Source organism: Knoellia altitudinis, from assembly GCF_042666355.1.
Taxonomy (GTDB): Bacteria; Actinomycetota; Actinomycetes; order Actinomycetales; family Dermatophilaceae; genus Knoellia; species Knoellia altitudinis.
This window is the reverse complement of the sequence record NZ_JBHTDK010000001.1, coordinates 921023-1373737: the sequence shown is the minus strand read 5'-3', so window position 1 is coordinate 1373737 and position 452715 is coordinate 921023. Positions and strand designations below refer to the sequence as shown.

Below are 452715 nucleotides of genomic sequence, written 5' to 3'. Positions count from 1 at the left end.
CTGGCTGCCGGCGCCTGGACCGGGGTGCTCTCGCGGCTGTTCCGTGAGCCACTTCCGGTGCGGTCGGGCAAGGGCTACTCCGTGGACGTGGCGCCGATGCCGCTGCGCAGCGCCGTCAGCCTGTCCGAGGCAAAGGTGGCCGTGACGCCGCTCGACGGGCGACTGCGGCTGGCCGGCACGATGGAGTTCGGCGGGCTCAACGAGGTCGTGGACGAGGTGCGGGTCGACGCGATCCGCAAGGGGCCGGCGGCGTACTTCCGCGACTGGTCGGTGGTGGGCTCCGGCTCGAGCGCCCCTCAGGCCGGGATGCGGCCCATGACGCCGGACGGCCTGCCGATCATCGGACGCCTCGGTCGGCTCGTGAACGCCTACGTCGCCACCGGGCACGGGATGCTCGGCGTGACGCTGGCGCCGGGCACGGCCGCCGCCCTCACCGAGCTCATCCTTCGCGGTGTCTCGGCGCCGGTCCTCGAGCCCTTCGCGGCCAGCCGCTTCCGCCGGCGTTGAGCTCTGACGCCTCGCTGACCTGACTCATCCAACCGTGGGCTGGGAGCCACCAGCGCGGTGGGTGCGGGCGGGACGGCGCGCGGAGCGCGCGAAGAGCCAGGCCGCAACGGCGAACAGGCCGGCATACATCGTGGTGAGCATGACCATGTCGGACGCGGAGGCACCCGGGTTGCGGTGCTCGCCCATCGCGAACGCCACGACGGTGCAGACCACCATGGTGGCCGCGGTGGCGAGCATGGCCACGGCCATCGGCTGCGGTCGCAACCTCGCGACGACGATGCCGATCGCGAAGACCGCGATGACAGCGAGATAGATCCGGTCGGCATCGCCGTCACCGATGATCCCGAGGGCACCGATGCCGAGGAGGAGGAACAGGACGGTCCCGAACGCGACGGCGAGGGGGAGGGCGCGGGAGGTGCTGAGGAGGCGGCTCATGCGTCTGACGGTAGGGCGGGGTGCGGCATGACCGTGTCAGGGACTGGTGAAGGTTCTGTGCAGGATCGCGGGCGTGGTCTCGAGCGCCCGGCCTAGGCTGGCTCTCGTGGCCTATGACGAGGAGCTCGCGCACCGGATCCGCGGCGTCCTGTCGGACGAGCGCGGGCTCACCGAGCGTGTGATGTTCGGCGGGCTGGGGTTCATGCTCGACGGGCACATGGCAGTGGCTGCGGGCAGCAGGGGATCGCTCATGGTTCGGGTGGATCCCGATGGGGCCGAGGCGCTCGTCGATGGTGAGTCGGTCGACCACATGGAGATGGGTGGCCGCAGTCTGCGTGGGTGGCTGCTGGTCGAGTCGCCGGCCACAGTGGATGACGACGCTCTGGCTCAGTGGGTGGGCCGCGGCGTGGCGTTCGTGCGTGCCCTACCGCCGAAGGAGTAGGTCCGCCCTGGCCCAGTTGGCTTCGGTCCGGTGTCGCTGCCGGATGTGGGCCGGCGCGGGGCGGTGCCGTTAATCTGTGGGTGTTCTGAGCGCGCCTCGTGAGAAGGAGAACACCATGATCGGTTTCATCGTCGCAGGCTTGGTCATCGGCGTCCTGGCCCGGTTGATCAAGCCGGGCAAGCAGCGCCTCGGCCTCGTGATGACGCTCCTGCTCGGCCTCGCAGGTTCGGTCATCGGTGGGTTGCTCGCGAACCTCCTGGGCACGGGCGACATCTTCGAGCTCAACGTCCTGGGCTTCATCGCGGCCGTGATCGCCGCAGTGCTGCTGATCGGTGTGGCGGAGAGCCTGTCCAGCCGCCGGACGTGAGCAGCTGAAGAGGCAGGCGACACCTCGCATGGACCTTCAGCCCTGGAGATCAGCCAGCGACTCCGCCACCACATCGATCGACTCGGCTGTGATCGGGTCGAGGACCAGCTGGACGTGTGTCGCGCCGGCCTGTGACAGCCCTTGCACGTGGTCGCAGAGGTGGTCGGGCGTGACCGTCCTGACCTTCGCGTCGTAGGCGTCACCCATCAGCCGGCCCTTCGCGCCGGGGAGGGTGACCAGAACGGCAGCGGTTGCCTCGACGTGCCGCCCGTTCGGCATCACAGCATCGACCTTCGACTTCTCCTCCGCGAAGCGCTCCACCGAGTTGTCGTACTGGCTCCACCAGACGTTCCAGGAGTCCACGACCGCCAACCCGATGCCCAGCATCCGAGGGCCGGTGGAGCCGAGCATGATCGGCGGGCCGCCCTCCCTCACGGGACGCGGGTCGAGCACGCAGTCCTCGACGTCGTAGAACTCGCCATGGAAGGTGGTGCGCCCTGTCCGCAGCAGCGGGACGATGATCGCCAGCGCCTCCGCGAAGCGTGAGACGCGCCGGTCATAGGGGAAGCCGAACGCGTCGTACTCCCGTCGGTTCCAGCCTGCGCCGAGCCCGACGATGAGCCGCCCCTGGGAGATCGCGTCCACGGTCGCGGCCTGCTTGGCCAGCATCGCCGGGGAGTGAAAGCTGGTCGAGGCGACGAGCGGCCCGAGCTCCACTCGCTCGGTCACCGCCGCGATGGCCGCGAGCGTCGTCCAGGCCTCGTACGGCCCCCGCGTCACCCCATTGGGCAAGTCGTAGAGCAGGTGGTCACCCACCCACACCGAGTCGTAGCCGGACGCCTCGACCCGTCGCGCCAGATCCAGGTACTCGGGCCACGGGAGGAACCGTTCCACCTCCGGCAGCTGGACACCGACCTTGCACACCCGCGTCATGGGGTTGACCCTAGGGACTGGCTGGCCGGACTGCCAGACCGAACCAGACCCAGAGCGCGAGGCGAGGAGGGTCCCTGGCACCAGCGTCACGCCACCGGGTCACGTTCCTCGGACATCCGCTCATGCCGCGGAGAGTGTGCATCAACGTGCCGAGCGCAGACGGTCGTGGGACTTCCTGCGCTGCTTGGGGAGCGAGTCCTCGGGTAAGGGAGTTCCATGGGCGCCGTGGGTGAAGGACTGCTGTTCGGGGCGATCGGCTCGAGCGCGCTGGTCCTGGGTGCTCTCGTGGGTGGTTGGGTCCAGATTCCCAAACGAGTGTTGGCCGCGATGCTCGCCTTCGCCTCGGGAGCATTGATCACCGCGTTGGCGTTCGAGCTGTTCGAGGACTCCCACGAGCAGGGCGGCCTCTGGCGCGCGGGTGTGGGGTTGATGGCCGGTGCCCTGGTGTTCACGTTGATCAGCCAGCGGCTGGACCGGATCGCCGAGGGAGATCGCCCGGAGGAGCGTGGGAGCGAGAAGCTCGACAAGGACGCGGCGTCGCAGGAGGAGTCCCCGTCACACGCGTCGGTGACCGGGACCGCGGGACTGGCGTTGCTGGCTGCGGTCACGCTCGACGGTGTGCCGGAGAACGTCGCCCTCGGCGTCTCATTGGGTGAGGGGACGGGGGGTCTCGCGCTCCTGGCCGCCATCTTCGTCTCGAACTTTCCTGAGGCACTCGTGGGCAGCGCGTCCATGCGGGCGCAGGGCCGTTCGCAGGCCTTCATCGTCGGGGTCTGGCTGGCGTGCGCCGCCCTGCTCACGGTGGCCGTGGTCGTGGGGGCCGGACCGTTGTCGAGTGCCGGACCGGAGACGCTGTCCTGGCCTTTGGCCTTTGCCGCAGGGGCGGTGCTCGCCTCTCTCGCGGACACGCTCATGCCCGAGGCCTACGAGGATGGGGGGCCAGCCGTCGCCTTGAGCACTGCCGCCGGTTTCGTCCTGTCCTACGTCCTTGCGACGCTCTAGCAGCCTCAGCACTGACGGGTCCCGCGGCTCGCCCTCCCACCGCAGACGATGATCTTGGGGATGTGATGGAGCCGGTGACGGGAATCGAACCCGCGTGTCCAGCTTGGGAAGCTGGCGCTCTACCATTGAGCTACACCGGCGAGCGCCCCCAGCACTGAGGGCGCGGACGCGAGTTTAACCCACCGTCACAGCCGAGTTCGCGCCCCCACCCCCAGCTGCAGCGGTGAAGCGCGCCGCCCAGGACGCCATCGCCTCCCGCACCTCGGGTCCCGCCTCCTCGACCGTGAACGGCGCTCCTACGAGCCCCATCCCGAGCAGCAGGAACCCGATGTCCGGAGCCTCGCCCGTGACGCGGCACCGCCCGTCGCCGAGGTCCTCGACCCGGGTCCACCGCCCGATCCGGCTCTCGACGTCAGCAGCCGGAGCCTCGACCACGGTGACGAGCCGGTGCCCCTGTGCGCGCCCGGACAGACCGGCACGCACGTATGCCGCGGCGTCCCCTCCCGGGATCTCTCGCCTGCGGAACAGGGACTTCGTCCCCAGGGGCTCCGTGAGCCGGTCGAGCCGGAACGACCGCCAGTCCGCGCGCTCGAGGTCGAACGCCAGCAGATACCAACGGCGCCCCACGGTGACGAGCTGGTGCGGCTCGACATGGCGCCGCGCCCGCTCGCCCGCCGAGGCGCCGCCACGAGCGGTGTAGGAGAACCGGATTCGCTCGGCATCACGGATGGCCTGGGCGATGGCGCCCAGCACCGACGCCTCGACCTCAGGCGCTTCGGCGAACGGCGAGTCCACGGTCACCGCCCGCAACGCTTCCGCCCGTCGGCGCAGTCGCGCCGGTAGCACCTGGACGACCTTGGACAGGGCCGACAGTGTCGAGTCGGCCAACGCACCCGACTGGGCCGACGCCGTCTGCCCGAGGGCGACGACCATGGCGATCGCCTCGTCCTCGTCGACGACGAGCGGAGGCATCGACCCACCCGACCCCAGCTGGTAGCCGCCCTCGACACCGCGCGACGACGTCACCGGGTAGCCGAGCTCGCGCAACCGCTCGACGTCGCGACGCAGCGTGCGGTCCGAGACGTCGAGGCGCGAGGCCAGCTCGACCCCGGGCCAGAACCGGTGGGTCTGGAGCAGGGAGAGCAGCCGAAGGGTGCGAGAGCTCGTGTTGGCCATGGACCAAGACTGACATCGATAGCGGACAGAAACTGACCGGAAGCACTTCTAGCGTCGTTCTCATGACCACGACAACAGCCACGGACAGCCAGGTCCCCTTCCGCGCCCCGATCACCGGACGGGCGCGCACCCTCGCGCTCGTCAGCCTGCTCCTCGCCTCGACGATGGAGCTCATCGACGTCACCATCGTCAACGTCGCCCTCCCGACGATCGAACGCTCCCTCGGCGCCAGCGCGGCGATGCTGCAATGGGTCGTCGCGGCCTACCCGCTCGCCTTCGGCATCGCCCTCATCACGGGGGCCCGCCTAGGGGACCGGTTCGGACGCAAGCGCCTCTTCATCGCCGGACTCGTCGGCTTCACCTTCGCGTCCGCGGCCTGTGGGTTCGCCGGCAACATCGAGCTCCTCGTCGCCTTCCGGGCCATCCAGGGGATCGCCGCGGCCGCCATGGTGCCGCAGGTCCTCACGAGCATCCAGGTGATGTACGCACCCTCCGAGCGAGGCAAGGCCATGGGCATCTTCTCGGGCCTCGCCGGTCTCGCCAGCGTCGCAGGGCCCATCCTCGGCGCCGTGCTCACCGACCTCAGCGGCTGGCGCGCGGTCTTCCTCGTCAACATCCCGGTCGGCGTCGTCGCGCTCGTCGCCGCCCTGCGCTTCATCCCCGAGTCACGCTCCGAGCACCCCGTCCGCATCAACGTGCGATCCGTCATCGTGCTCGCCGTCGGACTCCTCGGCGTCCTCTACCCGCTCACCATGGGTCACGAGCTCGGCTGGCCCCTGTGGACGTATGCCGTGATGGCCGGCGGTCTCCTCGTGCTCGCCGTCTTCCTCCGCTCCCAGCGTCGCGTCGAGTCGACCGGTGGGGAACCGCTCGTCACGACCTCCCTGTATGCCGGGCGCGGCTTCCGCGGGGCCACTCTCGTCGGCTCGTTGCTCTTCGTCGTGTGCGCCGGCTACTTCCTCTCGACCACGCTCTACCTGCAGATCGGACTCGGCTGGTCGGTCCTCAAGGCGGGCCTCGTCAACATCCCGTTCGCCATCACCGCGACGATCGGTGCCGGCACCGGTGCAGCGGTCCTTCTGGCACGGATGGGCCGGCAGGTGCTTCTCATGGGCGCCGTCATCATGGCCGCCGGCCTGGGTCTGCTCGCCATCGTCGTCGCTGAGGCCACCCCCACGACCAGCTACTGGGCGTTCGTCGCAGCCTTCGCCGTCGTGGGTCTCGGCTTCGGGTTCATGGTCTCGTCCATCGCACCGCTCGCCCTCGGCAAGGTCCACGGCCGTCACGCCGGATCGGCCTCGGGGCTGTTCAACACGACCACGCAGCTGGCCAACGCCGTCGGTGCAGCCGCGATCGGCACCCTGTTCTTCCAGGTGGCCGGCGCGCAGGAGTCGCGCCCGCCCGTGGAACTGTTCCGGCCGGCATACCTCGTCGTCATCGTCGTGGCCGCAGCCCTCCTGGGCCTCGTGGCCGTGACGACCAGGCTCATCCCGGCCGACGCCCACGAGTTCGGCGATCACGGCTAGATTTGGCGGGTGCTGCTCAGCGACAGAGACATCAAGGCCGAGGTCGACTCCCAGAGGGTCGTCCTCGATCCTTGGGATCCCGACATGATCCAGCCGAGCAGCATCGACGTCCGGCTCGACCGCTACTTCCGGTTGTTCGACAACCACAAGTACCCCTACATCGACCCGCGTGAGGACCAGCCCGATCTCACCCGTCTCGTCGAGGTGGAGCCGGACGAGGCGTTCGTGCTGCACCCCGGTGAGTTCGTGCTCGGGTCGATCTACGAGACGGTGACGTTGCCGGACGACATCGCCGCACGGGTGGAGGGCAAGTCGAGCCTGGGCCGGCTCGGCCTGCTCACCCACGCGACGGCGGGCTTCGTCGACCCCGGCTTCTCCGGGCACGTGACCCTCGAGCTGAGCAACGTCGCGACCCTGCCGATCAAGCTGTGGCCGGGCATGAAGGTGGGTCAGCTGTGCTTCTTCCGACTCTCCAGCCCGGTCGAGAACCCCTATGGCTCAGCGAAGTACGGCTCGCACTACCAGGGGCAGCGCGGTCCGACGGCCAGCCGCTCGTTCGCGAACTTCCACCGCACCCAGGTCTGATGCGGGAGTCCGGATGACGGCCGACCGCGCCACGGACCACGGCATCCTCGAGGTGCGCATCACCGCCCCTCCCGAGGACGCGGCCCGCATCGCGCGGTTGCTCGTCACCGAGCGTCTTGCCGCCTGCGCCCAGGTGCTGCCCGGGATCACGTCGACGTTCCGCTGGGACGGTGAGCTCGTCACCGCTGAGGAGCACCTCGTCCTCGCCAAGTCGCACCGTGGCCGCTTCGACCGCATCTGCGAGCGCATCGGCGAGGTCCACCCCTACGAGACCCCCGAGATCATCGCAGTCCCGATCCTCGATGCCAGTGCCGCGTATGCCGCGTGGCTGCTGGCCGAGATCGCTGCCGGCGAGGTTTCGTGAAGGACCCGCTGGGTCGGTTGGTGGCGCACGACCTGCGCGGGACGATGCCGCCGGAGGCCGAGGGTGTTGCCCTCGTGCTGCACGGAGGTGGCGAGCGCGGCTACGGACCGATGCCGTGGTGGGAGGGCCCGGTCGTGCGCATGCGCCCGTTCGCGCGCGCCATCGAGCGCCGTGCTGGTGGCCAGCTCGCGGTCGTGCGGCTCAAGAACCGCTACTTCGGCTGGAACGGCATCGAGGAGACACCGCTCGCCGACGCCCGATGGGCGCTGGACCGGATCCATGATCGGTATGCCGGACTGCCCATCGCGCTCATCGGCCACTCGATGGGTGGTCGGGTCGTCACCCACCTCGCGGGTGAGCCGGGTGTCACGACGGTTGTTGCGTTGGCTCCGTGGGTCGAGGACGGGGACCCTCGGCCGGGCCGCCCCGGGCTGAAGGTGCTGCTGATGCACGGCGTGAACGACGGGACCACGGACCCGCGTCGCACCGAGGCACTCGGCGAGGTGCTGCGCGGCCAGGGAGCCGACGTCACCTGGCGACCGGTCGAGGGCGATGGCCACTCGATGCTGCGGCATCCGCTGACGTGGCACCGCGAGGTCGCCGAGTTCGTCGCCGCCTCCCTGCTGACCTGACCCGAAGCTGCGGTCGTGTGTATGAGAGCACGCCCTGGCGCGTGCTCAGGCACACAAGGCAGGGGGTCAGGCCGGCTTGGGGATGGGGGCGAAGGTCTCGCGTGTCGTCCTGTCCTTGGCCGTGTCCTCCGCGGTGGAGGTGGGTCGGGGCTTGGGCCTCGGGTTGGGCAGGGAACGCGACCGTCCCTACGCGTCCAGCTGGGTGGGTTCCGGACCTGCGGACTCGGGGGCCGGGACCGAGGCCGGGTGGCGCGTGTTGGCGAGGCCGAACCAGCTGACCACGCCGCCCGCGGTGAGGAGCACCGCACAGATGACCATGGAGGCGCGAAAGCCCGAGGTCATCGCGGTCGGGTCGAGGTAGTCATCGCCCGAGAGCCCGACCAGCGCGGGCAGGGCGGCGACCGCGATGAGGGAACCGGCGCGGGCGACGGCGTTGTTCACGCCACTGGCGACACCGGCATACCGGTCCGGTGCAGCCGCAAGCACGGTCGAGGTGAGGGGCGAGACGAGGAGCGCGAGCCCGAGGGCGAACACGACGAGCCCGGGGAGGACCGTCCACCACGTCGCGCCACGACCGGCCGGGAGCAGGAGGAGCACCCCGACGGCGCAGACGATCGGCCCGAGTGCCATGGGGATCCGGGGCCCGATGCGCTCCGAGAGCTGCGACGCCCGGGACGAGAGCAGCATCAGCGCGACCGTCGCGGGCAACCCCGTGAGACCGGCCGAGAGTGCCGACCAGCCGGCAGAGACCTGAAGCTGCAGCACGAGGATGAAGAAGACGACGCCGAGCGCGCCGTAGACGACGAAGGTCATCGCGTTGGCCGCTGAGAACACCCGGTCACCGAAGAGCGACAGGTGGACGAGCGGTGTGCGGGAGCGGGACTCGACGACGATGAACCCGGCCGCGGCCACGACGGCCAGGACGCCGACGGCCACGAGCAACCCCCGGCTCATGGTCGCCGAGGACGTGAGGGCATAGGTCAGGGCGCCGAGCGAGACGACGGTGAGTGCGCCACCCAGGACGTCGAAGCCGTGCCCGGATCCCTCGTCCGCCGTCCGAGGTGTCTCGTCACGGGACTCCGGTGTCGCCCAGAGAGTGATCGCCATGACGGCGACGCAGAGCGGCACGTTGATCCCGAAGATCCAGCGCCAACCACCGTTGTCGACGAGCCAGCCACCGACGAAGGGGCCGATGGCGGCAGCGATCCCGGACAGCCCGGCCCAGACGCCGATGGCTGCCGCCCGGTCCTCGCGGCGGAAGACCGACTGGATGATCGCCAGCCCACCCGGGGTGAGGAGGGCGGCGCCGATGCCCTGCAGCACCCGTGTCGCGATGAGCTGGCCGGGTGTCTGCGCGACGGCACACAGGGCGCTCGCGACGAGGAACCACCCCATGCCCCAGAGATAGATGCGCCGGCGCCCGAACCGGTCACCCAGGGCTCCGCCGACGAGGACGAGCGAGGCGAGCGCCAGCATGTAGCCGTTGATGACCCACTGCAGCTGCTCCAGCGAGGCGTCGAGCTCGGTGCCGATGGTGCGCAGCGCGACGTTGACCACCGAGCCGTCGAGGATCGCGATCCCCGAACCGAGGGTCACAGCCGTGAGGGTGAGGCGGCCGCGGGTCGAGTCCCGGGCGAGGAGTTCGGTCACAGGGCCCATTGTCACCCTCGGCGTCAGACTCGGCGAACCCATGCAGGACGCCTCCTCGAGATCGCCTTCGATCTCGAGGAGGCGTCACTGTTCGCCTCGCTCTGCGCGGCCTACTCGACCGAGCTGTTGTACTGGCTGATCTGGGCGGTGAGGGACTCTGCCGCCTTGGTCATGGCCTCCTGCGGGTCGGTGCCGTTGAGGGCAGCCTCGAGGCCGTCCTCCGAGGCCTTGCGGGCCTGCGGCATGACGCCGAGGAGGCAGCCCTGGGTGGCCTTGCTCAGCTTCGTGCTGTCGAGCTGCTTGACGGCGACGTCGAAGAGCGGGTTGGCCTTGCGGTAGGCGACGTCGGCCGGCTCGTCGAGCGCGCCCTTGCTGATCGGGAAGTAGCCCGTGCCGATGTGCCACTGGGCCTGGCTCTTGGGGTCGGCGAGGAACTTCACGAAGCGCCAGGCAGCCTCCTTGTTGACGTCCTCGTGTGCCTCTCCGTTGATCCACAGCGAGGCGCCGCCGATGATCGGACCACCCTCGGTGCCCGCCTTGATGTGCGGGTAGTTGGCGGCGCCGAGCTCCCAGCCGCCCTCCTTGGCGGCCTTGCTGTAGCCGCCGAGCTGCCCGGTGGACTCCAGCGTGATCGCGAGCTGTCCTGACTTGAAGGCCGCCTGCGCAGCCTTGGTGTCACGCCCGGTGTTGGCGGCCAGACCGTCCTTGACCATGCTCTGCCACCACTTGACGACCTCGACGGCCTCCGGCTGGTCGAACAGCACCTTGGTGGCCTTGCCGTCGCGGCCGTTGCCCTGGTCGCAGTACTCCTTGCCGTCGGTGGCGATGAACTGCTCGAGGAGCCAGCCGTAGATCGCGGCGCCGAAGCCGTAGTCGGCCGGACCGCCAGCCTTCTTGGACAGCTTCTCGGCGGCGGTCCGGATCGCGGCGAGGTCCTGCGGCGGGTTCTCGGGGTCGAGGCCGGCCTTCTTGAAGAGCGACTTGTTGTAGTAGAGGACCGGCATCGAGGTGTTGAACGGCATCGAGTTCAGCTTGTCGTCGATGCTGTAGTAGCCGGTGATGTTGGGCTGGAGGTCCGAGACGTCGAGCTTGTCGCGGTCGATGAACGCCTGCATCGGGATCGTCTGCTTCGCGTCGATCATGAAGCGGCTGCCGATGTCGTAGATCTGGATGACGTCCGGCGTCGACTTGCTCTGGATGGCCGCCTTGTACTTCGTGATCGCGTCGTCGTACTTGCCGGCGTAGGTCGACTTGACCTCGATCTTGCCCTTGTTGGCCGTGTTGAAGTCGGCCACGAGCTTGTCGAGCGCCTCGGCGTTGGTGCCGTCCATGGCGTGCCAGAACGCGACCGTGGTCACGCCGCTGGCCTTGTCGAGGACGTCGGCCGCCGGGGCTCCTCCGCTGCCCCCGTCACCTCCGTTGCCGCCGTCATTGCCCGAACCGCCGCCGCAGGCGGCGAGGAACAGGGACGCGGACACCAGAGCCGCGGGGACGGCATACCGGATCCTGTGGCGCGAGCCACCTGGGGTTGTTCTCATTTCGTGCACTCCTTTGCGCATCACTTGACGGCACCCGTGGTGAGACCGCGGACGATGAAGCGCTGCCCGAAGATGACGAGCAGCAGGGTCGGGAAGAGGGCGAGCATGACGCCGGCGAGCACCATGCCGGGGGAGTCGGAGTCAGAGCTCTGGAGCTGGCTGATCCCGATCTGGATCGTCTGGTGCCTGGGGTCCTCGGTGGCCAGCAGCGGCCAGAAGTACATGTTCCAGGCGGACAGCGCCGACCAGATGCCCAGCGCCGCGAGGCTGGGGCGGCTGAGCGGCAACAGGATCGAGAAGAGGAACCGGAAGTGCCCGGCGCCGTCGACCCGGGCCGCGTCCCGCAGCTCCATGGGGAACGACAAGAAGGACTGGCGCAGCAGGAACGTCCCGAAGCCGGTCGCGAGGAACGGCAGGGTCAGGCCGGCGATGGTGTCCTTGAGCCCCCACTGCGAGATGAGCAGGTAGTTCGGGATGATGATCGACTCGAACGGGATCATCATCGTCGACAGGAAGACCGCGAACCAGAACCCACGCCAGCGCAGGTTGAGGAAGACGAACGCGTATGCCGCCAGCGCGCTCGTGACCATCTGGCCGAGCGTGATGCCCAGGGTCTGGAGAAGGCTCGTGAGGTACTGGTTGCCGAGCGGGATGATGTCGAGCGCGTTGGAGTAGTTCTCCGGGTGGACGCCGTTCCTGGGCCACAGCGCGGGCGGGAAGCTGTTGGTGTCGCGTTCGCCCATGAACGAGCCCACGAGCCCGTAGTAGACCGGGAAGAGCACGACGAGGAACATCAGGCCAAGGATGAGGTAGGTGCCGATGTTGCTCGGCTTGCGGGAGCTGCGCGTGGGCTTGGACGGTGTGGTCCTTCGTGTCTTCACCGGGGTCTCGATGCTCATCGGTAGAACACCCGCCTCTCGAGCACGCCGAACTGCAGGGCCGTGATGATGAGGACGATGACGAGCAGCACCATGGCCTGGGCGGAGGCGTAGCCGTAGTTGCTGTTGTTGTTGGCGAACGCCTGCTCGTAGATCGAGTAGACGAGCGTCGTGGTCCGGTTCTCCGGGCCACCGACGGTGAGGATCTTGATCTGTCCGAAGCTCTGCAGCGAGTGGATCGTGCCCACGACGACGAGGAAGAACAGCTGCGGGGTGAGCAGCGGCATGACGATGCTGCGCTGCAGCCGGAGCCCTGAAGCACCGTCGAGGCGGGCGGCCTCCATGACGTCCTCGGGCAGGGCCCCCAGCCCCGCCGACAGGACGAGCAGGTTGTAGCCGATCTGCATCCACACGGTCGCACCCGACACCGACCACAGGGCGAGGTCGGGGTTGGTCAGCCACTGCACCTTGTCGATTCCGAACGTGCTGAGGATGCCGTTGAGGACACCCGAGGCCGGGTTGAAGAGCACCCCGAAGATCACCGAGGCCGTCGCCACGGAGAACGCGAAGGGCAGCGCGAAGGCGGTGCGGAAGAACTTCACGCCGCGGATCCGCGACTGCAGCAGCAGGGCGATGAGCAGGGCGATGGCGATGCTCGGGACGACCGTGAGGATGGTGAACGCGAACGTCACCCACAGCACCTGGAGGAAGTCCGGGTCGCTGAAGAGACGGGTGTAGTTGACGAAGCCGACGAAGCCGCTGGGGTTGCCGAGGATGTCGGTGCCCTGCACCGACAGCACGATCGACTTGACCAGCGGCCAGAAGATGAAGACCCCGAAGACGACGAGCGCGGGCAGGAGATAGCCCACCGCGATCCATCGCTCACGGCGCCCCTGCGCACCGACGGTGCTGGTGACGGGTGTGGTCATCGATCGCCACCTGGTGGGCAGTGGGCAGTGGGCGTCACGTCGTGTCCTCGTCGTTGTGGGCAGTCGGCGTCATGCTAGGCCGGTTTGTTCACTTTCTGTCCACCTGGGGTACATCGGCGTCGGATTTCTCCATCGGCAATCGTCAGAAGCCTGATCAGCACGTATGCCGTCCGCGCCGGTTACGTTTGACCCTGACATCCGCTTGGCGAGGGGCTCAGCATGATCCGGTTCGACGGTGTGACCAAGCAGTACCCCGACGGCACCGTGGCGGTGGACGACCTCAGCCTCACCGCGCCGACGGGCAAGATCACGGTCCTCGTGGGGCCGTCGGGGTGTGGCAAGACGACGTCCCTGCGCATGATCAACCGGATGATCGAACCCACTCGCGGGACGATCAGCCTCGACGGCCAGGACACCTCGCGGATGAACGAGGCGCAGATGCGCCGCGGCATCGGCTACGTCATCCAGCACGCCGGACTCTTCCCCCATCGGACCGTCCTCGACAACGTCGGCACCGTCCCGCGCCTGCTCGGCTGGGACAAGAAGGAGACGCTGGAGCGATCGCGCGACCTGCTGTCGCGCGTCGGGTTGGCGCCAGAGCTGGCGGACCGCTACCCGTCACAGCTCTCCGGTGGGCAGCAACAACGCGTCGGCGTCGCCCGGGCGCTCGCGGCCGATCCGCCCGTCATGCTCATGGACGAGCCGTTCAGCGCCGTCGACCCCGTCGTGCGCGACCAGCTGCAGGACGTCTTCCTCGACCTGCAGTCCGAGCTCGGCAAGACCATCGTCTTCGTCACCCACGACATCGACGAGGCCATCAAGCTCGGCGACCAGGTGGCGGTGTTGCGCGTCGGCGGCAAGCTGGCCCAGGTCTCGGACCCGGCGTTCCTGCTGGCGCACCCGGTCGACGACTTCGTCGCGGACTTCGTCGGGCGCGACCGTGGCTACCGGTCGCTGCAGTTCCAGCCCGCGCCGAAGCTGCCGCTGGCTGCCGAGCGCACGTTGCTCGTCGGGGAGTCCACGGCCGGCGTGACCGGCGACTGGGTGCTCGTCGTCGACGAAGAGCGTCGACCACTGGGCTGGGTCGAGCCGCAGCGGGTCTCGGGTGAGGTGACCTCCGAGGCGCTGCACCGCGGCGGGACCGTGGCTCGTGCGTCGGGCTCGCTGCGTGGCGCGCTCGATGCGGCCCTCTCGTCGCCGTCACGCCGCGGTGTGATCGTCGACGACGCCGGCTCCCTCGTGGGCACGGTGCGCGCCCACGAGGTGCTTTCGCTCATCGAGTCGGCCGACCGGCCGGACGTCGACCTGGCGGACCAGTTCGTCGCGCCGGGCCGGGAGACCTCTCCATGACCTGGGTCAACGACCACTGGAGCGAGATCTTCACGCTGGCACGCAGCCACGTGTGGCTCGCCGGAGTGCCGCTGGTCCTCGGGCTGCTCATCGCCCTGCCCCTGGGCTGGGCGGCGCGGCGCTGGTCTCGGCTGTATCCGGTGCTCATCTCGGCGTCGGGGCTGCTCTACACGATCCCCAGCCTGGCGCTGTTCGTCCTCATGCCGATCATCATTCCCGGCACCAAGATCCTTGATCCGATCAACATCGTCATCGCCATGACGGTCTACACCGTCGCCCTGCTCGTGCGCACGGTCGCCGACGGCCTCGGGTCGGTGCCGGACCCGGTGCTCCAGGCGGCCCGGGCCATGGGCTATCGCGGCTTCCGGCGGTTCTTCGGTGTCGAGCTCCCACTCGCCGTGCCGGTCATCGCGGCCGGGTTGCGGGTCGCAGCGGTGAGCAACGTCAGCATCGTCTCGGTCGCCTCCCTCATCGGCGTCCCCCAGCTCGGCAACCTGCTCACCGACGGCTACGACCGCTTCATCACCGCCGAGATTGCTGCGGGCATCGTCGCTTGCGTCGTGCTCGCCCTCCTCTTCGACGGCCTGATCCTCATGGGTCAGCGGCTGCTCACGCCATGGGTGCGTGCCCAAGGAGGTCGGGCATGATCGCGAGCATCTTCGAATGGCTCACCTCGTCGGCGACGTGGTCGGGCGACACGGGGCTGGGAGCCCGAATCATCGAGCACCTCTGGTACAGCCTGCTCGCAGTCGTCATCGCCGCCGTCATCGCGGTCCCGTTGGGGTTGTGGGTCGGTCACACCGGCCGGGCCAAGTGGCTCGTGACGTTGGCCAACTCGCTGCGCGCCGTCCCGACGCTCGGGCTGCTCTTCGCGGTGGCCCTGTGGCTGAGCCCGAAGTTCCAGTCCGACCTCGCCTTCCTCATCCCGAGCGTGGTCGTCCTCGTCGTCCTGGTCATCCCGCCGATCCTGTCCGGCGTGTATGCCGGTGTCGAGGCTGTCGATCCCGCGACCCGTGACGCTGCCCGCGGGATGGGGATGCGGGGCATGGAAGTGGTGCGGCAGGTCGAGATCCCCAACGCCATGCCGTTGATCCTCTCGGGCCTGCGTTCAGCGTTCCTCCAGGTCATCGCCACGGCGACCGTGGCGGCATACGTGGGCTTGGGCGGGCTGGGCCGCTATCTCATCGATGGGCTCAAGACGGGCGACTACGTCTCCACCGCGGGTGGCGCTCTCGTCGTGTCGGTGCTCGCGCTGATCGTCGACGGGATCCTTGCGCTCGTGCAGCGTCGGGTCGTCTCGCCCGGGCTCACGGGTGGGGCCAAGGGTCGGGCGCTGCGTGGTCGCACCAGCCCCGCCGTCGCTGTTGCTGATGGCAAGTCGTCGGCCCAGCCCGGAATGTCGGCGGCCCGTGGTGGAGTTGATCCTGATGCGGCCTGACCTCCGGCGATGCCGCCTGTTCGAGCAGCCACGCGTTTTCTCCAGTCCCACCGCTCCGTTCGTCACTGCTCAGCCCGAACGCACGACCGATCGCTATCGAAGGACTTCATCATGAAGCGCATGACCTCCGTACTCGCTCTCACCACTGCTGCGATCCTCGGCCTGTCTGCCTGTGGCGGCGGCGGCGACCCGCTCGCCTCCGACACCCCGGCGCCCAGTGGCTCGGCCGGGGGCGGGGCAGTCGTCATCGGTTCCGCCGACTTCCCCGAGTCCGAGCTCCTCGCCGAGATCTACGCCGGCGCGCTCAAGGCCAAGGGTGTCGACGCCTCGACCAAGCCGCGGATCGGCTCACGCGAGATCTACCTGAAGGCACTGGAGGACGGCTCGATCCAGGCGATCCCCGAGTACACCGGCGCCCTCGGCTTCTTCTACGACAAGAACTTCAAGGAGACCGACCCCGACAAGGTCTACGCGGCGGTTGAAGGACTGCTCCCGGCGGGCTTCGCGATGCTCGAGAAGTCGGCTGCCGAGGACAACGACTCGATCGTCGTCACCAAGGAGACCGCGGACTCGAAGTCGCTCAAGACCCTGGACGACCTCAAGGCGGCTGCAGGAGACATGTCGCTCGGCGCCCCGCCCGAGTTCCAGAAGCGGCCGCAGGGAATCCCGGGCCTCAAGAGCACCTACGGCGTGACCTTCGCGTCGTTCCGGCCGCTCACCGGTCAGGGCCTCGTCCAGGCGCTCAAGAACGGCCAGGTCGACGCTGCCAACATCTTCACGACCGACCCGTCGATCGCCGAGAACGGCTTCGTGTCGCTCGAGGACACCAAGAAGCTCTTCGGTTCGCAGAACATCGTTCCCCTCGTGTCGAAGGACAAGTCCGAGCAGCTCGCTCCGGCCCTCAACGCCGTCTCGAAGGCCCTCACGACCGAGGTCATCTCGGGGCTGCTCAAGCAGACCGTCACCGACAAGAAGGACGCCAAGGACGTGGCAGCTGAGTTCCTGAAGTCCAACAACCTCGGCTGACCAGCACGTCGCCGGATCACCAGATGGTGCGGTGCACGCTCAGTTGCTCCTTCGTCGCAAACGCGTGCACCGCACCCTGTCGCAGTACGTCTGAGGTTCAGCGCTGGGCCAGGCGGACCGGGTGGCCCAAGGCCTTGCCGATGTGAGGTCGTCGCGTGACAGCCCACTGGCCCCGTCGCCGGGTGGGCGTCGGGGTGTGGGGCGGGGTCATCATGGGTGCCTGAGGTGGGGGTCGCCGGAGGCTCGGCGGTGCGCACGGGGACGTTCGTGCGGTGGCTGGTCGGTGAGGCGTGACGGGCTGCCTCGTCCGTGGCCGGAGTGGAGTCGTTCGAGGGCGTGGTCGTAGGCGCTGCGGGTGCGGTCCCACACGACGTGTCTGGCCCCGTTCGTGCCGGGTTGGATCCAGCCGTGGTAGCGCTGGGTGTGGACGGTGGTGTGGTGGCGCCCGCAGAGGAGGGCGGCGTTGTCGAGGTCGGTGGGGCCGCCGTCGGCCCAGTGGATGAAGTGGTGGGCGTCGGTCCACGCTGCGGGGGCGTCGCAGCCGGGGTAGGTGCAGTGCCGGTCGCGTAGCCAGAGCTGTTTGATCTGGGCGGGGGTGAACAGCCGTGCGGCGCGGCCGTGGTCGACGACCTCGCCGGAAGCGTTGAGGACGGTGGGGATGATCGTGGCGTCGCAGGCCCACCGGCGGACGGTGTCGGGGGTGACGAGCTCGCCGGTGGTCAGCCCACCGAGCAGGGACCCGGCTCCGGCGCGTCGTTGGAGGTCGTCGAGGGTGATCTGCACGAAAACCTGCACCTTGGTGGAGGACCAGGTGTTGTTCCCGGCTTTCTGGGCATGGCCGATGACGGCCAGGAGGGCGTGGGCGCGGCGCAGGTCGTGGGGGCGCAGGTCGGGTTCGGGCGGTCCGTGCTCGTCGGCAGGAGTGGGGGTGGGTGCGGTCAGCGGCCCGATCGCGGCTTCGAGGGCGGCACGTCCTTCGCGGGTGATCCGCAGGACGTACTCGAACAGTCCCGGGGCGATCTCCTTGCCCAAGGTCAGCGACTCGCCCTTCTTCGCCCGGGTTTCGGAGTCGTCGAACTCGCCATCGAGGCCGTGGCGGGCCAGGAGCTCGTCGCGCAGCCGGCGGACGGTGCGGGCGTCGTGGCGCTCCCCGAGGGTGACGTAGGCGTGCCAGACGGTGTCGACGGCGTCGGGGTGCAGGTGGGGTCTCAGGAGCCGCATCTCGGTGAGGATCACTGCTGCGGTCGCGATGCTCACCCGACCAGCGGTGACGGCTTGGCGCAGGATGCTGTGGCGGGGGTCGCGGCACGCCTGCGCAACAGTGGCGACGTGGCCGGCGCCGGTCACGGCATACCTGCGGTGGTGCTGGGCCACCCATTCGCGGGCGTTGACGGGTGGGTTGGTGGCTGCGGGCTCACCCCGCTCCACCGCGTCGATGGTGATCGCGGCCTCGGCACCCTCGGCCACCGCGGAGAGCTCACCCAGGACCTCCAAACCCTGACCGAGCTCGGCCCCGGTGGCCTCCCACAGCACGGCCGGCAACGCGGCCGCGGCTTCCTGGGCGGCACGCAGACGGTCCACGCAGTCCGCGTAGGTCAGCTCCGGTGCCGTGCTCATGCCAAGGAACGCTACGGACCACCACCGACAGTCAGCCCTGCGCCAATCGGCCTGCACTGCAACGGTATTCGCCTGACTGCATACGCGCCGTCTCGTCAGTCACAACAGTCCCGGGTGTTGCGCTTCACCCCGGAAAGGTCCGGCCGGGAATGAAGAGAAATTCATGGGGCGCCACCGACGTATGCGGCGGTGGCGCCCCAAGGTGAACTGCGGCTGTTCAGTCCCAAGGGTCAGGAGCGTTGAGCAGGTCGTCCGCGTTCGCTGGCTTGGCCGTAGTCGACGACTCCTGCGACGCAGGCTTGTCGTCGGCTGTGGCGGTGTCTGCGTCGGCCTCAGGTTCGGTGACGGCCTCAGCCGTCCCTGCAGTCGTGACGTCCGTCTCGTTCGCGGGCTCAGCTGCGACGGTGGCGACGGTGGACTCCACCGATGGCTCGTCGCCCGTGTGAGCGGCTTCCGGTGCGGCGTTGGTCGTGACCGAGGAACGCTCAGACAAGGTGTCGGCGTCGTCCCACGGGTCGGGGGCCGAGAGCAGGTCGTCAGCTGTAGCGGGCGAGATCGACTCGGTCGACGCAGATGTCGCGTCGTCATCCGAAGCCTCTGGCGCAGCGTGAGCTGCGTTCGGTGTCGCATTCTCGTCAGTCGTCGTGTTCTCGGGGGCTGGTGCTTCGACGGGCGTCCTCGAGTCCTCGGCTGCTGCGGGGGTGACGGCCACGGGCTCGTCCCACGGGTCGATGTCGTCAGTGACCGCGGAGGCAGCGAGTGCTCCCATCTCGGTGGGCCCGGTCGTCGGGCCGGTTGCGGGCGCCTGAGTCGAGGCGTCGATGGGTGCCGTTCTGCTCTCGGCTGCGTGGGCGGCCGGGGCAGCGGGCTCGTCCCACGGGTCGATGTCGTCGGTGACCGTCGACGTGGCGGGCGACTCGCCTGGCGTTGCCGGCTTGGCTTGGGGTGCGTCAGCCTCGACAGGTGCCGTGGCGGTCTCTGCAGCCGGTGCTGCCGGAGTCGCGGTGGCGGGCTCATCCCAAGGATCGACGTCGTCCGCCCCCGGGGCAGCGGTCGCTGCCTGCTCGGCAGTGTCGGCTGGCGCCGGAACCGAAGTGGCGGTGGGGGCCGTGGCACCGGCGGCACCCGCGGGCTCGTCCCACGGGTCGACATCATCCGTCGAGACTGCGGCGGCGGCCTCGAGCTTCTCGGGCGTGGGCTCCCCCTCGGAGGCAGCAGCCTTGTCGGTGACGCTGTCCGGCTCGTCCCAGGGGTCGGCATCGGCGGCGGGTGTTGAGGGTGCCGGAGCTGCGGCGGTGGGTGTCGCGGGCTCGTCCCACGGGTCCGCCTCGGCTGTCGGAGTCGAAGTGTCCGCAGCAGTCACCTTGCTCGTGCCAGCAGTGGCAGTCGCAGCAGCATCCCCCGCACCAGCTACCGCACGGGCCGAAGAGGCACCGGCCGTCGGAGCGGAAGCCGGCTGACCGGCATACTCGGCAGATTCGGAGGCGACGGCAGCGGCAGCCGACTCGTCCGCGGGCGCCGGCCTGTCCGTGTCCTCCTGACCACGGCGCACCGCAGCGAGGAGCATCTGAGCGACGTCGACGACCTCGACGTCCTCACCGACACCTTCGGACTGCTTGGCGGTCAGTCCGTCGGAGATCATGACGCGGCAGAACGGGCAGCCGATGGCGATCCGCTCGGCACCGGTGGCGAGCGCCTCCTCGGTGCGGTTCATGTTGATCCGACCGCCGAGCTTCTCCTCCATCCACATGCGCGCACCACCGGCGCCACAGCAGAACGACTTCTCCTTAGTGCGCTCCATCTCGCGCAGCTCCACACCCGGGAGGGCGCCCAGGAGCTCACGTGGCGGGGCGTAGACGTTGTTGTGCCGACCGAGGTAGCAGGGGTCGTGATAGGTCACGGTGGCCGCGGTCGAGGCGGCGTTCTTGGCGGACGACATCCCGGGCACGTCAGCGGGACGCGCGACCGGCACGAGCTTCTTGTCGCGCACCAGACGGTTCAACAGCTGCGTGTGGTGGACGACCTCGAACGTGCCGCCGAGGTCGGGGTACTCGTTCTTGATGGTGTTGAAGCAGTGGGCGCAGGTGACGACGATCTTCTGGACGCCCATCTCACCGAAGGTCTCGATGTTCTGCTGGGCGAGCATCGAGAAGAGGATCTCGTTGCCGGCGCGACGGGCGGAGTCGCCGGTGCAGGTCTCGCCGTCCCCCAGCACGGCGAACGACACGCCGGCGGTGTCGAGCAGTTCGGCCACCGCGCGGGTCGTCTTCTTGGCGCGGTCCTCGTAGGCGCCGGCGCAGCCGACCCAGAACAGATAGTCCACCTCGGACGCCGACTGGACATCCTGACCGAGGATCTTCACCTCGAACGGCAGGTCCTTGGCCCAGTCGAGCCGGGCGCGCGACCCCATGCCCCACGGGTTGCCCTTGGACTCGAGGTTCTTGAAGAGGCCACCGAGCTCGGACGGGAAGGCCGACTCGATGAGCGTCTGGTAGCGGCGCATGTCGACGATGTGGTCGACGTGCTCGATGTCGACGGGGCACTGCTCGACGCAGGCGCCACAGGTGGTGCACGACCACAGCACGTCCTGGTCGATCACCGCGTCCGGACCATGAGGGTTGTATGCCGCGAGCGGGTTCCGGATGTCGTAGCCGGTCTCGCCGATGAGGGGGACCTCTGCGAGGGCGGTCGTGGCTGCGGGGAGTGACGCGCGGGCCTCCTCGGAGGCGAGCAGCCAGGGCGACTTGGCGTTGGCGTGGTCGCGCAGCGCCATGACGAGCAGCTTGGGGGAGAGCGGCTTCTCGGTGTTCCAGGCGGGGCACTGCGACTGGCAGCGTCCACACTCGGTGCATGTGGAGAAGTCGAGCAGGCCCTTCCAGGTGAAGTCCTCGACCTTGCCGACACCGAGGACCGGCTCCGCCGCCTCCTCGTCCTCGCTGTCCGAGGCGGCTTCCATCGCCTCCATCGAGAACGGCTGCCCGTCACCCATCGTCATCGGCTTGAGGTTGCCCAGTGCCGTGCGGCCCGAGGACTCCCGCTTGAACCAGATGTTGGGGAACGCAAGGAACCGGTGCCACGCGACGCCCATCGTCGGGGTGAGCGAGATGGTGATCATCCAGGCGAACGAGATGATGATCTTGATCGTCGCGACGATGACGATGGCCGTCTCGAGGGCGCCGAGCGAGAGGCCAGAGAAGGTGCCCGCGAGCCAACCCGTGAGCGGGAAGTGCAGGGCGAGGCCCTCGGTCGGGTTCTCGTTCCTGATGAGGGCGGCCTCGAGGACGCGCAGGGTCAGGATGCAGAGCGTGACGCCGAGGATTGTGAGCTCGACGTAGTAGGCGTGCCACCAGTTGGAGCCGAAGAAGCGCGAACGCCGGCCCTTCTCCCCAGTGGCGGAGCGCGGGTGCTGACGCTGACGGACCACGATGAGCGCGATGATCCCGAGGAGGCCACCCCACGCGAAGAGCTCGGTCATCCACTCGAACGGCGGGAAGTGCCCGATGACCGGGAGCACCCATGACGGGTCGATGAGCTGTCCGAAGGCGTTGATGAGGGTGCCGATCAGCAGCATGAAGGACAGCGCGGTGAACCAGTGGGCCACGGCCACGACGGGCAGTCGCGCCATGCGGGTGTGGCCGAGGAACTCCTTGGCCAACGTCCACGACCGCGCCAGCGGGGCGTCGCTGCGACGCGGATCCGCCTGTCCGACACGGTAGAGCGCGACGAAGCGCCCGATCTGTCGGAAGAGCAGGGCCCATCCGACGAGCATCAGCGGGAAGCAGATGGCGGCGGCGACGATCTGGAGCGCGGACATGCCCGCGAGTCTATCGACGGCTAAGCGCTCGCATAGTGCGCAGTGACCCCTCTCGCACCGGTTGTGTCAGGACTCACCCGAGAGCCCTGGGCCGGACGAAAGCGGGGTATGCCGTGTCACATGAGCCTGCTCCCAGGCAGTCCAGGTTCTCGCCGTCCGCCTTGGTTTCTGCGTCTCGTTTGACGATCGTCAATGACACGACGCGCCAGCCCGTCCGGCACGACCTATCCGCGGCAGAGCCGGACGTTCAGCTTCGTTGAGCTCACGCGACATGTGCGGCAGTGGCGGCGAGGGCTTCGGGACCAAAGGGTCCCTGATGCCGCTTTCCTCGTGGCCAGGCTCGAGGCCATGCCGGCGGTCGTCTTGGAGGATCATCGCCAGCGAGACATCATTCGGGTGTCCAATCCACGCCGATAAGGCTGGAACGAGCAGAGGACGCCACGCTGCGGAGAAGGCGGCCTAGACCATCTCAGAACCTGCTCGAAGGTCCATCGGCTCCAACGGGGCCAGTAGCAGCCGCACCTCTTCCGCCTCGGGCCCGTCGCCGTCCTGAGCGAGTCGCGCGAGAAGCGCTCGCGCGTCCCTCAACTTCTTCTTCGCCCGCGCGAGGTACAACAAACGCTGCCGACCTGTCATTGGCTTCATGCCCCAGTTCCCCGTCCCCGTCCGTGCTCCCTCGACGGTACGGGGCAGTAGTCGTTCCCATGGCGCAACCGGAAGGTTGCCGAGAAACCGCCTGTTCGGGCCCCCAGGACCTGGCACGCAACGGCGAGAAGGACTACATCCCGCCGGCAACCGTGGGTCGGGCAAGTCCTCGACGGCACGGGTTCTGGTCGAGGAGCTGCACGGCACCGGCCAGCCGGTCATCGTCAACGGACACCATCTGAGACCTCTTCGCAGGCGTAATCCGCGACGATGGAGTCCTTGAATGAGAAGCCGCCCCCCGGGGACGGAGCATCGTGACGTTGCTGTGGCGCAGGCCAGGCAGTCCGCTCAGGACACCGCAAAGGCGCGATCTCTGACCTGGTGGGCTCTGGCAGCCACGTGGCTCGCGACGACTGCCACCGTGGTGTCTCTGTTCGTGATCCTGTGAGAAGACGCGTCCAGAGGGGTTGGCAGGCGCCGCACAGCGAGAATTGAGCATCAGCGCTCTCAGCAGCCGGCTGTGCCACCATCTCGTCCGCTGGTCTTGCGTGGGACGGCCGACTTCCAGCGGTGTCAGCGCTCGGTGAGCCACTCGCCGAAGGCATAGGGCTCGCGGGTGAACAAGTAGGTCGCCCAGTTGAGCCGCGTCACCCGACCCTGATCGTCACGACGCAGTCGAAGCAGCTCGCCGCGCTCGCGCCCCGAGGTCGTGCGCCAGGTGTCGTCGACGACGTGCTCGAAGAGGGAGGGCGGGGCATCCGGCGTGGCCTCGGCGCGCACCTCGAGCCGGCCCTCCCGGACGGTGAAGACGAAGGCGCGCCCCTCGGAGTACCAGCGACCCAGCAACGGCGAGAGCTCCTCGGGGACAAGGGTTCCCGGCCGCCACACTGCAGGTAGCGCAGGCTCGTGCTCCACGGCATACGAGCCGAGCTGCGCGGCGAAGCTGCCCGGAGCGGTGGCGGAGGTCGCGTTGGTCAGGACCAGCCCTGCGGTGCCTGAGTCGCGGTGGACCATCAGACCGGTGATGAAGCCCGGGAAGCCCCCCGTGTGACCGACCCAGGTGCGGCCCCGCTCCCGCAGCAGCATCAGCCCGAGACCGTGAGTGTGGGTCCAGCCCTCGAGGTCGACGACGACCTGGGGCTGGCACATCTCCTCGAGCGTGTCCGGGTGCAGCACCTCCGCGGTCGGTTCGGCGAGGAAGCCGCCCCAGCGAGCCAGGTCCGCGAGGGTCGAGGCCATCCCACCGGCCGGCGCGGCCGCCAACAGGTCGAGCGCCGGCTCTTCGACCGGGACGTCGGTGAACGGCGGCACGAAGTAGCCGGTCGCGTGGGGCCGGCTCAGGCCCAACGTCGTGCGGGTCATGGCCAGCGGGTCGAGGATGCGGCGCTGGATGCTCGCGAACCAGTCGCCGCCGTCGAGCCGGGCGATGACCTCCCCGAGGATCGCGAAGCCGAGGTTGCTGTAGTGGAAGCGGTCGTGCGGGCGACCTACGCGTGCTGCCTCGTCCCACCCGGACACGAGGGCGTCGCGTTCGGGGAAGACGAGGGTGTCCCAGATGTCGCCGACCGGCTCGCGCTGCATGCCCGAGGCGTGGGCAAGGAGCTGGCGCACCGTCACGCCGTGGGCCGAACCGGTCAGGAGGGTGTCGACGGTGTCGTCGAGAGCGAGCCGGCCCTCGTCGCGCAACGCCATGACGACCACGGCGACGAAGGTCTTGGTGATCGACGCGATGGCGAACTGGGTGTCGGCATCCGGGGCGTCATCGGGCCGATCGGCTGACGCACAACCGATCCCGGTCCACCAGTCGAGGCTGCCCTGACGTCCCACCCCGGCGACCAGCCCCGGTATGCGGTCCGCGACCTGCTTGTCGAGAGCCATCCGGTGGAGGGCGTCGATGGTCTGGGGCGAGAAGGCGGGAGGCATGCCCCGAACGCTAGCGGTCCGGTTCAGGCGCGCAGTGTCCTCAGGCGCGCAGTCGCTCGAGGAGCGGTCCGGCGGCCTCGGCGAGGAAGCTGTCCTGGGTCTCGCCTCCGACCTGGACGATCGCGACATCGGTGAACCCGGCCTCGGCGAACTTGCCGACCGCCTCGGCGATGGCGTCGAGGTCGGGACCGCAGGGGATCGACGCGGCGACGTCATCGGGTCGCACGAACTGCGACGCGCCCGCGAAGCCGGCCGTCGTCGGCAGGTCGGCGTTGACCGCCCAGCCGCCGCCGAACCACCGGAACTGGTCGTGGGCGCGCTCGACGGCAGCGTCCTTGTCGGGGTCCCAGGAGATCGGGATCTGACCGATCGCCCGAGCCGCCTGCGCCCCGCTGCCGCCGATCCGGGGCGCGCCCTCGACGGCATTCCACGTGGCGACGATCTCGGGGTCGGGCTCGACGGCGACGAGGTGGTCGGCGAGTGGGGCGAACCGGCCGATCGACTCCTCGCCGCTCACGGCCACGGCCAGGGGCACGCCGCCCTCCGGGAGGTCCCAGATGCGCGCCGACTCCACCCGGAAGTGCTCGCCGTGGTGGTTGACCAGGTCGCCGGTGTGGAGAGCGCGGATGACCTCGATCGCCTCGTGGAGCAGGTCCTGGCGGGTGGCGTAGGCCGGCCAGCGCTCCCCGACGACGTGCTCGTTGAGGCTCTCGCCGCTGCCGAGGCCCAGTGTGAACCGCCCGTCGGCGAGCAGCTGCACCGTCGCCGCCTTCTGCGCGACGACAGCCGGGTGGTAGCGGATGGACGGGCACGTCACGTAGGTCATGAGGTCGACCCGCTCGGTGGCGTGGGCGACCGCACCGAGCACGCTCCACGCATAGGGGGAGTGGCCCTGGGCGCTCAGCCACGGCGAGTAGTGGTCGCTCATCACCTCGAAGTCGAAGCCGGCCTCCTCGGCTGCGACGGCATACCTCACCAGGTCCTTGGGTCCGCTCTGTTCGGTCATGAGCGTGTATCCGATGCGCATTCTCTCTCCTCGGCAACGTGTCGTGGGCGGGGATCTCGGTTCCTCACGACGCTAGGGTCTCCGCCGCTCCGGGGCCACCCCACTTGGGGTGGGTTCCCGGCGGACGCGGGGGTTTGGCCGACTGGTTGTGCCGGTGGATAACTGAATGTTTGAATAGACATAAGTGCGGCCCGAACCGGGCGGCGTCCACCCCGAACGACACGGAGAAGTCATGCCCATCCTCGACGACGTCACCCAGGCTGTCGGCAACACCCCGCTCGTGCGGATCAACCGGATCATCGAGGCCGCCGAGGGCACGACCGTCGCGGCGAAGCTCGAGTTCTACAGCCCCGCCAGCTCGGTCAAGGACCGCATCGGAGTGGCCATCGTCGACGCGGCCGAGGCGTCGGGCGAGCTCCCCGCGGGTGGCACGATCGTCGAGGCGACGTCGGGCAACACCGGCATCGCTCTGGCGATGGTCGGCTCGGCCCGGGGCTACAAGGTCGTGCTCGCGATGCCCGAGTCGATGTCCAAGGAGCGCCGCGCGCTCCTGCGGGCCTACGGCGCCGAGCTCATCCTCACCGACCCGGCCCTGGGCATGAAGGGCGCCGTCGCCAAGGCCGACGAGATCGTGGCCGAACGTGAGGGTGCCGTCCTCGCCCGCCAGTTCGCGAATGAGGCCAACCCGGCGATCCACCGCAGGACCACGGCCGAGGAGATCTGGCGCGACACCGACGGCAAGATCGACATCCTCATCGCCGGCATCGGCACCGGCGGGACCATCACCGGCGTCGGCCAGGTCCTCAAGGAGCGCAAGCCTGAGGTCCAGATCATCGCCGTCGAGCCCGAGGAGTCCGCGATCCTCAACGGCGGCACCCCCGGCCCGCACAAGATCCAGGGCATCGGCGCCAACTTCGTCCCCGAGATCCTCGACACCGACATCTACGACGAGGTCATCGACGTCAACGCCGCGACGTCGGTCGAGTGGGCTCGCAAGGCCGCCACCCAGGAGGGCCTGCTCGTCGGCATCTCCTCCGGCGCCGCGCTCGCCGCCGCCAACCAGGTCGCGACCCGCCCCGAGAACGCCGGCAAGACGATCGTCGTCATCATCCCGAGCTTCGGCGAGCGCTACCTCTCGACCATCCTCTTCGAGGGACTCGTTGACTGACCTGCCCCAGCTCTCGAGCATGCCGTTCGCTCGCCTGCGGTCCCGCGTCCGGCGGGCCGCGGCGAGCGTTCGCGAGGACGTCGACTCGGCGGTCGCCCGCGACCCGGCGGCCGTTTCGCGCACGGACCTCGTGCTGAACTCCCCTGGGCTGCACGCGATCTGGTCCTACCGGGTGGCTCACAAGCTGTGGAAGCGCGAGCACCTCAGGCCGGTTGCGCGCACCCTCTCGACCGTGACCCGGGCGGTCACGGGCGTCGAGATCCACCCCGGCGCCACGATCGGCAGGCGCTTCTTCATCGACCACGGCATGGGTGTCGTCATCGGCGAGACAGCCGAGGTCGGTGACGACGTGATGCTCTATCACGGGGTCACGCTGGGCGGTCGCTCCCTGGTCAAGGTCAAGCGACACCCCACCGTCGGCAGCCGCGTCACCATCGGTGCTGGTGCGCGCATCCTTGGTCCCATCGAGGTCGGTGACGACGTGCAGATCGGCGCCAACTCCGTTGTCGTCAAGGACATCCCGGACGGTGCGATCGCCACTGGCATCCCTGCCACGGTGCGTTTCCCGGGACACCCCGGCGAGGACCCCTACGAGGCGCTCTTCGGCGAGCCGGCCCTCTTCATCTGACTGCCCAGGTGTTGCCGTAGACGCAGAACGCCTCCGCCCCCGGCACGACCGCCGCCGTCTGCTGCAGGGCCGTCGCCAGGTCCGTGCCCGCTGCCAGCCGCTGGTGCAGGTCAGCCATGGACCCGGCCGCCACGTCGTCGGGCACGGGGCTGGTCGCCGCGACCACGCTCTGCACCCCCAGGCTGAGCAGGGCCGCCGCGAGTCCGAGGGGCTCGTCGCCGACCCGCCCGCGGCTCCGCCCCACGTCGCAGGCCGAGAGGACGACGAGCTCGGCAGCCAGCGGCGCCGACAGCTCGTGGGCGAACACCGGCCCGTCACGCATGTCCAGGCTCGAGAAGAGCGGGCTCTGGTCGACGTGGTGTCCGTGGGCGGCGAGGTGCACGACACTCGCGGAGGCGAGCGCAGTGCGCACGTCCGCGCTCCCGGCATACGTCGCTTTCGTGGTGTCGGCGACGGGTTCCGTATGCCGTCCCCAGGCTTTCGCAACCGCTTGCACCTCCTCGAGTGCCCGGGGGAGACCCGGCCCGGCGAGCGCGGCAACGCTGGGTGTGCGCGCGGCGACCTCGCCTCGACGCAGCCAAGCCGTCACCGAGGGCGCGGCGACGAGTGGGTGGCCTGCCAGCGAGGGCAGACTCCGCCACGGGAGTGAGGCGAGGGCGGTCGTTGGGACGACGACCACGGTGCCCGAGGGACCGAGCCCACCCAGCAGCATGGCGTCGATGTCGCGCAGCGAACGGTCCCGGGCCTGTGCGAGGAACTCGGCCATGGAGGGGCGCGCGACCGAGGCGGCGCGGACATCGGCAGCAGCCCGCGCGGCCGCGAGCGCTACGTCGTTCGACGAGCCGATGACGCTCTGACGCATGCCCTCGCCCTCGACGACCAGCCGCACGACGGTCCCACGGATCTCGTGGAACGTCACGAGCGTCACGTCACGTTCGGTAGCGGTCGCCATCGCCACCGCCGCGGTGGCCGGACGGAGGTCTTTGTCGACGCGGTCCCCCTGCACACGGCGCAGACGTGCGGTGATCGCCCCCTGCAGCTCGGTCACCGCCGTCTGCGGACTGGCCATTCCGTCTCCGGCGGCGAGGTGGCGCACGCGGCGGAGCTCGGCGACGAGCTCGGCGGTCCGCGGGTCCGCGGACGGTCTGAGGGGCGCCGTGCGGTGTGATGCCGCGCGCCACCGCTCGACGCTCTCGAAGAGCTGCTCCGTCGAACCCGTGTCCGTGGCCGCGGCGACGTCGGCGTCCCGGATGCGTGACGCGTGGAACGCCAGTCCGGCGCGGACCTCGAGACTGTGGACGTCGCCCTGGCCGAGGGCGAGCCGTGCGGCCGCCGAGCGCAGGATCTCGCTCGCGTGGTCGGTGTCGCCCTCGGCGGCGGCCAGCCGTGCAGCCAGGAGGTGCTCATGGAGGAGCACGCCGAGAGCGACGGGCTGCGCGGTGTCGAGGCGTGTCAGCTCCGTGCGGGCGCTCTCGTGGTCGTGCCGCGCCAGGGCGACCTCGACCTTGATCCGAGTGGCCAGGCGTTCGGCGGGCAGCACCGGCGTGGAAGTGTCCCAGCGGGCAGCGACCCTGGCGGCCCGGGCCAGGCGACGTCCGACGTCGAGGTCGACGGCGGCACCCAGGAGCTCGACCTCCTCGGCCCGATGGGTGGCGTGCAGCGCGCGGAAGGTGCGGACGGCGTGCCCGGCGCGGACCCGGGCCTGGCCGAAGTCGCCGCGCAGCAGCGACGCTCGTGCGAGGTCGAGCTGGATCTCCCCACGTTCAAGGGGCTGCCGGTCGCGACGTGCGGCGTCCAGCCCGCGGTCCAGCACGCGCTCGGCCTCGTCGACGAGCCCGGCGTCGAGCAGCACCTTGGCGTGGTCGAGGTGCCCGCGAGCACTCGTGACGCCGACCTCCATCTCGGCCGCCTCGCCCATGAGGTCGAGAGCAGCGGGGATGTCACCGGCGAAGTACGCGACGCAGCCGAGGTTGTGCCGGGCCTTGAACTCCTGGACCGGGAAGCCGTGCTCGACCGCGAGCTCCAGTGCCCTCTCGAGGTCCTCCCGACCCGCGTCGAGGTCGGCGAGCGACATCGCCGACAGTCCTCGCACGAGCAGCGCCGAGACCCGTTCGCGGGGCGCGAGGTCTGCGAGGTGCGGCTCCACCCTGGCCATCGCGTCGCGAGCCTGCGCCCAGCTCGAGCACATCGCGTGGATCGCGCCGGCCTGCAGGTGAGCCTGCACCTCGAGGAGCGGCGCTGCGTGGGCACGGGCGATCTGGTGCACCTCCGACAGCTCTCCCATCGCTGCCTCCGGCCCCTCGATCGCCGCCCGCGACATGGCCCGGGTGATGAGGATGCGTCCGCGCAGCCGTGCGAGCGCCTCGGCGCCGACGTGGTCCTCCACGACAGCTCCCGGCCGCTCCAGCTCGGCCAGGGCACGCGTCAGTGAGGACTCCGCGCGACGGTAGCGGCCAGCGGAGTTCTCGGACTGGCCCCGGGCGTGAAGGCGCAGGACGCTGTCGATGGTCGTGGCAGGCGCCTCTCAGATCTCGATCCCGGGAGTGATCACCGGGCGGGAGCCCGGCTCGTCGTGATCGCGGATCACGAGGTGGACCGTGCCGCGCTCGACACCTTCGAAGACGAAGCGTCCGTCGTCGTCGGCGGTGGTCGTGCGACTGCGGGACCGCTCGCGCAGCTCGACCTCGGCCCCTGTCGCGGTGACCCAGCCGCGGAGCAGCATCAGGCCACGGTCGGACTCCTCGAGGGTGACCATGATGCTCATGCCCTCGCTCTCGAACGTGACCGTGGTGGCGCGGTCGTACTCCGTGGTCCGCATGGCGCCGACCTCGGCACTGTTGCTCATGAGGTGTGCCACCTCGGCCTCGAGGCTGGCCACGGTCATCGCGAACTTGACCCGCTCGGCGAGGTCGGTCGGCACGGGATCCGCCAGGGTCCAGTGGGTGCGCAGCAGTGACAGTGCGCGGTCGTCGTCGGCGTCGAGGGGCTCGGCGGCCAGGACGCCTTCATCCGGGCGAGAGGGGGTCATGCCGACACCTCCCACGTCGGGTCGGAGGTGAGAGCGGCCCGAAGCTTCGCGAGGCAGCGGCCGCGCGTCGGACCGATGCTGCCCACGGGGATGCCCAGGGCCGCGCTCACGACGCCATAGTCGGGGCGGGCGACGAAGGCCACGAGGCGGAGGAGCTGCTGGCAGCGCTCGGGCAGGGTCTGGATGTGCCGCCAGATCAGGCTCGAGGCCTCCTGGTCCTCGCTCGCCGACACCGGGTCCCGGGCCGGCGGGGGCGAGGTCGGGTCACCAGAGGTGGGCTCCTCCCACGGTTCCTGCGGGACAGTGCGTCGGCCCCGGCGCACGGCGCTCCAGGCCTCGCGCTTAGTCGTCATGAGGAGCCACTGGAGGACAGCCTGCGGGTCGCTGATGTCGCTCGCGTGCTCGACGAGCCGCAGCCAGGCCGTCTGGACGACGTCCTCGGCAGTGGCCGGGTCAGCGCCCTGCGAGCGAGCGGTGTGCCAGAGCAGCGGGGTCACCTGGTCGACGAGCTCGCCCATCGCGCTCGAGTCGCCGGAGCAGTGCAGCGAGAAGGCCCTGGCGGCAATGGTCGCGAGGCTCGGTGCGTGCTCGGACTGGTCGGGAGGGGCCGACCTGTGGGTGCTCACCTCTTCTCCTCGAGGGCCTTGGCGGCGGCCTCGAGCACCGAGGTCACGGCTGCCCGGGCGCGTGAGCTGCGCTGCCCCACGTCGACCGACCGCTCCTCGCCGGCGCCCCGGACGATGCCCTGGAGGATGGCCTGGGCGATGTCGCCGGCGAGTGCCGGAGCAGCGAAGGACGTCCCGCTCCACAGCCCGAAGCCACCGCTGTAGTCGTCGAGGTCGACGGCGCCACGCGTGGGCACCGAGGGCAGGGCCGTCGGGTTCGCCTGCTGGAGGAGCTCACCTCGCCGTGACGCGTTGAAGGTCGTCGGCATGGTGCTCACCACCGAGGTGGCGGCGGCGTAGGTCCGCACCCACGTCCCCGTGTTCGAGTAGACGGACACGGTGCGGTGGTCGGGGTTGAGGGCCCCCACGCTCACCATGGGTGCCCCGGTCGTGACGTGCGAGGCGTATGCCGCAGGGAAGAACTTGACGTCACTCGCGTCGTTGCCGACGGCGGCGACGATCGTCACGCCCAGCTCGGCGACCCCGCGCAGCAGGCGGAAGAGCGCCTCCTCGTCGTCGAACGCGCCGGGGGTCTCGTGCCGGTAGCCGAGGGAGAGCGTGATGACGTCGACGGCCTCCTGGGGGTTGCCGTCGCGGACGGCGCGCTGCTGGCGGAGATAGAGACCGGTGAGGGCGGACAGGACGTCGACCTCGTCGGCCACGCCGTCACCCCACATCACCGGCACCGACAGGATCCTCGCGTCGGGGCAGTGCTGGCGGATCACACCGGCGATGAACGTCCCGTGTCCGGCGAGGCGGTCGAGCCGGCCGTTGACGAGGTCGATGGTCACGCCGTCCTTCTCGGGGTCGGTGCCCGCGGGGAAGGTCACGCCGAGCGACGGGCCGACACCTCCGGGGTGGCGCTCCACCCCGTTGCTGAACCAGGGGTGCTCGCCGAGCCCGGTGTCGAGCGTGACGACGACCGGGCCCTCCTTCGTCGTCCGATCCGGCAACCCGGCCGACCACACCACGGGGAAGCGGCCGCTCGGGCCCCCGCTGATCCCGTCGGACCAGCCGATGCCGTCAGACCAGCCGATCCCGTCGGACCAGCCGATCCCGTCGGACCACCCGATCCCGTCGGACCAGCCGATGCCGTCGGACCAGCCGCTTGCCGTCATGACGTGAGCGAGACCGACGCCCTTGGCACCGCGCGCCCTGGCCGACTGCAGGATCTCCCAGGCATCGGCGGGTGCCGAGTTCCGACTCAGAGGGACGAGGCGGACGGTCGTGCTGCCCACCCTGGTGAACTCTCCGTAGAGGTCGTTCTCGCGCGCGAAGCCGAGGAGCTCGTCGTCGGGAACCGGCTGGACGGCGTACCCGGCTTCTTTTGCGGCCTCCTCGAGCGCGCCGTACCGCGCGTCGAAGTCAGGACCCTCGAGCTCGCTGACCACGAGCACATCGGACACGTATGCCGTGGGCTCGGGAGCCTGCCCCTTCACTCGGGCCGAGGTGGTCGGGTCGAGAATCCTCGCGCCGATGCGCCGTACGGCCGTGCCCGGGATGACTGTCGGGGGGATGCGTCGCATGGGCCGCGCGGGCCGCTCGTCGTGGTTCATCTGTGCCTTCCGTGAGCTCTGTCCTGAACCCCGGCGGCTAGTGCCGTCGACTCAGGGTAGGGACTGGCGGGTCACAGGGGAAGAGCCACGAGCAGCCCCGCAGATACCTGTTCCCATCACTTTTCTGTGTGCGATCCGATCGATGCGCCGCTCGTGTATCTGGGCGTCGTCGACGCCCTCCTTCTGGGATGTCGGGGCCGCGCAGGGGCGGCCCCGCATCACCCAAGGAGCACGCCATGGCAACACAGCACGAACAGGCGGCGCAGCGCGCCGCCATCAGGCCGGTCAAGGAGTCCGTCGAGGACGAGCTCATCGCCAAGCCCGGCGTCGTCGCCGTCGACATCGCCGAGAAGGAGAAGGACGGCGAGAAGACCGGCGAGCTGAGCATCGTCGTCTTCGTCGAGCAGAAGAAGCCGACCTCGAAGCTCGCCAAAGGCGCCGTGATCCCCAAGGAGATCGACGGCATCAAGACCGACGTCCAGGAGCTCGTCATCGAGCTGCAGCCGGCCTACCGCCAGCTCGACGACACGGAGCTGTTCGTCGACCCGGCCGACTACCCGACCCTCGCCGGAGGCATCAGCATCGGGCCGCGACGCAGCGTCTTCCTGTCGCCGCCGGACGTGCCCGCCCCCGGCAACTACGTCTTCGTCGGCACGCTCGGCGCGATGGTTCGCGACCGCGCGACCGGAGCGACGATGGCGCTGACGAACTTCCACGTCGCGTGCGTCAACAACACGTGGAGCGTGGGAGACCGGCAGGTCCAGCCGTCGCTCGTGGATGGTGGGGCGCCGACCGGCGAGTTCGGGTCGCTGACCCGGGCAGCGCTGTCGGAGAACATCGACGGCGCGGTCATCACCGTCGACGCCAGCCAGCCATGGACGGCCACCGTCACCGGAGTGGGCGACGTCGCAGGCAGCACGCCGGCCACCGTCGGCATGGCCGTGCAGAAGCGCGGTCGGACCACCGAGCACACCTTCGGCACCGTCGCGTCGACCGACTTCACGGTCACCGTCGACTACGGGAGCGACGTGGGTTCGCGCACGCTGCGGCACCAGATCCGCATCGACACCGACACCTCGCGCAACCCGCGGTTCTCCAACTCCGGCGACTCGGGCTCGGTCATCCTCGACGGCTCGCGCAACGTCGTCGGCCTGCTGTTTGCCGGGGCGACCAACGGGTCGATGACCTTTGCGAACCCGATCCAGGCCGTCCTCGACGAGCTCGCGGTGGACCTGCTCGTGCCGACGACACTGGTCACCCGCCCGTTCACCACGTGCCACAAGTCGCGCATCAGCATCTGCCTCAAGACGCGCCCCTCGATCACGTGTCCGACGATCAAGACCCGGATCCCCGCGCTCTGCCCGACTCTGCTGACGCGAACTCCGCTGTGCGACATCGTCACTCGCCCCTCGACGTGTGACGTCACCCGCATCCCGGTCTGCGACCTGCAGGTCACGCGCTTCAGCTGCCCCCTCCCGACCCGGGCGTGCGGTGGCGAGTGGGAGCGGCCGCCGATCGACGAGTGGGTCCGCGGAGGTGGACAGGGCGCCTACGGTGCCTCGGCGGAGGAGATCGAGTCCGCTGCCGACGACGCCTTCTGGAGCGGCTACCTCGCCGCTCTGGAGGAGGTCGACGCGGTCGGCGCCCTCGACGACGACGGCACCTCCGGCACACCGGGCGGTGCCTGACCATGACCTCCACCCCCAGCCTGCTCGGTGCGGCCGTGCGTCACGGGCTCGTGCCCGCGGCGGACGTCCACACCGGACTCGTCCGCGTGCGCGCCGTGTCGCGCAGCAACCCCGTCCACGTCATCGAACGTGCCGGCGTGGCAGTGGGCTACGTCAAGCAGGCTGGGGCGGCGGCCCGTCTCGACGGTGACGACACCGTCGGCGTCGAGGCGGCCATCCTGGGGGCGATCGCCCCCCTTCGACTCGCGCCGGCCCCGGTCCTTCAGGGGGGATCGGGGTCGGTGTGGATGACCGCGCTGCCCGGCAGCGAGCTGGGCGTCCTGCGTGGTGACGCGGTCCTGCGTCCGGTGGCGATCGACCTCGGGCGGTCCCTCGCGCGCCTCCACCGCTTCCCCGTCACCGGCACCGACCTGCCCGAGGCTCCACGCCCCTGGCCGTTGCGCGACGGGCTCCCGCCCTCCATGCAAGGGGGCCGGGAGCGCGCCGACACGCGACCGATCCTCGACCGTCTCACCGACCCGGTCATCCGCCACGCCCTCGATGTGGCGCGCGCCCAATGGCACCCCACGCACCTCGTCCACGGCGACGTGTCAGCGGGCAACGTCATCGTCCAGACCTCGCCCTCAGGTGAGGTGCGTATCGGTCTCATCGACTTCGAGCTCGGGGGAAAGGGCTGTCCTGAGCATGATCTCGCCTCGGCTGCGGCCATGCTGGCTGACCTGTCGCACCCGGGACTCGACCTCGCGACCCTCTGCCTCGAGGCCTACTGGGCTGCGTGCGGGCCGGCGTCCCTCACTGCGCCGTGGAGATGCGTGCGGGCCCTGCTCACGGCCTGGCAGGTGGCTCTCACCCACGGCGAGGACGGCGCCGCGGACGTGGCGCGCCTCCTGGCTCGTGCCACGACAGCGGCCGACGAGGTGACGACATGAGCGGATGGCGGCCGGAGCACGCCGACCAGGTCTGCGCGGCATACGACGTCCTGCGCGGCTCTGCCGGAGTGGTCGCGCCCGCCGAGTATCTCTACCGGCACTGGTATGCCGTCCGCGCACCTCACGCGGTCCCGCGACGTCGCTGGGACGCTCCGGTGTCCGGCACGGCGCGTGCCGCCCACGGGGCTGCGGCGCATTGGGCGGTGGAGGACTCCGAGGTCGTGGCGATGGGCATCGCCGGGGTCGTCGTCGTGGCAACTCCTCGCGGTCGGCGTGCCCTCTGTCGGGGCGAGTACGTCACGACGCAGGGGCGTCCAGGCTTTCCTCCCGTCGTGGGCGACCGTGTGCGCGCTCTCGCGCGCAACGGGGCCATGACCCAGGAGGGGTGGTGGCGGACGTGGGGGAGCGACTGGGACCCCCAAGCCCCCTCCGCCCCCCTGGTGCGCGTCTACCTGCGCCCGGCTCCCGGCGCGGTCGCGCAGTTGGTGCACGCCGTGACGTCGGCACTCTCGGACACGGGCGAGTGGCTGCTCAAGGTGGCGGTCACGCCGGAGGAGCTCCTGCGACCCGACGCGTGCGTCGCCTACCTGGCCGGCGCGCAGGGTGACCGGCTGCGTGACGTCGTGACCGGGGCCTGCGCCGGCCTGACGGCAGGAGGCCCGCCACCCCTCACCGAACGCCTCGGTGACGGGGTCGGCTGGGCGCAGGATCCGGGGACGGGAGAGAGCTTTGGTGAGGTGCGCTGCGCAGCCATCGCAGCGGCATACGAGCGGCTGGGAGACGCGGCAGGAGGCGAGGCACGGCTGGCCGACGAGGTCTGGCTCGAGGTGGTCGCGCGCGAGTTCGGTCGTCGAGGCATCCAGACAGGTGCTCCACACCGAACACCGGTCCTGGTGGGAGCGAACCCGTGAGCACCGCCGGCACAGACGTGGATGTCGAAGTGGAGATGGTTGGCGCCGACCCGGCGGAGGACCGGAACGACGAGGAGACCGATGACCGAGCGCGCGTCCTGGACGCCGCCCACCGGTGCGTCGACCTGCTCGTGCGGACGGCGATCATCGACGGGTCCGGCAGGCCGACGTGGCCGACGTGGGAGATGGGGCCTGACGGTCCGCTCGGCGTCGTCGCGGGCCGACGCTCCCTCTATGACGGCGATGCCGGGGTGGTGTGGGCACTGACCCGCCTCGGCACCGCCCTGCACCGACCCGATGCTGCCGAGCTGGCCGCGTCGGGTGTCGCCGCACTCCGGCAGACCCGCCCCACCGGCGAGGGTGCTCCTGCCGGCCTGCTCGTCGGAGAGGCCGGGGTCGACCTGCTGGGGCGCGACGGCCGCGGCAGCACGCAGAGGTGGTCGGACGGCAGTGACCTGACCGACGGGCTCGCGGGCATCCTCCTCTCGCTGGCGCAGAACCGACGTCGTGAGGACCACGCGGCCCGGATCGTCGCCGAGCTCCGGGATCGCTCCCGGGCCGAGGTGTGGGGGCGCAGCTGGCCCGACCACCGGCTCGAGGGCGATGCTGCCCGCCCCCTGTGCGGGCTGGCCCATGGCGCGTCCGGTGTGGCCTGGGCGCTGGCCGAGGCAGCCGCCGTGTGGCCGAGTCTTGCGTCGGCCGCCCTCGAGCTCGCCGACGAGGCCCTGGCGTGGGAGTCGACGTGGTCGGAACCGGCGCGGGGAGGCTGGCCGGACCTGCGGGAGGGGGACGTGACCTGGCCCGACCTCTGGTGCCACGGAGCAGCGGGGGCAGGCGCCGTCAGGTTGCGTCTGCTCGAGCTCGATGCGGACGGTCTCGATGTGCCGTGGTCACTGGACACGACCCGGGCCGAGGCCGAGCTGGCGGTGCAACGGTGCGGCCGGGCCATGAGTGACGCGGCCGAGCAGGCGGTCGTTTCCGGCGTCGAGATGGTGGCCGGGGGCTGGACCCTCTGCCACGGAGCCGGTGGGCCCGCAGGTGTCGTGTCGCTGGCGGCGGACGTCTTCGACGTGCCGGAGCATCGCGCCCAGGCCATGGCTGCCGCCGCTGCCTTCGTCTCAGCCGCCCCGGTCGACCCGGGCGACTGGCCGTCTGGGCTGCGCGGCGCCGACGGGGACGTCTCACTGCTCACCGGCGTGGCCGGGACGGCAGTGCTGCTCGCTGATCTCGCGCTGCCCGGTTCGGTCCCGGCACTGGTGCTGCTCGGTGCCGGAGGCGTGCGGGCCGGGTCCGGTGCGGCTGCGAGTGCGCCTGCGGGTGCGCTCGCCTCAGCGCCGCGTGGCGTCAGCCCACGGGTCGTCGCCTCGCCTCGCGGCTGACGCCACCCACGGGTCGCCGCCGGTCGCAGGGTCGCGCCGGTCGCTGACCCGGGACGGGATCGTCCTGGAGGCGCGCAGCTTCTCGCTCGTCGCCCTGGCGGCGTCGGCCACGAAGTCCGCGACGACGGGTGCGGCCTTGGTGCGGGCGCTCTCCTTGGCGTGGGCGACCTGCTTCTGGACCGGCTGGCTCTGCCAGACCTTGCCCGAGACCTTCTTGATCTGGGCATAGCGCTGCTTGCCGGCGCGAGCGCCGAGGACGTAGCCGGCGGTGAGGCCGACGATGAAGCTCAACTTGGGCATGGGGTGTCCCTTCCGTTCAGGCTCCCCGACCCTACCTGCCGGGAGCGCGAGTCCGGTTTCTGCGTCAGGGGTGCTCACGGCATACCCTGTCTGTCGGTCACCGGTTCCGCCGGTGTGCCCGGCGGGTTCGCATAGTGGCCTAGTGCAGTCGCCTTGAAAGCGACCAGAGTGAGAGCTCTCGTGGGTTCAAATCCCACACCCGCCGCCATCCCGAAGCAAGGTCGGCACGCGCTCAGCCGCGTGCCGTTGCGCGTCCTGTGCCCGCTCGGACCGTGTCTCACGATGCGACCTCCCCTCTTGACGTACTCGGCGTTCTCCCATGTCATGGCCTATGACAACGTTGTCATAACCGGGAGTCCTCCATGTCAGTCCTCGCTCGTCCGTCCTGGCGCCGCCACCGCGTCGTCCTCTTCCTCGTCGCGCTACTTGCCGCGGTCGGCATCGCTCCAGCCGTGGCCGACACGCCTCAGCACCGGCCGGCCTACCACTTCAGCCCAGCCAAGAACTGGATGAACGACCCCAACGGGCTCGTCTTCCACAAGGGCGTCTACCACCTCTTCTTCCAGTACAACCCGCTCGGCGACCGCTGGGGCAACATGTCCTGGGGCCACGCCACGAGCAAGGACCTCGTGCACTGGGACGAGCAGCCCGTGGCCATCCCGTTCGACGCGAACGAGGGCGTGTTCTCCGGCTCGGTCGTCGTCGACACGACCAACAGCTCCGGCTTCGGGACGGCGCAGAACCCGCCTCTCGTGGCGATGTACACCAGCGCCTACACGCCGGCGAGCGGTCGCGACGGCATCCAGGCCCAGTCGCTCGCGTACTCGACGGACGACGGCCAGACCTGGACGAAGTACTCGGGCAACCCCGTCATCGACATCGGCTCGCGTGAGTTCCGCGACCCCAAGGTGTTCTGGTACGCGCCGGCGAAGGAGTGGCGCATGGTCGCCGTCATCGCCAACGAGCACAAGGTCCTCATCTGGCGCTCCGCCGACCTCAAGCAGTGGACTCGGCTGTCGGAGTTCGGTCCGCGCAACGCGACCGGTGGGGTGTGGGAGTGCCCCGACCTCTTCCCGCTCGCGGTCGACGGCGACCCGGCCAACGTCAAGTGGGTCATGCTCGTGAGCCTCAACCCGGGCGGCATCGCCGGCGGCTCGGGCACGCAGTACTTCGTCGGCGACTTCGACGGCACGACCTTCACCGCCGACGGCCCGGCAACCTATGAGCCGCCGGCCGGCACGCTGCTCCAGGGCTTCGAGAGCGGGTATGCCGGGTGGACCCCGACGGGGACCGCCTTCGGCTCCCAGCCCGCGACCGGTGCACTGCCCGGCCAGCAGGCTGTCACGGGCTACGTCGGGAACCGGCTCGTCAACAGCTTCGTCGACTTCGACGCATCGCAGGGCGAGCTGACCTCACCGAGCTTCACCATCAACCAGCGCCACCTCAACTTCCTCATCGGGGGAGGCCGTCACCCGGCGGTCCCCGGTGCGACGCAGGGTGATCCGGGCGGCGAGGTGTTCACCGACTTCGAGACGCTCGACCCGGCGACCCGCCTGCCCGCCGGGTGGAGCGCCACCGGTGACTTCGTCGGCTACGGCGCCACGAGCTCGGGCCTGCCCTACCACCAGGGCGACAAGGTGCTCGACACCTGCGTCGTCCCTGACAAGTGCGACCCCGCCGTCGGCACGTTCGTGTCACCGGAGTTCACGGTGACGCGCGACTGGGTCAACCTCCTCGTCGCCGGTGGCAACCACCCGCTCGGGACGAGTGGCCCCACCGTGGTCGAGCTCGTCTCGGGTGGCCGGGTCGTCAGCTCCGTCACGGGCAACGCCTCCGGTGAGCTGGACTGGCGTCACCTCGACGCCCGCTCCGTCGTCGGGTCACCGGCCCGCATCGTCGTCCGCGACGAGAACAGCACCGGCGACTGGGGGCACCTCATGGTCGACGACATCCGCTTCTCGGACACCGCTGCCGGGCCCCGTGACACCCAGACGACGGTCAACCTCGTCGTCGACGGTGAGGTCGTGCGCTCGAGCACCGGCTCGGACAGCGAGTCGCTCGACTGGACGTCCTGGGACCTCTCCGACCTGCAGGGCCGCTCGGCGCAGATCCGCATCGTCGACCACAGCTCGGGTGGTTGGGGCCACATCCTCGCCGACCAGTTCATGCTCTCCTCGGCCCCGGCGAAGAACGGGACCGACCGCGCGGACTGGGTCGACTACGGGCGCGACAACTACGCCGGGGTGACCTTCAACGGGCTGCCCGACGACCAGCGCATCTCCATCGGCTGGATGAACAACTGGCAGTACGCCCAGGACGTGCCGACGAACCCGTGGCGCGGCCAGATGACGATGCCGCGCGAGCTGTCGCTCGTGTCCTCGGACGCCGGGCCCCAGCTCCGTCAGGTGCCGGTCGCCGGCATCGACAAGGCGCTGGTCAACCGCGACAAGGAGCAGGCCAAGGTGCGTCCGGTCGCGACCGGCGAGCGGGCGACCGGGCTCGACGCCACGGTGGCCCGGGTCGAGGTCCGCGTCGCGCTCGGGTCCGCCACCGAGGCGGGCGTCGTCCTGCGTCGCAGCGCCGACGGCTCGGTCGGCACGAGGGTCGGCGTCCGTCGCGACGGCACCCTCGTGGTCGACCGGACGAGGAGCGGTGACGTGGGCTTCCACCCCCTCTTCGCCAGTGTCGAGGAGGCGCCGGTGACGGTGCGGGACGGTGAGGTGAGCTTCACGGCATACCTCGACCGCAGCTCGGTGGAGGTGCTCGCCGAGAGCGGCCAGCGCTCGATCACCGATTTCATCTACCCGCCGGCATCGGCCACGGGTGTCGCCACCTACGCGAAGGGTGGGACGGCCAAGGCGATCGACATCAAGGTGACGCCGCTGCGGCCCTGACGGGTCGCGAGGCATGACCCACCGCACCGTGGAGGCAGTGTTCACGCCTCTGCGGTGCGGTGGGTCGAGCGTCAGGCGGGAGGGATCTCGCCGGAGCCGCGCACCACGAGCGTGGGCTCGACGACGACCCGTTGTGGAGGCGAGGTGTCGCCGTCGAGGCGGGCCATGAGCAGGTCGGCGGTGAGCCGGCCGATGCGTCCGACGTCCTGCCGGACGACGGTGAGGGCCGGTGTCACCAGGTCGGCGAGCGGGAAGTCGTCGAAGCCCACGATGGCGACCGACTGGCTCAGTCCGCGCCGTTGCAGGGCCCGGACGGCGCCCTGGGTGAGGTCGTTGCGTCCCGCGAAGATGGCCGTGGGCGGCTTGGCGAGGTCGAGCAGGTGGGTGACGGCGGCCTCGGCGGCGGCTGGTCCGCGCAGGCCCAGCACCGAGAGCTGGTCGTCGGGGCGTATGCCGCGGGCGCGGAACGCTGCGACGTAGCCGTCGCGCCGGTCGCGGGCGGTGTAGATCTCGGCGAGGTCGGTCAGGCAGGCAATGCGCCGGTGTCCCTGTGCGAGAAGGTGTTCGACGCCCATCTGGGCGCCCTCGAAGTTCTCGACGGTGACCGAGTCGGCCGCGACGCCACGGGGTTCGCGGTCGACGAAGACCACCGGTAGGCCGGCTCGGACCTCGGACGCGAGGTAGTCCTGCCGGTCGGTGGACGGCATGAGCACGAGCCCGTCGACGCGACGGGTCACGAGGTCGTGCACGAGGGAGCGCTCTCGGTCGGGCTCCTCGTCGAGACTGGCGGACAGGATCGCCGTGCCGCGGTCCCTCGCTGCGTCCTCGAGCGAACGCAGCAGCGCGGCCGAGAAGCTGTTGCTCACGTCCTGGAGCAGTGCCCCGATGAGCCCGCTGCGGCCGCCTCCTCGCCGGAGGTTGCTGGCGCCGAGGTGGTGGCGGTAGTCCAGTCGGTCCACGGCTTCCTGGACGCGGGCCCGCACGGCGTCGGCGACGCCGGGCTCGGTGTTGACGACGCGTGACACGGTCTTGATGCTCACCCCAGCGAGGGCCGCGACATCTCGCATGGTGGCGCGGCTGGCCTGGTCACTCATCGAGCCCGGCCTGTCGCGCCTTGGCTGACAACGATGTCACTGGCACATCACGATTTCTACGCTATCTCTTGACCTGAGCGCAAGAGAGGCCTATAAATGGCTTTGACAACGTTGTCATCGGACACTCAAAGGAGAGTTACCCCCATGCGCACTTCCACTCGTGCAACACGCGCCCTCGTCTGCGCTGTGGCAGCCTCGACCGCCCTCGGGCTGGCGGGCTGCAACCGATCCAGCGACTCAGACACCGGTGGCGGCGGTGGTGGTGGCGAAGCCCAGGTCGGCGTCGCCCTCATCACCAAGGACTCGACCAACCCGTTCTTCGTCGCCATGCAGGAGGGCGGCAAGGCCGACGCGGCCAAGAACAACGTCAAGCTCACCATCGCCTCCGGCAAGCAGGAGGGTGACGACCAGGGCCAGATCACGGCCATCGAGGACGCCATCGCCCGTGGCGACAAGGGCATTCTCATCACCCCGATGAGCACCGGCGTCAACGCCGCGATCAAGAAGGCCCGCGAGGCCGGCCTCTTCGTCATCGCCCTCGACACCCCGCCCGACCCGGTCGACACCGTCGACATCACCTTCGCGACCGACAACCGCGACGCGGGCAAGCGCATCGGCCAGTGGGCCGCGGGTCAGGTCGCCGGCAAGCCCGCCACCATCGCGCTGATCGACCTCTTCAGCGACAAGATCGTCTCGGTCGACTACAACCGCGACCAGGGCTTCCTCGAGGGCATGGGCATCGACGTCAAGGACGGCAAGAAGAACGGCGACGAGGCCAAGACCGGCAAGTACACCGCGGCCGGTGGCGGCGACTACACGATCGTCTGCAACGAGGCCGGCAACGGCGAGGAGGCCGGTGGCCGCTCGGCCATGGAGAAGTGCCTCGCCAAGAACCCCGACATCAACGTTGTCTACACGATCAACGAGCCGACGGCCGTCGGCGCCAACGCCGCCCTCAAGGCTGCTGGCAAGACCGCGACGATCGTCTCCGTCGACGGTGGCTGTGCCGGCGTCGCGTCGGTCAAGAGCGGCGTCATCGGAGCCACGGCCCAGCAGTACCCCCTCAAGATGGCCACCATGGGCATGGAGGCCATCGCCAAGATCGCCCGCGGTGGTGAGAAGCCGAAGACCACGGAGGGGCTCGACTTCTTCGACACCGGTGTCGCACTCGTGACCGACAAGAAGGTCGAGGGTGTCGAGAGCATCACCTCGGACGAGGGCTCCAAGATCTGCTGGGGCAAGTGACATGAGTGCCGACGTCACGTCTGCTGCCGCCGAGTTCGCTCGGCGGCAGCAGTCGCCGGTGCAGAGACTGCAGCACCAGCTCCACGGCAAGCCGTGGCTCAGCCCGCTGTTCCTCCTCCTGGTGGCGTTCCTGGCGTTCTTCATCCTGACGCCGACCTTCCTCACGGCGAACTCCATGGGCATCCTGCTCCAGCAGACAGCAGTCGTCGCAGCCCTCGCCGTCGGCCAGACCCTCGTCATCCTCACCGCCGGCATCGACCTCTCGGTCGGCGCCATCATGGTGCTGTCGATGATGGTCATGGCCACCCTGGCTCGCGATGACGGGATGCCCGGCATCCTCGCGCTGCTCATCGGTGTCGCTCTCGCAACCGGGGCCGGCCTGCTCAACGGCCTGCTCGTCACCCGGATCAACCTGCCGCCGTTCATCGTCACGCTCGGCACGCTGAGCATCTTCACGGCGATCGCACTGCTCTACTCCGGCGGCTCGAGCATCCAGGCCGACCGTCTGCCCGACACCCTCAACTTCCTGGGTGAAGGCTTCGGCATCGGTCAGTTCCGGCTGACGTGGGGCATCGTCGTCGTGATCCTCCTCTATGCCGTCATCGGGTTCGTCCTGTCCCAGACCGCGTGGGGGAGATACGTGTATGCCGTCGGCGACGACGCGGAGTCGGCTCGTCTCTCGGGTGTGCCGAGCATGCGGATCCTCCTCGGGGTCTACACCGTGGCAGGTCTCATCTATGGCATCGCGGCCTGGATCCTCATCGGTCGGGCCGGTGCGGCAACACCGAACGCCGCCCCGGACGCCAACCTCGCGAGCATCACCGCCGTCGTCATCGGCGGCACGAGCCTCTTCGGTGGACGTGGCCGGCTCATCGGCACGCTCATCGGCGCGCTCATCGTGCAGACCTTCGCGTTCGGTCTGTCCCAGATGGGCGTCGACCAGCAGTGGCGCGTCCTAGCCACCGGTGTCCTCGTCATCGTCGCGGTCGCCATCGACCAGTGGATCAGGAAGGTGAAGTCATGAGCATCACCCCACGAAGTTCTGCGTTCCTCCGTCACTCCGATCCTTCGCGGGGGCCCCGATGAGCACCACGACGAGCGACCTCGAGGTCGCACACGGCGGTGTTCCCGCAGGCAAGGAGCACATCTACGGCGAGCCGCCCGTGCTCTCGGCCCGCAACCTCGTCATCACCTTCGGCCGCGTGGTCGGCCTCGACGGCGTCAACCTCGACCTCTACCCCGGCGAGGTGCTCGCGGTCATCGGTGACAACGGTGCCGGCAAGTCCACGCTCATCAAGTGCCTCACCGGCGCCTATGTCCCCGACTCCGGTGAGATCAAGCTCAACGGTGAGCCGGTCTCCTTCCGCAAGCCCCAGGACGCCCGCGACGCCGGCATCGAGACGGTCTACCAGCAGCTGGCCGTCATCCCCGCGCTCGACATCGCGAGCAACCTCTACCTCGGTCGGGAGGACCGTCGCAAGGGTCCCCTCGGCTCGGTCCTGCGGATGCTCGACAAGAAGGGTATGGAGAAACGAGCCGGCGAGTCCGTGCAGGACCTCGGGATCCAGACGATCCAGAACATGGGTCAGGCGGTCGAGACCCTGTCGGGTGGGCAGCGCCAGGCGGTGGCCGTGGCCCGTGCCGCGGCGTTCGGCAGCAAGGTCATCGTCCTCGACGAGCCCACCGCTGCCCTGGGCGTCAAGGAGTCCGGGATGGTGCTCAACATGGTCAAGCAGCTCCGCGACAAAGGCCTCTCGGTCATCCTCATCTCGCACAACATGCCGCAGGTCTGGGAGGTCGCGGACCGGATCCACATCCAGCGGCTCGGTGGTCGGGCCGGGGTCATCACCCCCGAGTCCCACGACATGGGCGACGGCGTGGCGATCATGACCGGCGCCACCAAGCTCAGCCAGGACGCGCCGTGACCATCGTCGTCGGCTACATCCCGAGTCCACCGGGACTGGCGGCGGTCGAGGCTGCGATCGAGGAGGCAGAGCGGCGGGACGCCCGACTGGTCGTCGTGAACTCAGGAGTCATGGGTGACTACTCGGGCCCGAGCTTCGCCGAGCCGCAGGACCTCGACGCCCTCGACGCCCAGCTCACCGAACGCGGCATCGACCACGAGGTCCGGCAGATGACACGTGGCCTCGCGCCGGCCGAGGAGATCCTGTCGGTTGCCGCGGAGGTCGGTGCCGACCTCATCGTCATCGGGGTGCGCAAGCGCTCCCCGCTGGGCAAGCTCGTCACGGGCAGCACCGCACAGCAGGTCCTGCTCGACGCCACCTGCGCCGTGCTGGCGGTCAAGGCCTGACACCGACGAGTCGAGTCATACGATCGAGGGTGGGGAACACGCACACGGCGCGTTCTCCACCCTCGACCGCGGCGCGGTCCGGCTCGTCCGCAGGTGTCGGTGAACACTTGGGTGAGGCTGCTCGGCTCGACGGGATCTGAGCACGCGATGCTGCTATTTTCGTGTCCGGTTGCACACCAAGGAGTTCCTCGCAGGTCGCAGTACGCGCCCGTCTGGCTGCCACAGTAGGCGGGCGCCCACGTGTCTTGAGCCGGGTCGTCCCGGAACGACGGGGTCATCGCCGACGTGCTACCGCGGGCGCCGCGACTCTGCTGCGTCGAAGTGCTACACACAGAAAGAGTTACCCCATGGCACAGGGCACCGTGAAGTGGTTCAACGCTGAGAAGGGCTTTGGTTTCATCGCCCAGGAGGGCGGTGGGCCGGACGTCTTCGTCCACTACTCCGCCATCGACACCCAGGGCTACCGCAGCCTCGACGAGAACCAGCAGGTCGAGTTCGAGGTCACCCAGGGTCCGAAGGGTCCGCAGGCCGAGCAGGTCCGCCCCCTCTGACCGAGGACTTCCCCAGTCTTTGGGACGAGGCCCCCTCCGCTGCTGCGGAGGGGGCCTCGTCAGGCCCGTCAGACCTGGGCCGCGCAGCGGGTCCTGACCCAGAGTCCTCTCAGGGTCGACCTCTAGACTCGACCCCGGCGCTGCGTTGAACCGGGGGTTCGACGCGGCGCCCCGATGCCCCCGGACGAAGAGGACTCCGTGCAGGACGAGCAGGACGAGCAGGTGGACAAGACCGGCGTCGGCGACGCTGAGCCGCCCAGCGACGCCGCTCGCCTTCGTGCCGCGTCGCGGGCCGCGAGCCGCGACGAGCAGCGCGCTCGTCACCGAACCCGTCGTCGGCGCATGCTCGTCCTCGCTGGGGTCGTGTCCGTGGTGCTCGTCATGGCCATGGTGGGGGCCTACTTCCGGCTCAACGGCAACATCTCCCGCATCGACGTCTCGGACATGCTGGGAGACGACCGCCCGACGCCCTCCGGCGATGTCGCCACCGGGCCCCTCAACATCCTCCTCATCGGCTCCGACGTGCGTGATGGCGAGGGCAACGAGGGCTACGGCAGTGGCGACTGGGAGCCCGGCCAGCACTCGGACACCAACATCCTGCTGCACATCTCCGGTGACCGGGAGTCGGTGACGATGGTGTCGATCCCGCGCGACTCGATGGTGCCGGCGCCCGTCGACTGCGACGCCGACGCTCCCGAGGCGCAGTGGAAGGTCAAGCAGTGGAACCAGAACTTCAACACGGGTGGACCGGGCTGCCTCATCCGCACCATCGAGGGCAACACCGACATCTTCGTCAACCACTTCGCCGTGGTCGACTTCGGCGGCTTCAAGGACATGGTGGACGCGCTCGGTGGAGTGCCCGCCTGCACGCCGGTGGCCATCGACGACCCCAAGGCGAAGTTCACGCTCTCGGCCGGACGCCACACCCTCGACGGTGAGCAGGCCCTGGGCTACGTCCGCACCCGCTACAGCGTCGGCGACGGCTCCGACATCGGCCGCATCAAGCGCCAGCAGGCCTTCATGTCGTCTGTGGCGCAGAAGGCCACCCAGTCGTCACTGCTCCTGCGCCCTGACAAGCTCCTCCGCTTCCTCGACGCGGCGACTCAGTCCCTGACGACCGACCCGGAGTTCGGTGTCGGGGCGATGCGCGAGGTCGCCAACAGCGTCAAGGGCATCGGCGTCGACAAGATCCAGTTCGTCACCGTGCCCACCGAGCCCTACGTGCCGGACCCCAACCGCGTCCAGTGGGCTCCTGCCGCCGACCGCCTCTGGGCGGCCATCCGGGCCGACGGCGACCTGGCCACCCCGACGCCCACGCCCAGCCCGTCCGACACGGCACCGCTGACCGTGACCCCGGACCGGATCGACGTCGAGGTCGTCAACAACTCGGGAGTCGTCGGCCTCGCCAAGCAGGCGGTCGAGGGACTGCGGGTGCAGGGTTTCGTCGACCCCGTGTCGAGCAACGGCACCGCGGTCGCGAGCGGCGTCACCATCGAGCACTCGCCCGCCGGGGCCGAGGCCGCCCGCACCGTCGCGGCGGCGTTCCCCGGTGCGACGGTCAAGGTGGCCACGGGAATGGGCTCACGCGTGCGCGTCGTCCTCGGCGCGGGTGCCCCCAACGTCGTGGCCGTGCCGAACCGTCTGGGCAAGGAGCCGATCCCCACGCCGACCATCACGTCGACCCCCTCGGCCTCCGGGAACATCGAGACCCGCAAGGCCGACGCCGACATCTGCTCCTGACTCCCCCTCTCCCCTTGATCGGGTGACCCGACAAAAGCCCGCTCCACCCGAGTTGGCAGGTCGGGTCGAGCGCCCCATGATCGGGTGACCCGATCATGGGGCGGGGGTCAGAAGAGGCGTGACGCGGCCACGTCGGGAGGCTCCTCCAGCGCGAGGAGACGGGCCTTGCGCTCCAGCCCACCGGCATACCCGGTCAGGGAACCGGCGGCACCGATGACCCGGTGGCACGGGATGAGGATGCTCACCGGGTTGTGCCCGACGGCCCGGCCGACCCGCTGCGCCAGACCGGGGTTGCCGAGCTCGCGGGCGATCGCGCCGTAGGTCGTCGTCGTGCCGTAGTCGACGCTCATCAACAGGCTCCAGACCTGCTCCGAGAAGGGGTCGCCGTGCGTCACCGTCGGGACGGTGAACGTCGTCCGCTCGCCACGGAAGTACTCGGCGAGCTCGCGAGCCGTGGTCTCGAAGACGGAGTCGCCGGTCGGGGAGATCCCGGTGCCGATCTGGTCGTCCGCCGGAGGGTGCCAGTGGACCGGGAAGTAGAGGCCGGCGAGGGCCGCACCCTCCGCAACCGCCAGGAGGTCGCCGAGGTCCGTCGCAAGCGTGGTGTGGCGGCGGGGGAGCGGGGTCGTCGTCATGATGCCCATTGAACGACGCAGCACCGACGGTTGTGAGTCGGGGCCGGAAGTCAGCCCGGTCGGCACGCGGCCCGGACACGGAAGAGGCCCTGGGCGCCGAAGCTCCCAGGGCCTTTTCCGTCGGCGGAGGCGGGGGGATTTGAACCCCCGATGGGTGTGAACCCAAACCGCATTAGCAGTGCGGCGCCATAAACCGGGCTAGGCGACGCCTCCTCAGCCGGATCAGGGTAACCGTCCTCACCCGCGCCGAGCAAAGCGGATGCGGCGAAGGGGTCGGGAGGACACAATGAGCCGCTGCCCACACCACGCTCAGGAGTCACGAATGACCCTCACCCCGCGACCGCCCGGCACGCCCGGACCATGGCCCGAGTCATCGCCGACTCCCACCGCGCCGTATGCCGCACAGCTGCCTGCGCCTGGCGCCACCCGTCCCGCATGGGTCGCCTGGACCGCGTTGGCGCTGAGTGCCCTGTCCTTCGTGATCGCCACGAGCATCGGGATCCTGTATGCCGTGGACCGCTTCTCCGAGTCCGTCCCCAGCCCCGCGCCGAGCTCCTCGGACGAGGAGTTGCTCTATGACGCGGGCTTCCCGGCCTGGGGAACCGTTGACATCGCACCGTCCGGGGCCGTCACCGAGATCGCCCTGAACAACGCCGTCACCGACGCGCTGACCGAGGCGCTCGATGACGAGTCGACCGTCAACGACGTGTTCTGCGACGCCCTCCTCGCGCCGAAGAAGGACCTCGTCACGACCTGTTCGGTGTCGGTCGACGAGTACGACTCGACCGTCGTCCTGTTCTTCGTCGACACCGAGGGCGACTTCCTGGCCACCCTCTACTGACGGCGGACGGGTCGCCGAGGAGGTCCGGCGCCGAATCCACGCCCGCTCCTGCTCGTTCGCGCCCCTGTCGGGTCAGGCGCCAAGGGCGGGGATGGAGACGGTGATGGTCGTCTGACCCGGGCGGCTGTCGAGACCCACGCTGCCGCCATGGGACTTCGCGACGGCGTCCACGATGGAGAGCCCCAGGCCGGTGGACCCACCTGCCCGGGTGCGGGCCTCGTCGCCGCGGGTGAAGCGCTCGAAGGCGCTGTCCTGCAGCTCTTCCGGCACCCCGGGGCCGTCGTCGGACACGGTGACGCGCACCCAGCCCTCGCTCTGCCGCAGGGACGTCACGACTCGGGTCCCGGCGGGGGTGTGTGTGCGCGCGTTGGCGAGCAGGTTGGCGAGGACCTGGTGCAGCCGGGCCCGGTCGCCGGTCACCTCGACGGGCTCGTCGGGCAGGTCGAGCTCCCAACGGTGGTCGGGCGCTGCGGCGTGTGCGTCCGAGACCGCATCCATCGCCAGGAGCGACAGGTCGACCGGCTCGCGCTCCAGGGGCCGTCCGGCGTCGAGCCGCGCGAGCAGCAGCAGGTCCTCGACGAGCCCCTGCATCCGCAGCGCCTCCGACTCGACCCGGGCCAAGGCATGGGTGACCGTCGAGGGAACGGGCGCGGGCTCGCGACGGGACAGCTCGGCATACCCACGGATGGACGCCAACGGCGTCCGCAGCTCGTGCGAGGCGTCCGCGACGAACTGCCGCACGCGGGTCTCGGACTCGTGTCGTGCCTGCAGCGCGCCCTCGACGTTGTCGAGCATGTTGTTGAGGGCGAAGCCGACCTGCCCGACCTCCGTGCGTTCGTCGGTGTCGGCCACCGGCACACGCTGAGCGAGCGCCACGGCCCCGGAGTCGAGCTCGAGCCGACTGACCTGGGTGGCCGTGTGGGCAACGCGCGACAACGGGGCGAGGTTGCGGCGGACGAGCCACTGCCCGCCGAGAGCGACGAGGGCCAGGCCGGCGATGGTCGTGCCGACGACGAGGCCGATGACGGCCTCGACGATGCGGCTGATGCCGCTCATGGGCAGGCCCGAGATGACGGTGTTGCCTGCGTTCCCGACGGCGGACGCGACGCGGTAGCTCCCCAGGCCCTCGACCTCGACGGTCCTGGGGGAGGCGCCGATGCGGGCCGCCTGCAGGGCGTCGATCTGAGCCGAGCTGAGCTCGCCGATGTCGCGGCCGTACTGCACCTGGTTGCGGACGACGACACCGTCACGCAGCACCACGAGCAGCGACTCGCCGCCACCGCCGGGGATCGGGCCTCCACCGGCCCCCGGTCCACGTGGACCGCCGGCGCGCACGAGGGACGACGTGACGTCCTGGTCGATCTGGTTGACGAGGTGGTTCTGCAGGGCGATGACGGTGAACGTCGAGGTGGCTGCCGTGATGACGAGGAAGAGCCCGACGACGGCGGCCACGAGCTTCGTCGTCAGTGACCAGCCGCTCGGGTCGACCCAGGAACGCTGGGACCGGCTCATTCCGCCGGCTTGAGGACGTAGCCGACGCCGCGCATCGTGTGGATCGTCGGCGCGCGGCCGGCGTCGACCTTCTTGCGCAGGTAGGAGATGTAGAGCTCGACGACGTTGGCCTGTCCGCCGAAGTCGTAGTTCCACACGCGGTCGAGGATCTGTGCCTTCGACAGCACCCGCTTGGGGTTGCGCATGAGGTAGCGCAGCAGCTCGAACTCGGTCGCCGTGAGGCGGATCTCGTCGCCGCCGCGCGTCACCTCGTGGCTGTCCTCGTCCATCGTGAGGTCACCGACGACGATGAGCGACGACGAGTCGTCGGCGACGACGGTCGTTCGCCGCATGAGCGCACGCAGCCGCGCCACGACCTCCTCGAGGCTGAACGGCTTCGTCACGTAGTCGTCGCCACCGGCAGTGAGCCCGGCCACGCGGTCCTCGACGGCGTCCTTCGCCGTGAGGAAGAGCACGGGGACGGCGTCGTCGTCGGCGCGCATCCGGCGCAGCACCTCGAGACCGTCGAAGTCGGGCAGCATCATGTCGAGCACGACCGCGTCGGGCTGGAACTCGCGTGCGGCCCTGACGGCCTTGAGGCCGGTGCCCGCGGAGCGCACGTCCCAGCCCTCGTAGCGCAAGGCCATCGACAGCAGCTCGGTGAGGTTGGACTCGTCGTCGACGACGAGGACGCGGACAGGACTGCCGTCGGGTCGCTGCAGCTTCGCGGACGAGGTCTGTGACGTGCTCATGTCGTCCAGTAGACCGCTGCGTGGTCGATGCTCCCCATGTGCCGCCTGTGTGGTTCTTGTGAACAGCGGAGGGTATGCCGCCCGCGCAGGTGTGCGGACGGCATACCCTCCGCTGGTTCTCAGGGCCCACTGCGGCGACGCGTCAGAGCGTGCGCGAGATGAGCTCCTTCATGATCTCGTTGGTCCCGCCATAGATCTTCTGGACGCGGGCGCCGGCATACATGCGGGCGATGGGGTACTCCATCATGTAGCCGTAGCCGCCGAAGACCTGGAGGCACCGGTCGATGACGTCGCACTGCACGTCGGTCGTCCAGTACTTCGCCCGGGACGCCGTGGCGGCGTCGAGCCGGCCCTCGAGGTGCAGCCCGATGCAGTAGTCGAGGAACGTCCGGGCGGCCAGGACGTCGGTGCTCACCTCGGCGAGGGTGAAGCGCGTGTTCTGGAAGTGCCCGATCGGCTTGCCGAAGGCCTCACGCTCCTTCGAGTAGGCGATGGCCAGCTCGACGGCCCTGTCGGCGGACGCGACGGCACCGACGGCGATGGCCAGCCGCTCCTGGGGCAGCTGGAGCATGAGCTGGTAGAAGCCCTGCCCCTCGGCGTCGCCCAGCAGGTTGGCGACCGGGACGCGCATGTCGGTGAAGGACAGCTCGCGGGTGTCCTGCCCGTGCTGACCGATCTTGTGGAGGACGCGGCCGCGCTCGAACCCCTCGAGTCCCGGCGACTCTGCACCGCCACCGACCTCGGCGACGACGAGCGAGACCCCCTGTGCGCCTTCCCCGCCGGTGCGGGCGACGATGAGGACGAGCCCCGCGTGGGAGGAGTTGGTGATGAAGGTCTTGCTGCCGTTGACGACGTAGTGGTCGCCGTCGCGCCTGGCGGTCGTGCGGATCCGCTGGAGGTCCGACCCGGTCGACGGTTCGGTCATGGCGATGGCGCCGATGAGCTCGCCCGTCGCCATGCGGGGGAGCCAGCGCTGCTTCTGCTCCTCCGAGCCGTAGTTGAGGAGGTAGTGGGCCACGATCGAGGAGTGCACCGAGTAGCCGAGGGCGTCGTCGCCGGCCCGTCCCTGCTCCCACATCACCGCGGCCTCGTGGGCGAACGTGCCGCCACCGCCGCCGTACTCCTCGGGGACCGAGATGCAGAGCAGCCCGGCCGCGCCGGCCGCCAGCCAGGTCTCCCTGTCGACCTGGTGCTGCTCGGAGAAGCGCTCGACGTGGGGAGTGACCTCGCGCTCGAAGAAGGTGCGGGCCAGGGTCGCGACATCGGCGACCTCCTCCGCCATCCAGGGTGAGACGTAGGTCGGGGGAGCGAGGATCTCGGGCACGGTGACTCCTTCGTCGGTGAACGGGTCAGCAGGACAGGTCAGGCAGAGGGCGATGTGACGGCAGCCAGCGGGATGTCGTGCTCGTGCGCCCACTGCTGCCACGCGAGGGCAGTGCGGGATGCGAAGACCTGCTCCAGCCGCTGGCGCGTGAGGTCCGCAGGGTCGAGCTCCAGGGCGGTGAGCAGCCTCGCGGTGAAGTGCGGTTCGAGCGCGGCGAGCGCGACGTGACCCTGCGACGCGGCATACACGTCATAGACCGGCAGTGCGCCACCGAGCAGGCCGTCGGGCACGGTCAGCCCGTGGACGACGGGCCGGGCCATCATGTGCGCGAGGTCCGCGAGGGCGACCTCGCGGCGGCAGCCCTGCCCGGTGCGTGCGCGCTCGACGAGAGCCGCTGCGGCCTCGCCCGCCGCCCGCTCGGCGCCGGCCAGGTCGACGACGGTCGTGGCCGGCATGCGCCCGTCCCTCACGAGCCCGGCAGCTGCCTGGTAGGTGAGGTCGTGTCCGGCGGTCTCGGCGTCGTCGCCTGAGTGGCCGACGATGTCGACCTGACAGACCTGGGTATGCCGTCCGCTCACCGCTGCGTGGTCGAGTCCCAACCGCGCCAGCGCTGAGGGACGCGAGCTGGTGACGAAGACGTCGGTCTCGGCGAGCAGCTCGTCCAGCCGCGCGCGGCCCGCATCGCTCTTGAGGTCCAGGCGCTCGATGGCCTGGCCCTCGTGGAGCTCGTCGAAGTAGGCCAGGGCGAAGTGCTCCAACGGGTCGCCGGTCGGTGGGAGCACGGTCGTGACGCTCGCTCCCCACGATGCCAGCCGCGCGACGGCGGCCGGCCCCGGGAGGTTGACGGCGATCGAGAGGACCCGCTTGCCCTCCAGCGGCCCGGTCATCAGGACGCCGCGGCGGCCTTGGCGGGGACGTCGACGAGGGTGCCGGACGCCGCGCGCGCAGTGAGCCACGCCGACGGGCGGAAGCGCTCGCCGTAGGAGTCGGCGAGCTCGTTGGCCCGCGTGACGAACCCGGCGAGGCCGCCCTCGTAGTTCGTCATGAAGGTCGCCGGTCCACCGGTGTGCGGCGGGAAGCCGATGCCGAAGATGCCGCCGATGTTGGCCGACTCGGGGTCACCGAGGACACCGTCCTCGAAGCAGCCGGCGGTCTCGAGCGCCATCCGGAAGAGGTAGCGGTCGCGCAGGTCGCGCACCGGGATGTCGGTGCCCTTGGACCAGCGCTCCCGCAGATCGGGCCACAGGACCTTCGGTGCGCCCTCGGGGTAGTCGTAGAGGCCGGCGCCGGCGGCACGACCCTTGCGACCGAGATCCACGAGCGTGTCGATGACGGTCTCGCCGGGGGTCTTGGTGAGCTCGCGCCCCTCGGCGGCCGCCGCCTTGGCGGCCTCGCCCCGGATGTGCTGGGTCAGGGTGAGCGACACCTCGTCGAGCATCGCGAGGGGCGGGGCGGGGAAGCCGGCCGACGTCGCGGCCCGCTCGATGACCTGGGGGTCGACGCCCTCGGCGACGAGCTGGGCGCCCTCGTCGATGAGGGTCCCGAAGACGCGGCTGGTGTAGAAGCCGCGGCCGTCTCCGACGACGATCGGGATCTTGCGGATCTGCTGGACGAGGTCGATGGCGCGGGCGGTGGCCTCGTCCGAGGTGCGCTCGCCGCGGATGATCTCGACGAGCTTCATCTTGTCGACGGGGCTGAAGAAGTGCAGTCCGATGAAGTCCGCCGGGCGCGTGGCGAAGCCCTGGAGCCCGGTGATGGGCAACGTGGAGGTGTTGGAGCAGAGGAGGGTGTGGGGTCCGACCACAGCCTCCACCTCGGCGAAGACCTTCTCCTTGAGGTCGTGGTCCTCGAAGACGGCCTCGATGACGACCTCGACGCCGGCCAGGTCGGCGGCGTCGGCGGTCGGCGTGATCCGGGCGAGGGTGGCGTCGCGGTCCTCCTGGGACAGCCGGCCCTTGGCGACTATTGCGTCGAGGAGCTTGGCCGCGTGGGCCTTGCCCTTCTCGGCGCCCTCGACCGACACGTCCTTGAGGACGACGTCGATGCCGGAGGTGGCGCAGGCGTGGGCGATGCCGGCGCCCATCATCCCGGCGCCGAGGATGCCGACCTGGCCGACCTTGGCGCGCTCGATGCCGGCCGGGCGCAGCGCACCCGAGCTGATCGACTGCAGGTCGAAGAAGAACGCCTGGATCATCGCGGTGGACTCACGACCGGCAGCGAGCTCGGCGAAGTAGCGGGACTCGATGCGGCTCGCGGTGTCGAAGTCGACCAGGGAGCCCTCGACGGCCGCCGACATGATGGAGCGAGGTGACTTCACCGGGCTGCCCTTGAGCTGCTTGCGCAGGTTGGACGGGAACGCCGGCAGGTTGGCGGCGAAGGCCGGGGTCGTCGGCGTGCCGCCGGGGATCCTGTACCCCTTGACGTCCCAGGGCTTCACGGCAGCGGACTCGTCGCCGGCGTGCTCGCGGATCCAGGCCTTGGCGGCGGGGACCAGCTCCTCACGGGTGGCGACGAGCTCGTCGATGACGCCCTTGGCGTGCGCTTCCTTGGGCGAGCGCTGCTGGCCCTGGAGCAGCCAGCCCATGAGGGCCTCGGTGATGCCGAGCATGCGCACGAGGCGGGTCACGCCGCCGCCGCCGGGGAGCAGGCCGAGGGTGACCTCGGGCAGGCCGAGCTTGACCTTGTCGTCGTCGACGGCGATGCGGTGGTGGCACGCGAGGGCCACCTCGAGCCCGCCACCGAGCGCGGCTCCGTTGATCGCCGCCACGACCGGCTTGCCGAGCTGCTCGAGCCGGCGCAGCTGGGCCTTGATCGCCTCGACCTCGGTGAAGGTGTCGGCGACCGTCTCGGGGGTGACCCCCTGGAGGTCGCTGAGGTTGCCGCCGGCGAAGAAGGTCTTCTTGCCCGACGTCAGCACGACGCCGGTGATGTCGTCGCGCTCGGCCTCGAGGCGGTCGACAGTCTGGCCCATCGCGGACTTGTATGCCGCGTTCATCGTGTTGGCGCCCGCACTCGGGTCGTCCATCGTCAGGGTGACGATGCCCTCGTCGTCGCGCTCATAACGGATCATGTTCTCGCTCATGGCTGGTGAAGTTCCTGTCCTGGTTCAGGTGCGCGGTCGGTGGCGCAGGGTCAGATGCGCTCGACGACGGTGGCGATGCCCATGCCGGCACCGATGCAGAGGGTGGCGATGCCGCGCTCGAGGTCGCGACGCTCGAGCTCGTCGACGAGGGTGCCGAGGATCATCGCGCCGGTGGCACCGAGCGGGTGACCCATGGCGATGGCGCCGCCGTTGACGTTGGTCTGGTCCTCGTCCCACCCCATGTCGCGCATGAGCTTGAGGGCGACGGCGGCAAAGGCCTCGTTGATCTCGACGAGGTCGATGTCCGAGGCGCTCATGCCGACCCGGTCGAGGGCCTTGCGGCACGCGGGGGCAGGACCGGTGAGCATGATCGTCGGCTCGGAGCCGATGACGGCGGTCGAGATGATCCGGGCGCGAGGGGTGAGGCCCATCTCCTTGCCGACCTGCTCGTTGCCGATGAGCAGGAGGGCCGCACCGTCGACGATGCCCGACGAGTTGCCGGCGTGGTGGATGTGGTTGATCTGGTCGACCTGGGTGTACTTCTCCAGGGCGACGAAGTCGAACCCGCCGGCCTCGCCGATGCCGGCGAACGAGGGCTTGAGGGATGAGAGGGACTCGACGCTCGTCCCCTCGCGGATCGTCTCGTCGCGGTCGAGGATCGTCAGGCCGCTCCGGTCCGTGACAGGAATGACCGACTTGCCGAAGTGGCCGGCCTCCCAGGCTGCGGCGGCGCGGGCGTGCGACTGTGCGGCGAAGCGGTCGACCTCGGCGCGGTCGTAGCCCTCGAGGGTTCCGATGAGGTCGGCGCTGATGCCCTGGGGCACGAAGTCGGTCGCCAGGGCGGTGGCCGGGTCCATGGCCCAGGCGCCGCCGTCACTGCCCATCGGCACGCGCGACATCGACTCGACCCCACCGGCGAGGATGAGGTCCTCGAAGCCGGAGCGCACGCGGGACGCGGCCTGGTTCACGGCCTCGAGGCCGGAGCCGCAGAAGCGGTTGACCTGCACGCCGGCCACGGGCTCGGGCAGACCGGCATACATGGCTGCAACGCGCGGGAGGACCGCGCCCTGGTCACCGACGGGCGACACGATGCCCAGGACGATGTCGTCGACCTTGGCGGTGTCCAGGCCCGGGTTGCGCTCGCGGACGGCGTCGAGAAGTCCGACGACGAGGTCGATCGGCTTGACCTCATGGAGGGAGCCGCTGGCCTTGCCTCTCCCTCGGGGCGTGCGAAGCGCGTCATAGATGACGGCCTGGGGCTGCTCGGGCATGGACCGGCTCCTTCAGAGGTGTTCACGAATGGGCGATGTCGGTTCGCTTGGCACGATACGCAGATGTTGAACACTTGTGCAATGGCGGGTGCGAGTGTTGACTGTCACCCACCATGCCGACCACCCCGACGACCCGGACCACCCCGACGACCCCGACCAGCGACTCGCGGTCCCGGATCCTTGCGACCGCGCTCCGCCTCTTCGCCGCCCGGGGGGCCGGCGCGACCAGCCTGCGCGAGGTCGCTCGCGAGGCCGGGGTCGCGCCGGGCCTCGTCGTGCACCACTTCGGCGGCAAGGACGGGTTGCGCGCCGCCGTCGACGACTTCGTCGTCGACCTCTTCCGCGACGCCGTCGACTCCGTGCCCCTCGACGGACCGGCTGACGAGGTGGTCGCGGCACGTGACCGCGCGGCGGCGCGGATGTTCGAGGACAACCCCGACGCGGTCGACTACCTGCGCCGGGCCGTCGTGACGCCCGACCCGGGCGCTGAGGATCTGGCTCGGATGCTCATGCAGGAGACCATCCGTCGCACCCAGACGTTGCGTGACCACGGCATTGCCCGGAGCCGGATCCCGGTCGAGGAGCAGGCTGTGGCGGTCTTCGTCCGCCAGCTGGGCAACCTCCTGCTCCAGCCGGCGCTGGGCCGGCTCTGGGCACTCGCCGACGCGTCGGCGCCGGTGCCGACGGTGCGAGTGAGCCTGCAGCGCGACACCGACTGAGGTCGGCGCCCAGCGGTGCTGCTCGGCCTTGAAACCGTGCATCACGATCTCGTCGGCGCCGGGACCCGACCGGGCCGAGTCATGACTTCTTCCCCGTCACCCAATCCGGCACGGCAACGTCTCCGAATGTGATGCGTGAATCGCCCCACGTCGGATCAGCGCGGCAGCATCGCCGTGACCATGCAGTCGTCCACGCGTGAGGCGGCACCACGTCGGATACCCGCCATGGGTGGTCGGGTCGTCGCGCCGGAGAGAGCCTGGCTGGCGGCGGCGCCCCCCGGGTCGGCATCTGCCCCGGAGCGGATCCGCCTCGTGATCGCCGACGACCACGACCTGTATCGCCAAGGCCTGAAGGTCGTCTTCGATCTCGAACCGGACTTCGAGATCGTCGCCGAGGCCGGGTCCGCGGGCGAGGCCGTCAGCCGCTGCTCGCGCCTCAGACCTGACGTCGTGATCCTCGGACACCAGATGCCGGGCACCGCCGGGATCGAGGCCTGTGCGGCGATCGCCAGGGCGTCTCCCAACACCAACATCGTCGTCCTCACCTCCTCCGACGAGGATGGCCACCTCTATGCGGCTCTGCAGGCCGGAGCCACCGGCTACCTGCTCAAGGACACCCCTGCCAAGCAGGTCGTCGAGTCGGTGAGGCTGGCCTACGGCGGCCAGTCGGTGATCCCGGCATCCATGGCCGGCCGGTTCCACGCCGAGCTCGCCTCTCTGAGAGCGAGCGTCCGCACTGAGTCGCCCTTGGGGCAGCTCTCCGAACGCGAGCGTGAGGTCCTCCGGCTCGTGGCGCGTGGCCGGACCAACAAGGACATCGCCGCCCGGCTGCTCATCAGCGAGAACACGGTGAAGAGCCACATGCGGACCCTGCTGAACAAGCTGCCGGTCAGCTCGCGGGTCGAAGCCGCACTCTTCGCCGTGCAGCAGGGACTGGTCGAGGAGAGGGACTGAGCTCGTGGGTCAGCGGCGGCACTCCAGTGCCCTGAGGTCGACGGCGTTCCCCATCGCCTCGTAGCCGGCGTCGCCCGGGTGCAGGTGGTCGCCACTGTCGTAGGCGGCCAGCATCCGAGCCGGCCGCGCCGGGTCGCGGACCACGGCGTCGAAGTCGACGACGGCGTCGAACTCGCCGCTGGTGCGGATCCACTCGTTGACGTCGGCGCGGATGGCGTCCTTGGACGCTGACCAGAGGCTGCCGCCCTCCCATGGCGTGATGGTGCCGCCGACGACACAGACTCCCCGGGCGTGGGCTCGGGCGATGAGCTGGCGGTAGGCCTGGATGAGGTCGGCCGGCTCCGTCGCGAACTCCCAGCGCAGGTCGTTGACGCCCTCCATGACGACGACGGTGCTCACATCCGGCTGCGCGAGCACGTCACGGTCGAAGCGGGCCTGCGCACTGACGCCCGGACCGTCGGCGAGCACCCGGTTGCCCGAGATGCCCGCGTTCATGACGCCGAGCTGCTGCGGCCTCGGACCGGACAGGATGCGGCGGGCGAGGACGTTGGTCCAACGTCGGTTGGCGCTCGTCGTTGACTTGTCGCCGTCGGTGATCGAGTCGCCCAGCGCGACCACGGTGTCGACCTGCTGCGGCGCCTCGACGATCGCCGACTCGACCCAGGCATGGCTCGTCGTCGGTGTCGCGAAGGAGCCGGGGGTCTCGTCGGCGGCATGGTCGCCCGGGGCCGAGATCCAGCTCGTCTGGTGGGCGAGCTTGTGGCCACTGACCGTGCCGGCGTCACCGACGACGTGGATGCTCACGGCAAGGGTCGCCTGGGGTGCGAGGTCGCCGGCCAACGGGTCACTGAGCACCTCGGCGCCCACGGGGACCGTCACCGACGGACTGCCGCCGAAGGACAGGCGACGGTTGGTCCCGGTAACCACGGACGCACCCTGCCCGGCCCGCCCCACCCAGACGGAGTCGAACGTCACCGGCACCGAGCCGAACGCGTTGGACAGCGAGATCCGCAGCCCCGACCCGCCCACACTCGTGTGGATGACGTTGCGGACCGTCTGGTCAGCCAGCCTCAGCGTCGTCGTGTCGACCGCCGTGCCCCACGTCCCCACCTGGTCGACGCGCGCACCGGCTGCCGGCGCAACCGCGCCGGTCGATGGTGCCGACGAGGAGGCGGGGGTCCACGGGCTGCTCGAGGGAAGGAACGCGAGAGCCGCCGTCGTCGCGACCGTGGCGGCGGCGGCCAGTGGCGCGCGCAGGGTGAGGCGAGGAGTCATGCCCTCCAGTCAATCCCGCCGTATGCCGTCCCGCCACCGCAGCGGGCGACTTCCCCCAACGTCCGCGCACGGTTCATCGCGACGTCACCACCCTGCCCGTGACAGGTTGCCGTGGCCGGCGTGACGTCTGCAGACGAGACGTCTGACTCAGGCCGACCGGGGTGCGTACATGATGACGGCGACACCGACCAGGCAGATGATCGCGCCGGAGATGTCGTAGCGGTCGGGTTCGAACCCGTCCGCGACCATGCCCCACGCCAGGGATCCGGCGACGAAGACTCCGCCGTAGGCGGCCAGGATGCGCCCGAAGTTCGCATCGGCCTGCAGTGTCGCGACGAACCCGTACAGACCGAGCGCGACCACGCCGGCACCGATCCAGATCCAGCCCTTGTGCTCACGGACTCCCTGCCAGACCAGCCACGCCCCACCGATCTCAGCGAGGGCGGCCAACGCGAACAGCAGCAGGGACTTCACGACGGTCATGCGCCAGAGTCTCCCAAGCGCCCACGCCCCGGCATCATCAGGCCGCGAAACGAATGTCGCGGTCAGCTCACCAACGGGCGCTCCGGCTGGGCGTCCCCGGAGTCGCGGAGGACCACAGCGGCCGCGCTGCTCATGTGCTCGGCCCGAGCCTGCCAGCTCATGCCCATGAAGTGGACGGCGTGCGGGAACGGCACGCGGGGCCGGTCCGCGTAGGACTCGGGCACGGAGTTGTAGCAGCTCTCGCTCGTCCGCCCTTCGAGGTATGGCTGGTTCCAGCCCGTGGGCAGCCAGCTCGTCCCGGCGAGGAAGGGCGATCCGCGCCCGGGGCCGGCCCAGTGGTACCTCTCGTCGCCTCGGTCCCACCCGAGGGCGGCGAGCACGGCGCCCTGGTCCGCCCACGGCCCGGGTTGTGGTCCGGCCGCCTCGACGGCGTCGAGGAAGGCGAACGCCTGGGGGCAGGACCTCATCAGCCACACACCGGTGTTCGGGTTGACCCGGTGCTCGAAGGGGACGTGCTCGAGCGCCAACGCCTGGAAGTGGTCGGGGTGCAGGTGGTCGGCGATGTCCTCGTCCGCCCGCACCAGCAGGACGTCGGCGTCGAGCCACAGGACGAGGGGGAACTCGGTCAGGGCCTCCCGCATGACGGCGATCTTCGCCCACTTCGCGTGTTGGGCGGCCTCGTCGGCCCTGGTTCCATCACGAGGGAGGTCGCGGGCGCGCACCTGGTAGCCCCACCGGTCGCCGAAGAGCCGGAAGGTCGGCAGCGCGAACTGATGCAGCAGGCTGTGCATGTTCGGGCCGGCAGCCGTGACCACCACGCCGCGAGCACCAGCGGCGCCCGGTGGGTCCTGAGGTGTGCTGAGCTGGGTCATCTTCTGCTCTCCTCGGTCGTGCTGCAGCTCCTCCTGCGCTGCAGGATGCTCCACGTCTTGGACCGTAACAAGGGGGCTCAACGTCGGGCAGCGTTTGGACACCTTGGGGCGCACCGTTCATCGAGACGTCACCCTGCGGCATACCCAGTGTTCCGGCGCGGCACGCGAGAGGCGCCGCTCCCCGGAGGGAGAGCGACGCCTCGTCAGCGATGCAGCGCCTCAGCGCTGGAGGACCTGCACCTCCGAGACCGCGATCAGCTGCGCACCGGCATAGGCGCTCGTGCAGTCGGTCGCGTTGGCCGGGTCGTTGTCCTGCTCGCCCGCGAACTCCGGGCCGCCCTGGCACTGGTTCGTGGCCAGACCGATCCGCAGGTGCGTCGCCGCCGTCTGCGGGATGGCGAACGAGCGCATCTTCAGCTCCGGCGCCACGGGGCGGGGAGCGGCCCCGGGGAAGGCGTCCGGCGTGGACGTGAAGACGGGCCGGAAGTCAGCATCCTGGTTGCACAGGACCCTGCCCCTGGCGTCGCACGCGAACACCGTGAACTGGCGCACGTTCTGGAACCGACCGGCTGCACCGGGCTCGGGCAGCGCACTCACCTGGACCCGGCGCACGACCTGGCGGCCGCCGGCGAGGTCGATGGTGAACTGCTTCTGCGCCGCCGTGGGTGCAGCCACCGTCGTGGTCGTCGAACCCTCGTCTCCGTCGATCATCGCCGGGACGTCGTTGCCCACGCCGGTGACGGTCGCACCCGCCTGGCTGCTCGCCAGGTTGGTGAGGAGTCGCACCGGGAGGTCACGGGTCTGGCGCGGGTTTGCCGAGAACGAGAACGTCGTCTGGGCCCGTCCCGGAGCGAGGACCGTGTAGGTGCGGGCACCGGGGAGGATCTGGAACGTGTCCCCGAGGGCGCTCGCGCCGTCCGTGTCGGCGATCGGTGTCGACCGCGCGGTGTACTCACCGACGAAGAGCTGGGCACCCGTCACCGGGCGGCCGTCCTCGTCGGTGGGGGAGAACCGCAGGGTGGCGGGGTCGCCGTAGGCCGACGTGAAGCTCGGCGTCGGGTTGGAGTCCGCGCTGTTGACCGAGGACGCGCCCTGACCCAGACCACGACCGGCGAAACCGTTCCACAGGATGTCCTGGTTCGCGCCACCGAAGCGGAGGAGGTCCGCGGCGAGCATGGCGTTGCGGGCATCGACCATGGAGACCGAACCCGACGGCATGAGCAGCCAGGCGTCGAAGACGAGCTGCATCCAGCGACGGTTGCCCGGGCAGGCCGTGGCCGCCGTAGCCCCGGTCGCGCAGCTGCGCTGCAGGGCCGCGTCACCGGCGCCGTAGCGACCGATGAACGCACTGCGGATGTCGCTGTGGGTGGCCGACCAGATCTCGCCGTCCGCGTGGACCTGCGGTCCGGTGAGGTCGTAGCCCACGTTGCTGTAGTTGAGCGGGCTCTTGCTGAAGTTGTAGTTGCGGATGCCGCGGTTCTCGTTGCCCGTGGCGTAGGAGGCCATCGGGATCGCGGTGGCGCTCACCGGCACGTAGCCCCACTCCTGCAGGTACTCCGTGGCCATGAGGTCCGACCAGCTCTCACCCATGGCGCCGGCCTGGAGGCCGGACAGGCCGCTGTTCGGCCCACCTGCCATGCGGTTGCTGATGCCGTGGCCGTACTCGTGGCCGATGACCGACATGTCGAAGTCGCCGTCGACGCAGGGTGCGTAGAACGCGCCGGCGAGCGGCTGCCAGAGGTACATGTTGCTGTAGCCGCTGGTGCCCTCGGGGGGAGTGCCGAAGTTGGCGTTGTTGCGAGCACCGGCCAGCGCGCCCGACTGGCTGAAGCCGAGGACGGGGTCGTTGCCGACTCCGCCCTTGCCGGCGTTGTCGCGCTGGAAGTTCCACGCGGACTCGGTGAAGCCGAGCTGGTAGGACCAGTCGTGCATGCGGTTGTGCATCGCGAAGAGGTTGGTCGTCGCCGCGTCGATGTCGTTGCGCGCGCCACTCGTGTAGCTGGCCGGGTCGCACTTGCTCGTGGACCACTGGTTGGTCCACGGGTAGACGTAGTTGCGGTCGCTCTTGGGCGTTGCCGGGTTCACCGTGCCGACGCCGAGCCAACGCTCGCCGCTGAAGGCGTTGTTGCCACTCGTCGTCGTGGTGCTGAGGTTCGTGGCCGGGTCAACGTCCCACGGCTTCGGCGAGGCCGGGTTGGCCACCGTCTCGGCGCAACCGGCGGCGGTCGTCCAGCACCACTCGACCCGGGTGTCGGTCGAGCTGTGGTCGGTCGCCGGGGTGCCGGTGAAGACCTTCCACCGCGGGTTGTCGGAGTCGAAGTCCACGAGGGACTCGCGAGCGATGACCTCACCGTGCGCCGCGTCGACGTAGACCGAGTAGCCGCTGTCCGCGTGGTCACGGACGACGACCTGGTATGCCGTGCGCGCGTCACCTCCCGGGACCGGGATCGCGACCAGCTTGGCGGTCTGCTCGCCGACGAGACCCTTCGCCGTGAGCGCCGTCCAGCCGGCCTCCTTGCTCTTGCTCTTGCTCGCTGCGCCGCCACGGGTGATGCCCGTCGCCCTGGCGCCGACGTTGGCGGCTGCCTTGGCGAGGGCCTGCTCCGCCGACAGGGAGGGTGCGGCGCGGCGGGCCGCGCTCTTGCCCCGGACGGGAGCGAGGGTGGAGCTGACGTAGCGCGCGCTGCCGTTGTCGACGGCCACGACGACGAGTCCGTCGATGCCGGCCTCGACCCCGCCGAACGTCTGGCGCAGCATGACGACCGAGGTGTCGCCGATCTTGTTGGTGCTGACGTGCTGCATCGCGGTGATGTCAGCGGCGGTGACCCCGAATGCTGCCGCGTTCTCGACGAGGTAGGCGCGCGCTGCGACGAGGGGGTCGGATCCGAGCCCGGTGGCGAGAGGGGTCGTGCCCGACGGGGTGATCGACCCGACCGAGCCGAGGCGGTTCCACGTGACGGCGCCGCCACCGCTGCCGCGCTGGTTGCGGCTGGATGCGGCTGCGGCCTGCTGCGCTGCGCTGGGTGCGGCCTTGGCCTTGCGGACGTCGACGTCCGGCAGGTGGTCGTGGTCGTGGGCGTCCCCGGCGGCCGGTGCCCCCGGAGGGCGGTCGTCCGTCGCCGCGAAGGCGGTCCCGGGTGCGGCCGTACCGACGGCCACGGCTGCTGCGAGAGCCGCCGCGGAGAGGGTGATCCCCTGGCGTCTTCCTCTGTGGGTCATGACATGACTCCCCTTGGTGAGGGCACCCCGACGGTCACGGTTCGTGCCGTTCGCCTGGTGCGATCCCCTCAGCAAAGTCGGCGACGGGTAAGGAGGGGTCCTCCTACGAGTCAGTAGTTGGCAAAGTCGCATGCCGTGGCGTCAGAAAGCCCCGGTACTCGCCGCTTCCGGCACCCCAGCGGTCGGGGCAGCGGTCGGGGCTGCGCCCAAGGGCTCGGACCAAGAAACGGAGTGTTCGGCCCGGGACGGTTCCGGGCCGAACACTCCGTTTCTGTGACTGGGCGGAAATGGTGGGAGTGGGTGGGTCAGACCCCGAGGCGAGCCTTGAGGCCGTCGAGCTCGACCTGCAGCGCGGTCGGGAGGTTGTCACCGAACTTGGCGAACCACTCCTCGATCTGCGGGATCTCGGCCTTCCACTCCTCGTTGTCGACCGTGAGCGCCTTGGCGAGCTCGGCCGGGTCCATGTCGAGGCCGTCGGTGTCGATCGACTCGGGGGTGGGGACGTGGCCGATGGCGGTCTCGACCGCGGCGGCCTTGCCCTCGATGCGCTCGATGGCCCACTTGAGGACACGGGCGTTCTCGCCGAACCCGGGCCACACGAAGTTGCCCTCCTCGTCGCGCCGGAACCAGTTGACGTAGAAGATCTTGGGCAGCTTGCTCGCGTCGGCGCTCTTGCCGATGTCGATCCAGTGCTGGAAGTAGTCGCCGGCGTCGTAGCCGATGAACGGCAGCATCGCCATCGGGTCGCGGCGGACCACACCGACCTCACCGGTGGCAGCGGCAGTCGTCTCGGACGAGAGCGTCGCGCCCATGAACGTGCCGTGGGTCCAGTCGCGCGACTCGGTGACGAGCGGGACGGTCGTCTTGCGGCGCCCACCGAAGAAGATCGCGGAGATGGGCACACCCTGCGGGTCGTCGTACTCGGGCGCGAGGATGTCGCACTGCTTGATGGGAGTGCAGTAGCGGCTGTTGGCGTGGCTCGACAGCTCGCCGGCCGCGCCCTTCTCAGGGGTCCAGTCCTCGCCCTTCCAGCTGGTGGCGTGGGCCGGGGTGTTCTCCAGGCCCTCCCACCAGATGTCGCCGTCGTCGGTCAGGGCCACGTTGGTGAAGACCGAGTTGCCCTTGTTGATCGTGGCCATGGCGTTGGGGTTGGTGTGCTCGTTGGTTCCGGGAGCGACGCCGAAGAACCCGAACTCGGGATTCACGGCATACAGACGACCGTCCTTGCCGAAACGCATCCAGGCGATGTCGTCGCCGAGGGTCTCGACCTTCCAGCCGGGGATCGTCGGCTTGAGCATCGCCAGGTTGGTCTTGCCGCAGGCGCTGGGGAAGCCGGCCGCGATGTAGTAGACCTGCTGCTCCGGCGAGGTGAGCTTGAGGATGAGCATGTGCTCGGCCATCCAGCCCTCGTCGCGCGCCATGACACTGGCGATGCGCAGGGAGTAGCACTTCTTGCCGAGCAGGGCGTTGCCGCCGTAGCCCGAGCCGTAGGACCAGATCATCCGCTCCTCGGGGAACTGGACGATGTACTTCTCCGGGTTGCAGGGCCACTTCACGTCCTGCTGGCCGTCCTCGAGGGGGGCGCCGAGCGAGTGGAGCGCAGGGACGTACTTCGCGTCCTCGCCGAGCTCCTCGATCCGTTCGAGGACAGGAGTGCCGCAGCGGGCCATGACCCGCATCGACGCGACGACGTACTCGGAGTCGGTGATCTCGACACCGAACATCGGGTGCTCGGACTCGATGTGACCCATGACGAACGGGATGACGTACATCGTGCGGCCGGTCATGCAGCCGGCATAGAGCCCGCGCATGAGGTCCTTCATCTCGTTCGGGTCCATCCAGTTGTTGGTGGGCCCGGAGTCCTTCTCATCCACGGAACAGATGTAGGTGCGGTCCTCGACACGGGCCACGTCGCTGGGGTCGGAGGCGGCATAGAAGCTGTTGGGCTTCTTGGCCTCGTCGAGCTTGATGAACGTGCCGGCGGCGACGAGCTTGTCGGTGACCCGGGTCCATTCCTCGTCGGACCCGGTCACCCACACGACCTCGTCGGGGGTGGTCATCGCGGCGACCTCGTCGACCCAGGCCTGGAGGCCTGCGTGCGTGGTGCCCTGAACGGGTGCGGCGGGTGCGGTCATCTGCGTCCGTTGTCCTTCCGGTTCCGAGCGTGTGCTCGGCTGTGGGCCCGGCCAGCGCCGGAGCCACCTCGGAAGGGGATCCGACGACTGACCTGCTGGAGTGATCACGGTACTCGCATCGTGAGACGCGTCTTGCCTCGTGAGGCGAGTCCGTGGTCGCGGCTCCTGAAGGAACCGTTTGTCCACCGTAGGAGGTCGAGCGGACAGGCAGGACGGCGGAAACCTTTCCGCATCTATGAGGTCCCTCACACACCCTCCGACCTGCGGATTCGTCGGGGGGTCGCCGGACGCCTCGGGGAGTGCCGTCCGTGCCCGGACCGCGAGCGCGTATGACTGCCCGGCGGTGGAGCGGCATTCTCAGTGGGTCAGGTCGGCCTTCTCCACGGCTTCCTCCAGGGCGTCCACGAACCCGTTCACGATCTCTCGGAGCAGGCGCGCCTTGTGCAGGGCGTTGCGCGCGGAGTCGCGATCGTCCGCGTAGAAGTCCAGCGTGACCATCCGCTGGCAGTCAGCCAGGTTCAGCTGTGCGTCGACACTGGCGGACTCGTCCGCGTCCGCGTCCGTGTCGGTGTCCGCGTTCGCCGCGTGGGTTCGGGCGCGCTCGAGGTCGACCTGGGCGATGGCGTAGGCGCCGGCGTGATGTCCGCGCCGGTTCAGGAACCGACGGCGGTAGTAGAGACGGGACATGGTGACCTCCTGTGGGGCAGCGGTAGCCGCCTTTCCAGGTGGTGGTGCACGAATGCCGCCGATGCGTTCACGCCTCAAGGATGGCGGCGTCGTGCAGCCCCCCGCAACCGGGTTGAGCGCGAGGTGTGCCCTGGGGCCGACCTGTCGCCCCTCGCCACTGCCACGGGCACGCCGTCTGTGGACGGCTACGCATGCACAGGGATGCCGACCTCGGTTGCGCGAGCGGGCGGCATACAACGGATTTCTTGTGCGGGTGGGTGCTCGCGTATGCTTGCCGATCGTTGCGCCGACAGGCTCAACAGGCGCCCGTAGCTCAACGGATAGAGCATCTGACTACGGATCAGAAGGTTAGGGGTTCGAATCCCTTCGGGCGCACTCTGTGTTGAGACAGACGACGGGCCCCCGACCAGCGGAAACGCTGTCGGGGGCTTACTCGTGCCCGGCATCCGGAGGGCCCCGGATGAGGGCGTGGGCCCCAAAATGGGCCCCAAAATTCGCGCCGGAGTGCTCGGGTCGCGTGGGGTGACACTGAGGTCGTGAGCACAACGAATCGGGTCGTGACTGACCACACGACCCACTCCTCGCGGCTTTCGGGGTCATGGACACCGCACCTCACACCCAGGCCACCCTCCTGCTCAACCTCAACGAGGTCGCGACCCAGCTGCGCTGGACGCGCCGCAGCGTGGAGCGCCAGATCTCGGATCGCCGGTTGCGCGCGGTTCACCTCGGTCGCTCCGTACGGGTCGAGCGCGCCGAGCTCGACCGGTTCGTCGCGTCCCTGCGCGATCCCCATGCGGGGTAGGCCCGATGCGCGGTAGGCCACGGGCCAGCACGGCCGACAGCGCCACGACGAGATACCGCGGCGCCGACGGCCGGTGGCACGCCAGGGTCACCGTCGGGCGCCGCCTCGACGGGGAGCGCGACCGCCGCCACCTCAGCCGGGCGACCAAGCGCGAGCTCGACACCGCCGTGCGCGAGCTGGAGAACGCACGCGAGAGCGGCCAGCAGCTCTGGCTCCTCGACAACATCACCGTGGAGCAGTGGCTCGAGCACTGGCTCGAGGAGATCCTGCCGTTGTCGGTGCGGTGGAAGACCCGCTCCGGGTACGCCAGCCACCTGCGCGTCCACGTCATCCCGTCCATCGGACCCGCGCGGCTGACCGAGCTGCGGCCCGAGACCCTGGAGCGCCTCTACCGCCAGCTGATCGACGACGGCCGGTCAACCCACGTCGTGCACGGCGTCCACCGCGTCCTGCGCTCCAGCCTCAATGAGGCTGTCCGGCGCCAGCGGCTCCTGACCAACCCCGCGGCCCTGGCACGGCCGCCGCGGGTCGAGCGAACCGAGATCGAACCGCTCACCGCGGATGAGTGCCGCGCGATCCTGCGGGCGTCGCGGGAACGGCTGAACGGGGCTCGCTGGTCGGTCGCGCTGTCCCTGGGGCTGCGCCAGGGGGAGGCACTCGGGTTGATGTGGGACGACGTCGACCTCGACACCGGGGTGCTGAGGGTGCGACGTGCCGTGCAGCGCCGCACGTGGAGCCACGGCTGCAGCCCTCGACGGCGGGCGGAGCCGGCGTGCGGCCACACCCGCGGCGCCGAGTGCCCACAGCGACGCGACGGGGGACTGGTGCTGGTCGAGCCCAAGACCCGCTCGTCCCGGCGCTCGGTGGCCTTGCCGCCGCCGCTGGTGGCCGAGCTGCGCGCCCACCGGACGGAGCAGCTGCGGCTCAAGCTGGAGCGGGCCAACGTCTGGGACCACACCCACGACCTCGTCTTCTGCACCGACTGGGGCGCGCTCATCGACCCGCATGCCGACTACCGCGACTGGAAGCAGATCCTGCGCGACGCCGAGGTGCGCGAGGTGCGCCTGCACGACGCCCGGCACACCGCGGCCACCCTGCTGCTGCTTCAGGGCGTCGACATCCGCACCGTCATGGCGATCATGGGCTGGACCGAGCTGGCCACCGCGCAGCGCTACGTCCACGCCGTTGACGAGCTCCGGCATGAGGCGGCCCGGCGGATGGGTGGGGCACTGTGGGGCGCCGCCTCTGCGGAACCAGCGGGGAGTCGCCAGCCGCCTGGCTGACACATTGCGGGCTCGTCAACGGCGCTGGATCCGTCGCTCGAGGGCGTCGATCAGCGCGTTGGCCGCCGGGATCAGCACCGGCAGGTCGCGGTTGTAGACCCGTCCCGTGTCCAGCCCGACGGCGAGCTCCTCCAGCAGCCGCGCCCACTCGTGGGCACTCGCGGGATGGACGGCTACGGGCACCGTCGTCCGGTGGTGCTGGACCACGGTCTCGGTCCGTACCGTCTCCACGACGCGGTCCACCACGGTCACGGCCGCACGCCCGGACGCGGCAGCGCGCGCCTGCTCCCACGCCCGGTGCCGACACGTCCCCGAGCACCACTTGGGCACGCGGCCGCGGGCCGGCACGGCCACCTCCGCCCCGCACCACCCGCACTCGACGACCTGGCCCGGTACTCGTGGAGCGGGCCGCGCTCGGGTCGTCGCGGGGGGCGCGGACGCCTCCGCGGGCTCCGCCGACTCAGGGTTCTTCACGACGTCCCTCCTGGCCCGTGGGTGCGGATCTCTTCGTCACAACGATATAACCGGAGCCCGGAGTGTATGAGGTGTGTGGGCCATGAGATCTCGGACTTCTAGGTGGGGACGTACCGGCAGGTGCGAGCGCACGGCGATGCACGGTCGGGTAGGCCGAGCGCTCATGAATCGGTGCTCAGGAGCAGAGCAGCGGGCGTGCTCGGTGTAGTCGAGATGATGAGGATGACCGTGCGGCTGGCCAGATCAGGGCTGGCGGGCCCGGATCGGGCTGTAACCCTGCGCGGCGAGCCAAGAGCGGGCGCGGCCCCGCAGCCGATCCTCGCTGCGGGCGTACCACCGATCGGCGGCGGCCGGGTCGGCGGCGATGACGTCCTTGAAGCGGCGAAACGCGCCGCGCCCAGCAACCGCAGTGGTCAGACGGTCGGCCAGGGCGGGGTCCTCGACAGTGCCGATGAACAGTTCCATGTCGCGGTGCCCTGCACGTGAACCCTGCGGGTCCACCCACAACCAGCGCGAGTCGTCCTCCTCCTCCTCCTCGTCGTCGTCGTCGTCTTCTTCCTCGTCGTCATCGAAGTCGTCGACGACGGCCTGTGGCCATACCTCACCGGTCCGCAGATCAAGCCGGCCGCCCCCGTGCACCGGGTCGCCCTCCAAAACCGAGGCCAGCTCGTCCAGGTCCACCGGCACGGGCCGAAGCATCGGCGGCGGGCCGTCGTTGCCGGCTGACGCCAGCGCGGCAGCCAGTTCGGCATCGCCTTCCCAGCCGCGCTCCTCCAGGGCGGCAACGCACCGCCGCGCCATCGCCAACGCGTCGGTCGCATCGCTGGCGACAACGACGAGGATGGCGTCGCCGACCAGCTGCAGCGCATCCTTGGGCCACGGGCTCAACGTCAACAGCTCCACCAGGGCCGGAGAGTCTGCGCGATCGGTGGCACCCCGGAGCCGCGTGCGGTACTCCCGAAGCGACACCCTGCCATTCTGCTACCACCCACGCGCCAACAAGTGGCTGTGCCCCCGAAGTCGGCTGTCACGGCGGAATGCCGATGAAGGCCGCGGCGAATGCGAGAGTCAGCAGCCTCGAGCCGCGCGGCACTGTCCGCGGCAAGACCGGATGTTCGGCCAGACTTGTTGAAGCACGGACGTGGGCGTGTCGTGCCATTTGGTTATCGCTTGCACGCGTAGCGCATCTGACAGCATGTCTCCATGGTCGAGAGCAGGACGCTCCCGCGTCACCTACAGCGGGCATCGGTCGTCGTGGCGCTGAGTGCGGCTGCTGCCGCCTGCTATCTGCTGCTCTCCGACGAGAGTTCAAACTGGTGGGACTGGCTTATGGGCTGCGGGCTTGGGGCTCTGACGCTCTACGCCATACGTGACCTTCTACTCCGAACCAACGAGGAGTTCGTTCCTACTTGGCGTGCGGGCACCTTCTGGGACGTGACCTTGCCGTTCCTTTTTCCGCTTTACCTAATTTGGTGGTCTGAGGATCGAGGGTCCCGGCTTGCTTGGCTCGGTTGGGGGCTGCTGGTAGCTGCTGTCTTGATTCAAGTGTCAATCTGGCGACTCGAGCGATCCCAGGCTGGAGCCTCGAGACACGAAACCGGCGCCCCGCAGCGCTAGGAGTCGCACGAGCGGATCGCGGCGTGTGAGTAAAGGTGTCCGCTGTTGCCGTTGACGGAGATTCGGCTGCGCCAAGGGGCGTTCTGGTGTTGGCTCAACGCGTGAGTATCGTGATGGGCACGCCGGGGGTTCAGGATCTCGAGCAGGTAGCCGACATCCTGAGCGGGTGGCAGTACGACGGGGGGCCCCTGCATCTGCACCCCGGTGATCTGGGTTGGCACTCCTTGAGAGGCGCGGCCGCGACGGCCGGTTCGCTGCGGGTCTGGTCACGAGAGGGCCAGGTCCTGGCCATCGGACTGTTGGACGGTCCTGACGGGCTGCTGCGGATGGCTGTCGACCCCGAGGTGCGCGAGGACGAGGAGCTGTCCCGGCAGCTGGTCGCCGACGTCCAGGACCCACAACGTGGAGTTCTTGCTGGAGGTGGCGCCATCGTCGAAGCGCGAGGGGCCATGCGCTTCGCCGGGCTGCTCGCGCAGGCAGGGTGGAGACCCGATGAGCCGTGGACGCCTTTGCATCGTGACCTCTCCAGCGCCGTGGATGAGGACCTGATCGTCAGAGCTAGGGTGCGCATCGAGACCATCGGGCCGGACCGGGTCGACTCCTGGGTCGCCGTCCACTGGTCGGCGTTCAAGGGCACACCCTTCACCGAGCAGGACCGGCGTGACTTCCGCGACTGGTGGCTGACCATGGCCAACGGCCCGTTCTACCAACGGGCCACCAGCCTGGCCGCATTCGACGACCATGACGACGCCGTCGCCGTTGCTACCGTGTGGTCGGCTGGGCCAGGTCGCCCCGGGCTCATCGAGCCCATGGGGGTCTCCCGAGACCACCGCGGACGCGGCTATGGGGTGGCCATCACGGTGGCCGCCGCGTCGGCTCTGCGCGAGATGCGGTCCTCAAGCGCCATCGTGTGCGCCGAGAGCTCCAACACGTCGGCCCTGTCCACCTACCTGGCGGCTGGGTTCACCGCGCGCGATCAGGTAGCCGACCTGCAGCGTGGCGCCTGAACAATCGCGGGGGAACCAAGCACCCAGAAACCGCTATGCCGATGAGGAACGGGACGCCGAGAATCGGCACGATGAGCGGCAATTCAGGGCGTTTCAGAGACGGCGACCCTCCCAAAGGGCCGCGCCGCAAGCACTCCGTGGGAATCCGATCGGCAAACGACTGCGCCGAGTGCGGCATGTGAGTGCGTTTCAGGCCCGTTTGCGTTCTCAGTTCCGGCTCACCAGCAGATAGCGCTCGTCTTCGATCTCCTTGCCCCAGTACACCGCCTCGGGCATGGGCAACACGGTCACTTGACTGCGAACTGTCTGGACGATGCGCTCAGCCTCAACTGCGGTCAGGCCGGCCCCCGTAGCCCAGCTGCCCTCAACGAGCACGACACTGCCGCCCGGAACGAGAAGGTCCACCCATCTGGCTACAGCTGCCGCCGGGTCGTGCATTGCCCAAAGCACGTGCCGGCACAGAACCGCGTCGTAGGTGGCCGGTCCGAGGGCCGGATCGGAAGCATCGCCGACCACAAAGGTGGCCTGGGGGACCTTCGCGCGCGCCCGGTTGATCATCTGCGGCGACAAGTCGAGGCCGTCGACGGCATAGCCCTCGTCCGTGAGCAACCGCGTCAGGGTGCCGGTACCGCAGCCAAGATCGGCTATCCGAGCGGGTGCGGCCGGTAGGACCTCGAGCAGTAGGTCGCGCCACGCTGCACGGGTAGTCGGGTCTGCCAGACCGTGGTCCGGCTCATCGTCGAAGGAAGCCGCCTCGCGGTCCCAGAGCTCTTGTGACATGCCCCAAACCTAATGGTGCTCCACCGCAGCAAGAGCCGCTGTAAACCGCGGGTGGCTGGCCAGTGGATCACACTCGACCCTCGCCACCAGCGAACCGCGGCATGACGGGACGTTCAGGCGGTCGGCTTCAACTGGCGGATCTGCTCCACCAAGGTGTCGATGGGCCAACCCGGCCGCCTCTTGAGTAGCCGTGCTTCGACGGCGACAGCTACGTCCTCGAGAGTCCTCGTGAAGTACGTTTCCGATTCTTCATGCCCCGTGAGGTGGTCAGGAACGTAGATCATGATGCGCAACCAGTTGCGGCCGCGGGCGTTCAGAGTCCCGAGCTTGAACCCCTCATCCTCGTGCTGCCAGACGGCGCCCGAGACGTAGATGTAGATGTCGACGGACGGGTCGTCCGCATCCACCGGCTTCGGCATGTTGGTCGACATCTTCTGGATTGCATCCACCACCCTGCCCAGGCCCTCCTTCGGGCGGCGCCACGAGTCGCCCCAAGTGAGATGCACGAGAAGCCCCATGCGCGCAGCATGCCCCATGCCTAGCCGCGCTGCATCGAGGGATTCCGGCAGGCGTGGTGCTCGGCACGTGTCCAGCCGTCGGCCATCTGCGACCGGACCCGGACTTCCGCTTAGCGGCACCACCGATCAGCGGCATATTCGGTAGACGGATCGAACCGACGAGTAGGAGCTCGGGTTGCCGGCTCACTTGAGCGGAGTCCGGCCAGGAGTAGGTCGCGTGGCAGTCGCTGGGCGGGAGGGGTCACCAGCGCATTCTTGGATCTTGGACCAACTCGGCGAGGGTTGCGGCGTCGACTGGGTGGGGGTCGGCGACCTTGCTGGCTCCTGGGGTGTCCTGGACCCAGGTCGTCACGCTGACCACGGCGTCGCCGGTGTCGAAGACCGCTTGGGTGACCGCAGTTTGGTACTGGTCAGTGGCAGGGTCTCGGGCCGTGGTCGGCAGCGATGAGGCGTCCACCACGACCAGCACGCCATCGGCAAGGCGGGTGATCGTGCATCGGTCCGCGGGCGGCTGTACCAGCAGTGGCTTGGGGTCCCCACCGAAGACCGTGCAGTGGTCCTTGGAGGCCACCGCCCCTGGGGCCCGGCGGGTGGTGATGATCTGGATTCCTGCGCCGAGTATTGGAAGGGGCTTGTTCGCCGCCAGGGTGTCGGCTGTGTCGCCGGGGGCATACCACCTCAGCGGGCGCTGAGGCTGGTTTGGCACATTGTGAGCATCCAGTGCTGCTTCCACGTCGAGGAAGTACTGCGGACTTGGAGGGCTGGTCAGGTTCATCTCGTCCAGCGTGGTCTTGGCCATGTCGAGGGTCCACGTCGTCGGGGTCACCGGCGAGGCTGCTGTGCTCGGGGTCTTTGCGGGCAGGGTGACGTCGTGTCGGGTTCCCAGCCCGCTTACCGTGGCGACCGCAGCCACAGCGAGTGCGGCAGCGACCGATCCGGCCACCGCGACGCGTCGACGGCGCCGGCGGCGACCACCGGCCAGGACGGCGTGCGGGTCCACGCCCATTGCTGGGGTCTCGGCCTCGTGGAAGTGGGTGGTGATGTCGTCAGTCATGGCGTTCTCCCTGCGCGATCAAGGCTTCGCGGAGCTTGGCCAGGCCTCGTGAGGCGCTGCTTTTGACGGTGCCGACACCGATGCCCAGGGTCGCCGCAACTTCCTGCTCGGAGACGTCGCAGTAGTACCGCAAGACCACGACCTGCCTCTCGCGAGGTGCGAGCTCGGCAAGAGCCCGCACGAGGTAGCCGGTGTCTTCAATGCCGGATGCCGGCCCAGCCCGTTCGGGCATCTGGTCGGTGAGAACCTCGCGCGAGCGCCGGCGGCGGGTGTCGATGTGCTGGTTGAACAGCACCTTTCGGGCGTAGGCGGTGGCCGCTCCGCGGTCGATCCGGCGCCACCTCAGGTACACCTTCTCCAACGCCGCCTGGACCAAGTCCTCGGCCTGGACGGGATCGCCACAGACGAACCATGCCGCCCGAAGGAGCCGTGGCGAGGCGTCTTGCACAAACTCCACGAACTCCAGGTCAGACGCTGACGTCATCGCCTCTCCGTCCCCGTGGGTAGCCGTGCTCCTACACCCATCACGCACCAGCCCCGCAAAAGGTTGCGACCGTGTTCAGCCCCCCACTATCGCCGACAGCTGAGCAGTCACCCCACGCGACCGCGCTTACACCCCCCAGAACTGAGCGAGCGAACCACTGCTGAGCTTCGTCCTCACATCGGCACTAGCGAATCGCGGCATGACGGGACGCCCTGAAACTCTCGGCGTGCGACACCTCGCTCGGTGACTGATCATGCTTGGGTGGTCATCCACAGGGCAGTTCATGCGGGCTTGAAGGACGCGGACGTCCTCCGTCGACCGCCCCAGGGCCAACAAGAAGTGGACTGGCTTGCCGACACCATCGCCGATCACGTCATCGGGGCAATCGACGAGGCAACGCGTCGGGTGGTGGCGCAAGACGAGCGTTAAGCGTGGCTCTGCCTGTCGCGATCGGATGCGGCATGAGCGGATGCCATTCGGTTAGGGGCTGTCAGCCTGCGTCGTCCTGACGGCCTCGCCGGTCGGCCCGCCAATCCTGGATCACGAAGACCAACGCTACGAGGCTAAGTACCGTGTAGATCGACCAGACAACCGGGAAGAAGGCGTTGCCGCTTCCGTCCGTGAACCATCGCCAGATCAGCGCGATGTACAGACCCGCCCAAGCCGCGAAGACAACCACGTCTCGCAGGACGGAACGTCCTGACAGAAATTCGATGCGTTCGTCTCCTCGTGTCGGCAGGGTGGTTCAGGATCCAGTCTGCCACCGACGCAGCAACCGACGACTCTGATCGCGGCAGATGCGGGCATTCGCCACCAGGGTGAGCCGGCCCACGCGGATCGCGCAGCCTCACCAGCGTTAGAGGGCGAGGAGTGCTGAAGCCACCAGACTTACGACGAAACCTAGCGTTGAGCTTCGCCCCAATACCTGGCCGTTCCCTAGGAGATCTAGGCGGGCTGGCGGGGCGGGCGGTGTCTTCGAGAGGGTGATGTTCTCCGCCTCTCGCGACGCCGCCAAGCGGCAGTCCACGTAGCCGATCAGACCGGACAACGGAACGAGAACTATGCACATCACATCAAGGAGATCCATCGTGGGACCGCTTGGGAGGAGATCCCGGATCAGCAAGTAGTACGGCCATGGAACGAGGGGTGCAGCGACCATCGCACCGATGGCAACGTATGTCCCAAGTGCTTGAAAGGCGCCTTTCGGGTCCTCGGCTTCTTGACGCCAGGTCACCTCAGGGTCAGCGCCTCCCTCAGCAATCCGGAAGACAGCAAGCGCCAGCGTGCGATTGAGGTTGAGAATCCGCACCAAGGGGTTCCTGATGACCCGAATCGGAAGCGTCGAAAACGCCATGTCCCTCCATCCCCCAACAGCCAAGAAGAGCCAATGACGGTCACGTCCCGTACGCGAGCACACCATGCAACCTCTCCCAAGCCCAGGCTGAAGCGCGATGGCAGTTTAGAGGAGCCGCGGCGATTCCTCGCCACGTTTGTCCGTCGCCGTCACGCTTACACGCCTTACGTCCAGAACGGCCGAGGAGCAAGGACCGCAACGCGCGCTCATCGGCAGGTTCGCGCGGAACGCGGCAATAGAGGACGTATCCCTTCGCTGAAGGTTGCTCAGGTGTAGGGGGTGTACCGCCGCTTGAGGGGGCGCGCCTTCCAGGGCCACGGCAGATGAACGCGGCCAACTGTGACGGGTCCATCCTCAAGCAGGAGCCGCCCGTATGCATCGGACGCCGGGCCGCTCTCTTCCACGCGCCCGGCGAAGACTGCCTCAGCAATCTCCTTGGCATAGGTCAGGTCATCAACCGATCGCACGGGAAAGACCTCGAACCAGATGTTGCCGACGTTGACGTTGAGGAGGTCGTCACCGTCGAAGCCCATGTCGAGATCTGCCGCTGATGCCGAGCGGGGGCGCACCTCGACGGAGTACATGCCTCCTCCCTCGTCCCAGTGCTGGCGGATGGTCGCGGCTTCATCTGGCACAGTGCTCAGGGCCTCGGCCACAAGGCGGAACAATGCTCGGTCCATGTCGCTCTGCTCGGGGCCCTGATCGTCGCGCATTCGGCCATTGTCCCGATCTGGAGTCCCGGAGGCGCGCAATGTCGCATGCTCGACGTGTGGCACTCCGGATGTACTGCCTCGACCTCCTCAGCTCGGCACGAAGCGCGGAACGCGGCAGATCCGGGCTTCCCCACTGCACACTCGTTGGAGCTGGGGACGAGGTCAGTCGGCGGCTACTACTGTCCCCTGGTGGTAGAGAACGTGCCATCTACGGGCGGCGTCGTGGCGCCAGATGGTGGCTCGGCGGGTGACGCGGCCCTGGCCATGCAGGACGTACGTCAGCAAGTAGGTGTCTGGCCGAGTTCCCGGAGCTGGTGGTCCTCGGTCCGCCAGTGCTCGACCACCATCTCGTCGACTGCTGTGTCAGCGAGGCGTCGCAGGATGTTCTCCTTCACGGTGTCTCGGTCGTAGACCCGACCTGAGGCGCCAACCTCCCTGAAGTCATCGGCAGCCTCAAGATCGAACGTGTCAGCCGAGTGGACGAGCTGCCGGTGATGAAACAGCGGTTCTCGCGCCACGAGTTCCTCCATGATGGCGTCCATCTCACCGGGCATGGAGCCGACTGTGCTCTAGAGGAGCCGGCCTGTCACCACCCGACCCGCCCGCCCGACGGCGTGGTGGGATGGCTCCGCCCCTACAGCGGCATGAGCGTGAAGTGCACGAGCCAGCACTCACTCCTCGGCCTCTGCGTCAGAGGAAGTCGCGGGCGAAGCGCCCAAGACGCTTCATGGACGCGGCAAGGCTGCCGAGGTAGCCGACTCCCGTACGTCGAGCCTCACGCCAGCCGCTCACGGCCACGGTGATTCCGGCGACAAGTGCCACGCCCGCTGCGACCACCAGGATGGGAGTGGGGTAGTCGATGAACGATGAAGACACGAGGACAAGCCCCGAGGCAGCCAACACGACGAGCGCAGCAGCAGGCAGCAGGCTCACGACGAGTTGGGAATGGCGACGCTCAGACTGCATGGCCGAAGGATAGGTCCCCGCCTACAACCCGCCCGGTGCGCGGCATTTGCGGACGTTCGGGCTTCCCCCACTGGCGCTGAGTTGCGACCATGGAGGATGAACTTCTCCGAGTCAGAGATTGTCGCCCTGATGGCGATCGCCGCCCTCCTCAACGGAGTGGGCCTCCTGGCGTGGGGGCGGCTTCGCGCTAGCGACCCGGGAAAAGGCTCAACACGCGGTCCCAGCACGCTTATGGCTCGCCGCGTTTTCGGATAACACCGCCGATGGAATCACCACAGGTAGAAGACCGGGACTGATGAGCAAACAAGCCGGAGTCAAGGTGCAGGACCACTACTCCAGCGACGACATCGCCACCCGCATCTTGGCTGCCCTTAGGTCGGCGCAGGGCGATGATGCAGGTCCAGTCACGCCAGAGGTCCTCGCCCCGCTGGACCACTTCCATGGCCGGGGCGTTAAGGCCACCCACGAGATGGTCGCCCATCTACGGCCTGAGCCCGGTGACCGCCTCCTTGACCTCGGTGGCGGTATCGGTGGGCCAGCCCGCTGGATTGCGGCGCGGTTCGGCTGCCATGTCACCTCACTTGATCTGACCCCCGAGTTCTGCCGGGCCGCGGAAGAACTGAATGCCGCCACCGGCCTGTCTGACTGTGTGGGGGTGGTGGAGGGCAGCGCCACGGATCTGCCCTTCTCCGAAGCAGCCTTTGACCGCGTGTACTCGCAGAACGTGGCCATGAATATCGAGTACAAGCGGCGCTTCTACGCCGAGGTGTTTTGCGTCCTGAGACCGGGCGGCGTCTTCGCCTTTTCCCAGTACGGCGCGGGGCCCTGCGGCGAGCCGCACTACCCGCTTCCGTGGGCGGCGGGGCCGGCGACGAGCTTTCTCTCCTCGACCGAGGAGACCCGCGCCGATGTGACCGCGGCCGGCTTCGACCTTGTGAAGTTTCTTGATCGGACGCAGGAGATCCTGCCGGACCTGCGGGAGAATCGGCGGCGCCTGCAGGAACAAGGTCTGCCACCACTTGGCCTGCAGACGCTCATGGGCGAGGGCATCCGCGACCTGCAGATCAACGTAGTGCGCAGTGCCGAGGAGGGACGTCTCACCATCATCGAGGCGCTGGTCCGCAAGCCAGCTTAGGCGCTGGTGGCACTGCGAGTCTTCTCTGCGGGGTCGTCAATCGGCAGCAGCCCAGCAGCCACTCCAACCCTAGTGCAGCCGCGTCGCTCTGCCGAGGGCGTCGATCGCAGCCCACGCCTGGGCGGCCTCCTCGGAGGGGAACGTGCCCTCCCACCGGTCCACACCCGGCTCCTCGGCCCACCGCCGCAACTCGCACTGTTGGCGCTTGGAAGGCCTCTGGGTGTGCGGTCTGTTCTCGAACGTCGAGGTGGTGACGACGAGGAGACTGTCGTGGCTCGCCACAACGATCTGATGGCGCTCATTCAGGGATACTCTTGGGCCACGGACGATGTCCCGGCCCGCCTGCGCTCGCTGGAGGCCGAAGGCCCAGCGGCGGGGCCGCCGCTGTGGGAATCGGTGGTGATGAGTAGCGGGGCCGCTGATGATGAACGAGTGATCGAGGCCTCCCGCCGAGTTTGGGAGGCACTCGGACCGAACGCCTACGCCGTGCAGTTCAAGCCTCGCCCGCAGACCTGGCGAGGGTTTCTCGAGGGCCGCGGTTGGCTGGTGGTTGGCATGGCTGGCCCCGTGGTGATCGCGATCTTGGCCGATGAGGTCAACCAGCGATGGGGCTGGTACTGGCTCTTGTTGCTGCCCTTGTTCATCACGTGGCCGGCGCTGCTCGACATCGCCTTCAGCCGCAGGTATCGCGGTCTTGAAGCGCGGGGTGGCAAGGAGCTTCCGCACCTGAACCTCTGACTCATCGCGGCATGAGAGTGCCGTTCCGTGGACAGGGATGGAGGTCCGCGAGAGGCTCATCCCCTGCGGTCGCGCAGTGAAGGCATGTGGTGGGGGACGACGATCGAAGCGCCCGACCCGCACGCTCTGGCCCGCTTCTATTCCGAGCTACTCGGTTGGCCGATAGGGCACGAGGAGCCAGGCACATCCATCCTGCCTGCTCCCGAGGGGACCAGCTACTTCGTCTTCCAACAGGCGACTGGCTACCAGCCTCCGACGTGGCCACCGGTGGAAGGGGCGCAGCGACCGATGATGCACCTCGACTTTCAGGTCGGTGACCTTGATTCCGCGGTAGCCGATGCCATTGGCCTGGGAGCGACCCTGCTTGATCACCAGCCGCAGAACAACGTTCGAGTACTGCTCGGCCCGGCCGGCCATCCCTTTTGCCTCTGCCGCGACGATGGCTGAGCCCCACCGCCCACATATCAAGCAGATCCGGTAAAGCCCGGAGCACCGACTGGCGGCGGTTAGACGCACCTCGCGGGACAACTGCTTAAATGAGCGGATCGCGGCATGTCCGCGCAGTGGCCGCGTGCCTGCACGGGACACTACGTCCGTGATTCTGCAACCGACCCCCATCAATCGAGGGGCAAACGCCGTCCCGGGAGTGTGCTTGGTCGCCTTGTCATTTGTGCCCCTCGTTCTTGGCTCGGGAGTCGAAAGGGCGCTCATTACCGGGGTCGTTCCCGGACTCATCCTGTCCGTGCGCGGCTACCGACTGTCGGCGGATGCTCGTCAAGGAGAGCTGGTGGTGCATGGGTATCTGCGCAGCCGAGCCATTCCTCGGACCGGCATCGTCGAGGTCACGGACTCCTCGACGGTGGTCTGGATCGACGGCGAAGGGAAGAGACGCCGAACCCCAATCCTCGCGTTCAACACACAACCCGGAACGATGCCGAGCATCGCCGAACATCACGCAGCATGCCGAGCGCGGCTCCGGAAATGGGCACGCGGAAGGTAGTCCCAGCGCTTCGCGCTCATCGGCATGTGCGTGAAACCAGGCGGTGCATGGACACCTTCTGGATCGTGTATAGCACTTGCTATAGTGGGGCATGGACGCGAGGTTGGCAGAGGTAGCTCGAGAGAGTGATGCCGCCGTGCGCCGTGCCCGGGAGGCGCTGGTGCGGGCCGTGCGCAACGCTGCCGCGGCGGGCATGACTCAGGCGCAGATCGCCGAGCAGATCGGTCGGAGCCAGCCCGAGGTGTCGCGCTTGATGCGGTTCCACGGAACGACCCCGTTGGCCCGAAGGTTGCGGGCCGGACGGTCCGAGATTCTGCGGTTGGTCAGGGACGCTGGCGGCGAGCAGGTTCGGGTGTTCGGCTCGGTGGCTCGGGGTGACGATGACGGAGGATCGGACATCGACTTGATGTTCGTGATGCGCCGCCCGCTGAGCTTGATGGAGCTGGGTCGGCTCGAGGACGAGGTGTCTGCGGTGGTCGGGGTGCCTGTTGACCTGGTGCCGGAGAGCTCGCTTCGCCCTGCCTTGCGTGACCGGGCTCGTCACGAGGCGGTGCTCCTGTGAGGCGCAGGCAGCCGAAGTTGGTGCTTGAAGAGGCGTTGGCTCACTTCGAGGTCGTGGCCGAATACGGCTCGGGCGACCTGGCCGACCAGAAGACGGTCGACGCGATCTGCATGCGGCTCTCGGCGGGGATCGAGGCGCTGTCGGCGCTCAGCGCTGCCGACCGCGAGGCGCTGTTCGGTGGTGTCTGGAACCAGATGTGGGGGATGCGGAACCGGATCGCGCACGGCTACCTGCTGGTCGAGCCGGCAATCGTGCGCAGCACTGTCGATCGAGACCTGCCGATGATGATCGAGGTGGTCGAAGCTGCCATCCATCGGCTCTCGTGAAGCTCCGAGGACCGTCCGACGCGGCCGCCTCGCGTGGGCCCCAAAATGGGCCCCAAAATTCGGTTTCGGTATCGGTCCCGTAACGATGCGCCAGAGGCCGAACTGAGCCGCCACAGGCAACCTGACCTGCGGAAACGCGGTCCTGTGCGTCGCGACGTGGCATCAGGATTCGGGTCGATTCGGGGCCCTCGCGTGCCTACGGATCAGAAGGTTAGGGGTTCGAATCCCTTCGGGCGCACTCTGTGTTGAGACAGAGTGACAGGCCCCGACCAGCGGAAACGCCGGTCGGGGCCTGTCTGCGTCCATGGAGTCCTGGCCGCCGACGGCCATGACGAACGTCAACCCGAGCGGGGGCTGTTTTACCGGCTGGTCGGTGGGGGTAAGGGCGGCGTATGACCCCTCCGAAGAAGTCCGCGAAAGCCGCTCCCACCACCACCGCCAAGAAGGCCGCGAGCAAGGCCGTCAAGAAGGTGGCCAAGGCCGCGAAGGGCCAGCCCAGCCCGGCGCCCGGTGCCCCCGGCCACGGGGCGGCGTCCTTGGAGGAGCCGACAGAGCCTCGTCCGCCGCTTCCTCCGAAGCCGGACCAGCAGGCTCCGCGGACGGGGACACCCACCGGTGCCGCGACGGGCGCCCCAGCCGAGGCCTTCGCGCAGCAGGGCGCGTGGCTCACGACCTCGACGGGCACCCGGCTGCGCGACACGGACCACTCGCTCAAGGCCGGGGAACGCGGACCGAGCCTGCTCCAGGACCACCACCTGCGTGAGAAGATCACGCACTTCGACCACGAGCGCATCCCTGAGCGCGTTGTGCACGCTCGAGGCGCGGGCGCCCACGGACTCTTCGTCGGCTACGGCAACGCCAGCAAACTGTCGACCGCGGCATTCCTCGGCAAGGACGTCGAGACACCGGTGTTCGTGCGGTTCTCCACGGTCATCGGGTCGCGAGGCTCGATGGACACCGCACGGGACACCCGCGGGTTCGCGACGAAGTTCTACACCTCCGAGGGTGTCTTCGACCTCGTGGCCAACAACATGCCTGTGTTCTTCGTCCAGGACGGCATGAAGTTCCCCGACGTCGTCCATGCGGCGAAGTGGCACCCGGACCGGGAGATCCCTCAGGCGCAGACCGCACACGACACCTTCTGGGACTTCGTCTCGCTCCACACGGAGGCGCAGCACCACACGATCTGGGCCATGTCGGACCGGGGCGTCCCACGGTCGTATCGGATGATGGAGGGCTTCGGGGTCCACACCTTCCGCCTCTCCGGACCTGACGGGGCCACGAGCCTGGTGAAGTTCCACTGGAAGCCGCGACTCGGGGTCCACTCGCTGACCTGGGAGGAGTGCCAGCTGCTCGGTGGGGTCGACCCCGACTTCCACCGACGCGACCTCTACGACGCGATCGAGGCCGGCGCCTTCCCGCAGTGGGAGCTGGGGGTGCAGGTCTTCGAGGACACCCCCGAGCAGACCTTCGCCGGCATCGACCTGCTCGACGCGACCAAGATCGTGCCCGAGGAGCTCGCTCCCGTGCAGCCGATCGGGTTGCTGACGCTGGGTGGCAACCCGACGAACTTCTTCGCGGAGTCCGAGCAGGTCGCCTACCACGTCGGCAACCTTGTGCCGGGCATCGATGTGACCGATGACCCCCTGCTGCAGGCACGGCTCTTCTCCTACATCGACACCCAGCTCTCCCGGCTCGGCGGACCGAACTACAACCAGCTGCCGATCAACCGCACCCATGCACCGGTCAACGACATGTTGCGCGACGGCATGCACCAGACCGCAGTGCACGGAGGAGTCGCTCCCTATCACCCGAACTCGCTCGACGGGGGGTGTCCCTTCATGGCCGGTGACTCCGAGAACGCGTTCCTCGACGTGCCGACGCCCGTCGCGGGTGACAAGGTGCGGGCGGCGCCGGCCTCGTTCGACGACCACTTCAGCCAGACCCGGCTGTTCTGGCTCAGCATGACTCCGGTCGAGCAGGACCACATCGTGCAGGCCTACACCTTCGAGCTCGGCAAGTGCTTCGACGAGACCATCCGGCAGCGCCAGCTCCAGTGCCTCGGGCGAATCGACGAACGCCTCGCCGCCGACGTCGCGGCCGGGCTCGGGATGCCGGCCCCTGAGGCGTTCGAGCTCGCGGACGTCACACCGAGTCCCGCTCTCTCGCAGGTCGGAGGGCAGTGGCCGGTCGACGGACGGATGGTCGGGATCGTCGTGGACCCGCAGGTCGCGGCCGCTGACGTCACGGCGATCCTCGAGGTGCTGCAGGAGGCCCACACGACTCCACTCCTCGTCGCGGCGCACGGTGGTCCCATCTGGCCCGACGAGACGCTCATGGCGCACCGCACCCTGCTCACCACGCGCTCCGTGGAGTTCGACGCGCTCATCGTGCTCGGCCTGCCCATCGATGCCGCGGCGGTCAACCCCAACCTCGACGCCAAGGCGGGCAGCGCCGTCTCCGCAGGGCCCGACCCGAGGGTGGTGCTCATGGTCGATGAGGCGATGCGTCACTCCAAGACGGTGGCCCTGACCAGTGAGCTCGCCGACGTGCTCGGTGTCGACCCGCAGGCGCCAGGTGTCGTCGTCGGCGATCCGTCGAGCCTGGCGGCCTCGGTGCTCGAGGCCCTGACCCGGCACCGCGCATGGCCGATGCCCGTGCCCGTGCCGGCTCCTCCGGCCGACTGACGCCACCAGCGGACCCGTCCGGTCGACAGATCAGGCCCAGCGGGGCGACCACCCACGACGTGGGGGTTCGTCCCGCTGGCCCGCAACCTCGGCAACGCGGGGATCCTCGATCACGGCTAGGTCGATGACGACCGACGTGCCTGTGCCGGGAGTAGTGTTCTGGCGCATGCGCGTAGTGGTCATCGGCGGTACGGGCCACATCGGCACCTACCTGGTGCCGGGCCTGGTCAGGGCAGGGCATGACGTCGCGGTCGTCAGTCGCGGATCTCGTCGGGCCTACCGCGACGACCCAGCATGGCGGGACGTTGAGATGGTGGTCTGCGATCGGCCGGCTGCCGAGCGTGTCGGCAAGTTCGGGACGGTGATCGGTCGACTGCGGCCCGATGGGGTCGTGGACCTGACCTGCTTCACGACGGCGCAGGCCAGGCAGCTGGTCGATGCGCTCGACGGGCAGCACCTCGTCCACACGGGCAGCGTCTGGTCATACGGACCGAGCGCCGTCGTGCCGACGACCGAGGCTGCACCCAAGCACCCCTTTGGGGAGTACGGCGTCAACAAGCTGGCTGTCGAGCAGTACCTGACGGGCGAGCAGGATCGAGTCCGCGCCAGCGTCGTGCATCCGGGACACATCAGCGGGCCCGGTTGGCTACCCATCGGACCCGCCGGCAACCTCGACCCCGGGGTGATCGACTCGTTGCGCGCCGACGGCTCCTGCTTGTTGCCGGACCGTGGCGGTGAGACCGTCCATCACGTGCACGCCGAAGACGTTGCGGGACTGCACCAAGCGTGCCTCGAGCAACCTCATGCTGCCAGCGGTCAGAGCTTCAACAGCGTGTGCACGCAGGCGATGACGCTGCGCGGCTACGCCGAGGTCGTGGCTCGCCACTTCGGCCATGAGCCGAACCTCCGGTTCGTGCCGTGGGACGAGTTCGTCGCGCAGGTCGAACCGGAGCACGTCGAGGTGACTCTCGACCACATCGGGCGAGCGCCCCTGTACTCGATGGAGAAGGCTCGCACCATGCTGGGCTTCCTGCCGAAGCACGACGTGACCTCCACCGTCCTGGAGTCCATCGACGCCTGGGTCGCAGCGAACAGGAGCTGAGGCACTCGGACCTCGCGTGGGGTGGCAGAACCCCGTCGCTGCCCCTCTCCTCGTCGAGGTCTCGCGTCAGGAAGGCATCCTCGACGCCTCGGCACGACTGCTGACCAGGTGCTGGCGGCACGCCTCGATCGCCCGATCTGCGTCGCGCTCCCGGAGGGCAGCCACGATGAGCTGGTGCTCGGCGTTCATGGTGCCGGCGTCGGTGTGCTGGCTGAGCAGCCACTTGATCTGCCCGGCGACCGGCTCGATGACCGAGGCGAGCACACGGCTGCCCGCCTCGTCCACGAGCGCTTCATGGAAGGACGCGTTCGCCTCCACCGCGGCTTCCGAGTCGCCCGCATCAATGGCAGCCGCAGTCCGGTCGACAACAGCCTGGAGGCGGTCCAGGCCCTGCTCGTCCAGAGTGCCCACCAGGCGCCGGCACAGGATCTCCTCCAGGGCTGAGCGCACCTGGTAGAGCGTCTCGAGGTCGTCGGGGCTGAGCTGGCGGACGACCATGCCGCGCGTGGGGCGTTCCTCCACCAACCCCTCCCGCTCCAGCGCTCGAAGCGCCTCGCGGACCGGGACCCGGGAGACGTCGAGCTCCTGGGCAAGCTGCCGCTCGACGAGTCGAGTCCCTGGCGGCAGCTGCCCCGAGAAGACCCGGTCACGGATCGCGTCCTGCACCGCGTCCTTGAGGCCTGCGGCATGTTTCTCACTAGTAGGCATTGCGCGTTCCTCCCTCTTGGTATACCAAAGTGGTATACCAAATCGTCGTCACGGTCACCCTACCCATCCCCCGCCATCCCGCGCCCCACACTGGAGATCCTCATGTGCCTGCATGACCACCACGCCAACGCCGTCCAGCCACCAGCAGCCGTCGCCCGCCGCAACGTCCTGGCGGGGGCCGCCGTCCTCGCCGGTGTCTCGACCGCGGGTGTCCTGAGCTCACCGAGCGCGCAGGCAGACCCGGGAACGGGTTCATCGACACCGCGCTACCGTGGCCGCCCTCCCCGGCCAGGTGCGCTCATCATCACTGGCGGGGCACTGGTCGACCCGCGGTCGGGACACGTCACGCAGGACGCGGTCGTGGTGCTCGACGGAGGTGTCGTCCTGGCCGCAGGTTCGCGGGACGCCACCCGGGCGGCGGTGGCCAAGGTGACGGGCCGAGCACGGACCATCGAGGTGTTCGGCAAGTGGGTCGTCCCCGGCCTGGTCGACGTCCACGTCCACATCAATGCCCTCGCGGACGCCAAGGCGGTCCTGCGGGCCGGGGCCACCACGGTGCGCAGCGGGTCCTCGAACTTCTACCAGGACGTCGCCCTGCGGCCGCTCGCCGAGTGGGCACCCGGACTTGCACCGCGGATGCGCGCCGCGGGGGTGTTCGTGTCTCCGGAGCTGGGTGACACCGTCCTCGCCGATCCGGCCCTCGCCCCTCTGGCGGCCCTCGCCGGTGGCGTGCGGTCCACCTCGGACCTCGCCTACGTGACGCGCGTCAACCTCTCCCGCGGCGTCGACGTCATCAAGACCCGCACGAACCCGCGCGCCGGGATCGCGGAGCAGGACCCGACCGAGCTCGTCTATGACCAGGAGCAGATCTCGGCGGTCGTCTCTGCGGCGGGACGGGCAGGGGTCCTGTGCCACGCCTACAGCCGGGAGGGGATCGACGGGGCCGTGCGAGCGGGGGTCCGCAGCATCGAGCACGGTGTGTTCGTCGGCGAGTCCACCCTCGACCTGATGGCCCGTCGCGGCACCTACTTCACGCCCACCACAGCAGCGATCGCCGGGCTGAGCCAGTCTCCCAACCCCGTCCTGGCTGCGCGCGGCCGCGAGTACATGCCGGTCCTGCAGGCCGCCATCCGTGAGGCTCACGCGCGAGGGGTCACCGTCGTCGCCGGCACGGACTCCTTCGGCACCGATGTCGACCCGATCGGCACGGAGGTCAGGCTCCTGGTGGAGGCCGGGCTCACGCCGTTGGACGCCTTGCGCGGAGCGACCGTGAACGCAGCGGAGCTCATCGGGTGGTCCAAGAGGGTTGGTCGCCTGGCCCCGGGCTACCACGCCGATGTCGTGGTCGTCGACGGGAACCCGCTGGAGGACGGGAGCGCGCTCGAACGCGTCAAGCTCGTCGTGGCCCAAGGTGCCGTGGTTCGCAACGAGCTCTGACGCCGCACGCGACGCCGTCAGCGAGAGAGCAGGCCGCGCAGCACGGCTGCATCCGGAGCCACGAACGCCGGATCGTCGTCCGGGACGAACTCGAGCAGCAGGTCGCACGGCGCCACCTCAGCGACGAGGAGGTCAGTCACGGCTGCCCAGAGGTCGGTGCGTTCCGCCAGGCGCAACCTCGTTGCCCCCGGCCACCAGGAGAAGACGTGGACTCCGGCCAGGAAGGGCCCGAGACGCCGGAGCCCATCGACGCCTGGTTCGACGGCCTCGTCGAGGCGAGGCTGCCAGTAGGTGCGCAGCGTCTCGTCTCCCACTCGGTCGAGCAGCTCGAGAGTCGTGTCGACGCTGTCGGTCAGGGTGTTCCGATGGAACTCCAGGGCAAGCCCGACGTCGTGGTCGCGGGCGACGGCGCACGCGTCGGTCAGAGCGCCGGCGACCGCGTCCCACGTCGAGCCGTCCGCCGCGTCGGTGCCGAGGTCGCCTGCCCACACCCGAACTCGTGGCGCGCCGAGTGCCCTGGCTGCCGTCACGACGGGCGTCAGCTCGGCCATCGGCGAGGCTCCTGCCCGCCAGTAGCTGCCGTACGACGCCACCATCAGGCCAGCGGCCTCGGTCAGCTCCCGCACCTGCGTGACCAGGGCGAGGTCCTCCGGCGGGGCATGCACGTCGGCGCCCCACTCGATGCGGCTCAACCCGGCATCGCGACAGGTGTCGACGACCTCCGCAGGGGCGAGGTGGCGCAGAGTGACGGAGCAGATCCCGATGCGCTGCGACCAGTCGTCGACGGCGCGGATGTCGACAGGACCGGTCATGGCATCGAATGATGTCACCGACACCGAGGCATGGGAGATGGGCATGAGCGACTGTCGCTCCGACATGACGGCGGGATCCACAGGGTGAACCGTCCACGAGTGCTTGTGGCCATGTCGCGAACGGTGTGGTCCGACCTGTGCTCGCCCGAGATCGCCCGACGGCTCACCACGCTCGCCGACGTCGACCCGTCCGTGGTCGTGGATGACTTCCACTCGGTGCCCGAGATCGGCGACGTCGAGGTGATGCTGACCGGGTGGGGTTGCCCACCCATCGACGAGGCCGTGCTCCAGCGCGCTCCCCGGCTGCGGGCGATCATCCACACGGCAGGATCTGTCAGACACCATGTCACGCAGGCCTGCTGGGACCGCGGCATCGTGGTGTCATCCGCGGTCGAGGAGAACGCCCTCCCCGTGGCCGAGTACACCCTTGCAGCGATCCTCTTCAGCCAGAAGCGGGTCCTCGAGGTCAGCCACGCCTACAGGGCGACGAGGGGGCGCGCCGCCTGGGCGACGGCATACCCGTCCATGGGCAACTACCGCCGCGTCGTGGGCATCGTCGGCGCTTCCCGCATCGGGCGGCGGGTCATTGAGCTCCTCAAGCCGTTCGACGTCGACACCCTCCTGGCTGATCCGACCGTTGACGCCAGCGAGGCAGTCCGCCTCGGCGTCACCCTCGTCGACCTCGACGAGCTCGTCAGCACGTGCGACACGGTGTCGCTGCACGCTCCGAGCCTGCCCGAGACCGCGCGACTCATCGACCGGCCCCGGTTGGCGGCGATGCGCGATGGTGCCGTCCTCGTCAACACCGCCCGCGGCGCCCTCGTCGACGAGGCCGCACTCACTGATGAGCTCGTGTCGGGTCGGCTCCACGCCGTCCTCGACGTCACTGACGACGACATCCTCGACGCGGACTCCCCGCTCTACGACCTGCCCAACGTCCTCCTCACCCCGCACATCGCCGGATCGATGGGTGACGAGCTCACCCGTCTCGTCGACCACGCCGTCGACGAGCTCCAGCGGTGGAGCGTGGGCGAGGGCTTCTCCACGTCCGTGGACAGGGAGCAGCTCGACACCTCTGCCTGAATGTCCCTGCACCAACCCACTGAGACGTGCCGGCCCCTCCCTGATCGGCTCGCACGCCGAAAGCGGTATGCCGTGGGGGTGGCGTCAGTAGGGTGGCTCACCATGGTCCTCGAGCCGCCGGCTGCACGTGAAGTCATGGATGTCGGACGCATTCTCCAAGCAGCGGAGGCCGCAGCCCCGGTCGACGCGATCGAGCAGGCTGCCCGTGAGCTGGGGCGGGCGTTCGACGCCGTGTCGGTCTCGTTCCTCATCGCTGACCTGTCGGGACGGGCGCTGGTGCGAATGGCGCACGTGCCGCTCGAGCGTGGCCCTGTCGCAGGTCGAACTTCGCTGGCCGCGGGGGAGCGTCGCGAAGAGGAGGAGTCGGCGACCGTGCTCCCCTTTGACGGTGGCCCCGCCGAGCAGGCCATCCGTACCCAGACCCTGCAGGTCCTGCCGCCGAGCGGCACAGGGGAGGGGCTCCATCCAGGGCTGTGGCGGGTGCTGGCCCCGGTCACGGAGCGCGGCGAGTCCATCGGGCTGCTGGAGCTGCACCTGCCGGAGAGGCCGGATCGTGACGAGCTGGCACAGATCGGCCAGATGGCGCACGCGCTGGCCTTCGTCGTCATCGCCAACCGCCGTCACACCGACCTGTACGAGTGGGGACAACGCACCCGGTCCTTCAGCCTGTCGGCCGAGATCCAGCAGCGGCTCCTGCCGCATGCGCGCACGTGTGAGGCGGCGGCCTTCACCCTGGCCGGGTGGCTCGAGCCTGCCGCGACCATCGGTGGGGACACGTTCGACTACAGCCTGGCCCGCGACCTGCTGCACCTGTCCTTGACCGACGCGATGGGCCATGGCGTGGACGCCGCACTGACGGCCAGCACGTGCCTGGGCAGCCTGCGCGGGACGCGGAGGCAGGGTGGGTCCCTCGTCGACCAGGTCGACTCGGCGAACGAAGCGTTGGTCGATCACGGCGAGGACACGTTCGTCACCGGACTGGTGGCTCGGCTCGACCTGCGCACCGCAGCCCTGCACGTGGTCAACGCCGGCCACGTCGCTCCGTATCTGCTCCGGGGTGCCGACGTGCTGACCATGGACCTGCGGGTCGACCTCCCCCTGGGCATGTTCGGGGACACCACCTACGGCACGACGACCCACGTGCTGGAACCCGGCGACCGTCTCGTCCTCATCACCGACGGGATGCTCGAACGCAATGTCGCCAGCGTCGACCTCCCGGAGACGCTCAGGGCGACGAGGGCCCTGCACCCCCGAGAGGCGGTGCGAGCACTGGCCGACGCGGCTCTCGCTGCCGCCGGGAACAGCCTGGAGGACGACGCCACGGTGCTGTGCGTCGACTGGCACGGCCGACATGACGAGCCACGACGAGCACTGGGTGGCGCCGAACCGCTGAGGGCCAGCGCCCGCCTCTAGCCCGTCAGCCCGTCAGCCCGTCCGCCCGTCCGCCGGTCGAGCGGCAGACGACGAAGCCCCGACCGCGCCGCGGCGATCGGGGCTTCGAGGTGTGAGAGGGCAGCGTCAGTCGACGGCCTTGAGGGCGTTGACCTCGTCGCGGGCCGCGACGACGGCCAGGTGCTGACGCGAGACGACCTCGCGGAACCCGGCGCTGAGGTCCTGCTCGAGCGCCTTCTCGTACTCGGACACGGCGTGGTCCTCACCGGTCGAGGCCGCGCCGAGGACAGCGCCTGCGTCGTCGCCGGTGACGGCGTCCTTGAGGGCGATCCAGCCGCGGTGCAGTGCGGCGGTCGCGGTGCCGCTCTCGTCGACGTCGTCGCCGTACTCGTGACCGAGCGCGACGATCTCCTGGCGGAAGCTCGCGCGCTGCTCGGACAGGCGCTGCATCAGCGTCGCCCACTCGGGGCGGTCGCCGTCACGCAGCTTGTCGGCGGACGCGGCGAAGCCCTTCTCGCCGTCACGCAGGGTCTCGACCAGCTCCTTGGCGGCCTTTGCATCATCCGACATGGGTGCTCCTTCGCATTGGGGACAGACCCGGTGGGGTCCGTCGTCGACGTTACGCGGGAGCGACGGCACACAGGGCGGGAGAGGGCACCTGACCTACGGCGTCGAAGCCGTGTCGGCATACCGTGGGGTCATGGACTACCGATACCTCGGCAACAGCGGACTCAAGATCAGCGAGATCACCTACGGCAACTGGCTCACCCACGGCTCACAGGTCGAGAACGACATGGCCACGCAGTGCGTGCGGGCAGCACTCGAGGCCGGCATCAGCACCTTCGACACCGCCGACGTCTACGCCAACACCAAGGCCGAGACCGTGCTCGGCGACGCGCTCAAGGGCGAGCGGCGTGAAGACCTCGAGATCTTCACCAAGGTCTACTGGCCCACCGGACCCGGCGGCAAGAACGACACCGGCCTCTCCCGCAAGCACGTCATGGAGTCCATCAACGGCTCACTCCAGCGGCTGCAGACCGACTACGTCGACCTCTACCAGGCGCACCGCTACGACACCGAGACGCCGCTCGAGGAGACGATGCAGGCGTTCGCGGACATCGTCCGGCAGGGCAAGGCGCTCTACATCGGCGTCAGCGAGTGGACAGCCGACCAGATCCGCGAGGGCGTGGCCCTGAGCAAGGAGCTCGGCTTCCAGCTCATCTCGAGCCAGCCGCAGTACTCCATGCTGTGGCGGGTCATCGAGGACGAGGTCGTGCCCACGTCCAAGGAGCTCGGCGTGAGCCAGATCGTGTGGAGCCCGATCGCACAGGGTGTGCTCACGGGCAAGTACGAGCCGGGCCAGGCGCCGCCGGAGGGATCGCGTGCGACGGATGAGAAGGGCGGCGCCGACATGATCAAGCGATTCATGAACGACGACGTCCTCACCCGGGTCCAGGGGCTCAAGCCCATCGCCGACGAGGCCGGGCTCACCATGGCCCAGCTCGCCGTCGCCTGGGTGCTCCAGAACGACAACGTCGCTGCAGCGCTCGTCGGGGCCTCCCGCCCGGAGCAGGTCCACGAGAACGTCAAGGCGGCCGGCGTGCGACTCGAGCCCGCGGCCATGAAGCAGATCGACGACGTCCTGGGTGACGTCGTCGAGCGTGACCCGGGCAAGACGGCGGAGAACGCACCCCAGACGCGGGTGGCCTGACCTCGACCCGCTCTGTCCCACGCCCCACCGCGGCGGTGGCGGGCCCCATCTCGTTGATGGTGGGGCCCGCGCGCCCGTGGGCGACACTGTGCAGATGCGGATCACGGGCGCGCACGTCCTCCTCACCGGCGCGACCGGCACGATCGGCGCGGCCCTCACGCACCGGCTCGCCGACCACGGGGCCCGGGTCACTCTGCTCGCCCGCACCCCGGACCCCCTGAAGGCCCTCGCCCAGGCCACCGGTGGCTCGGCCTTCCCGACCGATCTCTGTGACCCGGCGAGCCTGCACGGGCTCGTCGACAGGGTGGAGGTGCGGCACGGACCTGTCGACGTCCTCGTCAACAACGCGGGCGCCGACGCCGCAGGGCTCCTGACCGACCTCACCGCCGCTGAGCTGCGCCGCACCATCGACCTCAACCTCACCGCGCCCCTCGAGCTGTGCCGACAGGTGCTGCCGGGCATGCTCGCCCGCGGCAGCGGACACCTCGTCAACATCTCGTCCTTGGCCGGGGTCGCGACCTTCCCGGGCCTCGCCCTCTATGGCGGGACCAAGGCCGGTCTGACCCACGCCACCTCTGGTCTGCGCGCAGACCTGCGCGGCGGGCCGGTCGGCACGCTGGCCGTCGAGATCGGCCCGGTCGTCTCCGAGATGATGGACCGCATCGGACGCCACGGACCCAGCGACGCAGCCTTCGCCCGAGCGCTGCGTACCCGGCTCATCACGCTGCTCGACCCCGACGACGTCGCCCGCAGAGTCGTGAGCGCCGTCGAGCAGGGCCACGCTCACCTGCGGCTGCCCAGGCGAGCGGCACCGATCGCTGCCGTGACCGGAGCGCCTCGGGCGCTGGCCCGGATCGCCCTCTCCGGCATACCGGCTCGTCCTGTCCCGCCTGCCCCGGAGCGACCCGAGAGGCGGTCGGCCGGATGAGCGGGCGGCGCAACTCGACCCGCAACAAGATCGCGGTGGCCAGCTGGCGACCGTCGCGCGACGGACGCATCTACACCCGCATGGAGCTCGACGTGAGTGCGGTCCTCGCCTACGTCGACCGGGTGCGGTCGGAGTCGGGGGAGCGGGTCACCATCACCCACGTCGTCGGGGCAGCGCTGGGTCGAGCACTCCGACAGGTGCCCGAGGTGCGCGCCCGCATCGTCATGGGCCGGCGCCTCGACCTCGACACGTGCGACGTCGGCTTCGCGGTCGACATCGCGGGCGGGTCGGACCTGGCCCCGGTCAAGGTGCTCGGCGTCGACCGGCTGAGCCCGCTGGAGGTGGCCCGCGCCGTCACGTCGGGTGCCGGTCAGCTCCGTGCCGGCAAGGACGTCGCCTACCGCCGCAGCTCCGGGATCGTGCGGCTGGTGCCGACCTGGGCCGTGCGTCCCGCCCTGGGCGTCGCCAGTCTCGTCGCCGGTGGTCTGGGGCGGGGGGTGCTGGGCCAGCCCGGCTTCCCGCTCGGGACCGCCTTCGTCTCCAACGTCGGCTCGCTCGGGCTCGACGAGGCGTACCTCGCCCCGCTGCCCTTCGCGCGCACCCCGCTCTACCTCGCGATCGGGGCGATCCAGGACAAGGCGGTCGTCATCGATGGCGAGGTCGTCGTGCGCCCGGTGGTCGTGCTCGTGGCGACCGCCGACCACCGCATCGTCGACGGTGCGCACGCCGGACAGCTGGCCGGCATCGTGCGCGAGCTCCTGCTGCACCCCGACCGGCTCGACCCTGCCGGCCGGCCCGACGCCATGGGCCGAGCCGACTCCTGACGACGGCGCCAACGCGTTTGCGCGTTCGGCTGGGCTGGGTGTCACACTGGCGTGGCCGCGGACGGTGACCCAGTCGTGCGCGGCCTGCTGATGCCCTGGGTCCGAACGGACGAGGAGGTGGTGGGCGAGTGCTGAACTCGACACTGCTCATGTCGTCGGCGCACTACTTCGGCAACGACCACAAGCTGAACCCGTACTACGAGGACGGCGCCACCGTCGACACGGCCAAGGCCGAGGTCGAGCACAACGGCATCAAGGACGCCCTGCACCGCGCCGGCGCCGAGATCGTCACCGTCGAGGCTCCCCCGACGAGCCAGGACGGCGTCTACACCGCCAACTGGGCCCTCGTCCGCGGTGGCCGCGCGCTCATGGCGACGCTGCCGCCCTCCCGCCAGTCCGAGGAGGCGTGGGCCCGCGACCGGCTCACCGAGCTCGGCTTCCAGATCGACGACCTCCCGACGCCGTGGCGCTTCAGTGGTCAGGGCGATGCCCTCGTCTGTGGTGACCTCGTGTTCTGTGGTGCCGGTTATCGCTCGGACGAGGAAGCGCTGGAGTATGCCGCGCACCACTTCGGTCTCGAGCGCATCCAGCTGCAGACCCTCCCGCAGCTCGACGAGGCCGGGCGTCCGGTCGTCAACGTGGTGAGCGGATGGCCGGACAGCTACTGGTACGACATCGACCTCACGCTCTCCGTCCTGCGGGAGCCCGACTCGACGAGCAAGGGCCTCATCGCCTACTGCCCCGAGGCCTTCACGCCCGAGAGCCGCGCTCTGCTGGCGGGCCTCGACATCGTCGACAAGATCGAGATCTCCGAGCTCGAGGCGCGTGAGTCGTTCGCGTGCAACCTCGTCTCCACCGGAACCACAGTGGTCATGAGCGACAGTGCGCCACAGCTGCGCGCCGACGTCGAGAGCGCCGGGCTGTCGGTCATCACCCCGCACGTCGACGAGCTCGCCAAGGGTGGCGGCTACATCCGCTGCACCAGCCTCTGGATCTGAGGACCAGGTCAGGGGCGTTGCTGCTCCGCGCGGGCGTGCCTCTCGTGGAGGCGCTCGCGGATCTCGTCGGGGGAGTAGGCCCGGCGCTGCCGCTCGTTGCGCGCGATCACGGCACCGGTCGCCACGACCGACGCGAGGCCGGCGAGCCCGAGGGCCTTCCACCAGTTCGACTGCATGACTGCAGCGTATGCCGCAGTGATCACCGATCGGGAGCACCCGGCATACGCTGCCGTCATGCCTTCCTCGCACGGGACGTCCGCCGGCCTCTCGCTCGATGAGGCAGTCGACCTCACGCGTACCGGTGACGTCTGGATCTTCCGCGGCCGGTCGGTCGCTGACCGGGCCATCCAGACCGCGACGAACTCGCCGGTCAACCACGTCGGCATGGCCGTGGTCCTCGAGGACCTCCCGCCCCTGATGTGGCACGCCGAGCTGGGCAAGTCGCTGCAGGACCTGTGGACCGGTGGCTTCCACCGAGGGGTCCAGCTCCACGACCTGCGGGCTGCCGTGACGCTCTGGCAGGAGAAGTACGAGCAGCGAGCCTGGTTGCGCCAGCTGACGCCTGAGGTCGGTGAGGAGCACGAGGACGCCGTACTGCGGTGCATCGCGCGGCTCGACGGGGTGTCGTTCCCGTCGACAGGGCGGCTGGCCTGGCGGTGGCTCTCCGGTCGCGACGCCCACGTGTCGCGACGTGACCTCGAGCTCAGGGCGATGCGGCCCGAGGTGGCCTACTGTGCCGAGGTCGTGGCCCTGACCTACGAGGAGATGGGCCTGCTCACGCCGGATGCGCCGATGAACTGGTATGACCCGGGTCGGTTCTGGAGCGGCGACAACCTGCCGCTCGTGCCCGGCTGGGACCTCGGGACCGAGATCGAGGTCGCCAGAGACCTGCAGGCAAGGGCAAAGGCGACGTGAGGTGCATGGTTACCGAGCGACAACGATGGGCTAGGCTCGGTATCAGGCACTAGCAGTATCGGGTAGTTCCCCGCTGCACTGTGCGGACCGACGACGTTTCCTCGAAGGGAAGCCCACCATGGCGACCACGCCACCCTCGCTCGCCGACCGGGGCCAGCGCCTCGGGCTGCGGCTCATCGCCAAGGCCGGCGGACTCCCCGTCATGGCCGACCCCAGGGTTCGCGGCCGGGTCGAGCGGCTTCTCAACCGCGGCGCGCACTCGGGGTTCAAGTCCCAGGTCGCGGTGGGGCGCGCCTTCAGGAAGGCCAAGGGCTCCGGGCCAGTCACCCGTCCGGCGACGGTGAGGCGCCGTGGAGTGTTCGACCTCACGCCGACCGAGGACCAGCAGATGCTCCAGCAGGCGGCGAGCGACCTCGCCGACGAGGTGATCCGGCCCGCCGGGTCCCGCGCCGACACCGAGCGCGCCGTGCCCGACGAGGTCCGCGAGGCCATGGAGCAGATGGGCCTCGGGCTCGTCGGTGTGCCGGAGGAGCTCGGGGGCATCGCCGAGGAGCGCTCGGCGGTCACCGGCGTGCTCGTCCTCGAGCAGCTGGCCCGCGGCGACATGGGCATCGCCGTCGCGCAGATGGCGACCGCGGCAGTGGCCACCGCCCTCGCTCTCTATGGGGACGCCGACCAGCAGGCGACCTACCTGCCCCACTTCACCGGTGACGAGCCCGTGGCTGCGGCAGCGTTCGCGCTCCAGGAGCCGCAACCGCTCTTCGACCCGTTCGCCCTGACGACCACCGCTGTCGCAGAGGGCGACTCGCTCGTCGTCAACGGCACCAAGGCCATCGTGGCGGGCGCCGACAGGGCCGAGCTCTTCGTCATCTCGGCGATGGTCGACGGCGAGGCGCGCCTGCTCGTCGTCGAGGCCGCGACCGACGGCGTCTCCATCGAGGACGACCCGGCCATGGGGCTGCGTGCGGCCCACACCGGCCGTGCGGTCTTCACCGACGTCACCGTGCCCAGGGCCAACCTGCTCGGCACGGCCGACGACCACCGCGACGCCGTGCGACGGGCGCGCGTGGCCTGGGCGGCTGCGGCCTCCGGCACCGCGAGGGCTGTGCTCGACCAGGTCACCACCTACGCCCAGGAGCGCAAGGCCTTCGGTGAGCCCATCGGGCAGCGCCAGGCAGTGGCCTTCATGATCGCCGACATCGCGGTCGAGCTCGACGGACTCCGGCTCGTCACCCTCAAGGCGGCGGCTCGCCTCGACGCCGGGACCGATGTGGCCCAGGTCGCCGCCGAGGCGCGCTCGCTCACCGCGACCCATGCAGCGCAGATCGGCTCACACGCCGTGCAGCTCCTCGGCGGACACGGCTTCGTCAAGGAGTTCGACAACGAGCGGTGGTACCGCGACCTCCGTGGAGCGGGTGTCCTCGAGGGCACCCTGCTCGTCTGACCGGCATACGCCACAAAGGAACCCAGACATGATCGATCTCGAGGTACCCCGGAAGTTCCGCCCGCTCGTCGAGCAGGCCCGCGGCATGGCCGAGGAGGTCTTCCGCCCCATCTCCCGCAAGTACGACCTCGCCGAGCACGCCTACCCGCAGGAGCTCGACCTCATCTCCGCCGTCATCGACGGCATGGGCTCCTCCGGCGCAGGCCAGGGTGCCGGGGCGTCGCACACCACCCGCGCCGTCGACGACCAGGAAGGCGTCGTCGCCGCTGTCGGATCCGGCCGCAACACCCGCGAGGACAAAGGCGTCAAGAACGGCTCCAACCTCTCCTCGGTGCTCTCGATCCTCGAGACCTGCCGCGGCGACGTCGGGCTCACGCTCTCGATCCCGCGCCAGGGGCTAGGCAACGCGGCCATCGCGGCCGTCGCCAACGAGGAGCAGAAGGCCAGGTATGCCGGGCAGTGGGCGGCGATGGCCATCACCGAGCCGGAGACCGGCTCGGACTCCGGTGCCATCCGCACGACCGCCGTCAAGGACGGTGACGAGTACGTCCTCAACGGCGAGAAGATCTATGTCACCTCCGGCGAGCGCGCCGAGCTCGTCGTCGTCTGGGCGACGCTGGACCGGAGCCTGGGCAAGCAGGCGATCAAGTCCTTCGTCGTGCGCCGCGACAACCCCGGCCTCAAGCTCGTGCGCCTCGAGCACAAGCTCGGCATCCGGGCCTCCGACACCGCCGCGTTCCACCTCGACGACTGCCGCGTTCCTGCCGAGGACCTCCTCGGCAACCCGGAGATCAAGACCGGCGGCGGCTTCGGTGGCGCCATGCAGACCTTCGACAACACCCGTCCGCTCGTCGCCGGGATGGCCCTCGGGCTGACACGTGGCTGCCTCGACACGACGACCGAGCTCCTCGCGGGGGCTGGGGTCACCGTCGACTGGGACCGGCCGGCACCCGTGCAGTCGTATGCCGCGGCGCGGCTGATCCAGATGGAGGCCGACTACGAGGCCGCGCACGCCCTCACGCTGCGGGCCGCGTGGATGGCCGACAACGGCAAGCCGAACTCCATGGAGGCCTCCATGGCCAAGGCCAAGGCCGGACGCACCTGCGTCGACGTCGCCCTGGCCTGTGTCGAGCTCGCCGGCGCCACCGGCTACAGCGAGCGCGAGCTGCTCGAGAAGTGGGCCCGCGACGCCAAGATCCTCGACATCTTCGAGGGCACCCAGCAGATCCAGCTGCTCGTCATCGCCCGTCGTCTGCTCGGGATGAGCTCGAGCCAGCTCAAGTAGCCCCTCGCCTCGCCTCACCTTTCACGCCGGAAGTGGGTTTCTCTCACTTCGCCTGGTCGCCGCGGTCAGGCGAGGTGAGAGGTTCGGCGGCGGCTGGGCAGCGGAGTCAGCGGCGGGTGCGCTGGCGCTGGCGACGGACCCACGGGAGACCCACCGCGAGCGTCGTGAGGGCGAGCACCACCGCCGCGGCGAGGAGCCCGCACAGCACGGCGAAGCCGACCTTGATGATGCCCTCCCACACGAGGTGGTCGTAGGCGAGGTCGGGTTCGTTCTGCGTGCCGACCCAGAAGCCGAGGACGAAGCCGAGCGCGGCGCAGACCATCAGTCCCAACGAGACGCCGGCGCCCTTGGCGACCTGGGTCGCGTCGATCGGACCGCCCTGCTCCTCAGCCTCGTCGACCCGGTGGGCGAACGTCTCGAAGACGTCCGGCATCGGCTCGGAGGGGCGGCGCTTGGGCATGCGGGGAAGCATATGCCTGCACCACGACGCCTATGGTGTTCGCAGCGCGTGCCGGGGAACCGGGCGCGCGGTCCGCCCCGACAGTGAGGTGCTGGTCATGGAAGTCAACGGTCTCCCGGCTCACGTCCTTGTCGTGCACGCAGCGGTGGTCCTCACCCCACTGGCGGTCATCGCGGCCATCGTCTTCGCGGCGATGCCCAGGTGGCGCTTCCTCACCCGTTGGCCCACCGTCGCCCTGGCCGTCGTGGCGACCGTGGCGACCTGGTCTGCACGCTTCAGCGGTGACGACTTCTTCGAGTCGCGCTTTGCTGCCCTGCCGGCCGACAGCCCGGTGCGTGCCGGCATCATGGAGCACCAGGAGCTCGGCGAGACGTTGTCGCTCGTCACCACCGCCTTCTTCGTGGTGACGGTTCTGGGAGTCGCTCTCCTCGGAGGGCCTTCGGGCCTGGCCAGCGGCCGTGGCGCCAAGGAGCGTGCCCGGGCCGGGGTCGAGGTGGCCCTGCCCGTCCTGATCGTCGTGGCCTCCGTCGCCACCCTCGTCTACGTGGTCCGCACCGGTGACGCCGGGGCGCGCGCGACCTGGGAGCAGCCGTCGGGCTGACGAGGGCGAATCTGGTCATTCCCGACCGTGTTCATCGGCTCCTTCGGGGGATACGTTGACCAGTGGTGCGCAATGAGGCGTCCCAACAGGCACGAGGAGGAACACATGCGACGATCTCGCATCGTGGCTCTGACCGGGACGGCGGCACTTCTGGCCGCCATCGCAGGGTCGGCCACCGCCACCGCTGTCCCCAACGTCGTGGCAGCGCCGACCACGACCGCGTCGGGCACCGCTAGCTACGTCGTCCTGGTCGACGCTGGGAGGGACGCCAAGGCCGTCGCGGCCTCGCTGCGCAAGGCAGGCGGCACGGTCACATCGGTCAACACCCGGATCGGTCTCGTCACCGTCCAGGGGTCCAGCGGACTGCTTGCCAAGGCGCGCGGCCTCGCCGGTGTCAAGGGCGCCGCGAAGGAGCGCTCCATCGGGACAGCGCCCACACGCGCCAAGGGTCCGGACCCCATCGAGAAGGAACACGTCTTCGACAAGACGCGCGCCAACGGCACCTACAAGTCGACGCCGCCGCCTCCCGCCGGGGCCGACCCGCTCGACGGCCACCTCTGGGGTCTGGAGATGGTGAACGCCTTCGAGGCTCGCGCCACCGAGAAGGGTGACAAGGTCCGAGTCGGCGTCCTCGACACCGGCGTCGACGGCACCCACCTCGACCTCGCGCCGAACTTCGACGCGGCCCTGTCGCGCAACTTCACGACCGACATGCCCGACATCGACGGACCCTGCGACACCGCGGACTGCACGGACGACGCCGACGTCGACCAGAACGGCCACGGCACGCACGTCGCCGGCACGATCGGCGCTGCGCTCAACGGGTTCGGCGTCTCCGGCATCGCGCCGGACGTCGACATCGTCAACATCCGCGGCGGCCAGGACAGCGGCTACTTCTTCCTCGGCCCGGTCACGAACGCCCTCACCTACGCCGGTGACACAGGGCTCGACGTCGTCAACATGTCCTTCTACGTCGACCCGTGGCTCTACAACTGCGCGGGCGGTGCCCCGGAGGACAGCCCCGAGGAGGCGGCCGAGCAGGACGTCATCATCGAGGCGATGACCCGTGCGCTCGACTACGCGAACTCCAAGAACGTCACGCTCGTCGGTGCTCTCGGCAACAACCACGAGGACCTGAGCAACCCGCGCACCGACCTCACGAGCCCGGACTACCCCGGTGGGACCGAGCACCCGCGCACCATCGACAACGACACCTGCTGGGACCTCCCCGTCGAGGGCCCGCACGTCATCGGCGTCTCGGCGCTCGGCCCGTCGGGTGAGAAGGCCGACTACTCGAACTACGCCACGGACCTCGACTCGGGCGAGATCGAGGTGTCAGCGCCTGGCGGCTGGTACCGCGACGGCATCGGCACCGACACCTTCATGACCAACGGCAACCTCATCCTGTCGTCGGCCTCGCTCGCCTCGCTTCAGGAGACCGGTGAGGTGGACAAGAACGGCAACATCACCAAGCCGGGCCGCGACGCCGGTGTCATCAAGCAGTGCACTGGTGTGCGTCAGCCGGACCAGAAGGCCACGTGCTCCTACTACGCGTGGTTCCAGGGCACGTCGATGGCCTCTCCCCACGCTGCTGGTGTCGCCGCGCTCGCGGTCGGCGCCCACGGCACGGGTGCATCCACCGACACCTTCACCCTGGCTCCGGCAACGACGAAGTCGCTCCTCATGGACACCGCCACCGACCACGCCTGCCCGGCGGGTGGCGTCCGGTCCTACGAGCCCGAGGGTCGCAGCGCCGAGTTCACGGCTCGCTGCGTGGGCACGACGGACTTCAACTCCTTCTACGGCGACGGCATCGTCAACGCCGCGGGAGTGGTCCAGTAGCGCTCTGGTCCCGACCAGATCGATCCGGTATGCCGCCCGCTCACCCGAGCGGGCGGCATACCGCTGTCTGTGACCGACTCGGCTCGCGAGCCGGGTGTCGGCGCGCGCCCGTAGGCTCACGGAGCATGGCGTCAGTTGAGCGACCGCTGGTCCCGGGCGAGTGGATCGAACGGATCTCGCAGATGCTCGGCGCGTTCCCGGAGGTGCACGAGCACGACGCCTGGATCGGGATGGCGTGGAAGGTGCGCTCCGCCACCATCGCCCACATCTTCGGCGGGGAGGACCAGCTCTTCCGAATCACCTTCCGGGCCGAGCCCGACGAGGTCGCCGCCTTCGAACACATGGGCGCGCCCTACTTCAAGGCGAGCTGGGGCGGCAACGTCGTCGGGCTGCTCGTCGACGACGACACCGACTGGGAGGAGCTGTCCGAGCTGCTCACCGACTCCTACTGCATCCAGGCGCCGCCCACCCTCGCCGAGCAGGTTCCGCGCCCGACCTGAGCTCGTCGAGATCGGGAGACACGCGGGTGCCCGGTGCAGGAGCCGCGCGCGTTGCCCGATCTCGAAGATCAGGCGGCGAGGGCCCAGCCGAGCCAGGCTGCGCCGAGTCCGAGGACGAGGTGCAGCACCAGGGTCGCCGCGGCGTGCCGGGCCCGGCCTTCGATGACCGAGTCCCACACCTCGAGGGCCAGCGTGGACATCGTGGTGAGGGCACCGCAGAAGCCCGTCCCCAGCAGGGCCAGCCAGCGGCCGTCGACGGCGCCGGCGACGAGCAGGCCGAGGACGAGGGAGCCCACCACGTTGACGAGGAGGGTGCCCGCGTGGCTCGTCGCGCCACGTTCGCGCAAGGCTTGCGTCACGGCATACCGAAGCGGTGCACCGACGGCCGCCCCCACGGCGACGAGCAACCACGCGGTCATCGTGGCCGCCAGAGCGCCTGTGCCACAACGGTTCCGAGACCGACGGCTCCGACGCAGGCCATCAGCGTGACGACGACGTATGCCACAGCGAGACCACCGCTCCCGGCCTCGACCAGGCCGACGGTGTCGACCGCGAACGCCGAGTAGGTGCTGAAGCCCCCGAGGAAGCCCGACATGAGCAGGGGCCGCACCCAGTCGGCCGCGTGCCGCCAGTAGGCCCACCCGGCCAGGACCCCGATGAGCAGCGACGCGGACACGTTGACCGCAGACGTCGCCCACGGCCAACCGCCGGCCGGGTGCGGCACCGCGGTGCCCACGGCATACCGGCCGATCGCGCCGAGGGCACCACCCGCGGCGACCAGCGCGAGGTCACGCGACCGAGGCGTCACGGGTCAGCGGCGGATGGTCTCGAGGTACTCCGCGATGCGACCGATGGCCTCGGTGAGCACCTCGGTGTCCGGCAGGGTGACCAGGCGGAAGTGGTCGGGCTCGAACCAGTTGAAGCCGGTGCCGTGCGTGACGAGGATCTTCTTGGCACGGAGCAGGTCGATGACGAACTGCTGGTCGTCCTCGATCGGATACATCTCGCGGTCGAGCCGCGGGAAGCAGTAAAGGGCGCCGTGGGGCTCGACGCAGGAGACGCCCGGGATCTCGTTGAGCAACCGGTTCGCGAGCTTGATCTGCTCGAAGAAGCGACCGCCGGGGACGGTGAGCTCGTTGATCGACTGGTAGCCGCCGAGCGCCGTCTGGATCGCGTGCTGCGCAGGCACGTTCGCGCACATGCGCATGTTGGCGAGCAGCGTCAGCCCTTCGAGGAAGTCCTCGGCGAGGTGCTTCGGCCCGGACACCATGACCCAGCCGGCGCGGTAGCCGCACACGCGGTAGGCCTTGGACAGGCCGCTGAAGGTGAGGCACAGGACGTCGTCCTCGGCAAAGGTCGCGACGTGGTGGTGGACGGGGGTGACCGGCCCGTCGGCGTAGATGATCTTCTCGTAGATCTCGTCGGCCATGAGGACGAGCTGGTGGCGACGGGCGATGTCGACGAGCCCCCGGACGATCTCCTCGCTGTAGACCGCGCCCGTCGGGTTGTTGGGGTTGATGACGACGAGCGCGTGCGTGTTGGGCGTGATCTTGGACTCGATGTCGTCGAGGTCGGGGTTCCAGCCGTTGCTCTCGTCGCAGCGGTAGTGCACGGGTGTCCCACCGGACAGCGACACCGCGCCGGTCCAGAGCGGATAGTCCGGGGCCGGGATGAGGATCTCGTTGCCGTCGTCGACGAACGCCTGGAGCACCATGGAGATGAGCTCGGAGACGCCGTTGCCGATGTAGACGTCGTCGACGACCGTGTCGGTGAGACCGTGCGACTGGTAGTACTGCGCGACGGCGGTGCGGGCGCTGTAGATGCCACGCGAGTCCGAGTAGCCCTGCGCCTCGGGCAGGTTGTGGATGATGTCCGCGACGATCGCCTCGGGCGCCTCGAAGCCGAACGGCGCCGTGTTGCCGATGTTGAGCTTGAGGATCTTGTGGCCCTCGGCCTCGAGCCGTTGGGCCTCGACGAGGATCGGTCCCCTCACGTCGTATCGGACGTGCTGCAGCTTCTTGCTCTGGACGATCGGGCGCATGGACGCATGCTGTCAGACGGGGTATGCCGCCCGCGCACCTGTTTCGTCCGACGTGCGTCAGTCAGTGGGCCGGTCGTCGAAGGGGCCCGGCCTCAGGGAGCCTCGGCCAGACCGTCCAGCACGTCGGTCAGTCGACGAGCTGGGCGGGCGCGCGGCGGCCACGCGATGGTGTGCCACTCGCGGGTGAGGACCCTGCGCCATCGGTCGACGTCGATCGGGTAGTCGAAGATGACGTGGTGCTGGCTGCGGTGCTCGAGCAGCCCGGCCACCGTCCGGTGGGCGACCGAGCTGGTGTCGACGGCGATGTCGACGGTCTCGTCCGGCACGCCTCGCATGTGATACATCGCCGTGGGGTCGAAGACGGACAGCCCCAGGGCGGCTCGTTGCGCGTTCCAACGCTCGAAGACGGTGTGCGGGATGACGCCGTGGATGAGGCGACGAAACCCCGGGCCACCGTCCGCCACCCCCCGGGCGAAGGCGGCGTCGGTCGCCGCGCCCACGGCGATGTGGTCGGGGTGCCCGAAGATCCCGTCCGGTCCGAAGGTGCAGACCACCGACGGCCGCTCCTCCTCGAGGACGGTCCAGATCTCGTCGACGAGGACCGCGAAGGGCACGTCCGCAACCGCGCCGTCGGGATGGCCGAGCCACTCGTGGCGATCAGGAGGGCGACCCACGGCCCGCCACCCCGCCTCGTCCTCGGCGCGCCGGATGGCTCCGAGGGTGTCCGGTGTCGCGTCGAAGCCGGGACGGATGTCGCCGCCCTCACCCTCGGTCGCATGGATGAGGACGAACCGGAAGTCGGGCTCGTCCGCATGCAGGGCCACCGTCCCAGCGATGCCGTAGGCGTCGTCGTCGGGATGGGCGAACACGCCCGCGAAGGTGACCATGGCCCTAGTGTTCCGCTCGCCGCCCCTGGTCTGCGGGGCTTTGCGCAAGCCCGGTATGCAGCCGTTCGTGGTCTGCGTGAGGGCCTGCACGCAGTCCGAAGGGTCAGGAGAGGAGCTCGACGACGCGCTCGGCCGTGACCCTCGCCGCTCCGTGGGTGACGACGTGGGTCGTGCCCTCCGGTGCGGTCCATCCCGGCCAGCCGGTGTCGATGACGACTGCGTCGGGCCGAGCCGTCAGCAGGCTCGCCAGGGCGGGCGCCATCCAGGCATGGCGGTGCGGGTCGCGGGCGGACACCCAGAGCGGCCCCTCGCCCGGGTCGGGCAGCGCGTCGAGGAGCTCGTGCTCGTTGCTCACCCGCGTGGTGCTCGACCCGGGCCAGCGTCGCGCCACGGCCGCCGCGAGGCCGGTCAGGGTCTCCTCGCCGACAGCGATGTTGCTCGGTGCGGTGAGCTCGACGACCTCGGGCGCCACCTCCGTCTCAACCGCACGCCGCGGTCCGTGCACGACGACCGCGCGTCGTGCGGCCTCCAGGCCGGCGACGTTGTGGGGCTCATCGGGCGCCGCGTTCGTCGCTGTCCGGCGCAACCGCGCCCGCTCGTCGGCTGCACGCCGGACCTGCTGCGCTGCGTCGGCCAGCCGCGCCTCGTCGAGCCGCCCGTTGTGAACCGCGTCGACCAGCGCGTCCGCGACCTCGAGCACGGTGTCCTCACCGGCGAGCCCACCTCCGATGCAGAGCAGGTCGACTCCTGCGGCCACAGCTCGAACGCAGCCCTCGGCCAGGCTCATGGAGCCGGTGATGCCGCCCATCTCCATCCCGTCGGAGAGGACCAGCCCCCCGAAGCCGAGCTCGCTCCGCAGCAGGTCCACCAGCAGCCGGCGAGACAACGTGGCCGGGCCGTCGTCGAACCCGCGCACGACGATGTGGGCGCTCATGATGGACGCCGATCCGGCCTCGATGGCTGCCCGGAAGGGTTGCAGGGCAACCTCTTCCAGCCCTTCGAGGGTGACGACCGGAAGGTCGAGGTGGCTGTCGGTCGCCGTGTCGCCGTGGCCGGGGAAGTGCTTGGCGCAGGCGAGCACGCCAGCTGACTGCAGGCCGCGGACCCACGCACCCGTGTGCCGGGCGACGAGCGCCGGGTCGGCACCGAAGCTGCGCACCCCGATCACCGGGTTGTCCGGGTTGTTGTTGACGTCGGCCACCGGGGCGTAGTCGAGGTCGATGCCGACGCTGTCGAGCATCGTGCCGATCTCTCGTGCCACCGCCTGCGTGAGTGCGACGTCGTCGACGACCCCCAGCGCGAGGTTGCCGGGCCACGACGAACCGGTCGCGTGCTCGAGGCGGGTGACGTCACCGGCCTCCTCGTCGATGGCGATGAGGGCCTGCGGGTGGGCAGCGTGCACCACCGCGCTGAGGTCGGCCACCTGGGACAGGGTGTCGATGTTGCGGGCAAAGAGGGCCACGCCTCCGAGCCCGCCGTCGAGCTCGCGCAGCAACCAGTCGGGGGGCGCGAGTCCCACGAAGCCCGGCTGGAGCACGGCGAGAGCGAGGGCGCGGAGGTCAGGAGAGCGGTGGGAGGAGCGGGCTGGGTGCGCGGTGCCGTTCATTGCGACGAAATTATCAGGCGGTCGCGTTCTCCGACCGACGACGCGACCGACCGTGCACCTGAGTCGAGTGGTCGGCGCTGTAGACGTCCTTGCGCCACCACATCGCCAGCAGCATCGTGACGAACATGATCGTGTGCGCCGCCATCATGAGGGCGTCAGCACTGAGAGCACCCGTCCAGTGAGGGATGAGCAGCACGAAGAACGGTGCACTCATGGCCACCGACATCTCGACGATGTCGCGTCCCCCGTGTCCGCGGACCCTCATCCAGAGCGCCATCCCGACCGTCATGTTGATGGCCATCCGGACGGCGGCGAGGTCACCACGCTCCATGAGGTCGGGCCGGTCGGCGAGCGCGAAGAGGCCGATCCAGACGGGCCAGAAGAGGCCCATGCCGACGAGCATGGCGACGACCATCTCGAGGTAGTGCCACCAGAACCTGGCACGCGGGGTGCGTCCGAGCTGTCTCATGGTCTCTCCACCGTCCGCCGAAGACGATACCCCGGGCGGGTATCTGTTTTCGAAGGTAGCAGCGATGGGCGGATACCGCCAGGGGGTATGCCGTGCGTGTCCGGTGCCATGGGGTGCGGGTGCGAGACGCCGTGCCGGGGTGGGGTTGGATCAGGTGCGGGTGAGCACCGTCGTGACGACAGTGGTGACCGAGGGCGTCCTCGGGGTCGACGAGAAGCCGAACCGGCACGGCGGGTCGATGGGTGCGAGCGTGCCGAGATCCAGCCCGTCGAAGCTGCCCCGGGCGGCCGTGACCCGACGCAGGTCCGTCGCGCCGTAGAACTCGCGGCGACCCTCGAGGGCGGTGCCCACCGTGCGCACCCCCGGGAGCGCCACCCGCGCGACGGGATCGACGACCCGAGCCCACGTGGGGCTCGCGCCGAGCGGGCGCGGAACGGCGCGCAGGAGCCAGCCCAACGGCATACGGGATCCAGTCGTCAGGTCGAGCGAGAGCGAGTCCGAGCGCACCGACCACCTCGGGCCGGCGACGGTGCGGGACAACGGCTCCACCCTGACCTCGTCGAAGGAGTACGTCGCCGTGACATAGCTGGCGACGTCGTTGCTCGGCGCCAGGAGCACGCGGTGACCCGACGCGGTCTCGACCATGGCGTCGGTGAACGCTCCCAGAGGGGTGTCGTGCCAGTCGCCGATGACGACCCGCACCCCGGAGGTCGAGCCGATGCCGGCGATGTGTCCTCGGAAGCGGTCCCGACGGTCAGACACCGGACTGCGTCAGCTCGCCTGGGGTGCACGCACGAGCATGACCGGGCAGCTCGCGGTCTCGAGCACCTGCTGGCTCACCGACCCGAGGTGCATGCCGGCGAAGCCGCCGCGACCACGCGTGCCCATGACGAGCAGCCCGCCGTCGGCGGAGCGTTCGGCAAGGACCTTGCCGGGCGAGCCGCGCAGGACCTCGGCCGTGGCGTCGACGTCGGGGTGGCTGGCGCGCAGCGGCTCCACGACCCTGTCGAGAATGGCGCGGTACTTCGCCTCGATGCTGTTCCAGGCGTCCGTGCCCGGGGTCGTGACGACCATGCCGTCGACGACCTCGACGTTCCAGGTCGTGAGGGCGACGAGTGGGGCCTTGCGGAGGTCGGCGATCCAGAACGCGCGCTCGGCGGCCGCCGCGCTGTGGCTCGAGCCGTCGATGGCGACGATCACCGGGCCGTCGGCGTCCGCCCGCGATCCCTGCGGGACGATGACGACGGGGCACTTCGCGTGCATCGCGGCGGCCAGTGACGGACGACCCAGGCCGAGGCGCCGGAGGGCGCTCACGCGGGCGGCACCGGCCACGATGAGCCGGGCGTTCGCGGAGGCGTCGATGAGTGCCTGCTCCGGTCGGACGAACGGCTGGCTCCCCGAGATGGAGACGTCGGGCCAGCGCTCGCGAGCGCTCTCGAGCGCGTCGGCCAGGAGCCCGGTGTTGCCGAGGTCGCCGTCGGGCCCGAGGGAGATGGTGTTGCCCGCCACCGGGTCGATGGCCGCCATCTCCGCACTGAGGTCGTGGGCATGGAGGATGTGCAACGGGCTGCCCGAACGCTGGGCCGAGTTCCCCGCCCAGGTGAGGCACTCCTGGTCGCGGTCGCTCGTCCCGATCCCCACGACCACCGCGCCGTCGGGGATGGCCTCACCTTCGCGTTCGTCCATGTCAGCGACCATACCCATGAGGGATGCCTGCGGGGTACGTTCAGAGCTCCATCCAGACCCCAGGGGCCAGACATGGCGATGCACAGTGGTTCGCACCCGATGACGAGCACGGTCCACCCGACCCTGTCCCACGCCGCCGGCCCCAGCGAGCCGCCCCTGCTCGAGCAGACCATCGGCGCGAGCCTCGACGCGACGATCGCGGCTCACGGCGACCGTGAGGCTCTGGTCGACCGAGCCCAGGGACTGCGCTGGACGTATGCCGTGTTCGGCGCGGAGGTCGACCGCCTCGCCAAGGCGTTGGTCGCCACCGGCCTGGTCAAGGGCGACCGCGTCGGGATCTGGGCTCCCAACTGCGCGGAGTGGACCGTCGTGCAGTTCGCGACCGCCAAGGTGGGGCTGATCCTCGTCAACATCAACCCGGCATACCGGTCGCACGAGCTGCGCTATGTCCTCGGTCAGGCCGGAATCCGCGGACTGTTCTCCGCGCAGACGTTCAAGGCCTCGGACTACGTGTCGATGATCGAGGAGGTGCGCGGCGACTGTCCCGACCTCGAGCACGTGTGGGTCATCGGTCAGGAGAGCTGGAGCGAGCTCGTGGCCCACGCCGGCGAGGTGAGTGACGAGCGGCTCCAGCTCGTCGGCTCCGAGCTCTCGCCGAGTGACGCCATCAACATCCAGTACACGTCTGGCACAACGGGATTCCCCAAGGGGGCGACTCTCAGCCATCGCAACATCCTCAACAACGGCTACCTCGTCGGCGAGACCTGTCGCTACACCGAAGAGGACCGGATCTGCATCCCCGTGCCCTTCTACCACTGCTTCGGCATGGTCATGGGCAACCTCGCGGCGACCACCCACGGCGCCTGCATGGTCATCCCGGCGCCCGGCTTCGACCCCCGCCTCACCCTCGAGGCGACGGCCGAGGAGAGGTGCACCAGCCTCTACGGCGTGCCGACGATGTTCATCGCCGAGTGGGCCCTGCCGACTTTCGCCGACCACGACCTGAGCAGTGTGCGGACCGGCATCATGGCCGGGTCCCCCTGCCCGGCGGAGCTGATGAAGAAGCTGATCGCGGCCGGGATCGACGAGATGACAATCGCCTACGGCATGACCGAGACCTCTCCTGTGTCGACGCAGACGCACACCGACGACGACTTCGACAAGAAGGTCGGCACCGTCGGGCAGGTGACACCGCACCTCGAGGTCAAGGTCGTCGACCCGGTCACCCTCGAGGCCCTGCCGCACGGCGAGCCCGGAGAGCTCTGGACCGCGGGCTACTCGGTGATGCTCGGCTACTGGGGCCAGGACGACAGGACCGCCGAGGCGATCGTCGACGGCTGGATGCGCACGGGTGACCTCGCCGTCATGGACGACGCCGGCTTCCTGCAGATCACGGGACGGATCAAGGACATGGTGATCCGCGGTGGCGAGAACATCTATCCCCGGGAGATCGAGGAGTTCCTCCACACCCACCCCGACATCCTCGACGCCCAGGTCATCGGAGTGCCGGACGAGAAGTACGGCGAGGAGCTCGCCGTCTGGATCCGCATGCGTGAGGGCGCCGAGCCCCTCACGGCAGAGGGGGTGCGTGAGTTCGCCACGGGGAGGCTCGCCCACTACAAGATCCCTCGCCACGTCCGCATCGTCGACGAGTTCCCGATGACCGTGACGGGCAAGGTGCGCAAGGTGGAGATGCGAGAGATCACCGTCACCGAGCTCGGGCTCGGTGGGTCTGGATCGGGCAGCGCCTGACGGGGCCGGGGCCACCCTTACCGGCGGCCCGAACCAGCACAGCGACGGCGCCCAATCGGTGCAGGTCGAGCGGTAGTTTGGGGCCAGACGGGTGCTGTCGCACCCGATGTCGACGTCAGGAGCTCACCTCCCATGAAGTACCTCATCGGCGCCTTGGTCATCCTCGGGCTGCTCTTCCTCAGCTGGTTGTTCGTCTCCAGGGGCAAGAAGCGGCAGCTCGACGAGCAACGCGCCGAGGCGGCGCACATCCGGGCCGCCGCAGAGGAGCGCGACGCGACCATCCGCGGCCAGGAGGCCTTCTCCCAGCAGGCCGGCGAACGCGCCTCGCTCGCCCGTCAGGAGGCCGAGGAGCGAGCCCGCCAGGCCGAGGAGAGCGCTCGCGAGGCCCAGCGGATCGAGGAGGAGGCTCGGCGCCACCAGGAGGACCTGGAGCGTGCTCGGCTGTCGCGGGACGCGGAGCTGCGCCGGGCCGACGAGCTCGACCCCGACGTCGAGGTCGCCGACGACGACCCGCGGCCCCTGCCCGAGGACCTCGACGACGACGTCCGCCCCCTCGACGCGACCCGCGACCGCGCGCCGGAGAGTGAAGGGCGGCGCGACGGAGGTTCGTGGGGCACCGGTGCTGCTGCGGCCGGAGCGGGAGCGGCCGCCATCGGGAGCGCGTATGCCGCCACCCGCGGCAACGTGACCGACGACGAGGCCGCTCGGCTCGCCTCCGGTGTCGACTACAGCGACCACCGGGAGAGCAGCTCGGTGCAAGCGGCCGACTCCGACTACCAGCCGGCGCACGCTGCCGACAGTGCACCGAGTCGCGAGTGGGGGACTCCCGACACCGATTCGTCCACGGAGAACACGGAGAGGACCTGGAGCACGGAGAACGCCGAGACCTCGGACTCCGTGGCGATGGGCGGCACGACACCTGACGCAGGGCCCACGGTCGGATCCGACCGTGTCGATCTCGAGGAGAGGCAAGGGCACGACATGACTGAGCACGAAGACTCCACCACGTCGGACGAACGACGGGCATCCGGCGCAACGGCAGCGTCGGTCGCACCGGACACGACGACAGAGCAGCAGGGCACGACGACGGAGCAGCGGGACACGACCGCGACGGAGCAGCGGGACACGACCGCGACGGAGCAGCGGGACACGACCGCGACGGAGCAGCAGGACACGACGACGGAGCGGCAGGACACGACCTCGACGGGCGAGGGTGACATGGCGATCATCGCCAACGTCGAGGACTACGCCTCCACCGAGCCGCTGCCGATGGACGGTCAGCCGCCCTCGGGCACTGCGGACACATCGTCGGACTCCACCTCGGTGCAGCAGTCGGACGACCACACGGGCGATGTGACCTCCGATGAGGGTTCGCGTGACGACTGGACGCACGAGAGCGTGACGGACGACAGCGGGTCGGGCGCGGAGGCGTCGACGTCGAGCGAGCACGGCTCCGTGGAGGAGTCGCGCAGCGACGAGCCGACCACCGAGCAGACGTGGGAGGACGACTCGACGTCGTCAGGCACCGACTCGCGCCTCGGCTCGGAGGCCGACGCCACCACCGACTCGAACGCCGACGCCGGCTCGGGCGCCGCTGGCTCGGGCGACGCGACCCACTGGCCTGACGGAACCGACCGGGTCAACACGCTCGACAGTGACTCCGCCGGTGACCAGGGCCAGGGCACGGACTCGGCGGGCGCAGGCGACAACGGCTACGACAGCGTCACCGGCGACCAGCCGAACTACTCGTCCGGAGGCGGGGCCGCCGAGTCCGACGCGGCTGGTGGAGGAGGCGGGGAGAGCCGTCGCATCTCAAGCGTCGAAGAGATCCGCGACGGCGGTTTTGGTGTCGGGTCGGCAGCGCCGTTCGAGGATCGCGCGCAGCCGGCCGACCACCCGGTGAAGGCCTACAACGACACGCGCACCTTCCGCCTGCCGGACTCTGCCGGCTACGACTCGGACGAGCCGGACGTCTGGTTCTACGACGAGGAGGCGGCCCGCCGGGCCGGTTTCAACCCCTCCGAGGGCTGATCCAGAGGCTGCCGGGCCAGCAAGGGCCCGGAAAAGGGAGCGTTCAGCCGGGAACAGCTCCGGGCCGAACGCTCCCTTTGCGTGATCAGGCGGACAAGGGCAGGGCGCTCACCAGTGGCCGCCGCGCTCGCGGTCGACGTCCTCGTCCACCCGCGGGCGCGGCTCCGTGGTGTCCACCTCGACCTGGTGCTCGAACGCCGGGTCCGGTGCCACGGCTGACTCGTCGTCCCAGGAGCTGGACCCCCCGGCATACGCATCCGTGGTGGTCCCCTCCGGAACGCCCTCGCCGTCGCGCCACCCGGCGCCGCCCAGGCGGCTGCGGGGGACCGTCTGGTCGACGGCGTCGCCCCCGTCCCGGCCGAAGGTGAGCCCGCCGCCGTCGTTCTGCTCGGCCAGTGTGACCTCGGGGGTCCCGTAGTCGTGGGCTGACACCGCGGTCGTGGGGTCGCCGAGGTGACGCAGGACCCACACCAGTGCGGCCACGACGACTACGAGCGCGAGCCCCCCGACGATCCACAGCATCGCGTCATCCATGGCACGACCGTAGCCAAGGCAGCACCCCACGTGGTGCCTTGGCGCCCGCGGAACGGGACCACGCCGTCGGGGGAGTCACATGAACAGCGATGGGTGGGGTCGCCCTAGTAGGTTCGCGGGCGTATGTCTGTCCCCGGACGAGGAGGTTCTCTGTGCGCATCGGTGTGCCACTGGAGTCGTTGGCTGGCGAGACCCGCGTAGCCGCGACTCCCAAGACTGTCGAGCAGCTCGTCGGACTCGGGTATGCCGTGTTCGTCCAGTCCGGCGCGGGTCACCGCGCGACGTTCCAGGACGACGCCTATGTCAGGGCGGGCGCCGACGTCGTGGGCGAAGAGGTGTGGAACACCGACATCCTCCTCAAGATCAACGCGCCTTCGCCGCAGGAGCTCGGGCGGCTGCGCAGCGGCCAGACGTTGGTGAGCCTGCTGTCGCCAGCCCTCAGGCCGGAGCTCGTGGCGGCTCTCGCCGAGCGCGGCGTGACGGCGCTCGCGATGGATGCAGTGCCACGCATCTCCCGCGCGCAGTCGCTCGACGTCCTGTCCTCCATGGCCAACATCGGTGGCTATCGTGCGGTCATCGAGGCGGCGCACGAGTTCGGCTCCTTCTTCACGGGCCAGGTCACGGCGGCCGGCAAGGTGCCGCCGGCCAAGGTGCTGGTCATCGGCGCGGGTGTCGCTGGTCTGTCGGCGATCGGCACGGCGGGGTCGCTGGGTGCCGTGGTGCGCGCCTTCGACGCGCGCAGCGAGGTCGCCGAGCAGGTCGAGTCGATGGGGGCGCAGTTCCTCCGCATCGAGCTTCCGGACGGCCCCGACTCGGCGCCCAGCAGTGACGGCTACGCCAGGGAGACGGGCGAGGACTTCAACCGCAGGGCTGCCGAGCTGTATGCCGCGCAGGCTGCGGACGTCGACATCGTCATCACCACCGCGCTCATCCCGGGACGCCCGGCGCCGCGCCTGCTCGACGAGGCGATGGTTGCCTCGATGAAGCCCGGCTCGGTCATCGTCGACATGGCAGCAGCCAATGGCGGCAACGTCGCTGGTTCCGTCGTCGACCAGAAGGTCGTCACCGAGAACGGAGTGACGATCCTGGGCTACACGGACCTGCCCGGGCGCCTGCCCACGCAGGCCTCACAGCTCTTCGGCACCAACCTCGTCAACCTCCTCAAGCTCGTCACACCTGAGAAGGACGGCAACTTCACCCTCGACCTCGAGGACCAGGTGCAGCGCGGCATGACCGTCGTCAACGACGGCGAGGTGCTCTGGCCGCCGCCCCCGGTGCAGGTCTCGGCTGCTCCTGCTGGAGGCGGGAAGGACGCGGCGGGATCGGCGGGGTCCGCGGCCCAGAAGGAGCCAAGGAGGGCCCGCGACCCGCGGATGAAGTACCTCTGGATGGCGATCGGTGCGCTGGTCTTCGCCCTCGTGGCGTCGGCCTCACCGGCGGTCTTCCTCGGGCACTTCACCGTCTTCGCTCTCGCGGTGATCGTCGGCTTCTACGTCATCTCCAACGTGTCGCACGCCCTGCACACGCCCCTCATGGCCGAGACCAACGCGATCAGCGGCATCATCGTCGTGGGCGGGTTGCTCCAGATCGACTCCGACGACCTCGTCGTCAAGACCCTCGCGTTCCTCGCGATCCTCGTCGCCAGCGTCAACATCTTCGGAGGCTTCGCTGTGACCGGCCGCATGCTCGAGATGTTCCGGAAGGACTGAGGCGAGAAATGACATCGAACGTGGTCTCTGCGGCATACATCGTCTCTGCCGTTCTCTTCGTCCTTTCCCTCGCAGGGCTCTCGAAGCACGAGAGCGCCAAGGAGGGCAACGCCTTCGGCGTGACCGGCATGGTCATCGCGCTCGGCGCGACCGTCTGGCTCACCCTGTCGAGGTCCGAGCATGCCCTCGTGACACTGCTGCTCATCGCGCTGGCCATGGGCATCGGTGCCGCCATCGGGCTGTGGCGGGCGCGCAAGGTCGAGATGACCCAGATGCCTGAGCTCGTAGCGATGCTGCACAGCTTCGTCGGGCTCGCCGCGGTCCTCGTCGGCATCAACAGCCACCTCACCGTCGGGGACGCGTCCGACACCATCCACTCGGTCGAGGTCTTCCTCGGCGTCTTCATCGGTGCCGTGACGCTCACCGGATCGGTGGTGGCGTTCCTCAAGCTGTCGGGACGGATCCCGTCGTCGCCGCTCATGCTGCCGGCCCGCCACTGGCTCAACCTGGCGGCGCTCGTCGTGTCGGTCCTGCTGCTCGGCTGGTTCATCCAGACGCACTCGATCGTTCCGCTGCTGCTCATGACGGTCATCGCGCTGGTGTTCGGCTGGCACCTGGTGGCGTCCATCGGTGGCGGCGACATGCCGGTCGTCGTGTCGATGCTCAACTCCTACTCGGGGTGGGCGGCAGCCGCGGCCGGCTTCATGCTCGGCAACGACCTGCTCATCGTCACGGGTGCTCTCGTCGGTGCCTCGGGTGCGATCCTCAGCTACATCATGTGCAAGGCGATGAACCGGTCGTTCGTGTCGGTCATCGCCGGTGGCTTCGGGCAGGAGGTCGTCGTCGGTGAGGACAGGGACTACGGCGAGCACCGGGAGATCACGGCCGAGGGCGTGGCCGAGCTGCTGCGGGACGCGTCGTCGGTGGTCATCACACCGGGCTACGGCATGGCTGTCGCGCAGGCGCAGTATCCGGTCGCCGAGCTGACCAAGCAGCTGCGCGACAGGGGGGTCGAGGTGCGCTTCGGCATCCACCCGGTCGCGGGGCGGCTGCCTGGTCACATGAACGTGCTGCTCGCCGAGGCCAAGGTGCCCTACGACATCGTCCTCGAGATGGACGAGGTCAACGACGACTTCTCGTCCACCGACGTGGTGCTGGTGATCGGCGCCAACGACACGGTCAACCCGTCCGCGGCGGAGGACCCGACCTCGCCGATCGCCGGGATGCCGGTGCTCGAGGTGTGGAACGCGCATGACGTCATCGTCTTCAAGCGGTCGATGGCAACGGGGTACGCCGGCGTGCAGAACCCGCTCTTCTTCCGTGAGAACTCGCAGATGCTCTTCGGGGACGCGAAGGACCGCGTCACCGACATCCTCACCGCGCTCTAGCGCTCGGACCGGTCGCGCCCGTCTGCCTCAAGGAGGCGGAGCCAGATCTCGTTCATCGTCGGATAGGCGGGCACGGCGTGCCACAGGCGGTCCAGCGGGACCTCGGCAGTGACGGCGATGGTCGCGGCGTGGAGCAGCTCGGCCACATCGGGGCCCACGGCGGTGAAGCCGACGAGGACGTTGCGCCTGTCGTCCACGACCATCCGGGCGTGGCCCGTGTAGCCGTCCGCGTGCAGCGCCGCACCGGCGACCGCTCCGAGGTCGTGGTCGACGATGCGCACGGGGATGCCTGCGGCCGAGGCCTCCTCGGCTGACAGCCCGACCGCCGCCACCTCGGGATCGGTGAAGATCACCTGGGTGACGGCGCGTTCGTCCGCGGTGGCCGAGTGCCGACCCCAGGCACTGAGGTCGGGCGCCAACCCGTGTGCCCGGGCGGCGATCGCATCCCCCAGGGCACGGGCCTGGTACTTGCCGTGGTGGGTGAGGAGGACGCGATGGTTCACGTCGCCCGCGGCATACAGCCAGCCCTCGCCGACCGGTTGCCCGCTGGCGTCGACGACCGAGAGCCCTTCGTCGACGGTCAGCCAGTCGCCGGGGGCCAGCCCGACGCTCTCGAGGCCGACGTCCCGGGTGTTGGGAGTGCGACCCGTGGCGACGAGGACCTCGTCGGCCTCCACGATCTCGCCGTCGGACGTCGTGACGTGCACGGTCCCGTCGTCGTCGCGCCGGGCCGCGGTGGCATCGACCTCCAGCAGGAGCGTGGCGCCCGCAGAACGCAGTGCGTCGGCGACGTGCTCACCAGCAAGGGCCTCGACGCCGGGCAGGAGTCGTGTCTGGGAGATGAGGGTCACGCTCGAGCCGAGCGCGGTGAAGGCCGTGGCCATCTCGGAGCCGACGACGCCTCCTCCGATGATCGCCAGTCGACGTGGAACCTCGTGGGCGGATGCCGCCTGCCTGCTCGTCCAGGGATGGGCCTCCGCCAGGCCCGGGATGGGCGGCACCTGGGCGCTGCTGCCGGTGGCGACGACGACGGCGTGGCGGGCGTGGAGCTCTGTCGTCGTGCCGTCGCCAGCGGTGGCCGTGACGGTCCGGGTGCCGGTGATCCGTCCCTGTCCGCGGACGAGGGTGATGCCGGCCTCGGCCAACCAGCTGACCTGGCCGTCATCGTTCCAGCTCGACGTGAACCGGTCGCGTCGGGCGAACACCGCCTGCGGATCGAGGTCTCCCCTGATCATCTGTGCGGCGGCCGGCAGGGCACGAGCGGCACGCAGCGCAGCCGCGTCGCGCAGCAGCGCCTTGGTGGGCATGCACGCCCAGTAGGAGCACTCGCCACCCACGAGCTCGCGCTCGACGACGACGACGGAGAGGCCGCCCTGCACCGCCCGGTTGGCGACGTTCTCACCCACGGGGCCGGCTCCGATGACCACGACGTCGACGGTCTTGCGGGTCGCGGCGCTCATGCGTCGACCGTAATGGTGCGCCGGGTCAGGCGGATGGCGGAGACGAGGAAGAACACCGCGCCGAGGGTGGCGTAGCCGGCGAGGCTGCTCAGCGATGCACCGGAGCCACTGGCCTGGAGGATGAAGGCGGAGCCCGCGACGGCGGAGAGTCCACCACTGAGGATCATCGGCCACTGACCTCCAAGCTGACGACGTCGAAGGGCGACCACCAGCTGGACGAGCCCTGCGGCGATCGCCCAGATGCCCCAGACGCGCAGGACGGCTGGAATCCCGGAGGTGGCTGCGACGGCCACGGCGACGGCGGCCACCAGGCTGAAGGCGAGGTTGGCGAACAAGGGCGTCCGCGCGGCTGGAGTCCTCGAGGAGCGGGCGTCGATCACCGCGGCAACGGCGTCGAACAGCGGGTAGATGACGAGCACGGCACCAGTCGCCACCGTGAGAGGGGAGGCGGTGAGCGTGAGCAGGCCGGCCCAGACGAGGGCGAACAAGGTGCGCACGAAGTAGAGGTGTGCCAGCTCGGTGGATCGTCCGGCGGGGTCGGTCGCCGTGGGCGGCCGGTTGGCCTGGAGGGACGTGGGCATGGGAGGTCTTCCTTCGGTGGGTAGAACGATCGGTCTCTCTGAGGGTTGCAGGGAGCACACCACTTGTCAAGACCGATCGTTCTGTCTGCTAATCTGAGGCATGTTACGCCATCCCAAGTCACGCAAGGAGATCCCCGATGTCCGCAGCGCGAGATCGCCTGCTGACCACCGCCACCGAGCTCTTCTATGCGCACGGGCTCCACTCCGTCGGGATCGACCGGATCGTCGCCACGGCCGGCGTCACCCGGGCCACCCTGTATCGCCACTTCCCGAGCAAGGACGACTTGATCGTGGCCTACCTGTCCCAGGCCGACGACGCCCTGCGAGCCAGGGCGGCCGCAGTGCGCGCCGAGGGGGCCAGCCCCGACGAGGCCATCCGGACGATTGCCCGAGCCATCGCTGACGACATCGAGCGCAAGGGCTTCCGGGGCTGCGCCTTCCTCAATGCCGCTGCCGAGTTCCCCGACGCGAGCCACCCCGTGCACCGGGCCGTGCTGGCTCATCGGACGTGGTTCCTGGACACGATGACGGCGCTCTTCGCTGAGACCGGGAAGGGTGATGAGGAGGCCGCGGCTCGGCACTTCGTCATGCTCCGGGACGGGGCCATGAGCGCCGGATGCCTCGCCGACCCGGAGGCCGTCAGCGAGACGCTGCTCCTCGGGGTCAAGGGCCTCCTCACCTATCGCAGCCGGCGCTGACGGGAGCGGCGTTGCTGTGGGGGACGACAGCAGTCAGACTCGAACCCATCTGATCCCGACTCGATCATGAGGAGCACGACGATGTCGATGCGCGACAAGCTCATCCAGAAGGCCAAGGACCTGGGACTTCCCGCCAAGACCGAGGACGTCATCCGCGGCGCCGACAAGGCGGTCCACGAGGCGAAGGCCAAGGCCGCGACCTACGCCGACGAGAACCGCGACAAGCTCGGCGGCTACGTCGACAAGGCTGGCCAGGCCGTGGACGAGCGAACGCAGGGCAAGTACTCCGACAAGGTCGCCAAGGCCAAGGAGGCTGCGACCAGAGGTGTGGACAAGGTCGTGGAGCAGCGCCCGCCGGCTCCGGTCGAGCCCCAGGTGGACCCGGGCCAGCCGCCCACCTCTGCGACGCCCACCGACCGTCCGGTCCCAGGCACCCCGCCCGTCGATCCCGACCAGCCACCGACGAACCAGCCGCCCTCCGCCTGAGGTGGGTGGGCCGCCTCGACGGCCCATCGCTGGACCGAGCTCGTCCTCGAGACGCTCAGCGTGGTCCCGTGCGTCCGGACGGCCCGGGGCGACGCCGGCTGCGTGGCCGGACCACGGGGATCTCGCCCGTGTCCTCGAGGCGGGAGGCGTGCAGCAGGTCAGAGCTGCGGTAGAGCGTCTCGTGCGAGTCGGCCGAGTCGCTCCACTCGTGGATGGGACTGCGTATGCCGTCCGCCCTCGACTGCCGCTCGTCCCGCCCGAGGTAGTCGCGCCAGCCGTGCGGGTCCTCCCAGCCGTCCTGCCATCCGTCGTCGTAGGGGGCGTCCGGACCGGCGGCGGGGCCATCGCCCCTGCCGCTCGGACCGCCCTCCGGGTCCTCGTCGTCATCCCATCCGTCGTCGGGGTCACGGGCGGCGTCGGTCGAGCCGAAGAGGACCGTGCAGATGGCGCGGTAGTGCCGCTCGGCGTCGGGGACGTACTCGATGTGTCCGAGCGCCTGGTCCTGGCCGGCGGACTCGAGGAGGAAGGTGCCGTAGCCGATGATCCGACCCATGATCGAGCGGTCGAAGGTCATGTCGGTGACCTTGGTCAGCGGCATCATCGCGACCTTGCGCCGGATGAAGCCGTAGAAGAGCAGGAAGCGCTTGTCGGTCGCGACGAACCAGTCGTGGCGCCAGTTGAGGTAGCGCCACAGGAGGTGCAGCGCTCCGGCCAACGCGGCATACCAGAAGACGTTGGCGAGCATCGCGCCACCGCAGGTGCGCGGTGCCTCGGCCTCGACGAACGTCGCGAGGAAGAGCAGCCCGACGAAGATCGCGATGGGGCGAAGCTGTGAGAACCAGTGCTGCCGGACGACCGTGACGACGCGCTCACCAGGGACGAGGTAGCGCTCCAGCTCGCGGTCGAGGCGCCCGGCCGCCAAGGTCAGCTCCGGGCGATCAAGGAGTCGAAGAACCGACCGATGTTGCGCACGCCGTTGCTGATGACGTCCCAGGCGCTGCCGACGATGTCAGCGGCGTCGGAGGGCGAGGTGAAGATGGCGTAGAGCAGGAAGATGACGATGAGCCACGTGACGATCTTCTTGACCGGGGGCATGGACACGTCGGCTCTCTCTCGGGATCTGGCCTGCGCGGGCGCGCACAGACGTCACACTGCTGCACTCATGATGGGGGATGTGACTGGTGTGACTCGTGAGGTTGGCGCCGGCGTGTCGCCGCACCGCGTCGCACTGCGCCTCACCCCGGCCCAGGTCTCCGCAGAGCCGGTCAGACGACGCCGTAGAGCCGGTCGCCCGCGTCGCCCAGCCCGGGCACGATGTAGCCGACCTCGTTGAGCCTCTCGTCGATCGAGCCGGTGACGAGCTGGACGGGCACACCGGCATCGGCGAGCGCGGTCTCCATGGCCGCGATGCCCTCGGGCGCCGCGAGCAGCGTGACGGCGGTGATGTCGTCGGCGCCGCGCTCGAGGAGGAACCTGATGGCGTCGATCATCGAGCCGCCGGTGGCGAGCATCGGGTCCAGCACATAGACCTGGCGCCCGGAGAGGTCGTCCGGCAGCCGGTTCGCGTAGGTGATCGCCTCGAGCGTCTCCTCGTTGCGCTGCATGCCCAGGAACCCGACCTCGGCGCTCGGCAGGAGCCGCACCATGCCCTCGAGCATGCCGAGCCCCGCGCGCAGGATGGGCACGATGAGCGGCTTGGGGTTGGAGAGCTTGATGCCCGTCGTCGGGGCCACCGGGGTCTCGATCTCGAACGGCTCGACCCGCACGTCGCGCGTCGCCTCGTAGGCCAGCAGCGTCATGAGCTCCTCGGCCAGCCGGCGGAAGGTCGGCGAGTCCGTCCGCTTGTCCCGCAGGTAGGTCAGCTTGTGGGCAATGAGCGGATGGTCCGCAACGTGAACGCGCATGAGTGAAACTTAGCGTGTGAGCCCCACCTCCGGACCCGCGTCCGGCCTCCCCCCGGGTCCCGCCTCCGGCCTGGCTTCCGCGCCGCTGCGCGAGGAGTATGCCGTGCCCATGCGTCGGGCCCTCGACCTCGCCTCGCGGGCCGCGTCGGCGGGCGACGTGCCGGTCGGGGCCGTCGTCCTCGACCCGGCCGGCGCGATCATCGGCGAGGGCTGGAACCTGCGCGAGGTCGAGGGCGACCCCACGGCCCATGCCGAGGTCGTGGCACTCAGGGCGGCGGCACGGCATACCGGGTCGTGGCGGTTGACGCAGTGCACGCTCGTCGTGACGCTCGAACCCTGCCCCATGTGCGCGGGCGCAGCGATGCTCGCCCGCATCTCCCGCCTCGTCCTGGGTGCCTGGGATCCCAAGCTCGGCGCGACCGGCTCGGTCTGGGACGTCGTGCGCGACCGCCGGGCGACGCACCGCATCGAGGTGGTCGGAGGAGTCCTCGAGGGCGAGGCGTCCCGCCTCCTGCTCGACTTCTTCGAGGAGCGCCGGTGACGGACGTCCTCGCGACCCTGCTCGACCAGCCGCAGTGGGTCATCCTCACGATCGCGGGCCTCATCGTCTTCGGGGAGTGCGCCCTGCTCGTCGGCATGGTGCTGCCGGGCGAGACGGTTGCGGTCCTCGCCGGCGCGGCGGCGGCCCTCGGCCGCACCTCTCTGGTCGCCGTGCTCGTCGTCGTGGTCGCCGCGGCGCTCCTCGGTGACAACGTCGGGTATGCCGTCGGGCGCCGGTTCGGTCCGCGGCTCCACCGCCATGTCACGCACCCCGGTCGAAGGAAGGTCCTCGTCGCGGCCGAGGCGCGCCTCAGGGTCCGAGGCGGCCCGGCCGTGCTCATCGGTCGGTGGACCCCGTTCGTCCGTTCCGTCATGCCGTCGCTCGCCGGCATCTCCGGTATGCCGTACCCCAAGTTCCTCGCGTGGGACCTGCTGGCCGCTGGGTCGTGGTCGGTCGTGAGCGTGCTCGCGGGGTTCGCCGCGGGCAAGTCCTACGAGCAGGTGGTCACATGGTTCGGCACGGCGGGCGCGGTCCTGCTCGGCATCGTGATGGCAGGGCTGCTCGTGGGGTGGCTCTGGCGTCGGAGGATGTCGCCGAGCTCCCCATCCGCATCGATGGATGCCTGACCCGAAGGCTCAGGGGATGCGGAGGTCGCCGGCCGGCCGGACCCTCAACCATCGAAAGCCGTAGCCGTCGAGGGCGACCTCGAGGGAGCCGTCCCGGGGCGCCACCTCCCCGGCGGACAGGAGGTCGGTCAGGACCACGTCGCCGGACGCGGACCATGACGCCCACCCGGGGAGCTCGGACAGGTCGACCGAGACAGTGACCGGGTTCGGCCCGAAGTTGTGGAGTGCGACGACACCCGCATCGTCTGTCGAGCACGCGTGCGCGAGAACCTGCTTGTCCGGCTGGGGCAGGACCGAGAGCTCCCCCCAGCCCAGCTCCGGGCACGCGCGGTAGGTCTGCACGAGGTGGCGCATGAAGCTCCACAACGAGTCCGGGTCGGCGCGCTGGGCCACGACGTTGACGTGCTCGGGCGCATAACCGTCGGGAGCGGTTCGGCGGACCAGCTTGCGTGGTGACGCGGTGGAGAACCCGCCGGTGGGCCCGTCGGACCACTGCATCGGAGTTCGGACGGCCATCCGCCCCTCGCCGGCAAGGTCCTCGCCCATGCCGATCTCCTCGCCGTAGAAGAGGGTCGGCGTCCCGGGCAACGAGAAGAGGAGGCTGTAGGCCATCCGGATGCGGCGGGGGTCGCCGCCGAGCATCGGTGGCAGGCGGCGCTTGAGGCCGCGACCGTAGATCTGCATCTCGGGCTCGGGCCCGAAGGCGGCGAAGACCTCCTCGCGCTCCTTGTCCGTGAGCTTGTCGAGGGTGAGCTCGTCGTGGTTGCGCACGAACGTCGCCCACTGGCAGCTCCGGTGGATGGGCGGCCGGTCGTTCAGGGCCTTGGCGAGCGGGCGGGCGTCCTCGCGGGCCAGCGAGAGATAGAGCTTCTGCATCCCGATGAAGTCGAACATCATGTGCAGCTCGTCGCCGGCGTCCCCGCCGAAGTACTCGCGCTGCAGCTTGTGCGGCAGGTTGACCTCGCCGAGCATGATCGCCGAACCGTTGCGGCGGTTGATGAAGGCGCGCAGGTTCTTGAGCAGCTCGTGCGGCTCCAGGACGGCGTCGGGCCCACCCGTGTCGACGTCCTCGACGAAGAACGGCACGGCGTCGACGCGGAACCCGTCGAGGCCGAGCTCGAGCCAGTAGCCGGTGACCCGCGCGATCTCGTCCTGCACGTCCGGGTTGGCGACGTTGAGGTCGGGCTGGTGCTCGTAGAAGTGGTGCAGGTACCACTCCCCGGTCTTGTCGTCGAGGGTCCAGATGCCCTCCTCCTGGTCGGGGAACACGACCTGGTCACTGGTGTCCGGAGGTGCGTCGGCGCGCCAGACGTACCAGTCGCGCTTGGGGGAGTCCTTGCTGCGACGGGACTCCTTGAACCACGGGTGCTGGTCCGAGGTGTGGTTGACGAGAAGGTCGGCGATGACCCGCAGCCCCCGGTCGTGCGCGGTGCGGATGACCTCGACGAGGTCGCCGCTGGTGCCGACGCGGGGGTCGACCGAGTAGAAGTCCATGACGTCGTAGCCGTCGTCGCGCTGCGGGCTGGGATAGAAGGGCATGAGCCAGACACACGTCACGCCCAGCTCGGCGAGGTAGTCCAGGCGCTCGCCCAGCCCGGGAAGGTCGCCGATCCCGTCGCCGTCCGAGTCGTAGAAGGTCTCCACGTCGAGGCAGTAGATGACGGCGGTCTTCCACCACTGGTCGCTGGTGTCGGTGATGCGCATGGTTCTGTCCTCAGTCTCGGGGATCGGGGTGGCCGGCCAGCCCCGGAAGGACCTCGCTGCCGAAGGCCTCGATGAAGGAGTCCTGCTCCTGGCCGACGTGGTGGAGGTAGATGTCGTCGAAACCCAGGGAGGCGAGGTGCTCGAGGCGCTCGCGGTGCTCACCGAGGTCCGCCGAGACCTGCACCGCGGTGCGCAACGCCTCGAGGGTGACCTGCTCACCGATGGCGTCGAACGCCTCCGCGGTCTCGGTGTCCCAGGAGACCGGTGCACCGATGACGTTGCTGCGCCACTGGTCCCAGGCGATGTCCTCGGCGGCCTGTTCTGTCTCGGCCCAGCTGAGGTGGACCTGGAGCGAGAGCGCCCCCCGGCCCCCGGCCCCGCGGTAGGTCTCGACGACCGCGCGCAGCTGGTCCTCCGGCTGGACGATGGTGATGAGGCCGTCGGCCCACGCCGCGACCCGGGCGGCACTCTCGACCGAGACCACCGGAGCGATGAGCTTGGGCTGCTGTCGGGGGAGGTCCCACAGGCGGGCCCGGTCGACGGTGACGAGCCCGTCGTGGCTCACCTCGTCGCCGGCGAGAAGTCGGCGGATGACGTCCACGCACTCGTCGAGCCTCTGGTCCCGCACGTCCTTGCGCGGCCACCCGTCGCCGGTGATGTGCTCGTTGCTCGCCTCGCCGCTGCCGAGTGCCACCCAGAAGCGCCCCTCGAACATCTGGGAGAGGGTGGCGATCTTCTGGGCCGCGACCGCGGGGTGGTAGCGCTGGCCGGGGGCGCTGACGCAGCCGAACGTGAGGTTCGTCGTGGCGAGCGCGGCACCGAGCCACGACCAGGTGTAGCCGCTGTGGCCCTGCCGGGCGCTCCACGGGGAGAAGTGGTCCGAGCACATGGCCATCGCGAAGCCGGCCTTCTCGGCGTGCTGCACGTCGGCCAGCAGCTGGCCGGGGGCGATCTGCTCGTGCGAGGCGTGGAAGCCGTATCGAGTCATCGCCCCACCTGATCACACTTGGGCGGCCTCGCACCATGCCCCGCAGGGTGGGATCGACTCGGGTGGCTAGCGTGGGGTCATGGGCCACAGCCACAGCCACAGCCACGATTCCGCGGGTGCCACCCACCGCTGGCGGCTGCAGCTGGCGTTCGGGCTCGTCGCGACATTCTTCGTCGTCGAGCTCGTCACCGCGCTGACGTCGGGCTCCCTCGCGCTGCTCTCCGATGCCGGGCACATGGCCGCCGACGTCGTTGCTCTGGGCGCCGCACTCGTTGCGACGCGGATCGCCGCCCGGCCGGACTCGACGGGCCGCCGGACCTATGGGTCCTTCCGCGCGGAAGTCTTCGCCTCGGGACTCGCGGTGCTCCTCATGCTGGGCGTCGCGGCATACATCGCGTTCGAAGCGGTGCAGCGCATCGGTGGGCCTGCCCAGGTCGCGACCGGGCCGATGCTCGTGGTCGGCGTCCTCGGACTTGTCGTCAACCTCATCGCCCTGGCCCTGCTCCGCGGCGGCGCCGCTGACTCGCTCAACGTCAAGGGCGCCTACCTCGAGGTCGTCGCCGACACGCTGGGCTCCGTCGGGGTCATCGCTGCCGGGGTGCTCGTGGCAGCCACCGGAGATGCCTTGTGGGACACCGGTATTGCGCTTGCCATCGCCGCCTTCGTCGCAGTGCGCGCGGTCATGCTCGGGCGCGAGGTGCTCACCGTTCTCGGGCAGCACGCCCCCGCGGGCATGAGCCCTGACGACGTGACGGCGGCGCTCGCCGGCGTCCCGGGCGTGGTGGACGTCCACGACCTCCACGTGTGGACGTTGACGTCCGGGATGAACGTCGCCACCGCCCACCTCATGACCGTCGAGGCCGTGGACCCGCACGACGTGCTCGATGCCGCTCGGCAGGTGATGCGGGTGCAGTTCGGGGTCGAGCACGCCACGCTCCAGGTGGAGCCCGAGACGCACACGGGCTGCCACGACGTCGCCTGGTGACCGACGTCCGGTCTTCACGGGGCAGCTGACCGCTCGCCGCACGCGACGAGAGGCAAGCCCGCGGTGCTCTGGTGGTATGCCGTCGCATGCCGCTAACGTCACCGTCAGCCGCGCTCGAATCTGTCGTTGATGAGGTCAACCGATCATGGCCGACGCCGTCAATGCCAAGCCCGTCGTCATCCCTGCCCTGCAGCAGTGGACCGGAGGCACGGGCCACCTCGAGCTGACCCACAGGTCCCGCATCGTCCTGGCTCCGGAGGACGTGGGGGCGTTGACACCCGTTGCCTCCCAGCTCCGCAGCGATCTCGTCGAGGTCACGGGGCTGCGTGCCCTCGACGTCGTCCACACCGACGTCACGAGGGCCGGCGACATCGTCATCGGGCTCGACGCGACCGCGGCAGTGGGACCCGACACGGAGGTCGCCCGGGCCGAGGGCTACACGCTCGATGTCGGCGCGCGCGCCACCATCACCTCGCGGACCGCACGTGGGGCGTTCTGGGCCACACGCAGCGTGCTGCAGATCCTCACCGGGTCCGGCCCGCGCACGACCCTGCCCGTCGGCCGCACCACGGACTGGCCGAACTACGAGTTCCGTGGCTTCATGCTCGACGTGGGGCGTCGCTACTTCACGCCGGAGTATCTGCGCGACTACACGACCTACCTGAGCTGGTACAAGCTCAACACCTTCCAGATCCACCTCAACGACAACGCCATCTCCGCCCCCGACGGCGACTGGTCCAAGGCGCAGTCGGCCTTCCGGCTCAAGAGCGACAACCCTCGCTTCGCCGGTCTCGCCGCCGACGACGGCTCCTACACCCGGGCCGACTGGGATGCGATCGAGGACAACGCTGCGGCGCACTTCGTCGACATCGTCCCCGAGATCGACGCGCCTGCACACTCGCGTGCCTTCATCGAGTTCGACGCGAACCTGGGGCTGAGCGGTGGCAGCTCCGACCACCTCGACCTCACCAAGCCGGAGACCACCCAGTTCATGAAGGACGTGTTCTCCGAGTTCACGCCGTGGTTCCGTGGGCCCACCGTGCACTACGGCGCCGACGAGTACCCGCGGGAGTACGCAGCCGAGTACACGCAGTACTTCAACGAGATGGCCGCCCACGTCCGCAGCCTCGGCAAGAAGGCCGCCGCCTGGGGCAGCTTCACGGTCATGTCCGGCACTGCCGAGGGCCATGACCGCGACGTCCTGATCAACTCCTGGAACAACGGGTGGTACGGCCCGACGCCGGCGCTTGCCGACGGCTACGACTTCGTCAACACCAACGACGCTCTGCTCTACATCGTCCCCTTCGCGAGCTACTACCACGGCCGCGGGCTCGACGGTCCATGGCTCTTCGCCAGCTGGACCCCTCGTCACTTCGGCGGCAGCAACCTCGTCCCGGAGGGAGAGGACTCCCTCAAGGGTGCGATGTCGGCGGTCTGGAACGACCTCGTCGACGCGACCTACACCCAGCAGGACGTGCACGGTCTCGTCGAGCCCACCCTCGGGATCCTCGCCCAGAAGATGTGGCGCGGCGTCGAGCCCGGGCAGACCCACGAGCGTTTCATGGCCGGTGCCGGGCGCCTCGCGATGGGTCCGGGCATCGGTGTGATCACGCCGACGCTGTTCCACCCGGGCGACCCGAAGGTGGCCGTGAGCCTCTCCACACCGCCGATGATGGTGGCCGGCGCGAGCGCGGTCGTCGACGTGACGGTGCGCAACAACCACGACACCGCGCTGACCAGGCAGGCCCACGGTCACCCTCGCGGCCGCGGACGGGCTGGCCCTGACCGTGGCCCCGGTCGGGGTCGGACCACGTGGGCTCCAGCCGGGCCAGGGCGGGACGTGGACCTTCCGGATCACCGCCACGGAGGCAGCGACGTTCGCCAGCGGCGAGCTCACCGCCACGGTGACGGGCACGGTCGACCGTGCCGGCATCACCGCGTCGGGCCGGGCGACCGCCCGGACCGCGGCCCCGGCACCTGACGGGACCCAGCACCTGTCCCACTCAGCGACGGCGACCGCGTCCAGTGTCGAGGGTGGACTCCCACGGCTGGCCGCACGGATGGCCAACGATGGTGACCCGGGCACGCGGTGGGCCTCGAGCCACAGCGACAACCAGTGGCTCCAGCTCGAGCTGGCGGCGCCCTCGACGGTCGAGAGCGTCGAGCTGGACTGGGAGCAGGCGTGCGCGAAGTCCTTCGCCATCGACGTGTCGGTGGACGGGACCACCTGGACCCGAGCAGCGACGGTCGACCAGGGCACCTGCGGGACCGACCTGGTGCGACTCCCTGACACCGGGCCGGTGAGGTTCGTGCGGATGCAGGGCCTCACCCGCGCCACGCCGTACGGCTACTCGCTCCACGAGCTGCGCGTCTTCGGCAACCCCGTCTGAGCGTCGTCAGCCCAGACTGCGCCGGACCGGCTCCGTGGAACCGGCCCGGCGCAGCGAGGTTCAGGCGCGCGAGAGGGCCAGCTGCACCCCGGCCGGTGTGGTGAGCGTCTGCACGTCGCCGTCGCGCTGATGCGTCCCGCCGTCGACACGGACGCCAGGCGCGCCTCGCAGCACCACCGTGGTCCGTTCACCCAGCGGGGGCCCGAAGGCCAGCCGGTCCTCACCGATCTCGACGAGCTCGGCGTTGGCCCACTCGACGCGGCCGATCGGAGTGTCCAGTCCCAGGGCCAGGAAGGCGCCCGTGCGCGGCGGCAGGCAGAGATCGCCGTCGCCCAGGGTCTGCCCGTCGAGGGACAGGCGAACCCTGTTGTGGTGACCGGTGATGTTGGCGAGGTGGAGCAGACGCTCCCCGTCGGCGGTCGAGGAGGTCGTCGCGAACGCGCCCGGGACGTCGGCTGCCAGCTCCAGACCAGGTGACGCGCCGAGGCGTCGCAGGGCCCGTCCGAAGAGGTCGACGTCGGACGGCAGCTCGGCGGCGAGCAGGATCGCCCGACCGGCACCGACCTCGACGTCGACGCCGCAGACAGCGCCGTCGACCTCGCGCAGGACGGCGTCGCCGCGCTCGTGCTCCAGGGCCTGGAACCAGCCGACCCGGGTCTCCGGCCACGGCGCCGCCCAACCGCTCGCCACGGCCGACGGGAAGTAGTGGTTCTTGGCCCAGGTCAGGTGAGCTCCCGTGATGCCGAGGGCCTCGGCGAGGATCGTGCACGCCTTGCCCTCGAGGTCGCGGTCGGGCAACCGGCCCAGCAGGAGCAGTCCGCCACCGAGGGTCAGGTGGTCGACCAGTCCCTGCTGCACCTCAGGGGCGAGGTGGCGCCCCGTGGCCAGCGCCACGACACCACTCGGCTCGTCCCGCTGCAGGTGGACCGCGCCGAAGCGGTAGCCGCCGAGCAGCATCGATCGCACCAGGGCCCGGCGAGGTCCGGCGCCACGGTGGCGGGCCAGATCCTCGACGACCTCGGTCATGAGCGCGCTGTCGGGATGGTGGTACTCCGTGGCGTAGGAGTCGAGGACCAGGCCGAGCTGGACGCCGTCGTGCTCCTCGTCCATGCGCGAGAGCCAGCGCTCGTGGAGCCGGACGGCATGCACGGTCCGGGCCGTGGCGGCATACGTCATGCCCTTCTGACCCTCGGGTCCGACGGGCGCGGCCGTGCCGTGACGCTCGCCGGTGAAGCTGATCCGGTCGTTCCCGTCCCCGACGGGCTCCTCCAGCGGCGGGTTGATGCCACCGGCGAAGAGGTAGTAGTTGATCACCCGGTTGCCCTGGGCCAGTGAGCGCCGGGTCTTGAGGTCGACGGTGGACGGGTCGTACTGGTTGTCGACCCCACCGGCGTAGTCACCCGACCCGGCCTCGAACTCGAGCGAGGTGGTGGGCTGGTCGGGGGTGTGCACCGCGTCCATGAACGCGTTGATGACATAGAGGTCGGTGGTGGTGTTGAGCGTCATGTCGCCCATGTAGTGGTCCGAGCCCGAGATCATCCCGGGCACGCCGGCGTAGGTCTCCACGAGCTGGCTGATGCCGATCGGGAACGGCTCACCACTGCCGCCCTCGGTGCCGTGGATGTTGATGAGGAACGGGACGTCGACGATGCCACGCGCCTCCGCCATCGCCCGCAGGGCCACGACGTAGCGGCGGAACCGGTCACGCATGAAGACCACGAGGTCCTGGCGCAGCGGCCCGGCCCACTCCTCCTTCGGCGAGCGGATGTCGTCGGGTGACAACGGGTAGGTCACCGCTCCGGCCCGATGGCCCTGCACCCAGTCGGCGAAGTCGGCGACGAGGTGGTCGGTGAGGTCGGGGCTGTTGGTCACCCACGCGAGCATGCCGATCTCGTTGTCGAGCTGGACCGCGATGACGTTGCCGCCGCGGGGCTGGAGCCGCTCGGCGATGAGCGGGAGGACCGCCCCGAACCAGCGGTCGCACTCGTCGAGGTAGGCGGGGGCGAGGTAGTCCACCGTGCGGCTCGGCGCCGGTGCGCCGTCCCAGCCTGTGGAGACGATCTCGGGGTGCTCGGTGTAGAGGCGGAAGGGCAGGCCCTCGTTCTTGAGCTCCGCCATGATGAACGGGCCCGGACGTGCGATGAACCAGAGCTCGTGCGCCGCGCACAGGTCGATGAAGGCGGCGACGTCGCGCTCCGGACGGGTGGCGCCGGTGACGTCGACGGTGCCGTCAGGCAGCTCGTGCCACAGCCACGGGATGTAGGAGGCCACGGCGTTGCAACCCGCCTCCTTGAGCAGCAGGATCCGCTGCTCCCACTCGTCGCGGGCGACCCTGAAGTAGTGGAGCTCGCCGGCCATCACCACCCGCGGCTCGCCGTCGATGAGGATCTGCTTGTCCTGGATCTGGATCATGATGCTTTCCGTTGGGGGACAGGGGGTTCGGGGCTGGCCCGCAGCCGAGATCAGCTGGCGGGCGCCCGAGAGGCGACGTCGGTCAGGGCGTGACGGACACGGTGAGCCGGGAGCCGTGCAGGGCGTCCGGGCCGGCCGACAGGACGATCTCGCCGGGGTCGACACGCAGGACGTTGTCCCGCCCGTGGTAGGCGAGCTGGTCGGCGCGCACCGTGAACGTGGCCGTGCCCTTCTCACCAGGCGCGAGGTCGAGCACGGACCAGTCGAGGAGCTCGGTCAACGGGCGCGTCACCTGTGCGACGGGGTCACGGAAGGACAGCTGCACGACCTCACGCCCGCTTCGCGCGCCCGTGTTGACGACCTCGATCTCGACCTCGACCGAGCCGTCGAGCGGGAGCTCCGTGGAGCCGGTGGCACGCAGGTCTCCGTACTCGAACGTCGTGTAGCCCAGGCCGTGGCCGAAGGGCAGGCGTGGGAACACGAGGTCGTCGAGATAGCGGCCGAGGCGGCCGTCCTCGTCCAGCTCGATAACCCGTCCGGTGGGCCGCTGGTGCGTGCTCGTCGGGATGTGACCGGTCGTGCGCGGGAAGGTCATGGGCAGTCGGCCATGAGGGCTGACGTCCCCGAACACCACGTCGGCCAGGGCTGTGCCCGCCTCGACGCCGGGGTGCCACACGACGATGACGGCGTCCGAGAGGTCCATGATCTCGCCGAGCTCGAGCGGGCGCCCGGTGTAGGCGACCACGACCAACGGCTTGCCGATCCGGGAGAGCTGCCGGAGGTAGTCGAGCTGACCGGCCGGGAGCCCGATGTCGGTCACCGAGTTCGCCTCTCCCGATCGCCAGGGGTGCTCACCCACCACCGCGACGGTGACGTCGGCGTTGCGGACCTGTTGGACCGCGCGGTCGCTGAACCGGCCGTCGGTGACGAGGAGCCGCTTGTCACCGAGCCGCTCACGGAAGGCTGTTGCCGGTGCCACGACGTCCTCGCCTCGCCCATCGAGCGTCCACGTGCCGAGCAGCTCCTCGCCGGCCTCGGCGAAGGGGCCGGTCAGGTGCACTGTGCCGACGTCGGGCGACAGCGGGAGCACACCGTTGTTGGAGACGAGCACGTGAGCCGCGCGCGCGGCGCGCAGAGCCACCGCCCTGGACTGAGCGGTGGGCGCGTTGCTCCGTCCGGGGTCGCCGACGAAGGGCTTCTCGAACAGCCCCAGCCGGAACTTCAGGGTGAGCAGCCGTCGCACCGCGTCGTCGACGAGGGCCACGTCCACCTCACCCGACTCGACGAGGTCGGCGAGGTGGGCGGCATACGCGCCGGAGCACATGTCGAGGTCGATCCCGGCCTCGATGGCCTGTCGCGCGGCGTCGCGCAGGTCGCCCGCGACGCCCTGGAAGACGAGCTGTCCGATGCCGTTCCAGTCGGCGACGACCACGCCCTCGAAGCCCCACTCGCCCTTGAGGACGTCGCGCAGGAGATGGCGGTGGGCGTGCATCGGGATGCCGTCCACGTCGTTGAACGCGGCCATGACGGTGCAGACGCCGGCGTCCACGGCGGTGCGGAAGGGCCGCAGGTGCAGGTTGCGCAGGGTGTTCTCGCCCACGGAGACGGTGTCGTAGTCCCTGCCTCCGGCCGAAAGGCCATAGCCCGCGAAGTGCTTGGCGCAGGCCGCGATCCGCGACTCGTCCGCGACTCCGGCAGCTCCACTGCCCTGGAAGCCCCGCACCATCGCCGCGGCCATCCGTCCGCTCAGCACCGGCGTCTCTCCGAGCGACTCCGCGACGCGCCCCCAGCGCGGCTCCTCGGACAGGTCGACCATCGGGGCGAAGGTCCAGGCGACGCCGTCGACGACCGCCTCGGCGGCGGCCAGCGCGGCGACCTCCTCGACGAGGGCCTCGTCGAAGGAGGCAGCCAGGCCCAGGGGGATCGGGCACACGGTGCGGTGCCCGTGGATGACGTCCCGACCGAAGAGGACGGGTATGCCGAGCCGGCTCTCGTCGGTGGCGTGGCGCTGGGCTGCGTCGATGTTGCCGGCGAGCACCCCCTCGTCGCGCTCGTTGCCTCCTGTCGCGCCGCTCGCGAAGAGGCTGGATCCGATGCGACCGTCCCGCAGCAGGTCGGCGTCGTCGTCCGGGTGGATGTTGGCCACCTGGTGCGTCTGGCCGACCTTGTCGTGCAGGGTCATCCGCCCGAGCAGCGACTCCACCCGCTCGGGCACGGAGAGGGTCGGGTCCAGCCAGGGTCGGTCGTCGTGGCCGGCAGACATCTCAGAAGGTCTCCACGATCAGCTCGATGTCGCCGCTGGCAACCGGCACCAGGTCCGCGAGGGCGATGCTGACGCCCGGCGTGCGGTAGGGGTTGGTGAGCGGCGACGTGGTGATGTCGGCACCTGCAACGGCCACGCGGCATACGCCAACTCCGTTGTCTCCCAGACGATACGTGACACGCAGTCGCCTGGGCCCCAGTGGCATGCGCACGACCAAGCCGTCGAGTCCGGGGTCGAGCACCGGGTCGATCTCGACCCGGTCAGCTCGTGCGCGGACTCCGAGGAACGTCTCGGTGAGCAACCTCAGGAACAGTCCCGGTCCGGAGGAGTAAACGCGCCACCCGCCCTCGAGGTCGACGTCACCGGCCATCAGCGCGGCGTAGCGCTCGCTCGCGTCGAGGCGGTCGTCGAAGACGCCGTCCGAGGACGAGTAGTAGGTGGTGCTCTGTCGCGGCCGGGCACGTGCAACGCGCTCGGTCACACCGACCGGGTTGGCCTGGCACAGCGCGGCGAAGAGGCGCCTGCCGTCACCGAACCGGGCGAGGGCCTCGGCATAGCGCAGGTGCGCATGCATGTACATCAGCCCGATCTCGCGACCCCAGAAGGTGCTCGCCTCGGCCCGCTGGAAGACGCTCATCGGGCCACCGCGGTAGGCCACCGGACGGTCGAACAGTCGCGCGCCGTCAGGGCCGAGCAGGTGCTCGTCGATGAGGTCGAGGTGGTGCCGGGCCTGCTCGGGAGTCAGGAGGTCGGCCGAGATCGCGTGGATCCACGGCAGCACCCCGTGGGTCAGCCCGGTCCGGGTGTCCCGTGGGTGCACGAGGGGCTCGGACGTGCCGTCGTCGTGCATCAGGACGTAGCCGGGGAGCACCCCGTCGACGAGGAGGTCGTCGCGGATCGAGGTGTGCGCGGCGTCGGCTGCCCGCCGGGCGCGGGCGACGAGGTCGTCACCGACCTGGCACGACTCGAGGCCCTCCGCCAGCGACCGCAGCGCGGTGACCAGCAGAACCGTCGTCCAGGTGGAGACGAGATGGGCCGCGAGGTGAGGGTCCGCGGGCTGCAACGAGTCGTTCCAGTCTCCGTGACCGTATGCCGGCAGGGCAGTTCCGGGGACCCGCACCTCGGCGATCCGGTCCAGGGCGCGACGCAAATGCTCCTCGACCGACGCGGTCGGCGTGAGGCCCTCGTCGCCGACGAAGGGCACGCCCTCGCGGAGGAGCGAGCCGTCACCGGTGGCGCGCAGGTAGTCGCCGATCGCGAGGACCGGCCAGTAGAGGACGTCGCCGTGGGCGTCCTCCTGACCGCTCTCCGCGAGTGGGGGAAGGAAGTCGAAGGCCTGTGGCCAGTCGCCGCGGGCGTTCTGGTTGCGCAGGATGGACAGGAGCACCTCGCGCTGCTCCTCGTCACGCCCGAGCGCAGTCAGCAGCCCGACCGGACCCTGGCACACGTCGCGGGTGCCCCAGGCGCCCCCCGAGAACTGCTCGAGGCCACGGGGGGAGAGGTAGTGGACGAGGGCGTTCTGGGTGAACCACGGCAGCACCGTGTCGATCCGCTCAACCTCTGCCGCCAGCGCGGGGTCCGCCGGTCCCGCAGCGAGGTGCAGGGCCTCCGACACCTTGGTCGACCAGCTCTCGCCGAGCTCCCGGCCGGGAGCCGGTCGTACGTCGAGGTCGTGGGCCGTGTCGGTCACCCCCAGGCTGAGGGCGAAGAGGCTCCGGGGGGCGACGTCGAGCACCACCCAGGGGGTGCCGCGGTCTGCGCCGTCGGCGAAGAGCGGCCCGTCGGCGGACACGGTGACCCCGCCGGCCGGCCAGCCGAGGAGGAGGCCGGCGTCCGCCGTCCTGATGTCGACGCCGTCGTCACGCTCGGTCACCTCGTAGGCCGCGGGACCCAGCCCGTCGTCACCGGAGAGGGCGACGTTGAGGGCGATGAGCAGCCGCCGCGGTCCGCCGGACAACCAGCGGACGGTGAGCCCGAGCGCGTGCCCGGACGCTGGGGCCGAGGACTCGACCTCGAGGGCCAGGGCGTCGTTGGCGTACCACCAGGTCGCGCCGTCGGTCCGCAGGGCCCAGGCGCTCGGAGTCTCCAGCAGTGCCCAGCCCGTGGCCGTGGCCGGGTCCTCGACGAAGATCCGCATCCCGTGGGCGCGTTGCACCCCGAGGTAGCCGCGACGGGTCGACAGCAACGGGTCCCGGCCGACGTGCCCCCGGGTCAGCTGGGAGTGGAACGTGCCGGTCATCCAGATGGTCGACGTCAGGGTCCGGGTGTCGGGCACGAGGGCGTCGCCCGTGCGCAGCACGTGGCCGTGCGGCCGGAGGACGGCTCGCTCCTTGGCGGCGGTGACGACGTGGGAGCCGTCGCTGCCGAACCATGACAGCAGCTCGCCGTCCGGGCCGGTCTCGGGATGGGTCGGCTCCGAGTGGCCGGTGAGCTCCGCCAGCGTGTCGGCGTCCAGGTCGTCGGCGACGAAGGGTGGTGCGGTGCCGAAGAGGGAGCCCGAGGCTGCCCCACCGATCACGTGCAGCGTGGCTCCGGCCGCAGCTCCCGCCTGACCTCCCGCCATGGCCCCGGCCCCAGCCTCCGGCTGGGCGAGGACGGCAGTGGCCCACGCGGCATCCGCATCGCTGGTCGCGTCGGGATGGTCCGCGCTGAAGACGCCGTAGAAGCCGGTGCGGTGCCGTCCGCCCGCGGGAAGGGTCACGGGCTCGTCCTGCACCACCACGAGGGCGTGCTCGTGCTGGAGCCGTTCGTTCGGCAGCTCGGCGAGGTCCAGGGCCACGGCCCCACCGGGACGCCGCGCTCCCCGGACCAGCTGGAGGGTGTCGGTCGCCCAGCCACGTCCCTGCCTCAGGGACCCCACGAGCATCCAGGGGGCCGCCGGGCCGGGCATGTTCTGCCGGACCGCGATGGCGGTGCCGTGTGCTGTCGCCACCGGGGTGAGGTCGAGGTACTGGCTGACATAGAACTCGTTGGTGCGGACCGCGGCATACGCGGCGAGGCCTGGGTCGTGCGTGAGCACGACGTCGATGACGGCATCCCTCGTGCCCGTGTTCTCCACCGACACGTGCCAGAACCAGGCCGGCAGCCCCTCGGCGAGGGAGAAGGACACGGTGTAGCGCAGGTCCTCCCACCTCCCCGTCACCACGGGCCCCCGGTCGGACCAGGACACGGCACTGGCACTGCCCGGGCCGAGGAGGGGCACCGAGGTCGCACGACTGCCGACGATCCGGCGCAGGTGGAGGTTGCCGGGACCGGCCTCGTGGGTGCTCGCGGGGTACATCAACAAGGACGTCTCGCCGGCGTCGAGGCGGGCCAGACAGGCCTCGTCGGTGAACACCGCCCGCAGGCCGGCATCACTCGTGAGCTCGTGGTGAGCGCGCGTCGTCGCGTTCGTCCTGAAAGGCACCCCTGTTGTATAGCAGCGTCCCGAGCGTCGGAGGCAAGGCGAAAACCCTTGTAAATAAATGAAACTCACTCGTCGAGCACGGAGGCTCGCCATGAAAGTACTTTCATGGCGAGAACCGTTGACACGTGACGGCTGGCCAACTCAGGGTGAAAAGACATTCACCACGGAGGTCAGTCAATGGCGACGAAATCCACATCCGTTCTGGCTCTTGCACTGTGCGGAGCCCTCGGTCTGTCCGCATGCGCCGGAGCCGGCCAGTCCGGAGGGGGTGCGGCTGCTGCCGAAGGCATGATCGCGCAGCTGACCTTCCCGTCCGACGCGCCCGCTGCCATGGGCGGTCTGGTGGACTACAACCCGTACGCGGTCAACGCCCTGACGAAGACGTGGCTCTACGAGCCGCTCATGGTGCGCAACGGCATCAGCTGCGAGGTCACACCGTGGCTCGCCACCGACTTCACCTGGGGTGGCCAGGCCAGCACCCTCGACTTCACGATCCGCGACGGGGTCAAGTGGAGCGACGGCAAGCCCCTCACGGCCAAGGACGTCGCCTTCACGCTCAACCTCGCCAAGCAGTACCCCGCGATCGACCGTGCCGGCATCTGGAAGCCCGTTTTCGGCGCCCCGGCCAAGACCATCACGGCTGAGGGCACCAAGGTCAAGATCGTCTTCGAGGGCAACGCCGCTCCCAAGTTCGACGAGCTCATCAAGCTCCAGATCCTCCCGGAGCACGTCTACGGCAAGGTCGGCGACGTCACGAAGTACATCGACAAGGCCCCGGTCGGATCCGGGCCGTTCAAGGTCGACAAGTACAACGGCCGCCGCCTCGAGCTGGTCCGGCGCGCCGACTACTGGCAGGCCGACAAGATCAAAGTGCAGAAGCTGGTGCTGGAGGGCAACTACGAAGCCTCCCAGGCTGCGCTCAAGCTGCAGTCCGGCCAGCTGGACGCCTACTGGGGTGAGATCCCCAACCCCAAACGGGCCTTCGTGGACTCCGACCCGAAGAAGAACCATCTCTACTACCCGCCCAACGGGATGACCGTCCTCTCGCCCAACGTGCAGAAGGCGCCGTTCGACGACGCGAAGTTCCGCGAGGCGATCGCCCCGGCGCTCAACCGGGAGGAGATCTCCGAGAAGGCGACCTACGGGATCATGAAGCCCGCGAGCCAGACCGGTCTGAAGCTGCCGGCGGCGGTCAAGCTGCTCCCCGAGAAGTATGCCGCGAACGGCGGTGCCGACACCGTGATCCCGTTCGACGCCGGGAAGGCCAACCAGCTGCTCGACGCTGCGGGCTACACCAAGGGAGGCGACGGCAAGCGCCAGACGCCCGACGGCCAGCCGATCAACCTGACCTTCAGCGTCCAGGCGGGCTTCATCGACTACCAGTCGATGGCCGAGGTCATCACCCGCAACCTCAACTCGGTCGGTGTGACCACGAAGATCACCGCCACGGCACCGGAGTCGGTCGACGCCCAGAAGAAGTCCGGTGACTTCGGCCTCGTCCTCGAGTACCTCCACGGCGGCTGCGAGAACGCCAAGAACATCGGCGGCAAGCTCGCGTCCGACCAGATCCCGACCAAGACGGAGATCCTGCCCAACGTCGAGCGCTGGAGCGACCCGACGACCGATGCGACGGTCAAGGAGCTGAGCGGCACCGTCGACGAGGCCAAGCAGAAGGAGCTCGTCGGCTCGCTGGTGGAGACGATGATGACGGAGTATCCCGTGATCCCCCTCATCTACGCCCCGGCGCGCATCCTCTACCGCACCGACAAGGCTGTCGGCTGGCCGAGCGAAGAGGACCCCTACGCCCAGCCCCAGGACGACCGACTCCTCATCCTCACCCGGCTGCGACCGGCGAAGTGATGTCGACGGTGGCCACCGTCACGGGTGCGCCGGGTGACGGTGGCCCGCCGTGAGGTACTTCGCCCGCAAGATCGCGTTCTTCCTCGCGACCCTCTGGGCAGCGATCACGCTGAACTTCATCATCCCCCGCCTCCAGCCCGGTGACCCGGCCGAGGTGATGGTGCAGAAGCTCGCCGGCAAGGACGCCCAGCTCAACCCGGCTGCGGTGCAGGCCATGCGCACCATGCTCGGGACACCCGACGGCAGCCTCTTCGAGCAGTACGTCGCCTACCTGCGAGCCCTCGTGCAGGGTGACTTCGGCATCTCGTACACGTACTACCCCTATCCGGTCACCGAGGTCATCGGGAACGCCCTGCCGTGGACCCTGGTCCTCGTGGGCGTCACCCAGGTCCTCGCGTTCGTCATCGGGATCACCCTGGGCGCGTATGCCGCGTGGCGGCGCAACAGCCGCTTCGACAGCATCGTCACGCTCGGCTCGACCTTCCTCGGCACCCTGCCCTCCTTCTGGATCGCGCTGCTCCTGCTGTTCGTCTTCGGCTACACCGTCGGCTGGTTCCCGACGGGAGGCGGCTACTCGGTGACCACGCCGGGCCTGAACGGAGCGTTCCTGGCCGACGCGGCATACCACTCGTTGCTTCCGGCGCTCTCGCTGCTCATCACCGCGCCGGTCGGGTGGATCCTCGGCATGCGCAACACCATGGTGATGAACCTCGGCGAGGACTACATCCGGCTCGCCAAGGCCAAGGGACTCCCCGACCGCGTCGTCGCCCTTCGGTATGCGGCCCGCAATGCGTTGCTGCCGAGCGTCACCGGCTTCGCGATCGCCCTGGGCAGTGTCCTCGGCGGGTCGATCCTCGTCGAGAAGATCTTCGACTACCCCGGCATGGGCCGCCTCATGGACGAGGCGATCGGCAACCGGGACTTCCCGCTGCTGCAGACCCTGCTGCTCTTCATCATCGTCGCCGTCCTGGTCGCGAACCTCATCGCGGACCTGCTCTACGGCGTCCTCGACCCCCGGGCCAGGAGGTCTGAGTCATGAGCGCAGGAATCGTCCAGACCGGCACCGACGACCTTCCGGGCGACGGCACCGCGGAGCGCAGCGAGACCGACGCCGGCTACACGCAGATGCGGTGGTGGCAGCTCATCTGGAGCAGCTACAAGGCTCGCGTCGGCCTCATCCTCCTGCTGGTCTTCGTCCTCGTCGCAGCGTTCGCCCCGCTCATCGCCCCCTATGAGGGCACCCGCTCCGACTTCGAGGCCCTGCTGCCCCGCAGCGGCGACCACCTCCTCGGAACCACCAGCCAGGGCGGTGACATCTTCTCGCAGCTCGTCCACGGCACCCGGGTCTCGCTGCTGGTGGGGCTCTTCGGCGGCCTGGTGTCGACGGTCATCGCCCTCGTCATCGGCATGTGGTCGGGCTACAAGGAGGGGACGGTGATCGACGACCTCCTGTCCTTCATCACCAACGTCGCGATCGTCGTGCCGGTGCTGCCGCTCATGATCGTGCTCATCGCCTACAGCGAGGTGCGCGGCATCCCGCTCATCGTCTTCGTCATCGGCATCACCTCGTGGGCCGGGCACGCCCGCGCCAAACGAGCGCAGATCATCACCCTGCGCAACCGCGACTTCGTCACGGCGGCCAAGTTCGCGGGGGAGGGCTCGGGGCGGATCATCTTCCGCGAGATCATGCCGAGCATGACGTCGCTGGTCGCAGCCGGCTTCGTCGGTGCCTCCACCGGCGCGATCGGGGCAGAGGCGGGTCTGTCCTTCCTCGGTCTGGGCGACCCGAACACCGTCTCCTGGGGCACCATGCTCTTCCAGGCCGATGCCCAGGGCGCTGTCGGACAGGGGCTCTGGGGCTGGGTGCTGGCTCCCGGTCTCGTCCTCGCCCTGCTCATCACCTCCCTCACGTTCATCAACTTCGGGGTCGACCTGCTGTCGAACCCCCACCTCAGGGAGGACTGACCGTGACGACCACCTCCACCTCGCTGAGGACGACGACGGACGCCCCGCTGCTCCGGGTTCGCGACCTGAGCGTGCGGTTCGAGCCCAAGATGTCTCCGGCCCTCACCGCCGTCGACACCGTGAGCTTCGACCTCCACGAGGGCGAGTTCGTCGGGCTCATCGGTGAGTCGGGCAGCGGCAAGTCCACGCTGGCAATGGCGCTGCTGGCGTTGCTGGCCAAGCCCGGTCGCGTCAGCGGGGGCACCATCGAGATCGACGGGGTCGACCTCGCGAGCATGTCCGACGAGGACCTGCGCGCCCGCCGTTGGCGGGACATCGCCACCGTCTTCCAGAGCAGCATGAACTCGCTCAACCCGGTCATGCGGGTCGAGGCGCAGTTCCGGGACGTCATCGAGGAGCACAGCGATCTGCGCGGGAACGCCGTCACCGAACGGGTGCGCGAGCTGTTCGACATGGTGATGATCGAGCCGCAGTTCATGAGCGCCTTCCCGCACGAGCTCTCCGGCGGCATGAAGCAGCGGGTCAACCTCGCCCTCGCGCTGGCGAACCGCCCCAGATTCGTCCTGCTCGACGAGCCGACCACGGGTCTGGACGTCGTCGTGCAGCGCTCGATCCTCGACGCCGTCCGCCGCCTCCAGAAGGAGCAGGGCTTCGCGGTGCTCTTCATCAGCCATGACATCGGGACCGTCATGGAGCTCTCCGACCGCATCCTCGTCATGTATGCCGGTGAGATCGTCGAGCAGCAGCCCGCGGCCGCGCTCGTCGCGAACCCGCTGCATCCCTACTCCAAGGGGCTGCTCGGCTCCTACAGCGACCCGCGGGCCGACACCGTCCGGGTGACCTACATCCCCGGGCGCCCGCCGGACCTCACCCGGACCCTCACGGGATGCCGCTTCACGGACCGCTGTCCGGAGGCCATCGAACGGTGCGCGACCCAGGACCCGAAGCTGCTGCCGCTGGCCGGCGGAGAGGTGGCGTGCCACGTCGCCCACCTCCAGCTCGGTGCCGCCGAGGACCGCCCTGCCGACCTGCCCGAGCACACCCGCGTCTTCGCTGGTCCCACGTTCGTCAAGACGGCCGAGGACAGCGAGCGTGCCCTACGCGGTGAGGTCTTCCTCGAGGTCGAGGGCGTGAGCAAGGTCTTCGAACGCCGGCGCGGTTTCCGCAAGGAGAGCACCCAGGCGGTCGACGACGTGTCCTTCCAGCTCCGCAAGGGCGAGGTCACGGCCCTCGTCGGACAGAGCGGCAGCGGCAAGACCACACTGGCCCGGATGATCACCGGGGTCGACCGTCCGACGTCGGGGCAGATCCGCTTCACCGGCTCCGACGGCGTCGTCAGGGTGGAGACGCTTCGCACCCGCGACCTGCGTCAGTACCGCAAGCACGTGCAGATGGTCTTCCAGGACCCCTACAGCTCGCTCAACCCGGCGCTCACGCTCCGCTACACCCTCAGTCGCCCGCTGCGGAACCACCGCGGGCTGGGCGCGAAGGAGGCCGACACGGTCGCCGGTGAGCTGCTCGAGACGGTGGCACTCACGCCGAGCAACAGGTTCCTCGACCGCTACCCCCATGAGCTCTCCGGTGGCCAGCGGCAGCGCGTGGTGATCGCCCGGGCACTGGCCGCCAACCCCGAGCTCATCGTGGCCGACGAGCCGATCTCCAGCCTCGACGTGTCGATCCGTGCCGAGATCCTCGAGCTCCTCCAGGAGCTGGTCACCAGCCACGACCTCGGCGTCCTCTACATCACCCACGACCTGCTCAGCGCACGGCTGCTCGCCGACGAGATCCTCGTCCTGTCCGAGGGGAGGGTGGTCGAGCGGGGCCGGGCGCTCGAGGTCATCCGCAACCCGTCGGACGCCTACACGCGCACCCTCCTCGACGCCATCCCCAACCCGTTCGGGAAGGAGACGGCTCCCGCCTGAGGCGGGCGGACGGCATACCGGACAGGCTCGCGACGAAGGCGACGCGGACGGCGTCGTCGGCCCCACGCTTGTCTGTCGCCACGGCGGCGGCAAGGATGCACGTCATGGACGAGGCGCCGCGGTGAGCTCGAGCGACGGCGACCGCCCCGTCACGATCTACACCGTCGCCGACCGGGCGGGTGTCAGCATCGCCACCGTCTCGCGCGTGCTGCAGGGGTCGGCGCGGTCCTCGCCCGTCACCCGGCAGAAGGTCCTGCGCGCCGTGGAGGAGCTCGACTACGTGCCGCTGCGGGCCGCCCGCACCCTCGACGTGAGCCGCCACGAGGCCCACGGCCTGGTCCTGCCCGGGCTCACCGGGCAGTACTTCGCCGAGCTGCTCGCGGGATACGAGTCGACCGCGTCGCAGTACGGCCAGTCGGTCGTCGTCGTGCTCACCGCGGACCTGGTCGACCTCAACTCCACGCTGCGGACGCTGCTGGCCAGGGTCGACGGGCTGGCCCTCACCCACGGCACCGCCGCTGACGGGCTGACCCGCACAATGGCCCGCTCCATTCCCACCGTGGTCCTCGCGCACTCACCGATCGAGGGCTGCGACACCGTCGTCGTCGAGAACCGGGAGAGCGCGGCCACCCTCACGACCCACCTCCTCGAGCACGGTCGCCGCCGGCTCGTCTTCGTCGGCGACCCGGAGACCTCCCACGACATCCGGGAGCGGTATGCCGGATTCGCGGGTGCCCTCGAGACGGCCGGGTTGCGCGAGGCGCGGGCGCCGATGAGCGTGTGGTTCCAGGAGTCCTCGGCGCCGGAGATCGTCGACGAGCTCATGGCCGCCCCAGGCCAGGTCGACGCGCTCGTGTGCGCGAACGACGAGCTCGCGCTCGCGACGATGACCCTCCTGGCCAGGCGCGGGGTCACCGTCCCGGACGACCTCGCCATCGTCGGCTTCGACGACATCATGACGTCGCGCTACGTCAGCCCCGGCCTGACGACGGTCAGGCAGCCGACGCACGAGCTCGGCCGGTGGGCCGCGATCCGCCTGCACGAGCGCATCCAGGGCCGCACCCGCCAGGTGGAGCCGCAGATCCTCCCCACCCGCGTCGTCTTCCGCGGGTCCTGCGGATGCCCCTGGGACGGGCCGGAGATCCTCCGGGCCCGACCCGCCCTGATCGCCCAGCCCTGAGTCTCTGGTCAAAAGACGTTGCGCGAGAGAACCTCCAGACTTAGCGTGGAGGTACACGGAAGGGAGGTGGTCCAAGAAGTGATTTCTCATTGGACGCGTGAGGTGACTGCGCGCTAGCGCACCTCGACTGCTCGAGGAGCGCCGCCCGGCGCAATCCCCAGCAGTTCACCGCAGCCCGTGGGTCGTGCAGGTCGTCCCCTGCACGCGTCGCGCCGACCTCGTGTCGGACGACAGGCCCACGGGCTGTTCCATGCCCGGACCCCTGTGCTGCGCGGGCCCTGCGCGGCAAAGGGTGCTCAGCGCTGTCGAGCGAGCGTGACGAACGATGGGGAGCAACGTGTGCTGCGCACCATGCTTGTCAACCCGCGCCGGACAAGGGAAAAGCCCCGAGCGAGCTCGGGGCTTTTCGTCTGGCGGTGGCGGTGGGATTTGAACCCACGGTGGGCTTGCACCCACACACGCTTTCGAGGCGTGCTCCTTAGGCCGCTCGGACACACCACCGCGGAGCACAATACGCAACGTGCCCGTGGGAGCGAAATCGGCTGCCCCGCGCAGCAGGGGTTCGCGCACACCTCTCACTCCGCCTGACCGCCGCCGTCAAGCGAGGTGAGAGAAACCCACTTCCGGCGGGAAAGGGGTCAGGGCTTGGCGTCGAGCATCTGCTGCATCGTCGTGATCTCCGAGCTCTGCGCCAGCTTCATCGACCGCGCCAGCGTCACGACCTCCGCCCGATCCGACCTCGCGAGAACGGCGTCGGCCATCTCGACCCCGCCCCGGTGGTGCTCGATCATCAACGACAGGAAGATGCGGTCGGCATCGACCCCTCGGGCGGCGGTGAGGTTCGCGATGTCCTCCGCCGTCGCCATGCCGGGCATGGCCACGGCGTCACCCGAGGCGGACGTCGCCCCGTGGTGGTCGCCCTCCATCCACGCCATCGCGGGCTGGGACCCGGTGGGGGAGAGGCCCCACAGCTGCAGCCAGGCAAACATCTGGCCCGACTGGTTCTGCTGGCTGGTGGCGATGTCCTTGGCCATGATCCGAACCGTCGGATCCGTGGACCGGTCGTTGACGAGCAGCGACATCTCCACCGCCTGCCCGTGGTGGGTCTGCATGTCGCGCGCGAACCCGGCCTCGGCCGAGCCGTCCAGCGGGAACCCGTCCCGACCGAACAGCGCCCACCCGAGCACCAGCCCGGCGAGCAGTGACCCGACGACGGCGAGCACCGAGAGACCGACGACCTCGCCCCGTGAGCGGGGAGAGGTCGTCGGGTCCTCGTGTGGGGCGTCGGTCACGATGCCGACGGCGAGGGCGTCGCGGACGGCGAGGCCGGGGTGGACGCGGAGGGCGAGGTCGACGGAGTGGGCGTCGCACCAGCAGGCGTCTGCGGGGTGGCGTTCTCGTCGGTCCCGTCGGTGCCACCGGTGCACAGGGCGCCGGGCTCCGGCGTCTGCGGACCCTGGCGGTACTCCTTGATGAAGGCCTCGAGGCGGTTGTCGTCGGCGCCGGTGAGGGCGAGCTGCTTGCCCCAGGCCGAGATGACGACGGGTGAGGTCAGGCCCTCGTAGGGCGACAGGACGGCATACGTGTCGGGGGTGACGTCCTTGAGCTTGTCGATGTCGGCCGCGGGCAGGCCGGGTTGGTAGGTGATCCACACCGCGCCGTGCTCCATCGAGTGGACCGCGTTCTCCTTGGGCACCGGCGAGTCGTAGACGCCACAGTTGAGCCACACGGGGTTGTGCTCGCCGCCGACTGGCGGGGACTCCTTGTAGGCCACCGGCTCCTGCGTGTGCGCTCCCGCGTCGTACTCGAACGACTTCACGGCCGCCAGGTCCGGCTTGTTGGCGTTGCCCTGGATGATCGCGAACGTCACCGCTCCGATGATGATCGCGACGGTCACCCCCGCAGCCCCCCAGATCGCGAGGAGCCGACGACGGTCCTTCTTCTGCTGCTCCTTGCGCATCTGCGAAACACGGTCGGAGGCGTTGCGCTGGCTCGCGCGCGCCTTCTTGCTGCCACTGCCGGACGGGGCCACGACACACTCCTGAAGATCGATCGATGTCGACAGATTGTGACTCATGCACCTGTATGCCGGTGCCTTGCCTCCGTCTCAGGCCACCCAGTGTCGGGTCGCGGCGGCCCACGTGGCACCCACGAGGAGAAGGGCCGACAGTCCCAGCACGACGGCATACGTGCGCCGGTAGGCCGTCGTGTCAGGCATCGTGACGAGGGCCAGGTAGGCGGGGAACCAGGTGAGTGCGTAGCGGGGCGTGGACACCCACAGGGTCGAGCAGAGGACGACGCCGACGGTGAGGGAGAGATAGGTGAGCTCGGGCCAGCGGCGCTGTCTCGCAAGGAGAACGCACAGCGCCACCCCGATGAGGACCGCCCCGATGTCGGCGGCCCGGCTGGCGGCGAGCCACGCGTCGGGGCTGTCGAGCAGCGACCGCCACGCGCTCGCCAGGCCCTCCCACGGCCAGGCGGTCGCCCGGTCCCAGCCGCGCTCCTCTGCCTCGCGCCAGGCGTCCCAGGAGCCGGTGCGCGAGTGGAGATGCGCCATGTAGGCCCCGACGCTCACAGCCGGCAGCCCCAGGGCGAGCACGTCCCACCGAGGGCGCGGCCGGCCGTCGTGGTGCCACTGCACGGCATAGAGGACGGCGAGCGCCGCGGCGAGGAAGAGGCCGTTGACCCGGACTCCGGAGGCGAGGGCGGCGAGCAGCCCGGCCAGCCACCACCGCCGCCGGGTCGCGAGCAGCCAGGCGCCGAGGGCGAGCGCGAGGAAGAGGGCCTCGGTGTAGACGGCGACGAAGAAGAAGCCGGTCGGCGCGAGCGCGAGCAGGGTGACGGCGCGACGGGCCGCGAGTCGGCCGCCGCGCGGGTCCTCGGCCACGAGCAGCCAGAGGAGCCCGGCTGCGAGGGCACCCGCGACGAGGCTGACGAGCAGGCCGGCGCCCGTGACGCTGCCCCCGGTGAGCGGGGCGAGGCCGGCCATGAGGAGGGGGTAGCCGGGGAAGTAGGCCTGGTCGCAGCAGTCGAGCCCCGGCGGCAGGTAGCCCAGGGTCGCGATGCGCACGAAGTGGTAGCTGTCCCAGGCAGAGAAGCGGTCCAGCCACCACGTGCCGGTGGCCCACTCGTGGTCGACGCCACCCTGGGCGGTGACCGCGGCGATGAGCAGCACGAGCAGGCTCAGGAGGACCCGGGTGGCGAGGAAGGCAGCAGCAGCTCGAACCGGCCCGGTGGGGGAGACCAACCTCATCGTGGCGGCGCGGTCCAGAACGGACCGCGCGACACGATGTCGGCGTGCGAGGCGATGGCCCGGTCGAGCAGGGGTTTGGTGTCGACGTCCGGCACGGTCGCACCCACGGACTCGAGGAGGTGGCGCGTCGTCTGGATGTCGCGCAGCTCCCCGAGCGAGTCCTGCAGGGTGGCGACGGAGCGGGTGAAGTCCACCACCGCCGAGGTGGACGGGGCGTCGGGACCGGAGGGCACGGCATACAGGCCGGCGAAGAACTGGGACCCGTAGCGGAGCTTCTTGGCGTCGATGCGCACGCGGTGCCGCTCCGCCGGTTTCGAACGCCCGAGGCGCGCCCCGCGCTCGGTGACGCGCCGGAAGCGGCGGTCGAGGGCCTCGTTGGCGGCCTCGGTCACGGGTGGGTCGACCGGGACCTCGTCGTGGAGGCGCTTGAGGAAGCGGTCCATGTGGGTGCTGAGGTCGCGCCATCGATCCGATCCGACGACGTCGACGACCTCGTCATAGGCGTCCTCGCGCAGCGCGAGGAGCTTGCGGTGCGGGCTGCCCGTGAGTCGCTCGAGGTGGTCACGCACGGCCACGTCGATGTCGCGTGCCCGGCCGAGCGGCGCGGCGAGGTCGCGGGTCTCGGTGCTCACCCAGGCGAGCTTCTCGCCGTCGCCGAGAGGCCGGCGCAGCAGCGAGAACGCCGCGCGCAGCCGACGGAGGGCGACCCGCATCTCGTGCAGGGAGCGCGCGTCGCGCGTGGTCAGCACGGGGTCGACCCGGTCGAGGACCTGTTGCCCGCAGGCCCGCACGATGACGTCGAGTGCCTGCGTCGTCGACAGGTCAGGGGTCAGCTCGATCAGCGGCTTGGTCGGCACGGTCAACCCGCCGATGCGGTGGCCGAGGGGGACGTGCTCGGCGAGGGGCACATCGGCTTGCCCGTGGGCTTGGGTGCGGCGCCGAGTGCGGTGAACTTGGCGCCGAGGACGAGGTCGACGCTGGCGTCCTTGCGGGCGTCGGCGAGCTGGGTCGTCCCCTTGCCGCCGAGCGGGACGACGAGGGCGGAGCGGGACCTGCCCGCTGGTCCGAAACGGATCTCGGCCGGTGCGGCGACCTTGCGTCCCAAGGGGTCGTTGGCCACCTTGCCGACGGTGAAACCACGTCGCCTGAGGTCGGCGGCGGTCCGGGCCGCGAGGCCGGCCCTCGTCGTGGCGTTGTAGACGTTGACCGTCGTGTTGGCCGGTGTCGCGACCTTGGGGTCGAAGGGCCGACACGTCTGCGCGCTCTGGGTCGGGGCGGCGACGCCGGTGGACTCGCGGTAGTAGGAGTAGGCGTACCAGAAGGCGAAGAACAGCATGAGGATGACGACGAGGATGGTCGTCGTCGCACGGCGGTGCTGCTGCCGGTGGCGCAGCTCTGCGGGGAGTTCGCGGTCGGGCATCTGGTGCTACTCGATGACGAGGACGCGCGCGTGCAGCGTCGGTCGCTGGTGCAGTGCGGCGCGCAGCGCCCGGTGGAGCCCGTCCTCGAGATAAAGCGTCCCCTCGAACTCGACGACGTGGGCGAAGAGGTCGCCATAGAACGTCGAGTCCTCGGACAGGAGCATGCCGAGGTCGAGGGTGCGCTTGGTCGTGACGAGGTCGTCGAGGCGGACGAGTCGCGGGGGCACGTTGGACCACTGCCGCGTGCTGTACCCGTGCTCGGGGTACGGACGCGTGTCGCCGACGGCCTTGAAGATCACGCCCGCCACTGTATGGGGCGGCGCCTGCCAAAGCGCGTCGCCTCTCGCGTCGTGAGCGCACTGTGACCTGTGGACGACGAGCCGGTATGCCGTCCGCCCACCTGCGTGGGTGGCGTGGCTCTGGGGCCACCCGTCGGATGCGCACGACGTCACCGTCGGTGGCTCTGGCAGGGTTCGGCTGTGTTGGTCCGTGTCGGCGGTCGCCGCCACGTCTGCCATCGACGAGGAGACCTCATGACACTCGAACACCCTCCCGCCGCACCTCTCCCCGGCGCACTCATGGCCGCGGAGATCGCCGAACAGCCGGCGGTCCTCGGCCGCGTCGTGACCCAGGGCGTCGGTGACGTCGAGGCTGTTGCCGGTCGCATCCGCGAGGCCCGCCCGCGCTTCGTCATGGTCGCAGCACGGGGGACGAGCGACCACGCCGCGCTCTACTTCAAGTACCTCGTCGAGATCGTCCTCGGCCTCCCGTGCGGCCTGGCCTCGCCCTCGACGACCACTGCCTACGGCGCCGAGCCCGACCTGCGTGACGTGCTGTGGGTCGCGGTGAGCCAGTCCGGCGGTTCGCCCGACCTGCTCGAGTCCACCCGCGCGGCAGGCCGTGCCGGGGCGCTCACCCTCGCCGTGACCAACAACGCCGAGTCCCCGCTGGCTGCTACCGCCGAGCTCCACCTCGACGTGCGGGCCGGGGTCGAGCGCGCGGTGGCGGCCACGAAGACCTACACCGCCACGCTGCTCACGCTGTGGCTCCTCGTCGACGAGTGGAGTGGTCGACGCCAGCTCGACCTCGACGCCCTCGTCGCGGCCGCCGAGGAGGCGGTGCACGTGTCCGGCGTCGAGGAGGTCGCGGGCCACTACCGGTTCGTCGACAAGCTCGTCCTCACCGGCCGCGGCTATGCCTACCCGACGGCCCGGGAGGCCGCGCTCAAGCTCATGGAGACGTCCTACCTCGCGGCGCACGCCTTCTCCGGCGCAGACCTCCTCCACGGACCACTGGCCATGGTCGACACCGACCGACCGGTGCTGGCCCTGGTCCCGCACGGCACGGCCGGTCGGGCGTTGGGCCCCGTGCTCGAGCGGCTGCGCGACCGTGGCGCGGACCTCACCGTGGTCGGCGATGCAGAGTCGGCCGGTCAACGTCCGGCGATCGCCCTGCCGCGGGTCGCTGAGGAGCTCAGCCCACTCATCGAGATCATCCCCATGCAGCGACTCGCCCACGCCATGGCGCTCGCCCGCCACGAGGACCCGGACGCCCCCCGCGGCCTGTCCAAGGTGACGCGCACGACCTGAACCCTGCTTGTGACCCTGCCTGGACCATCGGGTTCGCGGGAGTCGAAGCCTTGGGGTGGAAGGGCCTCCACAGAAGGTCGCGTCCTCGGACGGGAGCATCCCGAGGTCGAGGGTTCGCTTGGTGGTCACAGGGTCGTCGAGCCGGACGAGGCGCGGTGGGACGGCTCTGTACGGGGAGAGCCGGCACGAGTCGCGTCGCCGGCTCAGTGGTGAGCGCTTTTGTCAACACCCGAAACGGCCATCGCCTGATGCGCCCGCCGTGGACTAGCGTGCGATCCACCATGCGGGCCTCAACGTCGAGACCCGTCGTAACCAGGAGGAACCCACCCATGCGAACTCCCCGTCGCACTGCCATCGCCGGACTGGCGCTGGCCGGGCTCACGCTGACCACCCTCAGCGTCGCCCCCGCCCAAGCGGGCAACCCCAACAACTCGGCCAAGCTGCGCAAGGCCGTCACCGTCGACGGCGTCATGCGCCACCTCGAGGCGTTCCAGGCCATCGCCGACGCCAATGACGGCAACCGCGCCGCCGGGACCTCCGGCTACGAGGCCTCCGGCGCCTACGTCCAGGGTGTCCTCGAGGGCGCCGGCTACGACGTCACCCGGCAGAACTTCACCATCAACTACCAGGAGCCCGGTGTCGTCGAGCAGATCTCGCCGACCCCGACCGAATACGTGTCCAACACGGCGACCGGCTCCGGCGAGGGCGACGTCACCGCACAGGTGACCGCCGTCGACATCGCGCTCGGGCTCGGCAACGCCAGCACCTCCGGCTGCCAGGCGACCGACTTCGCCGGATTCCCGGCCGGCAACATCGCGCTGGTCCAGCGCGGCGCCTGCGACTTCGGGCTCAAGGCCGACAACGCCGAGGCTGCGGGCGCCAGCGCCGTCATCATCTTCAACCAGGGGAACACCACCGCCGAGGACCGCAACGGTCCGGTCAACCCCACCCTGGGCACCTTTGACGTCAACATCCCGGTCGCCGGAGTCAGCTACCTCGACGGGGTGGACCTCTCCGACCCCAGCACCACCGTGGCCCGGGTCTTCGCCTCCGACATCGAGCAGCGCCAGACCTTCAACCTCATCGCCCAGACCGACACCGGACGCACCGACAACGTCGTGATGCTCGGTGCGCACCTCGATGGCGTGATGGAGGGCGCGGGCATCAACGACAACGGCAGTGGCTCGGCGGCCATCCTCGAGACGGCCGTCCAGCTCGCCGACGTCAACAAGCTCAACAACGCGGTCCGGTTCGCTTGGTGGGGTGCCGAGGAGATCGGCCTCGTCGGGTCGACCTACTACGTCAACGACCTCAAGGCCAACAACCCGACCGAGCTCGACCGGATCGCGACCTACCTCAACTTCGACATGGTCGGCTCGCCCAACTACAAGATCGGGGTCTACGACGCCGACCAGTCGACCTACCCGGCACCCGCCGGGGTGCCGATCCCCGGTGGCTCCATCGAGACCGAGGACGTCCTCACCGACTACTTCGACTCGGTCGGCCAGCCGTGGGTCGACACGGAGTTCTCGGGACGCTCGGACTACCAGGCGTTCATCCTCAACGGCGTCCCGTCCTCCGGCTTGTTCACCGGTGCGGAGCAGCCCAAGACCGCTGCCGAGCAGGCGCTCTTCGGTGGTCAGACCGGCGTTGCCTACGACGTGAACTACCACGCCGTCGGCGACGACATCGACAACGTCAATGCCGAGGCGCTCGACATCAACAGTGACGCCATCGCCCATGCCACGATCACCTTGGCGCAGAGCACCTTGGCGATCAACGGCAAGCGCAGCGCCGGCAAGTCCGGCAACATCCACCCGCACCACGAGCACGACGAGGAGGTCGCGGCCTGACCGCTGCGGTCGCCCTCTGAGGCACGAGACCAGACGCGTATGCCGTCCGCTCACCCCGCGAGGTGAGCGGACGGCATACGCATGTCAGGAGGCGAGGGTGGCGAGGTGTCGCTCGACCTCGTCGGCCGACAGCACGTGCTGGATGACCATCGTCGCTGCACCGATGACGCCGGCGTGGTCGCCGGTGCGGGCCGTGACGATCTGGAGCTCGCCCGTGGCGAGGGGGAGCGAGCGCCCGTAGACGACCTCACGGATCCCGGCGAGCAGCCCGTCGTTGGACTGAGCGAGGAGGCCGCCAATGGCGATCACCGAGGGGTTGAGCAGGCTGACGATCGAGGCCAGGACCGCACCGATCTCGCGGCCTGCCTGGCGCAGCTCCGCGATGGCCTCGGGGCTGCCGGAACGCGCGAGGTCGAGCAGCTCACGACTGTCCTGGACCTGCACCCCGCGCTTCGCGAGGCGAGCGACGATGGCCGGCCCGCTGGCCACTGCCTCGAGGCAGCCCTCGTTGCCGCAGCGGCAGATGATGCCCGCGCCGTGGGGAGCCGCCACGTGACCGAGGTCCCCGGCCGAGCCCTGGGCTCCGCGGTGGAGCAGGCCACCGCTGACGATGCCGGCGCCGATGCCCGTCGCCACCTTCACGAAGACGAGGTGCTCGACGGTGGGATAGATGGTCGCGTGCTCGCCCAGCGCCATGATGTTGACGTCGTTGTCGACGAGGACGGGTCCGCCGAGCTTCGCGGACACGTGCGCCGGCACGTCGTAGCCGTCCCAACCCGGCATGATCGGTGGCGATGCGGGGCGACCGGTGGAGTGCTCCACCGGTCCGGGCAGGCCGAGCCCCACGCCCACGAGCTGGCGTCTGCTGTGCCCCGAGGAACGCAGCAGCCGCTTGCCGATCTCGATGACGGCATCGAGGACCACCTCGGGTCCCTGACGGATGTCGAGTGCTTCGGAGGTCTCCGCGACCACCCGGCCACCGAGATCGGTGAGCGCGACGGTCACGTGGGTGGCGCCCAGGTCGGCGCCGAGGACGAAGCCCGCCTCCGGGTTGAAGGCCAGACGAGTCGGCGGACGTCCACCGGTCGAGCGCGACTCGCCTGCTGACGTGAGCAGCCCTGCGGCGAGCAGGGATTCGACTCGTGCGCCCACGGTCGAGCGGGCAAGTCCGGTCATCTCGATGAGTTCCGCGCGAGTGCGCGGCTGACCATCGCGCATGAGCTGGAGGAGGGCGCCTGCACCGGGTGCTCCGACCGCAGGCGCCGTGGACGTCCCGTTGGCGCCGGGGGTCGGAAGGCTGACGGGTCCACTCACGCTCCGTAGTGAAGCACAGGCCGACACTTCCGGACCACGGGAGGACGGAAGCAGATCACGGCATACCAACTTTTGCTTGACGCGCAGACAAAAGAGCCATAGCGTCCACGACATGACCGGAGGCAATGGCGCCTCACCTCTTCTGGTGATGGCCGGAATCGTCAAGCGATTCCCAGGTGTGACCGCGCTCGGCGGTGTCGATCTCGACGTGCTCCCCGGGGAGGTGCACTGCCTCCTGGGGCAGAACGGCGCGGGCAAGTCGACGCTCATCAAGGTGCTCGCCGGCGTCCACCAGCCCGACGAGGGCACGATCACCTGGAACGGCGAGGAGGTGACGCTCGCCCACCCGCAGGCCGCGATGGACCGCGGCATCGCGACCATCTACCAGGAGCTCGACCTCGTCGAGGGCCTCACGGTCTCCGAGAACATCTTCCTGGGCCAGGAGCGGTCCCGCTTCGGCTTCTCCCAGCGGTCGGCGGCGCGAGCCGAGACGGCAGGACTGCTCGAGCGACTCGGCCACCCCGAGATCTCGCCCTCCACCGAGGTGGGCCAGCTCTCCGCCGCCGGTCAGCAGATCGTGAGCATGGCTCGCGCGCTGTCCCGCGACGCCCGGCTCATCGTCATGGACGAACCCTCAGCGGTCCTCGACGGTGGCGAGGTGGAGCGACTCTTCGGCGTCATCCGTGACCTCACCGCCCAGGGCGTGGCGGTCGTCTACATCTCGCACCGGCTCGAGGAGATCCGCGTCATCGGCGACCGCGTGACGGTCCTCAAGGACGGTCGGACCGTGGCCACGGGCCTGTCGGCCAAGGAGACCCCGACGTCGGAGGTCATCCGGCTCATGACGGGTCGCTCGATCGAGTACGTCTTCCCGACCCGAGGTGTCGTGCCGGACGGCGAGCCCCTCCTCGAGGTCACCGGCCTGACGCGTCGCGGTGAGTTCGCCGACGTGAGCTTCACCGTCCGCCCGGGCGAGGTCCTCGGTCTCGCGGGTCTGGTCGGCGCCGGACGCTCCGAGATCGTCGAGACGGTCTTCGGGGCGCGCAAGGCCGACGCGGGCACGGTCGCCGTGGGTGGCCGGGCGTTGCGTCCCGGGTCGGTCGGCGCGGCCGTGTCTGCCGGCATCGGCCTGGCCCCCGAGGAGCGCAAGAGCCAGGCGCTCGTGCTCGGTGACAGCGTCGCCTCCAACATCAGCATGGCGACGCTCGCCCGCTTCGCCAAGGCCGGCTGGCTCGACCACACGGCAGAGCACCGGGCCGCCCAGGAGCTCGCGACCAGCCTCGAGCTGCGACCGGCAGGCGTCGCCCGTGAGGTGCGGACGCTGTCCGGTGGCAACCAGCAGAAGGTCGTGCTCGCCCGCTGGCTCCTGCGCGGGTGCCGCGTCCTGCTGCTCGACGAGCCCACCCGAGGCGTCGACATCGGCGCCCGGTCCGAGATCTATGCCCTGGTCCGTCGACTCGCGGACGACGGCGTCGCCGTCGTCGTGGTCTCGAGCGAGATCGAGGAGGTGCTCGGTCTCGCCGACCGGGTCCTCGTCATCGGTGACGGCCAGGTGCTCCACGAGGCTGCGTCCGCGGACCTCGACGAACACCGCGTGCTGGACATCATCTTGAAAGGAGACGCCGCATGAGCGTCGACAGCCCATCCACGACCCCAGGTCATCGGTCCGAGGCGGAGGGCACCCAGGAGATGGGCAGCCCTGCGGCACAGGGCTCGTCAGCCAGTGCGCTGTCGCGCCTCTACGCGAGCCCGGCCACCCGCAGCCTCGGCCTGGTCATCGCCCTCGTGGTGCTCTTCGTCGTCGGGGTGGCGACCGGTGGTGAGAGGTTCGGCAGCTTCGACAACGTCCTCACCATCCTGCGATATGCCTCGATCATCGGCGTCGTGAGCGTGGGGATGACGTTCGTCATCGCAAGCGGTGGGATCGACCTGTCGGTCGGAGCCATCGTCGCCCTCTCGTCCGTCTGGGCCACGACCCTGGCCACCCAGACCATGGCCGAGAACAGCCACTGGATCCTCATGGTCGGGACGGCTCTCCTCGTGGGGTCGGCGTGCGGACTCGTCAACGGTCTGCTCATCGCCTACGGCAGACTCGCACCCTTCATCGCGACCCTGGCGATGCTGGCCGCTGCGCGTGGACTCGCCGAGATCATCGCCCAGCGCCGGACCCAGATCGTGCGCGACCGGGGCTTCATCGACTTCTTCGGCGGCAGCGTCCTCGGGATCCCGGTGCTCGTCATCATCTTCGCGGTCGTCGCCGTCCTCGGCTGGATCCTGCTCAACCGCACCACCTTCGGGCGGCGCACCCTGGCCATCGGAGGCAACCCGGAGGCAGCGCGACTGGCCGGGATCGACGTCCGGCGCCAGACGGCATACCTGTATGTGCTGCTCGGTCTCGCCTGCGGACTGGCGGCGGTCATGTACATGGCTCGCACCACGACGGGCACCTCCACGCACGGGCAGCTGCTCGAGCTGGACGCGATCGCCGCCGTCGTCATCGGCGGCACCCTCCTCAGCGGAGGGCGCGGGACGATCGTCGGCACGGTCCTCGGTGTCCTCATCTTCGCGACGCTCACCAACGTCTTCACGCTCAACAACCTCGACACCTCGACGCAGGCCGTGGCCAAGGGCGTCATCATCGTCGCCGCCGTGCTGCTGCAGCAGCGAGTGGCCTCTCGCCGGGCCAGTCCCTAGCCATCGCACCCGCCCTCGACCGCGCCCCTCGACGGCGTCACACGTCCCTCGTCCCTCTCGTCCCACCACTCATCCAGAGCAACGCATCCCAGGAGAGCACCACATGAGTCTTCCCCGTCCCACCCTCACCCGGTCCGTCCGCACCGCAGCAGCCCTCGGCGTGGTGGCACTCGTCGCCGCCGGGTGCACGAGCAACACCCCGGAGGCCAGCAACGACACGAGCAGCACTGCCGCCCCCGTCGGCGACAACGCCAAGCCGGGCGAGAAGGTCACCATCGGCTTCTCCGGGCCCGCGGCCGACCACGGCTGGCTCGCCGCCATCAACAACTCCGCCCAGGCCGAGGCCAAGAAGTACACCGACGTCGACTTCCGCGTGGCAGAGGGCACCAACGACGCCAGCCTGCAGATCTCCCAGATCGAGACCTTCATCAACGACAAGGTCGACGCGATCGTCCTGCTCCCCACCGACGGTGCCGCCCTCACCGAGGTCGCGACGAAGGCCACCCAGGCCGGCATCATCGTCGTCAACGTCGACCGTGAGTTCTCCAGCCCCTTCGCGGCACGCACGACCGTGCTCGGCGACAACTACGGCATGGGTGTCAGTGCCGGAACGCGCGCGTGCAAGGTCATCGCCGACAAGAAGATCACCAACCCCGTCATCGCCGAGATCGCCGGCATCGACGCCCTCCCGCTGACCCAGGACCGCAGCAAGGGCTTCGCCGCCGCGTTGAAGGCCTGCAACCAGACCGTCGACAACCGGGTGGCGGCCGAGTTCACGGTCGCGTCCGGCGAGAGCGTCGCGGCGAACCTGCTCCAGGCCGCACCCAAGATCGACGTCATCTGGAACCACGACGACGACCAGGGTGTCGGCGTCATGGCCGCCTTCGACAACGCCAACCGCAAGGAGTTCGCCTTCATCGGCGGCGCCGGCTCCGCGAACGCCATGCGCTGGATCAAGGAGGGCAAGATGGACGCCACCGTCATCTACCCGCCGACCCAGGCTGCCGACGGTGTCCGACTGGCCCGACTGCTCGCCCAGGACAAGGGCATGGCCGACCTCGTCCAGGTCGCGGTGCCTCGCCGGATCGTCCTCGACGCACCCGTCGTCACCAAGGAGAACGTCGACAAGTACCTGCCCCTCGGCTTCGAGTCCTGAGTCGTTGATGGAGACCCAGCCACTCGGCGTCGCCATGATCGGCTACGCCTTCATGGGGCAGGCGCACTCGCAGGGCTGGCGCAACGCCCGGAGCTTCTTCGACCCCGCGGTCGTGCCGGAGCTCAGGGTCGTGTGCGGCCGCGACGCCGAGGCGGCGGGCGACCTGGCCCGACGCTTCGGCTGGCAGTCGGTGGAGACCGACTGGCGCGCCGCCATCGCGCGTGACGACGTCGACATCGTCGACATCTGCACGCCGGGCGACACGCACGCCGAGATCGCGCTCGCGGCCCTCGCGGCCGGCAAGCACGTCCTGTGCGAGAAGCCGCTCGCCAACTCCGTGGAGGAGGCCGAGACGATGACGGAGGCGGCGCAGCGGGCGAGGGTGGACGGCATACGCAGCATGGTGGGTTTCACCTACCGCCGCGTGCCGGCCATCGCCCTCGCGCAGCGGCTCGTCGCGGACGGCCGGATCGGGGAGGTGCGCCACGTGCGCGCGCAGTACCTCCAGGACTGGCTCGTCGACCCGGAGTCGCCGCTCACCTGGCGGCTGCAGAAGGAACGCGCCGGCTCCGGCGCGCTGGGCGACATCGGTGCCCACGTCATCGACCTCACGCAGTTCATCACCGGTGACCGGCTGGCCGGGGTCAGCGGGCTCACCGAGACCTTCGTCAAGGAGCGCCCGCTGCCCCGGTCCTCCAGCGGTCTGTCGGCGACGGCAGGGTCCGGGACCGGACAGGTGACCGTCGACGACGCGACCGTGTTCATCGGCCGCTTCGCCGGTGGGGCGATCGCCTCCTTCGAGGCCACCCGCTTCGCCACCGGCCGCAAGAACGCGATCCGGCTGGAGCTCAACGGCACCCGCGGCAGCATCGCCTTCGACTTCGAGGACATGAACGTCCTCAACGTCTACGAGGCCGACGCCGACGAGCCCGGCTTCCGCCGCATCCAGGTCACCGAACCCCACCACCCCTACGTCGCCGCGTGGTGGCCGGCGGGTCACGGTCTCGGCTACGAGCACGGCTTCACGCACCAGGCAGCCGACTTCCTCACCGCGATCGCGGCAGGCACCGACCCGTCGCCGTCGTTCGCCGACGGTCTCGGCGTCCAACGCGTCCTCGAGGCAGTCGAGACGAGTGCGGCGAGCGGGGCCGCGTGGACCCCGATCACCCCGCCCGCCATCGGCTGACGCACCTCGCACCACCCTCGACCCACCGCCCGACTCGACGACCAGGACGTGACCGGCTGCCACGGACGGTGGACCGGTTCCGACGCAACACATTGGAGGACTGACGTGGCACGACCGATCACCCTGTTCACGGGCCAGTGGGCCGACCTGCCGTTCGAGGAGGTGTGCCGACTGGCCGCCTCGTGGGGCTACGACGGGCTGGAGCTTGCCTGTTGGGGCGACCACTTCGAGGTCGACCGCGCCCTGGCCGAGGATGACTACGTCGCCGGGCGTCGCGAGATCCTCGAGCGTCACGGACTCGGGGTCTGGGCCATCTCGAACCACCTCGTGGGACAGGCTGTCTGCGACGACCCCGTCGACCAACGGCACCAGGACATCCTGCCGTCGGACATCTGGGGTGACGGCGATCCCGAGGGTGTGCGCCAGCGCGCAGCGGCCCGGATGGCTGACACCGCGCGTGCCGCCGCCAAGCTCGGCGTCGACACGGTCATCGGCTTCACCGGTTCAGCCATCTGGAAGTACGTCGCGATGTTCCCGCCGGTGTCGGCGGAGACGATCGAGGCTGGCTACCAGGACTTCGCGGACCGGTGGAACCCCATCCTCGACGTCTTCGACGAGGTCGGGGTGCGCTTCGCCCACGAGGTGCACCCGAGCGAGATCGCCTATGACCACTGGACGACGGTGCGCACCCTCGAGGCGATCGGCCACCGCCCGGCCTTCGGTCTCAACTGGGACCCTTCGCACATGGTGTGGCAGGACCTCGACCCGGCCGCGTTCATCTGGGACTTCCAGGACCGGATCTACCACGTCGACTGCAAGGACGTGCGCATGCGGGTGGGCAACGGCCGCAACGGAAGGCTGTCGTCGCACCTGCCGTGGAACGACCCCCGGCGCGGCTGGGACTTCGTCTCGACCGGCCACGGCGACGTGCCCTGGGAGGACTGCTTCCGGACTCTCGGCGCCATCGGCTACTCCGGCCCCATCTCGGTCGAGTGGGAGGACGCCGGCATGGACCGGCTCGTCGGTGCCGCCGAGGCGGTCGGCTTCGTGCGGCGCCTCGCCTTCGAACCACCAGAGGCCGCGTTTGACGCAGCATTCAGCTCAGGGAAGGACTCCTGAGCGAACAGCTCGCCCTCGGGACGCACGCAAGCGGCGTATGCCGTCGGCTCGCCGAGCGCTCGCACTAGAGTGCCGAGGGTGACCGAGAACGCGACGCCCGAGCAGCCCGCCACTCCTCCCACACCCCCGGCCCCCGAGGCCGCGGCACCTGCGTCTGGGGGCTCCGCTGGGGGCGCCGGGGACAAGGGTTCGGCGCACCTGGACGAGATCCGTGCGGGCTACACGTTCGAGGGCCCGGCCCTCGAGTTCGGTGCGGCCGTCATCGACGACTCCGCGCACCCGGACACCCCGGTGCGCATCCCGCTCGCCGTCCTCAACCGCCACGGCCTCGTCGCCGGGGCCACCGGCACCGGCAAGACGAAGACCCTGCAGCTCATGGCCGAGCAGCTCAGTGCGCAGGGCGTCCCGGTCTTCCTCGCCGACATCAAGGGCGACCTGTCCGGCATGGCGAGCCCCGGAGAGGCCAGTGACCGGACCACAGCGAGGGCCCAGGACGTCGGGCAGGACTGGCAGGCAACGGCATACCCGACGGAGTTCCTTTCACTAGGTGGCGTCGGCAAGGGCGTGCCGATCCGCGCGACGATCACCGACTTCGGGCCGACCCTGCTCTCCAAGGTCCTCGGCCTCAACGACACCCAGGAGTCGAGCCTCGGGCTCGTCTTCCACTACGCCGACAAGAACGGCCTCGCGCTCCTCGACCTCAAGGACCTGCGCGCCGTCATCAGCCACCTCGTGAGCGACGAGGGCAAGCCCGAGCTCAAGGCGCTCGGTGGCCTCTCGTCCGCGACGGCCGGGGTCATCCTGCGCGAGCTCATCGCCTTCGAGGACCAGGGCGCCGACGCCTTCTTCGGTGAGCCGGCCTTCGACACCGCGGACCTGATGCGCCTGTCCAGCGACGGCAAGGGGCTCGTCACCTGCCTCGAGCTGCCCGGCGTGCAGGACCGTCCGGCGCTCTTCTCGACCTTCCTCATGTGGATGCTCGCGGACCTGTTCCACGACCTGCCGGAGGTCGGCGACGTCGACAAGCCCAAGCTCGTCTTCTTCTTCGACGAGGCGCACCTGCTCTTCGCCGACGCGAGCAAGGCCTTCCAGGAGGCGATCGAGCAGACCGTCCGCCTCATCCGCTCCAAGGGGGTCGGCGTCTTCTTCGTGACGCAGTCACCCAAGGACGTCCCCTCGGGAGTGCTCGGGCAGCTGGGCAACCGCGTGCAGCACGCCCTGCGCGCCTTCACGCCGGACGACGCCAAGGCCCTCAAGTCGGCCGTGCGGACCTACCCGCACAGCCAGTACGACCTCGAGAAGCTCCTCACCTCGCTCGGCACCGGCGAGGCGGTCGTCACCGTCCTCTCCGAGAAGGGCGCCCCGACACCGGTGGCGTGGACGCGGATGCGCGCGCCGCAGTCGCTCATGGCCCCGTCGTCCGAGGCAGTGCTCGACCAGACGGTCGCCGCCTCGGCCATCGGCGCGAAGTATGCCGCTGTGGCCGACCGCGAGTCGGCTTTCGAGCTGCTCGCTGCCCGGGTGGCTGCGGCCCCGGCCGAGGCCGCGCCCCAGCAGGCGCCCGCACCGAAGGCCGCCAAGAAGACCACGGTGCCCAAGGAGGACCCCGGCCTGGTGGAGCAGGTCGTCAAGTCCAGCGCCTTCAAGTCGGCGCTGCGGTCGGCCGGAACCGTCATCGGTCGCGAGATCACCCGCTCGCTCTTCGGGACCCGCCGCCGCTGACCAGCACGTTCCCCACCGGCCGCGCACGAACGCACCAGTCGCGCACCCATCGGTGCGCGGCTGGTCACGTTGTGCGCGGGTGGCACCAGAGGCGGCGCAGCTGATCGCTCAGAGGCTGAGCAGGGCCGTTGCGTAGGCGCACTCGACGTCCGGGTCGGTGACAGTATGCCGCGAGCCATCGCTCGCGGCATACGTCACCTCCCAGCCCTCCGGCGTGCGACGCAGTGCCTCGAGCCGGTCTCCGAGCAGCGTGCGCAGCTGGTCCTCACGGGGCAGCCACAGCGACTGGTCGAGGCTGACCGAGTCGAGCGCCCACTCGGTCGTGCCGTTGAAGCCGAGGACGGTCTGGTCCGCGAAGTGCTGCGGCTCGACCGTGAGGTTGCTGATCCAGAACACCTCGTCGGTGAGGAGCTGGGCGTCGATGACGAAGCGGTCGCCCGCCGCCGGTTCCCACAGCACGCCCGCGTCGTGAACCAGTCGGCGGGCGAGGTCGAGAGAGATCATCGCCCCATCATGACCCGAGAACTCCCGCGATCAGCGTGAGGTCAGCGATGCTCGTGAGACGGGGAAGTCGAAGAACGTGTCCGGGAACAGCTCGGGGCGGTGGGTGAAGTGCCACCACTCGTTCTCGTAGTTGGCGAAGCCTTCGGCCGCGAGCACGTCGACGAGCAGGTCGCGGTTCTCGCGCACCTCACCCGTGAACGCCGGGTTCGCGGTGTGCGAGAGGACGTCGAAGCAGTCGTAGGCCGTGCCCATGTCGAGCGAGGCGTCGGGCACCCGCTCCGCGACCGGTCCGAAGCAGGACCCGGCGGGCTTCGGCGAGTGCGGTGCCGGCACCTTGGGGCCGTCGACGGGCTGGATCGTGAGGTCCACGGTGCTGGCCCGGGAGTGGCCGGACTTCGCGGCGATGTAGCCGTCCTCGAACAGGCGTGACTTCTCCACCCGTGGATAGAACTCCGGCTTCATCTGCTCGTCGTCGAGGTCCTCGGCCCAGCGGACGAAGTGGTCGACCGCGCTCTGCGGGCGGTAGCAGTCGTAGACCTTGAGGGTGAGGCCTCGGGGTCGGAGCGCGTCCTGCGCCCGGGCCAGTGCCTCGGCAGCAGGGCGGGTGAGCAGGCAGAGCGGTGCGCGGTAGGCGTCGATGCGCTCACCCACGAAGTTGTGGTTGGTCGTGTAGCGGATCTCGTGGACGATCGTCGGGTCGATGTCACGCAGCGCCACGATCTCCTGAGGCGCCCGCGTCGGAGGCTGGGCCACGGCGACAGAGGACCCCGCGGCAGCGACGGCAGCGGTGGTGGAGGCCAGGACGAGGCCAGCGACGAGGGAGGGCAGCACGCGACGATTCATGAGTCGTTCCTAGCAGTGACACCTTCGCGCCGCCACCCCAGCCACGGCAGCATCGGCGCGCCATCGGCACCTTCTGAGCCGGTGCGGGGCGGCCTCACCACCACGACTGGACCGTTGTCATACCCCCGACGACGGCCCAGAAGCGGAGGGCTCGGCCGACGAGCCCGGTGAGGAGGAAGACCGGCAGGCGCACCCGCAACGCGCCCGCGACCACCGCCATCACGGCATACGGAGGTATGCCGGCGACGGCGGAGACGAGCAGGAGGCCGGCCGTGAACCAGGGCCGACCCTCGGTGCGAGCCTGCCAGCGCACCATGGCCGCGCGGGCCCGGGGTCGTTGCATGCGGCGGGACACGAAGGCGAAGCGGTCGAGCTCTCGCCCGCCGTAGTACCAGAAGAGCTTGCCCACCATCTGCCCGATGGCGGCGGCAGCGACGATGAGCCACCCCGGTGCCCGGTCCTGCGAGGCCGCGAGCGCGATGATCGCCTCGATGTTGATGATGGGCACGAGGGCCGACGCGACCGCGCACCCGGCGATCCCGAAGGAGTCAAGCCACATGCGGTGACCCCGACGACCGGTCCGCGCCGGAGGGGGCCGTGGGGACCGGGAGGCCGAGGCGCAGCAAGCGTGCCAGGGACCAGGACTTCATCGCGAGCAGGACCAGGGCGATGGCCAGCCCGAGCCACATCCACCCCGTGACGAGCAGCAGCACTGCGAAGAGCGCGCTGTTGACGGCCTTCGCGGGCTTGGACCAGTTCCACAGCCAGATCTGCCGGTCGACGACGTAGAAGTAGTTGGGGCTGCGGATCGGCCACGCGAGGAAGGCCAGCGACAGGAAGCTGTCGACCACCATGAACTCGGCGAGATAGACGAACACCGCGGGTGCCAGCTCGGGCTCCAGCCAGGCGAGACCGAGGTAGAACGCGCCGGCGTTGAAGCGGTCCGAGAAGATGTCGAGCACGGCGCCGATCCGGGTCTCGCACCCACGCACGCGGGCCCAGGCACCGTCGAGCATGTCGCCGACCCAGTAGACACCGAGGGCGACGACGAGAAGGGTCAGGCTGCGGTCGTGCACGGCCCACGCGGCCACCGCACCCGAGGCGATGGTGCGCACCGCCGTGATGACCGTCGCTCCGGTCCGCAGGCGCTCGTGCCCGATCCCGACGTCGGTCGCCTTGTCCCCCATGAGCGCGGCTCCCCACATCGGCTCAGGATAGGTGCCTGCACACTCCTCGCGGGCTGCGACGGGAATCACCGGCGCGGTCGGTCAGCCCAGCAGAGCAGCGACCACGAGGATCACCGGCACCGAGCCCATCGTCGTGATGAGGATCGTGTCGCGCGCGAGCACCGTCGCCCGGTCGTAGCGCGTGGCGTGGACGAAGATGTTCTGCGCCGTGGGCAGCGCCGAGCAAACGACGATGGCGAGCAGGGCCTGTCCGTCGACCCCGAGCGCGAAGTGCGCCACGGCATAGGCCACCGCCGGCTGGACGACGAGCTTGAGCAGGGACGTCGTGGCTAGCTCGGCCACCGACCCACCGGCGCCCAACCCGGGGCCGAGCCGCAGGGCGATGCCGTAGGCGATGAGCATCGCCGGGACCGCCAGGTTGCCGAGGAGCTCGAGCGGGTTGCCGACGAACTCGGGCAGGGTCCAGCCGGTCACCGACAGCAGCACGCCAAGGAGTGACCCGACGGTGAGCGGGTTCGTGAACGGGCGACTGATGAGCCGCAGGAACGGTGGTGCGCCAGTGGCACCGTCCGCATCCAGCAGCGCCAGCGCGACGGGCTGCAGCACGAGCATCTGGAAGAGCAGGGTCGGCGCCACATACGACGCGTCGCCGAGGACATAGCTCGCCACCGGGATTCCGAGGTTCCCTGCATTGACGTATGCCGCGCAGAGACTTCCGATCGTCGCGTCACCCAGGCGCCGGTGCCAGACGAAACGAGCGAGCACGACATAGATGACCACGGGGACGAGGACGGCCACGGTCGTGGCGACGAGGTTGGCCGACAGCACGTCCTCGACGTCCGCCCGGCCCAGGGTGATCACCATCAGCGCCGGCGACCCGACGAAGAACGACACCTGCGACAGGATCCGCTGGGCGGTGAGGTCGAGGATGCGGAGCTGTGCCAGCAGGGCGCCGACGCCGATGACGACGGCGATCGTCGCGAACCCCGTGAAGACTCCCTGCACGCGGTCAGGCTAGGTGGAGCGTCGCAGCACCTGCGCGAGGGTCTCAAGAACGCTCGCGTCCTCGATCGTGCCCGGCACGACCGGCGTGCGGCCGTCGGCGAGCTCGCGCATCGTCTTGCGCAGGATCTTGCCGGAGCGGGTCTTGGGCAGGGCGGCGACGACGTCGACCTGGCGCAGCGCGGCCACGGGGCCGACCTCGTCACGCACCCGCTGCACGAGCTCGGCGCAGATCCGCTCGCCCTCGGCGCCCGAGCCGTCGACCCCGCCCTTGAGGACGACGAGCCCGCGAGGCACCTGGCCCTTGAGCTCGTCGGCAACACCGATGACCGCGCACTCGGCGACGTCGGGGTGGCCGGCGAGCGCCGCCTCGATCGAGCCGGTCGACAGCCGGTGTCCGGCGACGTTGAGGATGTCGTCGGTCCGCCCCATGACATAGAGGTAGCCGTCCTCGTCGACGTGGCCACCGTCACCCGACACGTAGTAGCCGGGGAAGGTCGACAGGTAGCCGTCGACGAAGCGCTGGTCGTCGCCCCACAGCGTCGGCAGCGTCCCCGGCGGCATCGGCAGCCTGAGGCAGATCGCGCCCTCCTGGCCGGCCGGCAGGGGTGCGCCGGACTCGTCGAGGATCACCACGGCATACCCCGGCACCGGAACCGACGGGGAGCCCGGCTTGAGCGGCATCGGTTCGAGCCCTCGCAGGTTCGACGCGATCGGCCAGCCGGTCTCGGTCTGCCACCAGTTGTCGACGACGGGGACACCGAGCATCGAGGTCGCCCACTCGTAGGTGTCTGGGTCGAGCCGCTCACCCGCGAGGAAGACCGCCTTCAGCGACGAGAGGTCGTGCTGGCGCATCAGCTCACCCCGCGGGTCGTCACGTTTGATGGCTCGGTATGCCGTGGGTGCGGTGAACATCGCCCGCACCTTGTGCTCCGCGATGAGCCGCCAGAACGCGCCGGCGTCAGGGGTCCCGACCGGCTTGCCCTCGTAGAGAACGGTGGTCGCGCCGGTGAGCAGTGGTGCATAGACGATGTAGGAGTGGCCGACGACCCACCCGACGTCGCTCGCGGTGAACCACACGTCGCCCGGGTCGATGCCATAGATGTTGTCCATCGACCAGCGCAGCGCGACGGCGTGACCACCGTTGTCGCGGACGATGCCCTTGGGACGGCCGGTCGTGCCGGAGGTGTAGAGGATGTAGAGCGGGTCGGTCGCCGCGACCTCGACGCAGTCGGCGGGTTCGGCGTCGGCGACGAGCTCGTCCCAGTCCAGCTCCTCCCAGTCGGTGTCGCGCTCGCCGACCGCGGCCCGGGCCTGCTCGCGCTGCAGCACGATGACGGACTCGGGCTTGTGCGAGCTGCGGTCGAGGGCGGCGTCGAGCATCGGCTTGTACTCGACGACCCGGCTCGGCTCGATGCCACAGCTCGCGGCGACGACCACCTTGGGCTGTGCGTCCTCGATGCGCGCGGCCAGCTCCGCCGGCGCGAAGCCACCGAACACCACCGAGTGGATGGCGCCGAGACGGGCGCAGGCGAGCATCGCGACGACCGCCTCCGGGACCATCGGCATGTAGATGACGACGCGGTCGCCCTTCTCCACGCCCAGGCTCGCCATCGCACCGGCGAAGGTCGCCACGCGAGCCAGCAGGCCTGCATACGTGATGGTCTGTTGCGTCCCGGTGACGGGACTGTCGTGGATGAGCGCCGGCTGCTCGCCGCGGCCGTCGCGCACGTGCCGGTCGAGCGCGTTGAAGCAGGTGTTGAGGGTGGCGCCGGGAAACCAGCGGTAGAGCGGTGGGTTGCTGTCGTCGAGGACCGTCGTCGGGGGAGTGATCCACTCGATCCGCTCCGCCGCCCGCCTCCAGAACTCGTCCGGTTGCTCCAGGGACTCGGCGTATGCCGCTGCGTAGCCGTCGTGGGTCATCTCGCCATCGTGCTCGGTCAGCGGTCCTGCGGCTAGGGGAACGGGTGGTTCAGCCCACTCAGCCCCAGTTGGCGGCCTGGGTGAGACAGAAGGGGTGGCCGCTCGGGTCGAGCAGGACGCGCCAGGTCTCGCCGGGCTGCTCGTCGGGCAGGGTCGCGCCGAGGCGGACGCACTCGGCGGCGGCCGCATCGAGGTCGTCCACGGCAAGGTCGAGGTGGAACTGCTTGCTGCCGTTCTCGTTGGGCCAGGCCGGGGGCTCGTGGTCGGGCACGGTGCCGAAGCCGAGGGCGTGGCCGGGCCCGGTGAGCATGGCGTAGCCGTCGCCCTCGGCCGCGACGTCCCAGCCGAGGACGGCCGACCAGAAGGCGGCGTCGCGGCTCGCGTCGGAGCTGTCCAGGCTGAGCATCTTGAGGGTGGCGACGGGCATGGCCGGGTCTCCTTCGTCGGTGGGGTCATCTGTCGCCGAGTCTCCCTAGGCTGACGTCGTGCCTGCTAGGACAAATCCGCCATCGACGGAACCCACCGCGACCTTCGCCGGGATCCTGCGTCCCGACGAGCTCGCCAAGCACGTCGAGGTCCGCCGCTGGCCGGCGACCGAGCGGGGTCTCGCGATGGGTCGAGAACCACTGGTCGCTGCGCTGGGACCTGCCCGAGGGTGCGTCCTTCGCGAGCGAGGTGCTTCCCCATCCCACGTGCTCGCTCACCGTCGAGCGCGGGGACCATCCACGGCCGGCGCTCGCGGGCGAGGAGGTCGTCATCACGGGAGTCGTCACCCGCCGCTTCGACGTGGAGATCCGGGGCAGCGGACGGGTGGCCGGGCTGCGCTTCCGGCCGGGCGGTCTCGCGGCGCTCACGGGTCAGTCGGCACGGGCGTGGACCGACCGCACGGTGGCCGCGAGTCCGGCGGTGGCGACCGAGGTGGTGCGCGCCCTCGCCGCGATCGATCTCGACGGTGACGTTGAAGCCGGGATGGGTGGGGTCGAGGCGGCGTTCCCCGAGCATCTGGGTGAGGACGCTCGCTATGACCGGGTGCTCAGGGTCGTCGCGGACCTGCTCTCGGACCGGACCGTCGTCACGGTGCGCGATCTCGAGGAGCGACACGGGGTGTCCGGACGGACCCTGCAGCGCGACTTCCTCCACTACGTCGGGGTGGGGCCCAAGTGGGTGCTCGGGCGCCACCGGATGCACGACGTCGTCGTGGCGCTCGATGGCGGCTACGAGGGGTCGCTGACCGAGTTGGCCGTGGCTCACGGCTGGTACGACCAGGCGCACTTCACCCGGGACTTCACCGCCCTCGTGGGCGTGCCCCCGAGCCGCTATCGCAGCCGGACGTGAGCGGATTTCGCGGCGCCTCAGCGCTCGGGTAACCTCCTCCGTTGGAGGATTCGCATAGTGGCCTAGTGCGCGCGCTTGGAAAGCGCGTTGGGTTAAAACCCTCAGGGGTTCGAATCCCCTATCCTCCGCCACGGTGAAGGGCCCCGACCTCGTGTCGGGGCCCTTTTCGCATGCCCGAGAGGACCAGGTCCTCGCGAGACGAGCAGCTCCACGTGGTCCTCTCGCGCACAGCTGGACCGCTCGTCCGACCGGTGCCTCCGTCGCCAAGTGACCTGCCGGTAATGGTTGCGCAGCGGCCGCTCTGTGGCTAAGTTCCATGATCAAGAGCACTTGCGTGAATTGTTCACACCGTCGTGATCGCCGATGAACCGGAGAGTCGCATGTCCCGTCCGTCCGTCACCCGCCGCACCGCGATCGCCTCGGCGGTCGCCGCGACGCTCGCCGCCGGTGCCATCCCGGCGACCTCCGCAGGCGCTGCCGTCCCGCCAAGTCCCGACGGGTGGATCCAGTCCACTCTCGGGCGCATGACGCTGGAGGAGAAGGTCGGTCAGCTCTTCGTCCAGTATGCCTACGGCAAGGACGCGAACACCCCGGACCCGCGCAACACCGCCATCTTCGGGGTCGCCACCCCCGCCGAGGCCGTGAAGAAGTACCACCTCGGCGGTGTCATCTACTTCGCCTGGACCGACAGCGTGCAGAACCCGCAGCAGATCGCAGCCCTGTCCAACGGGCTCCAGGAGGCCTCGCTCTCGCGGAGCTCCAAGGTCGACATCCCGCTCGGCATCTCGATCGACCAGGAGATGGGAGTCGTGACGCGGGTCGGTCCGCCGGCGACCCAGTTCCCCGGCAGCATGGCGCTCGGGGCAGGTCGTTCCACCGCCGACGCACGCACCGCCGCTGCGGTCACCGGCAAGGAGCTGCGAGCCCTCGGCGTCAACACCAACTTCGCGCCGGTCGCCGACGTCAACGTCAACCCGCTGAACCCCGTCATCGGCACCCGCTCGTTCTCGAGCAACCCGGCCCTCACGGCCGACATGGTGGCAGCGCAGGTGGCCGGCTACCAGGAGGACGGCAGGGTCTCGGCCAGCGCCAAGCACTTCCCGGGCCACGGCGACACCGCCACCGACAGCCACGTGGCGTTCCCGGTCATCACGCACACGCGTGAGGAGTGGGACCAGATGGACGCGCCCCCGTTCAAGGCCGCCATCGCCCAGGGCATCGACATGATCATGACCGCCCACCTGTCCTTCCCGGCCCTCGACGACTCCGGCAACCCCGCGACTCTCAGCAAGCCGATCCTCACCGACCTGCTTCGCAAGGAGCTCGGCTACAAGGGCGTCATCATCACCGACTCCCTCGAGATGGCGGGCGTGCGAGAGCTGTACAGCGACGCCGAGGTCGCCGTGCGCTCGCTCGAGGCCGGCGCCGACCAGCTGCTCATGACCCCGTCGATGGTCAAGGCCTTCCCGGCGGTCGTCGCGGCTGTGCAGAGCGGACGCATCAGCAAGGCCGACCTCGACGCCAAGGTGCGCCGGGTCCTCGAGCAGAAGGTGCGTCGTGGGATCGTCGCGGACCACATGGTCGACCCGGCCGCCATCGGCTCCGTCGTGGGCACCCAGGAACACCTCGCCGCCGCCGACGCCGTGACGAACCGCACCGGAACGCTGGTGCGCAACGATGATGCAGTGCTGCCCATCGCCGCCGCCGGCAAGAACGTCCTCGTCACCGGTTATGGCGACGTCGCCACGACGACCTTGGCGGCAGGCCTGACCAGGGCGGGCACGACGAGCGCGCGGGTGACGACCGGCGCCTCGCCGACGGATGCACAGATCGCCGCGGCGACCGCCGCTGCGGCGGGCAAGGACTACGTGGTCGTGACGACCATGAAGGCGTGGGACACAGCCGTCACGGACAAGCGGGGCGGCCAGCAGAAGCTCGTCAGGTCCTTGCAGGACACCGGTGTCCCGGTCGTCGTCGTCGCCACGCGCGATCCCTACGACATCGCCTACCTGCCGGGCACGCGCACCTACCTCGCGACCTACTCCTACAACGCCGTGTCGATGGAGGCCGCAGCCCGGCTCATCACCGGTGCCGTCACCCCGACCGGCAAGCTCCCCGTCGACATCCCCGCCAAGGGTGACCCGACGACGGTGCTGTACCCGTTCGGCCACGGCCTCTCGTACTGAGCGACCACACACAACTCCACACCCACCAACCACCCCCGCCCTGTGTGTCTGAGCGCGAGCCAGAGGTCGCGCTCAGGCACACAGGACGAGTTGAAATGGAGATTTCGATGACCAGTCCCAACCGCCGCCAGCTCCTCACAGGCGGAGCCGGCGTCGCCGGAGCCGCCGCCTTCGGACTCGCCGCGACGCCGGCCTCAGCGGGCACGCTCGGCCGCACCACGGCATACACGTCGACCGCGAACGACCCCAACCGCAAGGTGACCCCGGGTGCTGACGTCGCGGCAGCCGCCAACTGGTCCGTGCTCGCCGGCCGCAAGGTCGGCATCATCACCAACCCGACCGGTGTCCTGCTCAACCTGCGCACGATCGTGGACGAGATGCACGACGCCGGCACGGTCGACATCCGCGGCGTCTTCGGACCGGAGCACGGCTTCCGCGGCACCGCCCAGGCCGGTGAGGCCGAGGACACCTACGTCGACGAGCGCACCGGCATCACCGTCTACGACGCCTACGGCGCCAACACCGCGAAGTTCGCGTCGATGATCCGCGCCTCCGGCACCGACACCGTCGTCTTCGACATCCAGGACGTGGGCTGCCGCTTCTACACCTACATCTGGACGATGTACACGGCGATGAAGGCCTGCGTCGAGACCGGCGCCTCGATGGCCGTGCTCGACCGCCCGAACCCGATCGGCGGCACGGCCTACGGCCCGATGATGACGGACCCGTGGACCTCCGGCGTGGGCGCCGAGAACATCGTCCAGGCCCACGGCATGACGGTCGGCGAGATGGCCCGCTACCTCGACGCCATCATCCTTCCGACCGACACCAACGGTGCTCGCCTCTCCAAGCTCGAGGTCGTCGAGTGCAAGGGCTGGCGACGCGATGTCACGTATGCCGGTACCGGACTTCCGTGGGTCATGCCCAGCCCCAACATGCCGACCCCCGACACCGCACTCGTCTATCCGGGAACGGGCATGTTCGAGGGCACGAACCTCTCGGAGGGCCGTGGCACGACCCGCCCGTTCGAGCTCATCGGAGCGCCCTACGTCGACTACAAGTGGGCCGAGCGGCTCGCCGGTCGCGACGTCGCCGGTGTCGCCTTCCGCGAGGCGTACTTCACGCCGACGTTCAACAAGCACGTCGGCAAGGTGTGCGGTGGCGTGCAGGTCCACATCGTCGAACCCTCGGCCATCGACCCGATGCGCGTGGGTGTCGAGATGCTCGTCGCGGCCAGGTCGATCTACACCGACTTCCAGTGGCGCTACGACGCCTATGACCCGGCTCGTCCCTACTGGATCGACAAGCTGAGCGGCTCGACGAGACTGCGGGACCAGATCACTGCAGGCGCCGACGTCGAGACCGTCATGGGCGCCTGGAAGGACGAGCTCGCTGCCTTCGACGCCCGCCGGCAGCCCTTCCTCATCTATGGAGGTCCGACCCGATGAACCTGTCACGACGTGTTGTCCTGGGTGGTGGGCTGGCCGCAGGCACGGCTCTCTTCGCTCCGGGTGTGGTCGCGGCACGAGCCGACGACTTCACCCGCCCGTTCACCGGCTTCGCCCCGCCGTCGACCGTGCTGCGTGAAGGCACGCCCCAGTCGGTGGGGCTCGACCCCGCGCCCATCGAGGTCGCCAAGCGGCAGGTCCTCAGTCACCAGGTCGCTCCGGCCGGTGGCCGGCCGCTCTATCCCGGACACGTCGGGCTCATGGCTCACGACGGCGTGGTCGTCGCCACGCAGGTCGGCGGCTACGCCCTCCGCTACCGCAACGCGACCGAGGAGCTCCCGGAGAGCGAGCGGGTGCCGATGCGGCGCGACACCATCTTCGACATGGCCTCGGTCTCGAAGCTGTTCACGTCGATTGCCGTCGTCCAGCTCATCGAGGAGGGGCGCGTCGGGCTGGAGACGCCGGTCGCGACCTATCTGCCCGAGTTCGCCGCGGCGGGCAAGGGGTCGGTGACGATCCGCCACCTGCTGACCCACACGAGCGGGTTCACGTCGTGGCTGCCGCTCTACAGCAGGTACGCCACCAAGGCCGCTCGCATCGCTGCCGTGATGAACCAGCCGCTCACCAACCCCGTGGGCACGGTCTATCTCTACAGCGACCTCAACCTCATCACGCTCGGCGTGCTCGTCGAGCGGCTGCGGGGCCAGTCGCTCGACGAGGTCGTCGCCGCGCGGCTCACCCAGCCGCTGGGTATGACGGACACGGGCTACAACCCCGCGGTCAAGGAGCGCACGGCGGCGACGGAGTACCAGGCCGTCCCCGCTCGCGGCATGGTCTGGGGTGAGGTGCACGACGAGAACGCGTGGTCCCTCGAAGGGGTCGCCGGTCACGCCGGCGTGTTCTCGACGGCCGATGACATGGCGATCCTCGCTCAGGCCCTCCTCAACGGCGGCACCTATCGCGGCGCGAGGATCCTCGACCGCAAGAGCGTCTCGCTGCTCATCACCAACTTCAACGAGGCCTTCCCCGGGGACGACCACGGGCTCGGCTTCGAGCTCAACCAGGTCTGGTACATGGACGCCCTCAGCGGCCCGCGCACTGCCGGTCACACCGGCTACACAGGCACGTCGATCGTCATCGACTTCTCCTCGCGCTCGTTCGCCATCCTGCTCACCAACCGCGTGCACCCGTCGCGGGCGTGGGGCAGCATCAACGTCGCGCGTCAGGAGTGGGCCGGTGGCCTGGGTCGGGCGCTCCCGATCACCCCGCGCGGTAACCACGTCGCATGGGAGACCGAGCCGCTCCACGCCACCAACGCGGTCCTGTCGGTGCCGCTGACCCTCCCGGCGACCGGTGCCCGCCTCGGCTTCGACCTGGTGGCGGAGACCGAGGAGACCGACGTCCTCCGTCTGGAGTCCTCGACGGACGGCACCAGTTGGACGCTCGTCCCGCTCGAGATCCGGCACCCCGGCGACACGCGCACGGGCGAGGAGGACGGCTCGGTCAGCGGCACCCCGGGGGAGCGGCGGTGGGTCCAGGCCCGCGCCGACCTGGCCGGCGGGCAGCAGACCCTCCGGTGGCGCTACTCGACCGATGGCAACACCCTGGGACGTGGTGTGTCGGTGACTCGCATCCGCGTCGTGGGCCAGGGCGGGGTCGTCGTCGACAGCGATGCCTCTTCGGCCACATTCACCGCTTCGGGCTGGACGAAGACGTCGAGGTCGTAGTTTTGGGGCATGTCATCACCGATTTCCCAGTCCGACGTGGCTGATGCACCACTCCTCGTTCGTCTTCGCGGCATCCGGCCCACCCTCACCCCGGCGGAGGACCGGGTCGCTGCCGAGGTCCTCGCCGACGCGCGCCGCGCGTCCGACCTGACGATCACCGAGCTGGCCCTGGTGGCGCACACCTCGGAGACGACGGTGCTGCGCTTCTGCAAGCGACTCGGCCTCAAGGGCTACCCCCAGCTGCGGCTGGGCCTTGCGGCCGAGTCCGCCCTGCCCCGGGAGCAGCGCATGGCCGGTAGCGACATCAGTGCGACGGACACGATCGACGACATCGTCGCCAAGGTGGCCAGCATCAACTCCAGCGCCGTCGAGGAGACCGCCCAGCAGCTCGACCGGGTGGCGCTCAAGAAGGCGGCCGACGCCCTGGCCGGGGCGACGCGCGCCGACATCTACGGGATCGGTGCGAGCGCCATCGTCGGCGCCGACCTGCAGCAGAAGCTCCACCGCATCGGTGTGGTCTCCTTCGCCTGGAACGATCCGCACATCGCGCTCACCAGCGCGACCCTGCTGACCAAGCGGGACGTGGCGATCGGCATCTCGCACTCGGGCGCGACGAGCGAGACGATCGAGTCCCTCGCGGCCGCGCGGCAGCGCGGCGCCACGACGATCGTCGTCACCAACTTCCCGCTCTCGCCCCTCGCGACGTCGGCCGACATCGTGCTCACGACCGCTGCCCGCGAGACGTCGTTGCGCTCCGGGGCCACCGCCAGCCGCATCGCCGCCCTCACGGTCGTCGACTGCCTCTACATCGCCGTGGCCCAACGAGACCTGCCCCGGGCGCGCAAGGCCGTGGCCGAGAGTCGCAAGGCCGTCTCCGGGCACCACTTGGCGTGACTGATTGACATCATTGACGGCAATGGCGTAAGAAACTAACCTACTGACATGGCCATTGACGTCCGCGTGAGTGCACCCACCGAAGAGCGGCACCCCGGCTCGACCGGGATCGACACCGCGTCGACCCTCGAGGTCCTCACCTTGATGAACGATGCCGACCGGACGGTGGCCGACGCCGTCACTGAGGTGCTGCCCGAGCTGGCCCGACTCGTGGACCACGCCGTGGAGGCCATCCGCGCCGGCGGCCACGTCCACTACTTCGGTGCCGGGACGTCCGGACGACTGGCCGTCCTCGACGCAGCCGAGCTGCTGCCCACCTTCAACGTCCCGCCCGGGCTCGTCGTGGCGCACCACGCAGGTGGGTCGGCTGCCCTGGTCAACGCCGTCGAGAACGTCGAGGACGACGTCGACGCCGGATGCGCCGAGGCCGCCAGGCTCACGCCCAAAGACATCGCGATCGGGCTCACGGCGTCCGGTCGCACCCCCTTCGTCCGGGGCGCTCTCATGGGCGCCCGCGAGCGCGGCGCACGCACCGCCCTCGTGACGGCGAACCCCAGAGCCGAGCTCGCGGCCTACGCCGATCATCTGTTGGCCCCGGAGACCGGACCCGAGGTGCTCACCGGGTCCACGCGGCTCAAGGCGGGCACCGCCCAGAAGCTCGTCCTCAACGCCTTCTCGACCGCCGTCATGATCCGTCTCGGTCGCACGTGGTCCAACCTCATGGTCGACGTCGTCGCGACGAACGCGAAGCTCCGCGGACGCGTCGTCCGGATCCTCCAGGAGGCGAGTGGCGCCGACGAGACCGATGCCCGGAACGCCCTCGATGCCGCCGGGGGCCAGCTCAAGCCGGCTCTCCTCTCGCTCCTCGCGGGTGTCCCCGTCCACACGGCCGTCGCCGCGCTGAGCGTGCACGACGACTCGGTCGCCGTGGCCCTGACAGCACTCACCCGACGACCCTCGTGAACGCCACGGGGTCCGGAGCCGTCGTCGGGGTCGACGTGGGTGGTTCCGGACTTCGCCTGCAGTTCGTGTATGCCGGCCGGCGGAGTCCCGTGCACACCGCACCCGGCGCCCGGATCGTGGATCACGGCGTGGACGTGGCAGCACTGACCGCCGACGCGGCCCGTCTGCTCGCGGAGGGCGGGGTGGGGCCCGGGGCCGATGGCGGCGCCCGCCTCGACGTCGCCGCCGTGTGCTGGTCGCAGCGGGGGCTGCTCTTCCTGTCGGACCCGACCGAGGTCGTCTCGGCGGTGGCCTCCGGGCTGGGCGCCACGCGGACGGCCGTCGTCAGCGACGCGGTGGCCTCGCTCGTCGGTGCCCTGGGGTCCGTGCGTCCGGGCGCGGTCGTCGCGGCCGGCACGGGTGCTGTGGCCTTCGGCACGGACTTCGGTGCGCGGGACACCTCGGTCTGGAGGCTCGTCGACGGATGGGGGCACGTGCTCGGCGACCGCGGCTCGGCTGCGTGGGTGGGCCTTCTCGGGCTGCAGGCAGGGCTGCGGCACCATGACGGCCTTCCCGACGGGTCGGAACGGTTGCTCGTGGCCGGGGAGGCCGTGTTCGGTCCGACCCCGCGCTGGCCCCGCAGGGTCATGACGGGCAGCAACGCCCCGGAGCTGCTGGCCTCGTTCGCGCCGCACGTCGTCGATGCCGCCCTGGCCGGGGAGGCGATGGCGCAACAGATCTGTCAGGAGGCAGGGGAGTCCTTGGCCCAGTCGCTCCTGTCGGCCGCGGCGGGGATCGCCTCGCCCACGCTCGTCGCGACCGGTGGGCTGCTCGACGCCCAGCCGGTCCGAGCGGCGCTCGAGTCGTCGCTCGCGGATGCTGGCGCGACGCTGACGCCGGCCGCCGGAGGCGCGCTCGAGGGCGCCGTGATCCTGGCCACGACGCTCGCTGAGACGGGCACGATCCCCAGGCACCCGGCATACGTGCATCTGTCCTGACCGAGGCGGTCAGTCGGACCTCGGACCCCCGCACCTCCCGGTCAGCGCTGTGCACTGCTGCGGCTCAGCGCAGCAATGCCAGCACTGCTGCGGCTCAGCGCAGCAATGCCAGCACTGCTGCGGCTCAGCGCAGCAGCGCACAGCGCGGATCGAGGAGCCCTACGCCCTGGGCCGGCGAGTTGGAGTCGGTCCCCTGGGCCGGGTTAGACTCGGGTTCGGCACCCCGCGTGGTGGTACCTCGCCGAACTCCCCCAGGGCAGGAATGCAGCAAGGGCAGGTGAGCTCTTCCAGGTACGCGGGGTGTCTTCTGCGTCCGGCCTCGGGTCAGGCGCCGCAGGCGCAGCCGCCCGCGCACCCACCGCAGCCGCCGGCAGCGGCCTCGGGGCGGTTGCCCCGGTCCTCCCACGTCAGCTCGAGCGCGCGCAGGAGCCCGTCGACCGGCTGGGCCCCCGTCACGGCGAACTTCTGGTCGAGGACGAACGTCGGCACCGCGGTGATTCCGAGCTGGTTGGCCGTCGCCTCGTCGGCACGCACGTCGTAGCCGTAGTCCTCGGACGCCAGCATCGCGCGCACGTCCTCCCTGGCCAGCCCGCCCTCGGCGGCCAGCCTCACCAACGTGTCGGTGTCGCCGATGGCAGCACCCTCGGAGTACCAGCCGCGCATGATCCGCTCGGTCACCGGCGTCTCCGACCCGCGGGCCCGGGCGAGGTGGATGACCCGGTGGGCGTCGAAGCTGTTGCCGCCCACGACCTTGTCCCACTGGAAGTCCAGCCCGACCGCGGCGGCGTCAGCGGCCATGGCCTCGTGCTGGGCGACCATCTCCTCGCGCGACCGCCCGTACTTCTCGGCGATGCGGTCGACGTTCGAGCCCTCGACGACGGCCGGGGCCGACCGGTCGAGCTGGTAGCTGTGCCACGTCACCTCCACCTCGTCGGCGTGCTCGAACTGTTCGAGGGCCAGCTCGAGGCGGCGGCGCCCCACGTGGCAGAAGGGGCAGACCAGGTCGGACCAGACGTCGATACGCACCCCTCGACGATACGTCCACCCAGCCTGTGCCCCTTCATCGCAGGTCAGTCGCAGGTCTGCAGGCGTTCGGGCTGGTCCGCGCCGTAGCGGTGACCGGCACCGAAGGGCATGGCGAGCGCCCCGACGACATCAGCCCCCGCGTGGACGAACGACACGACCGGGAGCCACGGCCGGTCCTCACCCGGCGGCACGAGCGCCATCGACGGCCGCGCGTGGACGATGGGGTCGTCGGCGTTGGCTGCGACGGTCTCTCTGGGCAGGCCCGTCCGGCCACCGCCGGGCGTGCCCAGCCAGAACGTCGAGCACACGGTCGAGCGCAACGCGTCACCCGCGACACCCGGCGCGAGCAGCGCCGCCTGGCCGGCCGTCGCCCCGAGGCTCTCACCGACGACGTGCACCTGCGGTCGCTGACCCACCGGCAGCGTGGACACCTCGGCCACGGCAGCATCGAGCAGCGCCTGGGCACCCCTCACCGCACCTTGACGGTCGAGCAGGTAGGCCACCCAGCTGGGTCGGTCGTCGTACTGCATCGACACGGTCGCGACGTCCGAGCCGAACCGGCGCTCCATGCCGGCGACGAACTCGGGGTTGACCCAGCCCGACCCGGTCGGGATGGCGACGAGCAGGTGCTCCCGCGCCAGACCTCCGGCCGCGACGAGCCGGTCCACGGCGATGCGCGCGCGAGCCGCGTCGTCCGCCGACTCGGACAGACCGGCATACGCCCGCACTGCCCCCACCGGCGATGACGTGAGCAGCACCTGGTCGGAGGGTGGCGCGTCGGCGTCCGCCTGGGCGCTCGGCGCGAAGCTCAGAAGTGACAACCCGGCCACCGCTGCGACAGCGCGTCGCGGCACCCGGGCCCGCCGCCGCCGCCGCAGCTGACGCAGACCGTGGTAGCCGCCCACGACGGCTGCGGCAGTGGCGACGAGGAGGCCGAGGTCGGGGAGCGCCAGCGGGTCCATGCCGATGCGGGCGCGCATTCCGGCCTGCGTGGTCCAGGTGATGAACAGCAGGTATGCCGTGACCGCACCTCCCAGCGCAACCACCAGGGGGTGGGCCGGTCCGGTGACGCGAGGGTGTGGTCCGGCGAGGCGCCGGGCGATGCCGACGACGACGAGGAACGACAGCGCCGTCAGGACGCCGAGGGCGACGGGCAGGTGGGGCAGGTAGGACGGGAAGGTGGCCACGCCCACCGCGACCGGAGTCGCCAGCGCGGTCGAGGCGCGAGGCAGCCGGAGCGTCATCGCACACCCCCGACCCGACGGCGCAGAGCCGGCACGGCGAGCACGACTCCACCGGCGGCGGCCAACCCGAGGCCGACGCCGGGGGCGATGCTCCGCACCGTCTCGGACTCGGGCACGGCGTGGTCCTGCCGGGCGCTGTTGACCCGCACGAAACCCTCGGCGATGTCGGCCCAGGCCAGGCAGCTGGCCAGGCTCAGGGGCTCCTCGCGGCTCGAGCAGGCGTCCTCGAACGCAGCGCCCAGCTGGGTGTCGACGGACCGTCGCGCGTCGGGAGGAAGGGCGCGACCGGACCGGCCGGCATACCGGAGCAGGTCGTAGCCCAGGTCGTGCTGGCGGCACGCCGCGGTGAACTCGGCCGGTAGCGGGACCGGCGACGAGCACGATCCCGAGGGGTCGCCGAGCAGGCCCTGCGTGAGGGTCGGCCGGTAGCCGAAGCGCCGCCCGAAGTCTCGCGGCAACGCGAGGTCGGCAGCTGCGGGTGGGCCCGAGACCAGCGCGGCGAGGGCGTGCTCGGCCGACCGGTCCGGGACGGGCACCGAGGAGGCGGTGGGAGCGAGCAGGAGCCCGGCTCCCGTGGCGAGGCCGGTGACGATGACGGCTCGAAGGGCGTGGTGTCTCGTGAACATGCGGCAAGGCTCGGAGCCCGTGGCACGTGGGGTCGTCGCCCTCGGGAGCGGTTCACGGGCGCGACCGGGGACCCATCGAGGGCGACAGGTGATACCCCGGGGTGACGCCGGGTTCACTCCGTCGTATGACGACCCGGCGGGGCCCGCTGCCTACTGTTGAGGGCATGGTCGGAAGCAGAGTGGTCGGAGCAAGCGGGCGGGCGGTCCGCCGGCTGGCGCAACCCCTGTGGCGGGGCGTGCGAACGCTGGCCCGTCACGCCGACGTCGCGCTCGGACTCCTGGCGCTCCTCACCTTCATCGTCACCTGGTCGACGATGAGCATCACCCATGACGTGCCGATGTCGCTGCGGCCCGTCCTCGCCCTCTGCGTGGCCCTGCCCGTCGTGCTGCTGCGCCGAACACCGTTCGTGGCATGGGCAGTCGCTGCCGGGACCTCGTTGCTCTGGTGGGCGGTCGTCCCTGCGTTCTTCGACTCGCCCATGCCGTGGCCGGTCACGCAGTTCCTCGTGCTCCTCGCCACGATCGTCGCCGTCGGGCTGTGGAGCCCGTGGCGTGAGATCCCCGTCGTCGTCATCGCCACCGGTGTGCTCCTCGCCGCGGCCATGCCGGACGACCTCAAGCCGTGGGCGCTCGGTCAGGCCCTCGTCATGGGCGTCGCGCTGCTCGTCCGCTGGCTCGTCATCTCGCGTCGTCAGATCGCGGTGCAGCAGGACGAGGTCGAGACCGAGCGCGCTCGGCGGGCCGTCGTCGAGGAGCGCAGCCGGATCGCGCGCGAGCTCCACGACGTCGTCGCGCACCACATGTCGATGATCGTCGTGCAGGCCCAGAGCGCGCCGCTCCGGCACAGCCTCTCGGATCCGCAGGTGGTCGGCGAGTTCGCGGCCATCGAGGGTTCGGCGCGGCAGGCGCTCACCGAGGTGCGCTCGGTGCTCGGGGTGCTGCGGGACGAGCGCGGGCCGGTCGAGACGGCTCCGTTGCCGGATCTCGGGCAGCTCCCGTCGCTCGTCAAGGCGTCCAAGGCGGCGGGTATGCCGCTCACCTCCCGGCTGCGTCTGGACGCCGGCAAGGTGCCGCCGGGCACGGCCCTCGTGCTCTATCGCGTCGCGCAGGAGTCCCTGGCCAACGCCGCGCGGCACGCCCCGGGGGCCGCGGTCGAGCTCACCCTCGAGGAGGACTCCGGCTGGGCCCGGCTCATGGTCCGCAACTCGCCACCGCCCGCGCCCGCTCTCGCGAACGGCGCCGGCGTCCGCGTCGACGGCCGTGGAGCCGGCGCAGGGCGCGAGCCGGAAGGCGACGACGACGGTGGCGGGAACGGCATACCGGGCATGTTCGAAAGGGTGCGAGCGGTGGGCGGGACGTTCGAGGCGGAGCCGGTCGGGGACGGCTTCGTCGTCATCGCGACCGTCCCCCTGACCGGCCGCCCGCAGGTCGCCGGGCTAGGTTGAGCGCCATGATCACGGTGGTCATCGTCGACGACCAGGCGATGGTGCGGCAGGGGCTCGGGGCGCTGCTCAACGCCCAGCCCGACCTCACGGTCGTCGGTGAGGCGGCCAACGGCGCCGAGGCGGTGCGTGAGGTCTCGCGGCTGCGCCCCGACGTCGTCCTCATGGACGTGCGCATGCCGGAGGTCAACGGGCTGGACGCAGCGGCCACGATCCTCGCCTCACCCAGTCCCGACCGACCGCACGTGCTGATGCTGACGACGTTCGACGTGGACGACTACGTCTATGAGGCGCTGCGCATCGGGGCGAGCGGGTTCATGCTCAAGGACGCGCCCGCCGACGAGCTGGCGCGAGCCGTTCGCGTCGTGGCGGCGGGAGATGCGCTCCTCGCGCCCTCGGTGACCAAGCGGTTGATCGCCGAGGCGACGAGGTCGCGCTCGGGTGTGCCCAAGGACTCGCCGCGGCTGCGGGACCTGACGCCGCGTGAGCTCGAGGTGCTGGAGCTCATCGCGCGAGGGCTGTCCAACACCGAGATCGCCACCCGGCTGTTCGTCGCCGAGCAGACGGTCAAGACCCACGTGTCCCGGGTGCTCGCCAAGCTCGGGCTCCGGGACCGGGCGCAGGCCGTGGTCTTCGCCTACGAGCACGGAGTCGTCAGCGCCGGCTGAGCACTGCGCGGTGCTGGTGCTGGTTGTCGGGCCGCGAGGGTGCCGGATCGGGGCGGTCTACGGTGGCGACATGGGTCTCCTCACGCGCAAGGTCTCGGCCACCCTCCCGCAGAACCTCACGCGGATCGCCCTGGGCGCGTTCATGACCGGCGCCGGACTGCTGCACCTCACCGTCGCGCGAGAGGAGTTCCGGGCGCAGCTGCCGAGCTGGGTCCCGGTCGACGAGGACCTCGTCGTCCTCGGGTCAGGTGTCGCCGAGATGGGGCTCGGCCTGGCGATGCTCGCGCTGCCGAGGCACCGCCGGCTCACCGGGATCGCCCTCGCAGCGTTCTATGTCGCGATCTTCCCGGGCAACGTCGCGCAGTACGTCGACGGCGTCAGTGCCTTCGGCCTCGACACGGACACGAAGCGGCTGGTGCGCCTCTTCTTCCAGCCCGTGCTCATCGGTGCAGCCCTGTATGCCGCCGGGTTGCCCGAGCGTCGCCGCTCGGCCGACGAGTCGTAGGGGCCGCTGCTGGTCTGCTCCCGTCGGGTGTCGGGGATGCGGGCCATCCCGGGCGGGCGAGACCCCGGTTCCCCGACACCCAGGCTGACCCACGCCGTGGCTCAGACGGCGCGGTGCGCGAGGTTCTCCCGCTGGACGCGGTTGAGCCCGGCGTAGAGCAGGCAGATCGCCGCCACCCAGATGGCGATGACGAACCATCCGTTGGTGGGGAACTGCGTCGCGCCCCAGACCATCCCGCCGACGAGCAGGGTGCAGAGGATGAGGGGGAAGGCATACCAGACGGCGACCGTCTGCGGACTGGGCACCGGGTTGAACTGGCTCACGGGCGGTCGTCCTCGGTAGGCCGCGAGGAGGCTTCCGCCCGCGAGGAAGACGGTCGTCATGACGAGCCACGGGAGGACCGCTCCGAGGTCGGCCCCGACGCTGACGCCCGTGACGCAGCCGACGAGCACGGTGGTGACGAGGTGGACAGCGCCCGGGACGAGGAGGTGGGCGGCGGCAGCACGCACCGGTGGAGCACCGAACAGGGGAGGGGTCCCGACCGTGTCGGCCTCGAGCCGCAGTCCCTCGGACAGTGCGCCGAAGCCGAGGTGGCTCACCAGTCCGGCGAGGAACCCGACGAGCGGCGGGACGGCGGTGCTTCCCAGGGTCGCCCCCAGAGCGGCACCCGCGGAGGCACAGAGCAGCAGGCCCACGACGGCGGCAGCGGGTGAACGCCGCAGTCCGAGAACGTCTCTCGCGACCAACGTCATGATCGGACCGCGATGACGCAGTCGCAGGTCGCGGCCTCGGGTGACGGGTCGGGCGGCCTCGAGACGGACGGCTCGCAGGTCGCCGGCCTGGACCCCGCCGACGATGCGGTTGGAGCGGGACGACTGCGTGCGCAGGTCGTGGACCCCCAGTCGTCGCACCTCGCGCACCCACCACGGCCCGTCCCCGCGTGGCAGTGGTGGGGAGAGCTGTGACTGACCGACGAGCCAGGCAGTCCCGGCCAGCAGCCCGACGAGCAGACCGACGACGAGCCCCGCCGGCAGGATCCACCACCCCGCGGCCCGGGCGCCGGCGAACGCGGCGCCCACCACCAGACCCGACAGGCCACCGGCGAAGAGCGCTGCGAACAGGGAGTATCCGAACCACGGCCGCAGACTCGCCCAGCGGTCGATCGACGAGGCCACGACGTGGTCGATCCAGGGGACGGGGGCGACGATCGGCCCGCGCACCCGCCCGGCCTCCCTCGCGGCGACAGCAACGGCGGCCACCACCGCGACCAGGACCAGCGCCGACCACGGTGAGCGCAGCGCCGACGCCATGGCCTCACGGTCGGCTGCGATGACGAGTGCCCGCAGCAGCGGGAAGCCGTAGAGGCCGACCACGATGACGGCGACGTATGCGGCATACGCCACCTCCTTGCGGGCGGGACTGCCGCCCGGCCCGTGGAGCACGTGGTTCGCGTCCTCGAGCCGCTCCCGCCCGCTGACGACGGCGCCCGGGTCGCTCACCGGCGCGGCACCAAGAGCTCGAGGCCGATGCCGTCGACGAGTGCGCTGGACGCGCAGAGGACGACCACCCCTCGACCGGCAGCACGGTCAAGGCCCATCCAGGAGCGGAACCCGCCCGTGCCGCCGTTGTGCCACGTGACGCTTCGGTCCCTCACCTGCATGGTGTGCCAGGCGAGGCCGATCTGGGACGAACGCCCCACTCGTGCAACAGGATTCAGAGCCCGCGCGCCAGGTGCCGACCCGTCGAGCAACGCACGCGTCAGACCTGCCATCGCTCCGATGGATGCCCGTATGCCGCCCGCCGGGCCGACCGCCTCGCTCACCCATGGGGGCCGCTCACGTCCGCGTCGGCTGCGGCCCCGGACCGCATCCGCCCGGAGATCCTTGTCCGTCGTGGGCACATAGAAGGGGTCGAGCCCCAGGGGGTGGGCGATGCGAGAGGCGACGAGCGCGGCATAGGGGAGGTCGGCGGCCCGGGCCACAGCGTGACCGAGCAGCTCGAAACCAAGGTTGGAATATCGGTGCTTCCTCGGCCCCACCTTCGTCGTGCGAGCCTGCTCGATGAGACCGTCCAGATCCTCGCGGTAGGGGTTGGTGCCGTGCCGCATGAACTCCCACGAACGTCGCCAGGTGTCAGGGGTGTCGGCCAGCCTCGGCAGGCCTGACTCATGGATCGCGATCGATGCCAGCGTCACGGCGCCCGCCGCCGTTCCCGCCAGGGGGAGGTGGTCCGAGAGGACCGCGTCGGGCGCAACCTCTCCACGGTCGACTGCGTCGGCATAGAGCAGGCCGGTGAGGCCCTTGCTGATCGAGCCGATCTCGAAGTCGCCGTGAGCCCTCGGACCGACGAGCGCGACGGTGGTGTCGAACGCGCCGCTGGGTGTCGTCGTCACCAGGGTGGCCGCCGCGACCGGCCGTGATGGACCCAGCCGTGCCGCGAACCGCTCCGTGAAGAGGTCAGCCATCGTGACCCTGGCCCTCAGCCCTGGCCTCGGCGGCGACGAGGTCGACGACCTGGTCGGTCGGGCCGCCGGTCACCAGCTCGGTGATGATCGGGTCGTGGCACGCGAGGACCACGGTCGTCCCCGCGTCACGCCGGGCGGCGATGAGGTCCGCGACGAGGGTCCTCTTGGACGTGTCGAGGCGCTGCTCGGGCTCGTCGAGGACCAGCACGGAACCCGGCCGGAACAACGTCAGCGCCAGGCGGAAGAGCTGCGTCTGACCCGACGACAGCTCATGGGGGAAGCGGCCACCCAGGTCGCCGATGCCCAGGTCGCTGAGCGCGGACGCCACCCGGTCGTCAGAGGTGTCGGCGTCACCGGCCCACGTGGCGTCGAGCAGCACGAGGTGGTCGCGCAGGGTGAGGTCGCGATAGGTGGCGGGTGCCCCCACGAGAGCGGCGACCGCGGCGCGCACCGCAGGGTCCCGCTCGTCCGCGGGGGCGTCCCCCACGAACGCCTGACCGGTCGTCGCCGGAAGCATCCCGATGAGGATCCGCAGCAGGGTCGTCTTGCCGGAGCCGTTGGGGCCGCGGAGCACGAGGCAGGAGCCACTCGGGGCGGTGACCGAGACGGGCGCGAGCAGCGTCGCCGGGCCGATGACCTTCGACACGTCTTCGGCTCGGACATCCATGAGGGGCACGCTAGCGACCCTGTCCACAAGCCTGCGCACGCGGCATACCGGCTGTCCTTCACGGCGACTAGGTTGGACGCCGTGAGCACCGCCCTGTACCGCCGCTACCGCCCCGAGACGTTCGCCGACGTCATCGGGCAGGAGCACGTCACCGAGCCGCTCATGCAGGCGCTGCGCACCGAGCGCGTCAACCACGCCTACCTCTTCAGCGGCCCGCGTGGGTGTGGCAAGACGACGAGCGCCCGCATCCTCGCCCGCTGCCTCAACTGTGAGCAGGGCCCGACCGCGACCCCGTGCGGCGAGTGCGACTCGTGCGTGGCCCTGGCCCGTGGTGGCGCCGGGACAGTCGACGTCATCGAGATCGACGCGGCCAGCCACGGCGGGGTCGACGACGCGCGTGACCTGCGCGAACGCGCCAGCTATGGCCCGGCGCAGAGCCGCTACAAGATCTACATCATCGACGAGGCGCACATGGTGACGCCGCAGGGCTTCAACGCGCTGCTCAAGATCGTCGAGGAGCCGCCGGAGCACGTGAAGTTCATCTTCGCGACGACCGAGCCCGAGAAGGTCATCGGCACGATCCGGTCCCGCACGCACCACTACCCGTTCCGGTTGGTGCCGCCGGGCCAGCTCACCGAGTACATGGAGCGGCTCTGCGTCTCCGAGAAGGTCGCGGTGGCGCCCGGGGTCCTGTCGTTCGTCGTGCGCGCCGGGGGCGGGTCGGTGCGTGACTCGCTCTCCGTGCTCGACCAGCTCATCGCCGGGTCGAGCGACGAGGGGCTCACCTACGAGTCGGCGGCCGCGCTGCTCGGGTTCACCGACAGCGAGCTCCTCGATGCCGCGATCGACGCCTTCGCCGCTGCCGACGGCGCCGGGGCGTTCTCGTCGATCGAGCGGGTCATCGAGAGCGGGCTCGACCCGCGCCGCTACATCGAGGACCTCCTGGAGCGCCTGCGCGACCTCATCGTCGTCGCGGCCGTGCCTGACGGCGCCTCGGCTGTCCTGCGGGCGCTGCCGCCGGACCAGCTCGAGCGCATGCGTCAGCAGGCGGCGGCGTTCGGCCCCGGCGCGCTCTCCCGGGCGGCCGACATCGTCAACGCCGGGCTCTCCGAGATGACCGGCGCCACCGCGCCGCGGCTCCAGCTCGAGCTCATCGCCGCGCGCCTGCTGCTGCCCGGCGCTGCCGGGGAAGCCGGGTATGCCGCCCGCCTCGACCGTCTCGAACGTCGCCTCGACGTCGGCGGAGTGCCGAGCGCGGCCGCTGCCTCGGCTCCTTCGGCGCCCGTTCGCCCGCAGGCACAGGCGCAGCCGGTCCAGCAGTCGCAGCCGGCCCAGCAGCAGGCCCAGGTGGCTCAGCCCACCCACGTGCAGCACCCGGCCCCACCGGTCCGGTCGGTGGAGCAGTCCGACCCCGTCGCCCCCGCGGTCCAGGCATCGTCCCAGCCCGACCGCCTGCCTCCGCGCCAGAGCATCCCTGCCCCGGCGTCGGTCGTTCCGGAGCGACCCGTCGACGAGCCGCCGGACCTGGACGAGCCGGACTTCATGGAGCCCGAGTTCCTCGAGCCCCAGGCACCTCCCGCAGACGCGCCCCGGGGCCGGTCGCAGCCAGCCCCGCAGCCCCAGTCGCCGGCTCCGGAGCCCGTGGCCCCGTCCTCCGCCGGGGCCGAGGCCCCGGCCCAGCCGGTGGCTCCCGCCCGGCCCGGCGGCCTCGACACCGCGGCGATCCGCCGGTCCTGGCCCGACGTGCTCGCCAAGGTGTTCGAGCTGCGTCGCACGACCTGGACGTTTGTGTCCGAGCACGCGCAGGTCGTCGACTACGACGGCGAGCGCCTGCTCCTCAGCATCTCGACGACCGGCCTGACCAACACCTTCCGCAGGGGACCGCACGCGACCTACGTCCAGCAGGCGCTCATCGACGTCCTCGGCATCGACGCCCGGGTCGAGGGCGTGCCGGTGGACGGTTCCGACCCCTCGGGTGGGGCTTCAGGGGTGGCGACCATCGACCCCACGCGCCCCGACCCCGTGCGCGCGCCCCGCCCCACAGCGGCGCAGCAGTCACCCCAGGCGAGGGCTGAGGCCAACGGCGCGGCAGCGCAGGGGAAGCCGGACCGCGGGGGCGAGCCGGCGGCATACGTGCCGAGTCAGCCGCCCACGACGCAAGCCGCGTGGGGGAGCGGAGCCGCCGACAGCGCGACCGCCCCCGCGTGGGCCGGCGGAGACGGTGAGGGCGAGGCCGTGGCCAGCCCTTTCGCCCGGGCCAAGGAGACGGTCGCGTCCGAGCCCGACCCGGATGAGACGCCCGTCGCTGACGACTCCGCGATGAGCGAGGATGACGAGGACATCGAAGGCCTCGGCGAGGTGGGTGTCCCCGTGATCGAGCGAGTCCTCGGCGGGAAGGTCATCTCCGAAGAGGACGCATGAGCACCTACTACTGGGTCGGCCGCACGGCGATGATGTCGCTCTCCCACGCGGTGTGGCGCCCCAAGATCCACGGCAAGGACAACGTCCCCAAGGAGGGTGGCGTCCTTCTCGCGAGCAACCACCTGTCCTTCATCGACAGCTTCGCCATCCCCGTCGCGGCGCCGCGCAAGGTCTCCTTCCTCGCCAAGCACGACTACTTCACGGGCAAGGGCATCAAGGGTCGCCTCGTGCGCGGGTTCATGGAAGCCGGAGACGCGATCCCCGTCGACCGCGACGACGCCAACGGGGCCAAGAAGTCGCTCGATCTCGCCCTCGAGGTGCTGCGAGCCGGCAAGGCGTTCGGGATCTATCCCGAGGGCACGCGCTCGCGGGACGGCCGCCTCTATCGCGGCAAGACGGGGGTCGCGTTCCTTGCTCTGACGGCGGACGTCCCCGTCGTGCCGGTCGGTCTCATCGGCACCGACAGGGTGCAGCCCGCCGACCAGCGCGGCCTGCGGCTCGCCGACGTCACCATCTCGTTCGGCACCCCGATCCTGCCTTCGGCGTATGCCGGCATGCCCGCCGGTCGCGCTCGGCGTCAGCTCACCGACGACGTCATGGACTCGATAGCCGCGCTCACCGGCCAGGAGCGCGCCGACGGCTACAACGAGCGCCCCACCAGCGACCCCGACGACTGACACGACTGCTGGTTCGACTCGCGCAGCGTCGCCGGGAGCCGGTGACGGCCGGGTGGCCTAGGCTCAGGGTGTGTACGAAGGCGCAGTGCAGGACCTCATCGACGAACTCGGCCGACTCCCGGGCGTCGGTCCCAAGAGCGCGCAGCGCATCGCCTTCCACCTGCTCCAGCAGGACGCGATCGACGTGCAGCGCCTCGTCGACTCCCTCACGCAGGTCAAGGCCAAGGTCCGCTTCTGCGTGACCTGCTTCAACATCGCCGAGGCCGAGCAGTGCCGCATCTGTGCCGACCCGCGGCGCGACCTGGCGAGCATCTGCGTCGTCGAGGAGCCCAAGGACGTCGTCGCCATCGAGCGGACCCGTGAGTTCCGCGGGCGCTACCACGTGCTCGGCGGCGCGATCAGCCCCATCGACGGCATCGGCCCCGACGACCTCACCTTCCGCGAGCTCATGACCCGCCTCGCCAGCTCCGAGGTCACCGAGATCATCATCGCGACCGACCCCAACCTCGAGGGAGAGGCGACGGCGAGCTATCTCGCCCGCTTCCTCAAGGGGATGGACATCAGGGTCACCCGCCTCGCCTCCGGGCTGCCCGTCGGCGGCGACCTCGAGTATGCCGACGAGGTCACCCTCGGCCGCGCCTTCGAAGGACGGAGGCTGCTCGATGCCTGACCAGGTCACCCCTGGGACAGCGGCAGCCTCCGGCGCCGCCGACCCCGAGCTCTTCTCCGACCTTCGCGCGCTCGCCGACGACTCCGCCGCTGAGGCCCGCACCTACCTCGCCACCGTCGCCGACATCGCCTCCGGCGCCAACCCGGCGGCAGCCCTCCCGCTCGGCCTGCTCGCCCTGTCGCAGGTGCTCGTCATGGGTGCCCGACTCGGCGCGATCGAGGACATCGTCCCGGAGGACCGCTTCGAGGTCGACCCGGGCCCGGACGTCGAGCTCGACCCGCTGCGCGAGAACCTCACCAACCTGCTCGAGGGCCTCGACGACTACGCCGACATCGTCGACCCCGTGACCGAGCCCGAGCTGACGACCGGCTCGATCTCCAACGACCTCACCGTGGTCGCCTCAGCCCTGGCCCACGGCCTGCGCCACCACGAGGAGGGCCGGATCCTCGAGGCCCTGTGGTGGTGGCAGTTCAGCTATCTCTCCGACTGGGGCGAGCGGGCCGCGAGCGCACTGCGGGTCCTCCAGGCCCTGCTCGCGCACATCCGCCTCGACGCCGACGCCGACGCCGTCGCCGAGGCGGAGTTCGACGCCCTCCACCCGTAGTCGGAATCCGCTCGAAGCGAGTAGGTGGTCACGGGGCCACCCGTCAGGGATGTGGACGCTGCGTCGCTTCGGTGCCACCGTGGACGCATGACCCGGGCCGTGGAAGCCGACTACCTCGTGGTGGGTGCCGGCGCCATGGGGATGGCCTTCGCCGACGCGGTCATCGACCACTCCGACGCGCGCGTGGTCATGGTCGACCGACGCCACGGCGTGGGAGGCCACTGGCTCGAGGCCTACCCCTTCGTCCGCCTCCACCAGTCCTCTGCCTTCTACGGCGTGGCGTCGACGCTGCTCGGTGGCGGCACGCTGCAGTCGAGTGGACCCGAGGCGGGACTCCAGGAGCGGGCGACCCAGCCGGAGATCACCGCCTACTACGCGCGAGTGCTCGACCGGATGGTGCAGACGGGGCGCCTCGAGTTCTTCCCCAACAGCGACCACGTCGGCGAGCGCACGATCGTGTCGCGCATCTCAAGGGACCGGTTCCGGGTCCCCGAGTCGTGCCGGATCGTCGACGCCCGCTACCTGGCGCCGGGCATCCCGGCCGAGCAGCCGCCGCCCTTCGACGTCGGCGACGGTGCTCGCGTGCTGCCGGTCAACGACGTCGTCCGGCTGGACGAGGCGCCGAGCGAGTACGTCGTCGTCGGTTCGGGCAAGACCGCGACCGACACCTGCATCTGGCTGCTCGCACGGGGCGTCGACCCGGACTCCATCTGCTGGGTGCGTCCCCGCGACCCATGGATGCTGAACCGGGCCCGGGTCCAGCCGGACCCGGCGATCTTTCTCGGCCTCGCCGCCGACATCATGCAGGCGGCCGCGTCGTCGAGCACCGTCGAGGACCTGTTCCTCCGCATGGAGGACGCCGACGTCATGATGCGGATCGACCCCTCCGTCGTGCCGACGATGGCCAAGGCGCCGACCCTGGCGGGCTGGGAGCTCGAGCAGCTGCGGACGATCGAGAACGTCGTGCGACGTGGTCACATCCGCCGCGTCGACCGTGGCAGGCTGCGCTTCGCCGACGGGTCGGTCCGGGTCGCCGACGACGCCCTCGTGGTGCACTGCGCGGCGGACGGGCTGAAGCAGCCGCCCCTTGTCCCGGTGTGGCGTCCGGACGTCATCACGCTGCAGCCGATCAGGGCCGGCTTCCCGTCCTTCGGGGCGGCGGTCACGGGCTACGTCGAGGCGACCCGGACCGACGACGACGACGAGAAGAACAGGCTCTGTCCGCCGTCGAACTACGGCAACTCCCGGGCCGACTGGGCGCGCATGTTCTTCCGCGGGACCCAGGCGACGATGTCGTACTCGGCCGAGCCCGACATCAAGGCGTGGGCGGACGGCGTCGCCCTCAACCCCTCGCGCGTCCCTGCCGGGTATCCCGCGTCTCCGGCGCTGGACGACGCCCGCGAGCGCCTCGCCACCCACACGACTGCGGGGATGGCGCGCCTCGCCGAGCTGGGCGCGCCGACGGACATGCAGTAGTGCGTCTTCCGTTTGGGATGCTGCGCGCCCAACGCCACCGGCCGCGGCGGCGCTGCATGTCCATGGGACCGCGCCGGTATGCCGCCCGCACAGGTCCGACGAGCGATGCAGACATGGGTGAGCCGACCACCCCTGGGTGGTCGGCTCACCAACTTGTGGCTCTCTCGGGCTCAGACGACGAGCCCGTCGAGGACCTCTCAGGCGATGCGGGTGCCGCTCGGGAGGTTGCGCACCGGCGTCCGGACCCGGCGCTCGGCCACGACCACCGACAGCGACCCCAGCGCCACGAGGAAGGCCAGCCCCCACGGCCACACGGCGTTGTCGTTGCGACGAGCACGGTCCTCGGCCTGTTTGGCCGGGTCGCTGCCCGGGTCGGGTGGCGACGACTCGGGCATGCCGCTCCCTGCTGTCTCCGGCAGGTAGGAACACTCGTCCTGCACCTCGCCCGGGTCGCCGGGCCCGGCCTTGGCGTCCCGCGAGCCGTCGCTGATCCACCTCATCGGCGTGAACCCGCCACTGAAGGTCCCGTTGTCGGCCAGTCGTGACGGCGCGGCGTCCGCGACGACGACGAAGGGGTTGACCGCCAGCAGCGGCCACAGCCGATCGGTGCGCGAGACGTCCGTGGTCCGGCTGAACACCTCACAGTCCGCCTGGGTCGGCTCGCGGAACATGCCCTCGGGAACTGATGAGGGCGTCGCACCCGGCGCCGGGGAGCCGGGCTCGGCCGGCGGCTGGACCTCGGCCGCCCAGAAGCTCTCGGGGATGCCGTTGACCCTGACCGTCACCTCGTCGGTGAGCAGCACCGCCCCGAGGAGAAAGGTGATGAGCGTCCCGAAGACGAGCGTCGCCAACGACAGGTAGGTGAGCACGGCCGAGGCCACCGGTCGCGCCGTCAGCGTCGAGAACATCAGCCCGACCGCAGCGACCACGGCCATGACGAGCACGAGCACGAGGAGCGACAGCAGGATGCGCCCGAAGCCGATCCCGCCGGCGACCCACGCCCAGGCGAGGAACGGCAGCGCCGTCGCGAGGAAGCACAGGGAGACGATCCACGAGGCGAGCAGCTTGCCGAGCACCAGCTCCCAGGACGTCACCAAGGTCGTCTGCATGGTGGCCAGGACCCCCTGCTCCCGGTCCCCGTTGACGGTGGTGGCGGTGAGCGACGGCACGACGAGCATCCCGAGCATGAGCACGAAGAAGGTCGTCACGTCATAGAGCGAGGGCCCGGGAGCAAAGCTCGCCTCACGCACCGCCCGCCACGACGCGAACGTGACGAGCGCGATGACGAGGAACCACGCCCCCAGCACGATCGGCCAGCGCGAGGTTCGTCGTCGCTGGACGAGCTCGAGCCGGGCGACCGTCCAGAGCCGGGCGGAGCTCATCGTCGTTCCTCCGTCGCTGCGAGGTAGGCGGCTTCCATCTCTCCGTGCAACGGCGCGTATGCCGTGACCCGGGCTCCGCTCGCAGCGAGCCTCTCGAGGAGCGTGGCCGCCTCGGGATCCCCGGCCAGCTCGACGTCGACGGCGATGCCGGCGTCGCGCCACGCGGCCCCGGCCTCCGAGAGCGCGGCGACGAGGCGCTGCCGGTCCAGGGCCGTGACCCGCCAGGTCCGCGCGACCGGCGCCGCACCCTCGACCGTCTGCGTCTCGATCGTGCGCCCACCCGCGACGATGACCGCGCGGTCGGCCATCTCCTGCAGCTCGGTGAGGATGTGGCTCGACACCAGGACCGTCGTCCCCGACGCGGCCAAGGAGCGCAGCAGGTCGCGCAGCTCGATCCGGCTGCGCGGATCCAGCCCCGACGCCGGCTCGTCCAGGATCAGGGTCGTCGGACGGTGCAGCAGCGCGCGCGCCATGCCGAGCCGCTGCTTCTGGCCGCGCGACAGCACCCGCGCCCGCCGGTCGGCGAGGTCCTCGAGGTGGACCTGCGCCAGCACCTCCTCCGTCCGCGAGCGGGCCTCGTGAGACGGCATGTCGTATGCCGCCCCGATCGTGTGCAGGACCTCGCGCACCGTGAGGGCGTCCCAGGTCCCGAACCCGTCCGGCATCCAGCCGATCCGGCGCCGCACCTCGCGTGGGTCGCTCGCCGGGTCGACCCCGTCGATGGTGATGGTGCCGCGGTCGGGCACGAGCAGCGTGGCGAGCATGAGCATGAGGGTCGTCTTGCCGGCACCGTTGGGTCCGATAAGGGCCGTGACCTCACCGGGCCGCGCCGTCAGCGAGATGTCCTCGACGGCGACGACCGCGCCGAAAGCGCGTCGCACCCCCTCCACCACGATCCCGCCGCCACCCTGCTGAGGCACCACATCGGACGTCATGTCGACAACCTAGGTGCGCGACCGGCATACGGGCGTGAGTTCGGACGCTCAGGCCGCTCGTTAGACTCGCTGGCGACCACCCACAGACTCCGCGAACCACCGCCTGGGAGTGCACCCGTGCCCATCGTCGTCCAGAAGTACGGCGGCTCCTCGCTCGCCGATGCCGAGAGCATCAAGCGGGTCGCGCGTCGCATCGCCGAGACGCGCAAGGCCGGCAACGACGTCGTCGTCGCCGTCTCCGCGATGGGCGACTCGACCGACGAGCTCGTCGACCTCGCCCAGGACGTCAGCCCGGTCCCCCCGCCACGTGAGCTCGACATGCTCATGACCGCCGGCGAGCGGATCAGCATGGCGCTCGTCGCGATGGCGATCCACGACCTCGGCATCAGCGCTCGCTCCTTCACCGGCAGCCAGGCCGGCGTCATCACCGACGAGGCGCACGGCCGGGCCAAGATCATCGACGTCACCCCGGGCCGCATCACCGAGGCCCTCGGCAAGGGGCACGTCGTCATCGTCGCCGGGTTCCAGGGCGTGAGCCAGAGCACCAAGGAGATCACCACCCTGGGCCGGGGCGGCACCGACACGACCGCCGTGGCGCTCGCCGCCGCGCTCGGGGCGCAGGTGTGCGAGATCTACACCGACGTCGACGGGGTCTTCACCGCCGACCCGCGCATCGTCCCCAGGGCGCGCAAGCTCGACCGGATCTCGGCCGAGGAGATGCTCGAGCTCGCCGCCAGCGGCTCCAAGGTCCTGCACCTGCGCAGCGTCGAGTACGCCCGTCGCTACGACATCCCCATCCACGTCCGGTCCTCCTTCACCCCGAAGGAAGGCACCATCGTCAGTGACCAGCCGGGCCAGCAGGGCCCCGAAGGAGAAACCGTGGAAGCCCCGATCATCGCCGGCGTCGCCCATGACCTCAGCGAAGCCAAGATCACCGTGGTCGGTGTGCCCGACACGACCGGCAAGGCCGCCCAGATCTTCCACGCCGTCGCCGCCGCCGAGATCAACCTCGACATGATCGTCCAGAACGTCTCCGCGACCGACACGGGCCTCACGGACATCTCGTTCACCCTGCCCAAGACCGACGGGCAGACCGCGATGGAGGCGCTCCAGTCGATCCAGGAGCAGGTGGGCTTCACCGGCCTGCAGTACGACGACCAGGTCGGCAAGCTGTCCCTCGTCGGGGCGGGCATGCGCTCCAACCCGGGTGTCTCCGCGACCTTCTTCCGGGCGCTCGCCGACGCCGACGTCAACATCGAGATGATCTCGACCTCCGAGATCCGCATCTCCGTCATCACCCGCAGCGAGCTCCTCGACGAGGCCGTCAGGGCGGTGCACACCGCCTTCGGACTCGACTCGCAGGACGGTGAAGCGGTCGTCTACGCGGGCACGGGCCGCTGAACCGAGATGACCCGGATCGGATGACCCCCGTGTCCCACGCTGCGTCGAACGCCGCGGTCCTGAGCGACTCCCCGACCCTTGCCATCGTTGGCGCCACCGGTGCCGTGGGCACGGTCGTGCTCGACGTGCTGCCCATGCGCCGCCACATCTGGGGTGACGTGCGCCTTGCCGCGGGGGTCGAGGACGTCGGCAAGGTATGCCGCGTGGCCGGCGAGGACCTCACCGTCCAGGCCCTGACGCCGGAGTTCTTCGACGGCGTCGACGTCGCGCTCGTGGACATCCCCCCGGAGATCTCCGCGGAGTGGGCCGAGATCGCGGTGGAGCGTGGGGTCGTCGTCATCGACAACAGCCCGACCTTCCGGCGCGATCCCGACGTGCCGCTCGTCGTGACCGAGATCAACCCCGAGGCGGTGAGCGAGCGGCCCAAGGGGGTGATCGCCAACCCCGGGGCCACGGTGATGACGATGATCGACGTGCTCGCCGTCCTGCACGCCCAGTGGGAGCTCACCGAGCTCGTCGTCACGAGCCTCCAGGCCGCGTCCGGTCTCGGTCGCGCCGGCATGAGCCGGCTGCACGACGAGATCGCAGTCGTCGCCGGTGACCGCGAGCTCGGGATGCGCCCGGGCGACGTGCGTCGGGCCATCGACCACGAGCTCGGCCCAGGCATCTTCGGCGGACCGCTCGCCCTCAACGTCCTGCCCTTCGCCGGATCGCACGTCGGCGACGGGTGGAGCTCGGAGGAGTCCAAGATCCGCCACGAGACCCGCAAGATCCTCGGACTGCCCGACCTCAGGGTGTCGGCGACGTGTGTGCGCGTGCCGGTCGTCTCCACGCACTCGGTGTCGGTGCACGCGACGTTCGCGAAGTCGATCGCCGTGGGGAAGGCGCGCCAGGCCCTCGTCGAGGCGCCGGCCGTCGTGGTCCTCGACGACCCCGAGCACGGCGAGTTCCCCACGCCGGCCGACATCGTCGGCGCCGACCCTCGGTTCGTCGGCCGGATGCGGCAGGCGATCGACTTCCCCCGGACCCTGGACCTCTTCGTCTGCGGCGACAACCTGCGCAAGGGGTCGGCGCTCAACATGCTCCAGACCGCCGAGCTCGTCGTCGCCACCCTCTGACGGCTGGCCGGCCACGCGACTGTCCGCGGCTGTCCGGCCGGCTGGCCATCCGTCCCCCCACAGCGCGTGACGCCGGTGTGACCTCGTGGACAGACGCCGTGCACGTGCCCCTGTCAGTGTGTCCAGCGGAGGAACGGAGACGGCCCGGCCAACGGTGGATCTCGATCGGATGACGTCTGCGCGTGTTACTGGTGTGACGAGTGTGACTCGTGGTGCAATTCGAGCAGCGGTTGTGGGACCGCATGGCAGAAGCTGAGGAGGCGTCATGTTCGCGAGGCAGAGACCAGAGCCCGGGCGCCCTGCGCTGCCTGCGCGCACCTTGCGCGCCGCCCGCGACCTCGCCCGGCGAGGCATGGGCATGACGCGCGACACCGTGCACCGGGAGTTCCTCGAGCGGGCCAAGTCGCAGGAGGCCCTGAGCGACGACCAGATCTGGCGCCGCTACCAGTTCCGCCACCTCGCCGCCTTCGTCACCATCCCGGCACTCCTGCTCGGCACGGCAAGCATCGCCGCGGCATACGGAAGCGGTCTCATGTCCAGCGACCCCGTCCCGGTCTGCCAACCCGTCGTCGCTCTCGCCCCGGCCTTCGGGTCCTTCAAGGTCACGGTCATGAACGCCTCCGGCCAGAACGGCGCTGGCCAGGTCGTGGGTCGTGACCTGTCCCGGCGCGGGTTCAACGTCGGGGACGTCACGACCGCGCCGCGCACGCTCTACGTCAAGGCGCCCGCGCGCATCTACCACGGCAAGAACGGGCTCGACCAGGCGCTGCTCGTCGCCCAGACCGTCGACGGAGCCGAGCTCGAGAACGACGGCCGCGCGGGCACCAGCGTGGTCTTCGTCATCGGTGGTGACTTCACCAAGATGCTCCCGGCGCCGCCCCCGAAGCAGCCGGCCCTCTCGTCCTTCACGGTCAACGTCTACAACACGACGTGGCGCCCGGGCCTGGCCAAGACGGCTCTGGCCGAGCTCGCCTCGCGCGGCTTCACCACCGGCAAGCAGGGCAACAACCCGGACGGCTCGTTCCTCCCCGACGACGTCGCGGTCGTCCTGCACGGACCCGACGCAGACCTGGCCGCTGGTCTCGTGGCCCGCGAGATCAAGGGCTCCGTGCTGCGCGAGGTGCCGCGCGACAACATGACGATCGACGTGCTCATCGGCAACAAGTTCGAGTCCGTCACGCCGCGCACCGAGCTCCCCCGGAAGCAGGCCGTGCGCAAGGATCCGCCCCACACGGTGACCCGCCCCTGCGACTGAGGTCGTCCACTCCTCGGGCCATGGCGGATGTGTCGCCGGTCACGCTGGTTGACTGTGCCCATGCCTGTATCGACCGTTGCCCTGCTCACCGCCGGTGGGCTCGCGCCCTGCCTCTCGTCCGCCGTCGGCGGGCTCATCGAGCGCTACACCGAGGTCGCACCCGACGTGCGGATCATCAGCTACCAGAACGGGTATGCCGGCCTGCTGACCGGCCGCTCGGTGGAGGTCACCCCCGAGGTCCGCGAGGGTGCGGCGCTGCTCCACAAGTTCGGCGGCTCCCCGATCGGCAACAGCCGGGTCAAGCTCACCAACGTCGCCGACTGCGTCAAGCGCGGCCTCGTCCAGGAGGGCCAGGACCCGCTGCGCGTCGCCGCAGAGCAGCTCACCGCTGACGGCGTCGACGTCCTCCACACCATCGGAGGCGACGACACCAACACGACCGCCGCCGACCTCGCCGCCTACCTGGCCGAGCACGACTACCCGCTCACGGTCGTGGGCCTGCCCAAGACGATCGACAACGACATCATCCCCATCCGCCAGTCGCTGGGGGCCTGGACCGCCGCCGAGCAGGGCGCGATCTTCGCCCGCAACGTCCTTGCCGAGCACTCGTCCAACCCGCGGATGCTCATCATCCACGAGGTCATGGGGCGCCACTGCGGCTGGCTGACGGCCGAGACCGCCCGTCGTCATCACGCCTGGGTGGCCGAGCAGCAGTGGTTGCCGGGCGTGGGCCTCGACGCCCGTCGCTGGGACGTCCACGCGGTCTTCGTCCCCGAGCTGTCGATCGACCTGACCACCGAGAGTGCTCGCCTCCGGGCGATCATGGACGACATCGGGTGCGTCAACATCTTCCTCTCCGAGGGCGCTGGCGTGGCCGAGGTCGTGGCCGAGCTCGAGGCTGCCGGCCTCGAGGTGCCCGTCGACCCGTTCGGACACGTGCAGCTCGACAAGGTCAACCCCGGCGCGTGGTTCGGCAAGCAGTTCGCCGCGCTCCTGGGCGCCGAGAAGGTCATGGTCCAGAAGTCCGGCTACTTCTCGCGCTCCGCTGCCGCCGGCGACGAGGATCTCGCCCTCATCCGACAGTGCACGGAGTATGCCGTCGACGCGGCTCTGCGGGGCGAGTCCGGTCTCGTGGGTGAGGACGAGGAGCGGGGCCACGAGCTGCGCGCCATCGAGTTCCCGCGCGTGGCCGGTGGCAAGAAGTTCGACGTCGACGTGCCGTGGTTCACCGAGCTGCGGTCCTCGATCGGTCACGCCTGACGTCGCAGTCGAGGTAGCACGACACGCCGTCGTCACGCGACCCTGGCGGCAGGTCGTGCTACCTCCACTCGAGGCGGCGGTGGGCGCGCGGCATACGCCGCATGTATCTGCGCGGGTCGTGACGACTCCTCTGGGGTGACACCGTCACGCAAGGGAGCCTGCCATGCACGACTCGACCCAGACCGCTGCCGCCATCACGCCACCCCGGGTGCGGGCCAGCGCCTCGGTGCGCACCTACCGCTACCTGCGACTCAGCCTCGTCGGGCTCGTCCTGCTCCTGCTCGTGTGCGTCTGGCTGGAGCGGCTGGGCGGCGCCGAGGTCAACCGACGGCTCGGCTCGATCAGCGCCTACTACTACACACCCGCGCGCAGTGTCTTCGTCGGCGCGCTCGTCGCCATCGGCATCAGCCTTGTCGCGATCGTGGGGCGGCGCGGGTTCGAGGACACCTCTCTCAACATCGCCGGGATGCTCGCCCCCGTCGTGGCCATGGTGCCGACACCCAGGGGCGCCGGGGGAGCGCCTTGCGACCCGGACGGCCGGTGCTCGGTGCCGCCGGAGTTCGTGCCGTCCGTCGTCAACAACGTGTGGGGGCTGGTGACGCTCGGGTTCCTCGGCTTGGCGCTCGGTGGTTGGACCGTCATCGTCCGGCGTCGCTCCTCACCCGCGACCCGCAGAGGGTTCTTCCTCGCGGCTGCGGTGTGGCTCGCCTTCGTCCTGTGGTTCCAGCTCGGCCGGGACCCCTTCCTCGACCTCGCCCACTACGCCTCTGCCGTGCCCCTGTTCGGCCTCATCACCGGCGTCGCGTTCGTCAACGCGCGCAAGGCGTCGGCCCGTCGAGACGACGCGGGCAGCAGGGGAGCGAAGTCCTACCCGGCGATCTATGGGGTCGTCGCCGGGATCATGACCCTGACGTTCGTCGTGGCTGCCGTGCTCGCCGTCGTCGACCAGTGGGGCGGCGGCGGGACGCCGACGGAGTGGGTGCTGTGGGTGGAGGTCGTGCTGCTGGTGTCGTTCGCGGTGTTCTGGGTGACCCAGACCCTGGACTACTGGGACGACGGCCTGCCCGAGGAGGCCGCCCCGACGACGGGAGGTGGTGCGCACCTGGGGTCAGCCCGAAAGTGATGCTCCGGGTACGCGTAGGACAGGTCGGGCGACGGCACACCGGGTGCACCTGGCTAGTTGTTGCCGCTGGCTGCGTAGCCGGCAACCAGCACCAGAACAACGCCATACACGAGCAGGAGCACCGCACCGGCGACGTACGTGATCCATCCCCAGCGGGCGACGGCGGCCGACCGGGGGTCGGACCGCCGCTCCAACAGGAGGGCAACAAGGCCGAGGACCAAGGCTGGCACGGCAAAGAACCACCCGAACAGGATCGAGATGGCCGTGACGATCAGCAGGGCTACCCCCGAGCTCGCGTGGTTCAGCCAGCCCAAAGGTGATCGGCCTGGAGCAGCTCGCGCTCTGCCCTGTGGATCGAGGTTGAGCGCAGAATCGCGCCGAGCAGTCATCCTGGATCCGCCCGTTCCTTGTGTTTTGTGTGCCTCAGCCAAGTCGGACCCGGCAGCGTCCTGACCGTACTGCAGGACAGTCACCTGCGGACCCCTTCGGTGTTCCTTCGGACCATTCCCCGCAGAACCTGCACCGACGTGACTGGGAGTTTCGCTCTCCTGTCGGTCTCCAGAGGGTGGTGCGATGGCACACGGTTCGCACGCACCCGAGAACGCAGAAGGCCTCCAACCGCGTTCCCGCAGGTCGGAGGCCCAATGCATTGTGGTCGGGGTGACAGGATTTGAACCTGCGACCTCTTCGTCCCGAACGAAGCGCGCTACCAAGCTGCGCCACACCCCGTGGCTGCCGCCGCCCTTGCAGGCAGCGACACCAGAGGATAGCCGACGCCGACCCGCCTCCCGAAATCCGTTCGGCAGACAGGGCAGGGTGGGGCCCATGGGAACGACGGCGGGGCCCGGTCGGCGCCTGAGGAGGGGGCTCGGCGTCGTCGGATGCACGCTCCTGACGATGGCAGCGGCCGGCTGTGCGCAGCCCGAACCGGACGAGCAGGAGGTGGCACAGGCGGTCCGTGGCCTGCCCGGGGTCAAGGGGGTCGACGCGTCCTTCATCGGCACGAGCCTGGGCGGCGCCGGCGACCAGGAGATCTCGGTCCAGGTGGCCAGCCCTCCGGATCCCCGAGAGGTCGAGGAGCTCGTGCGCAGCCTCCCCCAGACCCTGCGACGGATCGAGCACGCCGACGGCTACGACGAGCTCGTCCTCACGACGCGGGACCTCGGCGAGCGAGCCGAGGTGAGCACCGACCCGTCGAGCCTCGGGTTCGGCTCTGAGCCGCCGCTGCCCGGGCTCGCGACGCGCTGGGCAAAGGCCGTGGCCACCTCCCCGCCGGGCGGCCTGCAGGTCAGGTCCCGCCCGGCCCCGCGCCGCGTCACTGCGTCGGTGTCGTCCCACGAGCCGGTGTCGACCGCACTGGGCTGGGCCTTGAGGAGCGGCCTTCCCGAGCTCGACTGGACCGTGGTCGAGTACCAGACGCCGCAGGCTCCCTACGTCCGCTTCAGCGCCGGACGCCCCCTCGTTGCACCCATGGTGGACGAGTGGAGGGCCATCGAAGCGACGTATGCCGGGCAGGACGGGAGTGCGTCCATCGCCCGTGTCGTCGTGGTCGAGGACGTCGAAGGTGTCCGCCGGGTCCGGGTCGTGGTCTCCCTGCCCGAGATGGGTGGCCCCTTGGCCGAGGCTGCCCACGGCGCCTGGGTCTGGCCCATCGTCGAGGCTGCCCACGACTCCATGCCGGCTGGCCACCGGCTCGACCTCGAGCTCGGCCGCTCCGAGAGGGGCGCCCAGAACGGTGGCGCGGGCGACGCAGACCTCGTCGACGGCGGCACCGGCTCTGCCGACTGGGAGGCGGCCTACCGCCAGCGCTTCCCCGACGCGGTCCCGGTCAGCGTGACACCAGGGTGAGCAGGGTCGCCTCGGGTCGGCACGCGAACCGCACCGGCGCATACGGCGAGGTCCCGAGGCCCGCTGAGACGTGCAGGTATGCCGCGTCGTCCGGTTGCGTCGGCACGTCGCCTCCCGCGCCGGGCCACCACCGGGAGAGGCCCTTGGCGCGGCCACGGTCGAGGTCGCAGTTCGTCACGAGGGCGCCATAGAACGGCACGGCCAGCTGGCCACCGTGGGTGTGCCCGGCGAGGATGAGGCCGACCCCGTCGGCGGTCATCGCGTCGAGGACCCGCTGGTACGGCGCGTGCACGAGACCCAGCGTCAGCGCAACGTCGGCGGCAGCGGGAGCCGACACCGCGGCATACCGGTCGCGTTCGATGTGTGGGTCGTCGACACCGACGAGCTCGAGCCGGTGCGGGCCGACGGCGACCGTCGTCCGCGCGTTGTCGAGGTCCAGCCAGCCGCCGGCGCGCATGCCGTCGATGAGGTCCTCGACCGGGAGGTCCGGGCGGGTCGCACGCGGCGGCCGGGCGTGGTCGCGAGTGAAGTAGCGGCCGGGGTTCTTGGGGACCGGGGCGTAGCGGTCGTTGGAGCCCAGGACGAACGCGCCGGGGAAGTCCATGAGTGGCTCCATGGCGCGCAGCAGGCCCGGGACGGCGTCGACAGCAGCCAGGTTGTCGCCGGAGTTGACGACGAAGTCCGGTGTGAGGGAGGCCAGCTCACGCACCCACTCGATCTTGCGGTGCTGACGAGGCACGAGGTGGAGGTCGCTCACCTGCAACAGACGGAGCGGAGCGGTGCCCGAGGGCAGCACCGGCACCTCGAAGCGGCGCACCATGAAGAGGTTGCGCTCGACGAGCCCCGCATAGGCGATGCCGGTCACTCCCGCAGCGGCCACCCCGGCCAGAGTCTGCAGGACTGTGCGGGTCGTCGACGTCATCGACCCAGTATCCCGGTTGACCCTGGTGCGAGACTGGAGCCATGACCGACACGACCCTCAAGGGCACGCTCCGGAGCGACCTGCACGACGCCATGCGCAGCAAGGACAAGGTCCGTGCCGGCACGCTGCGCATGACGCTCACCGCTATCACCAACGCCGAGGTGGCCGGTGTCGAGGCCAAGGAGCTCACCGACGACGAGGTCCTCAAGGTCATCGCCAAGGAGGCCAAGAAGCGCAAGGAGTCGAGCGCGGCCTACGTCGACGCCGGTCGTCCCGAGCTGGCAGCGGTCGAGGATGCCGAGCTGGTCATCCTCGAGGCCTACCTGCCCAAGCAGCTCGGCGACGCGGAGCTGGAGCGCATCGTGCGGGCCGCCGTCGACTCCACGGGGGCCAGTGGCATGGCGCAGATGGGACAGGTCATGAAGGCCGCCCAGGCCGACATCGCCGGTCGCGCGGACGGTGGGCGCGTCGCCGCGATCGTCAAGCAGGTCCTTGCTGGCTGAACGCGCTGATCGCGTTGAGCCCGCTGACCGAGCCCGTCAGCCTCAGGGCTTGCCCGGCTTGGTGGGCTTCGGCTTGGGACCCGTCGGTGGTGGGACGACGACAGTGGGTTCAGGCGTGCTCGTGGTGCGCGGCCGGACCTGGATCCGGATCCTGGGCTGGGACTGGGTCTGTGTCCGGGTCTGGGTCCTGGGCTGGGCGAACGTCTCCTGGTAGCCGCGCGAGATGAACAGGGTGATGGTCATGCCCTTCGTCGCCCGGGTGCTGGGGCTGGTCCGGGCCACGTTGCCCTCCTCGATGCCGCTGTCGACCCGCGTCCCGACCTTGACCTCGAACCCGGCTCCTTCGAGCTTGAGGGTCGCGGTGCCGACGCTGTCGCCGATGACGTCGGGGAGCGGCACCTGGTTGCCGTTCTTGACGCGCTCGGAGGGCGGAGTGAACGGGACGACGGGCAACCCGGCGGTCGCAGCCTCCATGATCTGGCCCCACACCGGACCGGCGACCGTGCCACCGAAGACGCTCTTCTTGTAGCCGTAGGTCCCGAAGGTCTTGCCGTTGAGGGTCGTGAGGTCACCACGACTGTTCTTGGCCACCTTGATGTTGCCGATCCACACGGATGCGGCGCGCTGCGGGGTGTAGCCCACGAACCACGACTGGTTGTGCGAGTTCGTCGTCCCGGTCTTACCGGCAGCAGGTCGGCTGCTCTTCCACGACCCCTCGGCCGTGCCCCGGCTGTCCCTGAGCGGTCCCTCGAGGAGCAGGTTGACGCCGTCGGCGATGTCGGCGCGGATGACCTGCTTGCACGCCGCCGGCGGAACCTTGATGGCCTTGCCGTTCGAGGTGGTGATCGACGCGATCGGGGTCGGCTCGCAGTACTTGCCGCGGGCGGCGAGGGTGGCGTAGGACGCTGCCATGGTCATCGGGGTCGCCACGCCGGCGCCCAGGGTGATCGAGGAGATCGACGTGCTGATCGGCTTGCCGTCTCCTTGGTGGATGCCCATCCGGCCCATGACCTCGTGGACCTTGCAGCCGCCGAGGTCGATGACGAGCTGACCGAACGCGGTGTTGATCGACTCGGCCGTGGCCTTGGCCAGGGTCATCACCCCGCCGCTGCGGTAGTCGTTCTCCACCGGCCAGGCCTCCTGGGCGTTGCACCGGTCCTTCATGTCCTCGACCGGGAAGAGGTGCGGGTCCTCCGGCGAGGCGGAGGGTGCATTGACCGTCCCGTCGAGCGGCATGCCCGACTCGAGAGCCGCGACGAGCGCGTACATCTTGGCCGTAGAGCCGAACTGGTAGCCGTACTGGCTGCCGCCGTAGCGCTGGTCGACGTTGAGGTTGAGCTGGCTCTTGGTGAAGTCCGTGGCCTGGGCCATCGCGAGGATCTTGCCGGTTCCGGGCTCGATGACCGTCGACGCGGCGCCGAGGTTGCTGCGGTTGCCGATCGGCACGGCCTTGGTCAGCTCGGTGAGGGTGGTCCTCTGCAGCTTGGGGTCCAGGGTGGTCTTGATCGTCAGCCCGCCCTGGTTGATGTTCTTGAGGCGCTCGGCCGGTGTCTTGCCGAGGACGGCCATCTGCGGCGACTTCTGGAGGTACTCCATCATGTAGGCGCAGAAGAACGGCTCGCTCGACCGCTGGCAGACACCCTTGGGCGGCTTGCGGTTGCCGAGCATGGCCGGGACGGCGACCTTCTTGGCCGCGGCCACGTCCTTGGCGGTGGCCATGCCCAGGAACTGCATGCGGTCGAGCACCGCGTTGCGGCGGGTCTGCGACTGCTTCGGGTTGAGCACCGGGTTGAACGTCGTGGGCTGCTGCACGATGCCCGCGAGCAGGGCCGACTGACCCAGGTTGAGCTTGCTGGCCGGGATGCCGAAGTAGTTCTGGGCCGCGGCCTCGACGCCGTAGGCCTGGTCGCCGTAGTAGACGAGGTTGAGGTAGCCCGTGAGGATCTGCTCCTTGGTGAAGTTGCGCTCGACGTCGAGGGCGTACTTCAGCTCCTGGAGCTTGCGGGTGTAGCTCTTCTCTACGGCCCTCTCGGCCGCCTCCTTGTCGTCGCGGCGGAGGGCGTTCTCCTGGAGGGTGATCTTGACGTACTGCTGGGTGAGGGTCGACGCGCCCTGCACGGACCCGCTCGAGACGTTCGAGACCATCGCCCTCGTGAAGCCACGCACGTCGAGGCCGCCGTGCTCGTAGAAGCGGGAGTCCTCGATGGCGATCTGGGCCTTCTGCATCCACGGTGAGATGTTCTTGAGCGTGACGATGATGCGGTTCTCGTCGTAGGGGTTGGCGATGAGCTTGCCGCTGGCGTCGACGATGCGCGACTGCTGGGCCAGCGGGGAGACGGAGAACTCGCTGGGCAGGTCGTTGAAGGCCTTGACCCCGCTCTTGGTGGCGCTCCCGCCGGCCCCGATGGCAGGGATCGCGAGCCCGGCCATGAGCAGCCCCATGAGCGCGCTCAGGACGACGAGCCCCGTGAGCAGGCGGAGGACATGGGGGAGATTGTGGGCGCGACCATCCATACCATCAGGGTAACTCGGGATCTTGTGGGGTCTCGCGACCGATGGTTGCCGCGCGTTGTTGCGTTCTGACAGGAAATGTCTAGACTACTAACTAGTTACTACGAGCCATATAACTAGTCCCCATATTCGTCATGGTGCAGGTTTCACCTACTGCCTAGTTTTCCCTTAGCGCCATCCGGGAGGGAATGGCCACAGGCAAAGGGACAGAGCAATGACGATCACCACAGCACCACCCGCCCACAGCACTCAGGGCACGTCCGACTGGTCGACGCGCGGCACGTGCGTCGGCACCGATCCGGACGCGCTCTTCGTCCAGGGCAAGGAGCAGCGCACGGCCAAGGTCGTGTGCCGTGAGTGCCCCGTGGCGCTCGAGTGCCTCTCGGATGCTCTCGACAACCGTACCGAGTTCGGTGTGTGGGGCGGCATGACCGAGCGCGAGCGACGCGCCCTGCTCCGTCGCCACCCCGGGGTCCGCTCCTGGCGAGAGGTCCTCAGCAAGACGATGGGCCGCCCTCCGGTCTGAGCTCTTTCCTCGTATGCCGGGTCGGCGCCTTTCTGGCACAGGCCCGGCTTTCGTGTGTCCGGGACTCAGCCGGCCAGCAACCGGCCGACCTCGCGCAGCCCGTCGAGGTCGTGCACGTCCGTCGCTGATGCGGCAACGGTCGCGAGCCGAACGTCGGGGTGGGACGCGGCGAAGCGGGTGACGACGGCGTGCTGCCTGGCCGAGGTCGACGCCAGGTCGGAGTGCAGCTGGAGCAGGCCCTCGGTGAGCGTGCCGGGAGGCCCGTCCTCGGCGAGCTGGTCGGCTCCGTCCTCGGCCCGTGACGCGGACAGCGCAGCTGCCCCGAGCGACTGGAGACGGTTCACGACGACCCCAGCGAGCGGCATACGTTCCTCGCCCAGCCGGTCCACGAAGAAGGCCGCCTCGCGCAACGCGTCGCGATCGGGGGAGGCGACCACGACGAAGGCCGTCGTGTGCTCCTTGAGCAGGGCATAGGTGACGTCGGCGCGCTCGCGGAAGCCGCCGAACATCGTGTCGAGCGCCGCCACGAAGGTCTGCACGTCCGCCAGCAGCTGCCCGCCGAGCACTCGGCTGATGGTGCGCTGGGCGAGGTCCACCCCGACGCTGAAGACCTTAAGGTAGGCCCGGCCCCCGGCCTTGGCGGGCGCCATGAGGAGGCGCACGAACCGACCGTCCAGGAAGGAGCCGAGCCGCTTGGGTGCGTCGAGGAAGTCCAGCGCCGACCGCGACGGCGGGGTGTCGACGACGATGAGGTCCCAGGTGCCCTCACGCTCGGCCTGGGTGCGGAGCTGGCCGAGCTTCTCCATGGCCATGTACTCCTGCGTGCCCGCGAAGGAGCTCGACACGGCCTGGTAGAAGGGGTTCGCGAGGATCTGCGCGGCCTTGCCGGGGGTGGAGTGGGCCTCGACGACCTCGTCGAAGGTGCGCTTCATGTCGAGCATCATCGCGTCGAGCGAGCCGCCGGCCGAGAGGTCGACGCCGGCCACCGGGCGGGGCGTGTTGTCGAGCTCGGTGAGGCCGAGGGCCTGGGCCAGGCGGCGAGCGGGGTCGATGGTCAGGACGACGACGTGGCGACCTGCCTCCGCCGCGCGGATGCCCAGGGCGGCCGCGGTCGTCGTCTTGCCGACACCGCCGGAGCCGCAGCAGACGATGATGCCGACGCCGGAGTCGGCGAGCAGGGCGTCGATGTCGAGGCGTGGGTGCTCGGAGGGCTTCTGTCGTGCCATCAGCGCACTCCCTGCGCGAGGAGCTCGTCCGAGAGGACGGCGATGCCGCCGTCCTCGACTCCCCCGGTGAGTGCCGGCAGCTCGATGACCGGTCGGCCGGCGGCCACGATCTCCGCGGCCATGTCGTCCTGGAGGGCGAGCCGCTGGGCGTGGTCCCGCCCCTCGCTGAGAAGGCCCCGGACCATCGGATTCGTCGGGCGCAGTCCGGCACTGACGAGCTCGGCACGCAGCGTCTCGTCGAGGACGTCGTCGCTGCCGCCCAGCGCGGCGATGTGGGAGGGGGAGAGGTGCGGCTCGCGGATCTGGTTGACGATGATCGCGCCGAGGTGGAGCCCGGCGTCGGCGAGGTCGCGCAGCCCGTCGAGGCTCTCCTGCACCGGCATCTCCTCGAGCAGGGTCACCATGTGCACGAGGGTGCGCTTGTCGTGCAGCATGCCGGTGATGGAGTCCGCCTGCGAGCGGATCGGGCCGACCTTGGCGACGTCGGCGAGTCCGGCGTTGACGTTGAGGAAGCGCACGGCCCGACCGGTCGGCGGCGCATCCAGCACCAGGGCGTCGTAGTGCAGGCCCTTCTGCCTCGACCCCCGTCCGCCCTTGGTCCGCCCGGCGGCTTCGTAGATCTTCCCGGTGAGCAGGACGTCGCGCACGCCCGGCGCGATCGTCGTGGCGAAGTCGATGGCGCCGATCTTCTCGAGGGCCGAGCCCGCGCGACCGAGCTTGTAGAAGAGCTGGAGGTACTCGAGCAGCGCGGCCTTGGCGTCGATGGACAGCCCCCACAGCTCGCCGCCGCTGTGGTGCGAGACGAGCCTGACCTCGTCGACCCCGAGCGGCGCGACGTCGAACGTCTGCGACAGGCCCTGGCGGCCCTCGACCTCGATGAGCAGCACGCGCTTGCCGGTGCTCGCGAGCGCCAGGGCGAGAGCAGCCGCCACGGTGGTCTTGCCGACCCCACCCTTGCCGGTCACGACGTGGAGCCGGGCTCCCGCGAAGTCCGCGGGGAGGGTCGATGAGGGCACGGAGCCAGCGTACGTGGGAGCGCGACTAGGCTGAGCAGCATGCAGACTTGGGAGTACGCCACGGTGCCGTTGATGATCCACGCGACCAAGCAGATCCTCGACCAGTGGGGCGAGGACGGCTGGGAGCTCGTGCAGGTCCTGACCGGGCCTGACGGCAACGGTCTCGTCGCCTACTTCAAGCGGCCGAAGGGGGCCTGAACGATGAGTGCTGTCGAGGATCGTCTGGCCGAGCTCGGTCTCAGCGTGCCCGAGGTGGCCGCTCCGGTGGCCGTCTATGTCCCCGCGGTCCAGGACGGGTCGCGCGTCTTCACCTCCGGGCAGCTGCCGATGGTGTCGGGTGCGCTGGCGGACACGGGCAAAGTAGGCACAGCGGGGGAGGGCCTGGTCTCCCCGGAGCGGGCCAAGGAGCTCGCCCAGATCTGCGCCCTCAACGCCATCGCGGCCGTGAAGTCCGTCGTCGGTGACCTCGACAAGGTCGAGCGGGTGGTCAAGGTCGTGGGCTTCGTCGCGTCCGACCCGTCCTTCACCGGCCAGCCCGGCGTCATCAACGGCGCGAGCGAGCTGCTCGGCCAGGCCTTCGGCGACCGCGGTGTGCACGCCCGTTCCGCCGTCGGTGTCACGGTCCTTCCCCTCGACGCCCCTGTCGAGGTCGAGGTCATCTTCCACGTCGCCGACTGACTGTCCTGAGCTCACCCAACTCGACGGTTAGGGACAGCCGGTATGCCGTTGCGCGAGTTCGCTGCCCCGCTCTCGGACGCGTGGGTCGCGAACGCACGGGCCTGGCTGGCGTCTCCCGGTGAGCCCCTGGTGCCCCGTGGTGCCGCGACGGTCCTGGTCGTCCGTGACTCGCCGGACGGGCCCATGGTCTTCGTCCAGCGACGCGTGCCGACCATGGCGTTCGCGCCGTCGATGTACGTCTTCCCCGGCGGAGGCGTCGATGACGCCGACGCCAGGGCCGACCTCGACCCTGCAGAGGTCGAGGCCCTGGCCGCGCGCATGGACCTGACCCCTGCTGAGGCGCACCCGTTGGTGGCGGCCGCCATCCGTGAGGTCGAGGAGGAGTGCGGGCTGCGCCTGTCGGTGGCCCAGCTCGTGCCTCGGGCGCACTGGATCACCCCGGCCTTCGAGAAGCGGCGCTACGACACGTGGTTCTTCGCCGCGCCCCTGCCCGAGGGGCAAAGTGCCCTGGGTGCCTCGACCGAGACCGACCACGACGCGTGGGTGCTCCCGGGGAGGCTCCTCACGGCATACGCCGAAGGCAGGGCGGTGATGCTGCCGCCCACGGTGGTGGCGCTGGAGCAGCTGGCCACGTTCGGCTCCGTTGCCGCGTTCCTCTCCGACACCCCGGTCCTCACGGCGGTCTCGCCCGAGCTCGTCGACCTCGGCGACCGCCTCGTCATGCGCTCCGACATCCCCTGACCAGCCCCCCCAGCGACGGGCCACGTCCCCGCGGACAGGTAATGGCCGGCCCTGGGGCAGCGTGCCCGCACGCACCTCGCGTGATCAGCGCCGACTCCCTGTCCGACAGCCCTGTGGACAACTCTGAGGACGCCACCGTGAGTGTGGGCAGGCTGGTGCCATGTCCGTCGCCCGCACTCTCGCTGCCCTTGGCGGAGTGGCGACGACCCACGAACTTCGTCGCCATCACCCGAAGCGGGCGATCGCGGACGCCCGGGCGGCAGGCGAGCTCGATCGTGTCAGTCGGGGCCGCTACGCGCTTCCGTCAGTCGACGAGCACCGTCGACTGGCCCATGCCCGGAAGGCCCGGCTCTCGCATCTCAGCGCTGCGTTGCACTACGGCTGGAAGGTCAAAGTCGTCCCGAACAAGGCCCAGATCACCCTTCCGTACAAACGCAGACTGCGGGCCGAACACCGATCCGACGTCGACCCTCACTGGGCGGACCTGAAGCCGCAGGAAGTCGATGACGAGGTCACCTCGCCACTGCGAACCGTGCTCGACTGTGCGCGCACTCTCCCGTTCGACGAGGCGCTCGCGGTCGCAGACTCGGCGCTGCGCTCCAGGATGGTCCACCCGGCGGAGCTCCGGCGCGCCGGGCCGGGGCTGCGTGGGCCGGGCGCGCGGACGGCACGTCGCGTGATCGAGCATGCGAATGGCAAGGCGGCCAATCCCTTGGAGTCGGTCATCCGAGCTCTCGCCATCGAGGAAGGTTTCGACCTCACGCCCCAGATGCAGTTCGCGGAGTCAGGGATCTTCGCGGTGGTGGACCTGGGGAGCGAAGAGCTGAGGCTGGTCGTCGAAGCTGAGGGCTACGAGACCCACGGCACCCGAGGCGGCCTCCGTCGAGACTGTCGGCGCCACTCGCTCTTCGCGGTGTGGGGATGGGACTCGCTGCGGTTTGCCTACGAGGACGCAATGTACGAACAGGACTGGGTGCGTTGGGTCTTTCGGTCCTGGCTCATCACGCACAAGGGAGGCACCCCCACGGCGCCGCCGCGCCTCGCTCAGGCAGCTGCAGCCTGACCGCCGGACAGGTAACTGCGTCGGATCGCCGACCCCGCGCACGAGCCCAAGGGTCACCCGCCGGCCCATGACCTGTCCGGAGAGACGGTGGGTGGCAGGGTGGGGGCCATGGCTGAGAGCGTGTGGGCGGGTGGGCAGATCACGACCCGGGCCCACTGTGTGCTGGCGCCGAACCCGGGGCCGATGACCCTCGACGGCACGAACACCTGGGTCCTCCTCGAACCCGGGGGCACGCAAGCCGTGGTCATCGACCCAGGGCCTCTCGACGAGGGTCACCTGCAGCGCGTATGCCGTGTGGTCGCCGACGCCGGCGCCCGCGTCACCCTCACGGTGCTCACCCACGGGCATCACGACCACGCCGAGGCTGCGCCCCGCTTCGCCGAGCTCACAGGCGCGCCCACCCGCGCGGTCGGCTCCGGTCACGACGACCTCGCTGATGGAGACGTCATCACTGCCGACGCACTCGAGATCCGCGTCGTCGCCACCCCGGGTCACACCAGCGACTCGGTGTCCTTCGCCCTCGAGGCCGACCACGCACTGCTCACCGGCGACACCGTCCTCGGTCGGGGCACCACGGTGGTGGCGCACCCCGATGGTGAGCTCACGGCATACCTGAGGTCGTTGGAACGCATCGCCGACCTGACCGGCAACGGAGAGGTGACCAGCATCCTTCCCGGCCACGGCCCCGTGGTGCCGGACGCTGCGGCGATGGTCGCCTTCTATCGCACCCACCGGCAGGAGCGGCTCGAGCAGGTGCGGCAGGCCCTCAAGGACGGGGCGGCGCAGGAGCAGGACCCGGTCGAGGGCGTGCTGACGCGGGTCTATGCGGACGTCCCGCACGAGGTGTGGCCGGCGGCGCGGATGAGCATCCGTGCGCAGCTGGACCACCTCAGAGCGAGCTGACGATCAGCGCGCGCGGCGCTGGAGCCGCTCCATGTCCTGGACGAGCACGGCGCGAGCCTCGAGCTTGAGCCATCCCCGGGTCGCGAAGTCCGCGAGCGCCTTGTTGACCGTCTCGCGGGAGGCGCCGACGAGCTGGGCGAGCTCCTCCTGGGTGAGGTCGTGGCTCACCATGACGCCACCGTCGACCGGCCGACCGAAGCGCTCGGCGAGGTCGATGAGGGCCTTGGCGACGCGACCGGGGACGTCGGTGAAGACGAGGTCCGCGAGCGACTCGTTGGTGCGGCGGAGGCGACGGGCCAGCGCAGCGAGGAGCGTGGCGGCCACGCCGGGGCGCTCCGCGAGGAAGGACTTGAGCTGGTCATGGGTGAGTCCGACGATCTGGGTCTCGGCCACGGCCGTCGCGGTGGCCGTGCGCGCACCGGGGTCGAAGAGGCTCAGCTCGCCGAACATCTCGCCCGGGCCGAGGATGGCGAGGAGGTTCTCGCGGCCGTCGGGGGAGGAGCGGCCGAGCTTGATCTTGCCCTCGCCGATGACGTAGAGGCGGTCGCCGGCGTCGCCCTCGCGGAACAGCACGTCACCTCGCTCCATGTGCTGCGGCGTCATGGACGCGATCAGGCTGTCGGCGGCCTCGTCATCGAGGGCCGCGAAGAGCGGGGCTTTGCGCACGACGTCGTGATTCACGGGGCTCAGTGTGCCACGGTGGGTGCCCGCCATGCCGCCCCTCACGGCCGCATGTGACCGTCAGCACCTCGCCGTAGGGTGAGGTTCGTGCCTGCCTCCACCGCCTCGTATGCCGCTGAGTCACCGGTCGCGCGGACGCGCCGGGCCCGCAGGATCTACCGTGCGCTCTTCGACCGCTATCCCTATGCCCACGCCGAGCTGGACTTCGAGACGCCGCTCCAGCTGCTGCTCGCCACGGTGCTGTCGGCCCAGACCACGGACGTCACGGTCAACAAGGTGACGCCGACGTTGTTCGCGCGCTGGCCCACGGCTGAGGCGCTCGCCGCCGCCGACCGCACCGAGATGGAGGAGGTGCTCAAGCCGACCGGGTTCTTCCGCGCCAAGACCAACTCGGTCATCACCCTGAGCCAGGCGCTGGTCGACCGGTTCGGAGGCGAGGTCCCGCCACGGCTCAAGGATCTCGTGACACTGCCCGGCGTCGGTCGCAAGACGGCCAACGTCGTGCTGGGCAACGCCTTCGGGGTGCCCGGGATCACCGTGGACACCCACTTCGGGCGGCTGGTGCGCCGGTTCGGCTGGACCGAGGAGACCGACCCGGTCAAGGTCGAGCACGCGATCGGCGCGCTCTTCCCTCGCAAGGACTGGGTCATGCTCAGCCACGTCCTGATCTTCCACGGCCGACGGACGTGCCATGCGCGCCGACCGGCCTGTGGGGCCTGCCCCGTGGCGCAGTGGTGCCCGTCCTACGGAGAGGGCGAGACCGACCCGGCGATGGCGTTGAAGCTCCTCAAGTACGAGCTGGCCCCCGGGGCGGAGCTGCCCGACCCGCCACCCGGTCCCCTGCCGGGAGAGCAGCGCGTGGTCACCGCGTGAGTGCACCGCGCCCCGCGTGGATGGGACAGCTCCTCGCGGCCGTCGAGGAGGGGCTACCCCCGGCTTTCTCGACGTTTGCGCCACCGGCCGACCCCGATCGACGCTCCGCCGTGCTCATGCTCTTCGCTCCCTCGGCCGATGGCGGCTACGACGTCGTGCTGACGGCTCGGTCGCGGGACCTGCGCGCCCACCCGGGTCAGGTCTCGTTCCCCGGAGGCCGGGTCGACCCGACGGATGCCGGGCCGGTCGAGGCGGCGTTGCGGGAGACCGAGGAGGAGGTCGGGGTCGACCCCGCGAGTGTCGACGTCGTCGGCACCATGCCCGCCCTGTTCCTCACCCCGAGCGGGAACGCCGTCACGCCGGTTCTCGCGTGGTGGCCGACGCCGGGGGAGGTGCGGGTCGTGGACCCGGGCGAGGTCGAGCGCGTCGAACGGGTGCCCGTCGCCGAGCTGCTCGACCCGGCACGACGGTTCACGGTCGCCCACCCGTCGGGCTATCGGGGGCCCGGGTTCGAGGCCGGTGGCCTGTTCGTCTGGGGCTTCACCGCGCTGTTGCTGGGGGCGGTCTTCGACCTCGCCGGGCTGACGCGGAAGTGGGACGAGGGCGTCGAGCGACCCATCCCGGAGCACGTGCTGTCCGACTGGAGGCGCAACCGCGGCTGACCAGTCGAGCAGCGGCGTCAGGACTTGAGGGTGGCGATCGTCTGCTCGGCCTCGGCGATGGCGCGCTTCGGCACCGGCTTCGCCTTGGCCAGCGCGTTCTTGCCGAGGAGGCCGAGCACCCCGGCCACGATGAAGAGCACCAACGTGACGATGCCGTAGCCGGCCCAGACGGGCAGCCACTCACCGATGACGCGGGCGAGCGTGTGGAACAGGAAGATCAGGCCGAGCAGTCCCATGAAGGCGGCCCCGCCCAGGAGGCCGGCCCCCTTGCCCATGACCTTGGCCCCGGAGGACACCTCGGCCTTGGCCAGGGCGATCTCGCTGCGGACGATGCCCTGCACGTCGTGGGTGGCGTCGGCGACGAGCTGGCCGATGGTCCGCTCGGGTCCGGTTTCGGTTGTCATGCTGCTCACCTTTGCAGGTCGTGAAGGGCTGATGCGACTTCCTCGACCTTACCCAGTGGTATCGGGCCCGTGTGACCTGTCCACTCCGGGGCGGTCCTGGAAGGCGTCGGGGACCCCGTCGGCGTCGTCGTCGAGCTGGTCGGCGAGGTGGATCCGGCGATGGACGGCGTTGCGGCGACGCAGCACGGCCGAGGCGAGCACGGCGGCCAGCACGGAGGCGACGATGACCGCGATCTTGGCGTGGGCATCGCGCTCGGACCCGGGGCCGAACGCCAGCTCACCGACGAGCAGGGACACGGTGAAACCGATCCCGGTGAGCAGCGAGAGACCGACGATGTCGCTCCACGAGAGGTCGTCGTCGAGCTCGGCCCGGGTGAACCGGGCCATGACGAACGTGCTCCCGAGGACGCCGACGAGCTTGCCGAGGACGAGCGCGATGACGATGCCAATGGCCACGGGGTCGCGCAGCGCCTCGCCGATGCCGCCGCCGATGATCGTCACACCGGAGGCGAAGAACGCGAAGACCGGGACGGCGAAGCCGGCCGACAACGGCCGCAGTCGGTGCTCGAGGCGCTCGGCGACGTCGGTCTCGGCGGAGAGCGTCGACATGTGTGGAACGCTCGCCCGGGCCTTGACCGGCACGACGAGACCGAGCAGGACGCCTGCCACGGTCGCATGGATGCCCGAGGCGTGCACCAGGGTCCACGTCGCGAACGCCAGCGGCAGGAGCACCCAGACGATGACGATCCGGCGCTGCACGAGGAACGCGAAGAGCCCGAGGGGCACCAGCGCGAGCAGCAGCGCGGGGACGTCGAGGCCCGAGGTGTAGAAGATGGCGATGATCGTGATGGCGATGAGGTCGTCGACGACCGCGAGCGTGAGCAGGAAGGATCTCAGCCCCGAGGGCAGGTGTGACCCGATGACTGCGAGCACGGCCAGCGCGAAGGCGATGTCCGTGGCGGTGGGGATCGCCCAACCACGCAGCGCCTCCGAGCCGCCTCCCGCCGCGAGCACGGTCAGCGTGAAGAAGAGCGCGGGCACCGCCACACCGGCTGCGGCCGCGATGACGGGGACGGCTGCCTTGGCGGGAGTGCGCAGGTCCCCGACGAGGAACTCACGCTTCAGCTCGAGCCCGGCCACGAAGAAGAAGATCGCCAGGAGCCCGTCGGCAGCCCACTGCCCCAGTGTCAGGTCGAGGTGCCAGGGCTCGTAGCCCACCCGCAGGTCTCGCAGCGCGGCATACGCGTCGCGCCAGGGGGAGTTGGCCCAGAGCAGCGCGGCCACGGCCGCGACGAGGAGGATCGCGCCACCGACGGTCTCGGTCCGGAGGGCCTTGGTGACGAACTGGGTCTCGGTCCAGGTGGGCCGGCGGAAGAGGCGGTCCGGTTGCCTGCGGGTGGTCATAGTTCCCTTTCGGGGTCGGCAGCACATTTGCCGACCAGACTTCCCGGCGCACCTGCCGTCAGCCTACCCGGGTCTGGCATCGCCCCGGGTTCGGAGATGGCCGAAGCCGGCCCCGCTTGTCACACTGGTGACCCGCCCGCGTTCCCACCGCGGACACACCGACTGCGGACCTACCACCTCCGGACCCACCCACTCCGGGCCCACCCCGCCCAGCCATTCCAGCCAGTCGCCCGGACTGCGCCCGCAGGACTCCGGCCCAGCAGCACGACAGCCAACACAGTGAGGGACGAGACAGACGTGAGCACGACACCGGCACAGGCCGATCCGAACTATCCGCGACCACAGCTGGTCCGGAGCCAGTGGCAGGACTTCTGCGGCGACTGGGGTTTCGCCTACGACGACGACGAGCGCGGCTTGACCGATCGGTGGATGACCGATGCCGGTGTCTTTGACCGGACCATCACGGTCCCGTTCCCGCCGGAGTCCATGCTGTCCGGCATCGGGGACACGACACCTCACTCAGTGGTCTGGTACCGCCGGGAAATCGAGCTGGATCGGCCGCAGGAGGGTGAGCGCCTCATCCTCCACTTCGGCGCCGTGGACTACGCGGCGCAGGTCTGGCTCAACGGGACTTATCTGGGTGGTCACGAGGGCGGCCACACGCCGTTCTCCTTCGACGTCACCGATGCCCTGGTCGACGGCGACCAGGTGATCACCGTCCGGGCCGAGGACCACGCCGACGACGTGACCCAGCCCCGCGGGAAGCAGGACTGGCTCGAGGAGCCGCACGGGATCTGGTACCACCGCACGTCGGGCATCTGGCAGCCCGTGTGGGCCGAGGTGGTCCCTGCGGCAGCCGTGACCGAGCTCCACTGGACCCCTGACGTCTCGCGCGCCCAGGTGCGGGTCGAGGCGACCCTGTCCCGCGTCCCGGTGGGACCGGCGCGCGTCCGGGTCCGTCTCACTCTCGGAGAGGAGCTCCTGGCCGAGCAGACGGTGATCGTCATGGGGAGGCATCTCGCGTTCGTCGTGGCCATCCCCGCGGCGCGGCACGCGCAGTACCTCGGCCGTCTGCTCTGGTCACCGCGCAACCCGCACCTCATCGACGCGGTGGTCGAGCTGCTCGAGGACGACCGCGTGATCGACACCGTCGGCTCCTACTTCGGCTTCCGCAGCGTGGGGATCGAGGACGGTCGCTTCGTCCTCAACGGCGAGCCCTGCTTCCTCCGACTGGCACTCGAGCAGGGCTACTGGCCGCAGTCGCACCTCGCCGCGCCGAGCGGCGACGCTTTGCGTCGCGAGGCCGAGCTGGTCAAGGAGCTCGGCTTCAACGGCATACGCATCCATCAGAAGGTCGAGGACCCGCGCTTCCTGGCCTGGTGCGACCGGCTCGGTCTGCTCGTCTGGGCCGAGATGCCCAGCGTGTTCGAGTTCGCCCCGCGAGCGGTCGAGCGCCTGACCAGGGAGTGGCTCGAGGTCGTCCGGCGGGACCGGAGCCACCCCAGCGTCGTGACCTGGGTCCCCCTCAACGAGAGCTGGGGTGTCTGGGACATCGCCGAGGTGGCGGAGCAGCGGCACTACGCCACCGGCCTCTATCACCTGACCAAGGCGCTGGACGGCACCCGACCGGTCATCTCCAACGACGGTTGGGAGCACACCGAGAGCGACATCTGGGGCGTGCACGACTACGCCGCACACGGTGAGGCGCTCACCCGCCGCTACGACGGGCCGGAGGCGGTCGGCCGCGTGTTGGGCGACCGGCGTCCGGGGCCCAGGCGGGTCGTCCTCGGCGACCCCGTGCACCGTGGTCAGCCCGTCGTCCTCACCGAGTTCGGAGGGCTGAGCTTCTCCCCGAGCTCCGGAGAGAAGTGGTTCGGCTACTCGACGGTGGAGTCGTCGCAGGAGCTCGAGGACCGGCTGCGCGGCCTCGTCGGCGCGATCCTCGACAACCCGGAGCTGGCCGGCTTCTGCTACACCCAGCTGACCGACACCGAGCAGGAGCGCAACGGGCTGCTCACCGACGACCGGCAACCCAAGCTCCCCGTCGAGGTGATCCACGAGATCCTGACCAGACCCGCAGCGGCCATCCCGACGGAGGAGATCGACGCCAGCCGACGGGCTGCGGGGTCAACTGCCGGCGTCGTGGTGAGCGAGGACTGACCGGCCGGTCGCCCCGGGCGTGCGGCGGGCCGCCGAACTGTGGGTGAACAGCCGTCGGTATGCCGTGTGCTCGTCACCGTGGTCCATCTCGCCGAGCGACGATGGTCGTCATGGCGTACCCCTCGCAGGTCGGCCCCCTCGCCATCGCCCATCGCGGTGGCGCAGGACTCGCGCCCGAGAACACCTTGGCGGCGTTCGCGCGGTCCACGGCACTCGGCATCCGCTACCTCGAGACCGATGTCCGCCTCACGAGTGATGGTCAGCTGGCGTGCTTTCACGACGAGAGCCTCGACCGGGTGACCTCGGCGCGGGGGCCGGTGCGGCACCGCACGATGGCGCAGCTGCGCCGCCTCGGTGTGGGTGGCGAGCCGATCGTCACGCTGACCGAGGCGCTCGAGGCCTTCCCCCACTCGCGCTTCACGGTGGACCTCAAGGAGGCCGCGGCGATCGAGCCGATGGCGAGGGTGCTCGCCCAGCGCTCGGTCGGCGAGCGGGTGTGCGTCGCCGGGGCATGGGACGGCTGGCTGAGCCGCCTGCGTGAGCTGGCGCCCCACGCGCACACCGCGCTGGGGTGGCGCAGCCTCACGACTCTCATCTCCTGTGCCCGGGCCGGCGTGAGCGCCCCGCGGTGGGTGCGGACGGCCGAGTTCGCGCACGTCCCCGTGTCGCTCGGCCGGTTGCCGGTGTTCGTCGACCGGCTCGTCGACAAGGCGCACGCGCACGGCATACGAGTCATCGTCTGGACCGTCGACGATCCGACCCTCATGGATCGGCTGCTCGACGCCGGAGTCGACGGCATCATCACCGATCGCCCAGACCTGTTGCGGGAGAACTACATTCGCCGAGGCATCTGGGAGCCGATGCCGACCCTCACGGTCGAGCCCATCCCGCGCGCAGCCGGCTGACCAGCGAGACGGTGGCGTCCGTCCGACGCCGCTGTCCGATCGGGCAGTGCCATCGGACAGTCCCGCCGGAGTCGTTGACCATCGCCGGTGACCTGCTTACGGTCACGCCATGACAACGACCGTCACCACTCGCCGCTGGTTCCTCGGGCTCATGGGAGTGGGTGGCGTGTCTGCCTGTCTGCCCATGGCCCACGCGTCGGCGTTGTCCCCCCTCGGGGTGCCGGTGGGGCTTGCTGCACCGGAGGGCTGGCTCGACGGCGACGAGGTGGCGCAGACCTACCACCGGGCCCTCTTGCGCCACACGCGGTGGTCGGAGACGCAGTGGGACGCCGCGGCGGGCCACTACCGGAGGACCGACTTCGGCTTCGCGGTCGTCCTCGGGCACGCGGTGCTGCTCACGCGCGGCGGTTTCGACGCCGCCGAGGCCGGAATCGACGAGGCGACGCTGCGCTCGCGGACGCTGGCGACCCTCCGGCACTTCGCGGCCTCGAACCGCAACGTGGGTGGGACCGAGTGGGGTCGCACGCTCTTCTTCGACACGACGTTCCAGCTCTACGTCCAGCTCGCTGCGCGCCTCCTGTGGGACGAGCTCGACGAGCAGACCCGCGACCACATGCAGGCCATCGCTCTCGAGCAGGCCCAGTTCACGACGGCACTCGGGGCAGGCAAGGACCCCGCATCGGGTGGCTGGACGACGAACGGTCTCAAGGGTGGCTGGGTCGGTGACACCAAGCTCGAGGAGATGGGCGTCTACGCCCAGGCCATCGCGCCCGGCCTGGCCTGGGGGTCCGAGGACCCGCGCTGGCAGGACTGGTTCGCGGCCTACGGCCGGTGGAGCCGGAACGAGGGCGGCCTCCCGCAGGCGGACGCGGCGAACCCAGCCCTCGTGGACGGCATACCCGTCCTCACCAACACGGCCCAGAACGTCTACGACTCGTTCGTCGCCGAGAACCACGGCTCGTTCGGTCCGCACTACCAGTCGGAGCTGTGGCGGACGTCCGGGCGCAACGCCGCCCACTTCATCGTGGCCGGGCGCCCTTTGCCCGAGGTGCTGTTGCAGCAGCCCAACGGCGAACCGTTGTGGGACAGGATGGTGGGCTTCATGAGCGATGCCGGCGAGCCGCTCATGCCGCTCGTCGACGACCGCGAGCACCTCTACGGTCGCGACGTCATCCCGCTCGCGTTCCTCGCGCAGGTCCTCGGCGACCGGGCGGCGGCGCGCTCGGAGGCCGACCTCGCCGACCGGCTGCTGCCCTACCTCGCCTACCCGCCGGAGTACCGCCTGACGAAGTTCTCGGGCGAGCCGAAATACGAGCCCGAGGCACGGGCCGAGGTGGCGATCAGCCTCCTCCTGCACGAGTGGCGTGCTGCGCAGGGCGAGGCCGTGTCCCCGCTGACCTCCGCGGAGCTGTATGCCGCAGGGTCCGGGGCGGTGGACCTCGGCACCGGTCCGGGGATCGTCTCGCACCAGAGCGCGAAGGCCTGGGCCGGCGCCGTGAGCAAGGCTGGCTTCGTCAAGCTGGCCTGGCAGCCGGAGCATGACGACTGGTTCTTCAACCTCGGCGGGACCTCGCCGATGTATCTCCCGCGCACCAACCTCGGCGTCACCGGTCGCAGTGTCCGGACGTATGCCGCTGCCCGTGACGGGTACGACGCCTCCGTCACGGTCCTGACCCTGGGAGCCGCGGGCCGCGTCGCCCTCGCCACCCTCCCCGGCGGCGAGGTCGCCATGACGAGCTCGGGTGTCGTCGACCGTGAGGGCACCTTCGGCCTGCACAACCTCAGGATGCCCGGCGTGCGTGGGCTTGACGGGACGCGCACCTTCGTCACGGCCGACGGGACCGTCGACGCCAAGGCAGCCGACGTGCAGGGACCGCTTCCCGGTGGCGTGGCGCGCCGCGATGTCCTCGACCTGCCCGAGAGCGTGACGGCACGCCACGTCCGCATGCTCGGTGTCACCCCGGACCCCACCTACGGCTACTCGATCGTGTCGTTCGAGGTGCGCTCGGGCGCGGACGGGGCAGATCTCGCGGCCCGACGTCTTACGACGGCGTCGTCGTTCGACACCGGTCGCGATCCAGCGTTCGCGACCGACGCCAAGGTGAGCACGCGGTGGGCCGTGTCCCGGGCCGACCGCCCCCGTGCCGACAGCTGGCTCGCCGTGGACCTCGGCGCCCCCACGGAGATCGGTCGGGTGACCATCGACTGGGAGGCCTCGGCCGGGCGCGCCTACGTCGTCCAGACGTCCGATGACGCGAGCACGTGGACGACACGCGCGTCCTACCCCAAGGTCCTGCAGAGCTCGGGCTGGGTCGGCATCGACGACCGCGTCGGGTTCCTCGTGCGTGGCTCGCAGAACCCGATCGAGGTGGGCGGCAGCATCCTCACGCTGTCAGCGGGACCGGCCGCGGGCAGTGCCGGGATGGTCGTCGAGGGACTGCCCGACGTGCGCTCCGCCGACCTCGCCCGCATCGCCGACGAGGCTGCAGCGGCGGCCCCTCGCCCGAGCGCCCCCGGCATCACCGCCTCGCTCGTGGGTGGGCTGCTCAGCGTCGTCAACCTCACGGCCGACACCGTTGACACCGACATCACCATGGCCGTCGACGGCGAGGTGCCCTGCTTCGAGGGCACGCAGGAGGTCACCGACTCGGGCTCCGTCCTGCGCCTCTCGGTGGCCGCAAGCTCGGGCGTCGTGCTCGCGCCCCGCGCCACGGTGTCCGCCGTCGACGGCGGACAGCCCCCGTCGGGGTTGGTCGTCATCGTCGACGACGCGGTCACCCTGCGTCTGCGGGGCATCGACGGCCAGGTCGACGTGGTCTTCGCCGACGGTCAGCGACGACGGGCCACGGTCGGGCGGGACCGCACCACCAGGATCCACGTGTCCGGTGTCGCCCACCCCATCGACGACCTCGCGATGACGCGGCAGACCTACCCGACGTCGCCGCTGCCATCGACGATGACCTCGCCCGCCGCCGCCGTGGACGGCAACCCAGGGACGGCCTGGGAGGTCACCGGCTCCGGGCGCATGGTCGTCGACCTCGGCTCCCGGCTCGCCCTCGGCAGGGCAGTGGTCGACTGGGGGACCGCCCCGGGCACCGCCACGGTGGAGGTCTCCGACGACGGCCTCGAGTTCCGTCGCATCGGCCGGGTCGGAGCGGGCGTGCAGCAGGGCGCCGTCGCGCTCGACACGTCAGCTCGCTACGTCGCCCTCGACGTCGCGGCCCCGGGTCAGTCCGGCAAGCGCGTCACCGTCGTGTCGTTGACCGTCAGCGCCGGCTGACGGTGAGCCGTCGGGTGGGCGTCACGACCGAACCCGCTCCGCGACGAGCAGGGTGACGAGCGCGGCGGCGGCCATGGCTGCACCGGCCCAGATCGTGGAGACGTAGCCCAGACCAGCGGCGATCGTCACGCCGCCGAGCCATGCGCCGAGGGCGTTGCCGACGTTGAACGCCGCGATGTTGGCACCGCTGGCCAGGGTCGGTGCGGACCCGGCATACGTCATAATCCGCAGCTGCAGAGCCGGCACGGTGGCGAACCCGAAGGCGCCCATGAGGACGAGCGAGACCATCGTGAGGACCTGCGACTCGGCGGTGAGCGCGAAACCGATCATGACGACCGTGAGGATGGCGAGCACGCTGATGAGGGTGCGAGGCACGGACCGGTTCGCAGCGCGTCCGCCGAGGATGTTGCCGACGGTGGTGCCGACTCCGAACAGGACGAGGAGCCACGGCACGGCACCGCTCGAGAACCCGGAGACCTCGGTGAGGGTGAACGCGATGTAGGTGAACGCGCCGAACATGCCGCCGAACCCGAGGACGGTCACGAGGAGTGAGAACCAGACCTGCCGGTTCGCAAAGGCAGACAGCTCATGGCGTATGCCGGTGGGCCGGCTTGCGTCGCGGACTCCGCCGTTGTCGGCGGCGCGGTCGTTGACCGAGGCCGGGACGAGGGTGGCGATGGCGACGAGGGCGAAGGCACCGATGACGGTGATCGCCCAGAACGTCGAGCGCCAGCCGTAGGCCTGTCCGAGGAGGGTGCCGAGCGGGACGCCGAGGACGTTGGCCGTGGTGAGCCCGGCGAACATCAGGGCGATGGCGCTCGCTGCGCGCTCCTTGGTGACGAGGCTCGCGGCGACGACGGCGCCGATGCCGAAGAAGGCCCCGTGGCAGAGCGCGGCGACGATGCGGCCGATCATCATCACCGTGTAGGTCGTGCCGACGGCCGAGAGCAGGTTGCCGATGATGAACAGCACCATGAGCCCGAGGAGGACCTGTTTGCGGGGGAGCCGGGCCGCGGCGAGGGTGAGCGCGACGCCGCCGACGGCGACACTGAGGGCGTAGCCGGAGATGAGCCAGCCGGCCGCCGTCTCGGTGACGTCGAAGTCGCGTGCGACCTCGGGGAGCAGCCCGGCGATGACGAACTCGGTGAGCCCGATGCCGAAGCCACCCACGGCGAGCGCGAGGAGACCGAGCGGCATATGCCGCCGAGTGGTGGTGTCATCGGGCAGTGCGAGCGTGGACGCCACTGCGATTCCTTCCCAAGCGAGATATAGCGCGTCTGCAACTACTGGGGCGACGTTAGTTGCACACGCGGGATATTGCAAGCGCTACCATTGCGCCATGGGTATCTCCGACGACGCCGTGCAGATCCGGTCACAGGGGTGGCGCCGGCTCGCGGCTTTGCACCAGATGATCGAGTCCGACCTCGAGCGCGCCCTGCAGGACGAGCACGGCCTCTCGGTGGTCGAGTTCAGCGTCCTCGACTCGCTCTCGCGCCAGGACGGATGGCACATGCGCATGTCGCAGCTGTCCCGGGCCGCTGCGCTCTCTCCCAGCGCCTCGACGCGGCTGGTGAACCGGCTCGAGGACCGCGGGCTGCTCGCGCGCATCCTCTGCGACGACGACCGGCGGGGCATCTACACGGAGCTGACGACGTCGGGGCGTGCGCTGCTGAGGAAGGCTCGCCCGACGCACGACCGCGCGCTGGCGGCCGCGGTGCAGGAGGCTGAGGCAACGCCCGAGCTCACCGACCTGGTCGCTGCTCTCCCCGAGCTCACTGGGGCACTCAGCGCCCGCTGAGTCGACGGGGGCGGCCTCCAGCTCGGGTCAGCCGGACTTGGGGGAGAAGAGGCGGGGAAGCAGCTCGACCGTCGTCGCCCGCAGGTCGTCGAGGACTCCGTCGACGCCGGCGATGTGCCGGAGCAGGGCCCGTTCGAAGACGCCGTCGAGCATGGCGTAGGCCGTCGGTCCGGGCACCGTGAGGGTCGTGTCGCTCAGCTCGGCGTAGCGCACCAGCACCCGCTGGATCATGCCCTCGAGGGTTGCGTCGATCTCGAGGACGTCGTGGCGCAGGGACTCGTCGAACATGCTCTGGGTGCGCAGGTCGTACCAGAGGCGGTGCATCGCAGCGTCGTCGACGATGGTCTCCGCGAGCTTGGCGGCGAAACCTGCCACGAGCTCGGCAGGGGTCGTGGAGGAGCTGATGACGCCGTCATAGCGGGTGACGCACGTGGCCTTGTAGCGGCGCACGCTCGCGATGATGAGCTCGGCTTTGTCGCTGAAGTAGTAGTGCACCACTCCGTGACTGAAGGTCGAGTTCGCGGCGATCTCACGCAGGGAGGTGCGTGCGACACCCAGCTCTCCGAGAGTGACCAAGGCCGAGTCGACGAGCTCGTCACGTCGCTTGGCCGACTTCTGGGCCCGGTTGCGACCGGTGTCGGCGGCGCGGGTGGACGCTCCGGGCGTGACCAGGGAGTCGGTGGGCATGGGTGCCACTCTACGGTGCGGCAAGATTTCTGACCAGTTGGTCTTGACGAGTGTCAAGACTTTGGGCAAAGGTGGTCCCACGGCTCCTCGGGGCCGGGGTCCGCCCATCGTCGTGATGGACCCGGGCCGTCTCCGTCTCTTGAGCAGAAGCGAGAAGCCCATGACCTCGATCGACCTGACCGGTCGCACCGCCCTCGTCACCGGGGGAGCCCAGGGCCTCGGCGAAGGCATGGCCCAGGCGCTCGCCGCCGCCGGCGCCAGGGTGATGATCGCCGACCTCCAGGAGTCGGGCGCCGAGACAGCCGCAGCCCTCGGCGACGGCCATGGCTTCGTCAAGCTCGACATCACCGACGACGAGGCATGGGAGGCCGCCATCGCCGCGACGATCGCGCAGCTCGGCGGCCTCGACATCCTCGTGAACAACGCCGGCGTCGAGATCACCTCGCTCTTCACCGAGATCAAGGCCGAGGACGTCCGCACCATGCTCGACGTCAACATCCTCGGCACCACCCTCGGCATCAAGCACGGCCTGCGCGCCATGCGACCCGACGGGCCTGCCGGCAAGGGCGGCTCGATCATCAACATCGCGTCGGTCGCCGCCACCATCGCCTTCCCCGGCATCGGCGTCTACTCGGCCACCAAGTCGGCCGTCGACCGGCTCACCCGCGTGGCCGCCATGGAGGCCGGCAAGCTCGGCTACGGCGTTCGCGTCAACTGCGTCTACCCCGGGCTCGTCCCCACCGCCATGGGCGCCGGACTGGCCAACGACGTCGCGGCGATCGGGCTCTTCGAGTCGCCCGACGCCGCCGTCGCTGCGGTCATCGACCAGACCCCCGGGGGCCGCCTCGGGCAGGTCGACGACATGGCCGACGCCGTCGTCTTCCTCGCCTCTGACGCCGCAAAGTTCATCACCGGTGCCGGCCTGCCCGTCGACGGCGGCATGGGGATGTGAAGGACGCCTCCGCCCACCGTGCGCGACACGCCGCGGTGGGCGGACGGCATACGTGAGTTCTGTTCTCTCCCAGCATGAAAGGCACACCATGAGCGCCAAGCCCGTCGTCGTCTACGGAGCCTCCGGCTACACCGGGCGGCTCATCTGTGAATACCTCCGTGAGTACGGCGTGCCGTTCATCGCCGCCGGCCGCGACGAGGACCGGCTCAACGACTCGATGAGCTCGCACGTCGCCGGCATCGAGACCGCCGACTACGAGGTCACCGTCGTCGAGCACGACGTCGAGGCGCTGACCAAGCTCTTCCAGGGTGCCAAGGTCGTCCTCAACACGGTCGGGCCGTTCAGCAAGTGGGGTCCGCCCGTCGTGGAGGCGGCGCTCGCGGCCGGTGTGCACTACACCGACACCACGGGGGAGCAGGACTGGCTCATCACGTGCGACGAGACGTGGGGCGAGGCCTTCGCCGACAAGGGGCTGCTGCTGTCGCCGGGCATCGCGCAGATGTACACGACCGGCGAGATCGCGGCCCAGGTGGCGCTCGAGAAGCCCGGGCTGGACACCCTCGACATCGCGGTCTTCTGGGGTGGCAGCCCCACGATCGCCTCGACGCAGACGATCCTCGTCAACGCCGCCACCTCGGCCGCGCACTACCTCGAGCAGAACCAGCTCGTGGAGTTCGACGCGGGTGCCGGACTCGTGCCCCTCGTGGTCCCCGGACAGCACGAGCTCGCCCTGTCGCTGCCGTGGGGTGGCACGTCGCACCCGATCTGGTTCCGGCGCGACCCGCGCGTGGCCAACGTCAAGGCCCAGGGTGGCGTCTTCAACACCGCTCTCATGCACGGCGTGCCGCAGATCGTCGCCGCTGCCCTCGAGGCGACCAAGGACATGTCCGAGGAGGACCGGGACGCAGCGCTGACGGCGACCGCGGCCCAGGTCATGAACCAGATGCCGCCGCGTGAGAACCCCCGGGTCAACAAGTCGCTCGACTCCGTGCACGCCTCCGGTCCGCTGGGCCGGGCGCACTGCGTCATCCACGGCAACAGCAACTACAAGCAGACCGGTCTGCTGCAGGCCTATGCGGCCTACTCGCTCCTGCAGGCACCGCCGAAGCGCGTCGGGTTCGCCTCTGGGTGCCAGGCGTTCGGGCACCGCGAGCTCCTCGGCGTGCTCCGCACGTTCGGCCTCGTCTCGGAACCCGTTCTCACCGTCCAGGACTGAGCGCGTGCGCCTCGTCAGCTTCCTAGACAAGGGCGCCTCCCTCGACCCGGCGGCGCCGTGCCTCGTCACGGACGACACAACCCTGTCGTATGCCGTGGTGCAGGAGCTGTCGTATGCCGTGGCCTCCGCGCTGGGTGCGTCGGGGGTCCAGCCGGGGACCTCGGTCGCGATCCTCTCGGCCAACGACCCGATCGCCTTCTCCGCCGTCTTCGGGATCAGCCGGTCCGGCGCCGTGTGGTGCCCGATCAACCCTCGCAACGAGGCGACCGAGAACGCCGAGCTGCTCGGGCTCTTCGACTGCGCCGTGGTCATCCACCAGCAGTCGTTCTCGCCGATGGTCGCGGCGATCCGGGACTCGTTGCCCGACGTGCACACGTGGGTCTGTCTCGACGGCGAGGCGCCAGGGTCGTCGACGTGGGACGAGTTCCTGGCTCGCGGTGCCGTCGATGACGAGGGCGCCGCACGGATCGACCGTGACGCGGTCGACGACGTCGCGATGATCGTCGGCACCGGCGGCACGACCGGGCGGCCGAAGGGGGTCGTCCTCACCGGGGCCAACCTCGAGGCGATGACGGCGATCACCCTGATGGGCTATCCCTTCGAGGGCGTGCCGACCTACCTCGCGCTCGCGCCGCTCACTCACGCGGCCGGGGTGCTGTGCTTCCCGATCCTCTGCCACGGTGGGTCGATCGTCATCATGCGGACGCCGGACGTCGGTGGCTTCATCGCCAACATCGAGAAGCATCGCGTCACCCACACCTTCTTGCCGCCCACCCTGATCTACATGGTCCTCGGCCACGAGGCACTGGATGCTGCGGATCTGTCCTCGTTGCAATGCTTCTGGTACGGCGCGGCGCCGATGTCGGTCGACCGGCTGAGGGAGGCTCTGGAGCGCATCGGACCCGTCATGGCGCAGCTCTTCGGCCAGACCGAGGCGCCGATGATGATCTCCCTGCTGCCACCGAGTGAGCACTTCACGCCGAACGGTCAGGTCGCGGAAGGCCGGCTGGCCTCGGCCGGTCGCCCGGCGCCGCTGGTCACCGTCGCGATCATGGACGAGTCCGGTCGGCTGCTGCCGTCCGGCGAGCGCGGTGAGATCGTCGTGCGCGGCTCCCTCGTCATGCGGGGCTACCACCGCAACCCGGAGGCCACCGCCGAGGCGTCACGCCACGGCTGGCACCACACCGGCGACATCGGCTACCTCGACGCGGACAACTACCTCTTCATCGTCGACCGCGCCAAGGACATGATCATCACCGGCGGTTTCAACGTCTACTCCACGGAGGTGGAGCAGGCCCTCATGGCGCACCCCGGCATACGGGACTGCGCGGTCGTCGGTCTCGCCGACGAGAAGTGGGGCGAGAGGGTAGTCGCCGTCGTCCAGGCCCAGCCCGGCACCGACGTCGTGCCCGCCGACGTCATCGCCTTCGTCAAGGAGCGCCTGGGCAGCGTCAAGACGCCCAAGGACGTCTGGGTGTGGGACGACCTCCCCCGGTCGAAGGTCGGCAAGGTGCTCAAGTCCGAGATCAAGGCCCAGCTCCTCGCCTGACCTCCTCGAGACGAGCAGAAATGGGTGAGCCGACCACGTAGGGGTGGTCGGCTCACCAACTACTGCATCCCTCGGCGGTCCCTCAGTCGGAGGAGTCCTTGGACAGGCCCTGCTGGATGAGGTTCATGACCGAGGAGTCGGCCAGCGTCGTAACGTCGCCGACCTCGCGGTTCTCGGCGACGTCCTTGAGCAGGCGGCGCATGATCTTGCCCGAGCGAGTCTTGGGCAGCTCGGGCACGACCATGATCGAGCGCGGCTTGGCGATCGGCCCGATCTCCTTGGACACGTGGTTGCGCAGCTCCTGGACCGTCTCGTCGCCACGGTCCTGCGAGCCACCGCGCAGGATGACGAACGCGACGACGGCCTGACCGGTCGTCTCGTCCGACGCCCCGACGACAGCGGCCTCGGCGACCGACGGGTGCGACACGAGGGCCGACTCGATCTCGGCGGTCGAGAGCCGGTGACCCGAGACGTTCATGACGTCGTCCACGCGACCGAGCAGCCAGATGTTGCCCTTGGCGTCGTACTTCGCGCCGTCACCGGCGAAGTAGTACTTCGGGCCGAAGCGGCTCCAGTAGGTCTCCTTGTAGCGCTCCGGGTCGCCCCAGATGCCACGCAGCATCGACGGCCACGGCTTGGTCAGCACGAGGTAGCCCACCTTGTCGGCCTCGGTGAACGGCTGGCCCTCGTCGTCGAGGATCTCGGCGCTGATGCCGGGGATCGGGCGCTGTGCCGAGCCGGGCTCGAGCGTCGTCACACCCGGGAGCGGGCTGATCATGATCGCGCCGGTCTCGGTCTGCCACCACGTGTCGACGATCGGGGCCTTCTCGCCGCCGATGGTCTTGCGGTACCAGAGCCACGCCTCGGGGTTGATCGGCTCGCCCACCGAGCCGAGCACGCGCACCGACGAGAGGTCGAACTTCGCGGGGATCTCGGCGCCCCACTTCATGAACGTGCGGATCGCGGTCGGCGCGGTGTAGAGGATCGACACCTTGTACTTCTCGATGATCTCCCACCACCGACCCTGGTGCGGTGTGTCGGGCGTGCCTTCGTAGAGCACCTGCGTAGCACCGTTGGCGAGCGGCCCGTAGACGATGTAGGAGTGACCGGTCACCCAGCCGATGTCGGCGGTGCACCAGTAGACGTCGGACTCCGGGTGCAGGTCGTGCACCACGGCATTGGTGTATGCCGTCTGCGCCAGGTAGCCGGCCGTCGTGTGGAAGATGCCCTTGGGCTTCCCCGTGGTTCCGGAGGTGTAGAGGATGAAGAGCGGGTGCTCGGAGTCCATCGGCTCGGCCGTGTGCTCGGGGCTCTGCCTGTCGACGACGTCGTGCCACCAGACGTCGCGGCCCTCGGTCCACTCGACCTCGGACTCGGTGCGCCTGACGACGAGGACGGAGGTGACGGGGGTGTCGCCACCGGCGAGCGCCTCGTCGACGGCGGGCTTGAGCGGGGCCGCCTTGCCACGACGCCACTGCCCGTCGGCGGTGACGACGATCTTGGCCTCGGCGTCGTTGATCCGGGTGCGCAGGGCCTCGGCCGAGAAGCCGCCGAAGATGACGGAGTGCGGAGCGCCGAGGCGGGCACACGCGAGCATCGTCGCGATCGCCTCGGGGATCATCGGCAGATAGATGGCGACCCGGTCGCCCTTCTGCACTCCCAGCTCGAGGAGAGCGTTCGCCGCGCGGGACACATCAGCCAGCAGGTCGGCATACGTGATGGTCCTGGTGTCGCCGGCCTCGCCCTCGAAGTGGAGCGCGACGCGGGCGCCGTTGCCGGCCTCGACGTGGCGGTCGACGCAGTTGTAGGAGACGTTGAGCTCGCCGCCGACGAACCACTTCGCGAAGGGTGCCTCGCTCCAGTCGAGCGTGGTGTCGAAGTCCTTGCTCCACGTGAGGCGCTCGCGGGCCTGACGGGCCCAGAAGGCCTCGTAGTCGGCGTCGGCCTCGGCGTAGAGGTCCTCCGTGCCGACGGCCTGAGCCTTGAGCTCGTCGCTCGGGGAGAGGTCGAGCTCGGCCAGATGGCTGGAGAGGTTCTCGTCGGTCACTTCGGGCTCCTCGTCGTTGGGGACTGCGTCGTGCACAACACGCTCAGGCCCCAGCCAACCGTGTCCGACCGCCCGCATCAACACCGGTCCGCTCCTCATCGCCGGGAGGCGGGTGACCTGCGGCGGACGGTGCGACAAGCGGCACACGCTCGCGCACGCGGGCGCTGACCCGCAGTAACCTCAGTGTCCATGGGCGATGCACCGACACGCGCCGACGTCACTGCTGACGACGACGCCACTGCGACCAAGACGACGACGCCGGCTCCGGCGCACTCCGACACTGGTGCCGACGCTTCGACTCGAACGGACACCGCGACTCGAGCGGACGCTGCGGCGCAACGCGCGGGCTCGCGTGACTGGAAGGCGCTGGTCGGTCGCGTCTGGCCCTTCGTCGCCATGGCCTTGGCAGCACTGCTCTGGTGGCCCGCGGGCTTCTCCGGGCGTGCGGACTGGATGCACCTCCCGCTCATGCAGAGCGTCGGTGGGGCGGCGCCGGTGACCGGTGGAGAGCTCTTCCTCGGCGGTCTCGTCGCCGCAGCCGTCGTGTCCGCTCTCGTCTCGTCGGCCTGGCCGAAGTTCGGGATCGCTGCTGGTCTCACGGCGATCGCGTGGGCGCTCTCCGACGGTGACGTGACGTTCGCAGCGGGTGAGCGGCCCGTCCTGGCCGCCTTGTTGGCGCTCGGCATGCTGCTTGGGCTGGGTGTCGGAGCGCGCGCGCCGCGCGGGCCGGTGGCCGTCGCGACCTTCCTCGCCCTCATCGCAGGTCTGTCACCAGCCACCTACTCGCGCGGTCTCATCCTCGCCGTCGCCGTGGCGCTGCCGTTCTGGGCCGCGACCGCCGACCGGGTGGCTCCGACGATCTTCGCCCTCGTCCGGGTCGTCGTCACCTGGCTGGTGGCCGTCGTCCTGTCGATGGGCCTGTGGGCCGGGTTCGGGAAGCTCGAGGTGGGCGCCATCGCGGACCCGGCCACGGCGGCACCCGTCGTGGGACGCGGGTTCGTCGACTTCGTGCGCGACCGTGGCCTCGACGTCGTCAAGGCGGCACCGCAGACCTATACCTCGTGGTTCTGGGTCGCCGTCGTCCTCGCTGTCGTGTTCGTCGTGACCGCAGCTGCCCTCAGCCGCAGGCGCACCAAGGCGAGCCGACCCTCCGTCGGTGGGGCGCGTCAGCGGTAGAGGCGGGCCTTTGCCTCGCGAACGGTGAGGGTGACGGGCGTGCCCTGGACGTCAACCGTGTCAGGGATGGCGATCCAGGCACCGCCCTCGAGACGGAAGCGGCCGCCATACGTTGCGTCGACCCGGGTTGCCATGACGCCCGGCCGCTCGTAGGTCCAGCGGATGTCGCCTTCGGGGTGGGGACCACCGAGAGAGGCGGTCGGCTCGCTCGAGTTCCCGTCCCCGTAGACGTAGGTCAGCGATCGCAGGACCGGCTGGATCTCGAGGCGGTAACCCAACAGGACTCGCGAGTCGATCTCGTCGGGCCCGACGCCGGCCTCGGGCCAGGTCGTCTCGAAGTAGGTCGGGAGGTTGACGAGGGTGACGTTTCCGACCGGCTGGATCTTGAGATCGCCCTTGGTGAACGTGATCTCGCGGAACGCTTGGCGGATCTGCACCAGTGACGGGAGGGTGTTGCCCGGGAGCTGGTCCGGGAAGCAGGTCACGCCCCACCCCGTCCATTGCCCGGTCGGACCAGCCACCGCTGTGCCGTCGGGATTGACGAGTCGGCGGAGGACGACGGCCTGGAACTGCCCGTTGGCGCATGCTGCAGCCGCAGTGGCGCATCCGGCGTCGGCCTCACCCATGTTGCAGTTGATCCGCGTTCGGTACTGCCAACGAGGACCGGGCTTGCCCACAGCCGCAGCGGCATCGTCCCTCGCCTTCTCGATCTGCGCCCGCGTCAGTACGACTTTCGCACCACCACCTGTCGCTGACGAGTCGAGGTCGCCCGGTGGCGTTGTCGTCTCCGCCGACGCAGGAGCGATCCAGAGCAGGCTGAAGGCAAGCAGGAGGCTGACAGTCAGAGATTCTCGATGTCGTACATTTGCCATGCTCCGTTCACCCACTTCAACGCGGCACCCTTCTTCGTGTTGGATGCCGATATTTTGTGACTCGTCTTCTGGCCATATTGGTAGAGCGGCTGTTCGGTCTGAACGAAGGTGAAATTCAAGAGCACGCTTGGCGCGGTGATCTCCGTCGCCAGCGCGGCGTTCTCGATTCGAATCCCTGACTGCCTCATGGACCAGCCACCCTTGGCGTACTCAGCAAAGAGATCTTGGGTCTTCTTGCACGCAATGCAGTCCTTATCAGCGATGGCAAACAGATCCGGCGCCTTGCGGGGTTCAAGGAGCCCCTTGCCTGCTTGATCGAAGTAGAAGTTCAGGAAGGCGATTGCGCCGGCTTCGGTGCGAGCCTTCGCAGCGGCAGGAACACTCGCCGTCGCCGACGGCGATGCGCTCACGCTCGGCGACGGACTCGCAGAACCCGAGCCGGAAGCCGAGCCCGAGCTGGACGGCGACGCAGCCGAACCGCTCGTCGTCGGCGTCGGGGTCGAGCTGCTTGTCGGCTTGTCGTCGCCACCACATCCGGTCAGGCCGAACGCGGCGATGCAGAGGACGGCCGCATGGCGGCCCCAGGTCTTGTTCACGGTTGATTCCCACCCCAGTCGTGTGTCAAGGACTCAGGTCAGTTTAGGGAAACGGGCGCAACTCGCGACTTGACTTGTCCACAGGCGCGAGCGGGCGGCATACCCATCGCCTGCGTCTTTGGACAAAGTGCTGGGTATGCCGTCCCTCGGGCTGGTCGGAACGTGCACTCTGTGCCCAGTGTGTTCGGCAACGGTGTCGCTTTGCACGGTGGAATGGTTCCCTGAGGGCAAGACGACCACAAGGAGGTGGCCCATGTTCGAAGAAGGCCAGCTGTACTCGCCCGTGACCCAGCATGACGACGGAACCGTCGAGGTCCACCTGAGCGACAACCACCCGGGGCGCAACGACCCCGCCTACCTGAAACGTCGCGGTGAGATCGCCGGCGCCGCCCTGTCCTGGACGCGCGGCGAGCCGATCCCGCAGATCGACTACACCGAGGCCGAGCACGACGTCTGGCGCACGGTGAGCCACGAGCTGGCGCCGAAGCACGAGAAGTACGCCCATAGCGAGTACCTCGCGGCCAAGCACGCGCTCAACCTGCCGACCGAGCACGTGCCGCAGCTGCACGAGGTGAGCGAGCGGCTCGAACCGATCACCGGATGGACCTACATCGCCGCGCCGGGGCTCGTGCCGCTGCGCGACTTCTATGGCGACCTCGGGGCGAAGACGTTCAACTCGACGCAGTACCTCCGCTACGGCAGCCAGCCCCTCTACACCCCCGAGCCGGACATCATCCACGAGGTCATCGGGCACGGGAACCAGCTCGCTTCACCGCGATTCGCGCGCATCACCGAGGCCGCGGGCCAGGCGTCGCTGCGACTCGAGACGGACGACGCGATGAAGTTCGTCGCCGACGTCTTCTGGTTCTCGATGGAGTTCGGGATCATGCGTGAGCACGGCGAGGTCAAGGCCTACGGCGCCGGGATCCTGTCCAGCTATGGCGAGATGGACGAGTTCGGACACATGGAGCACCGGGCGCTCGACCTCGTCGACATGGGGACGCTCAACTACGACATCACGGCCTACCAGCCGGTGCTGTTCTGCGCCGAAGGGATGGACCAGCTCGAGGACGTCGTGGGCTCGTTCTTCGAGTCGGTCGACGACGACCTCGCGGCCAGGCTGCGCGCCGAGGCCGCCACCCGCTGACCCGCCCTCCCCGACTGCCGCATTATCGGGTGACCCGATAAAGGACCGCTCCACCCGAGTTGCCAACCTGGGTGGAGCGGTCTTATGTCGGGTCGAGTGGGTGCGCGCGGGTCAGCTCACCACTGGTGGGCGACGTCGATGACGAGCCGACTCGTGCCGGTCGCGGTGTCGTTGATCGTGAAGGCACGGAAGGGCAGCCGGGCGCGGACGCCGAGGGCGACGGTGGACTGTCCCTCGAACGAGCCCGCCCACTTGACCTGGCGGAACGTCGTGAAGCCGGTGACGTTCGGCATGGCCGGCGCCGTCGTGTAGCGCGCCGCGCGGTCGACGACCTGGAGCGCGGCCCCGCCGGCGACCGGGACCGGGAAGCCGGACCCGTCCTGGGTGACCACCGAGACGTAGCGCACGTCGTAGCCGGTGGCCTTGCCCTTGTGGTCGATGACGAGCCGGTCGAAGCAGGCGTGGCGGCCGGCGCGAAGGCCGGTGAGGGTCGTGGCGTTCATGGTCTGGTTCGTCTTGGCGAGGGATCCCCAGGTGATGCCGCAGTAGGGCGCGGCGGAAGCGGTGGTCGCGCCGACAGCAGCGGGTGCGGTGGCGGCGGCGAGGCCGAGAGCCAGGGCGGCTGCGCTGCGGCGAAGGGTCTTGCTGTTCATGGTGTCCTCCTGGTGGGTGTGACTACACCGAGAAGACGCGTATGCCGTCTCGTCGGTTGACACGTAGGAGACCGGAGTGCCCCGCCAGATACATGCCAGGCCCGGCGAGCCGCCCGCGGTGGGAGGTCGGTGATGATGAGGCCATGACGGTCCACCTCCTCGACGAGCAGTCGGCCTCCGACCTGCGCGCAGCGCCCCTGTCCTACTCGGCCACTGGCGGGTGGGACGGCGAGGCACCACCCGGCTACCACCGCCTCCAGCGGTCGACCACGCTGGCGCGTCGGGACTTCGACGCCGCCGCCGAGGACCTCCTCGCCTGGCGGATGCACTCCAGGGCAGGGCTCAAGGTCCACGCGTCAGAGATCCCGTTGCAGCAGGAGACCGTCGTGCTGATGAGGTGGGGTCTTGGTCCGCTGTCGTTGCGGATCCCCTGCCGCGTCCTCGACGTGCTGGAGGAGCCACGCCGGCGAGGTTTCACCTACGGCACCCTCCCCGGGCACCCGGAGGCCGGTGAGGAGAGCTTCGTCCTCGAGCACCTCGACGACGGTCGCATCACGCTCACCATCACCGCGGACTCGAAGCTGGCGTCGGGGCTGGCCAGGCTCGGCGGCCCGGTCAGCCGCGTCGCCCAGAGCTTCATGACCCAGCGCTACCTGCGCGCCCTGGACCGCCTGTAGCCGGACGGGCCGGACAAGCACAGGGGATCGGGCGGCATACCCCACAACGTCGTGTGCCCCAGCGGTCCCGGGAAGGGAACGCTGGGGCACACGAGGTTTGGCGACCGCGTGGGTCAGTGGTCGAGGGCCTTGCCCACGCCGTGACCGGTGAGGCTGCGCACCTCCATCTCGGCGTACTTCTGCGCGTTGTGCTCCTTGCTCAGGACCGTGCCGAGCCAGCCGAGGAAGAACGCCAGCGGGATCGTCACGAGGCCCGGGTTGTCGAGCGGGAACCACGAGAAGTCGATGTCCGGGTTGGTGATCATCGACGGGGACGGCCCGCCCTCGACCAGAGGCGCCTTGCCTGACACGACCGGGCTGAAGATGATCAGGCCGATCGTCGAGATGAGTCCGCCATAGATCGACCACAGCGCGCCCTGGGTGTTGAACCGCTTCCAGAACAGCGAGTAGAGGATCGTCGGCAGGTTCGCCGAGGCCGCGACCGCGAAGGCCAGCGCCACGAGGAAGGCGATGTTCTGGCTCTTGGCGAACATGCCACCGAGGATGGCGATGACACCGATCGCGACGGCGGAGATGCGGGCGACCCGGACCTCCTGGTCGGACGTCGACTTGCCCCGCGTGATGACCTCCTTGTAGATGTCGTGCGCGAAGGTCGCACTCGCCGTGATCGTCAGCCCGGCGACCACCGCGAGGATCGTCGCGAACGCGATGCCCGACACGATCCCCAGGAACGGCGACCCACCGAGCTCGAACGCGAGCAGCGGAGCAGCCGAGTTCGCCTTGCCCGGAGCCGCGTTGATCGTCTCCGCGCCGACGAGCGCACCGGCGCCGTAGCCGACGACGAGCGTGAGCAGGTAGAAGCCACCGATGAGCCAGATCGCCCACTCGACCGACTTGCGCGCCTGCTTGCTCGTCGGGACGGTGTAGAAGCGCTGCAGCACGTGGGGGAGGCCGGCGGTGCCGAGGACCAGTGCGAGCGACAACGAGATGAAGTCGATCTTGGTCGTCGTGCTGACGCCGTACTTCACGCCGGGCTCGAGCAGCTTCTCGCCGACTCCGGGGTTCTTCTGCACCGCGGCATCGAGCAGACCCGAGAGGTTGAAGCCGTACTTGCCGAGCACCCACACGGTCATGATCGCGGTGGCCGCGATGAGCAGGACCGCCTTGATGATCTGGACCCACGTGGTGCCTCGCATGCCGCCGATGAGGACGTAGGCGATCATCACGATGCCGACGACGGCGATGACGAGGTTCTGCGCGCCCTCACCCTCGATGCCCAGGAGCAGCGACACGAGGCCACCGGCGCCGGCCATCTGCGCGAGCAGGTAGAAGAACGACACCGCGAGCACCGAGATGGCGGTCGCGATGCGCACCGGGCGCTGCTTGAGGCGGTAGGACAGCACGTCGGCCATCGTCAGCCGGCCGGTGTTGCGCATCAGCTCGGCGACGAGCAGGAGCGCGACGAGCCACGCGACGAGGAAGCCGATCGAGTAGAGGAAGCCGTCATAGCCCTGGAGGGCGATGGCACCGGCGATGCCGAGGAAGCTTGCGGCGGAGAGGTAGTCACCGGCGATGGCGACGCCGTTCTGGCGGCCGGAGAAGCCGCCGCTCGCGGTGTAGAACTCGCCGGCGGTCTTCTTGCCGCTGGCCACTTTGACGATGACGACGAGGGTGACGAGGACGAAGCCGACGAAGATCGCGATGTTGAGGGCGGGCGAGCCGACCTGGGTGGTCTCGGTGGGGACCAGGCCCGACAGTGAGGTCATCTCAGTGCTCCTTCACGCCGTCGAGACGCGCACCGATGGCGTCGGCCAACGGGTCGAGCTCGCGGTTGGCCCAGCGGGCATAGGTGATCGTGATCGCGAACGTCGTGACGAACTGTCCGAGGCCGAAGAGCAGGCCGATGTTGATGTTGCCGATGACCTTGGTGCCCATGAAGCCGGGCGCGAAGGTCGACAGCAGGACGTAGACGAAGTACCAGACGAGGAAGAACGCCGTCATCGGGAAGACGAAGCCGCGGAACTTCTTGCGCAGCGCCTGGAACTCGTCGGTGGTCTGCATGGCGACGTAGGGATCCTCGTCGCCGCGGGTGCGAGCTTCGTTGCTCACGGGGCACCTCCAGTGGTCGGTCCCGGAAGTGTCCGGGTCACCCCACACTGTCGATGCTCCGGTATGCCGTCCGCCCCCCTGCCGCGCCGGCTCGCGCCGGGCGGATGCGGGCCTTCGTCGGGTGGCGCGGGCAGGTGCGCCGAGCGGCCGGTGGGAAGCGACGAGCGGTCGGGGGCGGGATACGAGAAAGGCCTGTGTCGGTGCCGGCCACGGGTTGTCGGGGTCGTGTTGTTGGATAGCGGGGTGGAGATCGACCGGCCCGCCCTGTTCATCACGGATGCGCTCTTCGTCGACGAGCGGGTGCAGCGCCTGGTCGACGAGGTGCAGTCGCACTATGTCGTCATCTACGGGACTCCGGACGAGTCGCCCGTGGACCCGACGGAGTTCATGCCGCCGCAGGGCCGCTTCGTGCTGGCCCTGCTCGACGACGAGCCGGTCGGCATGGGCGGGTGGCGGTGGCGTCGCGACCTCGCCGAACGCTTCGACGGTGACGCGGTCGCCGAGGTCAAGCGGATGTTTGTCTCACCGGTGGCCCGTGGGCGAGGGGTGGCCCGGCGCGTGCTCGCGCGCCTGGAGGAGTCGGCGCGGGCCGAGGGCGTGGAGCGCTTCGTCCTCGAGACGGGGACGATGCAGCCGGACGCGATGGGGCTCTACGAGGCGACGGGCTACGGGCCGGTCGTGCCGTTCGGCCACTACGCGCGCTCGCCCTTCGTCCGCTGCTACGGCAAGCACCTGCGCTGACGCGACCCTCGGGCCGCCGTCAGCTGAAGTGACGGACGAGCTCGCGCCACGTGCTCTCCGGCGCGCTGCCCGTGGGGAAGCGGCCATCGAGCTCGAGGATCACCATGCCGTGCGCGGAGGCCCACAGCGCCTGGCCCCGGTGGGGGTCGCCCGTCGCCTCGAAGAACGGTGACCCCGACCACTCCTCGAGGCCGGGTGGCAGGGCGGCGCGATCGATGGGGCCGGAGGTCGAGAGGCGATAGAGCTGTGGGTTGGCGGTCGCGGTCTCGCGATAGCGCCGCACCAGCCGGGACACCGTCGTCACCGGCCTGAGCGCCTCGCCGTTCTCCTTGAGCGCGAGCGCCACGAGCTGGGTCTTGAGGGCGTCCTTGCTGCTGAAGTGCTTGTAGAGCGAGGGCGCCGCGATCCCGAGCTCGTCGGCGAGGGTGCGCATGGTGAGCGTCTCCCAGCCCTGGCGCTCCAGCACGGTGCGGGCGGCGTCGACGACCTGACAGGCGCGGGGGGTGAGGAGCAGGGTCGGGTCGAGCTCCTCGGGGCAGGTCATCGGGTGATGCTAGCGCCGGCCTCCACGCGGTCCCGGATCGCGGCGTTCATGGCCGCGAAGTCGTCACCGACGTCGAGCGCCGACCCGACGAAGGGGACGAGCACCCCGGAGAAGTCCTCGCTCTGGGTGAGTCGGGTGCCTCCCGGGATCGCCTCGAGAGTGAACGCGTGCTCACCGTCGAGGAGGCCGGGCGCGACGACGCGGCCGAGCCAGCGCAGCTCACGTCCGGGATCGGCGGCGAGGAGGGTCGGTGAGAACGTCATGGCCTTGCCCCCCGCCGGGTGGATCTCGACGGTGAGGGTGGCGCCGGTGCGCGCCGTCCCGCTGAGCTGGCGGATGAACGGGTTCCATTCCGGGTATGCCGCGAAGTCCGTCAGTGCGGCCCACACCTTCGCGGGCGGAGCGGCGATGTCGACGGACCGCTCGACCCGCTGCTCGCGGTGGAGGAGGACGGCGGTCAGGGCGAGGGCCGCGACGGCTGCCGTGGCGATGAGGGCGATGCGCAAGATGGTCATGGTCGAACTCCTGGGTCTGGTGGTCTGGGCTAACGTTGTTAGCCCAAACTAGGCTAACAACGTTAGCCCGTCAATATTTCCGAACGTCCTGACGGAGGAGGGCATGATGGGCGCCGTGCGCGCACTCGTGAAGACCGAAGCCGGGCCCGGCCTCCAGCTCGTCGACGTCCCCGAACCCGTGTGCGGTGACGCCGACGTCAAGATCCGCGTGCTGCGAGCAGGGCTCTGCGGCACCGACCTCCACCTCGAGCAGTGGGACGAGTGGGCGGCCTCGGTCGTCGAGGCACCGATGACGATCGGGCACGAGTTCTATGGCGAGGTCGTCGAGGTGGGGGCGCTCGTCGGGCACCTCAAGGTCGGTGACCGGGTGTCCGGCGAGGGACACCTCGTCTGCGGGAACTGTCGCAACTGCCGGGCCGGCCGCCGCCACCTCTGCATCAACACCGTGGGGGTGGGCGTCAACCGCGACGGGGCGTTCGCCGACTTCGTCGTCATCCCGGCGACCAACGCCTGGCTCCAGCCCGCAGACCTCGACCCCGACCTCGGCGCGATCTTCGACCCCCTCGGCAACGCCATCCACACGACCCTGCAGTGGCCGGTCGTCGGGGAGGACGTCGTCGTCACCGGCGCCGGACCGATCGGGGTCATGGCCGTCGCGATCGCTCGTCACGCCGGCGCGCGGCGCATCGCCGTGACCGACATGAGCGACGAGCGGCTGTCTCTGGCCAAGGGAGCCGGAGCCGACCTCTGCGTCAACGTCGCGCGAGGAGAGAACCTCGCGTGGGCGCAGGAACAGCTCGGCATGCTCGAGGGCTTCGACATCGGCCTCGAGATGAGTGGCGCCCCGCTGGCGGTCGAGGACATGCTCGCCAACCTCAACCACGGTGCCCGCGTGGCGATGCTCGGCCTGCCCAAGGACCCCTACCCGATCGACTGGGGCCGGGTCATCACCCACATGATCACGATCCGCGGCATCTATGGGCGCGAGATGTTCGAGACCTGGTACCTCATGGGGTCGATGCTCGCCACGAGCGCGAAGCTGCGCGAGGCAGTCCAGTCCGTCATCACCCACCGCTTCCCCGCGGAGGAGTGGGCCAAGGGCTTCGAGGTCGCGCGGTCGGGTCAGTGCGGCAAGGTCGTCCTCGACTGGAGCTGAGCCGGCACACAAGGCGGTAGGTGGAGCGGTGTGTGAGGCTGGGACGCATGACTGCGGCATACCTGGTTGTCGTCCTTGCTGTCATCGTGACACCCGGCGTCGACGTGCTCGTCACGCTGCGCAACACGGTGGCGGCCGGACGACGGGCCGGCTTCGGCACCGTCCTCGGCATCGGAGCCGGGTCCGCGATGCAGGGCGTGCTCGCCTCCGTCGGCGTGGGCGCGGTGATCGTGCGGGTGCAGCCGCTCTTCCAGGTGATCAAGTGGGCCGGCGTCGCCTACCTCGTCTGGCTGGGCATCAGCGCGTGGCGCTCGGCGCTCGCGGGCAGCTACGCCGAGGGCGACGCCGTCACCGACTCCGGCATGGCGCGCGGCTTCCGCACCGGCGCGCTGACCAACCTCACGAACCCCAAGATGCTCGTCTTCTATCTCGCGCTGCTGCCGCAGTTCGTCGCGCCGACCGCGCCGGTGCTGGTGTGGCTCGGGCACGCGCTGGTGCTCCCCGTGGTCGGCTGCGCCTGGCTGGCCCTCATCGTGCTCGGCGCCACGAGGGTGCGTCAGACGTTGCTCCGCCGCCGCACCCGCCGGGTCATCGATGCCGTGAGCGGGGCGTTCCTCGTGGGGTTCGCGGCCAGGCTGTCCCGCGAGGCCTGACCTACCCCCGGGGGAGTAGTCGCAACGACTCCCGGCGCAGGCCGCACCGCGGGGCTCGACGTGCCACGCTGGCGGCATGCCCTGGGACCGCGACGCGCAGACCTGGGGTCCGCCGCGTCGGGTCCCGGGGGCCGCGTGGGTCATCGGGCCGCTCTTCATCGCGTCCTTCCAGGTCGTCGGCAGCTTCGGGGCCTCCCGCGGCCAGGCGGGGACCCGGGCCATCGACGCGCTCGGCATCGTGCTGCTGCTCGCCGGTCCCGTCTCGCTGGCGCTCGCCCGCTGGTGGCCGGTGCCCGCCGTCATCGCCGCGGGCGCCGCAGTGGGCGTCTGGCTCGCGCTCGGCTACCCCTACGGTCCTGTCTTCGTCGCGTATGCCGTCCTCACCGTCCTCAACATCGCTCGCGGTCGGCGGTGGGTCGCCTGGGGTGCGGCCGCGCTTCCCGTGGTGGGCCAGGTCGCGCGGGGATGGGTTGCGCCGGAGGCGAAGTGGTCGTGGGCCGGCACGGGCGGGCTGGTCGCGTGGCTGCTCGTGGCGCTCGCGGTGGCTGAGCTGGTGCGGGCCCGGCGCGACCGGTTCGCCGCGGCTCGGACCGCCCACCGCGAGTCGGTGCGTCGCCGCGAGGGGGAGGAGCGGCTGCTCATCGCGCAGGAGCTGCATGACGTCGTCGCCCACCACATGTCGCTCATCAACGTCCAGGCCGGGGTGGCGCTGCACCTCGCGCAGCGTGAGAGGCCAGAGCACGTCGAGCCGGCGCTGCGCGCCATCCGCGATGCGAGCAGCGAGGCGCTGGCCGAGTTGCGTTCTCTCGTCGACGTGCTGCGCTCCGACCACGCGCCGGCGCCACGGGCTCCGACAGTGCGACTGGCTGCCCTCGGCGACCTCGTCGACCGCAGTCGCGCTGCCGGGCTCGAGGTCCGGGTGGTCCGGTCGGGCACCCAGCGTGAGCTGCCCGCGGCAGTGGACCTCGCGGCATACCGGATCGTCCAGGAGGCGATCACCAACGTTGTCCGCCATGCCCACGCGCAGCACGCCACGGTCACCCTCGACCACGACACCGACCTCACCGTGACGGTCGAGGACGACGGCCGTGGGGCGGACCCGGACGCGCTTGTCCACGGCAACGGGATCTCGGGGATGACGGAGCGGGCCCGGGCCCTGGGAGGCTCGGTCGCCATCGACCGGTCGCCGCTCGGTGGCCTTCGGGTGCGCGCGAGCATCCCTGCGCGAGAGGGGAGCTCGACATGATCCGGGTGGTCTTGGCCGATGACCAGCTGCTGCTGCGTGCCGGGTTGCGGGCGCTGCTCGACGCCGAGGACGACATCGAGGTCGTGGGTGAGGCGAGCGCCGGCGCCGAGGCCGTCGACCTCGTGCGGGCGCTGACGCCCGACGTCGTGCTCATGGACATCCGCATGCCCGGCACTGACGGGCTCGAGGCCACGCGCGTCATCGCCGCCGACGAGCGGCTCGCCGAGACCAAGGTCGTCATCCTCACGACCTTCGACCTCGATGAGTACGTCTTCGAGGCCGTGCGCATCGGCGCCAGCGGGTTCCTCGTCAAGGACACCGAGCCGACCGAGCTGCTGCGGGGTGTGAGGGCGGTCGCCAGTGGCGACGCGCTGCTGAGCCCACGGGTGACGCGCCGGCTGATCGGCGAGTTCGCGTCGCGCAGCCGGGACACGTCGATCCCCGCTGCCCGAGAGCTCGCACTGCTCACCGACCGCGAGCGCGAGATCGTCGGCCTCGTCGGTGAAGGGCTCAACAACGACGAGATCGCGGCCCGGCTCGTCGTGTCACCGGCAACTGCCAAGACCCACGTGAGCCGGGCAATGGTCAAGCTGCATGCCCGTGACCGGGCGCAGCTCGTCGTCCTCGCCTACGAGTCCGGGCTGGTCCGGCCCGGCTGGAGCCAGGGGTCGGGTCAGGGTTGACCCGTACGCCCGGGGGAGGCCGACAGGTGCCGCCCGCTGGGGGATTCGGTGGTGGCGTCCGCCGCGAAGGATCGGTGGTGTCAGCTCAACCCATCCATTCCAGGAGCCATCATGAGCACCCTTCTCACCACCGCAGCAGCCCTTCCCCTCCATGACGACCGCTGGAGTGGGGGCGGACCCGGGCCGTGGTTCATCCTCTTCCCGATCTTCTGGTTCCTCGTCATCGCCGGGCTCATCACGGCGGTCCGCTTCGGAGGTGGGCGTCGCTGGCGCCGCTTCCAGGCCGCCGAAGGCTCGCGCGCCGGAGAGGCCAGGCTGGCCGAGCGCTTCGCCGCCGGCGAGATCGACGAGCAGGAGTACGAAGCCCGTCGCGCCGTCCTCCGTCGCGGTTCGCAGACATGAGCACCGCGTCGCCCGTCGTCCAGATCAGCGGACTCACGAAGCGCTACGGCGACACCGCGGCCGTCGAGGGCGTCACGCTCGAGGTCGGGGCCGGCGAGGTCTTCGGCTTTCTCGGCCCCAACGGTGCCGGCAAGACGACGACCCTGCGCATGCTGCTCGGTCTGGTCTCGCCGACGTCGGGTCGGGCGCTCGTCCTCGGACGGGCGCCCGGCCACCCGGACTCGCTGGCGCGCATCGGCGCACTCGTCGAGGGGCCGGGGCTCTATCCCTATCTCTCCGGCCGCGCCAATCTCGACGTCATCGCGCGGTATGCCGGCGTGTCCCGATCCGCGGTCGCCCCGGCTCTCGAGACGGTCGGGTTGGCCGACCGGGCCGGGGACAAGTTCTCGCAGTACTCGCTCGGCATGAAGCAGCGCCTCGGTGTGGCCGCGGCGCTGCTCAAGGACCCGGAGCTCGTCATCCTCGACGAGCCGACGAACGGCCTCGACCCGCAGGGCATGCGCGACATGCGGGCCCTGGTGCAGTCGCTTGGGCGTGAGGGGAGGACGGTCATCCTGTCGAGCCACCTCATGGGCGAGGTGCAGCAGATCTGCTCACGGGTGGCCGTCATCGACCGGGGGCGGGTGGTCGCGGACGCCTCGGTCGAGGAGCTCCGGGGCCAGGCCGACCTCGAGGTCGTGGCGCACCCTCGCGACGTCGCTCGACGTGTGCTGGAGGCGCTGCCCGAGGTGGCGTCGGTGCGCGACGCGGGAGGTGGGCTGCTCGTGGACGTGCCCACACGGCATACGGCCGCAGTTGCCTCTGCGCTGGTAAGCGCGGGCGTCTCGCTCACCGGGTTGCGGCGCAAGGAGCGTGAGCTCGAGGACATCTTCCTCGACTTGACCGGTCATGAGCCGGTCACCACCGGGAGGGCATCATGAACACTGCACTGACGGGGTTGGGTCCGGTCGTGCGCGCAGAGCTGGCCAAGCTCGCGCGCCGGCCCGCCGCGTGGGTGCTGCTGGGGACGGCGGTGGCGCTCAACCAGGTCTTCGCCTACGTCATCCCCTACTTCGCCTATCGCGGTGACGCGTCGAGTGACTTCGCCAACGAGGGCTCGACCAAGGAGCAGCTGCTCGCGGGGATGATGCCCGGCCAGCTCGTCGCCAACACGGTGGGCGCCTTTGCGGTCTTCGTCGGGGCGCTGGCTCTGGTGCTGGGCGCTCTCGTGACGGGTACGGAGCACACGGGTGGGACCCTCAAGACGCTGCTGACCCAGCGGCCGGGGCGCGTCGCCGTGGCGGTGGGTCAGGCGCTGGCCGTAGTCGTGTCGGTCGGGATCGGCGTGGTCGTGCTGGCGCTGACGGGGGCTCTGTCGGCTGTGGTCGTGGCCCTGGTCGAGGGACAGTCGCTGGGGTGGCCGGCTCTGGCCGACCTCGCGTCCGGGCTGGGGTCGGGCTGGGCGATCCTCGCGATGTGGGGAGCTGTCGGTGCTGCCCTGGGTTCGCTGCTGCGGGCCGTGGCGATGCCGATCGGGCTGGGGGTCGTGTGGATCCTCGCCATCGAGAACCTCGTCACCGCGGTGTCGCGCTCGACCCTGACGTCGCTGTCCGGTCTGCGTGACGTGCTGCCCGGGGTCAACTCGGGCTCGCTGCTCGGGTCGATCCTGCCGAGCTCGGGTGGTGAGGGTGCGCCGGGCGTCAACACGCTCGTCGACGGGAGCCGTGGGCTGGTGACGGTGCTGGCCTACCTGGCTGTGGCCGTGGTGGCCGCGGCGTTCGTGACCAGCCGCCGCGACGTCGCCTGACGCGTGAGTCCCAGCGAGGTGCAGGTGCCCGGTCCGCGCTGTGCACTGCTGCGCCCCAGCGAGCATTGCACCGTCCTCAACGTCCTAGGGTGGCAACGTGGGCAACCGGTGGAGCGGTGTGACCGTCGACTGTGTGGACGTGGAGCTGGTGGCGACGTTCTGGAGCGCGCTCCTGTGTCTCGAGCGCGGACCTTCGCAGGACGGCTGGGTCTATCTCGGTCGCCGCGACGATGCAGGGCCGCGGTTGGTGTTCCAGCCGGTCGACGAGCCCAAGCGGGGCAAGGTGCGGCTGCACCTCGACGTGGAGGTCGACGACATCGACGAGGCCATGACTGAGGTCGCGCGACTTGGCGGCAGCACGACGGGGGAGCGGCACGACTACCCCGGTGCGGGCGTCGTGGTCGTCATGGCCGACCCGGAGGGCCACGAGTTCTGCCTGACGCAGTACGTCTGAGTCGCCGACGAAAGATTTTTGGGTCGGGCACCCATCCGACAGCGTCCTGGCTCCGAAGACATGACAAACCCTCACCCAGACCATCGTTGTTTGATGGCCCGAGGGCTCGTCGTGCGCCTCAGCGGATGTGAGGGACAGCTGCTGAGGCGCACGACCGTTTCAGCCGAGGGAGGCCTTGGTCCAGGCGTCGGCCTGCGGCGTGCAGAAGTGGGTGATCGCCCCGGAGGCGAAGATCTGGGCCTGAGTCCGATCGAGGCCCAGGCTCGACTCCAGGCCCTTGAGGATCGTGTCCGCCGTCGCGTCGGTCGGGGCGGCCTCGAAGTCGGTGCAGACCTTCTGGCCGGCGGTGGCGACCGCCTCATCGCTCTTGCTGGCGAGCGGCGGCACCGCCTTCTTGAAGACCGAGGCCCACGTGTTCGCCGGGACGATCCCGCTGTTGCTCGGCGTCGGCGTCGGCGACGAGCTCGGCGTCGGGGCGCTGGTCGTCGAAGGCGTGGGCGTCGATCCGGAAGTGTCGGGAGACTCAGAGCCACACGCGCTCAGGGTGAGCGCCAGGGCTGCACCACAGAGAAGGGTCACGGGCTTTCGCAGAGTCAGCATGCGTCGAACGTAACCAGTGGGCGCGCGGCTCGCGACCGGGAGCAGGGCCTCGACTGTTGACCGCGTGGGCGATGTTCCGGCCCGCCGATTCGTGAGCGGACGCGTCTTCGGGACTAGTACCAATGGGCTGTGGAGCTGGCCGAGCGAAGCGAGGACGCTTGCCCACACGAAGGTACGGATGATCGGAGGAGCGCATGGCCGGCTACGAGTCCAATGCGGCACCGTCGGCAGGCGGGGCCAACGTCGGGGTTGACGTCATGGAAGTCATCATGAGGGGTCTTCAGACCGCCAGACAGGACCTGACCAACGAAGGGGAAGGAGGAGAAGAGGCCGGCATCTTCTGCGGGTTCGCCTATGGGTCACCTGGCACGTTCTGCCCCCTCGCGTACTGGCACTCGGACGCCATCGTGGAAGAGGCCATGCCATCGGAGTAGCAGGAGACGTCGGCATGTCCCTCTCTCCTGCTGAACCCACGACCCTTTCGTTGGTTGCCAGGAGGCTCTCCGGCGACACACCCTTCGGGAGCCACGAGTACATCTCGGTGAGCGTGGCCGGGGTCTACATGCAGCTGCTCACGGTCCTCGCCGGCGAGTGCCGCGGAGCAGGGCGGCTGTTGGACGCCCTGGGCGGTTCCAGCAGCGTTCAGCAACAGCTGGTCCTGCGCGACTCGCTCTTGCGTCGGACGATCGAGGATGGCATCGGCACCGTCGTTCACGGCGTCGACAGCATCGGCCGGGCCGAGCTCGACGGGCTACTGGACTCCGCTGCAAAGGCCACCCTGACTGATCAGGGGACTCTGCTGGGGGAGCTCGCGGCCACGGTGCCGTTCGCCCGCCGTCCGTCGGCTCAGGGGTCGGTGTGGCTCAGCGGCCCTCCGGAGAACAGCGCTGCCGAGCGCTTCGAGGGCCAGGTCCTCAAGCGGCTCCCTCAGTTCCGCTTCCACACCCCGACGGAGGACCAGGTCCGGACCCTCGTCGAGGCCAACCGTCTGGCCTCGCTGATCGCTCCAGAGGTTGCGCACAGCGCGATCTCGCATGCGTGCGTGGTGATCGTGGGGGAGTTCCAAGGGGCGGAGCACCTCTTCAACGCGTTGACCCTGCCCGGGCTGGCTGGCGTCATCGTCCTGTCGCCCGACGCCTTCAAGGACGGCATCGACATGGCCGAGACGTTGGTTCACGAGTCGACCCACCTGAAGTTCCTCGACATCGACTACATCCAGCCGCTGTTCGCCCCTGGCTTCCGGCCGGAGACCTCGCCACTGGTGACGCCGGCATGGCACGAGAGCGACTCGGTGAGCGGAGGATGGCCATACGACAGGGTGCTCACGTCGATGCACGTCTACCTAACCCTTGCCGTGTTCTTCGGCAACGCCAGGCTCCACGTCCATGAGGACGCCTACACCGTGGACTACGCGCATGCCCGCGCGGCTCAGTGCCGGACGAGGGGGGCATGGCTGTTCGAGGCCGCTCAGCCGCACCGCGAACTGCTGACCCTGGCCGGGCGCCAGTTCCTCGTCGGCATCGGCGAGATGCTGGCCGCCCTGGAGAGCTGAGGCCCGCGCGACGGGAGGAGGTGAGCGGACGGCATACGCTGGCTTTCGTCTTTGACGAACAACCGAGAGGTATGCCGTGTACGGATCCGTGAAGGCCCAGCTCGCTGAGACGTTAGCTGAGATCGAGGCGGCAGGCCTCTACAAGCGCGAGCGCGAGCTGACCACGCCGCAGAGCTCGCACGTGGGGACGAGTGGTGGTGAGGCGCTGAACTTCTGCGCCAACAACTACCTCGGGTTCGCGGACCACCCGGAGGTCGTCGAGGCGTCGAAGAAGGCGCTCGACGAGTGGGGCTTCGGGATGGCGTCGGTGCGGTTCATCTGTGGCACGCAGACGCAGCACTCGGTGCTGGAGAAGGCGCTGAGCACGTTCCTCGGGACGGAGGCGACGATCCTGTACTCGTCGTGCTTCGACGCCAACGGGGGAGTGTTCGAGGTGCTGTTCGGTGCGGAGGACGCGATCATCAGCGACGAGCTCAACCACGCGTCGATCATCGACGGGGTGCGGCTGAGCAAGGCCCAGCGGTATCGCTACAAGAACGCGAACATGATCGACCTGCGGATCCAGCTCGAGGCGGCTGCCGCGGCTGGGGCTCGTCGCAAGGTGATCGTGACCGATGGCGTGTTCTCGATGGACGGGTTCTATGCGCCGCTGGACGAGATCTGCGACCTGGCGGATGAGTTCGAGGCGATGGTGCTGGTCGACGACTCGCACGCTGTGGGGTTCGTCGGGCCGAACGGGCGGGGGACGCCGGAGCTGTTCGGGGTGCAGGACCGCGTAGACATCGTGACGGGAACGTTGGGCAAGGCCCTGGGTGGGGCGTCCGGTGGCTATGTCGCGGCGCACCAGGAGATCGTGGATCTGCTGCGTCAGCGCTCGCGGCCGTACCTGTTCTCGAACTCGGTGGCGCCGGGTGTAGTGGCGGGGTCTTTGAAGGCGCTGGAGCTGGTGGACTCGTCGCTGGAGGCTCGGGAGCAGCTGGTGGCGAACACGACGCTGTTCCGTGAACTGATGACCGAGGCTGGTTTTGAGCTGCTGCCGGGGTCGCACCCGATCACGCCGGTGATGTTCCCCGGTGATGACGGCGCGCGGCTGGCGGCTGAGGTGGCTGATCGAATGCTGGCTGACGGGGTCTACGTCATCCCGTTCTCGTTCCCGGTGGTGCCGCGGGGGAAAGCGCGAATTCGGGTGCAGTTGAGTGCTGCTCACTCCGAGGAGGACGTGAAGCGCTGCGTCGACGTGTTCGTATCAGCCCGTGACGCTGGTACCTAGGTTTAGCCCATGTCAATGCCTCGGGTTAGGTTCTGCACATGCCGTCATTCGAATACGTCGTGAGCAGTCGTGACTGATCACGAAACAACGGGCTCCCGCGGTCAAGGTCTAGACAGGCTAGGTGCGGCCGTACTGGTGTTGCTCGGGCTGGCTGTCGGCGTGGCAGGCGGTTTTTGGTGGGGAAGCTACGCCGGGGCTTGCTACGACGATTCGTCCTGCACCGTCCGTTGGGATGCCGTCAGCGCCGTGGGTACATGGGTAGGTGGTCTGGGGACAATTGCAGCCGTTCTGGTGGCCGCTCGAACCTTTCAAGGTGAAGAGAAGGCCCGTCGGCGAGCAGCTCGACGGGCGGCTCTTACCGCTGCCGAGCGTCAGAATGAGGATCAAAAGAACGCCGCATTGATCCGTGTCGGAACTAGTGTCGGAAGCTACACCAGATCGCATATCACCGAGTTGCGATTTGCTGTACACAACGACTCCACTGAAAATCCGGTCTTCAAAGTGCGCCTGCAGAATAAGGAATGGGGTATCGACGCGCAGGTGTGCCATCGCCTAGACGCAGGTCACGGCAATACCTATCAGGTCAAATTTGGGTTCAACTCCGGTCGCGAGTCGCCCTCAGTTCCCGAGGATGACCGCCAAGCTTGGCTGGACCAAATCCTTGAGGCAACGATCATGAGTTTCGAGATGAACGACCGCGTCTGGACCCGGCGCGGGCAGTCCCCGCCGATCGCTTCCTCCTAACTCCCTATTCCGCCATAGCGCCCAGTGTGCCTCCTGCAGAGACCACTCGTACGTCTCGAAACGCTGGGCTGGGATACAGGAGAGCGGTCGATCGGTGTCGCCAGGGGCGAGTGGCGCCGCGTTTTTGGAAGCCTTGGGCATCGTCCGTCTGCAGTCGCAGTGGGCGAGTCGGCTTGCGGCGAAGAGACGCATCTCGCCCCGACACTATCGCCGAGACCCACCGAACTCTCGCACAGGCGTTGCCGACCTCCTAAGGGCGCCGACGCCCCTCGTTTCAGGTATAGGCGGACGCGGCTGACTCGCGTTGCTAGCCATCCGATCGGGCGCCGATTAGAGGTACTTCACCCGAAGCCACTGCTTCCTCGCCAGGGTGCGCCACGTGGTTTAGCAGAGGCGTGTCGTAGTCAAAGTGAATCTTGCCGTACCAATCGGGAGCACTTGGAACATCGTTGTCGGCGATGATGAATTGGATCCGATCACCATGGAAGTCACAGAGGGATCGGATGTGCCGGTAGATCTTGTCTGCCATGGCACGGTCATCGGGGTTCACACCGAGATTCTTCTTCGGCGTGTCAAGGACCAGCAGGCCGGGAAGAAGGCAGTCAGATTGGGCAACTGAGTAACCTAGAAGAGTTAGGTGGTACGCGACGGTAACGGCCGTTAGTGTTCCACCCGCCACCGCAAGATCTTCGAACTTGTTGCCGTTAACGATTGGAAGAAACGTTCGTTCGTCGATCCAAGCGTCCGACGCCCATGGAATACCGATCTCTTCCACCAAAGTGCGGAACTGGTCGCTCAGGTCCTGAATAACATCCGTTTGGGCTCGCAATGACGACCGTTCACCGTCAAGGAGCGCTTCGATGTCTTGCCTTTCTCGCTCGAGAGCGCCAGTCCGCGTTTGAACAGCATCGAGATTGCTCCAGAACTGCAACATCCTTGAGGCGTCAGCAACGTGTGCCTGTGCATGTGCGCGGGCTGCGCTCAGGAGCTCGATTTCGTCGAAACGCGGTGACACCGCATCGCTAGTGAGGCGACCGAGTTCGTTACGGAGCAACTCCACCTGAGATTCTAGGTCCCTCAAGTCCCGCATGCTGTCTGTAAGGTTGGAGCGGGACAACTTCAACATCTGCGTTTGCTCGTCGATCTGTTCGGATATCTGCTCTAAGGCAAGGTCTCGCTCTTGGTCGTACAGAGCCACGGAATCGACCGACTGAAGGCAAAGGGTGCAGTGCCCGTGGTCCGCTCGATCACTGTCAATATCCTGGAGGCAGCGCGGGCAGACAACAAACTCCAATGGGGAGAGCCTGAGTGAGGCCACCGCCGCCTTGTCCTCCCGCTGAAGGTCTACCTGGAGTTGAGCAAGCAGTTCCTCCCTTCGGTCACACTCAACTTCGGCGCTAGCCACAGACCTTTGCGCCGAGAGGAGCTGGGTTTCGAGCACTCGCAATGACTCCCGCAGGTCACCGTGAACGGACGTTTCCGCCCTTACGTTGCTTCTGATTCCGGAGAGTTGCTGCACTGCTCGGTCCCGGGCGCCTTCCGCGTCGACCTTGCGCCTCTCCAGTTCCACCCGAGGAGGGACCTGGGCCGTTTGAAGGAACTCAGCAATCGACTTGGCCTCGCCAATACCCGCCCTGATTGAGTCGTTCAATACGCCCAATTGCGTCTCATACTCCAGTTGCCGCTGCGAGCTCAGCTTGAACATGAGCTCGAACAGTGCACGTCTCTTCGGCTCACGAAATTGCTCTCGATGAAAGACGACGCTTCTATCGATTTCCTTTTGCTCGACATAGAGGTAGGAGTACAGGTCATTGAAGGTCAAGGGAACGCTCGCCGCTGTCGCGCGTGTTCTCGAACGTGGGATCCGTACCGTTGGGAAACCAAGTAGTTCTAACAGCTCCTCGCCGATTGGCTGTCGGTTGACACGGGGCCGCACAGGAAACACGCCTATCGGTTCCTGACTCACGACATCAAGGACCGAAACCTCATCCGCCCCGATTCCCACACCTCGGCTCAGTCGGATGCGGTTACCGGCTACTCGTAGGTCGAGTTCGACTCGGCGGACCTCATTCTTAACAACCGGGGTCAGGACTCCTGTCCCACCTAATCCGTGCTTTATTAGTTCAAGCAGACTGCTCTTGCCCGTGCCCACGGGCCCGTCCAAGACGGTGCAGGCACGCTCAAAGCTGAACTCGTAGCGCTTCGGATCCGTGAACAGTACACACTTATCAATCCGGAAAGGGAGTGCCATCAGATTTCCATTCGATGTGGGCGGTCAACGACGCCCGGGAGATGCGCGTAAATGAGTTCCTTGATGCCGTTTCCGGTCATCCGTCCGAAAGCTTCCTTGATTATGGCAGCGCGCTCAGCGACCGGAACCCATGCGGGATCCGTGATTAGTGATGACGCGACTGCGCGACCTCCCGCGGTCAGTCGAATCGTAAGCACTTCCGTCGAGTCGACGTATTCGGCAAGCCCCCTGCCTACTAGGCCGCCGATGATGGAGTAGTAGCGGTCATCCCAAGGGCCATACTTATACCTCACCATGCGAGATTCTACGGCTTTGCGCTCGTCATCCGTTGGCTTCACTCTTTCGGCCAGATCGTCTTTATGAATAGCAAGAAGAAGTTGCTCCAGAAAACTTGGGTAGCGAAGGAGGAAATCAAGTTTTGCGATCTTCGTGAGCCCACGGACGCTGCCATTTCGACCTGCAATAGCATCGAACAGGACCAACAGCCGAGCTTGGTGGTAACCAGCTAGCACGGTCTCGCGACGGCGAAGCTCGGCCCTTCGTGTGTTCGATGGAGTGGCCGTTGTGCCAAAACGGTGACGTTCGATCGCCTCCGCAAGACGCTGAATGCCAGGTTCTTCAGTCACTGTGCCCCCACCTGCTGGACGTCGGCCAAGGCTGCGTTCACGTCGAACTCCTCACTGAACCAGATGTGGCATCGAGAAGTGAGTTCGAACGCGGCACCAAGTAGCAACTCAGCCGACACGCCGACGGCGAGCCCTTCAGAAGCTGCCCGCAAGCGTTCCTTCAACTCCGAAAAGAGCAAGTCACCCCAGACATCTCCTGCAGCAGTGATTGCGGCTGACTCGGCGTCGCCTGCGATTCCCAATATGCGCGTCTCAAGGTCGTACTGCTCGTCCGAATCGCCAGGTAAGCCGGAGCGACGTTCGAGGCGGAACGCCAGCCACGCCTCTCGCAGCCGCTCCGCCTCTCTGCGCCTCACGGGACCAACCCTTCCGGCCAGCAGTTTGGCTTCCAACTTCGTGTGGTCGCTCTCGAGAGCACGCAGCAAAACTCCACTGTGCTTGGTGCGCGTGGCGCTACATGCTCGTTGCACGTCGTCCGCGCTGATGGTTCGGGCGAGGACTAGAGCTGCTTGTGTCCCACGCTGGCCCTCGAGTTGGTCTCCCCAGAACCAATACTGATACCTGCCGCTCAGCCCGTCCATCCTGTTTCGATCAGCAATCGTCGCCAGAAGAGAATCGTAGGCCTCCGTCGCATCGAGGTGCGCGAGTCCGACTTCTATAAGTGCTGGCTGCATGACGGTGTGAACGTGGATCGTATGGATCATCTGCCGGGGGGGCATTTCCGGCTTGAGGGTGAACACCCGCATGAAGGCTTCGACCTTCGCGATGAAACCCTCGGGGATCTCGACGGGGTCTGACCGCTTCTTCGGCTTCGGTGTCACGGGGATACCCGTGAACTGCTTCCGGCGACCCGCTGCCAGCAGAGCGCAGGCGAAGGCCTCACGCGCCCGCCTGCGTGTTTCGTCTTCGTCGATCGACGCGCCCCCGGCGATCGCTGCGCACGCGGCAACCAATTCGGCTGATTCCCCCTTGCCCGCAACCAGACCTGCGTTGGTAACGAGCTTCAGGCGTACATCGCCAAGCTCCTGCCAACGAGCGAAAAGCTGTGCGACGCCGCCCTCCAGGCACAGTTCAGAGAGAGTGAACGGACCCCGACTTGCCTCCCGGTGCTTGCAGCTCACTAGGACGAATCCAGCGCCGTCTTCGATCACGTAGTCCTGATGTACTTCACAGACGATCCGCACAACGCCGCCGCCGACCAGCATGCGGATGGCGTCTGCGGCGATGCAGTGGTGCTGCCAACTAAAGCGGTCCTGCGTCTCAGCGCCACTGTCATCGACGGGGGCAGCGTCGAACAAGGCTTCCTGTCCCCCCGCATCCGCGGAACCGCCGCCCGTCATGTTCCACCCCCAATTTTGACTGTTGCAAGAGGCACGGTATCCATAAAGACAGTCAGACGGTGCAGGAGGCCTGCAATTGGTTGCAGCGCGGTTCACGCAGGTGGCCCGAGTGACGTGAGGGGGATACGGACGGTCTCTTGCTGCGGACGTCCACCGGTGGTCCACAGACATGCGCTAGCCCCGCATGCCTCCAAGACAGCCCCGCTTGGACGTGCGGGTCTGCTGAGATGAAACCGTCGAGGTGCGCGAACCGGAAGAAGCCTCGAACACCGTGCATCATCGTCACAACAGGGGAGTCCATCAGACCCCGCTCCGCGAGAGCGGATATACAGTTCGACATGGGGCGCACTGGACCCTTCCCCATGGGTCTAAAGTGTTCGCCTCACACCAGGCAAGCCACTCCGGCAGTTGGAACGCCTACAGGGTGTGGGTGCGCCGGAGTAGCGGGCAGAAGGACGCCGCCCGGCATCGCGGCCAATCACAGCAAATCCGAAGGTGCCGGGCAGCGCCGAACCTTCTTTAGCCAACGTGGGTCAATCTCCCTTAGGTGCTTTGAAGGGATGACCACGTAGTTGTCTTCGGTCACGTACATCCGATCGCCCTCCGGGACAATTCCTGGCTTGCCCCACGCCTGTGTCGAGTAGTCACCGTTGTCGAAGAGGATGTCGTAGTCATAACCTGGCGCATCCTCGTTCACGCGAATTGCCACATAGTCCGGGTGAGACCAACCAGACCACATCTCCTTGGCCTTCTTTCGCAGCCAGTTCTTCAGGGGCTCTTCAATGATGATCTCCACTAGAGAACTCGGCTTCCTGTCGCGGTCGGGGAGGCGGGTGTGCATTCAAACTTGCTCTTGCCGAACCAAGTATGGCGGAGGCTGCTGCCGCTGCTTCACTCTGGCGCGCTCCTCGCTGGCTTTGCACCCGTAGCTACCTAGCCGCCAACAGCGGAAAGTGCTAGCCATGGCCGATCGCAGTGGAGGCGAGGGGCTGAGGCACACTCTGGGCGGTAGGACGCGGTTGCAGTTCCGGCGCACTGACCGACCGCAGCCCAGAGCCGAACAGCACAGGCGCACGCCGTGGCCACGTGGGCCCGAGGCAACTCATGTGACGTCGCGACTACTGGATCGTGGCGCCCAGGTGCTTTCGGAGGATTCGGGCCACGAACTTGTGGTCGTCCAGCTGTGGCAAACCTGAGACGCCCATCCAGCCGACGAAGCCAGCGCCGTCAACGCGGAGCGGGACTGCGCCGCCGTGCGCGGCGTACTCCGAGGTGGGGAGCAGGAACTTCTCGGACAGCGTGGTGTTGGCGTCCCGGCAGAGCTGCCCCATGTAGAGAGATGAATGCTCGAAGCGCCTGACTGTTCGACCCTTGCGCTGCAACCACTCGTCGTTGTCCTGGGTTGAGCCCGGGAGGGCCGCGTGGAACAGCTGGTGTTCACCTCGCCAGATGCCGACCACGACAGTGAGACCCTCGTCCCAAGCGGCGTCCGTCGCGCGCCGACCCAGGTCGTACGCCACCTTCTCCGTCAGGGCCGGAAGCATTAGCTCGGACTCCTCCCGAAGCAGGTCGTCCACTGTGGGCCAGGAGTCCTGTGCTGGCATCGCTTTCCGTTCTTCCCGATGGGCTGCGCCGCGCGTTCGTGAGCGCCTTGATGAAGGCTACGCCGTGCCCAACGTGCGGCCTCCTTGGCGACCACGCACCTGTGCCGCGGGCGGGTATAGCCCGGCTGCCTAGGGTGGAGGTGTGAACGACCCACGTGTCGACCCCGTCTCCCCGGAGGCGTCCGCCCTGACCGGGCGCGTGATGATGAACCAGAGCTGGCGGGACCTGACGTTCCTGCACTGGGCCATTGACCCGGCCATGGTCGCGCACCGGATGCCGCCCGGCGTCCGACCCGACACCCTCGACGGCGTCACCTACGTCGGCCTGATCCCGTTCCGGATGGTCGGTGCTGGAATCGCGAGCGGTCCGGGTGTGCCTTGGCTGGGGTCGTTCCTGGAGACCAACGTGCGGCTCTACTCGGTCGACGAAACGGGGCGGCGCGGCATTGTCTTCCTCAGCCTCGACACAGACCGGGCGGCGGTCGTGGTCGGCGCCCGCGGGGCATTCGGGCTGCCCTACCGCTGGGCCCGGATGCGCTACGGTGTGAGCGGCGACGTGCACTCGTATGACGCCCGCCTGCGCCGGCCAGGGACGCGACCAAAGAGCCACGTGGTCGTCCGTGCCGGAGCACGGCGCCAGAGCACCGAGCTCGACGAATTCCTCAGCGCACGCTGGGGACTGCACGTGCGCCAATGGGGCCGGACGTTGTACGTGCCCAACCACCACGAGGTCTGGCCGATGCATGACGCCGAGGTGCTTGCTCTCGATGACGAGCTGGTGGCGTCGGTGGGCCTGCCCGGCCTCAGCACCCGACCGCCCGACCATGTGGCGTTCAGTCCCGGGGTGCGGACCAACTTCGCCTTCCCTCGATCGGCCAACGTCCGCTGACCGCCCGCTCGCCCGAGCAGGAACTCAGTCGGTGAGGCGGCTTCGGGCCAGGTGGACCTTTTCGGGGGTGTGGAGCCTGACCATGAGCCGCGCGGTGTCGCGGGGGATGGTGGCTGGGGTCGCGAGGGAGACGATGATCGCCGTCGCGAAGGCCAAGGGCGTGCACCAGGCCGCGGGGTTCGCGAGCAACGCCCCGGCCCAGCCGTCCAACGGCCCAGCGGCGTAGGTCGTCACCGCAGCCGATGTCGCCGCCAGTGCCCCAACGACCAGCCCTGCCACTGCCCCGGCCCGACTCAACCGCCGCCACCACACGCCAAGGATCAACAGCGGTGCGAACGTCGCCGCCGCCAACGAGAACGCGAAGCCCACCGTTGTCGCAATACCGATCTGCTCGACGAACCGCGCCACGATGAACGGCACAGCCACAGCGGCCACGGCCGCCACCCGGAAGCCTCCGAACCCGAACGCGTCCCCACCGGTGAGCCGCGACAGGCGAGGCCGCAGGAACTCCTGGTGCAGCACGCCCGTCACCGACATCGCCAACCCCGACGCCGTCGACAGCAGCGCAGCGAACGCCCCACCGGCCAGCATCGCCGTCAGCAGGTCCGCGCCCAGCCCATCGACCACCCGGGCCGGCAGCTGGATGACGATCGTGTCGGACCGCACGCCCGGCGGCAGTGACGGCAGGTGCAGACGGCCGAGCACGGCATACACGGGTGGCAGGAGATAGAAGACGCCCAACAGGGCCACGACCGAGACCGTCGTGCGCCGCGCCGCCACCCCGTCGGGGTTCGTGTAGTAGCGCACCAGCACGTGCGGCAGCCCCATCGTCCCGAGACACAGCGCCAGCATCATCGACGCCGTCCGATAGAACGGGTGGTCGTCCGGCGAGTCCGCCACGAACGGCTGCGACCACGCCTGCGACACGGCGGGCGCCCCACCGCCAGAACGCATCCACAGCGCGATGAGCACGAACGCCGGCACCGCCAGACAGGTGAGCTTGATCCAGTACTGCATCGCCTGGACGAACGTGATCGACCGCATCCCACCGGCCCCGACGGCGATCGCCACGACCACCGCCACCACCAGAGACCCGACCCACTGCGGCGCCCCCGTCACGAGCTGCAGCGCGAGCGACGCGCCCTGGAACTGCGGCACGAGGTACATCCAGCCGATCGCCACGACCAGCACAGCAGCCAACCGCCTCACCAAAACAGACCCCAGCCGCGCCTCGGCGAAGTCGGGCAACGTGTAGGCCCCGGACCGACGCATCGGCGCCGCCACCATGACGAGCAACACCAGGTAGCCCAGCGTGTAGCCCACCGGCAGCCACAGGAGGTCGACGCCCTGGTCATAGATCAGCCCGGCAACGCCCAGGAACGAAGCGGCAGAGAGGTATTCACCCGAGATCGCACTCGCGTTGAGCCTCGGCGACACCGTCCGCCCGGCGACATAGAAGTCCGAGGTCCGCCGCGACAGCCGCAGCCCCAACGCCCCGACGGCGATCGTCGTGAAGCACACGAGGCCGACCGCGATGATCGAGAACGCGTCAGCCATGGCGCCCCTCCCGACCTTCGCCCCCAGGCCCGACGATGTCGGCGAACTCCGACTCGATCCGCTCCGCCTGGCGCACATAGCCCCGCGCCAGCAACCACGTCTCCGGATAGACGAGCACGCCGAGCACGAGCCACGGGAACGGGATCCCGGCCAGCGTCATCGTCCGCGTCGACGGCACGAGCGTCAGCAGCAGCGGGAACCCGCCGATCGCCGCCGACATGAGCGCCAGCACCGTGAGCGCCAACCGCAGCTGCGCCCGTCGCAGCCCGTCGATGTAGACGTCGCCCAGCTCGGTCTGCTCGTCGAGGTCGCTCGCCAGCACCCGGGCGTGCGCGGTCACCGCAGACACCGCCGACCGTCGCGAGCTCGTGACCCGCACCCGTTGCGGCACACCGGACCGCTCGGGCGTCATCAGGCTCCCGTGCCGGGTCGCCTCAGCAGGACGTCCCGGAGCTGTCGCGTATGCCGTCTGCTCACCTGCAATTCGACGTCACCGATGACGACCGAGCACCGTCCGTGGTCCATCCGGACCTCGGTGACGTGCGGGAGTGCCACGAGGGTGGACCGGTGGATGCGGATGAAGCCGTGCTCGGCCCACTTCTCCTCGAGGACGGCGAGGGGGATGCGCACAAGGTGGCTGCCCTCTGGGGTGTGGAGCCGGGCGTAGTCGCCGGACGCCTGGGCGTAGCGGATCTGCGAGCGCGTGATGAAGCGGGTGACGCCCCCGAGCTCCACGGGGATCGTCTCGTCCTCGGGGACTGCCGCCGCGCCGCCGGCAGACCCAGCCGAAGCGGAAGGTGCGCCGGTCTCGCCTCCCGGAGCGGGCGGCATACCTGCTTCGTCCTGCTTCGCCACGACGCGACGGACGGCTTCGGCGAGACGCTCGCCACGCACCGGCTTCATGACGTAATCCGTTGCAGCGAGGGCGAAGGCGTCGACCGCGTGCTGCTCGTGGGCCGTGACGAAGACGAGCTGCGGGGGAGAGGCAAAACGAGCGAGGACCCGACCGAGCGCCATGCCGTCCAGGCCCGGCATAGAGATGTCGCTGAAGATCACGTCGATGTCGTGTGACTCGAGCATCTGGAGCGCCTCGGTGCCGCTCGTCGCGGTGAGGACCGAACCGATGCGGGTGTCGGCGTCGAGCAGGAAGCGCACCTCGGAGAGGGCGGGGAGCTCGTCGTCCACCACGAGGGCGCGCAGGGAGCCGTCATTGGCCATGGACCGAGGATAGCCATGGCAGTCCCCTGGACCGCCCCCCGCGGAAGGACCTCTCACCGTCCCCTCCCGGCTGGTCTCGGCTGCGGGAGACCCAGGCCGTGGTCCCTGCCGGTCGAGCAGTCGGGCCACGCCTTTCATGCCCCCACCGTGGTGTTGAGCGGACTGGCCATTCCTGACCAGATGCCGGGTCGGGAGGACGACGCGGGCACGCCTCTGGTCGTGAAGCGCAGCTGGGAACATGTCCTGGACCTGCAGGGATGCGCCCTCCCGGTCACCAGGACGCCGTTCACAGGTTAGTGACTAGTAAACATAGTCACGATGGGTCATTTCGGGCGCCCGTTGCCGAGTGGGAATGTGCTCCCTGGGTGGCTAGCGAGTGCTGTTGGGATCACCCGATGATGACGATCCTTGAGGTGAAGGACCGGCACCATATCGGCTACCGATTCCGGTAGGCGCCGCCACTCAGGGTCAGTCACGACCCCGAGCCCTCACGTCGGGGAATTCACGTGCTTGCTCTGCGCAGATCTGCTCTCGCGTCCACCGTCACCGTCGCCATGTTCGGGACCCTGGGGATCGCGGTGGCACCATCCGCGCAAGCCGCCGGGCCCGACGCCGCGACCACGGCGGTGAGCGCCCTGTTCGACCGGCTCGCCTCGGACTTCCTGCCGCAGGTGGCCTCGAGCACCGCCCTGTCCCGGCAGCTGCCGACCCTGGCGGTCACCCCGGCCGAGTCGGTCGGGCTCAAGGACGCCTTCTCCTCGGCGCTGGGGGCCGGCGGAGTGCTCGAGGACTTCGGCACCCAGGAGACGCTCGGGGACGTCGAGGACTACGTCGAGGACGCGGACGGCGGCGAGTGGAACTTCACCTCCAGCATGCCGACCGACGGCTCCCTGACCGTCGGCTTCACCCGCGAGGTCAAGCGCACTGCCGGTCTCGACATCCGGGACGCCGACGGCACCATCAGCCTGTCGAGCGGTGACGGCATCTCCGTCGTCGGCACCCTCACCGGCTCGTTCACCTTCGTCGTTACCGGCGGCCAGGCCGTCCTCACCAAGCCGTCGCTGACCATCGCGACCATCGGCGACCTGCCCTCGGACACGACGATGAACGCCGGCCTGGGCATCCTCGGGGTCTCCGTCTCCGGCGCCGCCGGTGACAACACGGCGGACTACCACCTCGAGAGCACCGTCACGACGAGCTGGGCCAACCCCGACAACGACGCCGCCGGGTCGCTCGCCTTCGACAACCCCACCACCGCCGCGACCGACGACGGGGAGCTCGCCGCCGACGGTGCGGGCACCGGCATCGTCACCGCCACGCAGGTGGGCACCCTGGCCGGCAGCCTCGAGGCCAAGCCCCGGGCCAACGACCGGGTCGCCGGGCTCCCGAGCGTCGGCACGACCGTGACCCTGACCTCGGCCTCGCCGGCCACCTTCGAGGCGCCGCTGGTGACGGCCGTCGTGCCGGATGCCGCGAAGCCGTTCCTCAACATGACCCCGCGCGACCTCGCGGCCTCGCTCTCGCAGGCGGCCTCAGCCGTCCTCGGCATGCAGAACGCCGGCGACGGAGACCTGCCGCTCATGCGCGGATCGCTGTCGAACGCCATTGACGCCGTCGGCGGCATCAAGACCTTCCTCGCCGACCAGGTGCCGGACGCCGACCCCGACGACCAGACCCCCGGTCAGCCGAAGTTCGCCTCCCTCCAGGACATGCTCGCCGCCCTCGACGCGGCGGAGTACGCCGACTCCGGTTGGTCCATCGAGGTCCTGGACAAGGATGACGGCGACGGCAAGGAGGCCGCGACCTTCGACCCGGGGACGAGCAAGGTCAACTTCACCATCGTCACGACCCGCGGTGGGAAGACCGACCTCGAGCTCAACCCGCTCGGCGCGGCGACCTCCGGCACGGGCACGGCATACACCGCCACGGGTCTCACCGCCTCGGGTGTCGACCTCAACGGTCCGAAGAACGACGGCGCCGCGCTTCTCGCGGGCCGCAAGGTCACCGCCGGCACGTCGACCGCGACGGTCGCCACGATCGACAGCGGGACCACCCTCACCCTCACCGACGACGGCTGGACCGGCGGCCTCCCCGTGGACGGCACGCTCTTCGCGATCGAGGCGGCCGACCCCAAGACCGGCGCCCCGCAGTTCGCCGACGTGCTCAAGACGAGGATCGGAGTCGCCGGCGCCAACGCCGAGGTCTCGACCGCGAAGATCACTCCCGACGTCATCGTCACCCTGCCGATGGTCCTCGACCTCAGGGCCCCCGAGAAGTACACGAACGCGGCCAACGAGCTCGTCCTCGACTGCGACCCCGGCACCGGCACCGCCCCGTGCCCCTTCAAGCAGATCGACGACTCCGGGCTCGCGCGCATCATCACCTCCCTGCCGCTCCCGGCCGACCGCGTCATGCTCCGCCAGACCACCCGCGACCTCCTCGTCGCCGACGCGGCCATCACCTCACCGGTGCAGATCAGCACCACGAGCGGCTTCCTGGCCCTCGACATCACCGGCGACGTCGCGCTGACGGTCCCCTCCGGCCACCTCCAGACCCTCGCCCTGACGAAGACCGGTGACGTCCCCGTCCCCGAGTTCGTCGAGCAGGTGCGCCAGCAGACGGTGCGCACCTCGGCCTCCACCGCAGACGTCTTCAAGCGGACCCTCGGTGGCACCGTCGAGGCGAACCTCGACATCACCGTGCCCGACGCCCCGACCGCCTTCAGCGACGCGGAGGACGAGGAGAACCCCGACTCGACGAGCATCACCCTGACTGCCACGGTCGACGCCCTCGCCGACGGCATCGACGCGGGCGAGGTCACCGTCGCGGCCGACGACGAGGACCGCGCGGACCTCCTCAAGGCCCTCAACATCAAGGACGCCCTCGACAAGGAGCTCGAGCCGACGTCGCTCTTCGGTGCGGTGCGCGGAGCCCTTGAGGGCGCGGGCGCCGACCTCACGACGATGACCGGCGGCGGGCTCGACACCCCGATCCCCTTCGTGGGGTCCTCGGTGAGCCAGCTCATCGGAGCCGGCGCCAGCGGATCCGCCAAGTATGCCGACCGTGCCGGCGTCGACGGCGGCCCTGCCGTCACTGTCCTCACCGACCCGAAGGCCGCCTTCACACCGGAGTTCATCGGCCGCCAGATCGTCGTCGGCTCGACCCTCGCGACGATCGTCGACGCGGACGGCACGACCCTCGACCTCGCGCCCCAGCTCCCCAGCACGCCGGTGGACAACACCCCATACCTCGTCGAGAACGAGCTCCTCGGAGCCGTGCACGTCCTGAGCGCCATGACGCCGGACACCCTCCAGGACACCCTGGCGATGGCCGAGGCCTCTCTCGGCAACGGCTCGACGATCGACTTCGGTCTCGCGAAGAACGACGGCGGCGACGAGCAGCTGAGGCTCGACCTCTCGTGGGCGCGCGACTACGAGGTGACCCAGCCGGTCAGCCTCTCCCTCGGTGAGGACCTCGACGTCATCGGTCTGTCCAGTGGCGGCGAGCTGAGCGTGCAGGCGAGCGGCACCGTCAAGCTGCGCCTCTACCTGCCGCTCACCGCGGCCGCGATGTTGAGCCCGATCGACAACACGAAGGTCGACAAGGACTGGTCCGAGGTGGACTTCACGGCCAAGGTCGGCGCGGACAACGCGTTCTTCGGCGCCAACCTCGGTCCGATCAGCCTCGAGCTCGGCCGTGACAGCGACGGCAACCGAGGCTCGGTGCACGCCGGCTTCGCCGTCAAGGCGACCGGTGCGACGACCGAGGACGACCCGTCGATCGCGGACTTCTTCACCGACGGCTTCGACCTCGCAGTCAGCGGCGGCGACGCCTGCGACAAGGACGACCAGGTCGTCTGCGCCGAGTTCCCGCTGTGGGCCAACGGCGCGAAGGTCACCGGTCCCCTCGAGGTGACGACGACGCTCGGCGCGCAGGAGGACAGCCTCGCGGACCTCTTCACCGGTGCTTCGACGGAGGTCACCTACCCGCAGGAGATCAAGAACATCCTCGAGAACGGCGCCTTCAAGTTCGGCTCGCTCCTCGAAGGTGTCCAGCAGTACATGTTCTACTCCGAGACCGCGCTGCGGACCGCGTCCAACGGAGGCGAGATGCCCATCGTGGGCAAGGACCTCCAGGCCGGTGCCGACTTCATGGGGAAGGTCCGCGAGGACCTCGCACTCTTCGTCGAGGCCAACGGGGACATCAGCCAGGTCGGTCCGGCCAAGAAGCTGCTCACCGAGACGCTCTCCGAGAAGCTCGGGGTCGTCGTCGGCGGCTCGTCGGGGATCAAGGTCGACTTCACCTGCAAGCTCACTCTCCTGCCCCCGACGGCACCGGCGGCCACGCCCAAGAACGCCGTCGAGGCCGACACGACGCAGTACGTCTACAAGGTCGTCTCGACCTTCGCCCAGGGCACGGACCCGCTCAAGCGTTCCGTCCCGTCGGCGGCCACCGCCGTCGTGAAGAACGCCGCCACCCTCACCGCCGGCCCGAGCGGCAAGTTCAACACCGTCACGTGGACCAAGGCGGTCGGCGCGACCGGCTACGAGGTCATCCGGGCGCCCCAGACCGGCGCGACCACACCCCTGGCCTCGGCCTATCGCCTCATCGCCTCCGTCGGTGCCGTCGCCACGTACGACGACCACACGGCGACGCCTCCGGCGACGGCCTACTCGCCCGCGCTGACGAACCCGCTCCTGCCCCCCACCGCGTGCCCTGACGACACCCCCGTCCAGAAGGTCGACGGTGTGAGCCTCGGCCTCACCATGGGCCAGGGCGTCGTGTCCGGCGACAAGGGTTGTGTCGACGCCGCCGACGGCAAGAACGACTGCTTCGGCGCCGAGCTGCCCGTCGACCTCGGCATCCCCGGGCTGTCGCTGCAGACCGGTGACTCCGGGAAGATCACCGGCGACGTCGGCTGGCGCCTGTCGCTCACGGTGGTCATGAGCCGCACCGAGGGCTTCTATGTCGACACCTCGACGCAGAACGAGCTCGCCGTCGGTGCCGCCCTCAAGCTCGACGCCCCCATCGACACGACCGCGCTCACGGCGCAGCTGTCGATCATCGAGGTCAACGTCTCGAAGAAGCACACCCGGCCCGAGTTCGTCGGCTCCTTCGGCATCGACATCAAGGGCAAGGACGGCAAGCTCAAGCTCGCCGACATCGCCCGCACCCGCGTCGCCGACGCGATCACCGTCAACCTCGAGGCCAAGGTCGACATCGGCTGGCACCTCGAGGGCACGGCCGGGGCAGCCCTGCCCGGTATCTCGACCGACTTCGTCCTCCAGTGGGCCTTCGGCGCGACGACGAGCAAGGACCCGAAGAAGAACGCGGCCGCCCTTCTCGTCAGGTTCGACAGAGTCACCCTGGATGCCGGAGCGTTCTTCGGCAAGGCGCTCAAGCCCTACCTCCAGCAGGTCGTCGACGCGACAAAGCCCCTGCAACCCGTGCTGGACACGATCTTCACGCCCATGCCGGTCATCTCCGACCTCTCGACGGCGGCCGGTGGTCAGCCGATCACGATCGCGACCCTCGCCGAGACGTTCAGCACCGTTGCCGGGGGCCCGAAGATCAAGCCCTTCCTCGACGCCATCAAGACGACGAAGGACTTCCTCAAGAACGTCAACTGCCCGGACTCGCCCAAGGGCGCCTGCGGCGTCAACCTCGGCAGCTTCACCCTGTCGGGCGCGGCAGTGACGACGACCCGTGTGTCGGCCGGCAACGCCACGTCGATGATCGCCGCGAAGGAGGTGGCTCCTGACGTCGCAGGCAAGACGCCCGCCCAGCAGGTCGCGGCCAAGGACGCGTCGGGCCGGATGTCGAACACGGCGAAGCGGGCCCTCGCCGGCCTGTCCTTCCCGGTCCTCGACGACCCGACCAAGGTCTTCGACCTCATCTCCGGTGGCGACATCCCGCTCGTCGAGTTCGACAGCGGCCCGCTCACCCTCGGCTTCCAGTTCCAGAAGTCCTTCGGCCCGATCTATGCACCGCCGCCGGTCATGATGGTCATCGGTGGTGGAGCCTCGGTCTCGATGCGGATCGCCGCCGGGTTCGACACCTACGGCATCCGCCGCGCGATCGAGGGCAAGGGCGCCGCCGAGATCCTCGACAGCCTCTACTTCAAGACGGTCGACCAGACCGGCAAGCCGATCCCGGTCGTCCAGTTCACGGGCTACCTCGAGGCAGGCGCCTCGGTGTCCCTCGCGATCATCGAGGTCGGGGTGGTCGGCGGCGTCCGGCTCACCGTCGGCTTCTACTGGAACGACCCGAACAACGACGGCAAGTTCCGGCTCTTCGAGTTCGGGCGCGCTGTGGCGATCAACCCGATCTGTCTGTTCAACGTCTCAGGAGAGCTCTCTCTCTACATCAAGGTCTTCGTCACCCTCGGGTTCAGCCCGTTCTCGGTGAGCTTCGACTTCACGCTCATCAACATCAAGCTCCTCGACTTCAGTCTCAAGCCGGACTGCGAGCCGGCACCGCCGAGGCTCGCCGGCCAGACCGGGACGACGCTCTACGTCTTCGCCGGCAAGTTCGGCACCAACGCCGAGCGTGGCGCTCCGTGGGGTGCGACCGACAAGCCCGAGACGTGGGTCATCCGTCAGGTGCCGACCTACCTGGACGAGGACAAGGTGCAGCAGCCGGCCGTCATCGAGGTCCGCGGACTCGGGCTCACCGAGACCTTCCCGGACTCTGGTGACACCGCGATCTCGACCGTCGTCGTCGACGGACGCGGGACCTCCGCGCCCCTCACCGTGAGCTTCACGGGTGGTCAGCCGCCGGTCGAGGGCGCGGAGACCAAACCGTTCACCAAGGCTGCCGTCGTCTTCGGCAGCGACGCGGACGACGTCATCCGCACCGGTGTCGGCACCTCGTGGGTCGACGGCGGCAAGGGCGTCGACACGATCACCACCCTCGACCGCACCGATCTCGCGTCCGCCGCGGACTCGGGCGTGGCGCACGTCGCCGGCGGCGAGGGCGCGGACGCGATCACCGTCGGCAACGGCAACAACGTCGTGACGGGTGACGCGTCGCTGGACTACGAGGTCTCCTCGCCCAGCGTTGCCCTGTCGCCCGACAAGGCCGGTTCGGTCACGCTGAAGGACGCCGTGCGGGTCGACTCCACCCTCACCGACGCCGCTGACGCCGACTTCTACAAGGCGAACCCGACGGGCTCGGGCGCCGACCAGATCGCGGCCGGACTCGGCCAGGTCCGACTCTCCGGCAACGGCGGCGCCGACACCATCGGCACCGCGAACGACAGCCCGCTCGCCGACTCTGCGGGGATCAAGGCCGGGACGACCGGCGGGTCCGCCGAGAAGGAGGCGCTCTACCGCGCCAAGGGCTCGGTCATCGTCGGCGGCGCCGGCAGTGACGTGCTCAAGAGCGGCTCGGCCACCGACACCGTCTACACCGGAACGTATGCCGCCATCACCGAGACCGACGCGGGTTCCGGTGACGCTGACACGGACTCCAACACGGTCAGCACCGGCACCGGGTCCGACACCGTCTACGGCTCCAACGGCCTCGACTTCGTCACCACGGCGTCGACCACGACGCAGACGGCGACGGTCTTCGGTGGCGGCGCGGCCGACGTCCTCACCGGCGGCAAGGGCTCGGACAAGATCTACGGTGGCCCGGGGGACGACTACGTCGTGGCCGCTCCGGCCACGGTCAGTGGCCCCGGCGCCATCACCGACGTCCTCGGCGCAGCCCGCGACGTGGCCGTCCTGCCCGATGCGGGACCGAGCACCAAGCTGCTCGTCGGCGGCACCGGCAGCGACCGCATCTATGGTTCCGACGGCCCGTCGACGATCTTCGGTGACACCTCCGTCGACGCCTGCGACGTGCAGTCCAGCCCGGTGAGCGCCCAGCCGGGCGAGACGACCGTCTCTGCGGATGCGGCCGACCTCATCCTCGGTGGCACCGGTGTCGACGTCGTCAACGCCGGAGGCGGGGCCGACTGGGCCTACACCTCCGGTGCCGCCGACCGCGTCTGCGGCAACAGCGGCTCCGACCACCTCTACGCCGGCGACGACGCCGACCTCGTGTTCGGTGGCAGCGGTGACGACCAGGCCTACGGTGAGGCCGGCTCCGACCAGGTCTATGGCAACACCGGCGCCGACTCCCTCTACGGCAGCGATGGCACCGACCGCCTCCAGGGCAACGCCGGCTCCGACTGGGTCGACGGCGGCACCGGGGCCGACGTGCTGCTCGGCGGCACCTCCGCCGCCGGGTCCGCCGACACCGGCGACGTCCTCCTGGGCGCCGGTGGCGCCGACGTGCTCGTCGGCGACAACGCGACGAGCGACGTCCTTGCCGACCAGCCCTACCCGGCCGACCTCGGTTCGACCGACGCCACCCTCGGTGGCGGCGACTACCTCGTCGCCGGCGACGACGACGACCGCGCCTACGGCGGTCTCGCCGGCGACACGGTCTACGGCGGCCTCGGCAACGACCTCGCCGAGGGCAACCCCGGCTCCGACGGCATCTCCGGCGAGGCCGGCGACGACGACGTCATCGGTGGCTCCTCGCAGCTGGCCTCCGGCACCGAGCAGGGTCGTCCCGACACAGGTGACCGCCTCAACGGTGGCGAGGGCCAGGACGTCATCACCGGCGACAACGCCGCGGTGACCCGTGGCGGGACTGCACACGCTGTGATGGCGGGCCGCGGCCTCACCACGACCCGCGGGGTCAACCTCGCGGACGAGTCCGCCGGGTCCCCGACCGACGTGTCCGGCAACGACGTCATCGACGCCGGCAACGAGGTCGACGTCGTCTTCGCCCAGCGCGGGAACGACACCGTCACGCTCGGTGACGGAGCCGACTACGGCGAGGGCGGCCCTGACACTGACTCCGTCACCGGAGGTGCCCAGGACGACGACGTCGTCGGTGGCTCCTTCACCACGGCCTCCGGCGAGGCCGGCCAGCCGGACGCCGGCGACACCCTCAACGGTGACGACGGCCAGGACGTCATCACCGGCGACAACGCCGCGGTGACGCGTGGTGGGACTGCGCACGCCGTCATGGCGGGCCGCGGGATCACCACGACGCGCTCGGTCGACCTCGCGGACGAGGGCTCCGGCTCCCCGACCGGCGTGGCCGGCGACGACCTCATCGTGGCCGGCAAGGACGCCGACGTCGTCTTCGCCCAGCGCGGGAACGACGACGTCTCCCTCGGCGACGCGGCGGACTACGGCGAGGGCGGCCCCGGTGTCGACCTCGTGCACGGAGACGCAGGTGACGACGACGTCGTCGGTGGCTCCTACACCCCCGTGTCCGGTGCCGCGCCAGCGACGATCGGCCAGCCGGACGGCGGCGACACTCTTGCCGGCGACGCCGGTGAGGACGTCGTGCTGGGTGACAACGGTTCGCTCACCCGACCCGTCACGACACCGCCAGTCTCGCCCGCCACGCTGCTGACCTTCAACCGGGTCGCCACGCAGCGCACGGTCCTGCCCTACGACCTCGGCGACACCCCCGTTGCCGGCACCTCCGGTCCGGACACGATCACCGGCGCCGCCGACAACGACGTGCTCCTGGGCCAGGGCGGCGCCGACCGCGCCGACGCCGGTGCCGGAGCCGACTACGCCGAGGGCGGGCAGAGCTCCGACCTCGTCATCGGTGGCACCGAGGACGACGACGTCGTCGGTGGCTCCTCGGCAGGCAGCTCCACGACCAGCACGGGCCAGGTCGGTCAGCCGGACGGCGCCGACGACGTCTACGGCGGCGCTGGCTCCGACCTGATCATGGGCGACAACAGCCTGCTCAACCGGCCCACGGCGGAGCGCGACTGGCGCACCATCCGGGCCAACGCGACGCAGACCGCTCTCGTCCCGTCTCGAGGAGTGACGTTCCACGACCTCGTCGGTCCGGCTCCTGCAGCTGCGAACGCCACGCACTCCGCGGGTGACGCACTGTCTGGTCAGGACGGCGTCGACGTGATCTTCGGTCAGGACGGCAACGACCGGATCAGCGGCGGCGGCGACGACGACTACGTCGAGGGCGACGGCGGCGCGGACAGCATCCACGGCGACGTGGCACTGGACGCCTCCGAGATCGTGCCCGCTCCGGCCGGCGCGGCCTGGTCCACGCCTGTGGTCGATGGGGAGCCCGTCACCGCAGGTCAGGACGACCTGACCGGTGGCTGGGGTCGCCAGGGCTACCGCGACGGCAACGACACGATCCGCGGTGACGGCAACGACGACTTCGTGGTCGGCGACAACGGCGCCATCCAGCGCGTGGTCGACGGCGGCACGACGGACCGCGTCTACACGCCGCGCTACGGTGCCTCGCGCCTCGGTCAGGCCAAGGTCCGGGTCGCCGGCGGCAGCGCAACCTCGACGCGCTTCTGCCCGACCACCGGGACCGCGGCGACGTCCACCTGTGAGGTGACCGGAGCCTTCGGCGCGGACGCCGTCTTCGGTGACGCCGGCCAGGACGTGCTCTACGGACAGGACGGTGGCGACACCATCCGAGGTGGCGCGGACGACGACGACCTCTATGGCGAGCTCGGCGCGGACTCCCTCTTCGGCGAGGACGGCGAGGACGCGATCCTCGGTGACCGAGGCGGCATACAGAACAGGTATGAGAGCGGGTCACGCTCGACCACCACCACCCTCACCATGCCTCCGGCCGTCACCATGGTGACGCGTCTCAGCGGCTCGGTGAGCCGCGAGGCCGACCTGCTCCACGACGTCAACGGCACCGACTTCGTCGGGGGTGCGCTCAGCACCTCGATGCCCCTGAACGGGATCGCCTTCGGTGGCGTCGACCGGATCCGCGGTGGCGCTGGGCACGACTCGATCCACGCGGGCGCCGGCGACGACCTCGCCAACGGTGACTCCGGCGGTGACTCGATGTTCGGTGGTCGCGGCAACGACGTGATGTGGGGTGGGGCCGGCAAGGTCTGCACCTACACGGACGCGGCGTGCCTGGCCGACTCCGGCGTGAACGGTGAGTTCATCGACCACCTCGCCGGCGGCAAGGACCAGGACGTCCTCGACTGGCGGCCGCGTGGCGCCTATGGCACGGGTGCGACCTTCACCGGCCGGACGTGCAGCACGAGCACGGCGCCCGTCACGACCCAGAAGGACGGGACGACCGACCCCTGCTCCTGGTTCGAGATGACCGACCGCGCTGACGACGTCGAGGCGAGCAGCGAGACCCTGGGCAACAACCAGCACCACCAGGGTGTCGACTGGGTCTACGGCGGCTGGGACCGCGACGTGATGCAGGGTGACCTGTCCAACAACGGTCCGCACAACGGTGACCGGCTCATCGACTGGTCCGGCGTCTACAACCTGTGGAGCCACTGCAACGCCGCTTACGGCGGGTTCACCGACGTCAGGGTCCCGGCCCCGGCGGTGGAGGACTTCCTGCGGACCTGGGCGACCGGCAACGGAGCTGGTCGACCGGGTGGAGCGGGTGCGACGGCGGATGTCGTGACGCCCGGCACGTCGGCCTACGACGAGCTGGCGCTCGTCTACAACGCCGACGGCAAGGCCCACGGGACCGGCAGCGCCTACCCGACGACACCCGGCCACTTCGACAACGCGAACGCCTGCGCGGGGTACTGACGGGCAGCGCGAGCACAGGAGGAGGCGGAGGCCGCGCCGGCAGCGCAAGCTGTCGCGCGCGGCATCCGCCGTCCTAGTCCGCGTGGACCCCCGGTGCGTACTTCGGGATCCGGAAGCTGACGCGCGTCCCGGCCCCGACCGCGGTCTCGACGACGAGTCCGAACTCGTCGCCGTAGACCTGACGCAGCCGGGCGTCGACGTTGCCCAGGCCCACGGAGTCGGCGCGCGACTGGCCGTCGAGGATGCGCTGGACGAGGTCCGGCGAGGTCCCGACGCCGTCGTCCTCGATGGAGATCTCGGCCTCGGACCCCTGGTCGGACGCCGTGATCGTCACGTGGCCGACGCCCTCCTTGGTGGCGAGACCGTGACGAACGGCGTTCTCCACCAACGGTTGCACCGCGAGATAGGGCACGTGCACCGGCAGCACCTCGGGGGCGATGAGGAGTGAGACCTGGAGACGGTCACCGAACCGGGCCTGCTCGAGCACGAGGTAGCGCTCGACGTTGCGCAGCTCCTCGGCGAGCGTCGTGAACGGCCCGCCCTGGCGCAGCGCGTAGCGGGTGAAGTCGGCGAACTCGAGCAGCAGCTCACGGGCCCGCTCGGGGTCGGTGCGCACGAACGACGCAATGGCGCCGAGCGAGTTGTAGATGAAGTGCGGGCTGATCTGGGCGCGCAGGGCACGCAGCTCGGCCTCCATGGCGCGGGTGCGCGCGCGACCGAGCTCGGCGACGTCGAGCTCCGCCGACACCCAGCGGGCGAGCTCGCCGGTGGCCTGGGCCAGGCCGGCCGACGCCGTCGGGGCGTATGCCGTGAGCGTCCCGACGACGCGTTCGTCGGCGATGAGCGGGGCCGTGACGGCGGACCGGATCGGGCAGTCGGGGTCGCTGCAGGTGATCTCGCCACCGCCGAGGACCGTGGACGCCCCCGAGGTGCGGGTGGCCGCGGCGTGCCCGTGCGCGTCGTCGGAGTGGTGGTCGCCGGGTCCGGTCCAGGCCAGGAGCCCCGAGGCGTCGCAGATCGCCACGGACCTGGCGCCGAGGATGGCGAGCAGGTGCTTGCCGGCGCGGTCGGCACCCTCGGGAGTGAGCCCGTCGGCGAGGTGGCGCGAGGCGAGCGAGGCGGTGTGCAACGTCGCGTAGGTCACCCGGTCGACCGTCGACAGGAAGCCGCGACGCCGGCCACGCCCCGCGAGCCACACGCCCAGGCCGAGCAGCAGCATCGCGCCTGCCACGACCACGGCGGTGGGGACGTGGAACGAGGGCGACATGCCGCGAGCCTAGGGCCGCTGCGGCCCGCGCCACACCACCCCCGAACACGCCGAGCCCACGACATACGCTCGGCGCATGACTGAGTTCGACGATGTCCTGCACCTCTCCGACGGCGTCGCCGAGCTTCCCGACGGGTGGGTCATCGGCGAGGCAGTCAACGGGGGAGTCCTCATGGCTCTCGCCACCCGGGCCGCCTCCGAGGCGATGCGGGCGGAGGGCAGCCACCCCGACGTCGTCGCCTTCAGCGCGACCTTCCTCGCCGCCGCCCAGCCGGGACCAGCGACCGTCGAGACCGAGATCCTGCGCGTGGGCCGTTCGTTCTCGACCGCCGAGGTCACGGTGAGCCAGGACGACGCGGTGCGCCTGCGGCATACGGCGACGTTCGCCGACCTCGACGCCCACAGCGACCCCGTGCACCTCCAGGAAGCGCCTCCCGAGCTGCCCGACCCGGGGCAGTGCGTCCCGGCCGCCCGCGGTGGTTTCGCCGAGAAGATCGCGCTGCTCGACCGCATCGACCTGCGCATCGACCCCGCCACCGTCGGGTGGGCCATGGGCCAGCCGGCGCGGGATGGCGAGATGCGGGCCTGGATCCGGTTCGCCGACGGCCGGGAACCCGATGTGGCGTCGCTCCCGTTCTTCCTCGACGCGATGCCGCCGGTGACGTTCACCTTCGGCGCGCTCGGGTGGGCACCGACGATCGCCTTCTCCGGGCACATCCGCTCACGCCCCGCGCCGGGGTGGCTGCGGATGCGGATCACGACCCGCAACGTCATCGGTGGCCTCTTCGAGGAGGACGCCGTCGTGTGGGACTCGCGCGACCGTGTCGTCGCGCAGTCGCGTCAGCTCGCAGGCGTGCGTATGCCGTCTGCACGAGACAGCGTGAAGGGCGAATGACGTTGTCCGACAGTCCTGCCCAGCTCACCTCGGCCGTCAACGCCCTCGCCTCCCTGCCTGGCATGCCCGAGAAGATCGACGCGGCCCGGCAGGCCTGCACCCAGCTGCGCTGGCACAACGCGCTGCGCCGACGCATCCCTGAAGCCGCTGCGGAGTCGCGGGTTCGCGGCGCTTGGGCAAGCGGTGAGCTCGACGGTGCCCGCCTGTCCGTCGACATCGTCCGCGACCTCATGCGCGGAGCGGTCACGTGGCACGACGACCCCGACCCGGTCGAGCAGGTCATGCGTGGCGTCGTCGCGGCCACCGCGGAGACCGAACGCCTGCGCCCGGTCGTCCTCACCGCACCGATGCAGGCGCTCGCCCGGCTGCACACCGCGGCCGCGGCCGGGCTCGTCCCCGACGACGAGCTGGGTCGGCCACGACGTGACGGCGAGGACTGCCGTGAGTTCGTCGAGATCGGCCCAGCGCCGCCGGCCACGGAGGCACGCGAGCGGCTCCTGCGCGTCGTCGAGCTCCTGGCCAGCGCCTCGACCCTGCCCGTGCCCGTCGTCGCCGCCCTTGCCCACGCCGAGATCGTCACCGCCCGACCCTTCACCCGCGGAAACGGCGTCGTCGCACGGGCCGTCGAGCGCGCCGTCATCCAGGCCGGCGGCCTCGACCCGACCGGGGTCGCCGTCCCCGAAGCCGGGCACGGCACGGGAGGTGGGCCGGCCTACCTCGGTGGGCTCACGGCATACACCCGGGGTGACGCCGCAGGCGTCGGTCTGTGGCTCACGCACTGCTGCGACGCGATCGTCGCCGGTGCGGCCGAAGGCGAGGTGATCGCCGACGCCGTGCTCGCCGGACGGCGCACCTGACGAAATGTCAAGTCTTGTGGCGCACTCCGTGGGGGAGTAGACAGGACCTGTCGGGCAGGCCTTGCGGAACCACCCGAGACCCAGATCAACCGCGAGACGCAACAGGTACCCACGCGAGGGCAGTCCACTGATGGACCGGTCTGTTCGGGCTTGACCCGATACGACGGCACAGGAACGCACGCTTGGTCGCCGGACACGCTCGCGGCGGATGACGCCCCCTCCCTCGGGGGCGTCATCGTCGTCGGGTGTGGTCATCGGCTCGTGTCCGGGTGGTAGTTGAATGGTCATTTGGTGCGAGTTTCAATGTTCACCTTGCGTGCGAACGATCGATCAGCAACGATGGTGGCATCGCTCCCCTTCGGGGTCGTAGCGACGGGTGGTCCAGCCTCTCCCCCCCGGGGCTTGGCCCGCCCGACGGCCCCGGTCATCCCCCCGACCGGGGCCGTCGCCTGTCCCCGGGCAGTTCGGCTGCGCGACTGTCCACAGGGCAGGTATGCCGGGTCGTTCTGTCCACAGATCGGCTCGACCGGGTGGTGCGCGGCCGGGTCCTCCGGCGACGGTCGGGGGCATGACTTCTTCGTCCTCTCCTCTGGCGACTCCGCTCGTCGTGGTGCTCGGTGCCAGTGGCGGCCTGGGTGCGTCGACCTGGGCGGCGGCCCTGGCTCGCCGCCTGTCCCTGCACCTGGGCGAATGCGTCCTCGTCGACGGTGACGTCCGGGGTGGTGGCCTCGACATGACGTGCGGCACGGAGCACGTGCCCGGCCTGCGCTGGCCCGACCTCGCGCGGCTGCGGGGGACGACGTCGTGCGCGCGACTCATCGCTGCCCTGCCGTGTGGTGAGGTGCCGGTGCTGTCGGCCGGCGGGCGCGGTGGCGCGGTCCCTGACTCAGTGGTGCTCGACGTCGTCGCGTCCATGCGCGGTGTGGTGCCCGTCGTCGTGGACCTGCCCGGGCTCACCTCCGTGGCGGAGTCGCTGATCGAGGGGGCCGAGGCCGTCCACGTGGTGTCCGGGTTGCAGGCCCGTCGGCTGGCCGACACGGAGGCCTTGATCCGCGATGTCGGCGAACTGGCCGGTGCGCGCCTCGGGTTGGTGACCCGCTCGTCAGGTGGCATCGCACCCGAGCTCGATGAGGTCCTCGAGCACCTGGGCGCCGCGCATCTCGCTCACCTGCGCACCGACGCCAGAGTGCTCCGTGACGGCGAGCGGGGTGAGTGGCCAGGCCTGCGAGGAGCACTGCGGGACAGCGCAGACCGGGTGGTTCTCGACCTCGTCGATCATCTTTCTGTGGGCGCGGCGTGAGTGCGGGTGCGGGTGTCGGGGCGGGTGCAGGTGCGTCGCGGTGGCCGGGCATCGAGGAGGCGATCCGTGAGGGTCGGGGACCCGATGCGTCGGCCATTGCCGGTGTCACCGGAGCGGTCGTCGAGCTCGGCGTCGAGGGTGCCGCCATCGAAAGCGCGTTGCTGCGTGAGCAGGTCCTGGGCTTCGGGCCGCTGGAGCCGTGGATCACCCAGGCCTCGGTGACGGACGTGCTCGTCAACGGGGACGGCGCGGTCTGGGTCGACCGGGGTGGGGGAGTCGAGGAGACGGGGGTGAGGCTGGACGCCGCAGCCGCCCGGGCCCTGGCCACGCGGCTCGCGGGACTGGCCCGGCGACGCCTTGACGAGTCCCAGCCGTGGGTCGACGGCGTCCTGCCCGGCGGGGTACGGCTGCACGCCATCCTGCCGCCGCTCGCCGAGTCAGGCACGCACCTCAGCCTGCGGGTGCCACGACACCAGCCGGTGGGCGTCGACGGGCTCGTCCGTCTGGGAGCCGTGGGTGGCGAGCTCGCGGACGTGCTGCGCCGGGTCGTCGCAGCCCGGGCGTCGTTCGTCGTGGTCGGTGGCACGGGGGCAGGCAAGACGACCGTGCTCGGGGCGCTCCTGTCCGAGTGTGCGCCGGACGAGCGCATCGTCGTGGTCGAGGACGTCAGGGAGCTCGCTCCGGCACATCCCCACGTCGTCCGTCTCCAGGGCCGCATGCCCAACGTCGAGGGCGTCGGCGCAGTGACGATGGTCGACCTGGTGCGGCAGGCCCTCCGCATGCGCCCCGATCGACTCGTCGTCGGCGAGGTCCGGGGTGCCGAGGTGCGCGAGATGTTGGCGGCTCTCAACACAGGACACGACGGCGGTGCCGGCACGGTGCACGCCAACGGCCTCGAGGAGCTGCCCGCGAGGCTGGAGGCTCTCGGAGCGCTGGCCGGGCTCGGCCGGGAGGCGGTCCATGCGCAGCTGCGAGGGGCGATCCAGGTCGTCATCGACGTCACGCGTGTGGGTTCGGTGCGCTTCGTGCAGGGAGTCGGCGTGACCCGCTGGACCGGGTCGGAGGTCGTGGTCGACGAGGCTCATGTCGTGGCCGGGGCCCCGGTGGATGGTGGTTTCGTCGTGCGTCGCGGGCCCGGAGCCGCCCAGCTCGACGCTCTCCTCAGCGCGGTGGGTGCCTTGCCCGACGCCGCAGCGCCGGCTCCGGGTCATCGGGACGTCGCATGATGGCGCTGCTGGTCCTCCTGCTGGTCATGGCGATCTTCCTCTGGCCACGGGGTCGACCGGTGCCGCGGACCGGCTGGCCCGGGGGCGCTGGACCTGCCCCGGATGCCGGCGCCCTGTCCGTCAGGGTGCGTGCCCTGCTGTCACGGGAGGTGCAGTTCCGCCGGGAGCGCCGGGGTTGGGTCGCTGACTTCGCCGAGCTGTCGGCGGTGGGTCTCGATGCGGGTCTGCCCGCCGCAGAGGCCGCCCGGCTCGCCTGCGAGGTGGGTGGTTCTGCCGCCAGGAGCGCAGAGTTCGCCGATCTCGCTGCTCGCATCGCCGACGCTCAGGCGCACGGGCACGGGGTGGGCGGCTGCCTGCGTGACGCTGCCGAGGGGGACCGCGACCTCGCCTTCCTCGGCGCTGCTTGGCAGCTGACCGACGAGTTCGGTGTCGCTGCGGCACCAGCCGCCCGCGTGTCTGCGGCAGTGCTGCGTGAACGCACGGCCAGCGACGACAGGCGCACGGTCCTCGCAGCCGGTCCACGGGCCTCGATGTGGCTCCTCACCCTGCTGCCGCTGAGTGGGCCCCTTGTCGCCGTGGTGCTCGGGTTCCCGGTGCTGGAGGTCTATGGGTCCACGCCCGCCCTCGCGGCGGCGACGGTCGGCCTGGGGCTCACCGGCCTCGGGTGGTTCTGGTCCCGGACGGTCCTGCGACGGGCCCTGCGACCGGCGGAGATCTCATGACCCCGCTGGTGGTCGCCCTGACGTGCCTCATGCTGGCGTGTCTGCTGTGGCCGCCGGGACGGAAGTCGTCGGCCGCCCCTCCAGAGCTCCCCGACTCCACCGGGGACCTCCCCGGCTCATCGGCTGGCCCTGCGGACGGGTCGGCGGGCGGCCGGACCCTCCCTGCGGAGGGCGGGAGCGCCCCGGCGGACGGCGCCCGGGCGGAGGACGCCCGGGCGGAGGGCGCGAGCGCTCTGGCCGAGGGCACGACCGTGACGGTCGACGAGGCGGCGGACGCCCTGGTGCTCTGTGCGCTCGCGATGCGTGCAGGGCTCGGCCCGGTCGAGGCCCTCGAGGCGGTGGCCGGCCAGGTCCATGGTGCGGTGGCGCACCACCTGCGCGTCGTCGCGAGTGCTCATCGGTGGGGCCAGGACGCCGCGACCGCCTGGCGTCACGTGGGAGAGGCGTGGCGTCCCGCAGCCCTCGCCTGGCAGGCGGCCGAACGCTCCGGCGCTGCACCGGCCGGGGTCGTCCTGGCCGCGGCCGAGCGGATGCGGCGCGAGGAGGTGTCACGGGTCGAGGCAGGAGTGCAAAGGGCCGGAGTGCTCCTCGTGCTGCCTCTCGGGGCGTGCTTCCTGCCAGGGTTCGTCGGGACCACCGTGGTGCCCGTCGTGCTCCATCTCGCCAGATCGAGTCTGGGCGCATCGTGAGGGTCGGTGTAGTCATCCTGGCCCGGTCGCGTTCTGCGCATAAGGCCTACTGAGGCATCCATCGTGCGCAGAGGGCCTGACCGGCACGAGCCATCTTCTGCCCAGTTTTCCCCAGACGCTCTGTGGTTCGCGCGCCCGGCAACCTACGTTCGCGAGCAGAGGACGTGGGGTCATGCCTGCATGAGCCCTGCCCGGCCGACGTGGTCGTGGCGAACGCCACACAGCACCTCCGGTCCTGAGGACCGGGATGACGAGGAGCCCCAACATGAGCACCAAGACCACCGTCGCGCGAAGCGCCGCCGCTCTCTGCGCCGCCGGGATGCTGAGCCTCGGCCTCGCCACCACGGCCACCGCTGAGCCCATCGACAACACCAACTCGGTCGAGTACTGGGAGGCCTTCCTCGAGGACGAGGGCTTCGTCAACCCCGTCTGCGAGAAGGACGACACCGGTCTCGACACCAGCACCTGGGTGTCGGACGGCGACTACCTCATCGTCGTCCTCAAGGCAGGTTCCGGCGACGAGGAGAACACCGTCTTCGGCATCGACGAGGACGACAACTTCGTCGGGGTCGAGGAGGGTGAGGAGCTCGAGACGAGCTCCGGCAAGGGGATCTCGCACATCATCACCTGCGACGCTGACCAGGAGACCGAGACGCCCGACCCGACCCCCTCCACGCCCGGCGAGCCGACCGGCCCGATCGTCGAGACCGACATCGTCGAGTCCGGCGTCAGCACCACGCCGATCGCCTTGGGAGGCGCCGCGTTGCTGGCCGGTGTCGGTGCCTCCGTCCTCGTGCTGCGCCGCAAGGGCCAGCACTGATCTCCCGAGACAGACGGCGGGGTGCCGTCGAGCCGGATGGCTGAGCGCCCCCGGACGCGGGTGGGGCGCCACGGCCCCACCCGCTTCTCGTCTTCTGCCCGCGCGATGGCTTCGCGCGGTGGTGTCGGCCTGATCCTGCTCGCCGTGACGGCCCTGATCCCGGGTTGCTCCCGCGACACCGAGCCGCCCTCTGCCGCGGCGAGCGCTTCGGTTGCCAGGCAGACCACATCGCCCAAGACCCTGACCCCGATGTCCTTCTCGGCACCGACGATCGACGTCAGCGGATCTCTCACCCGCACCTCGGCCGTCAACGGAGTCGTCAACCCGCCGGCGGGAGTGCTGGCGTGGGTCACGGGCTACGACCGGGTCCAACCCGGCGAGGTCGGGACGGCGGTCATCGCCGGCCACGTCGTCGACGGCACGCAGGACGACGTCTTCGCGAACCTCAAGGACATCAAGCGCGGTGCCGAGGTCACGGTGGTCGATGCCCGGGGCAAGCCGGTGGTCTACACGGTCACGTCCACGCGGGTGGCGACCAAGGAGGAAGTGAGCCGGGACAAGGCGGTCTGGGGAGCGAACGGGTCGATTCGCCGGATCGCGCTCATCACCTGTGACGACGACGACGGATTCCGCGCCGACGGTCATCGCGTCGCGAACTTCGTCGCCATCGCCGAGGCTCGCTGACCCGGCTCGCTCGTCCACAGGCAGCTGGGGGCACCGCGGTCGTCCACAGATGTCGGTGCCGCTCTCGCACTCGCTCGTGTAGTGCGCTGGACTCGACCCGAGGCGGGGACAGGCCCCGCACTGATCGAGGAGATCCGCTGTGACACAAGCTCTTTCGCGCCGTTGGGCGCGCATCAAGGAGTCGGCCGAGACTGGCATGACAACGGCCGAGTATGCCGTGGGCACGCTCGCGGCGTGCGCCTTCGCCGCGGTGCTCATGCTCGTCGTCAAGTCCGGACCGGTGAAGTCGGCCCTGGCGGGCGTGATCACCGCGGCCCTCGGCACGGGGACGTGACCCGAGGCCGACGCGGAGAGACCGGCATGGTCACGGCGGAGATCGCCGTGGCCCTGCCGGCCCTCGTCCTGGTGCTCACGCTGGGGTTGGGTGCCGTCGCTGTGGTGACCGACCAGCTCAGGTGTGTCGACGCCGCTCGCGTCGGGGCCCGGCTCCTGGCCCGAGGGGAGCCCGTCGAGCAGGTGCGCAACGAGGTGGCTCGTCAGGCGCCGGACGGGGCGGAGATCGGGTTCGAGGTCGGCCCCGACTCGGTCCGGGTCGACGTGAGCGCCCAGCCTCCACCATTGCTCCGGGCCGTCGGTGTCAGTGCACGCCCCCGGGGAGTGGCCCATGCGGTCCCTGAGGCAGCACCATGAGTCACAGGCGCCGTCGCGGTCATGGGCCCCCAAAGCACCGGGACGAGAGCGGTTCCGGGACGGTCCTCGTGGTCGCTGCCATGGGGGTCCTGCTCGTCCTGGTCATCGCCGCGCTGCACCTCGGTGCGGCTGCCACGGCGGCTCACCGCGCGAGGACGGCCGCCGACCTCGCGGCCCTCGCCGGGGCCGCCACGCTGCAGGATGGCGATGCCTCGCCGTGTGCCCGAGCGGCGCAGGTCGCCGGGCGCAACAGGGCCCGGCTGGTCGCGTGCGCACTGGTCGGGGAGTCGGTGTCCGTCCGCGTCGCGACGGCCGTGCCCGCCCGCTGGCCAGGCGTCCCTGACGAAGCGCTCGCCTCGGCCCGTGCCGGTCCGGCTCCGACCCCCCTCCCGTGAGCCGGGGCCACCTGACGGCTGACACTCTGCGCGGGACTGGTAGGACCCCGGGCGCACGACGACGAACGCCCGGTCCGGCATCAACCGATGCCGAGCCGGGCGAACGCCCCGAAGCGAGGGTGGGTCAGGTGCGCGGGTTGTTGCGCGGGTCCACGGTGCCGCCGTCACGAGGGTTGTTGCGGGGGTCCACGGTGCCGCGGTCACGCACGTCGTCGGCCGTCCGTGCATCGCGCGGGTCCACGGTGCCGGCATACCGGGAGTCATTGCCACGGTCCTGGGCCTGCGCCTCGGCGACCTCTGCGCGACGACGGGCCTCCTCGGTGGAGAGGTGCTGCTCCTCGACGCGCTGGTCGCCGTCGCGGCGCAGGGCAGCGGTCTCTTCCTCGTGGCGTCGACGCTCGTCGGCGAGGTGACGCTCACGCTGGGCGAACTCCTCCTGCATCCTGCGCTCGTTCTCGACGCGGTTCTGCTCGGCGCGCGCCGCCTCTTCCTTGGCGGCACGACGTCGGCGGGACCCGCGCTTGAAGCCGTGGCGCATCAGCACCCAGCCGAGCCAGAACACGCTGATGACCGCGGCACCGGTGAGGAGGAGCGCCAGGGGCGGCAGGCTGATGGTTCCGTTGAGCACGTCGATGTCGACGCCGTCGGTGAGCTGCGAGGTGCCTTCGAACAGCAGGATCCCTGCGGCGACGGCGATGAGAACGAGGATGAGTCCAAGGATGATCACGTCTGCGAGGCTAGCGCCCTTTGGAGACGTTGTGCCTGTTCAGGACCTCGAGTCATGAAGTGGGAGATGACGGGGCAAGGGGGTCGGGGTGGCGCGTCACGCCGGGCGGGACATCAGCACGAGGTCGAGCAGCCGGATCGCCCTGGCCTTGTCGAGCGGCTCGTTGCCGTTGCCGCACTTCGGCGACTGCACGCAGGCAGGACACCCGCGCTCGCACCGGCACCGAGCGACCGCATCGCGGGTCGCCTCGACCCACTCGCCGAACGCCGTGTGTGCGCGCTCGGCGAAGCCCGCCCCGCCCGGGTAGCCGTCATAGATGAGGATCGTCGGCAGCCCGGTGTCCGGGTGCATGTCCGTCGAGACGCCACCGACATCCCACCGGTCCGAGGTCGCCACGAGTGGCAGCATGCCGATCGCCGCGTGCTCGGCGGCGTGCGCGGCACCAGGCACCTGCGCCTCCTCGATCCCGGCCTCCTCGAGCAGGTCGAGCGGCATCGTCCACCAGACACCCCGCGTGACGAGTGAGCGCTCCGGCAGGTCGAGCGGATGGGTGCCCAGCACCTCACCCGAAGGCAACCGGCGCAGGAACGACGTCACCTGCGTCGTCACCCGCACCGAGCCGAAGCAGACGTCGATCTCGCCCCACCTGTTCGTGCGCTGCGCCCCGATGATCGAGAACGAGCTCTGCGACTGCGAGTGGGTGCTCCACCCCGGGTCGCCGCGCACGATCGTCGCGGTGGCCGCGGGCAGGTCGAGATCGGTCACGACGAACGTGTCGCCCTGGTGCACGTGCACCGCCCCGGTGTGGACCTGCGAGTGGGCCGACGCCTCGTCGATGGTGCCAAGGACCCGCCCGCTGCGCCGCTCGACGATCGAGACGACCTCGGTGGTGCCGCGCAGGTTGACGTGGTCACCCGGCCGGTCGGCGCGCGCCCAGAACCATCCCGTCGGCCGTCGCCGCAGGATCCCGCGCTCGACGAGCAGGTCGACCACACCCCGTGCCCCGGTCCCGAACATCGGCAGGTCGGCCTCGGTCAACGGCAGCTCGTGCGCCGCCGCAGCCAGGTGCGGTGCCAGCACGTGCGGGTTCGCGGGGTCCATGACGGTGGACTCGATCGGCGCACCGAAGATCGCCTCGGGATGGTCGAGCAGATAGGTGTCCAGCGGGTCGTCGGCGGCGATGAGCACGGCGAGCGACTCGCGCCCCGACCGCCCGGCGCGTCCTGCCTGCTGCCACAGGTTGGCGCGGCGCCCCGGCCACCCGGCCATGAGCACAGCGTCGAGCCCGCTGATGTCGATCCCCAGCTCCAGCGCGTTGGTCGCCGCGAGACCGCGCAGCTCGCCGTCGCGCAGGGCGCGTTCGAGCTCGCGCCGCTCCTGCGGAAGATAACCCCCTCGGTATGCCGCGATGCTCGCCTCCGCGGTCCCGCTCACCTGCCCGAGGCGGCGCCTCGCCGATGCGGCCAGCGCCTCGACCCCGGCCCGGCTGCGGGCGAACGCCAGGGTCTGGACGTCCGCCGCGACGAGGTCGGCGAGCAGCTCGGCCGCCTCGCTCGTCGCCGACCGCCGAGCCTCGTCGACCGTCGGTGGCTCCCACAGGGCGAAGGTGAGCGCCTCGCGAGGTGAGCCGTCGACCTCGACGGGACTGACCGGCATACCCACCAGGGAGCTGGCATGGGACGCCGGGTGGCTGACGGTCGCGGAGGCGAGCACGAACGTCGGCGTCGAGCGGTAGCGAGTGCACACCCGTCGCAGCCGGCGCAGGACCGACGACACGTGCGACCCGAAGACCCCGCGATAGATGTGGCACTCGTCGATGACGACGTACCTCAACGACCGGAGGAAGGGTGACCAGTTCCTGTGCCCGGGGAGCATCGAGTGGTGCAGGAGGTCCGGGTTGGTAAGGACGACGTTGGCGTGCTCGCGGATCCAGCGGCGCTCGTCGGCCGGGGTGTCGCCGTCATAAGTGGCCGCCCGGATGCCGGGGATCGCGAGGGCCTCGATGCGGGCGAGCTGGTCCGCGGCCAGGGCCTTGGTCGGCGCGACGTAGAGCACGGTCGCGCCCCGACCGGTCGGCGCGGCGAGCCCGTCGAGGACGGCGGTGAGGGCCGGGACGAGGTAGCCCAGGCTCTTGCCGGAGGCGGTGCCCGTCGAGAGGACGACGTGCGAACCGTCGTGGGCGAGGTCCATGGCCTCACGCTGGTGGGACCACGGGGCTGCGATGCCGCTACCGGTGAGGCTGGCGAGCAGTGGTGGGGCGACCCAGTCCGGCCACTGCGCCAGCCGGGCGGGCCGGGCCGGCAACCGCTCGACGTGGCGCAGGCGAGCGCCGCGATCCCCGGCTGCCAGAGCAGCAAGAATCGCGGTCGGCTCGGCAGATGGCGACACAACGGCTACCGTAATGCGGTGCACTGACAGACCCTCGGCCCGCAAGCCGGGGGCGTCGTCGCACAGAAGGGTCCGCGACGCGGACGTGAAGCGAAGAAGGAGTCGGCTGCAGTGAAGTTGACCGTGGCGAGCACGGAACGGGAAGGCGTCACCATCGTGACCGTCTCCGGTGAGGTGGACGTCTACACCGCGCCCCAGCTGCGATCCGCGCTCGAGGAGCGCATCGCTGCGGGGCAGATCGCCCTCATCGTCGACCTCCAGGACGTCGGATTCCTCGACTCGACCGGCCTCGGCGTCCTCGTCGGCAGGCTCAAGGCGGTCAGGAAGCTCAACGGCTGGCTCCGGGTCGTCTGCACCAACGAGCGCATCATCCGCATCTTTGGCATCACCGGCCTCGACAAGGTCATCCCCATCCACGACACGGTCGACGCGGCGCTGGGGGCCGACCCACACGACTTCGCGGAGCCCGAGGTCTCGGCCTGAGCCAGGCCGAGCTTCGGCACGAGCAAGGTCGCTCACCCCGCCCCACAGGCGTGAGAGCAGTCACACCGGACGACCGAGAGTTCCTGTGACCTGAGTCACCGGGTAAGGTCCACCCCGCGTCTGCCCGTGGTCCAACGATCCCGCGACACGTCAAAAGGCTGATGACGCACACCCGTCAAGGAGGATGGAATGGCTGCACTCGCGCTCGCACCGGCCGAGGCGACGTCCACGCTGGAGCTCACTGGATCGAACGTCACACTCGTCGTCGGGGTCGCGGTCATCGCCGTGATCGCCCTCGTCATGGGCTTCGTCTTCCGGCAGCAGGTCCTGCGTGCGGACACAGGAACCGAGAAGATGCGCGAGATCGGCGCCGCTGTCGAGGAGGGGGCCCAGGCCTTCCTCGCCCGTCAGTTCAAGACGCTGAGCATCTTCGTCGTGCTCGTGTTCGGTCTGCTCCTCCTCCTCCCCGCTCCCGACTGGAACGTCAAGCTGGGCCGCTCCGGCTTCTTCATCGTGGGTGCGGTCTTCTCCGCCGCCATCGGCTACTTCGGCATGAAGCTCGCGACCAAGGCCAACGTCCGCGTCGCCGCCGCCTCGCGCGGTGAGAACGGTCGCGACGAGGGCATGCGCATCGCCTTCCGCACCGGCGGCACCGTCGGCATGGCGACCGTGGGCCTCGGCCTGCTCGGCGCCTCCGTCGTCGTCCTCCTCTACAAGGCCGAGGCGCCCAAGGTGCTCGAGGGCTTCGGCTTCGGCGCCGCTCTCCTCGCCATGTTCATGCGTGTCGGCGGCGGCATCTTCACCAAGGCCGCCGACGTCGGCGCCGACCTCGTCGGCAAGGTCGAGGCCGGCATCCCCGAGGACGACCCCCGCAACGCGGCGACCATCGCCGACAACGTGGGCGACAACGTCGGTGACTGCGCCGGCATGGCGGCAGACCTCTTCGAGTCGTATGCCGTGATGCTCGTTGCCGCTCTCATCCTCGGTTCCGTGGCCTTCGGCGACTACGGCCTGGTCTTCCCGCTGCTCGTCCCGGCGATCGGCGCGATCACCGCGCTCATCGGCGTCTTCATCACCAAGGCACGTGGCACCCAGAGCGCGCTCGACGCCATCAACCAGGGCTTCTACGTCTCGGCCTTCATCGCCGCGGTGCTCTCCTCGATCGTCGCGTGGTTCTACCTGCCGCACACGTTCGCCGAGCTCTTCGAGGGCCGCGACCCGCAGACCCTGACCGAGACGCAGCAGGGCATCGCAGCACTCGACAGCAACCCGGCACTCGTCGCGATCTACGCCGTGATCATCGGCATCGTCCTCGCCGCGGTCATCCTGTGGCTCACCGGCTACTTCACCGGCACCGACAAGCGCCCGACCAAGGACGTCGCGCGCACGTCGCTCACGGGTGCGGCCACGGTCGTCCTCTCGGGCATCGGCGTCGGGCTCGAGTCCGCCGTCTACACCGCCGTGATCATCGGTGCCGCCGTCTACGGCGCGTTCCTCCTCGGTGGCGGCTCGGTGGCCCTCTCGCTCTTCCTCATCGCGCTCGCGGGCTGTGGTCTGCTCACCACGGTCGGCGTCATCGTCGCCATGGACACCTTCGGACCCGTCTCCGACAACGCGCAGGGCATCGCCGAGATGTCGGGCGACGTCGACGCTGAGGCGGCGCAGATCCTCACCGAGCTCGACGCGGTCGGCAACACGACCAAGGCCATCACCAAGGGCATCGCCATCGCGACGGCCGTGCTGGCCGCGACGGCGCTGTTCGGCTCCTACACCGATGCCTGGCAGACGGCGATCAGCGAGCTCGACACGTCGGCGCTGTCCCAGGTCCAGATCACCGACGGCAACGAGTTCATCCAGAACGCCCAGGGCGTCATCACCAACCCGTCGACACTCGTCGGCCTGCTCCTGGGTGCGGCCGTGGTGTTCCTCTTCTCGGGCCTGGCGATCAACGCCGTGACCCGCGCAGCCGGCGCCATCGTCTTCGAGGTGCGTCGCCAGTTCCGCGAGATCCCCGGGATCATGGAGGGCACGACCAAGCCCGAGTACGGCAAGGTCGTCGACATCTGCACCAAGGACTCGCTGCGCGAGCTCGCGACGCCGGGACTGCTCGCCGCTCTCACGCCCGTCATCGTCGGGTTCGGTCTGGGCATCGGAGCCCTCGCCGGCTTCCTCGCCGGCGCCATCGGCACCGGTTGCCTCATGGCCGTCTTCCTCGCGAACTCGGGCGGCTCCTGGGACAACGCGAAGAAGATCGTCGAGGACGGCGTCCACGGCGGCAAGGGCAGCCCGGCGCACGAGGCCACGGTCATCGGTGACACCGTCGGTGACCCGTTCAAGGACACCGCCGGCCCGGCCATCAACCCGCTCCTCAAGGTCATGAACCTCGTCGCGGTGCTCATCGCCCCGGCCATCGTCATGCTCTCGGTGGGCGAGGACGCCAGCAAGCCGCTCCGCTACGGCATCGCTGCCCTCGGGCTCGTCGTCGTCGTCACGGCCGTCGCGATCTCCAAGCGTCGCGACCTGGCCATCGGAGGCGACGAGGACGGTGAGCCCTACTCGGAGCTCGACGACTCGGCGCCGGACTCCGGTGCCGTGACCGCTCCCGGTGAGGCCGTCGAGGAGTCGCTCGACTCGCGCGACAACCCCGGCCACGTCGAGATCCCCGCCCAGCGCTGAGGGCGAGCACACGGCATACGCCAACGGCAGTGAACGGCGGCCGGCCCACCCGAGAGGGTGGGCCGGCCGCCGCCTTGTGTGCGCGGCCGGCGCGAGCCGCGCAGATGCTGGTGAGCCGTGCAGCGATCTGAGCGTGGCTGGTCAGGTTGTGCGCGGCTGGGTGCCGGTCAGGCGTGCCTGTGGATGACTCCGCGGAGCACGTGACTGACACTGCCACGATCGGGCATGCGCTCAGACCTGTCCCCGCCCTTCGACCCCACCACACTTCGACTGGCAGGCGACGTCCGCCGCCTGGGCCGCGACACGAATGAGAAGGACGACCAAGGCCGACCCGTCTGGGTGAGGGTGCGTCACGGGGTGGTCGTCAGGGCAGCCACGTGGCGACAGCTCACCGTCGAGCAGCGCCACGCCGCCTTCGTGCACGCCACCGCCCTTCGGATGAAGGCACCGCCCGCGGCGCTCTCGCACACTTCCGCAGCGGCGCTCTGGGGGTTGCCGCGTGTCTCTGCCTGGCCGACGCGACTTGAGGTCATCAGCTCGGCCCGCTCCTCGGGACTAATCGTCAGGCACGACCTGCCGCGAGGAGAGACCGTGCACGTCGCAGGGCTCAGCGTGACCTCGCTGACGCGGACGCTGGTCGACCTCGGGCGCACCGAGAAGCTGCACGATGCCGTCGCCGCAGCCGATCACGCACTGCATCACGAGCTCTGCACGGCGATCGCGCTCGAGGAGGAGTTCGATCGACTGGACGCCGGTGTCCCCGGGCGCGCCAGGGCGAGGCTGGCTCTCGATCTCGCTGATGGCCGCTCGATGTCTGTCGGTGAGTCGTTGTCGCGGGTGCAGATGTTCCGCCTCAACCTGCCGCGTCCGGAGCTCCAGGTGGAGGTGCACGATGGCGACGGTCTCGTGGGGTTCTGTGACTTTGGCTGGGAGGACGTCATGGGGGAGTTCGACGGGCGCAAGAAGTATGGCCTGCGTGACGGCATGGATCCGCAGAAGGCCGAGCGGACCCTGTGGAACGAGAAGAAGCGCGAGGACAGGATCCGTGCCACCAACCGGAAGATGGCGCGGTGGGTGTGGGTCGATGCCCTCCGGCCGAGCCAGATGGCTCGGATCCTCGCGGCGCAGGGGATCCGTCCGTCGGCCGTGAACACCTGGTTCGTCGGTGAGATGGCTGCCAGGCACCCCCGGCACCCCCGGCACCCCGAGCAGCCCAGGCGCCCGAACGTGGCGTGACTTTCTGCGCGGCTGGCGCCATCCGCGTACTGGCTGGCGATCCGCGCAGCGATCGGAGCGCGGCTGGTCACTTTCTGCGCGGCTGGCACGGGCCGCGCAAAAGTGGTCGGGTCGCTCTCGGGTGACTCGGGCGGCTCTAGGCTGGCGCCATGCGCTCCTCGCTCTTCGACCAGTCCAACCTCGAGCTCCAGTCCGAGCAGACCTTCGCCCTGCAGAACCCGCAGCTCCTGCGCGTCCACCTCGGCGGTGACGTCCTCGCCGTCAAGGGTGCGATGGTCGCCTACCAGGGCAACATGCGCTTCGACCACGAGAAGGCCGGCAGCGTCGGCAAGCTCTTCAAGAAGGTCGTCACCGGCGAGGACATCAGCCTCATGCGCGTGTCCGGCGACGGTGAGGTGTTCTTCGCCAGCGAGGCGGGATTCGTCCACCTCATCGAGCTCACCGGCGACGGGCTGAGCATCAACGCCCGCAACCTCCTGGCGTTCGACTCGCAGATCGCGTGGGACATCAAGCGCGTCCAGGGCGCCGGGATGATGAGCGGCGGCCTCTTCAACACCACCCTCGAGGGGACGGGCACGGTCGCCATCCACTCCATGGGTCAGCCGGTCATCCTCGACTGCTCGCAGCAGCCCACCTATGTCGACGTGCAGGCGTGCGTCGGCTGGTCGCTCGGCCTCACCCCGCAGGTCGTCTCGAGCATGAACGTGCGCTCCATGCTGCGCGGCGGGAGCGGCGAGGCGTTCCAGTACGCCTTCCATGGAGCCGGGTTCGTCATCGTGCAGCCGAGCGAATGGGTCCCGCCGGCATCGACCGGTGGCGGTGGAGGCGGCGGCATGCTCGGTGGCCTCCTCGACGGCTGACCGGCCGTGACCCTTCGCACCCCTCGCCTCGACGAGGCCCTCATCGCGCGGCTTCGCGCCGACCTGGCGACCGCCGACTTCACCGTCACCGGCGTCACGGACGCGCTCGGCCCCCTGGCAAGTGGCGCCCTGGCCCGCGAGCAGCCGCTGCCCGCACGCCGCGTGGCCGGTGCCTCGACGGCACCTGTCGCCACCCTGATCCGTCTCTTCACCCTCGGCGACCCCGTCGACGTGGCCGAGGTCGACCGGGCCCTGCCGACCCTGCGCGCGAGCGGTGCCGTGGCACTCGGTCTCGTCGACGAGGAGGGTGACGGCGTCGTGGCCCGGATCGACGTGCGCCCGTATGCCGCGGACGAGCGTCACTGGTGGATCGCCTCCGACCTCGCCGAGCTCGCCACCGGCTCACCGGTCCGCGGCGACCACGTCCTCGGCATCGGTGGCGCATCGACGACGCTGGCGGCCTGGACGATCCGTCGACCGGTGGGTCGCGCCCTCGACCTCGGCACCGGGAGCGGTGTCCAGGCCCTCCATCTGGGTGCCCACGCGGAGTCGATCGTCGCCAGCGACCTCTCCGAGCGCGCCCTGGCCTTCGCCCGGTTCAACGCCGCCCTCAACGAGTGCACGTGGGACCTGCGGTCCGGGTCGATGCTCGAACCCGTGGCCGGAGAGCGCTTCGACCTCATCGTCAGCAACCCGCCCTTCGTCATCACGCCGCGCTCCGGTGAGGTGCCGCTCTTCGAGTACCGCGACGGCGGGGCGTCCGGTGACGCGATCGTCGCCGACCTCGTGCGCTCGGTGGGTGAGCACCTCGAGCCCGGGGGAGTCGCCCAGTTCCTCGGCAACTGGGAGGTCCCACGCGGATCGACGTGGACCGAGCGCGTCGGGTCCTGGCTCGAGGGCGCCGGCGTCGACGCCTGGGTCGTCCAGCGCGAGGTCCAGGACCCGGCGGAGTACGCAGAGACCTGGTCTCGCGACGGTGGTCACCACCCGGGGACGGCGGACTTCGATGCGATGTATGCCGCGTGGCTCGACGACTTCGCGTCTCGCGACGTCGAGTCGATCGGCTTCGGGGTCATCACCCTCCACCGACCGGCGGTCGCGCGGGAGCCGTTTCTCGACCTCATGGACGCCCGGGGCCCGGTGCCCGCGGCCATGGGTGAGCCGGTCCGAGTCGGGCTGGAGGCGCGCACGTGGTTGGCAGAGCACACGGACGACGAGCTCCTCGACCGGGCGTGGAAGGCTCCTGCGGACGTCACCGAGGAGCGGCACACCAGGCCGGGCGCGGCCGACCCGTCGGTCATCGTGGCTCGTCAGGGTGGGGGGCTGGGACGGGTCATCACGCTCACGACGGTCACCGCGGCATACCTGTCGGTCGCCGACGGTGAGCTCACTCCCCGGCAGGCGGTGGGCGCGATCGCCGGCATCCTCGAGCTCGACCCGGTCGAGACCGAGCGCGAGGTCGTCGCCTTCGTGCGTGATGCCGCCAAGGACGGGCTCCTCGTCGCCGTATCCGAGTGAGCGCAGCGGCGTGGCGAGGCTCTTGCCCCCCTAGGTTGGTAGGCATGAGCAACGACAACAGCATCACCAGCCCGGACAGCGACCACGACGACGAGGGCGGTACGGTCTCGGAGGGCGGCTCCGGCGCCCTCAACTCCGAGACCGCACAGGGCGGAGCCGACAGCGTGCCCGACACGCCTGACGTCAACGACTCGGGTGTGGACGGCGCGCAGGACGTCAGCGTCGCCGACGAGCAGGACGGCACCACCTGACCCGTCGGGCAATCCGGAAGCGGATCGGCGACGAATCCCCCGCAGGGTCGCCCCTGGCCCTCCCTGCGAAAGTGAGTTGATCCGCAATGAAGCGCATTCTCATCGGCGCCGCCACCGGCGCCGTCGGACTCGGAGTCGGCCTCATGCTGGCCCCCCTCCCGGCTCAGGCCGGCCACAGCAACGCCCTCGTCTCCGCCCACCTCAACGGTCGCGCCGAGGTCTCCACCACCGAGAAGGGTGTCGTCGGTGACCCCAACGGGCGCGGCGAGGCCTATGTCTTCGGCATCGACGGCGACCCCACGACGCTCTGCTACATCCTCGAGGTGAGCAAGATCGCCGAGCTCGACCAGGCGCCGGGTGGCGCTCGCATGGCCCACATCCACAAGGGCGCCAAGGGCACCAACGGTCCGGTGGAGGTCAACCTCGCGTTCCCGCAGGGTGGCCAGGCCGCCGACTGCCTCACCGAGGGTGAGGCCGGCAAGGGTCTCGACCCGGGCGAGGTCCAGCAGATCCTCGCCAACCCGTCGGCGTACTACGTCAACGTGCACAACACCGAGTTCCCGGGCGGCGCCGTCCGCGGACAGCTCCACACCGACGGCTGAGGTCAGCCACTCCCAGCACCACCAGTGACGACGATCGGTCCGGCCACGAGTGAGTGGCCGGGCCGATCTGTGCCTCGGACGCGGGCATTCGTGCAGGTCGCAAAGCCAGTTGTGAGTGAGTCCTCACTCACTCATACTGGATGACGTGACACCCCGTGCTCCCGCCCTCAGCCCCGACGACCGTCGGGCGTCGATCATCGCCGCCACCCTCCCGCTGCTGCGCTCCAAGGGCAGCAGCGTGAGCACCAAGGAGATCGCCCAGGCGGCGGGCATCGCCGAGGGCACGATCTTCCGCGTGTTCGAGACCAAGGACGCGCTCATCGAGGCGGTCGTCCATGATGCCTTCGACAACTCGGCCCTCATCGGCGAGCTAGCCCAGGTCGACACCTCACTCGCCATGCGCGAGCGCCTCGCCGCCGCGGTCGCGATCATGCAGGAGCACCTGCAGGGGATCTTCCAGCTCATGACGGTCCTTGCCTCCTCGGGCCAGCCGCTCCGCCCGCCCGCAGGTGGTGACGCCCACCGGCGCCGCCACGAGGCCACCGCCGAGCTCGACGCGGCGTTCGTCGAGCTCATGGGCGAGGACGCGGCCCTGCTCCGGGTCCCCGCGCCCACGTTCATCGGCTACCTGAGGATGCTCACCCTCTCGAGCGTGCACCCCATGCTCGACGGCGACTCCTCCACGCCGGAGCAGCTCGTCGACGTCCTCCTCGAGGGCGCCCTCGACCGTGCCCCCGCCCGGGCCGCAGCCGTCGAGCCCGCTGCCCCCACCGCCCGAACCGCTCCCACCACGAAGAACCGGAGGAAGAAGTAGTGCTGCTCCGAGTCATGCGTGACTACCTGGGCCCCTATCGCGGACCACTCGTCGTGCTCGTCCTGCTCCAGCTGGTCGGCACCATCGCCTCGCTCTACCTGCCCAGCCTCAACGGCCGCATCATCGACGAGGGCGTCGCCAAGGGCGACACGGGCTACATCATGTCGGCCGGCGGCTGGATGCTCGCCGTCTCGCTCATCCAGATCGCTGTGACGATCGCCGCCACCTACCTCGGTGCCCGCGTCGCCGCGGGTGTGGGCCGCGACCTGCGCGCCGGCATCTTTGCCAGGGTCGGTGACTTCTCGGCCCAGGAGGTCTCACGCTTCGGCGCCCCGACGCTGATCTCGCGTAACACCAACGACGTCACCCAGGTGCAGACGGTCGTCTTCATGGGCGCGGCGATGATGGTGTCGGCGCCGATCATGATGGTCGGCGGGATCGTCATGGCGCTGCGCGAGGACGTGGGCCTGTCGTGGCTCGTGGCCGTCGCCGTGCCGCTCCTCGCCCTCAGCGTCGCCCTCGTCATCCGCCGGATGATCCCCAACTTCCGGCTCATGCAGGAGTCGGTCGACTGGGTCAACCGGGTGCTGCGCGAGCAGATCACCGGCATCCGCGTCGTGCGGGCGTTCGTGCGCGAGGACCACGAGCGGGCCCGCTTCGCCGAGGCCAACACCCAGTACACCGGGACGGCGTTGGCCGTCGGACGGTTGATGGCCCTGGTCTTCCCGATCGTCATGGTCATCTTCAACGCGTCGACGGTCGCGGTGCTGTGGTTCGGTGCCCAGCGGGTCGACAACGGCCAGATGCAGATCGGTGAGCTGACGGCCTTCATGAGCTATCTCATGCAGATCCTCATGTCCGTCATGATGGCGACCTTCATGTCGATGATGATCGCTCGCGCCACCGTCTCGGCCGGACGCATCACCGAGGTCCTCGACACGGACTCGACCGTCGTCCAGCCGGCCGCCCCCGTGGCGCTGCCCCCGGGCGGAACCTCGGTCGAGCTGCGAGACGTCGTCTTCGCCTATCCGGGCGCGGATGTGCCTGTCCTGCAGGGCGTTTCGCTCACCGCCGAGCCGGGGCGCACGACCGCGATCATCGGCAGCACGGGCTCCGGCAAGTCGACCCTGCTCTCCGTCATACCGCGCCTCTACGACGTCACCGGCGGTGCCGTCCTCCTCGGCGGCGTCGACGTCCGTGAGGCGACGCTCGAGGACGTGTGGTCACGCATCGGGCTCGTGCCGCAGAAGCCCTACCTCTTCACCGGCACCGTCGCATCCAACCTGCGCTACGGCGACGCCGACGCCACCGACGAGGAGCTCTGGGAGGCACTGCGGATCGCCCAGGCCGACGACTTCGTCCGCGCCATGCCGGACGGGCTCGAGTCGGCCATCGCCCAGGGTGGCACCAACGTCTCCGGTGGTCAGCGGCAGCGCCTGGCCATCGCCCGGGCACTCGTCGCCAAGCCTGATGTCTACCTCTTCGACGACAGCTTCTCCGCCCTCGACCTGTCCACGGACGCACGGCTCCGGGCGGCACTCAAGCCGGTCACCCGGCATACGACGGTCATCGTCGTCGCCCAGCGGGTCTCGACGATCATCGACGCCGACCACATCGTCGTCCTCGATGACGGCGCCGTCGTGGGCGCGGGAACCCATGACGAGCTGCTGGAGACGTGCCCGACCTTTGTCGAGATCGTCGAGAGCCAGCGCAGCGCAGAGGAGGCGGCAGCATGAGCGCCGAAGGTGTGAAGACGGCTGAGGAGAAGGCCGCTGAAGCGCGCCGTGGCCCTGCGGGGACCGCGACCAACCGGCACGGCCCGATGTCCATCGGTGTCCCGACCGAGAAGTCCTCGAACTTCAAGCCGTCGGCCAAGCGGCTGCTCGGGCTGCTCCGGCCGGAGCGGCTGGCGCTCTACGGCGTGCTCGCCTTCGCCCTCGCCAGCGTCATCCTCAACGCCGTCGGCCCCAAGATCCTCGGCAAGGCGACCGACCTCATCTTCGCCGGGGTCATCGGCAAGGACCTGCCGAGCGAGGGCTCGGTCGACCAGATCGCCGCCGCTCTCCGAGCAAGGGGTGAGGGCGCCAGAGCCGACCTCATCGAGGGCATGCCGCACCTCGTCCCGGGTGCCGGCATCGACTTCGGCGCTGTGGGGGAGGTCCTGCTCCTCGTCCTCGCGATCTATGTCGTGGCGAGCCTGCTGCAGTGGGCCAGCAGCTACATCCTCACCGGAGCCGTCAACCGCACGATCTTCAACCTGCGGCGTGACGTCGAGGACAAGCTCAACCGGCTTCCGCTGCCCTACTTCGACAACCAGCCTCGGGGTGAGCTGCTCAGTCGCGTCACCAACGACATCGACAACGTCGCGCAGAGCCTCCAGCAGACCCTGAGCCAGCTCCTCACCTCGCTGCTCACGGTGGTGGCGATGGTGGTGATGATGCTCTACATCTCACCCCTGCTCGCCATCATCGCGCTGGTGACGATCCCGATCACGATGCTCGTCACGGCGGCCATCGGCAAGCGCTCGCAGAAGCACTTCGTGCAGCAGTGGAAGTCGACGGGCGAGCTCAACGGCATCGTCGAGGAGACCTTCACGGGGCACCAGCTCGTCAAGGTCTTCGGTCGCCAGGACGAGGTGCGCGCCGCGTTCCGCGAGAAGAACGACGACCTGTTCGACGCCGGCTTCGGTGCCCAGTTCGTCAGCGGCATCATCATGCCGACGATGATGTTCATCGGGAACCTCAACTACGTCGTCATCGCCGTGGTCGGTGGGTTGCGGGTGGCGAGCGGGTCGATGTCGCTCGGTGACGTCCAAGCCTTCATCCAGTACTCCCGGCAGTTCACCCAGCCGCTCACCCAGGTGGCGTCCATGGCCAACCTCATGCAGTCCGGAGTCGCCTCTGCCGAGCGGGTGTTCGACGTCCTGGACGCTCCGGAGCAGCAGGCCGAGAGCGCGGCCCCGACCGTCCTCGACGACCCGCACGGTCGCGTGGCCTTCGAGGACGTGTCCTTCTCCTACTCGCGCGAGACCCCGCTCATCGAGCACCTCGACCTCACCGTCGAGCCGGGCCAGATGGTCGCCATCGTCGGTCCCACCGGCGCGGGCAAGACGACCCTCGTCAACCTCATCATGCGGTTCTACGAGCTCGACTCCGGGCGCATCACCCTCGACGGCGTCGACATCACCGACCTGAGCCGCCACAACCTGCGCGGCGAGATCGGGATGGTCCTCCAGGACACGTGGCTCTTCGGTGGGACGATCCGCGACAACATCGCCTACGGCCGCCCGACGGCGTCCGAGGAGGAGGTCGTCGCGGCCGCCCAGGCGACCTACGTCGACCGTTTCGTGCACTCGCTGCCCGACGGCTACGACACGGTGCTCGACGCCGAGGCCGGCAACATCAGCGCGGGCGAGAAGCAGCTCATCACCATCGCCCGCGCCTTCCTGTCCGACCCGGCGCTCCTCATCCTCGACGAGGCGACCTCGTCCGTGGACACGCGCACCGAGCTCCTCGTGCAGCAGGCCATGGCGGCGTTGCGCCGGGACCGGACGAGCTTCGTCATCGCGCACCGGCTCTCGACGATCCGCGACGCCGACCTCATCCTCGTCATGGAGGACGGCCGGATCGTCGAGCAGGGTTCGCATGCAGACCTGCTCGCCAGCGGTGGTGCCTTCGCAGCCCTGTATGCCGCACAGTTCCGGGCCGCTGTCGCCGAACCCGTGGACTGACTCACCTCCACCCCAGCGTCCGCCTCCTCGGTCGAGAAGGCGACCAGAATGGTCGGTGCGCTCGCCGAGACGGAGCACTGATGCGGGAGTAGGTTTGTGCCGTTCGGGCTCCAGGAGCCGCCCTCGATGACGAGGAGGTCGTCGATGTCATCGGCCCTCGCACCAGCACTGATCGCCGCCGAGCCCCTCATCGACGCGAACGCCGTCGACTACCTCATCGTGGGGTTGTACTTCGTCTTCGTCATGGGGATCGGGCTCGCTGCCCGACGAGCCGTGTCGGACTCGATCGACTTCTTCCTCTCCGGGCGCTCCCTCCCGGCGTGGGTGACCGGTCTGGCCTTCATCTCGGCCAACCTCGGCGCCGTGGAGATCATGGGCATGTCGGCCAACGGCGCCGAGTACGGCCTGCCGACGGTGCACTACTTCTGGGTCGGCGCCATCCCGGCCATGCTCTTCCTCGGCGTCGTGATGATGCCGTTCTACTACGGGTCCAAGGTCCGGTCGGTCCCCGAGTTCATGTTCCGGCGCTTCGGCACCGGGGCCCACCTCGTCAACGCGATCAGCTTCGCCGTCGCCCAGCTCCTCATCGCCGGCGTCAACCTCTATCTCCTCGGCTCGATCGTCCAGGCGCTCCTCGGCTGGCCGCTGTGGCTGGCCCTCATCGTCGCCGCCGTGATCGTGCTGTCCTACATCACCCTCGGCGGTCTCTCGGCCGCGATCTACAACGAGGTGCTCCAGTTCTTCGTCATCGTGGCGTCCCTGCTGCCCCTGACCCTCATCGGGCTGAACCGGGTCGGCGGCTACGGCGGGCTCAAGGACAGGCTGACCGAGGCAGCCAACAACGCGCCGGCCGCGGCCGAGGTCGCCCCCGCCGAGCAGCAGCTGAACTCGTGGCCGGGCCAGGCCCTGTCCGGGTTCGACTCGGGGTTCCTCTCGGTCATCGGGATCGTCTTCGGGCTCGGCTTCGTGCTGTCCTTCGGCTACTGGACGACGAACTTCGTCGAGGTGCAGCGCGCCATGGCCTCCAAGTCCATCTCGGCCGCCCGCAAGACGCCCATCATCGGCGCCTTCCCCAAGATGTTCGTGCCGTTCATCGTCATCCTCCCGGGCATGGTCGCCGCCGTCCTCGTCGCGGAGATCGCCGAGCTCAAGAACGGTGGCACCCCTGCAGGAGGAGCCAGCGGCACGGTCAAGTACAACGACTCGCTGCTGCTGCTGATGCGGGACGTGCTGCCCAACGGCCTGCTGGGGCTGGCCATCGCGGGTCTGCTCGCCGCCTTCATGGCAGGCATGGCGGCCAACATCTCGGCGTTCAACACGGTCTTCAGCTATGACCTCTGGGAGCGCTACATCCGCAAGGACCGCAGCGACGACTACTACCTGCGCATCGGCCGCCTGGCCACCGTCGCGGCCACCGTGATCGCCATCTTCACGGCGTCGATCGCGGGGAGCTTCTCCAACATCATGGACTACCTCCAGACCCTGTTCGGCTTCTTCAACGCTCCGCTGTTCGCGACGTTCATCCTCGGCATGTTCTGGAAGAGGATGACCGCGACCGCCGGGTGGACGGGTCTGGTCAGCGGCACTCTGGCGGCGGTCACCGTCGCGTTCCTGTCCGAGGACTCCTTCGGGTCGGCGAGCCTCGGGGTCATCCCGCTGTCCGGTCAGGGAGCCAGCTTCGTCGCGGCGTCGGCGGCCTTCGTCGTCGACATCCTCGTCAGTGTGGCCGTCACGATGGTGACCAAGCCCAAGCCCGCGTCGGAGCTCAGGGGTCTGGTCTACAGCGAGACTCCCAAGGAGGACCTCCACGACCCGGAGGAGGCCTCGTTGCCCTGGTACCAGCGCACGATGCCGCTCGCCGGTCTGGCCCTGGCCCTCGTCCTCGTCCTCAACTTCGCCTTCTAGGAGGTGCCCGACATGTCTGACACCACGACCAAGAAGACCGCCGGAGCATTCGACATCCGCAACTTCATCGGGATGCTGCTCGGGCTCTACGGCCTCATCCTCGTGCTCATGGGCCTCTTCGGTGACAAGGAGCTCGAGAAGACCGGCGGAGTCAACGCCAACCTCTGGACCGGGCTGGCCCTGCTCGCCGTCTCGGCCGGCTTCCTCGTGTGGGCGAAGGTCCGACCGACGGTCGTGCCCGACCACGTCGAACCCGTCGGCGACGATGCGACCCGCCCGGCGCCGCGCAAGAACAAGCCCAACGCCAACAGGTCCAAGAAGAAGAAGAGGCGCTGAGTCCCGGCCCAGCAGCAGACGCAGAACGCCCGGTATGCCGGCCACCCGGCATACCGGGCGTTCTCGCGTTGCCGACGTGGTTCAGGCGAACTGCCAGGACCGCTTCGAGAGGCCAAACCAGAACCCGTCGATGACGCTCTGCCCGTCGATGCCACCGCTGGCGTGGGCTGCGCCGAGACTGACGAAGAGGGGCGCCCAGTGCTCCGTGCGCGGGTGCGCCTCGTGGGCCGCCGGAGCCTTGTCCATGAAGTCGAGGATCGCGTCCACGTCGCCGGCGTCCACGGCCTCGGCCGCCCAATGGTCGAACTCCGAGGAGGGGGCAGGAGGCGCAGCGTCGGCCGGGGCGTGCGGGTCGAACCAGCCGAGGTTGTGGGTCGTGAAGCCGGACCCGATGATCAGCGTGCCCTCGTCACGCAGGGGCGCCAGCCGGGTGCCGATGTCGAAGAGTGCTTGCGGGTCCAGCGTCGGCATCGACAGCTGGAGCACGGGGACGTCGGCCTCGGGGAACATCTCGACGAGCGGCACGTACGCACCGTGGTCGAGGCCGCGCGAGGGGTCCTGGTGCAGGCCACCGCCCGTGTCGCCGAGCAGGCCGGCGACCGAACGGGCCAGCTCGGGCGCGGGTGGCGCGGCGTAGGTGACGTCGTAGTACTTCTGCGGGAAGCCCCAGAAGTCGTACAGCAGAGGCGTGCCCGCGGTCGTCGAGCTCACCGAGATCGGCGCCTGCTCCCAGTGCGCGGACACGACGAGGATCGACGTTGGCCGTGGCAGGTCCTTCGACCACGCCGACAGCTCGTCGGTCCAGCGTTCGTCGTCGGCGAGCGGCGGGGCTCCGTGGCTGAGGTAGATGACCGGGCTGCGCGTGTCCACGACCCGACTCTAGGCCCCCGCTGAAGGTCCCGACCCCGGGCAGGGTCAGCGGGCCGGCAGCCGGGTGATCCAGTAGGAGGCGGTGCCCGGGGAGGCGACGCCGAAGCGGGCGTTGACGGCCCAGAGCCAGCCGCCGGCGAGGGTCGCCGTCGAGGGCACGTCGAGCGTCTCGTCGGAGCGGGCGCCCCGCCAACGCGCGACCCACGTGGAGCCGACGGGGACGAGCTCGAGCACGGAGACCTCGTTCTGTCCCGAGCCGCGCACGTTGTAGAGCGTTGAGCCGTCGAGCTCGAGGCCGTCACCGGCGGTGATGCCGGGCCCGCCACTGACCGGGATCTCGGAGGCGTCACCCGTCGCGGGGTCGACCTGCCAGAGGCCGCCGACACGAGAGTTGTTGAGGATGAGGCTGCCGTCGGCAAGGGCACGGATGCCGTTGGCGTTGACGGCGGTGCCGTCGCCGGCGGGCCAGTCCCCGCCGAGCGGGACGAACGTCGGCGCTGCGCCGGTGGGGGCGCCACCCGGCGTGAGGGCGATGGCGGTCAACCGGTCCGGCACGATGCGGGAGTCGGTCACCCAGACGGTGTCGGTTGTGACCACGAGGTCGTTGAGGAAGACGGCGCCGGGCACGATCGTGTCCTGAACGACGGCGCCGGTGGTGCCGTTGACGGCCCACACGTGACCCACGGAGCCGACGTTGCCCGCGGCCCAGACGAGGTTGGTCCGGCTGTCCCAGAAGAGGCCGCGGATCTGCCGGCCCGCACTCCCGGCGAGCAGGGTGCTCCAGGTCCCGGTGAGCAGGTCACCGGCGACGATCCGTCCGTCGGCGAGGGACCCGACATAGAAACGGGTTCCGGGCCCTGAGGTGATGCCCTCGGGCCGGATGCCGTCAGGGAGCGAGACGGTCTCCGGAGCGGGCGTCGCTCGGCGGCCCTGGGCGGTCGCCGGGTTGGTGACCGAGAGCGAGGACGCGACGATCGACGCGGCGGCGCCGGTGAGGAGGAGGCGACGGGTGGGTGCGGAGGGAGTGTCCATCATCCATTCTGCGCACGTTGTTGAATGTTTGTCGAGGGTTGGCGTCCGTCAGCCAGCGCTGAGGAGCCCGATTCCCAGCGTCGTGAGGCTGATGGCGAGCAGGGCGGCGCCGGCGAAGACGAGCACGATGAGCCGGTTGGGCTCGGTCCGGCCCGCTCCCATCGACGAGAAGAAGAAGCCGGCGGGCATGAGCAGCGCCGAGACGGCGACCCCGGAGCGCGAGAGCCAGCTGAGCGCCCCGGTCTGGTCGGTGGAGTCGACGAGGACCTGGCAGGTGAGGGCGAGAAGCAGCAGCACCCCGGCGTGGGCGTGCCCGGCGCGGGCGAACTTCTCCTGGAACGGCGTCACCTCCTCCCTGCCGCGGACGACCTTGAGCAGGTACAGGCCTCCGCTCTCCACCGTGACTAGCCCGAGGAGCAGGATCCCCGCAGTCGTGCGCGAGGCGTCGGACAGCGTGGCTGTGGCCGTGACGAGGGCCTGGGGGTCGGTCAGCAGAGACATGGAGGACTCCTTGGATAGCGGCTCTCTCCAATAATGGATAGTTTGGCTATCCCATGTCAAGACTGCCGTGGGTATGCCGCCCGCGCACTGTCCAGGTCGCGCTCCAGGAGCGCCGTCGTCGCCTTCTCCTGCTCGGGCGACTCCCACGCGATCCGGGTGACGTCCCGCTGGGCGGCATCGACCACGGAGGCAAGGCCGGCCGCGGAGACGAGCCCTGCGGCATACGCCTCGATGGCGCCGCCGACGGGGGTGTCGACGATGACGATCCCCTCTGACCGCAACGCTGCCCGCTTCTCGTCAGGCAGGGAGACCACGTCGTGGATGAGGACGAGACGGACGGCGTCCGGGTCCGAGGCGATCATCCGACGGCCCACCTCGACGTCGCCCTGGCCGCTGTCGCCGATGAAGACGACGTGCGTCTCGGGCATGAGCCGGCGGAAGCGCTCGAAGTTCTCGATCTTGGCGCCGGCCATCGAGTCGTGGTTGCGCAACCCGTCGAACGTGCCCGACAGCACGGCATGCGGGGGCAGGCCCAGCTCGCGCAGCCCGCGGCGCGTGTGCTGCTCGATGAGGCCGGCCGGGTCCATCGGACGAGCGGTGACGAAGGTGAGGTCACCCGGCCGCTCCGGGTCGCCGGAGTGCCCCGCGTCCAGGGCGCGATAGAGGGCGATGACGCCGGGATAGACCGTGCCGCGGGGGTAGCGGTCGTCATGGAGGGCGCACCGCAGGGTGTCGTCGATGTCGCTGAGCACGTGCAGGTCGGGCACGTCGATGCCGGCGGCCTCGGCGGCGATGTGGTCGAGGATGTCCTGCCGCGCGCCCTCGTCGTCGACGACGTCGAAGACGAGGTGCTCGAGGTCGCGATGGTCCGAGCCCGAGCTGAGCAGGCTCTTGAAGCGGGTGAGGTCAGCCCCCCGGAGCGAGAGGAAGGCGTCGCGGACGAGGTGCTCGCGGGCGTGGTCGGAGGACCAGCGACGGCCCCGGTGCAGGGCGTCGGCGAGCTCGCCGAGGTCGCGCGCCGGGTCGGCGAGGAGCCGGTGGAGGTGCTCGTCGAGCGGGGCTGCTCCCGCGGGGCCGCGCACGAGGACAGCGGCCGGCGACACCCCGAGCTCGAGCCGGACGGCTTCACCGACGGGGTCGCCGTCGACGTGGACCGCGGTGGGCTCGTCGAGCTCCAGGACGACGTGACGCGCTCGGTGGGTGCGCATGCCGGTCCAGCCACCGCGCCGACCGGACAGCACGCCCACCCCGACACCGACCCAGCCGAGGACGCTGCGAGGTGAGACCACGAGCACGTCGAGTCGCCCGTCGGTCATCGAGGCGGACGGCATGAGCGGCAGGCCGAGCGGGAGCACCCGACAGTTGCCGATGAGCACGGTGCGGGCCGAGACCCGTGTCGTCGGGCGGCTGTCGAGCCGGGCCGCGAAGGCGATGGGCGCGCCGGCCGCCCGCCTCAGCAGTGCGGCGAAGTAGGCCGCCCAGCCCAGCTGCTCCTTGCTGCGCTCCCTCGTGGCTGCGAAGGCCTCCGCGTCCATCCCGACCCCGGCGACGACGGCGACGTCGAGGGTCTGTGTCGACCCGTCGGCCCGGGTGAGCGTCACCCACGCGAGGTCGCAGTCGCGCGCGGACCCGTCGACGGCCACGTCAGCGGCAAGGTCGAGCGAGCCGTGCACGCCGATGGTGCGGGCCCAGAGGTTGGCCGTGCCGGTGGGGATGACGCCGAGGGCGACCCGGTCTGCGGTGTGACCGGCGAGGGAGAGGGCGGCAGCGACGTCGCGGACCGTGCCGTCCCCGCCGATGGCGACGAGGCGGTCCACGCCCCGGCCGAGGAGGTCGGCGACCTGCTCGGCCCCGGGTGAGCCTGCCGAGGTCTCGAGCACGATCGGCTCCGGCCAGCCACGTTGCCTCGTGGCCCTGCGCAGAGCGGCGACCGCCGCCGCGCTCCGGGGCTTGCCCGGATGCACGACCACGCCGCACAGGTGCTCAGTCACGGGCGTCGTGGACGAGGATGGCCACCTGCACCCGGTTGTCCACCCCGAGCTTGGTGAAGAGGCGTCCGACGTGGGTCTTGACGGTCGGCACGCCCATGTAGAGCTCGGCCGAGATCTCGGCGTTGCTCAGACCGCGGCCGACGGCATCGGCAACCTCTCGCTCGCGTTCGGTGAGCATGGCGAGCCGGGCCCGGGCGGCGGTGCGCTCACCAGCACCCGGGTCTGGGCCTGCGACAGCGGCGATGAGCTGGGCGGTGACACTGGGAGAGAGCATCGGCTGCCCCGCGGCAACCGTCCTGACCGCCTCGACGAGACGCGCCGGGGGAGTGTCCTTGAGCATGAACCCGGCGGCCCCCAGTCGCAGGGCGCGCAGGACCATGTCATCGGCGTCGAACGTCGTGAGCACGATGATCTTGAGTGACGGATCGCGGCTGAGGAGAGCCTCGGTCGCGCTCAGTCCGTCCCGCACCGGCATGCGGATGTCCATGAGCACCAGGTCCGCGCCGGACGCGGGCACGACGGTGAGGGCGTCCTCGCCGTTGGTCGCCTCACCCACGACGGAGATGCCGGAGTTGCCGCCCAGCATCATCCCGAGGGCGGCGCGCACCATCGGGTCGTCGTCGACGATGGCGAGCCGGATGGACTCGGATGGAGGTGTGCTCACACCTGCCACGGTATCCACGCGCGGACGACGTAGCCACCAGTGGCATCGGGCCCGTGCCCGAGTCGTCCACCCGCGAGTCCCACCCGCTCGTCGAGTCCGATGAGCCCGAGTCCGGAGTCGGGGAGCGACGACGGGTGGCTGCCGACCGGTGCGGCATTGCGAACGACGACGGTCAGCCCGTCGTCGGCGCTGCCGCCCAGGGTGACGGTCACCGACGTTCCGGGGGCGTGCTTGCGTGCGTTGGTGAGGGCTTCCTGGACGACTCGGTATGCCGTCCGCCCCTGTCCCTCGGGCACCTCACCATCCAGCGTGTCGTCGAGGCTGACCCGCAGACCGGCAAGGCGCTCGGCCTCGACGAGTCCGGCGATGTCGCCGATGAGCGGCTGTGGTCGCTCCGGCCCGGCCTCGGTCGGGACGGTGGGGTCGCGCAGCACTCCGAGCACCTCTCGCAGGTCCCGCAAGGCCTGGTGGGCGTTCTCCTCGATGGTCCTCGCCGCCGTCGCCTGCTCCTCCGGAGTGAGGTCGGTGCGATAGCTCAGGGCTCCGGCGTGCATCGCGACGAGCGAGATCCGGTGTGCGAGAACGTCATGCATCTCGCGGGCGATGCGAGTGCGTTCTGCGGCCTGGGCCTGGGCCACCCGTGCCTGCTGCTCCCGCTCGGCGGTGAACGCCCGGTCGCGCAGCGAGTCCATGAGGTTGCGCTGGGAGCCCATCGCGTAGCCCACGGCGACGACGATCCCGACGATGAGCACACCGAAGAGGAGCGAGGCCCACAGCGGCAGGTCGTCCTCACCCGGATAGAAGCGCTCCTGGACGATGCCGGCCACCACGTTGAGGGGGAGGACCACCGGGAGCAGTCGCCAGCGATGCCGCGACGCCACCGAGCCCACCGCCCAGGTCGCGGGTCCGGCGCTGGTCGCCGAGACGAAGGAGGCGAGTCCGGTGAGGACGGCGACGGGCCCGGGCCAGCGGTGTCGCCAGCGCATGAGGGCGAAGGAGCCGAGTCCGAGCAGCGTGTCGCCGATGAGGAGCCACGTCATGATGGGCTCGTCGCCGACGTTCGCGTCATCCATCGCGACGGCGACCGCTCCCCAGGCCACGGCGCTGATGAGCAGCGCCAAGCCGTAGCGCCAGGCCGAGCTGAGGCGGCTCGTGGCAGTCGATTGGGAGTCGGGCATGCAGTGAGCCTAGGCAGGTGAAGGCGACGTCCGCGTCAGTCCACGGACTACCGACGGCGAGCGGACGGCATACCAAAGTTGTATGCCGCTCGGGACCGGGGACCGATGTGCGCACCCGGGCGCACGGACCAGAGTGGTCGTCATGATCACAGTCGAGAACCTCACGAAGCGCTATGGCGGGTTCACCGCCGTGAACGACATCTCCTTCGAGGTCCGCCCGGGGAGCGTCGTCGGGTTCCTCGGACCCAACGGCGCGGGCAAGTCCACCGCGATGCGGATGATGACCGGCCTCACGCCGGTGACGAGCGGTCGGTCGACCATCCTGGGCAAGGCCTACCGCGACCTCCACAACCCCGGGCGCCAGGTGGGCGTCATGCTCGACGCCTCCGCCCAGCACCCGGGCCGCACCGGCCGCGAGGTCCTGCGTCTCGCGGGGATCCAGATCGGCGTGCCGAAGTCACGCGTCGACGAAGCCCTCGCCATCGTCGGTCTCACCGACGAGGAGGCCGGCCGGCGCGTGCGCAACTACTCGCTCGGCATGCGTCAGCGGCTCGGACTCGCGTCGGCGCTGCTCGGCCAGCCCGAGGTCCTCATCCTTGACGAGCCGGCCAACGGCCTCGACCCACAGGGCATCCACTGGATGCGTGGACTGCTGCGCGGCTTCGCCGACGGCGGCGGCACCGTGCTCCTGTCGAGCCACCTGCTCCATGAGGTGCAGGTCATCGCCGACGACCTCGTCATGATCGGCCGTGGGGAGATCGTCGCCATGGGCACCAAGGACGAGCTGCTCAGCCGTGGAGGCACGACCGTGCGCTCGAGCGACAACCGTGCCCTCCTCGCTGCGCTGCGGCGCGCCGGGGTCGTCGCCAACGACATCTCGTCCGGGCTCGTCGTCGACGCCGAGCCCGGGGTCGTCGGCCAGATCGCCCTCGACGAGCGCATCGTCCTCCTCGAGCTCCGCTCCGGTGGCTCGGAGGGTCTCGAGGAGATGTTCCTCAGCCTCACCGCCTCCACGTCACGCGAAGGGACCGCAGCATGACCACCACCGACACGCGCAACCCCGACATCGACCCGAACCTCGCTCGACCGGTCGCCACCTCGGACCCGGACGGACGCCCCGGCGTCCCGATGCAGCGGCTCATCAACGTCGAGCTGCGCAAGATGGTCGACACCCGGGCCGGCCGCTGGATGCTCATCGTCATGTCGGCGATCTCGCTCATCGTCGTGACCGTGCTCCTCATCTGGGGAGAGGCGGACGAGATGACCTATGGCAGCTTCCTCGGGTTCACCTCGCTCCCGCTGGTCATGCTCCTGCCGATCGTCGGCATCATGGCCGCCACTGCCGAGTGGAGCCAGCGCACCGGCCTCGTGACGTTCACCCTCGAGCCGCGACGCGGTCGAGTCATCGTCGCCAAGATCGTCGCAGCTGTCATTCTCGGACTCATCGTCACCGCGACGGCATTCGCTGCCTCGGCGTTGGCCAACGTCATCGGTGGCGGCGTGGCAGGCGGTGACGGCACGTGGGACGTCACCTGGACCGTCGCTGTCGGAGTCATCGTCGCCTTCGCGATCTATGTGCTGCAGGGGCTGGCGTTCGGGTTCGTCTTCCTCAACACGCCCTTCGCGATCGTGGCCTCCCTGCTCCTGCCGACCCTGTGGACCGTGGCGACGAGCCTGGTCCAGGCGCTCCAGGAGCCGAGCAAGTGGCTCGACCTCAACCAGGTCACCGGACCGCTCTTCGAGGGCACGATGACCGGTGAGAACTGGGGACAGCTCGCCACATCGGTGGGCGTCTGGGTGCTGCTGCCGCTCGCGATCGGGTCCTACAGGGTCATTCACCGCGAGGTGAAGTAGCCAGAGCCGAGCGCTGCCGAGCAGGGTGAGGCAGCGCGGACGACGGACGCCCTCGGCGGAGGGTGCTCGGTGGGAGGTCAGGGGCCCACTGAGCACTCCCCACCGGGGGCGTCCGTCGGGGCCTCTGTGACGAGTCGGGTGTCCTGTGTGCCGCGACTCGTCACAGAACCCCCGACTGGTCGAGCCTGGGCGTCAGGTGATGCTGGCGCGGAGCTCCCGGGCGAGGACCTTGCCGGTGGCGTTGCGGGGGAGCTCGTCGAGGAAGTGCACCTCGCGGGGCACGCAGTGCCGGGCTCGGTGGGCCTTGACCTGGGCCTTCACGTCGTCCTCGCTGAGGGTCGCGCCGTCGTGGAGCACGACGAAGGCCGCGAGTCGCTGGCCGAACTCCGGGTCGGGCACTCCGACGACCGACACCTCACGCACCGCGGGATGCTCGACGAGGAGCGACTCGACCTCGATCGGATAGACGTTCTCGCCGCCGCTGACGATCATGTCGTCGTCGCGACCGTCGACGTAGAACAGGCCGTCCTTCACGTGGCCCATGTCGCCCGTGGAGACGAGCCCGTCGACGAAGTCCTTGGTCGACCCCGAGGTGTAGCCGTCGAAGACGAGGTCGTTGCCACAGAAGATGCGGCCGGTCTCACCCGGCGCCACCTCACGGTTCTCGGCGTCGAGGATCCTGACGACCGTGCCGAGCGGGGGTGTGCCCGCGGTGTCGGGGTCGCGGCGCAGGTCCTCGGGCGTCGCGATGCAGATCCACGACGCCTCGGTCGAGCCGTAGAGGTTGTGGAGGACGTCGCCGTACTCGTCCATGAACGTGCGTGTGAACCCGTGGGGGTAGGCCGAACCCGACGTCGCCACGACGCGCAGGTTCGTGCGGCGGTCCTTGCCGCCGGGGTCGGGAGGCAGCTCCATCAGCCGCTGGAGCATCACGGGGATGGCGAACATCGCGTGGCACTGCTCCGCCTCCAGAGTGTCCTTGGCCGCCTGGGGGTCGAAGCGTCGCTGGAGCACGATCGTGGCCCGGAGGGCAAAGCTCAGCTGCATCGCGGCATACCCCCAGGTGTGGAAGATCGGCGCGCTGATCAGGATGCGGTCCTGCGCCCGCAGGGGGATCCGTTCGATGATCGAGACCAGGGGGCCGAAGCCACCGGGGGTCTTGCGGGCAGCGCCCTTGGGAGTGCCGGTCGTCCCCGAGGTGAGGATGATCGTGCGCCCACCCCTGGCGGGTGGGGTGAGGTTGCTCGGTGCCGGCGCCGCCTCGAGCTCGGCGACCCAGTCGCTCTCGCGGATGACGGTGATGGTGTCGGGAAGGTCGTCCACCACCCCGTCGAACTCGTCGTCGTGGATGAGCGCGGTGAGCTCTTGCTGGTCCGCGACGAGGGCGAGCTGGCCGGTGGACAGGCCCGTGTTCATGAGCACGAGGTCGATGCCCACGGCCGCTGCTCCGGTCATGACCTCGATGGCGCCGACGTGGTTGCGAGCGAGCAGGCCCAAGCGCTGCCCGGGGCGAAATCCCCTGTCCAGCAGCAGGTCTGAGACCTGCTCGGAGCGGGTGAGCAGCTCGGCCCAGGTGACCGGCCCGCGCAGCTCGTCGATGACGGCCACGCGCTCGGGGCTGCGACGGGCGGCCTGGCGCAGCTCGCCGGCGAGGCCGAAGCCCCACTTGTGCAGTGAGCGGAGCTGGCTGACCTGCCGGTGGGGTGGGCCGAGCGCGAGCAGGCCGCGCCTGGCCATGACGGCACCGACCGTGAGCAGGCTGATCGACATGCGATCAGCCCTTGGGGGTGTCGAACCAGTTCTGGAAGGCCATGGCGGCGCTGAGGTCTCCTCGGGCCTTGATCTTGCCCGTCATCACCATCATGGTCGGGTTGCCCGAGCCGGTGATGAGCTTCGCGAACTCGGCCGGGCCGAGCATGATCGAGGTCGTGGGCTCCTGCGTCGGCGACTTCTCGACGGCACAGGTGCCGTCCTTGATGACGACTGCGTAGGTGTCGTCGCTCCCACCCGGCCCACCCGTGATGCGCCAGTTGACGCGGGCGTCGGCGCCCTTGGCCTTCTCGGGGTTGAAGAGCGTGGGGAACCGGTCGAAGATCGCGTCGAGGATCCTCTGACGGTGCTCGCCACCCATGACCTCGTTGATCTCCTTGTCGGAGAGCGTCCTCACGGTCGCTGCGAACTCCGCCGGGTCCATCGTGGCGAAGGTCGTGGGGTCGAAGTGGGTCATCGCGAGGTTCCTCCTCGTTGAGGGCAGGTGATCAGGCTCGACCCTACTTGCGGGTAGCCAGGGCGACAAGGGCGACAGGGCGCGGTCATCCGTGCCGCCGGTCACACCACGGGCAGGCGGGAGGGCGAGGCCGTGTCCTGCCGACCGGGGCACCTGGCAGGTGTGTGACAGGACACGGTGGCGCCCGGGGGTCAAGCCTTCTTGGTGGCCTTCTTCGCCGTGGTCTTCTTGGCTGCGGCCTTCTTGGTGGTGGCCTTCTTCGTCGTCTTCTTGGCGGCGCGCTTGCGGGTCGTCGGACCCTTGGCGCGCTTCTCGGCGAGCATCTCGAAGGCGCGCTGGGCAGTCATCGTCTCGAGGTCGTCGTCGCGGCGGAGCGTCGTGTTGGTCTCGCCGTCGGTGACGTACTCGCCGAAGCGACCGTCCTTGACGACGACCGGCTTGCCCGACACGGGGTCCGGGCCGAACTCCTTGAGCGGCGGCTTCGCGGCGGCCCGGCCACGCTGCTTGGGCTGGGCGTAGATCGCCTCGGCCTGCTCGAGCGTGATGTCGAAGAGCTGCTGCTCGGTCTCGAGGGAGCGCGAGTCGGTGCCCTTCTTGAGGTAGGGGCCGTAGCGACCGTTCTGAGCCGTGATCTCGACCTGCTTCTCGACCTCCTTGCCGTCCTCGCCGGTGACCTTGTCGGTGGTGACGCCGACGACGCGCGGGAGCGAGAGCAGCTTGAGCGCCGTGGCGAGGTCGAGCGTGGCCAGGTCCATGTCGGCGAAGAGCGAGGCAGTGCGGGGCTTGACCTTGGCCTTGCCCTTGAGGGCGGCGGTCTCCTCGTCCAGCACCTCCGTGACATACGGCCCGTATCTCCCTGCCTTGGCCACGATGTCGCGACCGTTCTCGGGATCCTGGCCCAGGACGCGGCCATCGTCGGCGGCCGTGTCGAGCAGCTCGCGCGCCTTCTGCGGCGTCATCTCGTCGGGGGCGATGTCGTCGTTGATCGTCGCGCGACGCGGGGTCGCGGGCTTGTCGGAACCCTCGCCACTCTCGCCGCCGCCGTCAGCGGAAGGTGCGTCGCCGGCATACGCCTCAGTGACCTCGCCGGTGACGGGGTCGACACCGGCGGGTGCGACCTCCTCGACGTAGGGGCCGTAGCGACCGACGCGCACGACGATGCCGTCACCGATGTCAATGGTCGAGATGGCGCGGGCGTCGATGTCGCCGAGGTCGGCGACGAGGTCCCGCAGGCCCTCGCTGGAGCCCGCCTCGTCCCCGAAGTAGAAGCGCTTGAGCCACGTCACCCGCTGGGCGTCGCCGTTCGCGATCTGGTCGAGGTCCTCCTCCATCGACGCGGTGAAGTCGTAGTCGACGAGCCGGGTGAAGTGCTCCTCCATGAGGCGCGTCACCGCGAAGGCGAGCCACGACGGCACGAGCGCGTTGCCACGGTTCGAGACGTAGCCGCGGTCCTGGATGGTGCCGATGGTGGAGGCGTAGGTCGACGGGCGGCCGATGCCCTTCTCCTCCATGGCCTTGACGAGCGTGGCCTCGGTGTAGCGGGCCGGCGGCGACGTGTCGTGACCGTCGGCCTCGGCGCGGATGACCTTGAGCGCGGTGCCCTCGCCGAGGCGGGGGAGGCGACGCTCCTCGTCGGCGTTGGCGTTGCGCTGCTCGTCCCGACCTTCCTCGTATGCCGCCATGAAGCCCCGGAACGTGATGACCGTCCCGCTCGCGGTGAACTCGACCCGCTCTGCGGGTGCCTCGCGGTCGAGGGTGGCGCCGAGCTTCACGGTTGCCGTCGAACCCTTGGCATCGGCCATCTGCGAGGCGATGGTGCGCTTCCAGATGAGCTCGTAGAGCGCGAACTCGTCGCCGCGGAGCTCGCCGGCGACCTGGGCCGGAGTGCGGAAGCGGTCACCGGCGGGGCGGATGGCCTCGTGGGCCTCCTGCGCGTTCTTGACCTTCTTGGCGTAGTTGCGCGGGGAGTCGGGGACGTAGTCGCCGCCGTAGAGGTCGCGCGCCTGCTGGCGGGCGGCGGTGAGGGCCGACTGCGACAGCGCGGTGCTGTCGGTGCGCATGTAGGTGATGTAGCCGTTCTCGTAGAGCCGCTGCGCGACCCGCATCGCGTTCTTGCTGCTGAGGCGCAGCTTGCGGGAGGCCTCCTGCTGCAGGGTGCTCGTGGTGAACGGTGCGCTGGGACGGCGGGTGTAGGGCTTCTCGCTGACGCTCACGACGCTGACGTCGGCAGCCATGACGGCATGGGCGATGCCGGTCGCGGCGGTCTCGTCGAGGTGGGCGACCTCGCCCTTGAGCCGGCCGTCGTCACCGAAGTCACGGCCCGTGGCGACGCGCTTGCCGTCGACGGAGGACAGGCGGGCCGTGAAGGCGGAGGAGGTGGCGTCGGGGGTGAACTCGCCCTCGACGTCCCAGTAGTTGGCGGAGCGGAAGGCCATGCGCTCGCGCTCGCGCTCGACGACCATGCGGGTCGCGACGGACTGCACGCGGCCGGCGGACAGGCCCGCCTTGACCTTGCGCCACAGGACCGGCGAGATCTCGTAGCCGTAGAGACGGTCGAGGATGCGGCGGGTCTCCTGCGCGTCGACCAGCGCCGTGTCGAGGTCGCGGGTGTTGGCCGCGGCGCGCTGGATGGCCTCCTTGGTGATCTCGTGGAAGACCATGCGCTTGACCGGGACCTTGGGCTGCAGGGTCTCGAGGAGGTGCCACGCGATGGCCTCGCCCTCGCGGTCCTCATCCGTGGCGAGGTAGAGCTCGTCGGCGCCCTTGAGCAGCCGCTTGAGCTCGCCCACCTTCTTCTTCTTGTCGGCGTCGACGATGTAGTAGGGCTCGAAGTCGTTGTCGACGTCGACACCGAAGCGGCCGAAGGGGCCCTTCTTGATGTCGGTGGGCATCTCCGAGGGCGTCGGGATGTCGCGGATGTGGCCGACGGACGCCTCGACGTCCCAGTCGGGGCCGAGATAGCCGGCGATGGTCTTGGCCTTGGCGGGCGACTCGACGATGACGAGCTTGCGGCCCGTCCCTGGCTTGGCGGTCGGACTCATGGCGCATCGATCCTGTTCTGATCACCTCGTGCAGCGGATTCGTCGCTGCTCCGACGAGGGAACGACAGTGACGGTACAGGTTCGCGTCCTCCCGGCGGGCAGGCTCCCCGCAGGGTGAGCGGGCGTCAGGGGATGACCAGCGACTTGCCCCGGGCGTGGAACTCGCCCTGCCGGCGCAGGACCTCCGGTGCGTCCTCGAGCGACCAGCGCTGCTCGATGAGGGGCTCGAGCCGGCCGGTGGCGACCTGCTCGACGAGCCAGCCCTGGTCGGTCACGCTGCGTGACGCGACCTTGAACGCGGGTGCCTTCTCGCCGGTGAGGGCGAAGAAGACCGGGACAGCCAGCATGCGGGGCATCGGCTTGACCCACGTGGACTTCGGGGCCGTGATGGAGACGTAGGTGCCGCCCTTGACGAGGAGCGTGCGGCAGTCGCGCAGGGGCATCGTCCCGGCGTTGTCGAAGAAGACGTCGAAGCGGTCGCCGAGATCGCGGACGTCCTGTCGGGTGTAGTCGACGACGCGGTCGGCGCCACCTGCCTGGGCGTGCTCGACGTTTCGGGTGCTGCACACCGCGGTGACGTGGGTGGCGCCGAGAAGCTTGGCCAGGCGGACGGCGAAGCTGCCCACTCCGCCGGAGGCGCCGGCAATGAGGACCCGTTGTCCCTCGCGCAGGTTGCCCCAGTCCCGAAGACCTTGAAGGGCGGTCTCAGCGGCGACCCCCAACGTGGTGGCCTGCTCGTGGGAGACGCCTTCGGGCAGCGGCTGCCACCAGTCCTCGGGGGCCATGGCGTACTCGGCGAACCCACCTCCGTCGAGCTCACCGAAGACCTGGTCGCCGATGCGGTGCCGGGTGACTCTTTCGCCGATGGCGACGACCTCACCGGAGGCGTCGGCGCCCGGGACCTGCCGCTTGGGTCGGCGCAGGCCGAGGGAGGGGCGGGCGAACATCGGCAGGCCAGTGACGTAGTGCCAGTCGAGCGCGTTGACCGAGGCGGCCCGGACCCGGACGAGGACCTCGCCGACGCCGGGGGTGGGAGTCGGGACGGTGCGCACCGACACGACCTTTTCGGGAGGCCCGTAGCGCTCGTGGAACGCGCTGCGCATGGTCGAGGGGACGAGCGGCGACCGTTCGGTGGTGGGGGACTGGGTGGACTCGGACATGAGGTGCCTCCTGGTGGGAGCCGGCGGGGCCCGCTGGCTACTTACGCCGTAAGGTATGGCTTACGGAGTAAGTTCGTCAATGGCCCGGATGGATACGATGCGGACCGACGAGGAGGACCTTCGTGACCAACACCGCGCGGCGACCCGCTCGCCGGCCTCTGAGCCGCGACCGGGTCCTTCGCCGCGCCGTGAAGCTTGCCGACATCTCCGGGCTCGACGCCGTCTCGATGCGTCGACTCGGCGCCGACCTCGGCGTCGAGGCGATGTCCCTCTACAACCACGTGGCGGGCAAGGAGGCCCTGCTCGACGCGATGGTCGAGCACGTCGGCGCCGAGCTCAACGCCGTGATCGCGGCGCTCGACCTGCCCGACCCCGCGAAGGACTGGGCCGCCGCCCTCCGTGCCCGGTCCCTTGCCGCCCGCGAGGTGATGCTCAGACACCCCTGGATGCCGACCGTCCTGCAGAGCCGGACGACGATGAGCCTCGAAGTCGTCCGCTACTACGACGGCGTCGTCGCGATCCTCATGGCTGGGGGCTTCGGCCACGACCTCACCCACCACTCGCTGCACGCCCTCGGCAGTCGCGTCATCGGCTTCAGCCAGGAGCTCTTCGACCCCGGCGACGGTGGCGAGGACACCTCCCAAGAGGTCCTGGCCCAGATGGCCGAGGTCGTGCCCAACCTCGTGGCGATGATGGCGAACGCCCCGCACACCGACGGCCCAGAGCAGACCCTCGGGTTCTGCGACGACCAGACCGAGTTCGAGTTCGGGCTCGACGTCGTCCTTGACGGGCTCGAGAAGCGCCGTCCCCGCAAGGGCTGACGGACGCACAGGGCGAGCGGGCGGCATACCTGCCGGTCGTCTCGAGAAGTGGCTTGACCCTGACGCGACGTGAGGCGGGACGGTGTCCCCATGACCGATGTTCGAGAGACTGTGGCCGTGGACGAGCTGCTCACGGTGGGCCAGGTGGCGCAGACCTTCGGCGTGACGGTGCGAACGCTGCACCACTACGACGAGGTCGGGCTGCTGTGCCCGTCGGAGCGTTCGCTCGCCGGCTACCGCCTCTACACCGCCGCCGACCTCGAGCGGCTGGCGACGATCGTCACCTACCGACGGCTGGACCTGCCGCTGCACGAGGTGGCCTCGCTGCTGCGTGGTGAGGGCTCGAGCCTGGAGCACCTGCGGCGTCAGCGCAATGCGGTCATGAGCAAGGTCGAGGAGCTGCACGGGCTCGTCGACGCGATCGATCGAGCACTGGAGAGAGAGATGAACGAGACGCCGGCGACCCACGAGGACCTCAAGGAGATCTTCGGGGACGGGTTCAAGGACGAGTACCAGGCCGAGGCGCAGGAACGCTGGGGCGAGACCGACGCATGGAAGCAGTCGAACCGACGCACCAAGGGCTACACCGTGGCCGACTGGGAGCGGATCAAGACCGAGATGGGCGCCGTCAACGACGCGTACGTCGCCGCCATGGAAGCCGGGCTGCCGGCGGACTCGCCCGAGGCGATGGATGCCGCGGAGGCCGCCCGCCTGCAGATCCACACCTGGTTCTACGACCTCGACCACGACTTCCACCGCAACCTCGCCGACATGTACGTGGCCGACCCGCGGTTCACGAAGACGTACGAGGACATCGCACCGGGCCTCGCGGTCTATGTGCGGGACGCGATCCACGCGAACGCCGACCGCCACGCCCCGTGACGCCTCGCCTCGTGTGTATGAGGCCACGCTGGAGCGCGCGCTGAGGCACACGAGACGGGTTGTCCGGCGCCTCGCCTAGGCTCGGGCGCGTGACGGACGGACTCTTCATCGCCTTCGAGGGCGGCGACGGCGCGGGCAAGTCGACCCAGGTGCGCCTGCTCGCGGATGCCCTGGAGTCCGCAGGCCGCGAGGTCGTCGTGACCCGTCAGCCCGGAGGCACCCCGCTCGGTGCCCAGATCCGCGACCTCGTCCTCCACGGTGACCACGTGTCCCCGCGGGCCGAGGCCCTGCTCTTCGCCGCCGACAAGGCGCACCACGTCGACCAGCTCATCCGCCCCTCCATGGACCGGGGCGCAGTCGTCATCACCGACCGTTACACCGATTCGGCCGTGGCCTACCAGGGCGCCGGGCGCGACCTCGGCGCCGTCGAGGTCCACGACCTGCAGATGTGGGCCGTCGGCTCGCTCGTGCCCGACCTCACCGTCATCGTCGACGTCACCGCCCAGGAGGGGCGCCGCCGGCGAGGTGAGGTCCACGACCGGCTCGAGGCCGAGGCCGACGCCTTCCACGACGCGATCCGGCACCACTACCTGGCCATGGCCCAGGGGTCCCCGGAGCGCTACCTCGTCGTCGACGGCACGTCGTCGCCGGAGTCGATCCATGCCGCCGTGGTGGGTCGCCTCGCGTCGTCCGGTCTGCTGGGGAGTGGGACGGTGTGACCGTCTGGCGGGACGTCATCGGCCAGGACCCGGCCATCGCCACCCTGTCGCGGGCGGTGGCCGACCCGGCCGCCATGACCCACGCCTGGCTGTTCACCGGGCCGCCGGGGTCGGGTCGCTCGGTCGCAGCCCGGGCCTTCGCGGCCGCGCTGCAGTGCCCCACGGGGGGATGCGGCGAGTGCCGGGAGTGCCGCACCGCCGCCGACGGCACGCACGCCGACGTCGACCTCATCGCCACCGAGGGCCTCTCGATCAAGGTCGAGCAGGCCCGCGACCTCGTGGCGCTCGCGGCCCATCGCCCCTCGGTCGGCCGCTTCCGCGTGGTCATCGTCGAGGACGCCGACCGGCTCACCGAGCGCGCTGCCGACGCGCTCCTCAAGGCTCTCGAGGAGCCGACGCCCCGGACCGTGTGGATGCTCTGCGCCCCGTCCGTCGAGGACGTCATCATCACCATCCGCTCGCGCTCGCGGCACGTGCGGCTGCGCACCCCGTCGGTCGAGGCCGTCGCCGACCTGTTGGTGCGCCGTGACGGGGTCGACCCGCCGATGGCCATGTATGCCGCCCGAGCAGCCCAGTGCCACGTCGGCCTGGCGCGTCGGTTGGCCCGCGACGAGAACGCCCGCATCCGCCGGCACGACGTCATCACCCTCGCGTCCAAGATCCGCACGGTGGGTGACGCCATCGACGCCGCGTCCGACCTCTCGACCATCGCCACCGAGGAGTCCCAGGCGTCGTCGGCCGAGCGGGACGCGGCTGAGCGGGCCAAGCTCCTGGAGGTCCTCGGCGGTGACCCCTCGGCCCGGACCCAGCCTCCCCACATCCGGTCGCAGCTCTCGTCGCTCGAGAAGGACCAGAAGGCCCGGGCCACCCGGTTCTCGCGCGACATGGTCGACCGCGCCCTCGTCGACCTGCTGTCGGTCTATCGCGACGCGCTGGTCCTGCACACCGGCGCGCAGACGGCACTCGTCAACGAGGACGCCCGCCAGACCGTGCAGCAGGTCGCCCAGGTGCTTCCTCCGGTTCGGGTGCTCGTCGCCATGGACGCGATCGGCACGGCGCGTGAGCGCATCGCCGCCAACGTCCAACCCCTCCTCGCGCTCGAGGCCATGGCGCTCGAGCTCCGCCTGCCCCGCTGACACCTGGTGCGTCCGACGAGGGCTCGCCGCGCACGCTCGGGGGCGGACGGCATACCTCAGGATCGGCCCGTAGGGTCAGCTCATGCTGCGTCGTGTCGCCCCCATCGCTGCCCTGACCTGCCTCGCCCTCGTGCTGTCCGGGTGCTCCACCGTGGGGGACCTGATGGACCGGGAGTCGGCAAGGCCGTCGCCGGTCGAGCCGCAGAAGCCGCCCGCCGGCATGGAGGGCCTCGACGCGCTCTATGCGCAGGACCTGCAGTGGTCGGACTGCTCGGGCGGGCAGTGCGCCAAGCTCACGGTGCCGCGGGACTACGCCGAGCCGGAGGGCGCCACGATCGAGGTGTCCGTGCTGCGGGTGCCCGCGCGCAGGCAGTCGCAGCGGATCGGCGCGCTCGTCGTCAACCCGGGGGGGCCGGGAGGGTCCGGCGTCGACTACGCCAGGGCGGCGGACTTCATCGTCGGTGCCGGCGTGCGCCAACGCTTCGACGTGGTGGGCTTCGACCCCCGTGGAGTGGGGCGCTCGGCGCCGATCGACTGTGTGAGCGACAGCGAGCTCGATGCGTTCCTCGGATTCGACCCCACGCCGGACGACGCCGGTGAGGACGAGAAGTTCGCGGCCAACGCCAAGAGCTTCGCGGAGAAGTGCGGAGCCAACGCTGGCCCGCTGCTCGGCCACGTGTCCACCGTCGACGCCGCCAAGGACATGGACGTCCTGCGGGCGAACCTCGGCGAGGCCAAGCTGCACTATCTGGGCAAGTCCTACGGGACCTACCTCGGAGCGACGTACGCCGACCTGTTCCCCCAGCTCGTGGGTCGCTTCGTCCTCGACGGGGTCGTCGCGCCGGACCTGACGTCGGCCGAGGTCAACCTCGGTCAGGCCAAGGGCTTCGAGACCGCCACCCGGGCCTGGGCCCGGTTCTGCATCGACAAGGGTGAGTGCCCGATGGGGGAGTCGGTGGACGCGGTGATGCAGGGGATCCGGGACTTCCTCGCACAGGTCGACGACGAGCCGCTGACGAAGACGGGCGACCCCGCCGTCACGCAGCTTACCGAGGGCTGGGCCTCCACCGGCATCGCCGCCGCCATGTATGACGAGGGCATGTGGGACACGCTCGTCGAGGCGATGCGCGCGGCGACCGAGGGTGACGGGGCCGATCTCATGGGGCTCGCCAACTCCTACGCCGACCGCCAGCCCGGAGGCGGCTACGCCGGCAACATCATGGAGGTCATCTACGCGGTGAACTGCCTCGACAAGCCGGAGTCGGACGACATCGCCGAGCACGCGGCGTCGGCCCGGGCTGCGGCGGTCGAGGCGCCGACCTGGGGGCCGTTCCTCGCCTGGTCCTCGCTGACCTGCGGCTCGTGGCCGGTCACGACGGAGCGCTCGTCCGAGCCGCCCAAGAAGGTCACTGCCGAGGGGGCCGACCCGATCGTCGTCGTGGGCACGACGCGTGACCCGGCGACGCCCTACGAGTGGTCGGAGCGGCTCCACGACCAGCTGGCCAAGAGCTCACTCATCACGTACGACGGTGACGGGCACACGGCATACATGCGGTCCAACGACTGCGTCGACGAGCCGATCGACGAGTTCTACCTCAAGGGGACGGTGCCGCAGGACGGCCTGAAGTGCTGACGCGCTGAGCGCCGGGGTTCCCACGGACAGGCAGTGGGTATGCCGCCCGCGCCCCACCGTGCTGAACGCCCGGTCCCGGCCCGGTCCCGTCAGGCGTACTGCATGTCGGCGGCCGGTACGGCTCAGGTCTCAGGCCGGTTTCGCGATGGGGCGGGGTTGTTCGTATAGTGGTCCGGCGTGCTGGAGCTTCGGTTCGGGCACCACGCCGCTTTAGCTCAGTCGGCCAGAGCGATTCACTCGTAATGAATAGGTCATCGGTTCGATTCCGATAAGCGGCTCCAGGAACACAGTCAACGCCCTCCGGTGAAACGGGGGGCGTTGCTGTTTCCGGCAGCTGGTCGGGCGCTCGAGACGAGCACCTCGTGGCGGTGCGACCACCTGCTTCTGGTCGTCTCGTCAAGAGCTGGACGGGTCGCTCTCACCGAGGCCCGGCCAAACCCACCAGGGGTCAACGGGCGTGCCACATCTGCTTGGCCTGGGCGATCTCGGCTCGGATGGCCGCCATGATCGCGTCGGTGACCTCGCGAGCGGCGGCTTCATCGCTTCGCCCGGCCCACGGCGACAGGTCGACTGGAGCGCCGACCGAGAGGCACGCGGTGTGCCGGTGCCAGATGTGTCCGTTGCCCTGCTTGGGACCCCACGTCCCGACGGGGATGACCGGTGCCTCGGGATGCCGCAGAGCCAGCCGGGCGGCACCGGTGCGCGCCGGACCGGGCATCTGGTCGGGCTCGGTCGTGAGGCGGCCCTCGGGATAGAGCGCGACGAGCTGCCCCTGGTCGAGCCGTTCGGAAGCGCTCTCCAGCGCGTCGGCCGCCGAAGCCGAACCCCGCGCCACCGGGATCTGGCCGGTCGCCCGCGCCAGCGCACCGACTCCCGGCCACCCGAAGACCTCCTGCATCGCGAGGAAGTGGGGGAAGCGCCGGTGTCCGATCGCCACGCGCGCGACGGCGAGCGGGTCGGTCATCGTGAGGTGGTTGGCGACGAGGATGACCGGTCCGGTGCGGGGGACCGAGCCCATCGTCCGGAACCGCACGCGGTGCGCCGCCTTGGCCGCGACCCACACGAGCGCGAAGCCAGCGGCGTTCCTCACGTGCTCTCGGGGCGTGGTCATGACAGGCGGGCGAGGAAGCGGTCGGTGTCCACGATGACCCGGGTGATCTCGCCGGTGGCGACGACCTTCCCATCGGAGTGCCGGGCGCTCACCCTGAACCGGTGCAGTCGACCATCGGCGTATGCCGGGTCGGCAGTGACGATGACCGTCGCACCGACCGCGGAGGCGGCGCTGTGCTGCAGATCGACCCGGGTGCCGACGCTGGTCTGCCGCTCTCGGGTCAGCGGCTCCAGGGACGCACAGGTCGCGGCCTCGCACCACGCGAGCAGTCGCGGGGTCCCGAGGACGAGCAGGCTGCCGGACCCGAGCGCGACAGCGGTGTCGGCCTCGGTCACGGTGAAGGTCAGCTCCACCGGGGTGGCTGGGGCAGGTGCGGTCATCGCCCCAGTCTCGCAGGGCCTCGCATCTCGTCCTCGAGCTCGTCCAGGGTCAGCAGCACGAGTGCGGCCGTCCAGAGGAGCGGCGCCGGCCCGGCCGGGTTGCCGGACCTGTTCACCTTCTCGGGCAGCGACCCCCAAGCAGTCCGGTGGTCGTCGAGCCAGTCCAACCAGTGCTCTGCGGCCTCCTCATGTCCAGCTGCGGCGGCGGTGTAGGCGACGAGCGCCGTCTCCGGCGTCCACGACGTCCCGTCGTTGCGCCATCCCGCACCTGGTGCGAGTCCGCCGGAGGAGCGCAGGGCGGCCTTCTGGTAGCCCAGCCACCGCTGCGTCACCCGTGGGTCGGACGGGCCGAACGGAGGCATGAGCATCGCCACCGCAGCATCGAGCCCGCCATGGTCCCCGAACCTCTCCAGCTCGGGTCCCATCTCCGAATGCACCTGTGCCGCAAGGCGTTTGGCCATGTCCCCAGCAAGGGCCCGCTCAGGTGTGGTCCCGGACCGGGCAACGCCGTGCAGGCCCGCGAGCATGGGCGCGACCGTGCCGAGGGACGTCTCCGTCACGGGCAGCTCCCAGTAGTCAGGTGACGGGGGCGGCAGCTGCCATCCGCTCCACGTGAGTCGCATGATGTTGGACAGGCACTTGGACCGGAGCCCGGCCGTCGACGTCGGCAGCGAGGAGGCTGACACCGAGCCCAGCGCCCACAGCACCCAACCGCACCCGTCCGACTGCGGGCCGCGAGGGTCGGTGGTCACCCGCTCTCCGTTGAGCAGGTAGCGCGCGTCAAAGCCCGCATCGGCGTCGAACGGCAGCCCGGCCATCACGTCCACGAGGTGACGCGCCTCCACGTGATGGCCCGTGCGGTCCAGTGCGACGGCAAGGAAGGCTCCGTCGCGTGGCCAGAAGTATCCCCAGTAGCCGGCGGCGCCCGCAGCCGGCGCTCCGCCCGCACGCTGGCCACTCGCCATCATCTGCCGGATGTCGATGAGGGCCCACTGGGCCATCGACTCCCACCGGGTTCCCGCACCAGGCACCTCGCCCTGCTCGAACCACTCGTGGGATGCCGTCGCGGCCGCGGCGCCATCGGGGTCGCGATCAGCGGTCCGGAACGCCGGACCGGTCGCGAGCTGTGGTTCAGCCCCGCTCTGCTCACTGCTCGCCCGGGTCCCGCACGAGGTCACGAGGGCACAACACAGCGCCAGCACCGCGCAGCGCAGGCCACCCCGCATCGATCCACCTCCTCGGCTGCGGTGAACCTACGCCGAACGCAACAGGATGTCTCGCGAACGCAGCGGGGCGGCATACCGACAACGCTCGGGTATGCCGCCCCGTCCGGTGCGCAGACTGCTCACCTACGCTCGGGTGATGGGACGTGAGATGCAGGTCAGCGACGCGGTGGTCATCCCCGGGGTCACGCCGGCCGAGGCGTACGCACAGGTGAGTGACCCGACGCAGATGGCTCGCTGGAGCCCGGAGAACACGGGAGCCAGGGTCGAGCGCGGGACCGCCGGCAGCCTCACGGTGGGAGACGTCTTCGTCGGCGCCAACAAGCGCGGTGGCACCCGGTGGCAGACGCGCTGCAGGGTGGTGGCTGCCGACCCGGGCGAGAGGTTCGCGTTCGACGTCGTCGGCTGGGGTCCGAGGTCACCACTGCTCAGGGTCGCCATCGCTCGCTGGGAGTACACCTTCGAGGCGGTGGGCGACGGCACCAAGGTCACCGAGACGTGGCGTGACGCCCGGCGCCGGTGGCCCGACGGGCTCGCCAACGCGGTCGACAGCAGGCTCACCGGCGGCCGGACGTTCGCGAGCTTCCAGGAGCGCAACATCGCCAGGACGCTGGCCGCCCTGCGCGACGACCTCGGTCGGCTCCCCAGCCAGTCGTGAGCCTCAGCTGACGTAGGCCACCTTGCGCCACGTCAGGACGGGCTCGTCCTCGTCACGGCCGACGGTGACGTCGAGCCAGTTCGTGTTGTTGCCTGAGCCGTCCACGGTCACCCGGTCGAGCGAGCTCGTGCCACGGACGCCATAGAGCGACAGCCACTTCGAGCCGGCCGCCAGTGGCTGGTCCTCGTTGTAGACGTGGCTGTCGCCGTTGAAGAGGTAGGTCTCGCCGGCGTAGGCGTTCGACTCGTCGATGAGCAGCTGCACGAGGGGCTTGAAGGCCGAGACGTCGGCGTAGGTCGGTGACCAGGTCGGGTCGAACATGTCTGCCTGGAGGAAGATCGCGACCGCACGGTCCTGACGGCGTCGCGCATCCGCGAAGGCCTCGCGCACCGTCGACAGCGCACTCTCCATCCGAGCCGCCTGCTCGGCGAGCTGCGCGGCGTTCGGCGCCGTCGCACCCGTCCACGGGGCCGTTCCGTCGTTGCTCCCGACGACGTGCACTGCCGCCATGGACACCCGGTCCTCGCGCCACTGGACGTTCTCCGGATAGCCAGCCGCGGTGTCGGCAGAGACCTTGCGGGTCGTCTCGCCGAGAGTCCGTCCCGGGGTGGGATAGAACGTGTCGCGCACGAACTCGAGCCGCTCCAGCGGGTTGTAGCCGCCGTTGTTGGCGCGGTGGCAGTCGGTCCACTCGTTGTCGCCCGGCGTGAAGATCAACGGGCTCTCGACGGTGTCGAAGACGGTGCGGATGCCGGTGATGTAGGCGTCGCTGCAGGCGGTCGAGCCGTTCTTGATGTCACCGACGTGGACGGTGAACTCGGGGTCGGCGGCGTTGATCTCCTGGATCCAACCCGGGAAGCGCCCGATCTGCTCCGGGCCGTAGGGCACGTCGCCGATGACGGCGAAATGGTTCTTCTTCGCCGGTGCCGGGTCGGCAGAGGCCATGCCCGTCGGGGCGACGACGCCGGCAGCGAGCGCGACAACGGTGGCGGGCAGGACGGCATACGCAAAGGGCTTCACGGTGGTTCTCCTCAGAGATGGAGGTCAGGTACCCCACTCAAGCGAAGTCCGGTGAACGCACCGGGCCGTGCGGATGAACCCTTGGACCGCAGACGTGTGGGGTGCCGGAAAGGAGGCGTGCACAGCAGCTGATCTAGGCTCGCTCCGTGCCAGAGCTCAACGCGTTCGGTCAGTCCGTGGGGGATGTCGTGCCCGGCTGGGAGGCTCGGCCCGCGCCCGCACCGGTCACCCTCGAGGGTCGCCACGTGCGGATCGTGCCGCTGGACTCGGTGCACTATGCGGACCTGTTCGAGGCGGTGTGCGGTCCGGAGGACGACGCGCTGTGGACCTACCGTCCGATCGCGAAGCCGACGTCCCTCGCGGGCCTGTGGATGCACCTGGCCGGAATCCTGGACTCGCCGAACCTCACCTACACGCTCGTTCCGCTCGAGGGAGAGCGCGCCGGCCGACCCAGCGGGATCGCGTCGTTCTACCGGATCGACCCGCAGACCGGACAGGTGGAGGTGGCCGGGGTGCTCTATGGCCGGACCCTGCAGCGGACGCGGGCGGCGACCGAGGCGGTCCACCTGCTCATGCGCCATGCCTTCGACGACCTCGGCTATCGCCGCTTCGAGTGGAAGTGCGACAGCCTCAACGAGCCGTCACGACGTGCCGCGGCGCGCCTGGGCTTCACCTATGAGGGGCGGTTCCGCAACCACATGGTCACGCAGGGCCGCAACCGCGACACCGACTGGTTCTCGGTCACCGACGGCGAGTGGCCGCAGGTCCGGGCCGCCCACGAGGCATGGCTCGACCCGGACAACTTCGACGACGAGGGCCGGCAGCGCACGTCGCTGTCGTCCACGAGGTAGGTCGGAAACGTCTCACCTCGCCTGACCGAGGCGATCAAGCGAGGTGAGAGAAACCCACTTCAGGCGGGAAAGGTGTGGCCGGGCCTCAGTGGTCGGGGGAGTCGCTGAGGGGCCTCTCCTTGGTGGCGAGCTCATCCTTGGCCTTGGCTCTCGCCGCAGCGTGCTCCTCCTCGGTGCGCGCAGCGGACGCTGCGTGGGCCTCATCGTCGTGACCCTCCGGCATCCGCCACCGCGCCGTGGACATGCCAGCGTCCCTGGCGCGATCGATCGCCTCGGAGATGGTGCGCTCGGCGTCCTCGCGGCCGGCCCAGTGCGCGCCCTCGACCGACTTGCCCGGCTCGAGGTCCTTGTAGGTCTCGAAGAAGTGCTGGATCTCGAGGCGGTCGAACTCGCTGATGTCCTCCAGCTCCTTGATGTGCGCCTTGCGCGGATCGCCCGCCGGGATGCACAGGATCTTGTCGTCACCACCGGCCTCGTCGCGCATGTGGAACATGCCGATCGGACGGACGCTGACGAGACAACCGGGGAACGTGGGCTCGTCGAGGAGGACCAACGCGTCCAGCGGGTCGCTGTCCTCGCCGAGGGTGTCCTCGATGTAGCCGTAGTCCGACGGGTAGGCCATCGACGTGAAGAGCATCCGGTCGAGACGGATGCGCCCGGTCTCGTGATCCACCTCGTACTTGTTGCGGTGTCCCTTGGGGATCTCGATGGTGACGTCGAACTCCACGGTGGTGGCCTTCTTTCGGATGGGTACGGATGACCTACGCTCGGAGATCATTGTCCCGCATGATTCGGGCACTGCAGGAGAAGGGGTCGGATGCGACGGGCGGTTGTGGCGGGGGTCACCTGTCTCCTCGTCGGCGGGGTCGGATACGCCGCGGCAGACGTCGTCGACCTGGCGCCCGGCGTCCTGACCCACGACGGCGCTTCGATCGACCCGCCGACCCCCACGGGCTCGGCGTCAGCGTCGCCGAGCTGGGTCCCACTGCCGGCCGCAGCAGGCTCCGGTCCAAGCCCTGACGGCACCTCTACCCCCACTCCCTCGGCCGCCGGCACACCCCCGACGACGGCGGGACTCACCAAGGCCCTCGGGGCGCTCGCGAAGGACCCGTGGCTGGGTCCCAGCGTGGGGATCAGTGTCCGTGACGGTCTCACGGGCACCGAGCTGTATGCCGTGGATCCCGCGACCCCGCGAGCGCCGGCCTCGACGACGAAGATCCTGAGCGCCTTCGCTGCCGTGAGGTCCCTCGACCTCGACGCCCGCATGTCCACCCGGGTGGTCACCGGCGGCACGCCGGGCGAGATCGTGCTCGTGGCCGGCGGCGACACGATGATCGGCGACGGGCCGTCGAACCCTGACGTGGTCCCCGGACATGCGGGCCTGGCGACTCTCGCCGACGAGGTGGCGGCCTCCTTGAGGAGCCGTGGGGCCGGGCCCGTGACGCTGCGCGTCGATGCGACGTATGCCGCCGGACCCCGCCTCCCTGCGAAGTGGAAGGCCATCGATGTCCGCGACGGCTTCACCCAGGGGGTCGCGATGCTGGGCCGCGCCTCGCAACGGCCACGCATCGGCACCCCGTCGGTCGCGGTCGCCGAGGACTCGGTCGCGGCGTCGCTGGGCGCCCTCCTGAACAAGCGTGGCGTGAGCACGACGGTGACACCGATCCGCGGCCACGGCACACCGGCTCCGGCCGCGGCTCAGGAGCTGGGGTCGGTCGAGTCCGCGACCTACCGCGAGGTCCTCGACCTGGCCCTGACCGTCAGTGACGACGCCCTCACCGAGAACCTCGTGCGCCAGGCGATGGTCAGTGTCGGTCAGTCGCCGGCCGCGCTCCTGGCCCCGCCGAACTTCGTGCGTTCGACCCTCGCGGCCGCGGGTGTGACCACGGCGGGCATGGCCACCCTCGACACCAGCGGTCTCGCCTACGGGCAGTTCGTGAGCGCCTCGACGATCAGCGAGGTGCTCGCCCTCGCGACGTCGGGGCGCGAGCCGGACCTGCAGGCCGCCGTCGCCAAGCTGCCGGTGGCCGGGCTGACCGGAACCCTCTCCAAGCGCTACCAGAGCTCGACGACGAAGTCCGTGGCCGGCATACCGAGAGCCAAGACCGGCACCCTGACCGGCATCTCGAGCCTGGCCGGGACGACCGTGACCGCCGACGGACGCCTGCTCACGTTCACGATCCTCGCCGACCGTGTGCCACCCTCATCGGGAACGCTCGGAGCACGCGCGGCGTTGGATCGGTTCGTCACCGCACTGACCCTCTGCGGCTGTCGCTGAGGTCGGGTCGTCACTGAGGAGAGCACGTGAGCAACAGCTATGTCGACTGGGAGTTCGCCAAGACCACCGGGCGGACCCTCGTCGCAGCGGGACCGAGCGTGTCGTCGGACGAGGCCGCCGCCGAGGTGGAGGCCATCAGGGCTGCCGCCCGACGGGCCCACGGACCCGTGGCCGAGACCTCCCGACTCTCGACGCCCGACGGTGCCCCCGAGGCCCTGGTGATCGACCGGCCGACGTGGATCGCGATGAACGCCGACTCGATGGGCGCGATGCTCAACCCGGCGTTCGAGCAGATCGTCAAGCAGCGCAACGCTCCCTCCGGAGTCGGCGCCGCCATCGGCGGCAAGGTCACCGGCGCCGAGGCGGGGGCGCTGCTCGCGTTCATGTCGAGCAAGGTCCTGGGTCAGTACGACCTGGCACCTGGCGGCACCCCGGCGCTGCTGCTCGTCGCCCCGAACCTCGTCCAGGTCCAGCGAGAGCTCGACGTCGACGCCGAGGACTTCCGCGCCTGGGTGTGCATGCACGAGGAGACGCACCGCGTGCAGTTCACGGCCGTGCCGTGGCTGCGCGAGCACATGATCGAGCAGGCGCGGAAGCTCGCCACCGACATGGCGCCCGACCAGGAGCGCATCCAGGAGCTGACGAGGCGCATCACCGAGAAGCTCCCCGAACTCTTCAGCAACGGATCCGGTGGCATCACCGACCTCGTGACGACCCCCGAGCAGCGCGCCAAGCTCGCCGAGCTCACCGCCGTCATGTCGCTCCTCGAGGGCCACGCGGACGTCGTCATGGACGACGTGGGGCCTGCCCACATCCCCACGGTCGCGCAGATCCGGGCCAAGTTCACCGAGCGTCGCAAGGGGGCCGGCGCCGTCGACAAGATGCTCCGACGGCTGTTGGGGCTCGAGGCCAAGATGCGGCAGTACAAAGACGGCGCGGCGTTCGTGCGCGGCGTCCACGAGCGCGTCGGTGTCGACGGCTTCAACGCCGTCTGGACCTCTCCCGAGACCCTGCCCAAGCCGCTCGAGATCACCGATCCGGCCGCCTGGGTCACGCGCGTCCACGGCTGAGCGCGTGTCCGGTCCGCACCCGTCGACGGCGAAGATCCGGTATGCCGTCCGGGCGGCTCTCGCAGACCTCTCACCCGAGTCGCTGGTACTGGTGGCGTGCAGCGGGGGAGGGGACTCGATGGCGCTCGCGGAGGCCGTGACACACGAGGCCCGGCACGGGTCGTGGAGCGCGGGTGCTGTCGTCGTCGACCACGGGCTGCAGCCCGACTCGGCTCACGTTGCGCAGCAGGCGGCACAGCGTTGCCGAGACCTCGGACTCGACCCCGTCGTCGTGGAGCGAGCTGTGACGTCCGACAGCGGTTCCGGGCTCGAGGCCGCTGCCAGAGAGGCCAGGTATGCCGCCTTGTCCAGATCGGCGGACCACCTCGGTGCCGCTGTGGTCCTGCTCGGTCACACCCTCGACGACCAGGCCGAGCAGGTTCTCCTCGGCCTCGTCCGTGGGTCAGGCGCGCGTTCTCTGGCTGGGATGGCGGCCACTCGAGGTCGCTATCGGCGGCCGCTGCTGGGTGTGACCCGGGCCGAGTGTCGCGAGTCCTGCTTCGCCGAGGGGGTTCAGTGGTGGGACGACCCGATGAACGAGGACCCGTCCTTCACGCGGGTGCGAGCGCGCCGGGCCGTCGCCGACCTCGAGGTTGACCTGGGGCCGGGAATCGTTGCGGCACTGGGGCGTTCGGCCGATCAGCTGCGAGACGACGCCGACGTCCTCGACGCCCTGGCCGACGACGCGGTGTCGGCGCTGGGGACCGGTCCGTGGGACGTCGTCGATCTCGAGGCGCTGGCCCGGGGCGTGCGGACCCGCGTGTGGCGAAGGCTTCTCGTCGCGGCCGGTGCGCCGGCCGGGCAGGTGAGCACCCGGCATACCGAGTCGTGTGATGCGTTGATCACCCACTGGCGCGGACAGGGGCCGGTCCATGCCCCTGGGTCGGTCCGCGTTCTCCGGCGTGACGGATACGTCGTGGCACAGGCGGACTCGCCGGCTCGGGGTGACGCTCATGGTTAGCTATCGCATCACCGAGGCCGACCTGACCACGGCCACGTTCGGGATCTCGGTCCTCAGCGAGACGACACTGTCGCTGCGGGCGGTGTGGCGCCCCGACGTCTACCCGCACATGGCCCCATGGCGTCGGCCCATCGAGCCCCGACTCGCGGGCCTCGACCTCGAGGTGCTGCTCGCGCTCGTCGCACCGGACTACTCGACCCCGGAGTTCCTCAACCCGCGGCCCGTGACGCCGTCGACGAACTTCGACGACGAGCTGTCGACGGTGTCACGGTTGCCCGCGAGAGTCGTCGACCGGGACCTCGACGACCTCTATCCGTCGGGACGGCCCTCAGCTCTCGTCGGTCCGGCCGCGCGCGTGCTCGAGCGGATCGTGCGTGCGCTCGAGGAGTACTGGCAGAGCTGCGTCAGGCCGTGGTGGTCGCCGATGCACGCCAACCTCTCGGGCGACATCACGATGCGGGCCGTGACCAGCGCCCGGGTCGGTCTGCGACCGATGCTCGACGACCTGAGCCCGGCACTGCGGTTCGGAGACGGGGAGATCCACGCCTGGAACCCCAGCGGTCCGCACTTCGACGCGGATGCCCGCGGTCGGGGGCTCGTCTTCGTGCCGACGCACTTCACGCCGCATGCGTCCTACCCGTTCAACGCCGATGCGCCGCCCTACATCCTGTATCCCGCGCTGGGCCGAGGTCGTCTCGACCTTCCGGCGCCGGCGCCACAGCGAGCGGTGCAGCTGCTCGGCACCACCCGGGCGACGCTGCTGATGAACCTGCGTGAACCGATGTCGAGCACCACGGTCGCCGCCCGGAGACGGATCAGCGTGTCTGCGGCCAACCAGCAGCTGCGGTGGCTGCGGGACGTGGGGCTCGTGACCACGATCCGCGACGGCCGGTCGGTGCTGTACCTGCGGACCTCGGCGGCGGAGGCCGTCCTCGGGGACCTGGCCCCAACGGCGACGCATCCGGCCCCCAGGACGTCGACCTGAGCCCCCCCTGCCCTCAGGTCGACGTCGGGCGCCACGGCGCACGGGCGCCATGGCGTGAACAGCATCGACGGCCGATGCGGGATGGCCAAACGATGAAGCCTCTGACTTCACCGTTTGCGTCAGGGTGCAGCAGGGTTGCCGTTCGTGCGGGTCGAGGGGCTCCCGTTCGCGACGGGGGCCTCAGCCCGGGACCAGGGGGTGGATCGCCACGTCGCCGGACAGGGCGCCTTCGGCGGCGGCAAACGCCGCAGCGACGTGAGGGGCCTGCATGTGCGCGTCGAGGGCTGCCTGGTCGGTCCAGCGCTCGACGGTGACGAACACCCCGGGCGACGCGGCCGACTCGAAGAGGTCGTAGGCAGGGCACCCGGACTCCTCACGGGTGGCCTCGGCGAGCTGGGTGAGCGCGCCGCGCAGGGCCTCGACGTGCTCGGCCTTGACGGGGATGGTGGCGACGACGTTCAGCTCGCTCATGGGATCGCCTCTCGTGGATGGGTCCCGAGTCCGGGTGTGTTTGCACAGTACGGGTGGCCGGGTGTCCGGACGGCCCACTCGTCCTCCTGACGCTGTCAGGCGGCGAGGACAGCGGCGACGACGCAGCCCAGGGCACCGAGCAGCCTGAGCCTGTCGACGAGCAGGAGCCGGCGTACCAGCAGGGCGTCGTGACCGTGGCCGAGCCGACTGTGCAATGGCGCCGCGGCCGCCGCCGTGAGCGCCATGCACACTCCCGCTCCCGCGGCGGCAGCGAGGTTTGCGGGGACGGCGGGCTCGGACCACAGCGACGCGAGCACGGCGACGAGTAGTCCGGCGTACACCAGCACGACAGCGGGTGTGATCCGCCGGGAGTGCGCGTCATGAGCCCGCGACCACTGGTCGGGCGAGACGTCGGCAAGGGCCGGGTAGACGACGAGGGTCACCGTCAGCTGGAAGCCCAGGTGCGCGCCCGCGGCCAGGACGAGCCAGGGTGCGGACCCTCCGCTCATCGAGGCGGTTCGCCGAAAGCGGCTGCAGGGAGGTCGTGCTCGCGGTCGGCCAGCGCATCGACGATCCTGCGGGCCACGTCATCGGGCCGGTGTCCCGGCGGAAGCGCCGGCGCCGACCCGCTCAGCGGACGACTCGCCAGGCCGGTCTCCGTGTGCGGTGGGCGGATGTCGTGGACGTCGACCTTCGCCCGCCTCAGCTCGGTGCGCAGCGCCGTGGCGACGGCGCTCGTCGCGGCCTTGCTCGCCGAGTAGGCGACCATGCCGGGGAGCGGGCGCTCGGCCACGACCGCACTGACCTGTGCCACGAAGCCCTGTGACTCGATGAGCGTGGGCAGGAGCCGCCGCAGCAGGACGAGGGGACCGACGACGTTGGTGAGGAACAGCTCCTCGAGCACCGCGTCGGGGGTCTCGACGAGCGGCCCGAAGGCGACGACACCTGCGGCGTTGACGAAGCCGTCGAGGCCGCCGAGGTGCTCGCGAGCCGCCTCCAGGACCTTGTCACCGGCCGCCGCGTCACCGACATCGGTGATGACCACGGTGGGCATGCCCCCGTCCGCGGCCGCCCGGAGACGGTCCGCGTCGCGACCGACGAGCAGAACCTTGGACCCGCGCACGGAGAGCTCACGGGCGATGAGCGATCCGAGGGCGCCACTGCCACCGAGAACGGCCACTCGGGCCCCGGAGAGATCTCGTGCTGCCATGACCCGACGATAGAGGGGTCGATGCACGGAGGGGGTCCCCGCCTGTCCATGATGCCCGCCTGTCCGGTTGACTAGGACGCGACCGACCGGGATTGACCCAGGACCGACGACACAACCAGGGAGAGCATCGTGGACGCTGCCCACATGGGGGCCGACCTCGAGCGGGTCCTCGTCACCGAGGACGAGATCCAGGCCAAGCTCGCCGAGCTGGCCGAGGAGATCGCGCAGGAGTACGCCGGCAAGGATCTGCTCCTTGTCGGAGTCCTCAAGGGGGCGGTGATGGTGATGGCCGACCTCCTGCGAGCCCTGCCGATGACGGCTCCGGTCGACTGGATGGCGGTCTCCTCCTACGGCTCGGGCACCAAGAGCAGCGGCGTCGTCCGGATCCTCAAGGACCTGGACGCCGACATCTCCGGCAAGCACGTCCTCATCGTCGAGGACATCGTCGACTCGGGACTGACGCTCTCGTGGATCAGGGCCAACCTCGAGTCCCGCCGACCGGCCTCCGTCGAGATCGTCACCCTGCTGCGCAAGCCCGAGGCGGCCAAGGTCGAGGTCGACGTCAAGTGGGTCGGGTTCGACATCCCCAACGAGTTCGTCGTCGGCTACGGCCTCGACTACGACGAGCAGTACCGCGGCCTCCGGCAGGTCGGCACGCTCGCCCCGCACGTCTACAGCTGACCCACAAGGGGCTCGCCATGGCCACCGACCTCGTCGTCCCGCTCGCTGATGGTGTGTGGCGCATCCGGCTGCTGCGCGACTACATCAACGGCTTCATCTTCCGTGACGACGACGGGCAGGTGACCCTCGTCGACATGGGACTTGCGTCCCACGGACCCAAGGTCATCGCCGCCCTCGACGCCATCGGCTCCGGCGCCAGCGACGTCACCCGCCTCCTGCTCACGCACGCGCACCCCGACCACGCCGGCGGTGCTGCCCATGTTGCGCGTGAGACGGGCAAGGCCTTCGGAATCCATGAGGACGACGCCGCCTTCGCCCGCAGTGGCCACTCGCCGCCGCGCGACGGCTCGCTACGGATCGGTGCCCTCGCCAACCGGGTCATGGGCGGACGACAGGCCTTCGAGCCGGTCGAGGTCGGCGAGACCTTCGTCGACGGGCAGGTCGTCCCCGTGGCCGGAGGTCTCGAGGTGGTCCACACGCCCGGGCACTCACCCGGTCACGCGGCATACCTCCACCGCGACAGCGGGGTCCTCATCACGGGCGACTCGATCTTCAACGTGCGGGGACTGCGGTGGCCGATCAAGGCGTTCTGCACGAACTTCGTCATGACCATGCAGACGGCGGAGCGCCTCACGACGCTCGACTACACGACCGCCGCGTTCACCCACGGCGCGGAGCTGCGCGACAACCCCCGGGCCGCGATCGGTGACTTCCTCGCCCGCAACCGGACCTGAGGTCGCAGACCTCGCGGAACACGCGGCATACGCCGGTCGTTGTCCCGGTCGGACGCGCCCCGTGGAGCCAGGCTCCAGACGGGTAGCGTGTGCACCCAGACCTGTGCCGCCTGAGCGCGCACGGAGATTTCGCTGATCAGGAGGACGTGGGGCCACCGGCCCCATTCACATTCATGGATGCCAAGCGCGTGTTCAAGACCCCGTTGTTCTGGGTCCTTGCCGTCATCGCCATCACCGTGGTGATGTTCTCGCTCGGGGGTGACGACGGCTACGCCACGATCGACACCGCGAAGGCCGAGAAGCTCATCAGCGACAAGAAGGTCGACAAGGCCGAGCTGACGAGCGACAACGTCCTCAAGCTCGACCTCAAGCAGGACGCGGCCTACTCCGACGAGGGCGCCAACATCCAGGATGCCGACAAGGTCCAGGCCGAGTTCGTCGACGCCCGCGCCGAGTCCCTGGTCGCCCTGATCGATGCCAACGAGCCCACCAACGGCTACAACGACAAGCGGGAGACGCAGAACCCGTTCTTCACGCTCCTCATCAGCATCTTCCCGATCCTGCTGCTCGTCGGCCTCTTCTGGTTCATCATGAGCCAGTCCCAGGGCGGTGGCTCGCGGGTCATGCAGTTCGGCAAGTCCAAGGCCAAGCTGGCCACCAAGGACACCCCCAAGGTCACCTTCGACGACGTCGCCGGCGCCGACGAGGCCGTGCAGGAGCTCTACGAGATCAAGGAGTTCCTCTCCGACCCGGCCAAGTTCCTCGCCGTCGGGGCCAAGATCCCCAAGGGGGTCCTCCTCTACGGCCCTCCCGGAACCGGCAAGACCCTCCTCGCCCGCGCCGTCGCCGGTGAGGCCGGGGTGCCGTTCTACTCGATCTCCGGCTCGGACTTCGTCGAGATGTTCGTCGGTGTCGGTGCCTCGCGTGTCCGTGACCTCTTCGAGCAGGCCAAGGCCAACGCGCCCGCCATCGTCTTCGTCGACGAGATCGACGCCGTCGGACGCCACCGCGGCGCCGGCATGGGCGGTGGACACGACGAGCGCGAGCAGACGCTCAACCAGCTGCTCGTCGAGATGGACGGGTTCGACGTCAAGACCAACGTCATCCTCATCGCGGCCACCAACCGCCCCGACATCCTCGACCCCGCGCTGCTGCGCCCGGGCCGCTTCGACCGCCAGATCGCCGTCGAGGCGCCCGACATGCTCGGTCGCCACCGGATCCTCGAGGTTCACTCGCAGGGCAAGCCGATGGCTGCGGGCGTCGACCTGCTCGCCGTCGCACGACGCACGCCCGGCTTCACCGGCGCCGACCTCGCCAACGTCCTCAACGAGGCCGCGCTGCTCACGGCCCGCACCGACAAGAAGCTCATCGACGACTTCACGCTCGACGAGGCCATCGACCGCGTCATCGCCGGACCGCAGAAGAAGACGCGGATCATGTCCGCCAAGGAACGCAAGATCACGGCCTACCACGAGGGTGGCCACGCCCTGGTCGCGTCGGCGATGAACCACACCGACCCGGTGACCAAGGTGACGATCCTGCCCCGAGGCCGAGCGCTCGGCTACACGATGGTCATGCCCCTGGACGACAAGTACTCCACGACGCGCAACGAGATCCTCGACCAGCTCGCCTACGCCCTGGGTGGTCGCGTCGCGGAGGAGATCATCTTCCACGACCCGACGACCGGTGCCGCCAACGACATCGAGAAGGCCACCGCCATGGCCCGCAAGATGGTCACCGAGTACGGCATGAGCGAGCGCGTCGGCGCGATCAAGCTCGGCCAGAGCCAGGGTGAGGTCTTCCTGGGCCGCGACCTCGGGCACCAGCGCGACTACTCCGAGAAGATCGCCGGGATCGTCGACGAGGAGGTGCGTGGGCTCATCGAGGCGGCGCACGACGAGGCGTGGCACGTCATCAACGCCAACCGCGACGTCCTCGACCGCCTCGTCCTCGAGCTCCTCGAGCGCGAGACCCTCAACCAGAAGGACCTCGCGGTCATCTTCGAGGACATCGTCAAGCGCCCGTTGCGCCCGACGTGGCTCTCGAGCGAGCACCGCGGCATCTCCGACCAGCCGCCGGTCATGACGCCGGCCGAGCGGGCAGCCCTCAACGGACACGACGCGTCCGGCGCCCCTGCCGGTGCCCACGCCAACGAGGGTGACCCGGCCACGGTGGCGGCGATCGACAAGGCCGCGACCGAGGGCGCGCACCCGGCGGCGGCTGCGGCCGAGGAGCACCCGACGACCCAGGTGATCGAGGTTCCCGAGGGCCAGCGTGTCGACCCCGACGCCCACTGAGGCCGACGCTGTCCTGCCCGCCGAGGCCGACAGCGTCCCGCCGCGCCAGGTCGACCACGAGCGCGCCCGAGCCGCCGTGCGCGAGCTGCTCCTCGCGATCGGGGAGGACCCAGACCGCGAGGGTCTGATCGACACTCCGGACCGGGTCGCGCGTGCCGCGACGCAGCTGTATGCCGGCCTCTCCCAGGACCCGGCAGAGGTCCTCTCCGCGCGGTTCTCGATCGACCACGAAGAGCTCATCATCGTGCGCGACATCGAGATGTTCTCGACCTGTGAGCACCACCTGCTGCCCTTCCACGGGGTCGCACACGTCGGCTACATCCCGTCACCTGACGGCACCGTCACCGGGCTCTCCAAGCTCGCCCGGCTCGTCGACGTCTTCGCCCGCCGGCCCCAGGTCCAGGAGCGCATCACCACCCAGGTGGCAGATGCCCTCGTCGAGCACCTCGGGGTGCAGGGCGTCATCGTCGTCATCGAGGCCGAGCACCTGTGCATGTCCATGCGGGGAGTGCACAAGCCCGGCTCCCGCACCATCACCTCGGCCGTGCGCGGCCAGCTGCGCGACCCCGCCACCCGGGCAGAGGCGATGTCGCTCCTGCTCGGCGGCAAGCGGTGATCTCGCTCGTCGCCGGACCTCGGCCCCGGGTCATGGGGGTCGTCAACGTCACTCCCGACTCGTTCAGCGACGGTGGCGAGTGGTTCGAGCCCGAGGCCGCGATCGCACACGGCCGTGAGCTCGTCGCCGCAGGTGCCGACGTCATCGACGTCGGTGGTGAGTCGACACGACCCGGGGCGGAGCGGCCCCCGGTCGAGGAGGAGCTGCGGCGGGTCCTTCCCGTCGTCCGCGCCCTCGCGGCAGAGGGTGCGCTCGTCTCCATCGACACGATGCGGGCCGCCGTCGCCTCCGCCGCGCTTGATGCTGGAGCGGCCCTGGTCAACGACGTGAGCGGAGGTCGCGCGGATGGTGACATGGTCCCGCTCGTCGCGCAGGCCGGCATACCCTTCGTCGCCATGCACTGGCGGGGGCACAGCGCAGACATGCAGGAGCGGGCGACCTACGGCGACGTCGTCGCCGACGTCTGTGCTGAGCTGCGTGATCAGGTGAAGGTGCTGCAGGACCGCGGAATTCGCGCTGACAACATCATTCTCGACCCCGGCTTCGGGTTCGCCAAGACCGCCGAGCACAACTGGGCCCTGCTGCGCCGGCTCGACGAGCTCGTCGCTCTGGGCCACCCGCTCCTCGTCGGGACCTCGCGCAAGGCCTTCCTCGGTCGGCTCGGTCGACCGGACGGCGCCGAGCCGCGTCCGGCGACCGAGCGTGACCTCACCACGGCAGTGACCTCGTTCCACGCGGCGCGACACGGGGCCTGGGCGGTGCGGGTGCACGACGTCGCCGCGACCGTGCAGGCGCTCGACGTGGCCGAGGCCCTGAGCCAACCGGACGAGGTGAGCACATGAGCGACCGCATCGCCCTCAAGGGCATCTCAGCCAAAGGTTTTCACGGCGTCCTCGACTTCGAGAAGCAGGACGGCCAGACGTTCGTCGTCGACGTCGAGATGGAGGTCGACCTCGCGCCGGCCGGTGCCAGCGACGACCTCGTCGACACCGTGAACTACGCCGAGGTCGCCAGCGACATCGTCGACCTCATCGCTGGTGAGTCGCTCGACCTCATCGAGGCTCTCGCCGACCAGATCGCCGCCAAGGTGCTGACCCGTCCTCTCGTCGAGGCGGTCATCGTCACGGTGCACAAGCCGCAGGCGCCGGTCGGTCACCCCTTCACCGACGTCGCCGTCACGGTCGAGCGCCTGCGCGAGACACCGGTCGTCATCGCCATCGGGTCCAACATGGGCGAGTCGGTGGAGACGATCCAGACTGCCGTCGGGTCGCTCTGGCTCGCGCTCGAGCTCAAGGCCGCGTCCCGCGTCTACGAGACGGCACCGGTGGGCGGACCGGCACAGGCGGCATACCTCAACGCTGTCGTCGTCGGCACGACGTCGATGTCTCCGCAACGCCTCCTGCGCACGATGCAGGACATCGAGCTCGACAACGGCCGGGTCCGTAAGGAGCGGTGGGGGCCGCGCACACTCGACCTGGACCTCATCCAGTACGGCGATCCCGTCTTCGACACCGACGTGCGCCTCTCGACCGAGGCGCTGACCCTGCCGCACCCGCGGGCCCGAGAGCGCGCGTTCGTGCTGGTGCCGTGGGCCGACGCCGACTCGGAGGCGACCCTGCGGGTGGACGGCGAGGTCCGGCGCGTGGCCGAGCTCGTCGCCGAGGTGGGAACGGCCGGAGTCACCCTCGGACCCGACGTCGACCTGTTGGAGGACGGATGGTGACGGGCCACGGCGTGCGGGCGCGGGTGGCGCTCGCTGTCAGCCTCGGTGTCGGGCTCGTCTCGTGGCTCCTGTGGCACCTCGTCACGGCAGGGGGCTCACTCGTTCCTCGTCCGTCCTGGCTCGCCGCTGGCCTGCTCGTGGCCATGGCGGCGTTCGTCGTGGGCTTCGCCTGGCCGGTGCGTGCCTACCTCGGCGCTCGCTCGACCAAGCGCCTGGACCCGCTGCGCGCGGCCCGCGTCGTCGTGCTCGCCCAGGCGGCCACCCTCACCGGTGCGGCTGCTGCCGGCTGGTATGCCGGACAGCTGGCTGTCGTCGCGAGTGGACTCGAGCTCGTGGCCAACCAGTCCCGCGTGTGGCGCCTGGCGATCCTCGTCGGCGCTGGTGTCGTGCTGAGCATCGCCGGCCTGGTGGGGCAGCACTGGTGCCGCGTGGACCCGCCTCCCGAGGACTGAGGACTCGGCGGTCGCGTTCTCGCGGCCGGACCGTCAGGCGAGGGAGGCCCAGACGACCCAGTTGCCCTTGTAGTGGCCGCCCTGGACGGGAGTCGTGGGATCGCACGTGATGAGCCGCAGCAGGGGCTCGGGGTTGCCGGCGTCCCAGATCGAGTCGTCCTGGGGTACGGCCTTCTTGGACAGGGCCTTGGACCGGGTGGCCTTGAAGGTCACCGACTGTCCCGAGGTGTAGACGACGGTGATCCGGTCGCCGCTGCGCACCCTGGTGAGGTGGCCGAAGGTGTCGAGCTCGAGCTTGGGGGAGCGACGGTTGATGTGTCCCGCGAGGATCGAGGCTCCGGGCCAGCCGGGTTTGGCCCAGCCCTGCTCGGCGTACCAGCCGGCGACCCCGAACGGTGGTGCGAGCACGCCCTCGTCATCAAGCCGGCTGGGCACGAGGTCGGCGTCGACGAGGGTCTCGCCACTCGTGCTGACGACGACGACCCGCTTCGGCTCACCCCTGGGCTTGACCGTCGACGGGCCGAAGGTGGGCCCGGCGCTCCGGCGGGGGGTCGAGGTCGCGGGTGGGCGTTTCGGTGTTGCGGAAGGGCTGCGCGTCGGCGTCGGCGTCAGGGTGGGAGTGGCTGACGGACTGGCCGAAGGCGGGTAGGTCGGGGTGGACGTCGTCGGGGCGCCTGCGACCGGGGCCGGACCCCCGCGTGACTCCGTGGAGCCACGCGGGGTCAGGCCCCAGACGAGCAGTGCGACGGCGGCGACGACGGCCGCGGTCGCAGCGAGCAGCCGGCGTCGGTCAGCGGCGAGCTGCGGCACTGCGACGAGCGAGCACGGAGGCAGACCCCAGCACGAGGATCGAGCCCGTGCCAGCGGCGGCGAACGGGATCCACGACGGGGACGTCGGCTGGGCGGCGTCGGTCTGGACGACGTCCGGACGCACCGGAGACGGCGACGGGGAGGGGGCGGGGGCACTGTCATCGGTCACGACGAGCTGGTCGATCTGGGCGTCCTGGTCCGCGTCGAGGATGCAGTTGGCGAAGAGAACGACGGCGTCATCTCCCTCGCCGACGACGAAGTCATCGCCAGCGAAGAAGAACAGGTCGCCGGCCTCGTAGGTGTAGGTGCCGGGGCCATCGATGTCGAGCTCGTCCTCAGCAAAGCTGTCGTCGGAGGTCAGGGCCGCGCCAGAGAGGTCCAGCTCCTCGAAAAGGAAGTCGAGGCCGAGGTCCTCCTCGGTCTCAGGTACATAACCCAGGAGGGAGGCGCTGGCTGCGGCGCGGTCGAGGCCGAGCTTGACCAGGGCCTGACGGAACTCAGGCGCGAGCTCGAGCCTGGCGGTGGCCGGGTCGAGGGCGATGTCACGGGTCCGGGTCGTCGTGGCACCGTCCTTGATGGCGGTGTCGAAGGTCGCGGTGAGCTCCAGACCCTCGGCCGAGAAGATGGGCTCTGGCTCGTCAACGGGTTCGTCAGATGTCTCAGACTCGCTGGATTCGGGGTCCTCAAGTGCGCCCTCGGCGGCCTCGGACAGCGACTTGCCCTGCGCAAGACCCTCGGCGACGTCCTCATCGAGGTCGTCGAACGGGGGCTCTTCGACCTCGCTGAGGTCGTATGCCTCGACGAAGCAGGTGTAGGTGAGCTCGCCGCTGGCGGCCTGGGCCGACGGGGTCAGTGAGAGAGCGGCGGTGGCGGCGAGCGCACCGAAGCAGACGCGACGCAGGGCGGCAGAGGTCATGTGAGGTCTTCCAGACGAGAGGCGACACGAGATCCCGCGAGACAGGGAGGTCCGCGAAACATACCGGACGTCGGGCCTTTGTGTCCGGAATGCGCCTCGAGACCTCGACCCGGACCACCGAGGTCGGACCCGACTCAGCTGCGCATGCGCTCACCCATCACCACGGGTCACTGCCGGGAGAGGTTGCTTCGGCACGACGCCAGTCTTGGGCGACCTACTTGTCCACGTCGCCGACGACGAAGAACGTCGACCCCAGGATCGCGACCATGTCGGACACGAGAGCCCCTGGCAACAGCTCGGTGAGCACCTGCACGTTGTTGAAGGAGGCCGAGCGCAGCTTGAGCCGCCACGGGGTCTTCTCGCCGCGGGAGACGAGGAAGTAGCCGTTGAACCCCAACGGGTTCTCGGTCGCGACATAGGTCTCACCCTCGGGCACCTTGAGCACCTTGGGTAGGCGTTGGTTCACCGGGCCGGGTGCGAGCGAACTGAGCACCGAGAGGCAGTGCTCGACGAGGTCGAGGCTGACCTGCACCTGCTCGAGCAGCACCTCGAGACGGGAGAGGCAGTCGCCGGCGGTGCGGGTCACGACGTGCCCGGGACCGCCCTTGGTGAACAGCTCGCCATAGGCGAGATAGGGCTGGTCGCGCCGCAGGTCGATGTCGACGCCCGAGGCGCGGGCGATCGGACCAGAGACGCCGTAGGCCGCCACGGTCGCGGCGTCGAGGACACCGACTCCGCGCGTGCGGGCGTTGAGGATCTCGTTGCCGACGAGCATCGACTCGAGGTCGGGCAGCCGTCCGCGCACAGCCTGGACGGCGGAGTCGACGCGGCCGAGCCAGCCGGCAGGCACGTCCTCCTTGAGGCCGCCGACGCGGTTGAACATGTAGTGCATCCGTCCGCCGGACGCCTCCTCCATGACCGCCTGCAGCTCCTCGCGCTCGCGGAACGCATAGAAGACAGGAGTGATCGCGCCGAGCTCGAGCGGGTAGGAGCCGAGGAACATCAGGTGCGACAGGACCCGGTTGAGCTCTGCGAGCATCGTCCGCAGCCACACGGCGCGCTCGGGCACCTCCATGCCGAGCATCTCCTCGACTGCGAGGACCACTCCCAGCTCGTTGCTGAAGGCGCTGAGCCAGTCGTGCCGGTTGGCCAGGACGATGATCTGCCGGTAGTCGCGGACCTCGAAGAGCTTCTCGGCGCCGCGGTGCATGTAGCCGATGATGGGCTCGGCGTGGACGATGCGCTCGCCGTCGAGGGTGAGGCGCAGCCGCAGGACCCCGTGGGTCGCCGGGTGCTGCGGCCCGATGTTCAGGACCATGTCGGCCGTCGCCAGCCCGCCTGCGCCGACAGCGACCGTCTGCGTCTCCATGGTCCCGGTCGGCGTGTCAGGCATGGCTTCGAGTATGCCGCGTCATCGCCCAGTGGAACCCGCCGAGCCCGTGCGGGTCGGCGAGCGCCGCGATGGTCGAGGCCCGGCCGAGTGCTTGGACGTAGCCGAGCGGGTCGGTGCTGGCGCGCGCGTGGTCGGGCGTCGCGGCGGTGAGCCCGAGCCGGTGCAAGACGTCGCGTTGGGTGACGACCTCGTCGGCGCCGAGGGAGTCCATGGCGACGTGGGCGGTGAGGTCCCGCTGCCCGTCGGGGACCGCGTCGGTCAGGGTTCCTTCCCGGTATGCCGTGAGCGTGCCTTCCAGGGGTCGGGTCCCCTTCACGTGACCGTAGTCCACGGCGATGGTGAGGCCAGTTCGGCTGCGGGACACCAGATCTCGCCACGCCAGGTCCCGACTCAGGCCGATCTCGACGCGCTCGCCGGTCTGGGTCGTCGGCCACCAGGCATCGGCCCAGGCGCGGTCTGCCTCACTCGGCTCGCCGCCGAGCGACTCCGTCCCCGCCTCGTCGACGAGGACCTCACGCAGGACTCCGTCGTCGTCGACCTCGGCGATGGTGCACGGCACGACGTCGAGCCACTCGTGGGCGAGGACGAGCGCGTCCAGGCCGCGCAGCTCACCGGGCAGCTCTGCGCCGCCGGGGGAGCAGAGCCAGTCGACGGCTGTCGGGAGGTCGTGGGGACGCTCGACGATGTCGACGCCCAGGAGCTCGAGGTCCGGCCGGTGGTCGTGGAGGTGGGTCAGCAGCTCGCCGCGCCCGCACGCAAGGTCGACCACGCGGCATACACCGGCTTGGTCGGCAAGGTTCGCGACGACCTCGGCGAGGACGGCACCCAGCGCTCCGTGGGTCGACGTCGTGAAGTGCCCCGCGGGACCTTCGGCGCGGCGATAGAAGCCGCCCGGCGCATAGAGCGCGTCCCACCACGCATCACGCCAGGGTCGAGGGCTCACCCCCGCAACCTATGACAGGTAATCCGTTCGCATCCGACGTGGCAGGAAGGCAGACTCGGTGCACGTGAAACCCCTGACCGAGCACGAGATCCGCAGCAGCTTCGTCAACGCCTCGAAGCGCGAGGTGGCACAGGCGAGCCTGCCCGAGGTCGGCAACCTCGACTGGGAACGCCTCGAGTACCTCGGCTGGCGCGACAGCAGACGACCGCTCGGCTACGCGGTGGCCGTCCTCGACGACGTCCCGAGGGGCATCATCCTGCGCGCCGCCCCACCGGCGACCGCGCTGGGAGGTCGCCGGCGGAGCGCGATCTGCGCCTGGTGCGAGGACCCGCTCCAGACCCAGGACGTCAGCCTCTACGTCGCCAAGCGCGGTGGTGCCGCGGGTCGCAAGGGCGACACGATCGGCACACTGGTCTGCACCGAGTTCGTCTGCTCGAGCAACGTGCGACGCAAGCCGACCTTCACCGAGCTGGGCTCCGACGACCCCCCTGACCGTGAGCTGTTCATCGAGCGCCGCATCGAAGGGCTCCGGCACCGCGCGGCACGGTTCATCGCCGAGGTCCTCGCCACCGCCTGAAACCGTGCCTTGTGTGCCTGAGAACGGCGTATTCCTCGTTCTCAGGCACACAAGGCGGCAGTTTCGGGGGCCTGTGGAAGTCTCCCCGGCCGGTTCGTCACTTTCCGGCAGGCTCAACCGATGGCGCGGATTCCCGACGACGTGACCCGGCTCGCAAAGGCTCAGAACGGCTTGCTGGCGCGCCGTCAGCTGAGGGCCCTCGGACTCACGTGGGGCCACGTGCTCACGCATCTACTTGCAGAGCGGTGGGCGGAGCGCAGCCCGGTCGTCGTCAGCACGTTCACCGGTGAGCTCACCCGAGAGCAACGCGCGTGGCTGGGAGTGCTGCACGCCGGTCCGCCAGCCATCGTCGGTGGGTACACCGCACTTGAGCTGCACGGACTCAAGAACTGGCATCGAGACGCCATCACGGTCTTGGTTGACGACGAGGAGCATCTCGATCGGCTCGAAGGCATTGACTGGGTCAGGACGCGGCGCCCGCTCGATCTGTGGCATTCCAAGGGTCACGAACTGCCGATGGCGAGGGTGGAGCCAGCGGCCCTGTTGTGTGCGGCATACTCACCGCACCCGCGTATGGCCCAGGGGTTGCTCGCCGCGGTGGTCCAGCAGAGGCTGACGACTGTGCCGAAGCTTCGCGACCAGATGGAGCGGATGAAGCCGTTGAAGCGGGCTCCGCGGTTCCGGGTCGTGCTCGCCGAGATCGAGGGCGGCGCAGGTTCCCTCGCCGAGATCGATGTGACTCGCATGTGCCGCGACTACGGCCTGCCCAGGCCGGACCGGCAGAAGAAGCGGAAGGACTCAGTCGGCAGGTGGCGCTACACCGACTGCGAGTGGGATCTGCCTGATGGCACCGTGATCGTCCTGGAGGTCGACGGTGCATTCCACATGGAGGTGGAGCACTGGGAGAGCGACATCAAGAGGGAGCGGCGCATCACGAGGCGGGGCCGGGTTGTCGTGCGATGCACCGCCCGAGAGGTCCGGGACGAGCCTTTCGAGCTGGCGGCCGACCTCCGGAGTCTCGGATTGGCGGTCTTGTGTGCCTGAGAGCGGGGTATGCCTCGTTCTCAGGCACACGAGGAGAGGGGTTTAGGTTTGGGGCGTGACGCACCCCGCCCGCCTCTCCATCGGTGTCATCGGCGCCGGTCGCGTCGGCGCCGTGCTGGGGGCCGCCCTCGCCCGAGCCGGCCACCGCGTCCATGCCGTGTATGCCGTGAGCGAGGACAGCCGTGAACGTGCGGCCGCGCTCCTTCCGGGAGTCCCGGTCAAGGACATCCACGGGGTCATCGACGGCGCCGACCTCGTGCTTCTGGCCGTCCCGGACGACGCTCTCGCCGAGCTCGTCGCCGGGCTGGCGGCGACCGACACGTGGCAGGCCGGGCAGATCATCGTCCACACGAGCGGGCGCTACGGCACGGACATCCTCCGGCCGGCGCTCGCCTCGCACATCCTGCCCGTCGCGATCCACCCCGCCATGACCTTCACCGGCACTGCCCTCGACCTCGGGCGGCTCGACGAGTGTGCCTTCGGCGTCACCGGCCCCGACGCGTTGCGGCCCATGGCCGAGGCGCTCGTCGTCGAGATGGGCGGTGAGCCGGTGTGGGTCGCAGAGGACCAGAGAGCGGCCTACCACGCCGGCCTGGCCCACGGCTCGAACCACCTTGTCACCCTCATCGCTGAGGCGATGGAGGTCCTCGGCGCCGCGGGTGTCGAGCAGCCCCGCGCCGTCCTCGGACCGCTCGTGCGGGCCGCCCTCGACAACGCGCTGCGGCTCGGTGACGCAGCCCTCACCGGCCCCGTGGCCCGTGGCGATGTGAGTACCGTGGACACGCACCTTCGCGAGCTGGAGCGGATCTCACCCGAGATCCGGACGACCTACGTCGCCCTGGCTCGAGCCACCGCGGTGCGTGCGCTCGAGAGCGGGCGGCTGCGGCCGTCGGCCGCCGAGCCACTCCTCGACACCCTCGCCGACCAGGAGCCGACCTCGTGACCCAGGCCGAAGTGACCGAAACTCGTACTGCCGCAACGGTTGTCGCGAGCACCCGTGACGAGCTCCGGGATGCCCGGGCCGCACTCTCCGGCACGGACGTCGCCGTCGTCATGACGATGGGCGCGCTCCACGAGGGTCACGCCCAGCTGTTGCGTGAAGCCCGACGCTCGGCCGACCACCTCATCCTCACGGTCTTCCTCAACCCACTGCAGTTCGGCCCCAAGGAGGACCTGTCGCGCTATCCGCGCACCTTCGACGACGACCTCCGGATCGCGGTCGCCGAGGGCGTCGACATCGTCTTCGCGCCCACGCCGGACGTCGTCTACCCGGACGGCGACCCCGGTGTGCGGGTCTCGGCCGGCCCGCTCGGCGATGTGCTCGAGGGCAAGTCCCGCCCGGGCCACTTCGACGGGGTCCTCACCGTCGTCGGCAAGCTGCTCCACCTCACCGGGGCCACCCGGGCGTTCTTCGGGCAGAAGGACGCCCAGCAGCTCCTGCTCATCCGTCGCATGACCCGCGACCTCGACTTCCCGGTCGAGGTCGTCTCCGTGCCGACCGTCCGGGAGGACGACGGCCTGGCGCTGAGCAGCCGCAACATGTACCTCACCGACTCCGACCGCGAGGTCGCCCTCTGCCTGAGCCGCGCGCTCACCGCAGGAGCCGACGCAGCGGCATACGGTCCCTCCGCCATCCGCCGCGCCGCCCGTGAGGTCCTCGTCGAGGAGCCACTCGCCCTCGTCGACTACCTCGTCCTCGTCCACCCGACCACGCTGCAGGACGTCCCGGAGTGGTACCGCGGCGAGGCCCTGCTCGCCATCGCCGCCCGGGTCGGCACGACCCGGCTCATCGACAACACCCCGATCCTCGTCGGCCCCGGTGGTGGGAGACTCGATGTCTTCTCGCAGCCCGTCACGCCGGGCATCCCCGCCCGCCCGGCCGACACCACCGGCATCGGCACAGGCACGAACCAGGAGCTTTCGTGATGTACCGCTACATGCTGCACAGCAAGATCCACCGCGCGACGGTGACCCAGGCCGACCTGCACTACGTCGGCTCGCTGACGATCGACATGGACCTCATGGAGGCCGCCGACCTCCTCCCGGGACAGCAGGTCGATGTCGTCGACGTCGACAACGGCAACCGCCTGACGACCTATGCGATCGAGGGCGAACGTGGCTCGGGCATCCTCTGCATCAACGGTGCGGCGGCCCGGCTCATCAGCCCCGGCGACACCGTCATCATCATCGCCTACGCGTCGATGTCCGACGAGGACGCGCGTGCCCATGACCCGCACGTGGTCTTCGTCGACAAGAGCAACAGGATCGTCGAGGTCGGCGACGACGGCGGTGACGTCCCCGAGGGCTTCGGGCTGAGGACGTCGGCCGTGACGAAGCGCTCGCACGGGTGACCTCGCGCCCCGCGGGTCCAGACGATCGAGAAGAGCCCGGTATGCCGGGTGCTCCCGTGAGCGTCCGGCTGCCGCGTGCGCTCGCCGCGCCGGCGCCGGGCTGGACGACCTCGGCCGATGTCATCGTCGTCGGCTCGGGCATCGCCGGTCTCACCTGTGCACTGCGCCTGCGGGAACGCGTCGACCGCGTCCTGCTCGTCACCAAGACGGTGCTGGACGAGGGCTCGACGGCGTGGGCGCAGGGTGGGATCGCTGCTGCCCTCCACCCGGAGGACTCGCCCGAGGAGCACCTCGAGGACACGCTCGTGGCCGGTGTGGGCTTGTGTGAACGAGAGGCCGTCGAGGCCCTCGTCACCGAAGGCCCGCGGCGGGTGCGCCAGCTCGTCGCGCTCGGCGCCGAGTTCGACCGGGACGCCGAGGGCGAGATCAAGCTGACGCGTGAGGGTGGGCACCACCGGGACCGCATCGCCCACGCCGGCGGGGACGCCACGGGCCGTGAGATCTCGCGCGCCCTCATCGCCGCCCTCGACCGGGTGCGCGACGACCCGGGCATCGAGGTCGTCGAGCACGCCCTCGTCGTCGACCTGCTCGACGACGGCGCCGGCCGGGTCGACGGAGTCACGCTCCACGTCATCGGTGAGGGACAGCTCGACGGCGTCGGTGCGGCATACGCGCGCGCCGTGGTCCTGGCCACCGGTGGGCTCGGCCAGATCTACACCTCCACGACCAACCCACCGGTCGCGACCGGTGACGGCATGGCGGCGGCGCTGCGCGCGGGCGCGCGGATGACCGACCTCGAGTTCATCCAGTTCCACCCGACCGTGCTCTTCCTCGGCGAGGGCTCGACCGGGCAGCAGCCGCTCATCTCCGAGGCCGTGCGCGGTGAGGGGGCCTTCCTCGTCGATGGCAGCGGGCACCGGATCATGGAGGGCCGGCACGAGCTCGCCGACCTCGCGCCGCGCGACGTCGTGGCCCGCGCCATCCTCGAGACGATGCGCGACCAGGGCACCGACCACGTCTTCCTCGACGCCCGCCACCTGGGAGCCGCGTTCCTCGAGGAGCGGTTCCCGTCGATCGTGGCGTCGTGCCGATCCCTGGGGTTCGACCCGTCGACCGACCTCCTGCCGGTGGCCCCGGCCCAGCACTACGCGTCCGGTGGCATCGCGACCGACCTGCGGGGCCGCTCGTCGCTGCCCGGGCTCTATGCCTGCGGCGAGTGCTCCTGCACCGGTGTCCATGGCGCCAACCGGCTCGCCTCCAACAGCCTCCTCGAGGGGCTGGTCTTCGCGAGCCGCATCGCCTCCGACATCCCTGCGCGGATCGCCGACGGTGAGCTGCCCGAGCCCCGACCGGTCACCCCCATGCGCGCGGGCGGCGACGGCGCCGGCCCGGGGGCGCTCCTCGACAACTCGCAGCGGCTCACGGTGCAGCGGGCGATGACTGCCGGGTCGGGACCGGTCCGTTCGGCGGAGTCGACGGCCGCGACCGCCCAGGCTCTCGCGGACCTCGCCGCGCTGCCGCCCTCGACGGCCGAGCCGGGTCCCAAGACGTGGGAGACGACCAACCTGCTGCATCTCGGCCAGGTCCTCACCGAGCTGGCCCACCGCCGCGCCGAGACGCGCGGCGGCCACGTGCGTAGTGACTTCCCCGAGCGCGACGACGCCCGCTGGCTCGTCCGCCAGAGCGTGGTCGTCGCACCCGACCGCTCTCTCACCGTGACCGAACGGAGCATGCCGTGAGCTCGTCCCCCTCAGCAGACCTCGCCTTCCCGCTGCAGGACGCCCGCCGTGTCGTGACAGGCGCCCTCGACGAGGACCTCGGCGGGCCGGACGGCGTCGACGTGACGACGACCGCGACGATCCCGGCGACGCAGACGACGCGGGCCGCGGTCGTGGCTCGCGAGGACGGTGTCATCGCCGGGGTCGACGTCATTGCGCTGACGTTGGGTGAGGTGGCGGACCGTCTCGGCGCCGAGCCGCTGGTCGTCGACGTCAAGGTCGCCGACGGTGACCGGGTCGGGCGCGGTGACGCCGTCGCCGAGCTCTCCGGGTCGACCCGGGTGACCCTGACGGGGGAGCGGACCCTGCTCAACCTCCTCTGCCGCCTGTCCGGGACCGCCACCCACACCCGGCGCTGGGCCGACGTCCTCGAGGGCTCGGGCGCCATGGTGCTCGACACCCGCAAGACGACGCCCGGTCTGCGTGCCCTCGAGAAGTTCGCCGTCCGCGCCGGCGGCGGCACCAACAAGCGCATGGGGCTGCACGACGTCGCCATGATCAAGGACAATCACAAGCTGGCTGCCGGAAGTCTCGCAGCGGCATACGCCGCTGTGCGTCAGCAGTTCCCGGAGGTGCCGGTGCAGGTCGAGGTGACCACGACAGAGGAGGCCCTGGAGTCGGTCGAGGCAGGGGCGCGGTTCCTGTTGTGCGACAACATGTCCACCGACCTGCTGCGCGCAACGGTTGAGGCGGTGCGCGCGACCGGCAAGACCGTCGAGCTCGAGGCGACCGGTGGGCTGACCCTCGAGGTGGCGGCGGACTATGCCGCCACGGGCGTCGACTTCCTCAGCGTCGGTGCACTGACCCACTCCAGCCCGATCCTCGACCTGGCCCTCGACCTCCGTCCCTGAACCGCCCAGCTGGACGGTTGGGGACAGGGGAAGACCAACATGCCCGACCGTCCAGTCGGGTGGGTCCGGGACGGGTCAGTGGCCCTTGCGCAGGGGTGGTGTGCCGGCGGCGACCGTTGCCGGGTGGACGAAGAGCGGCAGCAGGCGCCGGGACGCCGGTGTGCGCAGCGCCTTGACCGCGGCCAGGTGCGCCTCGCAGCGCACGACCAGCTCGTCGTAGGCGCCTTGGCCCATCAGCTCGACGAGCTCGGCCCGGTTGCTCCGATAGACCGGCTCCGCCCCGACGTGGGCCTCTGGGTTGCCCGAGCAGTACCAGTCGAGGTCGTGCCCGCCCGGGCCCCAGCCGCGCCGGTCGTACTCGCCGATCGACACCTCCAGGTAGCTCGTGTCGTCGGGGTGCTCGACCGTGCGGAAGGTCCGACGGATCGGCAGCTGCCAGCAGACGTCGGGCTTCGTGGTGTGCGGCGGCTTGCCGGTGAGGACGGCGTGCTGGTGGAGGGCGCACCCGGCGCCGGCCGGGAAGCCGGGGCGGTTGAGGAAGATGCAGGCGCCGTCGACGACCTTGGTCTTGCGGGCGTCGTCCTCGCGCTCGGTCCACGCCGAAACCTTGGTGGGGTTCTTGCGGTCGGGGCGCAGCTGCCACTCGTCCTCGCCCAGCTCGGCGACGACGGCGGCGACCCGCGCCAGGTCGTCGTCGTCGGAGAAGTGCGCACCGAGGGTGCAGCACCCGTCGTCCGGGCGGTCGGCATAGATGCCCTCACAGCCCGACCCGAAGATGCAGGTCCACCGCGACGTGAGCCAGGTGAGGTCACAGCGGAAGCGCTGCCCGGAGTCGGAGGGATCGGGGAACTCCACCCAGGTCCGGGGGATGTCGAGCGGAGTCTCAGCCACCGGGTCACCCTATGCCGGTGACGCCGACTACCGTTGCACCATGCGGCTCGGGGTCATCGATGTGGGTTCCAACACCGTGCACCTCCTGGTCGTCGACGCCCACACGGGGGCCCAGCCCCTCCCCACGAGCTCCCACAAGCGAGAGCTCCGCCTCTCCGAGCACGTCACGGACACGGGCGAGATCGACGACGCGGGTCGGGAGCAGCTCGCCGACTTCGTCGCGGAGTGCCTCACTGTCGCCGAGGACCAGGGCGCCGAGGATCTCATGGGCTTCGTCACGAGCGCGATCCGCGAGGCACCCAACGGGGACGACGTGCTCACCGCCGTCAAGGAACGCACCGGCATCGTCCTCGACGTGCTCACCGGTGAGGACGAGGCGCGACTGACCTTCCTGGCGGCGCGACGATGGTTCGGCTGGTCGGCCGGGACCCTGCTCGTCGCCGACATCGGTGGAGGCTCCCTCGAGATCGCCCAGGGCATGGACGAGGATCCCGACGTCGCCATCTCACTGCCCCTCGGGGCCGGGCGCGTCACCCGCGACCACCTGCCCGGCGACCCTCCCGGGGTCGAGGCCGTCCGCGCCGCACGCAAGCACGTGCGGGCCACCATCGCGCGCGAGCTGCGCCCCCTGACCAAGGCCACCGCGCCGGACCGCGTCGTCGGGACCTCCAAGACGATGCGTTCGCTCGCCCGGATCACGGGAGCCGCCCCGAGCTCCGAGGGCATGTATGCCGCGCGCTCCCTCGAGCGTGCCGCTCTCGATGCGATCCTGCCCAAGCTCGCGAACATGACTGCGGCGCAACGCAGCTCGCTCCCCGGAGTCTCGACATCGCGGGCCCACCAGCTCCTCGCCGGCGGAATCGTGGCGTCCGCCACCATGGACCTCCTGGGTGTCGACCGCCTCGAGATCTGCCCGTGGGCCCTGCGCGAGGGCATCATCCTGCGCAGGCTCGACGGCATGCACTGATGGACGCCCCTGACGCGGTGGACATCCCGGACATCCCGGTCGCCCTCTCCACGGCGTCGGTCTATCCCGAGAACTGCGCTGCCGCCTTCCAGCACGCCGCCCGTCTGGGCTATGACGCCGTCGAGGTGATGGTCTGGACCGATCCGGTGACCCAGGAGGCAGGCGCCCTCCGCGCACTGTCCGAGCTCCACGGCATACCCATCGTCTCGATCCACGCGCCCACCCTGCTCATCAGCCAGCGGATCTTCGGGGTCGACGCCTGGGGCAAGGTCGACCGGTCGCTGGAGCTGGCGCACGAGGTCGGAGCCGAGACGGTGGTGCTGCATCCGCCGTTCCGCTGGCAGAAGGACTACGCCCGCGACTTCACCGACGGCATCGCGACGCGCGAGCACGACTCGGGCATCACGCTGGCCGTCGAGAACATGTTCCCGTGGCGGGTGGGTGGTCGAGAGATCGAGGCCTACCTCCCGCACTGGGACCCGGTGCCTCAGCCCTACGACCACGTGACGCTCGACCTGTCGCACACCGCGACCGCGGGTTCGGACGCCCTGGCGATGGTGGAGGCGCTGGGTCCACGCCTCGCCCATCTGCACCTCGCCGACGGGCTCGGGTCGATGAGGGACGAGCACCTCGTGCCGGGACGAGGGTCGCAGCCCTGTGCAGAGGTGCTGGACGTGCTGGTGCACAACGGTTTTGGAGGGGCCGTCGTCGTCGAGGTGTCGACCCGGCGGCTGTCGGTCACGCAGCGCGAGATGGCCCTGGCCGAGTCCCTGGCGTTCTGCCGGCTCCACCTCGCCTCCGCTCTGGCTTTCGAGGCCGAGGCCGAGGGCGCCGACGGCGAGGGCCCGTCGTGAGTCCGCGCGGTCGTCGGCCCGGAGGCGAGGACACTCGCGCCGCGATCATCGGCGCCGCGCGGTCGGAGTTCGCGCAGCGCGGCTACGACGGCACGTCACTGCGGGGTGTCGCGCGCGAGGCCGGGGTCGACCCCAAGCTCGTGCACCACTACTTCGACGGCAAGACCGAGCTCTTCGCCGAGGTCATGGCCTTCCCCGCCAACCCGGCCGTCCTCGTCGAGCAGATCGCTGCGGCCCCCCGGGCACAGCTCGGTGAGACGCTCGCCAGGGCCTTCCTCACGGCGTGGGACTCGCCTGAGGGCCGGGAGCGGTTCGCGGCGATGTTCGCCGCCGCTGCCGCCCATGAGGAGCACGCCCGGATGGTGCGGGAGTTCGTCGGGCGGGAGGTCCTGCACCGGGTCGTGGAGACGATGCAGCCACGAGATGGCACGGCACCTCAGTCGGGGGAGTCGCTCGAGCTGAGGGTGGCGCTCGGCGCCGCCCAGCTCGTCGGCATGGGGATGCTTCGCTACGTCGTCAAGGTGCCCGCGGTTGCCGACGCGACGGTCGAGGAGGTCGTCGCCATCCTCGGCCCGACCCTTCAGCACCACCTGGTCCCCCCGAGCGGCTGAGCGCAGGCTCCGACCCACCCTTCGGCCCTCCACCCCGCCAGGCCCTCGGGGTTGTGCTCGACGCCTTCTCAGGTCTAAATTCATCACATGATGAAAAGACAGCGCACCGACGCGGTCGTCGTGGAGCAGCTGCGCGTCGTCCGCGGTGGCCGTGACGTCCTGCCCGGCCTCAGCCTCGTCGTGCCCGTCGGGCAGGTCGTCGGCCTCCTCGGCCCCAGCGGGGGAGGCAAGTCGACCCTCATGCGGGCCATCGTCGGCGTGCAGCGGGTCGCCTCCGGCACCGTCACCGTGCTCGGCGAGTCGGCAGGCAGTCCCGGGCTGCGCCGTCGCGTCGGCTACGTCACCCAGTCGCCGAGCGTCTACGCCGACCTGTCGGTGCGCCACAACCTCGCCTACTTCGCCAAGGTCCTCGGCGCGCCCACGGACGCCGTCGACCGAGCCATCGAGTCCGTCGACCTCGCCAGCCACGCAGACGCCTCCGTCGGCAACCTCTCCGGAGGTCAGCGCTCGCGGGTCTCCCTCGCCGCCGCCCTCGTCGGCGACCCCGAGCTCCTCGTCCTCGACGAGCCGACCGTCGGCCTCGACCCCGTGCTCCGGCGTGACCTCTGGGACCTCTTCCGCCGACTCGCCCACGAGGAGGGACGCACCCTGCTCGTCTCGAGCCACGTCATGGACGAGGCCACACGCTGCGACCGGCTGCTGCTCCTGCGCGAGGGCGAGATCCTCAGCGACTCCACGCTGCCCGAGCTGCTCGACCACACGGGAGCTCCTGACGCCGAGCAGGCCTTCCTGGCGCTCGTCGACCGGGCGAGCGGACGCGCACCCGAGGGGCCACCCGGCCACCCGGCGCGACCGAGTCAGCACGAGAGCGGAGACCGCTCATGAACCCGCGCATCACCCTCGCCACCGCCGCACGCATCCTGCGCCAGCTGCGGGCCGACCACCGGACCATCGCGATGATGCTCGTCGTGCCGTGCGTCCTCGTCGGGCTGCTCGCGTGGATCTTCGACGGCACGCCGGTCTTCGACCGGACGGGCGCCGCGCTCCTGGGCGTCTTTCCCTTCGTCGTGATGTTCATCGTCACGAGCGTCGCGACCCTGCGCGAGCGCACGTCGGGCACCCTGGAGCGGCTCCTCACCACCCCGCTCGGCAAGGGCGACTTCATGCTCGGCTACGCCTTGGCCTTCGGCACCATGGCAGTCGTCCAGGCCCTCGTGGCAACGGCATTCGCGGTCTGGGTCTGTGGCCTCGACGTCGCCGGCCCCACGTGGCTGCTCGTCGTCGTCGCCGTCTGCGATGCGCTCCTCGGCACGGCCCTCGGCCTGCTCGTGAGTGGCTTCGCGTCCACGGAGTTCCAGGCCGTGCAGTTCATGCCGGCGTTCGTCCTCCCGCAGTTCCTGCTCTGCGGGCTCCTTGTCCCGCGTGACTCGCTGCCGCCGGTCCTGTCGACCCTCTCCGACTACCTCCCCCTCTCGTATGCCGTGGACGCGATGCGCACGATCGCTGCGGTTCGCGATCCGCTGGCTGACGTCTCGAGCGACCTCGCGGTCATCGTCGGTGCCATCGCCCTGGCCCTTGCCCTCGGCAGCCTCACCCTGCGCCGCCGCACCCCGTGACGGGAAAGCGCGAAGGTGACCGGACGGCATACCCGTCTCGGGTAGTCCCGCGAAGCGGTTAACCTGACGCTCGTGGATGCCTCTGACCTGCTCCGATCCAGCCTCCTGCACCTGTCCGACTCCTCGCTCGTGCGCACCACGATCGAGAAGGCGCCGGTGAGCCGCTCCGTCGTGCAGCGCTACGTGCCCGGCACCGACGTCGCCGATGCCGTGGATGCCGCCGCCGAGCTACGCGCGACGAACCGGATGGTGACGATCGACTACCTCGGCGAGGACACCCTCGACGCCGGGCAGGCCGCGCACACCGTCGACACCTACGTCGGGCTGCTCCGTGCGCTCAGGGCGCGCGACCTGTCGCAGTTCGGCGCCGCCGAGGTCAGCGTCAAGCTCAGCGCCGTCGGTCAGGCACTCCCGCAGGACGGCGAGCAGATCGCCCTCGACAACGCGCGCCGCATCTGCGAGATCGCCAAGGACGCCGGCACGACGGTCACGCTCGACATGGAGGACCACACGACGACCGACTCGACGCTGTCGATCCTCGCCGAGCTGCGCCAGGACTTCCCCGACACCGGCGCCGTGGTCCAGTCCTACCTCCACCGCACGGAGTCCGACTGCCGCGACCTCGCCACTGCGGGCAGCCGGGTCCGCCTCTGCAAGGGCGCCTACAAGGAGCCGGCCTCGGTCGCCTACCAGGATGCCGAGGACGTCGACCTGTCGTATGTGCGCTGCCTCAAGGTGCTCATGGCCGGGGACGGCTACCCGATGATCGCGAGCCACGACCCGCGGCTCATCGACATCGCCCGGGCGCTCGCCAGCCGGCACGGCCGCGAACCCGACTCCTACGAGTTCCAGATGCTCTACGGCATCCGCCCCGACGAGCAGACCCGCATCGCCGACCGCGGTCACCAGATGCGGGTCTACGTGCCCTTCGGCGAGGAGTGGTACGGCTACCTCATGCGCCGGATGGCCGAGCGTCCCGCCAACCTGCAGTTCTTCCTGCGCAGTCTCGTCACCAAGGGCTGAGACCCCGGCTCGACCCGACTTCGTCCCGCTCCACCCGAGCTGCCAACTCGGGTGGAGCGCCCCTTCATCGGGTCACGCGAGAATGCGGCGGCGTGGATGGCTGAGGTCGGGCATAGTCTCGCGCCATGGGAACGGTTGCGATCTTCGGTGCTGGTGTCATGGGCGAGACCCTCCTCTCGGGACTGCTTCGCGCCGGGCGCCCAGCGGAGGAGCTCGTCATCACCGAGCGCCGGCCCGAGCGTGCTGTCGAGCTGACCGACAAGTACGGCGTCCGCGCGCTGAGCAACGTCGAGGCCGCGGCCGAGGCCGAGACCCTCGTCCTCGTCGTCAAGCCGCAGGACATGGCCGCGCTCCTCGAGGAGATCGGCCCGCACGTCGCCCAGGCCAACCTCGTCGTCAGCCTCGCGGCCGGCATCACCACCGACTTCATCGAGAGCCACCTGCCCGAGGGCCGCTCCGTCGTGCGCGTCATGCCCAACACCCCGGCTCTCGTCGACGAGGGCATGGCCGCGGTGAGCGCAGGCCGACACTGCCAGCCCGACCAGCTCGAGCACGCCCGAAGCCTGCTCGCCGCGACCGGCAAGGTCACCGAGGTGCCCGAGAAGCTGCAGGACGCGGTCACCGCGATGTCCGGGAGCGGACCGGCATACATCTTCTATGTCGTCGAAGCCATGATCGAGGCCGGAGTCGTCCTGGGCATGCCCCGAGCCACCGCCACCGAGCTCGTCACCCAGACCCTCTACGGCGCGGCGACGATGCTGCGCGAGACCGGACAGCATCCCACCGTCCTGCGTGAGCAGGTCACCTCGCCCGGCGGCACGACCGCGGCCGCGCTGCGCGTCCTCGACGACCACAAGGTCCGCGCCGCCTTCGTCAGCGCCATCGAGGCTGCCGCGGTCCGTTCCAAGGAGCTGTCCGGTGGCTGAGGGTCCCGGCGCCCCGACGGTCGTCCCCGTGACCGAGGACAACTGGCGCACCTACCGCGACGTGCGCCTCGCCTCGCTCCTCGACACCCCCCGAGCCTTCGCCAACACGTACGCCGTGAGCGCGGCCTACCCGGACGATTCCTGGATCGCTCGGCTCAGCTCGATGCGGGTCTGGCTCGCGATGGTCGATGACCGTCCGGTCGGCACGATCGCGATCTGGCACAGCAGCGAGCAACCCGACGACGAGATCTATCTCATCGGCATGTGGGTGTCCGCGTCCGTCCGGGGCCGTGGCGTCGGCGACCTCCTCGTCACCACCGCGCTCGACGCCGCAGGTCAGGACGGGTACGCCCGCGTCTTCCTCGAGGTCGCCGAGGAGAACCGCCCAGCCCGTCGCCTCTACGAGCGGCACGGCTTCGCCGAGACGGGGACCACGTGGGACAACCCGCTCTACGGCGGGATCCGGGAGATCGGGTATGCCGTGAGGGTGGACCCGGTTTGCCGCCCGCCGGTGCCGTCAGCGACAGTTGACGCATGAGCGAGATCAGCGTGCGCCCCCTGGGCGAAGAGGACTGGCAGCAGTACCGCGACGCCCGGCTGACCGCTCTGCGGGAGTCCCCCGAGGCCTTCGCGGCCACCGTCGAGGAGGAGGAGGCCTTCGACGAGGACTTCTGGCGCCTGCGCATGAAGCGCTCTGCCCGCCTCCTCGCCGAGCGCGAGAACGGCACCCTCGGCATCGTCAGCGTCGGGCGCTCGAGCGACGAGAACCCCAAGACCTCCGAGCTGTTCGGCCTGTGGGTGCGGCCCGAGGCCCGGGGGAGTGGCGTGGCCTCTGCTCTCGTGCGCGCCGGCGCCCGGCTGGCCCGCGACCAGGGCCAGACCCAGCTCGCCTACTGGGTCGGCAGCGACAACGGTCGCGCCGTGGCCTTCGCCAGCGGCTTCGGGTTCCGCCCCACCGCCGAGCGGCGGCCCATGCGGGTCAAGAGCGAGGACGACGAGGACGAGGTGGCCATGGTTCTCGCGCTCGGCGGCGACCGCGGGGCCGTGCCCCACGACTTCTGAGCGCTGAGTCGTCCCGAATGCTGCTCGCTGCGGTCGTCGCGAACGGGGTATGCCGTTCGCCGCAGTTTCATCCGCCGTCCGCGCGCTGAGCGCGCTCCCGGCTCCCGCCAGGTCCAGCCAGCGGCGAACGGCATACCCCGTTCGCTTCTCAGGTTTCCGGGCGCTCGAGTTGACGATCCCCCGCAGACATGAGTGGTACTCACCCTCCCGAGCAGTCTCCGCTCACGCGCTCGCTGGCTCATTTCTGCGCGGGTGGCGCGACCCGCGCAGAGGCTGGGCGGGGGCGCAGCTAGGGGTGCGCCTCTGGCCAGGATGTGCGCGGGAGGCGCGGGCCGCGCAGAAGTACTCGGGAAACGCGGTCAGGGGCGGGCGGCCAGGCGTTCCAGCAGCTCGGTCGGGCCGCTGACGATGAGCGTGTCGTGAGCCGAGACCTTCGTCGTCGGCACGGCATACGTGAAGTCCTGTCCGGGGGCCTTGACGCCCACGATCGTGACGCCGTACTTGCTGCGCAGCTTGCTCTGCTCGAGGGTGAAGCCGACGGCCTCGGCCGGCGGCCGCATCTTGACGATCGCGAACCCGTCGTCGAACTCGATGTAGTCCTGGAGCTTCCCGCCCACGAGGTGGGCGACGCGTCGGCCGGTGTCGGCCTCGGGGCGGACGATGTGCTGGACGCCGATGCGGTCGAGGATGCGGGCGTGCTCGGGGGACATGGCCTTGGCCCAGATGTCGGGGATGCCGGCGTCGACGAGGTTGGCCGAGGCAAGGACGGAGGCCTCGATCGAGGAGCCCACCCCGACGATGGCGATCTTGTAGCGGGAGGCCTTGGCTTCGCGGATCACCTCGACGTCGCTGGCGTCCCCGTGGATGATCGAGCTGATCCGACCGAGGAACCTCTCGGCGAGGAACCCGTCCTTCTCGATGGCGACGACCCGGTGTCCGAGGCGGCGCAGCTCGAGGGCGGCGGCACCACCGAATCGGCCCAGGCCGACGACCAGGACGTCGAGATCGCTGTTCTTGGCGCCCAAGGCTTCCTCCTGCTGGTGACTGACCTGACGACTGACCTGGCGACTGACGCCGGTGACGGCGAGGTCGCGTCGTCAGGTGGACGTTCGGGTCGAGGCTAACCCTCATCCGTGCTCTGCCGGGTAGCGTGCCCGACATGGCTCATCGCACGCGCCTCGTCTGGGACGACGGGTTCACGGCATACAACTTCGGGCCCTCCCATCCGATGGGGCCCTCGCGGCTCGCCCTCACGACCCGGCTGCTCGACTCCCTCGGGGTCCTCGCGCAGACCGAGGTCATCAGTCCCGGCATCGCGAGTGACGACCTGCTCGCCACGGTGCACGACCGCGACTACATCGCGGCCGTGCGCGAGGCGTCGGTCGATCCCGACCGCGCCGACCTGCGTCATGGCCTCGGCACCGAGGACGACCCGGCCTTTGCAGGGATGCACGAGGCGAGTGCCCGCATCGTCCAGGGCACGGTCGACGTCTGCGCCGCCGTGTGGAGCGGCGAGGTCGACCACGGTGTCAACTACTGCGGGGGCCTGCACCACGCCATGGCCACCCATGCTGCCGGCTTCTGCATCTACAACGACATCGCCGTGGGGATCCAGCACCTCCTCGACAATGGGGCCGAGCGTGTGGCCTACATCGACATCGACGTCCACCACGGCGACGGTGTGGAGCGGATCTTCTGGAACGACCCGCGCGTCCTCACGGTGTCGGTGCACGAGTCCGGGCGCGCCCTCTTCCCCGGCACGGGGTGGCCGGGTGACATCGGCGGCCCGGACGCCCGGGGGACGGCGGTCAACGTGGCGCTGCCACCGGGCACGGGCGACGCCGACTGGCTGCGGGCGATCGAGTCGGTCGTGCCGCACGTCGTGGAGGCGTTCGATCCCCAGATCCTCGTGACCCAGCACGGCTGCGACAGCCACCGCCAGGACCCGCTCGCCCACTTCAGCATCTCCCTCGATGCACAGCGTCGGGCCCACGAATGCCTCCACCGGCTCGCCCACGACCACGCCGACGGCAAGTGGGTCGCGCTCGGCGGTGGAGGTTACGAGCTCGTCGACGTCGTGCCCAGGTCCTGGGCCCACCTCACCGCCATCGCCGCCCACGTCCCCGTCCCGTCCGCGGATCCGGTCCCCACGGAGTGGCTGGACCACGTGCGTGAGACGTTCGGTCGAGAGGGCCCCAGGACCATGGGCGACCTCGCGGAGCAGGACCTCCCGATCTGGGTGCGTCCGTGGGGGATGGGGCACAACCCGGACCGCCCTGGAGACGCCGCCATCCTGGCGACGCGTCAAGCGGTCTTCCCGCTCCATGGCCTCGACCCATGGTTCGACTGACCGAGATTTCTCCCCACCTCGCAGCGTGTCGACTGGACGTGGCAAACATTCCGCTCCAACGACTTCCCCAAGGGTCACACCAGCCCCTATGGTTGCTTCTTGCAGCACGTAGATGACCGCCGACGGGGAAGTCGGCGATGCGAGCCTGCAGAAGATCGAGGTTGCGATGTCTCAGGAACGCTTTGCCGAGGTGCGGTTTCTCACCGTTGCCGAGGTGGCCTCGATCATGCGTGTGTCCAAGATGACCGTCTATCGCATGGTGCATGGAGGCGAGCTCCCGGCCGTGCGCGTGGGGCGGTCCTTCCGGGTCCCCGAGGACGAGGTGCAGAAGTACCTCCGGGAGTCCTACATGGGCACCGCGTGAACGAGTCGAACGACAACGCCGAAGGCCGGACCGTCGAGGTCCGGCCTTCGGCGTCTCGTGCTCAGGGCGGGCCCCGTTTGGGCGCTCGGGTCACGCGCCGGTAGGGTTGCTCCTCGACACACGCGCGCCGGTCGGCCGCGCAGGCCGATCAGCAGCTGCTGGTCCACCGTCGTTCGATTCTCTCCAATCAGCAAGGACTGCTCATGGGTTCAGTGATCAAGAAGCGCCGCAAGCGCATGGCGAAGAAGAAGCACCGCAAGTTGCTTCGCAAGACGCGCCACCAGCGCCGCAACAAGAAGTGACGCGTCCCTGACGTGTGGAATCGGCCCTCGCTCCGGCGGGGGCCGTTCTGCGTCCGCCGGGGTATGCCGTCCGCCCGCCTCCCGAGCGCCCGGCCAGCAGGTGGCCCGCTGGGGTGACCGGCCTCTCCGGCCCTCCCGTCACGCCTCGGCGGGAAGTAGGGTCGAGCCTTCAAGACCACGATCCGTTGACCGAGCCGAAGAGGGGGCTGTGCCCGTGGGCAAAGTGGTACTCGTGACGGGGGTGTCCCGCCACCTCGGCGGCGTCCTCGCACGGCGACTCGCGGCGGACCCGTCGGTCGACAAGGTCATCGGTGTCGATGTCATCCCGCCACCACGGGACATCGGCGGTGCGGAGTTCATCCGCGCCGACATCCGCAACCCGATGATCGGCAAGGTCATCGCCCAGGGTGACGTCGACACCGTCGTCCACGCCAACGTCATCGCCACGCCGACCTTCGCCGGAGGACGCACTCCGCAGAAGGAGATCAACGTCATCGGCACGATGCAGCTGCTCGCGGCCTGCCAGAAGGCGTCGTCGGTCAAGCGCCTCGTCGTGAAGTCGACCGCAGCGGTCTACGGCTCGACGCCACGCGACCCGGCCATGTTCACCGAGGAGATGAGCGCCAAGCGGCTGCCGTCCTCCGGCTTCGGCAAGGACTCCATCGAGGTCGAGGGCTATGTGCGCGGCTTCGCGCGCCGCCGACCCGACGCCGAGATCCTCACGTTGCGCTTCGCCAACATCATCGGGCCGCGCATCCGGACCTCGATCACCGACTACTTCAACCTGCCGGTGATCCCCGTCCCCTTCGGCTACGACGCCCGGCTCCAGTTCTTCCACGAGGACGACGCCATCGCCGCTCTGGCCCGTGGTGTCACCGGTTCGGCGACCGGGGTCGTGAACCTCGCCGGTGACGGGGTGCTCACCGTGCTCCAGGCCGCGTCGCTCGTGCGACGCCCGGTCGTCCTCGTTCCCATGGCCGCCGCCGGCACCATCGGGGGGCTGGGCAAGCGCTTCGGGCTCGTGGACTTCAATGCGGACCAGATGACCTACCTCGCCTTCGGTCGGGGGATGGACACCACAGCCATGCGGAAGTCCTTCGGCTTCCAGCCGTCGTTCTCGACGCGAGCTGCCTTCGAGGACTTCGCGCGGACCGTCACGCCGATCTATCCCTCCGTCGACGCCGTCTCGGGTGCAGTTGGCGGGCTCGTCGGTGCGGCCCAACAGGTCTTGGGTCGACCCGCGCGGGGGAGTCACTGATGGCGACGAAGAAGACCACGAAGGCTGCCTCGAAGACGACCGGGGCCAAGGCACCAGCACCCGCGGTCAGCACCCCGAAGAAGAAGACGTCGTCGCTGGCCGCGGGGGCGGCCCGGGCCTCCGGTGAGCGCGCCCGCCGACGCGCGACACCGTTGCTGTCGGCGCAGGTCGAGCCGGTCACCGCCGCCACGGAGGCCCGTGCTCCCAGGACCGCGACGCGCAAGACCTCTGCCACCACGGCTTCACCCACGAGGACCTCACGCACCAAGGCTTCCAACAGCAAGGCCACTGCCACCGAGACCGCCCCCACCCCGGCCTCTCCCACCCAGGCTTCTCCGACCAAGACCCAGGCATCCCAGGCGTCCGATGCCACCGAGCAGCGCGCCGCCCACCGCCCGCGCCCGACCGTGAGTGCCAAGCCCAGCCCCAAGGCGTCGAAGCAGGCCGGCACACGTGGCCAGAGTCCGCGTGCGAAGCGAGCGGCAGACGACGCCGCGCGCCGGCACCTGCGGGTGGCGGTGCCCGCGGAGCCGGTGACGTGGGCACCCGATCCGACGGCCACGCAGACCGACATGGCCCTTCCGGTCCCTGGCGTCGAGGAGCTGCTCAGCGCGTCGATCGCCGCCATGCGCATCGCCGCCCAGGGCGCGGGTCTCTCGCCCGACGAGATCGAGCGCCGGATCGCTGCGACCCTGGCCTTCGTGCGGCGCCGGATCGAGGGTGACTACACGGTCGACGAGTTCGGCTACGACGAGCATTTCGCGCAGAACGTCATCTTCCCGATGTTGCGCCCGATCTATCGCAGCTGGTTCCGGGTCGAGGTGCGCGGCCTCGAGAACATCCCGTCCGAGGGCGGGGCGCTCATCGTGAGCAACCACTCCGGGACCATCGCCATCGACTCGCTCATGGTGGCGCAGGCCATCCACGACGAGCACCCGGAGCACCGAGTCATGCGCGGCCTCGGTGCCGACCTCGTGTTCCAGACCCCGTTCCTCGGTGCGTTCGCGCGTCGAGGTGGGTCCACCCTCGCCGCCAAGGAGGACGTCGAACGGCTCTTCGCCAAGGGTGAGCTCGTCGGTGTCTTTCCCGAGGGGTTCAAGGGTGTCGGCAAGCCGTTCAAGGAGCGCTACAAGCTGCAGCGCTTCGGTCGAGGCGGGTTCGTCTCGGCCGCGCTCGAGGCCGGCGTGCCGATCATCCCGACCTCCGTCGTCGGCGCCGAGGAGATCGCGCCCATGATCGGCAACATGAAGACCGTCGCGCGCCTGCTCGGACTCCCCTACGCGCCGATCACGCCGACCTTCCCCCTGCTCGGCCCCCTCGGCCTCATCCCCCTGCCGAGCAAGTGGATCATCGAGTTCGGTGCCCCCATCGAGACCGCCAGCCACGGCTCGGCCGCAGCCGATGACCCGATGCTCGTCTTCGACCTCACCGACCAGGTGCGCGAGACCATCCAGCAGACGCTCTACTCGCTGCTCATGCAGCGACGATCCGTCTTCTTCTAGAGAAGCGCCGAGTATGCCGTCCGCCCCCAACCCACAGCCCCCTCAGGGAAGTGCCCCCCGCGTCACCCTCATCGCCAAACCCGGCTGCCACCTCTGCGAGAGCGCCCGAGCCACCATCGCGAGCGTCACCGAAGAGCTGGGGGAGACCTTCGAGGAGCTCAACGTCCTCGAGCGCCCGGACTTGATGGAGAAGTACGCCGAGGAGATCCCAGTCACCCTGGTCGACGGCCGTCAGCACGACTTCTGGCGAGTCGACGAAGCCCGCCTGAGAGCAGCCCTGACCCAACCCACGCGGTAGGCGAGCCGAGGCGCCGAGCGAAACGCACGTATGCCGTTCGCCGCCGGCTGGGCCTGGCGGGAGCGCTGGGCGACCCGGGGCGGAACGCACGTATGCCGTTCGCTGCTGGCTGGGTCTGGCGGGAGCGCGAAGCGCGCTCAGCGCGCGAGTGCGGATGGGACCGCGTCGAACGGCATACGTGCGTGGAGCCCAAGCACAGCGGAACGGCATATCCGCGCCCAGCGCAACGGGACCGGACGGCATACCCCACTGAGAAACGGGGTAGGGCTGGGTGCAAGCGGTTACGCCGGCGGCTTGTACCAGAACGGGGTGGGTGACTTGTCTCGGGGTCACCTTGCGACTTTGTGCATCGCTTCACAAGTGCGTACGCTGACAAGGCACCACCACACCTTCCAGACAGGAGTCGAAGGCCACGTGTCCGCTGACGTCGCAGCCCGCCGGGGTATCCCCGACGCGTCCGTGGCTCGACTTCCGGGATACCTGCAGGCCCTCACCAACCTCGCGGAGCGCGGCATCAGCTCGGTCAGCTCCGAGGAGCTCGCGGCGGCCGCGGGAGTGAGCTCGGCGAAGCTGCGCAAGGACCTCTCCCACCTCGGCTCCTACGGGGTGCGGGGCGTCGGGTACGAGGTCGACCGGCTCGCCTACGAGATCTCGACTGCTCTCGGGCTGACCCAGGACTGGCCGGTGGCCATCGTCGGGATGGGCAACCTCGGCCGGGCGCTCGCGGCCTACAGCGGCTTCGCCACGCGCGGGTTCAACGTCGTCGCGCTGCTCGACCACGACGACAGCCTGGTGGGCACCTCGGTCGGGAAGCGCCGGGTCCGGCCGATGGCCGACCTCGATGCGCTTGTGCGGGAGGACCGGCTCGCGATCGGGGTCATCGCGACCCCGGCCGACTCGGCGCAGGACGTGGCCGATCGCCTCGTCGCCGCGGGTGTGCGCTCCATCCTCAACTTCGCCCCGTGCGTGCTCGATGTGCCGGTCGACGTCATGGTGCGCAAGGTCGACATGTCGACCGAGCTGCAGATCCTCGCCTTCCACGAGCAGCGCCGCACCGGCGAGCTCGACCTCGCCGAGCAGTCCGTCGTCGGGGAGGTGGCCCTGTGAGCCTGATCGTTCTCGGTCTCTCGCACCACGGTGCCCCGATCGAGCTGCTGGAGGCCGCTGTCCTCGACCAGGGCGCTCGCGGGCGCCTCGAGGCAGCGATCATCTCGTCCGAGCACGTCGTCGAGGCCGTCGTCGTCTCGACGTGCAACCGCACCGAGGTGTATGCCGAGGGGCTGACCTTCCATGGTGCGCTCGCCGACGTGTCCGAGGCGCTCGCCGCCGCCACGGGTGTGCCCCTCACGGATCTACAGCCGCACCTCTACGTGCACTACGAGGACCGTGGCATCGCGCACGCGTTCTCCGTCGCGGCCGGCCTCGACTCCATGGCGGTCGGCGAGGCGCAGATCCTCGGTCAGCTGCGTGACTCGCTCACCCGGGCCCAGCGTCGGGGTCACGTGGGTCCGGCGCTCAACACCTTGCTCCAGCAGGCGCTTCGCGTCGGCAAGCGCGTCCACACCGAGACGGCCATCGACGACGTGAGCCGATCCCTCGTAGGGGCCGGTCTTGCCGCCGCCGCCGAGGTCGTGGGTCCGATCGCCGCAGCCCGGGTGCTCGTCATCGGCGCCGGCGGCATGGGCGCACTCGCCGCGACCACGGTGAGCCAGGCCGGCGTCCCCTCGGTGACCATCGCCAACCGTGGACTGGTGCGGGCCGAGCGCCTGGCCAGTCGGGTGGGTGGCCGCGCGCTGGCCTGGGAGTCGCGCCTCGAGGGGCTCGCCGACGCCGACATCGTCATCTCCAGCACCGGCGCCACCGGCGTCGTCGTCACCGCCCGCGACGTGGAGGCGGCCGCCGTGGTTCGGGCGGGTCGGCCCCAGGTCTTCGTCGACCTCGGCCTGCCCCACGACGTCGACCTCGCGGTCACCGACCTCGACGGGATCACGCGCATCGGCCTCGCCGAGCTCGGCGAGATGCTCAGGCACACGGGCGACGTCCCGCAGGTGCAGGAGGCGCGCGACATCGTCACGGGCGAGGTCGCGGCATACCTCACCGAACGCTCCGCCGAAGCCGTGGCGCCCACGGTCGCGGCGCTCCGCTCGCGTGCCCAGCAGGTCGTCGACGACGAGATGAACCGGCTGTCCCGGCGCACGCCGGAGCTCGCGGACGGCGACCGCGCCGAGGTGCAGCGCACCGTCCACCGCATCGTCGAGAAGCTGCTCCACGCCCCGACGGTCCGCGTCAAGGAGATGGCCCAGGCCGGTCAGGGTGGCAGCTACGCCAAGGCCCTGAGCGAGCTGTTCGACCTCGACCCCCGCGAGGTGTCGGTGGTGTCGACCCCGCCGATCCTGCCGGTGACCGACGACGAGGAGGTCGGACGATGACGCTCCGCCTCGGAACCCGCCGCTCCGCGCTCGCCACCACCCAGTCCACCTGGGTCGCCGACCGGCTGCGCGTGCTCGGCCACGACGTCGAGCTCGTCGAGATCACCACCGAGGGCGACCTTGACCGCACCACCCCGCTCGCCACGATGGGTGGCACGGGTGTCTTCGTGTCGGCGCTGCGCGACGCGCTCCGCGATGGTCGCGTCGACCTCGCGGTGCACTCCCTCAAGGACCTCCCCACGACTCCTGAGATCGACCTCGTCGTAGCCGCGATCCCGCCCCGGGAGGATCCCCGCGATGCCCTCGTGGCCCGCGACGGCCTCACCCTGGGTGAGCTCCCGACAGGGTCCACGGTCGGCACGGGGTCACCGCGCCGCCGCGCCCAGCTCGAGGCCCTGGGGCTCGGACTCGAGATCCGCGAGCTGCGCGGCAACGTCGACACGCGACTGGCACGGGTCACCAGCGGTGACCTCGACGCCGTCGTCCTCGCGCACGCGGGTCTGCGTCGCCTCGGCCGCGAGGCCGCCGTCACCGAGGTCATCGACCCCATCCAGATGCTTCCGGCTCCGGGCCAGGGTGCGCTCGCCGTCGAGGTCCGCGCCGACGACACAGCCACCCGTGACGCCTTGGCCGCCCTCGACGACGCCGACACCCGTGCGTGCGTCGACGCCGAGCGCGCCGTGCTCGCCGAGCTCGAGGCCGGCTGCTCCGCACCGGTCGGTGCGCTCGCCGAGATCGTCCTCGGCGACGAGGGTGACGAGCTCTCGTTGCGCGCCGTGGTCGCCAGTCCTGACGGCTCGGGCGACCTGCGCCGCTCCGCCACGGGCAGCCCCGCCCACGCGGACGCCGTCGGCCGTGGTCTCGCCCGTCTCCTCCTCGAGGACGGCGCCGCCGATCTCGTGCCCGTCGACAGCCTCAGCGCCTCAGCAGTGTCAACACCGACAACACCGCCAGCACCGTCCAATACCGAACGCCCCGGAGCGTGACCAGTGAGCACCACCCGCTCGATCCGACCCACCACGACCACCCGCACCCCCGCGAGGGTTGCCTTCGTCGGCGCTGGCCCCGGGGACGCCGGACTGATGACGGTGCGCGCGCTCGAGTACCTCGCTGAGGCCGACGCCGTCGTCATCGACCAGATCGCCCGTGAGGACGTCGTCGCACGTCACGCACGGCCCGAGGTCGAGATCGTCGATGCGGGCCACGGAGAGCACGGTCAGCCGCTGACCCACGCCTCCCGGGCCAAGCTCGTCGTCAGGGCCGCCAAGGCTCACCCGCGTGGCCTGGTCGTCCGGCTCATGGACGGTGACCCGGCGACGTTCAACGGCCTCGCCGAGGAGGCCGCCGCGTGCGTCAAGGCCGGCGTGCCCTTCGAGGTCGTGCCGGGCGTCAGCTCGGTCAGCGCCGTTCCGACCTACGCCGGTGTCCCGCTCACAACGAGCGGCTCACGCGGCATCCACATCATCACGGCGGGCGAGAAGCTCAAGGACATCGCGGCAGCCATCGACCCGACGGTCACGGTCGTCGTCCTCGGCCAGCCGGACACGCTCGTCGGCACGCTCGAGGCGCTGCGTGCCGCCGGTCGCGCCGACGAGACTCCTGTCGCCATCACCGAGCGCGGCACCACCGTGCAGCAGGTCACGGTCACGACGACGCTCGCCGACGTCGCCACGGCGGCCAGGTCGATGCAGTTCCCCGCGCTGGCCGTCGTCGGCGACAACGTGTCGCTGCGCGAGAACCTCTCGTGGTTCGAGACCAAGCCGCTCTTCGGCTGGAACGTCCTCGTGCCGCGCACCAAGGACCAGTCCGGGCCGATGGTGCGTCGCCTCGAGCGCTACGGTGCCCAGGCGACGACGGTCCCCACGATCTCCGTCGAGCCGCCGCGCACCCCGCAGCAGATCGAGCGGGCGGTCAAGGGCCTGGTCACCGGCCGCTACGAGTGGGTCGGCTTCACGTCGGTCAACGCCGTGCGCGCCATCCGCGAGAAGTTCGAGGAATTCGGGCTCGACGCCCGCTCCTTCGCCGGTCTCAAGGTCGCCGCCGTCGGCGGGGTCACGGCCGACGCCCTCCGCGACTGGGGCATCAACCCCGACCTCGTGCCGGAGGGCGAGCAGTCCGCCAAGGGGCTGCTCGACGAGTGGCCTCCCTTCGACGAGCTGCTCGACCCGATCAACCGGGTCTTCCTGCCGCGCGCCGACATCGCGACCGAGACGCTCGTCGCCGGGCTCCAGGGCATGGGCTGGGAGGTCGACGACGTCACGGCCTACCGCACCGTCCGGGCGGCCCCGCCGGCAGCGCCGATCCGTGACGCCATCAAGAGCGGCAGCTTCGACGCCGTCGTCTTCACGTCCAGCTCGACCGTGCGCAACCTCGTCGGCATCGCGGGCAAGCCGCACCCCTCGACGGTCATCGCGTGCATCGGTCCGGCGACCGCCAAGACGGCCGAGGAGTGCGGTCTGCGCGTCGATGTCCTCGCGCCGGAGCCCTCCGCCGACGAGCTCGTCGACGCCCTCGCCGACCACGGTCGCTCCCTCGCCCTCACGGCGTCGGAGTCCGGTGAGCAGGCGGTCCGCCCGAGCCAGAAGCGGCCCACGGCCCGTCGTCGCGCCAAGTGAGCAACCCGCTGCGGCCCCAGCGTCCCCGGCGCCTCCGCCAGTTCCCGGCGGTCCGCCGACTCGTCGCGCAGACCCGGCTCCACCCGGCCGAGCTCGTCCTGCCCGTCTTCGTCCGTGAGGGCATCGACGACCCGCAGCCGATCGAGGCGATGCCGGGCGTCGTCCAGCACACGATGGACTCGCTCGTCGCCGAGGCGCACCGCTGCGTCGAGGCCGGGCTCGGCGGCATCATGCTCTTCGGGGTCCCCGAGTCCAAGGATGCTGTCGGCTCCGGTGCCGACGCCGACGACGGCATCCTCAACGTCGGCCTGCGCGCGGTGCGTGAGGCGGTCTTTGACGACCTCGTCGTCATGGCCGACCTGTGCCTCGACGAGTTCACCGACCACGGTCACTGCGGCGTCCTGGACCCGGAGGGCCGCGTCGACAACGACGCCACCCTCGACCGCTACGCCTCGATGGCGCTCGCCCAGGCTCGTGCGGGGGCGCACGTCCTCGGACTGAGCGGGATGATGGACGGCCAGGTGGCCCACGTGCGCACGGCTCTCGACGAGGCCGGCTTCACCGACACGATCATCCTGGCGTATGCCGCGAAGTACACCTCCGCGCTGTACGGCCCGTTCCGTGAGGCGGTCCAGTCGTCGCTGGTCGGGGACCGTGCGACCTACCAGCAGGACCCGGCCAACGCCATCGAGGCGCTGCGCGAGCTGGAGCTCGACCTCGCCGAGGGCGCCGACATCGTCATGGTCAAGCCCGCCCAGACCCACCTCGACATCATCGCCCTGGCAGCCGAGAGGTCATCGGTGCCGGTCGCGGCATACCAGATCTCGGGGGAGTACTCCCAGATCAAGGCGGCTGCCGAGCGCGGCTGGATCGACGGTGACCGCGCCGTCCTCGAGTCGCTGCTGCACATCCGGCGCGCGGGCGCGCAGATCATCCTGACCTACAGCGCCCTCGACGTCGCGGCCCGCCTTCTCTGACGCACCCCGCCTTCTCTGACGCACACATGACAGCGCCCGCGCGCTGACCGAAGGGGTGGTCAGCGGCGCGGGCGCCGGTCGGGGTGCTGCTGGCTCAGGCCTGCTTGGCGAGCTGCACGTCGATCGTGAGCGAGATCTTGTCGGAGACGAGCACGCCGCCACCCTCGACAGCCGCGTTCCAGGTGAGGCCCCAGTCCTTGCGGTTGACGGTTGCGGTGGCCTCGAAGCCGGCCTTGGTGTTGCCCCACGGGTCCTGTCCCACGCCACCGAAGTCGACGTCGAAGGTGACGGACTTCGTGACGTCCTTGATGGTCAGGTCGCCGGTGAGGGTCTCACCGTCGAAGGCGGTCGAGCGGAAGGTCATGGTCGGGAACTGCTCGGCGTCGAAGAAGTCGCCGCTCTTGAGGTGGGTGTCGCGGTCCGCGTTGCCCGTGTCGACGGAGGCGATCTGCGCGGTGACGTCGACGACCGACTTCGTGATGTCCTCAGCGACCTCGACGGTGCCGGAGACCTCGCGGAAGGAGCCGCGGACCTTGCTCACCATGAGGTGGCGGGTGACGAAGCCGACCTCGGTGTGGGTCGGGTCGATGGCCCAGGTGCCGGGGGCCAGTGCGATGTCGGTGGTGGTGGTGCTCATGTGGGGACTCCTTCAAGGGTGGTGGGTGCCTGTCGCGGGTTTCAACGGCCGACAGGTCATCAATATTTCAACAACTTGGAAGATTGTAGGTGAACAATGGGTCGGGAGCTCGTCAAGGGGCCGCTAACCTGTCCCCGTGGCCGCCTCGGAGAACCCTGCGACCCGTTGGCTGACGCAGGAGGAGCAGCAGGCCTGGCGGGCCTATCTGCGCGCCCATCGTGAGCTCCAGGTGGCCCTCGACCGGGACCTCACCGACTTCGGCCTCAGCCTCCCTGAGTACGAGCTGCTCTCGATGCTCTCCGAGCAGGAGGGCGACCGGGCCCGGATGTCGGTCCTCGCCGACCTCGTCGTCCAGAGCCGCAGCCGGGTCACGCACACCGCCAAGCGCCTCGAGCAGCGCGGCTGGGTGCGCCGTGAGCCCACCCCCGAGGACGGCCGCGGAGTCGCGCTCGCCCTCACGCCCGACGGTCGGCGCATGATCGAGAGCGTGGCCCCCGTCCACGTCCACTCCGTGCGAGCGAACTTCATCGACCTGCTGTCCGAAGCACAGCTGGTCTCGCTGCACGACTCCTTCGCCAAGGTGCGCGCGCACCTCGTGCCGGGTGCCCGGGCGGACGACGAGATCCACTGAGGCGGACAATGGACGCATGACGTCCAGCCCCACCACGCCTGCCACCCCCACCGACCCGCGTTCGGACGCCCCTGCCTCTGCGGCCCTGCTCGAGCGCGCCACCCGGGTCATCCCCGGCGGGGTGAACTCGCCCGTGCGAGCCTTCCGCGCCGTCGGTGGCACCCCTCGCTTCATCGCCTCTGCCACGGGGCCCTGGCTCACCGACGTCGACGGACGTCGCTATGTCGACCTGCTCTGCTCGTGGGGTCCGATGATCCTCGGCCACGCCCACCCCGACGTGCTCGAGGCCGTGCGCACCGCCTCGGCTCGCGGCTTCTCGTTCGGAACGCCCAGCGAGAACGAGGTGCTCCTCGCCGAGGAGATCGTCGCGCGCATCGAGCCGGTCGAGCAGGTGCGTCTCGTCTCGTCCGGGACCGAGGCGACGATGAGTGCCATCCGCCTCGCCCGCGGCGTCACCGGCCGCTCGGTCATCGTGAAGTTCGCCGGCTGCTACCACGGGCACGTCGACGCGCTCCTCGCTGCCGCGGGGTCCGGTCTCGCGACCCTCGCGCTGCCCGACTCGGCCGGCGTCCCCGTCGAGATGACCGCCGACACGATCGTCGTGCCCTACAACGACGTCCCCGCGCTCGAAGAGGTCTTCGCCGCCCGCGGAAGTGAGATCGCCGCCGTCATCACCGAGGCAGCCGCCGGCAACATGGGCGTCGTCCCGCCCGCGCCCGGCTTCACCGAGGCCGTGCGACGCGTCACGCGCGAGCACGGTGCCCTGCTCGTGTCCGACGAGGTCATGACCGGCTTCCGCTGCAGCAAGGCCGGGTGGTTCGGGCTCGAGGGCCCTTATGCCGCGGGCGCCCCCGACATCTTCACCTTCGGCAAGGTCATGGGCGGCGGCTTCCCGGCGGCCGCCTTCGGTGCCAGCGCCGAGATCATGGCCCACCTGGCGCCCCTCGGTCCGGTCTACCAGGCCGGCACGCTCAGCGGGAACCCTGTCGCCACGGCGGCCGGGCTCGCCACCCTCAGGGGCTGCACCGACGACCTCTACCCCCGCCTCGAGGTCACGGCGCGCACCATCGCCGACGCGGCGAGCGCAGCCCTGGCGGCCGAGGGCGTCGCCCACACCGTGCAGTGGGCGGGCTCGATGTTCTCGGTCTTCTTCCGGGAGGCCAAGGTCACGAACTATGACGAGGCGCGCGACCAGGACACGGCGGCATACGGGCGCTTCTTCCACTCCATGCTCGAGTCCGGGGTGCATTTGCCGCCGAGCGCGTTCGAGGCCTGGTTCGTGAGCGGTTCGCACGACGAGGAGGCCGTCGGGCAGGTCGTCGAGGCGCTGCCGGCCGCCGCGCGCGCTGCCGCCCACGCCGGCTGACCGGACCCTCAGGTTCGTTTGCGACAATCGGGTCATGACCAAGCCAGCCCACGCGTCCGCTGCTGAGGTCCGCACGGTGGTGCACCTCGTGCGGCACGGCGAGGTCCACAACCCCGATCGCATCCTCTATGGCCGGCTGCCCGAGTTCCACCTCTCCGACCTCGGTCACGAGATGGCCGAGCTCGTCGCCAGCGCGCTCGCGGACCACGACATCACCCACGTCATCTCGAGCCCGCTCGAGCGCGCCCGCGAGACGGCGGCACCGATCGCGGCGGCCCACGACCTCGAGGTCGAGCTCGACGATCAGGCGCTCGAGGCCGTGAACGCCTTCGAGGGCCGCGCCGTCGCCGGGGGCAAGGGCATCTTCCGCGACCCGAGGCTGTGGGCGCTCATGGTCAACCCGATGCGTCCGTCGTGGGGCGAGCCCTATGCCGACCTCGCGGCCCGGATGCAGGCCTCCGTCGACGCGGCGCGCGACCTCGCCCGGGGTCACGAGGCCGTCATCGTGTCGCACCAGGCACCGATCTGGATGCTGCGGCTCGCCATCGAGGGCCGCCGCTTCGTCCACGACCCGCGCAGGCGGGAGTGCACCCTCGCGTCCCTCACCTCCCTGACCTATCGCGGTGACGAGCTCGAGTCGCTCGCCTACAGCGAGCCGGCCGCCGCGCTCCTGCCGCTCGCGCACTCGGGAGCCGGTGCATGAGTCGTCGAACCACCCGGTATGCCGTGAGTCGCGCTGCCTTCTCCGTCGCCGCCGTCGGTGCGCTCGTCGCGCTGGGAGGGTGCTCGTCGGACCCGAACTCGATCGCGGAGCAGGCCAAGCAGGGCGACCAGAAGGGCTACATCGCCGGCAACGGTGCGATCGAGCAGATCCCCGCCGACCAACGTCTCGACCCGATCACCCTCGAGGGCAAGACCCTCGACGGCGAGGACTGGTCGAGCACGTCGGTGCGCGACAAGGAGATCGTCGTCGTCAACATGTGGGCGTCGTGGTGCGGACCGTGCATCAAGGAGATCCCCGACCTCCAGAAGGTCTGGACCGACGTCCAGGCCGCCAGGAAGCCGGTGCAGTTCATGGGCATCAACTTCCGCGAGGGGCCCGAGCGCGGTGCCGCCCTCGCCGAGAGCCAGAAGATGACCTACCCGAGCCTCAGTGACAAGCCCGGTCTCCTCCTGCTCGCCTTCGGCCGTCAGGCCCCGACCAACACGCCGTCCACGCTCATCCTCGACCTCGAGGGCCGGGTCGCGGCCCGGGCCAACGGTCCTGTCACCGCCACGACGCTGCAGGGCCTCATCGACGACGCGCTGAAGTCCGATTCCTGACCTCGTGACCGACACGATCGCCTCTGGTGCCCTGCCCCTCGCCGTCCTCGTGGCGGCGCTCGCGGGGCTCGTGTCATTCGCGTCGCCGTGCGTCCTGCCACTCGTGCCGGGGTTCCTCGGCTACGTCACGGGGCTGAGCGACACCGCGCTGGAGCAGCGGTCACGCGGTCGCATGGTGCTCGGGGCGTCCCTGTTCGTCCTCGGCTTCGCGCTCGTCTTCGTCCTCGGCTCGATCTTCATCGCCACGCTCGGCGCCTCGCTCACGCTGCACCGGGAGCTCCTGATGCGCATCGGGGGAGTCGTCGTCATCCTCATGGGGCTCGTCTTCCTCGGCGTCGGCGGTGCGAGCTCGCAGCGCCGGTTCGGTCCGACCTGGCGGCCCCGCGCCGGGCTCCTCGGGGCTCCGGTGCTCGGCGCCGTCTTCGGCCTCGGGTGGGCGCCGTGCACCGGCCCGACCCTCGCCGCCGTCCTCACCCTGTCGGCCTCGACCACGAACCCGAGCACGGGGCGGGCGGTCACCCTCGCCACGGCATACGCGCTGGGTCTGGGACTGCCCTTCATCCTCGCGGCGGCCGGCATCGAGAGGTTCGGGGCGGTCTCCGGCTGGGTGCGGCGGCACCACCGAGTGATCCAGTACGTCGGTGGTGGGCTGCTCATCGTCGTCGGAGTGCTCTTGGTGACCGGGGTCTGGGAGGACCTCACCGTGTGGCTGCGCGCCGAGCTCGTGTCCGGCTTCGAGGTGGTGATCTGATGAGCCTGTCGACCCAGCCTCGTGACCCGCGCCGTGACGACATCACGCAGCCCAGGCTCGGCGCCCTCGGCCTCCTCCGGTTCGCCTGGCGTCAGCTGACGTCGATGCGCACCGCGCTGTTCCTGCTGCTGCTGCTCGCCGTCGCCGCGCTGCCGGGCTCGATCTTCCCGCAGCGCTCCATCGACGCTGTCCGGACGGCCGACTGGATCGCCCGCCACGAGACGGCCGGTCCGATCCTCGACACACTCGGTCTCTTCGAGGTCTATGCCTCGCCGTGGTTCGCCGCGATCTACCTGTTGCTCCTGGTCTCGCTCGTCGGCTGCGTCCTGCCGCGCTCCAGGGTCCACTGGAAGGCCATGCGTTCCCAGCCACCGCGCGCACCAAGGCGGCTGGAGCGCTTGGCTGCTCACGAGAGCGTGACCGTCGAGGGCGCCCCCGGGGAGGTGCTGGAGGACGTGCGAGCAGCCCTGAGGTCCGCGCGCTTCCGCACGCACTCGCACGACGACTCCACGGTCTCCGCCGAGAAGGGCTACCTTAAGGAGACCGGCAACCTCTTCTTCCACCTCGCGCTCATCGGGGTCATCCTCGGCATGGCGGCGGGCCACCTCCTGGGGTGGAAGGGCGATGTCATCCTCCCGGTGGGAGAGACCTTCGCCAACACCGCCGGCCGCTACGACACCATCAGCCCGGGGCCGCTCGTCGACACCGCCGACTTCCAGCCGTTCACGATGAAGCTCACCCGCTTCGACGCCGAGTTCGAGACCGACGTCAAGGGCAGAGGCCAGTTCGGCTCCCCACGGGACTTCACGGCATACGTCGACTTCACGAAGGAACCCGGCGCGAAGCCGGAGAAGAAGGTCATCCGGGTCAACGGACCCCTCGAGACGGGCGGCGGCACGGCCTTCCTCCTCGGCAACGGCTACGCCCCCCGCATCACCGTCAAGAACGCACAGGGCAAGGTGACCTACTCCGAGCTCACCCCCTTCCTCGCGCAGGACAACAACTACAACTCGGTCGGTGCGGTCAAGGTCGCCGGGGCGGGGCCGGCGGGCAAGCAGCTCGGTTTCGCCGGGCTGTTCCTGCCGACGGCCGTCCTCGACGAGCAGGGACCGCGCTCGGTCTTCCCCGACGCGCTCGAGCCCGCCCTGGCGCTCTCTGCCTTCGAGGGGACGCTCTTCCCGGGCGGGCGGCCGCAGTCGGTCTACTCGCTCGACACCGCCGAGATGACCCAGCTCGAGAACGAGGCAGGCACCGACCTCCTGCGAATCTGGCTCACACCCGGGCAGACCTTCACGCTTCCCGGCGGTCAGGGCTCGATCACCTTCGACGGGGTCGAGCGCTTCGCCGGCATCTCGATCCGCAACGACCCCGGCAAGGAGGTCACGCTCCTCTCCTCGCTCGTGGCGCTGCTGGGGCTCATCCTGTCGCTGACGATCCGTCGGCGTCGGGTCTTCGTGCGGGTTGCGTCCGCCGACGACGAGGGCCGTACCGTAGTGAGCATCGGCGGCCTGGCCAAGGACGACGACGAGGGCATGGGCGAACAGCTCGAAGATGTCCTCACGCGACTGAAGGAACGACGCACGTGACCCACGAGAACCTGGCGACCTACGCCAACCTCAGCCTGTACTCCGCGATGGCGGTCCTCACCCTCTCCATGCTCGGGTATGCCGCGTACCTCGCTGGCTGGCTGCCCGCCCGTGACGCCGTGGCCGAGCCCGCGGACGTCGAGGATCGCGAGCTCGTCGCTGCGGGCGCAGGCTCGGGCACCGCCGACTCGAGGTCCAGCGACGCGTCGACGTCGGCCTCGACCGACGTCGATGCCGGGGCCGAGGTGCCCCTGCGGGCGCGCAAGGCCGGTGGCGTCGCCCAGACCCTCGCCCTCCTCGGCACGATGCTCCTGTTCGCGTCTGCCGCGCTGCGCGGGTGGTCGGTGGAGCGCTGGCCATTGGGCAACATGTTCGAGTTCGGTGTCGCCGCAGCGTTGTTCACCATGGTCGTCTTCGTCCTCGGGGGGCTGCGTCGCGACCTGCGCTGGCTCGGGGTCTTCGTCGTCGCTCCCGTGCTCATCCTGCTCGGCCTCGCCAACACCATCTGGTACACCGAGGCGGCCGAGCTCATGCCGTCGCTCAAGAGCATCTGGCTCGTCATCCACGTCACCGTCGCGACGATCTCGGTGGGGCTGTTCGCCGTCGGCTTCGTCGTGGCCCTGCTCTACCTCGCCAAGGACCGGTTCGGCTCGGGCTCAGGCGGGCTCCGTGTGCTGCGCGCGCTTCCGGACACCCGCACCCTGGAGCGCTTGGCCTACGGGTTGCACATCATCGCGTTCCCGCTATGGACCTTCACCCTCATCGCCGGCGCCATCTGGGCTCGCCAGGCCTGGGGTTCCTACTGGAACTGGGACCCCAAGGAGGTCTGGACGTTCATCATCTGGGTCGTCTACGCGGCATACCTGCATGCTCGGGTGACGCGCGGATGGGGTCGGAGCTCGGCGACGTGGATCGCTGTGGCCGGCTTCGTCTGCATCATCGTCAACTACGCCGTCGTCAACGTCTACTTCGTCGGCCAGCACTCCTACTCGGGTCTCTGACATGGCGATGGTGCGCTACCTGATCCTGCGGACGCTCATCTTCGTCGGGTGCCTCGCGGCGACCTGGCTCCTGGGCCTGCGTGACCGCGAGGACCAGTTCCTCGCCGTCATCATCGCCGCCGTGGCCTCGCTGGCGATCTCTGCCGTCGTCCTCAAGCCGTTCCGTCAGCAGGCCTCGGCCGCCATCGCGGAGCGCGTCGACCAGCGCGTGGAGCGCAAGCGGGCGGCCAGTGGCGACGAGCTCGCCGAGGACGCCGAGCTGGACCGCCCGGAAGCCGCCACCAAGCGCGACGGCACCTCCGACTTCCGCTGACGGCCAGCCCCACCACACGTGCTACTGCACCGTAAGTGGTGTGATCACCCCACTCACGGTGCAGTAGGCCGGCCGGCGCACTCGGTCAGGTGAGGGTGTGGGAGATGAGGACGCCGACCGAGACCGCCACGGCATACGCGAGCTCGTACTTGCCGGTCGAGCCGAGCACCGGCACGAGCCGCCGCCCCTCGGCGCCGCCCATGACGACGCGCACGGCGCCGACGATGACTGCGACCGAGACCAGGCCGAGCAGCGCCCAGGGCTCTGAGACCGCCATGACACCGACGGCGAGGACGCTCACCCCGAGGAGGCCGAGCCACAGCCGCCGGGTGCCGGCATCGCCGAGGCGCACCGCGAGCGTGTGCTTGCCCGACTCGGTGTCGCTGGGGATGTCACGCAGGTTGTTGACGACGAGGATGGCCGACGCGATGGCGCCGACACCCACGGCCGCCGCCAGCCCGAACCACGAGAGGGCGCCGGTCTCGGCATACATCGTGCCCAGGGTCGCCACGAGCCCGAAGAAGACGAAGACGAAGATCTCGCCGAGGCCGCGGTAGCCGTAGGGCCGGTCGCCGCCGGTGTACTTCCAGGCCGCGACGATCGACGCGACGCCGAGCGGCAGCAGCAACCAGGCCTCGGCGATCGCCACGAGGGCCAGCCCGGCGATGGCTGCGAACCCGAACGTCAGGAACGCCGCCGCCTTGACGCTCTCGGGCCGTGCGAGCCTCTGCCCGACGAGCCGCACCGGTCCGACTCGCGCGTCGTCGGTGCCGCGGATGCCGTCGGAGTAGTCGTTGGCGTAGTTCACGCCGATCTGCAGGGCGAGGGCGACGACGGCCGCAAGGATCGCGATCGCATAGCTGGGCTCGGAGTGCTCGGCAGCTGCTGCGGTGCCGATGACGACGGGTGCGAGGGCAGCGAAGAGGGTGCGAGGGCGCGCGCCGGCGACCCACTGTTGCAACGTGGCCATGGGGGTTGGTGCCTACAGTCCTTTGAGGAAGTCGGGGTCGTCGTCGGGCCCGCGCGGCATCTGTCGACGCGGCGGGCGGGTCGTCCTGGGGCGACCGGCGACGAGCCACGCGATCGACCCCGCGAACGGGAAGAGCAGGATGACGAACACCCAGATGAGCTTGGGGAGGCCGCGCACCTGGCTGTCGTCGCTCTGGACGCAGTCGACGACGCAGTAGATCGACAACGCGAGAGCGACGAGCAGGGGCAGGAAGCGGAGCACGGCCTCATTCTCCCACGGTCTCGAACAGGGTTCGGATGGCCGCCCGGTCGGGCTTGCCCGGTCCTCGAGTGGGGAGTGCGTCGACCTCCAGGACCGCTCGGGGCAGGGCGTGATCGGGAAGTATGCCGCGCAACCGGTCCCGCAGCCCGCTTAGCGCGAGCGGGCGACCGGGGACGGCCGCGACGGCAGTGTCGCGGACGACCGCGACAGCGACGACCTCGCCCCAGTCGCGGTCGGGGACACCGACGACAACGGCCTCGGCGACACCGTCGAGGCGGGTCACGGCCTCCTCGACGAGGCGGGGAGAGACCTTGAGGCCCCCGGTGTTGACGACGTCGTCGATGCGACCGTCGACGCGGAGCCGTCCGCTGTCGTCGAGGTGGCCCACGTCGTCGGTCAGGAACACCCGACGAGACCCCGGGAACGGGGGGAAGGCGGCGGCGGTGCGGGTCGGGTCACCCAGATAGCCGTGGGCCAGGGTGGCGCCGGCGAGATGGATGCGACCGTCCTGGCCGAGCAGCACCTCGGTGCCGTCGAGGGGCTGGCCGTCGTAGACGCACCCACCGGCGGTCTCGCTCATGCCGTAGGTCGTGACCGCGTGGATCCCGGCATCGGCTGCTCGAGCGAGGAGGTCGGGGTGGGTCGCCGCGCCGCCGACGAGCACCGCGGCGAACCGGGCGAGGCGCTCGCTGGCCCCTTCGTCGGCCAGGAGGCGGGTGAGCTGGGTCGGGACGAGCGACACATAGGTCGGCTGGTCGTGGCGCGGCGCGGCGTCGACGGCCTCGGTCCAGGCCGCCGGCGTGAAGCCCGCGCGGAGGTCCATGACGTGCGGCGTCGTGCCGGCGACGAGGGAGCGGAGCAGCACCTGGAGGCCGGCGACGTGGTGCCCCGGCATGGTGAGCAACCACTGACCGGGTCCGGCGAGCCGGCCGTGCGTGGCATCGACGCTGGCGCGCAGAGCACCCGTCCCGAGCATCGCCAGCTTGGGGGCGCCGGTCGAGCCCGACGTCCCCACGACCACCGCGAGGTCGCTGGGGAGGGACTCGCCATCGTGAGGCGGGAGGTCCGGGGGAGGTGAGCCGGCGGCATACGGGGCCACGGGGTGGCCACCACCGAGCGCGAGCTCGAGGCGCGGGAGGACGTCGAGCACGGCCGCGCCCGAAGGCACCGCGAGCGGCTCGATCCTCATGCGGCTCACTCTAGGCAGCACAGGTCATCGTGAGGATGATGGGCGCATGGACCCTGAGTTCGCGGCCTATCTCGAGCGGGTTCGCGCGCACCGAGCGGAGCTGGGTGAGTCGCTCGCGGCGCTCGACGCCGCGTTGGCCCTGCCGGTGGGGTTGGGGGCGCTGTGGCGTCGGCGGGTGCGTGCTGCGCTCACCGAGCTGGAGCACGACCTGCGCGACCACCGCGCGATCACCGAGGAGCCTGGTGGGCTGTATGCCGATGCCGTGGCTCGGGCGCCCCGGCTCGCGTCCGTGTCCAAGCTGCAGATGGACGAGCACCTCGACTTCGTCGAGGTCGTCCAGCGCCTGCTGGGGGAGCGAGAGGCCGGCCTGCAGAGCGCGGATGCCGTTGCGGCACACCGCGAAGCGGCCACTCAGCTCGTCGGTCGGATCGTCCGTCACCGGCAACGGGGTGCCGACCTCATCTATGAGGCCTACGAGGTCGACATCGGAGGGCAGGGCTGAGAGGTCAGAAGTACCAGGGGAAGGGGGACCAGTCGGGGTCGCGCTTCTCGAGGAACTGGTCGCGCCCCTCGACCGCCTCGTCGGTCATGTAGGCCAGGCGAGTGGCCTCCCCGGCAAAGACCTGCTGGCCCATGAGCCCGTCGTCGACGAGGTTGAAGGAGAACTTGAGCATGCGCTGGGCCTGCGGGGACTTCGACATGATCTCGCGCGCCACCTGGAGTGCGTCGGCCTCGAGCTCGCCGTGCGCCGAGACGATGTTGACCGCACCCATGCGGTGCATGTCGTCGGCCGTGTAGGTCCGGCCGAGGAAGAAGATCTCGCGGGCGAACTTCTGCCCCACCATCCTGGCGAGGTAGGCCGAGCCGTAGCCTCCGTCGAAGGAGCCCACGTCGGCGTCGGTCTGCTTGAAGCGGGCGTGCTCGCGACTCGCCATGGTGAGGTCGCAGACGACGTGGAGGGAGTGGCCGCCACCGGCAGCCCACCCGTTCACGAGGGAGATGACGACCTTGGGCATCGTGCGGATGAGGCGCTGGACCTCGAGGATGTGGAGCCGGCCGCCCTCGGCCTTGACCCTGCGCTCGTCGACTCCCGCGGCCGTGTCGTCGTCAGCGCCCTCTGCGGCGTACTGGTAGCCGCTGCGGCCCCGGATGCGCTGGTCGCCGCCCGAGCAGAATGCCCACTTGCCCTCGCTGCCGGTGCCGGAGGGCCCGGGCCCGTTGCCGGTGAGCAGGACGACGCCGACGTCGGGGCTGCGACGGGCGTGGTCGAGTGCGCGATAGAGCTCGTCGACGGTGTGGGGTCGGAAGGCGTTGAGCACCCCGGGCCGGTCGAACGCGATGCGGACAGCGCCGAGATCGCGCGCCCGGTGGTAGGTGATGTCGGTGAAGTCGAGTCCTGCGACCTCGTCCCAGGCCCCCGAGTCGAACGTCTCACTCACACCATCGATCGCAGTCACGTGTCGGAGCCTAACCGGGTGCGGAGGAGGCTGCGCTCAGCGCTGCCAGCCGTAGTTGTGGTCTCCCTCGGCCTTGGCGAGGTCCTCGGGAACCACGACGAAGACGGTCTTCTCGGGCTCGTCCGCCAACGCCTCGGGGTCGACCCGCCCGTCGGGGTCGACGGTCTCGAGGTGCGCGCGCAGGGCCTGCTCGGCGAAGTCGTTCCACGTCATGCCGGCACCCTTGGCGTAGCGGCGGGCCTGTTTGAGCAGTGCTGAGTCGATGCTGATCGTGGTCTGCATGGCTCCATGGCATCCCACAGGACCACCCTTGGCAAGGTGGAAGCCGTGGAACAACACGGTGGGCCGGCCGTCGGGTCGCGTATAGGTTCGCTCCATGTCGCTCCTCTGGTACACCGTCGTCATCGACTGCCACGACAACGCCGCCCAGGCGCGTTGGTGGGCGCAGACCCTCGGCTGGAAGGTCGGCTACGAGGACGACGACGAGGTCGTCATCGCTCCGCCGGACGCGACCGAGGACCCCGTCGAGACCCTGGAGGAGTGGCGGCTCCAGCGCCAGGAGCTCGTCTTCGTCCGGGTCGAGGAGGGCAAGACCCTCAAGAACCGCCTGCACCTCGACCTCGCTCCCCACACCACCCAGGACCGTGACGGCGAGATCGCCTCGCTCCTCGACCGGGGTGCCGCCCTGGCCGAGGTGGGCCAGCCGGACGACGTCACGTGGACGGTCCTCACCGACCCCGAGGGCAACGAGTTCTGCGTGCTGTCCGCACGCGACCGATGACCGAGCCCTCGCTCGACGACCTGCTCGCCACGCTGCGAGTGGTCTCGATCCCCATGCGGGTGACGTTCCGGGGGGTGACCGAGCGCGAGGTGGCGCTCGTCGAGGGCCCGGCAGGGTGGGGAGAGTTCGGCCCGTTCCTCGAGTACGCGCCGCCCGAGGCCAGCCGCTGGCTCGCTGCGGCCGTGGAGGCCGCCTGGCAGGGCTGGCCCGCGCCCGTGCGTGACTCGGTGTCCGTCAACGCCACCGTGCCGGCCGTCTCGCCTGACGCGGTACCCGGAGTGCTGCAGCGGTTCCCCGGGACCACGACGGCCAAGGTCAAGGTCGCCGAACGCGGACAGACACCAGACGACGATGTATGCCGTGTCGCTGCGGTGCGCGATGCCATGGGACCTCACGCTCGGGTCCGGATCGACGCGAACGGGGCATGGGACGTCGACATGGCGAGGGACGTGCTGAGTCGGCTGGCGGCATACGACATCGAGTATGCGGAGCAGCCGTGCGCGAGCGTGGAGGAGCTGCGAGATCTCCGAGTTCTCCTGGCGCGCAGCGGCATCGACATCCCCGTCGCCGCCGACGAGTCGATCCGCAAGGCCGAGGACCCCATGCGCGTGCGTGACCTGGAGGCGGCCGACCTCATCGTCATCAAGGCGGCACCGCTCGGGGGGGTGCAACGGGCGTTGGAGATCGTCGCCGAGTGCGGCCTGCCCGCAGTCGTCTCGTCGGCCCTCGACACCAGCGTCGGCATGGCGGCCGGCGTGGCGCTGGCCGTCGCCCTGCCGCAGCTCGACCATGCCTGCGGTCTCGGCACGGTCGCCCTGCTCGACGGTGACGTGGCGACCGAGTCGCTGGTCCCGGTGGGTGGCGCACTCCCGGCGCGCCGCGTCGCCGCCGACCCCGAGCTGCTGGACCGGTGGGCCGCCGCGGAGGACCGGGTCCAGTGGTGGCGCCGACGAGTCACCGAATGTTGGGCCCACGACGGGGTAGGGGACGGCCATGCTTGAGGTGCGCTGGATGTGGATGTTGCTCGACACCGTCGAGGCCGATGCCGGACGGTCCGAGGCGTTCTGGCAGAGGGTGACTCGCTCCGATCTCTCCGACCGCGAGGGCGACGACGACGAGTTCGTGACCCTGAGACCCCGGCGAGGAGACGCGTGGGTCGCGTTGCAGAGGGTGGTCGAGGGCGGCGGAGTCCACCTCGACCTCGCCGTCGACCAGCCACTGACGCAGGCCTCCGCAGACGCGGTCTCCCTCGGCGCGACGGAGGTCTCGCGCACCGACGGCCTCGTCGTCCTGCGCTCGCCCGGGGGCCTCCCGTTCTGCCTCCTGTCCTGGCGCGACTGCGGATCGCCGGACACGCAGGTGCGGGAGGGCGAGCCGGACCTGCTCGACCAGGTCTGCATCGACATCCCCTCAGAGGGTTACTCCCGCGAGGTCGACTTCTGGGAGACCCTCACCGGGTGGCCGAAGCGTCCCGGGTCGCTTCGGGAGTTCGTCTCCCTGACGCGACCGGACGGCATACCCGTGCGGTTGCTCTTCCAGCGGCTCGGTGAGCCGAGCGGCAGGGTTCGGGGCCACGTCGACTTCGCGTGCGTGGACCGCGCCGTGAGTCGAGAGGTGCATCTCGCTGCCGGCGCGAGCGTCGTGTCCGAGCACGACTTCTGGACCGTCATGCGTGATCCCGTCGGACGGACCTACTGCCTCACCCACCGACTGCCCTAGGGTCGCAGGGTGGCGCTGCTCCTCGACCTCGAACCGTTGCGGAGCAATCCGGACTACCGCCGCCTGTATGCCGGGTTCACCCTCTCGAACGTCGGCTCGCAGCTTGCCGTCGTCGCCATCGGTCTGCAGGTCTACGACCTCACCCGGTCCACCGCCTCGGTCGGCATCGTCGGGCTCTGCGCCCTCGTCCCACTGGTCGTCATGGGGCTCTACGGCGGCACGCTCGTCGACCACTTCGACCGGCGCATCGTCGGCCTCGTCGCCCAGTCGGTCGCGTTCCTCGTCAGCATCCTCTGTGCGCTGCAGGCGTGGTTGGGCAACACCCAGGTGTGGGTGCTCTACGCGCTCGTCGCAGCCTGGAACGCCGCCTTCGCCGTGTCCTCACCGGCGCGGACCTCGATCTACCCGCGGATCCTCCGGCGCGACCAGCTGCCTGCCGCCAACGCCCTGTCGGTCTTCGCGATGAACGCGTCGATGACGGTGGGACCGCTGCTCGCGGGCGTCCTCGTCGACTGGGGTGGCTTCAGGACCGCCTACACCGTCGATGCACTGATCACCACCGCGGCGTTGTGGGGCCTTGCCCGACTGCCCTCTCTCCCACCGGAACCGGCCGCCGGAGACCCAGTCGAAGGTGGCGTTGCAAGGTCCCGACCCGGCATACGCTCGGTCCTGGACGGGTTCGCCTTCCTCGCGACCCGACCCAACGTGCGGATGACCTTCATCGCCGACATCTGCGCCATGGTGCTGGCGCAGCCACGCGTGCTCTTCCCAGCGGCCGGGGCGGTGATCTTCGGTGGAGGGGCGACCACCGTCGGCGCACTGTCGGCCGCAGCCGCCGTGGGTGGGATCGGCGCGATGTTCTTCTCGGGACGCCTCGGCTCCGTGATCCACCAGGGTCGGGCGATCCTCATCTCGATCGTCGGTTGGGGCGCCGCCATCGCCGGGCTCGGGGCAGCGATGCTCGCGGCCGGGGACGTCCTCACCCGTGGCCAGGCGCTGTGGGTCGGCCTGGTCGCCATGGCCGTGGCCGGGGCGTCGGACTCGGTCAGCGCCGTCTTCAGGACGACGATCCTCCAGTCCGCCACCCCCGACCACCTGCGCGGCCGGCTCCAGGGGGTCTTCATCGTCGTGGTCGCGGGCGGGCCGCGACTCGGTGAGCTGCTCGGCGGCTTCGTCGCGGAGAACGTCGGCGAGGGCACGACGGCGGTGATCGGCGGGTTCGCCTGTGTCGCAGCCATTGTCGTGCTGGCCAGGTGGCAGTCGGGTTTCCTGCGCTACGACGCTCGCAACCCCACACCCTAGTCGAGTTCGAGGCCGAGGAGGGCGTTTTCCACGACCTCGGCGAGAGCTGGGTGGATCCAGTACTGACCTCGTGCGACGTCGAGAGCGCTCTGTCCGAAGGACGCCGCCTGGATGAGCGGCTGGATCAGGGTCGAGGCATTCGGGCCGAGGCAGTGGGCGCTGATGATGTGGCCCGTCGTCGGGTCGGCGTAGACGGTGAGGATGCCGGTGGTGTCCTCGAGCGCCCATCCGTATGCCGTGTCACCGAAGGCCTGGGTCTTGGCCACGTAGGGCGTCCCTGACTCGTCGAGCTCGGCGCCCGTCGGTCCGAACGCCGCGACCTGTGGATGTCCGAAGACGGCATGCGGAACGAACCTGTGGTCCGCGTCGAGTGGTATCCCACCCTCGACCCGGCCGGCGTCGACGGCGATGTTGTGGGCGACGATGCGTGCCTCGTGGTTGGCGACGTGCTTGAGCTGCCACGAGTTCGCGACGTCGCCCAGGGCCCAGACGCCGTCGGCGGTCGTCCGCTGCTGGGCGTCGACGACGACCACACCGCGGTCGTCGAGCTCGATGCCGCCGGCCTGCACCTCCAGCCGCGCGCCGTTGGGGGTGCGCCCGACAGCGACGAGCACGGCGTCGACCTCGACGTCGGTGTCGCCGTCGAGACCCTTGAGGCCCAGCGTCCATGTCCCGCCCTCGGACCGCGTCGCCGACGAGACCACGGTCTCGAGACGGACGTCGTGCCGTCCCCGTGCGAGCTCGGTGTAGCGACGCGAGATCTGCGCGTCCTCGACCCGCAGCAACGCCGCCGACCGCTGGATCATGGTGACCTCGACGCCGAGCGCGTCGAACACGTGCGCGAACTCGCACGCCACGAACCCGCCGCCGACGATCGCCATCCGCCGCGGCAGCTCGTCCATCCGCATGACCGTGTCGCTCGTGTGGACGCCACGGGTCGGGTCCACCCGGTCGAGGCCGTCGATGTCGAGCAGGTCGGCCCGCGACCCGGCGGCGACGACGACCCGGTCGGCGGTGATCTCCTCACCCGTCGACAGCGCCAGGCGACGGTCGCCGACGAAGCGGGCGGTCGCGGCATACAGGGTCACGAAGTCCTGGCTGCGGCGGTAGCGCTCACCACCGGAGGAGATCTGGTCGATCCGGTCGGTGAAGATGCGGTCGCGGATCGCGGGCCAGTCCACCTCGACGTCGCGGCTGATCGTCACGCCGAGGCGCTGGGCCTCACGCGACTCGATGACCCGGTCGGCGGGCAGGACGAGCATCTTGGTCGGGATGCAGCCGACATTCAGACAGGTGCCGCCGAACGTGCCCTCCTCGACGATCGCGATGTCGAGGCCTTCGAGCTCGGGAGTGACGAGTGAGTTGCCCGACCCGGTTCCGATGATGATCAGGTCGTGGTGGGTCGCCATGCCTTCAGCGTATGCCGCCCGCTCCCGTCTCTGGCTGGCCGATCCGTCCGGGGGCCACCGACCTGTCCACAGGCGATCCCCGCTGAGCCGGCTGTCCACAGATGGTCGCCGGCGTGTGGACGCGACCGCCGCTCTGGAGGTGGGCTGTTCGCATGGTCACCACCGGGGAGCTGAGAGAGCGCGCACAGCGGTGGCGGGTCGCTGCACAGGACACTCGCGCCGAGTGTGAGGTGCTCCGCCACGTGTCCGGGCTGAGCTGGCGTTCGCCCTCGGCGCAGGAGTTCCGGCAGGTCATCTCGCGACGGATCACCGAGCTGCAGGCGCTGGCCGAGCGAGAGGACGCGGTCGCCGACCTCCTCGTCAGGGTGGCGGAGTCGGCGGAGCTCGCCGCATGAGCGACGACCTCGGTGTCACCGGTGGCGCGGAGGGCATCGAGGTCGGCATCGAGGACCTGCGCCGGGCCTCGGCCTCGCTCCAGCGCGCTTCCGATGCCGTGGTGAAGGCCACACCGCGCGAGACGGGCGTCGAGCTGCCGACCCCGGGCGTCCCTGTCGTCGGGCCCGACTGGGGGCTGGGGACGAGAGTTCTCGGCGCCCCGACCGACCTCGTCCCGCTGGTGGCCCGGTGCCGACATGACCTCGACGACCTCGTTGCCGACGTGGCCAGTGCGGTGGAACGGTTGCGTCGGCTCTCGCGTGAGGTCGCCAGCGCCGCTGCCACCTACGAGTGGGCAGAGGCAGCCGTGCGTGGCCTCATCGACGGGGTCCACGTCCAGGCCATGGCCACCGCCTGGTTGGTCACCGAGCTCACCGGTCAGGCCTTCGGCCTGCTCGACGAAGGCTCCGGCTGGGACGTCGGAGTCGTTCCCGTCTCGCAGACCCGGTCGAGCCCCGTCATCGCGTCCGCCGACTGGCTGCTGTCCGGGCTCGAGGGACTCAGTCACGACGGGAGCGTTCGGGTGGTCGAGGTGCCGGTGGCCGACGGGACCACGACCTGGGTCGTCCAGGTCCCCGGCACGCACGGTGGACTGTGGCGCGGCGATGAGGTTCCCATGGACTGGCCCGCGAACGTGTCACTCATGCTGCGCAACACCGGTGCTTCCAAGATCGCTGCCACGAAGGCGCTCGAACAGGCTCAGCGTGGCCGGTCGAGGCCGGGGGACCGGGTCGTCCTCGCAGGATTCAGCCAGGGTGGGATCGTCGCCGCCGCGTTGGCGTCCGATCCGGACTTCGGCCGACGGCATCGCGTGAGCCACGTGGTCACGGCAGGATCGCCGATCGACCAGTTCCCCATCCCGGTTTCGACCACGGTGCTCTCACTTCAGCACCGAGCGGATCCCGTGCATGCCCTCGACGTCTCACCCCCTCCGGGGCGCCGTCACTGGACGACGGTGACCTCCGGGGCCGCGACCACCGCGACCGGCCCCTTCCGGTTCCACGACCTGCCCCTCTACCGACGGGTGGCCGCCAGGGCAGACCGGTCGGGCGACGTGTCCCTGACCGCGTGGAAGCGCGGTGCGGCACCTGCGCTGACGCCTGCAGCGGGGTCACGGGCCGTGGTGCATGAGTTCCGGTCGGAGAGGCGGTGGCAGAATCGCGACTCGTGACCCCCAAACTGCTGTTCCGTCGGGTGGCCGTCGCCGAGGCGATCACCTGGGCACTCCTCCTCGTCGGCATGTTCCTCAAGTACGTGACGGAGACGACCGAGCTCGGAGTGCGCATCTTCGGGATGGTGCACGGCGTCGTCTTCATCGCCTACGGGTTGATCGCCCTCGCGACCTGGGTCAACCAGAAGTGGTCGGTGCGGACCGGTCTCCTGGCGCTCGTGAGTGCCGTGCCGCCGTTCGCGACCATCCTGTTCGACCGGAGCGCAGAGTCGGCCGGCCAGCTCGAGGGGCCGTGGCGCTTCGGTGCCGGCGGCCAGTCGCCGGCATCAGTGCCCGAGAAGGTTCTGGCCTGGCTCACCCGCAACCCGGCGCTGGCCGCCGTGGTCGGTGTCGTGGCTGTTGCCGGGCTCACGGGCGTGGCCCTCGTCGTCGGCCCGCCGGCGTCGGGCAGCTGATGAACCCGTCCACCGCGCTCGCTCGCGTCCTCGTCGACGAGCTGATCCGTGGTGGGGTTCGCGAGGTCGTCCTTGCTCCCGGTTCGCGCTCCGCGCCTCTGGCGTATGCCGTGCAGCGGGCCGAGCGTGACGGTCTCCTTCGTCTGCACGTGCGGGTGGACGAGCGGACTGCCGGGTTCCTGGCCCTCGGCCTCGCCAAGGGTTCTCGCACACCGGTTCCGGTCATCACGACGTCCGGGACGGCGGTCGCGAACCTGCACCCGGCGGTCCTCGAGGCCCACCACACCGGAGTCCCGCTCGTGGTGCTGTCAGCCGATCGCCCGGCCGAGCTGCGCGGAACCGGGGCCAACCAGACGACGGTGCAGCCGGGAATATTCGGCTCGGCGGTGCGCTGGTCGGTGGACCTTCCCGCGCCGGAGCAGGTCGACTCCGCGGGTGCCTTCCACCGCACGACGGTCTGCCGCGCCCTCTCAGCCTCGCGCGGCGATCACCTCAGTGGTGGATTCGGTGGGGCTGGTGGTCCGGTGCATGTCAACGTGGCGTTCCGCGACCCCCTGACTCCTTCCGTCGGCGACGACTCACCGTTGACTCATCGAGGTCGTGACGACGGAGTGCCATGGGTCCTGCCACCGGCACCCTCCTTCCCCATGTCGTGGGGTGGTGTGGAGCACGTGCCGCGCACCCTGGTGGTCCTGGGTGAACTCGCGACGTCATCGCTCACGTCTCGCTCCGTGGTCGAGTGGGCTGACCGGCACGGGTATCCCGTCATCGCCGAGCCTTTCGGTGACCATGACCGGTCCACGCTCATGCCGCACGGCCCGCTGCTGCTGACGGAACCCGACTGGCTCGCCCAGAAGCTCCCGGAACGCGTACTCGTCGTCGGTCGCGTGACGTTGTCCCGAGCAGTCGCGACGCTGCTGCGGACCGACGGCATTCGAGTGGAGGTGTGCACGGCCGCCCCCGACTGGTCCGACCCCGGGCATGTGGCGCACGTCGTGCACCCGATCACGGTGTTCACCGACACGAACGAGGACGAGCCGGACATTGAGTGGCTCGAGGGGTGGCACGCCGGTGGATCCGTTGTGGCACAGGCGGTTCAGGCGCAGCGCTCCCCTTGGGGGACAGGCTTGGCCGTCGCCTCCGTCGTCGGAGAGGCGCTCCCGGACGGTGCGCAGCTCTTCGTCGGGTCGTCCAACCCGGTGCGCGACCTCGACCTCGGCATGCGTCGGGACTCACCTCTCACGGTCGTGGCCAACCGCGGCGTGGCTGGCATCGACGGCTGCCTCTCGACCGCTGTGGGGCTCGCCCTGACGACTGCTGCGCCGAGCTACGCCTGGGTGGGTGACCTGACCTTCCTCCACGACTCCAACGCGCTGGCCATGGGGCCTGACGAGCCACGTCCGAACCTCACGGTCCTGGTCACCAACGACGGCGGGGGAGGCATCTTCCGCACCCTCGAGCACGGCGCCCCCGAGAGGGCGGAGGACTTCGGTCGCATCTTCGGCACACCGACGGGGACCGACTTCGAGGCACTGTGCCGAGCACACGGCATACGCCATGTTCTTGCGCAGACACGCGAAGCGGCATTCGAAGCGCTGTCCGTGACTCCTGACGGCATCACGGTGGTCGAGGTGCCCGTCGACCCGGACTCGCACCGCGGGGCGCACGAGCGCCTGCGCCGGATCGCGCGCGAGGCGCTGGCGATTTCGGGGTGAGCGTGCGACTTGCGAGAATGAGGCTGTGACCACCACCCCCACTCGCACCGAGGTCCTCGTCGTCGGGGCCGGACCGGCCGGTTCCGCCGCGGCGGCCTGGGCGGCTCGCTCCGGACGCGACGTGGTGCTCGCCGACGCCGCCGTCTTCCCCCGTGACAAGACCTGTGGCGACGGACTGACCCCGCGAGCGATCGCGGAGCTCATCCGGCTCGGCCTCGACGACTGGCTGCGTGCGCACACGGTGAACCGCGGGCTGCGCGCGCACGGCTTCGGCCAGGTGCTCGAGCTGCCCTGGCCGGGAGGGTCGCTGCCGGACTGGGGTTCGGCAGTCGCGCGCACCGAGCTCGACGACCACCTCCGCACGACCGCGCTGAAGTCCGGCGCCGTCGGGGTCGAGGGAGCCAAGGCCGTCGACGCCCGCGTTGAGGGCGGCCGCGTGCGAGGCGTGACGTTCCAGCGCGACGGCGAGAGCTTCGAGATCGCGTGCGAGCGGCTCATCGTGGCCGACGGGGTGCGATCCGGACTGGGCAAGGTGCTCGGCCGGGTGTGGCACAAGGACACCGTGTATGCCGTGGCCGGTCGTTGCTATGTCGACTCGACCCAGTCCGACGACCCGTGGATCAGCAGCCACCTCGAGCTGCGGGGCGAGGAGGGCGAGATCCTGTCGGGCTACGGCTGGATCTTCCCGCTCGGCGGCGGGCAGGTGAACGTCGGTGCCGGGACGCTGGCCACGACGAAGCGCCCGGCCGAGGTCGCGATCAAGCCGCTCATGGCGCGCTACGTCGAGGAGTGCCGTGACGGGTTCGGCCTGCAGGGGGAGGCGCGGCTGGCCACGAGTGCGCTGCTGCCGATGGGTGGCGCGGTCAGCGGTGTGGCAGGACCGAACTGGGCGCTCATCGGTGACGCCGCCGCGTGCGTCAACCCCCTGAACGGCGAGGGCATCGACTACGGGCTCGAGTCGGGGCGGTTCGTCGTGGACCTGCTCGACACCGACCTGTCGGTGACCTGGCCGGCGTTGCTCAAGGAGCACTACGGCGAGGCGTTCTCGATCGCTCGGCGTCTCGCGGGAGTGGTGACGGTGCCGCGTGTGCTGCCGGCGTTGGGCCCGGCCGGCATGCGCTCGGACTGGCTCATGACGCTCGCGCTGCGATGGATGGGAAACCTCGTGACCGACGAGGACCGCGACTCGGCTGCTCGGGTGTGGCGCTGGGCCGGTCGCCAGTCCGTGCGTCTCGAGCACCGACCGCCCTTCACCTGATCCCACCGGGACCGGCTCTCGGTTCGCCGTCTGTCGCTCGACTCGCTGAAACTTCGGCGAATCCAGCGGACTTCGGCGAGTCGAGGCAACGTCCGTTCTGCACCAGCGACCGCCGCAGTCAGCGAGCGAGGGCGTCCTGGACGCTGGTCTCGGGCTGGCCCAGGACTGGGTCTCGCCCGGTGACGACGTCACCGACGGCCTTGATGTTGGCGAGCTTCTCTCGCGTCCAGCCGATCCACCACTGACGTGGGTAGCGGTCGCGCATCGAGGTGTCGCCCACGCCATTCGTGGTCATGCCGGCCGCTCGGCACAGGGCGACCGCGCGACCCACGTGGTAGCGCTGCGAGATCACCGTGACCTCGTCGACGCCGAAGACCCGGTGGGCGCGCTGACAGGAGTCATAGGTGTCCCGCCCGGCGAAGTCGAGGACGACGTGCTCCGTCGGCACGCCCGCAGCGACGAGGTAGTCACGCATCGCCGTCGGCTCGTCATAGGCGTGGGTCCGGTTGTCACCGGACACGAGGATGACACGCACCGTGCCGCTGTCGTACAGCTCCTTGGCCGCGTCGAGGCGAGCGGCGAGATAGGGGCTGGGTCGACCGCCCTGCAGACCGGCGCCAAGAACGAGGGCGACGGGCGCCGAAGGTGCGTCGGCGACGTCCGTCGCGTCGTCCACCCGTCCGACCGACGCGATGATGATCCAGGCCCACGGCGCCAGCACCCCGAGAAGCGCCAGCGCGATCGGCACGGAGAGCCACCGAACCCAGGACCGCCCCCAGAGTCTCTTCACGCGCCCAGTCTGGCGGGCCGACCCGTCGCTGAGGGACGGGTGAGGCGAACCGGGAGCGGCGTGTCGCGTCCCGAACCGTCCTATGGGGTGCGCTCGGGACGCGGGGTCGTGGCGGTGAGGGCGTCACGCATGGGGATGAGCTTGGCGTCGGACTCGGCCACCTCGGCCTCCGGCACCGACCCGGCGACGATGCCGCAGCCGGCATAGAGCGACATGCGGTGGTCGTCCTCGTGGTGGATCGCCCCTGAGCGCAACGCGATCCCCCACTCGCCGTCCCCGCTCGCGTCGATCCAGCCGACCGGCCCGGCATAGCGGCCGCGGTCCATGTGCTCGAGCTCGCTGATGAGCCCGTCCGCCACGGACGTGGGTGTCCCGCACACCGCCGCACTCGGATGGAGCGACGCGGCCAGGGCCAGCGAGGTCGTCCGGTCGGTGAGCACGCCCGCGACGTCGGTCGCCAGGTGCATGACGTTGGACAGGTGCAGGACGAAGGGTGCCTCGGGCACGTTCATCGAGGAGCAGTGCGGCGCAAGGGCTTCGGCAACAGAGCGCACGGCGTACTCGTGCTCCTCGAGGTCCTTCGAGGACCGGGCGAGCGAGGCGGCCAGCGCCAGGTCGTGCTCGTCGTCCCCGGTGCGGCGGATCGTGCCCGCCAGCACGCGAGACGTCACGAGCCCCTTCTCGCGGCGCACCAGCATCTCCGGCGTCGCACCCACCAACCCGTCGACGGCGAAGACCCACGTCGACCCATAGCTCTCGGCCAGGCGCCCGAGCAGCCAGCGCACGTCGATCGGAGCGGCCGTGCGCACGTCGAGATCTCGGGCCAGGACCACCTTGTCCAGAGCGCCCGCCTGGATGCGGGTCACCGCCTCGGCCACGGCCCCGGCCCACTCGGCCGGCGACAGCGAACCATCGGCGAAGGTCACGTCACCCGGCGCCACAGCATCGGTCGAGACCGACGGATCGACGTTCGGAGGAAGGGCATCGGTCGACGTCGTCGTCACCCACCACCGGTCACCGCGCCGCCCGACGACGACCGACGGCACGACGAGAGTGGCACCGGAAGGTGAGTCCGCGGCATACGAGATCGCGCCGAAGGCGACGGGTCCGGTGCCGGGCAGGTCGACCTCGTCGCGCACGACTGCGGAGCCCGACACCTCACTCCACCAGGACTCGAGAGCGGCGAACCGGCCGGCGCCGTGGGCCGTCACCGACAGGGTGCGACCCCAGCCGACGAGGCCGTCGCCACGACGCACCCAGGAGGTGGTGTCGCGCGGGCTCGTCGCAGGCAGGAGTGCCAGCAGGGACGTGCCGTCCGCGGGGGACAGCGCGACGGTGCGGGCGACGAGGGGCGCGTGGGGCGCGAGGTCCGACTCGGACGTGGGCAGGGACGTCATCACGGGCGAGCGTAACCCCGAGGGGCGGCAGTCCACACATGGACGCGGTGAGATGATGGCGACATGACCCGCGCCTCCCTCGACAAGGACCCCCGCGACGTCGCGGCGATGTTCGACGACGTCGCCGAGAGGTACGACGTGACCAACGACGTGCTCTCCCTCGGCCAGGACCGGCTGTGGCGACGCGCCGTCCGCCAGGCCGTCGACGCGCAGCCGGGGGAGCGGGTCCTCGACATCGCGGCCGGCACGGGGACGTCGAGCGAGCCGTTCGCAGACCGGGGTGTCCACGTCGTCCCTGCCGACTTCTCGCTCGGCATGCTGCGGGTCGGCAAGAAGCGTCGCGACGACCTCGGCTTCACCGCGGCAGATGCCATGAAACTCCCGTTCGCCGACGAGTCGTTCGACGTGGTGACGATGTCGTTCGGCCTGCGCAACGTCGCCGACATGGACGCGGCCCTGCGGGAGTTCGCCCGCGTGACCAGGCCAGGTGGGCGCCTGGTCGTGTGCGAGTTCAGCCAGCCGGTCAACCGGCCGTTCCGCAAGGTCTACGTCGAGTACCTCATGGAGGCACTCCCGCGCGTGGCCCGCAGGGTCAGCTCGAACCCCGAGTCCTACGTCTACCTCGCCGAGTCGATCCAGGCCTGGCCCGACCAGAGGGCGCTCGCGTCGCGGGTGGCCGAGGCCGGGTGGGGCGAGGTCGCGTGGCGCAACCTCAGCGGCGGGATCGTCGCGCTTCACCGAGCGGCGAAGCCCGCCTGAGGACACGAGGGAGCTCTGCGACTGAGGCCCGGAAGGCGGGCTGAGCGCGAGCGTAGGCACCGAGCGGCGAAGCCGGCCTGACCCGTCCACGTGCGCACTTAGGGTGGCCTGAGTGATCAGCGAGAAATCGGCTGCATAGAGTGGGTCGGTGTTCGTGAAGACTTTCACAAGCAAGGTGCGCCGTTGATCCTCGCCACTCATGCCCTCGATGCTGCTGGCTCCGCCAGTGGGGTCGGCGACCTCGGTCGTGCGCGCGCCGTGGCAGGAGCGGGCCGCCTCGGAGGGCTCGCGAATGCTGCAGTTGAGACCTGCGTCACGCCCTCTACGATGGGGCGCGTGACCCGAGCCGCCGCACACCCTGGCACCGAAAGGGGAGTTGACCAGCGATGAGCAACCCCTACGTCCCGATCCTGTTCCTGCTGGCCCTCGGCTTCGGTTTCGCCGTGCTGTCGGTGGGTACGAGCCTCGTCGTCGGACCCAAGCGCTACAACCGCGCCAAGTCCGAGCCGTACGAGTGCGGGATCCAGCCGTCACCGCGTGCCACCGGCGGTGGTCGCGTGCCGATCAAGTACTTCCTCACGGCAATGCTCTTCATCATCTTCGACATCGAGTCGGTCTTCCTCTACCCGTTCGCCGTGGCCTTCGACTCGCTCGGCCTGTTCGCGCTCGTCGAGATGGTCCTGTTCATCCTCACCGTGTTCGTCGCCTACGCGTACGTGTGGAAGCGCGGCGGGCTGGAGTGGGACTGATGGCTTGCCTGACCGGTATGCCGTGTGCTGACCAAGCGCGGATGCGCGCCAACGTTTCGATCGGAAGGGGTCTCTGATGGGACTCGAGGAGAAGCTGCCGGCAGGCTTCGTCCTGACGACGCTCGAGAGCGTCGCCGGATACATGCGCAAGGCCTCCATCTGGCCCGCCACGTTCGGCCTCGCGTGCTGCGCGATCGAGATGATGGCCGTCGGCACCCCGGACTACGACATCGCCCGCTTCGGCATGGAGCGCTTCTCGGCGACGCCCCGCCAGGCCGACCTGATGATCGTCGCCGGTCGGGTGTCCAACAAGATGGCGCCGGTCGTGCGCCAGGTCTACGACCAGATGCCCAACCCCAAGTGGGTCATCTCGATGGGTGTGTGCGCCAGCTCGGGTGGCATGTTCAACAACTACGCGATCGTCCAGGGCGTCGACCACATCATCCCGGTCGACATCTATCTCCCCGGCTGCCCGCCGCGTCCCGAGATGCTCCTCAACGCGATCATCGAGCTGCACGACCAGATCCAGAACTCGAAGCTCGGCGTCAACCGGGTCGCCGCCGCTCGCGCTGCCGAGGAGGCAGCCCTGCGAGCCACCCCGACGCGCCTCATGCAGCCGACCCACGACCACGCCGCCCTCACGGCGACGCCCGGGAGGAACCTCCTCGCATGAGCTCCGAAGACACCGCAAAGCCCCCCGGGGAGACGGCCGCTGACGACACGGCGGCTGACGAGGCGACCACACCTCGCAGCAGGGTCACCGAGCACGTCGACTCCGGCGACGTCCACGCCGACGACCTCGACCTGACACGAGCCCGCGCCACCGGCGACACCGACCCGATCCGGATCGGCGAGCGTCGCGGCATGTTCGGCGCGACGAGGGGTAGCGACACCACCGGCTACGGCGGTCTGCGCACCCCGATCCTCTTCCCGGGCGAGTCCCAGAAGCCCTACGGCTCCTACTTCGACGAGCTGACCGACACGCTCGGGCGAGCGCTCGGCGGGACGGGCGAGACGGCATACGACACGGCAGTCCAGCGGATCGTCGTGGACCGTGGCGAGCTCACCCTGCACGTGGCGCGCGAAGCCCTGCCGACGGTCGTCCGCGCGCTGCGCGACGACCCGGCCCTGCGTTTCGAGATCTGCACCGGGGTCTCGGGTGTGCACTTCCCGGACGAGGTCGGTCGCGAGCTGCACGCCGTCTACCACCTGCTCTCGATCACCCACAACCGTCGCGTGCGTCTCGAGGTGACCGCGCCCGAGGCCGATGCCCGCATCCCCTCGATCGTCGAGACCTATCCTGCGGCGGACTGGCACGAGCGCGAGACCTGGGACATGTTCGGCATCGTCTTCGAGGGCCACCCCGCTCTCACCCGGATCCTCATGCCGGACGACTGGCCGGGGCACCCCCAGCGCAAGGACTATCCGCTGGGTGGCATCCCGGTGGAGTACAAGGGCGGCACCGTACCGCCGCCCGACGAGCGGAGGTCGTACAGCTGATGGCCACTGACAAGGACACTGTCTACGAAGACATCCCGGCGCACGAGCAGAGCCCGGGGCTGGACTCCGAGCTGGGCGACGGCACCGACGAGGGTGCGCGCGACCCCTATGCCACGACCGACGCCGACCGCGAGGACGGCGCTCGCGTCTTCAACGCGACCGGCGGCGACTGGGGCGACCTGGCCGACGAGGCCACCGCCCTCCACGAGGAGCGCATCGTCGTCAACATGGGCCCGCAGCACCCGTCGACCCACGGCGTGCTCCGGCTCATCCTCGAGCTCGACGGTGAGATGGTCACCGAGGCCCGCGCGGGCATCGGCTACCTCCACACCGGCATCGAGAAGAACATGGAGTACCGCAACTGGGTGCAGGGCGTGACCTTCTGCACGCGCATGGACTACCTCACGCCGATGTTCCAGGAGACGACCTACTGTCTCGGCATCGAGCGGCTGCTCGGCATCGAGGACCAGATCCCCGAGCGCGCGAGCATCATCCGCGTCCTCATGATGGAGCTCACCCGCATCAACTCCCACCTCGTCTGCCTCGGCACCGGCGGCATGGAGCTCGGCGCGACGACCGTCATGACCGTCGGCTTCCGCGAGCGCGAGCGCATCCTGCGGATCTTCGAGACCGTCACCGGTCTGCGCATGAACAACGCCTACATCCGCCCCGGTGGCGTCGCGCAGGACCTGCCGCACGGCTGCCTCGACCAGATCAACGGCACCGTCGGCGAGCTGCGCCGGGGCCTGCGCGAGCTCGAGCTCCTGCTCAACGAGAACCCGATCCTCAAGGGCCGCACCAAGAACGTCGGCTACCTCGACCTCGCCGGCTGCATGGCCCTCGGGATCACCGGACCCATCCTGCGCTCGACCGGGCTCCCGCACGACCTGCGCAAGAGCCAGCCCTACTGCGGCTACGAGACCTACGACTTCGAGGTCATCACCCGCACCGGCGCCGACGCCTACGACCGGATCCGCATCCGCCTCGACGAGATGTACGAGTCGCTCAAGATCGTCGAGCAGTGCGTCGAACGCCTCAAGAAGGTCACCGGCCCGGTCATGGTCGCGGACAAGAAGATCGCGTGGCCGGCTCAGCTGTCCGTCGGCAGCGACGGCCAGGGCAACAGCCTCGACCACATCCGCGAGATCATGGGCACCTCGATGGAGTCGCTGATCCACCACTTCAAGCTCGTCACCGAGGGCTTCCGCGTCCCCGCCGGCCAGGCCTACGTGCCGATCGAGTCGCCCAAGGGCGAGCTCGGCTGCCACATCGTGTCCGACGGCGGCACGCGTCCCTACCGGGCGCACTTCCGGGACCCGAGCTTCAACAACCTGCAGGCCGTGGCCGCGCTGTCCGAAGGCGGCCAGGTCGCCGACGTCATCGTCGCCGTGGCCAGCATCGACCCCGTCATGGGAGGCGTGGACCGCTGATGGAGCACTACGGACTGCAGACGGCGTCGGGCCACCTCACGGTGTCGCCCGAGTCCAAGGAGGCGTATGCCGCGGACGTCCTGGAGGGCCTGTTCGCTGACGCCGCGCTGGTCACTGCGCGCTACCCCCAGAAACGGTCTGCGCTGCTCCCGCTGCTGCACCTCGTGCAGTCGGTCGACGGCTACGTCACCGGTCGTGGGATCGACTTCTGTGCCGAGGTCCTCGAGCTGAGCCGCGCCGAGGTGTCGGGTGTCGCGACGTTCTACACCCAGTACAAGCGCCACCCCAACGGCGAGTACACCGTCGGCGTGTGCACCAACACCCTCTGCGCGATCATGGGCGGCGACGAGATCTGGGAGTCCGTCTCCGAGCACCTGGGCATCGGCCACGACGAGACGACCGACGACGGCAAGGTGACCCTCGAGCGCATCGAGTGCAACGCGGCCTGCGACTACGCGCCCGTCGTGATGGCCAACTGGGAGTTCTTCGACAACCAGACGCCCGAGTCGACCAACCAGCTCGTCGACGACCTGCGCGCGGGCACGCCGGTGAAGCCGACCCGGGGCCCCAACTCGGTGTGCTCCTTCAAGCAGATGTCTCGCGTGCTCGCCGGCTTCCCCGACGGTCTCGCCGACGAGGGTGTCGGCGCCGGACCGGCCTCGCTGCGCGGCCTCGAGGTCGCCCACGAGAACGGCTGGGAGGCGCCCCACGCCGAGCGCGACGAGGCCGTGGACGGCGGAGGCGACGACTCCAGCACCCAGGCCAGCGCTGCCGGTGAGAGCGTCGAGGGCAAGGCGGCCGGACGGCATACCTCGGTCAACGCCCCGACCAACGAGCCCGACGAGAAGCCGGGTGGCAAGGACGCCACGGCGGACAAGTCCGCCAAGGACGCCAAGGAGACACCCGCGCAGACGGACGAGGACGCCACGCTCTTCGACGACGGCTCCTCCATCGCCGAGGCGGAGCCCCGTGGCGATGCGCCGCTGACCGGAACGCCCGCCGCGGCCAGCTCGCAGGGCCCGACCGTCCAGACCGGTGGCGACTTCCCCGCAGGCTTCGCGACCTCCTCGTTCGGTGACGGCGCCGTCGTCCCTGGTGCGGACGGCACCGGCCCGGAGGGGTGGGTCATCAAGGGGAACCCGCGCTCGATGCTGTTCCACACCCCGAAGTCCCCCTCGTACTCGCGCACCCGGGCCGAGGTGTGGTTCCGTGACGAGGCCGCAGCGACCGCCGCCGGGTTCACCAACGCGCTCGATCGCAAGAAGAAGGGCGAAGAAGCATGAGCACGACGCTGACGCCGATCCTCACGAAGTTCTGGGACGACCCCCAGAGCTGGACTCTCGAGACCTACGAGAAGAACGACGGCTACAAGGCGCTCACCAAGGCGCTCGCGACCGACCCCGCCGACCTCGTGCAGATGACCAAGGACTCCGGCCTGCGCGGCCGCGGTGGCGCCGGCTTCCCCACGGGGATGAAGTGGGGCTTCCTCCCCCCGCCGGACGGTGGCCCCCGCTACCTCGTCGTCAACGCCGACGAGTCCGAGCCGGGCACGTGCAAGGACATCCCGCTCATGATGGCGGCACCGCAGTTCCTCATCGAGGGCTGCGTCATCACGTCCTACGCGATCGGCTGCAACCACGCCTTCATCTACCTCCGTGGCGAGGTCGTCCACGTCTACCGTCGCCTGATGCGCGCGGTCGAGGAGGCGTATGCCGCGGGCCACCTCGGCAAGAACATCCACGGCTCTGGGTTCGACCTCGACATCACCGTCCACGCGGGCGCCGGCGCTTACATCTGCGGCGAGGAGACCGCGCTCCTCGACAGCCTCGAGGGCCGCCGCGGCCAACCGCGCCTCAAGCCGCCGTTCCCGGCCGTCGCCGGCCTCTATGCCCGCCCCACCGTCGTCAACAACGTCGAGAGCATCGCCTCGGTGCCACCGATCCTGCTCCACGGCTCCGATTGGTTCGGCGACATGGGCACGGAGAAGTCCCAGGGCTTCGGCATCTTCAGCCTGTCGGGCCACGTCAAGAACCCGGGCCAGTACGAAGCCCCCCTCGGCATCACCCTGCGTGAGCTGCTCGAGATGGCCGGTGGCATGCGTGACCCCGAGAAGCAGCTGAAGTTCTGGACGCCGGGAGGCTCCTCGACCCCACTCTTCACGGCCGAGCACCTCGACACCCCGCTCGACTTCGAGTCGGTCGCCGCCGCCGGATCGATGCTCGGCACCCGCGCCCTCCAGATCTTCGACGAGACGACCTGTGTCGTGCGCGCCGTCGACCGCTGGACCGACTTCTACAAGCACGAGTCCTGCGGCAAGTGCACCCCCTGCCGTGAGGGCACGTGGTGGCTCAAGCAGATCCTCGGTCGCCTCGAGCACGGTCAGGGCAGCGAAGAGGACCTCGACAAGCTCCTCGACATCTGTGACAACATCCTCGGCCGCAGCTTCTGCGCCCTCGGCGACGGCGCGACGAGCCCGATCACGAGCTCGATCCAGTACTTCCGCGAGGAGTACATCGCCCACCTGACTGAGGGCCACTGCCCGTTCGACTCGCGTGAGTCGACGCTCTTCCACAAGGACCGCGTGACGGCATGACTGTGATCTCCAAGAACGCCGCGGACACGTCCGGCAGCGAAGCCGGTGACAAGCCCGCCGTCGAGATGGTCGAGCTGACCATCGACGGCATCGACGTCTCCGTCCCCAAGAACACCCTCGTCATCCGCGCGGCGGAGGAGGTCGGGATCGAGATCCCGCGCTTCTGCGACCACCCGCTGCTCGAGCCGGTCGGTGCCTGCCGCCAGTGCCTCGTCGACGTGGCGACCCCGGGCCCGGACGGGACCCTGCGCCCCATGCCGAAGCCGCAGGCGTCGTGCACCATGACGGTCTCGCCCGGCATGCAGGTCAAGACGCAGCACACCTCCGAGGTCGCCGACAAGGCGCAGCACGGTGTCATGGAGCTGCTCCTCATCAACCACCCGCTCGACTGCCCGGTCTGCGACAAGGGTGGCGAGTGCCCCCTGCAGAACCAGGCGATGAGCAGCGGACGACCGGTGAGCCGCTTCGAGGACGTCAAGCGGACCTACCCCAAGCCCATCAACATCTCGAGCCAGGTCCTCCTCGACCGCGAGCGCTGTGTCCTGTGTGCCCGCTGCACCCGCTTCTCCGAGCAGGTCGCCGGTGACCCCTTCATCGCCCTCGTCGAGCGTGGCGCCCTGCAGCAGGTCGGCATCTACGAGGAGAAGCCGTTCGAGTCCTACTTCTCCGGCAACACGGTCCAGATCTGCCCGGTCGGCGCCCTGACCGGTGCGGCCTACCGGTTCCGCGCACGCCCGTTCGACCTCGTCTCCACGCCGAGCATCTGCGAGCACTGCGCCAGTGGTTGCTCCACCCGCACGGACCACCGTCGTGGCTCGGTCCTGCGCCGCATGGCTGCCAACGAGCCGGCGGTCAACGAGGAGTGGAACTGCGACAAGGGCCGATGGGCCTTCCAGTACGCCACGCTCACGGACCGTCTCGCCCTCCCGATGGTCCGTGAGGACGGCGAGCTCCGGGTCGCCTCCTGGCGTGAGGCCCTCGAGGTCGCCGCCGCCGGTCTCAAGGCAGCGCCCAGCGCGGGTGTGCTCGTCGGCGGGCGCGTCAGCGCCGAGGATGCCTACGCCTACGGCAAGTTCGCGCGCACGGTGCTCGGCACCAACGACGTCGACTTCCGCGCCCGGCCGCACTCGGCAGAGGAGGCCGACTTCCTCGCGTCCCACGTCGTGCGGACCTCTCCCGCGTCCGGGGCCGTGACCTATGCGGACCTCGAGAACGCGAAGACCGTCGTCCTCGCGGGCTTCGAGCCCGAGGACGAGAGCCCCATCGTCTTCCTGCGCCTGCGCAAGGCGGCGCGCAAGAACAAGACGGCCGTGTATGCCGTGTCGCCCGTCGCGACGCGCGGGCTCACCAAGGTCTCCGGTCACCTCATCCCGACCGCCCCCGGCACCGAGCCGGAGGTCCTCGACGCCCTCGGCAAGGGTGCCGCGAGCGGCGCCGCTGGTGAGGGTCCCGACACCGTGCGGGCCGCCGCCGAGGCGCTGCGCGGCGAGGGCGCGGTCATCCTCGTCGGCGAGCGTCTGGCCACCGTCCCCGGCGCCCTGAGTGCCGCTGCCCGTCTCGCCGAGACGACCGGTGCCCGGCTCGCCTGGATCCCGCGTCGCGCGGGGGAGCGCGGTGCCCTCGAGGCCGGCGCCCTCCCGACGCTGCTCCCCGGCGGTCGCGCCGTGAGCGATGCCGCAGCCCGCGCCGAGGTGGCCTCGGCCTGGGGTGTCGTCGGCCTCCCGGATGCTCCCGGTCGCGACTCCGCGGCCATCCTCGAGGGCGCGCGCACCGGCAAGATCGGTGCCCTCGTCGTCGGTGGCGTCGACCCGCTCGACTTCGGTCGCGCCGACGCCGTCCAGGCCTTCGAGTCGACCTTCGTCGTGTCCCTCGAGGTCCGTGAGTCCGCCGTCACCGCTGTCGCCGACGTGGTCCTGCCCGTCGCGGCCCACGCCGAGAAGGCCGGGACCTTCGTCGACTGGGAGGGGCGTGCGCGCACCTTCCAGCGAGCCCTCGAGACCGGCTACGTCAGCGACCACCGTGCACTCGACATGATCGCCGACGAGCTGGGCGAGTTCCTCGGCTGCCGCACCGTCGCCGAGGTCCGCTCCGAGATGGAGCGGATCGGCCCGTCATCCCAGAAGGGCCGGCCCGCGGCTCCAACGGTCGAGGCCGGTGAGGTGCCCAGCGCCGAGGACGGTCACCTCGTCCTCGCCACCTGGCGCCACCTGCTCGACCGCGGTCGGCTCCAGGACGGCGAGCCGTTCCTCGCCGGCACCGCACCGAGGCCGACGGCCAAGGTCTCCCGGACGACCGCCGACTCGCTCGGTGTCACCGACGGCGACACCGTCACCGTCGTCATCGGCGACTCGTCCGTCGACCCCATCACGGTCCCCGTCACCATCACACAGATGGCCGACCACGTCGTCTGGCTCCCGACCCACTCCGCGGGGTGCGACCTCCGCGCCACGCTCGCGGACGCACCGGCCATCCGCGTCTCCGTCACCAAGGTCGACAAAGGAAGTGCAGCATGAGCGCCCTTCTCGCCCTCTCGAATGCAACGGAAGCGCTGAGCGGCACCGGGCTGACCGGCATACCCACGCTTGTCGCCGAAGGCACGGACAACCCCATCGCCGACTTCTCGGACACGCCGTGGTGGCTCTCGCTCCTCAAGGCAGTGGTCATCTTCGTCTACCTCCTCGTGTCGACGCTCATGGTCATCTGGTTCGAGCGGCGCGTCATCGGTCGCATGCAGCAGCGCCCCGGCCCCAACCGCAACGGTCCCTTCGGTCTGCTCCAGACTCTCGCGGACGGCATGAAGGCCATGCTCAAGGAGGACGTCACGCCCGCCAAGGCGGACCGGATCGTCTTCACCCTCGCGCCGCTCATCACGGCGACCATGTGCTTCATCGGCTTCGCGATCATCCCGCTCGGCGGCGAGGTCACGGTGTTCGGTCACACCACGCCGCTGCAGCTCGCCGACTCCTCGATCTCGGTGCTCTTCGTGCTCGCCATCGCCGGCATCGGCATCTACGGCGTCGTGCTCGCCGGCTGGTCGTCGGGCTCGCCCTACCCGCTCATGGGTGGCCTGCGCTCCTCGGCCCAGATGATCTCCTACGAGATCGCGATGGGCCTCTCGCTCGTCGCCGTCTTCCTCTACAGCGGCTCGATGTCGACCTCGCAGATCGTCGGCGCGCAGAACAACGTCTGGTACATCATCCCGGCGTTCTTCAGCTTCTTCGTCTACATCATCACCATGGTCGGCGAGACCAACCGCCTGCCGTTCGACCTCGCCGAGGGTGAGGGCGAGCTCACCGGTGGCTTCCACACCGAGTACGGCTCGATGCGCTTCGCCATGTTCTTCCTCGGCGAGTACATCAACATGTTCACCGTCTCGGCGCTGGCCACGACGATGTTCCTCGGTGGGTGGATGGCGCCTCCCGGCATCGCCGCGATCAACGACGGCATGTTCAACGAGGGGTGGTGGGGCCTGCTCTGGTTCACCATCAAGCTCTGGATGTTCATGTTCCTCTTCGTCTGGCTGCGTGGCTCCCTGCCGCGCACCCGCTACGACCAGTTCATGCGCTTCGGCTGGAAGTTCCTCATCCCCGCCACGCTCGGTTGGGTCGTGCTCGTCGCGTTCTTCCGTGGCGCGCAGAACGGATGGTTCGGTGACGCCGCCCTGGAGTTCGCCGGCCGTCGCTTCCCGGTGTCCTCGCTGGCCATCGTGGCGCTCGTCGCCGTCGGCGCCCTGGCGTTCGGCTGGTGGTGGGACTCACGTGCCCTGGCCAAGGAGGCGGCGTCGTCGGTCGCTCCGCCGGAGGAGATCGACCCGTATGCCGGTGGCTACCCCGTGCCGCCGTTGCCCGGTCAGCGTCTGCGCGAGACCGCACGCGTCGGGGCACCTGCCCTTCGCGGGGCCGACCCCGTGACGCCGGAGCGTCCGAGCGGGCCCGCCGAGTTCGACTTCACCGACAAGGAGGCCCCTCGTGGCTGACGACAAGAAGAAGGCGGGGTTCCTGTCCGACCTCTTCGCGCCCGTGGGTGGCTTCGGGGTGACCTTCGCGACGATGTTCCGCAAGGTCGCCACGACCGAGTACCCCGAGGTGAAGCGGCCGACGGCGCAGCGCTTCCACGGACGCCACCAGCTCAACCGTCACCCGGACGGGCTGGAGAAGTGTGTCGGCTGCGAGCTGTGCGCGTGGGCCTGCCCGGCCGACGCGATCCTCGTCGAGGGCGCCAACAACGACGACCTCTCCGGTCAGCGCTTCTCACCCGGTGAGCGCTATGGCCGCGTCTACCAGATCAACTACCTGCGCTGCATCTTCTGCGGGCTGTGCATCGAGGCCTGCCCGACGCGCGCCCTGACGATGACCAACAAGTACGAGCTGGCCGACAACAACCGCGCGGACCTCATCTTCACCAAGGAGCAGCTGCTCGCCCCGCTCCAGGGCGGCATGCTCGCTGCACCGCACCCGATGGTGGAGGGCATGGAGGAGCGCGACTACTACCTCGGCAAGGTCTCGGAGGCCACGCCCACCCAGAAGGACTGGGCGCAGACCAACCACGCCCAGGCCAGCCCTGCGATCGACGCGACGGGCGCCTCCGGGTCCACGGGTGCCGTGAAGGAGCCTGCGCAATGACCAGCACCGGAGAAGCCATCCTCTTCTGGATCCTCGGCCCCCTCGCCGTCGTCGGCGCGATGGGCCTGATCTTTGCGCGCAAGGCCGTCCACGCCGCGCTCGGCATGGCGCTGACGATGATCATCCTCGGCATCTTCTACCTCGCCCAGGGCGCCGACTTCCTCGGCGTCATCCAGATCTTCGTCTACACCGGCGCCGTGATGATGCTCTTCCTCTTCGTCGTCATGCTCGTCGGCGTCGACTCCTCCGACAGCATCGTCGAGACCCTCAAGGGCCAGCGCGCGGCCACCGTCGTCCTGACACTCGGGCTGGCAGCCCTCCTCATGGGCGCGGTCGGCCGCATCACCATCGGTGACGCCCCCGCCGACAAGCTCAACGCGATCAACAACGAGACCGGCAACGTCTCCGGGATGGCAGAGCTTATCTTCGGCCGCTACGTCTGGGTCTTCGAGGCCACGTCGGCGCTGCTCATCACGGCTGCGCTGGCAGCCATGGTCCTCGCCCACCGCGAGCGCCTGGGCGCCCGCCCCGACCAGCGTGCGTGGAGCGAACGCCGGATCCGCGCCGGCGAGAACCTCGCCGGCCTGCCCGTGCCCGGTGTCTACGCCCGTCACAACGCGATCGACACCCCTGCCCTGCTGCCGGACGGCACCCCGAGCGAGCTGTCCATCTCGCGCGTCCTCACCGCCCGCGACCAGGTCGGATCGGCCGCGCCGTGGCTCGACGCCGAGCGCGAGATCGAACGTGACCTCGGCCAGGACCGTCGCCCGGACGACAACGGCATCGACAGCGTCAACACGGGCGACGACGACAACGACAGCGTCGACCCGGACGCGACGACGGAGGGCCAGCGATGAGCCTGATCAACTACATCTACCTGGCGACGCTGCTGTTCGTCATCGGCGGGGCGACCGTGCTCACCCGCCGCAACGCGATCGTCGTCTTCATGGGTGTCGAGCTGATGCTCAACGCGGCAAACCTCGCCTTCGTCACCTTCGCCCGCATGCACGGCAACCTCCACGGGCAGGCCATCGCCCTGTTCGTCATGGTGGTCGCCGCCGCAGAAGTCGTCGTCGGCCTCGCCATCATCATGGCGATCTTCCGTGCCCGCCGGTCGGCTTCTGTCGACGATGCCAACCTGCTGAAGCTCTAAGGGGCACTCGTGAACGTTTCTCTCCTGCTCGCCGCGGAAGGTGAGGTGGCCGCGGCCACCGGCATCACGGCATACGCCTGGCTTCTCGTGGCGTTCCCCCTGCTCGGTGCGGCGATCCTCCTGCTCGGCGGCAGGGCCACCAACGCCTGGGGGCATCTGCTCGCCACCGCGCTGTCGTGGGCCAGCTTCGTCCTGGGCTTCGTCCTGCTGTTCGCCATGATCGGGCGCGGCGGCGAGGAGCGCGGTGCGCACCTCAGCGGGTGGAACTTCATCCCGGCGGGGCAGTTCCAGCTCGAGACAGGCCTGTTGGTCGACCAGCTGTCGATCGCGTTCGTCCTGCTCATCACCTTCGTCGGGTCCCTCATCCACGTCTACTCCATCGGCTACATGGAGCACGACGTCAACCGGCGCAAGTTCTTCGCCTACCTCAACCTCTTCGTCGCGGCCATGCTGCTCGTGGTCCTCGCGGACTCCTACCTGCTGCTCTTCGTCGGCTGGGAGGGTGTCGGTCTCGCGTCCTACCTGCTCATCGGGTTCTGGAACCACAACCCGGCCTACGCGACGGCGGCCAACAAGGCCTTCTTCGTGAACCGCGTCGGTGACGTCGGCATGTCGATCGCGCTGATGTACATGTTCTACACATTCGGCGCGGTGGACTTCGCGACCGTGCACGCCGGCGCTGCGGAGGCGGGTTCGACCGCCATGACCACGCTGGGGCTGCTGCTGCTCGTGGGTGCGTGCGCGAAGTCGGCGCAGTTCCCGCTGCAGTCCTGGCTCGGTGACGCCATGGCCGGCCCGACCCCCGTCTCGGCGCTCATCCACGCCGCGACGATGGTCACCGCCGGGGTCTACCTCGTCGTCCGCTCGCACGACATCTTCAACGCCGCCCCCAACGCGCAGCTCGCGGTCGCCGTCGTCGGTGCCATCACGCTGCTCTACGGAGCCATCGTCGGGTGCGCCAAGGACGACATCAAGAAGGCGCTGGCGGCCTCGACCATGTCGCAGATCGGCTACATGATGCTCGCGGCCGGGCTCGGGCCGGTGGGCTACGCCTTCGCGATCTTCCACCTCGTCACCCACGGCTTCTTCAAGGCCGGCATGTTCCTCGGTGCCGGCTCGGTCATGCACGGCATGAACGACCAGGTGAACATGCGTCGCTTCGGTGGCCTCTCGAGCGCCATGAAGATCACCTGGGTCACGTTCGGCCTGGGCTGGCTCGCCATCCTCGGTGTCCCGCCGTTCTCCGGCTTCTGGTCCAAGGACAAGATCATCGAGTCGGCGTTCATCGGTGAGGGCTGGCGCCCGTGGGTCTTCGGGTTCGTCGCGCTCATCGGTGCTGGCATCACCGCCTTCTACATGTCCCGCCTGTTCTTCATGACCTTCCACGGCAAGAAGCGCTGGGTGGACGAGGCGGAGGCGCGCGAGCTCGGCTCGCGCGCGGTGCACCCCCACGAGTCGCCGTTGACGATGACCGTCCCGATGATCGTGCTCGCCGTCGGATCGGGCCTGCTCGGCCTCGTCCTGTCGTGGGGCGGCATGTTCAGCCACTGGCTCGAGCCGGTCGTCGGCGAGCACGGTGAGGAGCACCCGGTCCTCGCGGTCCCGGTGATCATGGGACTGACGCTTCTGCTCGTGGCCGGAGGGGCGGCATACGCCTGGATGTTGTACTGGCGCGACGCGGTCCCGCAGACGGCGCCGCGAGGTTCCCTCCTCACGCAGGCGGCCCGCGTCGACCTCTACCAGGACGCCATCAACGAGGGCCTCTTCATGCGGCCCGGGACCCACCTCACCCGCGCGCTCGTCTTCACCGACGGCAAGGGGGTCGACGGGCTCACCGGCTCGATGGCCGCGTCCATCGGCGGGCTGTCCTCGCGACTGCGCCGCCTCCAGACCGGCTACGCCCGGTCCTATGCCTTGACGATGCTCACCGGTGTCGTCGCCATTCTCGGAGCACTGTGGGTGATGAACTGATGTCCGGCCTGCCCCTGCTCACGCTCATGATGGTCGTGCCGCTCGTCGGCGCGGCGGTCATCTGGCTGCTGCCGTCCGCCTCGTCGCGGTTGGCCAAGCCGATCGCGCTCGGCGCCTCCTTGCTGACGCTCGCGCTGGCGCTTCTGGCGTGGAGCCGGTTCGAGTCCGGTTCGGGTGATCGCTACCAGCTGACCGAGACGCACTCCTGGATCCCGCAGTTCGGCGTCTCCTACGCCCTCGGCGTCGACGGCATCGCGCTCTCGCTCATCGTCATGGCCGCGATCCTCACGCCGATCTGCCTGCTGGCTGCGTGGAACGACCTCGAAGGCGCTGAGGACGCCGACACTGTGTCCCACGGCAAGCGCGAGAAGACCTACTTCGCGCTCATGCTCGTGCTGCTCACCTTCATGGTGGGTGTCTTCGCGGCCCGCGACGTCTTCCTGTTCTACGTCTTCTTCGAGGCCATGCTCATCCCGGTCTACTTCCTCATCGGGCTGTTCGGTGGGGCACGGCGCCAGTACGCCGCGGTGAAGTTCATCCTCTTCTCGCTCGTCGGCGGGCTCATCATGCTCGTCGCCGTCATCGGCCTCTACTTCCAGGGACCGGGTGGCGAGCAGGGCTTCCTCTACGAGTCGCTCGAGGGTGCCGTCGGCGGGTCGACCGCGACCCAGCGCTGGCTGTTCATCGGCTTCTTCATCGCGTTCGCGATCAAGGCGCCGATGTGGCCGGTCCACACGTGGCTGCCCGACGCGGCGTCCGAGGCGCGTCCCGCCACTGCCGTGCTGCTCGTCGGTGTCCTCGACAAGGTCGGCACCTTCGGGATGCTGCGCTTCTGCCTCGGGTTCTTCCCGGAGGCGTCACAGTGGGCCACGCCCGTGGTCATCACCCTGGCGGTCATCTCGGTGATCTACGGCGCGCTGCTCGCCATCGGGTCGCGCGACATCATGCGGCTCATCGCGTTCACCTCGATCAGCCACTTCGGCTTCATCGTCCTCGGCATCTTCGCGATGACCACGACGGCCGGTGGCGGCTCGGCGCTCTACATGATCAACCACGGGTTCTCCACCGCCGGGCTCTTCCTGCTCGCCGGGTTCCTCATCTCGCGGCACGGCTCCCAGCGCATCGCCGACTACGGAGGCTGGCAGCGGGTCACCCCGGTGCTCGCCGGGACCTTCCTCGTGGCTGGACTCTCGTCGTTGGCGCTGCCCGGCCTGTCGTCCTACGTGTCGGAGTTCCTCGTGCTCACGGGGACCTTCCAGCGCTACCAGGTGGCCGCGGCGATCGCCACCCTCGGCATCGTCCTCGCCGCGCTCTACATCCTGCTGACCTACCAGCGGGTCTTCACCGGTCCGCGTCCGAGCTTCGCGGAGGGCTCCGAGCCCCGCGACCTGGGGCTGCGCGAGAAGCTCGTCGTGGCGCCGATCATCGCCTCGTTCCTGCTCCTCGGCGTCTACCCGAAGCCGGTGCTCGACCTCGTCAACCCGGCCGTGAAGCAGACGCTCGAACTCGTCGGTGTCACTGATCCGACGCCGACCAACGCCACCGGGAGTGCCCAGTGACCGCCCTGTCCACCGCGATGCCGACCGCCTTCGAGGCCGTCCAGGTCAACTACGGCGCCGTCGCGCCCATGCTGATCGTCGTCGGCGCCGCGCTCATCGGTGTCCTCGTCGAGGCGTTCGCGCCGCGGACCTCACGTCACGTCATCCAGGTCTCGCTCGCCCTGGCTGCGCTCGTGGCATCCTTCGCCGTGCTCGCCCTCGTGTCCGTCGACAACCAGACGGTCACCGCCGGTGGCTCGATCGTCGTCGACGGCCCAGCCCTGTTCATGCAGGGGACGCTGCTGATCTTCTCGGTTCTCGGCGTGCTCACCATGTCCGAGCGCTTCGGCGGGCGCTCCGCCGATGCCTTCACCCCGATGGGTGCGGCCACCCCGGGCTCCCCGGCCGAGTCCGCGGCCGATCGCGCCGGGTTCGCGACGTCGGAGGCCTTCCCGCTGACGCTCTTCGCCGTGTTCGGCATGCTCATGTTCGTGTCGTCGAACGACCTCATCACGATGTTCGTGGCGCTCGAGGTCCTGTCCCTGCCGCTCTACGTGCTGACCGGCCTGGCCCGGCGTCGCCGGCTGCTCTCGCAGGAGGCCTCGCTCAAGTACTTCCTGCTGGGCGCCTTCTCGTCGGCCTTCTTCCTCTTCGGTGCAGCACTGCTCTACGGGTATGCCGGGTCGACCGACCTCGCGAAGATCGCCGAGGCGATCACGACGGCCAACGGCGCCTACGAGGGCCTGCTGCTGCCGGGTGTGGTCCTCACCCTCATCGGGCTGCTCTTCAAGATCGGCGCGGTGCCGTTCCACTCGTGGACGCCCGACGCCTACCAGGGGGCTCCGACGCCGGTCACCGGGTTCATGGCCGCCGCGACCAAGCTCGCCGCCTTCGGTGCGATCCTGCGGCTCGTCTACGTCGGCGTGGAGTCCTCCCGTCTCGAGTGGCGCCTCGGGGTGGCCGCGATCGCCGTCCTGACCATGGTCGTCGGCTCGGTGCTGTCGGTGACCCAGACCGACATCAAGCGGCTGCTGGCCTACTCGTCCATCGCGCACGCCGGCTTCATCCTCGTCGGGGTCCTGGCCTTCGACGTCACCGGCGTCTCGGGCACGATGTTCTACCTCGCGGCCTACGGCCTGGCGACCATCGCCGCGTTCGCCATCGTCTCCCTGGTCCGCTCCGGTGGGTCCGAGGCGACGCACCTCTCGCAGTGGGCGGGCCTGGGCAGGAAGCACCCGGTCGTCGCCGGCATCTTCGCTCTGCTGCTCCTCGCGTTCGCGGGCATCCCGCTGACGTCCGGCTTCACGGCGAAGTTCGCGGCGTTCGCCCCGGCCATCGCGCACGGTGGGCTGGCCGGCATCATCATGGTGGTCGTCGGCGTGCTGGCCTCGGCCGTCACCGCGTTCGTCTACTTCCGGCTCATCGTGCTCATGTACTTCACCGAGCCGACCGGTGACGACGACGTCGTCGCGCTGACCCCGTCGATCGCCTCGACGATCGCCATCACCGTCGGCGCCCTCGGCACCGTCGTGCTGGGTGTCGTCCCGGGCCCGATCCTCGACCTCGCCGGTCGGGTGTCGCAGTTCATCCAGTGACCCTCGCCCTGCCCGAGGTCTCGGCCGGGTTGCAGGAGCGGCTCACGGATGGTCTCGCCCGGGTCGAGGCGCTCATCGAGGAGCGCATCGACCACGACGACGCCTTCATCGCCGAGGCCAACGTGCACCTGCTCCGAGCCGGCGGCAAGCGGTTCCGGCCGATGCTCACGATCCTCGCCGCAGAGCTGGGCGACGGGGTCAACGACGCCGTCGTCACGGCGGCCGCCGCGGTGGAGCTGACCCACCTGGCCTCGCTCTACCACGACGACGTCATGGACGAGGCGGAGCTGCGCCGGGGCACACCCACGGCCAACACGGCATACGGGAACTCCACCGCCATCCTCATCGGTGACCTCCTCTTCGGTCACGCATCTGCCCTGGTCGCCGAGCTGGGGAACGATGCGGTGCGGATCCAGGCCGAGACCTTCATCCGACTGTGCACCGGCCAGATCCGCGACGAGCGGCAGGCGCCCGAGGGTGAGGATGCGGGCGCCTACTACCTGCGCGTCCTCGAGGACAAGACCGGAGTGCTCATCGCGACCGCTGCCCGTTATGGCGCGATGTTCGCGGGTTGTGGTGACGACGTCGTCGAGACGATGCGGGTCTATGGCGAGCGCCTGGGCATGGCCTTCCAGCTCGCCGACGACCTCATCGACATCGAGTCCTCCACGGAGGAGCTCGGCAAGACGCCGGGCACGGACCTGCGCGAGGGCAAGCGGACCCTCGCCGTGCTGCATGCCCTGGCGTCGACGGCGCCCGACGACGCCCGGCTCCGGGAGCTGCTGCAGTCCGAGCTGTCGGGTGACGCCGAGCTGCGCGAGGCGCTCGAGCTGCTGAGGGCTCATCCGGCACTCGAACGGGCTCGCGCCGAGACCCGCGCGGTCGGCGAGCAGGCGCAGGAGGCGCTCACCGAGCTGCCCGACAGTGAGGCGAAGACCGCCCTGCTGGCGCTGGCCACGTCGGTCACCCACCGCGTCTCCTGACCCGCCGCCCCCGGACGTGCCCACGCAGAGCGTAGGACCCGTCGCCTGAAGTGGGTTTCTCTCACCTCACCTGACGGCCGCCGTCAAGCGAAGTGAGAACTCCGCGACATGACTGGTCAGCGCAGGAGGAAGTAGGACAGAGCGGGAGAGGTGGACACGTCGCGGCACGGGTAGCCCAGGTTCGCCACGTGGGCTGCGAAGTCGACGTCGTCGCGCACGCCCTCGAAGGCGCAGAGCACCCGGCCGTAGTCGGTGCCGTGGCTGCGGTAGTGGAACATCGTGATGTTCCAGCGGGTGCCGAGCTCGGTGAGGAAGCGGCTCAGGGCGCCCGGGTGCTCCGGGAACTCGAAGCTGTAGACCTCCTCCTCGACGCCGGGTGAACGTCCGCCGATCATGTAGCGCACGTGCGTCTTGGCCGTGTCGTCGTCGGAGAGGTCGACCGACTCGTAGCCGGCGGCGGTGAGGTTGTCGTGGATCTGGCGGCCCTCGGCGGCGCCGCCGGAGAGCTGGACGCCGACGAAGATGCGTGCCCGGTCGGTCCCGTCCGCCCGGTAGTTGAACTCCGTGACCGAGCGGCCGGCGAGCACGCCGACGAACGCCAGGAACGCGCCGGCGCGGTCGGGGATGGTCACACCGAAGAGCGCCTCGCGATGCTCGCCGATCTCGGCCCGCTCGGAGATGTAGCGCAGCGTGTCGAACGGGACGTTGGCACCGGAGAGGATGTGCGCCAACCTCTCTCCCTGTATGCCGTGGGCGGCGACATACTTCTTGAGTCCCGCGAGTGCCACGGCGCCAGCCGGCTCCGCGACGGCACGCACGTCCTCGAAGATGTCCTTGACCGCCGCGCAGATCTCGTCCGACCCGACTGTGACGACGTCGTCGAGGTGGCGGCGACAGAGGTCGAAGGTCTGGTCGCCGATCCGCTTCACCGCGACGCCCTCGGCGAAGCGGCTCACCTCGGGCAGGTCCACCGGGCGCCCGGCCTCGAGGGCGGCACGCAGGCACGCGGCGTCCTCGGGCTCGACCCCGATGACCTTGATGCCGGGCATGAGGTTCTTGATGAGGCCGGCGACGCCGGCCGCCAACCCACCGCCGCCGACCGGCACGAACACCCGGTCGAGGTGGGCGTCCTGCTGGATGAGCTCGAGACCGATCGTGCCCTGTCCGGCGATGACGAGCGGGTCGTCGAACGGTGGGATGTAGGTGAGTCCGCGCGAGTCCGCGAGTCGCAGGGCCTCGGCCTGCGCGACGTCGAACCTGTCACCCACGAGCACGACCTCTGCGCCATGTCCGCGGACGGCATCCACCTTGATCGGCGCCGTCGTCGCAGGCATGACGACCACGGCGGTCACACCGAGCAGGGACGCGGACAGCGCCACGCCCTGGGCGTGGTTGCCGGCCGAGGCGGTGACGACTCCCCGGGCACGCTCCTCACGGCTGAGGCCGTCCATCCGCGTGTAGGCGCCGCGGACCTTGAACGAGTGGATCGGCTGGCGGTCCTCGCGCTTGACCTGGACGGTGTTGCCCACGCGCTCGGACAGCGCGTCCATGACCTCCAGCGGGGTGACGACTGCGGCCTCATAGACCGGCGCCCGCAGGACGGCTCGCAGCAGCTCCGACCCGTTGGCCCGGTCGGCAAGCTCTTCGGTGGACATGGGTCAAGCAAACCGTGAGATCGCTGCGGCCAGCGTGGCCGCCACCAGTCGAGACGAGATGCTCAGACAGGGACAGCCTGACGCTTCGCGGCGACCCGGCGAGGAATGGCCCAGGAGAGGCCTGCGGCGAGGAGGCACAGGCCGCCGGCGGTGAACCAGGCGAGTGAGTAGGTGCCCGTGACATCGCGCACCGCTCCTGCGCCGGTCGCCGCAATCGCAGCGCCGATCTGGTGGGACGCGAAGACCCATCCGAAGACGACGGGCGCCGAGACGTCGAACCACTCACGGCACAGGGCCACGGTCGGCGGCACCGTGGCGATCCAGTCGAGCCCGTAGAAGATGATGAAGAACCACATGGTCGGTTGCACCGATGGCCCGAGCAACGAGGGCAACAGCATGAGAGAGAGTCCGCGGAGGGCGTAGTAGCCCACGAGCAGGAAGCGGGGGTCGACCCGGTCGGTCATCCAACCCGAGAAGATCGTGCCGGCGATGTCGAAGATCCCGATGAGCGCCAGCAGTGAGGCCGCCATCGTCGTGGGCATGCCGTGGTCGTGCGCCGCCGGGACGAAGTGGGTGCCGACGAGTCCGTTGGTGGACATGCCGCAGATCGCGAACCCGCCGGCAAGCAGCCAGAAGGCTCGGGTCCTGGCCGCCTTGCGCAGCGACGACAGAGCCTGGGCCGCGGCGCTGCCCACGGGATGGGGGAGGGGGAGGCCGGGATCCTCGGCGGTTGCGCCGTAGGCCTGCAGGCCGACGTCATGCGGGTGGTCGCGGACGAACAGGATCACGAGCGGGACCACCGCGAGCGCCACGGCGGCCACGACGAGCGCAGGTGTACGCCAACCGTATCGATCGGCCAGGATCGCGATGAGCGGAAGGAAGACGAGCTGCCCGGTCGCCCCGGCCGCGGTGAGCACGCCACTCACGAGTCCTCGACGAGCCACGAACCACCGGTTGACGAGCGTCGCCACGAGCGCCATCGACATCGAACCGGTGCCGACGCCGACGACGACGCCCCACAGCAGGACGAGCTGCCACGCCTGGGTCATGAAGACGGTGAGCCCGCTGCCGAGGGCGACGAGGGTGAGTGCGACCACGACGACGCGGCGGATCCCGAAACGGTCCATCAGGGCTGCCGCGAACGGTGAGAACAGCCCGAAGAGCACGAGGTTCACCGACACCGCGAACCCGATCGTGGCCCGGCTCCACCCGAACTCCTGGTGCAGTGGGTCGATGAGCACACTCGGGACCGAGCGGAAGCCAGCGGCACCGATGAGCGTGACGAACCCGACGATGGCCACGATCCACGCGCGGTGCAGGGGCGGACGGCGTCGCCGACCCCCGTCGTCGGCGAAGGGCTCGGCATCTGCGGCGCTCACCGCGAGGTCGTCGGTCATGGGAGAGAGCCTTTCAGCCGGTTCGACTTCCGCCTAGTGGCAGAAACGCCACAATGTGCAAAGATCCAGCCATGCCCACTCCACGCCTGCCGCACCGGGTCGTCGTCCTGCTGCTCGAGCCGCTCATCGGCTACGACGCGACCATCCCGGGGGCCGTGCTCGGCTCCGCACAGGACGTCGAGGGCCAGCCGCTCTATGACGTCCAGATGGCATCCCTCGACGGTGGAGCCGTCATGACACACAACGGGTATGCCGTTGTGCCGCAGGGTGACTCCTCTCTCCTGGAGCAGGCAGACACCGTCATCATCCCCGGCACCCAGATCCCCGGGCCACGCTTCGACGGCACCGTGCCCGACGAGCTGGGGGCCGCGCTGGGCCGCATCCGCAAGGGCGCGCGCATCGTCTCGATCTGCACCGGCGCCTATGTCCTCGCGGCAGCCGGACTGCTCGACGGGCGACCGGCCACCACCCACTGGCAGCACACCGAGAGGTTCCGCACGCTCTACCCGCAGGTCGACCTCAACGAGGACGTGCTGTTCGTCGACGACGGCGACGTCCTCACCGCCGCAGGCCTCTCCGCGGGGGTCGACCTCTGCCTGCACCTCCTGCGGCGCGACCACGGTGCCACCGTCGCCAACGACGTTGCGCGCTACTGCGTCGTCCCGCCCTGGCGCGACGGTGGTCAGGCCCAGTTCATCGAGCGGCCGGTGCCGGTCATGGATGACGCGTCGACCTCGACGACCCGGGCCTGGGCGATGGCCCACCTCGCCGCGGACCTGTCCGTACCCACCCTGGCCCGGCGCGCCCGGATGAGCGAGCGCACGTTTGCCCGACGGTTCCGTGAGGAGACCGGGCTGACTCCGGCGGCCTGGGTCACCCAGCAACGGGTGCGCCAGGCACAGCATCTCCTCGAGACCACCGATCTCGCCGTCGACGTCATCGCGACGCGCGCCGGGCTGGGCACGGGTGCCTCGCTGCGCAAGCACTGTGCCGCCACGCTGGGGGTCTCACCGCAGGCCTACCGCCGCACCTTCCGCGGCGCCACCGAGCCCAGAACCGCCTGAGGCCCCTCCCCGGCGTCATGAGCTCGATGCCAGTGTGCGTCAAGGAGGCTGCAAGGGGGTGTCGGCACCGTGTGAGGGACCGGAAGCCATGGGGCCTTCGGACCGACACCGGAAGGAACGAACCATGACCACGCTGCGCACCCACGGTTGGCGACTCGCCCTCGTCCTGGCGGGGGTTCTCATCGCCCTCGGCGGGCGGCTGCACCCCGACGCCGAATCCACCGACCCGCTCCGACAGGAGCTGGCCACGATGACCGCCCATGAGAACTGGGTTCCCGGCCACGCCCTCATCATGTTCGGCACCTTCGCCCTCGTCGCCGGCCTGTGGCTGGCCCGGGCGACAGGTGTGTGGGCCGAGGCCCGTCGGGCCCTGACCGTCGCGGCCGTCGCGATGAGCCTGTATGCCGTCGAGACGGTGTTCCACCTCGCGGCGTCCGTCGACGCCCACGCCCTCGCCCATGGTGACGCGGCGCCGGTCGCCTTCACCCACGTGGGACTCTCCGTCGTCCTGTACCCCCTCGCGGGTGGCGCGCTGGCGGCGCTGGGCGTACGGCTCGTCCGTACCCTGAGCGGGGTGCGTCGCATCCCACCGCTGCTGGCCGTGGTGGCCGGGGTCATGCACGGCCTCTCCGTCCCTGCGACCCTCCTGCTCCCCGACGCCGAACTCAGCCCGATGTTCGCCATCGGCGGGATGGGCATGGCCCTGTGGGCGATCGGCAGCGGCCTGCTCGGCGCCGGTCGGGCGCGGGTCGTTGAGGACGGTGTGGCCAAGGTGCCGGTGCACGTCTGAGGGGAGCCGTGTCAGCGAGGGTCCGGAGTCGGTGGATTCACCGACCCGGGCCCTTGCTGCTCCCTAGTGTGGCTACATGCGCGTCACCGTCCTCGGCCACCTCGAGGTCATGCTCGACGACGGGTCGCCCGCGGCCCTGGGAGGGGCGAAGCCGCGCACTCTCGTCGGTGTGCTCGTCGCGGCGGGGGGACGCCCCGTCCAGGTGGCGCAGCTCGTCGACGAGGTCTGGGGAGAGGAGCCACCTGACCGGGTCGAGGCCTCCCTGCAGAGCTACGTCGCACGCCTGCGCAAGGCGCTGGGCGGCTCACCGGGCGGCGCCGACCGCCTCCGGACGCATCCCGGTGGCTACTCGCTCGCCCTGACGGACGACGAGGTGGATGCCCGACGGGTGGCCCAGCAGATCCGTTCCGCGCGCGAGCTGTCCGACTCCGACGCCGAAGCGGCGACGAGGCTGCTCGAGACGGCGCTCGAGCAGTGGTCCGGTGAGGCGTACGCCGGACTGACTGCACCCTCGCTCCTTGCCGAGGCCACCAGGCTCGAGGAACTGCGCCTCACGGCCCTCGAGAGCCTGTGGGACATGCGGCTGAGGACGGGTGACCCGGCCCTGGCCGTCGGTGAGCTCGAGCAGCTCGTGCGCATCCACCCGTTGCGTGAGCGGTTCTGGGCGCTGCTCGCACTGGCGCAGTATCGCTGCGCGCGCCAGGGTGACGCGCTCAGCACGTTGCGCCGGGCACGAGCCCATCTCGACGAGGAGCTCGGCATCGATCCGGGCCCGGAGCTGCAGCTTCTCGAAGGCTCTGTCCTCAGGCAGGATCCCGGGCTGCTCATCCTGCCGACGCAGGACCGGCGCTCGACCCCGGTGCCCGGGCCGCCGGAGCCGCCACCCGGCACCGCCCGTGGCTTCGTAGGTCGCGAGTCCGACCTCGTGACGGCGGATGCGGCCCTGTCCTGCGCCGAGTCCGGGCGTGGCGTCGTCCTCCAGGTCGTCGGCGACGCCGGCATCGGCAAGAGCAGGTTCGCGCGTGAGGTCGCCGAGCGCGCCCGGGGCCGAGGCTTCAGGGTGGGTGCCGCGGGCTGGGACCCCGACCCGGTCGGGGCGCTGGCGCCGTGGGCGCGCGCGGTCGAGGAGGCCCTCGGGCTCGACCTCGTGTCGGGGACGGACGACGAGGTGCGTGACGCGGCGTCGGCGAGTCTGCAGGCCGCCGACGCGCTGGCGGAAGCAGTTGCGGACGGACCGCCGGTGCTCCTCGTCCTCGATGACGTCCACTGGGCCGACCCGGACAGCTGCCGGCTGGCACGGCGCGTGGTCGCGACCCTCGACCGGCTGCCCCTCGTGCTGGTCCTCGCCAGCCGACCGCTGGACGGGCACTCGCCCACGTGGGTCGCCGACCTGGTCGAGCGGATCGTGCGCACCGGTGGCGCACGGGTCGACCTCACCGGTCTCTCCGCCCCGTCGATCGGTGCCTACGTCCGCGAGGCCGTCGGCATCGAGGTGGACGACGACGTGGCGCGGGCACTCGCGGCCAGGACCGAGGGCAACCCGTTCTTCGTGCGTGAGGTCGTGCGCCTCCTCGCCTCTGTCGGCGCGCTCGGCGACCCGACCGACGAGGCGTGGCGACGCGTTCCCCGTGGCGTGGCCGAGGTCGTCCGGCAACGACTCAAGGTGGTCGACGACGTCGTCTCCCGGACGCTGGCGACGGCATCGGTCCTGGGCCGCACGTTCGAGAGCTCGGTCCTCGCGGACCCCGACCTCGTCGGCGACGACGCCGTCGTCGACGAGGCACTCGAGGCGGCGTTGGTCCTGGGGCTCATCGAGGACGAGGGTCCCGGACTCTTCCGGTTCGTCCACGCCGTCGTGCGGGACGCGGTCTACGAGACCGTCCCGGCGCCCGCGAGGGCGCGGCTCCATGCCTCCGTCGCAGGGGTGCTGGAGCGCCGGTATGCCGGTCACTGGGACGAGCGCGGCGCCGAGCTGGCCGAGCACTACCGGTTGGCCGGCCTCGGTCGGGCACGGGCGGGGTGGGGCTTTGCCTGGCGCAGCGCGAAGCGGGCGACCAAGGACTCCGCACACGCCGAGGCACTGCGCTGGCTCGAGGTCGCCGCGTCGCTCCAGGACCTCGACGCCCTGGTGACCGACGAGGAGCGTGAGCCCGTGCGGCTCGCGACCGCCCGTGCGCTGGCCTGGCTGGGACGCGCGCGTGAGGTCTGGCCGCCGCTGGCCTCGGCGGCTCGCGTCCGGCTCCAGCGAGGCGACCCCGAGGGGGCGGCAGAGATCCTCCTGCGCGCCAACGAGAACGCGCCGTGGGGGTGGCGTCAGCTCGGGGAGGTCGACGAGGACGGCATCCGCCTCTGGCGCGAGGTGCTGGGCGCCCTCGGCACCTCGCCCTCCGTGCTGCGGTCCCGGACCGTCCTCGCGCTCGAGGTCGAGCAGATGCACCTGCCCAGCCGCCCGACGGTCGACCCCGCCGCGCCCGACCTGGTCGAGACCGTGCTCGCGCAGGCGCGAGTGCTCTCGACGTCACGTGAGGACAGGCTAGAGACACTGTCGCTCGCCGCCCTCGCTCTCGTCGCCCCGGACCAGGCAGCTCGCCGGGCGGCCGTCCTCGACGAGGCCGTGCAGCTCGCAGCGGCCGCCGGCGACGAGACGGCACTGACACGCCTGCTGACCTCACGCCTGGGACTGCGCGTGGACCTCGGCCTCGTCGACGAGGCGCGTTCGGACCTGGCCCGGGCCACGGAGCTCGCGACCCGGCGGCACGCCGTCCAGGAGCTGTTCATCTGTCGGTGGGCTGCGGCCTGGTTCCTCCTCGCCGCCGGCGACCTTGCCTCGGCGGAGCCGGTGATGATGGTCAACGAGGAGATGGAAGAGTCGCTCCCCGCACCCGGCGTGGGAGTCGGGCTGGCGCACCGCGCCTGGCTCGCCCGGCAGCGCGGACACCCGGACCTGGTCGAGGAGGCCATCCGCCCACTCGCCCAGGCCGTTCCCACCCTCTTCCGGGACGTCCACCTGCTCGCCCTCGTCCGGGCGGGCAGGGTCGACGAGGCCCGCGAGCGCGCCGGCCGCTGGGGGGAGCAGCCGGCGCTGTCGCGGGACTACATGTGGATCAGCGCGGCGACGACCAGGGCCTGGCTCTGGCTCGCACTGGGAGATGCCGCGGCGGTGCACGAGCTCCGCACCGACCTCGAACCGTATGCCGGTCGGCTGGCGTCGTTCGGCGTCACCGGAGTCTTCGAGGGCGTGGTCGACGACGTCCTCGGCAGGCTCGTCCACCTCGACGGTGACCCCCTCGCAGGGCGCGCGTACCTGGAAGCGGCGCACGCGGCATACGAGCGGTTCGGCTTCGGGGTGTGGGCGCGACGGGTCGAGGAGGCGCTCGCCGCGGAGTCCCCGGGCCTGGTCGTGCCGTGACCGGAGCGTCAGGGCGTCTCCGTGCCGTGGATGCGTCGCGAGTGCCGGCGGAAGGCACGGCGCGCCGACCTCAGCAGCACGGCGCGCACCGGCGGGGGCGCGTCGCGCAGCATGGTGCGCAGCACGGCCGGGTCGCCGTCGTGGGCGAACATCCCGAGCACGAGGGTGCGGCCACGCCGCGGCGCTCGGCGCTGCGCCTCGTGTCCCATGTCGTCCCACTCGGCCTGGCTCACGGTGCGGGCCGCGATCGGCAGCAGACGCTGCTCCTCGGCGTCGAGGTGCTCGATGAGGTGCACGTAGAGCTCGTCGAGGATCGTCGCGAGCCGCTCACGGTCCTTGGCGGACGCCGACTCGCGCCACGACGCCTGCGCGGGGCCGAGCTCGCCCAGAAGCGCGTCGAGGCGTTCGTGCTGGCTCTCCATGAGGGTGATGACGGGGGCAAGCTCGTCGCTGACCCGGTCGAGGAGGAGCGGCCACAGCACGTCGTCCTCGACGCCGTGGTGGTGGTGCAGGAAGGTCGTGAGGAGGGTGAGGTGCTGGTCCACCTCCGCCACGCGGTGGCGCTCCCCGTCGGCGACCCGGCGGACGACGCCGGGGGCGAGGCGGAACTCGCGCCGTGGGAGGGTGTGCAGCAGGACCATGACGCTCGTGTCGGTGAGCCGTGGCTGGTCGGTGGTGGTCATCGGGACGTCCTCTCGTTGAGTGGGTGGTCCCACTGTCCGGCGCCGGCACTGCACCGCGGTTGCAGTCGTCTTGCACGCAACCCGCGTCGGGCGCACAGAGGGAGGACAACACCATGAGCAGGGGCCGACCGCAGGTCGACGTCGAGGCGCTCGAGGCGGCGACGGCAGGGCTCCCCGCGCCGCTCGTGACCGTGGACCTCGGCGCCTTCGATGCCAACGCCGACGACCTCGTGCGTCGCGCGGCCGGGCGTCCCATCCGGGTCGCGAGCAAGTCGGTGCGGTGCCGGTCGTTGCTCCGTCGGGTCCTGGACCGTCCCGGCTTCGCCGGGGTGATGGCGTATGCCGTGCCCGAGGCCGTGTGGCTCGTGCGCCACGGGTTCACCGACGTCTTCGTCGCCTACCCCAGCGTCGACCGGGAGTGGCTCGAGACCGTGGCCGCGGACGAGCACCTGCGCGACGAGATCTGCCTCGCGGTCGACAGCGTCGAGCAGGTGCGCTTCCTCACCGAGGTGCTCGGGCCGGACAGTGGCGTCCGCGTCGCCCTCGACGTCGACTGCTCCCTGCGCATCGGCCGGCTCCACCTCGGCGTGCGTCGCTCGCCGTTGCGCACACCCGCCGAAGCGCTGGCCGTGACCCGGGCCGCCCTCGAGGCCGGGCTGCGAGTGGCTGGTGTCATGTTCTACGACGCCCAGGTGGCCGGACTTCCCGACCGCGGGCCGCACCTCAGGGCCCTCAAGAAGCGCTCGCTGGCGGACCTGGCGCAGCGACGTGGTCCAGTCGTCGACGCCGTGCGCGCGCTCACCGAGCTCGACTTCGTCAACGGGGGCGGCACGGGCAGCCTCGACCGACTGGCAGCCGCCGACAGCCTCACCGAGCTCGCCGCCGGCTCCGGCCTCTACGCCCCCACCCTCTTCGACGCCTACGACGACTTCACGCCCCGGCCGGCGATGACCTACGCCCTCCCCGTCGTGCGCCGCCCCGCGAAGGGGATCGTCACGGCATACGGAGGCGGTTATGTCGCCAGCGGGGAGCCGGGCTGGACGCGGGTCCCGACACCGGTGGGGCGAGCCCTCTCGCTCATCCGCTCGGAGGCGGCCGGCGAGGTGCAGACTCCGTTGCGAGGACGGGCCGCCGACCGGCTCGCGATCGGCGACCGCGTGTGGATGCGTGGAGCAAAGGCCGGCGAGCTGCTCGAGCGCTTCGACCACGTGCACCTCGTCCGGCAGGGACGGCTCGTCGAGACGGTCCCGAGCTATCGGGGTGAGGGGCAGAACTTCGGATGACCTGGAGCAACTGGGCCGGCAACGTCACCGCGGCACCGGCTCGCGTCCTCGAACCGCGCTCGGTCGACGAGGTCCCCGACGTCGTCAAGCAGGCTGCCGACCGGGGAGAGCGGGTCCGGGTCGTCGGCGCGGGTCACTCGTTCACCCCGCTCTGCGCGACCGAGGGCACGCTGCTTCGGCTCACCCACCTGTCCGGCATCCTCGAGGTCGACCGCGGCCTCTCGCGGGTCAGGGTCGCTGGCGGGACTCCGCTCCACGCCCTCAACCCGGTGCTCGAGGCGCTCGGCCTGGCCCTGCCCAACCTCGGTGACATCGACCGGCAGAGCATCGCCGGAGCCATCGCCACGGGCACCCACGGCACCGGGATCCGCCACCAGGGCATCGCTGCGGCGGTCACGGGACTGACGCTCGTGCTGGCCGACGGGTCCGTCGTCTCGGTTGACGGCGCACACGACTCCGAGCTCTTCCAGGCGGCGAGGGTCGGTCTCGGGGCCTTCGGGGTCGTCACCGAGGTTGAGCTCCAGTGCGTGCCCGCCTTCCGGCTGCGAGCCCTCGAGACACCGGGCCGGCTCGACGAGGTCATCGACGGCTACGAGCAGCTCGTGCACGAGTTCGACCATGTGGACTTCCACTGGTTCCCGCACACGGACCGGGTTCTCCTGAAGCGCAACTCACGAGTCGACGACGCAGACCCCGGCCGCCCCCAGCCGGCGTGGCGTGAGCGGCTGGACGAGGACCTCCTCAGCAACAGGGCGTTCGGCGCGCTCAACCGTCTTGCGGCCGCACGACCGGGCATCGTCCCGCGGCTCAACCAGGTGAGTGCCCGGGTGCTCGGCGCCAAGGAGTACACGGACACGTCGTGGAAGGTCTTCTGCACCTCGCGCGACGTGCGGTTCCGCGAGAGCGAGTATGCCGTTCCGCGGGCTGCCCTGCCCGTCGTCGTGGGGGCACTCCGGGCGTGGATCGACAGCCACGACGTGTCCCTGCCGTTCCCGGTGGAGGTCCGCTCGACGGGAGCCGACGACGTCTGGCTGTCGACGGCATACGAGCGGGAGAACGCCTATGTCGCGGTGCACCAGTACCACCGGATGGACGACGGGGGAGTGTTCGTGGCGTTCGAGGCCATCGTGCGGGAGCACGACGGGCGACCGCACTGGGGCAAGCTGCACACCCTCGGTGCCGAGGAGCTCGCCCGGCTCTACCCGAGGTTCGGTGATGCGCTCCGGGTCCGCGACCGCGTCGACCCCGACCGTCGCTTCACCAACGACCACCTCACCCACCTCCTCGGCCCCTGAGCCCCAACCTTCCCGCCTGAGGTGGGTTTCTCTCACTTCGCCTGGTCGCCGCGATCAAGCGAAGTGAGAACGTGATGCCCGGCCCACGTTGTCCACAGGGAGAGGCTCGGCGCGCGTCTGTCCACAGACGGCGTGGAGCGCCCAGCGGCGGCACTCGGCCTCGGCCACAGTCGGGAGCATGACAATCCCTCGAGCCGCTTCTCGTCACCCTTGCCGCCGGGCAGGACGGCATGTTCACGACAGCCCAGGCGCACCGCACGGGCATGGACAAGTCCTCCTTGGCGCGCGCCGTCGCCGATGGCGTCGCGCTGCATCCCATGCGGTCCCTGTATGCCGTGGCGCAGGTCGTCGACGCCACGTCACCGATGAGGTGGCACCGGCATCTCGCCGTGGGGTCGCGGCTCATCTATCCCGATCTGATGTTTGCCAGCGTGACCGCGGTGCTGGCCCATGATGTCGCGGTCTGGGGCTGTGACCTGAGCAGGCCCCAGGTGCTGAGGCCCATCAGTCGTTCCACCGGAGTCCGCGGACTGCGGGTGCGTCCAACGCGGGGGAAGGCGGTGGACACGCCTTGGGGCCCTGCGGCATCGCCGGCCGACGCCCTGGTGCAGCTGGCCATGGACTACGGCACGGAGCAAGGCGTCGTGAGCGCGGACCATGCGCTGCACCATGGGGTGGTCACCACTGAGGCCCTCGCGGTGGCCGTTGCCGGCGTCGAGAACTGGCCGGACGCCCACAAGGCACGCTCGATGGCAGCGCTCATGTGTGGTCTGCGCGAGTCCGTGGGGGAGTCCCGGTGCGGCATCGCCCTGGAGCTGGCCGGCATACGAGTCACACCGCAGGTGGAGATCCGCGACGCCTTCGGCAACTTGGTGGGGAGGGTCGACTTCCTCGTGGACGGAGCGAACGTCGTCGTCGAGTTCGACGGCAGGGTGAAGTTCGAGGATGGCGACCCGGAGGTCCTGTGGGCGGAGAAGAAGCGCGAGGATCGTCTCCGCCGACTGGGATACACGGTCGTTCGCATCATCTGGGCAGACCTCGAGAGGCCCGGGGTGGTGGCGGCCAAGGTCCGCAGCGCCATCCGCGCGGCTGCCTGAACACGCCGGATCGCTCGTCCTGACACCAAGCTCTCACCTCGCTCGGGGGCGGCGATCAGGCGAAGTGAGAGAAACCCACTTCAGGCGGCGGGTCCCACGGTCTGCGTGGGCAAGTTGGGGTCAGGGGCAGGGTTCGGGGTCGGGCCCGGCCGCGTCGCGACGGGCGCGGCGGTTGGTGCGGCCCTGACGCAGGGAGTCGACCGTGAGGAGCAGCAGGGCGAGCCATACGATCGCGAAGCCGACCCAGAGGGCGCCGGTCACGTGCTCGCCCAGCAGGAGCACGCTGCAGATCAGCTGCAACATCGGCGTGAGGAACTGGATGAGCCCGATCGTCACCAGCGGGATCCGACGGGCGGCAGCAGCGAAGAGCAGGAGCGGGATCGCGGTGACGACGCCGGCTGCGACGAGCAACCCGGTGTGCCACGGCCCCTCGGAGCCGAAGGTCGTCGACCCCTGAGCGGCCAGCCAGACCAGGACCCCGACGGCGACCGGTGCCAGCACCAGCGTCTCGACCGTCAGGGAGTGCATCGCGTCGAGCGTCGCCCCGACCTTCTTCTTGACCAGCCCGTAGAAGGCGAACGAGAACGCCAGCGTCACCGCGATCCAGGGGAACTCGCCCCCGGCCACGGTGAGGTAGACCGCCGCCACCGCGCCGACGGACACGGCCGCCCACTGCAACGGGCGCAGCCGCTCCTTGAGCACGAAGACACCCAGGCCCACCGTGACGATCGGGTTGAGGAAGTAGCCGAGGGCAGCGGCATACGTGCGGCCGGTGATGACGGCGAGGACATAGACGACCCAGTTCACCGCGATGAGCAGTGCGGCGAGTGTCAGCCCACCCAGCAGCCTGGGGCGGTGCACGACCGAGGCCACCCACCCGAAGTCGCGGCGCACGACGAGCACGACCACGCAGAACAGCAAGGTCCACAGGATGCGATGCGCGAGGATCTCGAACGCGCCGGACGGCTCCAGCGCGTGGAAGTAGAGCGGGAAGAGTCCCCAGATGCCGTAGGCAGCAAAGGCATACGCGGTGCCTCGCCTCAGCTCACCAGCATCACCCGCGAGGGGTGGGCTCATGCAGTCACGCCACGGTCCAGGTGTCGCGACCCCTCAGCAGTGCGCCCAGGTCGTCATCGGTCGCAGGACCACCCGCGGTGTCGATGGCGGCCCGCACCTGCGCCCGCACACCGTCGTCATAGGTCGGACGTGAGACCGAGCGGAAGATGCCCATCGGCACGTGCGTCATCTCGGGGGAGTCGAGCCGCGAGAGGGCGAACGCCTGGCTCGGGTCCTCGGCCCCGGCGTCGTGCACGACCACGTCCGCGCCCACCGCGGACGCCGCGTCGACGAACTCCAGGCGACCACCCGGCATACGCACCAAGGTCTTGCGGTCGTCCTGCGGCCCGACCTGCACCGGCTCGCCGTCGAGCAGGTGCACGAGGCGTGCCTCCTGCTGGGTGCGGTCCTTGATGAGGTCGAAGGCGCCGTCGTTGAAGATCGGGCAGTTCTGGTAGATCTCGACGAGCGAGGTGCCGCGGTGCTCGGCGGCGGCGCGCAGGATCCCCGTGAGGTGCTTGCGGTCGGTGTCGGTCGTGCGCGCGACGAACGTCGCCTCCGCCCCGAGGGCCAACGACACGGGGTTGAACGGCTGGTCGACCGACCCCATGGGCGTGGACTTCGTGACCTGGCCGACCCGCGAGGTGGGGGAGTACTGGCCCTTGGTCAGCCCGTAGATCTCGTTGTTGAACAGCAGGATGGTCAGGTTGACGTTGCGGCGCAGCGCGTGGATGAGGTGGTTGCCACCGATCGACAGCGCGTCACCGTCACCGGTCACCACCCACACGTTCTGGTCCGGACGCGACGTCGCGAGACCGGTCGCGATCGCTGGCGCACGACCGTGGATCGAGTGCATGCCGTAGGTGTCGAGGTAGTACGGGAAGCGGCTGGAGCACCCGATGCCGGAGACGAACGTGATGTTCTCGCGCTTGAGTCCCAGCTCGGGCAGGAACGACTGCACCGCCGCGAGGATCGCGTAGTCACCGCAACCCGGGCACCAGCGCACCTCCTGGTCGGACGTGAACTCGCGCTTGGTCTGCTTCGCAGCGTCAGGAGCGAGCAGGGGTATGCCGGCCAGCCCGCTGGGGCGTGCGGCTGCGTCGCTGTGGATGTGCTCGGTGGTGGTCACGTGACCTCCTCCAGGTGGGTGAGGATGACGTCGGCGAGGTCGACCGTGGAGAACGGCAGGCCGCGCACCGACGTGTGGGGGCGGACGTCGACGAGGAACTCGGCCCGCAGCAGCATCGACAGCTGGCCGAGGTTCATCTCGGGGACGACGACGCGGTCGTAGGACCGCAGGACCTCGCCGAGGTTGGCGGGGAACGGGTTGAGGTTGCGCAGGTGCGCGGAGGCGACGGAGTGACCGGCGTTGCGGACAGCCCTGACAGCGGCCGCGATCGGGCCCTGCGTCGAGCCCCACCCGAGGATGAGCAGCTTTGCGTCACCCGCCGGGTCCTCGACGACCACGTCGGGGATGCCGGCGATGCCCGCCACCTTCGCGGCGCGCAGGCGCGTCATCTTGTCGTGGTTGTCGGGGTCGTAGGAGATGTTGCCGGTGATGTCGGCCTTCTCGATGCCGCCGATGCGGTGCTCGAGACCCGGCGTGCCGGGGACCGCCCACGGACGCGCGAGCGTCTCGGGGTCGCGCAGGAACGGGTGGAAGACCGGCTCGCCCTTGACGTCGACACCGTTGGGCGCGCTGGCGAACTCGACCGACAGGTCGGGCAGGTCCGCGACCTCGGGGACCGACCACGGCTCGGACCCGTTGGCGAGGTAGCCGTCACTGAGGAGGAAGACGGGAGTGCGGTATGCCGTGGCGATCCGGACCGCTTCGAAGGCTGCGTCGAAGCAGTCGGCCGGGGTCGACGGCGCGATGATCGGCACGGGCGACTCACCGTTGCGGCCGAACATCGCCTGGAGCAGGTCGGACTGCTCGGTCTTGGTCGGCAGGCCGGTCGAGGGCCCGCCGCGCTGGACGTCGACGATGATCAGCGGCAGCTCGAGCGAGACGGCGAGGCCGATCATCTCGGACTTCAGCGCGACGCCCGGACCGGAGGTCGTCGTCACGCCGATCGCGCCACCGAAGCTCGCGCCGAGCGCGATGCCGATGCCGGCGATCTCGTCCTCGGCCTGCATCGTCGTGATGTCGTGGCGCTTGAGTGACGACAGCGCGTGCAGGATGTCGGAGGCCGGGGTGATCGGGTAGGACCCGAGCACGAGCGGCAGCTTCGCCTGGTGGGCGGCCGCCACGAGGCCGTGGGCCAGCGCCGTGTTGCCCGTGATGTTGCGATAGGTCCCCGGGGGCATCACGGCCGGAGCGATCTCGTAGCTCGACGCGAAGTCCTCGGTCGTCTCCCCGTAGTTCCAGCCGGCCTTCAGCGCCGTGAGGTTGGCCTCGAGGATCTCCGGGTGGGCGCCGAACTTCTTCGTCAGGAACGCCTCGGTGCCGGTCGTGGGCCGGGTGTACATCCACGAGAGGAGGCCGAGCGCGAACATGTTCTTGGCGCGCTCCTTCTCCTTGCGGGTCAGGCCCTCGAACCTCGCCAGCGCATCGACCGTGATCGAGGTGAGCGGCACGGCGTGGACGTGGAAGGACTCGAGCGATCCGTCTTCGAGGGGGTTCTCGGCGTAGCCCACCTTGGCGAGGGCGCGCTTGGAGAACTCGTCGGTGTTGATGATGATCGTCGCCCCACGGGGCACGTCACCGAGGTTGGCCATGAGGGCGGCCGGGTTCATGGCCACCAGGACGTCCGGGGCGTCACCGGGCGTGAGGACCTCGTGGTCGGCGAAGTGGAGCTGGAAGCTCGACACACCGGGCAGGGTCCCCTGGGGCGCGCGGATCTCGGCGGGGAAGTTGGGCAGGGTCGAGAGGTCGTTGCCCATCGAGGCCGTCTCGGAGGTGAACCGGTCCCCGGTGAGCTGCATCCCGTCGCCGGAGTCCCCAGCGAAGCGGATGACGACGCGATCGAGCTTCTGGACGGTCTTGCTGGACATGAACACCTGACTCGAGAGACGTCAGTCGGGACGTTTCGTCGTGACCCGACGTGTACCTCCATCGTACGACCGGGGTAAGGCAAGGCTATGGAGGTGTCCAACAACATCGACCGGATGCCGTCGTAGGTGCTGCTCTCCCCGCGCTTCCGGTCCGAGACCGTTCGACCGCCGCCCATCTCGCGGCGCCCACCAGCAATGTTCATCTCGCCGGGCAGCAGTCCGGCGAGGACCACGCACGCGCCTCGCTACGCTGGGACGCATGACCGGATACGTGGCCGCAGCCGCCGTCTTGGCGACCGGTCTGCTGCTCGTGATCGCCGCGATGGGCGCTCGAACCCTCCTCGCGCCACGCGCGCCCTCGACGACCAAGCTGTCGACCTACGAGTCCGGTGTCGACCCCGTCGGCGCCGGGTGGGCCCAGAGCCAGGTGCGCTACCTCTCCTACGCCTTCCTCTACGTCGTCTTCGCCGTCGACGCGGTCTACCTCTTCCCGTGGGCCTACGTCCTGCGTGACACCGAGCTCGGAGCCGCGTCGCTCGTCGAGATCGCGATCTTCATCGGCATCATCGTCATCGGGCTGCTCCATGCCGCCCGTCGCGGACTGTTGCGCTGGACGTGAGCTCCCCGTTGCTGCGAGGGAGCGAGGCCCCCAGCCCGCGCACCCTCGTCGACATCCTGCGCGCCACCATCGAGGCCGACCCGGACGCGCCCGCCGTCGACAACGGCACGAGTGTGCTGACCTACGGCGAGCTCGCCGAGGCTGCCGAGGACGTCGCCGAGGCCCTGCGTGCGGCTGGTGTCGAGCGCGGTGACCGGGTCGGCATCCGCATCCCGTCGGGCACCCTCGACCTCTACGTCGCCATCGCCGGCATCCTCGTCGGGGGTGCGGCCTACGTGCCCGTCGACCACGACGACCCGGACGAGCGGGCGCGTGTCGTCTTCGGTGAGGCCGATGTCGCAGCGATCATCACCACGGACCTCGTCGTGCGCGCCGTCGGCGGGTCGACGGACGGTGACTCGACGACAGCAGGGGACGACCCGGCATACGCCGCGGATGAGACGTCGCCTCGGGAGGACCCGACGACCGACGACGACGCCTGGGTCATCTTCACCTCCGGGTCGACCGGCAAACCCAAGGGTGTTGCTGTCACGCACCGCAACGCAGCGGCCTTCGTCGATGCCGAGTCGCGAATGTTCTTGCAGGACAAGCCAATCGGCCCCGGAGACCGCGTCATGGCCGGGCTCTCGGTCGCGTTCGACGCGAGCTGTGAGGAGATGTGGCTCGCCTGGCGCTACGGCGCGTGCCTCGTCCCGGCGCCGCGGTCGCTCGTCCGCTCCGGCGTCGAGCTCGGCCCGTGGCTCACGGCCAACCGGATCACCGTCGTGTCGACCGTGCCGACGCTCGTCGCCCTCTGGCCGACCGAGACCCTCGCGGACGTGCGCCTCCTCATCCTCGGTGGCGAGGCCTGCCCGCCCGAGATCGGTGCCCGCCTGGCCAACGGGAGCCGCGAGGTGTGGAACACGTACGGGCCCACCGAGGCCACGGTCGTCGCCTGCGGAGCCCAGCTGACCGGCGAACCGCCGGTGCGCATCGGCCTCCCCCTGGCCGGGTGGGACCTGGCTGTCGTCGATGAGAACGGCCAGCCCGTGGCCGAGGGCGAGACCGGCGAGCTCATCATCGGCGGCGTCGGCCTGGCCCGCTACCTCGACGAGGACAAGGACAAGGCGGCGTATGCCGCGATGCCCGCCCTGGGCTGGGACCGCGCCTACCGCTCGGGTGACCTCGTGCGCCACGACCCCGAGGGTCTGGTGTTCCTCGGTCGTGCCGACGACCAGGTCAAGGTCGGTGGACGCCGCATCGAGCTCGGCGAGATCGACAGTGCCCTGCTCAGGCTGCCGGGTGTGAGTGGCGCGGCAGCCGTCGTCCGCAGGAGCGAGGCCGGCAACACGCTGCTCATCGGCTACGTCACCGTCGACGGCGACTTCGACCAGAAGGCGACGACCGAGTCGCTGCGTCAGTCGATGCCAGCCGCGCTCGTGCCCCGCCTCGCTGTCGTCGACACCCTGCCGACGCGCACCTCGGGCAAGATCGACCGGGACGCGCTTCCCTGGCCGCTGGCGCAGACGCCTCTGTCCATCGGTGACGTTCCCGGTGGTGTGGGCGACACCGCGGGCTGGGTCGCGGGACTGTGGGCCAGCATCCTGGGCGGCCCCCCGACGACTCCCGACGAGGACTTCTTCGATGTCGGTGGTGGCTCGCTCAGCGCCGCGCAGCTCGTGAGCCGACTGCGTGCGCGCTTCCCCGAGGTGACCGTCGCCGACATCTACGAGCACTCGAGCCTTGCCTCCCTCGCCCTCGCCCTGGACGAGATGGAGACACCGACCGGGCGGCTCAACCGCGACGTCCCGCCGGTCCCCGGCAAGACGCAGCTGGCGCAGATCCTCGCGTCCATCGGCCTGCGCAGCATCGCGGGTCTGCGCTGGCTCATCTGGATCGGTCTGGGCAACGCCGTCGCCCGATCGGTCCTCGACCTCACCTGGCTGCCGAGCGTTCACTGGTGGTGGCTGGTCCTCGGCTGGCTCCTGCTCATCTCGCCGGTCGGGCGAATGGTGTTGGCGGCAACGGGCGCTCGACTCCTGCTGCGCCGCCTCGAGCCGGGGGAGTACCCCCGAGGCGGGGAGGTGCACCTGCGCGTCTGGCTTGCCGAGCGCCTCGTCGACGAGCTCGGCGCGACCAACCTCTCGGGCGCCCCGTTGGTCAAGATCCTTGCGCGGGCGCTCGGTGCCAAGGTTGCCGACGACGTCGACCTGCACTCTGTGCCGCCCGTCACCGGGATGCTCGAGCTGGGTGAGGGCGCCTCGATCGAACCCGAGGTCGACCTGCGTGGCCACTGGATCGACGGAGCGAAGTTCATCGTCGGGCCCATCCGGGTCCGTGCCGGGGCCCGGGTCGGTGCCCGCAGCTCGCTCCTGCCCGGGGCTGACGTCGGGGAGCGCGCCGAGATCGCCCCTGGCTCAGCGGTCTTCGGCACGGTCCCCGCCAACGAGTCCTGGTCGGGCGCGCCGGCGGAGCCCTCCGGCACGGCGCGCGGACCATGGCACGACCATCCCGCGACCAACCGCCCGATCTGGCTGGTCGCCTATGCCGCGTCGGCCGTCCTCATCTCGCTCCTCCCGATCGTGGCCGTCGCCACCGGCGCGTTGGTGGCCGTTCCCGCGCTCCGTGACACGCGGTCCGTGTCCGAGGCCGTCGCCACCGCGCTCCTCTGGAGCCCGCTCGCTGCCACGATCGGGTTCGTCGCGCTCGCCGTGATGGTCCTGGCTCTCGTCCGCCTGCTGTCGATCGGCCTCCGCGCCGGAGCGCATCCGGTCCACGGGCGCCAGGCCTGGCAGGCGTGGTCGACGCTGCGCATCCTCGACGACGCACGCACCTGGCTCTTCCCGCTCTACTCGAGCAGCCTCACGCCGACCTGGCTGCGCGGCCTCGGTGCCGACATCGGACCCGATGTCGAGGCATCCACCGTCCTCCTCATCCCGAAGTTCACCCGGGTCGGTGCCGGGGCCTTCCTCGCCGACGACACGATGGTTGCCGGCTATGAGCTCGGCGCAGGGTGGCTGCGCGTCGAGCACGTCCGCATCGGCAAGCACGCCTTCGTCGGGAACTCCGGCATGGCCGCCCCCGGTCGCAAGGTCCCCAAGCAGGGACTCGTGGCAGTCCTGTCCGCGGCACCGCGTCGCAAGAAGGCCAAGGCAGGCACCTCGTGGCTGGGCTCCCCACCTCGACCCCTGCGTCGCGAAGGGTCCGACGCCGAGCCTAGTCGCACCCACACGCCACCGCCCGGGCTGCGCGTGGGGCGCGCTGTCGTCGAGGCCCTCCGTGCCGTGCCGGTCTGGATCCACGTCGCGCTCGTCATCCTCGTCGTCGCCGCGATCGAGGTCCTGCTCGCACACGGCATCATCTGGGCCGTGCTCCTCAGCGGTCTCGTGCTGCTGGCCGCTGGCGTGCTCGCAGCCGGAAGTGCCACCGCTGCCAAGTGGCTGCTCGTGGGTCGTCTGCGCCCGGGCGACCACCCGCTCTGGTCCTCCTTCGTCTGGCGCAACGAGCTCGCCGACACCTTCGTCGAGGTCCTCGCCGCACCATGGTTCGCCCGTGCCGCCACGGGGACCCTCGCGCTCAACCTGTGGCTGCGGTCCATGGGTGCCCGGATCGGCGACGGCGTCTGGTGCGAGACCTACTGGTTGCCCGAGGCTGACCTCGTCCGGCTCGACGACGGCGCCTCGATCAATGGCGGCACCGTCGTCCAGACCCACCTCTTCCACGACCGGGTGCTCTCGATGGACACCGTCACGGTGAAGCGCGGCGGCACCCTCGGCCCCAACTCGGTCATCCTGCCCGCGGCCCGGATCGGCCGCCACGCCACCGTCGGACCGGTCTCTCTCGTCATGCGGGGCGAGTCGGTCCCCGATCGGACGCGGTGGATCGGCAACCCTGTCGGACCATGGGTGGACGAGTGAGCACGGACACGACGAGCGATGTCGTCGACCCCTACGTGCCCGGCCACGGCGACCCGGCCTACGGGGTCGACCACTACGAGCTCGACCTGGCCTACAAGGTTGCGGGCAACCACCTCACGGCTCGGGCCCGGCTCACCGTCACCCTCGCCGTCGCCACCCCGAGCATCGGGCTCGACCTCCACGCCCTCAAGGTGACGCGCGTCGACGTCGAGGGCGCGGCCCTGCGCCGCTGGTCGCACCGCTCATCGCGCCTCGCACTCCGGTTCGAGCAGGCCGTGCCCGCCGGCACCGTGCTGTCCCTGACGGTGACGTATGCCGGGACCCCCCGGACGATGCCCGGTCCCGACGGGCGTGCCGGCTGGGAGGAGCTCGCCGACGGCGTCATCGTCGCGGCGCAGCCGCACGGTGCTCCGTCCTGGTTCCCGTGCAACGACCGAGCCGCAGACAAGGCGACCTACCGGATCAGCGTCACGACCGACACGGCATACACCGTCGTCGCCAACGGTCACCTTGCGGAGCAACGCAAGGAGGGGCGGGCCACCCGCTGGACCTACGTGATGGACGAGCCGATGGCGCCCTACCTCGCGACGGTCCAGATCGGGCGCTACGAGAGCACCGACCTGCCGGGCGCCCCTGTGCCGGTTCGACTCCACCATCCACCGCGGCTGCGGGCCGCGGTCGCGCAGGCGTTCGCCGACCAGACGCGGATGGTGTCCACCTTCGCCGAGCTCTTCGGTCCCTACCCGTTCGCCGAGTATGCCGTCGTCGTCACCGACGACGTGCTCGAGATCCCGCTCGAGTCGCAGGCCGTGTCGACGTTCGGCTCCAACCACTGCGCTGGCTCCTGGTATGCCCAGCGCCTCATCGCGCACGAGCTGTCGCACCAGTGGTTCGGCAACGCCGTCACCGCCGCGCAGTGGAGCGACATCTGGCTGCACGAAGGCTTCGCCTGCTACGCGGAGTGGTTGTGGTCCGAGGCCGCAGGCATCGCCACGACGCAGGAGCAGGCGGCTCGCCACCACGCCCTGCTCGCGACCTCACCCCAGGACATCGTCGTCGGCGCACCGGGTGCTGTCGACATGTTCGACGACCGCGTCTACAAACGCGGTGCCCTCACCCTGCATGCGCTGCGGGCCGAGGTCGGGGACGAGGTCTTCTTCGGGATCCTGCGCGACTGGGTGGCCGGGCACCGAGGTGGTGTCGTCACCACGACGCAGTTCGAGGCACTGTGCGACCGAGCAGCCGGTCGGCAGCTGACGGGCCTCTTCGATGCCTGGCTGCGCGCCAAGCCTCTGCCACCGCTCCCGGCCGCTCGACTGCTGACCTAGGGTGGGGCTCGTGAGCGCCGACCAGCCCGTGATGCTGCCGATGCCACGCGTCGGGCCGCTCGCCGAGCACGCTCCCAAGCCCATCAGAGTGGTCCTCAACTGGGGCCGCCGCTACTCGCTCTGGGTCTTCAACTTCGGTCTCGCCTGCTGCGCCATCGAGTTCATCGCCGCGTCGATGGGCCGGCACGACTTCATCCGCCTCGGAGTCATCCCGTTCGCTCCCGGTCCGCGACAGGCCGACCTCATGATCGTCTCCGGCACCGTCACCGACAAGATGGCTCCGGCGATCCGCCGCCTCTACGACCAGATGCCCGAGCCGAAGTACGTCATCTCCTTCGGTGCCTGCTCCAACTCCGGTGGGCCGTACTGGGACTCGTACTCCGTGACCAAGGGCGTCGACCAGCTCATCCCCGTCGACGTCTATGTCCCCGGCTGCCCGCCGCGGCCCGAGGCCCTGCTCCACGGCATCATCAAGCTGCAGGAGCAGATCGCCGGCGAGAGGCTCTCGGGCCGGGCGATCTCCGAGCGGCTCGGCGGCGCCGGGGGAGTCGGCCCGGGTGACGGCTCGGCCGCCGCTCCCCGCTACACCGCCCACCGGACGGCGTCGGCCGGTGAGGTGACCCGAGGGCGGGTCGAGAGGCCGCGCTGATGCCCATCGTGCTCGGGCTGCTGGCGTTCGTCATCGAGTTCGGCTTCATGGTGGGCGTCTTCCTGCTCGCCTCCGCCCTCGTGGATGGCGGGATCGCCGGCACGGTCGTCGGCGTCCTCGCGGTCGTGCTCGTCGCCGCCCTCTGGGGGCTGTTCATCGCGCCGCGAGCCCGACGACGCATCGCCAAGGTGCCGCGCGCCCTCGCTGCAGGGGGTGCGGTGGCCGCCGTCGGTGCCGGACTCCTGGGGCTGGACCACTCCCGGTTCGGAGTCGTGCTCATCGGCGCCGGGCTGGTCCTCGTCCTGGCGCAGCTCGCGCTCGACGGGAACGTCCCACCTCCGAATCCGCCACGGGCACCGCTCGAGGACGGGCGCCGGTCCCGCAAGCGCCGCCGCTGACCCTCAGAGCGTGAGGCCGAAACCGAATGGGAACAGCGGGTCGCCGAGGCCCGGGACGTCGGCATGGTGGCGGCGCACCTGCTCCATCGAGCGTGGCAGGTCGAACGGCAGCCGACCCTCAGGGGCGATCCGTCCGCCGAGGACGTCCGCGAGCGCGTCGTCACTCGTGCCGAAGCTGCCGACGAGGGCGGAGACGAAGGGCAGCAGCGGGGTGAGCACGGCGGGGCGGTCGAGGACGACGTCGACGACGAGTGGGCACACCGCGGCCATGGCCTGCAGCCGCGAGATCAGACCGGGCGGGAAGTCCAACGACCCCTGGTGGAACCACGCTTCGAGGAAGAGGTCGTCGCGGGCCTCGAAGGGCGCGGTCAGCCGCACGATCGCGACGTCGGCGTCGGCGGGGCGCGCGACCCGGTCCCCCAACGTCGCGACCGCCTCGTCGGAGAGGTTCTCGGCATAGATCCTGGGCGTTCCGGTGAGGGGGAGCGTGGCGGCCGAGCCGGCCACACCGTTCTGGAGGACGGTCACGGAACGGGCCTGGGCGGCATACCCCGCGGTCCGGAAGTCCTCACGTCCGACGGTGACGCTCGCGGCGTCCTCGTCGACGAAGGGGTTGTCGAAGAGCCCGAGGCGGAACTTCACTGCGAGGAGGCGTCGTGCCGAGGCGTCGATGCGGTCCTGCGTGACGCGACCGGCGTCCACGAGCTCGAGGAGCAGCTCGACGCACTCCTCGCCACCGAACTGGTCCGCGCCGGCGCGCAGGATCCGCTCCATCCGCTCGATGGGGGTGAGGTGCTCGACCCCCCAGGCGCGGGCCGGCAGGACCTGGTCGCCGACGTGGTTGTCGTTGACGAGCTCCCAGTCGGTGAGGACGACACCCTCGTAGCCGAGCTTCTCGCGCAGCAGGCCGGTGACGATCTGCTCGTTGTAGCCGAAGCCGACCTCCTCGATGGGCTCGCCGCCGACCGTGAGCCCGATCGGCATGCCGTAGTAGGGCATGACCCCCGCGACCCCGGCGTCGATGAGCGGTGGGAAGGGCTCCATGTGCTCGGCGAAGCGACCGCCCTCGTAGGACTGCTCGCGACCGTAGGGGAAGTGCGCGTCCTCACCGTCCTTCTGCGGGCCGCCGCCGGGGAAGTGCTTGGCCGTGCAGGCCACGCTCTCCGCGTCGAGCTCGCGGCCCTGGAACCCGCGCAGGTAGGCCAGGCCCAGCTCGGTCACCAGCGTCGGGTCCTGCCCGAACGTCTGGGGCTGGCGTGCCCACCGGGGCTCGGTCGCGAGGTCGACCGTCGGGTGGAGGGCGGCCCTGATGCCGACCGCGATGTATTCCTGACGCGCGATGTCGGCGAACTGCTCGACCAGGGCCGGGTCCCGCAGGGCCGCGAGCCCGAGGGACTCCGGCCACTGCGAGAACCCGTTGGCGGCGAACGAGGTGCCGACGTTCTCGAGGAAGGCGTGCCGTGGGTCGGTGGAGACCGTGACGGGTATGCCGTGTGGAGACCTCTCGGCGATCGTCTGCAGCTCGTTGTGCCATCGTGCCGCCAGACGGGCGTCGCCCAGGGCATGCACGTTGAAGTGCGTGAGGTGCTTGCCCAGGACGACGTCGGTCGTGGCCGACTTGCTGATCCTGCCGGGGTGCTCGAGGACGTGGCCGTCCTCACCGGCCTCGATGACGGTGTGGAACATCAGCCCGACCTTCTCGGCCGGACTGAGCCGGCCGAGAAGGTCCTCGACACGAGAAGCCACGTCGAGGTGGGGGTTCTCGAAGGGGTCCATCACTCCGTTGCCGTTGAGGTCGCGGTATGCCGTGCCGTCGCTGGCAATGCGGGTGACGGGCTTCATGGGGTGTGGTGCTCCTAGTTGCTGGAGGTGCCGGCGCCGAACTCCTCGGCACCGATGACGGGTCGCAGGGCGCGCTCCACCGCCGGGGTGGAGAAGGCGCGCCGGATGACGTCCTGGCACAGGACGTTGCCGACGGCACCCATGACCATGGCCTGGTCGAGGGAGAGGTAGCGCCGGGCCACCTGACCGGAACGCACGGCCACGGCGTCGAAGAACCCGCCCCGACCATAGGCCTTGAGGTTCCGCTCGATGCCAGCGAGGTTGGCGAAGGCCTCGTCCGGCTCGTGCATCATCGCGAGGAAGGACGCGTGGGGCGTGACCACACCGTCCCCGTAGGTCGGGTTCGGGTTGGTGGCCGGACGGCAGTCGCCGAAGCCCACGTCGTAGTTCGTCATCTCCTGGTCCGAGAAGTAGCCGTTGGCGCCGTTGCCGGGCTCGTTGCCCGGGCCCAGGCCCAGAGGGTCCACGCCGTACTCGCGGTAGCCGCCGGCCGGGTTGCTCGACGGTGAGAAGCCCCAGTAGCCGTAGCCCGCCTCGTCGAGACCGTGCTCGCGCTGGGCGCGGACGTGCAGGGGGTGGTTGCGGCCCCAGCTCTTCGGCGCCCACGTCGCCTCGGGGACGAAGACGTCGGGCATGAGCTCCTCGAACATCGAGCCGCCCCAGCCGGGCACGATCCGCATGCCGCGGTAGGTGTAGGCGCCCTCGTAGACCTCGATGCCGAGATAGGTGCGGGTCTCGCCCACGGGCTGCATCTCCTGCCAGGACCAGTCGCACGAGGCGGGGAAGGTGCGCCAGGCCGCGAAGTAGTGCTTCGCCGGGACCTGGCCGGTGAGGATGCCGAGGTAGCTCGTGATCCGGGTCTCGGACACGGCCGTGTCGTAGTGGTGGTTCGTGAGCCAGACCGGGTCGCCGCCGATGTGGGTTCCCTGGTAGACCCCGCCCGGACGGTCGTGGGTGAAGACGAAGAACCCGCCGTGCATGAGCCCACCGGGTCGCACGGTGGGGTGCGCCGGGTCGGTGCCGGGGTTGTAGTAGGCGTCCCAGCGCATGCGGCTGAAGAGGCGGCGCGCCTGCGAGGCGGCACCCTTGTCCGCGCTCGCCACGACGAGTAGGGCGGCGCCGAGCCAGGCGTTGTCGATGCTCGAGCAGAAGGGGTGGACGGTGTCGCCGCTGCCGGGCCAGCTGCGCAGCGCTGCCCCGCTCGCCTCGTCGTACCAGTTGTAGTACATCCCGCTCGGCTCGTGGTGCTCCATGCGTGCGAGCGTGTGCAGCGTGCGGAGGATCCGCTTGGTGCACTCGCCCCGTGAGATGACGCCGAGCTCACGGGCGACGATCGCGCTCCACATGTAGCCACCGATGTTGGTGGGCGAGGTGTAGCCCGAACGGTCCTGTGCGGCGAGCGACTCGGGGATGTTGTCCGCGGGCAGGCCGGTGCGGGGGTCGGTCATGGCGTCCAGGCTGTGCCAGGTGTCGCGGGCCCAGCGACGGACGGTCGCCTCGTCCCAGGCTGCGCCGGCTGCGTTCGGCAGGAGGGTGGGGCGGCGTCGGGCCGCCGCGGCCTGGGCGCTCGGGGCGAGGCCCAGCGCGGTCATGGCAACCGCGCCGGTGACGAGGCCGCGGCGGGTCACGGGGGTGACGGGGGCGGTGGTGGCAGGGGTGATCTGGTGGTCGGTCATGGTGCTCTCCTTTGAGCGGGTGGGGCTACTTGATGCCGGTGGTGGCGATGCCCTCGATGAAGCGGCGCTGGAAGACGAGGAAGACCAGGAGCACGGGGATGACCACGATCGTGGCGCCCGCGAGGAGCAGTCCGTACTGGGTGGAGTTCTGGCCGGTCGAGTAGAGGGCGAGGGCGACGGGAAGGGTGTACTTGTCCTCCTGCTGGGCCACGACGAGCGGCCACAGGAAGTTGTTCCAGCTCCCGAGGAACGTGAGGATCCCCAGCGTCGCGAGGGCTGGACCGGACAGCGGGAGGAAGATCCGGGAGAAGATGCGCAGCTCGCTGGCACCGTCGACCCGCCCCGCGTCGAGCAGGTCACGCGGCAGCCCGAGGAAGAACTGGCGCATGAGAAACACCCCGAAGGGTGCAACGAGGAACGGCAGGATGAGGCCGGGAAGGCTGTTGATGAGGCCGATGTTCGCGACGAGCACGAAGAGCGGCACGAAGGTGACGACGCCCGGGATCATCAGCGTGGCCATGACCACGAGGAAGAGCGCGCGCTTGCCACGGAAGTCCAGCATCGCCAGGGCATAGCCGAGCATCGAGCAGAAGAGCAGGTTGCCCGCCGTGACGGCGACCGCCACGACCGTGGAGTTGAGGAAGTACTGGGAGAAGTTCAGCCGCGAGAACAGCTGTGTGTAGTTGTCGAACGTGGCCGCCTCGGGCAACCACGTGGGCGGGCGCTGCAGCAGCTCGCCCTGGGTCTTGAAGCTGCCGAGCACCATCCAGACGAACGGTGCGACGACGACGAGCAGGACGAGGCTGAGCACGAGGTAGAGCCACCAGCGGCTGGGCTGCCCGCTGCCCGGGGTGGACGCTGGTGCCTCCGAGTCCGACCCGGGTCCCGGGCCGGCGTCGGTGGCGTTCGGGAGGACGTTGAGGGTGCTCATGTGTTCTCCCGCAGGAGTCGGAACTGGATGGCGGTGATCACGGCGATGACGACGAAGATGATGTAGCTCATCGACGCGGCGAAGCCGTAGTTGCCGAAGCCGAACTGCTTGTAGGTGTACATCGACATCGAGATCGTGCTGTTGAGCGGACCACCGTTGGTCATGACGAACGGCTCCTCGAAGAACTGCAGGTAGCCGATCGAGGTCGTCACGGAGACGAAGAGGATCGTCGGACGCAGCATCGGGATGGTGACGTGGCGGAACCGCTGCCACGAGCTGGCGCCGTCGATCTTGGCGGCCTCGTGGAGCATCATCGGAACGCTCTGGAGGCCGGCGAGGAAGATGATCATCGGGGTGCCGAAGTTGCGCCACGACGCCATCAGGATGAGTCCGGGCATGGACCAGTTCGGGTCACCGAGCCAGTTGGGCCCGTCGATGCCGACCCAGCCGAGCACGGTGTTGATGAGGCCGGCCTCGTGCTGGAGCAGGAAGCGCCAGACGACGGCCACCGCGACGATCGAGGTGATGACCGGGAGATAGAAGCCGAGCCGGAAGATCGCGCGGAACCTGCGAATCCCCTTGTCCAGAGCGAGAGCCGCAGCCAGCGCGATACCGAGGGTGAGCGGCATACCCACGACGACGAAGTACGCCGTGTTGGCCATGGCCTTGCGGAAGATCGGGTCCGAGAAGGCCCGGGTGAAGTTGTCGAACCCGATGATGTCCACCGCGAACGGTGTCCGCAGGTCCTTCGACCTCGTGTCGGTGACACTCATGAAGAGGGACTGCAGCACCGGCCACAGCGTGAAGATCAGGAAGAGTGCGCAGAACGGCAGTGCCAGCACCCAGGCTGCGATCCCCTCCTGGCGGCCGCGCCGGGACGGGCGCGAGGTGCGCCCGGCCCGGCTGTCGACGGGGGCAGGTGCCGTCGTCGTCATGACGAGGACCTGTTCATCGAAGTGGGAGACACCGGGTCACTCACCTGTGCCGATGGACTCGGCCTGCTGCTGGACCGTCTTGAGGGCGGCGGCCGGGTCGGCGTTCTGCTTGGTGACCTTCTCCATCTCGGTGTCGAAGCTCGTGATGACCTGCTCCCACGACGGGAAGGTCGGGGGCGCCTGCGCGGTCTCGAGCTGCTTGCCGAAGGTCGCGAGCTTCTCATCGCTGCTGATTGCCGGGTCCTCCCAGGCCGACTTCACGGACGGCAGGTCGGTGGACTGCTGGTACCACTTGACCTGGGTCTTCGGGTCTGCGAGCCACTCGACGAGCTTCCAGGCGCTGTCGCGGTTCTTCGTCTTCTTGAAGACGACGAAGTTCGAGCCACCGACGAACGACGAGCTCGACTTCTTGGTCGGCATCGGCATGACGGAGTACTTGTCCTTGAAGCCGGCGCCACCGACCTTCTCGACGGCCGACATCATCCACGGGCCGCTGATGAACATCGGGACGCGACCACTGGCGAAGTCGGGCTCGGTCGTCGGCTGCGCCGGTGCGGCCTTGTCGGCGATGCCCTCGGTGAAGTACGACTGGTAGTACTTCGCGGCCTCGGCGATCTCGGGGGAGTCGAAGTTGTAGGCCTTGCCGTCGTCCTTGGTGAGGTTCGCGCCGTTGGACCACGCGAACGGCATGATCGACTGCCACGAACCCTGGCCGCCGGCCTGCAGACCGATGCCGAACTTGGCGCCGGCCTTCTCCTGCATGGCCTTGGCCATGGCCTTGAGGCCCTCCCAGTCCTTGGGGGGCTCGCTGAAGCCGGCCTTGGCCGCGAGGTCCTTGCGGTAGTAGACCAGACGCGTCTCGACGTACCAGGGGATCCCGTATGCCGTGCCGGCGACCTCCGTGGTCTTCTGCGCGCCCTCGAAGAACGAGGACTTGTCGATGCTTTCGGGCGTGGGGTCGAGGGCGTCCATGCCCGCGAACTCACCCATCCAGGTGCTGCCGACCATGGCGGCGTCCGGGGTCTCGCCCGCGGTGATCGCCGAGGCGAACTTGTCGTGCGCCGCGTCCCAGGGGATGGCCGTGACCTTCACCTTGAAGCCGGGGTTGGCGGCCTCGAACTCCTTGACGAGGGCCGGGAGCTTCTCGCCCTCGGCGCCCATGGCCCACACGGTGAGCTCGCCGGTGGCCTTGCCGCTCGCGATGGGCTTGGCCTCGGGCCCGGCACCGGGAGTGTCGGTGGCGGCCTCGCGACCACAGGCGGACAGGGCGAGGGTGGCCGTCAGACCTGCGACGGCGAAGACCGTGCGTCGTCGATACGTGGGTTGGGAACTCATGGGAGGTGCCTTTCGGGAGGGGATGTGGTGCAACCACAGGAGGAGCGGATGACCACCTGCGTGGGGAGGATGTCGTGGCTGGCGGAGGAGCGGGTGGTGGCGCCGAGGTGCTCGTGGAGGCGCTCGCTCGCGAGGGCGCCGAGGTCGTGGACCGGCTGCCGCACCGTGGTGAGTGCGGGACGGACGTAGCGGGCGGCCATGACGTCGTCCCAACCGACGACGGCGACCTCGTCCGGGACCGTGATGCCGTGGTCCTGGAGGTGGGCGAGGACGGCGAGAGCGAGCTCGTCGTTGGCGCAGACGAGGGCGTCGGCCGAATGCTGTCCCGTGAGGTAGGCGGCCGCGAAGGCTGCGCCGTCGCTCTCCTGCAGCCCGATCCGGACCGGCTCGGGCACGACGAGACCGTGGGCCTCATGCGCAGCCGAGAACCCGGCATACCGGCCGGCGATGTCGGCACCGGCGTCGGGGTCGCCGAGGAAGAGCAGGGACCGGCGTCCGTGGTCGAGGAGGTGGCGGGTGAGCTCCTCGGCGCTCGCGACGTTCTCGGCGGTCATGCTGGGGACGGCTCCGCCGGGGGCTCCGGCGAGCGAGAGCAGCGGCTTGGCCGTCGCCAGCTGGGCCAGGCCGGCGTCGTCGAGATCGGATCCGAGGACGGCGACGGCGTCGACGCGCGACATGAGCTGGCGGATCGCCCGCGTGGGATCGGGCTTGCCCTCGGTGACCACGACGATGACGCCGAGCCCGAGCTCGGAGGCGCGCGACTCGAAGCCCATGAGCAGCTCGGAGTAGTAGGGACCGCCCAGCTCGGGCAGGACGAGTCCGAGCAGCTCGTGGCGCGAGACGGCCAGGCTGCGGGCGGCGCCCAGCGGCATGTAGTTGAGCTCGTCGGCGGCGGAGAGGACGCGCTCGCGGGTGGTCTCGGCGACCGTGCTCGTGCCCTGGAAGACCCGCGAGACGGTGGCGATGGAGACGCCGGCGGCGTCGGCGACGGAGTAGATCGTCGCGCGCTGGCCGGGGTTTGCAGAAGCAGTCATCGGCAGGTCCTCCTTCGCCTCGTCGTTGAGTCGGAATCGGTGCTGTGCGGTTGTGGAATCTTGTAAGCGCTTACAACCGCACCACTCATCGTGCACCAGATGGCTCGGTCTGGCAAGGGTCAGTGCCAGGTATGGGCTTGGCAAAGGGTTGTCGGCGGACCCCCGTGGGGGCGTCGGAGCCCCTAGGTTGCGAGCACCAGACCTCGAGGTCCACGGCCTCATTTCCAGTGGGAGATGTCAATGACGACAGTCCGAAAGCTCAGCCTGGTCGCCGCCGCAACCGCAGCGGCATCCAGCCTCCTGCTCGCCGCCGCCCCCGCCCAGGCGGCCTCCTCCTATGTCGCCCTGGGCGACTCCTACTCCTCGGGCACGGGGACGCGCAGTTACATCAACGACGGGACCTCGTGCCTGCGGTCCGCCAAGGCCTACCCCTCGCTCATCGCGGCGGCCAAGGGCTACGCGCTCAACTTCCGGGCCTGCTCCGGTGCCCGCATCCCCGACGTGACCAACACCCAGCTGAGTGCCCTCACCGCCTCCACGACGCACGTGAGCATCTCCGTCGGCGGCAACGACGCCGGCTTCAGCGATGTCCTCACCGAGTGCGCCATGCCCGGGTGGGCGAGCAACTGCAACGGCAAGATCGACGGGGCGCAGAACTACATCAACAACGTCCTGCCGGGGCAGCTGTCCACGCTCTACACCTCGATCCGGAGCAAGGCGCCCAACGCCAGGGTCGTCGTCGTCGGCTACCCGCGCATCTTCCAGGGCGAGGACTGCAACGCCTTCACCTGGTTCTCCCCGGCCGAGGAGGCCCGCCTCAACCAGATGGCCGACCTCATCAACAGCAAGACGTCAGCAGCCGCCGGTTCCAAGGGATTCGGCTTCGCCAACCCGACGTCGCGCTTCATCGGGCACGCGGTCTGCGACGACGTCGAGTGGCTCAACGGACTCTCCAGCCCGATCGAGGAGAGCTATCACCCCAACGTCGCCGGACACCGTGACGGCTACACGCCCACCGTGAGCACCCCGCTCACCGGCTCCGCGCTCGCGGTCTCTGCCAGGACCATGCAGCGCGCCGCCGCGTCGTCCGAGCGCCTCGCCGCGCAGCAGCGGACCTATGCCGCGCAGGACGCCTCGATCACTCCCCAGGAGTTCGTCGCGCCCGACCTGGGCTCCGAGCGCGTCAAGGCGGCTGCGGCTCGGGCCGGCGTCGACCTCTCCTCGCGGGCCAGCATCGACTCGGCTGACCGCGCGTGGTCGAAGCGCCAGGCCGCACAGCACGCCGCCACCCGCTGAAACCTCGCCTTGTGTGCCTGAGCCCACGCCCACGCGTGGGCTCAGGCACACGAGGCCGGGGATAGGGTTCGTTCGTGAGCACCGACGCGCTGCACGACGTGGCACTGGCCGAGTGGCACGAGGCCGTCGCCGCCGCGCAGGCCACCGGCTTCACCTTCTTCGACTGGCTCAGCGCCGTCGACCGGACCTATGACGAGGCAGCTCCCGGCTACGACCTGGTCCTGCGTGCGCTCGACATCTCCCGCGAGGCCGATGGGCGAGCGGGGCGAGGCATCCGGGCGATGAGACTGACGACGCGGGTCGCCGAGGGCGAGGCCGCGCCCTCGGTGACCGACGTGTATGCCGGTGCCGCCTGGCACGAGCGCGAGACGCACGAGATGTTCGGGGTCGAGTTCACCGGCTTCGACGACGGCTCCGGCGCGGGCATGCGGCCGCTGCTCCTCCCGGACGGGTTCGAGGGGACGCCGTTGCGCAAGTCCTTCGTCCTCGCCGCCCGGGCGTCGAAGCAGTGGCCCGGTGGCAAGGAGCCCGGCGAGGGCCACGACTCCGCGAAGTCGCCGTCGCGCCGTCGCGTCCAGGCACCGGGGGTCCCCGGCCCCGACTGGGGCCCGCGCTGACGATCCAGCCTCTGGGCGTGCCCAACTACTAGGCTGCGAGGCGATGAGCGTGCTTGAGGTGGTCGTGAGGTCGGTGGCCGTGCTGGCCGCCTTCCTCGTGTTCCCCCTTCTCGTCGGGCAGACCGAGCACAAGCTCATGGCGCACATGCAGGGACGACTCGGACCGATGTATGCCGGTGGCTTCCACGGGTGGGCCCAGCTCGTCGCCGACGGGGTGAAGTTCGTCCAGAAGGAGGACATCACCCCGCGGGCGGCCGACCGGACGATCTTCCGGATCGCACCGTTCGTCGCCCTCATCCCCTACCTCCTGGCGATGGCCGCGCTTCCGCTCCAGCGCGACGTCGTCGCCGTCGACGTGCCGGCCAGCGCCGTCCTCATCCTCGCGGCCACGAGCGTCGGCGCGCTCGGCACCCTCATGGCCGGCTGGGCGAGCGCCAACAAGTACGCGTTGCTCGGCGCCCTGCGCTCCGCCGCGCAGCTGGTGTCCTACGAGCTGCCGCTGGTCCTCGCCGTCGCCTCCGCCTGCCTCGCCGCCGGGACGCTGAGCCTCTCCGGTGTGGTCGAGGCGTGGTCTCCGTGGTGGCTCGTCTGGCAGCTGCCCGGGGCCGTCGTCTTCCTCGTCGCCGCCCTCGCCGAGCTCCAGCGCCCACCGTTCGACATGCCCATCGCCGACGCCGAGCTCGTCATGGGCCCGTGGACCGAGTACACCGGGCTGCGCTTCGCGTTCTTCCTGCTTGCGGAGTATGCCGGCATCGTCGTCTTCTCGTTGCTCTTCGCCGTCCTCTACCTCGGCGGGTGGCGTGGCCCGCTCGACGAGCAGCTCGGCTGGCTGTGGACCCTGCTCAAGGGTCTGGTCATCGCGGTCCTCGTCATCTGGTTCCGCGTCGCGTGGCCGCGCATGCGCGAGGACCAGCTGCAACGGCTGGCCTGGCTCGTCCTCCTACCCATGGCCCTGATCCAGTTGGCCCTCACCGGAATTGGCGTGGTGGTGACGCAGTGAACAACGACGACAAGGCGAAGCGCAGCGACAAGGGCATCCTGCCCGGCATACTCAAGGGTCTGGCGACGACCGCCAAGACCGCCATGAAGCCGGTGCACACCCACGAGTACCCCGACGTCGCACCCGACCTCCCTCCCCGCAGCCGCGGCGTCATTGCGCTCCTCGAGGAGAACTGCACGAGCTGCATGCTCTGCGCGCGCGAGTGCCCGGACTGGTGCATCTACATCGAGTCGCACAAGGAGACGATCCCGGCGACGACCGAGGGTGGGCGCGACCGGCAGCGCAACGTCCTCGACGACTTCTCCATCGACTTCTCGCTCTGCATGTACTGCGGGATCTGCATCGAGGTCTGCCCGTTCGACGCGCTGTTCTGGAGTCCGCAGTTCGAGTACGCCGAGACCGACATCCGCGACCTGCTCCACGACAAGGACCGGCTCGGCGGCTGGATGGAGAGCGTGCCGCCGCCGCCCGCTCTCGACGAGCGCGCGGCCCAGCCGGCCGAGATCGCCGCCATCAACAAGCCTGCCCGGACCCCGCGGCCAGCAGCCAAGGAACCGGACGCATGACCTCACTGGACCTCGCGTTCGCGGCGTGCGGGTTGCTGGCGGTCGTCGCCGGCCTGCTCGCCGTGACGACCCGCCAGGTGGTGCACGCGGCCCTGTGGCTCGTCGTCGCGCTGCTGGGTGTCGCCGGGTGCCTCCTGGTGCTCGGGCACGAGCTCGTCGCGCTGGTCCTCGTCCTCGTCTATGTCGGGGCCGTCGTCGTGCTCGTCCTCTTTGCCCTCATGCTGACGCGGGCGCCGATCGGGCCCGACCTCGCGCACGACGTGCCGGTGTGGCGCCGACTCGCCGCGGCACTTGCCGGGGCCGCGACGACCGGGCTGCTCCTGGCCGCGCTGCTGCCGCTGGCCGGTGGCGCCGTCGAGCGACGGGAGATCTCGAACCAGGCCGTCGCGACCGAGCTCTTCGGCACGTGGGTGTGGCCCTTCGAGGCGCTGTCGGTGCTGCTGCTCGCTGCTCTCATCGCCGCGCTCGCGGTCTCACGCGGGTCCTCCAGCGGCACGGGCTCGCCCGGGGTCGGTGCCTCGTGATCCACCTCGCCGGGCCCTACGTCGTGGCCGCGCTGCTCGTCGGTCTCGGGGTGATGGGCGTGCTCGTCCGCCGCAACGCCGTCCTCCTGCTCATCGGGGTCGAGCTCATCCTGTCCGGCTCGCTGGTGCTGCTCGTGAGCGCCGGGGCGACGTCGCCCTCGCGGTGGGAGTCGTCCAGCGTCCTGCCGCTCTTCGTCATCACCATCGCCGCGGCCGAGGTCGTCGTGGCCCTCGCGGTGATCCTCACGGCGTTCCGTCATCGTGGCTCGATCGACCTCGACGCCCCCCTGGGCGCACCCGACTCGGGGGAGAGGACGTGACGGCGCTCCAGGTCTCCCACCTGCTCGTCCTCGTCCCCGTGCTCGCGGCCGTCGTCACGCTGGCCCTGCGCCGGACCCCCCACCTCGCAGCCGGTGTCTCGGTCCTGGCAGCTCTCGGTTCCTTCGCTCTCGCCGTCGTCGGTCTCGTCGTCGCCCCCACCCGCGGCACGCTCACCTTCGGGCTGCGTGCGCCGCCGCGCGTGGGCGAGATCGAGATGCCACTCGATCTCGGCGCCGGACCGGCCACGGCGGCGGTTGCCGCCGTCGTCGCGCTCGTCGTCGTCGCCGTCCTCGTCTTCACCCGGTGGTACCTCGCCGACGACGACCGCCTTGCCCAGTTCGCCGCGACGGTCAGCCTCTTCACCGCCGCGATGATGCTCGTCGTCCACTCCCGCGACCTCGTCCTCACCCTCGTCGGGTGGGAGGTCATGGGCTGGTGCTCCTACCTGCTCATCGGCCACTGGTCGCGCAAGGAGACGGCGCGGCGGGCGGCATACAAGGCGTTCATCGTCACGCGGGTCGCCGACATCGGCTTCGTCCTCGGCATCGTGGGCCTGGTCGCCGGTGCCGGCTCGACCGGGCTCAGCCAGGTCGTCGCGACCTGGTCTGGTCCCGACGTGCCGGGCTCCTCGGCACTGCGCTCGCTCCTCCTCGCGCTCGTCATCATCGGGGTGCTCGGCAAGTCGGCGCAGTTCCCGTTCCAGGACTGGCTGCCCGACGCGATGGAGGGCCCGACCCCTGCCTCGGCCCTCATCCACGCCGCGACGATGGTCGCCGCCGGCACGGTAGTCCTCGCCCAGCTCTTCCCCGTGCTCGTCCTCGCCGACGGAGCCCGGTGGCTGCTCGGCGGCGCGACAGCGGTGACGATGGTCGGCGCCGCCGTCCTCGCCCTCGGCCAGTCGGACCTCAAGCGCCTCCTCGCGTGGTCCACGGTCAGCCAGGTCGCGATCATGCTGTCCGCGCTCGCGACCGCGACCGACGAGATCGGCCCCGACCCGGCGCTCTTCCACCTCTGGGCGCATGCGCTCTTCAAGTCCCTGCTGTTCCTCACGATCGGCTGGATGTCGGTCGTCGCCGGGTCCACGCTCGCGGTGAGGCTGCACGGTGCCGGCAACATCCACCCGCTCGCCCGGGTGTCGTGGCTCTTCGGGCTCCTCGCGCTCGCCGGTGCGCCCTTCGTCGTCGGCGGCCTCTCCAAGGAGCACGTCATCGTCACGGCCTACGAGGGTGCGATCGGCTCCGGCGGACCGGGTGTCCTCGTCCTCGCCGCGCTGCTGGTCACCGTCGTCCTCACCGCGGCCTACGCCACCCGCGCGCACCTCGTTGTGACCTCGCCCCTCGAGTTCGCCGACCCGAACGCCGACGACGCCGGTATGCCGCCCGCTCCCGTCCTCGGAGCGCTCGCCGTCCTCACGGTGGTCACCGTCGTCGGTGGGCTGGTGCTCCTCACCGGGCTCTTCGACGTCCACGGCGCCTCGGGGTGGTGGATCCTCCTCACCCTGCTCCTCATCGGCATCGGTGCCGCAGTGTCCTACCTCGCCCGAGGTTCGGGCGACCCACGGGACGCCTTCGTCCGGTCGCCGCGCCAACGAGCGCTGGCCGATGGCGGCCTCGGGTTCGACACGGCATACCGGACGCTCGTCGCCCGACCGGTCCTGGGGCTGGCACGGGTCGTCGCCTTCCTCGACCGCGAGGTCGTGGACGGCTACGTGCGCGGGGCGGCGGCGTCGGCGGGCATCGCCGGCTGGCTCACCGAGCGAGGGCACCGGCGTGAGGCACCCTCTGCCGGCATCGGCCTCGTCGCGCTCGGCCTGCTCGTGGCCGCAGGGACGGCGGTGCTGACGTGGCGCTGATCGTCATGCTGCTCGTGCCGACGGCGGTCGGGCTGTGGCTCGTCACGGGTGGACGAGCCCTGTCGGCGGCCACCGCGCGCGTCGTCGCCCTTGCCGCCGCAGTCGTCGGGGGACTGGCGGCCGTCGCCGCGACGCTCACCCGACCCGTCGTCGACCGGGCCTGGATCCCGGACCTCGGCGTGCGGTGGCACTTCGAGGTCGACGGCATCAGTGCGCCCCTCATCGTCCTCACGGCCGTCATCGGCGTCCTCGTCGTCGCCCACGCGTGGGCCGAGCAGCCCTGGGCCGACTCGGTCCAGAGTGGAAGTGCCGCAACCTATCTGGGCGCGCTGTTGCTCGTCGAGGGCGGCGCTCTCGCGGCGTTCGCCGCCCGTGACGCCGTCCTCTTCTTCATCGCCTTCGAGGTCGTCCTCGTGCCGATGTGGCTGCTCATCAACCGCTTCGGCGACAGGCACAGCGGGTCGGCCCGCGCCGACGCCTCTGCCCGCTTCATCCTCTACACCGCGGTCGGCTCCACGCTCATGCTCGTCGGCATCCTCGTGCTCGTGACGCAGGCGGGCACCGCCGACTTCGCGGCGCTGCCGGCCGCGGCGGCCGGGCTCGGCCTGGGTCAGCAGACCCTCATCGCCGTGCTGCTCACGCTCGGACTGGCCGTCAAGGTGCCGGTCTTCCCTCTGCACACGTGGCTTCCGGCGGCCCACACCACAGCGCCCACGGCAGGGTCGGTCCTCCTTGCGGCGGTGCTGCTCAAGCTCGGCACCTACGGCCTCGTGCGGCTGCCGATGGCGAGCGTCCCCGAGGGGTTCGCCCGGGTCGCACCGATCCTCGCCATCGCCGGAGTGGTCGGCATCCTCTGGGGCGGTCTCATCTGCCTCGTCGAGCGGGACCTCAAGCGCCTCATCGCCTTCTCGTCCGTGGCGCACATGGGCTTCGTCGTCCTCGGCCTCGCCTCCGGCACCGAGACCGGCCTGCAGGCGGCGCTCATCGGCAACATCGCCCACGGCGTCATCTCGGCGCTGCTCTTCGTCATCGTCGGTGGGCTCAAGCACCGTTGGGGTTCGGTCGACCTCGCCGTCGTACGGCCGGCCCTGCGCGAGGTCTCGCCCCGCCTCGGCTTCGGCCTCATCCTCGGGCTCGCGGCGGGGCTCGGGCTCCCGGGTCTCGCCGGCTTCTGGGGTGAGTTCCTGTCGCTCGTGGCCGCGTGGAACCCTGCCCAGCACACCGGCATCGTGCGCGCCTGTGCGGTCGTGGCGGCGGTCGGCGCGGCGCTGGCGGCGGCCTACTCGTTGCGGGTGGCCCGCGTCGTGTGGGTCGGTGACGCGGTCGCTGCAGAGGCTCCGGGCCGAGCCCCGGACGCGCGCGGCGTCGAGCTCGCCGTCATCGCCGTCCTCGTCGTCGCCGTCGTCACGATAGGCATCGCTCCGCACCTCGTCCTCGGAGTGACGTCCGAGGCCGTGACCGCGGTCATCGGAGGTGGCCGATGACCCTCGAGCTCTCGTGGGTGCTGCTGCTCCCAGCCCTCGTCCCCGCCGCCGCCATGGTCCTCGTCCTCGTCGTGGACGCCCTCGTCCCGCGGGTGCGCCTCGCGGCGCCCGTCATCGGCGCCCTCGGGCTCGCCGGAGGTGCGGCCGCCGCCGTTCCCGGGTTCCTCACGACCGACGACCGGCTCACCCTGTGCACACCCGCGCCCGACGGACGCTGCATGTGGGACGGCAGCGCCCTGCCGAGCACACTGCAGGTCGCCGCCCTCCTGGCGACGCTCGCCGTGCTTGCCCTGATGTCGGTGCGACGCGTCGGCGTCATCGAGGTCGTCATGCTGCTCGCGTCCGCGAGCGGAGCCGCCGCCGTCGTGGCCTCGCGCGACCTCGGGACGTGGCTCATCACCCTCGAGCTGGCCACCCTCCCCGTCGTCGCCCTCGTGGCCTGGCGCGAGCGTCGGGCCGCGGCCCACGGCGCCCTCACCCTGCTCAACACGTCACTGGTGTCGTTCGGGCTGCTTGTCCTCGGCACGGCGCTGTGGGTCACCGCCACCGGCGACCCGACCCTCACCGGCGAGTCCCTCGCGGCGGCGTGGGCCGTCCCGGAGCAGCGCGTCCTCGCCGGTACGGGCACCGTCGTCCTCGTCGCCGGGCTCGCCTTCAAGCTCTCGGCCGTGCCGTTCCACGCGTGGACCCCGACGACGCTCACGTCGGGTCCACTGCCCGTCGCCGCGCTGCTCGCTTCGGCGTCGAAGCTCGCCGCGGTCGGCGCGCTCATCGTCGTGCTGGCGCCCTACGACGCCGTCGTCGGGCTCGCAGAAGGCCCCCACGTCGTCGTCGCCGCCCTCGTCACCCTCACCGTCGCCTCGCTGCTCACCGGCACGGTCATGGCCCTGCGCCAGACCGAGGTCGTGCGCCTGCTCGCCTGGTCGACCGTCGCCCAGGCCGGCTGGATCCTCCTGCCCCTCACTGCCCTCACGCTCCCCGGCCGCCGGGCTGCCGCGGTCTATGCCCTCGTGTATGCCGTGGCCAGCCTGGTCGCCTTCGCGGCGGTCCGGGCCATCCACGGACCGCACGTCGAGGACGGACGGGAGCTCACGGCATACCGGGGTCTGTTGCGACGGGACCCCGTCGCCGGAGGGACGCTGGCACTCGCGCTGCTCGTCCTCGCCGGACTCCCGCCCGGGGTCATCGGGCTCGTGGCCAAGATCGTCGCCATCCGGCCGGTCGTCTCGGCGGGGCTGTGGCCGCTTGGGGTCGTGGCCGTCGTCGCGGCGGTCCTCGGCATCGCGGTCTATGTGCGCTGGTTCGCGGTGCTCTTCGGCGAGCCCGAGAGCGACGCACCGGCACGGCCCCGGAAGCGCCGGGCGAGCGTCGGCGTGGCCGTCCTCGGCGCCGCCATCCTCGTTGTTGCGAGCGCCCTGCCGCAGCTGCTCGTCGGGCTGGTCTCGTGAAGTTCGGCCGGGCCTGGCGAGGCCGTCATCGGAACGATTCGTGCTCATTCGGACGTTGGGACTGACATGCACAACCACTTCAACGGCCTCAAGACGGCCGGCCTGTTCGGGCTCATCATGGCCCTGTTCCTCGGTCTCGGCTGGGTCGCAGCGAGCTACTTCGGCAACCCGAGCTTCATCCTCATCTTCGCCCTCTTCGGGGTGGCGATGACCTTCTACTCGTACTGGAACAGCGACAAGCTCGCGATCAAGGCGATGCACGCGTTCCCGGTGAGCGAGACCGAGGCCCCGGCCATGTACCGGATCGTTCGTGAGCTGTCCACCAAGGCCGGGCAGCCGATGCCCAGGCTCTACATCTCGCCGACCGAGGCGCCCAACGCGTTCGCGACCGGTCGCAACCCCCAGAACTCGGCCGTCTGCTGCACGCAGGGGATCCTGCAGCTCCTCGACGAGCGCGAGCTGCGCGGTGTCCTGGGTCACGAGCTCATGCACGTCTACAACCGCGACATCCTCACCGGCTCGGTGGCCGCCGCGATCGCCGGTGTCATCAGCAGCGTCGGACAGATGCTGGCCTTCACCTCGATGTTCGGTGGCGGGAACCGCGACGACGACAACCCCGGCGGGGCGATGGCCGGACTCGCCATGGCGTTCATCGCCCCCATCGCGGCGATGTTCATCCAGCTCGCGATCACCCGGACGCGTGAGTACGACGCCGACGAGGACGGCGCCACGCTCACCGGCGACCCGTTGGCGCTGGCCTCCGCCCTGGCCAAGCTCGAGTCCGGGGTGTCCCGCGCTCCGCTGGCCCCGAGCAAGGACCTCGTCAACTCGAGCCACATGATGATCGCCAACCCGTTCCGGGCCCAGGACATCTCGAAGCTCATGGCCACGCACCCACCGATGGCCGACCGCATCGCCCGCCTCCAGGCCATGGCGACCGGCTACCGGCCCAGCTGAGTCGACCGGCAGGACGAGCAGCAAGCGAAGAGGCCGTCACCCGTGAGGGTGACGGCCTCTTCCTGCTCTGTCTCGGGTCAGCCCACGTGCGCGGCGGCGTGACCGTCGGTGGCGAGCTCCTCGTGCTTGACGTTCAGCAGGATGACCGCAGCCAAGGCACCGATGAAGATCATCCCCGCCGCGACCCAGAACCCCTGGGTCGTCGCGAAGGCCTGGATCTCGGCGCCGTACTGCTGCTGGAACGCCTGGGCGGCCGCAGCCTGCTCGGTCGGGTTGCTCGGGATGGGCAGACCCTGTGACTGCGCCTGCTCCATCACCCGGGCCAGCAGCTCCTTGCCCTTGTCGGCGGCGGCACCGGTGAACACCGTGGAGAGGGCGGCGATCCCGATCGCCCCACCGATCTGTTGGGCGGTGTTGAGTGCGGACGCGGCCGCACCCGCGTCGTTCGGGCTGATGCGTGCCGTCGCGGTGAGCGTCAGCGGGATGAACAGGAACGCCATCCCGAACGACATCACGAGGATGCCGGGCAGCAGACCGCTCGCATAGGTGCTGTCGGCGTCCAACCTGGTGAACAGCAGCATGCCGGCGGTGACGAGGAGGCCGCCCGCTCCCGCGATCCACCGGGGGTCCACCCGGCTCAGCAGGTTCGACGCGATGGCGGCACCCACACCGATGCCGATGCTGAAGGGCAGCAGCGAGAGCCCGGCCCTGACCGGTGAGTATCCGAGCACCTGCTGCAGGAACAGGCCGATGAAGAAGAACATCGCGAACATGCCTGCACCCACGAGCAGCATGGTGAACAGGCTGGTGGCGCGGTTGCGGTCAGCGAGGATGCGCAACGGCAGCAGAGGATGCTTTGCCCGAGCCTCGGCGAAGACGAAGGCCACGAGCAGGGCGAGTCCACCGATGAGGGGAAGCAGGGTCATGAGGTCGCCCCACGACGCATCCGGCTCGGCAGCGTGCGAGAGGCCATAGACGATCCCGAACAGCCCGCCCGTCCCCAGGACGGCGCCGGGCAGGTCGAGCGTCGCGTCGTGACCGTCGGACTCGACGAGAACCCGCGGGGCGATGAACGCGATGAACAGGCCGATCGGGATGTTGACGAAGAAGGTCCACCGCCAGTCGACCTCGGTGAGGACGCCACCGAG

The 452715-nt window shown here is 70.0% G+C and carries 417 protein-coding genes, 8 tRNA genes, 1 other RNA gene and 2 pseudogenes (2 of these 428 only partly in view); 261 read left to right on the top strand and 167 right to left on the bottom strand.

The features are described 5' to 3' along the window. Positions 1 to 507, top strand: partial view of an NAD(P)/FAD-dependent oxidoreductase gene (locus ACFQW8_RS06485; protein WP_380086158.1) — the 3' portion only. The gene continues 735 nt to the left of window position 1, outside the view; 507 of the gene's 1242 nt are visible here — the last part of the coding sequence; its start codon lies beyond the left edge, outside the window; the stop codon is at positions 505 to 507. 24 nt (positions 508 to 531) lie between these two features. Here the strand turns inward: ACFQW8_RS06485 and ACFQW8_RS06480 are convergent, their stop codons facing one another. Next, positions 532 to 942 carry a hypothetical protein gene (locus ACFQW8_RS06480; protein ID WP_380086157.1) on the bottom strand — a complete coding sequence of 137 codons (411 nt, stop codon included), beginning with the start codon at positions 940 to 942 and terminating at the stop codon, positions 532 to 534. Between the two features lie 106 nt (positions 943 to 1048). Here ACFQW8_RS06480 and ACFQW8_RS06475 point away from each other — a divergent pair, with 106 nt between their 5' ends. Both ACFQW8_RS06475 and ACFQW8_RS06470 read left to right on the top strand, forming a co-directional pair. Beyond that, complete coding sequence (locus tag ACFQW8_RS06475) at positions 1049 to 1384, top strand: TfoX/Sxy family protein (RefSeq protein ID WP_380086156.1); 336 nt, start codon at positions 1049 to 1051, stop codon at positions 1382 to 1384. A gap of 115 nt (positions 1385 to 1499) precedes the next feature. Continuing rightward, complete coding sequence (locus ACFQW8_RS06470; protein WP_380086155.1) at positions 1500 to 1751, top strand: GlsB/YeaQ/YmgE family stress response membrane protein; 252 nt, start codon at positions 1500 to 1502, stop codon at positions 1749 to 1751. 36 nt (positions 1752 to 1787) lie between these two features. Here the strand turns inward: ACFQW8_RS06470 and ACFQW8_RS06465 are convergent, their stop codons facing one another. After that, entirely contained in the window at positions 1788 to 2684 is an 897-nt protein-coding gene (locus tag ACFQW8_RS06465) for an LLM class flavin-dependent oxidoreductase (protein WP_380086154.1), read from the bottom strand. Between the two features lie 225 nt (positions 2685 to 2909). Between ACFQW8_RS06465 and ACFQW8_RS06460 the strand changes: the two genes are divergently transcribed. After that, positions 2910 to 3686: a ZIP family metal transporter gene (locus tag ACFQW8_RS06460; protein ID WP_380086153.1), complete on the top strand. Its 777-nt coding sequence runs from the start codon at positions 2910 to 2912 to the stop codon at positions 3684 to 3686. 66 nt (positions 3687 to 3752) lie between these two features. On the opposite strand, the gene ACFQW8_RS06455 is transcribed toward ACFQW8_RS06460, so the two are convergent. Continuing rightward, positions 3753 to 3826, bottom strand: a tRNA-Gly gene (locus ACFQW8_RS06455). Between the two features lie 34 nt (positions 3827 to 3860). Further along, the gene (locus tag ACFQW8_RS06450; protein ID WP_380086152.1) at positions 3861 to 4862 is read right to left on the bottom strand and encodes a helix-turn-helix transcriptional regulator; all 1002 of its coding nucleotides are present in this window, start codon (positions 4860 to 4862) and stop codon (positions 3861 to 3863) included. A 62-nt stretch (positions 4863 to 4924) separates the two neighbouring features. On the opposite strand from ACFQW8_RS06450, the gene ACFQW8_RS06445 reads away from it, so the two are divergent. From ACFQW8_RS06445 to ACFQW8_RS06430, 4 genes are read left to right on the top strand one after another with little or no spacing between them, the layout of a single operon-like run. Beyond that, a complete protein-coding gene (locus ACFQW8_RS06445; RefSeq protein WP_380086151.1) occupies positions 4925 to 6388 on the top strand; it encodes an MFS transporter in 1464 nt (487 codons plus the stop codon). 9 nt (positions 6389 to 6397) lie between these two features. Further along, positions 6398 to 6973 (top strand): dCTP deaminase, encoded by a 576-nt coding sequence (dcd, locus tag ACFQW8_RS06440; protein ID WP_380086150.1) that lies wholly within the window; start codon positions 6398 to 6400, stop codon positions 6971 to 6973. A 13-nt stretch (positions 6974 to 6986) separates the two neighbouring features. Next, on the top strand, positions 6987 to 7337 hold the full coding sequence (gene cutA / locus ACFQW8_RS06435; RefSeq protein WP_380086149.1) for a divalent-cation tolerance protein CutA: 351 nt from the start codon (positions 6987 to 6989) through the stop codon (positions 7335 to 7337). After that, positions 7334 to 7969, top strand: coding sequence for an alpha/beta hydrolase (locus tag ACFQW8_RS06430; protein WP_380086148.1), 636 nt, complete (start codon positions 7334 to 7336; stop codon positions 7967 to 7969). Before cutA ends, ACFQW8_RS06430 begins: the two co-directional genes overlap by 4 nt. Positions 7970 to 8155: 186 nt before the next feature. On the opposite strand, the gene ACFQW8_RS06425 is transcribed toward ACFQW8_RS06430, so the two are convergent. The 4 genes from ACFQW8_RS06425 to ACFQW8_RS06410 all read right to left on the bottom strand — a co-directional run bounded on the left by ACFQW8_RS06425 (position 8156) and on the right by ACFQW8_RS06410 (position 12964). Further along, positions 8156 to 9628: an MFS transporter gene (locus ACFQW8_RS06425; protein WP_380086147.1), complete on the bottom strand. Its 1473-nt coding sequence runs from the start codon at positions 9626 to 9628 to the stop codon at positions 8156 to 8158. A gap of 101 nt (positions 9629 to 9729) precedes the next feature. Beyond that, complete coding sequence (locus ACFQW8_RS06420; protein ID WP_380086146.1) at positions 9730 to 11157, bottom strand: ABC transporter substrate-binding protein; 1428 nt, start codon at positions 11155 to 11157, stop codon at positions 9730 to 9732. Between the two features lie 20 nt (positions 11158 to 11177). Continuing rightward, positions 11178 to 12056 (bottom strand): carbohydrate ABC transporter permease, encoded by an 879-nt coding sequence (locus ACFQW8_RS06415; protein ID WP_380086145.1) that lies wholly within the window; start codon positions 12054 to 12056, stop codon positions 11178 to 11180. Beyond that, positions 12053 to 12964 carry a carbohydrate ABC transporter permease gene (locus tag ACFQW8_RS06410; protein WP_380086143.1) on the bottom strand — a complete coding sequence of 304 codons (912 nt, stop codon included), beginning with the start codon at positions 12962 to 12964 and terminating at the stop codon, positions 12053 to 12055. Before ACFQW8_RS06410 ends, ACFQW8_RS06415 begins: the two co-directional genes overlap by 4 nt. Positions 12965 to 13183: 219 nt before the next feature. Here ACFQW8_RS06410 and ACFQW8_RS06405 point away from each other — a divergent pair, with 219 nt between their 5' ends. The 4 genes from ACFQW8_RS06405 to ACFQW8_RS06390 all read left to right on the top strand — a co-directional run bounded on the left by ACFQW8_RS06405 (position 13184) and on the right by ACFQW8_RS06390 (position 16778). After that, the gene (locus tag ACFQW8_RS06405) at positions 13184 to 14314 is read left to right on the top strand and encodes an ABC transporter ATP-binding protein (protein ID WP_380086142.1); all 1131 of its coding nucleotides are present in this window, start codon (positions 13184 to 13186) and stop codon (positions 14312 to 14314) included. Then, complete coding sequence (locus ACFQW8_RS06400; protein ID WP_380086141.1) at positions 14311 to 14961, top strand: ABC transporter permease; 651 nt, start codon at positions 14311 to 14313, stop codon at positions 14959 to 14961. Before ACFQW8_RS06405 ends, ACFQW8_RS06400 begins: the two co-directional genes overlap by 4 nt. Next, positions 14958 to 15752: an ABC transporter permease gene (locus ACFQW8_RS06395; protein WP_380086140.1), complete on the top strand. Its 795-nt coding sequence runs from the start codon at positions 14958 to 14960 to the stop codon at positions 15750 to 15752. The genes ACFQW8_RS06400 and ACFQW8_RS06395 overlap by 4 nt, the downstream gene beginning before the upstream one ends. A gap of 120 nt (positions 15753 to 15872) precedes the next feature. Beyond that, entirely contained in the window at positions 15873 to 16778 is a 906-nt protein-coding gene (locus tag ACFQW8_RS06390; RefSeq protein ID WP_380086139.1) for an ABC transporter substrate-binding protein, read from the top strand. A 210-nt stretch (positions 16779 to 16988) separates the two neighbouring features. Here ACFQW8_RS06390 and ACFQW8_RS06385 read toward each other — a convergent pair whose 3' ends face one another. From ACFQW8_RS06385 to ACFQW8_RS06370, 4 genes are all read right to left on the bottom strand, one after another. Further along, a complete protein-coding gene (locus ACFQW8_RS06385) occupies positions 16989 to 18395 on the bottom strand; it encodes an HNH endonuclease signature motif containing protein (RefSeq protein ID WP_380086138.1) in 1407 nt (468 codons plus the stop codon). Between the two features lie 217 nt (positions 18396 to 18612). After that, positions 18613 to 22209 carry a heterodisulfide reductase-related iron-sulfur binding cluster gene (locus tag ACFQW8_RS06380; RefSeq protein ID WP_380086137.1) on the bottom strand — a complete coding sequence of 1199 codons (3597 nt, stop codon included), beginning with the start codon at positions 22207 to 22209 and terminating at the stop codon, positions 18613 to 18615. A 1218-nt stretch (positions 22210 to 23427) separates the two neighbouring features. Next, positions 23428 to 24777 (bottom strand): serine hydrolase domain-containing protein, encoded by a 1350-nt coding sequence (locus ACFQW8_RS06375; RefSeq protein ID WP_380086135.1) that lies wholly within the window; start codon positions 24775 to 24777, stop codon positions 23428 to 23430. Positions 24778 to 24817: 40 nt separating this feature from the next. Continuing rightward, positions 24818 to 25804 (bottom strand): TIGR03557 family F420-dependent LLM class oxidoreductase, encoded by a 987-nt coding sequence (locus ACFQW8_RS06370; protein WP_380086134.1) that lies wholly within the window; start codon positions 25802 to 25804, stop codon positions 24818 to 24820. A gap of 211 nt (positions 25805 to 26015) precedes the next feature. Here ACFQW8_RS06370 and cysK point away from each other — a divergent pair, with 211 nt between their 5' ends. Both cysK and cysE read left to right on the top strand, forming a co-directional pair. Next, the gene (cysK, locus tag ACFQW8_RS06365) at positions 26016 to 26951 is read left to right on the top strand and encodes a cysteine synthase A (protein WP_380086133.1); all 936 of its coding nucleotides are present in this window, start codon (positions 26016 to 26018) and stop codon (positions 26949 to 26951) included. 19 nt (positions 26952 to 26970) lie between these two features. Then, positions 26971 to 27579, top strand: a complete 609-nt coding sequence (gene cysE, locus ACFQW8_RS06360) for a serine O-acetyltransferase (protein WP_380088606.1) — start codon at positions 26971 to 26973, stop codon at positions 27577 to 27579. Here cysE and ACFQW8_RS06355 read toward each other — a convergent pair. The 4 genes from ACFQW8_RS06355 to ACFQW8_RS06340 form a co-directional block, all read right to left on the bottom strand. Next, complete coding sequence (locus ACFQW8_RS06355; RefSeq protein WP_380086132.1) at positions 27572 to 29965, bottom strand: CHAT domain-containing protein; 2394 nt, start codon at positions 29963 to 29965, stop codon at positions 27572 to 27574. The genes cysE and ACFQW8_RS06355 overlap by 8 nt on opposite strands. A gap of 138 nt (positions 29966 to 30103) precedes the next feature. Beyond that, positions 30104 to 30607, bottom strand: coding sequence for a hypothetical protein (locus ACFQW8_RS06350; RefSeq protein WP_380086131.1), 504 nt, complete (start codon positions 30605 to 30607; stop codon positions 30104 to 30106). Beyond that, on the bottom strand, positions 30604 to 31233 hold the full coding sequence (locus ACFQW8_RS06345) for an RNA polymerase sigma factor (RefSeq protein ID WP_380086130.1): 630 nt from the start codon (positions 31231 to 31233) through the stop codon (positions 30604 to 30606). Before ACFQW8_RS06345 ends, ACFQW8_RS06350 begins: the two co-directional genes overlap by 4 nt. Then, positions 31230 to 32828 (bottom strand): S8/S53 family peptidase, encoded by a 1599-nt coding sequence (locus ACFQW8_RS06340; protein WP_380086128.1) that lies wholly within the window; start codon positions 32826 to 32828, stop codon positions 31230 to 31232. Before ACFQW8_RS06340 ends, ACFQW8_RS06345 begins: the two co-directional genes overlap by 4 nt. A gap of 236 nt (positions 32829 to 33064) precedes the next feature. Here ACFQW8_RS06340 and ACFQW8_RS06335 point away from each other — a divergent pair, with 236 nt between their 5' ends. Genes ACFQW8_RS06335 through ACFQW8_RS06320 form a run of 4 tightly spaced genes read left to right on the top strand, consistent with a single transcriptional unit; the run spans position 33065 to position 37735 of the window. Next, complete coding sequence (locus ACFQW8_RS06335; RefSeq protein WP_380086127.1) at positions 33065 to 34516, top strand: hypothetical protein; 1452 nt, start codon at positions 33065 to 33067, stop codon at positions 34514 to 34516. A gap of 2 nt (positions 34517 to 34518) precedes the next feature. Further along, positions 34519 to 35445: a phosphotransferase family protein gene (locus ACFQW8_RS06330; protein WP_380086126.1), complete on the top strand. Its 927-nt coding sequence runs from the start codon at positions 34519 to 34521 to the stop codon at positions 35443 to 35445. Beyond that, positions 35442 to 36356: a T3SS effector HopA1 family protein gene (locus tag ACFQW8_RS06325; RefSeq protein WP_380086125.1), complete on the top strand. Its 915-nt coding sequence runs from the start codon at positions 35442 to 35444 to the stop codon at positions 36354 to 36356. The genes ACFQW8_RS06330 and ACFQW8_RS06325 overlap by 4 nt, the downstream gene beginning before the upstream one ends. Next, positions 36353 to 37735, top strand: coding sequence for a lanthionine synthetase LanC family protein (locus ACFQW8_RS06320; RefSeq protein WP_380086124.1), 1383 nt, complete (start codon positions 36353 to 36355; stop codon positions 37733 to 37735). Before ACFQW8_RS06325 ends, ACFQW8_RS06320 begins: the two co-directional genes overlap by 4 nt. On the opposite strand, the gene ACFQW8_RS06315 is transcribed toward ACFQW8_RS06320, so the two are convergent. Beyond that, positions 37685 to 38035 (bottom strand): protoporphyrinogen oxidase, encoded by a 351-nt coding sequence (locus ACFQW8_RS06315; RefSeq protein ID WP_380086123.1) that lies wholly within the window; start codon positions 38033 to 38035, stop codon positions 37685 to 37687. The two genes, ACFQW8_RS06320 and ACFQW8_RS06315, sit on opposite strands and share 51 nt — an antisense overlap. A 120-nt stretch (positions 38036 to 38155) precedes the next feature. On the opposite strand from ACFQW8_RS06315, the gene ACFQW8_RS06310 reads away from it, so the two are divergent. Further along, positions 38156 to 38243, top strand: a tRNA-Ser gene (locus ACFQW8_RS06310). 154 nt (positions 38244 to 38397) lie between these two features. After that, positions 38398 to 40929, top strand: coding sequence for a glycoside hydrolase family 32 protein (locus ACFQW8_RS06305; RefSeq protein WP_380086122.1), 2532 nt, complete (start codon positions 38398 to 38400; stop codon positions 40927 to 40929). A 71-nt stretch (positions 40930 to 41000) separates the two neighbouring features. Here ACFQW8_RS06305 and ACFQW8_RS06300 read toward each other — a convergent pair whose 3' ends face one another. Next, positions 41001 to 42023, bottom strand: a complete 1023-nt coding sequence (locus ACFQW8_RS06300; protein WP_380086121.1) for a LacI family DNA-binding transcriptional regulator — start codon at positions 42021 to 42023, stop codon at positions 41001 to 41003. A 144-nt stretch (positions 42024 to 42167) separates the two neighbouring features. On the opposite strand from ACFQW8_RS06300, the gene ACFQW8_RS06295 reads away from it, so the two are divergent. The 6 genes from ACFQW8_RS06295 to ACFQW8_RS06270 all read left to right on the top strand — a co-directional run bounded on the left by ACFQW8_RS06295 (position 42168) and on the right by ACFQW8_RS06270 (position 47870). Beyond that, positions 42168 to 43268, top strand: a complete 1101-nt coding sequence (locus ACFQW8_RS06295; protein WP_380086120.1) for a substrate-binding domain-containing protein — start codon at positions 42168 to 42170, stop codon at positions 43266 to 43268. 1 nt (position 43269) lies between these two features. Further along, positions 43270 to 44292 (top strand): ABC transporter permease, encoded by a 1023-nt coding sequence (locus tag ACFQW8_RS06290; RefSeq protein WP_380086119.1) that lies wholly within the window; start codon positions 43270 to 43272, stop codon positions 44290 to 44292. Between the two features lie 58 nt (positions 44293 to 44350). Continuing rightward, entirely contained in the window at positions 44351 to 45193 is an 843-nt protein-coding gene (locus tag ACFQW8_RS06285; RefSeq protein ID WP_380086118.1) for an ATP-binding cassette domain-containing protein, read from the top strand. Next, a complete protein-coding gene (locus ACFQW8_RS06280) occupies positions 45190 to 45579 on the top strand; it encodes a universal stress protein (RefSeq protein WP_380086117.1) in 390 nt (129 codons plus the stop codon). Before ACFQW8_RS06285 ends, ACFQW8_RS06280 begins: the two co-directional genes overlap by 4 nt. 347 nt (positions 45580 to 45926) lie before the next feature. Beyond that, entirely contained in the window at positions 45927 to 46130 is a 204-nt protein-coding gene (locus tag ACFQW8_RS06275) for a cold-shock protein (protein WP_380086116.1), read from the top strand. Between the two features lie 174 nt (positions 46131 to 46304). Continuing rightward, complete coding sequence (locus tag ACFQW8_RS06270) at positions 46305 to 47870, top strand: LCP family protein (RefSeq protein WP_380086115.1); 1566 nt, start codon at positions 46305 to 46307, stop codon at positions 47868 to 47870. Between the two features lie 107 nt (positions 47871 to 47977). Here ACFQW8_RS06270 and ACFQW8_RS06265 read toward each other — a convergent pair whose 3' ends face one another. Beyond that, positions 47978 to 48505, bottom strand: coding sequence for a methylated-DNA--[protein]-cysteine S-methyltransferase (locus ACFQW8_RS06265; RefSeq protein WP_380086114.1), 528 nt, complete (start codon positions 48503 to 48505; stop codon positions 47978 to 47980). Positions 48506 to 48629: 124 nt separating this feature from the next. Then, a tRNA-Ser gene (locus ACFQW8_RS06260) sits at positions 48630 to 48718 on the bottom strand. 109 nt (positions 48719 to 48827) lie between these two features. Here ACFQW8_RS06260 and ACFQW8_RS06255 point away from each other — a divergent pair. Continuing rightward, a complete protein-coding gene (locus ACFQW8_RS06255) occupies positions 48828 to 49346 on the top strand; it encodes a hypothetical protein (RefSeq protein WP_380086113.1) in 519 nt (172 codons plus the stop codon). 72 nt (positions 49347 to 49418) lie between these two features. On the opposite strand, the gene ACFQW8_RS06250 is transcribed toward ACFQW8_RS06255, so the two are convergent. The 6 genes from ACFQW8_RS06250 to ACFQW8_RS06225 form a co-directional block, all read right to left on the bottom strand. Beyond that, entirely contained in the window at positions 49419 to 50858 is a 1440-nt protein-coding gene (locus ACFQW8_RS06250) for a sensor histidine kinase (RefSeq protein WP_380086112.1), read from the bottom strand. Further along, entirely contained in the window at positions 50855 to 51589 is a 735-nt protein-coding gene (locus tag ACFQW8_RS06245) for a response regulator transcription factor (protein ID WP_380086111.1), read from the bottom strand. Before ACFQW8_RS06245 ends, ACFQW8_RS06250 begins: the two co-directional genes overlap by 4 nt. Before the next feature lie 142 nt (positions 51590 to 51731). Further along, positions 51732 to 52913 carry an acyl-CoA dehydrogenase family protein gene (locus ACFQW8_RS06240; protein WP_449274531.1) on the bottom strand — a complete coding sequence of 394 codons (1182 nt, stop codon included), beginning with the start codon at positions 52911 to 52913 and terminating at the stop codon, positions 51732 to 51734. A 38-nt stretch (positions 52914 to 52951) separates the two neighbouring features. Beyond that, entirely contained in the window at positions 52952 to 53800 is an 849-nt protein-coding gene (locus ACFQW8_RS06235; protein ID WP_380086110.1) for a CoA transferase, read from the bottom strand. After that, complete coding sequence (locus ACFQW8_RS06230; protein ID WP_380086109.1) at positions 53800 to 55995, bottom strand: 3-hydroxyacyl-CoA dehydrogenase NAD-binding domain-containing protein; 2196 nt, start codon at positions 55993 to 55995, stop codon at positions 53800 to 53802. Before ACFQW8_RS06230 ends, ACFQW8_RS06235 begins: the two co-directional genes overlap by 1 nt. Before the next feature lie 50 nt (positions 55996 to 56045). Beyond that, positions 56046 to 57266, bottom strand: a complete 1221-nt coding sequence (locus tag ACFQW8_RS06225; RefSeq protein WP_380086108.1) for an acetyl-CoA C-acetyltransferase — start codon at positions 57264 to 57266, stop codon at positions 56046 to 56048. Between the two features lie 113 nt (positions 57267 to 57379). On the opposite strand from ACFQW8_RS06225, the gene ACFQW8_RS06220 reads away from it, so the two are divergent. Together ACFQW8_RS06220 and ACFQW8_RS06215 are read left to right on the top strand one after the other, a co-directional pair. Then, entirely contained in the window at positions 57380 to 57985 is a 606-nt protein-coding gene (locus tag ACFQW8_RS06220) for a TetR/AcrR family transcriptional regulator (protein WP_380086107.1), read from the top strand. Positions 57986 to 58120: 135 nt separating this feature from the next. Further along, positions 58121 to 58939 carry a response regulator gene (locus ACFQW8_RS06215; protein WP_380086106.1) on the top strand — a complete coding sequence of 273 codons (819 nt, stop codon included), beginning with the start codon at positions 58121 to 58123 and terminating at the stop codon, positions 58937 to 58939. A 9-nt stretch (positions 58940 to 58948) separates the two neighbouring features. Here the strand turns inward: ACFQW8_RS06215 and ACFQW8_RS06210 are convergent, their stop codons facing one another. From ACFQW8_RS06210 to ACFQW8_RS06185, 6 genes are all read right to left on the bottom strand, one after another. Beyond that, positions 58949 to 60214, bottom strand: a complete 1266-nt coding sequence (locus ACFQW8_RS06210) for an SGNH/GDSL hydrolase family protein (RefSeq protein ID WP_380086105.1) — start codon at positions 60212 to 60214, stop codon at positions 58949 to 58951. Between the two features lie 147 nt (positions 60215 to 60361). Next, positions 60362 to 60697: a YnfA family protein gene (locus ACFQW8_RS06205; RefSeq protein WP_380086104.1), complete on the bottom strand. Its 336-nt coding sequence runs from the start codon at positions 60695 to 60697 to the stop codon at positions 60362 to 60364. A gap of 62 nt (positions 60698 to 60759) precedes the next feature. Then, a complete protein-coding gene (locus ACFQW8_RS06200; RefSeq protein ID WP_380086103.1) occupies positions 60760 to 61623 on the bottom strand; it encodes a hypothetical protein in 864 nt (287 codons plus the stop codon). A gap of 165 nt (positions 61624 to 61788) precedes the next feature. Then, positions 61789 to 64788, bottom strand: coding sequence for a M36 family metallopeptidase (locus ACFQW8_RS06195; protein WP_380086102.1), 3000 nt, complete (start codon positions 64786 to 64788; stop codon positions 61789 to 61791). Between the two features lie 305 nt (positions 64789 to 65093). After that, entirely contained in the window at positions 65094 to 66923 is a 1830-nt protein-coding gene (locus ACFQW8_RS06190) for a phosphoenolpyruvate carboxykinase (GTP) (RefSeq protein WP_380086101.1), read from the bottom strand. Between the two features lie 357 nt (positions 66924 to 67280). Next, positions 67281 to 67610, bottom strand: coding sequence for a hypothetical protein (locus ACFQW8_RS06185; RefSeq protein WP_380086100.1), 330 nt, complete (start codon positions 67608 to 67610; stop codon positions 67281 to 67283). A 302-nt stretch (positions 67611 to 67912) separates the two neighbouring features. Between ACFQW8_RS06185 and ACFQW8_RS06180 the strand changes: the two genes are divergently transcribed. The 3 genes from ACFQW8_RS06180 to ACFQW8_RS06170 all read left to right on the top strand — a co-directional run bounded on the left by ACFQW8_RS06180 (position 67913) and on the right by ACFQW8_RS06170 (position 69695). Beyond that, a tRNA-Arg gene (locus ACFQW8_RS06180) sits at positions 67913 to 67985 on the top strand. Between the two features lie 223 nt (positions 67986 to 68208). After that, on the top strand, positions 68209 to 68412 hold the full coding sequence (locus ACFQW8_RS06175; RefSeq protein WP_380086099.1) for a helix-turn-helix domain-containing protein: 204 nt from the start codon (positions 68209 to 68211) through the stop codon (positions 68410 to 68412). Positions 68413 to 68417: 5 nt separating this feature from the next. Beyond that, positions 68418 to 69695, top strand: a complete 1278-nt coding sequence (locus tag ACFQW8_RS06170) for a tyrosine-type recombinase/integrase (RefSeq protein ID WP_380086098.1) — start codon at positions 68418 to 68420, stop codon at positions 69693 to 69695. Positions 69696 to 69710: 15 nt separating this feature from the next. On the opposite strand, the gene ACFQW8_RS06165 is transcribed toward ACFQW8_RS06170, so the two are convergent. Next, on the bottom strand, positions 69711 to 70169 hold the full coding sequence (locus tag ACFQW8_RS06165) for a hypothetical protein (RefSeq protein WP_380086097.1): 459 nt from the start codon (positions 70167 to 70169) through the stop codon (positions 69711 to 69713). 243 nt (positions 70170 to 70412) lie between these two features. After that, on the bottom strand, positions 70413 to 71138 hold the full coding sequence (locus ACFQW8_RS06160) for a UPF0158 family protein (RefSeq protein ID WP_380086096.1): 726 nt from the start codon (positions 71136 to 71138) through the stop codon (positions 70413 to 70415). Between the two features lie 749 nt (positions 71139 to 71887). Between ACFQW8_RS06160 and ACFQW8_RS06155 the strand changes: the two genes are divergently transcribed. Then, entirely contained in the window at positions 71888 to 72793 is a 906-nt protein-coding gene (locus tag ACFQW8_RS06155; protein ID WP_380086095.1) for a GNAT family N-acetyltransferase, read from the top strand. A gap of 207 nt (positions 72794 to 73000) precedes the next feature. On the opposite strand, the gene ACFQW8_RS06150 is transcribed toward ACFQW8_RS06155, so the two are convergent. The 8 genes from ACFQW8_RS06150 to ACFQW8_RS06115 form a co-directional block, all read right to left on the bottom strand. Beyond that, positions 73001 to 73573 (bottom strand): class I SAM-dependent methyltransferase, encoded by a 573-nt coding sequence (locus ACFQW8_RS06150; protein WP_380086094.1) that lies wholly within the window; start codon positions 73571 to 73573, stop codon positions 73001 to 73003. 113 nt (positions 73574 to 73686) lie between these two features. Continuing rightward, the gene (locus tag ACFQW8_RS06145; protein ID WP_380086093.1) at positions 73687 to 74091 is read right to left on the bottom strand and encodes a hypothetical protein; all 405 of its coding nucleotides are present in this window, start codon (positions 74089 to 74091) and stop codon (positions 73687 to 73689) included. A 241-nt stretch (positions 74092 to 74332) separates the two neighbouring features. Next, a complete protein-coding gene (locus ACFQW8_RS06140) occupies positions 74333 to 75145 on the bottom strand; it encodes a hypothetical protein (protein ID WP_380086092.1) in 813 nt (270 codons plus the stop codon). Further along, the gene (locus ACFQW8_RS06135) at positions 75138 to 75629 is read right to left on the bottom strand and encodes a SigE family RNA polymerase sigma factor (protein ID WP_380086091.1); all 492 of its coding nucleotides are present in this window, start codon (positions 75627 to 75629) and stop codon (positions 75138 to 75140) included. Before ACFQW8_RS06135 ends, ACFQW8_RS06140 begins: the two co-directional genes overlap by 8 nt. Positions 75630 to 76485: 856 nt before the next feature. Next, positions 76486 to 76983 carry a hypothetical protein gene (locus ACFQW8_RS06130; RefSeq protein WP_380086090.1) on the bottom strand — a complete coding sequence of 166 codons (498 nt, stop codon included), beginning with the start codon at positions 76981 to 76983 and terminating at the stop codon, positions 76486 to 76488. A 266-nt stretch (positions 76984 to 77249) separates the two neighbouring features. Beyond that, positions 77250 to 77696: a hypothetical protein gene (locus tag ACFQW8_RS06125; protein ID WP_380086089.1), complete on the bottom strand. Its 447-nt coding sequence runs from the start codon at positions 77694 to 77696 to the stop codon at positions 77250 to 77252. A 278-nt stretch (positions 77697 to 77974) separates the two neighbouring features. Continuing rightward, the gene (locus ACFQW8_RS06120) at positions 77975 to 78250 is read right to left on the bottom strand and encodes a hypothetical protein (protein WP_380086087.1); all 276 of its coding nucleotides are present in this window, start codon (positions 78248 to 78250) and stop codon (positions 77975 to 77977) included. Positions 78251 to 78386: 136 nt separating this feature from the next. Continuing rightward, complete coding sequence (locus tag ACFQW8_RS06115; protein ID WP_380086086.1) at positions 78387 to 78662, bottom strand: hypothetical protein; 276 nt, start codon at positions 78660 to 78662, stop codon at positions 78387 to 78389. 295 nt (positions 78663 to 78957) lie between these two features. Between ACFQW8_RS06115 and ACFQW8_RS06110 the strand changes: the two genes are divergently transcribed. From ACFQW8_RS06110 to ACFQW8_RS06080, 7 genes are all read left to right on the top strand, one after another. Beyond that, positions 78958 to 79797, top strand: a complete 840-nt coding sequence (locus ACFQW8_RS06110; RefSeq protein WP_380086085.1) for a class I SAM-dependent methyltransferase — start codon at positions 78958 to 78960, stop codon at positions 79795 to 79797. A gap of 270 nt (positions 79798 to 80067) precedes the next feature. After that, a complete protein-coding gene (locus ACFQW8_RS06105) occupies positions 80068 to 80535 on the top strand; it encodes a hypothetical protein (RefSeq protein WP_380086084.1) in 468 nt (155 codons plus the stop codon). 84 nt (positions 80536 to 80619) lie between these two features. Further along, positions 80620 to 80982: a VOC family protein gene (locus ACFQW8_RS06100; RefSeq protein WP_380086083.1), complete on the top strand. Its 363-nt coding sequence runs from the start codon at positions 80620 to 80622 to the stop codon at positions 80980 to 80982. 689 nt (positions 80983 to 81671) lie between these two features. Next, on the top strand, positions 81672 to 82097 hold the full coding sequence (locus tag ACFQW8_RS06095) for a nucleotidyltransferase domain-containing protein (protein WP_380086082.1): 426 nt from the start codon (positions 81672 to 81674) through the stop codon (positions 82095 to 82097). Positions 82098 to 82117: 20 nt separating this feature from the next. Further along, a complete protein-coding gene (locus tag ACFQW8_RS06090) occupies positions 82118 to 82423 on the top strand; it encodes a HepT-like ribonuclease domain-containing protein (RefSeq protein ID WP_380088602.1) in 306 nt (101 codons plus the stop codon). A gap of 392 nt (positions 82424 to 82815) precedes the next feature. After that, complete coding sequence (locus ACFQW8_RS06085; RefSeq protein WP_380086081.1) at positions 82816 to 85110, top strand: catalase; 2295 nt, start codon at positions 82816 to 82818, stop codon at positions 85108 to 85110. 166 nt (positions 85111 to 85276) lie between these two features. Next, positions 85277 to 86212, top strand: coding sequence for an NAD-dependent epimerase/dehydratase family protein (locus tag ACFQW8_RS06080; RefSeq protein ID WP_380086080.1), 936 nt, complete (start codon positions 85277 to 85279; stop codon positions 86210 to 86212). 66 nt (positions 86213 to 86278) lie between these two features. On the opposite strand, the gene ACFQW8_RS06075 is transcribed toward ACFQW8_RS06080, so the two are convergent. Further along, on the bottom strand, positions 86279 to 86920 hold the full coding sequence (locus ACFQW8_RS06075) for a GntR family transcriptional regulator (protein ID WP_380086079.1): 642 nt from the start codon (positions 86918 to 86920) through the stop codon (positions 86279 to 86281). A 102-nt stretch (positions 86921 to 87022) separates the two neighbouring features. Between ACFQW8_RS06075 and ACFQW8_RS06070 the strand changes: the two genes are divergently transcribed. Beyond that, on the top strand, positions 87023 to 88357 hold the full coding sequence (locus ACFQW8_RS06070) for an amidohydrolase family protein (protein ID WP_380086077.1): 1335 nt from the start codon (positions 87023 to 87025) through the stop codon (positions 88355 to 88357). 17 nt (positions 88358 to 88374) lie between these two features. Here the strand turns inward: ACFQW8_RS06070 and ACFQW8_RS06065 are convergent, their stop codons facing one another. Beyond that, positions 88375 to 89169 carry a sugar phosphate isomerase/epimerase family protein gene (locus ACFQW8_RS06065; protein ID WP_380086076.1) on the bottom strand — a complete coding sequence of 265 codons (795 nt, stop codon included), beginning with the start codon at positions 89167 to 89169 and terminating at the stop codon, positions 88375 to 88377. A gap of 111 nt (positions 89170 to 89280) precedes the next feature. Here ACFQW8_RS06065 and ACFQW8_RS06060 point away from each other — a divergent pair, with 111 nt between their 5' ends. Both ACFQW8_RS06060 and ACFQW8_RS06055 read left to right on the top strand, forming a co-directional pair. Continuing rightward, a complete protein-coding gene (locus ACFQW8_RS06060; protein WP_380086074.1) occupies positions 89281 to 90252 on the top strand; it encodes a hydroxyacid dehydrogenase in 972 nt (323 codons plus the stop codon). 135 nt (positions 90253 to 90387) lie between these two features. Further along, entirely contained in the window at positions 90388 to 91665 is a 1278-nt protein-coding gene (locus ACFQW8_RS06055; RefSeq protein WP_380086073.1) for a PP2C family protein-serine/threonine phosphatase, read from the top strand. Between the two features lie 105 nt (positions 91666 to 91770). Here ACFQW8_RS06055 and ACFQW8_RS06050 read toward each other — a convergent pair whose 3' ends face one another. Continuing rightward, positions 91771 to 92214 (bottom strand): ferritin-like domain-containing protein, encoded by a 444-nt coding sequence (locus ACFQW8_RS06050; protein WP_380086072.1) that lies wholly within the window; start codon positions 92212 to 92214, stop codon positions 91771 to 91773. Positions 92215 to 92344: 130 nt separating this feature from the next. Here ACFQW8_RS06050 and ACFQW8_RS06045 point away from each other — a divergent pair, with 130 nt between their 5' ends. The 4 genes from ACFQW8_RS06045 to ACFQW8_RS06030 all read left to right on the top strand — a co-directional run bounded on the left by ACFQW8_RS06045 (position 92345) and on the right by ACFQW8_RS06030 (position 96105). Continuing rightward, positions 92345 to 93355 (top strand): aldo/keto reductase family protein, encoded by a 1011-nt coding sequence (locus ACFQW8_RS06045; RefSeq protein ID WP_380086071.1) that lies wholly within the window; start codon positions 92345 to 92347, stop codon positions 93353 to 93355. Between the two features lie 94 nt (positions 93356 to 93449). Further along, on the top strand, positions 93450 to 94283 hold the full coding sequence (locus tag ACFQW8_RS06040) for an SDR family NAD(P)-dependent oxidoreductase (RefSeq protein ID WP_380086070.1): 834 nt from the start codon (positions 93450 to 93452) through the stop codon (positions 94281 to 94283). Continuing rightward, a complete protein-coding gene (locus ACFQW8_RS06035; protein ID WP_380086069.1) occupies positions 94280 to 95107 on the top strand; it encodes a 2-oxo acid dehydrogenase subunit E2 in 828 nt (275 codons plus the stop codon). Before ACFQW8_RS06040 ends, ACFQW8_RS06035 begins: the two co-directional genes overlap by 4 nt. 128 nt (positions 95108 to 95235) lie before the next feature. Further along, positions 95236 to 96105 (top strand): dimethylarginine dimethylaminohydrolase family protein, encoded by an 870-nt coding sequence (locus ACFQW8_RS06030; protein ID WP_380086068.1) that lies wholly within the window; start codon positions 95236 to 95238, stop codon positions 96103 to 96105. An 8-nt stretch (positions 96106 to 96113) separates the two neighbouring features. On the opposite strand, the gene ACFQW8_RS06025 is transcribed toward ACFQW8_RS06030, so the two are convergent. After that, positions 96114 to 96281, bottom strand: a complete 168-nt coding sequence (locus ACFQW8_RS06025; protein ID WP_380086066.1) for a hypothetical protein — start codon at positions 96279 to 96281, stop codon at positions 96114 to 96116. A 58-nt stretch (positions 96282 to 96339) separates the two neighbouring features. On the opposite strand from ACFQW8_RS06025, the gene ACFQW8_RS06020 reads away from it, so the two are divergent. From ACFQW8_RS06020 to ACFQW8_RS06010, 3 genes are all read left to right on the top strand, one after another. Then, positions 96340 to 97020: a hypothetical protein gene (locus ACFQW8_RS06020; protein ID WP_380086064.1), complete on the top strand. Its 681-nt coding sequence runs from the start codon at positions 96340 to 96342 to the stop codon at positions 97018 to 97020. A 118-nt stretch (positions 97021 to 97138) separates the two neighbouring features. After that, positions 97139 to 98464 (top strand): acyl-CoA dehydrogenase family protein, encoded by a 1326-nt coding sequence (locus ACFQW8_RS06015; protein WP_380086063.1) that lies wholly within the window; start codon positions 97139 to 97141, stop codon positions 98462 to 98464. A 28-nt stretch (positions 98465 to 98492) separates the two neighbouring features. After that, on the top strand, positions 98493 to 99749 hold the full coding sequence (locus ACFQW8_RS06010; protein ID WP_380086062.1) for an acyl-CoA dehydrogenase family protein: 1257 nt from the start codon (positions 98493 to 98495) through the stop codon (positions 99747 to 99749). Between the two features lie 106 nt (positions 99750 to 99855). Here ACFQW8_RS06010 and ACFQW8_RS06005 read toward each other — a convergent pair whose 3' ends face one another. After that, a complete protein-coding gene (locus tag ACFQW8_RS06005) occupies positions 99856 to 100209 on the bottom strand; it encodes a hypothetical protein (RefSeq protein ID WP_380086060.1) in 354 nt (117 codons plus the stop codon). 97 nt (positions 100210 to 100306) lie between these two features. Here ACFQW8_RS06005 and ACFQW8_RS06000 point away from each other — a divergent pair, with 97 nt between their 5' ends. The 3 genes from ACFQW8_RS06000 (at position 100307) to ACFQW8_RS05990 (ending at position 103152) form a co-directional block, all read left to right on the top strand. Continuing rightward, on the top strand, positions 100307 to 100810 hold the full coding sequence (locus ACFQW8_RS06000; RefSeq protein WP_380086059.1) for a hypothetical protein: 504 nt from the start codon (positions 100307 to 100309) through the stop codon (positions 100808 to 100810). Between the two features lie 105 nt (positions 100811 to 100915). Next, a complete protein-coding gene (locus ACFQW8_RS05995; RefSeq protein ID WP_380086057.1) occupies positions 100916 to 102652 on the top strand; it encodes a S8 family serine peptidase in 1737 nt (578 codons plus the stop codon). A 125-nt stretch (positions 102653 to 102777) separates the two neighbouring features. Further along, a complete protein-coding gene (locus tag ACFQW8_RS05990; RefSeq protein WP_380086055.1) occupies positions 102778 to 103152 on the top strand; it encodes an MmcQ/YjbR family DNA-binding protein in 375 nt (124 codons plus the stop codon). Between the two features lie 68 nt (positions 103153 to 103220). Here ACFQW8_RS05990 and ACFQW8_RS05985 read toward each other — a convergent pair whose 3' ends face one another. The 8 genes from ACFQW8_RS05985 to ACFQW8_RS05950 form a co-directional block, all read right to left on the bottom strand. Beyond that, positions 103221 to 103571 (bottom strand): fluoride efflux transporter FluC, encoded by a 351-nt coding sequence (locus ACFQW8_RS05985; protein WP_380086054.1) that lies wholly within the window; start codon positions 103569 to 103571, stop codon positions 103221 to 103223. Beyond that, positions 103568 to 103960, bottom strand: coding sequence for a fluoride efflux transporter FluC (locus tag ACFQW8_RS05980; RefSeq protein ID WP_380086053.1), 393 nt, complete (start codon positions 103958 to 103960; stop codon positions 103568 to 103570). Before ACFQW8_RS05980 ends, ACFQW8_RS05985 begins: the two co-directional genes overlap by 4 nt. 3 nt (positions 103961 to 103963) lie before the next feature. Then, positions 103964 to 105193 carry a pyridoxal phosphate-dependent aminotransferase gene (locus ACFQW8_RS05975; RefSeq protein WP_380086051.1) on the bottom strand — a complete coding sequence of 410 codons (1230 nt, stop codon included), beginning with the start codon at positions 105191 to 105193 and terminating at the stop codon, positions 103964 to 103966. Positions 105194 to 105285: 92 nt separating this feature from the next. Then, positions 105286 to 106080 carry a PIG-L deacetylase family protein gene (locus tag ACFQW8_RS05970; RefSeq protein WP_380086050.1) on the bottom strand — a complete coding sequence of 265 codons (795 nt, stop codon included), beginning with the start codon at positions 106078 to 106080 and terminating at the stop codon, positions 105286 to 105288. A gap of 103 nt (positions 106081 to 106183) precedes the next feature. Further along, positions 106184 to 107686 (bottom strand): glycoside hydrolase family 3 protein, encoded by a 1503-nt coding sequence (locus ACFQW8_RS05965; protein ID WP_380086049.1) that lies wholly within the window; start codon positions 107684 to 107686, stop codon positions 106184 to 106186. A 13-nt stretch (positions 107687 to 107699) separates the two neighbouring features. Continuing rightward, positions 107700 to 108155, bottom strand: coding sequence for a hypothetical protein (locus ACFQW8_RS05960; RefSeq protein ID WP_380086048.1), 456 nt, complete (start codon positions 108153 to 108155; stop codon positions 107700 to 107702). Positions 108156 to 108305: 150 nt separating this feature from the next. Next, positions 108306 to 108917 (bottom strand): hypothetical protein, encoded by a 612-nt coding sequence (locus ACFQW8_RS05955; protein ID WP_380086047.1) that lies wholly within the window; start codon positions 108915 to 108917, stop codon positions 108306 to 108308. 9 nt (positions 108918 to 108926) lie between these two features. Beyond that, on the bottom strand, positions 108927 to 109841 hold the full coding sequence (locus ACFQW8_RS05950; RefSeq protein ID WP_380086046.1) for a universal stress protein: 915 nt from the start codon (positions 109839 to 109841) through the stop codon (positions 108927 to 108929). A 72-nt stretch (positions 109842 to 109913) separates the two neighbouring features. On the opposite strand from ACFQW8_RS05950, the gene ACFQW8_RS05945 reads away from it, so the two are divergent. Together ACFQW8_RS05945 and ACFQW8_RS05940 are read left to right on the top strand one after the other, a co-directional pair. After that, positions 109914 to 111593 carry an AMP-binding protein gene (locus ACFQW8_RS05945; RefSeq protein ID WP_380086045.1) on the top strand — a complete coding sequence of 560 codons (1680 nt, stop codon included), beginning with the start codon at positions 109914 to 109916 and terminating at the stop codon, positions 111591 to 111593. A gap of 132 nt (positions 111594 to 111725) precedes the next feature. After that, positions 111726 to 113624, top strand: a complete 1899-nt coding sequence (locus tag ACFQW8_RS05940) for a sunset domain-containing protein (RefSeq protein WP_380086044.1) — start codon at positions 111726 to 111728, stop codon at positions 113622 to 113624. Between the two features lie 108 nt (positions 113625 to 113732). On the opposite strand, the gene ACFQW8_RS05935 is transcribed toward ACFQW8_RS05940, so the two are convergent. Further along, positions 113733 to 114158 (bottom strand): hypothetical protein, encoded by a 426-nt coding sequence (locus ACFQW8_RS05935; RefSeq protein ID WP_380086043.1) that lies wholly within the window; start codon positions 114156 to 114158, stop codon positions 113733 to 113735. Between the two features lie 152 nt (positions 114159 to 114310). Between ACFQW8_RS05935 and ACFQW8_RS05930 the strand changes: the two genes are divergently transcribed. Both ACFQW8_RS05930 and pntB read left to right on the top strand, forming a co-directional pair. Next, positions 114311 to 115867, top strand: coding sequence for a Re/Si-specific NAD(P)(+) transhydrogenase subunit alpha (locus ACFQW8_RS05930; RefSeq protein WP_380086042.1), 1557 nt, complete (start codon positions 114311 to 114313; stop codon positions 115865 to 115867). A gap of 8 nt (positions 115868 to 115875) precedes the next feature. Next, on the top strand, positions 115876 to 117255 hold the full coding sequence (gene pntB / locus ACFQW8_RS05925; protein WP_380086041.1) for a Re/Si-specific NAD(P)(+) transhydrogenase subunit beta: 1380 nt from the start codon (positions 115876 to 115878) through the stop codon (positions 117253 to 117255). Here pntB and ACFQW8_RS05920 read toward each other — a convergent pair. Then, positions 117252 to 118715: a dihydrolipoyl dehydrogenase family protein gene (locus ACFQW8_RS05920; RefSeq protein ID WP_380086040.1), complete on the bottom strand. Its 1464-nt coding sequence runs from the start codon at positions 118713 to 118715 to the stop codon at positions 117252 to 117254. The genes pntB and ACFQW8_RS05920 overlap by 4 nt on opposite strands. Next, positions 118712 to 119296 (bottom strand): hypothetical protein, encoded by a 585-nt coding sequence (locus ACFQW8_RS05915; RefSeq protein WP_380086039.1) that lies wholly within the window; start codon positions 119294 to 119296, stop codon positions 118712 to 118714. The genes ACFQW8_RS05920 and ACFQW8_RS05915 overlap by 4 nt, the downstream gene beginning before the upstream one ends. A gap of 137 nt (positions 119297 to 119433) precedes the next feature. Here ACFQW8_RS05915 and ACFQW8_RS05910 point away from each other — a divergent pair, with 137 nt between their 5' ends. After that, positions 119434 to 119994 carry a TetR/AcrR family transcriptional regulator gene (locus ACFQW8_RS05910; protein WP_380086038.1) on the top strand — a complete coding sequence of 187 codons (561 nt, stop codon included), beginning with the start codon at positions 119434 to 119436 and terminating at the stop codon, positions 119992 to 119994. An 81-nt stretch (positions 119995 to 120075) separates the two neighbouring features. Beyond that, positions 120076 to 120480 carry an antitoxin gene (locus tag ACFQW8_RS05905; protein WP_380086037.1) on the top strand — a complete coding sequence of 135 codons (405 nt, stop codon included), beginning with the start codon at positions 120076 to 120078 and terminating at the stop codon, positions 120478 to 120480. A 55-nt stretch (positions 120481 to 120535) separates the two neighbouring features. Here ACFQW8_RS05905 and ACFQW8_RS05900 read toward each other — a convergent pair whose 3' ends face one another. From ACFQW8_RS05900 to upp, 3 genes are all read right to left on the bottom strand, one after another. Further along, positions 120536 to 121402: a PH domain-containing protein gene (locus ACFQW8_RS05900; protein WP_380086036.1), complete on the bottom strand. Its 867-nt coding sequence runs from the start codon at positions 121400 to 121402 to the stop codon at positions 120536 to 120538. A 2-nt stretch (positions 121403 to 121404) separates the two neighbouring features. Then, complete coding sequence (locus ACFQW8_RS05895) at positions 121405 to 121581, bottom strand: hypothetical protein (protein ID WP_353953846.1); 177 nt, start codon at positions 121579 to 121581, stop codon at positions 121405 to 121407. A 164-nt stretch (positions 121582 to 121745) separates the two neighbouring features. Further along, positions 121746 to 122384, bottom strand: a complete 639-nt coding sequence (gene upp, locus ACFQW8_RS05890) for a uracil phosphoribosyltransferase (protein WP_380086035.1) — start codon at positions 122382 to 122384, stop codon at positions 121746 to 121748. A gap of 109 nt (positions 122385 to 122493) precedes the next feature. On the opposite strand from upp, the gene tadA reads away from it, so the two are divergent. Both tadA and ACFQW8_RS05880 read left to right on the top strand, forming a co-directional pair. Next, positions 122494 to 122925 carry a tRNA adenosine(34) deaminase TadA gene (gene tadA, locus ACFQW8_RS05885; protein WP_380088600.1) on the top strand — a complete coding sequence of 144 codons (432 nt, stop codon included), beginning with the start codon at positions 122494 to 122496 and terminating at the stop codon, positions 122923 to 122925. Beyond that, positions 122922 to 123551, top strand: coding sequence for a DedA family protein (locus ACFQW8_RS05880; protein ID WP_380086034.1), 630 nt, complete (start codon positions 122922 to 122924; stop codon positions 123549 to 123551). The genes tadA and ACFQW8_RS05880 overlap by 4 nt, the downstream gene beginning before the upstream one ends. Positions 123552 to 123560: 9 nt before the next feature. Here ACFQW8_RS05880 and ACFQW8_RS05875 read toward each other — a convergent pair whose 3' ends face one another. Both ACFQW8_RS05875 and ACFQW8_RS05870 read right to left on the bottom strand, forming a co-directional pair. Further along, the gene (locus ACFQW8_RS05875) at positions 123561 to 125255 is read right to left on the bottom strand and encodes an alpha-amylase family protein (RefSeq protein WP_380086033.1); all 1695 of its coding nucleotides are present in this window, start codon (positions 125253 to 125255) and stop codon (positions 123561 to 123563) included. Between the two features lie 10 nt (positions 125256 to 125265). Then, positions 125266 to 126243, bottom strand: coding sequence for a TIGR03885 family FMN-dependent LLM class oxidoreductase (locus ACFQW8_RS05870; protein WP_380086032.1), 978 nt, complete (start codon positions 126241 to 126243; stop codon positions 125266 to 125268). Between the two features lie 79 nt (positions 126244 to 126322). Between ACFQW8_RS05870 and ACFQW8_RS05865 the strand changes: the two genes are divergently transcribed. The 3 genes from ACFQW8_RS05865 to ACFQW8_RS05855 all read left to right on the top strand — a co-directional run bounded on the left by ACFQW8_RS05865 (position 126323) and on the right by ACFQW8_RS05855 (position 129618). Beyond that, positions 126323 to 127228, top strand: a complete 906-nt coding sequence (locus tag ACFQW8_RS05865; protein WP_380086031.1) for a cation diffusion facilitator family transporter — start codon at positions 126323 to 126325, stop codon at positions 127226 to 127228. A gap of 145 nt (positions 127229 to 127373) precedes the next feature. Then, on the top strand, positions 127374 to 129209 hold the full coding sequence (locus tag ACFQW8_RS05860) for a family 20 glycosylhydrolase (protein WP_380086030.1): 1836 nt from the start codon (positions 127374 to 127376) through the stop codon (positions 129207 to 129209). After that, the gene (locus ACFQW8_RS05855) at positions 129133 to 129618 is read left to right on the top strand and encodes a discoidin domain-containing protein (RefSeq protein WP_380086029.1); all 486 of its coding nucleotides are present in this window, start codon (positions 129133 to 129135) and stop codon (positions 129616 to 129618) included. Before ACFQW8_RS05860 ends, ACFQW8_RS05855 begins: the two co-directional genes overlap by 77 nt. A 60-nt stretch (positions 129619 to 129678) precedes the next feature. Here the strand turns inward: ACFQW8_RS05855 and ACFQW8_RS05850 are convergent, their stop codons facing one another. The 3 genes from ACFQW8_RS05850 to ACFQW8_RS05840 form a co-directional block, all read right to left on the bottom strand. Further along, positions 129679 to 132030 (bottom strand): beta-galactosidase, encoded by a 2352-nt coding sequence (locus tag ACFQW8_RS05850; RefSeq protein ID WP_380086028.1) that lies wholly within the window; start codon positions 132028 to 132030, stop codon positions 129679 to 129681. A gap of 82 nt (positions 132031 to 132112) precedes the next feature. Further along, positions 132113 to 134293 (bottom strand): glycoside hydrolase family 3 N-terminal domain-containing protein, encoded by a 2181-nt coding sequence (locus ACFQW8_RS05845; RefSeq protein ID WP_380086027.1) that lies wholly within the window; start codon positions 134291 to 134293, stop codon positions 132113 to 132115. A gap of 1 nt (position 134294) precedes the next feature. Continuing rightward, the gene (locus ACFQW8_RS05840; RefSeq protein WP_380086026.1) at positions 134295 to 137699 is read right to left on the bottom strand and encodes a GH36-type glycosyl hydrolase domain-containing protein; all 3405 of its coding nucleotides are present in this window, start codon (positions 137697 to 137699) and stop codon (positions 134295 to 134297) included. A 288-nt stretch (positions 137700 to 137987) separates the two neighbouring features. On the opposite strand from ACFQW8_RS05840, the gene ACFQW8_RS05835 reads away from it, so the two are divergent. The 5 genes from ACFQW8_RS05835 to ACFQW8_RS05815 all read left to right on the top strand — a co-directional run bounded on the left by ACFQW8_RS05835 (position 137988) and on the right by ACFQW8_RS05815 (position 144626). Continuing rightward, positions 137988 to 139559, top strand: coding sequence for an ABC transporter substrate-binding protein (locus ACFQW8_RS05835; protein ID WP_380086025.1), 1572 nt, complete (start codon positions 137988 to 137990; stop codon positions 139557 to 139559). A gap of 49 nt (positions 139560 to 139608) precedes the next feature. Next, a complete protein-coding gene (locus ACFQW8_RS05830; protein WP_380086024.1) occupies positions 139609 to 140598 on the top strand; it encodes an ABC transporter permease in 990 nt (329 codons plus the stop codon). Continuing rightward, on the top strand, positions 140595 to 141524 hold the full coding sequence (locus tag ACFQW8_RS05825) for an ABC transporter permease (RefSeq protein ID WP_380086023.1): 930 nt from the start codon (positions 140595 to 140597) through the stop codon (positions 141522 to 141524). The genes ACFQW8_RS05830 and ACFQW8_RS05825 overlap by 4 nt, the downstream gene beginning before the upstream one ends. Before the next feature lie 2 nt (positions 141525 to 141526). Next, positions 141527 to 143446: an ABC transporter ATP-binding protein gene (locus ACFQW8_RS05820; protein ID WP_380086022.1), complete on the top strand. Its 1920-nt coding sequence runs from the start codon at positions 141527 to 141529 to the stop codon at positions 143444 to 143446. Positions 143447 to 143567: 121 nt separating this feature from the next. After that, on the top strand, positions 143568 to 144626 hold the full coding sequence (locus tag ACFQW8_RS05815) for a LacI family DNA-binding transcriptional regulator (RefSeq protein WP_380086020.1): 1059 nt from the start codon (positions 143568 to 143570) through the stop codon (positions 144624 to 144626). A gap of 411 nt (positions 144627 to 145037) precedes the next feature. Here the strand turns inward: ACFQW8_RS05815 and ACFQW8_RS05810 are convergent. The 7 genes from ACFQW8_RS05810 to ACFQW8_RS05780 all read right to left on the bottom strand — a co-directional run bounded on the left by ACFQW8_RS05810 (position 145038) and on the right by ACFQW8_RS05780 (position 149599). Continuing rightward, a tRNA-Ser gene (locus tag ACFQW8_RS05810) sits at positions 145038 to 145127 on the bottom strand. 137 nt (positions 145128 to 145264) lie between these two features. Continuing rightward, positions 145265 to 145918 (bottom strand): DUF305 domain-containing protein, encoded by a 654-nt coding sequence (locus ACFQW8_RS05805; protein ID WP_380086019.1) that lies wholly within the window; start codon positions 145916 to 145918, stop codon positions 145265 to 145267. Continuing rightward, the gene (locus tag ACFQW8_RS05800; protein WP_380086018.1) at positions 145915 to 146658 is read right to left on the bottom strand and encodes a DUF3105 domain-containing protein; all 744 of its coding nucleotides are present in this window, start codon (positions 146656 to 146658) and stop codon (positions 145915 to 145917) included. Before ACFQW8_RS05800 ends, ACFQW8_RS05805 begins: the two co-directional genes overlap by 4 nt. A 75-nt stretch (positions 146659 to 146733) precedes the next feature. Then, on the bottom strand, positions 146734 to 147873 hold the full coding sequence (locus tag ACFQW8_RS05795) for a mannosyltransferase family protein (protein ID WP_380086017.1): 1140 nt from the start codon (positions 147871 to 147873) through the stop codon (positions 146734 to 146736). Positions 147874 to 147875: 2 nt separating this feature from the next. Beyond that, the gene (locus ACFQW8_RS05790; protein ID WP_380086016.1) at positions 147876 to 148787 is read right to left on the bottom strand and encodes a CHAD domain-containing protein; all 912 of its coding nucleotides are present in this window, start codon (positions 148785 to 148787) and stop codon (positions 147876 to 147878) included. Further along, complete coding sequence (locus ACFQW8_RS05785) at positions 148739 to 149299, bottom strand: LytR C-terminal domain-containing protein (RefSeq protein ID WP_380086015.1); 561 nt, start codon at positions 149297 to 149299, stop codon at positions 148739 to 148741. The genes ACFQW8_RS05790 and ACFQW8_RS05785 overlap by 49 nt, the downstream gene beginning before the upstream one ends. A gap of 6 nt (positions 149300 to 149305) precedes the next feature. Beyond that, the gene (locus ACFQW8_RS05780; RefSeq protein WP_009776380.1) at positions 149306 to 149599 is read right to left on the bottom strand and encodes a type II toxin-antitoxin system VapB family antitoxin; all 294 of its coding nucleotides are present in this window, start codon (positions 149597 to 149599) and stop codon (positions 149306 to 149308) included. Between the two features lie 234 nt (positions 149600 to 149833). Between ACFQW8_RS05780 and ACFQW8_RS05775 the strand changes: the two genes are divergently transcribed. Beyond that, positions 149834 to 150889: an SIS domain-containing protein gene (locus ACFQW8_RS05775; RefSeq protein WP_380086014.1), complete on the top strand. Its 1056-nt coding sequence runs from the start codon at positions 149834 to 149836 to the stop codon at positions 150887 to 150889. A 66-nt stretch (positions 150890 to 150955) separates the two neighbouring features. On the opposite strand, the pseudogene ACFQW8_RS05770 reads toward ACFQW8_RS05775, so the two are convergent. Then, positions 150956 to 151051, bottom strand: a pseudogene (locus tag ACFQW8_RS05770) (type II toxin-antitoxin system VapB family antitoxin); the annotation flags it as partial. Between the two features lie 167 nt (positions 151052 to 151218). Between ACFQW8_RS05770 and ACFQW8_RS05765 the strand changes: the two are divergent. Beyond that, entirely contained in the window at positions 151219 to 152742 is a 1524-nt protein-coding gene (locus ACFQW8_RS05765) for a M20/M25/M40 family metallo-hydrolase (RefSeq protein ID WP_380086013.1), read from the top strand. An 84-nt stretch (positions 152743 to 152826) separates the two neighbouring features. Here the strand turns inward: ACFQW8_RS05765 and ACFQW8_RS05760 are convergent, their stop codons facing one another. Beyond that, positions 152827 to 154056, bottom strand: coding sequence for an ROK family transcriptional regulator (locus tag ACFQW8_RS05760; RefSeq protein WP_380086012.1), 1230 nt, complete (start codon positions 154054 to 154056; stop codon positions 152827 to 152829). A gap of 112 nt (positions 154057 to 154168) precedes the next feature. On the opposite strand from ACFQW8_RS05760, the gene ACFQW8_RS05755 reads away from it, so the two are divergent. The 6 genes from ACFQW8_RS05755 (at position 154169) to ACFQW8_RS05730 (ending at position 161933) form a co-directional block, all read left to right on the top strand. Further along, the gene (locus tag ACFQW8_RS05755) at positions 154169 to 155686 is read left to right on the top strand and encodes a sugar ABC transporter ATP-binding protein (RefSeq protein ID WP_380086011.1); all 1518 of its coding nucleotides are present in this window, start codon (positions 154169 to 154171) and stop codon (positions 155684 to 155686) included. After that, positions 155683 to 156750, top strand: coding sequence for an ABC transporter permease (locus tag ACFQW8_RS05750; protein ID WP_380086010.1), 1068 nt, complete (start codon positions 155683 to 155685; stop codon positions 156748 to 156750). Before ACFQW8_RS05755 ends, ACFQW8_RS05750 begins: the two co-directional genes overlap by 4 nt. A gap of 103 nt (positions 156751 to 156853) precedes the next feature. Further along, a complete protein-coding gene (locus tag ACFQW8_RS05745; protein WP_380086009.1) occupies positions 156854 to 157906 on the top strand; it encodes a substrate-binding domain-containing protein in 1053 nt (350 codons plus the stop codon). 7 nt (positions 157907 to 157913) lie between these two features. Continuing rightward, entirely contained in the window at positions 157914 to 159092 is a 1179-nt protein-coding gene (locus tag ACFQW8_RS05740) for a Gfo/Idh/MocA family protein (RefSeq protein ID WP_380086008.1), read from the top strand. 105 nt (positions 159093 to 159197) lie between these two features. After that, positions 159198 to 160211: a sugar phosphate isomerase/epimerase family protein gene (locus tag ACFQW8_RS05735; RefSeq protein WP_380086007.1), complete on the top strand. Its 1014-nt coding sequence runs from the start codon at positions 159198 to 159200 to the stop codon at positions 160209 to 160211. A 198-nt stretch (positions 160212 to 160409) separates the two neighbouring features. Beyond that, positions 160410 to 161933, top strand: coding sequence for a helicase HerA-like domain-containing protein (locus ACFQW8_RS05730; protein WP_380088598.1), 1524 nt, complete (start codon positions 160410 to 160412; stop codon positions 161931 to 161933). Between the two features lie 108 nt (positions 161934 to 162041). On the opposite strand, the gene ACFQW8_RS05725 is transcribed toward ACFQW8_RS05730, so the two are convergent. From ACFQW8_RS05725 to ACFQW8_RS05695, 7 genes are all read right to left on the bottom strand, one after another. Next, on the bottom strand, positions 162042 to 162437 hold the full coding sequence (locus tag ACFQW8_RS05725; RefSeq protein WP_380086006.1) for a hypothetical protein: 396 nt from the start codon (positions 162435 to 162437) through the stop codon (positions 162042 to 162044). A 30-nt stretch (positions 162438 to 162467) separates the two neighbouring features. Beyond that, positions 162468 to 163280, bottom strand: a complete 813-nt coding sequence (locus tag ACFQW8_RS05720; protein WP_380086005.1) for a M15 family metallopeptidase — start codon at positions 163278 to 163280, stop codon at positions 162468 to 162470. Positions 163281 to 163374: 94 nt separating this feature from the next. Next, entirely contained in the window at positions 163375 to 163839 is a 465-nt protein-coding gene (locus tag ACFQW8_RS05715) for a VTT domain-containing protein (RefSeq protein ID WP_380086004.1), read from the bottom strand. Beyond that, positions 163829 to 164485 (bottom strand): CDP-alcohol phosphatidyltransferase family protein, encoded by a 657-nt coding sequence (locus ACFQW8_RS05710; protein ID WP_380086003.1) that lies wholly within the window; start codon positions 164483 to 164485, stop codon positions 163829 to 163831. Before ACFQW8_RS05710 ends, ACFQW8_RS05715 begins: the two co-directional genes overlap by 11 nt. 63 nt (positions 164486 to 164548) lie before the next feature. Continuing rightward, on the bottom strand, positions 164549 to 165472 hold the full coding sequence (locus ACFQW8_RS05705; protein WP_380086002.1) for an AEC family transporter: 924 nt from the start codon (positions 165470 to 165472) through the stop codon (positions 164549 to 164551). Between the two features lie 9 nt (positions 165473 to 165481). After that, positions 165482 to 167392 carry a propionyl-CoA synthetase gene (locus ACFQW8_RS05700; RefSeq protein ID WP_380086001.1) on the bottom strand — a complete coding sequence of 637 codons (1911 nt, stop codon included), beginning with the start codon at positions 167390 to 167392 and terminating at the stop codon, positions 165482 to 165484. A gap of 58 nt (positions 167393 to 167450) precedes the next feature. Then, complete coding sequence (locus tag ACFQW8_RS05695) at positions 167451 to 167819, bottom strand: VOC family protein (protein WP_380086000.1); 369 nt, start codon at positions 167817 to 167819, stop codon at positions 167451 to 167453. A gap of 29 nt (positions 167820 to 167848) precedes the next feature. On the opposite strand from ACFQW8_RS05695, the gene ACFQW8_RS05690 reads away from it, so the two are divergent. From ACFQW8_RS05690 to ffs, 9 genes are all read left to right on the top strand, one after another. After that, positions 167849 to 168727 carry a DUF6597 domain-containing transcriptional factor gene (locus tag ACFQW8_RS05690; protein ID WP_380088596.1) on the top strand — a complete coding sequence of 293 codons (879 nt, stop codon included), beginning with the start codon at positions 167849 to 167851 and terminating at the stop codon, positions 168725 to 168727. 43 nt (positions 168728 to 168770) lie between these two features. Further along, positions 168771 to 168858, top strand: a tRNA-Ser gene (locus ACFQW8_RS05685). Between the two features lie 249 nt (positions 168859 to 169107). Then, the gene (locus ACFQW8_RS05680) at positions 169108 to 170913 is read left to right on the top strand and encodes a glycoside hydrolase family 3 protein (protein WP_380085999.1); all 1806 of its coding nucleotides are present in this window, start codon (positions 169108 to 169110) and stop codon (positions 170911 to 170913) included. 107 nt (positions 170914 to 171020) lie between these two features. Continuing rightward, positions 171021 to 172361 (top strand): exo-beta-N-acetylmuramidase NamZ family protein, encoded by a 1341-nt coding sequence (locus ACFQW8_RS05675; RefSeq protein WP_380085998.1) that lies wholly within the window; start codon positions 171021 to 171023, stop codon positions 172359 to 172361. Continuing rightward, positions 172358 to 174088, top strand: a complete 1731-nt coding sequence (locus ACFQW8_RS05670) for a serine hydrolase (protein WP_380085997.1) — start codon at positions 172358 to 172360, stop codon at positions 174086 to 174088. Before ACFQW8_RS05675 ends, ACFQW8_RS05670 begins: the two co-directional genes overlap by 4 nt. A 9-nt stretch (positions 174089 to 174097) precedes the next feature. Then, on the top strand, positions 174098 to 174982 hold the full coding sequence (locus ACFQW8_RS05665) for a MurR/RpiR family transcriptional regulator (RefSeq protein ID WP_380085996.1): 885 nt from the start codon (positions 174098 to 174100) through the stop codon (positions 174980 to 174982). Between the two features lie 48 nt (positions 174983 to 175030). Further along, a complete protein-coding gene (locus tag ACFQW8_RS05660) occupies positions 175031 to 175945 on the top strand; it encodes an N-acetylmuramic acid 6-phosphate etherase (protein ID WP_380085995.1) in 915 nt (304 codons plus the stop codon). Beyond that, positions 175942 to 176922 (top strand): N-acetylglucosamine kinase, encoded by a 981-nt coding sequence (locus ACFQW8_RS05655; RefSeq protein ID WP_380085994.1) that lies wholly within the window; start codon positions 175942 to 175944, stop codon positions 176920 to 176922. The genes ACFQW8_RS05660 and ACFQW8_RS05655 overlap by 4 nt, the downstream gene beginning before the upstream one ends. Positions 176923 to 177136: 214 nt before the next feature. Next, positions 177137 to 177233, top strand: an RNA gene (gene ffs / locus ACFQW8_RS05650) — signal recognition particle sRNA small type. A gap of 13 nt (positions 177234 to 177246) precedes the next feature. On the opposite strand, the gene ACFQW8_RS05645 is transcribed toward ffs, so the two are convergent. From ACFQW8_RS05645 to ACFQW8_RS05635, 3 genes are read right to left on the bottom strand one after another with little or no spacing between them, the layout of a single operon-like run. Beyond that, a complete protein-coding gene (locus ACFQW8_RS05645) occupies positions 177247 to 177948 on the bottom strand; it encodes a DsbA family oxidoreductase (protein ID WP_380085993.1) in 702 nt (233 codons plus the stop codon). A gap of 44 nt (positions 177949 to 177992) precedes the next feature. Then, a complete protein-coding gene (locus tag ACFQW8_RS05640; protein ID WP_380085992.1) occupies positions 177993 to 179192 on the bottom strand; it encodes an alpha/beta-hydrolase family protein in 1200 nt (399 codons plus the stop codon). Next, a complete protein-coding gene (locus ACFQW8_RS05635; protein WP_380085991.1) occupies positions 179189 to 179818 on the bottom strand; it encodes a hypothetical protein in 630 nt (209 codons plus the stop codon). Before ACFQW8_RS05635 ends, ACFQW8_RS05640 begins: the two co-directional genes overlap by 4 nt. A gap of 164 nt (positions 179819 to 179982) precedes the next feature. On the opposite strand from ACFQW8_RS05635, the gene ACFQW8_RS05630 reads away from it, so the two are divergent. From ACFQW8_RS05630 to ACFQW8_RS05620, 3 genes are all read left to right on the top strand, one after another. Beyond that, the gene (locus ACFQW8_RS05630) at positions 179983 to 181263 is read left to right on the top strand and encodes a sensor histidine kinase (protein WP_380085990.1); all 1281 of its coding nucleotides are present in this window, start codon (positions 179983 to 179985) and stop codon (positions 181261 to 181263) included. Between the two features lie 5 nt (positions 181264 to 181268). After that, positions 181269 to 181928 (top strand): response regulator, encoded by a 660-nt coding sequence (locus tag ACFQW8_RS05625; RefSeq protein WP_380085989.1) that lies wholly within the window; start codon positions 181269 to 181271, stop codon positions 181926 to 181928. Positions 181929 to 181998: 70 nt separating this feature from the next. Beyond that, complete coding sequence (locus ACFQW8_RS05620; RefSeq protein ID WP_380085988.1) at positions 181999 to 182433, top strand: DoxX family protein; 435 nt, start codon at positions 181999 to 182001, stop codon at positions 182431 to 182433. Positions 182434 to 182534: 101 nt separating this feature from the next. On the opposite strand, the gene ACFQW8_RS05615 is transcribed toward ACFQW8_RS05620, so the two are convergent. From ACFQW8_RS05615 to ACFQW8_RS05605, 3 genes are read right to left on the bottom strand one after another with little or no spacing between them, the layout of a single operon-like run. Continuing rightward, positions 182535 to 183932, bottom strand: coding sequence for a hypothetical protein (locus tag ACFQW8_RS05615; RefSeq protein WP_380085987.1), 1398 nt, complete (start codon positions 183930 to 183932; stop codon positions 182535 to 182537). Continuing rightward, positions 183929 to 184897 carry a serine hydrolase domain-containing protein gene (locus tag ACFQW8_RS05610; protein ID WP_380085986.1) on the bottom strand — a complete coding sequence of 323 codons (969 nt, stop codon included), beginning with the start codon at positions 184895 to 184897 and terminating at the stop codon, positions 183929 to 183931. The genes ACFQW8_RS05615 and ACFQW8_RS05610 overlap by 4 nt, the downstream gene beginning before the upstream one ends. Continuing rightward, entirely contained in the window at positions 184890 to 185564 is a 675-nt protein-coding gene (locus ACFQW8_RS05605) for an ABC transporter ATP-binding protein (RefSeq protein ID WP_380085985.1), read from the bottom strand. The genes ACFQW8_RS05610 and ACFQW8_RS05605 overlap by 8 nt, the downstream gene beginning before the upstream one ends. Before the next feature lie 81 nt (positions 185565 to 185645). Here ACFQW8_RS05605 and ACFQW8_RS05600 point away from each other — a divergent pair, with 81 nt between their 5' ends. From ACFQW8_RS05600 to ACFQW8_RS05580, 5 genes are all read left to right on the top strand, one after another. Next, positions 185646 to 187985, top strand: a complete 2340-nt coding sequence (locus ACFQW8_RS05600; protein WP_380085984.1) for a DNA polymerase III subunit gamma and tau — start codon at positions 185646 to 185648, stop codon at positions 187983 to 187985. Further along, positions 187982 to 188662: a lysophospholipid acyltransferase family protein gene (locus ACFQW8_RS05595; protein ID WP_380085983.1), complete on the top strand. Its 681-nt coding sequence runs from the start codon at positions 187982 to 187984 to the stop codon at positions 188660 to 188662. The genes ACFQW8_RS05600 and ACFQW8_RS05595 overlap by 4 nt, the downstream gene beginning before the upstream one ends. Before the next feature lie 70 nt (positions 188663 to 188732). Continuing rightward, positions 188733 to 189332: a recombination mediator RecR gene (recR, locus tag ACFQW8_RS05590; protein WP_380085982.1), complete on the top strand. Its 600-nt coding sequence runs from the start codon at positions 188733 to 188735 to the stop codon at positions 189330 to 189332. Then, positions 189325 to 189936 carry a DUF5063 domain-containing protein gene (locus tag ACFQW8_RS05585; RefSeq protein WP_380085981.1) on the top strand — a complete coding sequence of 204 codons (612 nt, stop codon included), beginning with the start codon at positions 189325 to 189327 and terminating at the stop codon, positions 189934 to 189936. The genes recR and ACFQW8_RS05585 overlap by 8 nt, the downstream gene beginning before the upstream one ends. Positions 189937 to 190023: 87 nt before the next feature. Next, on the top strand, positions 190024 to 191412 hold the full coding sequence (locus ACFQW8_RS05580; protein ID WP_380085980.1) for an NAD(P)-binding protein: 1389 nt from the start codon (positions 190024 to 190026) through the stop codon (positions 191410 to 191412). Positions 191413 to 191609: 197 nt separating this feature from the next. Here the strand turns inward: ACFQW8_RS05580 and ACFQW8_RS05575 are convergent, their stop codons facing one another. Together ACFQW8_RS05575 and ACFQW8_RS05570 are read right to left on the bottom strand one after the other, a co-directional pair. Continuing rightward, positions 191610 to 192794, bottom strand: coding sequence for an ABC transporter permease (locus ACFQW8_RS05575; protein WP_380085979.1), 1185 nt, complete (start codon positions 192792 to 192794; stop codon positions 191610 to 191612). Beyond that, positions 192791 to 193729: an ABC transporter ATP-binding protein gene (locus tag ACFQW8_RS05570; RefSeq protein ID WP_380085978.1), complete on the bottom strand. Its 939-nt coding sequence runs from the start codon at positions 193727 to 193729 to the stop codon at positions 192791 to 192793. Before ACFQW8_RS05570 ends, ACFQW8_RS05575 begins: the two co-directional genes overlap by 4 nt. A gap of 117 nt (positions 193730 to 193846) precedes the next feature. Between ACFQW8_RS05570 and ACFQW8_RS05565 the strand changes: the two genes are divergently transcribed. The 5 genes from ACFQW8_RS05565 to ACFQW8_RS05545 all read left to right on the top strand — a co-directional run bounded on the left by ACFQW8_RS05565 (position 193847) and on the right by ACFQW8_RS05545 (position 199886). After that, complete coding sequence (locus ACFQW8_RS05565) at positions 193847 to 195130, top strand: aspartate kinase (protein ID WP_380085977.1); 1284 nt, start codon at positions 193847 to 193849, stop codon at positions 195128 to 195130. 29 nt (positions 195131 to 195159) lie between these two features. Beyond that, on the top strand, positions 195160 to 196248 hold the full coding sequence (locus ACFQW8_RS05560; RefSeq protein WP_380085976.1) for an aspartate-semialdehyde dehydrogenase: 1089 nt from the start codon (positions 195160 to 195162) through the stop codon (positions 196246 to 196248). Between the two features lie 358 nt (positions 196249 to 196606). Beyond that, the gene (locus ACFQW8_RS05555; protein WP_380085975.1) at positions 196607 to 197503 is read left to right on the top strand and encodes a LytR C-terminal domain-containing protein; all 897 of its coding nucleotides are present in this window, start codon (positions 196607 to 196609) and stop codon (positions 197501 to 197503) included. A 60-nt stretch (positions 197504 to 197563) separates the two neighbouring features. Then, positions 197564 to 198763, top strand: a complete 1200-nt coding sequence (locus ACFQW8_RS05550; protein ID WP_380085974.1) for a pyrophosphate--fructose-6-phosphate 1-phosphotransferase — start codon at positions 197564 to 197566, stop codon at positions 198761 to 198763. Between the two features lie 163 nt (positions 198764 to 198926). Then, the gene (locus ACFQW8_RS05545; protein ID WP_380085973.1) at positions 198927 to 199886 is read left to right on the top strand and encodes a hypothetical protein; all 960 of its coding nucleotides are present in this window, start codon (positions 198927 to 198929) and stop codon (positions 199884 to 199886) included. Between the two features lie 53 nt (positions 199887 to 199939). On the opposite strand, the gene ACFQW8_RS05540 is transcribed toward ACFQW8_RS05545, so the two are convergent. Next, positions 199940 to 200359 (bottom strand): hypothetical protein, encoded by a 420-nt coding sequence (locus ACFQW8_RS05540; protein ID WP_380085972.1) that lies wholly within the window; start codon positions 200357 to 200359, stop codon positions 199940 to 199942. Positions 200360 to 200538: 179 nt separating this feature from the next. Further along, positions 200539 to 200615: transfer RNA gene (locus ACFQW8_RS05535), tRNA-Pro, on the bottom strand. A gap of 96 nt (positions 200616 to 200711) precedes the next feature. Here ACFQW8_RS05535 and ACFQW8_RS05530 point away from each other — a divergent pair. Beyond that, on the top strand, positions 200712 to 201734 hold the full coding sequence (locus tag ACFQW8_RS05530; RefSeq protein WP_380085971.1) for a hypothetical protein: 1023 nt from the start codon (positions 200712 to 200714) through the stop codon (positions 201732 to 201734). On the opposite strand, the gene ACFQW8_RS05525 is transcribed toward ACFQW8_RS05530, so the two are convergent. Then, on the bottom strand, positions 201715 to 202656 hold the full coding sequence (locus ACFQW8_RS05525) for a metallophosphoesterase (protein ID WP_380085970.1): 942 nt from the start codon (positions 202654 to 202656) through the stop codon (positions 201715 to 201717). The genes ACFQW8_RS05530 and ACFQW8_RS05525 overlap by 20 nt on opposite strands. A gap of 41 nt (positions 202657 to 202697) precedes the next feature. On the opposite strand from ACFQW8_RS05525, the gene ACFQW8_RS05520 reads away from it, so the two are divergent. Next, the gene (locus ACFQW8_RS05520; RefSeq protein ID WP_380085969.1) at positions 202698 to 203159 is read left to right on the top strand and encodes a GatB/YqeY domain-containing protein; all 462 of its coding nucleotides are present in this window, start codon (positions 202698 to 202700) and stop codon (positions 203157 to 203159) included. A gap of 42 nt (positions 203160 to 203201) precedes the next feature. Here ACFQW8_RS05520 and ACFQW8_RS05515 read toward each other — a convergent pair whose 3' ends face one another. Continuing rightward, entirely contained in the window at positions 203202 to 205673 is a 2472-nt protein-coding gene (locus tag ACFQW8_RS05515; protein ID WP_380085968.1) for a transglycosylase domain-containing protein, read from the bottom strand. A gap of 211 nt (positions 205674 to 205884) precedes the next feature. Between ACFQW8_RS05515 and ACFQW8_RS05510 the strand changes: the two genes are divergently transcribed. Further along, positions 205885 to 206196 carry a WhiB family transcriptional regulator gene (locus tag ACFQW8_RS05510; RefSeq protein ID WP_380085967.1) on the top strand — a complete coding sequence of 104 codons (312 nt, stop codon included), beginning with the start codon at positions 205885 to 205887 and terminating at the stop codon, positions 206194 to 206196. Positions 206197 to 206261: 65 nt separating this feature from the next. On the opposite strand, the gene ACFQW8_RS05505 is transcribed toward ACFQW8_RS05510, so the two are convergent. Together ACFQW8_RS05505 and ACFQW8_RS05500 are read right to left on the bottom strand one after the other, a co-directional pair. After that, entirely contained in the window at positions 206262 to 207422 is a 1161-nt protein-coding gene (locus ACFQW8_RS05505; RefSeq protein ID WP_380085966.1) for an ArsA family ATPase, read from the bottom strand. Then, positions 207422 to 208438, bottom strand: a complete 1017-nt coding sequence (locus ACFQW8_RS05500) for an ArsA-related P-loop ATPase (protein ID WP_380085965.1) — start codon at positions 208436 to 208438, stop codon at positions 207422 to 207424. Before ACFQW8_RS05500 ends, ACFQW8_RS05505 begins: the two co-directional genes overlap by 1 nt. A gap of 39 nt (positions 208439 to 208477) precedes the next feature. Here ACFQW8_RS05500 and ACFQW8_RS05495 point away from each other — a divergent pair, with 39 nt between their 5' ends. From ACFQW8_RS05495 to ACFQW8_RS05475, 5 genes are all read left to right on the top strand, one after another. Continuing rightward, entirely contained in the window at positions 208478 to 208636 is a 159-nt protein-coding gene (locus ACFQW8_RS05495) for a DUF4177 domain-containing protein (protein ID WP_156465334.1), read from the top strand. Between the two features lie 3 nt (positions 208637 to 208639). Then, positions 208640 to 209116 (top strand): RidA family protein, encoded by a 477-nt coding sequence (locus ACFQW8_RS05490; protein WP_380085964.1) that lies wholly within the window; start codon positions 208640 to 208642, stop codon positions 209114 to 209116. Positions 209117 to 209158: 42 nt separating this feature from the next. After that, on the top strand, positions 209159 to 209857 hold the full coding sequence (locus ACFQW8_RS05485; RefSeq protein ID WP_380085963.1) for an NUDIX hydrolase: 699 nt from the start codon (positions 209159 to 209161) through the stop codon (positions 209855 to 209857). A 196-nt stretch (positions 209858 to 210053) separates the two neighbouring features. Next, on the top strand, positions 210054 to 210920 hold the full coding sequence (locus tag ACFQW8_RS05480; protein WP_380085962.1) for a DUF559 domain-containing protein: 867 nt from the start codon (positions 210054 to 210056) through the stop codon (positions 210918 to 210920). A 108-nt stretch (positions 210921 to 211028) separates the two neighbouring features. Next, complete coding sequence (locus ACFQW8_RS05475; RefSeq protein ID WP_380085961.1) at positions 211029 to 211823, top strand: MBL fold metallo-hydrolase; 795 nt, start codon at positions 211029 to 211031, stop codon at positions 211821 to 211823. Between the two features lie 3 nt (positions 211824 to 211826). On the opposite strand, the gene ACFQW8_RS05470 is transcribed toward ACFQW8_RS05475, so the two are convergent. Continuing rightward, positions 211827 to 212504: a Crp/Fnr family transcriptional regulator gene (locus ACFQW8_RS05470; protein ID WP_380085959.1), complete on the bottom strand. Its 678-nt coding sequence runs from the start codon at positions 212502 to 212504 to the stop codon at positions 211827 to 211829. 87 nt (positions 212505 to 212591) lie between these two features. Here ACFQW8_RS05470 and nth point away from each other — a divergent pair, with 87 nt between their 5' ends. Both nth and ACFQW8_RS05460 read left to right on the top strand, forming a co-directional pair. Further along, entirely contained in the window at positions 212592 to 213377 is a 786-nt protein-coding gene (gene nth / locus ACFQW8_RS05465; protein ID WP_380085958.1) for an endonuclease III, read from the top strand. Continuing rightward, positions 213374 to 214039 (top strand): NUDIX hydrolase, encoded by a 666-nt coding sequence (locus tag ACFQW8_RS05460; RefSeq protein ID WP_380085957.1) that lies wholly within the window; start codon positions 213374 to 213376, stop codon positions 214037 to 214039. The genes nth and ACFQW8_RS05460 overlap by 4 nt, the downstream gene beginning before the upstream one ends. 17 nt (positions 214040 to 214056) lie before the next feature. Here the strand turns inward: ACFQW8_RS05460 and ACFQW8_RS05455 are convergent, their stop codons facing one another. Together ACFQW8_RS05455 and nhaA are read right to left on the bottom strand one after the other, a co-directional pair. Further along, positions 214057 to 214443: a phage holin family protein gene (locus ACFQW8_RS05455; RefSeq protein WP_380085956.1), complete on the bottom strand. Its 387-nt coding sequence runs from the start codon at positions 214441 to 214443 to the stop codon at positions 214057 to 214059. A 48-nt stretch (positions 214444 to 214491) separates the two neighbouring features. After that, positions 214492 to 215847 (bottom strand): Na+/H+ antiporter NhaA, encoded by a 1356-nt coding sequence (gene nhaA / locus ACFQW8_RS05450; RefSeq protein WP_380085955.1) that lies wholly within the window; start codon positions 215845 to 215847, stop codon positions 214492 to 214494. Between the two features lie 297 nt (positions 215848 to 216144). On the opposite strand from nhaA, the gene ACFQW8_RS05445 reads away from it, so the two are divergent. From ACFQW8_RS05445 to ACFQW8_RS05435, 3 genes are all read left to right on the top strand, one after another. Beyond that, positions 216145 to 218007: a glycoside hydrolase family 2 protein gene (locus ACFQW8_RS05445; protein WP_380085954.1), complete on the top strand. Its 1863-nt coding sequence runs from the start codon at positions 216145 to 216147 to the stop codon at positions 218005 to 218007. Positions 218008 to 218117: 110 nt separating this feature from the next. After that, on the top strand, positions 218118 to 218912 hold the full coding sequence (locus tag ACFQW8_RS05440) for a glycerophosphodiester phosphodiesterase family protein (RefSeq protein ID WP_380085953.1): 795 nt from the start codon (positions 218118 to 218120) through the stop codon (positions 218910 to 218912). Between the two features lie 109 nt (positions 218913 to 219021). Further along, complete coding sequence (locus ACFQW8_RS05435; protein ID WP_380085952.1) at positions 219022 to 222192, top strand: discoidin domain-containing protein; 3171 nt, start codon at positions 219022 to 219024, stop codon at positions 222190 to 222192. A gap of 21 nt (positions 222193 to 222213) precedes the next feature. On the opposite strand, the gene ACFQW8_RS05430 is transcribed toward ACFQW8_RS05435, so the two are convergent. After that, positions 222214 to 223389, bottom strand: coding sequence for an MFS transporter (locus tag ACFQW8_RS05430; protein WP_380088595.1), 1176 nt, complete (start codon positions 223387 to 223389; stop codon positions 222214 to 222216). Between the two features lie 142 nt (positions 223390 to 223531). Between ACFQW8_RS05430 and ACFQW8_RS05425 the strand changes: the two genes are divergently transcribed. Further along, positions 223532 to 223990 carry a MarR family winged helix-turn-helix transcriptional regulator gene (locus tag ACFQW8_RS05425; protein WP_380085951.1) on the top strand — a complete coding sequence of 153 codons (459 nt, stop codon included), beginning with the start codon at positions 223532 to 223534 and terminating at the stop codon, positions 223988 to 223990. A gap of 27 nt (positions 223991 to 224017) precedes the next feature. On the opposite strand, the gene ACFQW8_RS05420 is transcribed toward ACFQW8_RS05425, so the two are convergent. Continuing rightward, entirely contained in the window at positions 224018 to 224677 is a 660-nt protein-coding gene (locus ACFQW8_RS05420; RefSeq protein WP_380085950.1) for a TetR/AcrR family transcriptional regulator, read from the bottom strand. A gap of 160 nt (positions 224678 to 224837) precedes the next feature. Here ACFQW8_RS05420 and ACFQW8_RS05415 point away from each other — a divergent pair, with 160 nt between their 5' ends. The 3 genes from ACFQW8_RS05415 to ACFQW8_RS05405 all read left to right on the top strand — a co-directional run bounded on the left by ACFQW8_RS05415 (position 224838) and on the right by ACFQW8_RS05405 (position 228394). After that, positions 224838 to 225629, top strand: coding sequence for an SDR family NAD(P)-dependent oxidoreductase (locus ACFQW8_RS05415; RefSeq protein WP_380085949.1), 792 nt, complete (start codon positions 224838 to 224840; stop codon positions 225627 to 225629). Between the two features lie 88 nt (positions 225630 to 225717). Then, positions 225718 to 226845, top strand: coding sequence for a DUF5938 domain-containing protein (locus tag ACFQW8_RS05410; protein WP_380085948.1), 1128 nt, complete (start codon positions 225718 to 225720; stop codon positions 226843 to 226845). Positions 226846 to 226849: 4 nt separating this feature from the next. Further along, entirely contained in the window at positions 226850 to 228394 is a 1545-nt protein-coding gene (locus tag ACFQW8_RS05405; protein WP_380085947.1) for an acyl-CoA synthetase, read from the top strand. 82 nt (positions 228395 to 228476) lie between these two features. Here ACFQW8_RS05405 and acs read toward each other — a convergent pair whose 3' ends face one another. Continuing rightward, a complete protein-coding gene (acs, locus tag ACFQW8_RS05400; protein ID WP_380085945.1) occupies positions 228477 to 230441 on the bottom strand; it encodes an acetate--CoA ligase in 1965 nt (654 codons plus the stop codon). Between the two features lie 189 nt (positions 230442 to 230630). Here acs and ACFQW8_RS05395 point away from each other — a divergent pair, with 189 nt between their 5' ends. Then, entirely contained in the window at positions 230631 to 231617 is a 987-nt protein-coding gene (locus ACFQW8_RS05395) for a hypothetical protein (RefSeq protein WP_380085944.1), read from the top strand. Here the strand turns inward: ACFQW8_RS05395 and ACFQW8_RS05390 are convergent. Continuing rightward, positions 231608 to 232243, bottom strand: a complete 636-nt coding sequence (locus ACFQW8_RS05390) for a hypothetical protein (RefSeq protein WP_380085943.1) — start codon at positions 232241 to 232243, stop codon at positions 231608 to 231610. The genes ACFQW8_RS05395 and ACFQW8_RS05390 overlap by 10 nt on opposite strands. A 215-nt stretch (positions 232244 to 232458) precedes the next feature. Further along, positions 232459 to 233085 (bottom strand): DUF6318 family protein, encoded by a 627-nt coding sequence (locus ACFQW8_RS05385; RefSeq protein WP_380085942.1) that lies wholly within the window; start codon positions 233083 to 233085, stop codon positions 232459 to 232461. Positions 233086 to 233338: 253 nt separating this feature from the next. Between ACFQW8_RS05385 and ACFQW8_RS05380 the strand changes: the two genes are divergently transcribed. Then, positions 233339 to 234232: a phenylalanine 4-monooxygenase gene (locus ACFQW8_RS05380; protein WP_380085941.1), complete on the top strand. Its 894-nt coding sequence runs from the start codon at positions 233339 to 233341 to the stop codon at positions 234230 to 234232. Between the two features lie 116 nt (positions 234233 to 234348). On the opposite strand, the gene ACFQW8_RS05375 is transcribed toward ACFQW8_RS05380, so the two are convergent. Then, positions 234349 to 234885, bottom strand: a complete 537-nt coding sequence (locus tag ACFQW8_RS05375) for an AMIN-like domain-containing (lipo)protein (RefSeq protein ID WP_380085939.1) — start codon at positions 234883 to 234885, stop codon at positions 234349 to 234351. Between the two features lie 143 nt (positions 234886 to 235028). On the opposite strand from ACFQW8_RS05375, the gene ACFQW8_RS05370 reads away from it, so the two are divergent. Beyond that, on the top strand, positions 235029 to 235562 hold the full coding sequence (locus ACFQW8_RS05370; protein ID WP_380085938.1) for a DUF1990 family protein: 534 nt from the start codon (positions 235029 to 235031) through the stop codon (positions 235560 to 235562). Between the two features lie 113 nt (positions 235563 to 235675). On the opposite strand, the gene ACFQW8_RS05365 is transcribed toward ACFQW8_RS05370, so the two are convergent. Together ACFQW8_RS05365 and ACFQW8_RS05360 are read right to left on the bottom strand one after the other, a co-directional pair. Then, the gene (locus ACFQW8_RS05365) at positions 235676 to 237328 is read right to left on the bottom strand and encodes a solute symporter family protein (RefSeq protein WP_380085936.1); all 1653 of its coding nucleotides are present in this window, start codon (positions 237326 to 237328) and stop codon (positions 235676 to 235678) included. 1 nt (position 237329) lies between these two features. Next, on the bottom strand, positions 237330 to 237671 hold the full coding sequence (locus ACFQW8_RS05360) for a DUF485 domain-containing protein (RefSeq protein WP_380085934.1): 342 nt from the start codon (positions 237669 to 237671) through the stop codon (positions 237330 to 237332). Between the two features lie 243 nt (positions 237672 to 237914). On the opposite strand from ACFQW8_RS05360, the gene ACFQW8_RS05355 reads away from it, so the two are divergent. After that, on the top strand, positions 237915 to 238412 hold the full coding sequence (locus ACFQW8_RS05355) for a GNAT family N-acetyltransferase (RefSeq protein ID WP_380085933.1): 498 nt from the start codon (positions 237915 to 237917) through the stop codon (positions 238410 to 238412). A 19-nt stretch (positions 238413 to 238431) separates the two neighbouring features. Here ACFQW8_RS05355 and ACFQW8_RS05350 read toward each other — a convergent pair whose 3' ends face one another. Further along, complete coding sequence (locus ACFQW8_RS05350; protein ID WP_380085932.1) at positions 238432 to 238956, bottom strand: TetR/AcrR family transcriptional regulator; 525 nt, start codon at positions 238954 to 238956, stop codon at positions 238432 to 238434. Next, on the bottom strand, positions 238953 to 239471 hold the full coding sequence (locus ACFQW8_RS05345; RefSeq protein WP_380085931.1) for an SRPBCC family protein: 519 nt from the start codon (positions 239469 to 239471) through the stop codon (positions 238953 to 238955). The genes ACFQW8_RS05350 and ACFQW8_RS05345 overlap by 4 nt, the downstream gene beginning before the upstream one ends. Before the next feature lie 115 nt (positions 239472 to 239586). Between ACFQW8_RS05345 and tdh the strand changes: the two genes are divergently transcribed. The 8 genes from tdh to ACFQW8_RS05305 all read left to right on the top strand — a co-directional run bounded on the left by tdh (position 239587) and on the right by ACFQW8_RS05305 (position 245851). Next, positions 239587 to 240627 carry an L-threonine 3-dehydrogenase gene (gene tdh, locus ACFQW8_RS05340; RefSeq protein ID WP_380085930.1) on the top strand — a complete coding sequence of 347 codons (1041 nt, stop codon included), beginning with the start codon at positions 239587 to 239589 and terminating at the stop codon, positions 240625 to 240627. 47 nt (positions 240628 to 240674) lie between these two features. Continuing rightward, positions 240675 to 241280: a LysE family translocator gene (locus ACFQW8_RS05335; protein WP_380085929.1), complete on the top strand. Its 606-nt coding sequence runs from the start codon at positions 240675 to 240677 to the stop codon at positions 241278 to 241280. Positions 241281 to 241356: 76 nt separating this feature from the next. Beyond that, complete coding sequence (locus ACFQW8_RS05330; protein WP_380085928.1) at positions 241357 to 242526, top strand: sensor histidine kinase; 1170 nt, start codon at positions 241357 to 241359, stop codon at positions 242524 to 242526. Beyond that, complete coding sequence (locus ACFQW8_RS05325; protein ID WP_380085927.1) at positions 242523 to 243209, top strand: response regulator; 687 nt, start codon at positions 242523 to 242525, stop codon at positions 243207 to 243209. Before ACFQW8_RS05330 ends, ACFQW8_RS05325 begins: the two co-directional genes overlap by 4 nt. 111 nt (positions 243210 to 243320) lie before the next feature. Next, the gene (locus tag ACFQW8_RS05320; RefSeq protein WP_380085926.1) at positions 243321 to 243611 is read left to right on the top strand and encodes an SHOCT domain-containing protein; all 291 of its coding nucleotides are present in this window, start codon (positions 243321 to 243323) and stop codon (positions 243609 to 243611) included. Beyond that, positions 243608 to 244531, top strand: coding sequence for an ABC transporter ATP-binding protein (locus ACFQW8_RS05315; protein ID WP_380085925.1), 924 nt, complete (start codon positions 243608 to 243610; stop codon positions 244529 to 244531). Before ACFQW8_RS05320 ends, ACFQW8_RS05315 begins: the two co-directional genes overlap by 4 nt. Continuing rightward, positions 244528 to 245397: an ABC transporter permease subunit gene (locus ACFQW8_RS05310; RefSeq protein WP_380085924.1), complete on the top strand. Its 870-nt coding sequence runs from the start codon at positions 244528 to 244530 to the stop codon at positions 245395 to 245397. Before ACFQW8_RS05315 ends, ACFQW8_RS05310 begins: the two co-directional genes overlap by 4 nt. Positions 245398 to 245494: 97 nt before the next feature. Continuing rightward, the gene (locus ACFQW8_RS05305) at positions 245495 to 245851 is read left to right on the top strand and encodes a VOC family protein (RefSeq protein ID WP_380085923.1); all 357 of its coding nucleotides are present in this window, start codon (positions 245495 to 245497) and stop codon (positions 245849 to 245851) included. Between the two features lie 159 nt (positions 245852 to 246010). On the opposite strand, the gene ACFQW8_RS05300 is transcribed toward ACFQW8_RS05305, so the two are convergent. Then, the gene (locus ACFQW8_RS05300) at positions 246011 to 246451 is read right to left on the bottom strand and encodes a DUF732 domain-containing protein (protein WP_380085922.1); all 441 of its coding nucleotides are present in this window, start codon (positions 246449 to 246451) and stop codon (positions 246011 to 246013) included. Positions 246452 to 246645: 194 nt separating this feature from the next. Here ACFQW8_RS05300 and ACFQW8_RS05295 point away from each other — a divergent pair, with 194 nt between their 5' ends. The 4 genes from ACFQW8_RS05295 (at position 246646) to ACFQW8_RS05280 (ending at position 250017) form a co-directional block, all read left to right on the top strand. After that, a complete protein-coding gene (locus ACFQW8_RS05295) occupies positions 246646 to 246885 on the top strand; it encodes a hypothetical protein (RefSeq protein ID WP_380085921.1) in 240 nt (79 codons plus the stop codon). Positions 246886 to 246899: 14 nt separating this feature from the next. After that, a complete protein-coding gene (locus tag ACFQW8_RS05290) occupies positions 246900 to 248003 on the top strand; it encodes an aKG-HExxH-type peptide beta-hydroxylase (protein ID WP_380085920.1) in 1104 nt (367 codons plus the stop codon). 76 nt (positions 248004 to 248079) lie between these two features. Continuing rightward, positions 248080 to 249273: a glycine C-acetyltransferase gene (locus tag ACFQW8_RS05285; protein ID WP_380085919.1), complete on the top strand. Its 1194-nt coding sequence runs from the start codon at positions 248080 to 248082 to the stop codon at positions 249271 to 249273. A gap of 135 nt (positions 249274 to 249408) precedes the next feature. After that, positions 249409 to 250017 carry a hypothetical protein gene (locus ACFQW8_RS05280; RefSeq protein ID WP_380085917.1) on the top strand — a complete coding sequence of 203 codons (609 nt, stop codon included), beginning with the start codon at positions 249409 to 249411 and terminating at the stop codon, positions 250015 to 250017. A gap of 307 nt (positions 250018 to 250324) precedes the next feature. Here ACFQW8_RS05280 and ACFQW8_RS05275 read toward each other — a convergent pair whose 3' ends face one another. The 5 genes from ACFQW8_RS05275 to ACFQW8_RS05255 form a co-directional block, all read right to left on the bottom strand. After that, entirely contained in the window at positions 250325 to 252268 is a 1944-nt protein-coding gene (locus ACFQW8_RS05275; RefSeq protein WP_380085916.1) for a hypothetical protein, read from the bottom strand. Then, positions 252268 to 252894, bottom strand: a complete 627-nt coding sequence (locus ACFQW8_RS05270) for a hypothetical protein (RefSeq protein ID WP_380085915.1) — start codon at positions 252892 to 252894, stop codon at positions 252268 to 252270. Before ACFQW8_RS05270 ends, ACFQW8_RS05275 begins: the two co-directional genes overlap by 1 nt. Then, positions 252891 to 254234 (bottom strand): dsDNA nuclease domain-containing protein, encoded by a 1344-nt coding sequence (locus ACFQW8_RS05265; protein WP_380085914.1) that lies wholly within the window; start codon positions 254232 to 254234, stop codon positions 252891 to 252893. Before ACFQW8_RS05265 ends, ACFQW8_RS05270 begins: the two co-directional genes overlap by 4 nt. 478 nt (positions 254235 to 254712) lie before the next feature. Beyond that, positions 254713 to 255075 (bottom strand): hypothetical protein, encoded by a 363-nt coding sequence (locus ACFQW8_RS05260; RefSeq protein WP_380085913.1) that lies wholly within the window; start codon positions 255073 to 255075, stop codon positions 254713 to 254715. Positions 255076 to 255352: 277 nt separating this feature from the next. Continuing rightward, complete coding sequence (locus ACFQW8_RS05255) at positions 255353 to 255838, bottom strand: heme-degrading domain-containing protein (protein WP_380085912.1); 486 nt, start codon at positions 255836 to 255838, stop codon at positions 255353 to 255355. A 142-nt stretch (positions 255839 to 255980) separates the two neighbouring features. On the opposite strand from ACFQW8_RS05255, the gene ACFQW8_RS05250 reads away from it, so the two are divergent. Beyond that, positions 255981 to 256727: a YqjF family protein gene (locus ACFQW8_RS05250; protein ID WP_380085911.1), complete on the top strand. Its 747-nt coding sequence runs from the start codon at positions 255981 to 255983 to the stop codon at positions 256725 to 256727. A gap of 24 nt (positions 256728 to 256751) precedes the next feature. On the opposite strand, the gene ACFQW8_RS05245 is transcribed toward ACFQW8_RS05250, so the two are convergent. Genes ACFQW8_RS05245 through ACFQW8_RS05235 form a run of 3 tightly spaced genes read right to left on the bottom strand, consistent with a single transcriptional unit; the run spans position 256752 to position 259502 of the window. Beyond that, positions 256752 to 258284 (bottom strand): sodium/solute symporter, encoded by a 1533-nt coding sequence (locus tag ACFQW8_RS05245; RefSeq protein ID WP_380085910.1) that lies wholly within the window; start codon positions 258282 to 258284, stop codon positions 256752 to 256754. After that, a complete protein-coding gene (locus ACFQW8_RS05240) occupies positions 258277 to 258696 on the bottom strand; it encodes a hypothetical protein (RefSeq protein ID WP_380085909.1) in 420 nt (139 codons plus the stop codon). Before ACFQW8_RS05240 ends, ACFQW8_RS05245 begins: the two co-directional genes overlap by 8 nt. Then, positions 258696 to 259502 (bottom strand): LytR/AlgR family response regulator transcription factor, encoded by an 807-nt coding sequence (locus tag ACFQW8_RS05235; RefSeq protein ID WP_380085908.1) that lies wholly within the window; start codon positions 259500 to 259502, stop codon positions 258696 to 258698. The genes ACFQW8_RS05240 and ACFQW8_RS05235 overlap by 1 nt, the downstream gene beginning before the upstream one ends. A gap of 506 nt (positions 259503 to 260008) precedes the next feature. Here ACFQW8_RS05235 and ACFQW8_RS05230 point away from each other — a divergent pair. Continuing rightward, complete coding sequence (locus tag ACFQW8_RS05230; protein WP_380085907.1) at positions 260009 to 271078, top strand: beta strand repeat-containing protein; 11070 nt, start codon at positions 260009 to 260011, stop codon at positions 271076 to 271078. A gap of 73 nt (positions 271079 to 271151) precedes the next feature. Here the strand turns inward: ACFQW8_RS05230 and ACFQW8_RS05225 are convergent, their stop codons facing one another. After that, entirely contained in the window at positions 271152 to 272345 is a 1194-nt protein-coding gene (locus ACFQW8_RS05225) for a sensor histidine kinase (protein ID WP_380085906.1), read from the bottom strand. Between the two features lie 76 nt (positions 272346 to 272421). Here ACFQW8_RS05225 and ACFQW8_RS05220 point away from each other — a divergent pair, with 76 nt between their 5' ends. From ACFQW8_RS05220 to ACFQW8_RS05170, 11 genes are all read left to right on the top strand, one after another. Beyond that, positions 272422 to 273240, top strand: coding sequence for a thioesterase family protein (locus tag ACFQW8_RS05220; RefSeq protein WP_380085905.1), 819 nt, complete (start codon positions 272422 to 272424; stop codon positions 273238 to 273240). After that, positions 273237 to 274097 (top strand): Fic family protein, encoded by an 861-nt coding sequence (locus tag ACFQW8_RS05215; RefSeq protein ID WP_380085904.1) that lies wholly within the window; start codon positions 273237 to 273239, stop codon positions 274095 to 274097. Before ACFQW8_RS05220 ends, ACFQW8_RS05215 begins: the two co-directional genes overlap by 4 nt. Positions 274098 to 274665: 568 nt before the next feature. Further along, entirely contained in the window at positions 274666 to 275397 is a 732-nt protein-coding gene (locus ACFQW8_RS05210) for a pilus assembly protein FlpE (RefSeq protein ID WP_380085903.1), read from the top strand. Further along, entirely contained in the window at positions 275394 to 276623 is a 1230-nt protein-coding gene (locus ACFQW8_RS05205) for a TadA family conjugal transfer-associated ATPase (protein WP_380085902.1), read from the top strand. The genes ACFQW8_RS05210 and ACFQW8_RS05205 overlap by 4 nt, the downstream gene beginning before the upstream one ends. Further along, positions 276620 to 277345 (top strand): type II secretion system F family protein, encoded by a 726-nt coding sequence (locus ACFQW8_RS05200; protein WP_380085901.1) that lies wholly within the window; start codon positions 276620 to 276622, stop codon positions 277343 to 277345. The genes ACFQW8_RS05205 and ACFQW8_RS05200 overlap by 4 nt, the downstream gene beginning before the upstream one ends. Then, a complete protein-coding gene (locus tag ACFQW8_RS05195; protein ID WP_380085900.1) occupies positions 277342 to 278034 on the top strand; it encodes a type II secretion system F family protein in 693 nt (230 codons plus the stop codon). Before ACFQW8_RS05200 ends, ACFQW8_RS05195 begins: the two co-directional genes overlap by 4 nt. Positions 278035 to 278299: 265 nt before the next feature. Then, positions 278300 to 278854, top strand: a complete 555-nt coding sequence (locus ACFQW8_RS05190; RefSeq protein WP_380085899.1) for a hypothetical protein — start codon at positions 278300 to 278302, stop codon at positions 278852 to 278854. 36 nt (positions 278855 to 278890) lie between these two features. After that, positions 278891 to 279538, top strand: coding sequence for a class F sortase (locus tag ACFQW8_RS05185; RefSeq protein WP_380085898.1), 648 nt, complete (start codon positions 278891 to 278893; stop codon positions 279536 to 279538). A 139-nt stretch (positions 279539 to 279677) separates the two neighbouring features. Beyond that, positions 279678 to 279872: a DUF4244 domain-containing protein gene (locus ACFQW8_RS05180; protein WP_380085897.1), complete on the top strand. Its 195-nt coding sequence runs from the start codon at positions 279678 to 279680 to the stop codon at positions 279870 to 279872. Then, the gene (locus ACFQW8_RS05175) at positions 279869 to 280228 is read left to right on the top strand and encodes a TadE family type IV pilus minor pilin (protein ID WP_380085896.1); all 360 of its coding nucleotides are present in this window, start codon (positions 279869 to 279871) and stop codon (positions 280226 to 280228) included. Before ACFQW8_RS05180 ends, ACFQW8_RS05175 begins: the two co-directional genes overlap by 4 nt. Then, positions 280225 to 280623, top strand: a complete 399-nt coding sequence (locus ACFQW8_RS05170) for an Rv3654c family TadE-like protein (RefSeq protein WP_380085895.1) — start codon at positions 280225 to 280227, stop codon at positions 280621 to 280623. The genes ACFQW8_RS05175 and ACFQW8_RS05170 overlap by 4 nt, the downstream gene beginning before the upstream one ends. Before the next feature lie 124 nt (positions 280624 to 280747). Here ACFQW8_RS05170 and ACFQW8_RS05165 read toward each other — a convergent pair whose 3' ends face one another. Continuing rightward, complete coding sequence (locus tag ACFQW8_RS05165) at positions 280748 to 281350, bottom strand: hypothetical protein (RefSeq protein ID WP_380085894.1); 603 nt, start codon at positions 281348 to 281350, stop codon at positions 280748 to 280750. Between the two features lie 96 nt (positions 281351 to 281446). Further along, complete coding sequence (locus ACFQW8_RS05160) at positions 281447 to 283738, bottom strand: DEAD/DEAH box helicase (RefSeq protein ID WP_380085893.1); 2292 nt, start codon at positions 283736 to 283738, stop codon at positions 281447 to 281449. A gap of 111 nt (positions 283739 to 283849) precedes the next feature. Here ACFQW8_RS05160 and ACFQW8_RS05155 point away from each other — a divergent pair, with 111 nt between their 5' ends. The 12 genes from ACFQW8_RS05155 (at position 283850) to ACFQW8_RS05100 (ending at position 298149) form a co-directional block, all read left to right on the top strand. Further along, positions 283850 to 284221 (top strand): anti-sigma factor antagonist, encoded by a 372-nt coding sequence (locus ACFQW8_RS05155; RefSeq protein ID WP_380085892.1) that lies wholly within the window; start codon positions 283850 to 283852, stop codon positions 284219 to 284221. 189 nt (positions 284222 to 284410) lie between these two features. After that, a complete protein-coding gene (locus ACFQW8_RS05150; protein ID WP_380085891.1) occupies positions 284411 to 286897 on the top strand; it encodes a sodium-translocating pyrophosphatase in 2487 nt (828 codons plus the stop codon). A gap of 225 nt (positions 286898 to 287122) precedes the next feature. Continuing rightward, the gene (locus tag ACFQW8_RS05145; protein WP_380085890.1) at positions 287123 to 288133 is read left to right on the top strand and encodes a hypothetical protein; all 1011 of its coding nucleotides are present in this window, start codon (positions 287123 to 287125) and stop codon (positions 288131 to 288133) included. 149 nt (positions 288134 to 288282) lie between these two features. After that, positions 288283 to 288993 (top strand): AIM24 family protein, encoded by a 711-nt coding sequence (locus ACFQW8_RS05140; protein WP_380085889.1) that lies wholly within the window; start codon positions 288283 to 288285, stop codon positions 288991 to 288993. 6 nt (positions 288994 to 288999) lie between these two features. Next, a complete protein-coding gene (locus ACFQW8_RS05135; protein ID WP_380085888.1) occupies positions 289000 to 290511 on the top strand; it encodes a DUF7059 domain-containing protein in 1512 nt (503 codons plus the stop codon). A 44-nt stretch (positions 290512 to 290555) separates the two neighbouring features. Beyond that, a complete protein-coding gene (locus tag ACFQW8_RS05130) occupies positions 290556 to 290762 on the top strand; it encodes a hypothetical protein (protein ID WP_380085887.1) in 207 nt (68 codons plus the stop codon). 86 nt (positions 290763 to 290848) lie between these two features. Continuing rightward, positions 290849 to 291364 (top strand): CHRD domain-containing protein, encoded by a 516-nt coding sequence (locus ACFQW8_RS05125; RefSeq protein WP_380085886.1) that lies wholly within the window; start codon positions 290849 to 290851, stop codon positions 291362 to 291364. Positions 291365 to 291509: 145 nt separating this feature from the next. Continuing rightward, positions 291510 to 292178 carry a TetR/AcrR family transcriptional regulator gene (locus ACFQW8_RS05120; RefSeq protein ID WP_380085885.1) on the top strand — a complete coding sequence of 223 codons (669 nt, stop codon included), beginning with the start codon at positions 291510 to 291512 and terminating at the stop codon, positions 292176 to 292178. Beyond that, the gene (locus tag ACFQW8_RS05115) at positions 292178 to 293914 is read left to right on the top strand and encodes an ABC transporter ATP-binding protein (protein ID WP_380085884.1); all 1737 of its coding nucleotides are present in this window, start codon (positions 292178 to 292180) and stop codon (positions 293912 to 293914) included. The genes ACFQW8_RS05120 and ACFQW8_RS05115 overlap by 1 nt, the downstream gene beginning before the upstream one ends. Then, on the top strand, positions 293911 to 295908 hold the full coding sequence (locus ACFQW8_RS05110; protein WP_380085883.1) for an ABC transporter ATP-binding protein: 1998 nt from the start codon (positions 293911 to 293913) through the stop codon (positions 295906 to 295908). The genes ACFQW8_RS05115 and ACFQW8_RS05110 overlap by 4 nt, the downstream gene beginning before the upstream one ends. Before the next feature lie 144 nt (positions 295909 to 296052). Beyond that, positions 296053 to 297813 carry a sodium:solute symporter family protein gene (locus ACFQW8_RS05105; RefSeq protein ID WP_380085882.1) on the top strand — a complete coding sequence of 587 codons (1761 nt, stop codon included), beginning with the start codon at positions 296053 to 296055 and terminating at the stop codon, positions 297811 to 297813. A 12-nt stretch (positions 297814 to 297825) separates the two neighbouring features. Beyond that, positions 297826 to 298149 (top strand): hypothetical protein, encoded by a 324-nt coding sequence (locus tag ACFQW8_RS05100; protein ID WP_380085881.1) that lies wholly within the window; start codon positions 297826 to 297828, stop codon positions 298147 to 298149. A gap of 81 nt (positions 298150 to 298230) precedes the next feature. On the opposite strand, the gene ACFQW8_RS05095 is transcribed toward ACFQW8_RS05100, so the two are convergent. The 6 genes from ACFQW8_RS05095 to ACFQW8_RS05070 are packed head-to-tail and all read right to left on the bottom strand — an operon-like array spanning position 298231 to position 304385. Beyond that, positions 298231 to 299019 (bottom strand): dioxygenase family protein, encoded by a 789-nt coding sequence (locus ACFQW8_RS05095; RefSeq protein WP_380085880.1) that lies wholly within the window; start codon positions 299017 to 299019, stop codon positions 298231 to 298233. A gap of 45 nt (positions 299020 to 299064) precedes the next feature. Beyond that, complete coding sequence (locus ACFQW8_RS05090; protein WP_380085879.1) at positions 299065 to 300051, bottom strand: hypothetical protein; 987 nt, start codon at positions 300049 to 300051, stop codon at positions 299065 to 299067. A gap of 48 nt (positions 300052 to 300099) precedes the next feature. Continuing rightward, entirely contained in the window at positions 300100 to 300552 is a 453-nt protein-coding gene (locus ACFQW8_RS05085) for a hypothetical protein (protein WP_380085878.1), read from the bottom strand. Between the two features lie 56 nt (positions 300553 to 300608). Continuing rightward, on the bottom strand, positions 300609 to 302543 hold the full coding sequence (locus ACFQW8_RS05080; RefSeq protein WP_380085877.1) for a diacylglycerol kinase family protein: 1935 nt from the start codon (positions 302541 to 302543) through the stop codon (positions 300609 to 300611). Next, positions 302536 to 303207: a response regulator transcription factor gene (locus ACFQW8_RS05075; protein WP_380085876.1), complete on the bottom strand. Its 672-nt coding sequence runs from the start codon at positions 303205 to 303207 to the stop codon at positions 302536 to 302538. The genes ACFQW8_RS05080 and ACFQW8_RS05075 overlap by 8 nt, the downstream gene beginning before the upstream one ends. Next, complete coding sequence (locus ACFQW8_RS05070) at positions 303204 to 304385, bottom strand: sensor histidine kinase (protein WP_380085875.1); 1182 nt, start codon at positions 304383 to 304385, stop codon at positions 303204 to 303206. The genes ACFQW8_RS05075 and ACFQW8_RS05070 overlap by 4 nt, the downstream gene beginning before the upstream one ends. A 142-nt stretch (positions 304386 to 304527) precedes the next feature. Between ACFQW8_RS05070 and ACFQW8_RS05065 the strand changes: the two genes are divergently transcribed. Together ACFQW8_RS05065 and ACFQW8_RS05060 are read left to right on the top strand one after the other, a co-directional pair. After that, positions 304528 to 305424, top strand: a complete 897-nt coding sequence (locus ACFQW8_RS05065; RefSeq protein ID WP_380085873.1) for an ABC transporter ATP-binding protein — start codon at positions 304528 to 304530, stop codon at positions 305422 to 305424. Then, positions 305421 to 306239 carry an ABC transporter permease gene (locus tag ACFQW8_RS05060; RefSeq protein WP_380085872.1) on the top strand — a complete coding sequence of 273 codons (819 nt, stop codon included), beginning with the start codon at positions 305421 to 305423 and terminating at the stop codon, positions 306237 to 306239. The genes ACFQW8_RS05065 and ACFQW8_RS05060 overlap by 4 nt, the downstream gene beginning before the upstream one ends. Positions 306240 to 306431: 192 nt before the next feature. Here ACFQW8_RS05060 and ACFQW8_RS05055 read toward each other — a convergent pair whose 3' ends face one another. The 4 genes from ACFQW8_RS05055 to ACFQW8_RS05040 form a co-directional block, all read right to left on the bottom strand. Next, positions 306432 to 308009 (bottom strand): AMP-binding protein, encoded by a 1578-nt coding sequence (locus tag ACFQW8_RS05055; RefSeq protein ID WP_380085871.1) that lies wholly within the window; start codon positions 308007 to 308009, stop codon positions 306432 to 306434. Between the two features lie 4 nt (positions 308010 to 308013). Beyond that, positions 308014 to 308466 carry an SCP2 sterol-binding domain-containing protein gene (locus tag ACFQW8_RS05050; RefSeq protein WP_380085870.1) on the bottom strand — a complete coding sequence of 151 codons (453 nt, stop codon included), beginning with the start codon at positions 308464 to 308466 and terminating at the stop codon, positions 308014 to 308016. A 191-nt stretch (positions 308467 to 308657) separates the two neighbouring features. Next, on the bottom strand, positions 308658 to 311507 hold the full coding sequence (gene topA / locus ACFQW8_RS05045) for a type I DNA topoisomerase (protein WP_380085869.1): 2850 nt from the start codon (positions 311505 to 311507) through the stop codon (positions 308658 to 308660). A 125-nt stretch (positions 311508 to 311632) separates the two neighbouring features. After that, the gene (locus ACFQW8_RS05040; protein ID WP_380085868.1) at positions 311633 to 312667 is read right to left on the bottom strand and encodes an NAD(P)-dependent alcohol dehydrogenase; all 1035 of its coding nucleotides are present in this window, start codon (positions 312665 to 312667) and stop codon (positions 311633 to 311635) included. A gap of 122 nt (positions 312668 to 312789) precedes the next feature. Between ACFQW8_RS05040 and ACFQW8_RS05035 the strand changes: the two genes are divergently transcribed. The 6 genes from ACFQW8_RS05035 (at position 312790) to ACFQW8_RS05010 (ending at position 318139) form a co-directional block, all read left to right on the top strand. After that, positions 312790 to 313488, top strand: a complete 699-nt coding sequence (locus tag ACFQW8_RS05035) for a TetR/AcrR family transcriptional regulator (RefSeq protein ID WP_380085866.1) — start codon at positions 312790 to 312792, stop codon at positions 313486 to 313488. Positions 313489 to 313578: 90 nt separating this feature from the next. After that, positions 313579 to 314370: a MerR family transcriptional regulator gene (locus tag ACFQW8_RS05030; RefSeq protein WP_380085865.1), complete on the top strand. Its 792-nt coding sequence runs from the start codon at positions 313579 to 313581 to the stop codon at positions 314368 to 314370. A gap of 89 nt (positions 314371 to 314459) precedes the next feature. Continuing rightward, positions 314460 to 315089, top strand: coding sequence for a dTMP kinase (gene tmk / locus ACFQW8_RS05025; protein WP_380085864.1), 630 nt, complete (start codon positions 314460 to 314462; stop codon positions 315087 to 315089). Further along, positions 315086 to 316225, top strand: coding sequence for a DNA polymerase III subunit delta' (locus ACFQW8_RS05020; RefSeq protein WP_380085863.1), 1140 nt, complete (start codon positions 315086 to 315088; stop codon positions 316223 to 316225). Before tmk ends, ACFQW8_RS05020 begins: the two co-directional genes overlap by 4 nt. Positions 316226 to 316307: 82 nt before the next feature. Then, positions 316308 to 317858, top strand: coding sequence for an alpha/beta fold hydrolase (locus ACFQW8_RS05015; protein WP_380085862.1), 1551 nt, complete (start codon positions 316308 to 316310; stop codon positions 317856 to 317858). A gap of 204 nt (positions 317859 to 318062) precedes the next feature. Next, positions 318063 to 318139: transfer RNA gene (locus tag ACFQW8_RS05010), tRNA-Thr, on the top strand. A 167-nt stretch (positions 318140 to 318306) separates the two neighbouring features. Here ACFQW8_RS05010 and ACFQW8_RS05005 read toward each other — a convergent pair. The 3 genes from ACFQW8_RS05005 to ACFQW8_RS04995 are packed head-to-tail and all read right to left on the bottom strand — an operon-like array spanning position 318307 to position 320527. Next, positions 318307 to 318969 (bottom strand): lysophospholipid acyltransferase family protein, encoded by a 663-nt coding sequence (locus ACFQW8_RS05005; protein WP_380085861.1) that lies wholly within the window; start codon positions 318967 to 318969, stop codon positions 318307 to 318309. After that, the gene (locus ACFQW8_RS05000) at positions 318966 to 319349 is read right to left on the bottom strand and encodes a thioesterase family protein (protein ID WP_380085860.1); all 384 of its coding nucleotides are present in this window, start codon (positions 319347 to 319349) and stop codon (positions 318966 to 318968) included. Before ACFQW8_RS05000 ends, ACFQW8_RS05005 begins: the two co-directional genes overlap by 4 nt. Further along, entirely contained in the window at positions 319346 to 320527 is a 1182-nt protein-coding gene (locus tag ACFQW8_RS04995; protein WP_380085859.1) for a glycoside hydrolase family 15, read from the bottom strand. The genes ACFQW8_RS05000 and ACFQW8_RS04995 overlap by 4 nt, the downstream gene beginning before the upstream one ends. A gap of 94 nt (positions 320528 to 320621) precedes the next feature. Here ACFQW8_RS04995 and ACFQW8_RS04990 point away from each other — a divergent pair, with 94 nt between their 5' ends. Further along, positions 320622 to 321230 carry an SRPBCC family protein gene (locus ACFQW8_RS04990; protein ID WP_380085858.1) on the top strand — a complete coding sequence of 203 codons (609 nt, stop codon included), beginning with the start codon at positions 320622 to 320624 and terminating at the stop codon, positions 321228 to 321230. A 3-nt stretch (positions 321231 to 321233) separates the two neighbouring features. Here ACFQW8_RS04990 and ACFQW8_RS04985 read toward each other — a convergent pair whose 3' ends face one another. Continuing rightward, on the bottom strand, positions 321234 to 322250 hold the full coding sequence (locus tag ACFQW8_RS04985; RefSeq protein WP_380085856.1) for a hypothetical protein: 1017 nt from the start codon (positions 322248 to 322250) through the stop codon (positions 321234 to 321236). A gap of 146 nt (positions 322251 to 322396) precedes the next feature. Between ACFQW8_RS04985 and ACFQW8_RS04980 the strand changes: the two genes are divergently transcribed. Beyond that, on the top strand, positions 322397 to 323101 hold the full coding sequence (locus ACFQW8_RS04980) for a GNAT family N-acetyltransferase (RefSeq protein WP_380085855.1): 705 nt from the start codon (positions 322397 to 322399) through the stop codon (positions 323099 to 323101). A gap of 85 nt (positions 323102 to 323186) precedes the next feature. On the opposite strand, the gene ACFQW8_RS04975 is transcribed toward ACFQW8_RS04980, so the two are convergent. Further along, a complete protein-coding gene (locus ACFQW8_RS04975; protein WP_380085854.1) occupies positions 323187 to 323828 on the bottom strand; it encodes an inorganic diphosphatase in 642 nt (213 codons plus the stop codon). Positions 323829 to 323918: 90 nt separating this feature from the next. Here ACFQW8_RS04975 and ACFQW8_RS04970 point away from each other — a divergent pair, with 90 nt between their 5' ends. From ACFQW8_RS04970 to ACFQW8_RS04955, 4 genes are read left to right on the top strand one after another with little or no spacing between them, the layout of a single operon-like run. Continuing rightward, positions 323919 to 325379, top strand: a complete 1461-nt coding sequence (locus tag ACFQW8_RS04970) for a D-alanyl-D-alanine carboxypeptidase/D-alanyl-D-alanine-endopeptidase (protein ID WP_380085853.1) — start codon at positions 323919 to 323921, stop codon at positions 325377 to 325379. A 26-nt stretch (positions 325380 to 325405) separates the two neighbouring features. Continuing rightward, positions 325406 to 326449 carry a zinc-dependent metalloprotease gene (locus ACFQW8_RS04965; protein ID WP_380085852.1) on the top strand — a complete coding sequence of 348 codons (1044 nt, stop codon included), beginning with the start codon at positions 325406 to 325408 and terminating at the stop codon, positions 326447 to 326449. Between the two features lie 4 nt (positions 326450 to 326453). Beyond that, positions 326454 to 327449, top strand: a complete 996-nt coding sequence (gene tilS / locus ACFQW8_RS04960; RefSeq protein WP_380085851.1) for a tRNA lysidine(34) synthetase TilS — start codon at positions 326454 to 326456, stop codon at positions 327447 to 327449. Beyond that, a complete protein-coding gene (locus ACFQW8_RS04955) occupies positions 327442 to 328434 on the top strand; it encodes an ArsR/SmtB family transcription factor (protein ID WP_380085850.1) in 993 nt (330 codons plus the stop codon). Before tilS ends, ACFQW8_RS04955 begins: the two co-directional genes overlap by 8 nt. Positions 328435 to 328614: 180 nt before the next feature. Here ACFQW8_RS04955 and ACFQW8_RS04950 read toward each other — a convergent pair whose 3' ends face one another. The 3 genes from ACFQW8_RS04950 to ACFQW8_RS04940 all read right to left on the bottom strand — a co-directional run bounded on the left by ACFQW8_RS04950 (position 328615) and on the right by ACFQW8_RS04940 (position 330115). After that, on the bottom strand, positions 328615 to 328905 hold the full coding sequence (locus ACFQW8_RS04950; protein WP_380085849.1) for a putative quinol monooxygenase: 291 nt from the start codon (positions 328903 to 328905) through the stop codon (positions 328615 to 328617). Between the two features lie 95 nt (positions 328906 to 329000). Further along, positions 329001 to 329414, bottom strand: a complete 414-nt coding sequence (locus ACFQW8_RS04945) for a hypothetical protein (RefSeq protein ID WP_380085848.1) — start codon at positions 329412 to 329414, stop codon at positions 329001 to 329003. Beyond that, a complete protein-coding gene (locus ACFQW8_RS04940) occupies positions 329411 to 330115 on the bottom strand; it encodes an SDR family NAD(P)-dependent oxidoreductase (protein ID WP_380085847.1) in 705 nt (234 codons plus the stop codon). The genes ACFQW8_RS04945 and ACFQW8_RS04940 overlap by 4 nt, the downstream gene beginning before the upstream one ends. 129 nt (positions 330116 to 330244) lie before the next feature. Here ACFQW8_RS04940 and hpt point away from each other — a divergent pair, with 129 nt between their 5' ends. From hpt to ACFQW8_RS04905, 7 genes are all read left to right on the top strand, one after another. Next, positions 330245 to 330796: a hypoxanthine phosphoribosyltransferase gene (hpt, locus tag ACFQW8_RS04935; RefSeq protein ID WP_449274530.1), complete on the top strand. Its 552-nt coding sequence runs from the start codon at positions 330245 to 330247 to the stop codon at positions 330794 to 330796. A gap of 17 nt (positions 330797 to 330813) precedes the next feature. After that, the gene (locus ACFQW8_RS04930; RefSeq protein ID WP_380085846.1) at positions 330814 to 331530 is read left to right on the top strand and encodes an MBL fold metallo-hydrolase; all 717 of its coding nucleotides are present in this window, start codon (positions 330814 to 330816) and stop codon (positions 331528 to 331530) included. Between the two features lie 173 nt (positions 331531 to 331703). Beyond that, entirely contained in the window at positions 331704 to 333827 is a 2124-nt protein-coding gene (ftsH, locus tag ACFQW8_RS04925) for an ATP-dependent zinc metalloprotease FtsH (protein WP_380085845.1), read from the top strand. A 13-nt stretch (positions 333828 to 333840) separates the two neighbouring features. After that, a complete protein-coding gene (gene folE / locus ACFQW8_RS04920; protein WP_380088591.1) occupies positions 333841 to 334443 on the top strand; it encodes a GTP cyclohydrolase I FolE in 603 nt (200 codons plus the stop codon). Then, positions 334440 to 335285 carry a dihydropteroate synthase gene (folP, locus tag ACFQW8_RS04915; protein ID WP_380085844.1) on the top strand — a complete coding sequence of 282 codons (846 nt, stop codon included), beginning with the start codon at positions 334440 to 334442 and terminating at the stop codon, positions 335283 to 335285. Before folE ends, folP begins: the two co-directional genes overlap by 4 nt. Then, positions 335282 to 336166, top strand: coding sequence for a 2-amino-4-hydroxy-6-hydroxymethyldihydropteridine diphosphokinase (gene folK / locus ACFQW8_RS04910; protein ID WP_380085843.1), 885 nt, complete (start codon positions 335282 to 335284; stop codon positions 336164 to 336166). The genes folP and folK overlap by 4 nt, the downstream gene beginning before the upstream one ends. After that, positions 336163 to 336618: a DUF3180 domain-containing protein gene (locus tag ACFQW8_RS04905; RefSeq protein ID WP_380085842.1), complete on the top strand. Its 456-nt coding sequence runs from the start codon at positions 336163 to 336165 to the stop codon at positions 336616 to 336618. Before folK ends, ACFQW8_RS04905 begins: the two co-directional genes overlap by 4 nt. Before the next feature lie 33 nt (positions 336619 to 336651). On the opposite strand, the gene ACFQW8_RS04900 is transcribed toward ACFQW8_RS04905, so the two are convergent. From ACFQW8_RS04900 to ACFQW8_RS04885, 4 genes are all read right to left on the bottom strand, one after another. Continuing rightward, positions 336652 to 337428 (bottom strand): class F sortase, encoded by a 777-nt coding sequence (locus ACFQW8_RS04900; protein ID WP_380085840.1) that lies wholly within the window; start codon positions 337426 to 337428, stop codon positions 336652 to 336654. Then, entirely contained in the window at positions 337409 to 338344 is a 936-nt protein-coding gene (locus ACFQW8_RS04895; RefSeq protein WP_380085839.1) for a hypothetical protein, read from the bottom strand. Before ACFQW8_RS04895 ends, ACFQW8_RS04900 begins: the two co-directional genes overlap by 20 nt. A 214-nt stretch (positions 338345 to 338558) precedes the next feature. Then, a complete protein-coding gene (locus tag ACFQW8_RS04890; RefSeq protein WP_380085838.1) occupies positions 338559 to 339737 on the bottom strand; it encodes an NADH-quinone oxidoreductase subunit D in 1179 nt (392 codons plus the stop codon). Beyond that, on the bottom strand, positions 339730 to 340680 hold the full coding sequence (locus tag ACFQW8_RS04885; protein WP_380085837.1) for an SAM-dependent methyltransferase: 951 nt from the start codon (positions 340678 to 340680) through the stop codon (positions 339730 to 339732). The genes ACFQW8_RS04890 and ACFQW8_RS04885 overlap by 8 nt, the downstream gene beginning before the upstream one ends. 64 nt (positions 340681 to 340744) lie before the next feature. On the opposite strand from ACFQW8_RS04885, the gene ACFQW8_RS04880 reads away from it, so the two are divergent. The 7 genes from ACFQW8_RS04880 to nadC all read left to right on the top strand — a co-directional run bounded on the left by ACFQW8_RS04880 (position 340745) and on the right by nadC (position 347281). Then, the gene (locus ACFQW8_RS04880) at positions 340745 to 341257 is read left to right on the top strand and encodes an FBP domain-containing protein (RefSeq protein WP_380085836.1); all 513 of its coding nucleotides are present in this window, start codon (positions 340745 to 340747) and stop codon (positions 341255 to 341257) included. Positions 341258 to 341377: 120 nt separating this feature from the next. Then, a complete protein-coding gene (locus ACFQW8_RS04875) occupies positions 341378 to 342301 on the top strand; it encodes a hypothetical protein (protein WP_380085835.1) in 924 nt (307 codons plus the stop codon). A gap of 55 nt (positions 342302 to 342356) precedes the next feature. Continuing rightward, entirely contained in the window at positions 342357 to 343244 is an 888-nt protein-coding gene (locus ACFQW8_RS04870) for a Rossmann-like and DUF2520 domain-containing protein (protein WP_380085834.1), read from the top strand. Beyond that, positions 343241 to 344227, top strand: a complete 987-nt coding sequence (gene panC / locus ACFQW8_RS04865) for a pantoate--beta-alanine ligase (RefSeq protein ID WP_380085833.1) — start codon at positions 343241 to 343243, stop codon at positions 344225 to 344227. The genes ACFQW8_RS04870 and panC overlap by 4 nt, the downstream gene beginning before the upstream one ends. After that, positions 344227 to 344652, top strand: a complete 426-nt coding sequence (gene panD, locus ACFQW8_RS04860) for an aspartate 1-decarboxylase (protein ID WP_380085832.1) — start codon at positions 344227 to 344229, stop codon at positions 344650 to 344652. The genes panC and panD overlap by 1 nt, the downstream gene beginning before the upstream one ends. Before the next feature lie 41 nt (positions 344653 to 344693). Beyond that, positions 344694 to 346391 (top strand): L-aspartate oxidase, encoded by a 1698-nt coding sequence (locus ACFQW8_RS04855; RefSeq protein WP_380085831.1) that lies wholly within the window; start codon positions 344694 to 344696, stop codon positions 346389 to 346391. Further along, positions 346388 to 347281: a carboxylating nicotinate-nucleotide diphosphorylase gene (gene nadC / locus ACFQW8_RS04850; protein WP_380085830.1), complete on the top strand. Its 894-nt coding sequence runs from the start codon at positions 346388 to 346390 to the stop codon at positions 347279 to 347281. The genes ACFQW8_RS04855 and nadC overlap by 4 nt, the downstream gene beginning before the upstream one ends. Before the next feature lie 75 nt (positions 347282 to 347356). On the opposite strand, the gene ACFQW8_RS04845 is transcribed toward nadC, so the two are convergent. Next, on the bottom strand, positions 347357 to 348172 hold the full coding sequence (locus ACFQW8_RS04845; protein ID WP_380085829.1) for a hypothetical protein: 816 nt from the start codon (positions 348170 to 348172) through the stop codon (positions 347357 to 347359). 40 nt (positions 348173 to 348212) lie between these two features. Here ACFQW8_RS04845 and ACFQW8_RS04840 point away from each other — a divergent pair, with 40 nt between their 5' ends. From ACFQW8_RS04840 to ACFQW8_RS04800, 9 genes are all read left to right on the top strand, one after another. Beyond that, on the top strand, positions 348213 to 349139 hold the full coding sequence (locus ACFQW8_RS04840) for a Ppx/GppA phosphatase family protein (RefSeq protein WP_380085828.1): 927 nt from the start codon (positions 348213 to 348215) through the stop codon (positions 349137 to 349139). After that, complete coding sequence (locus tag ACFQW8_RS04835; RefSeq protein WP_380085827.1) at positions 349139 to 349993, top strand: sugar phosphate isomerase/epimerase family protein; 855 nt, start codon at positions 349139 to 349141, stop codon at positions 349991 to 349993. Before ACFQW8_RS04840 ends, ACFQW8_RS04835 begins: the two co-directional genes overlap by 1 nt. After that, positions 349990 to 350604, top strand: coding sequence for a TetR/AcrR family transcriptional regulator (locus ACFQW8_RS04830; protein ID WP_380085826.1), 615 nt, complete (start codon positions 349990 to 349992; stop codon positions 350602 to 350604). The genes ACFQW8_RS04835 and ACFQW8_RS04830 overlap by 4 nt, the downstream gene beginning before the upstream one ends. Before the next feature lie 87 nt (positions 350605 to 350691). Then, positions 350692 to 351489 carry an ABC transporter ATP-binding protein gene (locus tag ACFQW8_RS04825; RefSeq protein ID WP_380085825.1) on the top strand — a complete coding sequence of 266 codons (798 nt, stop codon included), beginning with the start codon at positions 350692 to 350694 and terminating at the stop codon, positions 351487 to 351489. After that, on the top strand, positions 351486 to 352220 hold the full coding sequence (locus ACFQW8_RS04820) for an ABC transporter permease (RefSeq protein ID WP_380085824.1): 735 nt from the start codon (positions 351486 to 351488) through the stop codon (positions 352218 to 352220). Before ACFQW8_RS04825 ends, ACFQW8_RS04820 begins: the two co-directional genes overlap by 4 nt. Positions 352221 to 352292: 72 nt before the next feature. Further along, positions 352293 to 353243, top strand: a complete 951-nt coding sequence (locus tag ACFQW8_RS04815; RefSeq protein WP_380085823.1) for a proline dehydrogenase family protein — start codon at positions 352293 to 352295, stop codon at positions 353241 to 353243. Between the two features lie 125 nt (positions 353244 to 353368). Continuing rightward, positions 353369 to 354169, top strand: coding sequence for a pyrroline-5-carboxylate reductase (gene proC, locus ACFQW8_RS04810; protein ID WP_380085821.1), 801 nt, complete (start codon positions 353369 to 353371; stop codon positions 354167 to 354169). Further along, positions 354162 to 354707 carry a GNAT family N-acetyltransferase gene (locus ACFQW8_RS04805; protein WP_380085820.1) on the top strand — a complete coding sequence of 182 codons (546 nt, stop codon included), beginning with the start codon at positions 354162 to 354164 and terminating at the stop codon, positions 354705 to 354707. Before proC ends, ACFQW8_RS04805 begins: the two co-directional genes overlap by 8 nt. After that, positions 354704 to 355231, top strand: coding sequence for a GNAT family N-acetyltransferase (locus tag ACFQW8_RS04800; RefSeq protein WP_380085819.1), 528 nt, complete (start codon positions 354704 to 354706; stop codon positions 355229 to 355231). Before ACFQW8_RS04805 ends, ACFQW8_RS04800 begins: the two co-directional genes overlap by 4 nt. Positions 355232 to 355590: 359 nt before the next feature. Here ACFQW8_RS04800 and ACFQW8_RS04795 read toward each other — a convergent pair whose 3' ends face one another. Next, positions 355591 to 356256: a potassium channel family protein gene (locus ACFQW8_RS04795; RefSeq protein WP_380085818.1), complete on the bottom strand. Its 666-nt coding sequence runs from the start codon at positions 356254 to 356256 to the stop codon at positions 355591 to 355593. Positions 356257 to 356390: 134 nt separating this feature from the next. On the opposite strand from ACFQW8_RS04795, the gene ACFQW8_RS04790 reads away from it, so the two are divergent. The 11 genes from ACFQW8_RS04790 (at position 356391) to hemB (ending at position 367326) form a co-directional block, all read left to right on the top strand. Beyond that, positions 356391 to 357581: an acetoin utilization protein AcuC gene (locus ACFQW8_RS04790; RefSeq protein WP_380085817.1), complete on the top strand. Its 1191-nt coding sequence runs from the start codon at positions 356391 to 356393 to the stop codon at positions 357579 to 357581. Between the two features lie 166 nt (positions 357582 to 357747). Then, the gene (locus tag ACFQW8_RS04785) at positions 357748 to 357945 is read left to right on the top strand and encodes a helix-turn-helix domain-containing protein (protein ID WP_040884494.1); all 198 of its coding nucleotides are present in this window, start codon (positions 357748 to 357750) and stop codon (positions 357943 to 357945) included. Between the two features lie 203 nt (positions 357946 to 358148). Further along, positions 358149 to 358247 (top strand): 30S ribosomal protein bS22, encoded by a 99-nt coding sequence (locus ACFQW8_RS04780; RefSeq protein WP_003792170.1) that lies wholly within the window; start codon positions 358149 to 358151, stop codon positions 358245 to 358247. Between the two features lie 232 nt (positions 358248 to 358479). Then, complete coding sequence (locus tag ACFQW8_RS04775) at positions 358480 to 359505, top strand: NAD-dependent epimerase/dehydratase family protein (protein WP_380085816.1); 1026 nt, start codon at positions 358480 to 358482, stop codon at positions 359503 to 359505. Continuing rightward, positions 359505 to 361007, top strand: a complete 1503-nt coding sequence (locus ACFQW8_RS04770) for a 1-acyl-sn-glycerol-3-phosphate acyltransferase (protein ID WP_380085815.1) — start codon at positions 359505 to 359507, stop codon at positions 361005 to 361007. Before ACFQW8_RS04775 ends, ACFQW8_RS04770 begins: the two co-directional genes overlap by 1 nt. 13 nt (positions 361008 to 361020) lie before the next feature. Continuing rightward, positions 361021 to 361305 (top strand): glutaredoxin family protein, encoded by a 285-nt coding sequence (locus ACFQW8_RS04765; RefSeq protein WP_380085814.1) that lies wholly within the window; start codon positions 361021 to 361023, stop codon positions 361303 to 361305. 414 nt (positions 361306 to 361719) lie between these two features. Then, positions 361720 to 362412, top strand: coding sequence for a redox-sensing transcriptional repressor Rex (locus tag ACFQW8_RS04760; protein WP_380085813.1), 693 nt, complete (start codon positions 361720 to 361722; stop codon positions 362410 to 362412). Then, positions 362409 to 363734 carry a glutamyl-tRNA reductase gene (locus ACFQW8_RS04755; RefSeq protein WP_380085812.1) on the top strand — a complete coding sequence of 442 codons (1326 nt, stop codon included), beginning with the start codon at positions 362409 to 362411 and terminating at the stop codon, positions 363732 to 363734. Before ACFQW8_RS04760 ends, ACFQW8_RS04755 begins: the two co-directional genes overlap by 4 nt. Continuing rightward, on the top strand, positions 363731 to 364720 hold the full coding sequence (gene hemC, locus ACFQW8_RS04750; protein ID WP_380085811.1) for a hydroxymethylbilane synthase: 990 nt from the start codon (positions 363731 to 363733) through the stop codon (positions 364718 to 364720). The genes ACFQW8_RS04755 and hemC overlap by 4 nt, the downstream gene beginning before the upstream one ends. A gap of 3 nt (positions 364721 to 364723) precedes the next feature. After that, positions 364724 to 366349, top strand: coding sequence for a bifunctional uroporphyrinogen-III C-methyltransferase/uroporphyrinogen-III synthase (locus tag ACFQW8_RS04745; RefSeq protein WP_380085810.1), 1626 nt, complete (start codon positions 364724 to 364726; stop codon positions 366347 to 366349). Then, entirely contained in the window at positions 366346 to 367326 is a 981-nt protein-coding gene (gene hemB / locus ACFQW8_RS04740) for a porphobilinogen synthase (RefSeq protein WP_380085809.1), read from the top strand. The genes ACFQW8_RS04745 and hemB overlap by 4 nt, the downstream gene beginning before the upstream one ends. 94 nt (positions 367327 to 367420) lie before the next feature. Here the strand turns inward: hemB and ACFQW8_RS04735 are convergent, their stop codons facing one another. After that, positions 367421 to 367963, bottom strand: a complete 543-nt coding sequence (locus ACFQW8_RS04735) for a YceI family protein (RefSeq protein ID WP_380085808.1) — start codon at positions 367961 to 367963, stop codon at positions 367421 to 367423. Between the two features lie 136 nt (positions 367964 to 368099). Here ACFQW8_RS04735 and ACFQW8_RS04730 point away from each other — a divergent pair, with 136 nt between their 5' ends. The 8 genes from ACFQW8_RS04730 to ACFQW8_RS04695 are packed head-to-tail and all read left to right on the top strand — an operon-like array spanning position 368100 to position 374934. Next, on the top strand, positions 368100 to 368594 hold the full coding sequence (locus ACFQW8_RS04730) for a MarR family winged helix-turn-helix transcriptional regulator (protein WP_380085807.1): 495 nt from the start codon (positions 368100 to 368102) through the stop codon (positions 368592 to 368594). 16 nt (positions 368595 to 368610) lie between these two features. Next, complete coding sequence (gene hemL, locus ACFQW8_RS04725; RefSeq protein ID WP_380085806.1) at positions 368611 to 369960, top strand: glutamate-1-semialdehyde 2,1-aminomutase; 1350 nt, start codon at positions 368611 to 368613, stop codon at positions 369958 to 369960. Positions 369961 to 369994: 34 nt separating this feature from the next. Further along, the gene (locus ACFQW8_RS04720) at positions 369995 to 370663 is read left to right on the top strand and encodes a histidine phosphatase family protein (protein ID WP_380085805.1); all 669 of its coding nucleotides are present in this window, start codon (positions 369995 to 369997) and stop codon (positions 370661 to 370663) included. Next, entirely contained in the window at positions 370660 to 371283 is a 624-nt protein-coding gene (locus ACFQW8_RS04715) for a TlpA family protein disulfide reductase (protein ID WP_380085804.1), read from the top strand. The genes ACFQW8_RS04720 and ACFQW8_RS04715 overlap by 4 nt, the downstream gene beginning before the upstream one ends. 4 nt (positions 371284 to 371287) lie before the next feature. Further along, the gene (locus ACFQW8_RS04710) at positions 371288 to 372034 is read left to right on the top strand and encodes a cytochrome c biogenesis CcdA family protein (protein WP_380085803.1); all 747 of its coding nucleotides are present in this window, start codon (positions 371288 to 371290) and stop codon (positions 372032 to 372034) included. Beyond that, positions 372034 to 373620: a cytochrome c biogenesis protein ResB gene (resB, locus tag ACFQW8_RS04705; RefSeq protein WP_380085802.1), complete on the top strand. Its 1587-nt coding sequence runs from the start codon at positions 372034 to 372036 to the stop codon at positions 373618 to 373620. Before ACFQW8_RS04710 ends, resB begins: the two co-directional genes overlap by 1 nt. Continuing rightward, on the top strand, positions 373617 to 374621 hold the full coding sequence (ccsB, locus tag ACFQW8_RS04700) for a c-type cytochrome biogenesis protein CcsB (RefSeq protein ID WP_380085801.1): 1005 nt from the start codon (positions 373617 to 373619) through the stop codon (positions 374619 to 374621). Before resB ends, ccsB begins: the two co-directional genes overlap by 4 nt. Before the next feature lies 1 nt (position 374622). Beyond that, positions 374623 to 374934: a DUF4229 domain-containing protein gene (locus ACFQW8_RS04695; RefSeq protein WP_380085800.1), complete on the top strand. Its 312-nt coding sequence runs from the start codon at positions 374623 to 374625 to the stop codon at positions 374932 to 374934. An 85-nt stretch (positions 374935 to 375019) separates the two neighbouring features. Here the strand turns inward: ACFQW8_RS04695 and ACFQW8_RS04690 are convergent, their stop codons facing one another. The 3 genes from ACFQW8_RS04690 to menE are packed head-to-tail and all read right to left on the bottom strand — an operon-like array spanning position 375020 to position 377354. Further along, positions 375020 to 375904 (bottom strand): 1,4-dihydroxy-2-naphthoate polyprenyltransferase, encoded by an 885-nt coding sequence (locus tag ACFQW8_RS04690; RefSeq protein ID WP_380085799.1) that lies wholly within the window; start codon positions 375902 to 375904, stop codon positions 375020 to 375022. A gap of 12 nt (positions 375905 to 375916) precedes the next feature. Next, a complete protein-coding gene (locus ACFQW8_RS04685; RefSeq protein ID WP_380085798.1) occupies positions 375917 to 376165 on the bottom strand; it encodes a PLDc N-terminal domain-containing protein in 249 nt (82 codons plus the stop codon). 4 nt (positions 376166 to 376169) lie between these two features. Further along, positions 376170 to 377354 (bottom strand): o-succinylbenzoate--CoA ligase, encoded by a 1185-nt coding sequence (menE, locus tag ACFQW8_RS04680; RefSeq protein ID WP_380085797.1) that lies wholly within the window; start codon positions 377352 to 377354, stop codon positions 376170 to 376172. 46 nt (positions 377355 to 377400) lie between these two features. Here menE and ACFQW8_RS04675 point away from each other — a divergent pair, with 46 nt between their 5' ends. Then, complete coding sequence (locus tag ACFQW8_RS04675) at positions 377401 to 377856, top strand: hypothetical protein (RefSeq protein ID WP_380085796.1); 456 nt, start codon at positions 377401 to 377403, stop codon at positions 377854 to 377856. Between the two features lie 4 nt (positions 377857 to 377860). Here ACFQW8_RS04675 and ACFQW8_RS04670 read toward each other — a convergent pair whose 3' ends face one another. Both ACFQW8_RS04670 and ACFQW8_RS04665 read right to left on the bottom strand, forming a co-directional pair. Next, positions 377861 to 378811: a 1,4-dihydroxy-2-naphthoyl-CoA synthase gene (locus tag ACFQW8_RS04670; RefSeq protein WP_380085795.1), complete on the bottom strand. Its 951-nt coding sequence runs from the start codon at positions 378809 to 378811 to the stop codon at positions 377861 to 377863. A 36-nt stretch (positions 378812 to 378847) separates the two neighbouring features. Beyond that, positions 378848 to 379093, bottom strand: coding sequence for a hypothetical protein (locus ACFQW8_RS04665; protein WP_380085794.1), 246 nt, complete (start codon positions 379091 to 379093; stop codon positions 378848 to 378850). A 94-nt stretch (positions 379094 to 379187) separates the two neighbouring features. On the opposite strand from ACFQW8_RS04665, the gene ACFQW8_RS04660 reads away from it, so the two are divergent. The 4 genes from ACFQW8_RS04660 to ACFQW8_RS04645 are packed head-to-tail and all read left to right on the top strand — an operon-like array spanning position 379188 to position 382613. Continuing rightward, positions 379188 to 379592 carry a VOC family protein gene (locus tag ACFQW8_RS04660; protein WP_380085793.1) on the top strand — a complete coding sequence of 135 codons (405 nt, stop codon included), beginning with the start codon at positions 379188 to 379190 and terminating at the stop codon, positions 379590 to 379592. Then, positions 379589 to 380593: an o-succinylbenzoate synthase gene (locus ACFQW8_RS04655; RefSeq protein ID WP_380085792.1), complete on the top strand. Its 1005-nt coding sequence runs from the start codon at positions 379589 to 379591 to the stop codon at positions 380591 to 380593. Before ACFQW8_RS04660 ends, ACFQW8_RS04655 begins: the two co-directional genes overlap by 4 nt. Next, entirely contained in the window at positions 380586 to 381311 is a 726-nt protein-coding gene (locus tag ACFQW8_RS04650) for a VOC family protein (RefSeq protein ID WP_380085791.1), read from the top strand. The genes ACFQW8_RS04655 and ACFQW8_RS04650 overlap by 8 nt, the downstream gene beginning before the upstream one ends. A 9-nt stretch (positions 381312 to 381320) precedes the next feature. After that, positions 381321 to 382613: an MFS transporter gene (locus ACFQW8_RS04645; protein WP_380085790.1), complete on the top strand. Its 1293-nt coding sequence runs from the start codon at positions 381321 to 381323 to the stop codon at positions 382611 to 382613. On the opposite strand, the gene ACFQW8_RS04640 is transcribed toward ACFQW8_RS04645, so the two are convergent. Then, a complete protein-coding gene (locus tag ACFQW8_RS04640) occupies positions 382610 to 384022 on the bottom strand; it encodes a mycothione reductase (protein ID WP_380085789.1) in 1413 nt (470 codons plus the stop codon). The genes ACFQW8_RS04645 and ACFQW8_RS04640 overlap by 4 nt on opposite strands. 152 nt (positions 384023 to 384174) lie before the next feature. Between ACFQW8_RS04640 and ACFQW8_RS04635 the strand changes: the two genes are divergently transcribed. Genes ACFQW8_RS04635 through ACFQW8_RS04615 form a run of 5 tightly spaced genes read left to right on the top strand, consistent with a single transcriptional unit; the run spans position 384175 to position 389056 of the window. Continuing rightward, positions 384175 to 384417: a hypothetical protein gene (locus ACFQW8_RS04635; RefSeq protein ID WP_380085788.1), complete on the top strand. Its 243-nt coding sequence runs from the start codon at positions 384175 to 384177 to the stop codon at positions 384415 to 384417. Next, positions 384414 to 385628 (top strand): PGAP1-like alpha/beta domain-containing protein, encoded by a 1215-nt coding sequence (locus ACFQW8_RS04630; RefSeq protein WP_380085787.1) that lies wholly within the window; start codon positions 384414 to 384416, stop codon positions 385626 to 385628. Before ACFQW8_RS04635 ends, ACFQW8_RS04630 begins: the two co-directional genes overlap by 4 nt. Further along, positions 385625 to 386083, top strand: a complete 459-nt coding sequence (locus tag ACFQW8_RS04625) for a DUF3817 domain-containing protein (protein ID WP_380085786.1) — start codon at positions 385625 to 385627, stop codon at positions 386081 to 386083. The genes ACFQW8_RS04630 and ACFQW8_RS04625 overlap by 4 nt, the downstream gene beginning before the upstream one ends. Beyond that, complete coding sequence (gene menD, locus ACFQW8_RS04620) at positions 386083 to 387798, top strand: 2-succinyl-5-enolpyruvyl-6-hydroxy-3-cyclohexene-1-carboxylic-acid synthase (protein WP_380085785.1); 1716 nt, start codon at positions 386083 to 386085, stop codon at positions 387796 to 387798. The genes ACFQW8_RS04625 and menD overlap by 1 nt, the downstream gene beginning before the upstream one ends. A 25-nt stretch (positions 387799 to 387823) precedes the next feature. Continuing rightward, complete coding sequence (locus ACFQW8_RS04615; protein WP_380085784.1) at positions 387824 to 389056, top strand: geranylgeranyl reductase family protein; 1233 nt, start codon at positions 387824 to 387826, stop codon at positions 389054 to 389056. A 118-nt stretch (positions 389057 to 389174) separates the two neighbouring features. Here the strand turns inward: ACFQW8_RS04615 and ACFQW8_RS04610 are convergent, their stop codons facing one another. Together ACFQW8_RS04610 and ACFQW8_RS04605 are read right to left on the bottom strand one after the other, a co-directional pair. Further along, positions 389175 to 389846, bottom strand: coding sequence for a SanA/YdcF family protein (locus ACFQW8_RS04610; protein WP_380085783.1), 672 nt, complete (start codon positions 389844 to 389846; stop codon positions 389175 to 389177). 80 nt (positions 389847 to 389926) lie between these two features. After that, entirely contained in the window at positions 389927 to 391243 is a 1317-nt protein-coding gene (locus tag ACFQW8_RS04605) for an isochorismate synthase (protein ID WP_380085782.1), read from the bottom strand. A gap of 63 nt (positions 391244 to 391306) precedes the next feature. Between ACFQW8_RS04605 and ACFQW8_RS04600 the strand changes: the two genes are divergently transcribed. The 17 genes and pseudogenes from ACFQW8_RS04600 (at position 391307) to ACFQW8_RS04525 (ending at position 410136) form a co-directional block, all read left to right on the top strand. Then, a complete protein-coding gene (locus ACFQW8_RS04600; protein WP_380085781.1) occupies positions 391307 to 392002 on the top strand; it encodes a demethylmenaquinone methyltransferase in 696 nt (231 codons plus the stop codon). A 386-nt stretch (positions 392003 to 392388) separates the two neighbouring features. Beyond that, positions 392389 to 392751 carry an NADH-quinone oxidoreductase subunit A gene (locus tag ACFQW8_RS04595; protein ID WP_380085780.1) on the top strand — a complete coding sequence of 121 codons (363 nt, stop codon included), beginning with the start codon at positions 392389 to 392391 and terminating at the stop codon, positions 392749 to 392751. 76 nt (positions 392752 to 392827) lie between these two features. Beyond that, entirely contained in the window at positions 392828 to 393424 is a 597-nt protein-coding gene (locus ACFQW8_RS04590) for a NuoB/complex I 20 kDa subunit family protein (RefSeq protein ID WP_380085779.1), read from the top strand. Next, positions 393421 to 394251, top strand: a complete 831-nt coding sequence (locus tag ACFQW8_RS04585) for an NADH-quinone oxidoreductase subunit C (RefSeq protein WP_380085778.1) — start codon at positions 393421 to 393423, stop codon at positions 394249 to 394251. Before ACFQW8_RS04590 ends, ACFQW8_RS04585 begins: the two co-directional genes overlap by 4 nt. Next, entirely contained in the window at positions 394251 to 395681 is a 1431-nt protein-coding gene (locus ACFQW8_RS04580; protein WP_380085777.1) for an NADH-quinone oxidoreductase subunit D, read from the top strand. Before ACFQW8_RS04585 ends, ACFQW8_RS04580 begins: the two co-directional genes overlap by 1 nt. Further along, a pseudogene (gene nuoE / locus ACFQW8_RS04575) lies at positions 395681 to 396535 on the top strand (NADH-quinone oxidoreductase subunit NuoE); the annotation flags it as partial. The gene ACFQW8_RS04580 and the pseudogene nuoE, both read left to right, overlap by 1 nt. 96 nt (positions 396536 to 396631) lie before the next feature. Next, entirely contained in the window at positions 396632 to 396964 is a 333-nt protein-coding gene (locus ACFQW8_RS18160; protein WP_449274537.1) for a sunset domain-containing protein, read from the top strand. Then, positions 396961 to 398274 (top strand): NADH-quinone oxidoreductase subunit NuoF, encoded by a 1314-nt coding sequence (nuoF, locus tag ACFQW8_RS04570; protein ID WP_380085776.1) that lies wholly within the window; start codon positions 396961 to 396963, stop codon positions 398272 to 398274. The genes ACFQW8_RS18160 and nuoF overlap by 4 nt, the downstream gene beginning before the upstream one ends. Then, positions 398271 to 400787, top strand: coding sequence for an NADH-quinone oxidoreductase subunit G (locus ACFQW8_RS04565; protein ID WP_380085775.1), 2517 nt, complete (start codon positions 398271 to 398273; stop codon positions 400785 to 400787). The genes nuoF and ACFQW8_RS04565 overlap by 4 nt, the downstream gene beginning before the upstream one ends. Then, entirely contained in the window at positions 400784 to 402250 is a 1467-nt protein-coding gene (gene nuoH / locus ACFQW8_RS04560) for an NADH-quinone oxidoreductase subunit NuoH (protein WP_380085774.1), read from the top strand. Before ACFQW8_RS04565 ends, nuoH begins: the two co-directional genes overlap by 4 nt. Continuing rightward, positions 402243 to 402896, top strand: coding sequence for an NADH-quinone oxidoreductase subunit NuoI (nuoI, locus tag ACFQW8_RS04555; protein ID WP_380085773.1), 654 nt, complete (start codon positions 402243 to 402245; stop codon positions 402894 to 402896). The genes nuoH and nuoI overlap by 8 nt, the downstream gene beginning before the upstream one ends. Beyond that, positions 402893 to 403753, top strand: a complete 861-nt coding sequence (locus tag ACFQW8_RS04550; protein ID WP_380085772.1) for an NADH-quinone oxidoreductase subunit J — start codon at positions 402893 to 402895, stop codon at positions 403751 to 403753. Before nuoI ends, ACFQW8_RS04550 begins: the two co-directional genes overlap by 4 nt. Next, positions 403750 to 404049 (top strand): NADH-quinone oxidoreductase subunit NuoK, encoded by a 300-nt coding sequence (gene nuoK / locus ACFQW8_RS04545; protein WP_380085771.1) that lies wholly within the window; start codon positions 403750 to 403752, stop codon positions 404047 to 404049. The genes ACFQW8_RS04550 and nuoK (ACFQW8_RS04545) overlap by 4 nt, the downstream gene beginning before the upstream one ends. A gap of 9 nt (positions 404050 to 404058) precedes the next feature. Next, entirely contained in the window at positions 404059 to 406020 is a 1962-nt protein-coding gene (gene nuoL, locus ACFQW8_RS04540) for an NADH-quinone oxidoreductase subunit L (RefSeq protein WP_380085770.1), read from the top strand. Next, positions 406020 to 407579 (top strand): NADH-quinone oxidoreductase subunit M, encoded by a 1560-nt coding sequence (locus ACFQW8_RS04535; RefSeq protein ID WP_380088589.1) that lies wholly within the window; start codon positions 406020 to 406022, stop codon positions 407577 to 407579. The genes nuoL and ACFQW8_RS04535 overlap by 1 nt, the downstream gene beginning before the upstream one ends. A 17-nt stretch (positions 407580 to 407596) precedes the next feature. Next, positions 407597 to 409153 (top strand): NADH-quinone oxidoreductase subunit NuoN, encoded by a 1557-nt coding sequence (nuoN, locus tag ACFQW8_RS04530; RefSeq protein ID WP_380088587.1) that lies wholly within the window; start codon positions 407597 to 407599, stop codon positions 409151 to 409153. Continuing rightward, complete coding sequence (locus ACFQW8_RS04525; RefSeq protein WP_380085769.1) at positions 409150 to 410136, top strand: polyprenyl synthetase family protein; 987 nt, start codon at positions 409150 to 409152, stop codon at positions 410134 to 410136. The genes nuoN and ACFQW8_RS04525 overlap by 4 nt, the downstream gene beginning before the upstream one ends. Positions 410137 to 410252: 116 nt before the next feature. On the opposite strand, the gene ilvA is transcribed toward ACFQW8_RS04525, so the two are convergent. Both ilvA and ACFQW8_RS04515 read right to left on the bottom strand, forming a co-directional pair. Beyond that, positions 410253 to 411791 carry a threonine ammonia-lyase, biosynthetic gene (gene ilvA, locus ACFQW8_RS04520; protein WP_380085768.1) on the bottom strand — a complete coding sequence of 513 codons (1539 nt, stop codon included), beginning with the start codon at positions 411789 to 411791 and terminating at the stop codon, positions 410253 to 410255. 62 nt (positions 411792 to 411853) lie between these two features. Beyond that, complete coding sequence (locus tag ACFQW8_RS04515; protein ID WP_380085767.1) at positions 411854 to 413188, bottom strand: MFS transporter; 1335 nt, start codon at positions 413186 to 413188, stop codon at positions 411854 to 411856. A 71-nt stretch (positions 413189 to 413259) separates the two neighbouring features. Between ACFQW8_RS04515 and ACFQW8_RS04510 the strand changes: the two genes are divergently transcribed. The 3 genes from ACFQW8_RS04510 (at position 413260) to ACFQW8_RS04500 (ending at position 418451) form a co-directional block, all read left to right on the top strand. Continuing rightward, a complete protein-coding gene (locus tag ACFQW8_RS04510; protein ID WP_380085766.1) occupies positions 413260 to 414252 on the top strand; it encodes a GlxA family transcriptional regulator in 993 nt (330 codons plus the stop codon). Positions 414253 to 414376: 124 nt separating this feature from the next. Then, complete coding sequence (locus ACFQW8_RS04505) at positions 414377 to 415042, top strand: hypothetical protein (RefSeq protein ID WP_380085765.1); 666 nt, start codon at positions 414377 to 414379, stop codon at positions 415040 to 415042. A 76-nt stretch (positions 415043 to 415118) separates the two neighbouring features. Continuing rightward, positions 415119 to 418451, top strand: a complete 3333-nt coding sequence (locus tag ACFQW8_RS04500; RefSeq protein WP_380085764.1) for a BTAD domain-containing putative transcriptional regulator — start codon at positions 415119 to 415121, stop codon at positions 418449 to 418451. Positions 418452 to 418459: 8 nt separating this feature from the next. On the opposite strand, the gene ACFQW8_RS04495 is transcribed toward ACFQW8_RS04500, so the two are convergent. Then, positions 418460 to 419134: a hemerythrin domain-containing protein gene (locus ACFQW8_RS04495; protein WP_380085763.1), complete on the bottom strand. Its 675-nt coding sequence runs from the start codon at positions 419132 to 419134 to the stop codon at positions 418460 to 418462. Between the two features lie 113 nt (positions 419135 to 419247). Here ACFQW8_RS04495 and ACFQW8_RS04490 point away from each other — a divergent pair, with 113 nt between their 5' ends. The 3 genes from ACFQW8_RS04490 (at position 419248) to ACFQW8_RS04480 (ending at position 422809) form a co-directional block, all read left to right on the top strand. Then, a complete protein-coding gene (locus ACFQW8_RS04490; RefSeq protein ID WP_380085762.1) occupies positions 419248 to 420417 on the top strand; it encodes an amino acid deaminase/aldolase in 1170 nt (389 codons plus the stop codon). Then, positions 420414 to 421712: a D-arabinono-1,4-lactone oxidase gene (locus ACFQW8_RS04485; protein WP_380085761.1), complete on the top strand. Its 1299-nt coding sequence runs from the start codon at positions 420414 to 420416 to the stop codon at positions 421710 to 421712. The genes ACFQW8_RS04490 and ACFQW8_RS04485 overlap by 4 nt, the downstream gene beginning before the upstream one ends. A gap of 230 nt (positions 421713 to 421942) precedes the next feature. Continuing rightward, complete coding sequence (locus ACFQW8_RS04480) at positions 421943 to 422809, top strand: hypothetical protein (protein ID WP_380085760.1); 867 nt, start codon at positions 421943 to 421945, stop codon at positions 422807 to 422809. A gap of 120 nt (positions 422810 to 422929) precedes the next feature. Here ACFQW8_RS04480 and rarD read toward each other — a convergent pair whose 3' ends face one another. Genes rarD through ACFQW8_RS04465 form a run of 3 tightly spaced genes read right to left on the bottom strand, consistent with a single transcriptional unit; the run spans position 422930 to position 426859 of the window. Next, positions 422930 to 423886: an EamA family transporter RarD gene (gene rarD, locus ACFQW8_RS04475; protein ID WP_380085759.1), complete on the bottom strand. Its 957-nt coding sequence runs from the start codon at positions 423884 to 423886 to the stop codon at positions 422930 to 422932. Positions 423887 to 423890: 4 nt separating this feature from the next. After that, a complete protein-coding gene (locus tag ACFQW8_RS04470) occupies positions 423891 to 424994 on the bottom strand; it encodes a 2-oxoacid:ferredoxin oxidoreductase subunit beta (RefSeq protein WP_380085758.1) in 1104 nt (367 codons plus the stop codon). After that, positions 424991 to 426859: a 2-oxoacid:acceptor oxidoreductase subunit alpha gene (locus tag ACFQW8_RS04465; protein ID WP_380085757.1), complete on the bottom strand. Its 1869-nt coding sequence runs from the start codon at positions 426857 to 426859 to the stop codon at positions 424991 to 424993. Before ACFQW8_RS04465 ends, ACFQW8_RS04470 begins: the two co-directional genes overlap by 4 nt. A gap of 259 nt (positions 426860 to 427118) precedes the next feature. Between ACFQW8_RS04465 and ACFQW8_RS04460 the strand changes: the two genes are divergently transcribed. Genes ACFQW8_RS04460 through ACFQW8_RS04440 form a run of 5 tightly spaced genes read left to right on the top strand, consistent with a single transcriptional unit; the run spans position 427119 to position 433749 of the window. Further along, the gene (locus tag ACFQW8_RS04460) at positions 427119 to 427478 is read left to right on the top strand and encodes an NADH-quinone oxidoreductase subunit A (RefSeq protein ID WP_380085756.1); all 360 of its coding nucleotides are present in this window, start codon (positions 427119 to 427121) and stop codon (positions 427476 to 427478) included. After that, positions 427475 to 431374 carry a Pls/PosA family non-ribosomal peptide synthetase gene (locus ACFQW8_RS04455; protein WP_380085755.1) on the top strand — a complete coding sequence of 1300 codons (3900 nt, stop codon included), beginning with the start codon at positions 427475 to 427477 and terminating at the stop codon, positions 431372 to 431374. The genes ACFQW8_RS04460 and ACFQW8_RS04455 overlap by 4 nt, the downstream gene beginning before the upstream one ends. Then, complete coding sequence (locus ACFQW8_RS04450; protein ID WP_380085754.1) at positions 431371 to 432702, top strand: M1 family metallopeptidase; 1332 nt, start codon at positions 431371 to 431373, stop codon at positions 432700 to 432702. The genes ACFQW8_RS04455 and ACFQW8_RS04450 overlap by 4 nt, the downstream gene beginning before the upstream one ends. Before the next feature lie 31 nt (positions 432703 to 432733). Then, the gene (locus ACFQW8_RS04445) at positions 432734 to 433351 is read left to right on the top strand and encodes an NADH-quinone oxidoreductase subunit B (RefSeq protein WP_380088585.1); all 618 of its coding nucleotides are present in this window, start codon (positions 432734 to 432736) and stop codon (positions 433349 to 433351) included. Continuing rightward, the gene (locus ACFQW8_RS04440; RefSeq protein ID WP_380085753.1) at positions 433351 to 433749 is read left to right on the top strand and encodes a DUF2568 domain-containing protein; all 399 of its coding nucleotides are present in this window, start codon (positions 433351 to 433353) and stop codon (positions 433747 to 433749) included. Before ACFQW8_RS04445 ends, ACFQW8_RS04440 begins: the two co-directional genes overlap by 1 nt. A 3-nt stretch (positions 433750 to 433752) precedes the next feature. Here ACFQW8_RS04440 and ACFQW8_RS04435 read toward each other — a convergent pair whose 3' ends face one another. Genes ACFQW8_RS04435 through ACFQW8_RS04410 form a run of 6 tightly spaced genes read right to left on the bottom strand, consistent with a single transcriptional unit; the run spans position 433753 to position 441502 of the window. Then, positions 433753 to 435591 carry a glycoside hydrolase family 3 protein gene (locus ACFQW8_RS04435; protein WP_380085752.1) on the bottom strand — a complete coding sequence of 613 codons (1839 nt, stop codon included), beginning with the start codon at positions 435589 to 435591 and terminating at the stop codon, positions 433753 to 433755. 14 nt (positions 435592 to 435605) lie between these two features. Continuing rightward, positions 435606 to 437267 carry a glucoamylase family protein gene (locus tag ACFQW8_RS04430; RefSeq protein ID WP_380085751.1) on the bottom strand — a complete coding sequence of 554 codons (1662 nt, stop codon included), beginning with the start codon at positions 437265 to 437267 and terminating at the stop codon, positions 435606 to 435608. Positions 437268 to 437292: 25 nt separating this feature from the next. After that, positions 437293 to 438198: a carbohydrate ABC transporter permease gene (locus ACFQW8_RS04425; RefSeq protein ID WP_380085750.1), complete on the bottom strand. Its 906-nt coding sequence runs from the start codon at positions 438196 to 438198 to the stop codon at positions 437293 to 437295. Then, positions 438195 to 439133, bottom strand: coding sequence for a carbohydrate ABC transporter permease (locus ACFQW8_RS04420; RefSeq protein WP_380085749.1), 939 nt, complete (start codon positions 439131 to 439133; stop codon positions 438195 to 438197). The genes ACFQW8_RS04425 and ACFQW8_RS04420 overlap by 4 nt, the downstream gene beginning before the upstream one ends. 36 nt (positions 439134 to 439169) lie before the next feature. Then, positions 439170 to 440468 carry a sugar ABC transporter substrate-binding protein gene (locus tag ACFQW8_RS04415; protein ID WP_380085748.1) on the bottom strand — a complete coding sequence of 433 codons (1299 nt, stop codon included), beginning with the start codon at positions 440466 to 440468 and terminating at the stop codon, positions 439170 to 439172. Next, positions 440465 to 441502, bottom strand: coding sequence for a LacI family DNA-binding transcriptional regulator (locus ACFQW8_RS04410; RefSeq protein ID WP_380085747.1), 1038 nt, complete (start codon positions 441500 to 441502; stop codon positions 440465 to 440467). The genes ACFQW8_RS04415 and ACFQW8_RS04410 overlap by 4 nt, the downstream gene beginning before the upstream one ends. Positions 441503 to 441742: 240 nt before the next feature. Here ACFQW8_RS04410 and ACFQW8_RS04405 point away from each other — a divergent pair, with 240 nt between their 5' ends. The 10 genes from ACFQW8_RS04405 (at position 441743) to htpX (ending at position 451567) form a co-directional block, all read left to right on the top strand. Then, positions 441743 to 442798 (top strand): SGNH/GDSL hydrolase family protein, encoded by a 1056-nt coding sequence (locus ACFQW8_RS04405; protein WP_380085746.1) that lies wholly within the window; start codon positions 441743 to 441745, stop codon positions 442796 to 442798. A 74-nt stretch (positions 442799 to 442872) separates the two neighbouring features. Further along, positions 442873 to 443415: an NADH-quinone oxidoreductase subunit C gene (locus ACFQW8_RS04400; RefSeq protein ID WP_380085745.1), complete on the top strand. Its 543-nt coding sequence runs from the start codon at positions 442873 to 442875 to the stop codon at positions 443413 to 443415. A gap of 43 nt (positions 443416 to 443458) precedes the next feature. Further along, on the top strand, positions 443459 to 444415 hold the full coding sequence (locus ACFQW8_RS04395; RefSeq protein ID WP_380085744.1) for a complex I subunit 1/NuoH family protein: 957 nt from the start codon (positions 443459 to 443461) through the stop codon (positions 444413 to 444415). Further along, complete coding sequence (locus tag ACFQW8_RS04390) at positions 444412 to 444981, top strand: NuoI/complex I 23 kDa subunit family protein (protein ID WP_380085743.1); 570 nt, start codon at positions 444412 to 444414, stop codon at positions 444979 to 444981. The genes ACFQW8_RS04395 and ACFQW8_RS04390 overlap by 4 nt, the downstream gene beginning before the upstream one ends. Continuing rightward, the gene (locus tag ACFQW8_RS04385; RefSeq protein WP_380085742.1) at positions 444978 to 445505 is read left to right on the top strand and encodes an NADH-quinone oxidoreductase subunit J; all 528 of its coding nucleotides are present in this window, start codon (positions 444978 to 444980) and stop codon (positions 445503 to 445505) included. Before ACFQW8_RS04390 ends, ACFQW8_RS04385 begins: the two co-directional genes overlap by 4 nt. Then, positions 445502 to 445825: an NADH-quinone oxidoreductase subunit NuoK gene (nuoK, locus tag ACFQW8_RS04380; RefSeq protein ID WP_380085741.1), complete on the top strand. Its 324-nt coding sequence runs from the start codon at positions 445502 to 445504 to the stop codon at positions 445823 to 445825. Before ACFQW8_RS04385 ends, nuoK (ACFQW8_RS04380) begins: the two co-directional genes overlap by 4 nt. Beyond that, positions 445822 to 447678 (top strand): NADH-quinone oxidoreductase subunit 5 family protein, encoded by a 1857-nt coding sequence (locus ACFQW8_RS04375; RefSeq protein ID WP_380085740.1) that lies wholly within the window; start codon positions 445822 to 445824, stop codon positions 447676 to 447678. Before nuoK (ACFQW8_RS04380) ends, ACFQW8_RS04375 begins: the two co-directional genes overlap by 4 nt. Continuing rightward, positions 447669 to 449162 (top strand): complex I subunit 4 family protein, encoded by a 1494-nt coding sequence (locus ACFQW8_RS04370; RefSeq protein WP_380085739.1) that lies wholly within the window; start codon positions 447669 to 447671, stop codon positions 449160 to 449162. Before ACFQW8_RS04375 ends, ACFQW8_RS04370 begins: the two co-directional genes overlap by 10 nt. Continuing rightward, on the top strand, positions 449159 to 450610 hold the full coding sequence (locus tag ACFQW8_RS04365; RefSeq protein ID WP_380085738.1) for a proton-conducting transporter transmembrane domain-containing protein: 1452 nt from the start codon (positions 449159 to 449161) through the stop codon (positions 450608 to 450610). Before ACFQW8_RS04370 ends, ACFQW8_RS04365 begins: the two co-directional genes overlap by 4 nt. A gap of 66 nt (positions 450611 to 450676) precedes the next feature. Then, a complete protein-coding gene (gene htpX, locus ACFQW8_RS04360) occupies positions 450677 to 451567 on the top strand; it encodes a zinc metalloprotease HtpX (RefSeq protein ID WP_380085737.1) in 891 nt (296 codons plus the stop codon). Positions 451568 to 451644: 77 nt separating this feature from the next. Here htpX and ACFQW8_RS04355 read toward each other — a convergent pair whose 3' ends face one another. Continuing rightward, positions 451645 to 452715, bottom strand: partial view of an MFS transporter gene (locus ACFQW8_RS04355; protein WP_380085736.1) — the 3' portion only. The gene runs 501 nt beyond the window's last position; 1071 of the gene's 1572 nt are visible here — the last part of the coding sequence; the start codon falls outside the window, past its right edge; the stop codon is at positions 451645 to 451647.

Excerpts from the sequence above, each read along its gene's own strand:
- ACFQW8_RS06295 (WP_380086120.1), top strand. The coding sequence starts at position 42,168 with ATGCGCACTTCCACTCGTGCAACACGCGCCCTCGTCTGCGCTGTGGCA.
- ACFQW8_RS04875 (WP_380085835.1), top strand. The coding sequence starts at position 341,378 with ATGGCGCGGATTCCCGACGACGTGACCCGGCTCGCAAAGGCTCAGAAC.
- ACFQW8_RS05525 (WP_380085970.1), bottom strand. The coding sequence starts at position 202,656 with ATGACGTCGACGACCCGCACAGTCCTGCAGACTCTGGCCGGGGTGGCC.
- ACFQW8_RS05145 (WP_380085890.1), top strand. The coding sequence starts at position 287,123 with ATGCGCTCAGACCTGTCCCCGCCCTTCGACCCCACCACACTTCGACTG.
- ACFQW8_RS05915 (WP_380086039.1), bottom strand. The coding sequence starts at position 119,296 with ATGCCCACGTCCCTCCAGGCCAACCGGCCGCCCACGGCGACCGACCCC.
- ACFQW8_RS06045 (WP_380086071.1), top strand. The coding sequence starts at position 92,345 with ATGGACTACCGATACCTCGGCAACAGCGGACTCAAGATCAGCGAGATC.
- ACFQW8_RS05740 (WP_380086008.1), top strand. The coding sequence starts at position 157,914 with ATGGAGACCCAGCCACTCGGCGTCGCCATGATCGGCTACGCCTTCATG.
- ACFQW8_RS05170 (WP_380085895.1), top strand. The coding sequence starts at position 280,225 with ATGAGTCACAGGCGCCGTCGCGGTCATGGGCCCCCAAAGCACCGGGAC.
- ACFQW8_RS05275 (WP_380085916.1), bottom strand. The coding sequence starts at position 252,268 with ATGGCACTCCCTTTCCGGATTGATAAGTGTGTACTGTTCACGGATCCG.
- resB (WP_380085802.1), top strand. The coding sequence starts at position 372,034 with ATGAGCCTGTCGACCCAGCCTCGTGACCCGCGCCGTGACGACATCACG.
- ACFQW8_RS05745 (WP_380086009.1), top strand. The coding sequence starts at position 156,854 with ATGAGTCTTCCCCGTCCCACCCTCACCCGGTCCGTCCGCACCGCAGCA.
- ACFQW8_RS04835 (WP_380085827.1), top strand. The coding sequence starts at position 349,139 with ATGGACGCCCCTGACGCGGTGGACATCCCGGACATCCCGGTCGCCCTC.
- ACFQW8_RS04505 (WP_380085765.1), top strand. The coding sequence starts at position 414,377 with ATGACCACGCTGCGCACCCACGGTTGGCGACTCGCCCTCGTCCTGGCG.
- ACFQW8_RS05005 (WP_380085861.1), bottom strand. The coding sequence starts at position 318,969 with ATGACCACGCCCCGAGAGCACGTGAGGAACGCCGCTGGCTTCGCGCTC.
- ACFQW8_RS04655 (WP_380085792.1), top strand. The coding sequence starts at position 379,589 with ATGACCGAGCCCTCGCTCGACGACCTGCTCGCCACGCTGCGAGTGGTC.
- ACFQW8_RS05510 (WP_380085967.1), top strand. The coding sequence starts at position 205,885 with ATGACGATCACCACAGCACCACCCGCCCACAGCACTCAGGGCACGTCC.
- ACFQW8_RS06375 (WP_380086135.1), bottom strand. The coding sequence starts at position 24,777 with ATGCCTCCCGCCTTCTCGCCCCAGACCATCGACGCCCTCCACCGGATG.
- ACFQW8_RS05100 (WP_380085881.1), top strand. The coding sequence starts at position 297,826 with ATGTCTGACACCACGACCAAGAAGACCGCCGGAGCATTCGACATCCGC.
- ACFQW8_RS05635 (WP_380085991.1), bottom strand. The coding sequence starts at position 179,818 with ATGTTCACGAGACACCACGCCCTTCGAGCCGTCATCGTCACCGGCCTC.
- ACFQW8_RS06340 (WP_380086128.1), bottom strand. The coding sequence starts at position 32,828 with ATGAACCACGACGAGCGGCCCGCGCGGCCCATGCGACGCATCCCCCCG.
- ACFQW8_RS05990 (WP_380086055.1), top strand. The coding sequence starts at position 102,778 with ATGGCGTCAGTTGAGCGACCGCTGGTCCCGGGCGAGTGGATCGAACGG.
- ACFQW8_RS06315 (WP_380086123.1), bottom strand. The coding sequence starts at position 38,035 with ATGCCCAAGTTGAGCTTCATCGTCGGCCTCACCGCCGGCTACGTCCTC.
- ACFQW8_RS04735 (WP_380085808.1), bottom strand. The coding sequence starts at position 367,963 with ATGAGCACCACCACCACCGACATCGCACTGGCCCCCGGCACCTGGGCC.
- ACFQW8_RS06385 (WP_380086138.1), bottom strand. The coding sequence starts at position 18,395 with ATGAGCACGGCACCGGAGCTGACCTACGCGGACTGCGTGGACCGTCTG.
- ACFQW8_RS05530 (WP_380085971.1), top strand. The coding sequence starts at position 200,712 with ATGGGAACGACGGCGGGGCCCGGTCGGCGCCTGAGGAGGGGGCTCGGC.
- ACFQW8_RS06305 (WP_380086122.1), top strand. The coding sequence starts at position 38,398 with ATGTCAGTCCTCGCTCGTCCGTCCTGGCGCCGCCACCGCGTCGTCCTC.
- ACFQW8_RS05070 (WP_380085875.1), bottom strand. The coding sequence starts at position 304,385 with ATGCCCGACTCCCAATCGACTGCCACGAGCCGCCTCAGCTCGGCCTGG.
- ACFQW8_RS04780 (WP_003792170.1), top strand. The coding sequence starts at position 358,149 with ATGGGTTCAGTGATCAAGAAGCGCCGCAAGCGCATGGCGAAGAAGAAG.
- ACFQW8_RS05575 (WP_380085979.1), bottom strand. The coding sequence starts at position 192,794 with ATGAGCTCCGCCCGGCTCTGGACGGTCGCCCGGCTCGAGCTCGTCCAG.
- ACFQW8_RS05950 (WP_380086046.1), bottom strand. The coding sequence starts at position 109,841 with ATGGACGAACGCGAAGGTGAGGCCATCCCCGACGGCGCGGTGGTCGTG.
- ACFQW8_RS06265 (WP_380086114.1), bottom strand. The coding sequence starts at position 48,505 with ATGACGACGACCCCGCTCCCCCGCCGCCACACCACGCTTGCGACGGAC.
- ACFQW8_RS05295 (WP_380085921.1), top strand. The coding sequence starts at position 246,646 with ATGGCCGGCTACGAGTCCAATGCGGCACCGTCGGCAGGCGGGGCCAAC.
- nhaA (WP_380085955.1), bottom strand. The coding sequence starts at position 215,847 with ATGACCACCCGCAGGCAACCGGACCGCCTCTTCCGCCGGCCCACCTGG.
- ACFQW8_RS04630 (WP_380085787.1), top strand. The coding sequence starts at position 384,414 with ATGAGCGACGACCTCGGTGTCACCGGTGGCGCGGAGGGCATCGAGGTC.
- ACFQW8_RS04895 (WP_380085839.1), bottom strand. The coding sequence starts at position 338,344 with ATGACCTCTGCCGCCCTGCGTCGCGTCTGCTTCGGTGCGCTCGCCGCC.
- ACFQW8_RS05985 (WP_380086054.1), bottom strand. The coding sequence starts at position 103,571 with ATGACCGCGTGGTTGCTCGTCGCCGTGGGGGCGGCCGTCGGTGCACCG.
- ACFQW8_RS06380 (WP_380086137.1), bottom strand. The coding sequence starts at position 22,209 with ATGTCCGCGCTCCAGATCGTCGCCGCCGCCATCTGCTTCCCGCTGATG.
- folK (WP_380085843.1), top strand. The coding sequence starts at position 335,282 with ATGAGCGACCGCATCGCCCTCAAGGGCATCTCAGCCAAAGGTTTTCAC.
- ACFQW8_RS04600 (WP_380085781.1), top strand. The coding sequence starts at position 391,307 with ATGACCCGCGCCTCCCTCGACAAGGACCCCCGCGACGTCGCGGCGATG.
- ACFQW8_RS04955 (WP_380085850.1), top strand. The coding sequence starts at position 327,442 with ATGGTTAGCTATCGCATCACCGAGGCCGACCTGACCACGGCCACGTTC.
- ACFQW8_RS06465 (WP_380086154.1), bottom strand. The coding sequence starts at position 2,684 with ATGACGCGGGTGTGCAAGGTCGGTGTCCAGCTGCCGGAGGTGGAACGG.
- ACFQW8_RS06060 (WP_380086074.1), top strand. The coding sequence starts at position 89,281 with ATGTCGCGAACGGTGTGGTCCGACCTGTGCTCGCCCGAGATCGCCCGA.
- ACFQW8_RS06035 (WP_380086069.1), top strand. The coding sequence starts at position 94,280 with ATGAGCGGGCGGCGCAACTCGACCCGCAACAAGATCGCGGTGGCCAGC.
- ACFQW8_RS04675 (WP_380085796.1), top strand. The coding sequence starts at position 377,401 with ATGGACCCTGAGTTCGCGGCCTATCTCGAGCGGGTTCGCGCGCACCGA.
- ACFQW8_RS05200 (WP_380085901.1), top strand. The coding sequence starts at position 276,620 with ATGATGGCGCTGCTGGTCCTCCTGCTGGTCATGGCGATCTTCCTCTGG.
- ACFQW8_RS05765 (WP_380086013.1), top strand. The coding sequence starts at position 151,219 with ATGCGAACTCCCCGTCGCACTGCCATCGCCGGACTGGCGCTGGCCGGG.
- ACFQW8_RS04855 (WP_380085831.1), top strand. The coding sequence starts at position 344,694 with ATGCCGGGTGCTCCCGTGAGCGTCCGGCTGCCGCGTGCGCTCGCCGCG.
- ACFQW8_RS05870 (WP_380086032.1), bottom strand. The coding sequence starts at position 126,243 with ATGACTCGATACGGCTTCCACGCCTCGCACGAGCAGATCGCCCCCGGC.
- ACFQW8_RS06150 (WP_380086094.1), bottom strand. The coding sequence starts at position 73,573 with ATGTCACAAGAGCTCTGGGACCGCGAGGCGGCTTCCTTCGACGATGAG.
- ACFQW8_RS06275 (WP_380086116.1), top strand. The coding sequence starts at position 45,927 with ATGGCACAGGGCACCGTGAAGTGGTTCAACGCTGAGAAGGGCTTTGGT.
- ACFQW8_RS06245 (WP_380086111.1), bottom strand. The coding sequence starts at position 51,589 with ATGAGCACGTCACAGACCTCGTCCGCGAAGCTGCAGCGACCCGACGGC.
- ACFQW8_RS06020 (WP_380086064.1), top strand. The coding sequence starts at position 96,340 with ATGCCTTCCTCGCACGGGACGTCCGCCGGCCTCTCGCTCGATGAGGCA.
- ACFQW8_RS06040 (WP_380086070.1), top strand. The coding sequence starts at position 93,450 with ATGCGGATCACGGGCGCGCACGTCCTCCTCACCGGCGCGACCGGCACG.
- ACFQW8_RS04650 (WP_380085791.1), top strand. The coding sequence starts at position 380,586 with ATGCTTGAGGTGCGCTGGATGTGGATGTTGCTCGACACCGTCGAGGCC.
- tadA (WP_380088600.1), top strand. The coding sequence starts at position 122,494 with ATGCGTCGGGCCCTCGACCTCGCCTCGCGGGCCGCGTCGGCGGGCGAC.
- ACFQW8_RS05225 (WP_380085906.1), bottom strand. The coding sequence starts at position 272,345 with ATGTCGCCCTCGTTCCACGTCCCCACCGCCGTGGTCGTGGCAGGCGCG.
- ACFQW8_RS04500 (WP_380085764.1), top strand. The coding sequence starts at position 415,119 with ATGCGCGTCACCGTCCTCGGCCACCTCGAGGTCATGCTCGACGACGGG.
- ACFQW8_RS05940 (WP_380086044.1), top strand. The coding sequence starts at position 111,726 with ATGAAGTACCTCATCGGCGCCTTGGTCATCCTCGGGCTGCTCTTCCTC.
- ACFQW8_RS04435 (WP_380085752.1), bottom strand. The coding sequence starts at position 435,591 with ATGAAGCCCGTCACCCGCATTGCCAGCGACGGCACGGCATACCGCGAC.
- upp (WP_380086035.1), bottom strand. The coding sequence starts at position 122,384 with ATGCGCGTTCACGTTGCGGACCATCCGCTCATTGCCCACAAGCTGACC.
- ACFQW8_RS04385 (WP_380085742.1), top strand. The coding sequence starts at position 444,978 with ATGACCTCACTGGACCTCGCGTTCGCGGCGTGCGGGTTGCTGGCGGTC.
- ACFQW8_RS05040 (WP_380085868.1), bottom strand. The coding sequence starts at position 312,667 with ATGTCCGAGTCCACCCAGTCCCCCACCACCGAACGGTCGCCGCTCGTC.
- ACFQW8_RS04535 (WP_380088589.1), top strand. The coding sequence starts at position 406,020 with ATGTCCGGCCTGCCCCTGCTCACGCTCATGATGGTCGTGCCGCTCGTC.
- ACFQW8_RS06425 (WP_380086147.1), bottom strand. The coding sequence starts at position 9,628 with ATGGGCCCTGTGACCGAACTCCTCGCCCGGGACTCGACCCGCGGCCGC.
- ACFQW8_RS05995 (WP_380086057.1), top strand. The coding sequence starts at position 100,916 with ATGCGACGATCTCGCATCGTGGCTCTGACCGGGACGGCGGCACTTCTG.
- ACFQW8_RS05430 (WP_380088595.1), bottom strand. The coding sequence starts at position 223,389 with ATGCCGCTCGGTCTCCTCGCGCTCGCCGTGGGTGGCTTCGGCATCGGG.
- ACFQW8_RS06055 (WP_380086073.1), top strand. The coding sequence starts at position 90,388 with ATGGATGTCGGACGCATTCTCCAAGCAGCGGAGGCCGCAGCCCCGGTC.
- ACFQW8_RS05970 (WP_380086050.1), bottom strand. The coding sequence starts at position 106,080 with ATGGTCACCTTCGCGGGCGTGTTCGCCCATCCCGACGACGACGCCTAC.
- ACFQW8_RS05720 (WP_380086005.1), bottom strand. The coding sequence starts at position 163,280 with ATGAATCGTCGCGTGCTGCCCTCCCTCGTCGCTGGCCTCGTCCTGGCC.
- ACFQW8_RS04445 (WP_380088585.1), top strand. The coding sequence starts at position 432,734 with ATGCTGCCGATGCCACGCGTCGGGCCGCTCGCCGAGCACGCTCCCAAG.
- ACFQW8_RS04440 (WP_380085753.1), top strand. The coding sequence starts at position 433,351 with ATGCCCATCGTGCTCGGGCTGCTGGCGTTCGTCATCGAGTTCGGCTTC.
- ACFQW8_RS05665 (WP_380085996.1), top strand. The coding sequence starts at position 174,098 with ATGTCATCACCGATTTCCCAGTCCGACGTGGCTGATGCACCACTCCTC.
- ACFQW8_RS04785 (WP_040884494.1), top strand. The coding sequence starts at position 357,748 with ATGTCTCAGGAACGCTTTGCCGAGGTGCGGTTTCTCACCGTTGCCGAG.
- ACFQW8_RS04840 (WP_380085828.1), top strand. The coding sequence starts at position 348,213 with ATGCGGCTCGGGGTCATCGATGTGGGTTCCAACACCGTGCACCTCCTG.
- ACFQW8_RS05910 (WP_380086038.1), top strand. The coding sequence starts at position 119,434 with ATGTCCGCAGCGCGAGATCGCCTGCTGACCACCGCCACCGAGCTCTTC.
- ACFQW8_RS05555 (WP_380085975.1), top strand. The coding sequence starts at position 196,607 with ATGACGCGCGACACCGTGCACCGGGAGTTCCTCGAGCGGGCCAAGTCG.
- ACFQW8_RS05380 (WP_380085941.1), top strand. The coding sequence starts at position 233,339 with ATGTTCGAAGAAGGCCAGCTGTACTCGCCCGTGACCCAGCATGACGAC.
- ACFQW8_RS04585 (WP_380085778.1), top strand. The coding sequence starts at position 393,421 with ATGAGCTCCGAAGACACCGCAAAGCCCCCCGGGGAGACGGCCGCTGAC.
- nuoF (WP_380085776.1), top strand. The coding sequence starts at position 396,961 with ATGAGCACGACGCTGACGCCGATCCTCACGAAGTTCTGGGACGACCCC.
- ACFQW8_RS04640 (WP_380085789.1), bottom strand. The coding sequence starts at position 384,022 with ATGGCGACCCACCACGACCTGATCATCATCGGAACCGGGTCGGGCAAC.
- ACFQW8_RS05195 (WP_380085900.1), top strand. The coding sequence starts at position 277,342 with ATGACCCCGCTGGTGGTCGCCCTGACGTGCCTCATGCTGGCGTGTCTG.
- nuoK (WP_380085771.1), top strand. The coding sequence starts at position 403,750 with ATGAGCCTGATCAACTACATCTACCTGGCGACGCTGCTGTTCGTCATC.
- ACFQW8_RS05520 (WP_380085969.1), top strand. The coding sequence starts at position 202,698 with ATGACCGACACGACCCTCAAGGGCACGCTCCGGAGCGACCTGCACGAC.
- cysE (WP_380088606.1), top strand. The coding sequence starts at position 26,971 with ATGCCGTTCGCTCGCCTGCGGTCCCGCGTCCGGCGGGCCGCGGCGAGC.
- ACFQW8_RS05585 (WP_380085981.1), top strand. The coding sequence starts at position 189,325 with ATGCCTGACCAGGTCACCCCTGGGACAGCGGCAGCCTCCGGCGCCGCC.
- ACFQW8_RS05410 (WP_380085948.1), top strand. The coding sequence starts at position 225,718 with ATGAGCGCCAAGCCCGTCGTCGTCTACGGAGCCTCCGGCTACACCGGG.
- ACFQW8_RS05050 (WP_380085870.1), bottom strand. The coding sequence starts at position 308,466 with ATGACCCACTTCGACCCCACGACCTTCGCCACGATGGACCCGGCGGAG.
- ACFQW8_RS05550 (WP_380085974.1), top strand. The coding sequence starts at position 197,564 with ATGCCTGTATCGACCGTTGCCCTGCTCACCGCCGGTGGGCTCGCGCCC.
- ACFQW8_RS06285 (WP_380086118.1), top strand. The coding sequence starts at position 44,351 with ATGAGCACCACGACGAGCGACCTCGAGGTCGCACACGGCGGTGTTCCC.
- ACFQW8_RS04495 (WP_380085763.1), bottom strand. The coding sequence starts at position 419,134 with ATGACCACCACCGACCAGCCACGGCTCACCGACACGAGCGTCATGGTC.
- ACFQW8_RS06000 (WP_380086059.1), top strand. The coding sequence starts at position 100,307 with ATGGAAGTCAACGGTCTCCCGGCTCACGTCCTTGTCGTGCACGCAGCG.
- cutA (WP_380086149.1), top strand. The coding sequence starts at position 6,987 with ATGACGGCCGACCGCGCCACGGACCACGGCATCCTCGAGGTGCGCATC.
- ACFQW8_RS06210 (WP_380086105.1), bottom strand. The coding sequence starts at position 60,214 with ATGACTCCTCGCCTCACCCTGCGCGCGCCACTGGCCGCCGCCGCCACG.
- ACFQW8_RS06290 (WP_380086119.1), top strand. The coding sequence starts at position 43,270 with ATGAGTGCCGACGTCACGTCTGCTGCCGCCGAGTTCGCTCGGCGGCAG.
- ACFQW8_RS04565 (WP_380085775.1), top strand. The coding sequence starts at position 398,271 with ATGACTGTGATCTCCAAGAACGCCGCGGACACGTCCGGCAGCGAAGCC.
- ACFQW8_RS06120 (WP_380086087.1), bottom strand. The coding sequence starts at position 78,250 with ATGCCCGGTGAGATGGACGCCATCATGGAGGAACTCGTGGCGCGAGAA.
- ACFQW8_RS05865 (WP_380086031.1), top strand. The coding sequence starts at position 126,323 with ATGGGCCACAGCCACAGCCACAGCCACGATTCCGCGGGTGCCACCCAC.
- ACFQW8_RS05125 (WP_380085886.1), top strand. The coding sequence starts at position 290,849 with ATGAAGCGCATTCTCATCGGCGCCGCCACCGGCGCCGTCGGACTCGGA.
- ACFQW8_RS06075 (WP_380086079.1), bottom strand. The coding sequence starts at position 86,920 with ATGCCTACTAGTGAGAAACATGCCGCAGGCCTCAAGGACGCGGTGCAG.
- ACFQW8_RS05435 (WP_380085952.1), top strand. The coding sequence starts at position 219,022 with ATGACAACGACCGTCACCACTCGCCGCTGGTTCCTCGGGCTCATGGGA.
- hemL (WP_380085806.1), top strand. The coding sequence starts at position 368,611 with ATGACGTCCAGCCCCACCACGCCTGCCACCCCCACCGACCCGCGTTCG.
- ACFQW8_RS06300 (WP_380086121.1), bottom strand. The coding sequence starts at position 42,023 with ATGAGTGACCAGGCCAGCCGCGCCACCATGCGAGATGTCGCGGCCCTC.
- ACFQW8_RS05300 (WP_380085922.1), bottom strand. The coding sequence starts at position 246,451 with ATGCTGACTCTGCGAAAGCCCGTGACCCTTCTCTGTGGTGCAGCCCTG.
- ACFQW8_RS05505 (WP_380085966.1), bottom strand. The coding sequence starts at position 207,422 with ATGGCACGACAGAAGCCCTCCGAGCACCCACGCCTCGACATCGACGCC.
- ACFQW8_RS06480 (WP_380086157.1), bottom strand. The coding sequence starts at position 942 with ATGAGCCGCCTCCTCAGCACCTCCCGCGCCCTCCCCCTCGCCGTCGCG.
- ACFQW8_RS05375 (WP_380085939.1), bottom strand. The coding sequence starts at position 234,885 with ATGAACAGCAAGACCCTTCGCCGCAGCGCAGCCGCCCTGGCTCTCGGC.
- ACFQW8_RS05875 (WP_380086033.1), bottom strand. The coding sequence starts at position 125,255 with ATGCGCATCACCGACACCAGCGACCAGTGGTGGAAGACCGCCGTCATC.
- ACFQW8_RS05785 (WP_380086015.1), bottom strand. The coding sequence starts at position 149,299 with ATGCCCGACCGCGAACTCCCCGCAGAGCTGCGCCACCGGCAGCAGCAC.
- ACFQW8_RS06390 (WP_380086139.1), top strand. The coding sequence starts at position 15,873 with ATGACCTCCGTACTCGCTCTCACCACTGCTGCGATCCTCGGCCTGTCT.
- ACFQW8_RS05965 (WP_380086049.1), bottom strand. The coding sequence starts at position 107,686 with ATGAACGGCACCGCGCACCCAGCCCGCTCCTCCCACCGCTCTCCTGAC.
- ACFQW8_RS05825 (WP_380086023.1), top strand. The coding sequence starts at position 140,595 with ATGAGCGCAGGAATCGTCCAGACCGGCACCGACGACCTTCCGGGCGAC.
- ACFQW8_RS05835 (WP_380086025.1), top strand. The coding sequence starts at position 137,988 with ATGATCGCGCAGCTGACCTTCCCGTCCGACGCGCCCGCTGCCATGGGC.
- ACFQW8_RS06395 (WP_380086140.1), top strand. The coding sequence starts at position 14,958 with ATGATCGCGAGCATCTTCGAATGGCTCACCTCGTCGGCGACGTGGTCG.
- ACFQW8_RS04395 (WP_380085744.1), top strand. The coding sequence starts at position 443,459 with ATGAGCGTGCTTGAGGTGGTCGTGAGGTCGGTGGCCGTGCTGGCCGCC.
- ACFQW8_RS05545 (WP_380085973.1), top strand. The coding sequence starts at position 198,927 with ATGCACGACTCGACCCAGACCGCTGCCGCCATCACGCCACCCCGGGTG.
- ilvA (WP_380085768.1), bottom strand. The coding sequence starts at position 411,791 with ATGTCCACCGAAGAGCTTGCCGACCGGGCCAACGGGTCGGAGCTGCTG.
- ACFQW8_RS06235 (WP_380086110.1), bottom strand. The coding sequence starts at position 53,800 with ATGACCGGGCCGCTGGAGGGCAAGCGGGTCCTCTCGATCGCCGTCAAC.
- ACFQW8_RS05605 (WP_380085985.1), bottom strand. The coding sequence starts at position 185,564 with ATGGATGTCCGAGCCGAAGACGTGTCGAAGGTCATCGGCCCGGCGACG.
- ACFQW8_RS06255 (WP_380086113.1), top strand. The coding sequence starts at position 48,828 with ATGACCCTCACCCCGCGACCGCCCGGCACGCCCGGACCATGGCCCGAG.
- ACFQW8_RS04365 (WP_380085738.1), top strand. The coding sequence starts at position 449,159 with ATGACCCTCGAGCTCTCGTGGGTGCTGCTGCTCCCAGCCCTCGTCCCC.
- ACFQW8_RS04800 (WP_380085819.1), top strand. The coding sequence starts at position 354,704 with ATGAGCGAGATCAGCGTGCGCCCCCTGGGCGAAGAGGACTGGCAGCAG.
- ACFQW8_RS05330 (WP_380085928.1), top strand. The coding sequence starts at position 241,357 with ATGCCCTGGGACCGCGACGCGCAGACCTGGGGTCCGCCGCGTCGGGTC.
- ACFQW8_RS05345 (WP_380085931.1), bottom strand. The coding sequence starts at position 239,471 with ATGACCATCTTGCGCATCGCCCTCATCGCCACGGCAGCCGTCGCGGCC.
- ACFQW8_RS05150 (WP_380085891.1), top strand. The coding sequence starts at position 284,411 with ATGGCTGCACTCGCGCTCGCACCGGCCGAGGCGACGTCCACGCTGGAG.
- ACFQW8_RS04990 (WP_380085858.1), top strand. The coding sequence starts at position 320,622 with ATGTCTCGCGAACGCAGCGGGGCGGCATACCGACAACGCTCGGGTATG.
- ACFQW8_RS05675 (WP_380085998.1), top strand. The coding sequence starts at position 171,021 with ATGACCAGTCCCAACCGCCGCCAGCTCCTCACAGGCGGAGCCGGCGTC.
- ACFQW8_RS04940 (WP_380085847.1), bottom strand. The coding sequence starts at position 330,115 with ATGGCAGCACGAGATCTCTCCGGGGCCCGAGTGGCCGTTCTCGGTGGC.
- ACFQW8_RS05945 (WP_380086045.1), top strand. The coding sequence starts at position 109,914 with ATGGCGATGCACAGTGGTTCGCACCCGATGACGAGCACGGTCCACCCG.
- ACFQW8_RS04415 (WP_380085748.1), bottom strand. The coding sequence starts at position 440,468 with ATGAGTTCCCAACCCACGTATCGACGACGCACGGTCTTCGCCGTCGCA.
- ACFQW8_RS05515 (WP_380085968.1), bottom strand. The coding sequence starts at position 205,673 with ATGGATGGTCGCGCCCACAATCTCCCCCATGTCCTCCGCCTGCTCACG.
- ACFQW8_RS05055 (WP_380085871.1), bottom strand. The coding sequence starts at position 308,009 with ATGTCGATCAGCCTGCTCACGGTCGGTGCCGTCATGGCCAGGCGCGGC.
- ACFQW8_RS05245 (WP_380085910.1), bottom strand. The coding sequence starts at position 258,284 with ATGGCTGACGCGTTCTCGATCATCGCGGTCGGCCTCGTGTGCTTCACG.
- ACFQW8_RS05975 (WP_380086051.1), bottom strand. The coding sequence starts at position 105,193 with ATGCGCCCGATCGTCCAGAGCAAGAAGCTGCAGCACGTCCGATACGAC.
- ACFQW8_RS05475 (WP_380085961.1), top strand. The coding sequence starts at position 211,029 with ATGGCTGAGAGCGTGTGGGCGGGTGGGCAGATCACGACCCGGGCCCAC.
- ACFQW8_RS05640 (WP_380085992.1), bottom strand. The coding sequence starts at position 179,192 with ATGACGCTCCGGCTGCCTCGCGCCTCGACCGCGCTGGCGACTCCGGTC.
- ACFQW8_RS06085 (WP_380086081.1), top strand. The coding sequence starts at position 82,816 with ATGACCCCTCCGAAGAAGTCCGCGAAAGCCGCTCCCACCACCACCGCC.
- ACFQW8_RS06420 (WP_380086146.1), bottom strand. The coding sequence starts at position 11,157 with ATGAGAACAACCCCAGGTGGCTCGCGCCACAGGATCCGGTATGCCGTC.
- ACFQW8_RS06065 (WP_380086076.1), bottom strand. The coding sequence starts at position 89,169 with ATGACCGGTCCTGTCGACATCCGCGCCGTCGACGACTGGTCGCAGCGC.
- ACFQW8_RS06140 (WP_380086092.1), bottom strand. The coding sequence starts at position 75,145 with ATGACTGACGACATCACCACCCACTTCCACGAGGCCGAGACCCCAGCA.
- ACFQW8_RS04550 (WP_380085772.1), top strand. The coding sequence starts at position 402,893 with ATGACCAGCACCGGAGAAGCCATCCTCTTCTGGATCCTCGGCCCCCTC.
- ACFQW8_RS04405 (WP_380085746.1), top strand. The coding sequence starts at position 441,743 with ATGACGACAGTCCGAAAGCTCAGCCTGGTCGCCGCCGCAACCGCAGCG.
- ACFQW8_RS05695 (WP_380086000.1), bottom strand. The coding sequence starts at position 167,819 with ATGCCCGTCGCCACCCTCAAGATGCTCAGCCTGGACAGCTCCGACGCG.
- ACFQW8_RS05085 (WP_380085878.1), bottom strand. The coding sequence starts at position 300,552 with ATGTCTCTGCTGACCGACCCCCAGGCCCTCGTCACGGCCACAGCCACG.
- ACFQW8_RS06010 (WP_380086062.1), top strand. The coding sequence starts at position 98,493 with ATGATCGATCTCGAGGTACCCCGGAAGTTCCGCCCGCTCGTCGAGCAG.
- ACFQW8_RS05310 (WP_380085924.1), top strand. The coding sequence starts at position 244,528 with ATGAACACTGCACTGACGGGGTTGGGTCCGGTCGTGCGCGCAGAGCTG.
- ACFQW8_RS04635 (WP_380085788.1), top strand. The coding sequence starts at position 384,175 with ATGGTCACCACCGGGGAGCTGAGAGAGCGCGCACAGCGGTGGCGGGTC.
- ACFQW8_RS05255 (WP_380085912.1), bottom strand. The coding sequence starts at position 255,838 with ATGCCAGCACAGGACTCCTGGCCCACAGTGGACGACCTGCTTCGGGAG.
- ACFQW8_RS04430 (WP_380085751.1), bottom strand. The coding sequence starts at position 437,267 with ATGACCGACCACCAGATCACCCCTGCCACCACCGCCCCCGTCACCCCC.
- ACFQW8_RS04970 (WP_380085853.1), top strand. The coding sequence starts at position 323,919 with ATGCGACGGGCGGTTGTGGCGGGGGTCACCTGTCTCCTCGTCGGCGGG.
- ACFQW8_RS06005 (WP_380086060.1), bottom strand. The coding sequence starts at position 100,209 with ATGCCCAAGCGCCGCCCCTCCGAGCCGATGCCGGACGTCTTCGAGACG.
- ACFQW8_RS05610 (WP_380085986.1), bottom strand. The coding sequence starts at position 184,897 with ATGGCTGACCTCTTCACGGAGCGGTTCGCGGCACGGCTGGGTCCATCA.
- ACFQW8_RS04590 (WP_380085779.1), top strand. The coding sequence starts at position 392,828 with ATGGGACTCGAGGAGAAGCTGCCGGCAGGCTTCGTCCTGACGACGCTC.
- ACFQW8_RS04490 (WP_380085762.1), top strand. The coding sequence starts at position 419,248 with ATGAGCAGGGGCCGACCGCAGGTCGACGTCGAGGCGCTCGAGGCGGCG.
- ACFQW8_RS06335 (WP_380086127.1), top strand. The coding sequence starts at position 33,065 with ATGGCAACACAGCACGAACAGGCGGCGCAGCGCGCCGCCATCAGGCCG.
- ACFQW8_RS06125 (WP_380086089.1), bottom strand. The coding sequence starts at position 77,696 with ATGCGCGACGATCAGGGCCCCGAGCAGAGCGACATGGACCGAGCATTG.
- ACFQW8_RS04720 (WP_380085805.1), top strand. The coding sequence starts at position 369,995 with ATGACCAAGCCAGCCCACGCGTCCGCTGCTGAGGTCCGCACGGTGGTG.
- ACFQW8_RS05030 (WP_380085865.1), top strand. The coding sequence starts at position 313,579 with ATGACCGATGTTCGAGAGACTGTGGCCGTGGACGAGCTGCTCACGGTG.
- ACFQW8_RS05015 (WP_380085862.1), top strand. The coding sequence starts at position 316,308 with ATGCTGCGTCGTGTCGCCCCCATCGCTGCCCTGACCTGCCTCGCCCTC.
- ACFQW8_RS05370 (WP_380085938.1), top strand. The coding sequence starts at position 235,029 with ATGACGGTCCACCTCCTCGACGAGCAGTCGGCCTCCGACCTGCGCGCA.
- panD (WP_380085832.1), top strand. The coding sequence starts at position 344,227 with ATGTACCGCTACATGCTGCACAGCAAGATCCACCGCGCGACGGTGACC.
- ACFQW8_RS06185 (WP_380086100.1), bottom strand. The coding sequence starts at position 67,610 with ATGTCCCGTCTCTACTACCGCCGTCGGTTCCTGAACCGGCGCGGACAT.
- ACFQW8_RS06450 (WP_380086152.1), bottom strand. The coding sequence starts at position 4,862 with ATGGCCAACACGAGCTCTCGCACCCTTCGGCTGCTCTCCCTGCTCCAG.
- ACFQW8_RS06050 (WP_380086072.1), bottom strand. The coding sequence starts at position 92,214 with ATGTCGGATGATGCAAAGGCCGCCAAGGAGCTGGTCGAGACCCTGCGT.
- ACFQW8_RS06100 (WP_380086083.1), top strand. The coding sequence starts at position 80,620 with ATGTGGTGGGGGACGACGATCGAAGCGCCCGACCCGCACGCTCTGGCC.
- ACFQW8_RS04950 (WP_380085849.1), bottom strand. The coding sequence starts at position 328,905 with ATGAGCGAGCTGAACGTCGTCGCCACCATCCCCGTCAAGGCCGAGCAC.
- topA (WP_380085869.1), bottom strand. The coding sequence starts at position 311,507 with ATGAGTCCGACCGCCAAGCCAGGGACGGGCCGCAAGCTCGTCATCGTC.
- ACFQW8_RS05750 (WP_380086010.1), top strand. The coding sequence starts at position 155,683 with ATGAGCGTCGACAGCCCATCCACGACCCCAGGTCATCGGTCCGAGGCG.
- ACFQW8_RS05185 (WP_380085898.1), top strand. The coding sequence starts at position 278,891 with ATGGCTGAGCGCCCCCGGACGCGGGTGGGGCGCCACGGCCCCACCCGC.
- ACFQW8_RS05350 (WP_380085932.1), bottom strand. The coding sequence starts at position 238,956 with ATGACCTGCCCCGAGGAGCTCGACCCGACCCTGCTCCTCACCCCCCGC.
- ACFQW8_RS04765 (WP_380085814.1), top strand. The coding sequence starts at position 361,021 with ATGCCGTCCGCCCCCAACCCACAGCCCCCTCAGGGAAGTGCCCCCCGC.
- ACFQW8_RS06370 (WP_380086134.1), bottom strand. The coding sequence starts at position 25,804 with ATGCGCATCGGATACACGCTCATGACCGAACAGAGCGGACCCAAGGAC.
- ACFQW8_RS05110 (WP_380085883.1), top strand. The coding sequence starts at position 293,911 with ATGAGCGCCGAAGGTGTGAAGACGGCTGAGGAGAAGGCCGCTGAAGCG.
- ACFQW8_RS04820 (WP_380085824.1), top strand. The coding sequence starts at position 351,486 with ATGAACCCGCGCATCACCCTCGCCACCGCCGCACGCATCCTGCGCCAG.
- proC (WP_380085821.1), top strand. The coding sequence starts at position 353,369 with ATGGGAACGGTTGCGATCTTCGGTGCTGGTGTCATGGGCGAGACCCTC.
- ACFQW8_RS06325 (WP_380086125.1), top strand. The coding sequence starts at position 35,442 with ATGAGCGGATGGCGGCCGGAGCACGCCGACCAGGTCTGCGCGGCATAC.
- ACFQW8_RS05660 (WP_380085995.1), top strand. The coding sequence starts at position 175,031 with ATGGCCATTGACGTCCGCGTGAGTGCACCCACCGAAGAGCGGCACCCC.
- ACFQW8_RS05680 (WP_380085999.1), top strand. The coding sequence starts at position 169,108 with ATGTCCCGTCCGTCCGTCACCCGCCGCACCGCGATCGCCTCGGCGGTC.
- ACFQW8_RS05090 (WP_380085879.1), bottom strand. The coding sequence starts at position 300,051 with ATGGACACTCCCTCCGCACCCACCCGTCGCCTCCTCCTCACCGGCGCC.
- ACFQW8_RS06145 (WP_380086093.1), bottom strand. The coding sequence starts at position 74,091 with ATGGGGCTTCTCGTGCATCTCACTTGGGGCGACTCGTGGCGCCGCCCG.
- ACFQW8_RS04425 (WP_380085750.1), bottom strand. The coding sequence starts at position 438,198 with ATGAGCACCCTCAACGTCCTCCCGAACGCCACCGACGCCGGCCCGGGA.
- ACFQW8_RS06190 (WP_380086101.1), bottom strand. The coding sequence starts at position 66,923 with ATGACCGCACCCGCCGCACCCGTTCAGGGCACCACGCACGCAGGCCTC.
- ACFQW8_RS05420 (WP_380085950.1), bottom strand. The coding sequence starts at position 224,677 with ATGCCCACCGACTCCCTGGTCACGCCCGGAGCGTCCACCCGCGCCGCC.
- ACFQW8_RS05000 (WP_380085860.1), bottom strand. The coding sequence starts at position 319,349 with ATGACCGCACCTGCCCCAGCCACCCCGGTGGAGCTGACCTTCACCGTG.
- ACFQW8_RS05715 (WP_380086004.1), bottom strand. The coding sequence starts at position 163,839 with ATGTGGCTTGACTCCTTCGGGATCGCCGGGTGCGCGGTCGCGTCGGCC.
- ACFQW8_RS05850 (WP_380086028.1), bottom strand. The coding sequence starts at position 132,030 with ATGATCCAGATCCAGGACAAGCAGATCCTCATCGACGGCGAGCCGCGG.
- ACFQW8_RS05775 (WP_380086014.1), top strand. The coding sequence starts at position 149,834 with ATGACACTCGAACACCCTCCCGCCGCACCTCTCCCCGGCGCACTCATG.
- ACFQW8_RS04515 (WP_380085767.1), bottom strand. The coding sequence starts at position 413,188 with ATGACCGACGACCTCGCGGTGAGCGCCGCAGATGCCGAGCCCTTCGCC.
- ACFQW8_RS04930 (WP_380085846.1), top strand. The coding sequence starts at position 330,814 with ATGGCCACCGACCTCGTCGTCCCGCTCGCTGATGGTGTGTGGCGCATC.
- ACFQW8_RS06270 (WP_380086115.1), top strand. The coding sequence starts at position 46,305 with ATGCCCCCGGACGAAGAGGACTCCGTGCAGGACGAGCAGGACGAGCAG.
- ACFQW8_RS06025 (WP_380086066.1), bottom strand. The coding sequence starts at position 96,281 with ATGCAGTCGAACTGGTGGAAGGCCCTCGGGCTCGCCGGCCTCGCGTCG.
- ACFQW8_RS05860 (WP_380086030.1), top strand. The coding sequence starts at position 127,374 with ATGGCCGACGCCGTCAATGCCAAGCCCGTCGTCATCCCTGCCCTGCAG.
- ACFQW8_RS04890 (WP_380085838.1), bottom strand. The coding sequence starts at position 339,737 with ATGCCTGACACGCCGACCGGGACCATGGAGACGCAGACGGTCGCTGTC.
- ACFQW8_RS05265 (WP_380085914.1), bottom strand. The coding sequence starts at position 254,234 with ATGACGGGCGGCGGTTCCGCGGATGCGGGGGGACAGGAAGCCTTGTTC.
- menE (WP_380085797.1), bottom strand. The coding sequence starts at position 377,354 with ATGAGGATCGAGCCGCTCGCGGTGCCTTCGGGCGCGGCCGTGCTCGAC.
- ACFQW8_RS06230 (WP_380086109.1), bottom strand. The coding sequence starts at position 55,995 with ATGAGCGAGAACATGATCCGTTATGAGCGCGACGACGAGGGCATCGTC.
- ACFQW8_RS05190 (WP_380085899.1), top strand. The coding sequence starts at position 278,300 with ATGAGCACCAAGACCACCGTCGCGCGAAGCGCCGCCGCTCTCTGCGCC.
- ACFQW8_RS06195 (WP_380086102.1), bottom strand. The coding sequence starts at position 64,788 with ATGACCCACAGAGGAAGACGCCAGGGGATCACCCTCTCCGCGGCGGCT.
- ACFQW8_RS06445 (WP_380086151.1), top strand. The coding sequence starts at position 4,925 with ATGACCACGACAACAGCCACGGACAGCCAGGTCCCCTTCCGCGCCCCG.
- ACFQW8_RS06220 (WP_380086107.1), top strand. The coding sequence starts at position 57,380 with ATGCCGACCACCCCGACGACCCGGACCACCCCGACGACCCCGACCAGC.
- ACFQW8_RS05570 (WP_380085978.1), bottom strand. The coding sequence starts at position 193,729 with ATGACGTCCGATGTGGTGCCTCAGCAGGGTGGCGGCGGGATCGTGGTG.
- ACFQW8_RS05140 (WP_380085889.1), top strand. The coding sequence starts at position 288,283 with ATGCGCTCCTCGCTCTTCGACCAGTCCAACCTCGAGCTCCAGTCCGAG.
- ACFQW8_RS06405 (WP_380086142.1), top strand. The coding sequence starts at position 13,184 with ATGATCCGGTTCGACGGTGTGACCAAGCAGTACCCCGACGGCACCGTG.
- ACFQW8_RS05425 (WP_380085951.1), top strand. The coding sequence starts at position 223,532 with ATGGGTATCTCCGACGACGCCGTGCAGATCCGGTCACAGGGGTGGCGC.
- ACFQW8_RS06400 (WP_380086141.1), top strand. The coding sequence starts at position 14,311 with ATGACCTGGGTCAACGACCACTGGAGCGAGATCTTCACGCTGGCACGC.
- ACFQW8_RS05335 (WP_380085929.1), top strand. The coding sequence starts at position 240,675 with ATGACTGCGGCATACCTGGTTGTCGTCCTTGCTGTCATCGTGACACCC.
- ACFQW8_RS04695 (WP_380085800.1), top strand. The coding sequence starts at position 374,623 with ATGGCGATGGTGCGCTACCTGATCCTGCGGACGCTCATCTTCGTCGGG.
- ACFQW8_RS06015 (WP_380086063.1), top strand. The coding sequence starts at position 97,139 with ATGGCGACCACGCCACCCTCGCTCGCCGACCGGGGCCAGCGCCTCGGG.
- ACFQW8_RS05700 (WP_380086001.1), bottom strand. The coding sequence starts at position 167,392 with ATGACCCACGACGGCTACGCAGCGGCATACGCCGAGTCCCTGGAGCAA.
- ACFQW8_RS05260 (WP_380085913.1), bottom strand. The coding sequence starts at position 255,075 with ATGCACACCCGCCTCCCCGACCGCGACAGGAAGCCGAGTTCTCTAGTG.
- ACFQW8_RS05920 (WP_380086040.1), bottom strand. The coding sequence starts at position 118,715 with ATGAGCGCCGCGACCCGCAAGACCGTCGACGTCGTGGTCATCGGAGCC.
- ACFQW8_RS04510 (WP_380085766.1), top strand. The coding sequence starts at position 413,260 with ATGCCCACTCCACGCCTGCCGCACCGGGTCGTCGTCCTGCTGCTCGAG.
- ACFQW8_RS05215 (WP_380085904.1), top strand. The coding sequence starts at position 273,237 with ATGACGTTGTCCGACAGTCCTGCCCAGCTCACCTCGGCCGTCAACGCC.
- menD (WP_380085785.1), top strand. The coding sequence starts at position 386,083 with ATGAACCCGTCCACCGCGCTCGCTCGCGTCCTCGTCGACGAGCTGATC.
- ACFQW8_RS06470 (WP_380086155.1), top strand. The coding sequence starts at position 1,500 with ATGATCGGTTTCATCGTCGCAGGCTTGGTCATCGGCGTCCTGGCCCGG.
- ACFQW8_RS06170 (WP_380086098.1), top strand. The coding sequence starts at position 68,418 with ATGCGCGGTAGGCCACGGGCCAGCACGGCCGACAGCGCCACGACGAGA.
- ACFQW8_RS05210 (WP_380085903.1), top strand. The coding sequence starts at position 274,666 with ATGACTTCTTCGTCCTCTCCTCTGGCGACTCCGCTCGTCGTGGTGCTC.
- ACFQW8_RS05710 (WP_380086003.1), bottom strand. The coding sequence starts at position 164,485 with ATGTGGGGAGCCGCGCTCATGGGGGACAAGGCGACCGACGTCGGGATC.
- ACFQW8_RS06205 (WP_380086104.1), bottom strand. The coding sequence starts at position 60,697 with ATGACCGTCGTGAAGTCCCTGCTGCTGTTCGCGTTGGCCGCCCTCGCT.
- ACFQW8_RS06175 (WP_380086099.1), top strand. The coding sequence starts at position 68,209 with ATGGACACCGCACCTCACACCCAGGCCACCCTCCTGCTCAACCTCAAC.
- ACFQW8_RS05065 (WP_380085873.1), top strand. The coding sequence starts at position 304,528 with ATGATCACAGTCGAGAACCTCACGAAGCGCTATGGCGGGTTCACCGCC.
- ACFQW8_RS04945 (WP_380085848.1), bottom strand. The coding sequence starts at position 329,414 with ATGAGCGGAGGGTCCGCACCCTGGCTCGTCCTGGCCGCGGGCGCGCAC.
- ACFQW8_RS05960 (WP_380086048.1), bottom strand. The coding sequence starts at position 108,155 with ATGAGACAGCTCGGACGCACCCCGCGTGCCAGGTTCTGGTGGCACTAC.
- ACFQW8_RS05290 (WP_380085920.1), top strand. The coding sequence starts at position 246,900 with ATGTCCCTCTCTCCTGCTGAACCCACGACCCTTTCGTTGGTTGCCAGG.
- ACFQW8_RS06135 (WP_380086091.1), bottom strand. The coding sequence starts at position 75,629 with ATGACGTCAGCGTCTGACCTGGAGTTCGTGGAGTTTGTGCAAGACGCC.
- ACFQW8_RS05755 (WP_380086011.1), top strand. The coding sequence starts at position 154,169 with ATGACCGGAGGCAATGGCGCCTCACCTCTTCTGGTGATGGCCGGAATC.
- ACFQW8_RS05395 (WP_380085944.1), top strand. The coding sequence starts at position 230,631 with ATGGGCGATGCACCGACACGCGCCGACGTCACTGCTGACGACGACGCC.
- ACFQW8_RS05415 (WP_380085949.1), top strand. The coding sequence starts at position 224,838 with ATGACCTCGATCGACCTGACCGGTCGCACCGCCCTCGTCACCGGGGGA.
- ACFQW8_RS04690 (WP_380085799.1), bottom strand. The coding sequence starts at position 375,904 with ATGGCCACGTTGCAACAGTGGGTCGCCGGCGCGCGCCCTCGCACCCTC.
- ACFQW8_RS04580 (WP_380085777.1), top strand. The coding sequence starts at position 394,251 with ATGGCCACTGACAAGGACACTGTCTACGAAGACATCCCGGCGCACGAG.
- ACFQW8_RS05595 (WP_380085983.1), top strand. The coding sequence starts at position 187,982 with ATGAGCACCTACTACTGGGTCGGCCGCACGGCGATGATGTCGCTCTCC.
- hemC (WP_380085811.1), top strand. The coding sequence starts at position 363,731 with ATGACGCTCCGCCTCGGAACCCGCCGCTCCGCGCTCGCCACCACCCAG.
- ACFQW8_RS04465 (WP_380085757.1), bottom strand. The coding sequence starts at position 426,859 with ATGTCCAGCAAGACCGTCCAGAAGCTCGATCGCGTCGTCATCCGCTTC.
- ACFQW8_RS06225 (WP_380086108.1), bottom strand. The coding sequence starts at position 57,266 with ATGCCCGAGCAGCCCCAGGCCGTCATCTATGACGCGCTTCGCACGCCC.
- ftsH (WP_380085845.1), top strand. The coding sequence starts at position 331,704 with ATGGATGCCAAGCGCGTGTTCAAGACCCCGTTGTTCTGGGTCCTTGCC.
- ACFQW8_RS05485 (WP_380085963.1), top strand. The coding sequence starts at position 209,159 with ATGCCGTTGCGCGAGTTCGCTGCCCCGCTCTCGGACGCGTGGGTCGCG.
- ACFQW8_RS05620 (WP_380085988.1), top strand. The coding sequence starts at position 181,999 with ATGGGTCTCCTCACGCGCAAGGTCTCGGCCACCCTCCCGCAGAACCTC.
- ACFQW8_RS05725 (WP_380086006.1), bottom strand. The coding sequence starts at position 162,437 with ATGATCTCTCTCGACCTCGCCCGCCGACTGGTTCACGACGCGGGCGTG.
- ACFQW8_RS06330 (WP_380086126.1), top strand. The coding sequence starts at position 34,519 with ATGACCTCCACCCCCAGCCTGCTCGGTGCGGCCGTGCGTCACGGGCTC.
- ACFQW8_RS05390 (WP_380085943.1), bottom strand. The coding sequence starts at position 232,243 with ATGGGTGAGGCCGACGCCGGATGCGCCACTGCGGCTGCAGCATGCGCC.
- ACFQW8_RS04825 (WP_380085825.1), top strand. The coding sequence starts at position 350,692 with ATGATGAAAAGACAGCGCACCGACGCGGTCGTCGTGGAGCAGCTGCGC.
- ACFQW8_RS04770 (WP_380085815.1), top strand. The coding sequence starts at position 359,505 with ATGGCGACGAAGAAGACCACGAAGGCTGCCTCGAAGACGACCGGGGCC.
- ACFQW8_RS06410 (WP_380086143.1), bottom strand. The coding sequence starts at position 12,964 with ATGACCACACCCGTCACCAGCACCGTCGGTGCGCAGGGGCGCCGTGAG.
- ACFQW8_RS05455 (WP_380085956.1), bottom strand. The coding sequence starts at position 214,443 with ATGACAACCGAAACCGGACCCGAGCGGACCATCGGCCAGCTCGTCGCC.
- htpX (WP_380085737.1), top strand. The coding sequence starts at position 450,677 with ATGCACAACCACTTCAACGGCCTCAAGACGGCCGGCCTGTTCGGGCTC.
- ACFQW8_RS05320 (WP_380085926.1), top strand. The coding sequence starts at position 243,321 with ATGAGCACCCTTCTCACCACCGCAGCAGCCCTTCCCCTCCATGACGAC.
- ACFQW8_RS05325 (WP_380085927.1), top strand. The coding sequence starts at position 242,523 with ATGATCCGGGTGGTCTTGGCCGATGACCAGCTGCTGCTGCGTGCCGGG.
- ACFQW8_RS05440 (WP_380085953.1), top strand. The coding sequence starts at position 218,118 with ATGGCGTACCCCTCGCAGGTCGGCCCCCTCGCCATCGCCCATCGCGGT.
- ACFQW8_RS06115 (WP_380086086.1), bottom strand. The coding sequence starts at position 78,662 with ATGCAGTCTGAGCGTCGCCATTCCCAACTCGTCGTGAGCCTGCTGCCT.
- ACFQW8_RS05905 (WP_380086037.1), top strand. The coding sequence starts at position 120,076 with ATGTCGATGCGCGACAAGCTCATCCAGAAGGCCAAGGACCTGGGACTT.
- ACFQW8_RS04595 (WP_380085780.1), top strand. The coding sequence starts at position 392,389 with ATGAGCAACCCCTACGTCCCGATCCTGTTCCTGCTGGCCCTCGGCTTC.
- ACFQW8_RS06350 (WP_380086131.1), bottom strand. The coding sequence starts at position 30,607 with ATGACCCCCTCTCGCCCGGATGAAGGCGTCCTGGCCGCCGAGCCCCTC.
- ACFQW8_RS05490 (WP_380085964.1), top strand. The coding sequence starts at position 208,640 with ATGAGTGCTGTCGAGGATCGTCTGGCCGAGCTCGGTCTCAGCGTGCCC.
- ACFQW8_RS06110 (WP_380086085.1), top strand. The coding sequence starts at position 78,958 with ATGAGCAAACAAGCCGGAGTCAAGGTGCAGGACCACTACTCCAGCGAC.
- ACFQW8_RS05105 (WP_380085882.1), top strand. The coding sequence starts at position 296,053 with ATGTCATCGGCCCTCGCACCAGCACTGATCGCCGCCGAGCCCCTCATC.
- ACFQW8_RS04790 (WP_380085817.1), top strand. The coding sequence starts at position 356,391 with ATGGCTCATCGCACGCGCCTCGTCTGGGACGACGGGTTCACGGCATAC.
- ACFQW8_RS05935 (WP_380086043.1), bottom strand. The coding sequence starts at position 114,158 with ATGGATGACGCGATGCTGTGGATCGTCGGGGGGCTCGCGCTCGTAGTC.
- ACFQW8_RS06080 (WP_380086080.1), top strand. The coding sequence starts at position 85,277 with ATGCGCGTAGTGGTCATCGGCGGTACGGGCCACATCGGCACCTACCTG.
- ACFQW8_RS04480 (WP_380085760.1), top strand. The coding sequence starts at position 421,943 with ATGTTCACGACAGCCCAGGCGCACCGCACGGGCATGGACAAGTCCTCC.
- ACFQW8_RS05235 (WP_380085908.1), bottom strand. The coding sequence starts at position 259,502 with ATGGCCAATGACGGCTCCCTGCGCGCCCTCGTGGTGGACGACGAGCTC.
- ACFQW8_RS05670 (WP_380085997.1), top strand. The coding sequence starts at position 172,358 with ATGAACCTGTCACGACGTGTTGTCCTGGGTGGTGGGCTGGCCGCAGGC.
- ACFQW8_RS05580 (WP_380085980.1), top strand. The coding sequence starts at position 190,024 with ATGACCCGGGCCGTGGAAGCCGACTACCTCGTGGTGGGTGCCGGCGCC.
- ACFQW8_RS05130 (WP_380085887.1), top strand. The coding sequence starts at position 290,556 with ATGAGCAACGACAACAGCATCACCAGCCCGGACAGCGACCACGACGAC.
- ACFQW8_RS04665 (WP_380085794.1), bottom strand. The coding sequence starts at position 379,093 with ATGCAGACCACGATCAGCATCGACTCAGCACTGCTCAAACAGGCCCGC.
- ACFQW8_RS05625 (WP_380085989.1), top strand. The coding sequence starts at position 181,269 with ATGATCACGGTGGTCATCGTCGACGACCAGGCGATGGTGCGGCAGGGG.
- ACFQW8_RS04410 (WP_380085747.1), bottom strand. The coding sequence starts at position 441,502 with ATGACTGCTTCTGCAAACCCCGGCCAGCGCGCGACGATCTACTCCGTC.
- ACFQW8_RS06070 (WP_380086077.1), top strand. The coding sequence starts at position 87,023 with ATGTGCCTGCATGACCACCACGCCAACGCCGTCCAGCCACCAGCAGCC.
- ACFQW8_RS06130 (WP_380086090.1), bottom strand. The coding sequence starts at position 76,983 with ATGGCGTTTTCGACGCTTCCGATTCGGGTCATCAGGAACCCCTTGGTG.
- ACFQW8_RS05630 (WP_380085990.1), top strand. The coding sequence starts at position 179,983 with ATGGTCGGAAGCAGAGTGGTCGGAGCAAGCGGGCGGGCGGTCCGCCGG.
- ACFQW8_RS05220 (WP_380085905.1), top strand. The coding sequence starts at position 272,422 with ATGACTGAGTTCGACGATGTCCTGCACCTCTCCGACGGCGTCGCCGAG.
- ACFQW8_RS04420 (WP_380085749.1), bottom strand. The coding sequence starts at position 439,133 with ATGACGACGACGGCACCTGCCCCCGTCGACAGCCGGGCCGGGCGCACC.
- ACFQW8_RS06415 (WP_380086145.1), bottom strand. The coding sequence starts at position 12,056 with ATGAGCATCGAGACCCCGGTGAAGACACGAAGGACCACACCGTCCAAG.
- pntB (WP_380086041.1), top strand. The coding sequence starts at position 115,876 with ATGACATCGAACGTGGTCTCTGCGGCATACATCGTCTCTGCCGTTCTC.
- rarD (WP_380085759.1), bottom strand. The coding sequence starts at position 423,886 with ATGAGCCCACCCCTCGCGGGTGATGCTGGTGAGCTGAGGCGAGGCACC.
- ACFQW8_RS04715 (WP_380085804.1), top strand. The coding sequence starts at position 370,660 with ATGAGTCGTCGAACCACCCGGTATGCCGTGAGTCGCGCTGCCTTCTCC.
- ACFQW8_RS05240 (WP_380085909.1), bottom strand. The coding sequence starts at position 258,696 with ATGACGCCCGAGCGGTCCGGTGTGCCGCAACGGGTGCGGGTCACGAGC.
- ACFQW8_RS04460 (WP_380085756.1), top strand. The coding sequence starts at position 427,119 with ATGACCGGATACGTGGCCGCAGCCGCCGTCTTGGCGACCGGTCTGCTG.
- ACFQW8_RS05845 (WP_380086027.1), bottom strand. The coding sequence starts at position 134,293 with ATGTCTGCCGGCCACGACGACCGACCCTGGCTGGACCCGACCCTCTCC.
- nuoH (WP_380085774.1), top strand. The coding sequence starts at position 400,784 with ATGAGCGCCCTTCTCGCCCTCTCGAATGCAACGGAAGCGCTGAGCGGC.
- ACFQW8_RS04660 (WP_380085793.1), top strand. The coding sequence starts at position 379,188 with ATGTCGCTCCTCTGGTACACCGTCGTCATCGACTGCCACGACAACGCC.
- ACFQW8_RS06250 (WP_380086112.1), bottom strand. The coding sequence starts at position 50,858 with ATGAGCCGGTCCCAGCGTTCCTGGGTCGACCCGAGCGGCTGGTCACTG.
- ACFQW8_RS05060 (WP_380085872.1), top strand. The coding sequence starts at position 305,421 with ATGACCACCACCGACACGCGCAACCCCGACATCGACCCGAACCTCGCT.
- ACFQW8_RS04605 (WP_380085782.1), bottom strand. The coding sequence starts at position 391,243 with ATGACGTCCCTGCCCACGTCCGAGTCGGACCTCGCGCCCCACGCGCCC.
- cysK (WP_380086133.1), top strand. The coding sequence starts at position 26,016 with ATGCCCATCCTCGACGACGTCACCCAGGCTGTCGGCAACACCCCGCTC.
- ACFQW8_RS05495 (WP_156465334.1), top strand. The coding sequence starts at position 208,478 with ATGCAGACTTGGGAGTACGCCACGGTGCCGTTGATGATCCACGCGACC.
- nuoN (WP_380088587.1), top strand. The coding sequence starts at position 407,597 with ATGCCGACCGCCTTCGAGGCCGTCCAGGTCAACTACGGCGCCGTCGCG.
- ACFQW8_RS04485 (WP_380085761.1), top strand. The coding sequence starts at position 420,414 with ATGACCTGGAGCAACTGGGCCGGCAACGTCACCGCGGCACCGGCTCGC.
- ACFQW8_RS05315 (WP_380085925.1), top strand. The coding sequence starts at position 243,608 with ATGAGCACCGCGTCGCCCGTCGTCCAGATCAGCGGACTCACGAAGCGC.
- ACFQW8_RS05365 (WP_380085936.1), bottom strand. The coding sequence starts at position 237,328 with ATGACCTCACTGTCGGGCCTGGTCCCCACCGAGACCACCCAGGTCGGC.